This is a genomic window from Microbacterium terregens (genome assembly GCF_039534975.1).
Classification (GTDB): domain Bacteria; phylum Actinomycetota; class Actinomycetes; order Actinomycetales; family Microbacteriaceae; genus Microbacterium; species Microbacterium terregens.
Genome location: NZ_BAAAWH010000001.1, coordinates 2,733,160 through 3,186,232, shown reverse-complemented (window position 1 = coordinate 3,186,232; position 453,073 = coordinate 2,733,160). Strand labels below are relative to the sequence as shown.

Here is a 453,073-nt window from a genome sequence, read left to right as displayed (position 1 = left end):
GAGGATCGAGGGATCGGTCAGCGAATGACAGTAGATCTCCGCCGGGAGCGGGTTCGGGATGCCGCCGGCCACGGCCTCCGCGTAGGCAGAGTCGAGCTGGGCGAGGGTCTCGTTGACGTGGAACGTTCCGGCGAAGGCGGCTTCGGGCGCGACGCTGTCATCGTGCAGGCGGGGCAACCGCGTGAGCAGCATGTTGACCTTCACCTGTGCTCCCTCGGGCGCTTCCGCCCCGACGGCCGCACCAGCGCCGCCAGCGGAGAGCAGATCGTCGAGGATCGCCGGTCCCACCCCGCTCAGCACGAGCCGACCCCGCAGTGTGCCTGGGCGTTCACCGGCGACCTGCACGTCTCCGTCCGGGGTGACGGCGATGACCTCGGCATCCGTGCGGAGTTCGGCGCCGGCATCCCGTGCTGCTCTCTCCAGCTCGCTGCTGACGCGGCCCATACCGCCGACCGGCACATCCCAGTCGCCGGTGCCGCCGCCGATGACGTGGTACAGGAAGCAGCGGTTCTGCCGCAGGCTCTCGTCGTCGGCGGACGAGAACGTGCCGATGAGCCCGTCCGTCAGCGCGATTCCCTGCACGAGATCGGTCGCGAGCGAGTCCCGCAGAAGGCCGCTGAGGGGCGTTTCGACGACGGCGTCCCACAGTGGATCGTCGCCCAGCAGCTCGCGCATCGCGGCGCGGGTGCGCAGAGGTTCGGTCACGGTGGGGAACAGCCCGCGGGCGATCGGCGCGATGCGGTCGTAGAACCGCGCGAAGCGCTCCGCCTCGGACGGGTCGCCGGTCGTGCGCAGGAATGACGCGGCGGTTGCCGTGGCATCGCCTGTGTCCACCAGGATGCCGCGCGCGGGATCCGTCGGGTCCGGGGTGTACGACGAGTACCGGCGGCGCCGCAGGGCGATACGCAGGCCGAGGTCATCGATGACTCGCCGGGGGAGAAGGCTCACGAGATAGGAGTACCGCGAGAGGCGCGCGTCCACACCGGTCCACGGGCTCTCCGAGACGGCTGCTCCGCCGACGCGCGGGAGTCGCTCGAGCACGACGACGGTGCGTCCGGCCTGGGCGAGATAGGCGGCGGCGACGAGAGCGTTGTGCCCTCCTCCGACGATGACGACGTCATAGTTGTCTGCCTGCTGCATTCCCTTACGCTAACCGGCTGCCGCGCCCGCGCAATGAGTGCTGTGGATGCCGCGGCGATAGCGTGGGATCATGCCAACGGCCCAGCACCTCGAGTCCCTCGCGATGGACATCGCCCGCGAGGCGGGTGACCTCGCGCAGCGGCGGCGCAGCGAGGGGGTGGCCGTCGCAGCCACCAAGTCCGCCCTCGCCGACATCGTCACCCACGCCGATCGCGAGGTCGAGGCGCTGATTCGGGGGCGCCTCGCCACCGAGCGCCCAGGAGACGGATTCCTCGGCGAGGAGTCGGGCGCCGAACGCGGGTCCACCGACATCACGTGGGTCGTCGACCCCATCGACGGGACCGTCAACTATGCGTACGGCATCCCGTCGTACGCGGTCAGCATCGCCGCCGTCCGCGGCGAGCCGGAGCCCGACAAGTGGGAGGCGCTCGCCGGCGCCGTGTTCAGCCCGGCCACCGGCGAACTGTTCCACGCGGCGCAGAACGCGGGTGCCTGGCTCTACGGCGCTCGGCTCGCGGTGAACGTCGAGCCGTCGGCGGCCGGCGCCCTGCTGGCCACCGGGTTCGGCTACGACCCCGCCACCCACGCCGGGGATCTCGCGCGCGTGGCCCGCGTGATGCCGATGGCCCGTGATCTGCGGCGCATCGGCGCGGCATCCCTCGACCTCGCCTACGTTGCGGCGGGCAGGCTCGACGGGTACTTCGAACGCGGGCTGCAGCCGTGGGACCATGCGGCCGGCGAGCTGCTGGTCGCCGAGGCGGGCGGGCGGATGTCGCGCGTCGAACTCGAGGACACCGCAGGGCGCCCGCTGTTCGTCGCGGCCGGCCCGGGACTTTTCGAAAGGCTTTTCGCGGCCGCGGTCGGTTCGTGAAAGTATTGTCTGCGAACCGGGCGGCGCGTCGCAGTTTCCCGTACATCGCATTCTCAGGCGCATCCCGGTAGTGTTTACCCAATCGTTACCAACGCTGCCCGCACGGCGAAGGTGATCACGAGCCCGACGTCCCCCCGTTGCCCCCCGAGCGACACGATCCCGAGAGCCCTTCTGCGCTTTGCCTTTCGACGCCTCCCAGGCTGAGTCTGCGCCCACGCGGCGTTCCAGTCGATCTTCCGCCACGCCGATTCCGGCGACCGCGGACTCCTCAGGGGCATCCCGTGCCGATCTTCGTCGGAACTCGGGTGCGGCCCCGGCCCGCCCCACCGTGTGGGCGCGCCCGGCGAAGGTGACGGATGCCGCCTCTGTCGCACCGGAGAGCCCGACGGTCGCACCCCTCGCCGACGTCGAGTCACTCGTCGCCGTCGTGAACGCGCTCGCCGCCGCGACCACGGAGGCTCCGCTCGCAACCCGCCGCAGCCGCCGCACTCGTCAGGTGACCGTGGCGCAGGCGCCCGCGACGCCCACCGTCGTTCCCGCTGCGCCGACCACCGAGCCGGCACCGCTGCTCGAGACCGTGCTGGTCCCGGCTGAGCCCTTCGAGTTGCTCGAGCCCGAAATCAACCAGGCTGCAGGACCGGATGACGCGTCGGCTGAAGCCCTCGAAACCGATCCGATCTTCGGGTCCGCGGATGCGGCATCCCCCCTCACCGCCGAGGAGGCGGACGCGTTCGAGGCCGCTGCGCGGCTGTTCTCGTTCACCGGCGAGACCCCGGTGCAGTCCGCAGCGGCGGATGACTCGACGGGTTCGGGTCAGACCGGCACCGTGCACGTCGCTCCTCGCCGCCGACGCGGAGTCTCGTTCAAGCGGCTGACCGCGACATCGTTCTCGGTAGGCGTCATGGGCATCGTGGGTCTGCTCACGGTCGGTATGACGATGCCCGCGGATGCGGTTGCCGGATCGAACAGCGCCGACATCACGACCTCGCGCGTCGCGTCGGCTCACGGCGACGTCCATGGGCACCAGGGCGAGATTCAGGCCTATGTCGCACCGGCCGAGATCGAGAACGCAAGCCTCGACCGCACCGAGACCTACTCCACGCTCACGATGGCGCAGCTCGCGTCGGAGTCGGGGATCAGCAACTTCTCGAACTTCTTCATCAACGACCCGAACTCGCCCATTCAGTGGCCGTTCGCCGTCGGTGTGTCGATCAGCTACGGCTTCGGCATGCGTGACGGCGGCATGCACGAAGGCGCCGACTTCACGCCCGGCGAGGGCTCGCCGATCCAGGCGATCGCCGACGGGGTCGTTCGCGAGTCGACGGACTCCGGCGGAGCGTTCGGCGTGCACATCGTCATCGACCACATCATCGATGGCGAACTCGTCTCGAGCAGCTACTCGCACATGCTCTACGGTTCGCGAGAGGTCGAGGTGGGCGACCACGTCACCGTCGGAACCGTCATCGGTCACACCGGCAACACCGGTCGTTCGTTCGGCGCCCACACGCATTTCGAGATCTTGGCGAACGGCACGACGCCGATCGACCCGATCCCTTGGCTGCGCGCACACGCCGGCGGCTGACTCGATTCAGGGGGATGCCGCCGCTCTGGTATTCTCTTCTAGTTGCCCAGGTTCGCCTGGGCGCGCCCCGATAGCTCAGTGGTAGAGCACTTCCATGGTAAGGAAGGGGTCGTCAGTTCAATCCTGACTCGGGGCTCGGACATCCGAAATGCAGATCCCGGATGCCGCGCGGCAGGGTAGCTCAGTTGGTGAGAGCGCACGACTCATAATCGTGAGGTCGAGAGTTCGAATCTCTCTCCTGCTACGCGAACGAAGAGGCCTCCTCGCGGGGGCCTTTTCTCTTCCCCGAGTCGGCCAGTGACTTCTTTGTCGGAGCCGGCCGTTGATTCGGTGACAGAGCGGCCGCGAGCACTACCGTGTACGCAATCTCGGGCGGCGAACCAGTAGTGCGTAGACGCCCGCGGTGACCACGCCATAGACGAGGTGAGCGGACAGGTCCTTGCCGAGCGTGCGTGCGTCGTACTTCCAGATCGGCTTGTACACCTTCATGAGGGGGAGAACCGCATAGCTGGTGATCCACGCGACCGGGCCGAGGGCCAGGCCGAGCGACCGGGATCCCGGTAGGGCCACCTTGGCCAGCGCAAGGTTGACCCCCCACCCGACGCCGGTCGCCCAGTGCACGACGTTGGTCGTCGGGCGAGCCCACGCGTCCGGCGGAGTGCGTCGGGTCACCAGCTGTTCCAGCTCGCGACCGACCTGACCCGGAGCGGGCGCTGCTTCCCAGTCGGTGACGTCGGCGGCCAGCTCCCAGCGGAGGAACCCCTCCTGCCCGTGCTCCCGGCGGTACCGCCGGTACCAGAGAACGTCCATCGCCGCCGTGCCCGCCGCACCGGCGATCGCACCGGCCGCGAGCAGGCGGATGAGGTTCACAGGCCACTCCTTTCGAGCACGTGCGGACTTTCGTCGCTGTCCCGTCACGAGTATGACCACCCCCGGCCCGTCGGTCTACCCGGGCTCCGCGCCGACAGCGCGAAGTGCTCGAGTGGTAGCCTGAAGAGGACGGCACCAGGACCTAGCGCCATGTCAAAGAACGACGACGGGCGGGATCCATGGGTGCAGTGTTGCCAGGCGATGATCGGGGTGATTTCGCCAGTGCGTTATCGCGCTTGAGCGCGGCGGGCCCAGGCGACGACCTGTGCGGCCCATTCGTGGGAGCCTCAGGTGCCTCCGGTGCGGCCATCTCCACACTGGGGCGACCGCTGGGCAGTCAGACCATATGCGCCACGAGTGCGGTCGCCGCGAGGATCGACGAGATCCAGATCGACTTGGGCGAGGGGCCTTGTTGGGAGGCCCTGCGGACACGCCAGCCCGTGATGGAGCCCGATCTGCAGCGCCGCGGTGGCGCTGAGTGGCCCGGAGCGCGAGAGGCGCTGCGTGCCCTCGACATCGCCGGGATCTATGCATTCCCACTGTTCGTCGGGAATGTCAGCGTCGGGTCCGTCGACCTGTACTCCCACGATTCCCAACGGCTCTCGCGGGGCGCAGTCGAGGACGTCGCTGTTCTGGCTGCGGTCGTTTCCCGTCATCTGCTGCGCCGTGCCATGGATGACGTCGACAGCGCTGACGAAGGCTTGGCTGACGGCCCCTACTCGCGTCGAGAGATGCATCAGGCGTCGGGTATGGTCGCGGCGCAGCTCTCGGTCGGGGTGGACGATGCGCTGCTCATTATCCGCGGCCACGCATTCTCATCGGGCCGCAGCGTCGGCGAGGTCGCCGTAGACGTGGTGGCCCGTCGGCTGAACTTCAACCATTGACGCGCACCGAGTCTTACACTCAACTATGAGCACACGGGAAGACCAGTTGCTGCAGACGGTGGCGACGCTGGCCGACTCCATGGTGGACGATTTCGACGTCGTCGATCTGCTGCAGGTCCTCGTCGAGCACTGCTCGGAACTCTTCGACGCTGTCGCTGCCGGGATACTTCTGGTCAGCCCCACCGGTGAGCTGGAGGTGATCGTCTCGACGAGCGAGCGCAGCGAATTCGTGGAGATGATGCAGTTGCGCGCTGGGGAAGGCCCGTGCGTGGAAGCGGTCGCGACCGGCCGGGTGGTGTCAGTCGAAGATCTTCGGAATGTCGCCGACCGCTGGCCCAAGTTCGCCGCTGACGCGAGCAGATCCGGGTTCGCCTCGCTGCACGCGATTCCGATGCGGCTCCGGGAGTCGATCATCGGCTCGCTGAACCTTTTTCGCGACCGAGTCGGAACGCTGAACGAGCCGGACGCGATCGCCGCGAAGGCCCTGGCCGACATTGCGACCATCAGCATCCTGCAGCAGCGACTCGTCGAGGAGTCCATCCTCACGCAAGGTCAATTGCAGCGCGCTCTGGACAGCCGCGTGGTGATCGAGCAGGCCAAGGGCTACGTCGCGCAGAGCCGCGGCCTTGACATGGATGGCGCGTTCCAGCTCATCCGCTCGCAGGCGCGATCCACCCAGACGCGACTCAGCGTCGTCGCCGAAGACATCGTCACCGGCCGGCTGACGGTCTAGGTCCGCGCCGGGGACGATCGCCCGGTCAGCACGCAGAGACGGCGGCGAGGCGACGGAGGCCCTCGTCGATCGTCACGCGGGGCGACCAGGCCAGAGCGCGGCGGGTCTCGCGCTGGTCGAACCAGTGCGCGGTGGACAACTGCTCGGCGAGGAACCGGGTCATGGGCGGCTCGTCCGTGCTCGGGGAGAGTGCCCACAGCCGCTCGATCACCGAGCCGGCTGCACGGCCGAGCCCGGCGGGGATGCTCCGGCGGGGCGGCCGCACGCCCGCCGCGAGGCAGATACCTGCCAGCAGATCGCCGACGGGTCGAGGTTCACCGTTGGTCAGCACGTATGCCCGGCCGTGCGCCGTCGGCGCCCGGTGGAGAGCGGCGGCGATCCCGCTGGCGGCATTGTCGATGTAGGTCGTGTCGATGAGGGCCGTTCCGCCGTTGAGCAGGGGAAGTCGCCCGCGCCGGGCGCGCGCGACGATCCGGGCGATCAGCTGGGTGTCTCCCGGACCCCAGACCAGGTGAGGGCGGATCGCCACGACGTTCATGGCGGAGGAGTCCCGGCCGAGGGCGATCAGCTCCCCGTGTGCCTTCGTGCGCGCGTAGTGGCCGCGCGCGCGGCCCGGGTCGGCGGGTTCGGCGCCGACCCCGGCCAGCGCGGAACCGGCGTATGCGACGGACGGGGACGAGACCTGCACGAATCGGGACACGCCTGCGCGTTCCGCGGCGTCGAGCAGCGACCGCGTTCCCTCCACGTTCACCGCGCGGAACTGGTCCGCCGGACCCGCGAGCGAGACTTTGGCGGCGAGATGCACCACGCCCTCGACGCCATCGATCGCTCGCGCGACGGTGACCGGGGCCGTGATCGAACCCAGGATGTCCGTCGCGCCTTCGACGTTCGAGGGGCGACGTTGCAGCGTCCGCACGTGATGCCCGGCGGCGATGAGATCTGCGACGACGGCTCGGCCGAGAAACCCGGACGCCCCGGTGACCAGCACGATCACGGCGCGGCCGCTCTCGCACCCGCGAGGATGCGCTCGGCCCAGGCGGACAGCCTCGACCGGTCGATCTTGGAGTTGTGCCGGATGTCCGTGGGCAGCCGCGGGACGACGAGCACAGCGACCAGGGGCACGCTGGTGCTCTCGCGCACGGCGCGGGTCAGGTGTGGCGGGGCGAGCCCGGCACGCGCAGCGGCCGGAACCGTCTCGACGACAGCGACGGCTTGCCGCACCCCCTGGGGGCCCACTCCGACCACGGCCGCCCGCCGGACCTCGTCCACGCGTTCCACCTTCTGCTCGGGTCCGATCGGCGCGAGAGGGCCGTCCGCGGTGACGATGAGGTGGGGGAGCCGCCCTTCGATCCACAGTCGGCCGTTCTCGTCGAGGTGACCGATGTCTCCCGTCCGGTGCCAGCGCGCCTCGGGCGCCGAGGGTTCGATCTCGAGGGTGTTCCGCACGGCAGCGTGATCGGTGAGCCACAGCCGGTCGTAGTGATTCTTGAGGTGGGATGCCGAGACGACGATCTCACCGAGCACTCCCGCCGCCGCGGTCGGCGTCCCGCCGGCCCGCCCGTCAGCGTCCAGGGCGCTGACGAGGACGCGATTGGACCCGATCGGCAGCCCCACGCAGACGCCCGCGTCGGGGGAGTCGGCGGCCGCATGAACACCATCGAGAGTGATGTCCGTGACGAGCAGGCACTCGGTCATGCCGTAGGGCGTATGCGGCGTCGCGTTCGGCATGAGTCGCGCGGCTGCTTCGAGCACGTGCGCGCTGATGGGCGCTCCGGTGGACAAGAACGTGCGCACGCGGCCGAGCGCGGCGTGGTCCTCGGGCGTGAGCGCGTGGGCGGTGTCCACCACATTGAGGATCGCGGCCGGGGAGAGGAAGACGATGTGCGCGTCGGATTCACGCACGGCATCGGCGACTGCCTTCGCGGTGAGTGTGCGCGGCGATGACACATCCATGTCGGGTGTCACGGACCGGGTTCCCAGTGCCGGGCCGAGCAGTGCGAAGGGTGCGAATCCCGTCACCAGCCCGGTGTCCTTCGTCACCTCGAAGTGCGCGGCGAGCACGTCGCGCAGCGCCGAGAGCTGTGCGTGCGTGTAGGCGACGCCCTTGGCGGGCCCGGTGGAGCCGGAGGTGAACAGGATGGCGGCGTCGTCCGCGGGGCCGGGTGCAGGGGGCAAGGACCCGGCATAGCCCATCCGAACGATGTCGTAGAGGCTGTACGACACTCCGAGAGCTGCGGCCGCAGCCCTGGGCAGACGAGCAGCCGAAATCCGCGTGCCGGGCCAGCCGAGCGTTCGTGCGGCGGTCAGGCCCGGGGTCTCGCCGATGATGAAGTCCGGCCAGGATCCGCGGACGGCGCGAGTGAGGCCGCGGATGCCGAGCCCGGCGTCGGCGACGACGACGACGGCGCCGATCCGCAGGCACGCGTAGACGACGGCAGAGAGCGTGGGACCCGGCGGGACAAGGAGTGACACACGGTCGCCCCGGCGGACACCCGCGACGTGGAGTCCTGCCGCGAGCCGCCGGACGCGATCGTCGAGTTGCCGCCAACTCACCCGCCGGGTGGGTCGCGATCGGCGGGAGGACATGTCGACGATGGCGATGTCATCGTCGGCGCGGCGGTCGTCGAGCCCGCGCCAGATCGGCACGAACGCCGGTTCCCCGGCAGCTGTCGCCGTCGTCGGCACAGACGACGGGCGCGGCGCGGCGGTGTCGCCCCCGGCCAGGCGATCACGATGCCGGCCGAGCCATGTCAACAGCGCGTCCGCGTAAGGGCGGTCTTCGGCGACGAGGTGGCTCGCGCCCTCGTATCGGTGCACGTCGGCGTGCGGGAGGCGGTCGACGAGGTCGTCGAGGTAGCGGTCACTGAAGATCGGGTCGTTCGGGCCCCACAGCATGAGGGCGGGAACGTCGAGGAGCGCGACGCCGGCCGCGATGCGCTGCAGTTCGGCGGAACTGCGGTGAGTGCCGGAGACGGGGATGTCGGCCACGAACGCGCCGATCGCCCGACGCCGAGCCGCCGAGCGGTAGGGAGCCCGGTACGCGTCCTTCGTGGCCGCATCAAGCGGGGGCGAGGCCAAGGCGAGTGTCGTGTCGAGGAACGCGGTGGTCGCCACCGTCGACGCGGCCAGTACGCCGCGCGCGCCCGCCAGTCGCAGCGGAGCTGGCACCGGCACATCGTCGGGCTGGTGCACGGCGGTGTTCAGCAGCATCACCCCCGCGAGGGCATCGGGATGGTCGATCGCCCAGCCGAGTGACACGACACCTCCCCAGTCGTGGCCGAGCGTGACGATGGGCGCGTCGAGAGCGAGCGCGTCGGTGAACGCACCGAGGTCGAGCACTCGCTGCGCGAGGGGGCGATCCACGCCGGTGCGCTCCGAGAAGCCCATGTCGAGCTGATCGACGGCGATCACTCGCCATGCCGGTCCACTCGTCCCCGCCACCCGCACCGACTCGGTGATGAGGTGACGCCAAAGATACGACCAGGTCGGGTTGCCGTGCACCGCGACGATCGTGCCCGCGATAGTCACCCCGAGCTGTGCCAGTTCGGCGCCGGTGTCCAGACAGTGCCACTCGCGGACGAGTCCTTCGTCGACGCCTCGACCGGGCACCGCGACGATGCGACTGAATCGCGCATCGAGTCCGGGCAGGCCGCGTGGGGGAAGTGTGGCGCGCTCGCTCACCAGGCGAGCTCCATCATGGCGGTGTTCAGGCCGGACCCGACGCCCATCAGCAGCACGCGGTGGCCCTTTTCGAGGCTCGGCTTCTCCTCGACGAGCGTGATGGGGATGGAGGCAGGCCCGACGTTGCCGTACTTGGGGAAGGTCACGGGAACGCGAGCGCGGTCGAGCTTGGCCGCCTTGACGATGGCATTCGTGTGGACGGAGGAGACCTGGTGGGTGATGTAGTGATCCATCGATGACCAGTCCCACTCGAGGGACGCTTCCTTCCACGCCGAGACGACGAGGTCCAGGCCGCCCTTGAGGAGGGCCTTGGCATCCGTGAACATTCCGTCGACACTGCCGACGCAGAGCTCGTGGAATTGGGTCGCGGCGCGCGTGACGCCGCCCAGGATTCGATGACCGTCGGGGTGTTCGTCGGTGCGTCCCAAGACCGCGGCTGCCGAGCCGGAGCCGAGCGTGAGCGACGCGAACTCGCTCATGAAGCCGTCGCGGCCGACATCGTTACGCAGCAGTCGGCGGATCGTATTGTCCTGGATCTCGTCGGCATCCTCGCCGTTGACGACGATCGCGTAGCGGATCTGTCCGGACTCGATCATGTTCGCCGCCAGGCTCATGCCGCTCACGAAACCGAGACACGCGTTGGCGACGTCGAAGTTGATGGCGGAGCTGGGCAGTCCGAGGCCGTGATGCAGGCGGACGGCGACGGACGGCTCGAGGTGCTTGCGCGTCACTGACGTGTTGATGAGCAGGCCGACATCCGCGGGGTCGACCGCTGCCTCTTCCAGAGCGCGTCGGCCCGTTGCGACCGTCGCCTCGTCCGAGGATTCTCCGACTGCCCAGTTGCGTCGTTCGAGCACTCCGGCGACGCGCTGCAAGAGCCCGCTGGGAAGCCGGAGTCGTGACAGCGCTGCCGCGAGACGATTCTCGATCTCGTCCGACGTCGTCACCCGACTCGGTAGGGTGCTCGCGACCGACAACAGTGAGACGTTGTCGAAGCGAGTGGTCGCATTTCCGGCCACGGGACCTCCGATTGAACGGGCCCGTCAGGCTCAGTTCCTCAAGACGTTCCATTTTACGCCGTGTGCAGACAGAAATGAGCGGATGCTCGGGTCGTGTACAATCGCCGGCCGGTGCTCCGGCTCCCCGCCCACAGACGTGACGTGGAGGCCTCGCTCGGCGGGCGGGGGGCGGGGATTTTGTGGTTACCGTGGGGACATGACCGATACGACTGCCCCCACCGCGATCCCTACCATTCCGCTGAACAACGGGGTGGAAATGCCCATCCTGGGATTCGGTGTCTACCAGGTCGGGCCGGAGGAGACCGAGAAGGCCGTCAGCGATGCGCTCGCGGCCGGATACCGTCTCATCGACACCGCCGCCGCGTACCGCAACGAGGAAGCCGTCGGCGCCGCGATCGCCAAGAGCAGCATCCCCCGCGAAGAGCTGTTCATCACCACCAAGCTGTGGGTGCAGGACCGCGGCGAGCAGAATACGATCCGCGCCTTCGAGGACTCCCTCGTCAAGCTGGGCCTGCGGTACGTCGACCTGTACCTGATCCACCAGCCGTTCGGGGACTACTACACGCAGTGGCGGGCGATGGAGCAGTTCAACAAGGACGGCCGCGCCCGCGCGATCGGCGTGTCCAACTTCGCCGCGGACCGGCTCCTGGACCTCGCCACCAACAACGAGATCACCCCGGCCGTCAACCAGATCGAAACCAACCCGTTCTACCAGCAGACCGAGTATCAGCAGCTGATGAAGGCGGAAGGCGTGCAGATCGAGTCCTGGGGTCCGTTCGCCGAGGGAAAGAACGGCCTGTTCACCAACCCGCTGCTCAGCGAGATCGGCGCCGAGCACGGCAAGTCGGTCGCGCAGGTCGTGCTGCGCTGGCTGATCCAGCGTGACGTGGTGGTGATTCCCAAGACCGTCAGCCCGGCGCGGATGGCGCAGAACTTCGACGTGTTCGATTTCACTCTGTCCGGAGACGATATGGCGAAGATCGCCACCCTCGACGAGGGGTCCTCGCAGTTCTTCGATCATCGGGATCCGGTCATGGTCCGCCGGCTCAGCGCCAGCCGCCTCGGCTGAGACTGGTCTTCAGCGCCGGCCGTCACCGGGTCGCGCGCCCCGGGACATCGACTCCAGCGCGAACTGACGAACCGGGGCGGGACGAGTCGCCGAGCACGTGCTCAGCAGCGGCGCGGACGTCGTCTCGCGCAGCAGTACCGTCACGGTGTCGCCGTTGTGAGCGAGGTCGACCCGCCACGCGTCACCGGTGCGTTCCTCGAGCAGCGGGACGAAGGCGTCGATGCGGTCGTCACTGCTCGATGCGCGCGCGAAGGACTGCGCGGCCTGGATGACGTTGCTCAGCGAACTGCGCCCGCGGAAGTACTCCTCGACGATCTGGCCCCGCAGATAGCGCTCCACGATGGACGCGGCATCCGTCGTCGAGACCCGACCGTAGTAGAGCCCGTGCGGCAGAAGGAGCATCGTCGCGGCGAACCGGTCGCCGCCGAGATGCGAGCTCTCCCACGTCTCGTCGGGAAAGGCGCCGGCGAGGGTTTTCGCAACGGGACGGCCGCGCACGGCGCAGCACTGGTCGTGCCGGGCATGCGTGCACACCAGCAGAACGGGCCGGTCGGAGACGGTTCCGGCGGTGCCGTCGAGGGGCACGTCAAGGAGGTCCGCCGGGTCGTCGACGGCCCCCCACCGCACGGATTCGAGCCCGGGGCGCGCGTCCGCCAGAGCCCATCGCCAGTGTTTCTGGCCACGGCGTTCATCGGCGCGACGGCCGTACCTGCGGATCGCGACGGGCCGGATGCCGGCCGCTTCCGCGCGCCGCACCAGCGCGCGGCCCAGGACGGGGTCGAGCCGGGACTGGAAGAAGGCGTGCGTCCCCCACGCCCCGTCGATCTCGATGAGGAGCCACCGCGCCCCGAAACCGCCGGTACCCGCCAGAGGATCGCCGCGCTCGAGGGAGCGGTCGCTGCACGGTTCCCACGGCCCCGTCGGGCCGGACGTCGCGGGCAGGGCCGCCGCACTCACGCTTCACCGCTCATCTCGGTGTCAGCACGCCTTCGCGAAGCAGCCGTCTGGAGACGACGAGAGAGGACGCCGCATCCAGTCCCGGCAGGCGTCCCGCAGGATGCGGCCGCGCGCGCAGCGCGTGCACGGCGGCCGATGCCTCGCCCGGCAGCGCGATCGTCTTACCGGGCAGGACGATGCGCACCGTCGTGTCATCCTCTTCGACGCGTCCGCGCAGGGCGTCGCGCCATCCGAGGACCGCCGTGGGGGGCAGGTCCGTCATCAGGTCGACCGTCGCGAGAGGCCGCACCGGCGCCGGTCGGACAGCATCCTGGAACGCCCGTTGCATCGCGTCACCGATCGCGCCGCCGGCTGCCGCAGCCTCGAGGAGGCCGCGAGCAGCCGTGATCGTGGCCGCCGTGTCGGGAGCGAACGTCGAGGCGTCCGCGAAGTCGACGCCGAGGGGCAGGTGCCGGCGCAGCGACGGGTCCTCGCCCGCGGCGCCGAGCAACTGCGTGAGCAGATCGTGCCGAGTTGCTGCGCGGACTCCGATGGTCAGGTGGATGGAGGTTCCGCCCTGGGCCACGGCTGAGTGGATCCATCCTCGCGGCAGATACAGGACGTCTCCCGGCTCGAAGACCGCGTCGATCCTCGGCGCCGTGCTCGCGCGATCCGCGACGGCTGCGGAGTGATCCGTCCAGGGCTGGTCGACGAGCGGATGCCGGTGCACGGGTTCGTGGATCGTCCACCGTTTCGCGCCCGCGATCTGGACGACGAACACGTCGTGGGTGTCGTAGTGCGCGTCGAATCCCCGGGCGGATGCGGGCGTGATGTAGGCGTTGACCTGCGCGGGGTGCCCGATGTCCGAGATGAGCTGCCGCGTGAAAGTCGCGATGGGCGCCCAGTTGCGGTGGAGCCCCTGAAGGACGATCGTCGCCCCGCCGGCGAACTGCTCCAGTACCTTCGCCGAGTCGATCTGATCGCCGACCTCGGCGCCGAAGCCCCCTGAAGAGGTGAACACCGAACTCGGGAGGACGCTCCCCTCCACGGCCATGCGCACGAACGGCGTCCGCGTGGCGCGATCGGCGACGAGTTCGTCGACGGCGTTCGCGGTGAAGAGGTCGTCGAACCCTGCGCCCTTGCGCGTGAGGAGTGGTTGCTCGCCCCAGTGATCCCGAGCGAAGTCGGAGACCGGGATGCCGATGAGACGCGCGAGCGCGGGCCGTTCGACGGGCCCGCGCTCGACGCCCTCGTTCAAGCGGATCCGTCGGCGCCGCCGTCGTGGCCGCCGGGGTTGGCCCCGCCGTCGGCCGGGCCCTCGCCTTCATCTGCGGATCCGTCCGCGCCGCCGTCGTGACCGCTGGGGTTCGCGCCGCCGTCCGCGGGGCCTTCGCCCGCGTTCGCGGCTCCGTCCGCGCCGCCGTCGTGACCGCTGGGGTTCGCGCCGCCGTCGGCGGGGCCTTCGCCGCTGGGCGTGTTGGTTGTCGTGATGTCGTCGTCATTGATGCTCATGTGCAACCTCCAGGAGAATTGATGCGGCACGGTCGGCCGGTGCCGACAATACTCGGCTCGTCCGGCGCGGACGAGACCTTGACACCGCGCTCCTCATCGAGCCATAGGCCGCGCGCCGGTGTCCGCTCGGCTCACTCGCGGACGACGTCGCCCGACCCCGTGACGTCGGACTCGACGGACGGGTCGCCGGAGTAGGTGACCCGCCCGCTGCCGGAGATGCCGGCGACCAGATCGTCGCGGACGGAGACGTCGATGTCGCCCGATCCGGCGATCGAGACGTCCGCCGTCTGGGCCTGCAGGTCGCTCGCGTCGACGTTCCCGCTGCCCTCGAGCTGGATCGACAGCTCCGTCGCCGACCCCGAGATCTCGATCTCGCCCGAGCCCGCAAGGACGACCTCGACCCGTTCGGTTTCCAGTCCGGTCCACTCGACATCGCCGGACCCGTCCAGATCGAGCCGGATCGGGCCCGATCCGGACACCGTCGCGTCCACGTCCCCCGATCCGTTCAGGTCTATCGCCGCAAGCTCCGGCAGTGTGAGCTCGTACCGCACATCGCCGACGACGATCTCGGGCCCCGGGGTCGTGCCCAGCACCAGCGTCTCGCCGTCCACCTCCGATGTCAGGCGTGCGAGCGCGCCCTCGGGCGCATGGATGACGAGCCCCGGAGCGCCCTCCGAGATGGACAGGTCGCCGGCGGTGTCCAGAACCACGATGGTGACGGCGTCGATCTCGCGTTCTTCGGAACTCATCGGGCCGGCGACGATCGTCGGCACGCAGCCGGCGAGGGCGAGGACGGATGCCGTCGCGGCGAGTGCGGCGGAGACGAGTGCGGCGGCGGAGCGTGTAGTGCGCATGGCGACCTCTCAGCGTGAACGCGGGATGCCGCCAAGCGTACGAAGGTCCGGGCTCTTCGAACAGGGGGCGTGGTGTCGGGGCGCACGCGTTGCCGCGACGAGCGTCCCGTCAGTCCCCGCCGATCTTCTCGAGGAACCGGCGTCGCCCGCCGTCCTCGATGAGGTGGATGGTCGCCGATGGGCACAAGGCCTCGGCTTCCCGCGCGGCCGTCCATTCGGCTTCGGGGGGATGCTCATCCAGGACGCTGACGAAACCGCCGTCCTCGTCCCGATTGGCGAATACCCGCGGAGCGATGCGACTGCAGTTCGCGGACGCGATGCAGGTGGTCGGATTGATCGTGACCCTCATCCGACTCTCCCGCGATCACGGATCCCTGCGAGCCGGCACGCGCCCCGCGCGACGGAGAGTCCGTGGCGAGCGTCTTCGACGGCGGCGGATGAGAAGCGATCCACCCATCGATGGTACGCACCCTGCCGCGGGTTCGGCCAGGTCGCATCTGGAGAACTCGGCGGTGTCGTCCGGGCAGCCAGGGTCCAGGCCTTTCAGCATTCCGCGTAGGGTTGGGCGGCGCCGTTCGGTGCCGCGAGTCCTCTGGCGAACCGTGCGCCGCCGACCTCCGGGGTGCGCACCGGGCGTCGGCGCGGCGACCCCTTCCCCCGCCCTCATCCGAGAGCCCGCTCCACAAGGAGTCCCATGTCCGCCGTGGTCCCCACGCCTGACCGACCGAGCAGATATCGCATCGAGCCCACGGTGCTGCAGGCGCTGCGCAGCCCCCGCCTCCTGACGCGGGAGGTGCTTGCCGGGCTGGTGGTGGCGATCGCGCTGATCCCCGAGGCGATCGCCTTCTCGATCATCGCCGGCGTCGACCCTCGCCTCGGCCTCTTCTCCTCCTTCGTGATGGCGGTGGCCATCGCGTTCCTCGGCGGCAGACCCGCCATGATCACCGCCGCGACGGCGGCCGTCGCGCTGGTCATCGCTCCCGTCGCCCGCGAGTACGGAATGGACTATTTCATCGCCACCGTCCTGCTGGGCGGCGTCATCCAGATCGTGCTCGCCACGCTCGGGGTGGCGAAGCTCATGCGTTTCATTCCGCGCAGCGTCATGGTGGGCTTCGTCAACGCCCTCGCCATCCTGGTCTTCGTCTCTCAGCTCCCGCAGCTGATCGGCGTGCCATGGCTGGTCTACCCGCTGGTGGTGGTGGGTCTGCTGATCATGTATCTGATGCCGCGGATCACCAAGGCGATCCCGCCGCCGCTGGTCGCGATCGTCCTGCTCACCGGTGCCGCCATCGTGTTCGGGCTCAACGTACCCACCGTCGGTGATCAGGGAGAGCTGCCGCAGAGTCTGCCCGAGCTGTTCCTTCCGGACATCCCGCTGACCTGGGAGACGCTGGGCATCATCGCGCCATATGCCACGGCGATGGCCATCGTCGGACTGCTGGAGTCGCTTCTGACGGCGAAGCTCGTCGACGACATCACCGACACGCACTCCCGCAAGACCCGCGAGGCCTTCGGCCAGGGTGCGGCGAACATCCTCTCCGGCTTGTTCGGCGGCATGGGCGGCTGCGCGATGATCGGCCAGACCATGATCAACGTCAAATCCTCGGGCGCCCGGACGCGCATCTCGACGTTCCTCGCCGGGGTGTTCCTGCTCGTGCTCGTCGTCGTCCTCGGCGACATCGTCGCCGTCATCCCGATGGCGGCGCTCGTGGCGGTGATGATCGTCGTGGCCGTGTCGACCTTCGACTGGCACAGCATCCGTCCGTCCACGCTGAAGCGCATGCCGAAGAGCGAGACGCTCGTCATGGTCCTCACCGTGGCGGTCACGGTGTGGAGTCACAACCTTGCGCTGGGCGTCGGCGCCGGCGTGGTCGCCGCGATGGTCCTGTTCGCGCGCCGGGTCGCGCACTTCGTCACGGTGACCCGAGTGGCCGCGCCCGAAGAGACGGCGGCCACGGTGCGCTACACGGTCGCCGGAGAGCTGTTCTTCGCCTCCAGCAACGACCTCACCACGCAGTTCGACTACGCGCAGGATCCGGACCGAGTCATCATCGATCTGTCCGACGCGCGCGTGTGGGACGCTTCCACCGTCGCCGCTTTGGACGCGGTCGTCACGAAATACGAGCGGTACGGCAAGACGGTGGTGATCGACGGCATGGACGACGCGTCGACGGCGTTCCACGGGCGGCTGACCGTCCGCTGACGATGCACCCTCCCGTCAGCTGGTCGCGTCGACGGCAGCCTGGATCGTGGCGAGCACCACATCGGGGTGCGAGACCATCGAGACGTGCGAGGCGTCCACCTCGGTGATCATGGCGCCGGCGCGCTCAGCCATACGGCGCTGCACATCGATCGGGATGACCCGGTCCTGGGTGCCCAGGACGGCCCAGCTGGGAATCGACCTCCACGCCGGTGCCACCGTCGGCTCCACGTTCGCCAAGAACGAGATCGGACGCTGCGTGGCCACGATGACCCAGCGGTCGGCCTCGGGGAGATCCTGCGCGAAGAAGTTGTGCGCGGTGTCCGGCTTGAGGAAAGCCTCGGCCACGCCTTCCGGGGCTCCTGGGTAGCCGGCGACCTCGAGCACTGTCGTGGGATCTGCGGCGGCGAGGGCCGAGGTGGAGCCATCGAGGATCGTGACGACGTTCTCACCGTCGTCGGGAATGAACGCGTCGACATACACCAGCGCCTTCACATCCCCTCCCCGAGCCCCGGCATTCGTGATGACCACACCGCCGTACGAGTGTCCGACGAGGATGACCGGCCCTGACGTGCGTTGTGCGAGGAACGAGGCGATGTATGCGGCATCCGAGGTGACACCGCGAAGCTCGTTCGGGGGAGCGAGTACCTGGTACCCCTGGGCCTGCAAGGGGACGATGACGTTGTTCCAGCTCGACGCATCGGCCCAGGCGCCGTGGACGAGGACGATGGTGGGCTTGCTGCTTTCCGGCATCTGGCTTCCATTTCTGACGGGCGCCGCGTGACGACGCTTTCGGTCGGGTCTGCGCCCGCGCGGTGCCAGACGCTCATCGCACAGAATAGGACCACGACCGGCGGCTCGCCAGGGGTCTGCCGCACGGTCCGGGGGTGCCCGCGAATGCTGGATCGGTCACGGTTTCTGACGCAGGATCTGCGCGAGAACAGCGGCTTCGCTGATGTCGGCGTCCTTCGTCGCGGTGAGCAGGGTCACCGCCCCGCTGGCGGCGAGGTCACGCAGATCCTGCAGGCGGGGAGCCTGATCCGGCATCTCGAGTTCGGCGGCGTACCGTTTCGTGAACTCGGGGAAGCGCTCGGGAACGTGGGCGTACCACTGGCGCAGTTCGGTCGAGGGCGCGATGTCCTTGAGCCACTCGTCGAGGTGTGCTTTTTCCTTGCTGAGGCCTCGTGGCCACAGCCGGTCCACGAGAACGCGTGTGCCGTCGCTTGCGAGCGGCTCCTCATAGACCCGACGGACCTGAATGGTGTGCGCTGCCATGAGAGGGCCTCCTGCCTGATCCGCCCAGCTTTCAGCACCATGGTGCGCAGCGCCAGAGGGCTCGTGCGAGATCGCACTTGGCGATCGGGATACCTTGTGCTTCTATGTACCTAACAGCTCTATGTATCGGGCGGAGGAGACGGCATGCACATCGGCAAAGACCTGGTCGCGGCGGCCGCCACTCCGCTGGTCCTCGGCATCCTCGCCGAGGGGGAGTCGTATGGCTACGCGATCCTGCAGCGAGTGGAGCAGCTCTCCGAGGGCGAACTGTCCTGGAGCGATGGCATGCTCTACCCCCTCCTTCATCGGCTCGAGCGGCTGGGCTACGTCGAGTCGGCCTGGCATGCCGCCCCGTCCGGACGACGTCGCAAGCACTACCTTCTCAGCGCCGACGGTCGTGCCGTACTGGCCGAGCAGCGTCGCCAGTGGTCTGCCGTCAGCAACGCGCTTGAGAAGGTGTGGATGCCGCCATCCGACGGCCCGCGCCGGCTCGCCGTCAGCCCGGTGGGGGCATGAGCGTGGATCAGGATTCGGGCCTGGAGGCGCAGATCGCGTCGTGGACTCAGTACCTGCGTCGGCGGCGGGCGGTCGCCGGCGCGGACGTCGACGAGCTGGAGGGCCACCTGCGTGACCAGGTCGACGACCTCGTACGCGCCGGCCTGAGCGAGGAGGAGGCGTTCCTCGTGGCGATCAGACGCATCGGCAGCCTCGACGACGTGTCGCGGGAGTATGCCCGCGAGCATTCGGATCGGCTGTGGAAGCAGCTCGTGATCGACGACTCGCCTCAGCCCGCACGGCGACGACGACCGTTCCTGCTGGTCGCCGGCCTGGCGGTGGGCGCCGGGCTCGCGGTGAAGGTGCCGTCATTTTTCGGGGCGACGGTCTCCGCCGACCCGGATTTCTACCTTCTGAACGTCGGTCTTCTGGTGCTGCCCTTCCTCGCCGCGTACTTCGTGTGGACGCGGCGCGCGTCCGCCGCGGTGACGATCGCCGTCGCGGCGGCGTTCGCCATGACCGCGGTCGTCCTGAACGTCTACCCCTTCGCCCCGGACGGCATGACGCTGTTCCTCGCGGCCGGTCACGCACTGGTCGTGCTGTGGCTGGCGGCGGGCGTGGCATACGCCGGCGGGCTGTGGCGATCGGACACCGTCCGGATGGATTTCATCCGCTTCACGGGGGAGTGGGTCGTCTATTACACCCTCATCGCGCTCGGCGGAGCGGTGCTGGTCGCGTTGACCCTCGGAGTCTTCGGCGCCATCGGACTGGATGCCGGCACCGTGCTCGCGGAGTGGATCATCCCGTGCGGCGCGGCCGGCGCGGTGATCGTCGCCGCGGGCCTGGTCGAGGCGAAGCAGAGCGTCATCGAGAACATCGCGCCGGTGCTCACCAAGCTGTTCACCCCGCTGTTCACCGTCATGCTGCTCGCCCTCGTCGTGGCGGCGCTGATCCAGCGCGACCTGCTCGAGACCAGCCGCGACCTGCTGATCATCTTCGACGTGGTCCTGATCGTCGTGCTCGGGCTGCTGCTGTATTCGCTGTCAGCGCGCAACCCCGAGGCGAAACCGGGATGGTTCGAGCGTCTGCAGCTGCTGATGGTCTCCAGCGCCATCGTCGTGGACCTGCTCGTGCTGATCGCGATGGTGGCGAGGATCGGCGCGTTCGGATTCAGCGCGAACAAGATGGCCTCGCTGGGGCTCAACGTCCTCCTGCTGATCAACCTGGCGTGGTCGGCATACCTGCTCACCGGCATCCTTCGCGGGAGAATCCGTCCCGCACGGCTGGAGAACTGGCAGACCGGATATCTGCCGGTCTACCTGGGCTGGGCCCTCATCGTGATGATCGTCTTCCCGCCCGTCTTCGCGTTCGCCTGAGAGGCCCACCGGTCAGTTCAGCGCTGACGTCAGCCGCGCGAGGCCGTCCAGGAAGGTCGCTCTCGTCGGCTCGCGCCGCCACGCCTCGAGGGTGAGTTCGCGCCCGGCATCCCGGTAGCCCTGCTCCACCGCGCGCATATCCGCCACGAAGGATCGACCGCGCACGAGGAGCGAGGATTCGGCGTTGAGGCTGAACGAGCGGATGTCCATGTTGCTCGACCCGATGAACGCGATGTCATCGTCGATCGACAAGTGCTTGGCGTGCAGGATGTAAGGCGCGGGATAGAGGAAGATCCGCACCCCGGCCTCGAGGAGGTCGCTGTAGTACGAGCGTTGCGCGTGATAGACCAGCCCCTGGTCGCCGATCTCCGAGACGAACAGCTGCACCTCCAGCCCCCGCTGGCACGCGGTGGTGATCGCGTACACCATGGCTTCGTCGGGGACGAAGTACGGGCTCGTGATGATGACCCGCTCGGTCGCGCCGTAGATGAGCGACAGGAACATCCGCAGGTTGTTCTCCGTCGGGTACGCCGGCCCGCTCGGCACCACCTGGCACACGAGCTCATCGGGCGAGGTGCTGCGGGGCAGCTCCGCCGCCGGCACGTGCTCCCTGTCGAGGAACTCGCCGGTCTCGATCATCCAGTCGGAGAGGAAGACGGCGTTGACCGATGCCACCACCGGGCCGGTCAGGCGGCTCATGAGCTCCTGCCACTGCAGGCCGCGCTTGATGTTCTTCGGCGAGTCGTACGTGCGGGCGATCAGGTTCTGCGATCCCATGAACGCCACGCGGCCGTCGACCACGACGAGCTTGCGGTGGTTGCGGAGGTCGGGGCGCTGGTACTTGCCCTTGAACGGCATGACCGGCAGCATCCACGACCACGTCACGCCGATGCGATCCAGTTCGGCGAAGGTCTCCTTGCTGCCGGGGATCTTCGCCGACGGAAGGTGGTCTGCCAGGAGCCGCACGGTCACCCCGCGCGCGATGGCGCGCTCCATCGCGGAGAAGAATCCGCGGGTCGTGTCATCCCACGCCACGATGAAGAACTCGACGTGCACGAACGATGTCGCCGTGTCGATCTCGGCCGCCATGGCGTCGATCGACCCGCGGTAATCGCCCAGGAGGGTCGCGCTGTTCCCTCCGACCGCGGGCAGCGCGGTCAGCCTCAGGTTCTGGTCGACCACACGCTGGAACCAGCGCGGCCAGCCCGCCGCCTCCGCGGGTTCGTTCCGCCCGGCCACGCGCTCGGCGATCAGCTCGTTGATCCGCTGCTGCTGCGCGCGGCGCTTCTTCGGCAGCCGGAAGGAGCCGATCAGAAGGAACAGCAGGATCCCAACGTACGGGATGAGGAAGATCGCCAGCAGCCACGCCATCGCGGCGGTCGGTTTCCGGCGTCTCGGGATGATGATGAGCGCGGCGATCTTGATCGCGAGGTCCACCAGAGCCGCGGCGATCCAGACGAGGTTGGTGCCGAACGCATCCATATCGGCGTCAGGCTACCGCCTGCGGAGGTCCTGCGCGGGGAAACGAGGCTGGACGGCGCCCCCAGGGCCTCGGTTAGGCTCGAACAAAGACCCGAAGCCGCACTGGTGACGGCGTGAGAGGGACGAGCGCATGGCCACGACACCACCCGGCTGGTACGACGACGAACGCGGCGCGCTGCGCTGGTGGGACGGTACCCAGTGGACCGAGCACGTGCAGACTCCGGATGCCGAGACCGCCGTTCCGCGCGCACCGGGCGCGTCCGCCGACGATGTGCTCCTCGCTGCGCCAGTGGATCCGCCCGCGGATGGGGACTCCGTCCCGCCCGCTGCGCCGACGCTGAGCGACGCGCGTCGCACGTCCGCGCCGGCGTCAGCCAGTTGGTTCGATGCGGCGCCCGAGGGTGCGGACCCCGCGGCGACACCCCCCGGATACCCGGGCGGGTTCCCCGGCGGACAGGCGCCCTCAGGGGCGTTCATCGCGGCGACCGAGCCCAAGAAGTCCAAGCTCTGGATCCTCTGGGTCGTGCTGGGCATCGTGCTCCTGGGCGTGGTCATCCTCGCCACGGTGCTCATCCCCATGGTCATGGGCAACCTCGCGGGCGGCGGCAGCGGCGGCAACGCCGAGGACGAGGCCGCGGCGGTCGCGGCGGTGGAGCAGTATGACGAGGCGTGGCGCACCAACGACTGCGACAAGTTCACCGCGGCCACGACCGAGAGTCTGCGCGCGGCGCTGGAACTCGTGGACTGCGCCGCGTTCTCGGCCGCATCTCAGGGCTTCATCGACTCTGTCCAGAACTATGAGGTGAACGTGACCTCGGTCCAGTCCCAGGACGAGCAGATCCGCGTCGAGACGACGGAGACGTACTCCAGCCTCGTCGACGCGGAGGGGACTCCGGTGGACCAGCCGGTCGAGTATGAGGACCGCTACGCATACATCGTGGTGCCCTCCGGCGACGGATGGGCGATCAACGAGGCCGTGACGAACGAGTGAGCAACCCGATCAGGCGCTGCCGGTCTCGGCGGCGCCTGTTTCGGTCGCGGGCGGCCGGAGCGGCGTGATCGTGCCGCGCGCGCTCGTCGCGTCGATCCCGAAGACAGCGGCCAGCCCCGCCTCGAACTGACCCACGTGCCCGCGCGCTGCCAGTTCGCGGGCGCGCTGGGTCGGGTCGTGCAGGAGCGCCCCGGCGAAGTGGCGCAAGGCCTGCGTGACGGCCGCGGCCTGCTCCGGGGGAACGGACTTCGACGCGAGCCGTGCGAGTTCGCTGTCGAGGGCGTCGAAGACGTGGGAGCGGAAAGCGACGATGGCAGGGGCCGCGGTCTGCTCGGCGGCGAACGCGTCGGCCGCGGACGAAACGAGCTGCCGCGCCGTCGCATCGGGGGCGAGTTTGGGCAGGCGCGCGTGGGTGGCGATGAGCTCGAGGTCCATGAGCTCGACTCCCGGGAGCCTGCCGACCGCGGGGTCGACGTTGCGAGGCAGTCCGAGATCGATGATCGTCCGGCGTGCGTCGTCGGGGATCTCCTCGACCGTCAGCGAGTAGGTGTTGGTGCACGTGATGATGACGTCGGCGGCGGCGACGGCATCCCGCAGCCCCCGCTCGGGGCGGACCCCGTAGCTCTTGGCGAACTTCTCGGCACGGCCGGTCAGCGAGTAGACGGAGAGCTCGGAGACACCGAGTGTCCGTAGCGCCGCGACCGTCGTCGCCGCGTAGTTTCCTGTCCCGACGATCAGCACGCGTGTCTGGCGCCAGTCGGTCAGGCGCGTGCCCGCCAGCTGCAGCGCGAACTGGACGAGCGAGCGCCCGGCTTTTCCGAGAGACGTCGCCGAGCGCACATCGCGGGAGACCTTGGCTGCGCGCTGGAACGCGGTATCGAGTTCCGGCGTCGTCGAGCTGGCCTCACGGGCAGCCTCATAGGCGCGGCGCACCTGGCCGGCGATCTCCTCCTCACCGACGGCGAGCGACTCCAACCCGGATGTCACGGCGAACAGGTGATGGAGTGCGGGCGCCCCCGACAGCACTTGTGCGCGTTCGCGCAACGCGTCATGCGGCAGGTCCGCCGTTCCGGCGAGCGTGCGCAGCGTGGCCTCGGCGACGCTCGTGTCCGCTCCCGGCGCGACGTCCAGGTAGGCCTCGATGCGGTTGCAGGTGGACACGAGAACGGCGCCGCGCGCGCGGCCGTCGGCCAGCAGAGTCGTCGCCGCACCCGCGGTCGCACCCTCGGAGAGGCGACCGAGCAGATCGAAGTCCGCTGTTCGGTGGGACACGGAGACGCAGAGAAGCACCCTCCCATGGTACGGAACGCAACCGTGAGGTCAGCGACAGAGGGCGCCCTGACTCGGCGAGTGCCCCCGGGCGGACCGCGTGCCGCGCGAGCGGTGGGAGGATAGAGGATATGTCTTCCTCCGCGTCGCATCCCCTCAATGACGGTCGAACCAGCACGTCTGCGCTGGTCACAGCCCTCCGCGGTCAGCGCCCCGAACGCACCCCGGTGTGGTTCATGCGCCAGGCCGGCCGCAGCCTTCCCGAGTACCGAGAGCTGCGCGTGGGCACCGCGATGCTCGATGCGTGCCTGAACCCCGAGCTCGCCAGTGAGATCACGCTGCAGCCCGTGCGCCGCCACGGCGTGGATGCGGCGGTGTTCTTCAGCGACATCGTGATCCCCCTTCGGCTCGCCGGCGTTCCCGTCGAGATCGTGCCCGGGCGTGGCCCCGTCCTGGAGTCGCCGATCCGCTCGGCCTCGGACATCCTGCGCCTGCGGCCGATCGATCCGGATGCGCTCGACCCCATCCGCGAAGGGGTCGCCCGCACGGTGGCCGAGCTGGGCAGCACCCCGCTCGTCGGGTTCGCCGGTGCGCCCTTCACCCTCGCGTCGTACCTCGTCGAGGGCGGGCCGTCGAAGGATCAGATGCGCGCGCGCAGCCTGATGGTCTCGGACCCCTCCGCGTGGGCACAGCTTCTGAACTGGTGCGCCGACGTGTCCGGCGCGTTCCTTCGTGCGCAGGTCGAGGCGGGCGCCAGCGCCGTGCAGCTGTTCGACTCCTGGGTCGGCTCCCTGTCCCGCAGCGACTACCAGCGCCGCGTCGCCCCGCACTCCCGGCGGACGCTCTCGGCCCTGCGCGGTCTGAACATGCCGATCATCCACTTCGGCGTGGGCAGCGGCGACGTGCTGGATCTGATGGCCGGAATCGGTGCGGATGCCATCGGGGTGGACTGGCGACTCCCGTTGGACGAGGCGTCGCGTCGACTCGGCGGGAACGTGGTGCTGCAGGGGAACATCGACCCGGCGTTCCTGACGGCGCCATGGGAGTCGCTGCGCGCACACGTGCTGGACGTGCTGGAGCGCGGTAAGTCGGCGCCGGCGCACGTGGTCAACCTCGGCCACGGTGTTCCGCCGGAGACCGACCCAGAGGTGCTGACGCGCATCGTGGGTCTCGTGCACGAAGCCTCGGTCGGCGCCGTCCCGGTCTGAGATGACTCAGCCTCCGGTGCAGCCGGTCTCGAAACCCGTTCCGTCCTCGGCGCTCCCGGCTCCGACGCGCGTTCTGGTGGTCGGCGCCGGTGTCGCGGGACTGGTCGTCGCGCGCGATCTGGCCCGATCCGGCATCCAGGTCACCGTGTTCGATGCCGCCGATCGCGTCGGCGGCCAACTCGCCAGCATCAGCCTTGCGGGCCTGGACGTCGACGCTGCCGCCGAGTCTTTCGCCACACGCGGCGGCGCGGTCGCGCAGCTGGCTTCCGAACTGGGCCTGGTCGATGACCTGGTCCTGCCGCGTGCGTCGCCCGCGTGGCTGATCGGACGCCACGGCGAGGCGCATCCGCTGCCCGCCGCGAGCGTGCTGGGAATCCCCGCCGACCCGCGCGGGCAGGACGTCGTCGATGCCATCGGCCGGCGCGGTTCCTGGCGGGCGCGATGGGACTCGTTCGTGCCGTTGCGTCGGCCGGAGGCGTACCGCTCATTCGGTGACCTGGTGCGGCGTCGCATGGGTGCCCGTGTGCTCGACGGCCTGGTCGCACCGGTCGTGCGCGGCGTCTACTCGAGCGTGCCTGAGGCGCTCTCGCTGGCCCAGGCCTCGCCCGGCCTGCCCGATGCGCTGCGCGCGAGCCGGTCGCTGGGTGCCGCGGTCGCGCGGCTGCGGGCGGCGAGCCCCGCCGGTTCGCAGGTCGCCGGCCTGCGTGGCGGAGTGCACCGGCTCGCCGCAGCACTCGAACAGGATGCCCGCGCCGCCGGCGCCGCCTTCGTCCTCGGTGCCCGGGTCGTCAGCGTCGATGCGAGCGGTGTGGGACTCGAAAGCGGTGAGCGCATCGAGGGACGCGTCGTCCTCGCGAGCGCCGCCGCGGCGGGACCAGCCCTGCGAGCCCGGGCGATCACGCTCGCGACCGCCGTGGTCGACGCCTCGGATCTGGACACCGCCCCGCGCGGGACCGGCGCCCTGGTCGAGGCCGGCGGGGGCGCGGTGACGGCACGCGCCCTGACGCACTCGTCCGCGAAGTGGCAGTGGCTCGCCGACCGGCTGCCCGCGCACCGTCACGTGGTGCGCCTCTCGTACGATGAGATGCCCGATGACCCGGAGGCGGTCGTGACTGCCGACCTTCGCGCGATCACAGGTGCGCGGATCGATCGGCTCGTCGAACTCGACGTGCGCACCTGGACTCGCACCCTCGAAGCCGCCCCGAGCGCGCGCGGTCTGGAGGCCGCCGGCGAGGCGGCGTCCGTGACCGGGCTCGCCGCGATCGTGCCTGCGGCTCGAGCCACTGCCGAACGGATCAAAGCCGACGTGACAGCCGCCCGTCAGGGCGACGCGGAAGGATGACCATGACGAACGAGACGCAGGACCGAGTGGGCTACACGCTCTGGGCCGTCTACGCCCGCCCCGACAACGCCGAGCCCGCCGACGCCGGAACGGCGGCGCTCGCCGCCGCGGTGGACGCGGTCGCCGAGACGGGAGTGACGCTCCGCGGCATCTACGACGTCTCGGGGCTGCGCGCGGACGCCGACGTGATGCTGTGGCTGACCGGCGACGACGCTCAGCGGTTGCAGGCGGCCCTGCGCATGCTGCGCCGCGTCGCACCGCTGGCGGCACTCACGCCGCGCTGGAACGCCCTGGGCGTGCACCGCGACGCCGAGTTCACGCGCGACCACTCGCCGTCGTTCATGCGCGGGCTGGGCCCGAAGGACTGGGTGACCGTCTACCCGTTCGTGCGCAGCCTGGACTGGTACATCCTGCCCGAGGACGAGCGCCGCGGCATGCTCGGCGAGCACGGTCGCATGGGCCGGGAGTACCCCCAGGTGCAGGCAAACACGGTCGCCTCCTTCGCCCTCGGCGACTATGAGTGGATTCTCGCGCTCGAAGCCGACGACCCGATCGACCTCGTGGATCTCATGCGCCACCTGCGTGCCACCGAGGCGCGCCGGCACGTCCGTGAGGAGGTCCCGTTCTTCACAGGGCGCCGGATCGAACTCGAGGAGCTGGCCGAGGTGCTCTCATGAGCGACACCACCGTCCTGGCCGCGAGCCCCGCCGCAGCGGCAGGTCCCGAGCACGTCGAGACGCCGGTCGCCTACGACGGCATCCTGCTGGCCGGATTCGGCGGCCCCGAGGGGCAGGAGGACGTGATCCCCTTCCTGCGCAACGTGACGCGGGGACGCGGCATCCCGGACGAGAGGTTGGAAGAGGTCGCCCACCACTACCGGCACTTCGGGGGCGTGAGCCCGATCAACGCCCAGAACCGCGCGCTGAAAGCCGCCCTCGAGGCCGAGCTGGCCGCGCGCGGCATCGATCTGCCGGTGTACTGGGGCAACCGCAACTGGGCGCCGTTCCTGGAACAGGCGGTTCAGGATGCCGCGGCCGACGGCCGCGCGACGCTGCTCGCGATCGCCACCAGCGCGTACAGCTCGTACTCCAGCTGCCGGCAGTACCGCGAGGACCTGGCACGGGCTCTGGATGCCGCGGAGCGCGAAGGCGGCTTTGCCCCGGGAACCGTCACCATCGACAAGGTGCGCCAGTTCTTCGACCACCCCGGCTTCGTGCACGCGTTCACCGAGGGCGTGACCACGGCGGTGCGGGACCTGATCGGCGACGGCGTCCCTGCGGGGCGCATCCGTGTGCTGTTCTCCACGCACAGCATCCCCACCTCGGATGCGCAGCGCTCCGGACCGCGTGATCGCGACTTCGGTGCCGGCGGCGCCTACGCCGCGCAGCACGAGGCGGTCGCGGCGACGGTGATGGCGCAGGTCGCGGACACGATCCCCGCGGCGGCGGAGACCGGCTGGGAGCTGGTGTACCAGTCCCGCTCGGGGCCGCCCACCCAGCCGTGGCTCGAGCCGGACGTCAATGACGTCATCGGCGAGCTGCCGGGGCGCGGGATCGAGGCGGTGGTGATCGTCCCCCTCGGCTTCGTCAGCGACCACATGGAAGTGCTGTGGGACCTGGACACCGAAGCGATGGAAGCCGCTGAGGCGGCCGGCATCCGTGCCGTGCGCACCCCCACTCCCGGAGTCGATCCGGCCTTCGTCAGCGGCCTCGTCGACCTCGTGGTCGAGCGTCGCGACGGCACACCCGCGGCTGAGCGTCCGCACCTCACCCCCCTCGGCCCCTGGTTCGACGTCTGTCGCCCCGCGTGCTGCGAGAACATCCGTGCCGGGTTCAAGCCCGCCGTGTCTGGAGTCCTGCCATGACCGCCCTGTTCAAGCCCGGCGCGCCGCTGCGCATCGGAACCCGCGCCAGCGCGCTCGCCGTCGCCCAGACGGCCGCCACCGCCGCGCACCTCGGCGACCACGAACTGGTCACCATCAGCTCGGAGGGTGATCGCTCCAGCGCTCCGCTCGCGTCGCTCGGCGGCACCGGCGTCTTCGTCTCGGCGCTGCGCGACGCGCTCCTGGCAGGGGAGGTCGACCTCGTCGTGCATTCGTTCAAGGACCTCCCGACGGCGGAGGCGGACGGCATCCGCCTCGCGGCCGTGCCGAAACGCGCGGACGCCCGCGATGCCCTCGCCACCCGCGACGGTGTGACGCTCGCGCGCCTGCCGCTCGGATCGCGCGTCGGAACGGGTTCTCCCAGGCGGCGGGCGCAGCTGCTGGCGGCGCGCCCCGATCTGGACGTCGTCGGCATCCGGGGCAACGTCGATTCCCGCCTCGGGCGCCTGTACCACGCCGACGACGACCGCCGCGTCGACGGGCTGGTGCTCGCCGCCGCAGGACTCGAACGGCTCGGGCGACTGGGTGAGGCCTCGGAGCTGCTCGATATCGACTTCTGGCCGACCGCGCCCGCCCAGGGTGCGCTGGCGCTGGAGGTGCGCACGGACGCCGCGGACGCCCTCGTGGAAAGGGTGGCCTCCGTGGATCACACCCCGACACGAGCGGCCGCCACCGCCGAACGTGGTGTGCTCGCGCGTCTGGAGGCCGGATGCTCGGCGCCGATCGCCGCCTCCGCTCGGCTCGAGGGCAGCGTCCTCACCCTCACGGCCACGGTCTACGCCGTCGACGGTGCGAACCGGCTCACCGCGGCAGGCACGGAAGCGATCGATCCGGACGCGATCGGCATGGCAGACCTCGATCGTGCGGCGCACGCCCTCGCGGACCGGGTCGCCACCGAACTGCTCGAGCGGGGGGCCGCCCGCCTCGCGCCGCTCGGCGGTGTGCGATGACGAACGAAGCACTGATGAGTTCTCCGGACGGGCCGGTGCCCGAGATCCGCCCTCGCCGCGTGCGCGGCAGCGCGGCCTGGCGACGACTGGTCGCCCAGACGCGCCTGAACCCCGCCGAGCTCGTCCTGCCGATGTTCGTCCGCGAGGGCGTCAACGAGCCGGTGCCCATCTCATCGATGCCCGGGGTCGTCCAGCACACGCTGGACTCGTTGAAGCCCGCGCTCGAGGACGCGGCAGCCGCCGGCATCGGCGGCGTGATGCTGTTCGGCGTGCCCGCGCACAAGGACGCCATCGGCTCGGGCGCCGACGACCCGGACGGCATCCTCAACGTCGCCACGCGCGTCGCGGTCGCAGAGGTCGGTGACGCCCTCGTGATCCAGACCGACCTGTGCCTGGACGAGTTCACCGACCACGGCCACTGCGGCGTCCTCGACCGACAGGGGCGCGTCGACAACGATGCGAGTCTGGAGCGGTATCGCTCGATGGCGCTCGCCCAGGCGTCCTCCGGCTCGGCGCTGCTCGGCCTGTCCGGCATGATGGACGGCCAGGTGCGGGCGGTGCGCGACGTGCTGGACGCGCACGGACACCAGGATGCCGCGATCCTCGGGTACGCCGCCAAATACGCCTCTGCGCTGTACGGGCCGTTCCGCGAAGCCGTCCAGTCCTCACTCGCGGGGGATCGCCGGACCTACCAGCTCGACCCGGCCAACGCCCGCGAGGGGGTGCGCGAGGCCGCGATCGACGTCGACGAGGGCGCCGACGTCGTGATGGTCAAGCCCGCGTCGCTCTACCTGGACGTCCTGTCGAGAGTGGCTGCGGCATCCCCTGTCCCGGTCTGGGCGTACCAGGTCAGCGGCGAGTACTCGATGATCGAGGCCGCGGCCGCCCACGGCTGGATCGACCGCGAGCGCGCCGTGCTCGAATCGCTCGTGTCCATCCGCCGCGCCGGCGCCGACGCGATCCTCACGTATTGGGCCGTCGAGGCGGCCCGGCTGATCCGCGAAGGGAGCCCCGCATGAGCAATGAGACCGAATTCGCCCGCGCCCGTGCCGTCATCCCGGGAGGGGTCAACTCGCCCGTGCGGGCATACCGTTCCGTCGGCGGGACTCCGCGATTCCTCGTCTCGGCACGCGGGGCGTACGTCACCGACGTCGAGGGTCGCGAATACATCGACCTGATCGGGTCCTGGGGCCCCGCACTGCTGGGGCATGCCCACCCGGACGTCGTCGCTGCTGTTCAGGATGCCGCCTCGCGCGGACTCTCCTTCGGAGCGACCACCCCCGGCGAGGCCGAGCTGGCCGAGCTGCTGCGCGAGCGCACGACCGTCCGCGGCACACGTCTGTTCGACAGCATCCGCCTGGTCTCCACCGGCACCGAGGCGACGATGACCGCCGTGCGCCTGGCGCGCGGCGCGACCGGCCGCGACATCGTCCTCAAGTTCGCCGGGCACTACCACGGGCACTCGGACGGACTGCTCGCCGAGTCCGGCTCGGGCGTGGCAACGCTCGGCCTGCCCGGCTCGGCGGGGGTGCCCGCCGACGTCGCCGCGCTCACCATCGTGCTGCCCTACAACGACCTCGCCGCGATCGAGGCGGCCTTCGCCGCGCATCCGGGCCGGATCGCCGCGATCATCACCGAGGCGGCGGGGGCGAACGCCGGCGTGCTCGTGCCCGATGACGGGTTCAACCGGGCGCTGTCCGACCTCGCACACCGCGAGGGCGCACTGCTGATCCTCGACGAGGTGCTCACCGGCTTCCGCGTCGGGCCGGCCGGGTGGTGGGGTCTGGAAGCCGAGCGCGCCGACGGCGAGATGTGGAAGCCCGATCTCGTGACGTTCGGCAAGATCGTCGGCGGCGGGCTCCCGCTCGCCGCGGTCGCCGGCCGCCGGGACGTGATGGAGCTGTTGGCGCCGCTGGGCCCGGTGTACCAGGCCGGTACGCTCAGCGGCAATCCGCTCGCGGTCGCCGCCGGGCTGGCGACCCTCCGCGGTGCGGACGCCGATGCCTACGCGCGCATCGACAGGTCCGCGGCGATTCTGTCGGCGGCCGTCGAAGAGGCGTTCGCGTCGGCAGGGCTCGCCGTCACCGTCTCGCGTGCCGGCAGCCTCTTCTCGCTGGCCTTCCGCGACCGTGCGGTACGCACCTACGACGATGCCAAGGACCAGGACGCGTGGCGCTACCCGGCGTTCTTCACCACCCTGCTCGAGGCGGGCGTGAGCCTTCCGCCGAGCGTGTTCGAGGCGTGGTTCCTCTCCGCCGCGCATACCGACCTGGAACTGGATCGCATCACCGCCGCCCTCCCGGCCGCGGTCCGCGCCGCGGCACGGGCCCCGCGTCCGGAACCGGCAGGTTAGGTCGCATGCCCGACATCGACGCACCCGGCACCGATCGGCCCCGGGGCGCGAAGTACATCCTGAGCTGCCTCGGGATCGGTCTGCTCGCGGGCCTTCTCTCGGGGCTGTTCGGCGTCGGCGGCGGAACGGTCATCGTTCCGCTTCTCGTGCTGATCCTCGCCTACAACCAGAGGCTCGCGGCCGGCACGTCGCTGGCGGCGATCGTTCCGACGGCATCCGTCGGGGTGATCTCCTATGCGCTGAACGACTCGGTCGCGTGGATCCCCGGGCTCCTCCTGGCGGCCGGAGCAGTGGTCGGCGCGCAGATCGGCACGTGGCTGCTGCCCCGGGTGCCGCTCGCGGTGCTGCGGTGGAGCTTCATCGGCTTCCTCGCCGTCGTGGTCGTCAGTCTCTTCCTCGTCATCCCCTCCCGCGATGCGGGCCTGCCGCTGACGGTCCTGTCGATCACCGGGCTGGTCGTGCTCGGTGTGGCGACGGGGATCATCGCCGGACTGATCGGCGTCGGCGGCGGCATCGTGGTGGTGCCCGCCCTCATGCTGCTGTTCGGGACGAGCGACCTCATCGCCAAGGGGACGTCGCTGCTGATGATGATCCCCACGGCCATCTCGGGAACGATCGGAAACCTCCGGCGCGGCAACGTCGACCTGCCCGCCGCCGCGCTCATCGGGGTCGCGGCGTGTACGACGACCGCCCTGGGCGCATTGCTCGCGACCCTCGTGGACCCGTTCTGGGGCAACGTGCTGTTCGCCGTGTTCATCACGTTCATCGCGATCCAGCTGGCCGTGCGCACCCTGCGCGCGCGTCGCCGCTGAGCCGCTCGGGTTCCGGCCCCGCTCGATAGGATGGCACGGTGCCAGTGAACCCCGAGCTCGTCGGGCGCGTCTTCCCCCCCACAGCGCCTTACCTTGTCGGCCGTGAGAAGGTGCGCGAGTTCGCTCGCGCCGTTTTCGCCGACGACCCGCAGCATCGCGATCCGGCCGCCGCGCAGGAGCGCGGCTACGCCGACGTGGTCGCGCCGCCGACCTTCGCGATGGTCGTTCAGGATCAGACGCTGCAGCAGCTGCTCGCCGAGCCCGACTCGGGCATCGAGCTGTCGCGGGTCCTGCACGCGGAGCAGCGCTTCCGCTATACGCGTCCGATCATCGCCGGAGACGAGCTCACCGGGATCCTCTCGGTGACCGGGCTGCGCGCGATCGGCGGCAACACCATGGTCACCAGCGAGGCGGAGATCCGGGATGCCGCGGGTGAGCACGTGGTGACCGCGACCTCCGTGCTGGTGGTCGGGGAGGGCGAGCAGTGATCGCCGTCGGGGACCTGGTCGCGGAGCGTTCGGTCCACCTCACACGCGAATCGCTCGTACGATATGCCGGCGCGTCCGGTGACTTCAATCCGATCCACTACCGCGACGACGTCGCGAGCGCGGTCGGCCTGCCCGGTGTACTCGCGCACGGCATGCTCACCATGGGCCTCGCGGTCGAGACGATCGTGCCGTGGCTGGGCGACGCCGGCCGGATCCTCGAGTACGGCGTGCGCTTCACCCGCCCCGTCGTGGTCGATCCCGACGCGGGTGCGTGGCTGCAGATCATCGCGAAGGTCGGCGCAGTCGACGAGGAGAGCGCCAGAATCGATCTCACCGTGACGCACGCGGAGCGGACGGTGCTCGGCAAGGCGCAGGTCCGGGTCCGTCTCGTCTAGCCGATGCCCGAGATCCCACCGATCCCGCTGGCGCAGCTGACCACACTGCGCACCGGCGGCGTTCCCGAGCGCATGTTCGACGCGCACACGGTCGAACAGCTCGTTCCCGCTCTTCGCAACGCGTGGAGCGAGGGGGAGCCGGTGCTCGTCCTCGGGGGCGGATCGAACCTCTTCGTCGGCGACCAGCCGTTCGAGGGCACCGTCATCCGGGTGCTCACCACCGGCATCGAGACACTGCCGTCGCCCCGCGACGGCTTCGTCCGTCTTCGCGTGCAGGCAGGCCACGACTGGGACGCGCTCGTCGCGTTCGCGGTCGAGGAAGGGCTGGCCGGCGTCGAGGCGATGTCAGGAATCCCCGGAACCGTCGGGGCGGCGCCCGTGCAGAACATCGGCGCGTACGGTCAGGAGATCGTTCAGACGCTGGTCGAGGTCGAATTGATCGACGAGCAGACCGGCGATGTCTCCGCCGTGCCGGCAGCCGAACTGGGTCTCGGCTTCCGGACGTCCGTGCTCAAGCACCACTACGGCTTCGTGCCGGAACGCCCGGCCGTGATCCTGACGGTGACCCTCGAGCTCGAGCGCGTCGGGTCCGGCGAGCGCCCGGTCGGTGGCGAGCAGCTCCGCACCGCGCTGGGGCTCGAGCCGGCGGCATCCGTGTCCATCGCGTGGGTGCGCGAGCACGTGCTGTCCACGCGGCGCCGCAAGGGCATGGTGCTGGACGACGACGACCCCGACACGTACAGCGCCGGGTCGTTCTTCCAGAACGCGATCGTATCCGCGTCGTTCGCGCGCACGCTTCCGTCCGAGTGCCCGCGCTGGCCGCTCTCGCCGGTTGTCGACTCCGCGCTGGTCATCCCGCTCGCCGCCTACCAGGGCTACGTCCCGCCGACGGCGGCTCACGAATCCGATGTCAAGGTCAGCGCCGCCTGGCTCATCGAGCACTCCGGTCTCCGCAAGGGCTTCAAGCTGCCCAGGTCGCGCGCGGCACTGTCGACCAAGCACGCCCTCGCATTGACCAACCGCGGGGGTGCCTCCGCGGAGGAGATCGCGCAGCTGGCCCGGTTCATCCAGGGTCGTGTGCAGGCGGAGTTCGGTCTCATCCTGCAACCCGAGCCGGTGCTCGTGGGGGTCGAGCTGTAGGGCTATCCTTCCGACCGAGGGGGTGCGACGTGAGGCATCGGGCGCCTGCGGAAATCCTGTTGGTCGGCGTGATCGCGCTCGCCGCCTGCACCGCAGGTGTGCCCGACCCGAACCCCACCTCGTCAGCGGCGCAGGACGGCTCCGGACTGTCAGCGCCGACCGATCCGGTGGCCCTCGAGGAGGTCGCGGCGTTCGGCGGCGTCGTCAGCCTGCACGCCGGCGCGGACTGCACCGCGACGCTGATCGACACCGGGGTCGAGGAAGGTCCGGCGTACCTGCTGACGACGGCGCGCTGCGTGGGTGGCGCGGGGCGATCCGCGCAGGAGACGGTCCTCGGCCAGGAGTGGACCGGGACCGCGGAGTTCTTCCGCGCTGCGGGCAACCTCGGTGCCACCGTCACCGTCGACGTGGCCGAACTGGCGTACGCGACGATGCGCGACACCGACGCGGCGATCGTCCGGCTCGACGCGACCCTGGGTGCGCTGGAACGACTGGGCGCGCGCGCGGTGCGGATCGCCGGGAGCGAGCCGCGCTCCGGAGATGCCGTCGTCAACGTCGCCGTCCCGACCGAGGGTTTGGAGCCCGACGCGATCGTGATGCGGCGGGGCGAGTGCACACTCGGCGGGCCCTACACGCTCGTCGAGTCGTCGTGGCTCTGGTTTCACGTGTGGGCCAACGACTGCCCGGGCGACCTCGAAGGGTCGAACGGATCGCCGCTGCTCCTCCTTCACGACGGGGCGCCCGGCGAAGTCGTGGCGATGATCGGCACGACCTCCGCGGGCGCCGGCTCAGCCGACGGCGGAGCCTGCACCGCCGGGCGACCGTGTCGTCTCACCGGCACCGGTGTGGAGGCGGTGGACGCACGTTACGCCCAGAGCGTCGCGGGAGTCGGCCGGTGCTTCGATGTCGCCTCAGGCAGGTTCTCCGTCGGAGGCGAGTGCCCGCTGCCCCTCTCGGACGTCTGGGCCGAGCGCGGCGGCGGGACGTTCCGCGGCGCCGGACTGCCCGACGCCGCCGGGCAGCTGCCGGAGGCGAGCTTCGTCGCGGTGGCGGTCGGGATCCTCCAAACCGTGCTGGTGCCGATCGGGGATGGGACCGCCTGCGCGGACAAGGAGACCTATCGGAATGCGATGACCGTCGTCGTCCCGCGGGCCGGTGCTCCGTGGGAGGCGGTCGGCGTCGTCGTGATGCCCGAGCTGCCCGAGACGGAGGGACTCTTCCTGCTGTGCGCGGCGCGTGGCCCGGGATACGAGCTGTCCGCGGCCGTGCTCTTCGAGGTCGATCGTACGCCGCCCCTGTTCGCGGCCGACGCGACGGTCGAGCCGCTCGATGACGGTGTGGTCGTCCGTCCGGAGCTGCGGCCGCCCGAGCTGTCCTCCGTGCGATTCCGGTGGGGTGCGCCGGAGTCCACCGACTGCGACGATCCCGACACCTTCGCAGACTCGTTCGTCGCCCCGCTGGTCCTCGACGCGACCGAGCTTCCGGCGGTGTACTGCATCTACGGACTGGATGCCGCGGGCAATCGCACACCGGTCACCGTCATCGACATCCCGGCGCCCTGAGCCGGGATGTCGATGACTACGGCTGAATGAGGAAGCGCTCGAGCGACGGCCGGTCGGCGATCACGTCGGCGAGGCCCGCGACGCCGCCCTCGGGCGTGGCGCGGAATGACCGGTACGCCTGCTCCGATGCGTCATCGGACCAGATCTCGTACAGCGTCCAGACGGCCGGTCGTTCCGGGTCGCGCAGGATGTCGAGCTGCTCGAGGCCCGAGAAGGTGCGTGTCGTATCGAGCATGTCCTTCACGATCCCGGGGACGCGATCCAGCGCATCCTCGCGGAACGTGAACCGGACGAGGGAGGCGATCCGCTCACTCACGTCAGTGTTCTTCGGGGTACTCGAGGGTGATCTGCTCGGCGGGCACGTCCAGTGCCTGGGCCAGCAGCCCCGTCATGACGACCTTGGGCACTAGGCAGTCCTCGCAGATGCCCTCGCCCGCCGTGATGACCGCCTTCGTCTTGCCATCGGCCGTCTCCACCGAGAGCGAGTAGCCGTCCACGGAGAGCATTGTCTGCAGTTCATCGAGTGTCGCCATCGGTCTCACGCTTCCTGGGTCGGTTCAAGGCGGCGTCGGCCGCATCTCTATTGAGCGTCATCGGCGAGGGTTTTTCGAGGCACCTTTCCGCTCAGCGGAAGCCGGGGCCGTGCGATCAGACACGATGGCAGGCAGGAGTGCACGGAAGCTCCGTCGCCGCAGACAGCCCAGCCACACTCCGGTTCCGTAGGCGATGTCATCCAGGCGCCGGGCTATCAGGAACCGCACCGGGTCGAGGCCACGGCGCAGGCGGCTGAATTCGATCAGGCCATCGGCCACCGCCATGACGCCGATGATCCAGCGCGCGCGCCGCGAGAACAGCATGGCCACGGCGCCGATCGGCCACCAATGCCGCAGCGCGAGCGCCGACGCCTGGGTGAGCGCGGCCACGACTCCACCGCCGACCAGGCGCAGGGCGAGAGTGCGCGAGCGGGTCGTCGGTCGCAGCCGCCGGTGCACCCGCCACGCCGCGACCCCGCTGATCGCCGCGGCTGCCGGCAGCGACCACCGGCGTGCGGCGAACACGCAGAGCAGCACCGCGATGGTCCACGGTCGCAGAATCGCCGGCGGGATCGCTGCCGGATGCCGGGGGGCGAGGTCCGCAGCGCCCGTGCCGTAGAACAGTTTGCGGCTGAACCACTCGCCGAATCGGCGCCGGTGCTCGTGCTCGACGACGACCCGCGGCTCGTAGCGCACGCGCCACCCCTGCTCGCAGAGGCGCCACACCAGGTCGACGTCCTCGGCCACGCGCATTCCATCGGTGAACCCCCGCGCCAGCACTTCGCGACGCGCGACGAGGCACGTGCTCGACATCCATGAGACGGCCGACCGCGGCCGCACGAGCGCCGGACGCGTGCCCAGATCCACCGACGCCCGCGAGTTCTCGTAGCGTGCGATCCACGTCTGGACCTGCGGCGTGCCCACCACCCGGGGTCCGACCAGGGCGAGCTCGGGATCGACGAAGTGCCGCAGCATCCGCTCCAGCGCATCGGCGGAAACGACCACGTCCGAGTCCACGAACGCCACGAACGGCGTGGTGGCATGGCGCAGACCGGCATTCCGGGCGCTGGCCGGGCCGACGTTGCGATCGAGGCGCAGCAGTTCGGCGCCGGCACGTGCGACCACGCGGTGCAGGGCGGCCGCCGCCGGTTCCGGCGTCCCGTCGTCGACGACCAGCAGGCGCACCCCGTGCAGACCGGACAGCAGCCGCTCCAGCGCGTCGGACCGGCCGAGCACCGGAATGATGACGGTGAGGTCCTCCAGATCCGCGGCGGGCAGGCGGTCCGGATCGGGGTGCGCGAGGCCGGCCTCCAGCAGCCGGGCCGCGAGCTGCCGCGACGTGGCATCCGATGCCACGACCTGCTCATCGCGCACGAGTTCGAAGGCGAGGGGACTGAGCCGCAGGACCCGCGTCGGCGCCCCGCCGACCAGCACGCGCCCGCCGTCGTAGCGCCACACCTCACGGCCGACCATCACGTCGAGTCCTTCGGGCACGAACTTCATGGTCGGCGCGACTTCGCGTTCGCCTCGGCCGCCGCGGCGGCCGACCCCGCCTCGCGGATCGATGCGGTCACCTCACCGATCATGCGATCCAGGATCGCGGCCCCCTCCTCGGCGGTGGCGCCGCGCGGATCGCCCAGGACCCCGTTCGCACTCACCCCGTGCACGCCCGCTTCCCGCAGGCGGGGGAGCAGCTCGGGAATGGATGCCGTGGCGCCGGGCTCCGCGGCATCCATCAGCACCCGGTGCGGTGCGAGGTGAAGCATGATGCTGGTCTCGGGCCTGCCCGCGTGGACGTCGCCGTGCCGGCAGGGCTGCCAGCTGACGTCCGTCGCTTCTCTCGCGAGCGTCGCCATCGCGGCGGCCAGGGCCTCCGCGTTGCCCCCGTGACCGTTGACGAACACGATGCGCCCGGCCCAGTGACGGGCGGATCGGCAGAATTCCACCAGCGTGCGGGTCAGGGACTCGGTGCCGACCGAGACGGTTCCCGCGAAGCCCTGATGTTCGCCGCTGGCCCCGTACGCGATCGCGGGCGCGACGAGCGTCGGCTGCGCGAGGCGCCGCGCCACGCCATCGCAGACCGCGCGGGCGATCGCGGTGTCGACGTCGAGCGGCAGATGAGGGCCATGCTGCTCGGTCGAGCCGAGCGGCACCAGCAGCGTGACGTCCCGTGGCACGCGAGGCCACGGGACGTTCACGAGGGGGAGCGGCGGCACACCGGCCTCCGATCCTGCGGTCATCCGACGTGCGTGCCGAGCCGGCGAGTGAAGCCCGGCGGGATCCACAGATCGTCGGGGCTGAGGTCGCGCACCGAGGAATGGCCGAGCCCGAGCACGGCGGAATCGAGTCCGCCACGCAGGATGTCCAGGACATTCTCCACGCCGCCCTGACCGTTCGCGGCGAGACCCCAGAGGTAGGCGCGGCCGATCATGACGGCCTTCGCGCCCAGGGCCAGGGCCTTGGCGACGTCGCTGCCGCGGCGGATGCCGCCGTCGAGCAGCACCTCGATCTGGTCGCCCACGGCGGCTGCGATGTCCGGCAGCAGTCGGATGGACGCCGGTGTCGAGTCGAGGTTGTTCCCGCCGTGGTTCGAGACGGAGATCGCGCTCATCCCTGCGTCGACGGCCCGGAGTGCGTCGTCCACCCGGGTGATGCCCTTGAGCATCACAGGTCCGTCCCACTGCTCGCGCAGCCAGGCCAGATCCTCCCAGGTCGCCGGGGGAGTGGAGATCCATTCGCCGTACGCACCGAAGAACGTCGGCGCCGGCTCGTCGCCGATCACGAGGTTCGGGACCGTCAGATCAGGAAGCGTTCCCCGCTTGAGGTACTCGGCCAGCCACGCGGGCTTGGTGATCGCGAAGGGCGCGAACTCCGCCATCGCGCGCAGGTTCAGCTTCTCGGGGATGTTCGGACTGCCCCAGTCGCGGCCGTTGGAGAAGGACCAGTCCAGGGTGAGGATGATCGATTTCACTCCCGCCGCGCGCGCCCGGTCGAGGCGAGCGGCGATCGTGTCCCGGCTGCCCTGCCAGTACACCTGGTAGTTCAGCTTGTCGGTCACGGCGCCGACTTCTTCGACCGATTTGCTCGCGAAGGAGCTGAGCGACATCGCGATGCCGCGGTTGGCGGCGGCGCGAGCCACCGCCACCTCGCCGTCGGGGTGGACCGCCTGCACGCCGGTGGGCGAGATGAGGACCGGCATCGCCAGATCCATGCCGAGCACAGTGACGGAGAGGTCGCGTTCGGACGACATATCCGCCACGCGAGGGGCGAGCCCGAGCTCGGAGAACGCCGCCGTATTGTCGGCGTACGTCGTTCCCTTCTCGGAGCCGGCCAGGAGGGCGGAGTAGACGGGGGCGGGCAAGCGCTTCTGCGCGCGTCGCTGAGCCACCGCCACGGTTTCGAACCAGGCGTTGCGGGCCATTACGTGCTCTCTCTCAGTTCAGCTGCATGCCCGCGAGCGGGCTCACATTGCACGCCGAGACCGGCGGTGCCATCGGTGCAGTCGGCCGCTGCATCTCCAGCTTGAGCGCGACGGGTCGGGGACGTGGGGGTGACGTGCGATGCGAGTGATCGCCACTCGGCTTGGGGCGCTCTCCCGAGGACGCCGCGAGGGCGTCGTCGCCGAAGCCGCGGACGCACTCCGGGTCGGGGCCGTCCAGCGGCAGTCCGGTGAAGAACTTCGCCGCCATGCAGCCGCCACGGCAGGTGTCGAAGAACGGGCAGCTGTTGCAGGCGCCGCCGGTCTGCGGCGCGCGCAGTCGTGTGAACAGCTCGGATTCGCGCCACACCTCGCCGAAACCACCCTCGCCGCGGATGTTGCCGGCCAGGAACTCCTCGTGGATGGCGAACGGGCAGGCGTACACGTCGCCGATCGGGTCGATGAGGCAGACGACACGTCCTGCGCCGCAGAGGTTCAGCCCGGGCAGGCTCTCTCCCAGTGCCGAGAGGTGGAAGAACGAGTCACCCGTCAGAACTTCCTCGCCGCGGGCGACGAGCCACTGGTACAGCTCGCGCTGCTGCTCCTGTGTGGGCCGCAGATCGTGCCACGAGTCGGCACCGCGTCCGGCCGGTCGCAGACGCGTCAGCCGAAGCTGCGCGCCGTAGCGATCGGCGATCTCCTTGAACTGGTCGAGCTGGCCGATGTTGGTCCGCGTGCAGACCACGGACAGCTTGAGGCGCGTCATCCCGGCGGCCGACAGTCGCTCCAGCGCACGGATCGCCAGGTCGTACGAGCCCGGCCCGCGGATCGCGTCGTTCACTTCGGCGGTCGCGCCGTCCATCGAGATCTGGATGTCGACGTAGTCGTTGAGGGCGAGCTTCTCGGCGATCTCGGACGTGATCTTCACGCCGTTGGTCGAGAACTTGACCCCGATGTCGTGGCTGGTCGCGTAGTCGACGATCTCCCAGAAGTCGGATCGGACGGTGGGCTCGCCGCCGCCGATGTTGACGTAGAACACCTGCATGCGCTGCAGTTCGTCGATCACGGCCTTGCACTCGTCCGTGGACAGCTCGCGAGGATCGCGCCGCCCCGAGGCGGACAGGCAGTGGATGCACGAGAGGTTGCAGGCGTAGGTGAGTTCCCAGGTCAGACAGATCGGGGAGTTCAGCCCGCTTTCGAAGTGATCGATCAGACGGGGGGCAGGTGCCGGGCGGTCTAGGACGGTGGAGCTCATGCGGCTACCTCTACAAGCATTTCGGAGTCGCGCAGCGTGGTGATCGCGCGCAGCATGGCCGGGCGCATGGCGTCGGGCACCTCGGCGACGCCCAGGGCGTCAGCGACCGTACGGTCGTCTTGGAGTGCGTCGACCACGGCCAGCAGGGCAGGGGACTTCAGGAAGGACAGGCGCCTCGTCCCGAAGTGGTACAGCAGTGCGCCGAACGGCTCAGGGCGCACGGAGACACGGTTGTGGAGCCGCAGCACGCTGTCGGGGGTGATGTCGGTCATGGCGATGTCAGTACACGCCGCACATGCCGTCGATCGACACGTCCTCGACCAGTTCGTTCGCCTCGACGAGCGTCGCGTCAGCATCTGCGGGGGCAGGAGTGGTGATTGCGTCCATGGGTTACTGTCCTCCTTGAGAGTTCCCGTCGGCGGAAAGCGCCGTGCGGTGAGCTTATTGGCACTGAGTGCCAAAGAAAAGAGCCGATGTCAGAGATCTTGGACGACAGCGCCCGTCGAGGTCGAGGTCGAGCCCGCGCGACCTCGAAAGCCGAACTCGAGCGAATCGGTCTCGATCTGTTCATCGACCGGGGATTTTCCACCGTGACCGTCGATGACATCGCGGGTGCGGCCGGCATCAGCAGGCGGACCTTCTTCCGGTATTACGAGTCGAAGAACGACGTCGCGTGGGGCGACTTCTCCCGCCTGATGGAAGGCTTCGCCGAGGCTCTGGACCGTGCGCCGGCGGACGCGTCGGTCATCGCGGCGGTGCGCGACGCGGTCCGCGGGTTCAATCAGGTGCCCAGCGAAGAGCTGGCCCGTCATCGCCACCGCATGATCATCCTGCTCAAGACGCCCGAGCTCGTCGCGCATTCGACGGTGCGCTACGCGGCGTGGCGCGCGGTCATCGCCGACTTCGTCGCGCGCCGTCTCGGCATCTCTCCGCGGGACGCGCTCCCGCAGGCCGTGTCCTGGGCCTGCCTGGGTATCTCGCTGTCGGCATACGAGCAGTGGATCGAACGACCGGACGCCGACCTGCTCGCGCTCATCGACGCGTCGTTCCGGGGGCTCCGGGACGTCTTCTCGGCCGTCGTGATCGATGCCGAGGAGCCCGCATGACCGCGCGGCGCATCATCGTGGTCGGGGCGGGAGGCTCCGGCATCCCCCTGGCCGCGCGTCTGGGCGCTGCGGGCCACGAGGTGACACTCGTCGAGGCGGGTGCCCCCCGCGGGGATGCCTCACCGGCGGGCGCCACGTCGGTCGACGGGCTGCGGGATGTCCGCTCCGTGCGCGCCGGGCTGCCCGACGAACCGACGGCCTGGACGTACGCGGCGGAGATCACCCCGGGGCGGGCCTACCGCGTCGCCCGGGGGCGCACGCTGGGAGGCAGTTCGGCCGTCAACGGCGGCTACTTCCTGCGTGCGCATCCCGACGACTTCGCCCGATGGGCGGCGGTCGCGGGGCCGGAGTGGGGGTGGGAGGCGTGCCTCGGCGCGCTGCGCCGCCTCGAGTCCGATCATGATTTCCCGCACGCTGCCGTGCACGGCGCGCACGGCCCGGTGCCGGTCATCAGGGACCCCGGCACCGACGCGGTCACGACGAGCTTCGTGGCGGGTGCCGTGCTGCAGGGCGCGGTCGTCGAGGCGGACAAGAACGGCGGCGGCCCTTCGGGTGTCGGCACCCTGCCGTGCAATGCGCTCGGCGGTGAGCGCTGGGGAACCGATCGTGCGTACCGCGCGCTCCTCGGCGACACGGCTGTCCAGGTCCGATCGGGTCTCGACGTGCGCCGGGTGCTCTGGCGCGGCGACCAGGCCGTCGGCATCGAGGCGATGGGCGTGGACGGGATCGTTCGCATCGAGGCCGACGAGGTGGTGCTGTGCGCGGGGGCGATCGAGACCCCGCGCCTCCTCGTGCGCTCGGGAGTCGGCCCTGATGGGCCCCGCAGGCTCACCGGCGTGGGGCGTGGACTGTCCGACCACGCGGCGGTGTCGGTCAGCTGGCGCGCCCGGCCCGGATTCCTGCCGCCCACGCCGATGACGGGATGGACGGCGGCGTGGAACACGCCGGCCGGATCGATCGCCGTCCATCCCCTCGAGCTCCTGCTGCCCGTCCTGCCCACCGCCGCACTCGTGTCGGGCGATCTCGCGATGGACGGCCCGCTGGATCTGCGGGTCTCGCTGAGCACGCCGGTCTCGCGGGGGTTCGTCAACGCCGGCGGGGGAGATGGCGTCGACATCCACTACGGCTACCTCGCCGCCGAGTCCGAACGGCACGCGCTGCGCCAAGGGGTGCGGGCGGCTCTGGCGCTGTTGACCCGCGGGCCGATGGCGGATCTGGTCGAAACGATCGAGCTCGTCGAACGATTCGGCGTCGGTCCGACCGACGAGCAGCTTGACGAATGGATCGGGACGCACCTGGCCACCGCGCTGCATTCGGCAGGCACGGCTCGGATGGGTCCCGCCGACGATCCGGATGCTGTCGTGGACACCCACGGACGGGTGCACGGCGTGGAAGGCCTCCGCGTCGCGGATGCGTCCATCCTCCCGGTCGTGCCCTCGCGCGGCACGTCGAATACCGCGGTGATGCTCGGCGAGCGCGTCGCCGAGCTGATGGCCTGCGAAGAGAGCGGGTCAGGCCGCGGTGCTCGGGCGTCCGATCGCTGACGGTGCCCCGAGCCCTCGGGAGATCGCCCGCGCGGTCGCCGAGAGGGCGGGCAGCACGGTGTGCGGAGACGACTTCGCTGAAATGGTGACGGCGATCGCGCCGACGATCCGGTCGCGGGCGCCGCGGACGGGGACGCCCACCGACGTGCAATCCGATGTGATGGAGTCCTGCACGATGCCGACTCCGGTGCGGCGCACATCTGCGAGCACGCGACGCAACTCGTCCGGGTCCGTGATCGTGTCGGCGGTGAAGCGCTTGAGCGGACTCGCCAGCACCTCTTCGCGGAACTCCACCGGGGCGAAGGCCAGCAGCACCAGGCCGGTACCGGTGGCGTGCAGGGGCCAGCGGCCGCCCAGCCGGGACAGGACGGTCGCGCCGCCGCGCGCTCGGAGGGAATCGACGTACACGACGTCGTGACCGTCCCGCACCGACAGGTGCACATTCGCGTTCGTGGCCGCCTGCAGGTCGCCGAGGAAGGGCAGTGCCACATCGCGCAGCCGCATGCCCTGGGGCTCGAGCGAGCCCAGCTCCAGGATGCGCATGCCGATCGCGTAGCGGCCGTCCTGGGCGCGTTCCAGCGCACCCCACTCGCGGAGTTCACCGACCAGGCGGTGCGTGGTGCTCAGGCTGAGCCCGGAGCGTCGGCTGATCTCGCTCAGCGTGAGCAGGAGGTGATCCTGGTCGAAACAGCCGAGAATGGCCAGAGCGCGCTGCGCGGCCGTCATCGGTTTGACTTCGGAGGCGTGGATCTGGCTAATGGTCATCTTTGACCATCCTTCCTACATCGGCGGGGACTCCGCACAAGCTACCCGCTTGTTCCGTCCGCCTGAAACGCGGCTCACGCGACAGGCCGAATTCCGCGGAACAAGCTCGCAGACACTTCCGCCTGGCGGAAGTGTCTGCTCCGCAGAGCTCTGTCACGGACCGTATCGTGGTGCCCCGCGAACGCCAGAGGGGGCGCACGGCTGTGCGCCCCCTCTTCGGTCGTTCAGATGGTGCGCGCCGCCAACCGAGGCGAGCCCGCACGGTTCTCCGGCGCGTAGACGGGCGAGCCGGTCAGAAAGGGGATCACGGCCGCGCGTGCCTCGTCGATCGGCTCATCCGGGAAGGCGTCCTCGATCGCGCGGTGACGCGCGATGACTCCGGCCTTGAACTCGGGATGCGTCAGGATGAACATGTCTCCGCGCAGCACACCCTGGAGGACACGCTCGCCGGCCTCTTCCGCGGTCATGTAGGGCTGCGCCTTGGCGAACTCGCTGAAGGACGGGTTCGGCGGGGCATAGCCCGACTTCGCGTACTGCTCGGGACGGTGGCCGACGGTCTCGGCGATATTGCTGTGCACCGGTCCGGGGCAGTACGCCGAGACGCCGATCCGCTCATCGAGCAGTTCGATGTGCAACGCCTCGGAGAGCGCCACGACGGCCCCCTTGGTCATCGAGTACAGACCCGCGACGATCGGCATCAGGGCCGCCATCGACGAGGTGTTCACGATGTGCCCACCATCGCCGTGAGCGCGGATCTTCGGCAGGAACGCCTGGATGCCGTTGCCCACGCCGCGGATGTTGACGTCGATGACCCAGTTCCAGTCGTCGGTGGTCGCGTCCACGACAGGACCGGTCAGACCGATGCCCGCGTTGTTGACGAGCACGTCCACGCGGCCGAACAGGGCCTCCACCTCGTCGGCGGCGGTCTTCATCGCCGCCAGGTCGGTGACATCCACTCGCATCGTGTGCACGGCGAGGTCGTTCTCGGCGAACACGCGTGCGGTCTCATCCAGGTGCTCCGCGCGGCGACCGGTCACCACGACCTGCATTCCGGCGCGCGCGAATGCCAGGGCGATGCCGCGTCCGATCCCGCTGCTGCCGCCGGTGACGACGGCTACTTTGCCGTGGGGGTTATCCATCGGTCAGGACTCCTTCGATAGTGGGCAGGCGCGCGCGAGTGCGCGTTCGCCGGGCGCGGGACCGATCAGCTCAGTCCGAACAGTCGTGCCGCGTTGTCCTTGAGGATGAGCGGGCGGACCTCATCCTTGATCGGAAGCTGATCGAAGTCGCGCATCCACCGCTCCGGGGTGAGGACGGGGAAGTCGGATCCGAACAGCATCTTGTGCTTGAGGAGCGTGTTGGCGTACTGCACGAGCTGCGGCGGGAAGTACTTGGGGGACCACCCCGACAGATCGATGTACACGCGCGGCTTGTGCGTCGCCACCGAGAGCGCCTCGTCCTGCCACGGGAAGGACGGGTGCGCGAGGATGATGTCCATGCCCGGGAAGTCCACGGCCACATCGTCGACGTGCAGCGGGTTGGCGTACTTCAGCCGGATGCCGCCTCCACCGGGCTGGCCGGCCCCCACGCCGGTCTGACCGGTGTGGAACAGCGCGATCAGGCCATGCTCCTCGATGACCTCGTACAGGGGGTACGCCATCCGGTCGTTCGGGTAGAACCCCTGCGCGCTCGGGTGGAACTTGAAGCCGCGCACACCGAATTCGGTGATGAGGCGCCGTGCCTGCTCGACACCGGCTTTCCCGCGTGAGGGATCGATGCTCGCGAACGGGATCAGCACGTCGGAATTCTCGGCTGCCAGTCGCGCGATCTCTTCGTTCGCGGGCTCGGGATCCTTCCCGCTCTGCGACACGGAGTCGACGGTGAACACGACCGCCATCATCTTGCGTTCGCGGTAGTAGTCCGCCAGCTGCGGCACGGTGTAGGTCGGCATCGTCCCGATGCCGAAGTACTCGCCCATCGCCTCGCTGCCGGCGTGCTCGTGCTCGTGGGCGTCGATCGCACGGTGGACGTGCGCGTGCACGTCGATCGCCACGATGTCGTCGAGGGCAAGTCGTTCGGTCGTCATTCAAGATCCTCTGTGTAGGCAGCCGTCGTCCGCGCGCGGACGTCATCCGGGGTGATGCCGGGCGCGCATTCGGTCAGCACGAGGCCACCGTCCCGGAAGTGGAACACTGCGAGATCGGTGTAGACGCGCGTGACGACAGCGTGACCCGTCAATGGGAACGTACACGCCGGAATGATCTTCGGTTCACCCTTGCGATCCACGTGCTCCATGCAGACCCAGACCTCACGGGTCCCGGCGACCAGGTCCATCGCGCCCCCGACTGCGGGGTTGCGGCCGGGCACATACCAGTTCGCCAGGTCGCCGTTCTCGGCGACCTGCAGTGCGCCGAGGATCGTCGCGTCCAGATGGCCGCCTCGGATGATCGCGAAGGACAGCGCGGAGTCCACGATGGCCGCTCCGCTGACCAGCGAGATCGGCCGCTTGCCGGCATCCGTCAGGTCGGGGTCCTCGTTGCCGTCACCGGGGTGGTCGCCCAGGCCCAGCACGCCGTTCTCGGCGTGCAGGAACACCTCGATCCCCTCCGGGAGGAACTTCGGGACTGCCAGCGGGATGCCGACGCCGAGGTTGACGGTGTACCCGTCAGCCAGGTCGGCCGCGACGCGCTCCGCGATCTCGTCCCGTGTCCGTCCGATCAGAGCGGGAAGGACTGTCTCGGTCGTGGTCATGCTGCACCTCTCAGTGACGCCGTGTACTCCGGTCCCGCAGGCACGGGCGCGGCGGTCATGACGACGTGCTTGACGAACACCCCCGGAAGATGGATGTCATCGGGGCCGATGGCATCGACCTCCACCAGCTGTTCCACCTCCGCGAAGGTCGTCCGGCCGCTCATGGCGGCCAGGGGATTGAAATTGCGCGCGGACAGGCGGAACCGAAGGTTGCCCAGACGGTCGCCCTGATACGCCTTGACCAGGCCGAAATCCGCGGTGATCCCGTGCTCGAGCACGTGGGCGCGGCCGCCGAAGTCGCGCGCCTCCTTCGCCGGCAGGTGGTCGGCGGGCTGCCCCTCGGCGTACGTGAGCGGGAATGTCCCGTCGCTGAGCATCGTCCGCGCGGCGGAGGGCGTGAAGAACGCCGCGATGCCGGCGCCGCCGGCGCGCATGCGCTCGGCCAGGGTGCCCTGCGGGATCAGTTCGAGTTCGATCCTGCCGGCGAAATAGTCGTCGTAGAACGACTGAAGGATCGGGAAGGATCCGGTGAAGCGGCGCACGCGTCCTTCGACGACCAGGCGTCCGATACCGGTGAAGTCATCACCGACGTTGTTCACGATGATGTGGAGATCGCGCTTGTCCAGATCGCAGAGCGCGTTCAGAAGCGCATCCGGCCTGCCCGAGCTGCCGAAGCCTCCGACGGCGATGGAGGACCCTGACGGAACGACATCGAGCGCCGCCATCAGGTCCTCGCGGTACTTGTCACTCACGCTCGTCCCTCTCCCATGCTTAGTTGTAGTGGTCAGTCAATCGACTACCGCGTCCCCTGCCATCCGTCTTTCCGCCGAGCAGAAGACTGGTGCGAGCCCCCGGCACCCGTGCGATGCGAGGGGAACCCCGCCCCTCGGCGACGGCGTCGAGGGTCATCGGCCGAAAGTCTTCCGTGCGGCGAAAGTGCGATAGCCGAGTGGTCGTGCTGGGCCGCACGGTGGAAGCAGTCGCGGAGCAGCAACTGATCGACGATGACCTCGTCGCAACGTCCTGGCTCCGCCATATCCACGTTTAGGAGAGGGGTCACATGAGTATGACCACACGGGCGGCCGTTTGCCGCGAGGCAGGTCAGCCATGGGAGATCACGGAGCTGGAGCTGGATGATCCTCGCGCCAACGAGGTCCGGATCAAGTTCTACGCCGCCGGCATGTGCCACTCGGACGATCACATCCAGAAGGGTGACGCACCGATGCGGATGCCCGTCGTCGGCGGGCACGAGGGTGCCGGCGTCGTCGACGCGATCGGCGAGGGCGTGACCCGTGTCAAGGTCGGCGACCACGTCGTGTGCTCGTTCATCCCGGCGTGCGGCAAGTGTCGCTACTGCTCCACCGGTCGTCAGAACCTGTGCGACGAGGGAAAGAACGCCTCCACCGGCGAATTCGCGGACGGCTCCTTCCGCTTCCACCAGGACGGCGTCGACTTCGGCGGGCTCTGCGTGCTCGGCACGTTCTCGCAGTTCTCGGTCGTCTCGGAGTACTCGGTCATCCCGATCCCCAAGGACATCCCGTTCGAGGTCGCCGCTCTGGTCGGCTGTGCCGTCCCGACCGGCTGGGGCAGCGCAGTGCATGCCGCGGGCGTACAGGCCGGCGACACCGTCGTCATCTTCGGTGCCGGTGGCGTGGGCAGCAACGCGGTGCAGGGCGCGGCTCTGGCCGGCGCGCAGCGCGTGATCGTCGTCGATCCGGTCGAGTTCAAGCGCGACATGGCGAAGGTCTTCGGGGCCACCCACACCTTCGAGACCGCCGAGGAAGCGACCGAGTTCGTCATCCAGTCCACCTGGGGTGAGCTCGCGGACCACGCGATCATCACCGTCGGCGTGCTGCACGACAAGGTCATCCACGACGCCATCAACATCGTCGGCAAGACCGGTCAGGTCACCATCACGGCTGTCGGCAACGGGTGGATCGACGAGAACCCGGGCATGCTGATCGGCTACCAGCGCCGCATCCAGGGCGCCATCTTCGGAGGGTGCAACCCCCTGCACGATGTGCCCAAGCTCCTCAGCCTCTACCAGTCCGGGCACCTCAAGCTCGATGAACTCGTGACGAAGAAGTACAAGCTCGAGGACGTGAACCAGGGCTACCAGGACATGCTCGACGGCAAGAACATCCGCGGCGTCATCATGATCGAACACTGAAGGACGAGGACACAGAAATGACTATCACTTCGGATACCCCGACCTCGATCGACAGCGATCTCCTCGTCGACGGCGTCCAGCTGATCGGCGGCGACTGGGTCGCCTCCTCGAGCGGTCAGACCATCGACGTCATCAACCCGGCGAATCGCACGCTCCTCGCCCAGGTGCCGCGCGGCAACGCTGAGGACGTCGAGGCCGCCGTGCAGGCGGCCGAGAAGGCCTTCCCGGCGTGGCGCGACCTGAATGCGACCGCACGTGGGCGCCTGCTGTTCCGCTGGGCCGATCTGATCGAGGAGAACGCTGCGGCGCTCGACGAGATCGAGCGCCAGGAGGTCGGCCGCCCGAGCTGGGGCCCGCTGGGCTCGCCCGGACAGCTGCGTTTCATCGCGGGTCAGACCGACAAGGTGCAGGGCGTCTCCCTGCCCACCTACTCGCCCGACACCCTCGGTTTCACGCTCCGCGAGCCCTTCGGGGTCGTCGGCGGCATCATTCCGTGGAACGCTCCCGGTCCGATGTTCGTCACCGAGGTCGGCGCGGCGATCGCCGCGGGCAACACGATCGTGATGAAGCCCGCCGAGGACGCCCCGCTGACGCCGCTGGCGCTGGCCAAGCTCGCCCTGCAGGCAGGCATCCCGGCCGGTGTCATCAACGTGGTCACCGGCTACGGCCACGAAGCCGGCGCTGCCATTCCCGCCCACCCGCGCATCCGTCGCATGGGCTTCACCGGTTCGCCGCAGACCGGCGCACTGGTCATGGCGGCCTGTGCGAAGAACCTGATGCCGCTGCACCTCGAGCTGGGCGGAAAGTCGCCCCAGGTCGTCCTCGACGACGCCGCGCTGGACGCGGCCGTGCCGAGCATGGTCTCCGGCATCACGCTGAACACCGGTCAGATCTGCGCGGCGGGCTCGCGCGTCATCGTGCACCGCAGCATCCACGCGGAGCTGGTCGATCGTCTCGCGGCGCAGATGCAGACGGTGACGGTCGGCCCGTGGCACCAGCCGGTGAACATGGGACCGCTCATCAACGAGAAGCAGCACCAGCGCGTACTCAGCTATATCGAGCTGGGCAAGGAGGCCGGTGCCGAGATCGTGACCGGTGGAGTCGTGCCGGTCGGTGAGGCGTACGGCAACGGGTTCTTCGTGCAGCCGACCCTGTTCGACAAGGTCGACCCCGGCATGCGCATCGCACAGGAGGAGATCTTCGGGCCGGTTCTGTCGGTCATCGTGGTCGACGACGAGCAGGAGGCGATCGAGGTCGCCAACAGCACGGAGTACGGGCTCGTCGCTTCGGTGTGGACGCAGGACGTGGGCCGGGCCGTGCGGATGAGCCGTGCCCTGCAGGCCGGTCAGGTCGCCGTCAACAACGCACTGGGTGCGGGTGTCATCGGCGGACCCTTCGGCGGGTACAAGAACAGTGGGTTCGGTCGGACGATGGGTGCCGATTCGGTGCTCGACTGGACCCAGATCAAGACGGTCTCGATGCGCGGCGCCGCATCGCAGGCGCGATGAGAGGTTGACGGAACATGGCGACTATCACCACCCACGCGGCTGTTGCGCGCGCTCCACACCAAGGTTGGGAGCTGACCGACCTCCAGCTCGATGATCCGAAGGAGCACGAGGTTCGGATCAAGTTCGCGGCATCCGGTCTCTGCCACTCGGACGACCACATCACCGCCGGTGACGCACCGGTCCGGTTCCCGGTCGTCGGCGGCCACGAAGGTGCCGGCATCGTCGAATCGATCGGCCCGAACGTCAACCGCGTGAAGGTCGGCGACCGCGTCGTCTGCTCGTACATCCCGGCCTGCGGCGCCTGTCGGCCCTGCTCGACCGGGCATCAGAACATGTGCGTCAAGGGCCTCAACGCCGGCACGGGCATGTTCCTGGACGGCACCTACCGGTTCCACAAGGACGGCGAGGACTTCGGCGGCTTCTGCTCGCTCGGCACGTTCTCGCAGTACGCGGTGGTCTCCGAATGGGCCGTCGTGCCGCTGGCCGACGACATCCCGTTCGAGATCGCGTCGCTGGTCGGATGCGGTGTCCCCACCGGGTGGGGTTCGGCGGTCTACGCCGCCGGCGTCAAGCCGGGCGAAACGGCTGTGATCTTCGGAGCGGGCGGCGTCGGCAGCAATGCGGTCCAGGGTGCCCGCTACGCCGGCGCGAAGAACGTCGTCGTGATCGACCCCGTGGATTTCAAGCGCGAGAAGGCGATGGAATTCGGTGCGACCCACACGTTCGCCGACGCAAAGGAAGCCCACGACTTCGTCAACGCGACCACGTGGGGCCAGTTGGCAGACCACGCGATCCTCACGCCCGGCGTGGTGACCGAAGAGATGGTCATGCAGGCCGTGATGATGACGGGCAAGGGCGGCAAGGTCACCATCACCGGTGTCGGAGCGCTCAAGGAGAAGGCCGTACACGTGCCGGCCGGTCTGCTCATCGGGTACCAGCGTCAGATCCGCGGAGCCCTCTTCGGGGACTGCAACCCGCTCTACGACATCCCGAAGCTGCTCGGCCTCTACCGCTCGGGAGATCTCAAGCTGGACGAGCTCGTGACGCGCACGTACGCGCTCGATGATGTCAACGAGGCGTACAAGGACCTCGCGGCCGGCAAGAACATCCGCGGAGTGATCGTTCACGACATCTGACCTCGATTCGGCGCTCGGCCGCGGAACGTTCGCGGACGGGCACCGATCGCTGTCCCCGACACGGAGGAGCACGACAATGCCCAACGCCATCCTGGATCCGACCGGGCGCGCAGCCGCCGCGACCGCGTCATCGCTCGCCGGACTCGCGCCCCGACCGGCAGACCTCACCGGACTGCGCGTCGGGCTGCTGGACAACACCAAGCACAACGCCCTTCTGTTCCTGCGCGAAGTGGGCAACCTGCTCGTCTCCGCGCACGGCGTTGCGGAGGTGAGCATCGTCGAGACCAAGGCGAACTTCTCCGTCCCCGTGGACGATTCCATCGTTGCTCGGTACGCGCAGGAGTGCGACGTCGTGGTCATCGGCGTGGGCGACTGCGGATCCTGCAGTGCTGCCGCCGTGGCGGACGGCATCAACTTCGAGCGCGCGGGTCTGCCGGCCGCGGTCGTTCTCACCGATGCGTTCCTGAGCACCGGCCGCATGATGGCCGAAGTGCAGGGCGCTCCCGACTACGAGTGGATCACGACGGAGCATCCCATGGCATCACTGACGCCCGACGAGGTGCGCGCGCGCGCCGAGGGGCTGCTTCCCCAGATTCTCGACACCCTTGCGCAGGCCGCCTCGTGAGCGTCGCCGAGCTGGATGCCGATGCCGCGCAGCTCGCCGTCGAGCACTGCTACGAGCAGGGCTGGTCGGACGGATTACCCCTGGTCCCCGCAACGCGTCCGCTCGTGGAGAAGTTCCTCGCTGCTGCGGGCCGGCCGGCGGACGAGGTCATCGGCCACATGCCCCAACTCGATCGGTCGGTCACCGTCGAGCTCGCCGCCATCAACGCCATCATGGCCGGATGCCTGCCGGAATACTTCCCCGTGGTGCTTGCCGCGTGGGAGGCCCTCATGAACGAGCGCGCCGCCAAGGGCGGTGGGTGGCAGTCCACGAGCGGTCCCGCTCCGCTGATCATCGTGAACGGGCCGATCCGCAACGAGCTCGGCTTCAACAGCACCGGCGGGGTGTTCGGGCCGGGCTTCCGTCCGAATGCGACCGTGGCCCGGGCGATCGGCCTGATCGTGCGCAACGTCTTCGGCGTGCACCCGCATGAGCTCGAGCAGGCCACCCAAGGACTGCCGGGCCGTTGGTCCATCTGCATCGCGGAGAACGAGGAGGAGAGCCCGTGGGCCCCACTCGCCGCGGACCGCGGAGTGACCGGCAACGCCGTCACGGCAACCCTGCTGCGCACATCCGAGTACGTCGACAACCGGCACACGACCGACCCTGAACTGCTGCTCGGCGACTTCGCCGACACCATCGGCCGCTCCGGGTCTTTGATCTTCAAGCACGCGCTCGTCGGGGTCATCCTCTGCCCCGAGCACGCCAACCTCCTCGCCACCGCCGGCTACAGCCGTTCGGATGTCGCGGCCTGGCTCGCGGATCACTCGGGGCGCACGACCGGGCAGCTCGCTCGTGCCGGCAAGGACCACAACGACGGAGCGGGCGTGCGCTTCCCCGGAACCGGCGAGCCTGCCGAGGATTTTCAGCGCACCATCGCCCCCGGGGCCGAGGACCGCATGCTGATCGCCGTGGCGGGCTCCCGCAACGCCGGCATCTCGATGGTCGTCCGCTACTTCGCCGACTGGTCGGGCAACTCGGTCGCCATCCGTTCAGGAGACATCTCATGACAGCCATCGACCTCATCGACCCGCTCTCGGATCCGCTCGGGGGTGTGGGGGAGCAGAAGATGCTCGGACGCCGCGCGCTCGTGACCGGGGCCGGCCAGAACGGCGATCTGCCCGGCGTGGGCTACTCCATCGCGCTGCTGCTGGCTTCGCACGGTGCCGGCGTCGCGGTCCTGGACCGCTCCGCAGAGGCCGCGCAGCGCACGGTCGACCGCATCGTCGCCGACGGGGGCGAGGCGTTCGCCGTGGTCGCGGATGCCACCGACGACCTCGCCTGCGAGCGTGCCGTCGCCGAGGCGGTGCAGGCACTGGGTGGTCTGGACACGGTGGTCAACAACGTCGCCAGCGGCGATCGCGCCGGCATCTTCGATGTCACGCCGGAGCGCTTCGAGCAGCTCATCCAGATCAACCTCATGTCGGCGTGGTACGTGACGCGTCACGTGGCGCCGATCCTGCCCCGCGGCAGTTCGATCCTGAACATCTCGTCCGTCGGCGTCAGCTCGCGCGGTCCCGGCATGCCGTACTGCGTGGCCAAGGCGGGAGTCGAGAACCTCACCCAGGGGTCTGCGACCACACTCGGACCGCAGGGCATCCGTGTCAACTGCATCGAGGTCGGCGGTATCTGGGGATCCTTCGCCGCGGCGAACATGGACGAGTCCATGCGCGAGCCCCGCCGGATGGCCACCACGCTGAAGACCGAGGGCTCGGCCTGGGACATCGCCCACGCCGCCTTCTTCCTGCTGAGCGACGCCGCACGATGGATCACCGGCCAGATCCTGGCCGTGGACGGCGGCCCCGCCGCCTACTACCCACCGGGCCCGCCCATCACCTCCGTAGCCAAGAGCGGCCAGGCCCCCGCCTGAACGTTTCGCCGTCCCGCCCGCAGGGCACGCCCCCGGTGGCCCGGCTCGCCTTCACCCACCCCCACAGAGATGAGACTCCTTCATGACCGAGATGGTCCGCGCAGCTGTTCAGACAGGTCCCCGTCAAATCGAGATGCGGGAATTCGCCCGCCCGAAGATCGGGCCCGATGACGGTCTCCTCCGCGTCGAGGCCAACGGCATCTGCGGAAGCGATGTCGAGATCTACCGGGGACACATCGGCTCGCACCCGACCCCGTTCATCCCCGGGCACGAGCCCATGGGCATCATCGCCGAGCTGGGCGACCGCGCAGCCGAGCGCTGGGGCGTGCAGGTCGGGGACCGCGTGGCGCTCGAAGTCATCGTTCCGTGCCGTGCGTGCAACGACTGCCTGACCGGGCGATACCAGGCCTGCCGCTTCCGCAAGTACGGCCACGGCGTGACCGGCATCGACGTCGAGCCCAGCCTGTGGGGCGGATTCGCCGAGTACATGTACATCTCGCCGAACTCGGTGCTGCACAAGATCGACAAGAGTCTTCCGGCCGAGATCGCAGCGATGTACAACCCGCTCGGCGCGGGCGTGCGCTGGGCCGTCGACCTCGGCGAGGTCGGCCTGGGCGACACCCTGGTCGTACTCGGTGCCGGTCAGCGCGGACTCGCGGCGGTCATCGCGGCGAAGGCCGTGGGCGCCTCCAACGTCATCATCACCGGCTTGGCCTCCGATGCGCACAAGCTCGAGGTGGCGCGTGAGCTCGGTGCCGATCACACCATCATCGTCGGCGAGGACGGGCAGGACATCGTCGAGGCGGTCACCCAGATCACCGACGGCCGGATGGCCGATGTGGCCCTGGATCTCACGCCGATGGCTGCGGGGCCGGTCACCGACGCACTGAAGGTCGTCCGCCACGGCGGCCGGGTCGTTCTGGCCGGGCTCAAGGGTGGACGCGAGATTCCTCTGGTCACCGACCTCATCATCAACCGTGCGCTCACGATCAAGGGAGCGTTCGGCGTCGACGCATCGGCCAACAAGCGCGCGATCGAGCTGCTCGAATCGGGACGCTTCCCGCTCGCGAAGCTGCACACCCACACCTTCGGCCTGGATGAGGTGGGTCTGGCGATCGACACGCTCGCCGGCGACACCGACGACAAGTCCGCCATCCACGTCTCGGTTCACCCGAGCTTCGCCTGATCGACAGGAATCCCCATGATTATCGACGCACACGCCCATCTGCTCCCGAAGGACTATCCCAGCGACGCTCCCGCGTGCTTCCCGCACATGGAGCCCATCGACGGCAGCACCGATCGCCTGCTCGTCTTCGACAAGATGCGCTTCCCCGCGAAGGAGGTCTTCTTCGAGGCCGAGCGCCGCATCGAGGCGCAGGATGCCTCGGGTGTCGACGCCGAGGTGGTCAGCCCGATGCCTCCGCTGCTGCGCTACGACCTGCCCAAGGCGGACGGTCTCGCGCTGGCGCGCCACGTCAATGACTTCGCGGCCGAGCTGAGCGCACACGCTCCCGATCGGATCATCGGCCTCGGCATGGTGCCGATGCAGGATCCGGATGCCGCGACCGCGGAGCTGGCAGCCATCAAGGAGTCGGGTCTGGCGGGAGTCGAGATCGCATCGAACGTCCTCGGCAGCTCCATCGGCGACGAGAAGTTCCTCCCCTTCTTCCAGGAGGTGGAGAAACTCGGGCTCTCGGTCTTCGTGCACGCGATGCCCGCACCGATGGACCGCCTGCCGATGTCGGCGATGGGAACCTACGTGGTCGGCATCGAGGGCATGTTCGCCGCGGCGTCCTTGATCCTCGGCGGGACCGCGGCGGCCTGCCCGGACCTGCGGATCTCGTTCAGCCACGCGGCCGGCGGCCTGGCCATGATGCTTCCCCGTGCGAATTACTTCTGGGGCGGCTCCTGGAACGAGGAACCCAAGAACCTCGACCGTGCGGTCATGCCGGACGACGGCCCATCGCCGCTGGAGATGGCTCGGCGCTTCTACTACGACTCGATGGTGTTCGACGCGCGGACGATCCGCTACCTGGTCGACCTGCTCGGTGCCGACCGGCTCCTGGTGGGTTCGGACTTCCCCGCGATGCTGCGCGAGGAACCGGCGGCCAAGACGCTCCGGTCGATGGATCTGCCCGAGGCGGAGTGGGAGGACATCAGCTGGAAGAACGCTCTCCGCTGGCTGGGCCGGGAGGCCGTCGCCTGACCTCCTGACCCGCTGAGCACCGACGCAGCGCACCGATCAGACCCTCGTCTGCGGTGCGCTGCGTCGTGCGTCGGGGGCGCATCGGCGGGGGTCTTTCGTCGGATGGAAGTGACATAGATCGACGTCCGCGCCTCGGCAAGACTGCCCAAGGAGTTAGTTCCGGCTCAAAGATGACCGCGGATCTGCGCGATCGCCGTCGCCGCTCAAGACAAGGGAATTCACATGACAAGAATCCGCAAGAGCGGACGGTCGGCGATACGCCTGATCGGCACGCTCGCCCTGGCAACAGGAATCGTCGTTTCGGCCGCCGGCTGCTCCGGTGACGCCGGTGGAGGCACCGGTTCCGACGGTGCCTCGGGAGAACCCACGCCCGGCGGTGAGATCACGGTGCTGCTGGATGCCGGCTTCGCCGGAGGCTGGGCGACCGGCCTGGACCCCGCCACGAGCAACACGACCGGTGCGAACCTCGCGCAGAACGCCGCCATCTTCGGCGGACTGTTCACGCTCGAGCCGGACGGTGGCGGTGGCAAGATCGTTCCCAACCAGGCCGAGAGCTTCGAGTGGTCCGATGACGGCCTCACGCTGTCCATCACGCTGCGCGACGGGATCACGTTCTCCGACGGCACCCCCCTGAACGCCGAAGCGGTCGTGTGGAACTGGATCCGCGCACTGAACTCCGGCAGCACGGGCGCGCCCCGCCTGCAGCTGAACCTCGACGAGCCCGCCCCCGCGCTCAGCGAAGAATTCATGACGAGCCTGTGGGCAGCCCTGCCCGCGGACGTCGACAAGGCGACCGTCCAGAAGCACCTCGGAGCGATGCAGGCAGTCGACGAGCACACGGTCACGCTCGCCCTGCGCAACATCGACGGTTCCCTCATCAACGGCTTCCCGACGTCGAGCCTGAACCTGATCGGATCACCGACCGCATACGCGGAGCTGGGTGCTGACGCGTTCAGCCTGAGCCCCGTCGCGGCAGGTCCGTTCATCGTCACCGCCGACAGCCTGAGCGAACGCCTCGAGCTGGAGAAGAACCCCGACTACTTCAAGTCCGGCCTCCCGTACCTCGACGCGATAAACTTCCAGTCCGTCGCGGGCGACCAGGTCGCATACCAGACGCTGCTTGCCGGACAGGGCGACGTGATCGAGGGCCTCAGTTCGGTGCCGCTCATCACCGAAGCCAAGGCCAACCCCGACGTGGCCGTGCACCTGGGTGCCCCGACCTCCCCGTACGTCGTGCAGCTGAACTCGCGTACCGCACCGTTCGATGACATCAAGGCGCGAGAGGCGATCTACTACGCGACCGACTTCGCCGCGATCAACAAGGGCCTGTTCAAGGACGAGGGCGAGCTGAGTCAGTCGTTCACCGCATCGGGTGGCCTCTTCTTCAACCCCGAGGTTCCCGGCTACCGCGCGTACGACCTCGACAAGGCCAAGGCGCTCGTCAAGGAGCTCGGCGGGCTGACGGTCAACCTCGGCACGACGGACATCGTCACGGCGCGCTCGGTGACCACGGCTCTTCAGACACAGTGGGCAGAGGCCGGCATCGATGTGGAGATCAGCGCTGAGCCGCTGGGCGACGTGATCACGCGCTTCATCACGGGTGACTGGCAGTCGCTGCTCCAGACGGCGGGCGCATGGGACCCGTCGGTGGGCATCGGCGTCGGTGTTCGGTTCGGCTCCACGTCCCCGTTCAGCGGTGCGCCGCTGCCCGAGGGCGCGACATCCGGCGCAGACGCGCTGGCCAAGGGGCTCGAGACCGAGCTCGATGTCCTCCTCCGCGAAGCGGTGGGCACGAACGACGACGACGAGCGGGACGCGAAGTACCAGGAGATCGCGAAGTTCATCTCCGACGAGGCGTACGCACCGTTCGGCATGGCGTTCTCGCCGGCTCAGGTCATGCGCGCAGGCGTCCACGGCCCCGGACTGGACGTCGCCATTCCGGCGCTGTCCGTCAACCAGGGCGTGCTGTACGACCGGGTGTGGGTAGAGAGCGGGAAATAGGTGGCCATCACGGAGGCCACTACCAGCATCCGGACCGAGGAGCGCGTCAGCGCCCTCGGCCGGGTGGTGGGTTCCCCCCTCGTCCGATTGATCGTGCGTCGGGTCGCGATCGCGATCCCGCTGCTGCTGGCGATCAGCATCCTCGTGTTCGCACTGCTGGAGGCGATCCCGGGGGACCCCGCTCGCAACCAGGCGGGCATGGATGCCACGGAAGAGGAGGTCGAGGCCCTTCGCGTGCGGATGGGCCTCGACCGCCCCGCGGTGGAGCGATATCTCTCCTGGCTGGGCGGATTCGTCACCGGCAACCTCGGCAAGTCGTCCATCAGCGGGCAGCAGGTCACCACGCTGCTGGCCGAACGGGTGCCGGTGACGGTGGAACTGGTGGTCTTGGCCTTCGTGGTCTCGCTCGCCCTGGCATTGCCGGTCGCCCTCATGGCGGCCCGCAAGCCGGGTGGCTTCTTCGACCGGGTGGTGATGGTCATCTCCATGACCCTTCTGGCCGTTCCCAATTACGTCATGGCGCTGCTGCTGGTGCTCGTGTTCGCGGTGCTCCTGCGGGCACTGCCCGCCATCGGCTACGTCCCGATCCAGGACGGGCTGCTGCTCAACCTGCGTTCCGTGACACTGCCCGTGCTCGCACTGGCGATTCCCTTGGCCGCTTTCTACGCCCGATTCCTGCGGGGTGACCTCGTCGAGCAGATGAACTCCGCCGACTACGTCGAAACCGCCCGCGCGAAGGGCGTCGGGCCCTGGAAGGTGCTCTGGCGGCATGCCTTCCGCAACTCGTCCTTCGGTCTCCTGACGCTCGTGGGACTCAACATCGGAGGCCTGGTCGGTGGCACCGTCATCATCGAGCAGATCTTCTCCATGCCGGGGCTCGGTGTGCTGATGCTGCAGGGCGTGATGTCCCGCGACACCGCCGTCGTCCAGATCTGCGTCTTCATCTTCGCGGCGGTCGCGGTCCTCGCGAACCTCGTCGTCGATGTCCTGTACGCCGTGCTCGATCCAAGGATTCGCTATGGCAATCGCTGACGCCTCCGTAGGGGCCGCCCTCATCCCGACCTCCGTGCCTCGCAGCGAGGCATGGGGAAAAATCCGCCGCAAGCTGGTGGTGGGGGTTCCGGCGGGACTGGTCTTCCTGCTGCTGTTCGTCTGCTTCATCGGCCCGTTCTTCCTCCCGCTCGCACCGCCGACCGGCGGCAGCGTGCTGGACAGCGGTCTGCCCCCGGGCACCCCGGGGCACCCGCTCGGCACCGACGTCAACGGAAACGACGTCCTGTCCCGGCTGATCTACGGGGGCCGAGCCTCTCTGATGATCGCCATCGCGGTCAACGCGATCGGCCTCATCGTCGGAGGTGTCGTCGGCGCGATCTCCGGATTCCTCGGCGGCAAGATCGACACCCTGATCATGCGCGGCCTGGACGTGCTGATCGCGTTCCCTTCGCTGGTGCTGACGATTGCGATCGCGCAGATCCTCGGACCCAGCCTGCCCAACACCATCCTGGCGCTGTCGGCGTTCAGCATCCCCGCGGTCGCACGTATCGCTCGCTCGGCCACCCTCCGGATCGCGAACATGCCGTTCATCCAGGCCGCTGATCTGAGCGGCAGCACCACATGGCGCACGCTGACGCGTCACATCGCGCCGAACATCATCCCGCAGATGCTGAACTTCGCCCTCCTGGGCATGGGAATCGTCATCGTCACCGAGGGCGCCCTGAGCTTCCTCGGGATGGGGGTCCCGGCGCCCGCACCCAGCTGGGGAAACATGATCTACGAAGGGCAGCAGTCGCTGTCGGCGACGCCGCTCCTCGTGTTGTGGCCGAGCCTGGCGCTGCTGGTCACGGTGCTGTCCTTCAACCTGCTCGGCGAGAACCTGAGAGATGAGATGAACGGTCGATGAGCACGCTGCAGCAGATCGCCGACACGGCGGAGAGGACGCAGGAACCCGAGACGGTCCTGGCCGTCGACGACCTTCGCGTCACGTTCACCCGCGGTGGCAAACCCGTGCACGCCGTGGGGGGTATCTCCTACGAGCTCAAGGCCGGTCGGATGCTGGCGATCATCGGCGAGTCCGGATCGGGCAAGTCCGTCGGGGTCCGTGCCTTGATGGGGCTCCTCCCGCCGAGCGCCCGGGTCGAAGGGTCCGCCCGCCTCGCCGGCACAGAACTGGTGGGCATGGACGAACGGTCCATGCGGAGGATCCGCGGCAACGACATCGCGATGGTCTTCCAGGACCCGGCGCGTTCCCTCAACCCGACCATGAGCGTCGGGGCGCAGATCTCTGAGGCCGTCCGCACCCACCGCAAGGACGTCAAGAAGGCCGAGGCGGCCGAGCGGGTCATCGAGCTGCTCAAGCTGGTTCGCCTGCCCGCGCCGGAGCGTCGCTTCCACGAGTACCCTCACCAGCTGTCCGGCGGCATGCGCCAGCGCGTCATGATCGCGATCGCCCTCGCCTCCAACCCGAAGGTGCTGATCGCCGACGAGGCCACGACGGCATTGGACGTCACGACGCAGGCGCAGATCATGGAGCTGCTCGTCGACCTCCAGGACCGGCTCGGCACTGCTGTCGTCATGATCAGCCACGATCTCGGGTTAGCGGCCAGTTACGCGCACGAAGTGCTGGTGATGTACGGCGGCCGCATCGTCGAGCAGTCCGACACCGCGTCACTGTTCGGCAACGTCCGCATGCCGTACACGAAGGCGCTGCTCGGGGCCATCCCGCAGCTGTCGACGCCCCCGCACGCGCTGCTCCCCGTGATCGGCGGGCAGCCGCCGGACCTTTCGGCGCTGCCCTCGGGATGCGCATTCGCGCCGCGCTGTCCACGCGCGACGGCAGAGTGCCTCGTGCGGCCGGAGCTGGTCGAGCACGAACCGAATCACAAGTACGCATGCTGGCATCCGCACCTTGACGGCGCCGCACCCGAAATGATCGCCGCTGAATTGTCGGCGCAGGAGGACGTCAGGTGACGCAGATCGTGGACGAGAGGTTGCCGCAGGCGACCGACTCGAAAGAGACCCTTCTGTCGGTCCGGCACATCGTGCAGGAGTACGTCAGCCGCGGACCCGGGAACGTCAAGGCCGGAGTGGTGCACGCCGTCTCGGATGTCTCCTTCGATCTGGGGGTCGGCGAGACACTCGGTGTGGTGGGCGAGACCGGATCGGGAAAGTCGACTCTCGCACGCGCGGCGATCCAGGTGGAGCGTCCCAAATCCGGCGAGGTGTGGTTCAAGGGGCGCAACCTCGTGGAGCTGTCCCGGCGCGAGCTGAAAGAGTCTCGCCGCGACATCCAGATGGTGTACCAGGACCCGTTCGGCTCGCTCAACCCGAAGTGGCGGATCGAGGACGTCGTCGCCGAACCGCTGGTCGGTCACACGAAGATGGACCGCACGCAGAGACGCGCCCGCGTGCGGGAGCTGCTCGATCTGGTCGGTCTGAATCCCGACATCTACCTGCGCCGGCGCCCTCTCGAGCTGTCCGGTGGACAGGCGCAGCGCGTGGCGATCGCGCGTGCCATCGCGACCAACCCGGCTCTCATCGTGTGCGACGAGGCGATCTCTTCGCTCGACGTCCTCATCCAGGCGCAGGTGATGAACCTGTTCGAGAAGCTCCGCGCCGAGTTCGGCCTCTCTTATGTGTTCATCGCGCACGATCTGGCCCGAGTGAAGCAGCTGAGCGACCAGGTGGCCGTCATGCACCTGGGTCAGCTTGCGGAGATCGGACCGGCTGAGCAGGTGTACGCCACGCCCCGGCATCCGTACACCAAGGCGCTGCTGGATTCCATCCCGGGCCTGGATCCGGACACCGGTATCGCGCGCAGACCCGTAACGCTCAAGGGCGAGCCGCCCTCACCGCTGCATCCGCCGTCGGGGTGCCGGTTCCGCACTCGGTGTCCCCGAGCGCAGGACAAGTGCGCGGTGGAGGAGCCGTTGCCCCGCGACCTCGGGGGAGGGCACAAGGTGGCGTGCCACTTCCCGCTCGAGGTGCCGACCGTTTCTGTGGAGTCGCTGCGCGCGACGATGCCGACGTCGCGGGCTATGACGCGAACAGCTCCTGCATCCGCGTGATCCCCTCGAGCAGCGCCTCGTCTCCGAGGGCGTACGACAGGCGCAGGTAGCCGCTGGGGCCGAAGGCTTCGCCGGGCACCACGGCCACCTCGATCTCGTCGAGGATGAGGTCGGCCAGCTGAAGCGACGTCGTCGGGGTCTGACCGCGCCACTCGCGGCCGAGCAGGCCCCGCACGTCGGGGTAGACGTAGAAGGCGCCGAGCGGATTCGGCACCGAGACGCCGTCGATCTGCGCGAGGCCGTCGACGATCAGGCGACGGCGGCGGTCGAAGGCGAGCCGGAACTCCTCCGCCTCGGTCTGCGGACCGGTGAGGGCGGCCAGCGCCGCGCGCTGTGCGACGTTGTTCACGTTGCTGGACAGGTGCGACTGCAGGTTCGCCGCGAGCTTGATGGCGTCCTTCGGCCCGACCATCCACCCCACGCGCCAGCCTGTCATCGCGTAGGTCTTCGCCACGCCGTTCACGAGGATCGTCTGGGCTGCGGCTTCCGGAACCGCCTCGACGATGGAGACCGCCCTGGCACCCTCGTACACGAGGTTCTGGTAGATCTCGTCCGAGATGATCCAGATGCCGTGCTCGAGGGCCCACTCGCCGATCGCCTTGGTCTCCGCGGGCGTGTAGACGGCGCCGGTGGGGTTGGACGGTGAGACGAACACCAGCACGGTCGTCTTGTCGGTGCGAGCGGCTTCGAGCTGCTCGACGGTGACCTTGTAGTCCTGCTCGGCTCCGGCGAAGACCTCGACGGGAATGCCGTCAGCCAGCGCGATCGCCTCGGGGTAGGTGGTCCAGTACGGCGCGGGAAGGAGCACCTCGTCACCGGGGTTCACGACCGCCTGGAACGCCTGATAGACCGCCTGCTTGCCGCCGTTGGTGACGACGATCTGGGATGCCTCCACCTCGAGTCCCGAGTCGCGCAGGGTCTTGGCGGCGATCGCCTCGCGCAGGACCGGAAGGCCCATCGCCGGCGTGTAGCGGAAGTTGGATGGGTCGTGCAGGGCCTCGGCCGCGGCATCCACGATGAACTGCGGAGTGGAGAAGTCCGGCTCACCCGCCGCGTAGCTGATGACCGGTCGTCCGGCGGCTTGCAGCGCCTTCGCCTTCGCGTCGACTTTGAGGGTCGCCGACTCGGCGATGGCACTGAGTTTCTGGGAGAGCGGGGCGCGTTCTGTCACGTTTCGAGCGTAGTCGCACGCGCCAACTCGCGCCGAGTCGCCGGGCACCGCCCCACCCACCCGCTCGCCTGTCACAACGCGCCGGCCGGGCGCGCAGAACGCGACAGGGGAGCGTCCGTATCGGGCTCACGCGGGACGCGGAGCGCCGGAGTGCCGGAGCGCCGGGGCGCGACCCTGGCACGCGCGCCCCGACGGACCGGTCAGTCCAGCTCGAGCGGCCAGAACGGACGCAGCTCGATCGTGCCGTGCGTGGCCATCGGATGCCGCGTCGCGACCTCGATCGCCTGCTCGATCGTGTCGCACTCCAACAGGTCGAAGCCGGCGATCCACTCGTGCGTCTCGACGAAGGGTCCGTCGGTCACGCTCACCTTGCCGTTGCGTCGACGGACGGTCTTCGCGTCGGACGGCGGCCGCAGTCGGTCCCCGTCCAGGTTGACGCCGCTCTGCGCGGTCTCCTGCACCCACTCCTCGATCGTGAGGACGGGTTCTTCGTCCGTGGTGAGGTCCGGATCGGCTACCACGAGCATCAAAAACTTCATCGTGTGTCCCTTCTGTTCAGCGACGTTACGTGAAGGACGTCGAACGCCGCGCCGGCGGATCGACAAATACGCCGAAGAGTCTCCGTGGGCGGCTGCGGCCGCTAGCGCGCCTCGGCGCCCATGCGCTCGCGCAGAGTGTCGCCGGTGTAGTCGGCCTGGAAGTAACCGCGTTCCTGCAACTCGGGAACGAGCAGGGTCAGCATCGCGTCCATTCCATCGGGGAAGCTGGGCGGGTTGAGATTGAAGCCGTCGCAGGCCCGCCTGTCGAACCACTCGATCATGCTGTCCGCGATCGTGCTCGGCGTGCCGATCATCCAGCGATGACCGACGGCACGCGCGAGCTCGACCATGAGCTCCCCGACCGTCATCGACTCGGCCATACCCCGGTAGATGCGCCAGCGCTCCTGACGCTCGGGCGAGTCCACGAGCCGATCCAGGGGAATGCGGTCGGTCATCTCGAGGTCGCTGATGTCGACGTCGAGCATTCCGGACACCACCGCCCGGCCCGCGGTCGGCTCGATGCCGTTCGCGAGGTCGGCGGCCAGGTCCTGGGCCTCGGCGAGTGTCCTGCCGACGAACGGCATGATGCCGGGGAGGATCTTCACCTTCTCCGCGTCGCGGCCCTTCGAGCGGACGACCTTCTTGTAGTCGTCGTAGAAGGAGATCGCCTTGTCCAGGTCCGGCTGGATCGTGTAGATCGCGTCCGCGACGGAAGAACCCAGTTGGATGCCGGCGGGAGACTGACCGGCCTGCACGATGAGCGGGTGCCCCTGCGGCGGACGGGGCATGTTGAGCGCGCCCTTGACCGAGAAGAACTCGCCCACGTGGTCGATGTCGTGCACGCGATCGGACTCGACCCAGATGGCGCGCTCGCGGTCGTTGACGATGGCGTCGACGTCCCAGCTGTCCCACAGGGCCTTCACCACATGCACGAACTCCGTTGCGCGCCGGTATCGGTCCTCCGGAGCGGGCATGACCTCCATCCCGAAGTTCCGGTTGCCGCTCACCGAGGTCACCACGTTCCACCCGGCGCGTCCGTCGCTGAGCAGATCCAGTCCGGCGAACTGCCGTGCCACGCTGTAGGGCTGCGAATAGGTGGTGGATGCCGTCCCGAGCAGCCCGATCTTCGACGTGTGACCGATGAGGGCGCTGAGGGTCGAGATGGGCTCATACACGGAGACGCCGCGTACGCTGTTCGCCCGGATGCTGCCGGCGTCGTTGCTGTCCGCGAAGAAGATGGCGTGGAGCTTGGCGGCTTCGGCGGCCTTGGCCATGTCCGCGACGATGCTCAGCCTGCTGACCTCTTCGGACCTGCTGTTCGGCTGCCGCCACGCGTCGCTGTGGTAGCCGAAGCTCAGCATGAACATCGTCAGAATCATCTGACGATGACGTGGTTCTGTCATCGCGGTGCTCCATTCGCTTGCGCGCCCGAGGCGGGCGCCGTGACCTCATGGTGTGCGCTCGGCGAGCCCGTGGGAGACGGCGTTCCGCTCAGCTCGTGGTATCGCCCCCGGTAGAAGATCAGCGGCGCCGCGGCGGCGGGCTCCGCTCGGCCCAGGCTCCGCACGTGTCCGATGACGATGAGGTGGTCCCCGGCCTCGTGCTCGGCCCAGACCTCGCAGTCGACCCAGAGCAGCGACTCGCGCAACAAGGGGTTCCCGGAGGGCGACTCGGTCCACTCGACCCCGGCCCATCGATCCACGCCCTTGCGCGCGAACCGCGCCGACATCCCGCGCTGTCCGGCGGAGAGGACATTGACGGCGAACCGTCCGGACCTTCGCAGGCGCGGGTAGGAGTCCGACGTGCGCATCACACTGATGGACACGAGCGGCGGTTCCATGGAGACGCTGTAGAACGACTGGCAGGTGAACCCCACCGCCCCGTCGTCATCGGCGCCGGTGACCACCGTCAGCCCCGAGGCGTAATGGCCGAGGGCATCGCGGAATCCGGCGCTGTCGAAGTCGCGGGCGTCCCGTTCGCCCGAAACCGCCGCGCGCGTTCTCATGCTCTCGGCCTGACTGTCGCCGAATCGGTCAGGGCGGATCCGAGCGCGGCGACCCGCTCGATCTGCGCGCGATACTCGTCGGCGGCGCTTCGCACCTGCGGGCCGAGCGCGTTCATCTGACCCGTCACGAAGTAGAACCCGCGACCCGGGACGACGGCGCCCAGTTCGAGGAGGAGGGGGATCAGGCCGAAGGAGGGGCCGAGGGAGTGCGCCAGGTCCGCGCCCGTCTGCACCGGCACCGCGACCACGCCCTGCAGCCCGTTCGCCGGGTAACGATCGAGGAAGGCCTTGAGCAGGCCGGTGTACGTCGCCTTGTAGGTCGGCGATCCGAACAGAACCAGGTCGGACTCCGCGACCGCGGTGTTCAGCTCGGCCATCTCATCAGAGGGCCAGGAGAACATCTGGTCGGCGTGCTCGACGAGATCGATCACTCGCAGCGAGTGCTCGCTTGCGCCGATGATCGCCTGCGCGAGCTCCAGCGCCACGGTGAGTGTGCGGGACTGCGGCTTCGGGTTGCCGACGACGATGCTGACTCTCAGCGTCATGGCTGCCTCCTCTGGCTTCGTTGCTGAAGGGGATGGCGTCCCACGCGATCGAGAGATCCGAGCGGTCGTTGCGACGCCTCGTAATCCCTCAAGATCTTTTGGCCTGAAGGGGGTGCAACGGCTTACGCTGCTCGACGAACGTAACACATTCAGTTAGCCTGAAAACAAGGTCGGGCGAATGCTTCCCATCAGGTGAAAGTCGCGTTCCCCTTACCCCGCAGGTGTTCGATATTGGAAGGCACCAGCAGGTACACCCGGACGTTTTGAGCAGCTCCGCGGTTGCGGAAGTTCGCGCTCATGTTCGCCCGGCGGTGCGTCATGGCTGACGCTCCAGGACCACGGAGGACAGACCTATGGATGAGACCCCTGCCGACCCGTCGGCCAAGCGGACGGCGGCCGCACGCGTCCTGGCACTGCTGGGTGCGTTCTCTCGGGGCGGCGGCTCGCTGAATCTCTCCGAGATCAGCCGGTACGCGGACCTCTCGCTGACCACCACTCACCGGCTCGCGAAAGAAGTGCTGGAGTGGGGCGGTCTCGAGCAGGACTGCGATGGGCGCTATCGGCTGGGGCGCAAGATCCTCGACCTGGCCTCCGCCTCGACGGACGCACTCCGGCTTCGTGAAATGGTGCTGCCGCATCTGGTCGACCTGCACCGCTACACCGGTTTGACCGTGCACCTCGCCGCCCGCGACGGTGCGGACGTGGTTTATCTGGAAGCACTGCGTGCGCATCCGAACTACACGGGTGAGAACAAGATCGGCGGCCGCATGCGGTTGCACGCGACGGCGACCGGACTCGTTCTGCTCGCCCATTCCGCCTCGGAGGTCGTCGACGAGTACGTGCGCGAGCCGATGAAGGTGTACACGCCGAAGACGATCCGCGATGAGCAGACCCTTCGGGAGAGCCTCAAGATCGTGCGGCGCCAAGGGTTCGCGATCGGCAGCCAGTTCGTGACGATGCGTGCGGGGTCGATCGCCGCGCCGATCGTGAATGCCGAAGGCGTGGTGGATGCCGCGGTCGGCGTGGTCTACCTGCTCGGCGAGAGCGACCCCAATCGCCTCGCCGACCACGTTCGCGCTGCGGCCAATCGCATGTCGCGCGCGCTCGCCGAGAAGCCCGCCCCGCTGGATCCGCGCACCATCGAATTCAACCGCCGCCACGCAGGTTTCGCCTGATTCAGGGCGTTCGCCACGACAGCAGCCTCCGCGCGATCGCGCGGAGGCTGCTGTCGTGGATGCGAGCGGCTACTTGAGGTTCGAGCCCGCTGCCCCTGACGGTGCCATGCGGAATCCGCCGCCGTCGACCGCGAGCGTCTGCCCCGTGACCCAGCGGGCCTGATCGGTGAGGAAGTAGAACGCCGCGCGAGCGATGTCCCAGTTGTTGCCCTCGGTGCGGAGGATGACGTTGTCCGCCCGGACGGCGCGCTGTTCTTCGCTCATACCGCGAGCAGCGAACGCGCCCCAGATCATGCCGACCCGGACGCAGTTGACCCGGATGCCGCGGGGTGCGAGGCTGCCGGCAGCTCCGGTGGTCAGCTTCTCCAGCGCGGACTTGCCGAAGGAGTACGGCATACCCGGTCCGCGTCCCTCGGCGGCCGAGGAGGAGATCGTGACGATCGCGGAGCCCCGGTCCATGTGCTTCTGCGCGTGGCGCAGGACGTACCAGACGGCGGTGAAGTTGAGCTTCATGGCCTGTTCGAACTGCTCCAGCGTGGCGTCGAACATCGGCTGCACGCCGGTGCCGCCGATCGTGTCGGCGACGACATCGAAGGATCCGAACCGCGCCGCCGCGGCGCTGATGGCCTGCTCGACGGAATCGTCGTCGGTGACGTCGACCGAGAAGTGCTCCGCCTGCCCGCCGGCCTCGCGGATCGCATCGACGGTGCGGGCTCCGGCGGCAGCGTCGCGGTCCAGAACCGCGACGACAGCGCCGTTCTGCGCGCACAGCCAGGCGATGGCGAAGCCGATGCCGCCCTCGGGGCCGCTCAGCCCGCCACCGACAACGAGTGCGACCTTGCCGGTGAGCCAAGGCTCCGCGGCGGCGGCCAGGGGATCGGTAACGGGGACGGGCCACTTCTCAGCGGTGGTGTCGGTCATGGGTTCAGGCCTTTCTGCCAGGGGGGAGGAGGGGGATCAGCGTACGGGGAACGAGCGGCCCGACCAGAGGCCGAGAACGCGGAACACCATCGACATCGCCGCGTTCGACGTGCCGGCCACGATGATCGGAAGGGTGGCGGGCTTCGCGTCCGCCAAGGTCGGGTGGCGGTGGTCGGCAGCGAACGGTCCGCCAGGGAGATGGCTGAGTCCCTTGCCGACCGCCTGCAGTTCGGCCTCGGTGCGGCCGGCGCGGGCCACGATCCACTCACGGACGTCCTGCTTGCTCATGCCGGCGCCGGCGAACAGCTGCGCATGCGCCGGGTTGAGCAGGATGCCGGTCGGGCTGTGGCGCCCGATGAGGGCGCCGGAGCGCTGAATGGTGTCGACGAAGTCCGCCAGGACCTCTTCGGCGGAGGTGAAGCTGCGGTTGTCGACGACCTCGAAGGTGCGCACGAGGGTTGCGGCCACGGCGCTGACGCCCGGCTCCACCCCGGCTTCCTCCGAGAGCGGCTCCCACGGGCTCGCTTCCTCGTTCTCGCCGATGCACAGCTGCCAGCGTCCGACGGTGCCGACGGTGGCCTGCTCCAACTCGCGCGGACGGATGCCGAAACCGTTGCGGACGGTGAGGCCGATCGCGCGGGGGATCGTCGCGTTCGCACGGAAGCCGGGGCCGAGGACGCCGCCTTCGGAATTGATGCCCAGCTGATGCCGGATCGGGCCGTTGACGATGATGAGCGGGCCGGGGCCGCTCGTGGACTGCCAACCACCGCCGAGGGCGGCGCGTTCGGCGGAGAGGGCGTCCCACGCGGCGAGGACGACGGGGAAGTACTCGGGGAGGCACCCCGCCATGACGGCGCTGACGGCGACGTCGCGGACGGTCACGTGGCGTTCGAGCTGGGGGTGGTGGGCCGCCACCTCGTCTTCGGCGCGCTGCGTCGTCGCGAGGAAGCGCTGCACCGATTCCTCCGTCGCCGGCAGCGCCGGAAGACCGTCGGTCCAGCCGCGTCCGTAGATCTCCTCGGCCACACCGGTTGCGACGTCGGGATCGAGGGTCACGGCGATGTGTTCGCTCACGCTGCAGCCACGGCCCGTGCCGAGCCGACCAAGCGGGCCTCGACCTGCGTCGCCAGCTGCTCGCCGCGCTCCTCGATGCCTTCGGCGGTGAGGTTCGCGATCGGGTGGGCCGTCAGGAGGTAGGGGAAGTCCGGGGCGCCTTTGAGTCCCGCCATCGCGGAGGAGGGCTGGACGAAGGCGTCGGTGCAGATCACGGCGGTGGGGAGGCCGACGTTCTCGAGTGTGATGGCGTCCGCAACCGCCGACGCGCTGCAGGATCCGCAGTCACCGACGCCGATGACGACCACGTCGCAGTCCCGGATGAGCTCTTCGACGAGTTCGACCGGCAGCGGCATGGCGAATTGGGTCTTGGTGCGGGGGATGAGTGCGACCTCGGTGTGACGATCGGCGAGCCTGCTGCCGATCGCGTCCAGGATGCTGTCGGCATTGCGTTTGGTGTTGCCGAGCAGGCCGATGCGAAGCCCGGCGAGGGTCTCGGGACGCGCGGCATCCGTCGGCGTCACCGCGCTGCTCGCGTGGAAGTGCTGTGTCGGGTCGATGATCTCAGCGGTCATTGTGAAAACCTTTCTGTCCAAGCATTACGACTATCGCGCGGCTGCCGTGCTGCTGCGTGCTGGGATTCCGCGACGCGGAACCCCAGCACGCAGTGCGTCCGTCAGGAGTCAAACCCCGAGGATCAGCCCTTCCACTTCATGGTGAGCCAGTTGAGGTTGCCGCTAGGGGTCCCCTCAGCGAGCTCGGTCAGACCGTCCCAGCGGGTCGTGTTGACCGTGGGGAACCCGGCGTTGGTCCACACCAGCGGGGCGAAGAAGATCAGGTCCTTCGCACGCTGCTGCATGTCGCGGAAGTACTCGCCACGCTCTTCGCGAGCCGTGGTCGAGTTCGCTCCGGCGACGGCCGCGTCGATCTCGGCGTCGCAGATCCCCGACGGGTTGCGCGCCGACATGTGGTCCGGGTTGCAGGCATACCAGCGGGAGATGCCCAGACCGGGGTCGGCCGAGACCGTGGTGCGCAGGAAGGCCAGATCGAAGTTGTTCTGCACGTAGATCTGGTCGGTGAAGATCGCCGACGTGACTGCTTCGAGGTTGACGCCGATTCCGACATCCGCCAGCATCGACTTCGCCTGGGACGCCATCGCAACCGTGTCCGTCAGCTCCTGGATGAACTTCACGTTCAGGGTGAAGCGGACGCCATCGGCGCCGACGGGGAACCCGGCCTTGTCGAGGCCCTTGTTGATCGCCTTCACGTCGTGCGGGAAGTCCTTGTCGAAGTCGATGCTCTCGTCCTTGGCCCACGCCATGGTGCTCGGGAAGAAGCCGTCGGCGGGCTCGCCGTAGCCGGCGATGGCCACGTCCGCGAACGCCTGGCGGTCCAGTGCCGAGAAGACCAGCGCGCGCACGGCAGGGTCTGCCAGGTACTCGTTCTTGGTGTTCATCTCCACGACGACCGCCTGGGCGAAGTAACCCTCCTCGAGGTGCGCCAGCTCGGGCTTGCCCTCGATCTGGTCGAGCTGGGACGCGTCGATGGTGGCCTTGTCGAGCTCACCCGAGATCAGTGCCAGCGCGCGCGTGTTGGTGTCGGCCATGACCGGGTAGATCGCCTTGTCGACCTTGACGTCGCCGCGCCAGTAGTCCTCGTTCTTGACCAGGATGACCTCGGCGCCCGATGAGAACGACTCGAACTTCATCGGACCGGTGCCGATCGGCGCCATGTTGGCGGGGTTGGTCACGTAGTCCGTGCCCTCGTAGAGGTGCTTCGGGATGATCACCTGCTGGGAGAGGGTCTCGAGGAACGGTCCGAACTCGGAGTTGAGCTTCAGCACGACGGTGGTGTCGTCCGGGGCCTCGACGGAGTCGATGGACTTGACCAGCGAGGCGCCGTACGTCTGGAAAGCCATGATCTCGTCGAAGTTGAACTTCACATCCTCGGAGGTGAAGGGCTCGCCGTCGTGCCAGGTGACGCCCTCTTCGAGCTCGAAGGTCAGGGTCCGCTTGTCGTCGCTGAACTTCCACGACTTCGCGAGCATCGGGTGGATCTCGGACTCGTCGTCGATGTAGACCAGCGGGTCGAACACGGCGACACCGAACGCCAGCGTGACGGGCGAGTTCGTGATCTGCGGGTTGAAGCTGATCGGGTCGGCTACGATCGCGTCGATGTAGACGCTCGGGGTCGCGGGCTTCGCTGATTCGGTCGGCGCTGCGCTGGACGAACAGCCGGCGACCAGCAGGGCGGCGGACGCGAGCGCCGCGATTGCGGCGAATCGGGTCGTGCGCTTGGTCTTCATGGGACTACCTCTCTGTAGCTTCGGGCGCTGATCGCGCCGGACGCGGTGGTTTTTCAGGAATGACCGATCGGATGTCCGGTCAGAGGACGGACTCCAAGACGAGCTCGGAGGCCAGCAGACTCTGCGTGTAGGGGTGTTGCGGGTCATCGAAGATCTGCCGGGTGGGACCGGACTCGACGATCGCGCCGTCCTTCATCACGTAGACGCGGTCGGCGACCTTCTTGACCACCGGCAGGTCGTGGGTGATGAAGACGTAGCCGACGCCGAGCCGCTCGGTGAGGCCGTTCATCAGCCGGAGGACCCCGGCCTTGACCGACGCGTCGAGGGCGGAGACCGCCTCGTCCGCGACGATGATCTGCGGGTTCAGCACGATCGCGCGGGCGATGAGCACGCGCTGCCGCTGTCCGCCGCTGAGCTCCTGGGGGAATCGGTGGATGAAGGGCTCTGCGGGGGAGAGGCCCACCAGTTCGAGGGCCTCGAGCACCTTCGCGTGCACCTCGTCGCGGCCGCGGGCGATCGAGTGCAGACGGACGATCTCGCCGATCGTGCGTCCGACGGTCTTGCGGGGGTTGAGCGATCCCGATGGATCCTGGAGCACGGCCTGGACTGTCCGGCGGTAGTCCTTGCGCTGTGCGGCGTTCATCTGGTCGACGTTGATCCCGTTGATGGTGATGCTGCCGGACGTCGCCGGGATCAGGCCCAGCAGCATCCGCGCCAGCGTGCTCTTGCCGGATCCGCTCTCGCCGACGATGGCGACGAACTCGCCGCGCTGAGCGGTCAGGTTGGCGTCGACGACGGCATTGACCGGTGCTCCGCCGCGGCGCGACCGGAACACCTTCGACGCGTTGGTGACTTCGATCATGAGGTTGCTCCGCTCTGGACGAGTTCGTCGATCTCGCGGCGCATCTCCGGCGGGATCGACCACAGGTCCACGCCTTCGTCGGTGAGGCTGCGGACACTGCGCAGCAGCGCCTGCGTGTACAGGTGCTGCGGGGACTCCAGGACGCGGCGGGTCGGACCCGATTCGACGACGCGACCGGCGTACATGACATAGATCGTGTCGGTCATGCTGGCCACGACCGCCAGGTCGTGCGAGATGAGGATGAGCGAGGTGCCCAGCTTGGCGACCGTCTCGTCGAGCGTGCGCAGCACCTTGCGCTGCACCGTGGCATCCAGCGCCGTCGTCGGCTCATCGGCGAGGATGAGGTCCGGTTGCTTGGCGATCGCGATCGCGATCAGCACACGTTGCCGCTGGCCGCCACTGAGTTCGTGCGGAAAGCGGCGGGCGAGCTCTGCCGCATCGGCCAGCCCCGCAAGCTGCAGGAACCGGATGGCCTCGGGGTCTCCGGACGCGTCGCGGCCGGAGCGCGAAGCCGGATCGACCGCCTCCCGCACCTGCGCACCTACCTTCATGACCGGATTCAGGAACGTCAGCGGGTCCTGGAAGATCATGCCCACGGAGCGCGAGCGGATCTCGTCCCAGGCCCGCGCGGGTGCGCCGACCATCTCGCGGCCGTCGAAGCGGATAGACCCGGCGACCCGCACGCGCGGGTTCGTCGGCAGCAGGCCGGCGATGGCGCGGCCGGTGACGGACTTGCCTGACCCGGACTCGCCGACGATGCCGACGCGCTCGCCGCGATGGACTTCGAGGCTGACCGAGTGCACCGCTCGGATCTCCTTGCGGGGTCCGGTCGGCAGGTGCACCTCCAGGTCGGTGACGGTCAGGAAGGCGGATGAATCGGACGCCCGGGGTGCGGCATCCTTCCGTTCCTCCTGCTGGATGTCGATGTTTCCGATGGCGGTGGTCATTTCACCCTTCCGATCGACGGGTTGAGTGCGTCGTTGAGGGCGTCGCCGAGGAGATTGATGGCCAGGACGACGAGGAAGATGCACAGGCCGGGGAAGAACGCCAGCCACCATGCCGTGGAGATGTACGGCTGCGCCTGGTTCAGCAGCGCCCCCCAGCTCGGCCGGTTCGCGTCGCCGATGCCGAGGAAGGACAGCCCGGACTCGGCGAGGATCGCGCGGGCCACGGTCATGGTCGTCGCCACCAGCACGGGAGGCATCGCGTTGGGCAGGACATCGGACCACAGGATGCGCAGGCTCGAGAAGCCCGCGGCACGCTGGGATTCGACATAGCCCAGTTGGGAGATGCGCATCGCTTCGGCCCGCACGATGCGGGCCACGCCGGGCCACATCGTCAGGGCCAGGATCACCACGATGATGGCGACGTTGGTCCCGAGGATCGATGCGGCCACCAGGGCGAGGATGATGCCGGGGATCACCTGGAAGAACTCGGAGATCTTCACCAGGATCGTGTCCATGAAGCCGCCGTAGAAGCCGGCGATGCCGCCCACGACCAGCGCGAGGGTCAGACACAGGAGCGCGACGCTGAAACCCACCAGCAGCGAGACCTGACCGCCCATGAGCACGCGTGCCAGATAGTCGCGGCCCAGGTTGTCGGTGCCGAGCGGGAACTCGGCATCGGGCGGGATGAAGGGCGGATTGTTCGTGGCGAACGGGTTCCCGGTCAGCAGCGGGCCGATCAGCGACGCGACGATCATGAACAGCAGGATCGGCATGAAGATCCGCACGATCGGCTTGCGGAAGTACATCCGCAGCACGGAGTCCGGGTTGCGCGGACGCCGGGCCGCGCGTGCCGGTGGCGCCGGCGTCGGGTCTGCTGCCTGTCGGGACTGCTGCTGGACGCTCACGATTCGCTCCTGACGGGACGCTTGACTTGACTGCGGAGTCGCGGATCGACGAGGCCGTAGACCACATCGGTCACGATGTTCACGATGAGGATGGTGATGGTCAGCACGATGACGATCCCGAGTACCAGGAAGGTGTCCTGCCGTTCGATCGCGCCGATGAAGAGCAGGCCCATGCCCGGCCACCCGAAGACCTTCTCCACCAGCACCGAGCCGGCGAGGATGTGAGCGAGGCTGAGTCCGGCGACAGTCACCATCGGCAGGAGCGCGTTGGGCAGGGCGTGGCGCCACAGCGCCTGACGCTCGCTGAGGCCTTTGGAGCGCGCCGTGTCCATGAAGTCCTGACCCAGCGACTCGATCATCGATGCGCGCATGATGCGGGCCTTGAAGGCGAGTTCAGCGGTGGCCATCGTGATCAGCGGCAGGATCATGTACTGGATCTCGATGCCCTCGACGCCGTACGGCGCCTTGCCCTGCACGGGCAGCCACCCGAGCGTGACCGAGAAGACGATGATGAGCATGAGGCCGAGCCAGAAGTTCGGCAGCGAGAAGAGCGCGACCGAGCTGCCCGAGAGCAGGCTGTCGAGCCACCGCTTGCGGGTCTTGGCGGCGATGGCGCCGATGATGACCGCGCCGATCGTCGAGAGGATGAACGACGGGATGGCCAGGGCCAGCGTGTTGCCGATGCGCTCGCCGATCAACTGGGTGACCGGTACCTCGGTGCCGAACGAGACGCCGAGATTTCCGGTGAGCACGTTGCCCATGTAGATGAAGTAGCGCTCCCACAGGGGCTTGTCGAGGCCGAAGGTGGCGTAGATCTGCTGACGCAGCGCCTCCGAGATCGGCACATCGCCGACGAGCGTCTGGATCGGGTCGCCCGGGGCGATCTCCAGCAGGAGGAACAGGATCGTGATGACGACGACCAGCAGGATGAGCGACGAGAAGAGGATCTTGCCGAGATGTTTCAGGAACGCCATCAGCGGTGTGCTCCGTTCGTGAATCGCTGTCGTGGGGGCAAGAGCAGCATCGGTCGATTTCTCCTTCGAAATGCTCTGCGGCTCGACTTCGCGCCGCAGACGTCTGATGCTCGCACCCCCTCGAGGCCCGCCTGACGAGCGCTTCCACAGTGCGGAAACTGTTTCGGCGCGCGGGTTCGGGCCGTCAGGGGGATGCGACGGCGAAGCCGGAAAACAAATAACGAAACAGAGGCAATAATGCCCGCGGCCTCTCGTCGTCTTCGATATCGATTCGCGCGAAAAACGACGAAAAACGCGGCATTCGCGGGCACGCACTCGATCGCGCACCGTTCGTGAAAAGGAAACGGATGTTACTGTCTCAACGAAGCGCGCGGACTTCCGCCGTACGAAAGGGGTCCACCGTGTCGACACCACGCGGCCAGATGGTTCTGACCATGTTCATGCTGTCCTCCGGCTTTCAGATGGACAGCTGGCGCGATCCGCGGAGCCGGTCCGAGGAGATCGGCGAACTGTCGCTGATCGCCGACATGGCCACCGCGGCGGAGCGCGCCAAGCTCCACGCCGTGTTCTTCGGTGACGGCGTGGACGTCGGCACGATCCGCGACAACAACATCCGCAACACGGGCCTTTACGAACCGATCTCGTCGATGGGCGCGCTGATCGGAGCGACCGACAAGATCGGCCTGGTGGGATCGGTGTCGACGACGTTCTCGGAGCCGTACAACGTCGCGCGTCAGCTCACCGGTCTCGATCGCCTCAGCGGGGGCCGGGTGGGATGGAACATCGTCACCTCGCTCTTCGGCGGGTACCAGAATTTCGGGCAGTCCGAGATGCCCTCGCCCGAGGCCCGGTATCGGCGTGCACAGGAGTTCGTGGACGTGGCGCTGAAGCTCTGGGACAGCTGGTCGGATGACGCCGTCCTGAACGACCGCGTGTCCGGTCAGTGGGCGGACATCAGCAAGATCCGCGACATCGACTACGAGGGTGAGCACTTCAGCGTGAAAGGGGCGCTGAACATGCCCCGGTCTCCGCAGGGGCATCCGGTGCTCTTCCAGGCCGGTCAGTCACCGGCCGGGCTGCAGCTCGGGGCCTCGGTGGCGGATGCGATCTACACCGCGCAGCCCGATCTGGAGTCCATGCGCGTGTTCTCGGACCGCGTTCGTGCGCAGGCCGTGACGAGCGGGCGCGATCCGGGCAGCATCAAGATCCTGCCGGGGGTTGTTCCGATCGTGGGCAGGACAGCGCGCGAGGCGGAGGAGCTGTCGCAGGAGCTGGAGTCGTTCATCGATCTGGTCGCCGGGCGCCGGCGTCTCTCGTTCGCCGCGGGGATCAGCATCGACGACCTCGACCTCGAGGAGTCGATCCCGGCGGAGCGCTTCGTCGAGGGCCCCCAGAACAGCTCGCGGTGGCACAGTTTCCGCCGGATGGCGCTGGAGGAAGGACTGACCGTTCGTCAGATGATCGTGGCTTTCGCGCGCGCGGGCGGGCACCGGATCCTCATCGGCTCGGCCGAGGACGTGGCGCGGGACATGATCGACTGGTTCGATCGAGGCGTGTGCGACGGGTTCAACCTCGACCCGCCTTCCATCCCCGACGGCATGAATCGGATGCTGGAGCTGCTCGTGCCGCTCCTGCAGGAGCGGGGGTACTTCCAGACGGACTACACCGGCGATACCCTTCGCGAGCGAATGGGATTCGCGCGCCCGGCAGGTCGGTAGCCGGCGTGCCGGGCCGCGAACGGGGCACGGGAGTTTCGGCGGGGGACCATGGGTGAACAGGTTGCGGGCCAACCCGTGCGCATGACGGCTGAACTGCAGCTGGCCGGAGAGCTCAACCGGCTGAGCCAGCTGATGACCCGGCCGTTCCTGCGCCTTCACTCCGAGAAGCACGCGATATCGCTCGCGGAGTGGCGCGCGCTCGTCCAGATCGTGGCCGCGCCGGGGATCACGGCGACCGAGATCTGCTCGAGAACGGGACTGACCGCCATGAACGTCAGTCGCGCGGTGCAGTTGCTGCGCGCGGCGGGGCGCGTCACCGGTGAACGCGACACGCAGGACTCCCGACGCAATCTGCTGACGGCGACTCCACAGGGTCGCACGCTCTTCGACGAGCTCGCCCCGAGCGCGGAGCGCGACATCAGAGAGATACTGAGCGTGCTCAACACCGACGAGCTGGCGTTCTTCACCGCGCTGGTCACCAGGGTCGCGGCGCACGCCGATCGGACGCAGGACCCGTAGCCATCAGGCTCCGCGGCGGCCGGCACTCGGCATCCGCTCGCCTGTCACAAGACGCGCCGCGGACCGGCGTGTTGTGACAGGCGAGCAGAGGGTCATCGGAGGCCGGCGGATGGAACTCAGGTGAACTGGTTCATCGTGTTGTGCGTGCCGCCGGCCTTGAGCGCCGCATCGCCGGCGAAGTACTCCTTGTGGTTGTCGCCGATGTCGCTGCCGGCCATGTTCTGGTGCTTGACCGTGGCGATGCCCTCGCGGATCTCGCGACGCTGGACGCCGCTCACATAGGCGAGCATGCCCTCGTCGCCGAAGTAGCCCTTGGCCAGATCATCGGTCGACAGGGCGGCCGTGTGATAGGTCGGCAGCGTGATGAGGTGGTGGAAGATCCCGGCGCGGGCCGCGCCGTCCTTCTGGAACGAGCGGATCTTGTCGTCGGCCAGCTGCGCGAGCTCGGTGCCGTCGTAGTCGACGTTCATGAGCTCGGCGCGGTCGTATGCCGACACATCAGCGCCCTCCTGCACGAGCAGGTCGTACGCCTGCTGACGGAAGCTGAGCGTCCAGTTGAACGACGGGCTGTTGTTGTAGACGAGCTTCGCGTTCGGGATCTCCTTGCGGATCTCGTCGACCATGCCGGCGATCTGTTCCACGTGCGGCTTCTCGGTCTCGATCCACAGCAGGTCGGCGCCGTTGCGCAGCGCGGTGATGCAGTCGAGCACGCAACGGGCTTCGCCGGTGCCGGCCCGGAACCGGTACAGATTGCTGGCCAGACGCTTCGGGCGCAGCAGCTTGCCGTTGCGTTTGATGACGACGTCGCCGTTGCCCAGGTCCGCCTCCGAGATCTCGTCGACATCGAGGAACGCGTTGTACTGGTCGCCCAGGTCGCCGGGCTCGTTCGTGACGGCGAGCTTCTGCGTGAGCCCGGCGCCGAGCGAGTCGGTGCGGGCGACGATGATGCCGTTGTCGATCCCGAGTTCGAGGAACGCGTACCGGACCGCGTTGAGCTTCGCGATGAAGTCCTCGTGCGGCACCGTGACCTTGCCGTCCTGGTGGCCGCACTGCTTCTCGTCGGACACCTGGTTCTCGATCTGGATGGCGCACGCGCCCGCCTCGATCATCTTCTTGGCGAGAAGGTAGGTCGCCTCGGGGTTGCCGAAGCCGGCATCGATGTCGGCGATGATCGGCACGACGTGGGTCTCGTAGTTGTCGATCTGCGACTGGATGAACTCCACGGCCGTCTCATCGCCGGCGGTGCGGGCTTCGTCCAGCTGCGTGAAGAGCAGGTCGAGCTCGCGGGCGTCAGCCTGACGGAGGAAGGTGTAGAGCTCCTCGATGAGGGCGGGCACCGCCGTCTTCTCGTGCATCGACTGGTCCGGGAGCGGGCCGAACTCCGAGCGGAGCGCGGCGACCATCCAGCCCGACAGGTAAAGATAGCGCTTGCTCGTCGTCTTCAGATGCTTCTTGATCGAGATGAGCTTCTGCTGCCCGATGAAACCGTGCCAGACGCCGAGCGACTGGGTGTACACCGAGGAGTCGGCGTCGTACTCGGCCATGTCGCGGCGCATGATGTCGGCCGTGTACTGGGCGATCTCGAGTCCCGTTCTGAAACGGTTCTGCGTCCGCATGCGGGCGACGGACTCGCGGTCGATGGCATTCCAGCTGGAGCCGTACTGCTCCTTGAGTGCCCGTATGGCATCCATGTCGTCCTGGTACTGAGTCATTTCGATTCCTTCTCTGGTCACGTTGATCGGCTCGCGCGAGCCGCAGGGGGAGGGCTAGTCCGTCTCGACGAGGAACTTCGCGTACGCGGCCAGGGTCAGGAACGCGGGGAACTCCTGGCCCAGGGCCACCTCGCGGAAGGTCTCTGCGGCGTCGTCGTACCGGTCGTCCTCGCGGCGCTCGACCTCGCTCAGCACCTCAGCGATGAGCCCCTCGATGTACTCGCGGGTGATCGGGTCGCCCTCGGCGGTGGAGTGGTCCTGGTGGATCCACTGCCACACCTGGGACCGCGAGATCTCCGCGGTGGCGGCATCCTCCATGAGGTTGTCGATCGCGACCGCGCCCAGCCCGCGCAACCACGCCTCGATGTAGCGGATCGCCACCGACACGTTCGCGCGCACGCCCGCCGCGCTCACCGGCCGGCCGATGTGCACATCGAGCAGGTCGGATGCCGTCACCTGCACGTCGTCGCGCTGGCGGTCGACCTGGTTCGGCCGGTCACCGAGCACCGCGTCGAACTCGGCCTTGGCCGTCGGGATGAGATCGGGATGGGCCACCCAGGTGCCGTCGAACCCGTCGCCGGCTTCGCGCTTCTTGTCAGCGGCGACCTTCTCGAACGCGAGCTGCGTCACCTCGGGGTCACGGCGGTTCGGGATGAACGCGCTCATGCCGCCGATCGCGAATGCTCCGCGCTTGTGGCACGTCTTCACCAGCAGCTCGGTATAGGCACGCATGAACGGCACGGTCATCGTGACCTCGCTGCGATCGGGGAGCACGAATCTGGCCCCGCGGCCGCGGTAGTTCTTGATGATCGAGAAGATGTAGTCCCAGCGACCGGCGTTCAGGCCCGCGCAGTGGTCGCGCAGCTCGAACAGGATCTCCTCCATCTCGAACGCCGCCGGCAGCGTCTCGATCAGCACGGTCGCGCGGATCGTGCCGTGCGGGATGCCGATATACCGCTCGCTGAACGAGAAGACGTCGTCCCACAGCTTCGCCTCTTCGCTCGATTCGAGCTTGGCGATGTAGAAGTAGGGCCCGCGGCCGTTCGCGATCAACTGCTTCGCGTTGTGGAAGAAGTACAGGCCGTAGTCGACGAGCGAGCCGGACGCCGCCATCGTGCGACCCGAGCGGTCCGTGAACTGCAGATGGGCCTCACTCAGGTGCCAGCCGCGAGGGCGCATCACGATCGTGGGGGTGCGCTCGGCGGTGACCTCGTAGGTCTTGCCCGGGGCCGTTTCAGACGCCGGGCTGGTGAACCGCAGCTCGCCGCGGATCGCGTCGCGCAGCGACAGCTGTCCCTCGATGACGTTCTTCCACGTGGGGGAGGTGGCGTCCTCCTGGTCGGCGAGCCACACTCGGGCGCCCGAGTTGAGGGCGTTGATCGTCATCTTCGGGTCGGTCGGACCGGTGATCTCGACGCGGCGGTCTTCCAGACCCGGACCCGCCCCGGCGACCCTCCACTCGGCATCCGCCCGGATGTGCGCGGTGTCGTCGCGGAAGCGGGGGTCGTGACCGTTGCCGATCTCGAACCGGCGGCGCATGCGATCGGCGAGCCGGTCGTGCCGGCGGGCACCGAACCGCTGGTGCAGCTCGGTGAGGAACGCGACGGCCTCGGGCGTGAGGATCTCTTCGTAACGGGGACCCATGCGGCCGATGACCTCGATCGACGGCTCAGTGGTGCGGGTGGGGATGGGCTCCGTGCGCGTACGCATCGGGGTGGCGGTTGCAGGTGTCATGTCCCTGTCTTCCTGTGAGCGAGTTCGTTGAGCGTCCGAGGAGATGTTCCCGACGCGGCGTGTGCGGCGGGTCCGGCATCCCGTGATCCGTGTTCGGGATCGGTCGGTGGTGGTCGTGGCTCCACTCTGTGTGAACTTCTGGCGCCAGACCGGCCAGAACCGATGTGAAGTTTCGGCAAAGTTCTGCTTTCGTGACAGAATCGGCCCATGACGACCATGCCTACGCGGGGAAACCAGGCCGAACTGCTCGACCATGAAGAGGTGGACTCCCTCACGATCGGCCGCCGCATCCGTCAGGTGCGCACCGAGCGCGGCATGACCCTCGACGAGCTGGCGGGGGCCGTCGACCGTGCCCCGAGTCAGCTGTCGATGATCGAGAACGGACGCCGCGAGCCCAAGCTGACGCTGCTGCGGGCCATCGCGCGGGCGCTGGACACCACGCTGGACGCTCTGCTGGAGTCCGAGCCGCTCGACGAGCGCTCCGCCCTCGAGATCGGGCTGGAGCGGGCGATGCGCGGGCAGACGTTCCAGGCACTCGGGATCCCGCCGTTCCGGATCGGCAAGACCGTGCCGAACGAGGCGCTCGCCGCCATGCTGACCCTTCATGGCGAGATCGAACGGCTGCGCGACGAGCGCGCCGCCACCCCCGAAGAGGCACGGCGCGCCAACGTCGCCCTGCGGCGCCTCATGCGCACGCAGAACAACCACTTCCCCGAGCTCGAGGTCCAGGCGCAGGAGATCCTCGCCGCGGTCGATCACCCCGGCGGCCCGCTGACGCAGCGGACGGCATCCGATATCGCCGCTCATCTGGGGTTCACCCTGCACTACGTGCCCGATCTGCCGCAGACCACCCGCAGTGTCGCCGACATCAAGAACGGCCGCCTCTACCTGTCGAGTCGGCTCGCTTCCAAGGGGGATCCGCGCACCGCGGTGCTGCAGGCTCTATCCAGCCGCATCCTCGGCCACCGGGAACCGACCAGCTACGCGGAGTTCCTGCGTCAGCGCGTGGAGACGAACTACCTGACGGGTGCCCTGTTGATTCCCGAGGCGCACGCGGTGCCGTTCCTGCAGGAGGCCAAGGGTCGCCGCGCGGTATCGATCGAGGATCTGCGCGACGCGTATTCGGTGTCGTACGAGACCGCTGCGCACCGTTTCACGAATCTCGCGACCGTCCATCTGGGTATCCCGGTGCATTTCCTCAAGGTCCACGAGTCGGGGACCATCACGAAGGCGTACGAGAACGACGGCGTGAACTTTCCCACCGACCGCCTCGGCGCGATCGAAGGGCAGCCCTGCTGCCGGCGATGGACCAGCCGGGTCGTCTTCGACGTCGACGACCACTTCAACCCGTACTACCAGTACACCGACACGGGCAACGGCACGTATTGGTGCACCGCCCGCGTGGAGCTGTCCAGCGAGGGCGCGCACTCCGTCAGCGTCGGCGTCCGCTTCGACGACACCAAGTGGTTCATCGGGCGGGACACTCCGAACCGGGGCGTGTCGAAGCACTCGGTGGAGGCGTGCTGCCGTCGACCCCCCGCTGAGTTGGAGGCGGCCTGGCGTGACCAGTCGTGGCCGAACGTCCGCACCCCGCGCACGCTGCTGGCGACGCTGCCGACGGGCGCCTTTCCCGGGGTGGACACGACGGACGTGTACGAGTTCCTCGAGGCGCGCGCGCCGCGCTGAGGCCGGGGGTCGGTGGCGGGCCCGCCGCTCGTCTGTCGCGTTCTGCGGCCCGTGGCGGCGTGTTGTGACAGTGGAGCGGGGTTCGTGCGGGTCGGCTCGGCTCGGCTGTCGCGTTCTGCGGGTCGTGGCGGCGTGTTGTGACAGGCGAGCCGAGGGGCTTGCGGCGTGCGGCTTCGGTTCCGCTGTCGCGTTCTGCGGGTCGCGTCCGCGTGTTGTGACAGGGGAGCCGAAGGGCTTGCGGCGCGCAGCTTCGGTTCCGCTGCCGCGTTCTGCGGCCAACGGCGGCGTTTTGTGACGGCGGAGCGGATGCCCGGCGCGCGGATGCCCGGCGAGCGGATGCCGCGCCCGCGGCGTCAGGAACTCAGACGCAGCGCAGCCCAGAGCTCTGCCCGCACCGGGAAGGAGCCGAGGTCGACACCCAGTACGCGCTCTGCGGCCGCGATCCGCGCGCGGACGGTATGGCGGTGAACGCCGAGGGCGCGGGCGGACGCCTCGTGGGAACAGTCGTTCGCGAGCCACGCGCTCACGGTCTCGCGCAGCGCGCTGTTGTGCGCGAGATCGTGGCGGACGAGGGGAGCGAGGGCGGCCTCGGCGACCGTGCGCGCCTCGGCCGACGGCGGGATCGACAGCACTCCGGTGCCGACGGCGTCGGCGAAGTGCGAAACGAGCCCGACGCCGCGATCGCGGGCGAGGCGCGCCTGATCCATGCCGCGGGAGAACACGTCGTACGCGCTCGGGTCCGAGATCCCGATGCGCAGGTCGAATCGCTCCGCGAGCTCCTCGAGCAGGTCGGCATCCGTCGGGTTCACGACCAGCACCAGGCCGTCCTCGCCGCGTCCGAAGAACAGTCGCCCGCTGCGTTCGTCGGCGCGCAGTTCGAGCCACTCCCGCACGGCGTCGCGGCGGCCGGCCGCGGCATCCGTCATCGCCACCAGGATCGGCGCAGAAGGCAGCCCTCCCCACAGGTCGCGCGCGATGCGCCGGGCAAGAGTCGGGTCGTCGCTGTGCAGCGCGTGAACAAGGCCGGCGCGCAGGAGGGTGCGCGCGCGATCCAGTCCCTGCTGCTGCTCGAGCGCCAGACCCGCCATCGCCACGACGGCGGTGACGACGCCCCGACCCTCCTGATCGAGATCGCCCGCGGCCATCGCGATCACCCCGCGCAGGTGTCCACCGCGACCCAGCGTCTGCAGACTGAACGGGGTGTCACCGATGCGCAGCGACGATCCCGCGCGCGCCCCGCGCCGCAGCACCGCCCCCACCTCCGAGCGCAGCTCGTCGGCGGCGGCGGGCTCGAGCGCCGACGGGTGCTCGCGGGTGAGGGTGCCCGCGCCGTCGAACAGCCCGACCCACGCGTCGAGCTGCCGGGCGAGTTCGGCGAGGGTCGCTCCGAGCCCGTCGGGCCGCAGCGCGGCGAGCGAGATCGCGCGCTGCGCGGCGAGGGCCCAGCTGCGCCGCGCGTACGACTGCGCGGCGATCGCCTCCGCCCCGGCGCGCGCGACCGCGATGAACGGTGTGCGGTAGGGCACCTCGAACAGCGGCATCCGCGCCGCGCGGCACGCCTCGATCAGCAGCGGCGGGACGCCGTCGCGCACCACCTCCGTGCCGAAGCCGAGCCCCACCACGCCCCGCGTGGACAGCCGGTTCACGTAATCGCCGTAGACGGAGGCGTCCGCGGCATCCGGGAACTGCGTGCCGGTGGTCAGCAGGGCGAGTCCCTCGGAGAGGAACGGGGTGGGGTCGGCGAGGTCGGAGCTGTGCACCCAGCGCAGCGGGCGATCCAGCGCGCCGTCCTCGAACGCGTCGTCGCCCCCCTCCAGTCGAAGGCGCAGATCACGACGGGCGAGCAGTGCGCGCAGGGTGGGCGCGTCAGCGGGGGTGTCCACAAGGTCTCCGGTCGATGTACGGGGCGTACGGTGGCTACCCCCAGAATGTACATCGCGGAGCATGCGGGCGCGGCATCCCACCGCATACGCTCGCGAACATGAGCGCGTCCGCAACCGACACCGTCACCGTGCCCACCCCACTCGGGGGGCCGACCCTCCCGCAGGAGCGGCGGATCCTGACGAGCATCCCCGGTCCGCGATCGCAGGAGCTGATCGCACGCAAAGCCGCCGCCGTCGCCGCCGGGGTCGGCCACACGGTCCCGATTCAGGCCGTCGCCGCCGGCGGCGGAGTCGTCCTCGACGCGGACGGCAATTCGCTCATCGACCTGGGCGCCGGCATCGCCGTGACGACGCTGGGCAACGCGCATCCGAAGATCGTCGCGGCGGTCCAGGCCCAGGTCGCGCAGTTCACGCACACGTGCTTCATGATCTCGCCCTACGAGTCCTACGTCGCCGTCGCCGAAGCGCTCAACCGCATCACCCCGGGCGACCACGAGAAGAAGAGCGCACTGTTCAACTCCGGCGCAGAGGCGGTCGAGAACGCCGTCAAGATCGCCCGCAAGTACACCAAGAAGCAGGCCGTCGTCGCATTCGACCACGGCTACCACGGGCGCACGAACCTCACGATGGCGCTGACGGCCAAGAGCATGCCGTACAAGAGCGGATTCGGGCCCTTCGCGTCCGAGGTGTACCGCGCCCCCATGTCATACCCCTTCCGCGACGGATTGAGCGGGGCGGATGCCGCGCAGCGGGCCATCTCGATCATCGAGAAGCAGGTGGGCGCCGACAATCTCGCCGCGATCGTGATCGAGCCGATCCAGGGCGAGGGCGGGTTCATCGTCCCGGCGGACGGCTTCCTGCCGGCGTTGGTGGACTGGTGCCGCGCGAACAACGTCGTGTTCATCGCCGACGAGGTGCAGACCGGCTTCGCGCGCACCGGCGCGATGTTCGCGAGCGAGCACTTCGGAATCGTGCCCGACCTGATCACGACCGCGAAGGGGATCGCCGGGGGTCTTCCGCTGGCGGCCGTGACCGGCCGGGCCGAGATGATGGATGCCTCGCACGCCGGCGGCCTCGGCGGTACGTACGGCGGCAACCCCCTCGCGTGTGCCGCCGCCGTGGCCGCGATCGATGCCTACGAGCACGACGGACTCATCGCGCGAGCGAACGAGCTGGGTGCGATCCTCACCGAGCGCCTGTCCGCCCTCCGCGCGGCAGACCCGCGCCTGGGCGACGTGCGCGGGCACGGGGCGATGATCGCCGCCGAGTTCGTGGACCCCGCCACGGGGGATCCGGATGCCGCTCTGACCACGGCGCTCGCGAAGGCCTGCATCGCGCACGGCGTCATCGTGCTCACCTGCGGAACCTACGGCAACGTCATCCGCTTCCTTCCTCCGCTCTCGATCTCCGACGGCCTGCTGCACGAAGGACTGGACGTGTTGGCAACCGCATTGAACGACCTATAGGCGCCCGCGCCGGACCCGGTCGGGGGGACCGGGTCCGGCGCGGCTCAGCACATCCCCATCGCATCGAGCAAAGGAGCCGACATGGTCGAGCTGAACCGTGACGTCGTCATCGTAGGGGCGGGAGCCGCCGGGCTCACCGCCGCGAACGCGCTCAGGAAGGCCGGACTCTCGGTCGCCGTGCTGGAAGCGCGCGATCGCGTCGGCGGCCGGCTGTGGACGGACGTCATCGACGGGGCGATGCTCGAGATCGGCGGCCAGTGGGTCTCGCCGGACCAGGACGCGCTGATCGACACCCTCGCCGACCTGGGCCTGGAAACATACGATCGCTACCGCGAGGGCGACTCGGTCTACGTCGACCAGACCGGACGGCTGACACGGTTCACCGGCGAGATCTTCCCGGTGCCGCCTGCCACCGAGAAGGCGATGGTCGACCTCATCGACACGCTCGATGGGCTCGCCGCCCAGATGGATCCCGATCGACCGTGGGAGCACCCCGACGCCGAGGCGCTGGATCGCATCTCCTTCGAGGCGTGGCTGGCCGAGCGGACGGACGATCAAGAGGCCCGCGACAACATCGCGCTGTTCATCGCGGGCGCGATGCTGACCAAGCCCGCGCACGCGTTCTCCACGCTGCAGGCCCTGCTCATGGCTGCCAGTGCCGGGAGCTTCTCGCATCTCGTGGATGCCGACTTCATCCTCGACAAGCGCGTCGTGGGAGGACTCCAGCAGGTTCCGCTGCTGCTGGCGGAGCGCCTCGGTGACGACGTGTTCCTCGGCCGGCCCGTGCGCACCCTCGAGTGGGGAGACGGCACAGGTGTCACCGCGATCGCGGACGACGTGACGGTCCGCGCCCGCTTCGCGATCCTCGCCCTCGCGCCGAACCTCTACCCGCGCATCTCGTTCGTGCCGGCCTTGCCGCGACTGCAGCACCAGATGCACCAGCACCTCTCGATGGGCTTCGTCATCAAGGTCCACGCCGTCTACGACCGTCCGTTCTGGCGCGAACAGGGATTGTCGGGCACCGCCTTCAGCCCGTACGAGATCTCGCACGAGGCGTACGACAACACCAACCACGGCGACGAGCGGGGCACGCTGGTCGCGTTCGTCTCGGACCGCAACGCCGACGACGTGTTCCGCGTCTCGGCGGGGGAGCGCAAGGAGCGCATCCTCGAGTCCCTGTCCCACTACTACGGGCCCGAGGCGAAGAATCCCGTCGTGTACTACGAGAGCGACTGGGGATCCGAGGAGTGGACCCGCGGTGCCTACGCCGCCAGCTTCGATCTCGGAGGGCTGCACCGCTACGGCGCAGACCTGCGGGACCCGGTCGGACCGATCCACTTCGCCTGCAGCGATCTCGCCGGCGCGGGCTACCAGCACGTCGACGGCGCGATCCGCATGGGGCGGCTCGTCGCCTCGCACATCATCGAGGAGGCGCGCGCATGAGTGGTCGGATCGTCGTCGGCTACACGGCCACGGACACGGGAGAGGATGCCGTCGCCCTCGGTGCGCGCCTGGCCGCAGCATCCGGATCCTCGCTTGATGTGGTGGTCGTCCTCCCCAGCGACGGACGCAGCGTGATCACACCACCGGACGCGAGCTACGACCGCTATCTGAAAGACCAGGCCGCCATCTGGCTGGATGCCGCGACCTCCCGCATCCCGGAAGGCACGACCGTCAGCACGAATGTGCGCTACGCCGACTCCTTCGCCGAGGGCCTGGAAGCTGCCGCGCAGGAGTTCGGTGCAACGCACATCGTCGTCGGCGCCGCCAACGGCGGCCGGCGCGGCCGGCATCGCCTGGGCTCGGTGGCCACCGAACTGCTCCACTCCTCGACCGTCCCGGTCGTCCTGGCGCCGGAAGGCTCGCGGCGGGTCGATCCGGCGATCGGGGTCACCCGCATCACCGCCGCGATCGGCACGCGGCCGGGCGCGGACGCGCTTCTGGAGGAGGCCACCTCGCTCGCGGATGCGACCGGCGCCGAACTCCGGCTGCTGTCCCTGGTCACCGTCGACCTGCCGGCCAGCGTCGACACGGGCGTCATCCGGGTCGCGGGCGCCGCGCACGCGGATGAGGTGCTCGCGAAGGCGCGCGCCGCGCTCGCCGGTGGCGGCGACGCCGAGGCGATCGTAGGCCGCGGGGACAGCATCGAGGACGCCGTGCAGAACCTCAGCTGGGAGCCCGGCGAGCTGGCGATCGTCGCCTCGAGCCGTCTCGCGCAACCCCGACGGCTGTTCCTCGGCTCGACGGCGGCCAAGATGCTCCATGAACTTCCCGTTCCCATGATCGTGGTGCCGCGTACGCGGGCCTCGGAAGGAGAGTCGCGATGAGCGATCACCTGGGTGCTGCGGCGCCGCTCGCCCCTCCGGCCTCCGAGGGCGGTGGCGGACTCTCGTCGAAGGGTCTGAGCGCCGGCACCGTCGGCCTCATCGGTGCCGTCGTCATCGGCATCTCGTGCATCGCGCCGGCGTACACGCTGACCGCCGCCCTCGGCCCGACAGTGTCGGAGGTCGGGTTCCAGGTGCCCGCGATCATCCTCGTCGGGTTCATCCCGATGCTGCTGGTCGCGTTCGGCTACCGCGAGCTGAACCGGCAGATGCCCGACGCGGGAACGTCTTTCACCTGGGCGGCGCGCGCATTCGGTCCCTGGGTGGGCTGGATGGCCGGATGGGGCCTGATCGCCGCCACGATTCTGGTGCTGTCCAATCTCGCCGGCATCGCGGTCGAGTTCCTCTTCCTGCTGATCGACCAGATCGCCGGCAGCCCCGGATCGATCGCCGAGCTGGCATTCAATCCGTTCATCAACGTCGCGGTCTGTCTGCTGTTCATGCTGGGCGCCACGACGATCTCGTACCGCGACATGCAGACCACACAGAAGCTGCAGTACGTGCTGGTCAGCTTCCAGGTGCTGGTGCTGGTGATCTTCTCGGTCGCGGCATTCGTCCATGTCGCGCAGGGCAACGCATTCGACGCGAGTCCCGTCGAGCTCTCGTGGTTCAACCCGTTCGCGGTCGGCTCGATCACGGCGGTGGTGGCGGGTCTGTCCCTGTCCATCTTCATCTTCTGGGGGTGGGACGTGACCCTCACGATGAACGAGGAGACCAAGGACCCCGAGCGGACGCCCGGTCGGGCGGCGACGCTCACGGTCATCACGATCGTCGTGCTGTACCTGCTGATCTCCGTCTCGCTCCTCGCCTTCGCGGGCACCGGCTCCGAGGGGCTGGGCCTGGGCAACGAGGACATCCAGGCCAACGTCTTCTTCTTCCTTTCCGGCCCCATCCTCGGCCCGCTCGCGTTCCTCGTCTCGCTCGCCGTCCTGACCAGCTCGGCGTCGTCGCTGCAGTCCACGTTCGTCTCGCCCGCCCGCACCCTGCTGGCGATGGGACACTACGGCGCCCTGCCGCGGCGGTTCGCCGAGGTCAGCCCGCGGTTCTTCACCCCGGGATTCGCAACGATCGTCTCGGCCGTCGTGGCCTCGGTCTTCTACACGATCATGCGATTCGTGAACGAGAACGTCCTGTGGGACACGATCACCACGCTCGGTCTGATGATCTGCTTCTACTACGGGATCACGGCGTTCGCCTGCGTCTGGTATTTCCGCAAGCAGTGGTTCGATTCGGTCCGCAACGTGTTCTTCACGCTGCTGTTCCCGCTCGTGGGCGGAATCATCCTGGCGGTCCTGTTCGGCATCACCCTCGTCGAGAGCATGGACCCCGACTACGGCAGCGGCACCGAGTGGTTCGGTCTCGGCAGCGTGTTCGTCCTCGGTGTCGCGATCATCGGCATCGGCCTCATCATCATGATCTGGCAGGCGATCAGGCGACCGGCGTACTTCCGCGGCGAGACGCTCTCCATCGACGCCCCCGCCAGTCTGCGCCGCAGCCGCCGATAGGCAGCCCGGCCGACGGCAGACTTCGACACCTCAGCAAGGAGAAACCATGACTGACTACGCAGTGGTCAACCCGGCCACCGGCGAGACCCTGGCCACCTACCCCCTCGCGACGGACGCGGAACTCGAGCAGGCGCTCGCGACGGCGGATGCGGCATCCCAGGGCTGGGCTCGCACGTCCACCGTGGCCGAGCGCGCTGCACTGCTGCGCCGGGTCGCCGAACTGCACCGCGAGCGGCGTGACGAGCTCGCCGCGACCATCGTGCGCGAGATGGGCAAGCCACTGTCGGCAGCGGTGGGCGAGGTGGACTTCGCGGCCGACATCACCGAGTTCTACGCCGACAACGCCGAGCGGATCATGAAGGATCAGCCGATCGACATCCTCGGCGAGGGGACCGCGGTCATCCGCCGTTCCCCGCTGGGCGTGCTCCTGGGAATCATGCCGTGGAACTTTCCGTACTATCAGGTGGCCCGGTTCTCCGCGCCGAACCTCCTGATCGGAAACCCGATCCTGCTCAAGCACGCGCCGCAGTGCCCGGAGTCCTCTGCCGCGATCGAGGCGATGTACCGGGATGCCGGGTTCCCCGAGGGTGCGTACACCAACCTCTATCTGACCAACGAGCAGGCCGCCGCGGTCATCGCCGATCCCCGCGTGCGCGGCGTCTCGGTGACCGGATCCGAGCGCGCCGGCGCCGCCGTCGCGGAGATCGCCGGTCGCAATCTCAAGAAGGTCGTGCTCGAGCTCGGCGGTTCGGACCCCTTCATCCTGCTCTCCACGAATGATCTGGATGCCGCGGTGCAGGCCGCCGCGGAGGCCCGGCTGGACAACACCGGGCAGTCCTGCAACGCGGCCAAGCGGTTCATCGTCGCCGACGAGCTGTACGAGCCTTTCCTCGAGAAATTCGCCGCCGTGATGTCCGGCTCCAAAGTCGGCGACCCGTTCGCGGAGGACACGGTGCTGGGTCCGCTCTCGTCGCTCGTCGCGGCGGAACGGCTGCAAGCCCAGGTCGACAAGGCGGTCGCGCAAGGCGCCCGGCTCGTCGCCGGTGGTCAGCGCGACGCCGCCTTCTTCCCGGCGACGGTGCTCACGGACGTGACCCCCGAGATGGACGCGTATCGGGAAGAGTTCTTCGGCCCGGTGGGCGTCGTCTACCGCGCGGTGGACGAGGAGGATGCTGTCCGCATCGCCAACGACACCCCGTTCGGTCTCGGCTCCTACGTGTTCACCACGGACGACCAGCAGGCGCAGCGCGTCGCCGACCGGATCGAGGCCGGCATGGTCTACGTCAACCTCGTGCTCGCGGACTCTCCGGAACTGCCGTTCGGGGGCGTCAAGCGCAGCGGCACCGGCCGCGAGATGGGTTTGCTCGCCGCGGACGAATTCGTGAACAAGAAGCTCGTCCGCGTCGGCCCCTAGCCCGTCATCCCTCCCGAGTGCACGGCGTGCCGCCGGGTGCACGGGTTGTCCACGTGGACAACCCGTGCGGTGGGCGCGAAGCCGTGCACTCGGCGCGACGCCGGGCCCCGTGCGCGTTCGACCGCATCCAGCCCATGCCGTACACTGGAATGAGCAGTTGAAGTCTGCATTCTTTCGCCATGCCCGCTGCGGGTCAGCTCCCTCTCATACAGGTCGCGGTGCGAGTGTGCAGGCAACCTGAGGCCGCAGGTCTCTAGGGCGGTAGCTCAATTGGCAGAGCAGCGGTCTCCAAAACCGCAGGTTGCAGGTTCGATTCCTGTCCGCCCTGCGCGTCAGCCGAAGCTGACACATGGAAGGTAATCAGGTGGGTTCGATGGTCCAAGACGAGCCGAAGGGCGAGGTCGTCGCCGCGAGCGGCGCACCCCGTACGAAGAAGCCGAACATCTTCGCTCGCATCGCGCTGTTCATCCGTCAGGTGTTCGCGGAACTTCGCAAGGTCGTCACGCCGACGCGCCAAGAACTGATCAAGTACACGGGCGTCGTGCTCGGGTTCGTCGTCGTCATGATGGCGCTGGTCTACGGCCTGGACCTGCTGTTCGTATGGGTGACGACCGTCGTCTTCGGCGTTCCCGCCTGACCACTTGAGTTGCACCGCGGGGCGGATCGATGAATCCGGCGCCCACGAAACGGAAGAGAACGCAATTGTCTGAAAGATATGTAGACGACGCCGACTGGGCGACCGCCGCAGAGCAGTCGTCCGAGGACGACGAAGCCCAGGAGGGCAACATCCTCGCCGAGGAGGACCGTGCGAACACGCCGGCCGAGCACCTAGCTGTGCACATCGTGGACGACGAGGCAGAAGACCTCTCGGATCTGGACGACATCGACATCGACGACCCGGAGGCGGACGCAATCGTGAACGACGCTCTGAACATCGACAAGGCCGACGAGGCCGAGGCCGCGGCTGAGGTCCTCACCGACTCGCTCGCGGACGAGGTCGCCGAGTACGCGGCCGACCACGCCGATGACGTGACCCCCTACGACGGTCCCGACATCAACGGCGACGAGGACAGACCTGTGCTCGACGCGGAGTTCGTGGCGGAGGTGGATGCCGCAGCCGAGGTCGTCGACGACGTCGAAGCATCCGTCAGCCCGGCCGATGCCGCAACGATCGAGGGCGACCTCGATGTGGCAGACGCCGAGGGCGCCGACGATCCGACCGAGGCCGACGCCGATTCGACCGAGGCCGAGGCCGAGGACGCCGACGACGAGGACGCCGAGGAAGACCCCTACGAAGCGTTCCGCACCGAACTGCGCAGCCTGCCGGGCAAGTGGTACGTCATCCACTCGTACGCCGGTTTCGAGCGCAAGGTCAAGGCGAACATCGAGCAGCGCAAGTCCACACTCGAGGTCGAGGACGACATCTATCAGGTCGAGGTCCCGATGGAGGACGTCGTCGAGATCAAGAACGGGCAGCGCAAGATGGTCACGCGCGTCCGGATCCCCGGCTACGTGCTCGTCCGCATGGAGCTCAACGAAGACACCTGGTCGGTCGTACGGCACACGCCAGGCGTCACCGGCTTCGTCGGCAACGCGCACAACCCGACCCCGCTGCGCTTCGAAGAGTCCTTCACGATGCTCAAGAGCCTCGTGGAGATCAAGGAGGTGGCACCCGCCAAGGGCACCGCCGCCAAGGGTGGGCACGCCGTCGCGCGCAGCATCCCCGCCGAGGTCGACTTCGAGGTCGGCGAGACCATCACGATCAAGGAAGGCTCGTTCGCGGGCCTGCCCGGAACGATCAGCGAGATCAAGCCCGAGAGCGGCAAGCTCACTGTCCTCGTCTCGCTCTTCGAGCGTGAGACCCCGGTCGAGCTGTCGTTCGACCAGGTCACGAAGCTTTGACGCGATCGGGTCAAGGTTGAGCAACGCGCGAAGCGCGCGTATCGAAACCCCATAGAGACTTCCCCGGTTCGCCGGGGGGAACCGCTGCTCGGAAATGCCGGGCGTGCGGGAGAACGGATGGGATCTCTTCACCCGTTTGTGAAGAGAAGAGCATCCGCTCGATGAAAGGAAAAGGAAATGGCACCCAAGAAGAAGGTGACCGGCCTGATCAAACTCCAGATCAAGGCTGGCGCCGCCAACCCGGCGCCGCCGATCGGGCCCGCGCTCGGTCAGCACGGCGTCAACATCATGGAGTTCTGCAAGGCCTACAACGCCGCCACCGAGGCGCAGCGTGGCAACGTCATCCCCGTCGAGATCACCGTCTACGAGGACCGCAGCTTCACGTTCATCCTCAAGACGCCGCCCGCGGCTGAGCTGATCAAGAAGGCCGCAGGGGTCACCAAGGGCTCACCGACGCCGCACACGACCAAGGTGGCAAAGCTCACCAAGGCTCAGGTGCGCGAGATCGCCGAGGTCAAGCAGCCCGACCTGAACGCGAATGACCTCGAGGCCGCCTCGAAGATCATCGCCGGCACCGCCCGTTCCATGGGCATCACGGTTGAGGACTGAGGGAGACAACGATCATGGCTACCAAGTCCAAGGCCTACCAGGCCGCCGCCGCGAAGATCGCGGCTGACAAGTTCTACACGCCCACCGAGGCCGTCGCCCTGGCGAAGGAGACCGGTTCGGCGAAGTTCGACTCGACCGTCGAGGTCGCGCTGAAGCTCGCCGTCGACCCGCGCAAGGCGGACCAGATGGTGCGCGGCACCGTCATCCTGCCCCACGGAACCGGCAAGACCGCTCGAGTGATCGTCTTCGCGACCGGTCCGGCCGCTGAGGCCGCGATCGCCGCGGGCGCCGATGAGGTCGGCGGCGCCGAGCTCATCCAGCGCGTCGCCGACGGCTGGACCAACTTCGACGCCGCCGTGGCGACCCCGGAGCTCATGGGCCAGGTCGGTCGTCTCGGAAAGGTGCTGGGCCCCCGCGGCCTCATGCCGAACCCGAAGACCGGCACCGTGACCCCCAACCCGGCCAAGGCCGTCGAGGAGATCAAGGGCGGAAAGATCGAGTTCCGCGTCGACAAGCACGCCAACGTGCACTTCGTCGTGGGCAAGGCGTCGTTCTCGGCCGACCAGCTCGACGAGAACATCCAGGCTGCGCTGGAGGAGATCATCCGCCTCAAGCCGTCCAGCTCGAAGGGCCGCTACATCCAGAAGGGTGCTGTGTCGACCACGTTCGGCCCCGGCATCCCGCTGGATGTCAACTCGCTGTAAACACCCGGCGATCGCCGAGCGGCCCCGCCGCTTCGTCGAGATCCGTGAGGGGCTCCGCCACCAGGCGGGGCCCCTTCGTGGTTCCCGGGAACCGGCCGCCTTGCGCTGCCGCGCCCGCGCCGGCCCACGCGGTTCCTTCTCGCCGTCCTCGTCCCCGTCACATCCGTGCCCCGGACGCGGGTGAGGCGTAGCGTCGAAGGACCCGCACCGCGAAAGGGAGCGCCATGCCCGCGAGACTCCGAGACCTGCTGGGGATCGATGAGCCCATCGTCCTGGGGCCGTTCGGCGGCGCCTCCTCGGTAGAGCTGACCGCTCTGGTGAGCGAGCGCGGCGGGCTCGGTTCGTTCGGGCTGTACGGGTACTCGCCCGAGCGCATCCACGAGGTCATCGGGAGCCTGCGCTCCGCCACGGATCGCCCGTTCGCCGTCAACCTCTGGCTGCCGACCGGCGACGAGGTGACGCCCGGGGATCTGGACCTGCAGCCATACCTCGATGCCGTCGCGCCCCTGTACGCTGAGGTCGGAGTGCGACCCCCGACACCGCCCGCCGTGTTCCTGCCTTCTTTCGACGAGCAGTTCGACGCTGTTCTGGATGCTGCACCGGCCGTCGTGAGCTTCGTCTACGGCGTGCCCGCGCCGGACGTCATCGACCGCGCGCATCGGCGGGGACTGCGCGTGCTCGCCACCGCGACCACCGTCGCAGAGGCCAGGGCGCTGCACGAAGCCGGCGTGGACGCGATCGTCGCCAGCGGGATGGAGGCCGCGGGCCACCGGGTGTCGTTCCTGCGCCCCGCCGAGCAGTCGCTCGTCGGCCTCTTCTCGCTCCTTCCGCAGGTGGTGGATGCTGTCAGCGTGCCGGTCATCGCGGCGGGCGGCATCGCCGATCGGCGCGGGGTTTCGGCCGCATTCGCGCTCGGCGCCTCCGGCGTGCAGGTCGGCACGGCGTTCCTGCGCGCCCGCCAGTCGGCGGTGCCCGAGTCGCACCGCACCGCCATCTGCGACGCGGACGACACCTCCACGGTGCTGACCCGTGCGATGAGCGGTCGCCTCGCCCGCGGCATCCCGAATCGCGCGATGCGCGAGATCGAGACCAGCGGCCCGGTCGCCCCGTTCCCGGCGCAGAACTGGCTGACGGGTGCGTTCCGGGTCGAGGCGGCGAAGCAGGGCCGTGGGGATCTGCTGTCGCTGTGGGCCGGTCAGTCCGCTGCGCTGGCCACACGCGAGGACGCCGGCGAGGTGTTCGCCGAACTCCTGGCCGGCGTTCCGCGCTGACGGCCGCGTGAAACGCAGCGTAACGGTATTCGGAGCCTGCCCCGACGCGTGATGTACTGATTCGTCTTGCCCGCCGACACCCGGGCCGAATCACAGGAGCACCACAGCCGCATGTCACGTCGTACCGCCTTCGCAGCCATCGTCCTCGCCGCTTCCGCCGCTCTCACGCTGTCCGCGTGCAGCAGTGGCTCCGGTCCGGAGTCATCCGCGCCCGCCGACGAGTTCGGCCTGGTCAACGCCGGCACCCTCACCGTCGCGACCGAGGGCACCTACCGGCCCTTCAGCTTCCATGACGCGTCCGGTGACCTCGTCGGCTTCGACGTGGAGATCGCCGAGGCCGTCGCCGAAAAGCTCGGACTCGAGATCTCGTTCCAGGAGACGCAGTGGGACGCGATCTTCGCCGGGCTGGAGGCGGGCCGCTTCGACGTCATCGGCAACCAGGTCTCGATCAACCCTGAGCGCGAGGAGAAGTACCTCTTCAGCGAGCCGTACAGCGTCTCGCCGGGGGTCATCGTGGTCCCCGAGGACGACAACTCCATCTCGAGCTTCGCCGACCTCGCCGGCAAGACGACGGCCCAGTCGCTCACCAGCAACTGGTACGAACTCGCTCAGGAGAGCGGCGCGACCGTCGAGGCGGTCGAGGGCTGGGCTCAGGCCGTCGCGCTTCTGAAGCAGGGCCGGGTGGATGCCACCATCAACGACAAGCTCACCTATCTCGACTACGAGACCACCGATGGCCCGACCGGTCTGAAGATCGCCGCCGAGACCGACGACCCGGCCAGCAGCGCGTTCGCCTTCACGAAGGACAAGCAGGCGCTCGTCGACGCGATCGACAAGGCGCTGGACGAACTCCGCGAAGAGGGCGTGCTCGCCGAGATCAGCGAGAAGTACTTCGGCGCCGACGTCACATCGTAATTCTGGTGAACCGGCCCCGCGCGTCGGCGGTGGCCGGGGTCGGTGAGGAGGGGCGATGGACGAGACCTGGTCCCTGATCGTCGACTCGTTCTGGCCGCTGCTGTGGGCCGGACTGCGCGGCACCATCCCGCTGGCGCTGGCGTCGTTCGCGATCGGGCTCGTGCTCGCGCTCGGGGTCGCGCTGATGCGCATCTCGGCGAATCGTGTCCTGTCCGCGATCGCGCGGTTCTACATCTCCGTCATCCGAGGCACCCCGCTGCTGGTGCAGCTCTTCGTGATCTTCTACGGGCTGCCCTCCCTCGGCATCGTCGTCGACCCCTGGCCGGCGGCGATCCTCGCCTTCTCGCTCAACGTCGGCGGGTACGCTGCCGAGATCATCCGCGCAGCGATCCTGTCCGTGCCGAAGGGGCAGTGGGAGGCCGGCTACACCGTCGGGCTCTCGCACAGCACGCAGCTCCGGCGGATCATCCTCCCGCAGGCGGCGCGAGTGTCGGTGCCGCCGCTGTCCAACACCTTCATCTCGCTCGTGAAGGACACCTCGCTCGCATCGCTGATCCTGGTCACCGAGCTGTTCCGTCAGGCCCAGACCATCGCCGCCTTCACATACGAGTTCATGATCATCTACCTCGAGGCAGCGCTCATCTACTGGCTCTTCTGTCTTGTGCTCTCCACCGGACAGAGCGCCCTGGAGAAAAGACTGGACCGCTATGTCGCCCATTGACGTGCCCGGCTCCGATCCGCTGGCTCCGCCCGCGGCGGGACTCGACGGTCCCCTGCTGCGGGTGCGCGGACTGACGAAGAGCTTCGGTGCCAACCAGGTGTTGAAGGGTGTGGACTTCGAGGTGCGGCGCGGCGAGGTGGTCTGCCTCATCGGTCCCAGCGGCTCCGGCAAGACGACGGTGCTGCGCACGCTGAACGGACTGGAGACACCCGACGGTGGGGTGATCGAATTCGCGGATGCCGGGGAGACGGACTTCTCGAAACCGCCGACCAAGGCCCAGCGGATCGCGCTGCGCGATCGGTCGGCCATGGTGTTCCAGCACCACAACCTGTTTCCTCATTTGACGGTGATCGAGAACGTCGTCGAGGGACCGGTCCACGCCCACCGCGTGCCGAAGGCGCTCGCGGTGGAAAGGGCCGAACGGCTTCTGGACCGCGTCGGACTCGCTGACAAGCGGGACGCGTACCCGTTCCAGCTGTCGGGCGGACAGCAGCAGCGCGTCGGTATCGTGCGCGCACTGGCGCTGCAACCGGATCTGCTGCTCTTCGATGAGCCGACGAGCGCACTGGACCCCGAGCTGGTCGGAGAGGTCCTCGTGGTCCTCAAGGAGCTCGCCGACGAGGGATGGACGATGGTCATCGTCACGCATGAACTCGCCTTCGCCCGAGAGGTCGCGGACGAGGTCCTCTTCTTCGATGACGGCGTCATCCTCGAGCGCGGAGCACCCAAGGCACTGCTCGCGAACCCCACTCACGAGCGGACGCGGCGCTTCCTCGATCGGATCCTGCGCCCGTTCGAGGGCTGATCCGACGCTCTGCTGCCGCGTCTACGCCGTCACCGCCCGGTGCGCGCGTGCGTGGGTCACCTCCACCCAGGGGCTCCACACGAACCACGTGGGCAGCGCAGCGACGAGGCGGGGCGAGCCGCTCACCGAGATCGCACCGGACCCGACCGCGTCCTGCCAGCGACGGTATCCCTGGAAGACGTCCGCAAGATCCCCGGTGGCCATGGTCACCACCAGATCGACGTCGAAGCCGGGATGCTGTGTGCAGACCGACACTGCGTCATGCTCCAGCACGAACCAGATCGTCTGCGGATCCGGTGCCGTGTGGCGCCACTCGATCACGGTGCGGTGAGGCGGGAACCGCTCGGGATCGATGCGGCGATGCATCCACCACATGAGCGTCGTCGGCTCCACGGTGCGAGGCTCCAAACCGTCGAACAGCCACTCGATCGACCAGCGAGCGAGGCTGTCCAGAACCCGTTCGAGGTCCCGTCCCGCCGGGGTGAGGTAGTACTCGCTTCCTCGTCCGGTCGGCGAGGGCCAGGTCTCCACCACACCGTTCCGCTCCAGGTGTCGCAGACGCTGCACGAGCAACGAACGCGAGATTCCGGGCAGCGCGCGCGCGATGTCGTTGAATCTCGTGTTGCCCAGCACGAGTTCCCGCACGATCAGAGGAGTCCACCGGTCGGCCATGACCTCGCTGGCCATCGCGACGGGACAATACCGCCCGTAATCTGCCATGGATCCATGGTCCCGCCGCACGTCGGCCTGCGGTAGTCCCGAATCTGGACCGGCCGGGTCGCGATCGTGCACTGGAGCGCTCGGTGGCTGCCGGCGGATGCTGTCCTCATGAGCACCATTGAAACCATCCATGACAGCACAGCAGCCCACGGTTCCGCGTCTCTGAGGGAACGCGCGAACGGCATCGGGCAGACCCTGGCCGCCCACGCGGCTCGTCACGACCGGGACGGCACGTTCGTGACCGAGGCGTACGAGGCGCTCCGCGACGCGGGCCTGCTCAGGGCAGGTGTCCCACGGGAACTCGGCGGCGACGGCGCGACGATCCGCGAACTCGCGGACCTCCAGCGCACGCTCGGGCACTACTGCGGAGCGACCGCGCTCGCCAGCGCCATGCACCAGCACGTGACGTGCTTCACGGCCTGGCGGTACCGGCGCGGCCTTCCCGGCGCGGAAGCGACGCTCCGCCGCATCGCCGACGAGCAGATCGTGCTCGTCTCCACCGGAGGGGGCGACTTCACGCACCCTGCGGGCCGGGCCATCGCCGTGGACGGCGGCTATCGCGTCAGCGGACGCAAGCGCTTCGTGAGCCAGGGCGCGGTCGGCACGGTGATGTCGACGATGTTCCCGTTCGATGACCCGGAGCGCGGCATGCGCGTGCTGAACATGGCGATCCCGTTCGCCTCTGAGGGCGTCGTCGTGGCCGACAACTGGGACGTGCTCGGCATGCGCGGCACCGCGAGTGACGACGTCGTGCTGACGGATGTGTTCGTACCCGAGGAGCGCGTGCTCGCCGATCGCCCGTACGGCGTGATCGACCCCCCTCTTCAGGTGATCGCGAGCATCGGGTTCTCGATCATCTCCGGGGCCTACCTCGGGGTCGCCGAGGCGGCCTACGCGGAGGCGGTCACCGTCGGCGCCCGGCACCCCGACGACCCTACCGTCCAGCGAGCGCTGGGTCTGATGAGCCAGCGACTGCAGGTGGCCTCGTGGGCGCTGGAGGGCGCTCTGACGCAGCTCGGTGACGATCCGACACCCTCGTACGACGGGTTCCTCGCGGTCATGGCGGCCAAGGCCGAGATCGCGCGCGCCGGGGTCGAGGTGTGCGATCTGGCCATGCAGGTGGTCGGTGGCGCCGGGTACTTCAAGGGTTCGATCGTCGAGCGCTCCTATCGCGACATCCGCGCGGCGGCCTTCCACCCGCTCACCCCGGAGGCGACGCTGGTGGCGATGGGACGGCACGCACTGGGTCTGCCGCAGGGATGACCGGGCGGTCCCTCCGCGGGGACGGTCTCAGTCGAGCACCCGGAATCCGCGCTCGCCGGTGGGAGCGGCATCCGTCACCCGGGCGCTGTCCACTCGCGCACCCGGAGGGCCCGCCGCCATCCAGGCGAGCACCTCGTCGATCTGCGCGGGCGGGGCTTCGATCTCCGCTTCGACCGTGCCGTCCCGGCGGTTGCGCACCCACCCGGCGACGCCGACCTCGACGGCGATCATCCGCATCGTGTAGCGATAGCCCACGCCCTGTACGTCGCCGCTGACCGTCACGTGCACTCGCTTCATGCTCCCATCGTGGCGCGCACGGGGGTGTGCTGGCGAGGGGCGCGGTGAAAGGATGCCGTCATGGGAACCGTGGACGACTATCTGAGCGGACTCGCCCCGGCCGACCGCGAGGCGATCGAGCGCATCTACACGCTCGCCCGCGAAGAGGTGCCGGAGGCCGAGCAGGGCAAGGGGTACGGGATGCCGGCGCTGGTGTACCGCGGCAAACCGCTCATCTCGGTCATGCGGGCGCGCCGACACATCGGCGTGTACCCGTTCAGTCCGGATGCCGTGACCGCGGTCGCCGCGGACGTGGATGAAGTGGAGGGTTCGGGACTGGACAAGGGCACCGTCCGCTTCCAGCCCGACCATCCGCTGCCCGACGAGGTCGTGCTCGCCCTCGTGCGTCGGCGTCGGGACCAGATCGACGGCTGACCTGATCGCCGGCCCCGGTCAGCGGGGGAGGATCAGACTCACACCGATGCCGACCATGACCACGGCGATCACCGCGTCCAGGATCCGCCACGCCCGCGGTGTGCCGAGCCACCGGCTGAGGTAGCGGGCGCCGAACGCCAGCGCGAAGAACCAGACAACGCTCGCCGTCATCGCTCCGGCCGCGAACAGCCAGCGCGCGTCCCCGTGCGTGCTGGCGATCGAGCCCAGCAGGAACACGGTGTCCAGATACACGTGCGGGTTCAGCCAGGTGAGCGCCAGGCACGTGAGGGCTACCGGCAGGGCGCGCGGCGCCGTGCGGGCGACGATCACCGACGCGTGCGGCGTCTGCGACGCAGCGATCGCGCTCCCCTGGGTGCGGGCGGACCGATCGGCGGCATCCTCGCCCGTAACGGTCGGAGCGAGACCCCGGCCCGAAGGGCGCCACGCGCGACGCGCCGCGAGCAGACCGTAGGCGATCAGGAAGGCCGCGCCCGCCCACCGCACGACATCGATCAGCCACGGCACCGCGGTCAGGACCAGACCCACGCCCGAGACTCCCAGCGCGATGAGGACGGCATCCGAGATCGCGCAGATCGCGGCGACCAGGACGACGTGCTCCCGACGCAGTCCCTGGCGCAGCACGAACAGGTTCTGCGCGCCGATCGCGATGATCAGCGAGAACCCCAGGCCGAGCCCGGCGAGCGCCGAAGAGAACATGCTCCTGACGCTACGGGCCGCACGCGGGCTAAGTCCAGCTGATGATTGTACAGATGCGTTAGCATCGCTAATCATGCGGATTCCGATCGAGCTGGCAGAAACCGTGGCCGCCGTCGCCGACGAAGGCACGCTGGATGCCGCGGCCCGCCGCCTGCGCCTCACCCCGTCCGCGGTCAGCCAGCGCATCAAGGCGCTCGAGGAGCAACTGGGCCGCGTCGTGCTCGTCCGCTCCAAGCCCGCCCGGCTGACCGAGGCGGGCACAGCCGTGGTGCGGATGGCGCGCCAGGTGGCGCTGCTGGAGCACGACACGCTCACCGAACTCGGCGCCGGGGGAAGCGCCGAGACGCACACGTCCGTTCCGCTCGCCGTCAACGCCGACTCCCTGGCAACCTGGTTCCTCGCGCCGCTCGCGCGGCTGGCCGAGCGGCATCCGATCGTCTTCGAACTGCATCGGGACGATCAGGACTTCACGGCCGGACTGCTGGAGTCCGGCACCGTGATGGGCGCGGTGACCTCGCGCGCGACGCCGGTCGCCGGGTGCCGCGTGAGCGCGCTCGGTGCGATGCGGTACGAGGCTGTCGCCACGCCGGCGTTCGCACGACGCTGGATGCCGGACGCCGCGTCGCCGGCCACCCTCGTCGGGGCGCCGGTGGTCGACTTCGACCGTCGCGATGACCTGCAGACGCTGTGGTTGAGGGCTTCCGGGATCGACGAGTCGCTGCCGGCGCGGCACTACGTTCCCGCATCGAACGACTTCGCGACCGCGGTGCGTCTGGGTCTCGGGTGGGCGCTGCTGCCCGACTTCCAATCCCGGGACGCGCTGGCCGCCGGCGAACTCGTCCGTCTGGGGGGCGCGCCCATCGACGTGCCCCTGTACTGGCAGCAATGGAATCTGCGTTCCCCACTGCTGGGTGCGATCGCGGACGAGGTCGTCGCCGAGGGGCGCCGGGTGCTGCGCCCGATCCGCGCGGACGCGCGATAGCGGCTCAGTCGTCGCTGACGCGCAAGACGATCTTTCCGCGGGTATGTCCCCGCTCGAGTTCGGCATGCGCGGCCGCCGCGTCGTTCAGGTCGAAGACCCGGTCGATGTAGACCTGCACGGCGCCGGAGTCCAGAAGGCGTCCGATCGTCGCCAGTGCGTTCCCATCGGGCGTGACTTTGAAGCTCGTGGCTCGGACTCCGGCTGCATGCGTGGCAGCCGCGTAGCCCGGCCACGAGCCCGTCGGGACGACGATGTACAGGCCGCCCGGTCGCAGCACGGTCAGTGACCGCTCGCCCGTGCTCGCTCGTGCGTTTCCGACCAGGTCGATGACGACGTCGACATCGGCGATGACGTCCTCGAAGCGCGTCGTCGTGTAGTCGATCACCACCGATGCGCCGAGCTCCCTGAGCCATGAGGCATTGCGCGCTGAGCCGGTCGCGGTGACGTGCGCGCCGAAGTACGCGGCGAACTGGACGGCGAAGTGGCCCACGCCGCCGCTGCCGGCGTGAATGAGGACCCGTTGCCCTTCGTGCGCGTGCGCCGTCTCGACGACCAGTCCCCATGCCGTGAGGGCCGCGAGCGGCACGCCCGCGGCCTCGACGTGCGAGAGCGCCACCGGCTTGCGGGCGACGGACTGCGACGGCACCACCGCGTACTCGGCGTAGCTGCCTGCGGACCGCGGAAAGGCGAGCATGCCGTATACCGGAGTGCCCGGCGTAAGCGGGTGGGACTCGTAGGGCGATTTCACGACGATGCCGCTGAAGTCGAAGCCCAGCGTCGCGGGGAAGTCACGGATGGCCGCGGACAGGCCCGCCCCGCCGCGGGTCTTCGCGTCGATCGGGTTGACCCCGGCGGCCACCACCCGTACGAGCAGCTCGTCCATCACCGGTGCGGGGACGCCGAGGGATGCCGCGCGCAGCAGGTCCGGAGACCCGGTGCCGTCGATGACCGCCGCGCGCATCCTCGTGGGCGGGTCGACCGCCGCCCCCGCCGTGGGCTGGGGGGCTGATGCGGGTTGCAACGGCCGGAATCTCATCGCGCGCTCCTTGGGAGTGCATGTCGGCGGCGGCAGCACTCGTTGCCTGGTGCCCACAGTCAACCCTGACAATGTCTCGTCCGTGTTACGCCGGTGCTACCGGTCGACTAAGCCGAGCCGGGGGTCCGGTGTGCGCTCAGGGGCTCTCGCCCGTCGTCAAGGAGTGCAGCAGTCGTGCGAGAGTGCGGATGTCCTGCACCGACCACTCCTGGAGAGTGTCGAGCAGAGCGTTGTCGTGCGGCTCGCGCGCCACGGCCAGGCGGCGGATGCCGTCGGGCGTGGGGGAGAGCAGACTCGACCGACCGTCATCGGGGTCGGGGGTGCGGGTGATGAGCCCGAGCTCTTCCAGCTCGCGCACGGTGCGGCTCACCTGGCCCTTGTCGGCCGTCAGCGACTCGGCCAGGCAGGACAGTGTGATGCTCTCGCGGCGCACGATCGTGGTGAACACCTTGTAGGCGCCGGGAAGCATGCCGGGGCTCACCCGCTCGGCGTTCTCGGCGATGAGGCGGCGGATGCGCGTGAGCAGTTCGCCGAACTCCGCCTCGAGGGCGCGCACCGCCTCGGTGCGCGCCTCTCGGGACTCGGACGCGGATTCGAACTCGGCCATGGCGATCGACATCAACGGCGACGGGTCGCGGCGCCGTCGCGCACGGCTTCTGCGGGCGCGGCATCCGAGGCGGTCGGGGTGGAGCCGGTCGCATCCAGCGCGGCCATCCCCTCGGCGGTCGAGACCGTCGCGAGGTCCGCCTCGCCGGCAGCGATGCGCTCGGCCGTCGTCATGCGGGTCAGCGGATGGTTGGGCAGGAAGATGATCGCGATCAGGCTGATCACCGCGAGCGGCACGGCGATCAGGAAGGACTGCGCGATGCTCTGCGCGTAGATGTCCTCGACGATCACCCGGACGGCGGCCGGCAGCAGGCTCACCTGGGGGAGCGTGCCGGACTGCAGCTGGTCTGCCACAGCAGCACCGTCGGCGCCGAGGTTCACGATGGCCGTGGTCAGCGCGTCCTTGCTGGAGGCGAAGAGGCTCGCCACCGAGGTCGCCAGCGCGGCACCCATGACCGAGACGCCGATGGTCCCCCCGAGGCTGCGGAAGAACGCCACTCCGGAGCTGGCGACGCCCATCTCTTCGGGCTTGGCCGTGTTCTGCACGATGAGGACGAGGTTCTGCATCGTCATGCCGACGCCCGCGCCGAGCAGGAACATGTACAGCGAGACGAGCACGAAGTTCGTGTCGTAGTGCAGGGTCGACAGCAGGACGGACCCGGCGATCAGCAGCACGCTGCCCGCGATCAGGTAGATCTTCCACTTACCGAAGCGGCTGATCAGCTGACCCACGATGATCGACGAGAGCAGCAGGCCGCCGATCATCGGCAGCGTGAGCAGGCCGGCTTCGGTCGGTGTGGCGCCGCGCGCCATCTGCATGTACTGGCTGAGGAAGACCGACGTGCCGAACATCGCGACGCCCGTCGCGATGGAAGCGATCACCGAGAGCGTGTACGTGCGGTTGCGGAACATCGACAGCGGCACCAGGGGCTCGCGCGAGCGGAACTCGACGATCACGAACAGGATCGCACCGACGAGCGCGCCACCCGCCATGAGGAGTGTCTCGACGCTCCACCAATCGAAGGCATCGCCCGCGTTGGTGATCCAGACGAGCAGCAGCGAGACCGACGCGGCCAGCAGCACGATGCCCACGTAGTCGATGCGCGCCTTCTGCTTGGGGCGCTTGGGGATGTGCAGCGTGAGCTGCAGGATCACCAGGGCGGCGATCGCGAAGGGGATCGCGACGTAGAAGTTCCAGCGCCAGCCGATGCCGTCGGTGATGAACCCGCCGAGCAGCGGTCCGCCGATCGTGCCGAGCGCCATCACGGCGCCGAACAGACCCATGTAGCGACCGCGCTCGCGGGGGCTGATGATGTCGGCCATGATGATCTGGCTCAGCGCGGCCAGGCCGCCGGCGCCGATGCCCTGCACGGCGCGGAAGGCGATGAGCGTGCCGGGATCCTGCGAGAAGCCTGCAGCCGCGGTCGCCAGGACGAAGATGACCAGGGCGATCTGGATGAGCAGCTTGCGATTGAACAGGTCGGCGAGTTTGCCCCAGATCGGGGTGGAGATCGCCGTGGTCAGCAGTGTGGCGGTGATGACCCAGGTGAAGGCGGCCTGATCGCCGCCGATGTCGTGGATGATGACCGGCAGCGAGGTGGAGACGACCGTCGCGGCGAGAATGGAGACGAACATTCCCAGCAGCAGGCCGGAGAGTGCTTCGAGCACCTTCCGTCGGGACATGCGCGGCGCGTCCGCGGTGAGCGCCGGATCAGTGGTGTTGACAGAGGCCAAAAGAGGGCCCTTTCGAAATGGAGACGTGCGCGGCGACGATGGCGCGATTGGTTGACTGGAGTCAACTATATCGCAGGTCGTTGACTCTCGTCAACCATTTCACTCAGCGAGGGCGAGGGCGCGGAAGGGCTCGCGCGGGGCGGCGTGCCGCGGCATCCGTCCGTCGTCTGTGCTCAGCGCGGCGGGGCGCAGGGTCGTTCGGCGGTGCAGTTCGTCGATGAGGGACGTAGCCAGCGCGACCAGCTTCGCGATCTCGACCTCGTCGCGCTCGACCCACTGGCACTGCGGCTCATCGGCGATGGGGACGAAGTCGTCGTGCTCCTCCCACGCCACCAGGGTGCGCTCGGCGCCGAGGACGTGCTGTTGCCACCAGATCTGCCGCAGATAGGAACGAGGGATGCTGCGCCAGGATTTGTTCGTCGTCTTGATCTCGCACAGGGTGACGCGGCCCTGAGCATCGACGACGACGCCGTCGGGGGTCGCGAGATGGCGTTTCTCCACAACCGCGTGGAACAGTGCGCTCGAGGGCAGGATGCCGTGGGTGGCGGCGACCCAGCGCGCGATCTCAGGCTCGCGAACGCGACCGTGCGCGGTGTAGGCGTTGCCCGAGAAGCCTGAGCCCATGAGTTTTGCATCCGCCGCTTTCGCGATGGCGTTCGCGGACGTGAGGGAGGCGACGTCCGTTGCCGTGATGCCCCGCGAGCGCGCCCGGATCCAGGCGACCCGGTCGCGGGAGTCCGCGACGATACGAGCGGCGAGTTCGGGGGTCACGTCTTCGAGGGTAACCCCGCGGGCGGACGCGGCCCGGCCGACATCCCGGCCGGAGTCGGCACCGAGGGCAACCGGTGCTCGCCCCTTGCGCGCCGGGCGGACAGTGGCATGGTCGGTGTATGGACATCATCACCGCAGACCAGTTCCGCGCGGAGCCCGGCGTCGATGACTGGCGACCGGGGGAGGCCGGCGCGGTCGCCGAGTTCCCGACCGGCACGTTCGCGACGGGTGCGGCGCTGTTCGCCGTCATCGCCGAGCTCGCCGAGGCCGCGAACCACCATCCCGACGTCACCGTCACCTATCCCACCGTGCGGGTCACGCTCATCACGCACGCCGCGGGTGGGCTCACCGCGAAAGACGTCGCGCTCGCCCGGCGGATCTCCGCCGCCGCACGCGACCTCGGTATCGCGGCTCCCCGCTGACCCTCGCTCCCGCACGTCCTCTTTCTCTCTTCTGCGCGAGTGCACGACTTCCCGGCGAGTGCACGGCTTCGCCGCGCAACAAGGTCGTGCACTCGGTGTGAAGTCGTACACTCGGCGCCGCGCGGGCGGCGCGCTTCTCCCCAGGAGACGGATGGCTGCGGGTTGTCCACGGAGCATGAAGTGGCGGCGAGTGCGGTGACGTGAGGTGCGGATGCTGGAGCATGCGCCGCGCCGCCACCGTCCCCGAGTTGAGCCCGCTCGTCCGTTCACGCACAGCGCTCCTCGCGCAGGGGTGGACGGAGCGCTCCATCGAGTCGGCAGTCGGCGACGGGCGGCTCCACGTGATCCGGCGCGGGGCTTTCATGGATCGCGACGATGCGTCCGGGTTGTGGCCGGAGGGCTCGCACCTGGCGCATGTGATCGCCGTTGCCCGCAGCGCGACCGGCGGCGGCGTGGTCTCGCACGAGTCCGCCGGCGTGGTGTGGGCGCTCCCGCTCTACCGGCACCGACCGCTCCGCGTGCACATGACGACCCCGGCGCCCGCGCGGATCTCGAGCGGCCGGGACGTGACGAGGCATGTCGCCCCACTGCCTGCTTCGGACATCGTCATCCGTCACGGCATCCGCTGCACCTCGCTGGAACGGACGGTGTTCGACATGATCCGCGCGCTCGGACCCGAGGCATCCGTGGCCGCAGCAGACGCCGCCGAGCGACAGTTCGCCCTACGGGGCCGGGTCTGGGACGAGGATGCGGTCGGCTATTGGCGCCGCTCGCTGCGCGAACGCGTCGACGCGGCATCCGGGGCTCGCGGAATTCGCCAGGCGCGGTGGGTCGCAGCCTTCGCAGACGGACGGGCGCAACTGCCCGGCGAGAGCATGAGCCGCATTCAGCTCGTGCGCCTCGGCTTCAGGATGCCGCAGCTCCAGGTTCCGGTCGCCGGGCCCGGGAGTCAGACCTACTTCGTCGATTTCGGACTCACCGAGGTACGGGCGTTCGGCGAGTTCGATGGCAAGGACAAGTACCTCGACGTGGCGATGCGACGCGGCATCCCGCTGGACCAGGTCCTCCTCGAGGAGAAGCGACGCGAGGACTGGATCCGCGGCACCACCCAGTGGCGGTTCGCGCGGTGGGAGGACGAGCACAGCGCGTCGCCGCAGGCGCTGGCCACGCGCCTCGCATCCTTCGGCATCCGTCCGCCGGCGTGAGGCCGGGGCGCCGAGTGCACGACGTGACGCCGAGTGCACGGCTTAACGCCGAGTGCACGGCCTTCCCGCGTGGGAAAGCCGTGCACTCGTTGCTATGCCGTGCGCTCGCGAACGTCGAGCATTCGCGCAGGGGTGCCGCGTCAGAAGGCCGCGACGCCCGCTTCGGCGACGGAGTGGTCCTGCACGCCCGACCCACCGCTGACGCCGACTGCGCCGACGACGACGCCGTCACGCACCAGCGGGATGCCGCCGGCGAAGATCGCGACCTTGCCGCCGTTGGTGGCGTGGATGCCGTAGAACTGCTGGTTCGGCTGCGAGTTGTCGCCGAGGTCCTTGGTGGAGATGTCGAACGCCTTCGAGGTCCAGGCCTTGTTGATCGAGATGTTGACGCTCCCGATCCACGCCCCGTCCTGGCGGACGTGCGCGACGAGGTTGCCGCCCGAGTCCACGACGGCGATGTTCATGGGCTGACCGAGCTCGTCGGCCTTCTTCTCTGCAGCGGCGATGACGCGGCGAGCGTCTTCGAGGTTGACCGTGGTCATGGATGTCTCCTTGGTTCTGCCCGGGATGCCGGGGCTTGCGTGGTCGGGTGTAGGTCGAGCGGTGGTCAGGCGGCCTTGATGTAGCCGTTCGGGTTGAGGACGTACTTGGTCGCGGCGCCGGCGTCGAACTCGGCGTACCCCCGCGGGGCGTCGTCGAGGCTGATCGCCTTGGCGTTGACAGCATCCGCGATGTGGACCTTGTCGTGCAGGATCGCCATCATGAGCTGACGGTTGTACCGCATGACGGGGCATTGACCGGTCGTGAACGACAGCGACTTCGCCCAGCCCGTGCCGAGGCTGATCGAGAGTGAACCGACCTTGGCGGCATCATCGACGGCGCCCGGGTCGCCGGTGACGTACAGGCCGGGGATGCCGATCGCGCCGCCCGCAGTGGTCACGCTCATGAGGGAGTTCAACACGGTCGCCGGCGCCTCTTTCGCCTTGGCGCCGTGGCCCTCGCTGCGTGCCTCGAAGCCGACCGCGTCGACTGCGGCATCCACCTCGGGCACGCCCAGGATCTGCTCCAGCTGATCGGGAATGGACCCCTCGCCGACGTTGACGGTCTCGCAGCCGAAGCTGCGCGCCTGGGCGAGGCGTTCCTCGTTGAGGTCGCCCACGATGACGACGGCCGCGCCGAGCAGTTGCGCGCTCGCGGCAGCGGCGAGACCGACCGGTCCGGCGCCCGCGATGTAAACGGTCGAGCCGACGCCGACGCCGGCCGTGACGGCGCCGTGGAATCCGGTCGGGAAGATGTCCGACAGCATCGCGAGGTCGAGGATCTTCTCGAGGGCCTGGTCGCGGTCGGGGAACTTCAGCAGGTTCCAGTCCGCATAGGGCACCACGACGTACTCGGCTTGGCCGCCGACCCAGCCGCCCATGTCGACGTATCCGTACGCGCTGCCGGGTCGATCCGGATTGACGTTCAGGCAGATGCCGGTCTTGCCCTCCTTGCAGTTGCGGCAGCGCCCGCATGCGATGTTGAACGGCACCGAGACGATGTCGCCCACCTTGATGAACTCGACACCCGGCCCGACCTCGACGACCTCGCCGGTGATCTCGTGGCCGAGCACCAGACCGACCGGTGCCGTGGTCCGCCCGCGCACCATGTGCTGGTCTGATCCGCAGATGTTCGTCGCAACCGTACGCAGGATCGCCGCGTGGGGGAGCTTCCTGCCGATGTTCGCCGGATTGACGCCGGGCCCGTCGTGCAACTCGAAATCGGGATAGTCGGTGTCGATCACTTTCACGACGCCGGGTCCCTCGTAGGCGACCGCTCTGTTCGCAGGCATCCTCGTCCTCTCTGTCGGAGCGAGTCGCCCCCGCCCCCTTACACGATCCTGGTCGTTCCGTTCGTGTAGTGCGACCCCCCCTCAGGGTCGTTGTCCCTACCCGAACGGGTGGCGCGGTCCCTAGGGTGGGGGTCATGTCTTCCGTTCACAGCGATGCAGCGTTCGGCGCAGTCGAGCAGGGAGCGGAGACGATCCGAGGCCTTGCCGAGGTGCTCACCGCACCTCCCGCCCTTCTTCCCAAACGTCTCTCCGCGTTCCTGGCGCGCCTGATCCCGCACTCGGCGCTGGTGTTCCTCGTCGCGGACGCCGCGGGCGCCCAGCGCGAGGGATCGGGCGCGACGTCGTTCGTGGACGGGGTGTCGTTCCTCGCGCTGGACGAACTGCGCCGGATGCTCGGGCCCGGCCGCACAAGGCGAGGAGCGATAGCCACGGCGACGGGGGAGGTCGATGCCTTTCAGGCGCTCTCGAACAACGGGGCACTGCTCGTGCTCGCCGACCCGGGCGGCGACGACAGCGACGACGCCGTGCTCCAGCTGTGGAACATCGTGGCCCTGCGCGTCCAGGAACTGGCGGATGCCGCGTCCCCCGACTACCTGCAGCTGGCCCGTGCCACCTCCAGTGTGCGGATGGAGGCGCTCACCGAGCTCGCCGACGAATACTCCACCACGCTGGAGTCCCTGCTGGCGGCGTTGCGCTCGTCGAGTCTGGACGACCGCACCGCTCGGCGGACGGCCACGCAGATCGCCGCCGAAGGCATGGTGCACCTGCGCACCGCGAGCGATCGGGTGCGCACCTTCACGGAGGAGCCCGTCACCACGGCCTTCGAACGACTCCGCGACGACCTGCGTCCGCTGGTGCGCTACCGCGACATCGACGTCCAGTTCGTCGAGCCGCCGGTGGACGGCCGGGCGCTGCCCAGTGAGATCGCCCACGGGGCGCGCGCGGTCGTGCGGGGCTCGATCCTGGCCCTCGTCGACCGGCACGACGTCAGCCGTGTGCGCGTGCAGTGGGACTGCGACGGCACGAATCTGCTCATCAACGTGCGAGACGACGGGCCCGGCGACCTCTCGGACGAGAGTGTGCAGCTGCGCCTGGTGCGCCAGCGCGTGCTGGCGCTGAACGGGCGCCTCTCGTTCGAAGCGACTCCCGGCTGGGGAACGGAGATGTCGGTCGCCATGCCCCTGGATCCGCCCTCGGCCCTGGCCGCGCCACCGCGCGCGTGGGACCTCGCCCCCCGCGAGGCCGAGGTACTGAGCCTGCTCATCGCCGGCCAGCGCAATCGCGAGATTGCCGTCAACCTGGGTATCAGCGAGAACACGGTGAAGTTCCACGTTGCCAAGATCTTCCGCAAGCTCGGCGTCGGATCCCGCGCCGAGGCCACCGCCTTCGTGCTCGCCGGCCGGCACGGTGCTCCCGCGTCCCACTCATGAGATCCGCGCGCTGCGCCGATTTTGCGAGCCGAGGGTGAGTACGTAGACTGGGGGAAGCCGAAGACCGCTGGTCATCGATGTGCACGCGAGTGCATGACGATCGAAGCTCTGCATTGCAGGGGCCCGCGCAGGTGTGCGAAACGAATCTCCTCCGAGTTTTCTGCTCCGTGCGCTTGCGCCGGAGCTTTTTTCTTTGTCGAGTGAGATCCGATGAGCGGATGCCTTCGGCCGGCGCCCCGCCATCGTGGGGCGTCTCGTACACACAAGGAGTGGCCATGGCGCAGAAGGATGCATCGGTCGCCGAGCTCACGAAGCATTTCGAGGACTCGACCGCCGTTCTGCTGACCGAGTACCGCGGTCTGACGGTTGCCCAGCTCAAGGAGCTGCGCATCAGCATTCGTCAGGATGCGGAATACGCCGTGGTGAAGAACACGCTGACCAAGATCGCCGCCAACAAGGCGGGGATCTCAACGCTGGACGAGGACCTCAAGGGCCCCTCGGCCATCGCATTCGTGCACGGTGACCCTGTCGCCGTCGCGAAGGGACTGCGTACCTTCGCCAAGGCACACCCTCATCTGGTGATCAAGGGCGGGTACTTCGACGGTGCCGCCCTGACCGCCGATGAGGTCAACAAGCTCGCTGACCTTGAGAGCCGTGAAGTCCTGCTGGCGAAGCTCGCCGGTGCGATGAAGGCCTCGCTGTTCGGCGCCGCATATCTGTTCAACGCTCCGCTGTCGAAGGCCGTTCGCACGGTCGACGCGCTGCGTGAGAAGCAGGAGTCCGCAGCCTGATCAGGCTCGGCACACATCCATTCGTGACGGTTGTCGATGAGGCCGCATAGCGGTCGTATCGGGACACGAAACACAAGCAAGGAGAAACATCATGGCAAAGCTCACCACTGACGAGCTTCTCGACGCGTTCAAGGAGCTCACGCTCATCGAGCTCAGCGAGTTCGTCAAGAAGTTCGAGGAGACCTTCGAGGTCACCGCCGCGGCGCCCGTCGCCGTTGCCGGCCCGGCCGCCGCCGGTGCCGCACCCGCCGAAGAGGTCGAGGAGCAGACGGCATTCGACGTCGTGCTCGAGGCCGCCGGCGAGAAGAAGATCCAGGTCATCAAGGTCGTCCGCGAGCTCACCTCGCTCGGCCTCGGCGAGGCCAAGGCCGTCGTCGACGGTGCACCCAAGGCTGTTCTCGAGGGTGTTTCGAAGGAGGCCGCCGAGAAGGGCAAGGCCGCTCTCGAAGAGGCCGGCGCGACCGTCACCCTCAAGTGACTCGCACGGGTCGGCGCGTGCGCTGACCCGGCCGACAACGAGAAAGCCCCGGATGCTCAGGCATCCGGGGCTTTCTCGTGCGCGCGATGCAGCTAGACGCTGCCGTCGATGCCGGTTCGAGCGTCCGAGACCATCACGGAGTGTTGCGCATCGACGGGGCCCGTGGAAGCCCGCACGATCAGTCGTGCCGAAAGCGCCAGGTGCGTCGGCTCGGCATCCGCATCGGCCAGCTGAGCTTCGAGCAGTTCCACCGCGGCGCGTCCTTGCTCGCGGGGGACCTGCTGAAGCGTTGTGAGGGCGAACATCTCCGCGTACTTGTGATCATCGATGCCCACCACGCTGAGGTCGCCGGGGACCCCGATGCCGAGTCTCCGCGCCGCGATGATCGCGCCGATCGCGACTTCGTCGCACACCGCCACGATTCCGGTCGGCCGGGAGCGGGCTCCGAGCAGATCGACGGCCGCCGCATACCCGCCCGGCAGCGACACCTCGGATCTGATGTGCTGCGCACGCGCGGTCAGTCCCGCCTCCGACATCGCCTCGAGATACCCGTCCAACCGTCGCCGGTCCACGCTGGCCCACCGCGGGCTGCTTCCACCGCCGACGAACGCGATGTGCTCGTGGCCGAGGCTCGTGAGGTGGTGCGTCGCCCGGCGTGCGGCGTCGTTGTCGTCGATTCCGATCACGCTGGCATCGGCATCCGTCCCCACGACGCTCACCACGGGCCGGCCGATCTTCAGCAGTCGCTCGAGTTCGTGATCCTCGGGCTCCAGGCCGACGGCGATGAGGCCGTCGAATCGCTTGCGCGCGAGAAAGTCCTCGAAGATGCGGCGTCTGCCCTCGGTGCCGGGGTTCGCATCGTAGAGCGTGAGGTCGAGGCCGCGTTCCAGCAGTGCGGCTTGAATCCCCTCGAGCACCTCGGCGAAGAACCACCGGTGCAGGTAGGGGATCACGACGCCAACGTTGCGGGTGCGGCCGGTGACGAGGCTCGCTGCGTTGCTGGAAGGGACGTATTCCAGGGATGCCGCGACCGCCGCGACCTTGAGCCGCGTCTTCTCGGAGACATAGCCGCTGCCGCTCAGCGCTCTGCTCGCGGTCGATTTGGAGACGCCCGCGAGGCGCGCAACATCCGAAATGCCGCTCATCGGTGCTCCTTCGCGTCAACGGGCTGCGTTCTCACCGCGGAGGGACGGCCGTGAGTGGACGCTGTGAAATCGATTCCACACCGGACGACCGCGATCCGGCCGCGCACGAAGCTGAGCCTAGCGCTCCCCGTGCGGGGCCCGAGAAGACCCGCATGGCGAGGGTTACCGAGTTGTGACTACGGGTGATTGTGCGTCGCTCTCGTTGTCCCCTACGGTGTCTATGGAAACGGTTCCCGAAGCACCGAATCAATGGGACTCGACGTGCGCAGCGCGCACGGCACTCAACTAGGAGGCAGTAAATGACTGGAATGCGTTCACCCGCGCATCGCCGCACAGCAGTGGCACTCGGCGTGGTGGCGATCGCCGCACTGACGTTGGCCGGCTGCGCCGAAGGCGGCGACGAGACCGGCGACTCCGGCTCGATCGAGGGCGAGACCGTCAGCATCTCCGGTGGCATCACGGGTGTCGAGGCGGACGACCTGCAGGCATCCTTCGACGCGTTCACCGAGGAAACCGGCGTCATCGTCGAGTACACCGGCGACAAGGCCTTCGAAGGCAACATCGTTACCAAGGTCCAGGGTGGAGACGCGCCCGACATCGCGATCGTGCCGCAGCCCGGCCTGCTCAGGACGCTCGTCGAGACGGGGGAGGCGGTTCCCGCACCCGAAGGTGTGGAAGCCAACGTCGACGAGAACTGGTCGCCGGACTGGAAGGCCTACGGCACGTTCGACGACGTGTTCTATGCGGCGCCGATGCTCGCCAACATCAAGGGTTACGTCTGGTACGCGCCTGCCTCGTTCGAGGAGTGGGGCGTCGAAGTGCCCACGACGTGGGACGAGCTGCTGGAGCTGACCGCGACCATTCAGGAGAAGACGGGCACCGCACCCTGGTGCGCCGGGTTCTTCTCCGAGGCTGCGTCCGGCTGGCCCGGAACCGACTGGATCGAGGACCTCGTCCTGCGCCAGTCCGGACCGGAGGTCTACGACCAGTGGGTGGCCAACGAGGTCAAGTTCACCGACCCTGAGATCGCGGATGCTTTCGACGCGGTCGGCGAGATCCTGCTCAACCCGGACTACGTGAACGCGAGCTTCGGTGACGTGGCGAGCATCAACTCGACGGCTTTCGCCGCCGTTGCTGCTCCCGTCGCGACCGCCAACTGCGCGCTCACCCACCAGGCGTCCTTCCTGTCGGCGAACTTCCTCGACGTGGAGAACGCCGAGGGTCAGGTGCCGACGGTGGCGCCCGACGGTGACGTGTACGCGTTCGTGCTCCCCGGTTTCGAAGAGGGCGCTGCCACGATCGAGGTCGGTGGCGAGTTCGTCACGGCATTCTCGGACGATGCCGCCACGGCCGCGGTGCTCGAGTTCATGGCTACGCCCGAGTTCGCTGACGCGCGCGTGGGCCTCGGTGGAGTCATCTCCGCGAACCTGAACGCCGATCCGAGCCTCGCTTCCAGCGAGTTCCTCACTGAGGCTATGCAGCTGCTGCAGGACCCGGACACGACAGTTCGCTTCGACGCGTCCGACCTGATGCCTTCCACAGTGGGCTCTGGATCGTTCTGGAAGGGGATGGTCGACTGGATCGATGGCAAGGACACCGCCACGGTCCTGAGCGACATCCAGGCCGGCTACGACAACTAGACAAGCAAGAGACGCAGCGGGGTCGTTCGCCGAGGCGGGCGGCCCCACTGCGGCACTACAAGAGGTCACCGGGGTTCTGCGTACGGAACCACGGTCCGTCCCAGAGTTCGACGCGGCACTCGGAAGGTACTCATGACTGGAACAACGAAGGTGCCTGAGACCAGGAAGGCCTCAGCACCCCCAGACGCCGACGACGCGTTCGCCAAGGCGGAGGCGTTATCGCGGAAGCAGCGGACGACGATCATCGTCGCGGCGGTCGGACTGATCGTGGTGGTTGCGCTCTTCCTCTTCATGGTGACCCGACCACCGGTCGAGGCTCGGCCGGTTTCACTGGGGGTTTCGCTCAACAGCTTCTTCCGGTGGCTGGGCGACTTGGGGCCCCTTGTGCAGATCCCGATCGTGCTCATCGCATTCGGTGCTGTCGTGGGGCTCATCCTTCTGCTCATCGAGTATGCGCCGCGCTCGGGACGCGGGTACTTCTGGCTGCGGCTGATCGCGTGCTTCGCCATCCCGGTCCTGGCGTTCATGCTCCTGCGGCCGTACCAGAACGCCGTGATCTACGTCCTCGGGATCGCCGTCATCCTCGGTGCTCTGCTGTTCTGGGTGGACTATCGGTCGCGCCGGGGCGCGGGATACCTGTTCCAGCTGGTGATCTTCGCGGCGCCCGCCGCGATCCTCCTGCTCATCGGTCTGATCTACCCCGCCATCTCGACGGTCTTCCAGTCGTTCTTCGACAAGACGGGCAAGAACTTCGTCGGCCTGGAGAACTACATCTGGACCTTCACGAACCCCGAAGGGTTCTGGTCGGTCATCAACACCGTCATCTGGGTGCTGGTCGTCCCGGCGGTCGCCACGATCATCGGCCTCGCCTACGCGGTGTTCATCGACAAGGCGCGTGGCGAGAAGTTCCTGAAGGTGCTGATCTTCATGACCTTCGCGATCTCGTTCGTGGGCGCCGGCATCATCTGGAAGCTCACGTACGACTACCGCCAGGGCGAGCAGGTCGGCATCCTGAACGCGATCGTCGTCGCGTTCGGCGGCGAGCCGGTGCCGTGGCTGGCCGTGCAACCCCTGATCAACACGTTCTTCCTGATGATCGTGTTCATCTGGAGTCAGACCGGCCTTGCCATGGTGATCCTCTCGGCCGCGGTCAAAGCCGTGCCCATCGAACAGATGGAGGCGGCGGAGCTGGACGGCACCAACGCCTGGCAGCGGTTCCGCAACGTCACGCTGCCCGGCATCCGCCCGTCCATCGTGGTGGTCGTGACGACCATCGCGATCGGGTCGCTGAAGATCTACGACGTGGTCGCCGTCATGACGGGCGGACGATCGAACTCGACGGTGCTCGCCTTCGAGATGGTCAACCAGCAGCAGCGCTTCCAGAGCTATGGACACGCAGCCGCCCTCGCGGTCGTGCTGTTCATCTTCGTGATACCGCTGATCGTGTTCAATGTGGTTCAGATCAGGAAGCAGAGGGAGATCCGATGACCATCTCAACAGTGGTCGTCGAGCCGACCAGCGATCCGCGAACCGCGCGTCAGGTGGCACGCGACACGCGCAAGCACGAGAAGATGGCGCAGAGGCGGCTCACGTCCAAAGGCGCGACGATCGCGGCCATCATCATCGCGTTCTTCTGGACCATCCCGACCTTCGGTCTGCTGGTGACGTCGTTCCGGCCCCCGGCCGCCACGCAGACCAGCGGGTGGTGGACGGTGTTCACCAACCCCGAGTTCACCCTCGGGAACTACGCTGCGGCGCTCACCGCGGGCGGTACCACCCTGACGCTGGCGGAGTCGTTCCTCAACTCGCTGGCGATCACGATCCCGGTCGTGTGCTTCTCGCTCGCGGTCGCGTCGCTGCTGGCCTACGCGTTCGCCTGGATCGACTTCAAGGGCAAGAACCTCGCCTTCATCGCGGTGTTCGCGCTGCAGATCGTTCCGCTTCAGATGGCGCTGGTCCCGTTGCTCAGCCTGTTCTCCCGAGGTTTCTCGGTGAACGGCGTGACGATCTTTCCGGGGCTGGACCTTCGCGAGATCGACCACAGCTTCGCGACGGTATGGATCGCGCACACGATCTTCTCGCTGCCGCTGGCCGTGTTCCTGCTGCACAACTTCATCTCCGAGATTCCGAGTGAAGTCATCGAGGCGGCGCGTGTGGACGGAGCCGGACACGGGCAGATGTTCTTCCGGATCATCCTGCCGCTCGCGGCGCCGGCCCTGGCATCCTTCGCGGTGCTGGAGTTCATCTGGGTCTGGAACGATCTGCTCGTCGCCACGATCTTCGCGCCATCTTCGTCTCTGCCGATGACTCAATCCCTGGCGTCACTGTCGGGGACGTGGGGCAACCAATGGTTCCTGCAGGCCGCCGGCACGTTCCTGTCGATCCTGGTCCCGCTGATCGTGTTCTTCGCGCTGCAGCGGTTCTTCGTCCGCGGTCTGCTGGCCGGCGCGACGAAGGGATGAGTTCTGCGGGAGGGCGGTCGCCGTCGCCCTCCCGTCCACCCCAATAGGGTGTGATCCATGGATGCCGCAACGGACGTCGACGTCACACCCGCGCTCGTTGACCCGGCGGTCGGGCTCACCCAGCCAGAGGTGGCCGAGCGCATCGCCGCCGGCCGGACCAACGCGTTCACGCCGGACTCCAGCCGCAGCGTCTGGAACATCGTCAGCGCCAACGTCTTCACGCTCTTCAACGCGATCGTGGGCGGGTGCTTCCTCGTCCTGCTGCTGCTCGGACGATGGCAGGACGCGTTGTTCGGTCTCGCGGCCTTCGCGAACGCGATCATCGGCTGTGTTCAGGAGTTCCGCGCCAAGGCCAAGCTGGACCGGCTGGCGCTCCTGAACGCGCCGCGTGCGCGGGTCCGTCGCGACGGCGAGGAACGGGAGGTCGCCCCCGCGGAGGTCGTGCTCGACGACATTCTCATCCTGCGTGCCGGCGACCAGGTGCCCGCCGATGCGGTCGTCGTCTCGGGCAGGGCGCTTCAGATCGATGAATCGATGCTGACCGGCGAATCTGACGCCGTCGACAAGAACCACGGTGACGAGGCGCTCTCGGGCTCGGTCGTGGTTGCCGGCGAGGGTCTGGCCCAGGTCACCCGGGTCGGCGCGGACTCCTATGCGAACAAGTTCGCCGATGAGGCGAAGCGCTTCTCGATGGTCTCCTCAGAGCTGCGCACCTCGATCGACCGGGTGCTGACCTGGGTCGGCTGGGGGGTGGGCCCGATCGGACTGCTGGTTCTGAACGCGCAGATGATGGTCGCGGGCGGCTGGGTGGGCGCGTGGCAGAGCGGGACCTGGGTGCAGGCGGTCGTCAACACCATCGCTTCCCTGACCGCGATGATCCCGCTCGGGCTGGTGCTGGTCACCTCGATCGCCTTCGCCGTCGGGGCGGCCAAGCTTGCCGGCCGACAGGTGCTCGTGAACGAGCTGCCGGCGGTCGAGGGCCTGGCCCGCGTGGACGTGATCTGCCTCGACAAGACCGGCACCCTCACCGGCGGCGAGATCCGGTTCGACGGCGCCCACCCGCTTTCCGATGCGGAACCCGCGTGGGAGTCCGCGCTCGCGTGGTACGGAGCCGCACCGGATGCCAACGCCACCGCCCGCTGCCTGCGCGAACCCTTCCCCTTGGAGCCTGCGACACCCACGGAGGCCGCGGCCTACATCCCGTTCTCTTCCGCCCGCAAGTGGAGCGCCGTCTCATTCGCGTCCGGGACGGCCGGCACTTGGGTGCTGGGCGCCCCCGAGATGGTGTTCGGGGATGCCGCGTCCGACCGTGCCGGCGAGCTCGGACGCACCGTCATCGACCTCGCTTCGTCCGGTCGCCGCACGCTCGTCCTCGCCCACTCCGACGTGCCGCTCACGGAGGCCGACGTGCAGGCCGAGCGGCTTCCCGCGGGGGTGGTCCCGGCGATCGTGCTGACGTTCCGCGAGCAGGTCCGGCCGGATGCCGCGCACACGCTCGCCTACTTCACGGCGCAGGGTGTCGGCATCCGGATCATCTCGGGCGACAATCCTCGAACCGTGGCCGCCATCGCGCGGGAGGTCGGTCTGGACATCGCGGAGGGGTACGACGCCCGCAAGCTCCCGGAGGACGACGCGCAGCTCGGCGAGATCCTGGACACCCACACCGTCTTCGGCCGAGTGACGCCCGAGCAGAAGAAGCGCATGGTGGTCGCGCTGCAAGCGCGCGGCCACGTCGTGGCGATGACGGGGGACGGAGTCAACGACGCGCTCGCGATCAAGACCGCCGACATCGGCATCGCGATGAACTCCGGCGCGGCGGCGACGAAGGCGGTCGCTCGGCTTGTCCTGCTCGACGGCCAGTTCTCGCACCTTCCCGATGTCGTCGCCGCCGGGCGGCAGGTCATCGCGAACATCGAGCGTGTCTCGATGCTGTTCCTGACCAAGACGGCCTATGCCACGGCGCTCGCGATCCTGTTCGGCGTTCTCGTTCTTGAGTTCCCGTTCCTGCCCCGGCAGCTGTCGATCACCGACGGGCTGACCATCGGCATCCCGGCGTTCTTCCTCGCTCTGATGCCGAACACGCAACGCTACGTGCCGGGATTCCTCAAACGGTCACTCAGTTTCGCGATCCCTTCCGGTCTGATCATCGCCGTCGCGCTGACGCTGTACACGCTCGGGGCGATGCAGCTCGGCGTAGAGCAAGCCCAGCTGCGCACCGGATCGACGATCATCCTCGCGGTGGTCGGGATCTGGGTGCTCACCGTGCTCTCACGGCCGCTCAACCGTTACAAGGTGCTCGTCATCGGGGCGATGTTCATCGCGCTCGTCGTGATCTTCAGCGTCCCGTTGTCCACGGAGTTCTTCCAACTCGTCGATCCGGGCGAGGAATGCGCCTATCTCATCGCGCTCGTGACGATCTGCACGATCGGGGCGATCGAAGTGGTGCGGTTCTTCCACCGCCGGTTCGTTGCGCGGTCCCTGGCCGCGGCCACCGCGGTCGGCGTGGCGCGGGGTGCGGACCGCGATCAGGCCGTCGCGGCGCCCGCGTCCTGATCAGCGGGGATGCGGCGGAAGTAACGAGACCCCGGGGGTGCCCACACCGCGATGAGGATGAAGGTGTCGGCGATCATCTCGGCGACGGCCGACGCGTCCCATGCCTCGGTCGACACGATCGTGACGATGTGGAGGGCGAACTGCACGGCGATGTAGATCGTCAGCAGCAATCGCGCGAGACGCCGACCGCGGGCGACGCCGGAGGCCACCGCGATGGTGAGCAGACCGAACAGGATGACCGCGGCGCCCAGCAGTGAGACCGGCAGAACATCTGCGGACTCCACCTGGTATCGGCTCAGCAGGATGAGCGTGCCCAACGCCGTGCTGGAGACTCCGCCGACATAGATCAGCACGACCGCGATCGTGACGAGAGCCGGGCGGTGCCGGGCGGATGCGAGAGCGGCGGTCACCCGTTCACTGTAGCGAGGCGCCGGCCGGGGTGCTCAACCAGTGCAGCCCAGGCGGCTCTGGAGGCTCTTCATCGCGTCGATCTCGGCTGTCTGCCCGTTCTTCATGCTGGTCGCCACAGTCAGCACGCGCGGCACGGATCCCCGTTCGAGCACGGCGTCGGTCATCGGGATCGCACCTTCGTGGTGACGGATCATGAGCTCGAGAAAGAGGCAGTCCGCCTCGCTGCCGGTGGAGGCGCGCAGCCGTGCGAGCTGGGCGTCGGTTGCCATGCCCATGGCGGCGCTCAGCTCGGCGTCATTCAGGGGTTCGGCTGCCGTGCCGCCGTGCGCGGAGTGACCGCCGTCGGCGTCGGCCATCCAGTTCATGAGCGGCTCACCGGCCTGAGGCAGGCCCCATTGCACGAGCCAGTCGAACATCTCGCCGCGCTGGGCGGACTGCCCGGTCGCGATGTCGTACGCGAGCGTCCTCAGCTCCGTGTCATCGGTGGTGCGGTAGATCTGCATCGCCATCTCGATGGCCTGCGCATGGTGGACCTGCATGTCGCGGGCGAACCCGGCCTCGGCCGAGTCGTTCGCAGGGCTGCTCGTCGCCGATGCGCCGAAGGTCGAGAACCGCCCGATCGCGAACGCCAGACCAGCGATCGCCAGGCACGCGAGCACGATGAGGATCCAGCGCCGTGGCGCGGTGGCCCCTGACGCTTCGTCGCTCATCGGGGGCCTACTGCTTGCCGGGAGCGTCGAGCGCGCCGGAGCAGGCGGCATTCGGCTCGGGTGCGTTCTGGTTCCTCCAGTACGTCGTGAGGAACTCCGAGAAGCGCGGGTCGTCCGCCGAGTCGAGCTTGAGCTGCGCGTTCCATGCGCTGAGCACGATCGGCGAGTCCAGGCCCTCATAGGGGGACAGCACGACGTAGCTCGAGGGCAGCTGAGCGCGCAGCGCCGCGAGCTCCTCGTCGCCCACCGCGGCGGCGTCGTAGGTGATCCACACGGCGCCGTGCTCGAGGGCGTGCACGGCGTTGACGTTCGGCACGGGCTGATCGTAGATGCCGCAGTTGAGCCACATCGCGTTGTGGTCGCCGCCGGCGGGCGGAGTCTGGGGGTACTGGACGTCACCCTCGACGTGGTTCGCGGTGTTCTGGAACGTCTCGACGCCCTCGATGGAGGTGCCGTCTCCGTCGCCGGGGCTCAGAGTCGGGGGAGGCGTGGGGGCGAACACGATGGACGCCACGATCGCAGCGATGACGCCGATGGCGACGAACGCGCCGGCCACCCACCACAACAGCTTGCTGCGCCGGCGCTTGGCGAGCTGCTTCTGGTACTCCGCCAGCTTCTGCTGCCGCTTCTGCTCACGCTGCTGCTTGACGCTCGTGGCGATCTGCGCTTGCGTGGCCGGATTGCCGCTCGTCTGCTTTGCGGCCGGGCGCGGGGGTGTCGGGGTCATATGTGTGATCTCGGCTCAGGCGCCCGTCGGGAACGAGTGGGCTGCGATGCGGAAGGTGCCCCCATCCTATTCGAGCGCATGTTCATCCCCCTGGGAAGGCGCCCACAGGCGCGAAGCCCCGCTGCTCGCCTGTCGCGACACGCCGCCGGCGGCGTCCGATCGTGACAGGGGAGCGGGCCGGAGCGCGCCGGAGCGGGCCGGGCCTGGGAGCCTGCGCTGCTCGCCTGTCGCGACACGCCGCCGGCGGCGTCCGTCGTGACAGGGGAGCGGGTGTGCGGCGGGGCTCGGGGCCGCCCCGCGGACTCGCACCGACGCCGTCGGCGCGGACGTCGCAGCGGCGCGAGTCCGGTACGATTGGACCATCGAATCGATTCGGGACGATTCGATGATCCTTCTCTGCGCGCCTCAGTCGATCCCTCGGCGGCCGCTTCCCGCCCCCCGTCGACAACGAAGAGAACTGTGCTCGATACCGCCTCCACGCCCGCTCAGAAGCCGGCGCAGAACCCTGCTCCCACGACTGAGTCGGCCCCCGTTCCTCAGACTCCGCGTCCCCCCGCCTTGACCACCGGGGCGATCCGCACCCTCGGCCGGAACCCGGCGACCGCGCCGGTGATGCTGCACCCCGGCGACTCGATCCCGCATCGCCGCCGGGTGCTGTACATCGTGCTGCTCGGCGCGCTCACGGCGCTCGGCCCGTTCACGGTCGACCTCTATCTGCCGGCGTTCCCGGTACTGGAAGCGGACTTCCAGACCACGGCCGCCGCCATCCAGCTGACCCTGACCGGGACGATGATCGGCTTCGCGCTCGGTCAGCTCATCGTCGGCCCGCTCAGCGACAAGGTCGGTCGACGCATCCCGCTGCTCGCGGTCACCGCCCTGCATGTGGTGACCAGCGTCGCGGCGGCGTTCGCCCCGACGCTGGAGCTTCTCATGGTCGCCCGCGTCGGCATGGGCATGGGTGCCGCGGCCGGCGGCGTCGTCGCGATGGCGATCGTCCGCGACCTGTTCGGCGGCAGGCGACTTGTCGTCATGCTCTCCCGCCTGGCGCTCGTGTCGGGTGTGGCCCCGGTCGTCGCCCCGCTCATCGGGTCGGCGCTCCTGGCCGTCATGCCGTGGCGGGGAATCTTCGTGGTGCTCGCCGTCTACGGCGCGGTGATGCTCGCGTGTGCGATCGCGTTCGTTCCCGAGACGCTGCCCAAGGCCCGGCGCAACGACAAGGGCAGCACCACGGTGCTGCAGCGCTACAAGAGCGTCTTCAGTGACCGCGTGTTCATCGGCGTTCTCATCATCGGCGGAATGACCTTCAGCGGACTGTTCTCGTATCTGTCCGCGTCATCGTTCCTGTTCCAGCAGAGCTTCGGCTTCGACGCCCAGACGTACGGGCTGCTGTTCGCGGTCAACTCCGTCGGCGTCGTGGTCGGTGTGCAGGCCGCGTCGCGGCTGGCCGCCCGCTTCGGTCCCCAGTGGGTTCTCGCCTGCTCCACCAGCGTCCTCATCCTGGCCTCCACGGCGATCATCGTGTGCGACGCGCTGGGTCTCGGGCTGTGGGGCACGCTGATTCCGCTGTTCGTCTTCATGACAGCGTGCGGGTTCACCTTCCCGTGCGTGCAGGTGCTCGCCCTCGATCGGCACGGCAAGGCGGCGGGAACGGCCGCCTCCATCCTCGGTGCCGTGAACTTCGGTGTCGCGGGACTCATCTCGCCGGTCGTCGGCTGGATCTCGCATGACGCCGGAATCACGGCGACGACCATGGCTTCGGTCATGGTCGGCTGCTCGATCATCGGCGCCCTCGCGCTCTGGATCGTGGTCCGGCCGCGGACCGTCGCCCAGCTGACGCCCTGACTCAGCGCGGCGCACGCACCGGCTGCAGCCGGAACAGCCGCACGGTCCGGCCCGAGTCCCGCTCGTACTGGCGGTAGCCCGGCCACTGCGACTCGATGCGGGCCCACGCGGCATCGCGCTCATCGACCGGGATCGGCGTGGCGCGCACCGCCATGCGCGTGCCGCGGACGGTGATCGCGGCATCCGGGTGGGCCAGGAGATTCGCCGTCCAGCCCGGATGCCGCCCACCGGCGAAGTTGGTACCGGCGACGATCGCGCGACCCGACCCGTCCGGGGTGTACATGAGCGGAGCATCGCGGGGTGCGCCGGATTTCGCACCGCGCGTATGCAGAACCAGGGATGGAACGAGCAGACCGCTCAGCTGCACCCGTCCACCCGTCAAGGCTCCGACCATGCGTTCCACGGGCGGCAACAGGATCGGACCGACGCGGCGGAAGCAGCGGGTGCGGGTGAGCGGCGCAATCGCCGCACGGACGACATCGACGACACGGGCCATGCCCTCATCATTGCGCGCGCCCTGCGCGTGTAACGGGTGCCGTGCCCGTCCGCGGGCAGAATAGGCGGATGGATGCTGCGAAAACGCCCCCGCCGTCGTGGACATCCCGGATCTGGCTGCTCGTGGCCGGAGTGCTGCTCTTGGCCGCAGCATGTGCGCTGGGTGCGATCATCTTCGCCCGCCCCACGCCGTTCGCCGTCGATACGTGGTGGAACTCGCTCCTGGTGGCCAATTCGTCGATGTTCCTCGATGGCTTCTCGCGGGTGCTCAACTTCCTCGGCGGAACCTGGTTCGGCGTCCTCGTCGTTCCGATCGGCTGCGCGATCGCGCTGATACTGCTGCGCAGACCCTGGTCGGCGGCATTCTTCCTCGCTGCGGAGGCGGCCTCGGCCGGAGCCGTGCAGGTGCTGAAGCACCTGTTCGGTCGCGCTCGGCCCGAGGACATCATCGTCGTCAGCGACTACGGCTCATACCCCTCCGGGCACGTGGCGAACGCGGCGACCCTGGCTGCCGCGGCGGTCGTTCTCTTCCCCCGGCTGTGGGTGCTGCTCGTCGGCATCGCCTGGGTGCTTCTGATGGCGCTGAGCCGCACCGCCCTGCACGCCCACTGGCTGACTGACACCCTCGGCGGCGCACTGACCGGCGTCGGGGTGGTGCTGATCGTCGGCGCGCTGTTCGCGCCGCTGATCGCCCGCGAAAGATCCCCGGTACCGCGGGCGGGCGCGTCACTAGGCTGAGCGCATGAGCGCGCCCGACACGACCGATCCCGCCGTCGCCGCCGCTGAGGCCGAACTCGCGCGCCTGCGCGCGGAATCGGAGGCCGCGGAAGCGCAGCTGAAGGCCGCGCAGGCGAGAGCGGCGCTGGCCACCGCCGAGGCGGATGCCGCGCGGGCGCGAATAGATGCGGGCGCCCCGGTCGCTGAGCCTGACCCCCCGGTCGCTGAGCCTGTCGAAGCCTCGCCGGGTGCCGGTCGCGCAGCGATTTCGGGGAGCGAAGGTGCCGGGCCCCTCACCGCGGCGCAGGTGCAGGCCGTGGTGGCCGGCTACACGTTCGCGACGCCCACCCTGGATCTGGGCGCACTGATGAACGGCACGGCGGTGGCGGATGCGCAGATCCGCATCCCCCTCGCGATGATGAACCGGCACGGGCTGGTGGCGGGTGCCACCGGCACGGGCAAGACACGCACGCTGCAGGGTCTGGCCGAGCAGCTGGCCGCCAAGGGTGTGCCCGTCTTCGCCGCGGACATCAAGGGGGACCTGTCCGGCGTCGCCACACCGGGGGAGTCGAGCGAGAAGCTGCTCGAGCGCACCCGGGCGATCGGCCAGGACTGGAAGCCCGCGGCATCCGTCACCGAGTACTACGCGCTCGGCGGGATCGGCAAGGGCGTGCCGGTGCGCGCCACCGTCTCGGCGTTCGGGCCGCTTCTGCTGAGCAAGGTGCTCGGGCTCAACGAGACGCAGGAGTCGAGTCTGGGCCTGGTCTTCCACTACGCCGATCGCCACGGCCTCGCACTCGTGGACCTGTCGGACCTGCGTGCGGTGCTGAGCTATCTCACGAGCGACGAGGGCAAGGCCGAGCTGAAGGATCTGGGCGGCCTGTCGACGGCGACGGCAGGCGTCATCCTGCGCGAGCTGATCACCTTCGCCGACGGGGGCGCGGACGTGTTCTTCGGCGAGCCGGAGTTCGACGTTCGCGAGTTCCTCCGCGCGGCTCCGGATGGGGCGGGGATCATCAGCCTGCTCGAAGTTCCGGGCGTCGCCGACAAGCCCGCGCTGTTCTCCACGTTCTTGATGTACCTGCTGGCCGAGCTCTTCGAGATCCTGCCCGAGGTGGGCGATGTGGACAAGCCCAAGCTGGTGTTCTTCTTCGACGAGGCGCACCTGCTCTTCACGGGCGCGTCGAAGGACTTCACCGCGGCGATCGTCCAGACCGTGCGACTGATCCGCTCCAAGGGCGTCGGCGTCTTCTTCGTCACGCAGACTCCCAAGGACGTCCCCTCCGACGTGCTGGCCCAACTCGGTTCGCGCGTGCAGCACGCGCTGCGCGCCTTCACGCCCGACGACGCGAAGGCGCTGCGCGCCACCGTCGGGACCTATCCGCGGTCCGGCTACGATCTCGAGCGCGTCCTGCAGGAACTCGGCACCGGCGAGGCGATCGTGACGGTCATGAGCGAGAAGGGCGCCCCGACGCCCGTCGCCTGGACCCGGTTGCGCGCGCCGCAGGGCCTGATGACACCCACACCGGATGCCGCGATCGACGCGGCGGTGACAGCATCCCCCCTGCTTGCAACGTACGGAACCGCCATCGATCGCGAGTCGGCACGCGAGATCCTCACCGCCCGCATGAACGCGGCCGACGCGGCCGCCGCTGCGGAAGAGGCGGCGCTGGCCAAGGCGAAGGCGGACGCGGAGTTCGCCAAGCAGCAGGCGGCGATCGACAAGGCCGCCGCCGCCGCCGACCGGAAGGCGCAGGCCGAGTACGACCGTCTCCTGAAGAAGACATCCGGCACGAGCAGGACGACGCGGTCGAGCCAGAAGTCGCCGCTGGAGCAGATCCTCGGATCCAAGTCCACGCAGACGATTCTCAACGGCGTCATCCGCGGGATGTTCGGCACCGGCAGGCGCTGACGCGATACATCGGGCGAGGCCACCGGTCCGCTCCGACCATCAATACCTATTGAGATAGGTATTCGCCTAGGATGGACGCATGGCGAAGAAGCCCCCCCACTCAGACATCGACGAGGCACAGGTCCACGTCTCCGGCCGCAAGAAGGTCGCCGTCGGCGTGCCCGCGGTGCTGCATTCCCTGAAGATCGCGAACGATCAGATGGGCATCAAGCGCAGCGTCCAGACGCTGCTGCAGGTGAACCAGAAGGACGGGTTCGACTGCCCCGGGTGCGCGTGGCCCGAGGAGGAGAAGCGCCACATCGCGGAGTTCTGCGAGAACGGCGCCAAAGCCGTCGCCGAGGAGGCGACGATTCGCCGCGTGACTCCGGCATTCTTCGCCGAGCATTCCATCGACGATCTGCGCGGCCACGACGACTACTGGCTCGGCCAGCAGGGCCGGCTGACGCACCCGATGGTTCTCGAAGAGGGTGCGACCCACTACGTCCCGATCTCCTGGGATGACGCCCTCCGAGAGGTGGCCGATGCGCTGCGCGGACTCGACGATCCCGACGAGGCCGTGTTCTACACGTCCGGGCGGACCTCGAACGAAGCAGCCTTCCTCTACCAGCTGCTGGTCCGGGGATTCGGGACGAACAACCTGCCGGACTGCTCGAACATGTGCCACGAGTCCAGCGGTTCCGCACTCGTGGAGACCATCGGCATCGGCAAGGGCACCGTCACGATCGACGACATCCACAACGCCGACCTCCTGATCATCGCCGGGCAGAACCCCGGCACGAATCATCCCCGCATGCTCAGCGCCCTCGAGAAGGCGAAGGGGCGCGGCGCGACCATCGTCGCGGTCAACCCTCTGCCCGAAGCGGGCCTCATGCGCTTCGAGAACCCGCAGACACCCAAGGGCGTGATTCTCGGCGGTACCAAGCTCGCCGACGAGTTCGTGCAGATCCGCCTCGGCGGGGACCAGGCGCTGTTCCAGGCGATCGGCAAGCACCTCCTCGAGGTCGAGGAGCGCGAGGGCGGTGTGCTCGATCACCCGTTCATCGACGCGCACACCACGGGATTCGAGGCGTACGCGCAAGAGGTCCGCGACGTCGAGTGGCGCGATCTCGTCTCGGCGACCGGGGTCCCCGAGACCGCGCTGCGTCGGGTGGCGGAGCTCGTGCGCACATCCAAGGCCACCATCGTGTGCTGGGCGATGGGGCTGACCCAGCACAAGCACTCGGTCGCGATGCTGCGAGATGTCGTGAACGTGCTGCTGCTCCAGGGCAACATGGGCCGGCCCGGCGCCGGCGTCTGCCCGGTGCGCGGACACTCCAACGTGCAGGGCGACCGCACGATGGGCATCTACGAGAAGCCCGCCGAGAACTTCCTGCAGTGGCTGGACGACGAGTTCGCCTTCCACGCTCCCCGCAAGCACGGCTATGACACCGTCGAGGCGATCCGCGCGATGCGCGACGGCAAGGCCCGCGTCTTCGTGGCGATGGGCGGGAACTTCGTCTCGGCCACACCCGACACGAACGTCGTCGAAGCCGCGCTGGCCAACCTGGATCTGACCGTCCAGGTCTCCACCAAGCTGAACCGTTCGCACGCCGTGACGGGACGCCGAGCGATCATCCTGCCGACCCTGGGGCGCACCGACCGCGACATCCGAGGCGGTGGTGAACAGCGCGTGACCGTCGAGGATTCGATGAGCGCCGTCCACGCCTCGCGTGGCCGCCTCGTCCCGCCGGCGAACGACATGCTCAGCGAGGTCGCGATCGTCGCCCGCCTGTGCGCGATGGTCTTCGAGGGTCGTCAGAACGCGCCCGTCGCGGACTGGGCGGCACTCGAGAGCGACTACACCGGCATCCGCGATCACATCTCCCGTGTGGTGCCCGGATTCGAGGACTTCGAGGCGAAGATCGCCAAGAACCGGACGCTGTACCTGCCCAACGCTCCGCGTGACGAGCGCTCGTTCGCCACCGAGAGCGGCAAGGCGGTCTTCACGGCGAACCGACTCGAGTACCCGTTCATCCCGCATGGTCGTCTGCTGCTGCAGACGCTGCGCTCCCACGACCAGTACAACACCACGATCTACGGCAAGGACGATCGCTATCGCGGCATCCACGGCGGACGTCGCGTGATCATGGTCAACGAGAAGGACATCCACGAACTCGGCTTCGCGGAGAACGACGTGGTCGATCTCGTTTCGGAGTGGCGCGACGGCGTGGAGCGCCGGGCGGAAGAGTTCCGCATCGTGGCGTATTCGACTCCGCGCGGAAACGCTGCGGCGTATTACCCGGAGACCAACGTGCTCGTGCCGCTGGATTCGACGGCCGACATCAGCGGAACCCCCACCTCGAAGTCCGTGATCGTTCGGCTCGAGCGCCGGCAGCCCGCCGTCTGATCAGCCTTCTGACCGCCAGCCGCCGGCCAGCGACGTGATCTCGGCGACGGTCGCTCGGACCTGCTCCGGCGACCCGCCGCCACGACCGGCGACGAGCCCTGCGATGAAGGCGCTCAGAGGGGCGGCCGGGCGTGCCACGCCGACGGCAACATCGCGGGCCATATCCAGGATGAGCGGGATGGGGATATCGTCCGCCCCGAGCCCGAACGTTTCGCGGAGGGCTTCCGCCCAGGCATCCAACGCTTCCGGTGGCAGGTGCGTGCTCACGGGTTTCTCCTTCGTGCTTCGTTCAGATCGTCCCAGGTGTCGATGTCGGCGGCGATGTCATCGGATGCCGGGACCTCGGTGACCTGGAGGCCCTCGAGCAGCGCCCGCACCGAGGCGCCACGGCCGTGTTCGGGCATCGCTGCGCCCGCGGCGCGCAGGGCGTCGGTCCGATAGAGACCGGCGAGCGGTTGACGTCGGCCCGACTCGTCGACCAGGCATGCACCATCCGCCTCGGCCGGTGCGGTGCGCAGGAGCGGAACGACCGCACCGACACGCGGGAGGTCGCAGGCGAGCACCAGCGTGCGGGATGCCGAGATCAAGGGCAGCGCGGCCAGGATCGCCGCTGCCGGTCCGCCGAACGGCGGGTCCTCGCGGACCCAGATGACCGGGGCGATCGGGCCCTCGGTGGTCACGACCGGGGCGCCGACCGCGATGATCGGATCACATCCGGCCTCGTGCGCGGCGGTGACGGCGGCGGCCAGGAGTGTCCGGCCGCCGACCTCGAGCAACGGCTTCTGTACGCCGCCCATCCGGGACCCGCGGCCGCCCGCGAGCAGGATCGCAGCCAATTCGTTCACGAGACGAGCATGACATCCACGACGTCGCCATGCGAGACCGCCTCCACCTCAGCGGGAATCACGGCATAGGCTTCGGCCCCGGCCAGCCCTCCGGCCAGGTGCGAGCCGCCCGTCGTCGCCGGCGCGACGCCGCCGTCCACGAGCACGACGGGAAGGTACTGCCGGCGTCCGCGCGGCACGCGCCAGCCCTGGGTCGCGGGCAGGCGCAGCATCCGCCGGTGAAGATTCGTTCGGCCCTGCATCGCCAGCAGGGCCGGGCGCACGAACACCTCGAACGACACTGCGGCGCTCACCGGGTTGCCGGGCAGGCCGAACACCAGCGGCCGCCCGGCGGCGAAGCCCTGCGGCTTGCCGGGCTGCATCGCGACCTTCACGAAGGTCATCTCGGCGAGAGTGCTCTTGACGACCTCGAACGCGCCGGCGCTCACGCCGCCGGAGGTGACCACGACATCCGCGCCACGGGCGGTGGCCTCGGCGAGAGCGGCTCGCAGGTCGTCGTCGACATCGGCGACGGTCGTCTGCAGCACCACATCTGCGCCGGCGCCTGTGGTGAGGGCACCGAGGAGAAGCGAGTTGGACTCGGGAATCTGCCCTCGAACCAGCGGTGAGCCGGGGGGAACCAGCTCGCTGCCGGTCGAGATGACGGCGACACGCGGACGCCGGGCCACGGTGACGCTCTCGACATTGGTCGCCGCGATCGCCGCCAGCTGCAGCGGTCCGAGCATCACACCCGCCGGGATGAGTTCGGTTCCGACGGTGCAGTCCTCGCCACGCCGGCGGATGTGCGCTCCGGGACCGCGCGGTGCCTGCTGCACGCGCACCACGTCGAGCGAATCCTCGAGGCCTCCCGCGGTGTCCTCGAACGGGACGATGGTGTCGGCGGTCATCGGCACCGGGGCACCCGTCATGATCCGCGCCGCCTCCCCGGCGTGGAGGGTCGGTTCGAGCGACGTGCCGGCGGGCAGGTCAGCGACGACGCGGAGAACCGCCGGCGATGCTTGACTCGCCGTCGCGACGTCGGCGAAGCGGACCGCGAACCCGTCCATGGCGGAGTTGTCGAACAGCGGCAGATCGACCCCCGCATGCACCGGTGCGCGCAGCGTGAGTCCGAGGGCTTGGGCGAGGGGAATCGTGGTCGTCTCGAACACCCTCACCGCATCGAGAATCTGTGCGAGGTGTTCGTCGACGGTGATCACGGCGATCCCGCGGCGACGGCGTGGAGTCGTGAAGTGCGTGCCATGGTTTCAGGCTATCTGCCGACGTCCGTGTGATCCGGTGGCGCGACGTGTGGCAGGTCCTCGTCCGACCGCGCGATGTCGTAGGTCCGTCCTAATCTGGAGGTATGTTCTTCGATCCCGCTCCTCCCGCTGACTCGCAGGGGCCGAGCGCGGATGGTGCGGTGGGCGACGAGCCGCCAGAGATCGTCGCGGCGCGTGAACGAGCAGCGTTCGACGCGCCGGACACGCTGGATCACCTGATCGAGATCGCGGACATGGTCACCATGCAGGCGGCGCAGCGATTGATCGGGGTAAATGTCCTTCGCCGGGAGGCGATGGCGGATGCCGCCCGCCACGGCCGGACGCTCACCGGGGTGGCGGAGCGGTCGGTGCGGTTGGAGATCGCCGCCGCGCTGAGGATCACCGAGAACGAAGCCGCCGCGATGCTGGCCCTCGGCGAGGCACTCGTGGAGCGGTTTCCGACGGTGCTGGACTCCTTCGCCAGTGCTCGCATGACGGAGCGGCACGCCCGATTCCTGGTCGACGCCGTCCAGATCCTCGAACCGGAGTTGCTTGCGCAGATCCTGCCCGCCGCGATCGAACTGGCGGAGGCGCAGCCTGTCGGCGTCTTCCGTCGCAGACTGCGCGCATTGATCGAGACCGTTCGAGCGACGACGTTCACCGAACGGTATGTAGAAGCCGTGCAGCGGCGTCGCGTCGCGCTCCAGCCCGATCACGATGCGATGACGTGGGTGATGACGCTGATGCCCGCCGTCGAAGCGCAGGCGATCTGGGAACGGGTCACCCGCATGGCGAAAGTGATCCTCACCGACGCGGGTGAGACGAGGACCCTCGACCAAGTCCGTGCCGACGTGATCGCCGACCTCCTCATCGAGGGCGACACCGCACTGCACCCGCCTGACGCGCGGGGGATACGCGCGACCGTCGCGGTCACTGTCCCCGTACTCGCCCTCATCGATGGCGCGCCCGATGGCCTCGAGCCGGCGGTGACGGAGGGGATCGGACCGATCCCGCTCGAACGCGCCCGAGAACTGGCTGGGGGAGCCGAGGGCTGGATGCGGATCCTCACCCATCCCGAGACGGGGATGGTCCTCTCGGTCGGACGAGACCTTTACCGGCCACCACCTGGTCTGCGTCGGCTGGTGAGGTGGCGAGCCGACCGATGTATGGCGCCTGGATGCGGGATCCCTGCATCCCGCTGCGAAATCGACCATCGTGTCGCGTGGGAGCACGGCGGAGAGACCAGACTCGACAACCTGAATCCGCTCTGCAAGGGTCATCACACGCTCAAGCACCACGGCGGGTGGACCGTTCAAGACGTCGCCGGGAGCTTCGGCGCCGTCGAGTGGATTTCTCCCACGGGCCGACGCTACGTCGTCGAGCCCGAGCGACGCGTACCCGTGTTCCGAGTGCAGCGCGAGGGTGACCCGCCGCCCTTCTGACTCGCGAGGACGGGCCGGCGCACTGTCGGAGCCCCCGCGCGCTGGCGCGCGTAGGCTGGCGGCATGGGTCGAATCACCGTCCGGCGCCCCGTGACCAAGCTCACGCTGGGGGCCGAAGCCATCCGTCGCTCCGACACGCTCGCGGTCGAGGAGCCGCTCGAGATCCGTGTCGGTGGGCTGTCCCTGGCCGTGACGATGCGCACTCCCGGAAACGATGTCGAGCTGGCGGCGGGGTTCCTCGTATCCGAGGGCGTGATCTCCCGCGGCGACCAGTTCCGCTCGGCGATCCACTGCGGCGGGCCCGGCACGGGCGGACCGATCACCGGCATCTCGATCGGAGCCCCGGCCGACGGCAACACCTACAACGTGCTCGACGTGACCCTCGCTCCCGGGGTGAAACCGCCAGACCCCGAGTTGGCGCGGGCGTTCTTCACGACCAGCTCCTGCGGGTTGTGCGGCAAGGCGTCCATCGACGCCGTCGAGACCACATCCGTCTATGACGTGGCGGGCGACACCGTGACGGTGCCGGCGGCATCCCTGGTCGGCTTCCCCGATGCGCTCCGTGCTCAGCAAGCCGTCTTCGACAAGACCGGCGGCCTGCACGCCGCCGCGCTGTTCGATGCCGCGACGGGTGAGCTGCTCGTGCTCCGAGAAGACGTCGGCCGGCACAATGCCGTCGACAAGGTCGTCGGGTGGGCTGTTCTGCACGACCGCCTTCCGCTGCGCGGCGTCGTCCTGCAGGTCTCGGGGCGAGCGAGTTTCGAGCTCGTCCAGAAGGCCGTGATGGCCGGCATCCCGATTCTCGCGGCCGTGTCGGCGCCGTCATCGCTGGCGGTGGAATTGGCGGCCTCCTCCGGGCTCACCCTGATCGGTTTCCTGCGTGGACCGTCGATGAACATCTACACGCGGGAGGACCGCGTCCTCGACGGGCAGCATGCCGAGGCCGTGTCGACCGGCATGGATTCGGCGGCGGTCGGATCGGTGCGGGCCTAGCTCGACCGATGCCGCACATCCGTCGGTTCCGTTCCGGTGATGAGCCCGCACTCGCGGACATCTGCCTTCGAACGGCGGATGCCGGGGCCGATGCCACCGGGTTGTTCCACGACGATGCGATCTGGGCTGAGATCTTCGTGCTGCCCTACGTGCACCGGCATCCTGAACTGGCCTTCGTCGTCGAGTCCGAGGACGGCCGCGTCGTCGGGTACATCGTCGGCGCAGCGGACTCGGACGAGTTCGAGGACTGGTTCCACGACGAGTGGTGGCCGAGCCACGGTGCGCGCTGGCCGAAACCACAGGTTGAGCGCACACGACAGGACGGGACGCTGATCTACGCTTACTCGCGACGCTCCGGGGCGGAGCCATATGGCCGCGAGTACCCCGCCCACCTGCATATCGATCTGCTCCCTGAGGTGCAGGGACGGGGTTGGGGGCGGCAGCTGATCGAGACGCTCGTGTCCGCTCTGCGGGAGCGGGGCGTGATCGGCGTGCATCTGGCTGCCTCGACCGAGAACGTCGGTGCGATCGCGTTCTACCCCCGCGTCGGGTTCACGGCGATCCCCTCCCACTCCGGCGTTCAGGCCTTCGGGATGCGACTTTCGCCCGGCGGCCCGACCCCTCCGGCCCCGGCGTAGCCTTCGGAGCATGGACGATCTGACCGCGCCGACCGGGCGTGAAGAAGCGCTGCGGGCGATGCCGCATCCCGATGGGACCGCACCCCGCGCGCTCGTCCTCGGCGCGACGGGCTATCTCGGTGGACGCCTCGTGCCGCGGCTGCTGGGCGGCGGGTACTCGGTCCGCGTCCTGGCCCGCGACGCGCAGCGGGTGGCCGCATTCGACTGGGGGAGCAGGGTCGACGTCGTCGAGGGCGATGCGACCGACGAGGCCGCCATGGGCGAGGCGGTCCGCGACGTCGACGTTCTCTACTACCTGGTCCACTCGATGGGGGCGGGCAAGGGATTCGAAGCCGCAGACCGGGCCGCGGCGACCACTGTCGCCGCGGCGGCGGCCGCGGCATCCGTCGGCCGGATCGTCTACCTCGGGGGTCTGCACCCCGACGGGGTCCCGCTGTCACCGCACCTCCGATCGCGCGTCGAGGTGGGGCGGATCCTGCTGGACAGCGGCGTGCCGACCCTCGTGCTGCAGGCCGGGGTGGTCATCGGGTCAGGGTCCGCGTCGTTCGAGATGGTGCGCCACCTCACCGAGGTGCTGCCCTACATGCCGGCACCCAAGTGGGTGCGCAACCGCATCCAGCCGATCGCCGTGCGCGACGTGCTGCACTACCTGCTCGGCGCGGCGCGCGTGAGTGCGGACATCAGTCAAGCGGTGGACATCGGGGGGCCCGACGTTCTGCGCTACGGCCAGATGATGAACGGCTACGCGCTCGAGGCCGGCCTGCGGCAGCGCGCGATCGCCGCTCTGCCTGTACTGACGCCGCGACTTGCCTCGCACTGGGTCAATCTGGTCACCCCGATCCCTCGACGCGTCGCCATGCCGCTGGTCGAGTCGCTGCAGAACGAATGCATCGTGAAGGACTCCGCGATCGACGCCCTCATCCCGCCACCGGAGGGTGGCCGCACACCCTATCGAACGGCGGTTGGACTGGCACTGCGTAGGGCGGAGGTCGACGAGATCGAGACGAGCTGGCAGGATGCCGACGTCCTCGGAGTGCCGAGTGACCCTCTGCCCAACGACCCGGAGTGGGCGGGGCAGGTGGTCTTCACCGACGTGCGAACGGCGCACACCAGCGCCTCGCAGGAATCGCTGTGGCGGGTGATCCAGGGGATCGGCGGTGAGCGAGGGTGGTACTCCAACCCGCTGCTGTGGGCGATCCGCGGCTGGATGGACAAGCTCGTCGGCGGTGTCGGTCTGCGCCGGGGACGACGGCATCGAGATCGCCTGCTCGTGGGCGATGCCGTGGACTTCTGGCGGGTGGAGGCCATCGAACCGGGCTCGCTGCTGCGACTGCGTGCCGAGATGCGGGTGCCGGGCAAGGCGTGGTTGGAACTGCGCGCACGGCCGGACGCGGACGGATCGCGCTATGACCAGCGCGCGGTCTTCTTCCCGCTCGGCCTGGCCGGGCGACTGTACTGGCTCGCGGTGCTGCCCTTCCACGGCTTCATCTTCGCGGGGATGGCCCGCAGTATCACCGCCGCGGCCGAGGCGGCGGACGCGCAGGCCGGCACCGGCTGACGGCCGGCGCAGGGCGGGGGTCTGCCGCGGCGACCCATCCGAAAGCGGGTTCGCACCGAAGAAGCGGTGAGTGGGGCGCATCCCGCGGATACGGAGCCCGTGATGGTGCAGAAGTTCGTTCGAGCACGGGTGGGTTTCCTCGCGGCGGCTGCGCTGGCGGGCGGGGTGAGCGCGGCCGTCTTCCTGGCCGCCGCCGAACTCGTCGCGCTCGTCTCGGCTCCTGAGAGCAGTCCGATTCTGGCGGTCGGGTCGTTCGTCATCGACGTCGTGCCGCAGCCGCTCAAGGAACTCGCCATCGCGACCTTCGGCGAGTACGACAAGATCGCACTGCTGGCAGGGCTGGCCCTGGCGGTGCTGGTCGCTTCGGCGGCCGCGGGCGTGCTGCAGTACCTCGCGCCTCCCGCGGGCGTGGCGGCCCTGGTCATCGCGGGTGGTCTGTCGCTGGCTGCCGCCGTCACCCGTCCCGACGCAACGGCGCTCGCGGCGCTGCCGCCGATCGGGGGAGCAGCGGCAGGATGCCTCGTCCTCTGGCTGCTGGTCGGGCGGCTGCGCCGCTGGGCCGCGTCGTCTGCGGCCGCGGCATCCGACCTCGCGGAAGGCGCGCGCGGCGGTGAGCGTTCCCCCGTCGAGCAGCCGACCGTGCACGACAAAGGGGCCGCAGCGGTGGTCGATCGGCGCCTGTTCTTGCGTGCCACGGCGCTCGCGGCATCGTCTGCCGTCCTCATCGGCGTCGGTGCTCGCGCGCTGATCAATGCCACCTCCTCGTCGATCGCCGCCGTGCGCACGGCGCTCCGGCTCCCTGCTCCGCGAGCCACCGTCGCGGTTCCCGCGGGGGCCGAGTTCGACATTCCCGGGCTTTCGCCCCTGTTCACGCCGAACACGGAGTTCTACCGCGTCGACACCGCCCTGACCGTGCCCTCGGTGGATCCCGCGCAGTGGCGACTCGTCATCGACGGGATGGTGCGGCAGAGGGTGGAACTGACGTTCCAGGACCTCGTCGACCGGGGCCTGCGCGAGTACGCGATCACCCTGACCTGCGTCTCGAACGAGGTCGGAGGGGAGCTGGTCGGAAACGCGATGTGGCTCGGCGTCCCGGTGCGCGACGTGCTGCGGCTGGCGGTGCCGGACGCCGGCGCGGACATGGTGCTCTCGCGCAGTGTCGACGGCTTCACCGCCGGCACGCCCCTTGAGCCGCTCACAGACGACGGGCTGGACGCGATCCTCGCCGTCGGAATGAACGGCGAGCCGCTGCCGCTCGAGCACGGGTTTCCGGTGCGAATGGTCGTGCCGGGTCTGTACGGCTATGTCTCTGCAACCAAGTGGCTGACCGAACTGAAGGTCACGACCTTCGCCGCAGATGAGGCGTACTGGACACCGCGCGGATACAGCGCACGAGCCCCGATCAAGTTCTCGTCACGCATCGACACTCCGCGCAGCGGGACACGCATCCCGGCGGGACGCACCGCGATCGCCGGGGTGGCCTGGGCCCAGACCGTCGGCATCGAGCGGGTCGAGGTGAGCATCGACGACGGCGCATGGCAGTCCGCGACCGTGTCGACACCCATCAGCGACGACACCTGGGTCCAGTGGCATCTCGAATGGGATGCCACGCCCGGTGCGCACTTCGTTGCGGTCCGCGCCGTGAACCGAAAGGGCGAACGGCAGACCGACCAGAGAGCGCCGATCGCGCCGGACGGTTCCACCGGGTGGCAACGGACGCTCATTCAGGTGTCCTGAGCGCTCTTCGTCACCGGCCCAGCACGGCTCGGCCGCCCTGTCAACGGCCGTGGTTCCGCCGTGTCCGCGTGGGAACATGGGGATGATGACCGATCTCCGACAGTCCGGCGCCGCCCGCTCAGGCGAGCTGCTCGATGGACGCTACCGCCTCGCCGAGCTCATCGGCGAGGGCGGCATGGGGTCGGTGTGGCGCGCCGTCGACGAGGCACTGGAGCGGACGGTCGCCGTCAAGGTGTTCTGGATGGGCTCCACCGAAGAAGCCCAGGAGGTGCGCCGGGAGTCCGAGAAACGGCTGCTGGCCTCACTCAACCATCCCTCCCTCGTCACCCTGTTCGACGCCCAGCTCTCGCCTTCCGGACGTTCCTACCTTGTGATGGAGTACATCGACGGGGGCACCCTCGCCGACCGGATCGGCATCGGCCGGATCTCGACGTTGGATGCCGCGGCGCTGGCGGCGGATCTCGGCGAAGCGCTGCACGTCGTGCACGAGGCGGGGATCGTCCACCGGGACGTGAAACCGGCGAACGTGCTTCTGCGTCCCCCGCTCACGCCACAGCACAGCTTCCGCGCTGTGCTGGCCGACTTCGGGATCGCCTACTTGATCGACACCGCGCGCATCACGACACCGGGCACCGCGATGGGCACAGCGGCGTACATCTCTCCCGAGCAGGTGCGCGGACAGCCCCCGACACCGGCATCCGACATCTACAGCCTCGGCCTCGTCCTGCTCGAGGCGCTCACGGGCGAGCGTGCGTTCCCGCAGCGCGACGCGGTCGAGGCGATCGCGGCGCGGTTGACGATTCAGCCGACGATTCCCGGTGAGTGGGGGTACGGCTGGCGGGCCTTGCTGACCGCGATGACCGCGCGGGAACCCGCCGAGCGCCCGACGGCTCTCGAGGTGGCCACACGGGGGCGCGCGCTGGATGCCGGCAGCACTGATCCGGATGTCACCGGTCTGGCGACCGCGTCCCCGCAGGCGCCCAGTACGTCCGCCACGCGGCTGCTTCCGGCGTCGTCGGGGACGGCTCCGACGACGATCCTCGCCGGTGCCACCCCGGATCCCCCGGCGTCCCAGGCGTCGGACCCGACTTCCGATGCGTTGCCCCGGCGAACGCGGCTCGGGGCGATCGTCGCCACGTCGGTGCTCCTGCTCGCGGGCGTCGTGCTGGCCATCGTGCTGTGGGGTGGCACCGCCGATGCGCCCCCCGCCCCACCTGAGCTCCCTCAGCTGGAAGAACCACTGGGCACGCACCTGCGCGAACTGATGGATGAGGTGTCACCGTGAACGCGCGCGCCGTCGCATTCGCCGCCGCCCTGATGTTCGCGGCCGGCGTGCTCGCCGGGTGCACTGCGCCCGCGCCCGACATCACGGGCGACACGGCCACCGGGATGCAGACCACGGTCGTCTCGATCGCCGAGTCGGCGGCTGCCGGCGATGCGAGCGGCGCTCTCGCGAAGCTCGACGGGCTTCAGCAGCAGCTTGACGCGGCGATCACCGACGGGTCCGTCAGTGCCCAGCGCGCCGCGGCCATCCAGACCAGAATCGATGTCGTCCGCGCGGATCTGCAGCCGGTGCCGGCTGTCGAGCCGGCGCCCGACCCGGCGGTGAGCGAGGACACCGGTGAGACGAGCGTGACCAACGACGACTCCGGCACCGGGAACGGCAACAGCGGCCCCGACAAACCCGGCACGGACAAGCCCGGCAAAGAGAAGCCCGACAAAGAAGAGGGCGGCCCTGGAAAGGGCAACGAAAAGGGCGGAAAAGGGAACGACTGACTCGTCGACTCCCGGCATCCCGAATCGATTCTCCGAGAGGGATGCCTCCCGCTGGTCGGGGTAGCGACCGCGCCTTAGGTCTGCGCCGCCTTTGCGGGGTGCGGCGTGTCCGGCGGGAGGATCCGGAATTCCGGCGCGTGCGAGACGAGCAGCCACGCCGGCAGCACGACGATGCACAGCACCGGCAGGAGCGTGAGGTCATCGGGGATCGCAACGGCGATGAACAGCGCCAGCCAGCCGTCTCGCGCAACGACGAGCACCATGCCCAACACCGCGCAGGCGACCACGAGGCTCACCGGCAGCGCCGGGAAGACCGCGCTCACCAGAAGGCCGAGGGCGACGCCGATGAACGTGGCCGGGAATACCCGCCCCCCGCGGAACAGCGCGGACGCTGCGACGAGCAAGGCGACGATCTTGATGCCGGAGATCGCGGCGAGCTGACCGACGTCGTACTGTCCCGGGTCCTCAAGCAGCTCACCCATCTGCGTGAGTCCCTTGAACATGGTGATGGGCCCGCCGATGAATCCCAGGATGCCCAGCACGAGACCGCCGGCCGTGGCGATGAGGACGGGATGACGCAGGGAATGGAACGCGCGGTAGACGAGGGGGAATGCCGCGAGCGCGGCAAGGCCGATCAGGACGACCCCGCACGCCACGAGTGAACCCGTGAGCAGGTCCAGCGCCTGCGGTGGTCCGTACGCGGGCAGGTCGAAGGCGAATGGCGGAGCGCCGAGGAGATGCATCGTGATGGCGCCTGCTCCCGCGGCGGCGAGCGGAAGGAAGAGCCGGTCCCAGAGGGACCCGCCGGAGCGCACCGCCGCGACCAGGCCTGTGAACACCAGTGCGGCGGCCACCGGCGTGCCGAACAGTGCGCCGATCGTCGCCGCGGCCGCCAGCAGCATGGCGACCTGCGGGGACACCTTCGGGATGAATCGGGCGAAGACCGCGACGACGATCGCCGAGTTGATGGCGATGATGGGGTTCTCCGGGCCGAGGCTGACACCCCCGGCCAGCCCCAGCAGCGTGACCAGCGCGAGCCCGGGCAGGACGCGCAGCGGCAGCGGCGACCCGACCAGCTCCGTGGTCGCCGAATCAGGACCCCCATGACCGGGGAGCACTTGCAGAGCGAGGCCGACCGCCAGACCCGTGAGCGTGAGAACAAGGATAATCCACCACCCGGACGGATCAACGCCGAGCGCACCGGGCGCCACTTGCCAGATCACGCTCGACAGGGCATCGGCGGCCTGGTCGAGAGTCCACAGGATGAGAGCCGACACCACGCCGACGAGGATCGCCGGCAGGGCCAGCCTGAGGAGACGTCGGGGTGTGACGTTCGGGTCGGTTTCCGGCCGTGCGAGACTCATCGCACACCCCCTGTGTGAAGACGGCTGATCCGTGCTGGTGGACGGACGGTACCACGGTGTCCACGCGGCGGACCATGCCCGCGTGAGCATCGACCCGCTCCAGGACACCCGGCATCCACCCCCGTATAAACTCGCCGCGTGAGCATCTGGGCGTTCGAGGCGACGATCGACGAGATCAACGCGATGGCGGGGGGCTCGATGATCGCTCAGCTGGGCATCGAGGTCACCGAGCTGACCGACACGAGCCTCAAAGGGCGGATGCCGGTCGACTCGCGCACGACCCAGCCGGCGGGCGTGCTGCACGGCGGGGCGTCCGTGGCGCTCGCCGAGACGCTCGCCTCGTGGGCGGGCTACCTCGCCGTAGACCGCACGAAGTTCCATGTGGTCGGGCAGGAGATCAACGCCAACCACATCCGGCCGGTGGCCGCCGGAGCCTGGGTGTTCGCCGAAGTGACGCCGGCCGCGATCGGTCGTCGTTCGCACGTATGGGAGGTGCGCATCACCAACGAGGATGGCAAGCTCGTGTGCATCTCCCGGTGCACCCTCGCGGTGATCGAGATGGAGAGCGGCTACGCGCCGGAGGATCGCCGGGGTCCAGCGAGAGGAGCATCCCGTGACCAAGGATGATACGTCCGGAGGGCTGAGCAGAGAAGAGCGCGACGCCGTCAAGGACCGGGCGAAGGAACTGCGCGACGAGGCCAAGGCCGGCAAGAATCGGGCCGCCGGAGAGAAGGCCGTTCAGGAGGCGATCGCGGAGATGCCCGGCGAGGATGCCGCGATCGCCCGGCGCCTACACGAGATCGTCGCGGAAGCCGCGCCAGAACTGATGCCCAAGACGTGGTACGGCCAACCGGCCTATGCCAACACGGACGGAAAGGTGATCGCGTTCTTCCAGAGCGCTGCCAAGTTCAAGACCCGCTACGCCACGCTGGGATTCAACGAGGACGCGAACCTCGATGACGGCGAGATGTGGGCCACCTCGTTCGCCGTGACGACGCTGACGCCGGCAGTCGAGACGAAGATCCGGGATCTGGTCCGACGCGCGATCAGGTGAGCTGATTCCTGCGGGAATCGCCGCACCGCCCGCGCCGCAGCGATCTATCGGGCGTGCGCGACGGCGCCGCCCTCCACCGCGACGATGCGATGGTCCTCGCTGTGCGTCAGTTCCGTGCGGAGAAAATGCTCGTCGGTCGGCAGTCGCAGGTCGAAGCGCGAGTACGCCGCGAGCTTCAGCTCCGCGGAGCCGATGATCACGTCGAGGACGTGGCCGCCGATGCTCCGGTCGTCGGCGATGAAGTGGACATGCAGACCCGCAACCGTCACACCCTGGTAGATGGACGGGGACCAGAAGCCGACGAGCGTGCCCCGCGCGTCGGCGATCACGGTCTCGATCTGACCTTTCGTGACCTCGGCGAGCGGTCGGAACGGGTGCTCCTGACGCTGCGTGACGCGCACCCGGACCGCGGTGAAGACGCCATCGACGCGGACGGCGTGGAAGAGGTTCCTGCTGACGAGCTGCTCCTCGACCCGAGCGGTGAACGCGGGCAGGTCGGCGCCGGCGATCGGCTGCGCGGAGACCGCGTGGAACTGGCAGACATCGACGAAGGGGAGGACCTGATCGTCCGTCATGCGATCCGGCCGCTCGTCGACGGTGCATTCGAACACCTCACCGTCGAGGATGATGACCTCGCCGCCCAGGTGCTCACAGCACCCGATTCCGAAGTCGCCGAGCGCTCGCACATCGCCCACGGCGATGCCGGACTCGTACGCTCCGGCCAACAGCGCGTCGAGGACCGCGAATTGGGTCACCGCGGCGTTCGCGAGGCGCTGTTCGGTCGTCACAATGCGAGGCTATCGCGCGATGGGATTCCTACCCGACCGCCAGGGCCGGAACGCGTTCGAGGACCCCGACCGACGCTCGTCACCCGCTGTTCCCATGAGCCGCCCTCGCCGTTCACGATCGTGCCGTTCTGTGGACGATTGTGTCGTCGCGGTGGCGGCACGACGACCACTGAAGGGTCTTTGATGACTACACGCAGTTTGCAGCGCCGTCGGTCGGCGCTGGCAGGGACGACCGCGGTGCTGCTCGCGGCTTCGGGACTGATGGGGGTGTTCGCGCTGCCTGCGGCAGCGGCGCAGAGCGACGAGAGGACGGTCACCGATCACGGCGGCGCGACGCGCAATGACGGAGATATGACGCAGCTCCTGCGGGAGTCGATCGTCGACGGACCCGCGAAGAACGTCATCCTGCTGATCGGTGACGGCATGGGAGATTCGGAGATCACCGTCGCGCGCGACTACGCCGAGGGCGCCGGTGGAGAGTTCGCCGGCATCGACGGGCTTCCGCTGACCGGCTCGTACACGACATACGCGGTCAACTCCAACGGCAGCGTGAACTACGCGTCGGAGTCCGCGTCCACGGCAAGCGCCTGGTCCACCGGCACGAAGACCGTGAACGGGCGTCTGAGCGTCGATGTCTCGAACGCGCCGCAGGCGACTCTCCTCGAGATCGCGAAGGCGAACGGGTTGAAGACCGGAAACGTCTCCACCGCGGAGATCCAGGATGCGACACCGGGAGCGCAGATCGCGCACATCTCCGCCCGAGGCTGCTACGGCCCCGATCAGACCACCGCGAATTGTGCCTCGGAGGCGCTCGAGAACGGCGGGTTGGGTTCGATCAGTGAGCAGCTGCTCAACCTCCGCCCGGATGTCGTGCTCGGCGGCGGTTCGGCGAGCTTCAACCAGGTCGCAAAGGCCGGTCCTTGGCAGGGCGAGACGCTGTTCGCGCAGGCGGACCAACGGGGTTACCAGCTCGTCGACACTCCGGCGGAATTGGATGCCGTCACCACCGCCGACGCTCACCAGCCCCTCCTCGGACTGTTCGCCACAGGCAACTTCCCGGTCCGCTGGAACGGGCCGGCCGCCATCGCGGGCGGGGGTGACCTGCCTGCGGCATCCTGTGTGGACAACCCTGAGCGGCTGGCGAGCGGGCTCTCGCTCGGAGCATTGACCGAGAAGGCGATCGGCCTGCTGGCCGATGAGGACGGCTTCTTTCTGCAGGTCGAGGGCGCCAGCATCGACAAGCAGGACCATGCCGCCAACGCCTGCGGCCAGATCGGAGAGACCGTCGACCTCGACGAGGCCGTGCAGGTCGCGCTCGCCTACGCCCAGACCAGCCGGGACACGCTCGTCGTTGTCACGGCCGACCACGCGCACACCAGCCAGATCGTGGGTTCGACACCACCCGGGCTCAGCGTCAACCTGCTGACGACCGAGGGTCAGCAGATGATCGTGGCATATGGGACCGCGGCAGCGGGTGGGTCGCAGCAGCACACCGGGTCGCAGGTCCGCATCGCCGGATACGGTCCCGGCGCGGCGAATGTCGTCGGCCTCACCGATCAGACCGACCTGTTCTTCACGGCAGCCGACGGGCTCGCTCTGAATCGCGATCTCACCGCGTTGAGTGCGGACGCGACCGTAACCGCTCCCGCCGATGTCCACCCCGGCGACACGTTCACGGTGTCCGTCGATGGACTGGACGCGGACTGGCAGGCGACCGGAGTTCTGGCGTCCGACCCGGTCGACCTCGGTCAGGTCGACGTTCTGGCCGGCCACGCCGAGTTCAGCGCGACCGCGCCCGACGAGGAGGGCCCGCACACGATCACTCTCACCGGTGTGCAGACCGGGACCGTGTTGAAGGCGACGGTGAACGTCACCGGCGGTGCGATCACGCCACCGCCCGCATCGCCCTCACCCCTTCCGGGTGCTGCGGGCGGCGCCGCGCAGGGCGGTTCTCCGCTGGCACTGACCGGAAGCGCAGTCCCGTGGGCCGCAGCCGGGGTTGCGCTCGCGATGACGGTCACCGGTGCATATCTGCTCGCGCGCCGGCGCCGCCAGCAGCTGCGAGTCACGCACCTCTGACGTGACGGACGGAGGCCGGCGACGAACGCGACCGTCGCCGGTCTCCGTGCCGCCGTGGACCGGGCACGCGGTCGCGGATACCTCGCAGGACGGATCGGGATACATCTCGCGGCGGACGACCGGTCGAACCGGTGCGACGAGGCTGGAAGCATGCATAAACGCCGCACATCTCGGGTCATCTTCCTCGCCGCCGGTCTCGTGGCCGCCACACTCGCATTGCAGGGGTGCGCCGTCGTGGACGAGCTTGTCTACAAGCAACGGTCATCCGCCTTTCCGACCGCCGAGGCAGCCCGGGAGGCCTGGGACCTCGACGCTGCTTGGGTGCCCGCGGACGCGAAGGACGTCCGTGTGGTCGAATCCACTGTCGCCGGAGCTTCGGATGCCGTCCTGCTGGTAAGCAGCGACACCGCGCTCGATCCCGCCTTGTGCGCGGAAGTGATCCGCCAATCCGGGGCCGGTTACACCATCGACGGTGCGCCGGACGCGTATCGTGCCGACACGGTGTTCGCCTGCGGGCCGTGGAGCGTGATCCCCTCCGACGAGGGGTGGTTCGGATGGACGCCGAACCACCCGAACGAGCTGGCTCAGTCGCCGTCGCCGCGGTAGCCCCGGCCCGCCGCCGTGCGCCCGTCGGACCGACTCCCGCAGACTGCCACGGCTGCGGACATCGCCATCGACCGTCGTCGCTGCGATTCAGAGTTTTCGCGCGCACTCCTCCATCGCACCCCGGGCCGGCGCCAGGGTCGGCCGATGCCCTCCCACCCCGTACGGCGCGAGACGCGGTTGTCCATCCACGGTTTTCTCACGCTCCTGGCAAGCTTGTGAGCAACGACAAGAAGGAGGCTCCGTGAAGCAGCGCACTCTGGTAGGACGACAGGTTTCCGCGATCGGTCTGGGCGCCATGCCCCTGTCGATGAACAACGACAAGCAGATCCCCTCGTTCGAGGATGCCGTGGGGACGGTGCATGCGGCGCTCGACGCCGGCGTCACCATCGTCGACACCGCGGACATCTACGCCCCCACGTGGAACGAGATGGGCCACAACGAGCGGATCGTGGCCGAAGCGCTGCGCACCTGGGACGGCGACGCGGCGAGCATCTTCGTCGCAACCAAGGGCGGGATCACGCGGAGCGAGGGCGAGGTCTGGGGCCGCGACGGTTCGGAGGCGTATCTGCGCCAGGCGGTCGAGAGGTCGCTCGAGATCCTCGGCGTCGACCAGATCGATCTGTACCAGTACCACCGTCCCGACCGCTCGCGCGTGTACGGCGACAGCATGAAGGCGCTGGCATCGCTGCGGGAGGACGGCCTCGTCCGCGCGGTGGGGATCTCGAACGCGAGTGTGGAGGAGATCGAGATCGCGCTGGACGTCCTCGGCGAGGGCAACCTCGCCAGCGTGCAGAACGAGTTCTCGCCGAAGCATCCGGGGAGCATCGACGAGCTGCGGTTCTGCGAAGAGCACGGCATCGCGTTCCTGCCGTGGAGCCCGCTCGGCGGCACGGGCGGGGGAGGACGCAGCGTGGGCGCGCGGTTCTCGACCTTCCGTGAGGTCGGCGAGGTGCATGCCGTCAGCCCGCAGCAGGTGGTGCTCGCGTGGGAACTCGCCCTCGGCCCGCACGTCATCCCGATCCCGGGTGCGCGGCGCGCGGCATCCATTCTCGACTCGGTCAAGGCTGCCGACCTCGAACTAGGCTCGGTCGAGATCGCCGGCCTGTCCGAGTCGGTGGGCATCTTCGACTGAGACCGGGACGGCCGCGGAGGCTCGCCGTGGCCCGGGCGCTTTCAGCGTCGACGGACCATCACTACCGCATCGTCGATCATGGCCGGGGCGCCGTCGGGCGCCACGACCTCCCGCGAACGGGTCTCCGCGATCTCGACCGTCCACTCGTCGAGGCTCAGCTCGAGAGATGCGAGCTCCTCGGGCGCGGTCAGGAACACGTGGCCGCCGTGGCCGGGTGGCGCCCACGGCGGCGGGCCGGCGTGCGACACGATCAGCAGTCGTCCGCCGGACGCGACGCGTTGCGCCGCCCGCTTGAGAGCCCCGGTGCGGTCCAGTGCGACGGGGGAGTGGAAGAAGCTCGCTGTGACGAGGTCGTACTCGCCCGCGGCATCCGTGTCCGACAGGTCCGTCGCAAGAAAGCGTGCGCTCACGCTCTCGGCGTCGGCAGCGGTCTGCGCCCGTGCGATCGCGATCGCCGAGATGTCGACGCCGGTCGCGTCCCATCCCCGCTGCGCCAGCCAGATCGTGTCGGCACCCTCCCCGCAGCCCAGATCGAGCGCGCGGCCCGGCGGGAGCTGACTCACGGCGTCGACGACGGCGCGGTTCGGTCGGCCGGACCACATCCGCTCGGCATCCGCGTATCGGTGATCCCAGTACGCGTCGGGTGCCAGGTCGGCTCCCGCCTCCTCGCACGCGAGGGCGAAGTCCTCCTGCACGAGTGCCCCGTTGACCGCAGCCCCCGCCATCGCGCCGGCACCCATCGACAGCGGCACGTTCGCGGTCGGACTCACGACGTTCCCCGCCGCCCAGATCCGTTCGGCGCTCGTCTTGCCGGTCGCGTCGACAGCGAGGAACGCCCCGAACGGCGTATCGGCGCGATCGAGCCCGAGGTGTGCCAGGAAGGTGTCGTGCGGACGCGCCTCACCCATGGTGAAGATCGCGTCGATCTCGACGACCTGGCCGTCGGCGAGGCGCACGCCCGAAACCTCCCGGTCGTCCCCGAGCACCTCGACGACCGGCTCGCTGATGATCTCGACGCCCCGCGCACGCAGTCTGCGGGCGGCATCGGGCTCCAGTGTGCCCATCGCCCCGGTGAACACGACGACATCGTCGCTCCATTGCCGGACGAGCTCCGCCTGATGCAGCTGGCGCGGCGAGACCAGCACCACGCCCAGTCGGCGATCGCGCACCTCCCACCCGTGGCAGTACGGGCAGTGGAGCACGGCGCTGCCCCAGCGCTCGGCCAGCCCGGGGATGTCGGGCAGGTCGTCTGAGATCCCCGTCGCCACGACAAGCGCGCGGGCGGTCTCGCTGGTGCCGTCTGCGAGGGTGACCTCGACGCGCGTGGGCGTGTCATCGACCCTCGCGACCGATGCGGTACGCAGCTCGACGCCATACGCCTCGACCTCGGCACGCCCGTGAGCGAGAAGGTCGCCGGGTGCCACGCCGTCGTGCCCGAGCACGCCGTGCATGTGCGCGGCGAAGCGATTGCGGGGCGCACCCGCGTCGAGGACGAGGGTGCGACGGCGGGAGCGACCGAGCATCTGGGCGGCGCTGAGCCCCGCCGCGCCGGCCCCGATCACGATGGCATCCCACTGTGCTGTTTCCATGCTGACCAGCGTGCGTGCGATGATGGCATAACCGCAAGCTGGTTTGCAGTATTGGCAAGGAGGGGATCGGATGCCGGAAGAGCTCGACCATGTAGGGCCTCGCCTGCGCGCCGCGCGTCAGGCGAAGGGCCTCACACTGGAGCAGGTCGCCGGCCGGTCCGGGATGTCGGTCAGCACGCTCTCACGTCTGGAGTCCGGCAAGCGGCAGGCGAGTCTGGCTCTGCTCGTCCCGGTGACCCGGCAGCTCGGCATCCGTATCGACGATCTCGTCCGCGAGGAGTCGCCCGATCCGCGCGTGCGACGGCCGTCCGTGCGACGGGGCGGCCTGGTGATCGCGCCGCTCGCCCTCGAGGATTCCCCGATCAGCAGCTACAAGATCACCTATCCGCCGGTCGGCGAACTCCCCGCGCTCCGGGTGCACGACGGCTTCGAGTGGCTCTACGTGCTCAGCGGCAAGCTGCGACTGCGGCTGGGCACGCAGGATCTCGTTCTCGGGCGCGGCGAAGCCGCGGAGTTCGACACCCGCACCCCGCACGCGATGAGCGCGGTGGGATCGCGTCCCGCCGAGGTGCTCAGCATCTTCAACGCTGAGGGCGCGCGCATGCACACGCACGGCACGGAGGCGGGTCCGGGGACGGGTTCGACGCCATAGCGGCCGTACCAGGCGACGGTCAGTGGCCGCCGGATGCCGCGGGTGCGGCGGTCGTGGCAGGGAAGAAGCCGCGCACAAGCAGCCACCCCAGTCCTGCGCCCACGAGCTGCGCGGCGATGTACGGCAGGACAGAGGCGGGCGCGATGCCGGCGAAGGTGTCGCTGAAGGCGCGGCCGATCGTGATCGCGGGGTTGGCGAAGCTCGTGGATGAGGTGAAGAAGTACGCCGCGCCGATGTACGCCCCTACGGCCGGGGCGGCCAGGTGCGACCGACCGGTGCGGACGAGGGCGAAGATCACGAGCACGAGACCGGCAGTGGCGACGACCTCCGCGAGGAGGTGCGGCCAGCTTGCTCGATCATTCGTGCTCCACGAAATGGCCGGCGCGGCGAACATCAGGTTCGCGAGGATGGCGCCCGCGATGCATCCGAGCACCTGCGCGGGAATGTAGGCCGCGGTGATGGCCCACCCCTTGCGGTGGAGCAGAGCGTCGACGACGGAGACCACGGGGTTGAAGTGAGCCCCTGACACCGTCTGGAAGACCAGGATCAGAACGGCCAGACCCAGGCCGGTGGCCAACGCGTTCTCCAAGAGCGCCAGCCCGGTATCCGACGGCGACAACGTCTGAGCGGCGATGCCCGAGCCGACGACGACCGCGGCGAGGAGCGCGCTGCCGAGGAACTCGCCCCCGAGGGCGCGAGTCGTGTCCGGACTCACGACGCGGTGAGCACTTGCGAGACGCGGTCGAGCGCGCCCGGCACGAGCCTGAAATACGCCCACGTGCCGCGCTTGCTGCGCGTGAGGAACCCTGCCGCGGTGAGCACCTTCAGGTGATGCGACACGGTGGGCTGGCTCAACCCGACCGGCTCGATCAGGTCGCACACGCACGCCTCAGAGCCGTCCGATGCCGCGACAATGGACAGCAGTCGCAGCCGCGTCGGGTCGGCGAGAGCCTTCATCGTCGCGGCGAGCTGCTCCGCCTCCTCGGCAGACAGCGGCTCACGCTGAAGGGGAGTGCAGCACGCCCCGGCGGTGACATCCGTCACCTCGAGCATCGTGGTCATGCATCGACAATAGTCGATATTGACAGATGTCGATATAGCGACGCAGAATGAGGTATCGACGTTCATCGATATTCCGTTGGAGGATGCTGTGACCCTGCTTGACCTGACGCCACGTGTCGTCGACAGCGATCGACTGACCACCCTTCCGGTCGCGATCATCGGCGCCGGCCCGATCGGGCTCGCCGCTGCCGCGCACCTGTATGAACGCGGCATCGACTCCGTGATTTTGGAGGCGGGGGATCAGGCTGCCGCGAGCATTCGCGCGTGGGGGCACACGCGCCTGTTCTCGCCGTGGAAGCACCTCGTCGACCCGGCCTCGCGTCGACTCCTCGAGACGCAAGGCTGGACACTTCCAGATCCCGAGCGCGCTCCGACCGGCACCGAGCTGGTCGAGAAGTACATCGCCCCGCTGGCCGCACTCGAGCCGATCTCCTCTCGTCTGCGCACCGGCGTCGAAGTGCTCGGGGTCACCCGCGAGGGGATGGACCGCACTCGCACGAGGGGACGCTTCGCCACGCCGTTCTCCCTCCGTGTCCGCGCCGCAACCGGAGAGATCGAGGACGTCCCCGCACGCGCGGTGATCGACGCATCGGGCACCTATCGATCGCCGAACTCGCTGTCCTCGGGCGGGCTCGACCTGCTCGGCATGTCCGACATCTCCGACCGGGTCACCGTCGCACTGCCGGACGTGCTCGGCCGGGACCGCGCGCTGTTCGCCGGTCGGCACACGACCGTCGTCGGCGCCGGCCATTCCGCCGCGAACACCCTGCTTGGCCTGGTGGAGCTCGCTCGCCAGGAGCCCGGGACGGCAGTGACGTGGCTGATCCGCAATGCGCAGGCGGTGCGCGTCTCGTCCTCGGCCGATGACGAGCTCGCCGACCGGGCGCGCCTCGGCAGCCGGGTCGACCAGGCGGTTGCGGAGGGACGCATCGCCGTCGTCGACGGGTTTGAGATCATCCGCGGCCGCCGCGCCGGCGACGCGGTCGACCTCGTCGGCCACCGCCGCGGCACCGTCGTCACCCACACCACCGACGTGGTCGTGAACGCGACGGGCTTCCGGCCGGACCTGGACATGCTGCGCGAGATCCGCCTCGAGCTTGACGACATCGTCGAGGCGCCCAAGCGGCTGGCACCGCTGATCGACCCGAACGTGCACTCCTGCGGCACCGTCGAGCCGCACGGCTTCCGCGAACTCGCCCACCCGGAGAAGGGATTCTTCGTCGTCGGGATGAAGTCCTACGGACGCGCACCCACCTTCCTCCTTGCGACGGGGTACGAGCAGGTCCGCTCGGTGACCGCGTGGCTGGCGGGCGACATGGCATCGGCGGCGAACGTCGAGCTCGTGCTGCCGGCGACGGGAGTGTGCTCGACAGGGGCGAGCGACGGCGGTGGATGCTGTTCGTGACGCCCGGACGCTGGAGCGCCGTGAACGGTTCGGGCTGAGTCCCCGCTGACACGCCGGCTCTCCCGCGTCGGCGCATAGACTGCGGTCTATGAGTAGCGGCGGGGGTTCGCGGCAGCTGAGGGTCCTCGGTGATCCGACTCGTGCGCGGATCGTGACGTTGATCCGCGACGCGCCCGACGGTCGCGCTCTGGTCGGGCGCCTCGCAGAGACGCTGGGGCTGCGTCAGCCGACGGTCAGCCACCACATGAAGGCGCTCCTGGCGGACGGCGTCGTCGTGCGCCGCCCCGAGGGGCGCAGGGTCTGGTATTCGCTGGACCCGCGCAACGCCGACCGCGTCGAGGCTCTCCTCGGGGACGACGCAGGACCAGAGACGGGACCCGACGTGCCCCGCATCGTCGAGGACCTCGCCGAACGCTACCGCGGCGCCTTCAGCCGCGAAACCGTCGAACGCTACGTGCGGGAGAGCCACATCCTGTTGTCGGCCGGCGACCCGACCGCACTGATCGGCTCGCGGACGGCCGCATTCGCCACGGTGCGCCTCGACGCACTGGGCAGGGCGCAGGGGCCCCGCCGAACAGTTCCCGAGGTGCTGTTCGTGTGCGTCCAGAACGCCGGCCGATCCCAGCTGGCGGCCGGGATCCTCCGGCAGCTCGCCGGAGACCGCGTGCTGGTTCGCACGGCCGGCTCCGCACCCGCAAGTGCAGTGCGCGCCAACATCGTGACCGCGCTCGATGAGATCGGTGTCCCGCTCGGCGGAGAGTTTCCGAAACCCCTCACCGACGAAGCCGTCCGCGCGGCCGATGTCGTGGTCACGATGGGATGCGGCGACGCCTGCCCCGTCTACCCCGGGCGGCGATATCTGGACTGGGAGCTCGAAGACCCGGTCGGCAAGCCGCTGGAGACCGTCCGGGAGATTCGCGACGACATCGAGTCCCGCGTTCGTGCACTCCTGGTGGAACTGGTCTGACGTGCGTCGTTCACGTGTTGTTTCCCTCGATCAATAGATGCGGGTCTATGCTTTGGAGTGAGAAAGCGAGGCGGCCATGATCGAAAAGCCCACCGTCCTGTTCGTCTGCGTCCACAACGCGGGACGCTCCCAGATGGCCGCCGGATATCTCCGCGCGCTCGGCGGCGACGCCATCGAGGTGCTCTCCGCCGGGTCGGAGCCGAAGGATCAGATCAACCCGGTCGCGATCGAGGCGATGGCCGAAGAAGGCATCGACATCGCCGGCAACACCCCGAAAGTGCTCACCGTCGACGCCGTCAAGGAGTCCGATGTCGTGATCACGATGGGCTGCGGCGACGTGTGCCCGATCTTCCCCGGCAAGCGCTACGAGGACTGGGTGCTCGATGACCCGGCCGGTCAGGGCATCGAGGCCGTGCGCCCGATCCGCGACGAGATCCGCGGCCGCGTCGAAGCGCTCATCGAGGAGATGCGCGCGGGTCGCGGCGCCGCGTAGCCGCACCCCGGCAGGTCGCCCGCTGTGCTCTGGGGGTGCTGGACGACGATCGTCGGCGGCCGGACAATGGCAGGATGGCGGCTCGATGCGACGGCATCCCGGCGACGCCCGCGAGGTCGCCGTGATGGAGCGTGCGAGCGCCCCCGTGATCCGCACGCCGGATCAACGCCTGCGGGTCTTCGTCAGCTCGACCTTGAAAGAACTGGAGCCGGAGCGCCGCGCCGTGCGCGCCGCGATCGAACGACTGCGGCTCGCCCCGGTGATGTTCGAGCTCGGTGCGCGGCCGCACCCGCCGCGACAGCTCTACCGTGCATACCTCCAGCAGAGCGACGTGTTCGTCGGGGTGTACTGGCAGCAGTACGGGTGGATCGCGCCGGGCGAGGAGGTGTCGGGGCTGGAGGACGAGTACGTCCTCGCGCCACGTGAGATGCCGAGGCTCATCTACGTGAAGCAGCCCGCCGAGCGTGAGGCGCGGCTCGCCGAGCTGATGGAAAGAGTGCGCAGTGACGATACGGCGTCGTACACGCCGTTCTCGACGGCAGAAGAGCTCGCCGAGCTCGTGACAGCCGACCTCGCGACGCTGCTCGCCGAACGTTTCGACACGTCGCGCGGCGCCTCGGCACACTCCGCCGACGCGATCCCGGCCGGGTACCTGCCTGCGCCCTATTCGAACGCGATCGGTCGCGAGCGCGACCTCGCGACGCTGCTCGCCTGGGTCCGCGACGACGCCAGACGGCTCGTCACGCTCGTGGGCCCCGGCGGGATCGGCAAGAGCCGCCTCGCGATCGAGGTCGCCCACAACGCCGGCGAACGCTTCGACCGGGTGACGTTCGTTTCGCTGGCGCAGGTGCGCGATCCCGACGAGGTGCTGGGTGCGATCGCACGGGCGCTCGGGGTGCGCGACTCGGGCGATGCGCCGCTGAGCGAGCAGCTGGGGATCGCGCGAGCCGGACGACGAGACCTGATCGTGCTGGACAACTTCGAGCAGCTCGTCGCCGCCGCCGCCGACGTCGTCGCGCTCCTGACCGATCTGCCCGGCGCGACCTTCCTCGTGACCAGCCGCGTGCGCCTTCGGGTGCGCGGCGAGCAGGTCTTCGACGTGGAACCACTCGGTCTGCCCGCGGAGCCCTCGCAGACATCGACCCGGGTGATCCTCGAGGCTCCTGCCGTGATGTTGTTCCGCGATCGCGCGCGGGCCGCGGACCCCAGGTTCGACGTGACCGATGACAACGCCGAGGCTGTCGCCCGCATCTGTCGGGCGCTTGAGGGCGTCCCTCTCGCGATCGAACTCGCCGCCGCCCGCATCCGCGTCCTCACCCCCGCGGCCATGCTCCAGCGGCTCGACCGGATGCTGTCCCTGCTCGTCACCGCGGCCCGGGACGTGCCCGAGCGCCAGCGTACGATCCAGGCCACCGTCCAGTGGAGCATCGACCTGCTCAGCTCCGACGCGCGCGCGCTCTTCGAGCGGCTCGGGGTGTTTTCCGGAACCTTCAGCCTCGACGCGGTCGAGGCCGTCACCGCCGGTGAACCGTGGGTCACCGACCTGCTAGACACCCTCCTCGAGCTCGTCGACGGCAGCCTGCTGCGGCAGCGCGACGAGCACGCCCTGCCGCTCTTTTCGATGCTCGTCCCAGTGCGCGAGATCGCAGCCGCCCGCTTCGAGCTCGACCCGGATGCCGCGACCGTGCGCCGCGCACACGCCGAGTACTACGCCCGGCTCGCGACCCATACCGAGCTGCGGCTCCGTGGCGCGACGCAGTCCGCCGCAGTCGACCGGCTGGAGGCGGAACGTGACGACCTCCGCGCCGGATGCCGCCACCTGATCGCCGTCGGAGAGGCCGACGTCGTCGCGGACGTGGTGTGGCGCCTGTTCCTCTACTGGTGGATCCGGAACCTGCTGCCCGAGGTGAAGGCTTGGATGGAGGCTGTCCTGGAATCCGGCCAGGAGCTGTCACCCCGTTCCCGGGCGATCGCGCTCGCCTTCTCGTCATGGGTCGCGATCTGGCAGCCCGATTCGCAGATCAGCACCGAGCGTATGGAGCATGCCATCGCGCTGTTCCGCGCGGACGGCGACGAGTTCAGCGTGGGGTTGGCCCTGAGCATCGCGTCGCTCACGTACATGTCAGCCACCCCCGCCGACCTCGCCCTCGCAGAGCAGCGGCAGCGCTCGGCGCTCGCGTCGGACGCCGTTCGACACGACGCGACCTTCCACTCGCTGTTCGAGAGCGTGCTCGGGCGCATCCTGCACTTCCGTGGCGATGACGCGGGAGCCGTCGAGTGCTTCGAGCGCGCGAGAAAGCTCGCGGAAGGCGCGGGCGACGAGTTCGCTGAGCGCATCGCACTCAATCAGATCGGGTGGGCGCGGATCGCGGCCGGCGAACCGCAACCCGCGCTGTTCACTCGAGCGCTGGAACTCTCGCTGCGCCTGCGCAACGAGGATGGCGATGCGTACGCGCTCGAAGGCCTCGCCGGATCAGCCGCCGTGGTCGGCGACGTCGAGCGCGCTGGTGTCCTTCTCGGCGCCGCCGAAGCGGTGCGCGCCCGCACGGGTCTGCGCGAGCAGCGCTCGTACGTGACCTACCAGGCGTTCGTCGACGCCGTCCTTGCCACCGACCGGTCCGCGGAGTTCGAGGCAGCGCGCGTCGTGGGCCGTCGGATGCCGCGACAAGCCGTGCTGGAGATCGCGCTCGCCCCTGAGAAGGGAGTGGTCGCCACCGGCGCTTCGAGCACGTCCGAGGGGCCGTAGGGAGCGGGTGCGAATCAGTCGTGGGGCGGTCGGCGCAGCCGCTTGAGGTCGGTGCGCTGCTTCTTCGATTTCAGACGCCGTTCCTTCGCGCCCCGGCTCGGGGTCGTCGGTCGTCGTGATGGCGACGGCGGCCGTAGAGCGTCGCCCACCACAGCGACCAGCCGGGCGCGGGCGGCGTCTCTGTTACGCAACTGTGCGCGGTGCTCGGATGCGGTGATCCTCAGCACGCCGTCGACAAGACGCCCGCTCAGATTCTCAAGCAATCGCTCGCGCTGGATCGGCGAGAGGACGGCTGAGCGCGCAGCATCCCATACGAGTTCCGCTCGGGAGTCGGCCGTGTTCACGCTCTGCCCGCCCGGGCCCGACGACCGCGAGAACCGCCAGGACAGCTCGGACTCGGGGATCGTGATTCCCGAGCCGACCCGAAGGCCGGGACGGTGGGCAGCAGGCATGGATCCATCATCCTCTTGTGTTCCCGGTGCGCCGGGGCGCCTCCTTCGGGCCGGCTCCAAGCGGTCGGTCTAGCAGGCCGCGGTGTCGTAATACTGGCAGTGCGTGGGCGGCCATGATGAGTCCGCCGTTCGCCATCCCGGCCGCAACGACCTATGCCCACCGCGATGAAAGCATCGCTGCCGCCGAGCTGTGCCTCGCGATCGATGCGCTAGTGAACCCGAGGTCCTCGTCGCCGGAGGCGGCGGATCCGTTCGACGAGTGTCGGCCGATCGATGGTCGGTGCGTCCGGAAGCGCACTGAGCATGACGCAGCCCTCGTATCGGTGTCCGTCATCGCTCGACATGGCCGCGACCGCGGCGCCCAGACCAGCGAGATTGTCCATCGCGAACTCCTTCCACTTCGATGTTTCCATCAAAACGTCTTATGATGGAAACATTACGGAGGGCCTCCGACATTGCTGCGAGGAGAGTGCAGATGAACGCATCGGACGACGTCGCCAGAATGCGTCTGGTCGGTGGCGACCTGGCACTGGACTTCGTGAACACACGCAGCGGCCCGCCGGACGGGGCGCCCGGCGACGACCTTCTCGCCGGGTATGGCGGCCTGGTGTCCTGGGCCGTATACGCAGGAGTCGTCTCGGAGAAGGCGGCAGTCGAGCTTCGCCGCGGCGCGCATGACGATCCGCACACCTCGCATGCCGTGTTCGCCCGATCGCGCCGCATTCGAGATGATCTCGACGAGGTGTTCCGCACAATCGCGGATGGCCGCGAGGCCGGCGATGCGGTGCTGGGCAGACTTCGCGACGACGAATCAGAGGCGCTTCGCGCCGCACGACTGCAAGCCGGCGCCGTCTTCGCCTGGACCTGGGGCGAGGACCGATCTCTCGCACGTCCTTTGTGGCCCGTGGTCCATGCGGCGATCCACCTGCTGCTCGCCGGTCCGCTTGACCGTGTCAAGCAATGCGGGGGATGCCGCTATCTCTTCGTCGACGAAAGCCGCAACCGCACTCGACGCTGGTGCAGCATGGAGGACTGCGGCACCGATGAAAAGATGCGACGCTACGTCGCCAGTCGTCGAGCCGCGCAGGAACGCCGCACCCACTGACGAGCCGGACTGTGCCGAATCCGTGCCACGGAGCGGCTCTCGATTATCACTAATTGCGGGTGATGCGCATCAGGACTGCCCGGCCATAGCCTGCGGTGCAATGCGTCGTATCGACGCTCCGGGGTGGAGCGAACAGTCGAACTGGGGCGTCTGAAAGGGGATGTCGAGATGAGCACAGTCAAGTCGACGGGGTGGACCGGGTGGATCGTCTTCGCCGGGGTGATCCTCATGGTCAGTGGAATCTTCAGTGTCATCCAAGGGCTGGTCGCGGTGATCGGACCGAACGCCTATTACGTGGTCGCCGAGGGATCTCTCTGGCTGCTCGATGTGGCGGGGTGGGGGTGGTGGAACATCGTCATCGGCTTGCTTCTCGTGCTGACCGCGCTGGCGCTGTTCGCCGGCCAGACGTGGGCGCGCGTGGTCGCCATCATCTTGGCGATTCTCAGTGCCGTCGGGCAGCTGCTGCTCGTTCCCGCCCAGCCGTTGTGGTCGCTGATCGTCATCGCGATCGACGTGTTGGTCATCTTCGCGCTGATCGTCCACGGACGTGAGATGCGCGATGTCGAGTAGTCGGCAGGCCGTGAATCCGCGACATCCGGAACAGTCGTCGTCTTCCCGACCACGACCCTCGTGAACGAGCCGAAGACCGCGGTCGCACTGGTCGTCATCACTGTCGTGGTCGTCCTCCTCGATGTCGTGTGGAAGCGGATCCGCGGCCGCACACGGGCAGCCGATGGCGATCGGGGGAGATGACAGCTCGCTGGGGTTGACGCTCAGCGGCGGCGGCGCGTATGGCGCGGCGCATGTGGGCGTCCTGCAGGAACTGAGGGAACGCGGCATCCGGCCCGGCATCGTCGCGGGCACGAGCTCGGGAGCTCTGGTCGCCGCGGCATACGCGGCCGACGTTCCGCAGGAGGCGATCGAACGAGCCGCCCTCGCGTTCCGATGGAGCTCGATCGCCCGGATGTCGCTGAGCCCGCGGCTGGGATTGCTCGATTCCAGCGCGCTGACGGACGCCATCCGTCGCACCCTCGGTGATGACCCGGTCATCGAGGATCTTCCGCGACGGTTCGCCGCCGTCGCCACCGACCTGCGAACCCGCCGAGCCGTGGTGATCGACAGAGGCCCCTTGGACATCGCCCTCCGCGCGACGATCGCCGTGCCCGGGTTGTTACCGCCCGTCCGTCGAGGAGGCCAGGTGCTCATGGACGGAGGTATGACTGACAACGTGCCCATCCGTGCAACGCGTCAGTTGGGCGCTTCGACGCTCATCGTGGTGCGCCTGCACGCCAAGTGGGAGAACGTCCGCATGATGCGGGTCGCCTCCAGCGGCGCCGAGCTTGCGGCGGACCGCTCCATCGTCCTGATACAGCCCGAGATGCAGGGTCTCGCGCAGTGGTCCATGGCTGACGTGCCGCACTTGATCGACGAGGGACGCCGCGCAGCGCGCGAAGCCCTCGATGCGGACCGGTCGATCGGGAGTGATTGAGGTCGTCGAGGCGGCTGCGCGTTCGTTCGTTTGCTGAGGCGCGGTTCCGGTCGCCGCGCGCCTGGCGGCTCACAGATAGGGCGGTCGCCACCGCGACGCGGCCTGAGCCCACCGACCGCTCTGCCGGTGCGAGTGGACTCCGGCTGGGAGGCATCGGGCGATTGTCGGGCAGGGTGGGCTGATGATCGATCTCACTGATGCTCTTGTGCGCGGCACGCGCGGCCGTCGGATGTGTCTGGAGTATGTGGCGCGCACGGATGAGGCGGTGCGCTCCGCAGCGTTCTGGCTCGGGCGCGAGCAGGATCCGAACCCGGGAGTTCTCCTTCGCCTATTCGGCGGGGACGCGTCCGACCGCGAAGCGGATCCGACATACACCGCCGACGAGGTCGCGGCGCTGATCGACGGCGTCGACCTGACCGCGATCCGCGTGGACATCGTGCGGGACTCGTTGCAGGCGTCGGTCGACCTCGCTCGGTACTGGCAGGAGCCCGACGGTGAGGACGTGGTCGCTGCGCTCCCGGCGGTGCGCGGCGCCCTGCGACGGGTCGCCGCACGCCTGGTCACCGCGATCCCTGAGCTCAGCGCCGCCCGAGCAACGGCGCAGTGGGCGGTGGACTGGCGTCCACTCAGCGACGCGGCACCGCTGGATTCCGCCCCCGCCGTCGTCCTGGCGGAGTGGACACGCGCCCAGCGGGAGGATGAGGCCCACGCAGCACGTGAACGTCCCGCCGATCCGCACGCGAACGTGTCGGGGACCTGGTGGTCCGTGCCGCAGGCGCTGTTGACCACACGGGGCAGCGTCCGGGACGCGCTCGAGTTGGTGGAGGACTCCCTCGGCTGGGAGAACGCCACGGTCATTCCGGTGCGCGGGGTGGGGAAGACGCTCGAGATCCGGTCGCCCGAAGACTGGGCCGACCTCTGCCGGGAATACCCGATGGAGGTCACCGCGTCCCGTCGGCACGACTGGTTCCGTGTCACCGGTTGTGACGCGAGGTGGCTGATCCCGGACTGGCAGCGCGTCTCCGAGCGGTGGGACGCCGTGCACCTCACCACGCTCGGGTACCTCTCGGCGGCCACGCAGCTGATCGAAGTCGACGCGGAGTACGGATCCGTGATCGGCGGCTGGGGACCCGACTCCACCATCTGGCTCACCGACGCCGCCCGGGAGACCAAAGACGGACGAGAACAGTGGATCCGGCCCAGAGATGACTGGCGCTGGGTCCGACCGGCCCTCCCGGGTGGACAATGACCGACCGGCCTGCGCTCTTCGCCGGGCAGCGACGGCGGGTGATCCGATAACGGATCATCGGGTGGCCCCCGATCGATTCGGAATACCCCTATGGGGTATCGGGTTCTAGACTTCCGAACATCCCTACATGCGGGAGCACCGAGGAGGACGATCCCATGACGGATCCGCACACGGCTCACGAGATGGCCGTCAGTCCCATCGAGCACTCAGCTCACATGGCGCACGACGGCGGCCGCAGCGGCCATGCGAGCCACGGAGCTGACCACGTCGCGCAGTTCCGGCGCCTGTTTTGGATCAACCTGCTTCTGGCGATCCCGGTGGTCGGGTTCTCGGGCATGTTCGCGATGCTGATCGGCTACTCGCTTCCGGAGTTGCCCGGCGTCCCTCTGATCTCTCCGATCCTCGGCACGGTCATGTACTTCTGGGGCGGGTGGCCGTTCCTCGCCGGCGCGGTCGGTGAACTTCGCGCGCGAAAGCCCGGCATGATGCTGCTGATCGGCCTCGCGATCACGGTCGCGTTCGTCGCCTCGTGGGGCGCCAGCCTCGGTCTGCTGGATCACGAACTGGAGTTCTGGTGGGAACTCGCGCTGCTGATCGTCATCATGCTCCTCGGTCACTGGCTCGAGATGCGGTCGCTCGCCCAGACCACGTCGGCGCTGGATTCGCTCGCTGCGCTCCTGCCTGATGAGGCAGAGCGGGTGGACGACGATCGGGTCGTGACCGTGGCACCATCCGACCTGCGCGTCGGCGATGTCGTCCTGGTCCGCCCGGGCGGCAGCATGCCGACCGACGGAAGAATCATCGATGGCCGCGCCGACATGGACGAGTCGATGGTCACCGGCGAGTCCCGCACGGTCGCTCGCGGCATCGGCGACGCAGTCACGGCGGGCACGGTCGCCACTGACTCCGGACTCCGCGTCGAGGTCACCGCGACGGGGGAGGACACGACGCTCGCCGGCATCCAGCGGCTCGTGGCCGAGGCGCAGAACTCCACCTCGCGTGCCCAGCGCGTCGCTGATCGCGCAGCCGGATGGCTCTTCTGGTTCGCCCTCGGCGCCGCCGCGCTCACCGCGGTCGTGTGGACGTTGCTCGGCGACCCCGACGCGGCGGTCGTCCGCACCATCACCGTCCTTGTGATCGCCTGCCCGCACGCGCTCGGTCTCGCGATCCCTCTCGTGGTGGCGATTGCGACCGAACGGGCCGCGCGCGGTGGGGTGCTCATCAAGGACCGGCTCGCGCTGGAGAGCATGCGGACGATCGACACCGTGCTCTTCGACAAGACCGGCACTCTCACGAGGGGTGAGCCGACCGTCACCGCCATTGCGCCCGAAGGCGACATCGACGCCGACACGGTCTTGACACTCGCGGCGGCCGCCGAAGCTGACAGCGAGCACCCCCTCGCGAAGGCGATCGTGCGCGCGGCGACCGACCGCGGACTTGCCATCGCCGCAGCGACGGCGTTCTCATCCTCGCCCGCTGTCGGAGTGGTCGCGACCGTCGACGGTCGGCAGATCCGCGTCGGCGGGCCTCGTCTGCTCGAAGAGGTCGGCGCGGGCGAGGTCTCGGCCGCGACCGGGTGGCGCGAGGACGGCGCGATCATCCTCCACGTCGTGCGTGACGGAGTGGTGATCGGGGGTGTGAAGCTCGCCGACGAGATCCGCCCCGAATCACGCGAAGCCGTCGACGCGCTGCACAAACTCGGCATTCAGGTCGTCATGATCACCGGCGACGCGGACGCCGTTGCTCGGTCCGTCGGCCGCGATCTGGGCGTGGACCGCGTCTTCGCCGGCGTGCGTCCCGAGGACAAGGCCGCGAAGGTGGCCGAACTCCAGCACGAAGGGCGTCGGGTCGCGATGGTCGGCGACGGCGTCAACGACGCACCCGCCCTCGCGCAGGCCGACGTCGGCATTGCGATCGGCGCCGGCACCGACGTCGCGATCGCCTCCGCGGGCGTCATTCTCGCGAGCGACGACCCCCGCTCCGTGCTGTCAGTGATCGAGCTCTCGCGCGCCGGCTATCGCAAGATGAAGCAGAACCTGTGGTGGGCGGCCGGCTACAACCTGATGGCTGTGCCCCTCGCCGCGGGCGTGCTCGCTCCCTTCGGATTCGTGCTGCCCATGTCGGTCGGCGCCATTCTGATGTCGCTGTCCACCATCGTCGTAGCGCTCAACGCGCAGCTGCTTCGGCGCCTCGACCTTCGACCCGAGGCGGGCGTCCGGGCGGTTCTGGATCGGCGAGTCTGAGCGCAGGAAGGGACGTTCGGCCTGTTCGAGGCGGCCCATCGGAGGGAAGATCGAGTTGCATGTCGGCCACCTGTTCGGCATGGGGAGGTTGTCGGCTCATGATGTACGGACAAGGTTTCGGCTGGGGCTGGATGTGGTTCGGCGGCATCCTGCTTCTGCTGCTCATCCTGGCGGCGCTGATCGTCCTGATCGTCCGCGCGTCGACTGCCGGCTCATCTGGGGTCCCCGGGCAGGTGCCGCCGGCCCCGACGAGTTCCGCACGCCAGATCGCGGAGGAGCGCCTCGCACGAGGCGAGATCACGCCCGACGAGTTCAGACAGATCGCTCGCGCGCTCGACGAACGCCTCTAGGGGTGCCCGCCGGACGTGTCGATGTGACATTGCCAGCACGTCACGCACCGAGATGCGGTGGGGGCTACGTGCCGTGGGAGTCAGACTCGGTGTGGCGGGAGTAGCCTGCGCTTCCTCGGTCGCGGGCGCGCTTCCAGAAAAAGTCCAGCAGAGTCGCCGCCACAAGGATGACGACCAGTGCGACTGCGGTTTTCGGCTCGTTCACGAGCGTCGTCATTGTGAAGACGACGAACGTCCCGAGGGTGGCGGTGAGGGCGATGATCAGGATGATCAGGCTCGCGCCGGTTTCTCGATATGTGCGGAAATGGGCGATCGTGACCGCCGAGAAGATGAGCAGCGCGACCGCGCTTCCCAGCGAGGCGATGCTGTTCAGATCGAGCGCAACGATCATGAAGATCGTCAGGATGGCCATGACGACCAAACCGACCGGCGCCCGCCGACCGATCTGACGCCCGAAAACGGTCGGGAACTGTCCCACTTCGGCCAGATGACGAGTCATGCCGGTTGAGGGATAGAGGCTGGCGTTCACTGCTCCGGCGGTGGAGAAGAGCGCCGTTATGACCATCAGCACGTATCCCGCCTGCCCCAGTGTGGGTTTCGCCGCCTCCGCCAGTGCGGTGGCCCCGTACGCGACGACCTGCTCGGCGGTGAGGGTACCGAAGACTCCCAGCGACACAGCGACGTACACTGCCGTCGCGATCCCCAGCGCCAGGTACATCGCTCGCGGGAGCTGTCGCACAGGGTTGGGAAGGTCCTTCGCGGTGAAGGTGATGACGCCGAAGCCGAGGAACGCGAAGAAGGTCAGGGCGACGCTGGAGATGATCTCGCGCACTCCGGGGTACTGAGCGGGGTTCAGCAGCGCGGGGTTCCAATTCACGATGGTCACGATCGCGAAGAGGCTGAGGATCGCCAGAACCACCTTGACGATGAGGGACTGCACTCGGGCGACCGCGGTCGACCCGACGATGTTGAGGGCCGTCATCACCAGGACCAGCAGCACCGCGAACACCACGGCCCAGACGGGGTCGTCGTCGGTCACGACGGCGCTGGCGTAGCCGCCGAATGACGTGGCGACCATCGCCGCGACGATCGCGCCCGTCATATAGAACAGCCACGACACGATGCCGGTGATGTGGCCCTCGCCGAAGCCCTTCGCGAGGTAGGTCAGCATCCCCCCGCCGGAGGGAAACGACGAGCCGAGCTTGGCGAACGAGTAGCCCTGGAGTCCGGCGATCGCCCCGGCGATGAGGAAGGACAGCCACACCGCCGATCCCGCGACGGCGCCGGCGGCACCCAGCAGTGCGAAGATGCCCGCGCCGACCATCGCTCCGACGCCGATGAATGATGCTTGAAGCACCGTCATCGGCTTCTTCGAAGAAGCAGGAGCACTCGCCTTGTCGGCGTCGCTGCTCATGGGTCAGCTGCCCTACGCCGCTACACGTCCACGGCGTGCTGCACCGCATAATTCTGCAGAAAGAGGGCCTCAGCGAGGGCGCATCGTTCGATCTCGCTCGGATCCACGCTTTCGTTGGGCGCGTGGATGAGAGTCATCGGTTCCTCCACACCCATGAGGATGATCTCCGCCCCCGGATACGTGTCGGCGAACACGTTGCACAGCGGGATGGATCCACCCTGGCCGAGTGTGGTCATCGGCACGCCGAATGCCTCTCGCATAGCGTCGGCCAGTGCTTGATAGGCGGGGCCCGTGGTGTCGGCAGAGAACGGAGCGCCCATCGCTTCCGTTTCCACGGTGATATGGACGCCCCAGGGAGCGACAGCCTCAAGGTGCGCGACGAGCGCGTCGCGCGCGATAACCGGATCCATTCCAGGCGGAACGCGAAGGTTGAGCCGCGCAGCGGTCTTCGGGACCAGTGCAGCACTGGAACCGAGCACCGCTGGAGCGTCGATGCCGAGGACCGTCAGCGCGGGACGCGCCCAGAGCATGTCCGAGACGTCGCCGTCGCCGATCAGCTGCACACCGTCGAGCAGACCCGCGTCCGTGCGGAACTGGTCGGGTGGGTAGTGTTCGCCCGTCCACGTCCCGGAGCGGTCGAGACCGGTGATGACGGTGTTGCCCGCGGCGTCACGAAGCGTGGCCAGTGTCTCGATGAGCGCAGCGAGCGCGTCGGGAACCGGCCCGCCGAACATTCCGGAGTGGATCTCGGACGCGAGCGCTTCGACGGTGACGACGACGTTCACCATGCCGCGCAGGCTGACGGTCGCCGCGGGCTTGCCGACCGCCGCGTTGCCCGTGTCGCAGACCAGGATGGCGTCGGCGCGGAACAGCTCGGGATTGGCTGCGACGAATGCCTCCAACCCGCCCGTCCCGGCTTCTTCGGAGCCCTCGACCACCAGTCGGAGATTGACCGCGATGTCGCCGCCGAGTGCTCGGAGCGCGACGAGATGCATCAGGATGTTGCCCTTGCAGTCGGCCGCGCCCCTGCCGAACCACCGTCCGTCGACCTCGTGAAGCTCGAACGGCGGTGTGCGCCACGCCGCGTCGTCCAGAGGCGGTTGCACGTCGTAATGGGCGTAGAGCAGGACTGTCGGCGCGGACGGATCTCCGCACGACCGCGAAGCGACGACCGCTTGGCTGCCATCGGGCGTCAGCTCCAGTCGCGCGTCTTCGAAGCCCTCGTCGAGGAACTTGTCTCGCACCCAATCCGCTGCTCGCTGACAGCCTTCAACGGGGAACTGCCGCGGATCGGCCACGGATCTCAGGGCGACGAGCTCCGCGAGCTCCGAGCGCACTGTCCCCATCAGCGAGTGAGTTCGCTCCCGCAGACCTTCGCTCATGTGCGGTTCACCGTCTCGAGGCCGTCGACGAACTTCTCGTAGTTGGGCAGCTCGTCGGGGCAATAGACGCCGATGATGAGCAGTTGGCTTTTCAGCACCCGGTCCTCGACGATGATCGGCCGGCGTCCGGGGCCGGCGGCGCCGTTCGTGAGTTCGCTGAGCACGAGCCCGCGCGTGAGCGCACCGTTCGGGTTCTCGCAGACGATTCCCCCGTCGTCGCCCAGGACGCGGGCGATCTGATCCGTCGATGGCGCCACCATGCCTGCGGCGTCCATCGCCTGGGACAGCTGGGCGGCTTTCTCGTCCGCGGCCTCGTTCTGGCGGTTGGTTCGGAACGTGAACAGCGCGATCACAGTGAGCACGACGAGGGCGATCACGACGACGATGTAGATCACGGAGCGTTCTCGTCCGCTCTGCGGCGTCGACTCGCTCACGATGCCACCTCCGGTGAGTTGGGCGTCTCGGATTCTTCGACGGACGCGTTGCTCGGCTGCTTCCACGACGGCTTGCGGAATCTGTAGAACAGGAACGGCACGAGTAGTCCGAGCCCGAGCGCGCCACCCGCGACGATCAAGAAGTACACGATCGGGTTGCCTCCACCGAACTGGGACGGCGGGATGAACCCGACGAGCAGCGCCAGCAGGGAGGCGGTGAACCCCACTCCGCAGAGGCCGATCAGTATCGGGGCCCGGAAGCCACGAGGGTGGTCGGGGTGCTGGCGGCGCAACCGGACGGCCGCGACGAACATCAGCAGATACATGATCAGATACACCTGCGTCGTTATGACCGAGAAGATCCAGTACGCGCTGGACACATCCGGGATCAGGGCATAGCCCAGTGCGATCACCGTCGTGACAAGTCCCTGGGTGACGAGCAGGTTCTGCTGCACGCCCTTCTTGTTCATCTTCTGCAGGAACGGCGGGAGGTAGCCCTCCTGGCGGGAGATGAGCAGCAGACCCTTCGACGGCCCGGCAAGCCACGTCAGCATGCCACCGAGCGATGCCGCGACAAGCATGATGCCGATGATCGGCGTCAGCCACTGCCAACCGAACGTGGCGAAGACCATGTCGAACGCCTGCATGACCCCGGCCGTGAGCGACAACTCGTCGGCGGGGACGATCCAGCTGATCGCGAGCGCCGGAAGGATGAAGATCAGCAGCACCAGGCCCATCGCAAGGAACATCGCCTTGGGGAATTCCTTGCCGGGATTGCGCATCTCTGAGACGTGCACCGCGTTCATCTCCATGCCGCTGTAGGAGAGGAAGTTGTTCACGATCAGCACGAGACTGGCAAGCCCCGCCCACTGCGGCAGCAGATCCGCGGCCGTCATCGGCGCAGCCGACGGGTTGCCCTGACCCAGATAAACGGCACCAAGGAAGATCAGGATCGCCCCCGGGATCAGGGTGCCGATGATCAGGCCACCGCTGGCCAGACCCGCGACGCCCTTTGTGCCTCGGGAGGAGATGAAGACACCGGACCAGTAGCAGACCATGATCACGAGCGCTGTCCAGACCCCATTGCTGGCAAGCGCCGGGTTGATCACATACGCGAGCGTGCTCGCGACGAAGCCGAGCAACGTCGGATAGTAGAAGATCGTCATCGCGAACTGACACCAGACCGCGAGAAAGCCCATCGGCTTCGAGATCCCCGTCGCCACCCAGTTGTAGACCCCGCCCTTCCAACCGGAGGCCAGCTCCGCAGACACCAGCGAGGTCGGCAGCAGGAACACGATGGCCGGAACGATGTACAAGAACACCGAAGCGAGACCGTAGACAGCCATCGTCGGCGCCGGGCGCAGGCTCGCGACCGAACTCGTCGTCATCAGCGCCAGCGCGATCCACGATATGAAGACCGCCTTCGGTACCTTCCCTCGCGACGGCCCGGCGGCCGGCTTCGCCGGAGCCCCACCGGCGCTCACCGCGACCGCCTAATGCGCGGACTGCGAGCATGCTCTGCCGGAACCTGAAGAGAGCGCCATACCTGTGCCATTTCCAGCCTCCATTCGAGGTCCAGGGCTGGATGGCCATAATTATGCGCCGGAGCTATCGCGAGTGCTAGTAGGGCTCGGACGCGAGGTCTCGCTGCACTCGCTCCCCACGACTCGGCGGCAGACTCGTGATTTCGCCCGTCGCAGGCCCACGTCTTCCGACCTGCTGACCGGTACCGCATCGTTGAGTGCACCGTGGGACGTTTCTGCGTACGGTGGCCACCACAGGCGCACACTCAGCGGGAGGGCAACCGTGCGAGCAGCGAATATACGCATCGGCCTACTGGGCCTCGCTGCCGGGATCGGCATGCTGCTCCTGTCGTCTGCCGGAGCTGGCGCGGCCGACGTCACCGGGGTGTCCCTGGGCGTGGCAACGCCGGTTGCCACGCCAGCGCCGGTCGACCCGGACGCCACCTCCACTCCCACGCCGAGTCCGACCGAGACAGGAGCAGTGGTACCCACCCCGATCAGTTCGGCGACTCCCGCGACCACGCCGACGGAATCGGCGAGCCCCACACCTTCTTCCCCTACTCCGAGTCCCACGCCTTCCCCCACGCCGGCCGCCACATCGACCCCCATTCCTGCCGTGCCTCCGGCCATCGCCTCATCCACGATCTCCCTTCCGACGCTGGTGATCGCCGTCGGCGTGCTGCTTGCGAGTGGGGTCCTCGTCTGGTGGCTGATGCGCAGCCGTCAGCCTTCAAGACCCGCACACGCGGAGGCCCGCGCGGCCGAGGTGGTTCCCGCCCCCGTGGTGCTGGACTCGATGGCGGTGATGGGCACGGCAATGATCGACAGCGGATACCCCGTGGGTCTCGTCCGCGACGCGCTGGAAGATCTCGCGGCGGCGAGCGGCCGACCGACCGTACAGGCCGTGGTCTTCCCCACATCGATCCTCGTTTCAGCCACGGACACCGCCGCGGCGCAGACGCGTGCCGTGACTGCCGGCGACTCGTCCTATCTCCTCTACCAGGTCGACGCGGTGGACCGGATCGTCGGTGTCGCGCGCACCCGACCGCGGGCCGCAGAGTGGGTCAGGCGCCGGATCCAGGGCGTCGCCGCACTTCCGGCACCATTCACGCGCTTGCAGCGGATCGGCGCGTACGGCGTTCTCTCCGCCTCACTCAGTGTGCTGCTGGGCGCCTCGGGTCCGGGAGTCCTGCTCGCGGGGCTGATGGGGCTCGCCGTGGGCACCGTGCTACTGCTGACGGAGCGCCTGTCACCCAGTTCGCACGCGCTCGTCATCGTTGCCGTGGCGCTCGGTGTCGCGCTGGTCGTGCTTCTTGTCGCCCATGCACTCGATCCGGGCGTCCTCCCGGCCATGATCGCGCCGCTGGTCATCCTCCTTCCCGGCGGACTGCTGACCATCGCGGTCATCGAACTCGCCACGGGCCAAATGATGTCGGGAGCAGCCCGCGCTGCCGCCGGTGCGATGCGCCTCCTGCTGCTGGCAACCGGCATCGTCGCCGCCTCCGCACTGGTCGGCATCCCCACCCGGGATCCCGTCGCAGGCAACCCGCTTGGCGCCATAGCACCTTGGATTGCCGTGGGCCTTTTCGGTATCGGCATCACCATCTACCAGTGCGCGCGACCGGCATCCATCGGGTGGATCGTGATCGTTCTCTATGTCGCCTACGGAGCACAGGTGATCGGAGACGTCCTGTTCGACGGTGTTCTTTCGGCACTCGTCGGCGCGGCCGTGATGACCCCCGTGGCCGTGATCATCGCACGGCACCGCACCGGACCTCCCGCCCTGGTCAGTTTCCTGCCGGCGTTCTGGCTGCTCGTGCCGGGCGCGCTGGGCCTCACCGGAGTAGCAGGCGTGCTGAACGGCGATCTCGACGCGACCGGCACGATCATCACCACGGTGGCCACGATGATCGCGATCGCCCTTGGAGTGCTGCTGGGGCTTGCCGTCTCGGGATCGCTGCGCGGTTTCGCGAACGCGGAGTTCGACGAGTTCGACAAGTCAGCCCAGACGTCTGAACAGCAGGACGGGCCTTCGAAGGAGCCTTGATGACCAGAGTTCACATTCTTGCGACGGGCGGGACGATAGCGGGAATCGGCCCGTCCCAGGTCGATCCGGCATACCGTGCGGGCGGGCTGAGCGTGGACGTTCTGGTGGATGCCGTGCCGGGACTGCGCGACGTGGCCACGTTGACGGGGGAGCAGTTCTCGCAGGTCGGCAGCCAGGACATGAGGGATGACCTCTGGCTGGCGCTGGCCGCACGGGTCAACACGCTCTTCTCCGCGGATGAGGCAGACGGCGTCGTCGTCACCCACGGCACCGACACCGCAGAGGAGACGGGCTATTTTCTTCACCTCGTCGTCAAGTCGGAGAAGCCCGTCGTGCTCACCGGCTCGATGCGTCCAGCCACCGCATTGAGCGCGGACGGTCCGCTGAATCTGTTCAACGCCGTGAGCGTGGCCGCGGATCCACACGCTCGGGGGCGCGGCACGATCGTCGCCGTCAACGACGATCTGCACAGTGCGCGAGACGTGACGAAATCCAGCACGACGGACGTGCAGGCGTTCGTTTCGCCGGGACCAGGATTGCTCGGAACAGCGAGCTACGGACGCATCCGCTATTTCCGTCACCCCACGCACGTGCACACCCGGGCGACGGAGTTCTCCGTGGACGGCCGGTACTCCCTGCCTCGAGTCGACATCCTCTATGCGCACGCGAACATGCCTGCCGATCTCGTCCGTGCCAGCGTCGCCCTCGGTGCACAGGGGATCGTCATTGCCGGCATGGGCAACGGCAATGTTCCCGCCGGCGTGGCTCATGCATTGACGGATGCCGCCGGCGCAGGTATTGCCGTCGTGCGAAGCTCGCGGGTCGGCAGTGGAGATGTCGGACGCAACATCGAGGTCGACGATGACGGTCTCGGCCTGGTGGCCTCGGACCAGCTCAATCCTCAGAAGAGTCGAGTGCTTCTGCAGCTCTGCCTGGCACACGGTCTGCAGGGCCGTTCCCTGCAGGACGCGTTCTATCGCTACTAGGGCGTGCAGTCAAACGCAGATGAGAGGATCGCCGTGTGAATCCTGCAATCCGTCTCATTCGATCCTCCGAACTCAGTGACGCACCCTATGCCTATGCGTCGGTCGTTGATAGCACTGTGCGGTTGGTCTTCCTCGCCGGGGCGTGCCCGCTCGAGAAGGACGGGACGACGGCCGCCGTAGGTGACTACGCCGGCCAGGCCGCGAAATGCGTTGAGACCTTGACCGAGGCGCTCCGGGCAGTCGGCGCAACGCTGGAGGACGTGGTGAACACCCGGGTGCTGGTTGCGTCTTCGCAGCGGTCCGATCTCGGCCTGGTGTGGGAGGTTGTGCGGGACGCGTTCGGGGATCATGACGTGCCCAGCACCCTGATGGGCGTCACCGTGCTGGGCTACGAGGACCAGCTGGTCGAGATCGAGGCCATTGCCGCGGTTTCTCACTGAACATCCGGACTCGCCCACGAGCCATCGGACGGGTTAGGCGACACGCTCTCGTCCGCGTCGACGACAGGGTCCTCTACTCGACGATCGCCATCTCGCGTGGCGTCCGGTTGAGCCGGCGCCCGCCCTCGGCCGTCACTGTGACGATGTCCTCGATGCGCACCCCGAATCGCCCCGGAAGGTATATGCCCGGCTCGATCGAGAAGCACATGCCGGGCTGCATGGGCTGACGTTCACCTTCCACCATGTACGGCGGTTCGTGCGTGGTGAGCCCGATGCCATGGCCGACGCGGTGGATGAAATACTCCCCATAGCCGGCCTCAGCGATCACAGCGCGTGCGGCGCGGTCGACCTCCTGGCACTCGACGCCCGGCCGGACCGCCTCGAATCCCGCCTGCTGGGCTCGCCGCACGATTTCGTGCACCTCGCGCTCCTCGTCGGTGGGATTGCCGACGTGGACCGTGCGCGTCGTGTCCGATCCGTAGCCGTGCTTGAGACCACCGAAGTCGAGCACCACCATGTCGCCGTGCTGGATCAGCCGGTCGCCCATCTCGTGATGGGGATTCGCCCCGTTGGGACCTGAGCCCACCACGGTGAAGTCGACCTGCGAGTGCCCGAAGCGGCGCAGGAGGGCCGCCAGATCGGTGCCGACGTCGATCTCGCTCCGGCCGGCGAAGCGGACCCCGAGGATCTCCCGGTACGCCGCGTCGGCGGCCGCGCCGGCCGCGGCGAGGCGCTCGAGCTCATCGTCGTCTTTGATGGCGCGAAGCATCGGAAGCGCGCTCGTCATGGACACGTACGATGTGTCGGAAAGCCTGCTCTGCAGCCCCAGCAGGTGCATCGCCCAAGCCGCGTCGGATAGTGCGTAGCGCCCCGGGCCGAGGAGCCGCGCGGCCGCCTCATACGGGTCGTCGCCGTCGCGCCAGTCCTCGAGCCGGAAGACGGAGGCGCCGGGTGTCTCCTCCGCGTCGGGCCTTTCGAGCCTCGGGACGATCATGGTCGGCTCGCCGTCGACGGGGACGACCAGCATGGTGATGCGTTCGGTGATCGCGACGGGCGCGTACCCCGCGAGATACAGCAGGTCGGGTCCGGGGGTCAGTAGCAGCCCGGACAGGCCGGCCGCTTCCGCGGACCGCGCCGCTCGCTGCAGCCTCGCGGCGAAATCGGCGGCGGTGAACGGGGCGGGAGCGGGATGCGTCGTTGGATCAGTCATCGGAGCCTCCTCGCCCGAGGCCGCTTCCGATCCGGAACGGCGCCGGTCACTGGGAACCTACTCCTCGTGGGCCAGCGATCCCAGGTCTTCTCAACCGCGCCCCGCGAGGCATCGCTCTGCCGGATGACCGAAAAGGTCCCTCCGGCCTCGCGGATGTACTCGGCGGTTCGCGGCAGGTCATGTCGAATCAGTCGGCCCGCCTGCGCGGGTGCGGGCTCGTCGAGGCGATCCGGGACGGGCGGCGTGCGGCGCGTAGCCATCCGCCCCGCATCGCGCGCCCGACGCGAGCGTCCACGAACTCTTGCTCGCGGGCGCGATCCTCCGCGGCGGAACCATCGCACCCGTCCTGCCGATGGTCGGACTCATCAAAATGCCCGCGTCGGGAGCGTCCCACAAACCCCTTTTGTCGACACCCTCTCGGGTCTACTCTCTCGGCCAGCAGGCGTTGTGGGGCGGCTGCACTCACGAGCGGGGAGAGACGATGACTCGAGACTCTCAGTTGCGCGGACGGTTCGATCGGTGGTTCGAGGCTGAGGTCATCGATCCGATGACGGACTTCCAAGAATCGACGCAGGAGTGGCGGCGGCTCGCCTCGGAGCTGTTCGGGACGTTCTTCCTGGTACTGGTCGCCGCCGGCGGCGGGATGATGGGGCAGGCGTTCCCCGACACCATCAGTCGTCAAGCCGCCGTGGTTGCGCCCGGGCTGATGGTGATGGCGATCATCCTGTTCATGGGCAAGGTCTCAGGCGCCCACCTGAACCCGGCCGTGACGCTGGCGTTCTCGTTGCGCGGGGATTTCCCGTGGCGACGGGTGCCCGGGTACATTCTGGTGCAGCTGATCGGCGCCACCCTTGCGGCATTGTTCCTGCGTGCGGTGATCGGCGTCTCTGCATCCTACGGATCGAATTATCCGGCCGAGGGCTACACCGCCTTCCAGGCGTTCTGGATGGAGGTCGTGCTGACTCTCGGCCTGGTCAGCGTCATCCTCGGCATGGCCTCCGGAGCACAGAACGTCGGCATCATCGGGGCCGTCGGCGTGGGGGGCTACATCGCACTCGCCGGCTTGTGGGGCAGCCCGATATCCGGCACGTCGATGAACCCTGCCCGCACGTTCGGACCCGACCTGATCGCCCTGGACTTCGCCGACTACTGGGTGTACGCGCGCGCCCCGACCACGACTGATTGTCGATCGGCGGATCGCCCGGGCAATGTCGCCGGCCGTGTAGCCCCGCTGGATGGGGTGATGTCGCAACCGTGCCGCCAGCTGTGCCACGGGAGAGAATCGGGTCGCGATCCCTTGTAAACACTGGGATCGGGGGAGCGGAGGATAGGGGATTCGAACCCCTGAGAGCTTTCACTCAACACGCTTTCCAAGCGTGCGCCATAGGCCACTAGGCGAATCCTCCGTGGCCCTTGCGGGCCGCCGACCATCCTACCTTGCGCGAGCCGTGGCGCCCGAACCGGCGTAGACGCTGCCCGGCCGCACGATCAGAGACCGGGGCACCAGCACCGCCAGGAGCCGCCGGGGGAGGTCGACCGACGCCAGCATCGCGGCACTGACCGTGACCGCGGCATCCGCCATCGCATCCCCCTGCCAGAACGCGTGCCTGCCGCCCGGGGCGTAGCTCGCGCGTTCGATGGCGCTGATGAGCTGGCTCATCTCGGCGGCGGGTGCGCCGTGCAGCTCGACCAAGCGCGTGCCCAAAGTTCGCGGCGTCTCGCTCGCGGGAACATCGATGCCGAGGTCGATCGCGGCATCCTGAACCGCGAGCCAGGCTGCGGCCGCATCGCCCGCGCGTGCCGAGGCGAGCATCTGCCGTCGGCGCAGCACGCGGATCAGTGCGGGAATCGACAGGGCCAACAGGATGCCGAGTGCCGCCGTCAACGCTGGGAGCGGGTTCATCGCGCTGGAGGTCGAGCCCGCCTCGCCGCCATTCTGATCCCGTTCAAGGCCATCGGGCGAGCGTCCGGGGACGAGGGAGGACGCGCTGGGCGCGGGTGTTGCCAGCGTCGGGTCATCGGCGCCGCCGGGAACGGAGCCTGCGGGCGAGAACGACGCCGGAACGCCGAGCCCGTTCGTCGGCTCGAACGGGACCCAGCCGATTCCTTCGAAGAGCACCTCGGGCCAGGCATGCAACTGCGCGCTCGAGACGGTGTAGAGCGTCTCTCGTTCGACGGCGTCACTGGTTGCTGCGCCGGGAAGGTAGCCGACCACGATGCGGCTCGGCATCCCGAGAGTCCGTGCCATCAGGGCGAACGCCGACGCGAAGTGGATGCAATAGCCTTCGCGCAGCTCGAGGAACTTCGCCACCGCTTCGGTGCCCGAGCCGTCGAAACCCTCCTCGACGGGAGCATCGAGCGAGTAGCGGAATTCAGGGCCGCGGAACCAACTCTGAAGGGCGACGAGTGCGTCGTAGTCGTTCGTGGTCTCCGCGGTGACCTCCGTGGCGAGGTCGCCCACGATGGGTGCGAGGTCGGCGGGCAGACTGGTCGTCCCGTCTCGCTGTTCGACGCCGCCCGCAGGATGCGCGCGGATCTGCTCGAGAGTGGGCCGGGGCACGTTGGTGACGACCTCGTAATTCTGGCCTTGCGTCGTGCCTGCCTGGCTGAGGACGGTGCGGTTGTACGGTGCGGCAGTCCACTGACCCTGGAGCCCGGTGACGGCCACGGCCGGGTAGGCCACCGGCAGCCACGGAGAGGCGAGATTGAGAACCTCCACGGTGGTGGCGTACTCCGCGAGGCGGATGCCCTCGTCCACGACGACGCCTCCGAGCGGGTCCTCGCTCTCCAGCGGGACCGTCCGCACCCGGTCCGGTTCCCACACGCTCCCATCGAACTGCGACAGCGTGGTGGCCCGCAGATAGGGGGGCGCGGGCGCGCTGGTTCGCACCAGCATCACGTCGACCTCGCGCGGGCGCCGCAGGTCGTCGCCGAGCTGCAGCGTCGCATCGATCCCCGGGCCGCTGCCGAGCGAACCCGATCCGGCGCGGGCGACGGGCTGCGGAAAGAGGGGCGCCGCGACCAGTGTCACCACCACCGCGATCGCTCCGATGCCCAGAGCGGTCGCGGGCACACCCGCGGTGCGGGTGGATTCTCGGCCGAGCGGCTCTTCCCGGGAGCGGGTGTCGGTGCGCATCAGGAACAGGATCGCCGCCGCGAGCAGCACGAATGCCATGATGTCGACCTCGCCGGGCACCGCGATCGACGGGATCAGCGACACCGCGATCAGTCCGATCGCCGCCAGCAGCGGCATCCGCGCCGTCAGCACCACGTGGTCGACGACGATGGTGAGCAATCCGGTGCCACCGACGATCAGCATCGACAGCGCGAGGCTCGCAGCCAGCGGCGCCGCCCCGACCGCGATCTCCTCCCCGGCGCGGGACAGGAGTGCGGGCAGGGCGCGCATCGTCTCCGGCGTGGGGATGACCCAGAGCAGCGCGGTATCGCGCAGGAACACCAGCATCATGAAGACGACCCACACGGATGCCTCGATCAGGCTGACCGCGACGGCCGGAAGGCGATAGCGGCGGGCGATGAAACCCGCCGCGAGCACGGCGACGGACAGCACGATCGCCCCGAGGAGCCAGCTGCTCGGGCGGACGACCCGCATGAGCGGCAGGAGCGAAGCGAAGACCGCGGCCAGAACCCCGATCGTCAGGGTCAGATCCGCGCCGCGACGGGCCGGGCGCTCATCGGAGGGCATGGCTCACCCCCCGGTCGGCTGCTCCTGACCACGAAGCGGCGAGGTCCCCATCGGGTTCGATCAGCGCGGTGTGCCAGCCGAGGTCGGCCGCGCGTTCGAGCGAGTCGCCGACCGGGGTGACCGCCAGCAGCAGCGGCAGCGTGCTGTGGTGAGCGACCGGTGCGATGATGTCGGCGTCGGCGGGATCGAACCGGCCGACGATGAGGACGACCGGTCCCGTCATCACTCCGGCGAACACACGGACGAGTTTGCCCAGGTGCTCGTCGCGCCGCGCGGTCACGGTGGCGAAGTGGTTGACCAGACCTTCCACCTCGGTCATGTCCCCGCCGTCGATGCGTTCGGCGAGCATCGAGCCGTCGGAGTCGATGACCTCCACGCCGTAGCCGTCGTGCACGAGTCGGGTGACGACCGAGACGCAGGCCGAGACGGCAGCTTCGAATCCCGCGTCCGTGCCCGGCGCCTGCATCGCCTCGGGCGAGAACCGCAGCACGCCGCGGTCCATCACGACGGTCGCCTCCGGGGTGGATTCCTGCTCCTCCTGCCGCACCATGAGCTCGTCGCGGTGGGCGGTGGCGCGCCAGTGGATTCGTCGCATCGAGTCACCCGGGACATACGGGCGGGCGATCAGATTGTCCGCGCCCTGACCCAACTGGTTGTTCGTCGTGTGCAGCGTGCCGCCGGCTTCGCCCGCGAAATTGCTCAGCGCGGGCAGGTCGATCACGGAGGGCGCGACCGTGACTTTGGTGCGCTCGCCGAACATCGTCGTACGCCGCGCAAGGCCGAACGGATCCTTCGAGGTGACCTGCAGCGGGCCCAGCGGATGGATGCCGCGACGCGTGCCGGTTGCGACATACGACAGTTCGATGATTCGCTCCGCCCCGCGCAGCCCAGAGCTCAGCGCCGGGAAGACGCCTTGTGCATTCGCGGTGAGTCCTTTGGGCACGGTGTCACGCCACGTCCCCGGCGCCGTCGGAAGTGCCGTGCGCACTCCGACGCGGACCGTCACCAGTGCGTCCCTGCCCACCGTGGCCGCATCGGGCGACAGCGAGCGCGAGACCGTCTCGGATCGACGCGTCAGGTACAGCGAGACCACGCTGGCGGCGAGCACGGCGATGAGCAGGATGCCGAAGTACATCAGCTCGACGATGCCGACCTCGTTCGCGATGATGAAGCACGCCACGGCCAGGATGAGAGCGCCCGTCCCGCGGGCGGTCAATGGCCAGAGGCGTCTCATCGGAATCTCACTGGCGGGCGGCGATGGGAACGCGCACGCTGCCGGCGATGCGTTCCAGGATCGACGCGATCGCGTCGGCTGCGGTGCGGGCACGCGCACCGCCGGCGGAGCGCGTCGGGATCAGACGGTGCGAGAACACCGGGATCAGGAGCGCGGTGATGTCATCCGGGATGACGAAGCCGCGACCATCGAGGGCCGCCCAGACCTTCGCAGCGCGGACCAGCTGCAGGGTGGCCCGCGGGCTCGCACCGAGACGCAGGTCAGAGTGCGTGCGGGTCGCGCCGGCCAGGGCGACCGCGTAGTCCTCGATCGTGGGCGCAACGTGGACGGCACGCGCCCACGCGACCAGTTCGGCGATCCTCGATGCCGAGGCGACCGGGGCGATCGCATCGAGCGGGTTGACCGTGTCACGCTGGCGGAGCATCAGCGCTTCGCTGCGGGAATCGGGATACCCCATCGAGATCCGCATCATGAACCGGTCTCGCTGTGCTTCGGGCAGGGCGTACGTGCCCTCCATCTCCAGCGGATTCTGCGTGGCGACCACGAGGAACGGATCGGGGAGCATGTGCGTCTGGCCATCGACGGTGACCTGACCCTCTTCCATCGCCTCCAGGAGTGCGGACTGGGTCTTGGGGGAGGAGCGGTTGATCTCGTCCGCGATCACGATATGAGCGAAGATCGCACCGGGCTTGAACTCGAACTCCCGATCGACAGGGTTGAACACGCTGACACCGGTCACATCTCCCGGCAGGAGGTCGGGGGTGAACTGGATGCGGCGGACGGTGGCGTCGACCGAGGCAGCCAGGGCTCGGGCCAGCATCGTCTTGCCGACGCCCGGCACGTCCTCGATCAACAGGTGGCCTTCGGCGAGCAGGCAGACCAGGGCGCTGCGCACCGCGTCGGGCTTGCCGTCGATGACGCGTCCGACCGAGGCCAGGATGCTGTCGGTGACGCGTGCGAACGTATCCGCCGTCAGCGCGTCGGCAGTTCCAGTGGCAGTATCCGTCGTCGCGATATCGGCCAAAGCGACCCCCCAAGGATCGACGTGTACGGGCGGCATCGCCCATCAGTCGATCGTATCCTGCGGGGGTGGCCGGTGGGGCGGGGAGAACGCACTCCGTCGCGGGCGCGCACGCGGCCCGACAGGCCCCCGCAGTTCGTGCGATCGTCGACGGGGAAAGGGCATGATGACACCATGAGCGACGCCGACTCCCGACGAACACGACTGACTCTCATCGCGCTGGCCGCCGGAATCGGACTGGTCGTCGTCATCGCGCTGATCGCCGTGCTCGCGCGGGGTGGCCCCACCCAGTTGGATGCCGCAACGCCGGAAGGCGTCGTGCAGCGATACTCCCAGGCCGTGGTCGACGGCGACGTTCCCGCTGCGCTGTCCTACCTGCTCCCGGAGGTTGCGGACTCCTGCGAGCGCGTCCCGCTGGGCACCGATGACCGACGCGTCACGCTGGTCGAGAGCACGGTGCGAGACGACAGCGCGACCGTGCACGTGCTGGTTGTGACCGTGTACGGATCCGGCCCACTCGGCGCCAGTGAGTATGAGAGCGAAGAGGTCTTCGAGCTCGTTCGGGCGAACGGCGACTGGCTGATCGAGATGGCTCCGTGGCAATTCGCGGTGTGCGCCGAAAGCGGACTCTGATGTCGGCGAACGCAGACGCGTCGCGGACGGTCCGCGACGCGTCTGCACCGACCGGTCATGCGCAGTCGGTGGTGCGCCGCATCATCGTCTTCGTCATCCTGTTCGCGCTCGTGGTGATCGCCGCGATCGGCCTCAGCGGACTTCTCGAGCGGGCGATGGGCTCGATCGGCCTGATCACCGTCGACGATGCGGGCCTCGCGCGAGCCCTGGCGTTCACCCTCATCGGCGCGCCGCTGGCCGGACTGCTGTGGTGGTGGGAGCGTCGACGACTCGCCGAGCCCGCCGAGCGGGCCTCGCTGGTGTGGACGCTGTACCTCACGGCGATGTCGCTCACCTCCCTCATCGTGGCCACGGCTGCGCTCGCGGGCGCCGCAAGCGCAGGCGTCGACGGGCAGTGGCGGCCGGGAGACCTCGCTACCGGGATCGTGTGGCTCGGGGTCTGGCTGTGGCATCGACACATGCGGCGCAGCGCCGCGACGGCGCCGGGCCGTCTGCCGGCTCTGCCTGTCCAACTCGGCGCGCTGTACGGGCTCGTGGTCGCGGCATCCGGGGCGATCGCGGCCATCGCGGTCCTGGTCTCCGAAGCGCTCCTCGATGTCTCGCTCGTCCTGGCGCAGTCGCAGCACTGGGTGGTGGCGTTCCTGCAGGCCCTGGTCTGGGCCGCGGTCGGCGCGCTCGTGTGGTGGTGGCACTGGTTCCGCGAGCGGGCCAAGGACGCGCCCGGAGCCTTCGGCGCGGTTCTGCTGGTTCTCGTGGTCGGCGCGGCCGCGGCGACCACTCTCGTCGCGATCGGTACCGCCGTCTTCGTCCTGCTGCGCGTACTGTTCGACACCGACCCCCTCGCAGAGGTCGCCTCCGCGCTGGACGTGGCGATCGCGGCCGCGCTGATCGGCGGCATCGTGTGGGTGTACCACGTGGGTGTGCTCGCCGGCCGGTCCGTCCAGGCGCGTCGCGCGGCGCGCCTGGTGGTATCGGCGGTCGCACTCATCGGGGCGGCGAGCGGGTTCGGGGTGATCGTCAATGCGCTGCTGGCTGCTCTGGGCAGCACCATCGTGGACAGTGACCCGCGAACCCTGCTGTTCGGCGGCCTCAGCGCGCTCGTGATCGGCGCGCCGGTGTGGTGGCTCGCCTGGCGCCCTGCGCGCGCGGTGACGCCGGACGAAGCAGCGGAGCCGGCGCGCCGCGTCTATCTCATCGCGGTCTTCGGCGCGAGCGCCGTGGTGGCGATCATCACGCTGCTGGTCATCGGGTACCGGCTGTTCGAGTTCGGGCTCGATCCCCAGGGCTCCGGCGGTCTCATCGAGCGGGTCCGGGCCCCCGTGGGGCTTCTGAGCGCGACCGCGGTCGTCTTCGCCTACCACTTCGCGATCTGGCGCCGTGACCGTGGCCTGGCCGCAACGGTCGTTCGGCGGCAGAGCATCGGGCGGTTGATTCTGATCACCGGCGGCGACGCGGGGGAGATCGTGCAGCGCCTTCGAACCGAGACCGGAGCTCCCGTCAGCGTGTGGCGTGCGGCGGACGAAAGTGTACGGATCGCGGAGGCGGACCTCCCCGCGGTGCTGGATTCACTGCGTGGACTTTCGGCGCCCCGGGTGCTGGTGATCGCGGATGGTGACGGTGGGGCGCGGGTCGTTCCGCTCGTCGAGTGACGAAGTCGCCCCCTGCGCGACCCGTTAGACTGTTCTCAGCTCTCCGCGAGGCGGCATCCAGGCCAACTCCCCCAGGACGGAAACGTAGCAAGGGTAACCGGGCTCTGCCGGGTTCGCGGAGAGTCTTAATTTTCCCGGGCAGCGTCAGCGACGACATCGTCTCGGATGCCGGTGCGGGCTCCCGCGCTCGGCCACGAGGCCCGCGCGGCGGGTGTTTCTTCGTCCACTGTCTCCTGGGCAAACGCGCCCGTAGGCTGGGCGGGTGGCGCAGAGCATCCTGATCACCTCGGCCGAAGGCCACTCGGGCAAGTCGACCGTCGCGCTGGGCGTCCTGGACACACTCAGTCGCGCCACCCCGCGCGTGGGCGTCTTCCGGGCCGTCGCGCGCTCGACAGTCGAACGCGACTACGTCCTGGAAATGCTGCTCGCGCATGACGGCGTCGATCTCGACTACGACGAGTGCATCGGCGTCACCTACGACGACGTACGCCAGGACCCCGATGCGTCCCTCGCCCGCATCGTCGAGCGCTACAAGGCCGTCGAGGCGCAATGCGACGCGGTCGTGATCGTCGGCAGCGACTACACCGACGTCGGCAGTCCCGCAGAGCTCAGCTACAACGCGCGCATCGCTGCGAACCTCGGCGCCCCCGTGCTGTTGGTGCTCAGCGGTCGCGCGGGCCAGGGCGAGCAGCTGGGCGCCTCGTCGCCACGGACGCCCGAACAGGTGGGGCAGATCACCTCTCTCGCCCTGGCCGAGCTCGCGCACGAGCGCGCCAGCCTCTTCGCGGTCATCGCCAACCGCACAGAACCCGATGACCTCGCCGCCGTGATCAGCTCGATCGAAGAGGTGCTGACGGGGTTCCGCTCCGGGGGCGACCCGGTTCCGGTCTGGGCGATCCCCGAAGACCGGTTCCTGATCGCCCCGTCCGTGCGGGGCGTGATGCGCTCGGTGAACGGCCGCCTGGTCAAGGGCGACCCGGATCTGCTCACGCGTGAGGTGCTCGACGTCGTCGTCGCGGGCATGTCCATGGTCAATGTCCTTCCCCGGCTCACCGAGGGTGCGATCGCGGTCATCCCGGCCGATCGCACCGAGGTGCTGCTGGCGACGCTGCTGGCGAACGCGTCGGGAACGTTCCCGTCCATCGCCGGCGTCGTTCTGAACGGCCCGTTCCCGTTGCCCGATGCGATCGACCGGCTCATCGACGGGCTCGGGTCATCGCTCCCGATCATCGCGACCGACCTCGGCACGTACGACACCACCGTGCGGATCATGAACACGCGCGGCCGCCTCGCCGCGGACTCGTCACGACGCTACGACACCGCCCTGGCGCTGTTCGAGCGCTCCGTCGACACGCAGGAACTCACGCGCTCGCTGGGTCTGGCCCACTCCGCCGTCGTCACTCCGTTGATGTTCGAGTATCGGCTCATCGAACGCGCGCGGGCCCAGCGCCGGCGCATCGTGCTGCCCGAGGGCCAGGACGACCGGGTGCTGCGCGCCGCGGCGACCGTGCTCGCGCGGGGCATCGCAGACCTGACGATCCTGGGGGAGGAGATCGAAGTCCGCAGCCGCGCGATCGAACTCGGCATCGACATCCGCGCCGCCGACGTGCTGAGCCCGTTCGATGCGGTGCTCGTGGATCGCTTCGCGCACGAGTACCAGCGACTGCGCGCGCACAAGGGGGTCACCTTCGCCAAGGCGGCCGACACGGTGACGGACGGCTCCTACTTCGGCACGCTCATGGTGCACCTCGGTCTGGCGGACGGGATGGTCTCGGGTGCCGCGCACACCACGGCGCACACCATCCGGCCCGCGTTCGAGATCATCAAGACGAAGCCGGGCGTCTCGGTGGTCTCATCCGTCTTCCTGATGGCGCTCGCCGACCGCGTGCTCGTCTACGGCGACTGCGCCGTCATCCCCGATCCCACCTCCGAGCAGCTCGCGGACATCGCCGTATCGTCCGCCGCGACGGCTAGCCAGTTCGGCATCGATCCGCGCATCGCGATGCTCTCCTACTCGACGGGGGAGTCCGGTTCCGGAGCCGAGGTCGAGAAGGTGCGCGCCGCGACGCTGCTGGTCCGCGAACGCGCGCCGGAGCTGCTCGTCGAAGGTCCGATCCAATACGACGCCGCCGCCGACGTCGCCGTGGCCGCGGCGAAGATGCCCGGATCGGTGGTGGCCGGCCGCGCGACGGTGTTCATCTTCCCCGACCTCAACACCGGCAACAACACGTACAAGGCGGTGCAGCGCTCCGCCGGCGCCGTCGCGATCGGACCCGTCCTGCAGGGGCTGAACAAGCCGATCAACGACCTCTCCCGCGGCGCGACCGTCGACGACATCGTCAACACGATCGCGATCACCGCCATCCAGGCGCAGGCGGAGGATCCCGCGTGAGTGTGGTGCTCGTGGTCAACAGCGGCTCGTCGTCGTTCAAGTACCAGCTGATGGATATGGATGCCGAGACCGTACTGGCGTCGGGACTCGTCGAGCGCATCGGCGAAGAGTCCGGCCGATCGACGCACACGGTGTTCGCCGCGCCCTCCGATGGCCCCGCTCCCACGATGCTGGACGCGACCTACACGCGCGAGCTCCCGATTCCCGATCACACCGCGGGCTTCGCCGTCATGCTGGAGGCCTTTGCGCAGAACGGGCCGTCGCTGGCCGAACGTCCGCCCATCGCCGTCGGCCATCGCGTCGTGCACGGCGGGGCGAGGTTCTTCGAGCCCACCCTGATCACACGGCTGGTCGAGATCAACATCGCCGAGCTCGCCGTGCTCGCACCGCTGCACAATCCGGCGAATCTCGCCGGAATCGAGGCGGCGAAGCAGGCGTTCCCGGACGTCCCGCACGTCGCGGTCTTCGACACGGCGTTCCATCAGACCTTGCCTCGCGCGGCATACACCTACGCCATCGACGAGGACCTCGCCGAGCAGTATCGCATCCGCCGCTACGGGTTCCACGGGACGAGCCACAAGTTCGTCAGCGAGCGGGCCGCGGAGTTCGTCGGGCGGCCGCTGGCCGAATTGAAGCAGATCGTGTTCCATCTCGGCAACGGCGCATCCGCCACCGCTGTCGACGGTGGCCGTTCGGTGGAGACCTCCATGGGCCTCACGCCGCTCGAGGGACTCGTGATGGGCACGCGCTCGGGGGACATCGACCCCGCCGCCCTGTTCCACCTCGCGCGCCGGGCGGGCATGTCGATCGACGAACTCGACGACCTGCTCAACAAGCGCAGCGGGTTGCTGGGCCTGTCCGGGTACTCCGACTATCGAGATATCCGTGCGGCGATCGAGCGCGGCGAGGACCGGGCCGTCCTCGCGTTCGAGGTGTACGTGCACCGGCTGCGCAGCTACGCCGGCTCGTACATCGCCCAGATGGGCGGCGTGGATGTCATCTCCTTCACGGCAGGTGTCGGCGAGAACGCACCGGTGGTGCGTGCCGCAGCGCTGGAGACACTCGGGTTCGCCGGCGTCGAGGTCGACCCGGAACGCAATGCGACGCCCGCCCGCGGCATCAGGGTCATTTCGAGCGACGCATCGCGCGTGACCGTGCTGGTCGTCCCGACGAACGAGGAACTCGAGATCGCCCGGCAGACCCTCGCCGTCGTCGAGGTCTGAGCGGGTCGTGTCCAGGCCCGAGCCGGTTATGGTGCGCGACCGCGTCCGACTACGCTGAAGGACGGCGCAAAGACGAGCCGCAGCCCGTCATCCGCACCTCGCCCTGGAGGTTTCGTGACCGTCGACGCCCTGCCCGACCTCACTTCATTCGACGCTGTCCTGTTCGATCTGGACGGCGTCCTCACGCCTACCGCCGAGGTGCACATGCACGCCTGGCAGGCCATGTTCGAGGAGCTGTTCACCGCCTGGGACATCACGCCGGCGTACACCGAGCGGGATTACTTCGACTACCTCGACGGCAAGAAGCGCTACGACGGCGTGGCCAGTCTCCTGCGCAGCCGGGACGTCGAGGTGCCATGGGGCGATCCCGCCGACCCGCCGACGGCCGACACGGTGTGCGGCATCGGAAACCGCAAGAACGTGGTGTTCTCGCGGCTGCTGCGGGCCGAAGGCATCGTGGCGTACCCGGGTTCGGTCGCGCTCTTGGACCAGTTGGATGCCGCGGGCACGCCCACCGCGGTGGTGTCCAGTTCGAAGAACGCTGAAGAGGTGCTGCAGTCCGCCGGTCTTCGCGAGCGATTCCCCGTCGTGATGGATGGCGTGATCGCCGAACGCGACCATCTCGCCTCGAAGCCGGCGCCGGACGTGTTCGTCGAGGCCGCACGGATGCTCGGCGTCGATCCCGCTCGCAGCGCCGCGGTCGAAGATGCCATCAGCGGAGTGCAGTCCGCCGCTGCCGGCGGGTTCGCCCTGGTCATCGGCGTCGATCGCGGCACCGGCCCGGACGAACTGCGCCGCGCCGGAGCGCATGTCGTCGTCAACGATCTCGCCGCGTTCGTACGCCCCGAATCCTCCGCCCCGACCGAAGCCCAGGAGCACTCCGCATGATGGACCGCGACCGCTTTCCCATCGACCCGTGGAACCTCGTCGAGACCAGTTTCTCGATGGAGGACGTGGGGGTGACCGAGACGATCTTCTCGGTCGGCAACGGCTACCTGGGGCTGCGCGGGAATCAGATCGAAGGCCGCTTCGCGCAGGAGCACGGCACGTTCATCAACGGATTCCACGAGACGTTCCCGATCCGTCACGCCGAGCAGGCGTACGGCTTCGCGGAGGTCGGGCAGACCATCATCAACGCGCCCGACGCGAAGGTGATGCGGGTCTACGTCGACGACGAGCCCCTCTCGCTGGACACCGCCGACGTCCGCGAGTACCAGCGCGTCCTCGACATGCGCGCGGGAGTGCTGCGCCGTCGCATCCGCTGGACCACCCCGTCGGGCAAGGATGTGCTGGTCGAGGATGACCGCCTGGTCTCCTTCGAGGAGAAGCACCTCGCGATCCTCCGCCTCGAGGTGACCGTGCTCAACGCCGACGCCCCCGTGACCGTCAGCTGCCAGGTCATCAACAGGCAGGACGGCGAGAACGTCTACGGCGGCACGACGACGGCCTCCAAGAAGGCGGGCTTCGACCCCCGCAAGGCGGAGCGGATCCATGAGCGCGTGCTGCAGCCGCAGGAGTACTGGCAGGACAAAGGTCGCTCGGCGCTCTCGTACGAGGTGACCGATTCCGAGATGACGATGGCGGTCGTGGCCGACCACCTCGTCGAGACCGAGAACGAGTACACCCACCGCACGCTGGTGGAACCCGATATCGCGAAGGACGTCTTCCGCGTCCAAGCCCGCGCCGGAGTGCCCATCCGGATCACCAAGCTCGTCAGCTATCACACCTCCCGTGGCGTGCCGGCACGCGAACTGGTCGACCGCTGCCGTCGGACGTTGGATCGCGTCGAGGTCGAAGGCGTCGAGCTGCAGTACGAGCGTCAGCGTCTCTGGCTCGACGGGTTCTGGTCCCGCTCCGATGTGCGCATCGGGGGCCACGACGATCTCCAGCAGGCGACCCGTTGGTGCCTGTTCCAGCTCGCCCAGGCCGCCGCGCGCGCCGATGGGCAGGGCATCCCCGCCAAGGGGGTCACCGGGTCGGGATACAGCGGTCACTACTTCTGGGACACCGAGATCTACGTGCTGCCCTTCCTGGCGTACACGACGCCGCTGTGGGCGCGCAACGCGATCCGGATGCGGTATCTGATGCTCCCGGCCGCACGCCGTCGCGCGCACCAGCTGAACGAGCACGGCGTGCTGTTCCCGTGGCGCACGATCAATGGCGAGGAGGCATCCGCCTACTACGCCGCCGGCACGGCCCAGTACCACATCAACGCGGACGTGTGCTTCGCGCTGGCGAAGTACGTGCGCGCCACCGGGGATGTGGAGTACCTGCACCGCGAGGGCGTCGACATCGCGGTCGAGACCGCCCGGCTGTGGGCGACGCTCGGGTTCTGGCGCACGAGCGACACGGACGGCGAAGAGTCGTTCCACATCCACGGCGTGACCGGACCCGATGAGTACACGACCGTCGTCAACGACAACCTGTTCACGAACGTGATGGCGCGTTTCAACCTCCGCTTCGCCGCGCGCACCGTGCGCGAGATGTCCGAGGACGATCCGGACGCCTACCGGGCGATGACCGACCGACTGGGGTTGGACCCGTCCGAGCCGGAAGGGTGGGAGCGGGCTGCCGAGGCCATGCACATCCCGTTCAGCCCGGCCCTCGGCATCCACCCCCAGGACGCCGTGTTCCTGGAGCGCGAGGTCTGGGACCTCGAGCACACGCCCGCGGATCAGCGCCCGCTGCTGCTGCATTTCCACCCGCTGGTGATCTACCGGTACCAGGTGCTGAAGCAGGCGGATGTGGTGCTTGCGCTGTTCCTTCAGGGCAACCACTTCTCGGACGAGGACAAACTTGCCGACTTCGAGTACTACGACCCGCTGACCACGGGAGATTCGACCCTCTCCGCCGTCGTCCAGGCGATTCTCGCCGCCGAGGTCGGCTACCAGGACCTCGCGTTGGACTACTTCCGCGAGTCGATCTTCGTCGACCTCGGTGACCTCCATCACAACGCCGCAGACGGCGTGCACGTCGCGTCGGCAGGTGGCGTATGGACCGCGCTGGTGTCCGGCTTCGGTGGCATGCGCGACCATTTCGGCGAGCTGACATTCGATCCCCGACTGCCGGTGGATTGGCCCGAGCTGTCGTACACGCTGCACTGGCACGGCACGGCGCTGGACGTGACGATCACGAGCGACCAGTTCCGCATCCGCGCGGGCGAGGGCGATCCGCTGGTGTTCAGCGTGCGCGGCAAGCCGTTCGCGATCGGTGCGGGCGAAGAGGTCGTCGTGCCTCTCGTCGGCCAGGGTCCGGTGATTCCCGGACGGCCGTCGCTGAAGCAGTTCGCGGACGTGCGCCGCGAAGACGGCACGGTGCTGTCGGCGTCCGTTCCGACGGTGACGACGAGCATCCCGGTCATCGGCGTGACGGCGGACGTGGAGCACGGCGCCGACGCGTGAGGGCGAATGTCCCCGGCCGCCGTCCACTGCGGCCGGGGACCGCGCAGCCCCGACGCGATGTCGTACACACGCCGTAGGCTGGGGGTGTGACGACTGCTCTCTACCGCCGATACCGTCCTGAGGCGTTCGGCGAGATGATCGGGCAGTCTCAGGTCACCGAACCGCTCATGACCGCGCTGCGCAACGACCGGGTCGGCCACGCCTACCTCTTCTCGGGCCCGCGGGGTTGCGGCAAGACCACGTCCGCGCGCATCCTGGCCCGCTGCCTCAACTGCGCTCAGGGCCCGACCGACACCCCGTGCGGTGTCTGCGACAGCTGCGTCGAGCTGGGGCGCGACGGCGGCGGCTCCCTGGACGTCGTCGAGATCGACGCCGCGAGCCACAACGGCGTCGATGACGCCCGCGATCTGCGGGAGCGTGCGGTGTTCGCACCCGCCCGCGACCGCTTCAAGATCTTCATCCTCGATGAAGCGCACATGGTCACGCCGCAGGGCTTCAACGCGCTGCTCAAGCTCGTCGAAGAGCCGCCGGACCACGTCAAGTTCATCTTCGCCACGACCGAGCCCGAGAAGGTCATCGGCACGATCCGCTCGCGCACGCATCACTACCCGTTCCGACTGGTGCCGCCTGCCGCGATGCTCGAATACGTGCAGACCCTGTGCGAGACCGAAGGCGTCACGGTCGAACCGGGCGTGCTGTCGCTGGTCGTCCGCGCCGGCGGGGGATCGCCGCGGGACACCCTTTCGCTGCTCGACCAGCTGATCGCCGGGTCCGAGGGGACTCTCGTCGCCTACGCTCGGGCCGTCTCGCTGCTCGGCTACACGCACGCGGAACTGCTGGACGAGGTCGTGGACGCGTTCGGAGCCGCAGACCCGGCGGCCGCCTTCGCCGCGGTCGACCGTGTGGTGCAGACCGGGCAGGACCCGCGTCGGTTCGTCGACGACCTGCTGGAGCGGTTGCGCGACCTGATCGTGATCGCCGCGACCGGTACGGGCGCGGCGGCGGTGCTGCGCGGCGTGTCCGCCGAGGACCTCGCGCGGATGACCCGGCAGGCCGAGGTCTTCGGATCGCTGCGACTATCCCGCACCGCCGACCTGGTCGTGGCGACCCTGGACGAGATGACGGGCGCGACCTCGCCCCGCCTGCAGCTGGAACTCATGGTCGCGCGCGTCCTGGCGCAGGCCGCCGCCGGTGTGCCCGCCGTCGCCTCATCGGCTGCCGCCACGCCTGCCGCGGCGCCCAGCCCGGCGTCAGCGCCGGCGCACCCGGCTCCGGCACCGGCGGCGGCCCCTCCGGCATCCGCTCCCACCGCACCCGCCTCCGCCCCGCCCGGCCCGGCGCCCGAAACTCAGGCGCCCGCCGTCCCGGCGGCGCCCGCGACCGAGTTTTCCGCTCCCGCCCCGGCTTCCGCGGCGTCGGCTGCACCGGCGTCGGCGGCACCTGCGGAAGCCACGACCGCCCCGACCGGCCCGGTCACCCTGCAGCACATGCGGGATGCCTGGCCCGAGGTGCTCGCACGGCTGGAGTCGGCGAGCAGGTCGTCGTGGCTCATCGCATCGGGCGCACGGGTCACCGCGCTCGACGGCGACGTGCTCACGCTGTCGTTTCAGAGTCAGTCCGACGTGGCGAAGTTCAAGAAGCTCTCGGCCGGTTCCGGGCCCAGCGAAGACCTCCGCCAGGCGATCGTCGCTGTCCTCGGCATCCGGGTGAAGTACCTGGCCAAGCACGACAGCGACGTGGGCCCGGCGTCCGGATCGGGATCACCGGCGCCTTCGCCGTCTCCCGCGCCTGCGCCGGAAGCTCCGCGTTCCACGACGACCGGATCGGCCACCCCGCGCGCCGCTGCGGCCGCGCCGGTCACCGAATGGGTGGTCGCTGCGATCCCCAGCGATGACGAGGCGCCTCCTGCCGATGACCCCGAGCCGCCGGTATCCATAGCCCAGTTCGCCGTCGACGACGAACCCGAAGACGCCGCCGCGCGCGCCCTCGTCGCAACCATCGCCCCGCCGCGGGAGGGCGAGGTGCTGCCCGCACGCGACATCGCGCCGTCGATCCCCTCGGAGGACGAGGACGAAGGCGACACGGATGCCGCGACCGACGTGCCGGTGCCGCCCATGATTGCGCCGCCGATGCCGACCAGCGCGCGGCCCGCCGCGGGCAGCTCGCAGCGGTACGGCGAGGCGGTCGTGCGGCAGGTGCTCGGTGCGCGGTTCGTGCGCGAGGAGCCCTACGAGCCGCCCACGAGGTTCAGCTGATGTACGACGGCATCGTCCAGGATCTGATCGACGAGTTCGGGCGCCTGCCCGGCATCGGCCCGAAGTCGGCGCAGCGCATCACCTTCCACATTCTGCAGACCCCGTCCTTCGACGTGTCGCGGCTGGCGCAGCTGCTGGCCGAGGTGCGCGACAAGGTGCGGTTCTGCGAGATCTGCGGCAACGTCTCGGAGCAGGATCGCTGCGGCATCTGTCGCGATCCGCGCCGCAACCCCGCCGTGATCTGCGTCGTCGAAGATGCCAAGGACGTCGCCGCCATCGAGCGCACGCGCGAGTTCCGTGGCCTGTACCACGTCCTGGGCGGCGTCATCAGCCCGATCGCCGGGATCGGGCCCGAGGATCTGCGCATCACGCAGCTGATGCAGCGGCTCGCCGACGGCACCGTGCAAGAAGTCATCCTCGCCACCAACCCGAACCTCGAGGGCGAAGCGACGGCGACCTACCTCAGCCGGCTCCTGCACACCCTCGAGATCGCCGTGACCCGCCTGGCCTCCGGGCTGCCCGTCGGCGGAGACCTGGAATACGCCGACGAGGTCACGCTGGGCCGTGCCTTCGAGGGACGCCGCGCGGTCTGATGATCGCGGCGACCCAACGTTTCGGTACACGCGGCTGGGTGCTGTTCGCCGCGATGGCGGTGCTGTGGGGCATGCCCTACCTGTTCATCAAGCAGGCCGTCGACTCGTACTCGCCCGCGTCCGTGGTCGCGGGACGCACCCTCCTCGGAGCGCTGATCCTGCTTCCCTTCGCGTTGCGGCAGAAGGCGCTGCGACCCGCGTTCCGCAAGATCGGCTGGGTTCTCCTGTTCGGCGGCATCGAGATGGCCGTACCGTTCCTGCTCCTCGGGCACGCCGAGCTGACGCTGCCCTCGGGGCTCACCGGCCTGCTGGTGGCCACCGTGCCGCTGTTCGCGGCGCTCATCGCCTTCGCCGGTGGTGACCGAGCAGTGCTCCGGCCCGCCCGCAGCATCGGCCTCGTCGTCGGATTCGTGGGCGTCGGCATCATCGTCGCCGGCCCCGGCCTCGCCACCGGTGGCACCGTCGGCCTGGTCGCCGTAGGCGAAGTGCTGATCGTGGCGATCTGCTACGCCATCGCACCGTTCATCGTCGCTCGCAAGCTCAAGGGCGTGCCGGCACTCGGCACGATCACGCTCTCGCTCGCGGCGGTCGGGATCTTCTACCTCCCGATCGCGCTCCTCACCCAGCACCAGACGCCCACCGCGCAGAGCACCGTGTCGTTGGCGGCTCTGGCCGTGCTGTGCACGGCGGTCGCATTCATCGTCTTCTTCGCCCTGATCGATCACGTCGGACCCGCTCGAGCGCCGCTGTTCACCTATGTCAATCCGGTGGTCGCGATCCTGTTGGGAGTGCTCATCCTCGGGGAGCAGATCACTCTCGGGCTGCTCATCGGCTTCCCGCTCGTGATCCTGGGATGCTGGCTGGCCGCGACCGGCGGCACCGTGCGGACCCGCGAGCCACCCGGCGAGCTTCCACCGGTCGCCGCGGGCTGACCGGCGATCAGCGCAGCACTTCGACCAGAACCACCCAGGACACCACGATCGCGGCGACGATCGCCAGGATGCAGCCGGCCGCGGCCAGCAGCAGGCCGGAAGGGTGTCCCGCCATCACAGCGATCGCGCTCGCGAGGTACGCCACGATCGGGGTGAACCCGAGCACGGACTTCGTCAGGCGCGCGCGAGCGGCCGGGTCTCGATCGGCGAAGATCTCGCGTGCCGCGAGCACCTGGAACGTGCCGGCGCCGAGGGCCGCGATGAGCAGGACGACGCCGAACCACAGGGGTGTGATCGTCGGGATCAGCCCGAGCGCCGACGCGACGATCGCGAGCACCAGGGCGGCGATCCCCGCCGCGAGGCGGGCAGTGAGCGCCCGCGCCTTGATGATCTCCACGATGTTGACGCTCGCGGCGACGATGACCAACCCCGCCAGCGCCGCCGTCGCGCCGACCATCGCGACGTTGAACTCCGCCCATGCCTCGAACTCCGCCATGGTCGGGATGCTATCGCGACGGTTCGGCCGCGCGCGCAGGCACGTGACAGGGCGCGACGAACAGGGCACGATGGTCAGGAACTCACAGCGGCGTGGGAGGCCTCATGGATGCGACCCGTGGTCCGACGCACCGGACGGTAGCCCTCGTGGGCGGCCCCGGTTCCGGCAAGACGACCCTCGCCGAGGCGGTGCTGCTGCGCGGCGGGGCCATCGCGCGCCGAGGAACGATCGAACAGGGCACCACCGTCTGCGATCACGACCCCGAGGAGATTGCACGCCAGACGACCCTGGCCATCTCGCTCGCCTACCTGCCGTGGACCGCCTCCGACGGCGCCGAGAGAGCGATCACCCTCGTGGACACGCCGGGGCATCCCGACTTCATCGGCGGTGTCGACACCGCCTTGGCGGTGGCGGATGCCGCAGTCGTCGTCGTGAGCGCGGTGGACGGCGTCGCAGCGGGAACCCGTGCGGTCTGGGCTGCGGCGCAGGCGGCGGGAGTGCCGTGCATCATGGTGGTCACCCAGGAGGATCGCGCGCGCGCAGACTTCCGCCGCGTTCTGGGGGAGCTTCGTGCCGCGTTCGGAGAGCATCTGTGGCCGTTGGAGCTGCCGATCGGTGAAGAGCAGGATTTCCACGCGGTCGCCGACGTCCTCAGCGAGCGGGCCCTGGTCTACGACGACACGGGGCATTCGCACGAGGAGGCGGTTCCTCCCGCGGCCGAGGCCGAGGAGCACGACCTTCACGTGAGCGTGACCGAGGAGATCGTCTCGCACGACGACGCGCAGCTCGAGGCGTATCTCGAAGGCGACGAGCCGACAGCGGCAGAGCTGGAGCGGACGCTCGCCCATGAGGTGGCAACGGGCGAGACGGTGCCGGTCCTGCTCTGTTCCGGACTGACCGGGACGGGCGTCGATCGCGTCGTCGATCTGCTGTGCTCGCTGACGCCCGCGGCACGCGACCACGACAGCCGGATCGTCGTCGGGGTCGCGGCGGAGGGGGATGCCGGCACCGAAGTGAGCGTCGCGCCGAACGCGGACGGCGAGACCGTCGTGCACATCTTCCGCACCGTGGCCGACGCGTTCGTGGGCCAGATCGCGATGCTCAAGGTCCTGTCGGGGACGCTGCGTCCCGGCGACCGTCTGCGCAACGCCACCACGGGGGTCGAAGAGCGGATGCCGGCTCTCTTCCGCCTCCGCGGAGCCCAGCACCTCCCCGCCGAGGCGCTGCGCACCGGCGACGTGGGCGCGGTCGCCAAGCTGGTCGGATCGCCCTCCGGCTCCCTGCTGTGGTCGCGGCAGGGCAGCGCGCGTCCTGCGCCCCTTCCGTCGCGGCATCCCGTCTACGCCGTCACCCTCACTCCGGCGACGCAGTCCGACGATGCGAAGCTCTCCACCTCGCTCGCGCGGCTGCTGGCCGAGGACCAGACCCTCCGTCTCGACCGCGCGGCGGGCGAGACGCTCCTGCGGGGACTCGGCGAGACGCACGTCACCGTGGCTGTCGAGCGGCTTGCGCGTGTTCTCGGCGTGACCGTCACCACCGGGCCCGCGCCGGTCGCGTACCGCGAGACGATCGCGCGACCCGCGCAGGCGGAGGGCAAGCTGAAGAAGCAGTCGGGCGGTCATGGCCAGTTCGCCGTGGTGCAGCTGCGGCTGAGCCCGCTCCCGCCGGGGGGCGGGTTCGAATTCGTGGACGCGGTGGTCGGCGGCGCCGTGCCGCGGTCGTACATCCCCGCGGTGGAGAAAGGGGCCCGCGACGCCCTCGCCGCCGGGGGACCGCAGGGGCATCCCGTGGTCGACGTGCGCGTCGAGCTGTACGACGGCAAGTCGCACTCCGTCGACTCCTCGGAGATGGCATTCCGGACGGCGGCATCGCTCGGGGTCAAAGCAGCCCTGGCCACAGCCGGATCCGTCGTACTCGAGCCGGTGTCGATCGTGACTATCACCGTGCCCGCAGAACTGCAGGGACCGGTCCTCACCGACCTGTCTTCGCGGCGGGCTCACGTCAACGCCACCGAGTCCACCGAGGACGGCGGCACGCGCATCGTGGCGAGCGTGCCCGAGGCGGAGCTGGGGCGCTACGTCCTGGACCTGCGCTCCCTCACCGGCGGGCAGGGGCAGCTGACCATCACACCCGACCGATACGAGCGAGCGCCCAGCACGGCGAAAACCTAGGTTCCGTCCTGGCGACGCATGGACAGGGCGCCGTGGCGGCATCCGTAAGATGGTGCGTTGGGACGCGGCATCCGATCGCCCGTTCTTGACCACACGCGCGTTGCTCGGGTGACGCGACTCGGGGAGCTTCATCGTGGCGTTGTTCGTCCAGAAATACGGCGGGTCCTCCGTCGCCGATGCCGACGGCATCAAACGGGTCGCCAAGCGGATCGTCGACACGCGACGTGCCGGCCACGACGTCGTCGTCGCGGTCAGTGCGATGGGCGACACGACCGATGAGCTGCTGGACCTCGCCGCGCAGGTCGCCCCGATCCCCGCGCCGCGGGAACTGGACATGCTGCTCTCCAGCGGGGAGCGGATCTCGATGGCCCTGCTGGCCATGGCGATCCACTCGATGGGGTTCGAGGCGCGATCCTTCACCGGCTCCCAGGCGGGGATGATCACCGACGCCACGCACGGTGCCGCCCGGATCGTCGATGTGACCCCGGTGCGCCTGCGTGAGGCGCTGGACGAGGGTGCGATCGTGATCGTGGCCGGCTTCCAGGGCTTCAACCGGGACACCCGTGACATCACCACCCTCGGCAGGGGGGGGTCCGACACCACCGCTGTCGCGCTCGCGGCGGCGCTGGACGCCGATGTGTGCGAGATCTACAGCGACGTGGACGGGGTGTACACCGCAGACCCCCGCGTCGTGCCGCGCGCGCAGAAGCTCACCTCCGTCTCGAGCGAGGAGATGCTGGAGATGGCCGCCAACGGGGCCAAGGTGCTGTACATCCGCGCCGTGGAGTACGCCCGCCGGCACGGCGTGCTGATTCACGCACGATCCACGTTCAGTTCCGGCGACGGCACCTGGGTGCTCGGTCCGGGCATGGTGTCGCCTGCGGCCCCAGAAGGAGAAGAGATGGAAGAGCCGATCGTCGCGGGAGTCGCGACCGACCTGAGCCAGGCCAAGATCACCGTCATCGGCGTGCCCGACGTGCCCGGCAAGGCGGCGGAGATCTTCAAGATCGTCGCGAAGTCCGGCGCGAACGTCGACATGATCGTTCAGAACGTCTCGGCCGCCGCGACCGGGCGCACCGATATCTCGTTCACTCTGCCGAAAGAGGATGCCGCCGTCGCCTTGCGGGCGCTGGCCGGCGAGCAGTCCCAGGTGGGCTTCGAGAGCCTCGTCCACGACGACCAGATCGGCAAGCTCTCCGTCGTCGGCGCAGGGATGCGCACACATTCGGGTGTCTCGGCGACGCTGTTCGAGGCGCTGAGCGTCTCGGGCGTCAACATCGAGATGATCTCGACGAGTGAGATCCGCATCTCCGTCGTGGTCCGCGGCGTCGATCTCGCCGAAGCGGCCCGTGTCGTGCACACCGCGTATGGGCTCGACGGCGACGCCGAAGCCGTCATCCACGCCGGCACCGGGCGCTGACGGCGCGCGGGCGGCCCGCCCGCGGCATCCGCCACCGGAGTCACCCCGGGCTGGCCTGGCCAGGTCAGGAGAAATCGCCGAGTCAGGACAATCCGCGCGGAATCGTCCTGCGCCCGCGATTCCTCCTGCGCCCGCCGTCGCCCCGCGCGGCTCGACCACGGTTCCCCTGTCGCAACACGCCGCGGCGGCAGGCCGTTTGTGACGGGCGAGCAGCGGGCGGTCGACCGGGCATCCGGCCCCGGCCGGTACAATCAGGCAACCCCGCGCACCGATGGCGTCTGCGCGCCCACCTGCCCCGAGGAACCGCCATGACCCGCATTTCCGATTCAGGACTCTCCATCGCCATCGTCGGCGCCACCGGCCAGGTCGGCGGCACGATGCTCGACATTCTCGAGCAGCGCGGATTCCCCGTCCGCGAGCTGCGCGCCTTCGCCACGGCGCGCTCGGCGGGGTCGGATGTCATCTTCCAGGGCAAGGCGGTGATCGTCGAAGACGTCGCCACGGCAGACCTCGCCGGGATCGACATCGCGCTGTTCTCCGCCGGTGCCACCGGCTCGCGGGCGCACGCGCCGCGCTTCGCCGCAGCCGGCGCCACGGTCATCGACAACTCCAGCGCGTGGCGGATGGACCCGGATGTGCCGCTCGTGGTGAGCGAGGTGAACCCGCACGCGATCGCAGAGGCGCGCAAGGGCATCATCGCCAACCCCAACTGCACCACGATGGCCGCGATGCCGACGCTGAAGGTGCTCGACGCCGAAGCGGGACTCGAGCGCGTCATCGTGAGCACGTATCAGGCCGTGAGCGGGTCGGGCGTCGCGGGCGTCCAGGAGCTCCTCGGCCAGGTCGAGGGCGTCATGGCCCAGGGCGACGTCGAGCGGCTCGCGCGCGACGGCTCGGCGCTGGACTTCCCGCAGCCGGAGAAGTACATCGCGCCGATCGCGTTCGATGTCATCCCCTTCGCCGGCAGCCTCGTCGACGACGGATCGAACGAGACCGACGAGGAGAAGAAGCTCCGCAACGAGAGCCGCAAGATCCTCGAGCTGCCCGACCTCCGCGTGGCCGGCACGTGCGTGCGCGTCCCCGTCTTCACCGGGCACTCGCTGAGCATCAACGTCGAGTTCGCGCGGAACATCACCCCCGAGCGGGCGCGCGAGGTGCTCTCCAGCGCCCCGGGCGTCACGCTCGAAGAGATCCCGACGCCGCTGCAGGCCGCCGGCAAGGACCCGAGCTTCGTCGGCCGCATCCGCGCCGACCAGTCCGCCCCCGAGGGCAAGGGTCTCGTGCTGTTCATCAGCAACGACAACCTGCGCAAGGGTGCGGCGCTGAACGCGGTGCAGATCGCGGAGCTCGTCGCCGCCGGTCTCTCCGCGCGCGCCTGAGCAGCGGTCCGGGCTGTCGCGGCCGCGCGAGTTCCGGCATCCGCACCTCACGGGGGAGGGATGCCGAGACCTCGGGCTGTCCGGGGGCTCGCCGCCGCGCGCCTAGACTTGTCTGGTGACAGAAACCGTCGATGTCGTTCTCATCGGTGGCGGCATTATGAGCGCCACCCTGGGCACGCTTCTCTCTGAGTTGCAGCCCGACTGGAAGATCGTCGTCTACGAACGGCTCCACGACGTCGGGCTCGAAAGCTCGAACGCGTGGAACAACGCCGGCACCGGCCACGCGGCGCTGTGCGAGCTGAACTACACGCCCGAGGGTCCGGACGGAACGATCGATCCGGCCAAGGCGATCTCGATCAACGAGCAGTTCCAGCAGAGCCGACAGTTCTGGTCCTCGCTCGTGGAGGAGGGCGCGCTCGATGCGCCGTCGACGTTCATCAACTCCACACCGCATATGACATTCGTGCGGGGCGAGAAGGATGTCACCTTCCTCAAGAAGCGATACGACGCGCTCCGGAGCCAGCCGCTGTTCGCGGGCATCCAGTACAGCGAGGACTCGCGCGTCATCAACAAGTGGGCGCCGCTGCTGATGCAGAAGCGTCCCTCGGGTGAGCCGTTCGCGGCGACCCGCGTGCCGGCCGGCACCGACGTCGACTTCGGTGCGCTGACGCACCAGCTCTTCGACAATCTGCGCGAACGCGGAGCAGATGTCGTCACCAACCGCGAGGTGCGCACGCTCAAGCGCATGAAGGACGGGACCTGGCGCATCAGGTGGCGCAACTCCATCGGCCACACGCCGGGCGAGACGCGGGCGCGTTTCGTGTTCGTCGGCGCCGGCGGGTGGGCGCTCAAACTGCTGCAGCGCTCCGGCATCCCCGAGATCAAGGGCTACGGGGTGTTCCCCATCGGCGGACAGTGGCTCAAGACCAGCAACCCGTCGCTCGTCGCCAAGCACAAGGCCAAGGTCTACTCGCAGGCCTCGGTCGGTGCTCCGCCCATGTCGGTGCCGCACCTCGACACGCGCGTCGTCGACGGTGAGACCTCGCTGCTGTTCGGCCCGTTCGCGACGTTCAGCCCCAAGTTCCTCAAGAACGGCTCGATGCTCGACATCGTCACCCAGGTGCGTCCCAGCAACCTGTGGCCGATGATGAAAGTGGCCATCGACAACCCGTCGCTGATCACCTATCTCGTGGGCGAGCTCATGAAGAACCACAAGAAGAAGGTCGACAGCCTGCGGACGTTCATGCCCACGGCGAAGGACGAGGACTGGGAGCTGCTCGACGCCGGTCAGCGCGCACAGGTGATGAAGAAGGACCGCAAGAAGGGCGGCGTCCTGCAGTTCGGCACGGAGGTCGTCACCGGCGCGGATGGAACGATCGCCGGACTGCTCGGCGCCTCGCCCGGCGCGTCCACGGCGGTCTCGATCATGCTGGGCCTGCTGCAGACCTGCTTCCCGGACCGGATCCACGACTGGGAGCCGCGTCTGCGTGCGCTCATCCCCAGTTACGGTCAGCAGCTCAACCCGCGTCCTGATGTCGCCCAGGATGTGCTCTCCGAGACCGCAGAGGCCCTCGCGCTCACCGCGTAGGGCAGGCTCGTCCGCCCCGGTCCCGCCCGTAGGGTGGGGGAATGCGACTCTGGGGACCACGATTGCCGCGAGCGATCGCGCTCCTTCTCGCCGTCGCACTGTCGATGCTGCTGGCCGCCGGGCCGACCACCGCGGCGCTCGCCGCCGGACCGCGGATGGCAACGGCTCCGACCTCCGCCGCACTCGGCGTTGCGGCGTCGCTCGAGGACTTCGCCTACGACTCCTTCGAGGCCGACTACTACCTCGTGCGCGGAACCGGCGGCAAGAGCCACCTGTTCACCACCGAGAAGATCGTCGCGCGGTTCCCCGAGTTCGACCAGAACCGGGGGATCGTGCGGACGATCCCCAAGGTCGATTCCCGTATCGCCCTCGGCACCGAGGTGGTCGGTGTCACCGGCGCCAGCGGTGCGCCGATCCCATGGTGGACCGAGGAGGACGAGGACTGGGTCTACGTCCTCACCGGCGACGACTCGTACGTCCGCGGGACCCAGACCTACGTCATCTCGTACACGATGAGCGACGTCGTCCTGCGGTATGACGACACCGACGCCGACGAGTTCTACTGGGACACGGTCGGCACCGATCACCCCCAGGAGTTCGGCTCGGTCACCGCGCGGATTCACATCGCGGGGGATGCCGCGGCCGGACTTCTCGTTGATCGGACGTTCTGCTACTCCGGGCCCGAAGGCTCGACCGACACCTGCGAGTTCCAGCCGGCGACAGCATCGGAGTGGCCCGGCGAGGTCTCGGTGTGGGCGGCCTCGGTGGGCGCGCTCGACGCGGGTGACCGGTCCGTGTCATTCACCGCCGGCGATGTCGACCTGGGGCCGGACGAGAACGTCACCGTCGCGATCGGCTTCGAGCAGGGCACGTTCGCTGCGCTCGCTCCGCCGCCCCCGCCGCCGTATCCGTGGTGGCAGTGGATCCTGCCCATCCTCGCGCTGCTCACCGGTGTCGGCGGCCTCGTGCTGCTGCTCGTGCTTCGGGTGGTGCTGCGGCGGAACCCCGACCGTTCGCCGGTGATCGTGCAGTACTCGCCGCCGCCCGACGAGTCGCTGACCCTCTCGGCCGGCGTGCTGGACGTACCCGAGCGCGCGATGGCAGCGCACCTGGTCGATCTCGCCGTGCGGGACGCCGTGGAGTTCCGGGCAGCGGGAGACCGCAGGGAACCTGAGGACTTCGAGGTCTTCCTGCTGAGCAGAGAGGGCCTCGAGCACGACGACCTGCGCGTCCTGGACACCGTCTTCGCCCGCAAGGCGAAGCCGGGGTCGGGCGTGGACCTGGGTAGGTTCGCGGCCAAGCCCCCGGCGCGCGCGGTGACCTACGTCCGCCGCATCGACGAGTACACGATCCAGCGCGGCTACCGCAGTGAGATCCCCGGCTGGATCGGCGCGGTGCGGGCAGCGGTCGGGCTGATCGGGTTCTTCCTTGCGATGGGCCTGATCGTGTTCGGCGACACCGCGTACGCCCTGCTGAGCGAGCTGAGCCCGATCGGCGGCCTCGTGTACATCGCGGCGATCGCCAGCGGGTTCTTCTCGTTCATCGTGCTGCCGTTCGTGCGGTTGCCCAAGACGACGCTCACGCTGGCGGGCGGCATCCACCAGACCTATCTCGACGGCATCCGGGAGTACCTCCGCCTCGCCGAAGAGGACCGCCTGCGCGCGGCGCAGTCGCCGCAGACCGCGGACCTGGTCTCGTCGGGGCGCCGCGCCTACGGCGACACCCCCAATTCGCCGGGGGACAGCATCGTCAACATCTACGAGAGGCTGCTGCCCTACGCGGTGCTGTTCGGGATGGAGCGGCACTGGGTCGAGGTGATCCGCAGCGCCTCGCCTGTCGCGGAGGCCGCGACGCGGCTCTCGCTGTTCGACGCTGTCTCGTCGCGGTCGCTGTCGGATGCCTCCTCGTCGATCGGCCGGCTCGCGGCGACCCCGGTGTCGAGCCCGCGATCATCGTCGAGCAGCTCGTCGTCCGGTTCCGGCTGGTCCTCGTCAGGCGGTTCCTCCGGCGGCGGCTCGTCCGGCGGCGGCGGTGGCGGCGGCGGGTTCGGCGGCCGGTGAGCCGGGGACGCTGACGGCGACTACGCTCGGCACGTGGCCAAACTGTACTTCCGATACGGTGCGATGAATTCGGGCAAGTCGTCCTCACTCCTGCAGGCGGCTCACAACTACGAAGAACGCGGGCAGCACGTGCTGATCGCCAAGCCGGCGATCGACACCAAAGAGTCCGACAAGATCTCCAGCAGGCTCGGGATGTCACGATCGGTCGACTTCCTCATCCCACCGGATGCCGATCTGCGGGCGTTGTTCGCCGAGCACCGCGCTCGCGTGCAGCAGTCCGGCGCCGACGCCCTGTTCGCGGAGCAGACGCCGTCCGGTCGGCCCGTCGATGTGGCGTGCCTGCTGATCGACGAGGCGCAGTTCCTCACCCCATCGCAAGTCGACGACCTGCTGAGGATCGTCGTGCTGGATGGCGTCCCGGTGCTCGCCTACGGCATCCGCACCGACTTCCGCACCGAGGCCTTTCCCGGCTCGCGGCGGCTGCTCGAACTGGCCCACAGCCTCGAAGAGCTCAAGACCATCTGCCGTTGCGGACGCAAGGCGATCTTCAACGCGCGTCTCGTCGGCGGACGGTTCGTCTTCGACGGCGATCAGGTCGCCATCGACGAACTCTCGCCCGACCGCGTGACGTACGAGTCGATGTGCGCGGAGTGCTATCTCCGCGAGTCCGGCGGTCGTCTCGACGGGCGCTGACGACGCAACGTCGGCCCGGGCGCCGATGAAGCGCATCCAGATGCTCGGTAGCATCGAATGATGCGAGTACTCCTTGCCGGCGGTGCCGGCTACATCGGCGCGCACACAGCCGTCTCACTGCTGGATGCCGGCCATGACGTCGTGCTGCTGGACGATCTGTCCGGAACGAGCGCGACCGCCGCGGAACGCGTCGCGGAGATCACGGGCAAGAGCGCTCCGCTGGTCGTGGGCGATGCCTCCGACGACGCCGTCCTGGAGCAGGTGTTCACCGACCACGGTCCGATCGACGCGATCGTCCACCTCGCCGCGTTCAAGGCGGTGGGGGAGTCGACGCAGAAGCCGCTCGAGTACTACTCCAACAACGTCGACACCACCTTCGCCCTGCTTCGCGCGGGTCTGAGCCACGGCATCCGCTCGTTCGTCTTCTCCAGCACGGGGACCGTCTACTCGGACCCGGCGGACCTGCCGTTCACGGAGGAGTCCACGACGAGCATCGACCTGTCGAACCCGTACTCCAAGTCCAAGCGCATCAACGAGGTCGTGCTCGCCGACGTCGCCCGGGTCAACCCCGAGCTGAACGTGACGGTGCTGCGGTACTTCAACCCGGTGGGCGCCCACGCGAGCGGGCTCATCGGCGAAGACCCGGCAGGCATCCCGAACAACCTCATGCCCTTCGTCGCCCGCGTCGCCGTCGGCAAGCTCGACCGGATCGGCGTCTTCGGTGCCGACTACGACACCCCGGACGGCACAGGCCTGCGGGACTACATCCACGTCGTGGACCTCGCCGAGGGCCACGTCACCGCGCTCGAGCAGGCACAACCGGGCTTCGTCGTCTACAACCTCGGTACGGGCAGGCCCGTGAGCGTGCTCGAGCTGATCGCGTCGTTCGAGAAGGCCGTGGGCCGGGACCTGCCCGCGCAGATTCTCTCCCGGCGCGCCGGCGATGTGGCGGCGACCTACTGCGACCCGTCGAAGGCCGAGCGGGACCTGGGCTGGCGGGCGCGGCTCACGATCGACGACTCGTGCCGCGATTACTGGAACTGGCAGTCGAAGAACCCCGACGGGTACGCGACCGTCTGACGGTCCCGGCGGTCCGCGAGCGTCTCGAGGGGCGGCGCTTCGGCGAGCACAACGTCACCAATCCGTGCGCAACCGACCTCGTTGCGCGATATCGGCACGCTGACGAGCCGGTTCAGCGACGCAGTGCACACACGTCCCGCTGGACCGGTTCCCTTACGCCGGTTGCGGCGCGTTGCCGTTCTTCGGCGCCCGCGCGGGCTTTCCGCCCCGCGCCCCCTTGACGCGCTTGGTGCTCCGCTTCCGCGGCAGCGGCACGAGCATTGACGTGGACCGCTTGTAGTCGGCGTATGCGGGGTACTTCGACGACGTGATCGACTCCGTGAAGATCGTCGACCCGATGAACAGCAGGCTCAACAGCGCAGCTCCGAGAATCGTCCAGTTCAGCGCGCCGCCCCACAGGCCCAGTCCGGATGCCGCGGCCGCCGTCGCGCCGATCGCGTAGAAGCTCCACCACTGTGCCTGCTCGAAGAAGAAGTTCGGGTGGCGGCTGAAGCGGAAGAGCCCGCTCGTGACGAAGCCCGGTTCGAGGCGTCCGCCTGCGGCCGCCTTCGCCCGATGGAAGTCCCACTGCTGCTGGTCGGACACGAATTCACCGACGAGGAACGCGGCGAACAGGACCGCGAAGGTCACGTCCCACCCGTTCAGGGCAGCAGGGTTCTGCCACGCGATCAGCGCAGGAAGCGTGATCAGCACGAGCAGTGCGTTCTGGTAGATGACGATGAACAGCAGGTTGAAGACCTGGAACTGCCAGGGCTTCATCCGATCGCGGAGGATCGCCCAGCGGTAGTCCTCCATACCGCTGTATCCGCCCTTGCGGGCGAAGTTGAAGGTCAACCGCGCGGCCCACGCCGTGACCAGCACCGCCATCAGGATCAGACGCGCAGCATCGATGCCGGCCGCGATCCCGGTGATGGCGAAGATCCACACGTAGACCGCCGGGACGATGGACCAGATGCGGTCCACCCACGACGTGTCCTTCGTGATCAGTGAGGCGATCCAGCAGCCCGCGCAGGTGATCGCGGCGACGAGGAGGACGAGGGCGAGCGGATCCATGCGCTCAGACTAGCGCTGGGCGCCGCGCCGTCTCCCGCGACCCGCAACCGGCGCGACACCACCGGCTACGATGCGAGACGTGCCTGGTCCGCGCCCTCATGAAAGGACCGACGATGGTCAAGCGGCAACTGCCCAACCCGGCCGACCTGCTCGAGCTGATGCGGTTCAAGAAGCCCGAGTGGAACGGCACGAAACGCCGTCTGGATGCCGCGCTCACGATCGGCGACCTGCGCGCGATCGCCAAGCGGCGAACCCCCAGAGCGCCCTTCGACTACACCGACGGCGCCGCGGAGGGCGAGTTGTCGTTGACCCGGGCCCGACAGGCGTTCGAGGACATCGAGTTTCACCCGGGCATCCTGCGCCCCGCGGAAGATGTCGACATGTCCACGACCATCCTGGCCGGGCGCAGTGCGCTTCCGTTCGGGATCGCACCGACGGGGTTCGCCCGACTGATGCACACGGAGGGTGAAGTGGCCGGCGCCTCCGCGGCGGGCGCCGCCGGCATCCCGTTCACCCTCTCCACCCTGGGCACCACATCGATCGAGGACGTGCGCGCGGCGAACCCGGAGGGGCGGAACTGGTTCCAGCTGTACGTCATGCGCGACCGCGAGGTCTCCTACGCCCTCGCTCGCCGTGCCGCCGCGGCCGGCTTCGACACGCTGCTGTTCACCGTGGACGCGCCGGTCGCCGGAGCCCGCCTCCGCGACAAGCGCAACGGGTTCTCGATCCCGCCGCAGCTGACGCTCGGCACGGTCCTCAACGCGATCCCGCGGCCATGGTGGTGGTACGACTTCCTCACCACCCCCGCGCTCGAATTCGCCTCGCTGTCCTCGACGGGGGGAACCGTCGCGGAACTGCTGAACGCCGCGATGGACCCGACGATCAGCTACGACGACCTCGCGGTCATCCGGGATCTCTGGCCCGGGAAGATCGTCGTCAAGGGAGTCCAGACGGTCGAGGACTCGATACGGCTGATCGACGCCGGAGTGGATGGCATCGTCCTGTCCAACCACGGCGGCCGCCAGCTGGATCGGGCTCCGATCCCGTTCCACCTGCTCCCCGCCGTGGTGCGGGAGGTCGGCCAGGACGCGACCGTGATGATCGACACCGGCATCATGAATGGAGCGGACATCGTCGCCTCGATCGCGCTGGGTGCGAAGTTCACGCTCGTCGGTCGTGCCTATCTTTACGGGTTGATGGCCGGTGGTCGCCCCGGCGTGGACCGCGCCATCGCGATCCTGCGCGACGAGATCGACCGCACGATGAAGCTTCTGGGCGTCGCGGCCCTGGACGAACTCGAGCCCGCGCACGTCACACAGCTCACGCGGCTGGTGCCCGTCGCTCCGTCGCCGCGCGCGGTGGTCAGCGGATCCTGAACGGCGGGCTCAGGATCGGACGGTCAGCGTCGGCAGCAACCCGTGGAGGTACTCGGCGGTGTCCTCCCAGCCCTCGACGGCGTGACAGTTCACACCCATCGCGAGCACCGGGTAGTCGTTGCCGTCCGGGTCGAGCCGGTCGCCGACGAACAGCATGTCGTCCAACGGGATGCCCGTCTGCTCGGCCAGCTGCCGCATGCCGTACGCCTTGTCGATTCCGCGGTGCGTGATGTCGACTGATGTCGAGCCGCCCGAGCGCACTTCCAGATCCGGAACCTGCGAGGCGACAGCCTCCCGCAGTGCGCTCTTCTTGGCACCGGTGGGGTCCCATGCCTTCTTCGCGACCAGGGGCGCGCGCTGTCCGAGCGCTGAGAACGTGATCTGGGAGCCGCGGTCCTCGAGGATGTCGCCCCACGTCTCGGACTCCCAGAGGCCCAGCCGTCGTGCTTCTCCCTCGACGGCATCCAGCGCGCGTGTCTTCTGGTCGTCGGTCAACGTGTGCGCATAGATCGTGACGATGCCCTCGGGTTCGATCCGGTAGTACTGGGTGCCGCAGGTCGGCAGCAGGTGGATGTGCGACAGAGTCTCGGCCGCGGCATCCGGAAGTCGGTCCACCACCTGTGCACGGAACTGCTCGAGCTGACCGCCGGAGATGATCGCCACCTCGACCCGCTCTGCGAGTGCGATCAGGAGCTGCCCGATGCGCGGATCGATCGCAGCCTTCGAGGGAGCCAGCGTGTCGTCGAGATCGAAGGCGACCAGGCGGGGCGGGATGCTGTCAGCAGGCGTTTCGGTCACGGTGCTCCTGTCGGGGGCGATAGACGAAAAGCCCCACACCGCCTCCGTCCCAGAAGCGTGCGGAGCCTCTCTGCTGCCGGGGACCGGATTCATCCACCGTCCCTCCGCGGATCGTAACGGTCCGTTGAGCCTCGGGCGGCGTGGCCCCCTGCGGGGCCGGAAATCGTCCGGCCATACAACTGATGAGCCGCGCCGGCCGCCTTGCGGCGACCAGCGCGGCGCACTGTCGGGGTGACAGGATTTGAACCTGCGGCCTCGTCGTCCCGAACGACGCGCGCTACCAAGCTGCGCCACACCCCGTGACAACCGTTCGAGTCTACCCGATGCTCTGCCGTGGATCGAACGCGCGCTGCGCGGATCACCCGATCGCGCTCTCCGGTCGCCGGCGACGGGAGAGCGCGAAGAGCGTCCCGCCCGCGGTCAGGCACGCGACCGCGAGTCCACCGACGCCGCGCGACGTGTCGGTCGAGAGCCCCGTCGCGGCGAGCGCGGATGGGCCCGGGGAGGCCTGTTCCGGCGCAGGCGCGATGACACGGGTCGTCTCGCTCGGTGCGCCGCACGCTCCCAGATGGACGAGTTCGCCGGCCGCATCGACGGCGCGCTCCTGCCAGAAGTAGGTGCCCGGCTCGGTGACGGCGGGAGACGTCACCCCGTGCTCGCCCGGAGCTGCCATGCGATGGGGGTCGCTCGCCCATACGAGGTTCGCCTCCGTGCACACGTCCTGCGGTGCGAGGGCTTCGCGTGCGCGATAGAGCGCAGACGAGACGATCAATCCCTCGGCAGGAAGGGGCGAACCGACGAGGATCGTATCGCTCATGGGGTCGCCGACGGTCACCGTCGGCTCGGCCCGCGATGAGACCGCCGGCACCATCGAGATCTGCGTCGTCTCGCCGAAACTCTCCGTCCATGTGTAGTCCGGCGGAAGGTGAGCGGCCGCGGCCTCGGTCTGCGCTCGGCGATCTATCGTCCATACCGCCGTGTAGAAACCCGGCTCGGCGAGGGTCCACCCCGAGATCACGGTGTACGTGGCCGTCGGTCCGGTCGCCGGATCGGTCACCAGCCCGAGTGCCCCGATGTTCACCGCGTCGGGCGGTACCCCGCCGCCGGTCGGCACCGGCTCGACCTCGGTGCGGTAGACCACCCCTGTCGCAGTCACCGGAACATAGAGGCCGTCCGGTGTGCGAGGCCAGTGCTCGAGGGAGCCACCGAACTCGATCGCGTCGATGAACGATCCCCCCGCCACGTATTTCGACGTGACATGGGTGGAGACGGTGGGGGTGAACAGGGGGACGCGAGGGGTGGCCTCCTCGCCGGCGACCTCGAAGCCGACCTCACCGGCCGGCCCGGCGGTGTCCTGACCGCCGGGCGTCGTGAAGTGGCGCACGGCGGCGACGTCCCGCACCACGAAGCGGCCGGTGCCGCTCACCACGTACGCGCGCCCGGCGACGGGCGGATGAGCTTCGATGGCATAGTCGACCCCCGGGACGGCGTTCTGGAGCGTACCCGTACCCGTGTCGACGAACACGGCGTTCTCCACTGCGAGCGTGCCGCTGGCCGCGGTCGTTGTGGCGTCGACTCGCACGCTGCCTCGTGTGTGGTCTGCGGCATCCGTGGTGAAGACCATTCGGCCCGAGGGAGCGGTCACGCCGGGAGGCGTGCTTCTCGCCTCCTCGTAGTACGCGACGGCGAGCTTTTGGACGCTCTCGTTCTGCGCGGGGGCCAGCGCCGAGAACGTCCAGTGGATGGCACCGGCGAGCGAGTCGCCGCGGTAGCCGAAGTGATGGAGCGTCTCGTCCCAGTTCGCGATCGCCTTGACCGCCCACCCGACGGCAGCGGCCTGCACCGGATCGGCGGTCTGTCCGTACTTGGTCACCAGCAGGTTGATCCCGGTGAGCTGCTGCGGAGACAGCCCGGCCGCCGCCCCACTCACGCCATGATCGACACTGGTACCCGTCGGCGCCGGTGCGCCCGGGAGGATGCAGTACGTGTGCACGCCGTCGATCACCATCGAGCCGTGCCAGCCGTAGGGCGAGATCGGCGCCCACGTTCCGAAGCCGGCACCCGAAGCTGCGGCGTGCGCAGGTACCGGCGAAACGACGACGCCGATGACGGCCAGTGCGCACGCGAGCGCGATCGCGATCGCGTTTCGGGTCGCCCTGGTGCGCGCGTCGCGGATGTGATGGGGCACGGGCATGGCTTCTCCTCCGAGTCGAACAGAGTCCGATCGTCGCCCGTGCGTCCGTCACGTCGCGCCCCGGCGCGATGATCTGGGGGCCGTCGTGCGCGACGACCGGCTGGGGAGGAGCCGCCGCAGCGGCGCGCGGCGCTGCTAGGCGCGGGGGAGGAGCGTGATGAGCGAAGCCTCGGGCCGGCACGCGAATCGCACCGGGGCGTAAATCGAGTGACCGAGACCGGCGCTGACGTTCAGCGGCACCGACGTCGCTGCATGCCTCCACTCGCTCAGGCCTCGGGCCTGGGGCAACGGGATGTCGCAGTTCGCCACGAGGGCGCCATAGCCCGGCACGCGTACCTGGCCGCCGTGCGTATGACCGGCGAAGATCATGTCCGCACCCAGATCGACGAAGGAGTCCAGGACGCGGCGGTAGGGGGCGTGGGTCACTCCCAGCGTGACGGTCGCCGGGCCGACGTCGGCCCGCAGGTTCTCCAGCAGTCGGGGGAGGACGCCGAGATCGTCCCAGTGGCGGTGCGCGTCACTGACCCCGAACGCGTCTATACGTGCACCGGCGATCTCGATCGATCCCACCGCGTTGTTCAGGTCGAGCCAACCGAGTTCCTCGGAGAGATAGCCATCGAGCGCCTCGGTGTCCAGGGGCTCGCCGACGCTCTTCACTTTCGATGGACCGGTGAAGTAGCGCAGCGGGTTGCGAGGTTGCGGAGAGGCATGGTCGTTGGATCCGTGCACGAAGACACCGGGGATGCCGCGCAGCGGGTCCAGGGCGGTGCGCAGGCCGCGGAGTCCGCGCGCGTGGCCGAGATTGTCACCGGTGTTGACGACGAGATCCGGTTGCCACTGCTCGGCCAGCGTCGCCATCCAGCGCTGCTTGCGGTGCTGCCACGGCGCCATGTGGGCATCGGACACGTGCAGGACGCGCAGGGGGGTGCTCCCTGCGGGAAGGATCGCGACTGTGTGCTCCCGCACGGTGAACAGGTAGCGCTCGATTCCGATGCCCCATACGGCGGCGCCCACGCCGACCGCCCCCACTGCTGCGAGGGCGGTGAGGGCGGACTTCGCCTGCGGACCTGGCACTAGCCGTTGCCGGGGCCGATGGCGGGGCCGCAGATCAGGCTTGAGTAGTTCACCGCGACAGCGGAATTGCGATTGACCAGAGTTCCGGCGCCCGGCGAGGTTCCCGTGGCGGTCGGCTGGGCGCCGACGGCGGCGTTGACGGTGCAGGTGCCGTCTGTGACGTTGCCGAACCCGGCGCCGCGGAGCGCCTGCTTCGCGTCGTTCAGAGAGCGTCCGGCGACGTCGGGTACGGCCAGGCCCTGCCCGTTGCTGGGGTGGATGGTGACGGTCGTGCCCCCGGCGACGCTGCCCGCGCCCGGGTCCTGAGCGGCCACGATCCCCTCCGCCTCGGGCGAGTCCACGGGGTCGCCGACGGTTGAGTCGAATCCGGCCGCATCCAGCCTCTGCTGTGCTTCCTCGATGCTCAGACCGACCACGTTGGGCAGTTCCCGCAGCACCCGTCGCGTCAGGTTCGAGTCCGGGCCCGGGAACGAATTGCCGCCGTACACGGCGTTCGCCGCGCGCTGGACGTCCTCCGCGAGCTGGTAGCGCAGGTTCGACAGCCCGCGCCGGAAGAGGTCGCCGCTGCCGTTCGAGTTGCCCACCCACGCCGCGGTGACGACGTTGGTGCTGGATTCGACCATCCAGGTCTGCTTCTGCTCGTGTGTTCCGGTCTTGCCGAGCACGTCGACGCCGTCGTTGGGATTGGCACCCGCACCGGTTCCGCCGTTCATCACGCCCTCGAGAGCGTAGGCGGCCGTGGCGGCCACGGCGGGATCGAGCACCTGCGTGCACGAGGTCTGCGGCGGCGTGATCTCGTTGCCGTCCGAGTCGGTGACCTTGTCGATCGCCCGCGGCTGGCAGTAGATGCCGTTGTTCGCCACGGTTCCGTACGCGCCGGCCATCGCGATCGGCGACAGGTTGTTCGAGCCGATGACGGAGAACAGCGTCTTCATATCGACAGGCGTGCCGTCGCCCTTGGTGGCTCCCATCTTGGTCGCCACCTTCTCGATGTCGCACAGGTCGAGCTGCTCCGCCATCGCGAAGTACCCGGTGTTGAGCGAATCGCGGGTGAACTGCATCGGGGTCCCGGTATAGCCGCTCTGGTTGTTGAAGTTGGAGACGCGGTCGTTGTTGACGTTCACCCAGTCGCCCGTGCAGCTGTTGGTCATCCGCTTGAAGATGCGCACGCGGCCGTTCAGGGTCTCGTTGATGGAATGACCCTGCTCGAGCCAATCGACGAGAGTGAAGATCTTGAACGTCGAACCCGCTTCGAACCCACCGGAGTTGCCATACTTCTGGTCGCCGGCGTAGACGAGCGACGAGAAGTTCGGGTCGCCCCCAAGGCCGGCATCCTCACTGAATTTCGTGTTCTGCGCGATCGAGAGAATCCGGCCTGTGGTGTTCTCGATACTGACCGTCGCGGCGCCGAACATGCCGGTATCGGGGGAAACCCAGCCCTCGACGGAGGTCGGTGCATTCTCGGCCATCGAGGCCTCGGCGGGCATCTGCACCCGGGGGTCGAGCGTCGTGTAGACGTTCAGGCCGCCGCGCTGGAGCATGCGGATACGATCCTCGGGCGTCGCGCCGAACGCGGGGTCGGTCTTGATGATGTTCTTCACGTACTGGCAGAAGTACGCGGCTCCACCGGCCACCGCACAGCCGGTCGTGGCCGGGTGCAGTGAGGGGGTGAGCGGCTCGATCACCGCAGCGACGTACTGCTCCTGCGTGATCTTGCCGTCATCCAGCATCCGGCTCAGGACGTAGAGCTGGCGGCCCTTGGTGGCGCTGTACCCATCGGCCGCGGCGACGTACTGCTCCTGGGTGATGGTGCCGTTGTTCAGCAGTGTGTCCAGCGCTGCCAGCTGACCGTTGGGGATGTCGTCGATGAGACCGTCAGGAGCCTTGTTGTAGCCGACGCCGTCGCCGTCGAAGATCGAGCCTGCGGGTTGATCGATGCGGTACGTGTTCGGGTTCTGCACGATGCCGGCGATCGTCGCTGCCTGCGACAGGCTGAGGTCTTTCGCCGTGACACCGAAGTAATACCGAGCTGCCGCATCGACGCCGTAGGTCTGCCCGCCGAGGTTGGCGATGTTGAGATAGCCCAGCAGGATGTCGTTCTTGGAATACTTCTGTTCCAGCGCGATCGCGTAGCGCATCTCCTGCAGCTTGCGCTGGATGCCCTCGGTCCCGGAGGCCGTCGTGGCCTCGGTCCAGCAGTCGAGGAGTTCCTCGCCGGTGGTCGCATCGCGCTCGCAGCGCTGGATCAGGACGTTCTTGACGTACTGCTGGCTGATGGACGAACCACCCTGCGTCTCCCCGCCGCCCTGCACGTTCTGCAGCAGGGCGCGGGAGGTTCCGATGAGATCGACGCCGCCATGCTGATAGAAGCGGGGGTCCTCGCTGGAGAGGATGGCGTCGTACATGACCGGCGCCACCTCGGCGAACTCGACGGGGGAGCGGTTCTGGTCGTAGAACTGCGCCAGCTGGATGTCCTCGCCCGTGTCGGGGTTCTTCGCGTACAGCGTCGTCGGAACCATCAGCTTGTCGATGTCCAGAACGCTCGGCAGGTTGTCGAACATCGTGATCGCGCTGGTGGCTGCCGCACCGGAAAGGGCGATGGCGGGTGTGACGGTGGCGGTGATCAGCACACCCGCAACAGCGCTCAGACCGACGAGTCCCAGGAGGCCACCGAGCACGCCGCTGGCCGTCCGTTTCGTATCAGGCATAGGCTTGATCGTAGGGGAGCTACCTGGGCGATTTCTTTACGGACCCGCCTTTTCGCGCCGATTCCCCGCATCCGCCCGCGACCTTTCGGAGTCTCCATGACCACGTGGGAGTACCTCACCACCCCGCTTCTCATCCACAACACCGCAGCCATCCTCAACAACTGGGGCAAGCAGGGCTGGGAGCTGGTCCAGGTCGTGCCCGGGCCGGAAGGCGGACTGGTGGCCTACCTGAAGCGGCCGGCTGAGGGCGGCGCCGCGAACGCAGGGCTGGATGCCGCGGCCCAGGCCGCGCGGCAGTTCGAAGGACCCGCCCAGTGAGCGTCTCGGGCAGGCTCGCCGAGCTGGGCATCGATCTTCCCACCGTCGTGCCCCCCGTGGCCGCGTACGTTCCTGCCAAAGCGCACGGCGATCTCGTGTTCACCGCCGGGCAGCTGCCGATGGTGTCGGGGGCGCTTCCCGCGACCGGCAAGGTGGGCGAGGGCCGCGGGCTCGTCGCCCCCGCCGACGCCAACTCGTACGCGCGCCAGTGCGCACTCAATGCGCTCGCCGCAGCGGCGGCATCCGTCGGCGGAGTGGATCGGCTCACCGGCGTGGTCAAAGTCGTCGGCTTCGTCGCTTCCGTCCCGGACTTCACCGGCCAGCCGGGTGTCATCAACGGCGCCAGCGATGTGCTCGGTGAGATCTTCGGCGAGGCGGGGCGCCATGCTCGCTCCGCCGTCGGAGTCCCGGTGCTCCCGCTGGACAGCCCGGTCGAGGTCGAGGTCGTCTTCTCGTACGTCTGACCCGCGAGAGTGCACGTCGCGGCTCGCGAGAGTGCACGTAGCGGCTCGCGGGAGTTCACGTAGCGGCTCGCGAGAGTGCACGTCGCCGGTTGCGGGAGTGCATGTGACTACGAGGCACTAGCCCTCCCGACCCCGACATGACGCACTCTCGGCGGCGGGGAGGTGCACTGTCGGCAGCGGGCTACCGCACCTGCGCGGAGATGACCGACATCACCGCGGTGTCGGCGAGCGTCGTGGTGTCACCGACCTCGCGACCCTCGGCGACATCCCGCAGCAGCCGACGCATGATCTTGCCCGAGCGCGTCTTGGGCAGCTCCTCGACGATGTACACGTCGCGGGGCCGCGCGATCGGGCCGATCTGCTCGCCGACCCATCTGCGCAGCGACTGCGCGAGGCCGTCGGGGGAGTGCGCCGCCAGGTAGCTCTGCTTGATGATCACGAATGCGGCGACGGCCTGTCCGGTGGTCTCGTCCGATGCCCCGACCACTGCCGCTTCAGCGACGGCTTCATTCGCGACCAGCGCCGATTCGATCTCGGTGGTGGACAAGCGGTGACCCGAGACGTTCATGACGTCGTCGACGCGCCCGAGGAGCCACACCTCTCCGTCGTCATCGAGCCGCGCGCCATCGCCGGCGAAGTAGTAGCCCTGCGCTGCGAACTTGTCCCAGTAGGTCTCCTTGTAGCGTTCCGGATCGCCCCAGATGCCGCGGAGCATGCTGGGCCACGGCTCGGTGACCACGAGCAGCCCGCCGTTGCCGTTGCCGACGTGGCTGCCATCGTCGTCGACGACGTCGATGGACACGCCCGGCAGCGGAACCTGCGCGCTCCCGGGCTTGGTCTCCGTGACGCCCGGCAGCGCCGAGATCATGATCGCGCCGGTCTCGGTCTGCCACCACGTGTCCACGATCGGCGCGGTCTTGCCGCCGATGATCTTGCGGTACCACATCCACGCCTCGGGGTTGATCGGCTCGCCCACCGAGCCCAGCAGGCGCAACGATGACAGGTCGAACTTCTTCGGCACCGACCGGCCGATCTTCATGAACGACCGGATCGCGGTGGGGGCGGTATAGAGGACCGTCACGCCGTACTTCTCGACGACTTCCCACCACCGGCCCGGATGCGGCGTGTCGGGCGTTCCTTCGTACAGCACCTGTGTCGCGCCGTTGGCCAGTGGACCGTAAGTGACGTACGTGTGACCGGTGATCCAGCCGATGTCGGCGGTGCACCAGAACACGTCGGTCTCGGCGTGGATGTCGTGAACGACCTTGTTGGTGAAGGCGGCCTGCGTGAGGTAGCCCCCCGACGAGTGCATGATGCCCTTCGGGTTCCCCGTCGTGCCCGAGGTGTACAGGATGAACAGCGGCGTCTCGGCCGGGAACGCCCGCGCCGTGTGTTCGGCCGAAGCCTGCGGCACCGCGTCATGCCACCAGATATCACGCCCGTCGGTCCAGTCGACGTCGTTCCCGCCACGACGGACGACCAGAACGTGCTCGACGGTCTCCTGGATGCCGGAGCCGTTGCGGTCCGCGAGGGCCATGTCCACCGCGGGCTTGAGCGGGGAGACCTTTCCCTTGCGGTAGCCGCCGTCGGCCGTGATGACGACTTTTGCTCCGGCATCGTCGATGCGCGAGCGCAGGCTGTCCGCCGAGAACCCCCCGAACACGACGGAGTGCATCGCTCCCAGCCGCGCGACAGCGAGCATCGCAGCGATCGCCTCGGGGATCATCGGCATGTAGATCGCCACGCGGTCGCCCTCTTGGACGCCGAGGCCCTCCAGCACGTTCGCCAACCGTTTGACCTCGTCGGTCAGCTCGGCATAGGTGACGCGCCGCGACTCACCCGGCTCGCCTTCCCACAGCAGCGCCACCCGGCCGCCGTTGCCCGCCTCGACATGTCGGTCGAGGCAGTTGTACGAGACGTTGAGCTCGCCGTCGGCGAACCAGGTGGCGAAGGGCGGGTTGGACCAGTCGAGGACCTGCGTGAACGGCTTGTGCCAGTGCAGTTCGCGAGCCTTGTCGGCCCAGAAGCCCTCTCGATCCGCGGCGGCCTTCGCGTAGAGGTCGGCAGTGCCCAGGGCGTTCTCGGCGAACGTCGTGGGTGGCGCGAACCGCCGGCTCTCAATGAGGAGGTGGTCGATCTGGCTGCTCATGCTCGCTCCTTCGCGGGCCGTCCCGGGCGCCGCACAGTCCAGAAGACGTGCCGCAACGACAGCCCCAATCTATCCAGCGCTTCCCAGGGTCACTACCTCCGATAGTGGGGAGCGCGAGGGTCGCGCCGGCGGCCTGGTCTGGGCCCGAACGATATATCGGATTACAGCCTGATGAGTTTGTTTGGAGGGCCGACGGAATATGCGTATGCTCGTCCCCGGCCGAACATTTGATTCTGGCATTGCGACACCCGACCCACCCCCGAACTGCGGTGTCGCTTGTGGCGGCATCCCATTCCCCCCATGGGATGCCGCCCTCTCCTTCCCGGCTTGCCGCTCCTCCCCAGGCGTCTGTCTCGAGCCGCTCTGCACGGGGATCCGCGACCTCGATCGGCGCGTTGACATGTCGACCTAGCGTCGAGGCATGACCGAACGGTTCGTCGTCCAGCCGCGAGTCGTGAGTGACTCGCGGCCATCGGGTCACCGCGTGCCCCGCGATGCCCGTTTCATTGGCTCGCCCGACCGGAACGCTGCGCGCATCGCACCCGCCCCGCCGACCCGACCGGTGCGGGTCGGCGCGCGGCATCCCGTTCTGGAGCCGCTGGCACGGTACCTCGATGACCCCGACGTGACGGATCTTTTCGTCAACGGCGCCGCCGGGTTGTTCGTCGACCGTGGTCGTGGCGCCGCTCTTGCTCAGGAATGGCGGGCACGAGAAGAGGACGTGCGCGATCTCGCCGTCGCGCTCATCGGGCTCGGGGGACGCCACATCGACGATGCGACCCCGTGCGTGGACGTCCGCCTGGAAGGAGGGATGCGCGTGCACGCGGTGCTTCCCCCGGTCGCGGCGGAGGGAACGGCGATCTCGATCCGCGTCCCGCGGCTGGATGGCCCGGACCTCGCCGCGCTCGAATTCCGGGGGATGTTCGACGCGCCGACCCGCGGGCGGCTGGAGAAGCTCGTCGCGGTACGTGCGAATCTCCTGATCACCGGCGCGGCCGGCGCCGGGAAGACGACGCTGCTGGCCGCGTTGCTCGGGTGCGCGCCGGCAGCCGATCGGATCGTCACGATCGAGGACGTGGCGGAGCTGCGCGTCGAGCACCCGCACCACGTCCGGCTCGAGGCGCGGCAGGCCAATCTCGAGGGCGCGGGAGCCATCGGTCTGCCCCGACTTGTGCGCGAAGCGCTGCGGATGAGGCCCGACCGACTCATTGTGGGCGAATGCCGGGGCGAGGAGGTGCGTGAGCTGCTCGGCGCGCTCAACACCGGTCACGACGGCGGGGCGGGGACGATGCACGCCAACGGGCTGCACGACGTGCCTGCGCGGCTGGAGGCGCTCGGGGCCCTGGCCGGACTGGACGATCGGGCGCTCGCGCGTCAGGCGGCCAGTGCCATCGGGTTCGTCCTGCACGTGGCCCGGGGCGAGGACGGGGTTCGCAGGCTCACCGCAGCAGGGCGCCCGGTGATCAGCGCAAACGGGCGTCTGGAGATCGAGGAGCTCCCGTGGCCCGCCGTGTGACGACGTCGTCGACCGCGGAGACGGTCCTGCGCCTTGCGGTGCTGCTGCAGGCGGGCATCGCGCCCGTTCGCGCATGGACGTACCTGGCCGACACCGGCGATACCGACGCGGCCCGGGTGAGCGCGGGCGTCGCGGACGGCATGCCGCTCGCTGCCGCCATCGCGACCTTCGCGTCCGCCCCGGCCGTTCCCCGTCGACGGTGGCTCGTCGCCCCGGCGACGTCGGCACCGCCGGACCCGTGGCAGGACGTCGCTGCCGCATGGGAGGTCGCCACTGCCGTCGGCGCGCCGCTCGCAGAGAGCCTGCGCGCGCTGTCGGCAGCACTGCGCGACGCGCAGGAGGCGGCCGACGAGGTGCGCGTCGCCCTGGCGGAACCGGCCGCCACCGCAAGGCTGATGGGATGGCTTCCGCTCGTGGCGGTCCTTCTGGGCGTCGCGCTCGGCTTCGACACGCTCGGAACACTCGTGGGCAATCCGCTGGGGATCGCGTGCCTCGTGCTCGGGGCTGCGCTGATCCTGGCGGCGCACCGGTGGAACGCCGCGCTGGTGAAGCGAACCCGCGCAGAGACCGGCATCCCGGGCCTGGGCGCGGAGCTGCTGGCCATCGCGCTGAGCGGCGGGGTCTCGATCGAGCGCGCGCGCCGTCTCGTGCACAGCGCGACCGGAGGTGGAACGGATGCCGCGACCGACGCTGTCCTGGACCTCTCCCGCTCGGCGGGTGTCCCTGCTGTCGAACTGCTCCGCGCCTCTTCGACCCTCGCGCGGCACCGGGCCCGTGTCGAGGGCCGCATGCGTGCCGCGCGCCTGTCGTCGCGCTTGCTGCTCCCGCTGGGGGTGTGCACGCTTCCGGCCTTCCTCCTGCTCGGGGTCGCGCCGATGCTCCTGAGCGTGATGACCTCGATGCCCCTGTCGATCTGACCGTGCCCACCGCCCTGTGCCCGCCGACCCGTGCCCACCGACCGGAAGGAACACCCATGTCACTGCCCCGTCTCACCCGCGCCCGCGCCGCGCAGCTCTTCGGAGATGACACCGGCGCGGCCACCGCGGAGTATGCGATCGCGACGATGGCCGCCGTCGCGTTCGCCGGACTCCTCGTCGTCATCATGCGCAGCGACGAAGTGCGCGGCATCCTCACGGATCTCGTGCGACGCGCGCTCACCGTCGCATGAAGCGCCGCGGACTCGGCGGCGACCACGGTTCGGTGGTCGCCGAGTTCGCCGTCGCGCTGCCGGCGGTGGCGCTCGTCCTGCTGCTCAGCGCCGGCGCCCTCGGCGCGTGCGCCCGGCAGGTGAGACTTCAGGATGCCGCGGCCGACGCCGCACGTCTCGCCGCACGCGGCGAGCCCGGCGCCGCGCCCGGGGTGGTCGCGACCGCGGTCCCCGGCGCACGCGTCGTCATCGACGAGCGTGGCGACCTCGTGTGCGTCCGCGTGAACGCCCCGGCCGTCGACGTCCTGCCGCTCGCGCTGAACGCTGTCAGCTGCGCCCTCGACGGGGGTCGTTGATGGCCGGAACGCTGCTCTGCGTGGGCGTGCTCGCGTGCACGGCGACGCTGTCGCTGAGTCTCGTGACGGCCGGTTCGGCGGCGGTTTTCTCCCAGAATCTGGCGGGAGTGGCGGATGCCGCAGCGCTCGCCGCGGCCGACGCGGCATCCGGTGCCGTCGAGGGGGAACCGTGCGCACGGGCCGCCGAGGTCGCGGGGGCGGGCGCCGCCCAGATCGTCGCGTGCGACCTGGACGAACTGGTCGTGACGGTGACCGTAGGGGGAGCGTTCGGGCGGTTCGCCGCGACCGCATCGGCACGCGCTGGCCCCCCGCGATGAGCCGCCGTTCACAGCGCCTGCCTGCCGAGTGGTGTGTATGGTGTGCTTCGAAGAAAGGACGCCCCCGTTGGCAACAGGCAAGAAGCTCGTCATCGTCGAGTCACCGACGAAGATGAAGTCGATCCAGGGCTACCTCGGCGATGACTACGAGGTACTCAGTTCGGTCGGTCACATCCGCGATCTCGCGAGCAAAAAGGACATCCCGGCCGACAAGAAGACCGCGTACGGCAAGTACTCGATCGACATCGACAACGACTTCGACCCCTATTACGTCGTCAACGACCGGAAGACCAAGACGGTCGCCGAGCTCAAGCGCGCGCTCAAGAACGCCGACGAAGTCCTGCTCGCCACGGATGAGGACCGGGAAGGCGAGGCCATTGCGTGGCACCTTCTCGAGGTGCTCAAGCCGAAGGTGCCCGTGCGCCGCATGGTTTTCCACGAGATCACGAAGGACGCGATCCGCGCTGCCGTGGAAGACACGCGCGAACTGGATCTCGCCCTCGTGGACGCGCAAGAGACCCGACGCCTGTTGGATCGCCTGTACGGCTGGGACGTCTCGCCCGTGCTGTGGCGCAAGGTCGGCAGCGGCCGTGAGGGCGCGGCGCTGAGCGCCGGTCGAGTCCAGTCGGCGGCGACACGCATGGTCGTCGATCGGGAGCGCGAGCGGATGGCCTTCATCTCCGCCGCCTACTGGGACGTTCAAGCGCTCGCGCTGACGAAGTCCTCGCCCGAGCCGGACGAAGCATCCTTCACCACCCGTCTCGCACGGGTCGACGGCGCCGCACTGGCCCGTGGCACCGACTTCGACGACCGTGGGGCGCTCAAGAAGGTCGTCGTCGTCCTCGACGAGGCCAAGGCGCGCACGCTCGCCGCCGCGATCGAGGGCGTCGGCGAAGCATCCGTGACCGCCCTGGAATCCAAGCCCGGCACACGCAGCCCGAAGCCGCCCTTCACCACGTCGACCCTGCAGCAGGAGTCCGGTCGCAAGCTCTCGATGAGCGCCAAGCACGCCATGAGCGTTGCGCAGCGTCTCTACGAGAAGGGGTTCATCACCTACATGCGCACCGACTCGACTGCGCTGAGCACGCAGGCGATCACCGCGGCCCGTGAGCAGGCCGTGTCGCTGTACGGCGAGAAAGCCGTCCCGCTGAACCCCCGCGTGTACCGCAGCAAGAGCAAGAACGCGCAGGAGGCGCACGAGGCGATCCGCCCATCCGGCGAGCAGTTCCGCACCCCCGCCTCGGTCTCCGGCGAGCTGGACCGCGACGAGCAGCGGATGTACGACCTCATCTGGAAGCGCACCGTCGCCAGCCAGATGGCGGACGCCAAGTACGAGACCACCACCGTGACGCTCACCGTCGACGCACCCGTCGACGGTGCCGTCCAGCGGGCTGAGTTCACGGCATCCGGCACGGTGTACACGTTCAAGGGGTTCCTCGAGGCGTACGAAGAGGGTCGCGACGAGAAGCGCAGCGACGCCGACAAGGCGGACGACCAGTCGCTGCCGATCCTCGCCATCGGGGACACGCTGCGGCTCAAAGAGGTCGAGCCGAAGGGTCATGCGACCACCCCCAAGCCGCGCTACACCGAGGCCAGCCTCGTGAAGGCGCTCGAAGAGAAGGGCATCGGCCGGCCCTCCACGTTCGCGAGCATCATCGACGTCATCCTGGACCGCGGATACGTCACCAAGCGTGGGCAGGCGCTGGTCCCCAGCTGGCTCGCGTTCAGCGTGGTCCGCCTGCTCGAAGAGCACTTCGCGGACCTCGTCGACTACGACTTCACGGCGGCCCTCGAGGACGACCTCGACGCGATCGCCCGCGGCGAGCAGCAGCGCACGGCGTGGCTGCGGGAGTTCTACTTCGGCTCCGACACCCAGCCCGGGCTGCGCAACATCGTGGAGAACCTCGGTGAGATCGACGCTCGCGAGCTGAACGCGACGCCGATCAGCGCGACCACCACGTTGCGGTTCGGCAAATACGGTCCGTATCTGGACATCATCGATCCGGAGAACGCCGACGCTCCGCCCCGCCGGGTGAACATCCCCGAGGACCTGGCACCGGACGAGCTGACGCCCGAGAAGGCGCAGGAACTGATCGACGCCCCGGTCGCGGGCAACCGCGTGCTCGGGGAGAACCCCGAGACCGGAAAGCTCGTGGTCGTCAAGGACGGGCGCTTCGGACCGTACGTCGAGGAGACCGAACCCGAGGACCCGACGGCGGTGGACGAGGCGACCGGAGAGGTCCTCGCCGCACCCCAGGCTCAGGAACCGGCTTCGGGGACGAAGAAGAAGGCGACGAAGAAGGATGCCGCGCCCAAGCCGCGCACCGCGTCGCTGTTCAAGTCCATGTCCGTCGACACGATCGACTTGGAGACCGCGCTGCGCCTGCTCGACCTGCCGCGCACGGTCGGCGTGGATCCTGAGTCGGAAGAGCCGATCACCGCGCAGAATGGACGCTACGGGCCGTACCTCAAGAAGGGCACCGATTCGCGCACGCTCGACTCCGAGCAGCTCATCTTCGACGTCACCCTCGACCAGGCGCTCGCGATCTACGCGCTGCCGAAGTACGGCGCTCGGCGCGCATCGAGCGCGCTCAAGGAGTTCGAGAACGATCCGGTCAGCGGCAAGCCCATCAAGCTGAAGGACGGGCGTTTCGGGCCCTACGTCACCGACGGTGAGACGAACGCGACGATTCCCCGAGGCGAGGTCGCGATGGACATCACCTTCGAGCGTGCCGTCGAGCTGATCGCCGAGAAGCGTGCGAAGGGTCCTGCCCCCAAGCGCACTCCCGCGCGCAAGGCGGCTACCACCCGCAAGGCTCCGGCGAAGAAGTGACCTTCGAGGTTCCCGAAGCGACGTACGCCCCAGCCGGCGCCGCGAGCGGGCCGGCCACCGGGCTCTTCGTCACGTTCGAAGGCGGTGACGGGGTCGGCAAGACCACGCAGTCCGCGCTCCTGGAGGAGTGGCTGGTCGCCCGCGGTCACGTCGTGCTGCGGACCCGGGAACCCGGTGGCAGCGAGGTGGGCGTGCTGATCCGCGACATCGTCCTGCATCACCGCGGCGAAGTGGCGCCCCGCGCCGAGGCGCTGCTCTACGCCGCGGATCGCGCGCAGCACATCGCGACCGTCGTGCGCCCCGCGCTCTCCCGTGGTGCGGTCGTCATCCAGGATCGCTACCTTGATTCGTCGGTCGCCTACCAGGGCGCCGGCCGGGTCCTCGGACGCGACGAGGTGCGCGACCTGTCCTTGTGGGCGGTCGAAGGCCTGCTCCCCGACCTGACGGTGCTGCTCGACCTTGACCCGTCCACCGCCCGAGACCGGCTCGACGCCGACGACAAGCCCTTCGACCGGCTGGAGGCCGAGCAGGGCGCGTTCCACGACAGCGTGCGCGCGGAGTTCCTCGCCCTCGCCGCCGCAGACCCAGAGCGGTTCCTCGTCCTCGACGCCGCTCGCGTATCGGCTGACCTCGCGACCGACATCCAGGGCCGCGTGCAACTGCTCCTCGACGACCGGGACGAGCGCGCCGCCGTCGACACTGCGGATTAGGCTGGAGGCCATGGAGAGCGCGGCGATCGCGGCTGCTTCCACGGCGACCGCGGTCGAAGTGCCGTGGGGTGCCGTCTGGGGGCAGGACGATGCTGTCGCGACGCTCCGCGCCGCGGCATCCGATCCCGCGTCGATGACGCACGCGTGGCTGATCACCGGCCCGCCCGGGTCGGGGCGATCGACGCTGGCATACGCGTTCGCCGCCGCGCTCATCGCGGACGACGACGAGCAGGCCATGCGCCAGGTTCTGGCCGGCACCCATCCGGATATGACCGCGCTGCGGACGGAGGGCGTGATCATCTCCATCAAGGATGCGCGCGCTCTCGTGGAGCGCTCGTACTTCGGCCCGTCCCTCGGTCGGTACCGCGTCATCGTCATGGAAGACGCGGACCGCATGGTCGAGCGCACCTCGAACGTGCTGCTGAAGGCGCTGGAGGAGCCGCCCGAGCGGACCGTCTGGGTGCTGTGCGCACCGAGCGACGCGGACCTTCTGCCCACCATCCGCTCGCGCGTGCGCACGTTGCGACTGCGCGAACCCGACATCGCGGACGTCGCGCGCCTGATCGCGCAGCGTACCGGCATCGACCTCGCCGTCGCGGAGCAGTCCGCGCGCCACGCGCAGCGGCACATCGGAATGGCGCAGCGGCTCGCGACCGACGCCCCCGCGCGCATGCGCCGCGACCAGACCCTGCGCGGCGTGCTGGCCGTGCGCGGCGTCGGCGACGCCGTCGAGGTGGCCGGCCGCGTCGTGCAGGCGGCGACGGAGGATGCGAAGGCCCTGACCGCCGAACGCGACAGCGCGGAGCGCGCCGGCCTGCTGCGCACGCTCGGCATCGCCGAAGGCGCTGCCGTCCCCCCCGCGGTGCGCTCCCAGTTGAGCGCCCTGGAGGACGATCAGAAGCGTCGCGCGACCCGAAGCCTCCGCGACGGCCTCGACCGGGTGCTCACAGATCTGCAGTCGATGTTCCGCGACGTCGTGATGCTGCAGTTCGGGCGAGGGGGCCCCGGTGAGGGCGACCTGATCAATCGCGAGCTCGAGCCGGAACTGCGTGCACTGGCCGCGGCATGGACCCCCGAGCGCACGCTCGTCGTCCTCGATCGCATCGCCGAGACCAGACGCAATCTGGAGCAGAACGTTGCACCGACCCTCGCTCTGGAGAGCATGCTCGTGACGGTCGCGAGCGGAAGGACCCCGTGAACACCCCGCTGCCGTCGGGTGCTGCGCCGCGACGTCGAGCGCCAGGAGCAGCGCGACGCACTCGTCGACTCGTCGCTCTCGTCGCGGGACTGGCCGCGGCATCGCTCGCCCTCTCCGGATGCCTTTCCTCGCTCATCCCGGAATCGCCGCCGACCTCCACCGCCAGCCTTGCTCCCGATACGGACGGAGTCGCCGCCGACCTGGTGCCGTTCTATGCGCAGCCGCTCTCCTGGGCGCCGTGCGACGCCTTCGAGTGCACCACGGTCACCGCGCCGCTGGACTGGTCGGATCCCGGCGCGGGCGATATCGAGCTCTCCGTGATCCGGCAGCGCGCGCTCTCGGGCGCACCCATCGGCTCCCTGCTGGTCAACCCCGGCGGGCCCGGAGCGAGCGGCGTCGACCTCGTCCGGGACAGCGTCGACTTCGCCGCGCGCGAACCGCTGCAGGAGCGGTACGACGTCGTCGGGTTCGATCCGCGTGGCGTCGGCGCATCGACCGCGGTGCGCTGCTACGACGCGGCCGACATGGACTCCTACCTCTTCGCCATCCCTTCCGGTCGACGCGGCTCCGATCAGTGGAACGCCGAAAGCACCGAGGAGAACCGGGCGTTCGCGGAAGCCTGCGACGCGAACAGCAACGGCATCCTGCCCCACATCACGACGGAGAACGCCGCCCGCGACATGGACCTGCTGCGCGCCGTCCTCGGCGACGACGAGCTGCACTATCTCGGATACTCGTACGGCACCTTCCTCGGAGCGACCTACGCGAAGCTGTACCCGGACCGCGTCGGGCGTCTCGTCCTGGACGGCGCCGTCGATCCTGCCGTCTCGCTCGTGGACGTCGGCACCGTTCAGGGGATCGGTTTCGAATCCGCGCTCCGCGCATACATGGCCGCGTGCCTGGACGGGTCGGACTGTCCGTTCCGAGGCACGGTCGACGAGGCCATGGCAGATCTGGGCACACTGCTGGCCAGCGTCGACCGGTCGCCTCTTCCCGCGCCGGACGGCAGGATGCTGGGGGCAGACTCGCTGCTGACCGGCATCGTCGCCGCACTCTACGCCCAGGGCAGTTGGCCCTTCCTCACCGCGGCGCTGACCGATGTGCTGGAGGGCGATCCCGCGGTGGCGTTCCAGCTCGCGGACTTCTACTACAACCGTGCCAACGGCACCTACCTGGACAATTCGACGGAGGCGTTCCGGGCATACAACTGCATGGACTATCCCGCGATAACCCCGGAGGAGGACGCGGCCGGCGACGAGCGTCTCGCCGCCGAGGCGCCCACGATCGCACCGTACTGGTCGGGCGTGGATCCCTGCGCCGTGTGGCCGTACCCGCCGAGCGGCACCCGCGGCGCGATCTCCGCGGACGGCGCCGCCCCGATCGTGGTGGTCGGGACCACGAACGATCCGGCGACGCCGTACGAGTGGTCCGTCGCGCTGGCAGACCAGCTCGCGTCGGGTGTTCTGGTGACGCGGGTCGGCGAGGGGCACACCGGTTACAACAAGGGCAATGCGTGCGTCGACGCGGCCGTCGAGGCGTATCTGCTGGATGGTGTCGTGCCCGAGGACGGGCTGCGATGCGAATAGGGCGGATGCCGGATCTCCGCGGGTTCGCGGGGGCTCCGGCGACACTGTAAGATCGATGATCGTGCATCGCGCAAGCGAAAGCACGCCACCTTAGCTCAGTCGGCAGAGCGATTCACTCGTAATGAATAGGTCAAGGGTTCGATTCCCTTAGGTGGCTCCACAGACCTGAACATGACTGGTCGCACCGTGCCACCGGCACTGAGCCGTCACTCGTCATTGTTGTCATGCGAGAGATATCCGCGGGAGAACGCTGTGGCAACGGCTGCCGCGCGATCGTTCACGCCGAGCTTGGTGTAGGCGTGCAGCAGATGCGTCTTGACGGTCGCTTCGCTGATGAAGAGCCGGCGCGCGGCCTCACGGTTGGTCGAGCCGCGCGCAATCAGCTCGAGCACCTCCACCTCCCGCTGCGATAGGCCGCCACCCGAGGGGCGGCGCATCCGCCCGAGGAGTCGTGCTGCGACCGTCGGAGCCAGCGCCGTCTCACCTTGCGCGGCTGCCTCTGTCGCTCGGAAGAGCTCCTCTCGCGGAGAGTCCTTGAGGAGATATCCGGTGGCGCCGGCCTCGATGGCCGCAACGACGTCGCTGTCGGTGTCGTAGGTGGTGAGGACCAGAATGCGGGACGGAATGCCGCGCTCGGCGAGGGCTCGAATCGCGCTCACGCCGTCGCTTCCCGGCATCCGCAGGTCCATGATGATCACGTCGGGCCGGAGGGCCACCGCCATGGCGATTCCCTCCGCGCCGTTACTGGCTTCGCCGACGACCTCGAACCGCGGGTCCGCGCTGTACATGCCACGGAGCCCGTCACGGACTACCGGGTGATCGTCCACGAGTAATAGCGAGATCACTGTGTGCTTCCTACAGGAATGGCCGGGACCGTGGCTGACAGAGCAGTTCCGGCGCCGGGCTCAGACTCGATCACGACACGACCGGCCAATAGCCGAACTCGATGGCGCATTGCGGTGAGTCCGAACCCGCCATCCCTGGATGTCGTGGTTCGCGCCGGATCCGGCGCGAAACCCACCCCGTCGTCGCGCACATCGAGGGTCACGAGGTCTTCCATGTACGACAGCGTCAAGCCGACGCGACCGGCCTTGGCATGCTTGGCGACATTGGTGAGCGCCTCCTGTGCTGCCCTCAATAGCGTCGCCTCCACATCGGTGTGCAGCGGGCGCGCATCCCCGGTGACTGCGAACACAGCATCAACCGAATGCGCCTCCGCCCACCGCCGGGTCACTTCCCCGATGGCTTCGGGCAGCTGCGCGTGGGCGAGCGCGTCCGGTTCGACGGCATGGATGGTGCGGCGCGCATCGGTGAGGCTCTCGCGGGCAAGTGCCAAGGCGTTCGTCAGATGCCGGCGCGCCTCAGGCGCGTCGACCATGGTCTGCTCGGCAGCTTGCAGCTGGGTGAGGATACCGGCGAGGCTCTGTGCGAGGGTGTCATGGAGGTCGCCTGCGATTCGTTGCCGTTCGTCGAGGACTCCCGCTTCGCGGGCGTGCACCAGCAGCTGTGCGTGCAGCCCTGAGTTCTCCTCCAGCGCAGCCTCAAGCTTGGCGTTGGCGTCGTGGAGCAGCGCGAGGACCCGCTTCTGCTTCCGACCGTTCACATCGGTGGAATCGGCGAAATAGAACGACGTCCCGGCGAGCACACCGGTCACCGCGCTGATCGCAGCCCACACGCCCCAGTTGCCCTCGGCGATGGTGTCCCATCCCCCCACGTACGACACGGCCATGATCATCGAGGTGGCCGCGACGCCGAGGTATCGCCAGGGTCCGGTAAGGAGGAGGAACGCGTGGATGTAGCCCACGAACGCGAAAATCCCGTACCAAGGGGACAGTACGACCAGGGCGGCCGCTGTGATCATCAGCCCTGTGTAGGAGACGGCGATCAGAGTTCCGCTTCGCCGACCGCCCTGGGCGTGGGAGAACCGTGCGAGCCACACCGTGGTGACAAGCGTGAGACCAAGTGCCGCGGGGAGGTCGACCCGTTCCCCCCACCCGTTCCGCAGCAGCGTGAGGACGGTGCTGATCGCCAGCAACACGTACGGGAGCACGGCGTAGAACACGCTCTCACGACGCTCGGCTCGCGCGATATCCTCACGCAGCTCTGTCTCGATGCTCATTCCTACTCCCATCGAAAATATCGGGCGGCCGTACCCCCCGCGAGGATCGACCAGCCAAGCAGAACGGCGATGTGGAGCAGCGAGGGCCAGTTTCCAGCCGTGGCGTCTTGCAATGCTTGCACGCCCGCCCCGATGGGGGTGTAGTCGGAGATCGTTCGCAGCACGTCGCTCATTGATTCGCGCGGAATCCACAGCCCGGCGAAGAACGCCAGCGGGAAGAACAGCACCAGTCCGATCGCGCTTGCGCTCGACGCACTCGGCGCGAGTGCGGCGATGAGCAGCCCGATCGCGAGGAGCGCGACCGCGGTGAGGACGATCGCCGTGACGTACGCGAGGACGTTGCCGGGGAGTTCCACTGCGAAGGCCACTCGCCCGAGGGCCAGCACGATCACCACCGTCACCAGCGATAGCAGTGCGAACAGGAGGAGCATCGCGCCCAGCAAGCTCGCGGGGCTGACTGGGGTCGTCCGCATCCGCCGCAGAATCCCCTTGTCGCGGTAGCCGGCGAACTGCTGCGGCAGGCTGTAGACGGCCAGGATGCTGATCCCCACTGCGACGAGGATCGGCGCGTAGAGGTCGATGACCCGTAGTCCGCCGAGAGCGGCGTCGGGCTCGCGGAACAGCGGGATCGCGCCGAAGATCACCAACAGAAGAGGCGGGACGGCTAGCGCGAACGTCCACGTCATCGGGTCGCGGAAGAACAGCTTTGTCTCGGTGGTCGTGAGCTGCGGGAGCGCAGACATCATCAATTCCTTTCCTCGATGGAACGGCCGGTGAGGCTGACGAACGCGTCTTCGAGCGTGGTCTGCTCCAGGCGCAGATCGGTTGCGGTCACGTGGTGGCGATCGAGCTCCCTCGTCACGGCGAGGAGGAGCTCCCCGGTGCCGGTGACAACGAGGATGCCGCCAGCCGACTCGACGGACACGACTTCGGGAACGGCCTTCAGTAGGGCGGGGTCGATCGGTGCGGACGGGCGGAACCGGAGCCGCTGTCGGTCCTGGGTTTGCCGGATGAGTCCGGCAGGCGTGTCGAGGGCGACAAGGCGCCCTCCGTCAATCACCGCCAGCCGGTCGCAGAGGCGCTCAACCTCCTCCATGAAATGGGAGACGAGCATCACGGTGACACCGCGAGCTCGCACGTTCTCGATGAGATCCCATACGTCGTGACGCGCCTGCGGGTCGAGCCCGGTGGTCAGCTCATCGAGGATGACGACCTTCGGATCACCGATCAGCGCGAGCGCGATGGAGAGGCGTTGTTTCTGCCCGCCGGACAAATGCCGATACTGCACTCGGACCCTGTCGGAGAGCCCCAGTGGTCCGATCAGCTCGCGCCAGTCCAGCGGTTCGCGATAGAACGAACGGTAGAGGTCCAGCGCCTCACCGACCGTGAGCTTGCCGGGTAACTCGCTCCGCTGCAGCTGGACACCGAGCACCTGCGGTAGCTCACCCCGGTCACGGTGCGGATCGAGCCCGGCGACCCGGATAGTTCCGCCGTCGGGAATGCGGAGACCTGCGATGCTCTCTACGAGAGTGCTCTTGCCTGCCCCGTTGGGCCCTAGGATGCCGAAGATCTCGCCTTCCTCGACGTCGAATCGGACGCCGTCCACCACTGCGCGGTCGCCGTAGCGTTTGACCAGATCGTTGACCTCGATGATTGCCATGGCTCCAGCCTGGTGCAGGGGCCAGCGCGACGAATCGCCCGTGCGGCTGTCTTGTGGCGACAGCCGGTGGATGCGCTCATCCACCGATCGGTTGATGCGTCGCCGAGCGGCCGAGTGCATGGAGAAGGCCCAGGGCGCCAATCTCAGTCGCTGGCAGCGATGACTCGTTGTCGCCCGTTGAGCGTGTTGCAGCGGGCTGCGTCATGGTCGCTCCTCCGACGTGGGCCCCCGGGGAGGCGGATGCGCCCCAGGAGGGTGCTACTTGCTGATGAATGCAAGGATGTCCTTGCCGAGCTCTGACTGGTAATCGCCGTGGATGCCGTGAGGTGCCCCTGGGTAGACCTTAAGCGTGCCGTCTTTCACCAATTCGGCGGACCTGATCGCTGCAGCGCCGATCGGGACAATCTGGTCATCGTCGCCGTGGGCGAGGAAGATCGGCACGTCCAGCGATTTGAGGTCCTCCGTGAAATCAGTCTCGGAGAACGCCTTGATGCAGTCGTAGGCGGCGGCGAGATTCACCAGCATGCCCTGGCGCCAGAAGTCATCTTTTGCGCCTTGGGACACGTTGGAGCCATCGCGGTTGGCTCCGAAGAATGCCTCGGTGAGGTCTCGGTAGAACTGCGAGGCGTCTTTCAGAACACCGGCGCGGATGCCGTCGAAGACCTCGATCGGTAGACCGTCCGGGTTGCTGTCGGTCTTCACCATCTGCGGAGGCACCGCTCCGACTGTGATGACCTTTGCGACGCGGCCGACGCCGTGCTGAGCGGCGTAGCGGACGACTTCCCCGCCCCCGGTTGAGTGGCCGATGACGACCAGGTTCGTGAGGTCGAGGTGTTTAACCAGCTCGGCGAGGTCTTTGGCGTAGGTGTCCATGTCATTGCCGGTGTAGGTTTTGGCCGACCGCCCGTGGCCGCGGCGGTCGTGAGCGATGGCGCGATAGCCGTTGTCGGCGAGGAGCTTGACCTCGACCTGCCAGGCGTCCGAGCTGAGCGGCCAGCCGTGGCTCAGCAGCACGGGCTGCCCCTCTCCCTGATCGGTGTAGTAGAGCTCGGTTCCATCTGTGGTGGTGAAGTGAGGCATCGTTCTCCTTGTAGTGGTGCAGTTGTGTTGTAGTGGTGCTGTGGCGGGGTTTCACGACGGGCGCGTGAGGGCTTCGCTGCCGGGGGAACTGGAGGGTCAGCCCGAGCTGAATGTCCCGCTTGCTTCACCCCGGTGGGACAGGGGTGCGGCTCAGCTCGGTGCCTTGTCGGCGGCGGCTGTGAGCCGCGAAATACGGCGAGAACGACGATCCCACCGACCCGGGACTGATCGCCGCCACGGCGAACGGTGTGTCTAATATGTGCTGGATCGGTGGCGACAACTGCTCCAACCGCGAGCATCCTCCTGCAGCGGAGGGGCTGTGCGAGCTCTATGGTGTCGGCGACTGCGTTGCTTCGTCGGGGTGGTTCGGGGTCCATCCGAACCACCCATCCTCGGCCGCCATCACGGTCCATTGCCCACACGCATATGCTTCAGTGGCGTCGTAGGCGCTGGGGGCACCGTCCAATTCGTAGACGGGCTGGGATCGGCGGGGAACGACGGAACAAAGTTCGGGGTCGAGCGCGGCGGCGCTGGTGGCGAGGATTACTGCCGTGTCATTGACGGTTGACTCACGGATCATTATGTCTGTGGCGTCGGAGGGCAACCATGCGGCATCTCCCTTCCACTCGTCCGAAACCTCAGCTGCAGTAGCGAAGGAGACACTTTTCATCTTGTGGGCGACTTCGTCGACTACCGAGCATCCGGACAAGGCAATGGCGAGGGGAACGGCGATGAGAAGGGCAAAATAGCGGGCAGCGTGCGGAGGCTTGTTCATACCTCCATCGTGCGCAACCGGAGGATTTGGCGCGTCCACCTCCGGATGTACCGAACACTCCTTAAGGATGACATTGCGCTCTGCAAAGCACAGTCGGAGCCAGCCAGTGAAGGTCTGACCCGGTCGCACCACAGCCGGCGTCGACGCGTCGTGGGCGGTCCATCCGAAGACGTTGGCCCTGCGGATTCCCCGCCGTCTGATGGCCCGGGTCGAGGTCGTCACCGCCGTAATCGCTCGGTGGTTGGTCCGGCCACCCGCCACGCTGTCGACAACCAGCGGGGTTACGCGTGGTGCAGCTCCGGTCCCGCACGTGGACTACCATCGCCACGAACTTGTCAGCAGGATCCTCATCGCTCCCGCTTCTGGAGCGCACGTTGGAACACCGTTAGACTCCGTCTGATGGCGGGCGAGTTGCCCGACAAACGACGTCATTCGTCATCGGTCACGACGGCGTTCGGCCGTCTCAAACGGTTTTGACTAGCATGGCAGGCGTCAAGAGCAGGCCCCTACCGTGCGGCGGCGTCGAATAGCCTCTGTTGCCGGGCGACCTCGTCGCGGTTGTTCTCGGACCACAGTTTGATCTGTCGCACAGTCTGATGCAGAGACAGCCCCAAGTCGGTCAGCTCGTACGTGACCGTCACGGGGACGGTCGCCGTTGCCGTGCGGCGGACGAGGCCGTCACGCTCCAGGGACTTCAACGTCTGCGACAGCATCTTGGGGCTGACTCCGGCAAGGACACGGCCGAGTTCGGAGTACCGCATCGAACGAGGGTCGCCGTCGCACTCGGGGCCGCTGCCCAACGCGGACAACACCAGAGTCACCCACTTGCCCGAGACCCGCCCCAGCAACTGCTGGCTCGGGCACGCGGCGAGGAAAGCGTTGTACTGCGCCTTTGCGTCGGCCTTCTTCTCGGCCGCAGTCATCGTCGCCATGAAGTCCCTCCGGGGTATCTACGCACTTTTCGGTAACTACTACTCAACAGATAGTAGTTCGTCCAGGATGGAGCCTGACCTTCTGTTCCACAAGGCCCTGAAAGGCACCCAATGAGCACATCTACCCTCACCCTGCCCGGCGGCACCTGGACCCTCGGCGACACCACCGTTTCCCGGTTCGGGTACGGCGCTATGCAACTCGCCGGCCCCTGGGTCGTCGGACCACCGAAAGACCACGACGCCGCCCTCGCCGTCCTCCGCGACGCAGTCGCCAGCGGCATCACCCACATCGACACCGCCGAGACCTACGGGCCACGCGTTGTCAACGAACTCATCCGCGAAGCGCTTCACCCCTATACGGACGACTTGTTCATCGCCACCAAGGCCGGTGGACGCCGGGACGCCCAGGGCGGATGGCCGTCCGCCCGCACGCCCGATGAACTCCGCGCCCAAATCGACGACAACCTCGAGACCCTAGGCGTCGACTCCCTCGACCTCGTGCACCTGCGACTCGGAGACGCCAACGGCCCGGTGCCGGAAGACATCACGGAGGCGTTCGAGACGCTCGTCGATTTGCAGCAGCAGGGCGTTATCCGCCACCTCGGCGTGAGCAATGCCACCGCCGATCAAGTTGCACACGCGCAGTCGATTGCCCCGATCGTGTCGGTGCAGAATATGTACAACCTGGCCAACCGATGGGACGACGAGCTCATCGACCAGCTCGCAGCCGAAGGAATCGCATACATCCCATTCTTCCCCCTGGGGGGTTTCAGCCCACTTCAGTCCACGGCGCTCTCCACCGTCGCCACACGGCTTGGCTCCACCCCGATGTCGATCGCTCTGGCGTGGCTCCTGCAGCGGTCGCCGAACATCCTCCTCATTCCCGGCACGTCCTCGAGCAGGCACCTACGTGAGAATATCGCCGGTGCAGCCCTCGAGCTCTCGGGCGAAGACCTGCGCGAGCTCGACGATATCGACGCGTAGACGCGGCGCGTGGCGGGCGCCTTGCGCAGGCCCCCGCCACGCCCTGCCCTCGATATCCGAAAGGACGGTCTCAGGAGGAGTCGTCCCTTTTTCGTCACGGGGTGGCCCCGATCGCTGCCACGATCCGCACCACACCGAACTCCCATGCATGCTCGACATTTCCCCCGAGATTGAAGCCTCCATTCAGCTCCATGCTGACGAAACCGGCGGCCCAAGCGGTGAGGGTTCGTGCGGCTTCAAGCGCATTGTCTTCGCCGGCCACCGTGCCGGCCAGGTGAAGGATGGCTGTGCTCGCTTCTGCCCCAAATTCAGGCCGCGCAACCGGCGTCCCTGCCCCGGGCGACATGATCAGCTGAAAAGCAGCAGGATGCTCGTGGCCGAAGGCACGGAACCTGCCCGCGAGTTGCACGAGGTCAGGAGCGGAATTCAGTCGGTGGGCGAGGTCGGTCAGACTCGCCTCGGCCACCAGTTGGATCAGCTCATCCCGGCTCTGCACCCGCTTATAAAGCGAGGGGGCCCGTACACCGACGCGGTGGGCGATGGCTTGCATCGTCAGACCAGGTAGCCCGTCTTCTTCGAGAAGGTCGCGCGCGGCCAGCACAATTGCGTCGAGAGAGGTCTTGTCAGGAGTAGGCATAGTCCCAGTATAGCTATTGACAGTAGCCATGATGGCTACGTACGATAGCCACCATGAGACTCGACAACTTTCTCCACCGCGTTGGCAACGACATCGTTGCGGCTTATCTGATCGTCGCGCCGGAGGGCGTCACCGTGATCGATGCGGGCCTCGCCGGCCACTGGCGCGACCTGGTCGCTGAACTCAACTCTGAAGGTCGCTCACTCGACGACATAAGGGGGGTGATCCTGACACACGGTGATTCTGACCACGTCGGCTTCGCCGAACGGCTGCACCAGGACTACGGAGTGCCCATTTACATTCACCCGGGTGACGTCGACCGAGCAAAGGGTGGCTCGAAGCCCGCAACCGCGAAGCATTCGATGAAGCTGGGCCCGCTGCTCCGGTTCCTGGCCTACTCGCTTCGCAAGGGCGGGTGGCGCACAACCTGGCTCACCGAGGTCGTCGAGGTACGCGATGGCGACACACTGGATTTGCCCGGCTCTCCCCAGATCATCGGGGTGCCCGGGCATTCGGAGGGCAGCATCGCCGTTTACGTCCCGATAGCAGATGCCGTGTTCGTGGGCGACGGTCTCACAACCCGCCACGTGCTCACCGGCGCGAAGGGTCCCCAACCCGCACCGTTTACCGATAACCCGGACCAGGCAATCACGTCGTTGCAAGCCATCGTCGCCACCGGCGCGAAGTGGGTGCTGCCAGGCCATGGAGCTCCATGGAACTCTGGCGTCGAGGCGGCGGTCGTTGCCGTGGAGACCGCCGCGCTCAAGGTGAAGTAGTGGCCCTCGTACTGCTCGTGGGCCACTCTCATGGCGGCACCGTCCTCACCGAAGCCGCCGTCGACAGCGAGGCAGTCAAGGGTCTCGTGTGTGTCGCCGCATTCGCACCCCACCGCGGGAGACTTCGCGGTTGCGGCGCTCGCGCCGCAACCGGCCCGGTTGTTTCACCCTCTCCTGTGGGGCCCGTGGGCGGGTGCGGCTCAAGAACCAGCTGTACCCGGCAGGCCGGGGCGTGCCCCGGGCACAGCGGTCACCGCTAGGACTCCGATGGCAAGCAACGCACGACTCCCAGTGTTCACGCGATGGCCCACGCGGCCGCCCGTCGTTTATCCATCGAGATCAATCAAACGGCGGGTTCGCCTCAGCAGACGCCAAGGGCGCAGATGACTCCGCCGCTCGATCCGATGGACCGCCTACTAAGGGCATCTTCGCGTGGGTTAGAGACTGTTTCCCGCGTCCGTGACGTCTTCAGCGGTAGCGTCAACTGCCGCGCTGCGGCCCATCGCCCTTTTTGACTGCCCTCATCGCATTCGGTTGGTGACGTATCGCGACCCTGCCGTCGCAAATACCCCCGCTCAAAGCCTCCAGCCGCCGCGTTCCGCGTGAAGCATCCCGGCGCGCTGCGGTTCCGGCTCGACGAGCGTTGCTGGTGCGATCATATCCGGATGGGTGCGAGGCGGCATGGCACATAGGCCGTCCTCGCACCACTGCGCATCTACCCCTTCTGCCGGGCGGTGGTCGCTCACCCGGTCACCGGTGCGTGGCCTGATCGAAGGCAGCGAGGAACTGTTCCACGGGCTGCGCCCCGGAGAGGCCGTAGGCGTTGTTGATGACGTAAAACGGCACCCCACGGGCGCCGAGTTGTTGTGCCTGCCGGATATCCGAGTCGACGGCACCCGCGTGGCGCTGGTCGGTGAGTGCGGTTGCGGCGTCGTTACGGTCGAGGCCGGTTTCCTCCGCGATAGCCAGCAGTTCGTCGACGTGGCCGATGTGCCGGCCTTCGGCGAAGTAGGCCTCGAAGAGGCGCTGGGTCAGATCCGCGCGTTTCCCGAGCGCGCCGGCGTGGTGCAAGAGCTGGAGCGCTTGACGGGAGTTAGTTGGCTGGGTGCGATCCGGGTCGTAGGAGAGTCCCTCCTGCGCGGTGAGCTGCCGCAACTGGTTCATGGTCTGCTGCATCCGGGCAGGGTCGACCTTGTGGCTGCGGATGTGGGCGTCGCGGTCGATGTCGACCGGGGCGTCCGGGGTGAGCTGGAACGAGTGGTAGACGACATCGACAGGCCCCCGGTATCGGGCGATCGCGGCGCGCAGGCGGGCGCTGGAGATGTAGCACCAGATGCACTGGACGTCCGACCAGACGTCGATGCGGATTGGGGCTGCCGTGCTGCTCATCGGTCGTTCTCCATTTCCTGTACGGCGCGTTCGGCGTCCTGGAAGATCAGTTCGGTGTTCATGGTCATCGCGACACGGGCACCGTTTGCGGCGGCTTCGCTGAGTTGAGTGGCGGGGTGGGCGACGTTCCCGGCAGCCCAAACGCCCGGCACGCTGGTGTGTCCGGCGGCGTCGACCGTCACTGCGGTCCCGGCAGGGGACTCGCTGATGTCGAGCCCAAGCCCGGTAAGCCCGTCCACCCGGGCCCGTGTGGCGGTGGGCGCGACGACCGCGTCCAGCGCCATGGTGGAGCCGTCGTCGAGGTGCACGCCGGTGAGACGGTCGCCCTGGACGACGATGCCGACGACAGTTTGTGAGCCGACCGAGATGCCCGTGGCGGCGAGCATGGCGAGGTCGCCGCCATAATCGATCCCTTGCGGGAAGAATTGCACGTTCGTAGTCCACTGGTTGAACATCAGTGCCTGGAGGGCGGACATCGGTCCGGTGCCGAGGACGCCGATGCGCTGGTCGCGGATTTCCCAGCCGTGGCAATAGGGGCAATGGATCACGTCGCGTCCCCACCGTTCACGCAAACCGGGGATATCCGGCAGTTGGTCGCGGGTGCCGGTTGCGATCACCACAGCGCGTGCCGAGATGTCATCGCCGGAGTCGGTAACGATCCGGAAACTGTCACCGTCGGGGCGGGCGTCGATCACTCGTGCGTGGATGATCCGCCCGCCGTAGGACTTGACCTCTTCGCGTCCTTTTCGAAGCAGATCGATTGGACCTATGCCTTCCTGGCCCAGGAGCCCGTGCGCGCCGTCAGCGGAGGAATTGCGAGGGTCGCCGCTATCAATGACCACTACACGGCGGCGCGCGCGGGAGAGAGTGAGCGAGGCGCTCAGGCCGGCGGACCCACCCCCGACAACAACTATTTCGGTAGCTGTGGTGGTCATGCGGAGACCTCATTCTTCGTGTCGGTCGGCACTGGGGCTTCGCCGGAGATGATGGGGGGCTTGCGGAGAAAGGCGGCCAGCACGATGCTGGCGGCGCTGATCATGGCGCCGACCCCAAAGGCGGTAGCCACGCCGCTGGCAAGGGCGGTGAGCGGGTTCGTGCCGATGTTCGCGGTGGCAGCGACGGTGAACAGGGTGATGAACAGGGCCGTTCCCGCGGCGCCGGACACCTGCTGGAGGGTGTTCACGATCGCGCTCGCGTGCGGATACAGCCTGGGTGCGACCGCGCCCAGAGCGGTGGTCATCAAGGGGGTCATCATCAATGCGGTGCCGATACTGAGGCCCACGTGCATGGCGATCACCAGCCACACCTCGGTGTCGGCGCTGAGGGTGGAGAACGCGAACATTGCGCCGGTCACGATGACTGCTCCGGGCACGATCAGAACGCGAGGTCCCACCTTGTCGTATGCCATGCCGACGAACGGGGCAAGCACCCCCGAGAGGACGCCGCCGGGCAGCAGCATGAGACCCGCGACATAGGCGGGCTCACCGAGGACCTGCTGAATGTACAGCGGTAGCAGGATCAGCGACCCGAATAGCGAAATGGACACCACCACGACCAGGATCGTCGACATGGTGAACAGGCGGCCGGCGAACACGCGAACATCGAGGAGCACCCGGTCCGTGTCCCGCAGGGCGAGCTGTCGCACCACCATTCCGGCCAAGGCCAACACGCCGACAGTGACCGGGACCGCAGCGGGAAGGCCACCTTCCTGCGCCGCCTGCTCTCCGATGCTGGCGAGCCCGTAGATGAGGCCGGAGAATCCGACTGCGGACAGCAGCACGGAAACGATGTCGAATCGGGCGTGCATGGTCGGGGTCGCGTTCCGCAGCCAGGCGGCGCCGGCGATGATCGCGAGCACGACGACGGGGAGGACGATGATGAACACCCACCGCCACCCCAACGAGGACACGATCACACCGGAGACGGTCGGCCCCAGCGCGGGCGCGGCGGCGGTGACGATCGTGACCAGGCCCATCGTGCGGCCCCGGCGCTCCGGGGCGACGAGCTGCATCACGGTGGTGAACAGCAGCGGCAACATGATCGAGGTGCCCAACGCCTGCACAACCCGCGCCGCGAGCAGCAACTCGAAAGTCGGCGCGAACGCAGCGATCGCGGTGCCCAACGCGAAGAAGCTCATTGCGCTGAAGAAGTTGTGACGCAGCGTGTAGCGCTGCAATAGCACGCCGGTGACTGGTATGACCACCGCCATCGTCAGCATGAACGCCGTCGTCAGCCACTGCGCCGATGCCGCCGGGACGCCAAAATCATCCATGATGTGCGGGATTGACACGCCCATCGCGGTCTCGTTGAGAACGACCACGAACGCGGAGATGAGCAGCAGCGCGATCACAGGGCTCGTCCGCAGCGCTCCAGATGTGGGGGGGGTGGTGCGCACGGGGTGGACCGTCATGAGACTCCTCGAAACAAAGTGTGCAGTCGGCACTTAGTACCAGTACGGGATGGAGTGCTAACGTAGCACTGTGCCTTCGGATTCTCCAAGTTCGCCGCCTAGCCCTGACCTTCGTGAACGACGGCGTCGCGAGCTGGCACGCACGATCGCCATCGCGGCTGTCGACCTGTTCGAACGCGATGGATTCTCGGCGACCACAATCGACGACATCGCGGCGGCGGCCGGCATCTCTCGCACCACGTTCTTCCGTCACTGCGCGACCAAGGAAGCCGCAGTGCTCGTCGATGACGCCGGCCTGGAATCGGAATTGATCGGGGTCGCTGAACAGGTCTCGACCCGCCGCCCACTATGGGAACTAGAGAGCGCATGGGAGACGATGACGGAGGTGTTCGACGCCGACCGCGCGGGCCGCGACCGGTTCCTGCGCGTGCGGCGGCTGATGCGGGATAACCCGGCACTTCTGGCGGCAGGACTGGAACGCGACGCGCGGCTCACCGAGCACATCGCCACCGTCCTCAGCCGCCGGCCAGGCATGGACGCCTTGGACGCGCACGCGATTGCCGAGACCTTCGCACTGGGCTTGCGGCTCACGTTCGATGAATGGGTCCGCCGTGCAGACGGAAATCCAACCGCTGTCCCGCCGCCGCTAAACGACGTCTACCAGAACGTACGTGCCGCGCTCAACCGTGCTAACGGAGCAAACGCCCGATGAATCACGACTTCGACGAGCAGTACTGGGCGACTCACTGGAACGGTCCGGCCGGGAGCACGCCTAGCCTGCCGGCGCACCCCGCCCTGGAGGATGAACTCACCCTGCTGCGGCCTGGAACGGCGCTAGACGCCGGTAGCGGGCAAGGTGCCGAAGCCGCGTGGCTGGCCGGACACGGGTGGGAGGTCACCGCCGTCGACATCTCCGCCCACGCACTGACCCGCGCCGCAATGCGACCTGCCCCCGGGGTCGGAGTCGGCTCGGTGACGTGGGTCGCAGCGGACCTCACACAATGGGCGCCGGGCCAGCAGTTCGACCTGGTGACCACCTTCTACGCCCACCCAGCCATAGCCCAGCACGCGTTCTACGAACGCATCTCTGAGTGGGTCGCCCCCGGGGGAACGCTCCTCATCGTCGGCCACCACGACAGCCCCGAGCACGGCCACAGCCACGCGCACCCCGAAAACGCCGTCACCACGCCAGAACAGATCCACGCACTCCTCGCCCCGGACCACTGGAAAGTGCGCACCGCCGAAGTTCGCGAACGGGCAGTGACCATGGGCAGCGGCCACAGCACGGCGCTGCGCGACGTGATCGGCCGGGCAGAACGAATCTGATCTGTCACGGTCACGCAAGCCGGTGGGTGCGGTCGTCCGTAGCGAGAGAGAAACGCCACCGCTCCCTGAGAGCAGCCGTCAGCTGGGCTTGCGCGGGAACCGGTGGATGAGCATCGCGGCTGCGACCGCGAACACCGTGGCGTCGAGGGTGTAGACGTTAGGCGCGCCTTCTGGGGGCGGCCGTGGCCCCGACTGGCGTTCCACGGGAGCACAGAGCGCGGGATCGAGTTCGGACACACTCTCCATGAGCACTGTGGCCTCCGTCGCGTCTCCGCGCATCGACTCGATGATCCGGATCGATGCGGCATCGGAGGGCATCTAAGCAAGCTCGAGGCCGCCTACGTCGGTCATCGCGGCAACGGTCTCGAATGTTGCCGCATGTTGCTGGTAGAAGACATCTCTAAGGCTGGAACTGAACCGTCCCCGGTTTTTGCAGCTTCTATGCGGGTTCCACCACCGGGTGGGATGGCGTCTCGAGGTCACTCGGCACCGCCCAGTGGCGTGGTCAGTGTCGTGGAGGGGCGGCAGAGCAGCGGCGGAGGAAGTCGATAGTCAGGGTTGCCACTTGGTGCGGCCTTTCCTCCGGCGCGAAGTGCCCGCAGTTGTCAATGATGTGCAGCTCGCTTCCAGGTATGGCCTTGTTCAGCTTGCGCCCCCAGTCGGGAACCTGCCACGTGTCGTCCGCGCCCCAGATCAATTGGACGGGTAAGCGTGCCAACTCCTCCAGGCGGCCGCTGATTGAACCGTCCCCGGTTCTGTGCCGCTCCTATGCGGGTTCCATCACCGGATGGGATGGCGTTTCGAGGTCAGCGTAGTACGCGGCCTCGAGCTCTTCGGGCGGGACGTCTCCGATGGTCGAGTGCAGGCGTCTCGCGTTGTACCAGTCGACCCAGTCGGTGGTGACCCATTCGACGTCGTCGATCGTGCGCAGCGGCCCGGATCGGAACGGGGAGCCGTCGCGGATCGCCTCGTTCTTGAACAGCCCGATGGTCGATTCGGCCAGGGCGTTGTCGTATGCGTCACCGATCGATCCGATCGACGCGGCGATGCCCTCGAGGGCGAGCGTCTCGGCGAACGACACGCTCGTGAACTGTGAGCCGGCGTCGCTGTGATGGATCAGCCCGTCCTTCACTCCGTGCCCGGCACGGTCACGGCGCCACAGTCCCATCCGCAGCGCGGTGGTCACCAGCGGTGTCGTCTTCACGGTCGCGGCATGCCAGCCGACGACCGCCCTCGAGTAGCAGTCGATCACGAACGACACATAGACGAACCCGGCCCACGTCCGCACATACGTGAAGTCAGCGACCCACTGCCGGTTCGGCGCGGCGGCGGTGAAATCGCGGTCCAGTAGGTCAGGCGCCCTCGCGGCGTTACGGTCCGGGATGGTGGTCCGCACGCCCTTGCCCCGCACGAGGCCGTTGATCTGCAGCTGTCGCATCAGTCGGTCAACTTGCCGCTTCGACACGGCGAGGTCTTGCCGGCGCAGCAGCGCGGTCATCTTCCGTCGCCCATACATCGACTCCGGCGTCAGCTCGCCCTTCGCGTTCACCCGGGCGGCTCGGATCGCGTCGATGATGACCGCGTCCGCGAGGTCCCGGTTGCTGGGCTGGGCGCGTTTCCATGCCCGATAGGTCCGCTCGGCGACCGGCACGCCCTGCTCCCGCAGAACCTTGCAGATCGACCCGACCGAGCGGCCTTTGGCGCGTTGATCCTCGATGAACGCGAGGATCAACGGCGTCGGGGGTCGAGTTCCCCGGCGAAGAAAACCGCCGCGTCCCGCAGAATCGCGTTCGCCTCACGCAACTCACGGTTCTCCCGCTCGAGCCGACGCATCCGCTCCGACTCACTCGAGGACACCCCCTGGCGCTCGCCCCCGTCGATCTGCGCCTGCCGCACCCAGCGGCGCAGCGACTCAGCCCCGAACCCGAGCCTCGCCGAAACCGCCTCGCACGCAGTCGTCAGGTTCGGGTACTCATCGAGGTGATCGAGCACAAGCCGGATCGCTCGCTGCTTCGTCTCCTCCGGAATCCTCTTCGGCATGATCAACATCTTCCTTCCAGACTCGAAAGGAAACGGCATCAAACCGGGGACGGTTCAGATCTCCATGGTGTGTTTGGAGTCGTAGTGAGCGATCTGGTGGTGGAACAGGCTCGGCTGGCCGATCGGACCGCTAATGAAGTCGATGTACTGCTCCAGCGCCCTGGGATCGAAGTTGCGGGGGTTGCTGTGAGTCGACAGCAGCCATTCGGTGAAGTGCGCGCGATGCTCATCATCAGGCTTCTTCGCGAGGGACGCCAGCCCCTCGGCCATCTGCTGCTGCGTGCGCTTCGAGGGGTAGCTGTCGAAACTGACGACGTCGATCATCGTGAGGCTGCGCAGGCGATCGCTATTGTGCACACCGAAACGCTGCGCGACTCCGCCCCCGATGTCGTGCGCGACCAGGTGGAAGGTCGTCAGGCCCCAGACATCGAGCAGACCCTCGAGAACGGCGACGTTGGCGGTGATCGACGTGTCGATCTCCGGATCCCAAGGGCGCTCGGAGAGCCCATATCCCAGCAGGTCGAAGACATGTGTCCGGTAGCCCGCTTGTACGAGATTGGGCACCACGTTGCGCCAGATGTAGGACGACGACGGCGTGCCGTGCACAAGCACAACCGGGTCGGCCGCTCCGTGCACGCCGTAGGTGATCCGGTGACCGTTGATGATCACGTTTTCGACGGCCAGGTTGTCTGGAGAGAGGAAGTTCATGAGCGTCCTTTCAAATGAGTGTGTCGGCGGATGGCGCAGCGTCGTCGAGCGGGGGACCCGTCCGAATGCGGGTGCCGAGCCAGCGACTGCTGCCACGCCTAGTTCCCGGTCATCGGTGCGCATGGCGGGCCACAGGGCGGGCCAGTTGCGGTGGAGCGGCGCTCGTGATGGTTGGTCGTTGGGGTTCGGGTGTCAGCGGGTCGATCGCTGGGCGAGGTCCCCGGCTGCCACGGGATTTTGCCTCTCCGCGTTGCGTGGCGCGTGCTCGGGGATCTTCGCTGCGAGTAGCTGGAGGGCGTGGACGGAGCTGCTTCCCGGTTCGGTGTCGTAGACCATGATCGTCTGGTCGAAGTCGTCGCCGGGCGTGAGCGCCTGGTACGTGACCGTGAGGTCGCCGACGAGCGGGTGGTGGTATCGCTTATTGCCGATGCTGCGCTGGTGCACGCGATTGCGGGCCCACAGGCGTCGGAACTCCGGACTCTGGATCGACAAGTCTCCGACGAGTTGTCCCAGCGCGCGGTCGTAAGGGTGTCGCCCAGCGTCCATTCGGAGCATAGCTGCCGTGTCTGCGGCGACCTGATCCCATTCGACGTAGAGCTCGCGCGCGTGGGAGTCGAGGAACACGAATCTTGCCTGGTTCCGTTCGGCAGGGGGCATGTTCTCGAAGTCCGCGACGAGTAATGCAGCGAGCCGGTTCTGGCCGAGGACATCCAGCCTTCGCCCGAGCACGAATGCTGGCCGCAGGGCCACTTCGAAGGTGTCGAGCAGGGCCTTCGTCGCGGAGGCGAGTTGCTGTGGTTTCGCAGGACGTCGTCGAGCACCCGGAGCCGGTCTGGCGATTGTGTGCAGGTGTCCGCGTTCGACGTCGTCAAGTCGTAGCGCGTCGGCGATGGCATCGAGGACCTCGGGAGAGGCACTCCGGCTCCGCCCCTGCTCAAGGCGCGTGTAGTAGTCGACACTCACACCGGCCAGCCTGGCGAGCTCTTCACGGCGGAGGCCCTCCACGCGACGTCGCCCGAAGTCGGCGATGCCTGCCTGCTCGGGAGTGAGCCGTGCCCGTGCCGCGCGCAGGAAGTCGGCGAGACGGGGCTCAAGTTCGTCCGTCATGCGCCAAGTCTCTCAGCTGTCTACTGCGTCCGCGAGCGACGAGGGGCGCCCAATCTGTCCCAGGAAACTGTGGGCCTTCTCCCACCTCTCGCTCTTGCGGACGATGAATGGGTCGCACTTCGCGACAACCCGAAAAGCTTCCGAAGGGAAACTCATCACATGTCTGTTTGGATGATCACCGGTGCCGCCCGCGGGCTCGGACTCGAGATCGCTCGCGCCGCCCTGGCAGCGGGCGAGCAGGTCGCCCTCGCCGCTCGTCGCCCGGAGACCTTGCCGGACGACGTGCGCAGTCACGAGAACGTTCTACCGGTTCGGCTCGATGTGACAGACGAGGCGCAGGTCGTCTTTGCTGTGGGGGAGGTCGTTGAGCGCTTCGGCGCGATCGATGTGCTCGTAAACAACGCGGGCCGTGGTCTGCTCGGCGCGCTCGAGGAGATCACCGACGCTGAGGCACGTTCGCTTTTCGACGTGAACGTGTTCGGACTGATCAACACCACTCGCGCGGTGCTGCCGGTAATGCGCGCCGCCGGGCACGGCAAGCTCATCCACATCGGTTCCCGGTCCGGATTCGAAGGCGAGCCCGGTGTGAGCATGTACTCTGCCTCCAAGTTCGCCGTCGCCGGGATCAGCGAGGCCCTCGCGGCCGAGCTCGAGCCCTTCGGAATTCAGAGCATGGTCGTCGAACCCGGCGTGTTCCGCACTGACTTCCTCGACCCCTCCTCCGTCCAGCTGCCCGAGCGTCGCGTCGCCGCATACGACGGCACACCCGCGCACATCACCCTCGACTGGGTGGGGCGGGCCAACCACACTCAACTCGGCGACCCGGTCAAGGGCGCGGCCTTCATCTACGTTGTTGCCTCGGGTGCGAAGCTGCCCCTGCACCTGCCTGTCGGTCAGGACGCCCTGGATCGACGCATCGTCATGACGGAGCGCATCGACCGCGAGGTTGCGCCGCTGCGCGACGCGTCGGCCGGCACCGCACACGACGATAGCGAGTGATGTCATGTCGAGCCCCTTCGAACCGTACCCGGTCGCGCTTGTCCACCGACTCATCGAGCCCGGTCCAACGGTGTTGATCACCACTGCCGGTGAGGAGTGGCCCACGGTCATGACCAACGGCTTTAATATGTCGGTACGCCATGACGGGCTCCTCGCCGTCATCGTCGGCCGCTGGGACTCGACCTACGAGTCGTTGCGCCGCAAGCGCGAATGCGTCGTCGCAGTTCCCGGTAGCGATCTGATCGGGACGGCCGTCGACGTGGGCAATAGCTCCAGCGCTGACGTGAACAAATGGGAGCGATTCGGGCTCACTCCCCGTCCGGCGTCGGTCATCGGGGCGCCCCTCATCGCAGAGTGTGTAGCGAACATCGAGTGCGTCGTCGAAGACGACTCCCTCGTCGATGCGTACGGCCTGTGGGTTCTGCGCGCAGAGGCAGCCTGGCGTTACCCCGAGCACGAAGCGCCAGAGTTCCACCACCGCGGGGACGGCACGTTCAGCGAGAACGGCGCCCTTCACGACATGCGAGACCGGATGACGCGATGGCAGTACCTCTCCTGATCACAGCAGCCGATAACAACCGACCCGGACGGCGCTCCACAGCGCCACGTGAAGATGGCCGAAGCGGTCAGTCCGGCCAAGATCGCCGGGAACGCGGAGGTCGACCAGGCGCTGGGGACCGCGGCGATCCATGGCCGGTTCGCGACCGGAGACCTCGCCTCATCCTGAACGCCGCGACCGCGCGGGCGACTACGCGCGCGGCGGGAGAATCGCGGTCATTGACGCGGGGCACCAGCGGATAGGCGGCGATCGGCCAGCCACCCTCCGCCGCCGCTGACATTGGGAGAGTCTGCGTGGCCCCGTCGCCCAGACCACCCCCGCGTTGCCGGCGGAGCGGGAGGCGATGATGCGGCAGCTGAAGGCGCCCGCGCCCGCGCCCTCGCCGCGGAGCTGATCGCGACCGCCAGAGCGCAGCGTTCGGAACCGACCGAGATCATCAATGCGCTCTTCGTCGAGGAGATCACCGGGGGATCCCGATCCATGCTCGCCACCCGACGCAAAGCCGCGGGGTTTCCCACCGGGAAGACCTTCGACGCCTGGGACCGTCTCCTCGATCCCGGCCCCCACCCAGCAGGCGCGGCGCACGCTGGAACGGATTGGGGTGGAAGGAGAACGTGGTGGTCTGCGGACCGTCCGGCACGGGGAAGGCGTTCTTCCTCGAAGCCCTCGGCCAGCAAGTCGTCGAGGCTGGGATGCGGGTCGCGCGGTTCCGGCTCGAGGACCTCGGCGCGCTGATGCGCGCACCGCTCCGACGACTCCGTGACCAGAGTCGTCGCCCGCAGCCTCCGCGCCGATCTGATCATGGTCGATGACATCGGGCTGCTTCCGGTCGGGACAGTTCTCGTGGCGCCCAGCGGGCAATTCTGCTGGCCGCCTATGGGCGGTTCCGAATGGCCATTGACACCCGCCGAGGTCGAGCCGCAGCTGCTCTCGAGCACGGTTCGGCGGCACGCGAGGATTGTGCACTCCGTGCCAGGAACCGCGCGATCGTGGTTCGCTGCCCAGTCTGATCCTCGGTTAGCCGGCACTTGACAATAGCGGCACCAAACTCCATATTTACATTGGAGTATAAAAACATTTCTCAACGAGGAGGAAGTCATGAACAACACCCAGATCCGGCGACCAGGAGCGCTTGCCGCAGTCTTTGTCACGGTGGCCATCGTTGCGTCGGGCTGCGCGGGCGCCACAGCCGAGAGTGCGGGTGAGCCCGCGGGCGGCATAGATATCGCTCAAGCAACGGCCGATCTGGAGGCGGTGGTCGGCGGAGCCGACGAGATCAACGTGCTCGCGGTCGAGGAAGCGATTCCCACCGGCCTCACCATCGACTACATCACCTGCCCGGTGCCGGTGTGCACCGAGGTCGGCAAGGGCGTGCAGGCGGGTGCAGACGCGCTGGACTGGAGTGTCCGTGTAATCGCGAACGACGCGACGCCCGCCGGCTACCAGCAGGCGTGGAAGCAGATCGCACAAGATCCGAGCGACGGCGTCGTCAACGCCGGACCGGTCCTGCCGTACTCGGCGGTCGCGGCGGAGATGGAACAGGCTGGGGTGCCGGTCGTCTCGTCGACCTCGCCCGACCCGATCGGAGGCCTCCTGCTGGCGGTCGTGGCATCGAGCGACGAAATCAAGGTGCAGGGACAGGCGCAGGGCGACTGGGTCGTGCAGGACGCCGAAGAGCCGGTGCACTCCGTCTACGTCTACGACCCGTCAATCCCCGCGCTCGCATCGGCGTGGCCCGGCTATGAAGAGGCTATACAGAAGAACTGCCCTGCCTGCACGACAGACGTATTGGAGGTGAGCGCAGCGCAGATAGGCCCGGCGCTCGCGCAGCAGGTCGTCAGCTACCTGCAGGCCCACCCGGACGTGCGGTATGTCTCCTTCGGTCTGGGGGACCTCGCCACCGGCGTCCCCGCGGCCGTGAAAGCCTCTGGGCTGGACAAGCAGGTCTCCCTAACCGTCCGTGCGGCGACACCCGCGAACCTTGAGGACGTCAAGAAGGGCGGGATCGCCGCGGGCTTTACGGGTGAACTGTATGAATCGGGATGGCGAGCGGTCGACGCTCTGGCTCGTACCTTCGCGGGCGCTTCATTGGACGACCCATACCCCCTCGGTCTCACGCGCCTCTTCACACCCGAAAAGCTGCCGGAGGACATCTCCATCTCATACAGCGTTCCCGGCTACAAGGAGGTCTTCGAGGAGGCGTGGGGGCTCCGGTGACCACTCCGCGTCTCAGCATGATGGGAGTGTCGAAGACCTTCCCGGGCCAAGTGGCACTGGATGCGGCGTCACTGACTGTGGCGCCAGGGGAGGTTCACGCACTGCTCGGCCAGAACGGCTCGGGCAAGTCCACGCTGATCAAAATCCTTGCGGGGTACCATCAGCCCGACCCCGGGGCTGTCGCCGCGCGAGACGGCGTCGAGTTCCACCTCGGAAGTGCTGCGGCCGCGCACGCCGCCGGCATCCGGTTCATTCATCAGGACCTCGGGCTCATTCCCGAGCTCAGCGTGACCGACAATCTCGCGTTGGGCGGTCGGTACCGCGGGTGGGGGTGGGTTGACGACCGCCGTGAGACGGCCGCCGCACAGGGCCTGCTGGATCAGTGGGGTGTCGAGATCGATGCGTCGGCTCTGCTGGGCTCGCTCGGGCAGGCCGATCGCACCATGGTGGCAATCGTACGAGCAGTGCGGGACGGTCTTGAGCGCGCAGGAATTCTTGTTCTCGATGAGCCGAGCGCCACGCTGCCCCCGCACGAGTTCGAACATCTCTCCCGCCTCGTGCGAGACGTGCGCGATCGCGGTGGCTCGGTGGTGTACGTCACCCACCGACTCGGCGAGGTGTTCCAGCTCGCCGACACGGTGACGGTGCTGCGCGACGGCCGGGTGATCGGCTCGCGACCGGTCGCCGGCATGGACCACGACGACCTGGTGACAATGATCATCGGCCGCACCCTAGAGAACGTCCATTCCGTGCCCGCGGAGCCGGGCGACGGTGCCATGCTGATGGCCGAGGAGATCAGCGGCGACGCCGTTACGTCACTCACCCTCCAGCTCCGAGAGCGCGAAGTGGTCGGGATCGCCGGGCTCACCGGGTCGGGGCGCGAATCGGTCGCGGACCTGATCTTCGGGACGCGGGAACGCCTCTCGGGCACGGTGCGTGTGGAGGGTCGAGACGTGCGAGCCGGGCGTCCCGCCGAATCCATCGCGCACGGAATGGCGTTGTTGCCCGCCGACCGGAAAGCGGTGGGGTCCATTCCCGCTCTCACCGTCCGCGAGAACGTGACGCTCCCGGCCATCCCCGCTCGTCGCGGCGGCTGGCTGAGCATCCGCGCCGAACGCCGCGACGTGCGGGAGTGGCTCGACCGCCTGTCGGTCGTGCCGCGCGATCCCGAGCGCGCCCTCGCGAATCTCAGCGGGGGCAATCAGCAGCGCGCGCTCATCACGCGCTGGCTGCGCTGCGAATCGAAGGTATTCCTCATGGACGAGCCCACCCAGGGCGTGGACATCGGGGCGAAGGTCGAAATCTATCGTGCGATCCGGGACGCCGCCAGCGGTGGCGCCGGCATCCTCGTCGTATCCACCGACAACGACGAGCTCGTCGCGATCTGCGACCGCGTGATCGTGATGCGTGACGGCGAGACCGCCGCCACGCTGAGCGGCGGCCACCTCACCTCCGAAGCCATCCTTGAACTCAGCATGGACCGCACCGACCTGAAGGACACCGGATCATGAGCAACCTCAGTACCCGCCTGGGTCTATCCCGATACAGCGGGCTCTACGTCCTCGCCATCTTCGTCATCGTCTACTCGATCTGGCTGCCCAGGACGTTCCCCACCATCATTACTGCCCAGAACATCGCGGCGAACCTGGCTATCACTGGGGTTGCCGCGCTCGGACTGGTGTGCGCGCTCGCGGTCGGCGCCTTCGACCTCTCGATCGCGAACGTCCTGGGGTTGAGCTCGACCATGGCGGCCGCCCTCGTCGTGCGGCTGCAGACGCCGACTGCTCTTGCGATCGTGGTCGTGCTCGCACTGGGTGTGGCGGTGGGCTTGATCAATGCGCTGCTTGTCGTGAAGTTGCACATCCCGAGCGTCGTTGCCACGCTCGGGATGAGCTCCGTGCTCCTGGCCCTTGACCGGTTCATCACCGAGGGTCAGTTCATCACGCCACTCCCCGCGTCGTTCACGGCGCTCACTTCGGAGTCACTGTTCGGCATCCCCACGCCCTTCGTCGTCCTTCTCGTCGTCGCGCTGCTGACGTGGTACCTGCTGGAGCACACTGCGCTTGGCCGGCGGATGATCGCGACGGGGGCCGGCGCCGACGCCGCGCGTCTGGCGGGAACCAACACTGGGCAGGCCGTGTTCGCCGGGCTGCTGATGTCGAGTTTTCTCGGCAGTCTCGCGGGCGTGATGTTGGTGTCCACCATCGGCTCCGCGGCGCCGAACTCCGGCCCGGCGTACCTGCTTCCCCTCTTCGCCGCGGTGTACCTCGGCTCAACACAGATCAAACCCGGGCGATTCAACGTGTGGGGAACGGTCGTGGCGCTCGTCGTCCTCGCAACCGGCGTGAAAGGTCTGCAGCTGGCCGGTGGGCAGATGTGGGTCGCAGATCTCTTCAACGGTGTTGCGCTCATCCTTGCCGTCGGTGTCGCCATCGCAGCCCAGCGACGTCGCGGAACGCGTGTCAAGCCGCCCGCGGTGCCGCGCGCGAAGGGCCGTGGCACGGCCAACCCCGATTCCGCGCTTCGCTCGGCGGTGGTGTCGTGAACGCTTCGTCCGCGACGGCCGCACCACCGCTCGGCGCGCACATCGAGCGCCTCGACGACGTGCTCGCGGCGACCGTCGCGTCCCAAGACGCTCCCTTCGTGGTCGCGGCAGTCGCCGACACTGGCGGACTGCGATGGTCTGGGACGGCCGGTCAGGACGGGACCGGGGAGGACGTCCGACTCGACGCGGTCTTCCGCATTTACTCGCAGACCAAGGCGATAGGTGCGACGGCGCTGCTCATCCTGGTGGATCGAGGGCTCGTGTCGCTGGACACGCCGGTCGCACAGCTCCTGCCGGACTTCGCGGGCGTGCACCTCCTGGACTCGATCGGGTTGAGCGGCCCGGTGCTGCGGGCACCCCGCACCGAGTGCACCGTGCGTCACCTGCTCACGCACACTTCCGGACTGGCCTACGAAGGTCTCGACGCACGGATGACCGCCTATCGTGGGGCCACCGGCGACCCCGTGACCGGGATACTGTCTCTGCAGACGCTCCTGAGCTACCCGTTTGTCTTCGAACCGGGAAGCGCATTTGCATACGGAGTAGGCGTGGACTGGGTCGGCCAGCTCGTGGAGCGACTGGACGGACGCAGGATCGACCGTTTCTGCGCGGAGGAGATTTTCGATCCGCTTGGGATGACCGACACCGTGTTCGAGCCCAGTGACCGACCTGGCCGTATCCCCGCCGTGCGGCAGCGTACGCCTTCCGGCGGCTTCCGCGTCGTCGATGTCGCTCCGCCGGAGCATCCGGCGATCTACGGTCTCGGCACCTGTCTCTACGGCACTGCCCTGGACTACCTCCGGTTCCTCCGAATGGTGCTGGGCGGCGGCGAGTTGGATGGCCGTCGGATACTCAGTGACGCAGCGGTGGAGCTACTCAGGACCGATCAGATGCCGGCCGGACTGAGCGTGAGCCCGATCACGTCCGACGACCACAGCTGGTCGTGCGACATCCACCCGTTTCCAGAAGTACGCAAGACATGGACCGCGGGATTTCTGCGCGTTGAGGCGGACGTTCCGGGCATGCGTTCCGCCGGGACGTTGTCATGGGGAGGAATCCTCAACACCCACTACTGGGTCGATCCCGCTAACAATGTGGCTGCGGTCTTCATGACGCAGGCATTGCCCTTCGTGGAGCCCCGCTTCATGGATCGATATGCACAGTTCGAACGCGCTGTGTATCGGGATCTCGTCGCTGATGGAGAAGAGGACGAACGATGAGCGAATCTACCTTTCGGCTCAACAGTGAGGTCTTGGCGGCCATGGGAGACGGCAGCAGCAGCGGCGACGCAACCGCGGAAGAGACGAACTGGCGAACGCTCCGCGCGCAGATCGAGGGCTTCTACGGCGAGGTCTCGACCTTCATTCCTGCGCACCCGGAGGTGCGCACGGAAGTATTCTCCACTCAGGCTGCGGACGGCACCGAGATCGCCCTGCACTGGTTCACCAGCGCGGAGGCGGACGGCGCCGCGGTCATTCATGCGCACGGGGGAGGCCGCATCGCCGGGCGCGTTGAGTTGTTCGCGCCCTATCTCGTGGACTACGTCGCGCGCTCAGGGGTGTCGTTCCTCTCGATCGAGTATCGCCTCGCGCCCGAAGCCCAGGGGACGGTCCCCACCGAAGATGTCTACGCGGGCGTCCGGTGGATCGTCGACAACGCGGATCGCCTCGGCGTCGATCCGCGGCGATTGGCGGTCATGGGCGACAGTGCCGGCGGCGGACTGGCGGCGGGGGCCGCACTCCTGGCCCGCGACCGCGGTCTCGCGCTCGCCGGACAACTGCTCATCTATCCCATGCTTGATGACCGAGTCACAGCCGCCGACGCGGCGCTCGCGCCTTTCGCCGAGTGGGTGGTGTCGGCCGCCAATGTCGGATGGGACGCGCTGCTCGGAGACACCCGAGGGACAAGCGAGGTATCCGCCGTCGCGGCCCCTGCACGTGCCGCGGACCACGCCGGGTTCCCGCGGACGTATATTGAGGTCGGAGAGCTGGACATCTTCCGTGACCAGAGCGTCGAGTTCGCGGGAGCGCTATGGCGGGCGGGAGTAAGCACCGAACTCCACGTCCTCCCCGGTGGCACCCACGGTTACGACCACTGGGCACCCGATGGTGCCCTCGCCGAGCGGGCGCTAGCCGGGCGACTGGCGTTCCTGCGTTCCCTGTAGCCCTGTAGCCCTGTAGCCCTGTAGCCCTGTAGCCCGGGAGCCCGGCGCCTCTTCGCTGGGGCAGGTTCGTGCCCGGCCTTCGTTCAGGCCGGGGGACACGTTTGCGCTCGCTGATGTGCACTCCACCGCAATCCGGCACAAGCGCCGCACCGACGACCGCCACGTGGACGACGAGGTCATCACGACCGCCTAGGAAGGTAGTACTGCGTGACGTCGTGGTGGGTATAGACGTGCTCGCGGAACGACTCGATACGGGTCGGGCGCTCTTCCGGCGCGAAGGGACACTCCGACGAGGGCCTCGATCGACGCGCCCGGCGTCCCCTGCAAGATGCTGCGTGCTAGTCGGATACCAGCCTGTGCCACGCGATCGCAGATTGCTGCAGCATTCGCTTGACAGCAGCTTGGGTGGTAGCCAAGATGTACACTGCAGTAGAAATTACTCTCTAGTGTATAAAACGCATCGAGTCGGATACCGGTTCGCGACGCGCCCGATCTCACCGAATCTTTCTGTATCAAAGATGATCGAAAGGAAAGCCATGACAGATTCCCCTCACCCCCTGAGCCCGACCGCAACCCTCGCTCCGGCGCCGAGTCCTTCGACTTCCGAATCGGCGCGTGAAGCACGGCGGGTGATGCAGGCGAGTGTGGTCGGCACGACGATCGAATTTTACGATTTCACGCTCTATGGGTTTGCGGCCGTCCTTGTATTCGGCCCGCAGTTCTTTCCTGGCGCGGATCCCGTGGCCGGGCAGTTGGGCGCCTTGGCCACGTTCGCCGTCGGCTTCGTCATGCGCCCGCTGGGCGCCGTCATTGGTGGCCACATCGGAGATCGTCTCGGACGCAAGCGCGTGCTGATCGGAACCTTCCTGATCATGGGTCTCGTCACGGTCGCCATCGCCTTCATTCCGACGTACGCGGCGATCGGTATTCTCGCGCCGATCCTGCTGGCGCTGCTGAGAATGGTGCAGGGTCTCGCGGCGGGAGCAGAGTGGGGCGGAGCCGCGGTCATGGCAGTCGAGCACGCGCCCGCCAACAAACGCGGGCTGTACGGCATCGCTCCGGCGCTGGGCACCACGGGGGGCATCTTCCTCGCTGTCTCGGTAATGCTCCTCGTGTCGGTTCTCGGACCCACTACTTTCGTCGAATTCGGCTGGCGGATCGCGTTCGGCCTCAGCGCAGTGCTCGTCGTCTTCGGAGTCATCGCCCGGCGGCGTCTGACGGAGAGCCCGCTTTTCATCAAGGCAGTGGAACAGGAGCCGGCCCGCGTGCCGCTCGCCCGGCTCATCCGGCGTCATCCCGGCGCACTTCTGCGGGGCGTGCTGTATATTCTCGCGATCGCCGCGTTCGGCTCCACGGTGAGCCCGTACGCCGTCGGGTGGGCTGTCGGCACCCTGGGCTACTCGCAGGACACCATGCTGCTCGCCACCGCGATCGGCGCGGTCGTTGGACTGGCGCTCATGGTCTTGACCGGGCGATTCCTTGACGGTCGGCGCCGGGCGCGGACTGTCATCATCGTCATGGCACTCCTGGTGCCGGTGTCGATCGCGTTCTTCCCGATCCTGTCCATCGGCGGGGTGGGCGCGGCGATCCTGGGACTCGTCGTGGGGTACGGTGCGGCCGCGGCCTGTCAGTCCACGGCCGGGTCCGTACTGACGGAGATGTTCCCAACCGACGTCGCCCTCACCGGCGTGTCGACCGCGTATGCGCTCGCCTACTGCATCGCGGGATTCCTGCCGTTGGCTGCAGCTGCGTTCGTTGCGGCAACTGGTTCGATTCTTCCGGTCGTCGTCATCAACGTCGTCATCTCGCTGACATCACTGACCGTCGCCATCACGCACTTCCGTCGCAAGCGGCTCGCCGGCGTCGTCGCCGCACCGTGAGACCGAATCAGCCCACGCGGAACGGCAGATGGGAAGGATGAAAAACATGGCGCTCAGAGACCGTTTCGGCACCGACGTCCTGCTTACGGGATGGGGTCACTCCCGATTCGGAAAGCTGGAGGAGGAGACGCTCGAATCGCTCATCGTGCAGGTTTCTCGCGACGCGATCGCCTCCAGCGGACTGCAGCCGGCGGACATCGACGAGATCTACCTGGGGCAGTTCAATTCGGGCCTCGTCCCGCTCGCCTTCGCCTCGTCGTTGGCTCTCCAGACCTCGGACGACCTGGCGGGCATACCCGCCACTCGTGTCGAGAACGCATGCGCCTCGGGTTCCGCGGCGCTGCAGCAGGGCGTCAAGTCGCTGCTTGCGGGCACGGCACGAACCGTGCTCGTGATCGGGGCCGAGAAAATGACGCACGCTCCGGCCGCGGCGGTGGGGGCCGCGTTGCTCGGCGGCGACTACGAGATGGCAGGGAAGGAGTCTGCGACGGGATTCACGGGGTTGTTCGCCGAGACGGCGCTGCAGTACGAGCGGCGCTACGAACTCTCCGCGTCCGACGTGCTCGGGTCGATCGCGTCAAAGAATCATCACAACGGCACCGCCAACCCATACGCCCAGCTGCGCAAAGAACTGAGTGTAGATTTCTGCCGGACTGTGTCGGACAAGAATCCGATGGTGGCCTCACCGCTTCGACGCACCGACTGTTCACCCGTTTCCGACGGAGCCGCCGCTGTCGTCCTATCGGTCGCGAGGTCTTCCGCGGCGGCGGTCACGCCGGTTCGCCTCACCGGATTCAGTCAGGCAAACGACTTCCTGCCGGCATCCAAGCGTGATCCTGTGGCTTTTCAGGGGAGTACGCGCGCGTGGCAGCAGGCGATGGCGATGGCGGACGCGCAGCTCGTGGACCTCGACCTCGTCGAGGTCCACGACTGCTTCACCATCGCGGAGTTGATCATGTACGAGGTCATCGGGCTTGCCGATCGTGGTGATGGATCGCGCGCGATCGAAGAGGGCTGGGTATATCGCGACGGGAAGCTGCCTGTCAATCTCTCGGGCGGGCTGAAGTCGAAGGGTCACCCCGTCGGGGCTACGGGCGTCTCGCAGCACGTGATGGCCGCTATGCAACTGAGCGGCACGGCGGGCGCGATGCAGCTCGACGGTGCGCGCCGGGCGGCCGTGCACAACATGGGCGGGCTGGCGGTCGCGAACTACGTCAGCGTGCTCGAAGCGGTCTGAGGTGCGCGCATGATGGCCGTGCAGATCCACGCGCCCACCGGTATCGAGGCGATCCGCGTGGTACAGGTCCCCGACCCAGTCCCTGCCCGAGACGGGGTGCTGGTCGCCGTCGAGGCCGCCACGATCAACCCCGTCGACCTGCTGGTCGTTTCGGGCGGAGCCATCGACAGGATGCCGGCCGGCCGACCTTGGACCCCCGGCTGGGACCTCGCCGGCATCGTCACCGCGGTCGGAGACGATGTGGACCCTGCTCTGGAAGGACAGCGGGTTCTGGGGTTCTCCCAGTGGTTCCGCTCCGGGCAGGGAACCCAAGCCTCCCGCGTCGCGCTGCCCGCCGATGCGATCGCTTTGTCGTCGGGAGCCCACGAACCGGCCGAGCTGACCACTTTCGGACTCAACGGACTCACTGCTTTGCAGGCACTCGACGCCGCCGACCTACCGAGTGGCAGTGCGCTTCTGGTGACAGGTGCGACCGGAGCCGTGGGCGCATTCGTCACACAGCTGGCCGAGCATCGCGGCATCGAGGTCGTCACGGTTGGACGCGCCACTGATCACGCGGCGTTCCGCGCGATCCGCGCTGACGCAGTCGTCAACTGTGCTCCGGTTAACCAAACCGTTCTCGACGGCGTGCGAGACGGCGGCACGGCGATATCAGTGACGCGTCCGTTTACGGCAGTGCGCGGCATCCGATCAGAGCGCATCGGCGTGCGCCACGACCCCAGCGGGCTTCGCGCGGTGACCGGGCTAGCTGAACTCGGAATCCTTCGTTCCCATGTGCGCCGCACATTCCCGGCACGTCAGGCGGCTGACGCATATCGAGACCTCCAGCAGAGCGCCTCACGCGGTCGAGTGGTCCTCACGTTCTGATCCTTCTGCCGATCCGTCCGTGCGACGCCAGGCGATCGTCCCCGTCGTATCCGTTCCCGCATACTGCGAGGGCCCCCAGATTGGAGAGCGGTCTTTGTCGACCAGGACCGCGCGCACGCCTTCGAGGAAGTCATGGCTGCGGACGACGTGTCGAGCAGCTGCACGCTCGGCCACGAGACACTCCTTCAGCGAGCGCTGCCTGCCCCACACCAGCAGGTCGAAGGTGAGCTCTAGACTCTGCGGCGACGCGCTCCCGAGGGCCGCACGTGTTGCGCTGGCCCATTCGCCGCTCTCCTCGTCGAGTTGGCGCATGATCGCGTCGATGCTCGGGAGGGTGAACACGCGGTCGATGACGGCGCGTTGCGTGGCGATGTCGGCTCCTGCAGTCGGGACCGTCGCGAAATCGCGAAGGACGCCGTCGATGGGTCCCTGATCGCGCGTGAGAGCTGCCACGAGCGCGTCCAGCCGGTCGGAGGTGACATGGTGGGTTGCAAGTCCTGAAGCGATGGCCTCGGCCGGGCCGAGACGCGCACCCGTAAGCGCGAGGTAGGTGCCGATGCCGCCGGGAAGGCGTGGCAGAAAGTACGACGCGCCGACGTCGGGGAAGAATCCAATCGCGGTTTCGGGCATGGCCAGCAGTGCACGCTCAGTCACTACGCGGACGGGACCGTGCACGGATATACCGAGTCCGCCGCCCATGCAGACCCCGTCCACGAGTGCGACGACCGGCACCGGATAACCTGACATCATCGCGTTCAATCGGTATTCCGAAGCGAAGAAGTCGTCGCTGTCCTCGAGTCGGTCCTCCACGGTGTTCTGACGGATCCGTCGGATGTCACCGCCCGCGCAGAACATCGCTGGTGTGCTGCTTTCAACGGTTATCGCGCGAAGGGACCCACCCCGCCAGCCGTCGAGAAGGCCGGTCATGCGCCTCACCATGCCCAGATCGAGCGCGTTCAGCGCCCGCGGGCGGTCGAGGAAAATGCGGCCGACCGAGCCGTCGATCATGGCGCGGATTCCATCAACGTTTTCGGCGTGCGGACCGATCACCGGTAAATCTCTCGATACACGGCTGCGACGTCGTCCGCCGACGGGATGCGTGGATTGTTCGATGGCGAACCGGAGGCGAGCGCCTGTTCGACCATGACGGGGATTTTGCTCTCCCATGCATCGTTGGCGATGCCAAACGCCTCCGGCGTCGGAACGGCCAGGTCACGGGAGAGAGACACCAGTTCGTCGACGAACCGCTCAGCGGCAAGTAGGTCGTCATCGGTGTCAGACGCACATCCCCAAGCGCGGGCGCAGTCCGCGTACCTCGATGGCGCGGCGGGCACCGAGAAGCGTGTCACCGCGGGAAACAGCATCGCGTTCGACATCCCGTGGGCGATGTGAAAGTGCGCTCCGATCGGGCGGCTCATCCCGTGCACCAGCGCGACGCTGGAGTTCGAGAACGCGATCCCCGCCTGCGTCGCGGCAATCATCATTCCCTCCCTCGCTACGCGGTCTGTGCCATCGGCATAGGCCGTGCGCAGATGGCGACCGATCATCGCGATCGCCGTCATGCAGAGTCCATCGGTGAAGATGTTTGCTTTCCGGCTGACGTACGCTTCCACCGCATGTGTGAGCGCGTCGATTCCCGTGTCAGCCGTCAGCCGTGCCGGCATCGACATGGTGAGTTCGAAGTCGACAATCGTCGCGGCAGGCAGGAATGCCGCGCCGGTGCACAGCATCTTCTCGTCGGTCGCCGAATCCGTGATGATCGTGTACTGGGTCGATTCGGAGCCGCTGCCGGCGGTCGTGGGAATGCCAACGACCGGCAGGGCCGGTCCAGCGTTTTGTCGCGGCGCCTTGTAATGCTTCATCTCACCACCCTGCACGGAGAGGAGCGCGAGCGCCTTAGCCGTATCCAGCGGGCTTCCTCCGCCGAAGCCGATCAGCAGGTCGGCATTGTGATCCGCGACGGCCGACAGACCCGAGACGAGCGAATCGGTCGTCGGATCCGGCACAGTGTCTGCCCAGACGGCCGGCTCTAGACCGGCTCGCGAGAGTTCGTCGAGCAATGCCGATGCAGCGCCGGTGCCCATGAGGAATCGGTCGGTCACCAGCAAGGGCCGCGAGGCTCCGAGATCTCCGATGACCTCGGCCACCTCGGAGCTCGAGCCGCCCCCGATACGCATCACGCGCGGTAAGGCGATGATCGCGGTCATGCGCTCGATCCTTCGCGTTCGCTGTAGAGCGTGTGTTGCAGCATACGATGGCTGATCACGTCGCTGATTCCGGCATATCGGGGGCCGGCAACCCTCCCAAGGGGCTCAAGTGTGGCCGTGTCGATCTTCCCGTCTACGAGAAGGCCCGCCTTGACGTGGATATGACGCACCTCACCGACGATGAGTTCCGTCTTTGTCCTGCCGAACTCGATCGCCTGCACAAATTCGCACTCCATAGAGATCGACGCACCGTCCAGCCTAGGTACGTCGACACTGTGGCTCGGGAGCGTGCCGAGTCCGAGTTCCTCAACTTCGCTGATGGCTTCGGGGAGCTCTTGCGAGCTTTGATGCACCAGATCGGATTGCGACAAATGGGGTGAGTTCACGACGAACTGCCCCGACCGTTTGATGTTTCGAGCAGTATCTTTCAGGCTGGCGCCTTTGCGGCCGATGGACACTCCGATCAGCGGAGGGTCGTTGGCCAGGATGACGAACGCGCTGAACGGCGCGAGGTTGACACTGCCGTCGACGTTTCTTGTGGTGATCCATGCAATCGGGCGTGGCACGACGATGCCAGTAAGCAATCGGTATGCGTCGCGCTCGCTCAACCCTGCGGTCGCGATGCTGTCGTATTCGGTCACAAGAGACCCTGCGCTTCCGTGGAGATGTGGAACGGGGCCGCCGTCAGTCGGCGGACCTCATGGATGTTGACGCCCGGTGCCACAGCTGTGAGCATGAGGCCTTCCGGCCGGACGGTGAAGTCCGCGCGATCAGTGATGATGCGGTCGACGACACCGAGTCCCGTGAGGGGGAGGCTGCACGTCGAAACGATTTTCGGTGACCCGTCCTTGGCGACGTGATCCGTCAGCACCAGAAGGCGACGAGCGCCAGCGACGAGGTCCATGGCGCCTCCCATCCCTTTGACGAGCTTGCCGGGGATTGTCCAGTTGGCCAGGTCGCCGCTCGCCGACACCTGCATCGCCCCGAGGATGGCGACGTCGATATGCCCGCCCCGGATCATCCCGAACGAGGCGGCCGAATCGAAGTAGCTCGCGCCGGGGACCGCGGTTATGGTCTGCTTGCCGGCGTTGATCAGGTCGGCGTCCTCCTCGCCCTCCCAGGGGAACGGGCCCATGCCCAGAAGCCCGTTCTCACTATGCAGCGTGACAGTGATGTTCTTTGGCACGTGGTCGACGACAAGCGTCGGAATGCCGATCCCCAAGTTGACATACGCGCCGTCGAACAGCTCCTGCGCCGCCCGCTCGGCCATTTCGTGACGCGTCCACATATCAGTCGCCCCTGCCCGCACGGGGACGCGTGCGCACGGTCAGCTGTTCGATCTCCGGTGCTCGGAGGGGCGCCTCTACCACGTGGTCCACGAATATCCCGGGCGTTCCCACGGCATCCGGATCAATGAATTCGCTCTCCGCCCGGTCGACCTCTGCGAAGGTGACTCGACCGGCCGTCGCAACGAGAGGATTGAAGTTGCGCGCCGTCTTCCGGTAGGCGAGATTGCCCGCTGCGTCGCCGCGATGCGCCTTGACGAGGGCCACGTCGGCGACGATCCCGCGCTCGAGGAGGTAGGTCTCGCCGTCGAACTGCGCGTGCGGCTTCCCTTCCGCGATGACCGTCCCGACACCGGTCCGCGTGTAAAACCCCGCGATGCCCGCCCCCCCGGCGCGAAGCCTCTCGGCCAGCGTGCCCTGGGGAACGAACTCGATATCCAGGTCGCCATCGAGGTACAGCTTGGCCACGGTCTTGTTCTCGCCGACGTACGAAGCGACCATTCTGGCAATCTGCCCGCTCTCCACCAGGAGGCCGAGACCTTTGCCATCCGTCCCGACGTTGTTCGCCACGACGGTCAGTCCGCCCACGCCCAGGTCGTGGATCATCTCAAGCAGTCCGAACGGACTGCCACTCAGCCCGAATCCGCCGATTGCAAGGGTTGCCCCCTCGGGAACAGCCTCGGCCAACTGCTCGCGCACAGACCCTCGGATCTTGCTCAGTTGTCGGTCCGGAAACCCGCTGGTCATCTTCACACCCGGGTGTGGACCGGCGAACCGGTCCAAGTGATGAGATCGGTGAAGGCGGTGGCCCGGTCGGCGCGTTGACCGTCGGCCTCGGCGTACGCGCTGTGCACATTGAGTATGAATCGTTCCGAATCGAGCAAGGAGCCGAACTCACCGAGGTCAGTGCTGCGCGCGACCTCAACCGGGGTCAGGTCGTTGCGAAGACCGCGGTGTGCTGCGGTCAGCACAAAGTCGTAGTAGCGCCGGTGATCTGCGAGCACACCATCGATCGCGGAGCGCTCGACAACCTCTCCGTGTCCGGGCACGATCACCTCGGCGTCGAACCCTGCGATCCAATCCAGCGCGCGGATCGCCCCGGCTGGTGACCCGGCCAGGAGCATCGGGGTGTGCCCCGGGAATAGGAGGTCTCCGACGAAGAGTACGCGGACATCCGGAACCCATGCCGCGAGGTCACCCGCGGTGTGCGCGACGTAGCCCGGATGATGCAGTTCCACTGCGCGACTTCCCAGATGTACCGCCCCCTGGGAATGGATTGTGACATCGGGCAGCCGTTTGCTCAGATCGCTCAACTCTGGTTTGGGCGTCCAGAACGGCGGAAAGTCTTCAAGGCTGCGTTCGGCGACGAGTCCCTCTCGCATGAGCGTGTGACCGATCAGGGACGTATCAGTGGGCAGGAGAGAGTTGCCGAAAGTGTGGTCGCCATGATGGTGCGTATTCAGCGCGTATCGCAGGGGCAGACCTGCACTGACCCCCACAGCAGAACTGAGGAGATCCTTCGTGCGTTGCGCGGTTGTGCAGGTGTCGATGAGGATCCCGGCCGCATCGCCGAGCACGAGGCCAGCGTTGTTGATCCACCAGGTGCCATCGTCTTGGATGAACGCGTAAACGCCCTCCGCGACCTCGAAGAACCTGCTGGGCGCAAGGCCGTCGCGTTGTGTCTCGGCCGTATTCGCAGTACTCATTGGTGACCTTCCGATGTCGAGACGGCGTCCGCCATCTGGGGGGTGGTGTTCGTTTCGCTCTGTTCGTCCGAGATGGTTCCGCCGTGCATTTGGATATCGGCACGCCGGACGTTTGGCTGGCCAGGTTCGCTGACGACAACGCGTGCACGGGCGTCGATGCGCGCGGCGTGCGGTGTGTGGCTCATTCGCGTCGCCAGTTCGCAACGGGGGCCCCGGCAGTGATCGCGCTCGCGATCTCACCCAGGGGACCGGCGGTCAATCGCACCTCATCGCCGGGCGTAAGCCAGCCGCGGAAGTCCGGATTCGCGGCCTGCTCCAGTAGGCAGCCGGTGGGTACCGTCCCGACTGCGATGATGTCCCCGGCCACCAGATCTGCCCCCATCGACGCGTAGGCGATGATCTCCTCGAATGTCCAGTCCATTCCGCGGTAGCGGGCCCGTGGATCAGTGACCAAGTCACCATTCACGCTCGCACTGACGGGAATGTCGAGGCCATCGGGAACGCGGATTGCGTCGGCCGCGGTCGCCGAGAGGATCCAGGGACCGAGCGAGGTCGCCGAATCCTTGCCCTTGCCCAGACCGATCTGCATCTGACGCTCCTCGGCCTGCAGGTCGCGCGCGCTCCAGTCGCAGAACATCACATACCCCGCGATGGACTGGCCCGCCTCCAAGGCAGTCATGTCGCGGCCGCCTGTTCCGATCACAGCCGCGATCTCGAGCTCGAAATCGAATGCCTCGCTTCCCGCGGGGATGGCGATGTTGTCGGTGGCGGAGCGCAGCGACTGAGGGTTCGCGAAATAGAACCCCGGGCGCTCGCGCCAAACCGGCAGGAGCGGCGCCAGGTCGCCGCGGCTCGCGCGCGTGTTTCGGATGTGCTGAAAGAAGCCGACGCAGTCTCGCAGGCTGGCGGGGGAGGGCGCAGGCGCGAGAAGCCGCCAGCGCTCGGCCCAGCGATCGGAGGAGACCTTCTCGCCGATGTGCTCGGTGCCCTCACCGCCCATGAGAAGAGCGAGCGCGGCGGCGAAGTCGATCTCGGCGCCGAGCACGGTCAGATCATCGCCCACGTTCAGCATCCCGAATCGGGTCTTGCCGTCGGCGACACCGGGCGAGCATTCCTCTACGCGAACCAACCTCATTGTCTGGACCTTCTCTTCTTCATCGAAGCTAGTATTTGCACTACAGTGTAAATACTATCGTAGGCATCGATGCTGTCAAGTGTTCTGGGGGAAGCCGAGGTTGATTCCACCGTGGGTGGCGGGGTCGAGCCAGCGGCTGGTGATGGCCTTCTCGCGGGTGAAGAAGTCGAACCCGTGCACGCCGTATGCCTTCGCGTCGCCGAACAGGGAGGCCTTCCAGCCGCCGAACGAGTGGTACGCGACAGGGACGGGGATCGGCACGTTGATGCCGATCATGCCGACCTCTACCTCGTTCTGGAAGCGGCGTGCGGCGCGGCCGTCGTTGGTGAAGATCGCGGTGCCGTTGCCGAACTGCCCGGAGTTGATCAGGTCCAGACCCTCGTCGTACGAGCCGACGCGCACGACCGAGAGGACCGGTCCGAAGATCTCCTCCGTGTAGGCGCGGGAGGTCGTGGGCATCTCGTCGATGAGGGTCGGCCCAAAGAAGAAGCCGTCCTCGAGGCCGTCTACCTGGAAGCCGCGGCCGTCGACCACGATCTTCGCCCCGTCGGCCTCTGCGATGTCGACGTAGGAGGACACCTTGTCGCGGTGCACGTGGGTGATGAGCGGCCCCATATCGGGCTCGACACCGTCGATGCCGGCACCGTCGCCAACCTGAAGGCGGGCGATGCGCTCCGTGATCTTGGCGATGAGCTCGTCCGCCACGGGCTCGACGGCGAGGACGACCGATATCGCCATGCACCGTTCGCCGGCCGCGCCGTAGCCGGCGTTGACGGCCTGGTCGGCCACGATGTCCAGGTCCGCGTCGGGCAGGACCAGCATGTGGTTCTTCGCGCCGCCGAGCGCCTGCACGCGTTTGCCGTTCTTCGTGGCGGTCTCGTAGATGTACTGCGCGATCGGGGTCGATCCGACGAACGAGATCGATTTGACCGCGGGGGAGTCAAGCAGGCCGTCCACGGCCTGCTTGTCGCCCTGCAGTACGGTGAACACGCCGTCTGGGAGCCCGGCCTCCTGGAGCAGACGGGCGATCCAAAGCGCCGCGGAGGGGTCCTTCTCGGAGGGCTTCAGGATCACCGCGTTCCCGGCGGCGATCGCGATGGGGAAGAACCACATCGGCACCATGACCGGGAAGTTGAACGGCGAGATGATGCCCACCACGCCGAGCGGCTGCTTCAGCGAGTACACGTCGATGCCGGTGGACACGTTCTCGGAGAAGGCGCCCTTGATGAGGTGTGGGAACCCGGTCGCGAGCTCGACGACCTCCTGGCCGCGGAGGATCTCACCCATCGCATCGGACAGCACCTTGCCGTGCTCGGCCGTGATGATCTGAGCCAGCTCCCCCTTGCGCGCGTTCAGCAACTCGCGGAACGCGAACATCACGCCCTGACGTTTGGCCATGGAGTAGCGGCTCCACACCCGGTAGCCGGCCTCCGCCGAGGCGATCGCCGCGGCGATCTCTTTCTGGTCGGCAAGAGCTACTTGCGCCGAGACTGCGCCCGTCGCCGGATTATAGACAGCGGCGGTGCGATCGCTGATCGACAAGCGTTCTGCGCCGTCGATCCAGTGCGACAGCACGGGAACGACAGCGGTCGTGGCGGCAGGTGCGTGTGCAGGAATGGTGGGGGCGGCGGTGGTCATAGGTCTCGGTCCTTTCCGAAAGTGTGGTGTCGGTCGCGAAGTTGCGGAGTCACCGGAGGGCGCCGCCCGCGGCGCGTTCGACGACCTCCGCGAAGTCGGCAGGCGAGCGGCCGAGGAGGGCCGTCAGTGCGGCGCGTGATCCGAGAAGACCATGCCGGCCGTACTCCTCGCACATGAGGGCGTACTCCTCGCGCTGCCGCTCGCTCCACGTCGAGGGGAGGGGGAGCGAGTGCGGAGCGACCTCGAAGATGTTGCGCTCTTCGCCGAACCCGCGGTTCATGATCGCGACCAGCTCGCGGAGGGTGTGCGCTTCGGTGCCGACGAGTTCGTATCCACCGTAGACGTGCCGGGCATCGCCCAACACGGCCGCGACGGCCGCTCCGACATCACAGACATCCACCACAGCGAAGCGCGCCTCGGGGTCGTAGGGCGCGTCGATCCGCCCGTCACCGGACCGAGCCCGGATGCGCAGCACCGTCTGCGCGTACATTGCAGGCTGGAGGACTGTCCAGTCGAGCCCCGAAGCGCGTACTGCGACCTCGGCTCGGGCTTTCCGCTCGTGGTGCGGCATGGTGGGCGTGTAGGCGTGCAGCACCGATTGATAAACGAACCGGCCCACTCCGGCAAGTCGGGCGGCTTCGAGCGTTGCCTCCACCCAGCGCGGCTCGGCCTCGAGGTATGACGGTGCGACGAAGAAGACCGCGTCCATTCCGTCAAGCGCGTGGGCCAAGCTGGGCGCGTCGTCGTAGTCGGCGACGACGACGTGGCTCGCTCCCGTCGCAAGCGCGGCATCCGTCCGTTCTGTGCGGTGCACGAGGGCCCTGACGGCGAAGCCCTCGTCCGCAAGGGCCGTGGAAACGGCGTCGCCCGTGATACCGCCCACTCCGCATACGAGCACGTGGTGCGGCGTCGTCGCTACTTCCGGCATGGTGACCTCCGCTTCGTGGAATCGCCAACGCGATGCCATCTCTAAATTACACCATAATGTAATTTATCGGAGCGACGACGTCACACCAGTCTTCTCAGCTCCAGCCGGATTGCGCGTGCAGTCCAGCCCAGATGACGTCGAGCATCCGGGCGTACGCGACCTTCAAGTCGAACGGGGGTTCTGACTCGGAGCCTTTGCACCACTCGTAGAGGATCCCGAAATAGCTGCTGTAGAGGACGGTGCCCATCTGGGCGACATCCACGGATGCTGCGATCTCTCCGCGTTCCTTGGCATCGGTGAGGAATCCCCGGAAGACGTCCAGCAGTTCGTGCGGATCGGTGTCGAAGGGGCCACCCTGCTCCCGCCAGCCTGCGGACATGCAGATCGTCAGCGCGCGTTGCTCGAGGTTGACCGCCGAGAGTTCGGCAAAGTAGTGCCGCAGGACCACTTCGATGCTGGCGTCCGACATTAGCTCCGGTGAGAGTGCTGACAGCACCTGTTCGCGTCGGCGCCGGCCCCATTCGTTGATGAAGTCGCGCTTGCGGGGGAAATGATTGAATGCGGTTTTGCGCACCATATGCGCGCGATCCGCAATTTCTTCCATCGATGTGCCGATGTAGCCGGACTGCATGAACAGCTCGCAGGCCGCATCGTAGAGCCGGTCGTGGGCTTCGTGCCAGCGTCGCTGACGATGCTCAGGCGCATCCGCCGGGAGTTCGGTCATGGTCTTCCCTTCCACGTGGCCGATATCAACCCTACTTCTACACTGCAGTAAAGAATCAGTGAATCCAGTGGTTTCCTTGTCGCGTGCGTGCCCGTTTATCGACGCCAGCGCTAGCTCGCGGGGATCGAAACTGCACGCAATATCTTCGTGAGCCGTAGAGACCCTCTATTGGCTATGGCGCCGAGGGAGCCGTCATGACAGCCGGCCCGTTCAGTGGCGGAGCATCCGCTCGTGCGCAGATCAGCCGAGCGCAACGGATGCGCGATCACCGGAACACGACGGTGGTGTTCCCGTCGCGCACCACCCGGTCCTCACAGTGCCACTGGACGGCCCGCGCGAGTACCTGGCGCTCGACGTTGGCGCCGTGACGGGCGAGGTCGGGAGCAGAGTCGGCATGCGTGACGCGCACCACGTCCTGCTCAATGATGGGGCCCTCGTCGAGGTCCTTGGTCACATAGTGTGCGGTCGCCCCGATCAACTTGACGCCACGCTCCTTCGCTCTGAGATAGGGGCCGGCGCCGATGAAGGCAGGGAGGAAGGAGTGGTGGATATTGATCACCGGTATGCCAAGGGCATGAAGGAAGTCGTCTGAGACGATCTGCATGTATCTGGCCAGCACAATGAGGTCTGCATTGCCTTGAAGTAGGCGCAGGTGCTCTGCCTCGGCAGCGGTCTTGTCGCCCATCACCGGAACGTGGAAGAAGGGGATGCCGAACTGTCGAGCATCGGCCGCGAGGTCGGAATGATTGGAGATGACCATGGCGATATCCACGTCGAGTTCGCCTCGTCGGTGACGCCACAGCAGCTCGAGCAGACAATGGTCCGACTTGGAGGCGAAAATCGCAAGCCGTTTGCGCTCGGACGTAGGCGTCAATGTCCAGGTCATCCCGAGCTCACCACCGAGCTTCTTCTCGAGAGCTGTCTCGAGGCGCGGACGCTCCGCACGGAGGTCCGCAATATCGGCGACCGTACGTTGGTAGAAGGTGCCACCGTCAGCGTCAGTGGAGTACTGGTCGAGGGACAGGATGTTCGCCCTGAAATCGAGCAGGATCGACGAAACTCCCGCCACGATTCCCGGACGGTCGGTCCCGTGCACTAGCAGCACGGCCCGATCGGGGTTCATCGCCGGGCCTCGAAGTCTCGGATCCATGCCGCAGTCGCGACGAGGCCTCCGAACGTGTAGAAGTGAAGTTTCACGGACCCGTGCTCCTCAGTGATCAGCCTTCCGGCGAGGGCGTTGATGAAGGTGTCGGGCCCTGCAGAGCCCATGAGATTGGTGAGGGAGAGCCCGTACTTCTTTGCAATTCCTGCGCTCGCAGCGACTCCGAATCGAGCGGCGAACGCGAGCAGCCTCCTGATTCCGGCCGGTCCGGGAACTCCGACCCGGATCTCCGATCGGATGCCCCTGGCACGGACTTTGTTGATCCACTCGATGACCGGGTCAACGTCGAAACCGAACTGGGTGATGATGGATCCGGTGGCCTCCCGTTCGTCCAACAGGGCGACTTTCTCGACGAGGCTGTGCCACAGCATGTCCTCGGAGATTTGAGGGTGCCCCTCCGGATATCCCGCGATGGAGACATCGCTCCCGCCACGGTGTTGGAAAGCGTCGGCCCGGAGCAGGGTGAACGCGTCCGCGAAGGGACCTTCAGGCTGCTCCGGGTCACCCCCGATCACGAAAAGATGTCGGCCAACGCCCTGGGTATCCAGAGCGCCGAGGAATCCCTCGATCTGGCGGGACGAGGCGAGGCGACGGGCTGCGATATGCGGCACCGGTACGAAGCCTGCGGCGGAGATTGCCGCCGCAGCCGCAAGCCTTTGTTCGACTGACTCATGCCCGAGGTACGTGATGTTGATGCGCGTGCCGTGAGGAATGAGCGACGCTGCATCACGGACCGCCGATGCGTCCTTCGCGGTGATCTCGAGGGAGAAATCTTCGAGCAGGAGAGCGGTGCCGTATTTCGCCATCGTCACGCCGGCGGACGGGTGGATACGGTCGCGCGCAGGGTCGTCTGGACGTGGGGGACCGTAAAGGAGTTCGAGGCCCCGCCATCCTCCTGACCCCAGACGACGGTCAACTCGGTGCCCTCGATCGCGGAGGCCTCGTCCACCATCGCCATGGACACGAAGCCCCCGATGTTCACGGTGTATACGAGATACATCGAGAGCCCGACGAGAGCTCCATGATTGTCGACGACTTTGTCGAAGTGGTAGTTGCGGTAGCCCATCGGTACGTCGATGATTCGGGGGCGCTGGGCTTCCGCACCGAAGAGGGAATCCCGCATCACGCGAAGGATGTCATCCTCGTCCCACCGCAACCAGACCTTTTTCCGCTTCGGTGCCGCCTCGAGTCGTTGCAGCGCCTCACGCCCGACGAACTCGTGGTCATACTTGATAAACCTCCCGTAGCCGAGAGCCCACGGTGTCGCGTAATAGTCGGCGATGTCATCGGAGATGAAGCTTCCCTGCATCGAGGGGCTGGCCTGGAGGTCCGTGGAAGGGAGCCACTCGCGGTACGGACGCATCGACTCGCCCGAGTAGATTGCCGACACGGGGCGCGCGATCCATCCGGATTCGGCTGCCGAGGTGGGGTAGGACCGGGCGCCACCGAGCCGGAGTCCGAATTCCTCCCCGGCAGCGACAAGCGCCTCCCAGACCGCGATGCCCCCGCCCGCAGGCCCATACAGCTCGAGGCCGCTGAACTCCATGCCGGGCACGCGGGACATTGAGTGGTTGAGCGCGTGCACGCTGTGCCCCGCGATCGTCAGGTCCCCGATCCGGAAGAACGGAATCGGATCGATCGGCCCGCCGGCTGCCTTCTCGATGATCCGCTGGGTCAGCGGGCCATTCATCTGGTACCGGAAGACCTGGCGATCGCTCAGTCGGGGGGATGCCGGGTCGACGGTCGCCGTCACCCGATAGCCACCCGTTTCAATCTGGTACATGAGCCACTTGGAGACATGCCCGTCGGCATTGCCGACAAGGTTGTACAGGTTGTCTTCTAACCCGAACAGGACCGCATCGCCGATGACCATCCCGTCTGGGTTGCACGCGACGTACTGCTTGGCGCGATTCTTGCCGAAGGTCGTGAAGCTATTGACGCCGAAATCGCTGAACAGTCGCTTGACGTCCGGTCCCTCGAAGTAGACGTCCATCATGATGTGCGACTGGTCGTAGAGGGTCGCGGAGTCGCGCCAGGCGCGTTGCTCGTCGGGCCACCCGGTGTACTCGGCCGGAAAGGGGAATGGCGTGCGAGAGAACGGCCGATTGCGTAACAGCAGGGCGGCGTTGCCCAGCTCGCGGAGCTTGTCTTCCATACTGCCTCGTTGCATCGGATGTGCTCCTGTCGCGCTTGAGTGGTGTGATCAGGGTCCGAACGTCGCGACCTTGTCGAAAAGTATACTCAAGTGTACTTTCGCGTCAAAACCCGTGATGATGGCTCCATGGATATGCGAGAAGAGACCGTCCGCGCTGACTCCGATGAATCGAGGACCGTTCTGGTGGTCGGCGCTTCGCGGGGGCTGGGGTACGCGATGACCGCTGAGTTTCTCGATCGCGGCTGGCGGGTGATCGCTACGGTGCGGGATCCCAGCGTTGGATCTCCGCTGAAGGAACTGGCGGACCGGGCGGACATGGCGCTCCGGGTTGAAGGATTGGACATCAACGACCCCGAGCAACTCGCGATCCTCCGCGAGACACTCGCCGACGAGCGCGTCGACATTCTCTTCGTCAACGCAGGGATCACCAATCACCGGCAGACGCCGATTGCCGAGGTGCCGACTGCGGACTACGTCGAGCTGATGGTGACAAATGCGCTCAGCCCCATGCGGGTCATCGAAATGCTCCAGCACCTTGTGCCCGAAGGGGGACTCCTCGGCGCCATGTCTTCGGGGATGGCCAGCATCACCAACAACACCAGGGGAAACGAGGAGCTCTACCGAGGGAGCAAGGCCGCGCTCAACATGTTCATGCGGAGCTTCGCCGTCCGGCAGGCAGGTAGTGGCCGCGCGATCGTACTGATGACACCGGGCTGGGTGCAGACTGCGCTTGGCGGAGCCGAAGCGCCGCTCACGGTTGACGAGAGCGTCCCCCTTGTCGTCGATGTGCTGGTCTCTCGATTGGGCCACTCGGATCTCGAGTTTCTTGACAACGAGGGGCGCGTGATCCCCTGGTAGTCGAACGGCTGACGACGCAGGTGCTTGGCGGGATCACCGCTCAACGGCGATCGCGACGGCGGTAGCCGGGGCATCGACAGGATGGTGGGCGACGGCGCTTCAGCCCACGTTCTGCCGCGAATCGGTCCGATCGGCGTGCGCACTCATCGCACTGCCGAGCGCGGCGACGATCGGGCGAGCCGGCTGATCGGCTTCTCGACGAGCCACCAGCTGAGCGTTGCGGCGACAACGGTGAGCAACGCTGCAACCAGCTCCGCAGCGGGGAAGGTTCCGCGCAGCCACAGTGTGATCGGGTAGTTCCAGAGGTAGGCGGCGTACGAGACGATGCCGAGCGCGACGAGCGGACGGACTGCCGGAAAGGGCACGGCATCCCCGTGTCGCCATGCGCGGCTGATGAACAGCGCGGTGACGATCGCGATGACCGGTGCGGCGATCAGGTAGGTCGCGGCGTGCCCTCGCAGGGGGATCACGCTCAAGGCCGCGAGAACCGCGCACCCGATCGGCGTGACGAATCCGGGAACCCGGATGCGATCCCGCAGGACCCGCGAGGCGGCGCCGATGACGAAGCAGATCGTCCAGGAGGTGTGGAAGGTGTACACGAGGTCCGGATACTCGCCGGCCCAGAGCAGGCTGAGCACGCAGAGTGCCAGGCTGATCGCGCCCGCACCGATCAGCAGAGGGCGGATCTTCCTCCATCGCCACGCCAGGAGCAGCAGCGCGGGCCACACCAAGTAGAACTGCTCCTCCATCGCCAGTGTCCACAGATGGAAGATCGCGTCGCTGCCGTGGTCGAAGGGCAGGTTCGCCGTCCAGGTCAACGCGACCAGAACCGTGCGCGGCAAGGTCTCCTTGTCTCCCAGCGGATCGAACACCAGCGTGACCAGCACGAAGCACGCCATCATCGTCACCAGAGCGGGCACCAGCCGCACCGCGCGGCGCCACGCGAAGCGTCGCAGCCTTATGCTTCCGCGCGCCGTCAGCTCGTCCAGCAGCACGCCGGTGATCAGGTGCCCGCTGAGCGCGAAGAACATGACGACACCGACGATGCCTGCCCCGCCGAACAGCTCCGGAAACGCGTGTCGCAGCATCACCAGCAACACGGCGACGCCTCGGAGCAGGTCGATGCCGGCGTTGCGTCCCGTGCTCACGCGGCCGTCATCGCGGCGCGGACGAGCTCGTCGAGCAGCTCCGGGTATGTGAGTCCGCGGGCCGCGAACATCCGCGGCACTTGCGATTGAGCGGTCATCCCCGGCATCGTGTTCACTTCGTTGAGAACGAGTCCGGCATCGGTCAGGAAGAAGTCGATCCGAGCGGCCCCCGCACATCCGAGAGCGTCGAAGATCGCCAGCGCTGCCTGCTCGAGCAGAGTCTGCTCGTCGGGTGTCAGCCTCGCCGGCACTCGGAAGTCGGCGGTGCCGTCGTACTTGCGTGCGGTGTCGAAGAGGCCGTCCGCAACGACGATCTCCAGCGGCGCGGAGACGATGCGACGCCCGTCGGCGCACGCCAGCACGGCGATGTCGATCTCGCGGCCAGAGATGTAGGACTCCACCAGGGCGCGATCGTCGAGCGCGAGAGCCGCTCCGATGGCGTCGGGAAGTCGATCCTGTCGGTCGACCCGCGTCACGCCATGACTGGACCCGGCCGCGACCGGCTTGACGACCACCGGCAGGGCGATGTCGGTGGGGATCGAGCGGGTGTGCGTGACGAGGAGGCCTGGCGCGGTGCGAACCCCGACCGCTTCGGCGACGAGCTTCGTGGTCCACTTGTCCATCCCGAGCGCTCCCGCGCGTACCCCCGACCCGACGTACGGGACGCCGGCAAGATCCAGGAGAGCGGCGAGCGTGCCGTCCTCCCCGCGCGGACCGTGCACCGCGGGGAAGACGACGGCGCAGCCCTGCAGGAGCGAGACCACCTCTCCCAGGCCCACGGCGGATCCGGCAGCATCCCACCAGACCCCGTCGCGACCGATGGTGAGGCAGAGGACCTCGTACCGCGACGGGTCCAGCGCGGCGGTGACGGATGCCGCGGACGCGACGGAGACGTCGTGTTCGCTGTTCGCGCCACCACCGATGACGGCGATCCGCAGTCGGCTCATCGGATTCCCCCGTAGCTGCGGCCGACGCGGGCGCCCAGCCCGGTCATGATCTCGTGCGGGAGCGTGCCGGCCCACCGGCTCCAGTCGGCGACCGTGGGCTCACCGTCGTCGCCGTTGCCGAACACGGTGATGCGATCCCCGAGGTGCACCGGCATGTCGCCGACGTCGATGACGATCTGGTCCATTGACACCGTCCCGGCGAGCGGGCGGCGGTGCCCGTGCAACGCCACCTCGGCGACGGCTCCGGCAATCCGGGGGATGCCGTCGGCGTATCCCAGTGGCACGAGCGCGAGCCGCGTCGCACGTTCCGCGGTCCACGCGTGCCCGTACCCGACTCCGCTTCCCCGCGGTACGTCACGGACGCCGATGACAGGCGCCGTCAACCGCAGTGCGGGCCGCAGGGCGGCCCCGATGCCGTAGAGACCTGCACCGATGCGGCTGAGGTCGAAGTGGGTCGAGGGGTGATGCAGGGTCGCCTCGGTCGCCGCCAGGTGCAGGGTGGTCGCACGCAGTCCCGCGCGGCGGAGTCTGCGCGCAGCATCGATGAAGCGCTCACGCCCGATGGAGGTGGAGGGGTGGTGGGGGCTGCCTGCCGAGGGAAGGTGCGACATGACACCGACGACGCTGACCTCGCCCGACTGCTCCGCGCGCCGGGCGGCGGACGCCAGAGCGTTCCATTCCTCGGGTGCCGCGCCATCGCGGTTCATGCCGGTGTCGATGTGCAGGTGAACCCGCGCGACGCCGCCGGTGCGGACCGCCGCCGTCGAGATCGCGGACAGGTGTGCGACGCTCGGCACGGCGAGGTCGATGTTCGATCGCAGCGCGTCGTCGAACGGCGCGTCCACGGGATTCAGCCAGCTCAGCACCGGGGCTGTGATGGCCGCGTCCCGCAGGTCCTGCGCCTCGGCGAGGGTCGCCACACCGAGGCTCGCTGCGCCGTTCGCCAGCGCGGTGTGTGCGACGGGGACGGCCCCGTGCCCGAACGCGTCGGCCTTGACGACGGCCATGATCTGCCCGGGGGTCAGGCTGGCGAGCGTGCGGACGTTCGAGCCGACCGCCCCGAGGTCGACCTCCAGGAGGGGAGTGGCACTCGTTCGCGCCAGCAATGAGGCACCGACGCTCATGCCGCGGCCCTCCGAGCGACCGGTGCGTAGATCGCGTGGTCGGCACCCGTCGCGTACGCCCAGTACCGGTCACCGTAACTCCAGTGCCACCACTCGGTCGGATAGTTCACGAGCCCCTGTGCCTCGAGCGCGGAAGCCAGCATTCCGCGGTTCACGCGCGCGTTCGCGCTGATGTTCGCGGCGTCGAACGCGCACGCGTTGCGGCTCTCTCCGGCGTCGCGTCGATGGGAGTCCCCATCCACAGCGGAGCGCCCGACGCGTCCGCGAGCGTGAGATCGACGGCCGCTCCGGCCACGTGGGGTGCGACGCCGATGGGCGAGACGAAGCGGCTGGTGAGGCGACGCAGCGAGAACTCGTCGAGCCCCGGCATCTCACGGCGGAGCGACTGCGAGTATCGGGAGAAGATGCCCTCCTGGTCCTCCGGACTGCGGTGCCCCTCACGGATGAGCAGCTGTATGCCTCCGGGGAGCTGCGCTTGCGCACTCGCGAGGCGGAGCGCCAGGGCGTGGCGAACGTAACGCCCCGCATCTCCGTCGCCCGTGTAGAGGAGGCCGAACGACGTGACATCGACGAGCGGGTCACCGTTCTCACGCGCGGGAATGGCCGCGATCTGCGGGTCGGCGAGCAGGACTGTCATGATTTCGAGGTTAGGAAGCATGACCGCACCCGCACATCGGTCCCAGGGATCGTCCGACGCGACCCGAGGATTACACGCGCGCCGCGGATGTCATCCTCGCGTCGCTTGACCGAGGTGTCTCCGACGGGTCTGCGAGCGTCCGACGGACTCTGCTTCTCTGAAACATCGAGTGGGGGGTGCTGCACGGCTGGTTCCTCTCGATCGATGGATCCATCCGACATCCCGCGATGTTGCGTGAGCGTATGCAGCAGGCCGCGCGGGCGCACGATGTGTGCGCGACGTGTTCTGCGACCTCGGCCCGGAGCGTGCGCACCTCTGCGGCACGTTGAAGATCTGAGGCTGCTCCGGCGTGTGGTGAAGAGGTTGTGGTGCGATGCGGCGCGGACGCATTCGATGTCCGCGCCGCATCGAATGGAGCGTTACTCGGCCGTGTTGGCGACGCTGACGCTCCAGGTGACACCGAAACGGTCGGTGAGCATGCCGAACCCGGCGCTCCACGCCGATGCGGCCAGGGGCTCGACGATCACGGCGCCGACCGACAGCGCATCCCAGTAGCCCTGGAGCTCATCGAGGGTGTCGGAACCGATCGAGACGAACAGTGCCTGGTCGGTCACCGTGGTGTTGTTCTCACGGCGAGTCGAGCCGCCGCCGGCGATCGAGCCCTCGGTCTGGCCGGGGATGTCGTAGCCCATCACCCGGAAGTCGTTCTCCGCGGCCACGAGACCGAACACGACCTTGTCGGCGCCCGGCGATTCGGCCGGCATACCGAGGTCTGAGTAGGTGTTGATGACGGTGTGCCCGCCGAACACGGACTGGTAGAACTCCAGTGCCGCTCGGGCGTCGCCACGGAAGTTCAGGTGGGTGGTGGTCTGAATGGACATGTCTGCTCCTAGTGAGGACAACGGCGGGGTGTTTCCCTGACGACATTCAGTCTCCTGGTCATGTAGGACGCTTTCTGTCCTAGTCGCCGACTAATCTGAAGAAGTGACCACGACCTCCCGGCTGCTGACTCTGCTGTCGCTTCTGCAGACTCGACGCGACTGGCCGGGCTCGCTGCTCGCCGAGCGGCTGAGCATCAGCCACCGCACGGTGCGCCGCGACGTCGACCGTCTCCGGGAGATGGGGTACAGCATCCGGGCGACGATGGGGGCGGATGGCGGGTACCGCCTCGATGCCGGCAGCGAGCTGCCCCCACTGCTGTTCGACGATGACCAGGCGATCGCACTGGCTGTCTCCTTGCGAGCGGCGACGGTGACCGGCGTCGGCATCGAGGAGGCAGCCCTCCGTGCCCTGACCACCGTGCGGCAGGTCATGCCGTCCCGCCTGCGGCATCGCCTGAATGCACTCGAATTCACGACGATCCCGAGCCGCGGCGGCGACGCAGCGCCCACGTCGGTTTCCCCGGACGTCCTCATCGCGCTATCGACGGCGGCCCGATCCTCGGAGGTGCTGCGGTTCGAATACGCCAGCGGACGCCCTGACGCCACCTCTGACGCAGCACCTCCGCGTCGGGTGGAACCGCACCATTTGGTGACCTCGCACGGGCGCTGGTACCTCGTTGCCTGGGACCTTCACCACGACGACTGGCGCATCTTCAGTGCCGACCGCATCGCACCCCGCACCCCGACCGGACCACGGTTCACGCCGCGCGAGATACCGGGCGGCGACGTATCCGAGTACGTCTCCGCCCGCTTCAAAGGCTCCGAACGCACTGATCAATGGCCCTGCACCGGGAAAGTCATCCTCGGTCGCCCCGCCAGCTACGTCCTCCCCTTCGCGGGCGACGGGATCGTCGAAGACCTCGGCTCCGGACGGTGCAGCCTTGAAGTCGGCTCCTGGTCCTGGGTCGCACTCGCCGCCGCCCTCAATCGTTTCGACACCGACATCCAGGTCGTCGGACCGCCGGAACTCAGTGAGGCATTCGCCCGGCTCGCCGAACGCAACGCCGCAACCGCAAGAGGCAACGATCCCGCCGCCTGATCAGGTGATGAATGGGCAACGGTTCGATTCGCCCAGGTCGCGCCGATGGACGAAGGGTCGGCAGCCCCTGATCTAGGATCAGCGACAGGGGTGGCTCAGCGACATGGACACAGCGATCGACGCGGTCATCGAGATCTTCACATGGGTGGGGTTCGGTGCCGGCGCGCTGCTGGCGGGGGTCGCGCTGATCGCGTACCTCCTCGATGGGACGTGGGTGCCGGTTCGTGCAGTGGTGGAGCCGACGGAGCACGGTCCCGTGGTGCGCTGGTTCGGGGAAGACGGCGGCGTGAACGAGGCGCCGCTCACTCCCGAACAGGTCCGCGCGGTCGGCAGCGCCGGCATGTACGACGTGTTCGTCCGTCGCGGCTGGGCGAATAGCATGCGGTTCACGCACGGCTCGCCGCTGGTCCGAGCGTTCGCGCTCCTGGCGGCCGGATTCCTCGGCCTGGGCGTGGTCGCCCTCATCGTCTCGTCCGTGCTGCTGTTCTCGCGCGGGTGAGTCCGTCCTGATCCCGACGAGGCTCACCCGAGCGCGAGCATCCCTCCGGCGACGAGGGCGAGGGCCAGGCCCGCCCACTGCAGGCCGGCGACCCGTTCGCGCAGCACGATCGCCGCGAGGATGATCGTTCCGGCCGGGTAGAGCGCAGTGAGAGCCGACACGATCGACAGATCGCCGATGCGCAGCGCGAGCAGCATGATGGCGTTGGCCGCGGCATCCACCACACCGCACCCGATCGCCAGCCACCACGCGTGGGCTCGCGTCGCAGGTGACGCGAGCCCCCGCGGAGCATCGTGCACGGCATGCTCCAGGTCGGCATGGCCTGTGGGGGTCGCGCCGACCCGCGCTCCGGCGACGTCCACAACCGAGACGGCAGGCCGCCCGTTCGCCCGCGCACGCAACGCGAAGACACCGACGATGGCGACCGTGATCACCAGGTTCGTACCGCGATTGAGGATGAGCGGCACCACGCCGCTCTGGTCGCTGGTCTGGTCGATCACGATCAGGAACGCCCCGATCGCGAGGCCTGCGCCGACAGCCATGAGCAGCCCTGGCGTGCTCGGCCGGACCATCTTCTCGCCCGGAATGAACCCGACCAGCACGACGGCGACGAGCGCGACGCCGAGCCCCGCGTAGCCGACCGGCGACAGCGTCTCGCCGTTGACGAGCAGGCCCCAGAGCATCGGTGCGATCGCCGAGACGACCGCAGTCAGCGGCGAGAGGATGCTCATCGGTCCGATGGCCAGGCATGCGTACAGCAGCGCGATCGCGACGACCCCGATGGCTCCGGACAGCGCACCCCACGCGACGTCCGCGAGCGTCCAGGTCCCGCCCACGAGGGGAAGGGCGGCGCCGAGGACCACAAGTCCGGATGCCGCGGCGACGGCGGTGACGACGATCGAGCGCAGCCGCTTCGCGGCGAGACCGCCGAGGAAGTCGGCCGCCCCGTAGACGACGGCGCCGACGAGTGCGAGAACGGCCGAGAGCATGGTCGCTCCAGCCTAGGGATTTCGCCCCGACGATATTGCTAGCTAAGCTAGCGATATGCAGAAATCTCCCACCGCGCTCCGTCAGCCGACCCGGTGGTTGAGGATCGGCATCCCCATCGTGCTCGCCCTCGTCTGGCTCGTCGGAGGAGCCGTCGGCGGGCCCTACTTCGGCAAGGTGGGGGAGGTCTCGACCAACGATCAGTCCTCATTCCTGCCGCAGAGCGCGGACGCGACGCGGGTCAGCGAACGTCTCGCAGACTTCACCGGGGGAGACACCATCCCGGCAGTGGTGGTCGTCGCGGGCGAGAGTGCGCTCACGGACGACGAGATCGCCGCCCTGCAGACGGTGTCCGCCGACATAGGCGCGCTGGACGGCGTCTCGGGCGACGTGTCGCCCCCCGTGATCTCCGAGGACGGCCAGGCCGCGCAGATCTTCGTCCCGGTCGCCACCGACGGTGAGATCCGCGAGGTCGTGGAGCAGATCGCCGCGACGCTCGAGTCCGAACTCCCGGACGGGCTGGAGGGGTGGGTGACCGGCCCGGCCGGATTCACCGCAGACCTCGTCAGCGGCTTCCTCGGCATTGACGGACTGCTGCTTCTGACCGCTTTGGGCGCGGTCTTCGTGATCCTGATCATCGTCTATCGCTCGCCGCTGTTGCCGGTGCTCGTGCTCATGACCTCGATGTTCGCGCTGTGTGTGGCGCTGCTGACCGTGTGGTGGCTCGCGAAGGCGGGCATCGTCGTGCTCAACGGGCAGGTGCAGGGCATCCTGTTCATCCTCGTGATCGGTGCAGCCACCGACTACGCGCTGCTCTACGTCGCCCGGTTCAAAGAGGCCGTCGCCGACGGGGAGACGAAGTGGAACAGCGTCACGCGCGCCTGGCGCGGAGCGTTCGAGCCGATCCTCGCCTCTGGCGGCACGGTCATCGCGGGTCTGCTCTGCCTGCTCCTGTCCGACCTCGCCACCAACCGCGCACTCGGCCCGATCGCGTCGATCGGCATCGTGTTCTCGATGCTCTCCGCCCTGACCTTTCTTCCTGCGCTGCTGGCGCTCGTCGGTCGCGCGGCGTTCTGGCCGTTCATCCCGAAGCACCCCGCTGCGGAGCTGCCGGACGACCTCAGCCAGCCCGTCAAGGGCTTCTGGGCGAAGCAGGCGCGTCTGGTTGCGCTTCACCCCCGCCGTGTGTGGATCATCACCTCGCTGGTGCTGGTGGCCGCGTGCGCGGGTGCGCTGCAGCTCAAGGCCGACGGCGTACCCTCCAGCGACCTGGTGCTCGGCGCCTCCCAGGCGCGCGACGGCCAGGAGGTCCTCGCGGAGCACTTCCCCGGCGGCTCGGGCAGCCCCGTCTACGTCATCGTCGCGGACGATCAGCTCGTGGACGCCGTCGGGGTTCTCGACGACAGCTCCGGCGTCGAGTCGGTCGCCATCGTCTCCGAAGACTCGCCCACCGGTCAGGCAGCGGTAGCGATCGAAGCCGGCCAGCCGGTGTTCACCGCCCCGGGCCCGCCCGGAACCGCCGCGCCGGAACCGACCGTCGTCGACGGCGACGTGCTGCTCGTCGGCACGCTCACCGACACGGCGGACTCGGTCATCGCGGAGGACACCGTACGCGAGCTGCGGACCACGTTCGCGGACGAATTGGGCGAGGGCACCGCTCTGGTCGGCGGCGTCACGGCGACCGATGTCGATACGAACGACACCTCGATCCGGGACCGCACCCTCATCATCCCGGTGATCCTGTTCGTGATCCTCCTCATCCTGATGCTCCTGCTGCGCTCGATCCTGGCGCCGATCATCCTGATCGTGAGCACCGTCGTCTCGTTCGGGACGGCGCTGGGCGTCAGCGCACTGGTGTTCAACAACGTGTTCGGCTTCTCCGGGGCGGACCCGGCTGTGCCGCTGTACGGCTTCGTCTTCTTGGTCGCACTCGGCGTGGATTACAACATCTTCCTGATGTCCCGCGTGCGGGAGGAGTCCCTCGTGCACGGCACCAGACGCGGCATCCTGCGCGGCCTCGTCACGACCGGCGGTGTGATCACCTCGGCGGGGCTGGTCCTTGCCGCGACGTTCGCCGCGCTCGGTGTCATACCGATCCTGTTCCTCGCCCAGATCGCGTTCATCGTCGCCTTCGGCGTCCTGCTGGACACGTTCATCGTGCGCTCGCTTCTCGTCCCCGCGCTCTCATACGACATCGGGCGGGCGATCTGGTGGCCGTCGAAGCTGTGGCGGAACGGACCCGAAGTCACCGGTCGCGCGCAGCTTCCCGCGGGCGATGAAGGCGGAGGCGACGAAACGGCGCCGCCCTCGGACACGGCGACCGAAGTGCTCGCCGACGCTGGGCACCCCCTGACACGCGAGGAGTACCGTCGTACCCTCGGTTCATGACCAGAGCACTGTTCATCGTCGATGTCCAGAACGACTTCACGGAGCGCGGCGCGCTCGGTGTGGTCGGCGGGGACGCGGTCGCCGAGCGGATCACCCGGTTTCTCCGTGCGCACGCGGGTGACTACCGGATCGTGGTCGCGTCCCGCGACTGGCACGACGGCGATAACGACAACGGCGGGCACTTCGCGTCCGGCGAACCCGACTTCATCGACACGTGGCCGGTGCACTGCGTCGCCGGGACGTACGGCGCCGAGTACGACGAAGGCTTCGACACGGCCGCCGTCACGCACCACCTGAAGAAGGGTCAGGGCAGACCCGCGTATTCGCTGTTCGAGGGCGTGACCGACGAGGGCACCACCGCCTCACAGCTGCTCGAGCAGCACGGCATCATCGACATCGACGTCGCCGGACTGACGACCGACTACTGCGTCCGCCAGTCTGCGCTGGACGCCATCGAGCACGGGCGCCGCGTGCGCGTTTTCACCGACCTCGTGGCCGGTGTGCATCCGGACTCCAGTCAGAGGGCGCTCGCCGAGATCGCGCATGCCGGCGCAGTCCTTGCCGAGTCCGGTGCCTGACCCGACACCGGTGCGCCGCGTGCTCCTCAGCGAGGGAGATCGCGTGCGCAGCATCCGGCTCGAAGCGCTTCGTGACCCCGCCGCGGGCATGGCTTTCCTGGAGACGCTGGAACAGGCCCAGGCGCGCCCCGCCGCGTTCTGGCACGAACGGGCCGCCGGTGCGGCGCTCAGCGAATCCTCGGCGCAGTTCATCGCCGAGGTCGGCCGGGACTGGGTCGGCACCGCGACCGTGTTGATTCCCGAGGCGGGAGCGGTGGACTACTTCGGCCGCACGAATGTCGCAGGTCGCGCTCTGGTGGTCGCCGTCTATATTCGTCCGTCCCACCGCGGCCACGGCATCCTGCCCGCCCTGCTGGATGCCGCAGGCGAGTGGGCCGGTCTGCAGGGGCAGATCGAGCTTGCCCTCGACGTGCATGAGGACAACGCTCGCGCGCACGCCGCGTACGTCCGGGCCGGGTTCGTCGCGACGGGGGCGACTTCGGAGGGTCCGCATGGCGTGGAGCGGGAGATGGTCCGCGCGCTGTGACCGGACAAGCGTCACCGCCCCGTGGGGCTCGAAGCTGTGTCCCTCGGTGAGTCCTCAACGAGGCGGAGCACATGAAGAACGCGGCGCCCCCGAAGGGGCACCGCGTTCTCGGTGGGCCCCGTGGGGCTCGAACCCACGACCCGCGGATTAAAAGTCCGATGCTCTACCGACTGAGCTAGAGGCCCGCGTCCTCCAGCCTACTTGGGCTCCGACCGTGCCTCGCAGCATCGTGGATCGGTATTCTCCTGTCGCGATCTGCGGCTGCGCTCGGCATGTCGCGACGGGTGAAGCGCTGTTGCCCGCATGACAGTGCGACCGCCGACGCCACCTCGCATGCGTCGGCGGTCGCACCGCCCCCCGGAGACCCGGCCGAAGCCGGGAGTTCTGCTACATCGCCGGCGGCATCAGAACCGTGTCGATGAGGTAGACGGTCGCGTTGGCCGTCTGGACGCCACCGCAGATGACGGCGGACTCGCCGTTGACCATCAGGTCGTCTCCGCTGCCGGTGACCTCGAGGTCGGCGCCGTTCACGGTCGTGTGCATACCGGCGATGTCGGCCGGAGCGACCTGACCGGGCACCACGTGGTAGGTGAGGATCGACGTCAGCAGGTCGCTGTCTGTCTTGAGCACCTCGATGGTCGCCGGGTCGATCTTGGCGAAGGCGTCATCGACGGGCGCGAAAACGGTGAACTCATCGCCGTTGAGCGTGTCCACGAGGTCGACGCTCGGGTTCAGCTGGCCCGACACCGCGGCGACGAGAGTCGTGAGCAGCGGGTTGTTCGAGGCGGCGGTGGCCACCGGATCCTGTGCCATGCCCTCCACCGAGCCGGCACCGTCCGGGACTGCCTCGGCGTAACCTGCGCAGCCGGTTCCGACCAGGTTGGCCGCGGGATCCATCTCGGTCTCCGGCGCCATGCTCTCCTCGGCCACGGGTGGGGTGGTCTCGGCGGCAGTGCTGCTCGCACCCGTCGAACAGGCGCTGAGCGTGATCGCGGCGGCGAATGCCATCGGAACGGCGAGCAGGTAGAGCTTCTTGCGGGACATGGTGTCCTCCTAGGTTTCGCGTCGCCGATGCGGCGTCGCAGGGCCAGCGGTGCTGTGGGCCACCGAAGCGGCCTACACGGGGTCTTCGGTGCGTCCTCCCGATCGGATGGGAGAAACCTCGACATCCGCTCCGAATACGCTCTGCGCACGACGGAATCCCGCGCGACGCCGCCCATATCGCGCGTCGCCGAGCGAGATCGCATTCCGCGCCGAGTGTCAACCCTCGCGTCGCGTAACGGGACGAGGCCGAACCTGAGGCATGCTGGTGCGTGTGGTGATCGATGGCGTGGACGTGCCCGAAGAGGGCGCGAGCGCGATCGACCATGCCGGCGAGCTGCTCCTGCGGGTAGCCGAGGGTGATCAGGTCGCCTTCGCCCGCCTCTACGACATGCTCTCGCCGCGGGTCTTCGGCCTGATCCTGCGTGTCCTGGTCGACCGGTCGCAGAGTGAAGAGGTGCTGCAGGAGGTCTTCCTGGAGATCTGGCAATCCGCGGGCCGGTTCGCTCCGAACAAGGGGCAGGGAAGATCGTGGGTGCTGACGATCGCACATCGCCGCGCGGTGGACCGCGTGCGGTCGGCCCAGGCGAGTACGGATCGCGATGTGCGTGCAGGATTCCGGGACATCGGCGTGGCTTATGACGGTGTTGCCGAAGAGGTGGAATTGAGGATCGAGGGCCGCCGCGTGTCAGAGGCCCTCGCAACCCTGTCGGACCCCCAGCGCGAAGCCTTAACCCTCGCGTATTACGGCGGTTACAGTCAGAGCGAGATCGCGGCGCTCATGGGAGCGCCGCTGGGCACGATCAAGACGAGGATGCGGGACGGCTTGTCCCGCCTACGGGTGGAGATGGGGGTGACGACGTGAACGAGCAGGACTTCGCCGAGCTGGCGGCAGGCTACGTGCTGCACGGGCTGTCGCCCGAGGACACCCACGCATTCCAGACCGCCCGCCGACAGCATCCGGAGTGGGAGCACTACCTGACGGCGGATGCCGCGACCGCGACCCTGTTGGCGGAGACCGTCGCCGAGGTGCAGCCGCCGCCGAGTGTGCGCGCGGCGCTTCTCGCACAGATCGCCGGGAACGGCGAGCCGGTGCAGGTCGAGCCGGTGACGCCCGATGCAGAAGCCGAAAGCACGCCGCCGGCGCGACGCTCGCGTCGACGCACCACGGCAGGGGGGACAGGCTCGCCCGCGACGGGACGGTGGGGACCGCGCTCCTGGTTCGCGTTGGCGGCCTCTGTGGCGCTGCTCGTCGGTGTCGGATGGGGCGCTGTCTTCGTCAGCCAGCAGCTCAACGCCCCGGCATCCGTGGTCGCGCTCAACGAGATCGAGGCGGCGCCGGACGCACAGGCCGAGACGGTGACACTGCCGGAGGGCGGTGAGGCGACCGCCCACTGGGCGGAGTCGGTCGGCAAGGTCGTGCTCGTCACGGACGGGCTGCCGACGATCCCCGAGGACAAGAGCTACGAGCTGTGGTTCGTGCGCGGCGGAGAACCGATCTCGGCCGGAGTCTTCGCGGCCGACGACGGGAGCGCCACGGCGCTGCTGTCCGGCGACATGGAGCCCGGCGATGTCATCGCGGTGACCGTCGAGGTCGCGGGGGGCTCGCCGACCGGGCTGCCCACCTCGGACCCGATCGTCGCGATCCCGACGCAGGAGTCCTAGACGCACACGCGGTGCGGCGCTGGCCCGCGGCGTCTAGCGTGGGTGCATGATCCGGAACAGTCTCGTTACCGCGACGGTCTGACATGCTCGGCCGACGCACCTACACCGACGACGAAGTGGCCGCCGCGCGCTCCTGGTTCGCTGCCGCGGTCCATGCGTACCGCGGCCTCTATGCGGACGGCTCCGGCCGCGGAGCAGACCTGGAACATCGTTACGCCGAGGCGCTGGTGCTCTCGCTCGATCGATGGTTCGTCCACCGGCTGCGCGCGGTCGAGGGCAACACGACCAATCCACTGACCGAGCTCGGCCTGCTGGCGGAGTCGATCCTGGCGGGCGGCACGCTGACGGCGGCAAAAGGCATCCGCTACGACCCCGCCCACGCCGTGCTGGGACGCGCGCTCGGTGCGCCGGTGCTGATCTCGGTGACGGATGCCGAGAACCTGGCTGATGCGGTCTTCGCCGAGCTCGGGCGAACGTTCCGCGGGTAGCCTGGAACGGTGAGCGACGATTCGAGGGAGTTCCACAAGCCCGTGAAGCGGCCCGCCGAGCTCTTCGACCGTCGGTTCGCGGCCGAGGATCCCGCTGAAGTCTCGCGGGTCGCCCACTCGACGGCCCAGGCGCTGCTGGCTCGGGCGCGGTCCGACCCGAACGGGGAGGTCATCGATCGCCTGGTGGCTTTCACGGACGAGCACGGTATCGACGACATCGCCGAGCTGTGGTCCCGATCGCCCGCCCGGTCGCTGCCGGGGGCCCTCTGGCGGCTCTATCTGATCCAGCTCATGATCCACGACGATCCGCACACTGCCGCGCTGCTCTACGAGCGGGGGAGGAACGAGATCGTCTCGGCCGACCCCGTCGTCGCCGGTGCGCCGAATCCCGCCGGCCCCGAGGAGCTGGTCGACCTGGTCGACACGATCCTCCGCGGTCTGTTCCAGGGCGACTTCGCCGTGGCGCTGGACAGGGCCGCCGCGTTCTGCCGGGTCCAGGCATCCGGAGCCACCCACCTGGCGGACGATTACGAGTCGACGGAGCCGGACCGCGCGTCGGCGCTGACGACGCGCGCGCTTCGGCTCGCCGACTACGCGACCGACCTGGCCGCCTGCGCCTCGCTCTGGCGTCGCGAGTCGCTGACCTGACCGCGAGGGCGCAAAAGTGCCGGGCCGCAGAACGCCTCTCGGCGCGAGGCCGCTCGTAGCGGCAGAAGATGGAGCCCGGGGTTACTGCGGCCCGGCTCGTCCAGTGTAACCGAGCCTTCGCCGCGGGCATTCCCGGCAGGCGGTCCTCGCTAGGCTCGAATCATGGTTTCGCGATACGCCCTCATCATCGATCCGGCGACACCCGATGACCCGCGAACCGATTTCACCTCGACCTTCTCAGAGGTGGATGCGACCGCGCCCGCCCTCAGCGTCGGAGAACTGAGCACGCAACGCGGCGACGGCATCTTCGAGTCGGTCGGCGTCATCGACGGGCACGCGCAAGAGGTGCAGGCGCACCTGGACCGGCTCGCGCATTCCGCCGAGATCTGCGACCTGCCCGCGCCGAACCTCGAGCAGTGGCGGGCCGCAACCGTGCTGGCCGCCGCGCATTGCGGCCCGGGCGAGAGCGTGATCAAGCTCATCCTCAGCCGCGGTGTGGACCACGGGCCCGCCCCCACCGCCTGGATCACGGCGAACCCGGCCCCCGATTTCGCCGGGGTCCGCGTGCGCGGGGTACGCGTGGTCACGCTCGACCGCGGCTACGACAGCGCGGTGCCGGCGCGTGCGCCGTGGCTCCTGCTGGGCGCCAAGACACTCTCGTACGCGGTCAACATGGCCGCGATCCGCGAGGCGAAGCGCCGCGGCGCCGACGACGCGATCTTCGTCTCCACCGACGGCATCGTCTTCGAGGCTCCCACCGCGTCGCTGATCGTGCGGATCAATGACGTGTATGTCACGCCGGCTCCGACCGGCGGCATCCTGCAGGGCACGACGCAGCTGAGCGCCTTCAGCTGGATGCAAGCGCAGGGGCTGACCACCGAGTATCGCGACGTCCTGACCGACGAACTGCATCGGGCGGATGCCGCGTGGCTGGTGTCGTCGGTGCGCTTGGCCGCACCGATCACCGAGATCGACGGCACGACGATCCCACTCGATGCGGAGTTCACGGCGCGGCTGAACGAGTACCTGCTCAGCCCGCGCGACTGAGCCGGTCCGCGGCCGCGGGTCTAGCCGAAGCGTCCGGAGACGTAGTCCTCGGTCGCCTGCACGCTGGGGGTGGTGAAGATCGACCGGGTGTCGTCGTATTCGATGAGCTTGCCCGGCTTGCCCGTGCCCGCGATGTTGAAGAACGCCGTGCGGTCCGACACGCGCGAGGCCTGCTGCATGTTGTGCGTCACGATCACGATCGTGTAGTCGTTCTTCAGCTCGCCGATCAGCTCTTCGATCGCGTACGTCGAGATCGGGTCCAGCGCCGAGCATGGCTCGTCCATCAGCAGCACCTGGGGCGAGACCGCGATGGCGCGCGCGATGCACAGACGCTGCTGCTGCCCGCCGGACAGGCTCGAGCCCGGCTTGTCGAGCCGGTCCTTGACCTCGTTCCAGAGGTTCGCGCCCGTGAGTGACCGCTCGACGAGCGCATCCGCGTCGGACTTGGAGATCCGCTTGTTGTTGAGCTTCACTCCGGCCAGCACGTTCTCCTTGATCGACATCGTCGGGAACGGGTTGGGGCGCTGGAAGACCATGCCGACCTGACGGCGCACCAGGACGGGGTCGACGCTCGACGCGTACAGGTCGTCGCCGTCCAGCAGCACCTCGCCCTCGACGCGGGCGCCGGGAATCACTTCGTGCATGCGGTTGAGGGTGCGCAGGAACGTGGACTTGCCGCAGCCGGAGGGCCCGATGAACGCGGTGACGCTGCGCGGCTCGATCTGAAGGGAGACGCCCTCCACGGCGAGGAAGTCGCCGTAGTAGACGTTGAGGTCATTGACTTCGATGCTCTTGGACACGAGATTCTTTCTGCCGGCTCAGCGGCCGGTCTTGGGGGCGAACACCTTGGCTACGAGGCGTGCGACCAGGTTGAGGACCATGACGATGACGATGAGGACGAACGCCGCCGCCCACGCGCGGTCGATGTAGGCCTGCGCGGGGATGCCCTGGTTCATGTACTGGGAGTAGGCGAAGACGGGCAGCGTCATCATGCGGCCCGAGAAGAGGTCGTAGTTCATGGATGCCGTCACCCCGGCTGTGATCAGCAGCGGCGCCGTCTCGCCGATGACGCGCGAGATCGACAGCATGATGCCGGTGGTGATGCCGGCGATCGAGGTGGGAAGCACGACCTTCACGATCGTGAGCCACTTCGGAACGCCGAGTGCGAACGCCGCCTCACGAAGCTCGTTCGGCACGAGGCGAAGCATCTCCTCGCTGGATCGGACCACGACGGGGATCATCAGGACGGCGAGTGCGACCGAGCCCATGATGCCCAGCCGGATGCCGGGACCGAAGAAGATCGCGAAGACCGCGTAGGCGAACAGTCCGGCGACGATCGACGGGATGCCGGTCATCACGTCGACGAGGAAGGTGATGCCCCGCGCGAGCTTGCGGTCCTGCCCGTACTCGACGAGGTAGATCGCCGTGAACAGCCCGATCGGGATCGAGATGATCGCGGCGGCCAAGGTGATCAGCAGGGTGCCGACGATGGCATGCAGCGCACCGCCGCCCTCGCCGACGACGTTGCGCATCGAATGGGAGAGGAACTCGGCGGAGATCCCCGCGACGCCGTTGGTCACGACGGTCCACGCGACCGAGACGAGGGGCACCATGGCCAGGAGGAACGCGGCGGCGACGACACCCGTCACCAGGCGGTCCACGCCTTTGCGCCGGCCTTCGACCAGCGATGAGATGACGAGGATGAAGACGAGGTACGCCAGCGCGGCGACGACCGCCGCACCGGCGACGTTGACGTCGGTCTGCCCCGCCATCGCGATGACCGTGAAGGCCAGCAGGCTGAGCGCGAGGGTGCCGACCAGGATCGCCCAGGGCGCCCAGCGGGGGAGGTGGCCGTTGGTCAGGCGCAGCGGCGGCGACGGAATCTCGGGTACGCGAGGGGGAGCGGGAGGAGCGGTGGTCACAGTCATGTCAGTTGGCTCCCGAGAATTCCTTGCGACGGCTGACGATCCAGCGGGCGAGCGCGTTGACGGCGAAGGTGACGACGAACAGGATCAGGCCGGTGGCGATCAAGACGTTGATGTTCGTGCCGTACGCCTCGGGGAAGGTCAGGGCGATGTTGGCCGGGATCGTTCCCGGATTCTGCGCAGTGAACAGCTTGAACGACACGACGTTCGCGACCGACAGGACCATCGCGACGGCCATCGTCTCGCCGAGCGCGCGGCCCAGGCCGAGCATCGACGCCGACACGATGCCGCTGCGCCCGAACGGGAAGACGGCCATCTTGACCATCTCCCACCGTGTGGCGCCGAGGGCGAGAGCGGCCTCCTCGTGCAGTACCGGGGTCTGAAGGAAGATCTCGCGGCAGATCGCGGTGATGATCGGGACGACCATGACCGCGAGGACGATCGCCGCGGTGAAGATGGTCCGACCGGTGCTGGAGACGGTGCCGCCGAACAGCGGGATCCACCCGGCATAAGTGTTGAGCCATGCGAATATCGGCTGGACCGCGGGAGCGAGCACGATGATGCCCCACAGGCCGAACACCACCGACGGGACGGCGGCGAGCAGGTCGACGATGTAGCCGAGACCCTGCGCCAGCCGTCGTGGGGCGTAGTGCGAGATGAAGAGCGCGACGGCCACCGAGAGGGGCACCGCCATGAGCAGCGCCAGCAGCGATGCCCAGATGGTGCCGAACGCGAGTGGTCCGACGTACTGCCAGAAATTGCCCGTGAGCAGGGATGCCGTGTCGCTGGTGGCCGTCAGGCCCGGGATCGACTGGACGATCAGGAAGATCGCCACGGCGGCGAGGGTGACGAGGATCATCGATCCGGCGAAGAGCGCCGTTCCGGAGAACCAGCGATCGCCGGGCCGCTGCTTGACCTTGACGGCCGGAGCGGTGGTGGTGGTCATGAGTTCCTGTCTGGCTCTGTGTTCAGTCCGATTCCCGGCCCGACGTCGTGCGACGCGGGCCGGGAACCCATCGACTATTCGGCGACGATCAGGTCGATCGCAGCGTTGACCTTCTCCGTGAGCGCCTCCGAGATCGGCGCGTTGCCCGCGGCGGCGGCGGCCGCCTGCTGGCCTTCGGGGCTCGCGACGTACTGGAGGAAGCCCTTGACCAGCGACGCGGTGCCGGGGTCGGTGTACTCCTCGCAGGCGATCATGTAGCTGACGAGGACGATCGGGTAGACGCCGGCGGCGTCGGACGTGCGGTCCAGCTCGATGGCCAGGTCGCCCGCGGTGCGGCCCTCTTCGAAGGGGGACTCGTCGACGATGGCGGCGGCTGCCTCGGGCGAGTAGGTGACGAACTCGTCGCCGACCTGCACGGCCGCGCTCGCGAGACCCTCTTCGGCGGCACGGGAGGCGTCGGCGTAGCCGATGGTCCCGTTGCCGCCCTGGACGGCCGAAACGACGCCAGAGGTGCCCTGGGCGGCCTCGCCGCTCGTGAGCGGCCACAGTCCATCCGGCTCCGAGGTCCAGACATCCGGCGCGGTCGCGAACAGGTAGTCGGTGAAGTTCTCGGTCGTGCCCGAGTCATCAGCGCGGTGCACCGGTGTCACGGGAAGGTCCGGCAGCGAGGCGCCCTCGTTCAGCGCGGCGATGGCCGGGTCGTTCCAGTTCGCGATCGCTCCGGAGAAGAGGCCGGCGATCGTCGCGGCATCCAGGTTGAGCTCGGTCACGCCCTCGATGTTGAAGATCACGGCGATGGGCGAAATGTACGTGGGCAGCTCGACGATGTCGGTGTCGGCGACGCAGCCGTCGAATCCGCCCGCTTCGAGCTCTTCGATCTTGAACGCGCGGTCGGAGCCCGCGAATGCGACGGCGCCGGCCTGGAAGGACTCACGGCCTGCGCCGGAGCCGGCCGGGTCGTAGTTGATGGTCACGTCGGGGTTGGCGCCCTGGAATCCTGCGGTCCACGCCTGCACGGCGACTTCCTGCGACGAGGCGCCCGAGCCGGCGAGCTCGCCGGACAGACCGGCGGGTGCGGACGGGTCGGTGTTCGCGCCGCCGCCGGCCTCGTTCGCGGCGCAGGCGGTGAGGGCGAGGGCCGCGACGGCGCCGATGGCGCCGATCTTGGCAATTCGAGAGAGCTTCACTGTGAATCCTTCACGGTTGTCGGGTTTCGTGCCCGGTGCGGGGCACGGATTGACCGTAGACAGCGACTCTTACGAGAGTGCGCGCTCCTGGTGAACGGGAGGTGAACGCCGCGAGGTCAGCGGGCGATTCTTGTTCACTTGCCCTGTTCGTACGCCGCGACGCCCCTGCCGCGTACAAACAGCGCAAGTGAACAGGATGAGGATGCGAGGTCAGGGACGAGCGGAACAGGGAGGGGCAGCGCGACGACCCTCGGGGCGTGCGGCGACCCTCGACGTAGGGCGGGGACGCCTCGACGCAGGGCGGCGTCGCTCGGGGCGGCGCGACGACGCGTCGGGGCGGCGTGGTGACGGCGACCGCAGCGTGGCGGCATCGACCTGTCGCGATCAGATCTTCGGAGTGTGCGTCTCGATCGCGACGATGCCCGACCCCGGATTTTCCGCGGACAGATGCACCACCGAGAAGCCGCCCGCTTCGAGGGCTGATGCGCTGCCCAGATACGAGCCGCGCAGGGTGCCGGTGGCCAGCGCGATCTCGGTCAGGATCTCGGGCAGCACCGGGCCGTGGCTGCACAGCACGGCCGGCTTGCGCGCTCGCACGCGCTCGCCGACGATGGTGCGGGCATCCGATTCGCCCTCTTCCCACGCGTCCTGGCTGAGCCGCGCGGTCGTGTGGATCTTGCGGCCGAGAGCGCCGGACAGCGGCACGACGGTCTTCATGCAGCGGATCGCGGGGCTGGAGATGATCCTGCGCACACCGAACGACAGGAGCGGTCCGACGATCGCGTTGGCTTGCGCGCGGCCCCGCGCCGAGAGGGGACGGGTCGCGTCCTTGCCCTCCCACTCCTCGCGCGTGACGGCCTTGGCGTGACGCAGCGCGATGATCGGGAACGTGCGCAGGACGCCCTCATCGACCAGACGCGCGAAATGCTCGAGGATCTCGACGTCCACGGGGTAGCTCAAGCGGCCGAACGCCTTCTTCAGGGTCACCCACTCGAGGGCCGCGATCTCCTTGTTGGGCACGAACGCGGAAGCGCGGATCGCGGCATCCGTCGCCTCCGCGGCCCAGTAGTGCACGATCTTCTGCCGCTTGTTCGGCAGGCGGTATCTCGAGACGCCGACCGGCACGCCCAGGCTGACCCGGATGCCGGTCTCCTCGAAGATCTCCCGGCTGGCGGTCTCGGCGAGCATCTCACCGGGATCGACCTTGCCCTTGGGCAGGGTGACGTCCTTGTACTTCGTCCGGTGGATGAGCAGCACGAGGAGCTTCTCATCGACGATGCGCCACAGAACGCCGCCCGCCGCGTAGACGGCGGTTTCGGTCATCGCACCGCCCGCGCCCGACGGCGGCGCTGCACGTTGGACATGGTGCGGTCCTGGATGTCCACGAGTGGCTTGCCGTCGGCGTCCAGGCTGTGCCGCGCCCACGCGCCCTCGGAGTCCAGCCACCACGAGCTGGTCTTGTCGCTCATCGCGAGTTCGAACAGGTCGGACAGCTCCCTCAGGTGCACCGGCGCGACCACGCGGACGAGGGCCTCGACGCGTCGATCGAGGTTGCGGTGCATCATGTCGGCGCTGCCGATGTAGACCTGCGGGTCGCCGTCGTTCTCGAACATGAACAGCCGCGAGTGCTCCAGATAACGGCCCAGGATGCTGCGCACCCGGATGCTCTCACTCATCCCTTCCAGGCCGGGCTTGAGTGAGCAGATGCCCCGCACCCAGATGTCGATGGGCACGCCCGCCTGGCTGGCCCGGTACAGCGCGTCGATGATCTGTTCGTCCACCATCGAGTTGACCTTGATCCGGATGCTGGAGGGCCTGCCCGCCAGCGCGTTCCGGCGCTCCTTCTCGATCAGTCGCAGCAGTCCCTTGCGCAGGTGCAGTGGCGCGACGAGCAGCCGCTTGAACTTCTTCTCGATGGCGTACCCGGACAGTTCGTTGAACAGGCGGGTGAGGTCCCTCCCGACCTGCTCGTCGATGGTGAACAGTCCGAAGTCCTCGTAGATGCGGCTCGTCTTCGGGTTGTAGTTGCCCGTGCCGATGTGGCTGTAGCTGCGCAGCATCCCGTCCTCCTCGCGGATGACCAGAGCGAGCTTGCAGTGCGTCTTGAGTCCGACGAGGCCGAAGACGACGTGCACGCCGGCCTTTTCCAGCTTTCGGGCCCACACGATGTTGGCCGCCTCGTCGAAGCGCGCCTTTACCTCCACCAGGGCGAGCACCTGCTTGCCCGACTCGGCAGCGTCGATGAGCGCCTGCACGATCGGGCTGTCGCCGGACGTGCGGTACAGGGTCTGCTTGATGGCCAGGACGTGCGGGTCCTTCGCCGCCTGCTCGAGGAACGCCTGCACGCTGGTTGCGAACGATTCGTACGGGTGGTGCACCAGGACGTCGGCCCGGCGGATCGCCGCGAAGATGTCGGCGCGGCCGTTCTGGTCCGCGGGCTGGAATGCCACCGCCGTGGTCGGAACGTGCGGCGGATAATGCAGATCGGGGCGATCGATCCGGGAGAGGTCGAAGAGCCCGCGCAAATCCAGCGGGCCCGGCAGGCGGTAGACCTCCTGCACGGTGATGTCGAGCTCGCTGATCAGCAGGTCGAGAGTGAGCTCGTCCATGTCGTCGCCCACCTCGAGGCGGATCGGCGGGCCGAACCTGCGGCGCAGCAACTCGGCCTCCAGCGCCTGGATGAGGTTCTCGGTCTCGTCCTCTTCGATGACCACGTCCTCGTTGCGAGTCAGACGGAACGCATGGTGGTCGAGAATCTCCATCCCCGGAAACAGGTCCTCGAGGTGATTGGCGATGAGCTCCTCGAGCGGGAGGTACCGCACGGTGTCACCATGACGGGAGACATCGACGAAGCGGGGGAGCATCGGCGGCACCTTGAGCCGGGCGAACTCCTGCCGCCCGGTCCTGGCATTGCGGATGCGGATCGCGAGATTCAGCGACAATCCGGAGATGTACGGGAACGGGTGCGCGGGATCGACCGCCAGCGGCATGAGGACCGGAAAGATCTGGCGCTGGAAGTAATCCGACAGGCGGGCGCGTTCCTCGTCCTCGAGCGCCGACCACGAGATGACGTCGATCCCGGCCTCGGCGAGGGCGGGACGCACCTGCGAGGCCCAGACATCGGCATGCCGCAGCTGCAGGGCGTGCGCATCGGCAGAGATGTCCGCGAGCACCTCCTGCGGCGGCCGGCCGACGTTGGTGGGAACCGCCAGGCCGGTGATGATGCGTCGCTTCAGTCCGGCCACGCGCACCATGAAGAACTCGTCGAGGTTGCTCGCGAAGATCGCGAGGAAGTTCGCGCGCTCCAGCACGGGCACCGATGCATCTTCGGCGAGTTCCAGCACGCGCTGATTGAAGGCGAGCCAGCTGAGTTCACGGTCGAGGTAGCGGTTGTCGGGCAGCTGCGAGTCGAAGACCTCGGAAAGGTCGAAGTCGTCGTCGTCCGCGTCGCCGAGTCCAGCGTCGAGCACGTCGTGTTCGATCATCCCTTCATCATTGCAGGGTGAAGTGACGAGTGTGTGAACGGTTCTCACACCGGGCGGCGTCGAGGCTTGCCTACGCGCCGGTGTGCTCGCGCGGTGCCGGGAGCTGATCGTCCTCATACACGTTGAAGCGATATCCGACGTTTCGAACCGTGCCGATCAGCTGCTCGAGATCGCCGAGCTTGGCGCGCAGTCGACGGACGTGCACATCGACGGTGCGGGTGCCGCCGAAGTAGTCGTAGCCCCACACCTCGCTGAGCAGCTGCTCGCGGGTGAAGACGCGCGAGGGGTGGGTCGCGAAGAAATGCAGGAGCTGGAATTCCTTGTACGTCAGATCGAGCGGTTTGCCGTGGACTTTCGCGGCGTACGAGGACTCGTCGATCGAGATGCCGGACGTCTGGATGCGGGTCGAGACCTGCTCCTTGGCCATGCGCCCCATCGCCAGGCGCACCCGCGCATCGACTTCGGCGGGGCCGGCGGTCACGAGGATGACGTCGTCCACGCCCCAGTCGGTCGACACGGCGGTCAGGCCGCCCTCGGTCACGACCAGCAGCAGCGGCGCGTCCAGACCCGTGGTGTTCAGGATCTTGCACAGCGACTTCGCGCCGACCAGGTCGACACGCGCATCGACGAAGATGATGTCGGCCGCGGGCGCGTTCACCAACTGGGCCGGCTCGGCGGGAATCTGGCGGACGCGGTGGCTCAGCAGCTCGAGCGAGGGCAAGACGGGGCCGCCGCTGTGAGCGGAACTCAGAACGAGAAGCTGTGCCAAAAACGCCGTCCTCCCGGCGCAGGGGACGCGCCGCCTCCCCAGTTTAGGGGCGTCGGATGCTGTCATCTCTGCACTGCGATGGGCGAAGAGTCGCTGAGACCCCGCGAAGGCCGTGCTGAGAGCGCCGACATGCGCGACAATGGAGGCGTGACCACCCCGGAACTGGCCCCCCGCCGCACCTTCGGCGGCGTGATCGCCGTCTGGGTGGTGGCCGCTCTCATCGGCGTCGCCATCGGCCTGTTCGTCACCGAGGAGTGGCGTCCGGCATGGCTGACGGTGGGTCTGGGCGGATGCCTGGTGCTGGGGTTCGCCATCCAGCTCTGGTTCGGCCGCTCCCAGGGCTTCACGGAGCGGGTGGCCGCGAGTGTTCTCGGGGCGCTGCTGGTGATGGGCATCATCAGCCTCGGCTTCGGTCTGGCCTCGATCGTTCCCGGCTAGACTCATTACATGGATCTCGTCGCGCTCGAACTCTTCTTCGTCGGGCTTCTCGCCCTCGCGTCGCTTGCGATCGTCTTCGTCTCCGGCGTTGTGATCAAGAACCTCTACCGCGGCCAGCGCTGACGGCGGCTGCGTCGTGTTCGATCTCCCTACGGATCTGCCTGCCGACCTCGCGCCACTGTCGTGGCTCATCGGGGTGTGGGAGGGCACCGGCGTGATCGACTACGAGGCGGGCGACCACCGGTTCGCGGGCGAGTTCGCCCAGCGCGTGAGCTTCAGCCACGACGGCGGTCCCTACCTGAACTATTCGGCCAGCGCGTGGCTTCTCGATGACGCCGACTCCGAGGGAGCCGAGCGGGCACGCACACCCCTGGTCTCGGAGATGGGCTACTGGCGGCTGTCGCGCCCGGCGACGGATGCCGATGCCGGACCCGGTCTGCTCCCGGCCGTCAGCGAACCGGTCGTGCGTACGGCCGACGACGTGGAGGGGTTGCGCAATGCCGAAGGCGGATTCGACATCGAGGTCTCTCTCGTGCACGCGGACGGTGTCAGCGAGCTGTACCTCGGACAGATCCGCGGCCCGCGCATCGACGTCGCCACCGACGCGGTGATCCGAACCGCCGCCGCGAAGCCCTACGCGGCCGCCACGCGCATGTACGGACTCGTCGACGGCCACCTGCTCTGGGCGTGGGACATCGCGGCACTGGGCAGTGAGCTCGCCTCGCACGCGTCGGCACGACTTGCGCGGGTCGACTGATGCCCGGTCCTTTCGCACGCGTCCCCGGCGCCGTCACCGACGAGTCGGGGCTCCGCCACCTCGGGAACCCGCTCGGCGAGCAGCGCGCGCTGGCGTCCGGCGCCGCCGTCACGCCCCTCGGCGATCGAGCGGTGCTGGCGGTCCCCGGTGAGGATCGGCTGTCGTGGCTGGATTCGCTCACGTCGCAGGCACTCACGCGACTGCCGGCGGGTGAGAGCACCGAGCTGCTCGTGCTGGGGCCGAAGGGACACATCGAACACGCGGCATCCGTTCTGGATGACGGTGAGACGACGTGGCTCATCGTGGATGCAGCGGATGCCGAGGGGCTGCTTTCGTGGCTGCGCAAGATGCGCTTCCGGCTGCGCGTAGACCCGCGGGACGCGAGCGAGGAGTTCGCGGTGATCGGCGGCACGCGGGCCGGGCTCGCCGTTGTCGCGGCCGCCGCGCCGACCGGCATCCCCCTGATCTGGAGCGACCCCTGGCCGAACGTCTCGCCCGGCGGTCACGCGTACGCGACCGTGGAACCGCACGCCGCCGTGGAGTGGGACTGGTCCGAGGCGATCGTCCCGCGCGCCGAAGAGGAGCGCATCGCCGTCGCTGCCGCGTCCGGCGAGCTCACCCTCGCGGGGCTCGCCGCGGCGGACGCGCTGCGCATCGCCGCATGGCGGCCTCGCTGGGCGAACGAAGTCGACGACCGCGCGCTCCCGCACGAGCTGGACTGGCTGCGAACAGCGGTGCACCTGGAGAAGGGCTGCTACCGGGGCCAGGAGACCGTCGCGAAGGTGCACAACCTCGGCCATCCCCCGCGTCGGATCGTCGCCCTGCAACTGGATGGCAGCGATTCGCTGCTGCCCGCCCGCGGCGATGAGCTCTTCGTCGATGATGTCGCCGTCGGCGTGATCACCTCCGCCGCGCTGCATTTCGAGGACGGTCCGATCGCTCTGGCCGTGGTCCGTCGCAATACCGCCGTCGACGCGGAGTTCATCGTGCGCACAGCCGACGGCGTCATCGCCGCGGCGCAGGAGGTCATCGTTCCGCCCGAGGCGGGGGCGACGGCCAAGGTTCCGCGTCTGCCGCGGCTCGGACGCCGCACGCGCTGACGCCCACTCGCGGCATCCACGTCATCGGGGCGCGACGGCGCTCCAGGGCACGGTGAGCTCGCCCAGGCGCCAGCGCGACCTCTCGCGCACCGGCCAGCCGCCGTTGCGCAGCGCGCTCAGCGCCGCCTCCCAGCGCTGCACCGGACCGAAGACGGCCATGCCCGCTGCGCGGTCCCACTCGTCGTCCAGGGCTGTCAGCAGGGCGTGCACGCGCTCGCCGGGCACGTTCCGATGAATCAGCGCCTTCGGAAGCCGCTCGGCGGCGATGGAGGGGTGTTCCAGCCCGGCGAGCCGCAGCGCGATCGTGAGGGTGCGCGGTGCGGCATCGGGTCCGAGTGCGATCCAGGAGCAGATGCGCCCCAGTTCGTCGCACGTGCCTTCGACCAGCAGCCCGTCCGGCGCGAGCGCTCCCGCCATGCGCTCCCAGGCGCCCGGCACCTCCGGCTCGTCGTATTGGCGGAGCACATTCATCGCACGGATCACGGCGGGCCGGCGTCCGTCCGGCGTCGGCACCTCGAAACCGCCGAGCGCGAAGGACACCCGGGCGTCGGTCGCGAACCCGGTCGCTCCGGCACGAACCTGCGCCAGCTGCCCGCGAGCCCGTGCGACGCGTCCCGGGTCGATCTCCAGTCCCAGCACCTCGACGTCCGGGCGCGCGCGGGCCAGGCGGGCGGACAGCTCCAGCGCGGTCACCGCGCTCGCGCCGAATCCGAGATCCACGACGAGCGGGTCGGGTGCGCGTCGCAGTGCGGGTTGTCGTGCGATCCACCGATCCACGCGCCGCAGCCGGTTGGTTCCGGTGGTGCCACGAGTGACCTGACCGACGGGGGAGCGTCCGGCAGTCATGAGCCCATGATGCCAGGCGGGCTCGGGTGCCACGGCCGAGCAGGTGGTGAGCGCCTCGGTATCATGGGGCAATGACCGCGCCCTACACGCTGATCCTCCTCCGACACGGCCAAAGCGAATGGAACAAGCTCAACCTCTTCACCGGGTGGGTCGATGTCCGCCTCTCCGAGCAGGGCAAGGCCGAAGCCATCCGCGGCGGCGAGCTGCTGGCCGAGGCGGGGCTGCTGCCCGACGTGCTGCACACCTCGGTCCTGAGCCGCGCGATCCAGACCGCGGACCTCGCGCTGGACGCCGCCGATCGGCTGTGGATCCCCGTCAAGCGCACCTGGCGCCTCAATGAGCGCCACTACGGCGCGCTGCAGGGCAAGGACAAGGCCCAGACGCTGGAGGAGTTCGGACCCGAGCAGTTCATGCTCTGGCGCCGCTCGTTCGACGTGCCGCCGCCGCCGCTCGCGGACGACTCCGAGTTCAGCCAGGTCGGCGACCCGCGCTACGTCGGGATCGACGGCGAGGTGCCGCGCACCGAATCGCTCAAGCTCGTCATCGACCGCTTCCTGCCCTATTGGGAGAGCGACATCGTCCCCGACCTCCGCACCGGCAAGACGGTGCTGGTGACCGCGCACGGCAACTCGCTGCGGGGCCTCGTGAAGCACCTCGACGACATCGGCGACGCCGACATCGCCGAGTTGAACATCCCGACCGGCATTCCGCTGGTCTACCGGCTGGACGAGGACCTCAAGCCCATCGAACCAGGCGTCTACCTGGACCCCGAGGCGGCCGCCGCGGGCGCTGCAGCAGTGGCCAATCAGGGCAAGTAACGAGGGCGTGAAGGCGCCCAACGAACAGAAGAGCGGATGCCGCGCCGGCGGCATCCGCTCTTCTGTTCGTCATCGTGCGGGGGTGACGATGTCGACCGTGTCGGTATCGGTCGTCCAGTCACCGGTCGAGAGGTAGACGACCTTCTTCGCGACGGAGACCGCGTGGTCGGCGAACCGCTCGTGGTACCGACTGGCGAGCGTCGCATCGACGGTCGCGGACGCCTCGCCCTGCCAGGTGTCGCTGAGCACCTTCTCGAACACGCTCACGTGCAGGTCGTCGAGCTTGTCGTCGTCGTTGCGGATCTCCTCGGCCAGCTCCGGGTCCTCGGTGCGCAGCAGCTCCGTGAGCTTGCGCGCGACATCCACATCGAGCTCGCCCATCTTGATGAACGTGGACTTGAGCCCCTTGGGGATGGCACGCTCCGGGAAGCGCATACGGGTCAGCTGGGCGATGTGCTCGGCGATATCGCCCATGCGCTCCAGCGATGCACTGATGCGCAATGCGCTCACGACGATGCGCAGGTCCCGCGCCACCGGCTGCTGGCGGGCCAGGATCTCGATCGCCAGCTCGTCCAGTGCGATCGCCTTGTCGTCGATGATCACATCCGCCTCGATGACCTCCTCGGCCAGGGCGACGTCGCTCGAGCTGAACGCCCGGGTGGCCTTGTCGATGGCGATCGTGACGAGTTCGGCGATCTCGACCAGACGTCCCTGGACGTCCGCGAGCGACTGATGGAAGACTTCGCGCATTGCAGCACCTTTCGTGTTCCGCAGCAGGCACACGCCTTGCGACCTGGCGATTGTCGCCAGCGAAGGTTAACGAACGGTGCCGCGAGAGTGAATAGTAACCGGCCCGGATGTCGGGGCGCCCCGAACCGGACGGAAGCAGGGCACGCACGCCCCTACGCTGGGAGCATGGACACGACGCAGCTTGCGCTGCTCGCCCTGCTGGTGGGGGCGATCATCGGGGCTTCCGTGTCGGTGGTCATCATCCTCTCGCTGCGCGCACGCGACCGCGCGCGCGCCGAGACGTCCTCGATCATCCCCGACGGCGTCCGCGAGGTTCTGCGGGGAATGGACGATCCCGCGGTGGTCGTGGACACGTCCTCGACCGTCGTCGCGGCCTCCGCCGCCGCGGGTCCGTTCCATCTCGCCGAGGGTGGGGTGCTGAGATCGGACGAGCTCCGGGCGGTCGCCCGCCGCGTGCGCGACGGAGATTCGGCGACCACGGCCACCCTGCGGCTGCAGCGCGGTGCACCTCCGGCCGAGCCGCGCCTGGTCGTCGTGCGGGCGACGCGGATCTCACCACGACTGACCCTGCTCGTCTTGCGCGACATCACCGAGCGTGAACGGGTGGAGCAGATGCGCCGCGACTTCGTCGCGAACACGAGTCACGAGCTGAAGACACCGGTCGGAGCCGTCAGCCTCCTCGCCGAGGCGATCGAATCCGCCGCGGACGACCCCGACCAGGTGCGCAATTTCGCGTCGCGGTTGACGGCAGAGGCAGCCCGCCTCGCCTCGCTGACCGCCCGCATCATGAATCTCTCCCGGCTGCAGGCGGCCGACGAGCTCACCCACGACCGCGACGTGGCCGTCGATGAGATCGTCGCGGCAGCCGTCGAAGCGCACGCCATCCAGGCCGGTTCGGCGGGCGTCGAGATCGTCCGGGGCGGAGAACGCGGACTCTACGTCCGCGGCGACGCACAGATCCTGATCGAGGCCGTCGGCAATCTGCTGGCCAACGCGATCCACTACTCGCCGCGAGGCTCTGACATCGGCGTGGGGGTCAAGGCGGACGATCGCGTCGTCGAGATCGCCATCGCCGATCGCGGGATCGGGATCCCGGAAGGCGATCAGGAGCGGATCTTCGAGCGCTTCTATCGCGCCGACCAGGCGCGCTCGCGCCGCACCGGCGGCACCGGTCTGGGACTCGCGATCGTCAAGCACGCCGTGCAACGGCACGGGGGAGAGGTGAGACTGTGGTCGCGGCCCGGTCGAGGCTCGACCTTCACGATCCGCCTCCCGCAGATCGACCCCCCTGCCGACCAGGTGCCGCCGCCGCGTCGGCGCAAGAAGAAGCGGCCGACGACCGCCGCGGCATCCACCCCCACGAATGGAGCACCCGCATGACTCGTGTCCTGATCGTCGAGGATGAGCCCGATCTGGCTGATCCGCTCGCCTACCTGCTGCGCCGGGAGGGCTACGAGGTGGAGATCGCCGAGGACGGCCCGTCGGCGCTGGTCGCGTTCCGCGAGCGGGGCGCGGACATCGTGCTGCTGGACCTGATGCTGCCGGGGATGTCGGGGACCGAGGTGTGCCGCCAGATCCGCGGGACCTCACGGGTGCCGATCATCATGGTGACGGCGAAGGACTCCGAGGTGGACATCGTCGTGGGTCTGGAGCTCGGCGCGGACGACTACGTCACCAAGCCGTACTCCGCGCGGGAACTTCTCGCCCGCATGCGCGCGGTGCTGCGTCGGCTCGCGCAGAACGAAGCCGACCTGGAGGACCATGTGCTGGACGGCGGTCGGGTCGTGCTCGACATCGATCGGCACGCCGTTGCGGTCGACGGGCGGGAGATCAACATGCCGCTCAAGGAATTCGAGCTGCTCGAGGTGCTCATGCGCAATGCCGGCCGGGTCCTGACGCGTGGCCAGCTGATCGACCGGGTATGGGGAACCGACTACTTCGGCGACACCAAGACGCTCGACGTCCACATCAAGCGGATCCGCTCCCGGATCGAAGAGCATCCGAGTGAGCCGACGATGCTGATGACGGTCCGCGGGCTGGGCTACCGCTTCGAAGGCTGACGCCGCGCGGCGTCAGCACGCCGGGTCAGGGCAGCAGGTCGCCGTAGTAGTCCAGCGAACCGTCGAGGACGGGCACGTCGAAGAGGATCCCCTCGCCGTCTCCGGACTGGAAGTACATCGGCAGAACGGCGCCCGGCTTGGTGTCGATGCCCTCCAGCAGCACCGGCTCGGTCTCGTCTGTTCCCAGGCTCACCGTGCTGTTCGCGGGGACGCGGATCGACTCGGTCGTCTTCGCGGACCCCTCGCCGAACTCGATCCGGAGCGTCTGCGAATCAGAGGTCGTGTTGACGATCGCCGCGATGAGGTTGCCGTCGTTGCCGTCGTCGTCCGCGACGATCAAGACGTTGCGCACCTGGAGCGGGCCCGAGTCGGGGATGTTCACGCCGTCGGACGGCGAGTACTGGATGGTGGTCGCCTGTGTGGAGATCATGGCGCAGCCACTGGTTCCGAGGACCACGAGGGCGCCTAGGGCGAGCGACGCGATAAGGCGCGATTTCACGGATCCTCCTGGGACGGCTGACGGCATCTCTAGCATTCTAGGGGGTGGCCGCGACGACCGTGGGGGCGCCCCGAGGGGGTGGGCGGCGAACCTTACCCTATCTTTGCCTGTGGTATCCTAGAGGTTGCCGAAAGGACATAACTACATGCTTTTTGAGGTTGGCGAAACGGTCGTCTACCCCCACCACGGGGCCGCGACGATCATCGAAGTCAAGGACCGGGTCATCAGGGGCGAGACCAAGAAGTACCTGAAGCTCAACGTCACCCAGGGAGATCTCATCATCGAGGTCCCCGCAGAGAATGTCGACCTCGTCGGCGTGCGCGACGTCATCGGCAAAGAGGGTCTGGATCAGGTTTTCGAAGTCCTTCGTGCCCCGTTCACGGAAGAGCCCACGAACTGGTCACGCCGCTACAAGGCGAACCTCGAGAAGCTCGCGTCCGGCGACGTCATCAAGGTCAGCGAAGTGGTCCGCGACCTGTGGCGCCGCGACCAGGACCGCGGCCTCTCGGCCGGCGAGAAGCGCATGCTCGCCAAGGCGAAGCAGATCCTCATCTCCGAGCTCGCGCTCGCCGAGAAGACCGACGAGGAGAAGGCCGGCGCCATCCTCGACGAGGTGCTGGCTTCTTAGCCACCGCGTGACGGCACGCGACAGGTAGCGTGAGGGCGTGAGTATCACGCCCGTGCCCCGCGTCGCTGTCATCGTCGTTGCGGGGGGCTCTGGAACGCGCCTCGGTGCTGCAATGCCCAAGGCCTTCGTCGGGATCGACGAGCACACCATGCTCAGGCATGCCCTCGCACGTGTCTTCGACGCACCGCAGGCGCAGGTCGTGGTGGTGGCGCCCGCCGGTCGCGAGGGTGACGCGCTCACCGACGCGATCGCTGCCGCCGGCGATCGGAGGGAACTCGTCTCCGTCGTCACGGGCGGCTCCAGCAGGCAGGCCTCCGTGGCCGCGGGTCTGGAGGCGCTCTGGGGCGACGTCGAGATCGTGCTCGTGCACGACGCTGCGCGGGCGCTCACGCCTCCGGACGTCTTCGCACGTGTCGTGCGCGCCGTAGAGAACGGCGCCGCCGGGGCGATACCCGTCCTGCCCGTCGTCGACACGATCAAGCGCGTCGAGAATCAGCGGATCGTGGCGGCCGTCGACCGTGCGGAACTGTCCGCCGCCCAGACTCCGCAGGGCTTCCGCCGCGGCATTCTGGACGCCGCCTACCGCACGGCCGCGCAGGAGCACACCGACGACGCCGCGCTCGTGGCCGAGTCCGGCCACACCGTGGTCGTCGTGGACGGCGACGCGCTCGCGTTCAAGATCACGACCGCCGCCGACCTCGATCGGGCGCGATCCCTGGTGGCACGCCATCCGCTCCCCGCCACCGGCGCGCGTCTGGAGAACCCGCCGCCCATACCCCGCATCGGCGTCGGAACCGACGTGCACGGGTTCGGCGGGGAGGGCTCCCTATGGCTCGCCGGGCTGGAGTGGCCGGGGGAGCTGGCGTTGTCGGGGCACTCCGATGGCGACGCTGTCGCGCACGCCATCGTCGATGCGCTGCTGTCCGCCGCCGGGCTGGGCGACATCGGCACGCATTTCGGCACCGACCACCCCGAGTACGCGGGTGCCCACGCCGACGTCTTCCTCGCGCGCACCCTCGGGCTGCTCGGAGAAGCCGGCTGGCGGGTGGGCAACGTCGCCGTGCAGGTTCAGGCGAATCGCCCTCGATTCGCGGCACGCCGCATCGAAGCGGAGGCGGTGCTCTCGGCCGCACTCGGCGGAGCCCCGGTATCGCTCTCGGCGACGACGACGGATGGCCTCGGCTTCACCGGTCGCGGTGAGGGCGTCGCCGCGTTCGCGATGGCGCTCGTCGTCCCGGCCTGAGCGGGCACCCTCACCCCTCCACCGCGAACGGAACGGGATCCCGGGGTGCGCGCGATCCCCATGCCAGCAGCGCCAGCCCGATGGCGAGAACGAGCAGGCCGGCGATGGCCAGGACCGAGAGCCGCTCCCCGAGGACGACGATGCCCAGCACGCTCGCCGTCAGCGGTTCGCCGAGTGTCAGCGTCGCCGCGGTCGCGGCGGTCAGCCCGCCCAGACCCCACGTGAACATCACGTACGCGATCGAGATCGTGGCGATCCCCAGCCAGAACGCCATCACGAGGCCGGGCGCCGTGGCGAGCCAGGAGAGGTCGACGAAGGGAAGCACCAGCGCGGACAGCACCGCGGAGCTCGCCCCCATCGATCCGACCACCGTGAACGGATCCCAGCCCTGGTCGAGCAGCCGCCGCTGCACGTTCGCGATGACCGCGAACGTGGCACCGGCCCCCACCGATCCGAGCAAGCCGATCGGATCGGTGCCGGCGGTGGAGCCCGCTTCACCGCCGAAGCCGAGGAGCACGACGCCGATCGTGGCCAGGCCGGTCGCCATCATCCAGGTCCCGCTGGGAACCCGTCGCGTCAGAGCCCACTCGAGCAGGCCGGCGAGGATCGGCGCGGAACCCAGTGCCACGACCGTTCCGACGGCTACGCCGTTGCGCTCCGTACCGAGGAAGAACAGCGGCTGGTACAGGGCCAGGCAGAAGCCGGTCAGCCCCATCAGCGCGAGGGGGCGGATGCCGCCCTTCGACAGGTTGAGGGACCGCGTCGGGGGAGTGGCCGAGCGCCGGGCATGCCGGCGAGCGAGCACGAATGCGATCGCCGCGAGACCGGTGCCGCCGATCACCAGGCGGACAGCGCCGACGGAAAGCGGGGTGGTGTCGTCCGGACCGAGTGCCATCGCGGTTCCGGTGGTCCCGAACAGCAGGGCCGCGGCGAGGACGGTGAGGACGTGAAGCACACTGTCATTGATACTGCATGCGGTCCTCGCTCCCGCGCGGCGACGGGGCGGTGCCTGGTGTTCGGCCAGGTTGGGCGGATGCCGCGCGGGTAGGCTGGTGCAGTGACACCCGGTACACCGCCCGTGAGGCTCTACGACACGAAAGCCCAGACGTTGCGCGCTTTCGCGCCGCTGGACCCCTCGAACGTGACGGTGTACGTCTGCGGACCGACCGTGCAGTCCGGTCCGCACATCGGTCACCTCCGCGGCGCCTTGAGCTTCGATCTGCTGCGCCGCTGGCTCGTCCACCGGTTCGGGCGGGTCACATTCGTCCGCAACGTCACCGACATCGATGACAAGGTGCTCGCGAACGCCACCGACGCCGAGCCGTGGTGGGCACTGGCCTACCGCATGGAGCAGGAGTTCACCCGCGCGTACACCGCGATCGGCATCCTGCCGCCGACCTACGAGCCACGGGCCACGGCATCCATCCCGCAGATGCAGGAGCTCATCGCGCGCCTGATCGAACAGGGCAACGCGTATGCCGCCACGGACTCGGCAACGGGCGCCGGCGAGGTGTACTTCGATGTGCGCTCCTGGAGCGATTACGGCAGCCTCACGCGACAGTCGCTGGACGCGATGGAGCCCGCGCAGGACGCCGATCCGCGGGGCAAACGCGATCCGCACGACTTCGCATTGTGGAAGGGCGCGAAGCCCGGTGAGCCGTCAACCGCCACCTGGGACTCGCCGTGGGGACCTGGTCGTCCCGGCTGGCACATCGAATGCTCGGCCATGTCGCGGCGCTACCTGGGCCCGGAGTTCGACATCCACGGCGGTGGTCTCGACCTGCGCTTCCCGCACCACGAGAACGAACTCGCGCAGTCCACCGCCGCGGGGGACCCGTTCGCGCGGTACTGGGTGCACAACGGGCTCGTCACGGTCGGTGACCAGAAGATGTCGAAGTCGCTGGACAACTTCCTCCTCGCCGACGACGTCCTGAGCGCCCGTGATCCCCTCGTGGTCCGCTACGCGTTGGCCGCGGCCCACTACCGCTCGAACCTCGACGTCAGCTCGTCGTCCTTCGACGAGGCCGAGGCCGCGCTCGACCGGATCCGCGCGTTCATGGAACGCTCGGTCCGCACACTGCGGGACGAGTCCGATGACGTGCGCATCGACGCGATCGTCCCCGAGCGCTTCGCGGCGGCGATGGACGACGATCTGGGCGTTCCGCAGGCGCTCGCGGTGATCCACGAGACCGTCCGCCTCGGCAACACCGCACTGGACGAAGACGACGACGACGCGGCGAGGGGAGCCTTCGCCGACGTTGCGGTCATGACCGGCCTCCTCGGCATCGATCCGCTCGACCCGGCATGGAACACCTCATCCGGTGGCGCCGAGGCATCCGCTCTGGACACCCTCGTGCGCACCCTCATCACCCAGCGCGCCGCTGCGCGCGCTGCCAAAGACTGGGCGGCGGCCGATCGCATACGCGACGCGGTCGCTGCCGCGGGCATCGCGCTCGAAGACGGTGCCGACGGCACCCACTGGAATCTGCTCGGGACTCAGCCCGGGACGAAGGAGTAGGACATGGCCGGTAAGCCGGGGCGCCCGGGCGCCAGCAAGGGCAAGAAGGGTCCCACCAAGGGCACGGGCGGCAAGAACAAGCGATCGCTGGAAGGCCGCGGTCCGACCCCGAAGGCCGAGGACCGGGCGTGGCATCCTGCGGGCAAGCGCAAGGCCGCGGCGGAGCGCTATGCCGCTGCGGGCGGCGCGGGAAAGCCGGGGCAGAAGTCGAGCGCTCCGCGGCAGTCGCGCGCGAAGAAGGACGACGACACCGAGGTGGTGACCGGACGCAACTCCGTTCTCGAGGCGCTGCGCGCCAAGATCCCCGCCACCGCGTTCTACATCGCCCAGCGTGTGGAGATGGACGACCGGGTCAAGGAGATGCTGTCCATCGCGACGCACCGCGAGATCCCCGTGATGGAGGTCACGCGCCCGGAGCTGGATCGCATGGCCGGCTTCGACGGCGTCCATCAGGGCGTCGCGCTGAAGGTCCCGCCGTATGAATACGCGCATCCCCAGGACCTGCTCGAGAACGTCCTCGAGCGCGGCCAGGTACCGCTGTTCGTCGCCCTGGACGGGGTGACCGACCCCCGCAACCTCGGGGCGATCATCCGCTCCACGGGTGCTTTCGGCGGCCACGGCGTGATCCTCCCGCAGCGACGCTCCGCCAGTGTGAACAGCGCGGCGTGGAAGACCAGCGCCGGCGCGGCGGCGCGCATCCCCGTGGCGATCGCGCCGAATCTGACGGCGACGCTCAAGGAGTTCAAGAAGCAGGGCGTGTTCGTGCTGGGGCTGGACGGCGGCGGCGACGTCTCGCTTCCCGCCCTCGCGCTCGCCGACCGTCCCGTCGTCATCGTCGTGGGCTCCGAGGGCAAGGGGCTGTCCCGCCTGGTCAGCGAGAACTGCGACCAGATCGTGTCCATTCCCATCGACGCGGCCACCGAGTCGCTGAATGCGGGGATCGCGGCATCCGTCGCCCTGTACCAGGTCTCCACGCTGCGCGCGCAGGGAAACTGATCGCGTCGATCGTTCCATTCAAGGGAATGATCCGGCCTGCCCGCGGCTTGACACCGACAAGCCCATCGAAAGGAACAGCATGACTCGTATCGCCGTCATCGGAGGAACCGGCTATGCCGGACGCAACATCGTCGCCGAGGCGGTGAGTCGCGGACACACAGTGGTGTCGGTCGCGCGGAGCGTTCCCGCCGAACGGGTCGAGGGTGCCACGTACCTGGAGGGGAACATCCTCGACGTGCCCAGTCTGGTCAGCGAGCTCGAGGGCGTCGAGGTCATCGTCTCGACCGTCCCCGCACGTGGCGACATGGTGGGCAAGGTGCGGCCGAGCACGGCGGAGCTCGTCGCCGCGCTGCCCGGGGACGTGCGTGTCGGCGTGATCGGCGGCGCGGGCGGCAGCCTCATCGCCGAAGGCGGTTCGCGGCTCGTGGACCAGGACTCTTTCACCGAGGAGTACAAGCCCGAGGCGCTCGAGGCGATCGGCATCCTCGAGGACCTGCAGGTCGGCGATGCCTCCCGCGACTGGTTCTACGTCCACCCGGCCGGCGCCTTCGGCGTCTGGAACCCGGGCGAGCGCACCGGCTCGTACCGCATCGGCGGCGACGTGCTGGTCACCGACGCGGAGGGCAGCTCCTACATCTCCGGTGCTGACCTGGCCGTCGCGGTCCTCGACGAGATCGAGTCCCCGAAGCACTCGCGCGCGCGCTTCACCGTCGGGTACTGACTCACCGTCGCAGACTGAGCGGCCAGGGGGGCGAGGAGACCCGCCGGGACTTTCGCCCCCTGGCCGACCTGTCACTTCTTGTACTGGTAGGGGTTGAAGAGCACTTCGCTCTCGGGGATCTCGGGGAACTGCCCGGAGATCCACTCATCTCCGACCTCGCGCTCGAGATGGGCGACGGTGTCGTCCAGCTTGCTCTTCACCGAGGCGAGATCGCCGGCGACGACCTTGCCTTCGGACTTGACGACCTCGCCGCCGACGAGCACGGTGTGCACATCGCCGCGCTGGGCCTGGTAGACGATCTGTCCCCACGGGTTGATCAGCGGGGCCCACGTCGGCGAATCGTCGTTCTTCAAGAGCACGACGTCAGCCAGCTTGCCCTCCTCGAGCGAACCGATCAGGTGGTCCTTGCCGATCGCCTTCGCCCCGCCCCGCGTCGCCATCTCCACGACATCCTGCGCGCGCAGCTTCACGTGGGTGATCGTTTCGGCCGGTTCCAGCTGATGCGCCTTGAAGTGCTCGAGCGCACGGTCGGCATTGACCGTGGCTCGCATCGCGGAGAACAGGTCGGCGCTGAACCAGACGCTCGTGTCGACGGACAGTGAGACCGGGATGCCGTAACGGCGCAGGTTGTGGATCGGCGGGTAACCCTGACCGCACGTGTCCTCGGACTCGGTCGCGAGAGACACGTTGCCGCCCGTCGCAGCGATCTTCTGGTACGAGTCGGCCGAGAGCGAGGCGGCGTGCACGTAGGTGAATCCCTCCTCCATGACACCGGCGTCATACGCGTTCTTGATGCCCCAGTCGTTCGTTGCACCCCAGACACCGGCGTGAGTCGTGACGCGCAGACCCAGGTCCTTGGCGACCTGGTACGCCGCGAGCTCGGGGAACTCCTCGTCCTGATTGGGTACGTCGAACGCGATCTGCGTGCCGAACATGCGCGAGTCGTCGCGCGACCGGATGAGCAGATCCTGCACTGCGGGGTCGGCCGTCCACTCCCACGGCGACTGATGGATGTTGCCGTACGCGAAGACGAATCGTCCGGGCGAGGAGACGAGAGCGTCCACCGCGGCCTCGGCGTGCTCCACGGTGCGAAGGCCGTGGGACCAGTCGACGCTCGTCGTCACTCCGGACTCGACGGCGTCGAGTGCGGAGATGAGGTTGCCGGCGGCATAGTCCTGGGGGCGGAACTTCATTCCGTGCTGCAGGTAGTACCAGACGAAGTACTGCGTGAGCGTCCAGTCGGCGCCGTAGCCGCGCATCGCCGTCTGCCACATGTGCCGATGGGTGTCCACCATGCCGGGCATGACTATCCCGCCCGTGGCGTCGATCTCGCATGTCCCGTCGGGAACCGACAGGTCGACGCCGACACCGGCGATCTTGCCGTCCACGACGAGGACGTCGCCTCTGGGCAAGACGGTGCGGGCGTCGTCCATGGTCAGGACGATTCCGTTGCGGAAAACGATGGGTTGTCCGGGCTTCGGGGCCGGTGTGCCGGTCATCTTGACGCTCATCCTCCTTGATTCGCTGTCACGCCTAGCCAGCGGTTCGCTGACCCGCGCTGTCGTCGCACGCGTGCTCTTGCTTGACTTGCTCAGGGCGGTCGACTTGACTTAGGTTAAGCATTACTGAACACCGATGTCCAGTCCTACTTGGTTTCACGTCCTCCGGTGCCCGCGGTCGGTGGAGGCAGGGTGTGCCGAGAACGTCGTGCATCGCGCTTCGGGAAAGTTCGTGACCGCCCGTTCGGACGTCACGGGAACACACTCGCTGAGGAGTTGCATTGGGCGACAGGACCATCGTCATCGTCGGAGGAACATCCGGAATCGGCCTCGAACTGGCGAAGGACTGCATCGCCCGCGGGGACCGCGTCGTGATCACCGGCCGCCATCAGGAGCGGACGGATGCCGTCGCGGCGTCGCTCGGCGCCGAGGCGACCGGCGTCGCGCTGGACATCTCCGAACCGCACCTGATCCGTGAGCGTCTGGCCGCCGTCGGGAACGTCCACGGACTCGTGCTCGCGGCGATCGAGCGCGACGCGAACACGATCCGCGAGTACGACGTCGGGCGCGCGATCCGTCTGGTCACCCTGAAGCTGGTCGGGTACACCGAGACGGTCCACGCACTGCTGGACCGGCTGGATCCGACGGTCGACACCGGCATCGTGCTCTTCGGCGGCCGCGCGAAGGACCTCCCCTACCCGGGCTCGACGACGGTCTCCTCGATCAACGGCGGCGTGACGGGGCTGGTGAACTCGCTCGCCCTCGAGCTTGCGCCGATCCGCGTCAACGCTCTGCATCCCGGGATCATCGGCGACAGCCCCTTCTGGGCTGACAAGCCGGCGGGCGTGCTCCAGGGCTACGAGCGGCACACTCCCGGCGGGAAGCTCGCGACGATGGCGGACGTCGTGGACGCGGCGCAGTTCCTGTTGCGGAACCGGGGTGTCTCCGCGGTCAACCTCTACGTCGATCGCGGCACCGGCGTCATCTGATGCCGCGCGAGACGACGGGGGAGTGCAGTGCGCGGGATCGCGTCTCAGGACAGCCCGCGCCGTGAAACCTCGGCAATCGCGGACCAGTCCAGGTTCTGAAGCTCGGGGTCGGCCAGCGCGCGGTCGAAGACCGAGATGAGGGCGGGCATCGTCGCAGGACGGACGCCACCGGAGGCGGCCACCTCCTCGGCGAGCGCGAGGTCCTTGCGGCCGAGCGCGATATGGAAGCCGGGTGGCGCGTAGGCGCCGTGGGCGATCATGCTGCCGTAGCCGGTGTACACGACGCCACCGAAGAGCGTGCTGGAGAGCAGCTCCGTGAACAGCACCGGATCGACCCCCTGCCGTTCCGTCATCGCGACCGACTCACCGAGCGCCTGCAGGGCGTGGATGATGTTGTAGTTGACGGCCGCCTTGACCGCCGTCGCCACCGATGGCCGTTCGCCGATCCGCCAGACCCGCCGGCCCAGCACAGCCAGGTACGGCTCCACGGCATCCACGTCCGCAGGATCGCCCGCGGCGAGGATGTTGAGATCGCCGGTCGCGGCCACGGCCGGGCGTCCGAGCACGGGGGCGCTGACGTAGCGGGCGCCGGCATCCGCGAAACGCTGAGCCAGGGTGTCGGTCAACGACGGGCTGATCGACGCCATGACGACGTGGATCCGCCCGGCCGCGGAGGTCACAGACGCGGCGTCCAGCACAGCGTCGGTGGCTTCGTCGTTGGCCAGCATCGAGAAGGACACCTCGGCCGCGAGCGCTTCTGCGGGCGTGGCCGCGGCGCGCGCGCCGGCGGCGACGAACGCTGCGACGCGTCCCGCCGACCGATTCCAGACGATGACGTCGTGGCCGGCATCGATCAGACGGCGTGCCATCCCGCCGCCCATCGAGCCGAGCCCGAGGAAGCCGAGTGTGCTCACGCCTCTCCGCGCCCCCACGTCGTGTTCAGGTGCGACTGGGCGTCGCGCTCGAGGTTCAGTGGTCCGTCCACCGTGTAGTAGCGACGCCCCGCCACGAGCAGCTCCTCGGCGGGGAACTTCGTGATGACCTCGCAGCCGTCGGCGGTCACGACGAGCTCCTCTTCGATGCGTGCGGCGCCCCACCCGTCGGCCGAGGGCCAGTAGGTCTCCAGGGCGAACACGTTCCCCTCCTGCAGCACTTCGGGGTGATCCAGCGACGTCAGGCGGGAGAAGATCGGCTTCTCCCAGATGGACAGGCCCACGCCATGCCCGTACTGGAGGGCGAACGCCGCCTCTTCGTCGGCGAACCCGAACTCCTGCGCGGTCGGCCACACCTCCACGATGTCCGCCGTCGTCGCTCCCGGTTTGACGAGGGCGATCGCGCGGTCCATGTACTCCCGTGACCGTGTGTAGGCGTCGCGTTGCGCCGAGCTGGCCGATCCGACCGCGAACGTGCGGTAGTAGCACGTGCGGTAGCCGTTCCAGCTGTGCAGGATGTCGAAGAAGGCCGGGTCGCCCGGACGGATGAGCCGGTCCGAGAAGACGTGCGGATGCGGTGAGCAGCGTTCGCCCGAGATCGCGTTGACGCCCTCGACGTACTCCGAACCGAGGTCGTAGAGCGTCTTGGCTACCAGGCCCACGGCCTCGTTCTCGCGAACCCCGGGACGCAGGAACCGGTACAGCTCTTCGTAGGCGGCATCGACCATCGACGCGGCCTGCGTGAGAAGGCGGATCTCATCCGGCGTCTTGACCCGTCGCGCCTCCATGAAGACCTGCTGACCGTCGACGACGGTGATGCCCTCTTTCTGCAGTGCGAACAGGATCGGCAGCTCGATCACGTCGACGCCGAGGGGCTGGTCGGCCACCCCGAACTTCTCGAGTTCACGCTTGATCTTCTTCGCCACGCCTTCGGCGATCTCGGCGTCGGGAGGGAACGCGCCTCGAAGGGTCGAGATTCCGGCGCGCGCGCCGGAATCGAGCCGGGGACGCTTCGCGCCCTCGTGCGGGGCATTGGGATCGGCATCCATCTCTGCCGTGGTGGTGTCCAGCCACGGGTTGTAGAGCTGGTGATGCTTCGCGGCGGATCCGAAGTCCCACACGATGGGGTCGGTGTTGCGGGTGAGGAGGGCGAAGCGGATGAGCTTGTCCATGGCCCACGTGCCGATGTGCGTCGCGCTCATGTACCGGATGTTCGAGAAGTCGAACGCGAGCACCGCGCCGAGCTCGGTCACATCCAGTTCGGCCTTGAGCCGTGCGAGCCGGGCGTCGCGGAGGCGCTCGAAGTCGACCCGTTCCTCCCAATCGACGGCGTTCGTGCCAGTCGTACCGGTGCTCTTCATCGAGTCCTCCTGGGGGTCACCGCGCGAGATGTTCGTACAGTCCAGCTTAACACCTAGGGGTTTGGTGTGCGCCAGTGACAGACGCGCTGGGGCTACCGTTTGCGATACCTGGACCAGGCGTCGAACCCCACGGCGAGCAGGATGATCACGCCGAGGGCGATCCCCTGGAACAGCGGGTCGACGCGCAGCAGCGTGAAGCCGTTGTAGAGCATCGCGATGAACAGGATGCCGAGCACGGTGCGCCACACGGCGCCCTCGCCGCCGAGGATCGACGTGCCGCCGACGACCATGCCCGCGAGCACCGTGAAGGTGAGGGTCGTGGCGATCGCGTCGCTCTCCGGCACGGACGGAACGCGTGCGAGGTCGATCACGCCCGCGATGCCCGCCGCGGTGCCGGCCAGCGCGAAGGTGGCGATGCGGACGAGGTTGACCCGGATGCCGGCCAGGCGGGCGGCCTCGGCGTTTCCTCCGGCGGCGTACACGTAGCGGCCGAACGTCGAGCGCCACAGCACGATCCCGAGCACGACGACCAGGATGAAGGCGATCCAGGTCGGCAGCGAGATGCCGAGGGGTTTGGTCTTGGCTATCCAGGTGAACTCCTCGAAGTCCACGCGGATCTGCCCGACACCCTCCTTGCCCGCCTGCGAGACGAGCTTGGTCAGGCCGAGGATGATGAAGCTCATCGCGAGGGTCGCTATGAGCGGGTTGATCTTGAGGTACGTGCTGATCACGCCGTTGGCGATGCCGACGAGAAGCCCGGCGAGGATGCCGATGGTGATCCCGAGCGCGGCGCCCTCGGCCCCGCCGACTCTGATCATGATGGTTCCGCAGACGACCGAGGTGAACATGTACGTGGCCCCGACCGAGAGGTCGATGCCACCGGCGATGAGGACGAGTGTGCTGGCCGCCGCGATGATCAGGATGCCGGACTGTCGGTCCAGGACGTTGCCGATGTTCTGGAAGGACAGGAACGCCGGGCTGCCGATCGAGAGCGCGATGAACACCGCGAGGAACGGCACGATGATCGCTACCGATCGCAGCGGGATGCGCCGTCGGATCCGGCTCGGCGTCGTGATCTCGGTGGTGCGGAAAGAGGTGGTGTCAGTCATGTGAGCTCACTCGTGATCGGGTCCGAGAAGGCGGCGGTGAGGATGTTCGTCTCTGTCATGTCGTCGCCGGCGAGTTCCGCGGCGACGCGGCCGCCGCGGATCACGACGATGCGATGGGCGAGGCCGAGCAGCTCCTCCACATCGGAGGAGATGACCAGTACGCCGACACCCTGGCCGGCCTGGTCCACGATGAGGTCGTAGATCGCGCGGCGCGAGCCGACGTCGACTCCCCGGGTCGGCTCGTCGGCGATCAGGACTTTCCGGGAACGTTGCAAGGCCCGTGCGAACAGCACCTTCTGCTGATTGCCGCCGGACAGGGCGGAGACGTTGCGGCGGTCGTCTCCGCTCACCCGGACGCGCTCGAGCAGGCGCCGCGCGACGGTGCGTTCGGCGCTGGTCTTCACCCAGCCGGCGGAGGCGACGGCGTGCAGGTTCGACAGCGTGACGTTCTGGCGGACCGGCCGTCCCGGTACGAGCCCCTGGTCTTTGCGCGACTCGGGGATCAGGAAGATCCCCTTGCGCAGAGATCCGGAGATCGAGGCGGATGCCGAGACTCCTCCGACGACGACGTCGCCGTCTGAGCGCCTCGTCGCCCCGTAGATCGCATGGGCGATTTCGCTGCGGCCCGCCCCGACGAGGCCCGCGAGCCCGACGATCTCGCCGGCACGGACCGACAGTGAGACGCCGTGCACGCCGGGTGCGGTGAGGTCGGTGACGATCAGCGCCTCCTGCGCATCGCCGCCGGGTGCCTCGGGTTTGTCGGGGAAGATCGCGCCCAGCGAACGGCCGAGCATTCCCTCGATGAGGCTTGTCTCGCTCTCGGCGGCCGCGGGGCCGGTGCGGATCAGCCTGCCGTCTCTGAGGATCGTCACGGTGTCAGCGAGCTCGAGCACCTCACCGAGGAAGTGCGAGATGAGCAGTACGGAGTGCCCGGATGCCGCAAGCTGGCGGACGATGCCGTGCAGGAGTCTCATGTCCTCACCGGAGAGCGCCGCGGTGGGTTCGTCCATGATGATGAGCGAGGACCCCCGCGCGAGCGCGCGGAGGATCTCGACCTTCTGCTGATCGGCGGTGCGGAGCGAGCCCGCGGGGACATCGGCCGGCAGGTCGAAGCCTGTCCGGTCGGCGAGCTCCGCGAACGAGCGGGCCAGCGCGCGGCGGTCGACGAAGCCCGCGGCGCGCGGCTCGCGGCCGAGGTACACGTTCTCGGCGACGGACAGGGCGGGAACGAGGGCAAGCTCTTGCGCGATCGTCGCGATGCCGCGGTCGAGGGCCTCCCGAGGCGAGCTGAAGCTCACCCCTTCGTCATTGACCAGCATCGAGCCGCGGTCGGCGGAATGGACGCCCGCGATGATCTTGCTGAGCGTCGACTTACCCGCGCCGTTCTCGCCGACGAGGGCGTGCACGAGCCCGGGCTCGATCACGAGGTCGATGTCCGAGAGCACGGGGACCCCGCCGAAGGACTTGCCGACGCCCCGCAGCTCGACGCGGAGCTGCGGGACGACGGTGCGCGCCGGATCTGTCGGCATCGATCAGCCAGGCCACTCGCCGGTGAACTGGTCTGCGGTGTCCTTGGTCATGATGCCGTCATTGGGGAAGTCCGCAGACGGATCGCGGTCGCCCCAGTGGTTGTCGTTTCGCAGAGCGTCGATGAGCGCCTCCATGCCGAGCTTGCCCATCGTGGCGGGCGCCATCACGACATCGGCGAAGACGATGCCCTCCGCGACCTTCTGGCGTCCCCACTCTGCACCGCCGTAGCCGACGAGCAGATAGTCGCCGGCGGCCTGGCCGGCCGCCTCGATGGCGAGCACCGAGCCCTGCAGGCCCTGATCGGATGTCACGACCGCGTCGATGTCCGAGTTGCCGGTGATGATGTCCGCGAGGGCGGTCTGCGCCGCCGCGGGATTCCAGAACGTCTCGCCCTCGGCCACGACCGTCACCGGTGATCCCGCTGTGGCTTCGGTGAAGGCATCCCAGATGGCGATACTGACGCTCGATGACTTCAGGTCGTGCAGGAAGGCGACGTTGCACGGGTCGAGATTCGCCGCGGCGCAGCCCTCGACCGTCTTCTCGCCGAGTTTGCGTCCGAGCTCGGACGGCACCTGAAGGACATTGGCGGACAGTCCCTTCAGCTGGGTCTTGGCCGTTGTGAAGTCCTCTCCGAGGATCTGGTCGATGTTGACGACGGTGAGGCCGGCATCCATCGCCTCCTGGACGACGTCGACGATCGCGGGACCGTAGACGGGCTGGACGATCATGCCGTCGTACTGTCCGGAGGCGATGACGTCTTCGATCAGCGTGCCCTGGAGGGCGGGGTCGAGGTTGGCGTCGAAAACCGTGATCTCGGCGTTTCCGGCGGCAGCGACCTCCTCGGCGGCGGCGAGCATCGGCTCGTCGTAGGTGTTGGCCACCGCGAAGGAGATGTAGGCGATCTGAAGCGTCTCGTCCTCCGGTGCGCTGGTCTGGCCGTCGCCACCGCCGCCCGGCCCGGCGGCGCAGCCGATGAGCAGGAGCGCCGCAGCGGCGAGGCCGATGGTCGAAGTCACCCCCCGACGGTGCTGCATTGCTGTGTTCTGACGCATGACCTCTCCCTTGAAATCGATGGCACGGCTCTGGATGCTGCTTTTCACCTTCTGGTTCCGATGATCACACTCGCTGTACGGGTATCCAGCAGGACTTCATTCATTCACTAGCACTGGACACTCTGCCCGGGGAGAGCGCGAAAGGCAAGGATCGCGTCGACGGCAGATCAGCCCGGCGAGCCGCCGGAACGCGCGAGCACGGCGCCGAGCGGATCGGGCGCTCGGCCGGTGAGCTGCGCGACGGTATCCGTCACGAGATCGCAGAAGCCCCCGCGGATCGCCTGCCCGATGGACACCGTGAGTCGGGCGCCGTATTGGTTGTGGCCCTCCGAACCGGCGCCGAGCAGCCCGAGCATCGCGTCATCGCTCACAACCTGGGGTGTGACCTCGTGCCCACCGATCTCGGAGTACAGACGGGCCAGGGCGGGGGCGTCGAAGGCCTCCGTGCCGGTGAGGTCGAGGGTCTCACCCTCATGGCCTCCGCCGACCAGGACGGCCGCTGCCGCGCGCGCGATGTCGTCTCGTGCGAGGTAGGCGCAGCGGCCGTCGCCGCGGTTGTGCACCAGAGTTCCGGATGCCAGCGCCGCCGCCGCTTCGAACACCTGGAAATCGGCGTAGAACCCGGCACGGAGGATCGTGTAGTCGGTGCCGCTGTTGCGGAGATGCTCCTCCGTCGCCCAGTGACTCGGCGCGATGATCGCCGGGTTGGCGGGCACGGGGGCAAGCATCGACGTGTAGAGAATGTGCCGGACACCGGCGGCGCGTGCGGCCTCGATCGCTGCGATCTGACCCCGGGCGCGACCGTCGATGTCGTCGGTGCTGATGATGACCGCGCGGTCGACGCCGACGAACGCATCGGCGAGGGTGGTCGGGTCGGTGAAGTCGGCCCGTCTCACGTCCGTCTCCGGCTGGGCCCCCGTGAATGCCGCCGGGGTGCGCGTCGCGAGCACGAGGTGGCGCCCCGTGCCGAGCGCAGCCGCGGCGTGCTTCGCGACAGCCCTGCCGAGGTGTCCGGACGCACCTGTGATGAGCAGAGAGATCGCGGCCTACTCTCCCCAGCCCGGCGCAGGCTCGATCGCGCCTGCGCCGAAGTGCCAGTACTCGCGCAGATCGCGCACCAGGCCGGCGGAGTCGAACAGCAGATAGAACTCGCCGGCGAGCGTGACATCCGCCCCGTCGTTCTTGAGAGTCACCCACCATTCGACGGCTGCGCGGTCGGTATTCGCGATGACGGTCCCGTAACGGACGTCGACGTCCGACTGAGTGGCGGTTACGCGGGTCCAGTAGTCATGGACTCCCTGACGGCCGCGGAAGGGCTCCTCATAGGGATTCTCGCGGTACAGCGCATCCTCACTGAACAGCGCGGCCGCGGCATCCGCGTCGCGGTCTTCCCAGGCCTTCTTGTAGTCGGCGAGCCAACGATCGATGTCCATTTCCGGTTCCCCTCTGACGTCCGTTGCAGCCTGACTGTACACGCTGGTGTGCACCGGGGGTCGACATGATCGAGAGGGTCGCCCGTACAATGACACAGCGGCCGTGCCATTGCAGGACCGGTTCATGACGAAGGTGAGTGGAAACCATGCCGGACAGCCTCGGTGGACGGCTCCGCGAAGTACGGACCAAGCGCGGCCTCAGCCTGCGCAGCGTGGCGCAGTCGCTCGGAGTCTCGGCGAGCTTGATCTCCCAGGTCGAGATCGGCAAGACACAGCCCTCGGTCGCCACGCTGTACGCCTTGGCGAGCCACCTGGGTGTCTCGATCGATGAATTGATGGGGATTGCGCAGCCCGGTCCGAAGCCGGCGGCTTCGCTCTTCGGCCACTCCGGGCCCGCGTTGCCGGATGTGCAGCGTGCGACGGAGAATCCGCGCATCGAAATGGAGAACGGCGTGCTGTGGGAACGGCTCGCAGCCGGCACCGGTGGACCCGCGGATGCGCTCCTGGTCACCTACGCGCCGGGTGCCAGCAGCTCCATCGAGGGCAAGCTCATGCGTCACGCGGGCGTGGAATACGCATATCTGCTCGAAGGGGAATTGACCCTGCATCTCGACTTCGAGACGTACGTCCTCCGGCCCGGCGACTCGCTCCAGTTCGATTCTGTGCGACCGCACCTCTACTCGAACCGCAGCTCGGAGGTCGCGAAGGGCGTGTGGTTCGTCGTCGGCCGGCGGCAGCAGAACGAGTCGCTCCGCGATGCGCCGGGGGCAGACGCGGTGGCCGGGCGCGCGCCGTCCTCGGCCGTCGATGTGCTGCGGGCGATGGACGACCTCGAAGCCTGATCGGCGGATGCCGGCCCTCAGCGCGTGTGCTGCGCAGCCCTCGGCGCCGTCGCCCACGGATCGACGAGCGTCTTGATCTGACGGGAACGACCTTCCAGAAGCGGCTGGAGGCCGGCCTCGACGACCTGGTCTATCGGGATGACCTCACCCGCGATATCGGACCAGTCATCTCGCGTGCCCAGCAGACGCACGGCCTGCGGGAAGTCGTCCTTGTAGACGTGCGCGACCGTCCCGACGATCGTGAACTCGTTCAGCGTCCATCGTCCGAGGGGCAGCGCGGGCTCGCCGCGCTGGATGCCGACCGGCACGATCGTCGCGCCGGGCTTGGCAGCATCGAGCACCGAGGCCAGGCCCGGGGCGGATCCGCTGACCTCGAAGAAGACGTCGACGTCCATGCCCAGCTCGTCCAGCTTGGCCGTCAGCGGCATCGAGCCGGAGATCATGCCCGACGTGGCGCCGAGTCGCAGGGCGAGGTCGATCCGGTCCTGGTTCAGGTCCACCACCAGCAGCCGGGCTCCGGTCGCCGCTGCGGCGACGGCGATGAACGCGCCGATGCCGCCGACGCCGACGATGACGGCGTCCTGGCCCGCTCGCAGGCCGCTGCGCCGGACGGCGTGCACGGCGATGGCCATGGGCTGAGTGAGCCCGAGCGTGTCGAGCGCAAGCCCGGAGTCCGACACGTCGAGCACGATCCCGGCCGGGACCACGACGTACCCCGCGAGACCGCCGTCGTGGTGGAACCCCACGGTCGTGTACGAACGGCAGAGGTTCGTGCGACCGTTGCGGCACGGCTTGCATTCCCCGCACGACACGCCGGCACCGCTCACGACGACGGCACCGACCGGAAGCGAGTCCACGCCGGGACCGACCGCCTCGATGACTCCGGTGAATTCGTGGCCCAGCGTGACGGGAGGGCTCGCCAGCACGAGTCCTCGGCCGAATTCGGTCGCATCGCTGCCGCAGACGCCGCAGACGGCGACGCGGATGAGCACCTCGCCCGCTCCGGGAACCGGCACCTCGACGTCATCGATGCGAAGGTCCCCCACATCGTGCAGCACGGCCGCGCGCATCCGGGTCACGCGAACGCGCCCTCGGAGATGGGCAGCTGCACCGCGGAGCGCTCCGCCAGCATCCAGCCCAGATACTTCTCGTAGACGGCGAGGTGGTGCGGGTGATCGAGATAGGTGTCCAGACCCGCCGCGTCGTCCAGGATCGCCGCGATCCCGTAATCGGCGCCCCCGGGACGCAGATGCAAGTTGGTGTCGGCGACGTAGGAGCGGATCTCGGGGATGGCCGCCGCCATCTCCTGGAGCGCCGTCGTCAACGCGGCGACGTCCGCCTCCGTGACCTCTGGCGTCCAGCGGAATGATGCCATGTGGAGGATCATGGTGTCCTGTTCTCCTCGCTGAGTAGTGACGTGAGCAACTGTCAAGCGACTGTCGGTAACCGTCAACCAAGGGTGTACGACGGAGCGGCAGTTGGCGCAAATCCCAGCGTACCGCGTGTCTGGTGTACATCGCTGCTGTATTCTCGACTCGCCAACGAAGGAGGGCTCCCCATGAGCGACCCGCGGATCGCCGTGCTCGGCGCAGGCGCGAACGGCGCATCGATCGGGGCGGATCTGACTGCCGCCGGGCATGACGTTCTCCTCGTGGAGCAGTGGCCTGCACACGTGGAACGGATGCGCTCGGACGGATTGCGGATACTCTCGCCCGAAGGTGAGCTGCACGTGCGTCCTCGCGTCGCCAACCTGTGCGAGGTCGCCGAGTTGAAGACCGACTTCGACGTGGTGCTCATGGTCATGAAGGCATACGACTCCCGCTGGGCCGCGCAGCTGATGGAGCCTCACCTCGCGTCGGACGGTCTCATGGCCGGCGTGCAGAACGGGATGACCGCTCGGGTGGTCCAGGACGTCGTCGGCGCTGAGCGCACCGTGGGCGTCGTCATCGAATGCTCGGCCACGATGAACCAGCCCGGTCTGGTGCACCGACACACGGGAGTCGCCCGATCATGGTTCGCCGTAGGTGCACTTCCCGGTGGCCCGGTCGGCCGGATCGAGGAGGTCGCGGGCCTGCTGCGCCACTCGGGAACCGTGGCGATATCCGACGACATCGAGGCCGCGAAATGGATGAAGCTCGTCAGCAACGCGACCCTCCTCGTCACCTCGGCGGTGCTCGGTCTGCCGATGCTCGACGCCCTGCAGCTGCCGGGCTATCGCGACGTCATGGTAGCCGCCGGAAACGAGGCGCTCGCGGTCGGGGCGGGCCTCGGCCACCCCGTGCTCCCGATCTTCGGACTCACGGCGGACGAGATCGCGGATCGCGCGAGGGTCGTCGAGATCATGACCGACAAGCTCTTCGCGGGATTCGTCGTCCCCGGCGCGACGACGACTGTGCTTCAGGACTGGCGCAAGGGGCGTCACAGCGAGGTCGACGACCTCAACGGCACTGTCGTCCGCGAGGGCATCGGTCTCGGCATCCCCACGCCGGTGAACGCCGTCGTCGTCGAGCTGGCGCACCGTATCGAGCGGGGAGAGGCCGAACCAGACCCCGGGCACCTGGCGCGCATGCTCGTCGAAGTCGCCTGAGGTCGCGCTCAGTCCGCGAAGATCTGCGGACTCTTCACGAGCTGTCGTCGGGTGCGTCGGATGTGCCCGGCGAGCACGCGCTCGGCCTCTTCGACATCGCCGTCGCGGAGCGCGGCGACGATGAGGTGGTGCTCCTCGTGCGCGATGCGTCGCGAGTCCGCCTCCCACGAAGCGACGTACGCGCGACGATACGGCGCCGTCGTGTTCCAGAGCTTCTGGATGAGGTCACCGAGCTGGGACGTGTGCGCACCGGCGTAGCTGGCGAGATGGAACTGCCTGTCCAGCGCGAGGAAGGTGTCCGTGTCGGCACCGTCGACGGTGATGCGCCGCGCCAGGTCGGCGAGTTTCTGGATCTCCTGCGCGCTCAGGTGCGGCGCGCTGTACCGCAGCAGCAGAGGCTCGAGTCGCTCGCGCATCTGATAGACCTCCTCGCACTCGGCGAGGGTCAGGCTCGACACCCACGCGCCCGCGTTCGCGACGACGGTCACGAGCCCCTCGTACTCCAACTGTTGCAGCGCCTGGCGCACGGGGACGCGGCTCGCGCCGAATCTCGAGGCGAGGTCCTCCTGGCGGATGCGTGTTCCCGGCGGATAACTGCCGCTGACTATTCCTTCGCGGATGCTGTGGGCGATGCGCGCGCCGGCGTCGCCGTCCCGGCTGCGGCCGACTTCGGTGTTCTCGTCGACGCTCACTCTGCCGGCCTCGCCGGATGCCAGAGCTTGACCGGAGCGTCCGCCTCGTACGCCTTGCCGTCCGGAAAGCTCACGAGTTCGAACTGCATGCCCCACGGCGACCGGAAATACAGCCAGCGCTGGCCGGCCGAGGCGCCGGCGCTGGCGACCGGCGCCCCCATGACCTCCACGCCCTTCGCGCGCAGGAACGCCTCGGCCTCGTCCATGTCGTCGACGTAGAGCGCGAGGTGGTGCCCGCCGATGTCGCTGTTGCGGGGCTGGGGATGCTGTCCGTCGGCCGCGTCGTACGAGAACACCTCGAGGTTGGTGCCGGAACCCAGCCGGTAGAAGCGGATCTCGCGGATCACCGTACGCGGGTGCACGCCCAGCTGCGTGGTCATCCATTCGTCCTCCGCCCGCTTCGCACCCAAGACATAGATCGGCACTGCGCCGAGGATGTCGACGAGGAAGCGTTCCGCCTCGTCCAGATCTGGGACGGTGAACCCGAAGTGGTCCACGCCTCGCATCCCCGGCAGCGTCGCACTCATCCGTGACCTCCTCGTGCTGATTGGATCCAGTATGCCAAGGATGGGAGCATCAGCCCAGACCCTGATCGCCCGAAGGCTTGTATTGGATCCAATTGAGGATTAGCCTGGCGATCGCGCGGGGATGTGGCGCGGACCGTGCACTGGCCGGACGTGCACTGTCCGAAATCAGCACTGTCCGAAACGTGCACGTCCGAAACGTGCAGGTCCGAAACGGGCACGTCCGAGACGGGCACTGTCAAGGGAGATGGCGAGATGCCGAAGCGACGACGCTTGCAGACCGGAGTCGAGTGGATCCAGCTCGAGACCACGGCGGCGGACTGGAAGGCTGCGGATCCCGCCCTGCTCACCACGATGCTCGGGCAGCTGCACCTCATCCGCGCCTTCGAGGAATCCGTCCTCGATCTCGCCGCGGCCGGACTCGTGCACGGCCCCGCGCACTCGAGCATCGGCCAGGAGGGCGGCGCGGTCGGCTCGATCGTCGGCCTGCGATCCACGGATGCCGTGAACGGCTCGCACCGCGGCCACCACCAGTTCCTCGCGAAGGCCATCCAGCACGTGTCGGCGGGGGAGCTCGACCTGGCCGCGCTGGTGTCCCCGCAGCTGCAGGATCTGCTGCAGCGGACGCTGGCCGAGATCCTCGGACTGGCGCAGGGATTCTCCGGCGGGCGCGGCGGATCGATGCACCTGCAGTGGCTGGAGGCGGGTGCGCTCGGCACGAATGCCATCGTCGGCGGCGGAGCCCCCATCGCGGCGGGTCACGCGTGGGCGCAGAAGCACGCGGCGACGACGGACGTCTCGATCAACTACTTCGGAGACGGCGCGAGTCAGATCGGGTCGGTGCTGGAGTCGATGAACCTGGCTGCGGCATGGAAGCTGCCGGTGATGTACTTCATCGAGAACAACCTCTACGCCGTCTCGACGCACGCCGACGAGGTGACCGCCGATCCCCGGTTCTCGGTGCGAGGTCAGGGCTTCGGCATCCCGAGCTGGCGTGTCGACGGGATGGATCCGCTCGCCGTTCACCTCGCCACGGTCGAGGCGACCGCCCGCATGCGCGCGGGGGAGGGGCCGGCCATCGTCGAGGCGGAGGTCTACCGCTTCTTCCACCAGAACGGACCGTACCCGGGGAGCGCGTTCGGCTACCGCACGAAGGACGAAGAGGCGCTGTGGCGAGCGCGCGACCCGCTCGATCTCGTTGCACGCAGGATGCGGGAGCTGTCGCAGGTCGACGACGACCAGATCGTCGCGGTGCGTGAGCAGGCCCAGGCCGCGATGGCCACCGCCGTCGCGAACCTCACGGAGGATGATCCCGACAACGACGGCCGCCGGCGCATCCGCCCCGGTCTCTGGCCCGATCCGTCTGTCGTCGATACCGGAATCCGTGGTGACGCGAGCGAGCTCGAGGGACTCGACGCCCTCCCGTCGGCAGGCGCGTGGCGTGAGACGAAATTCGTCGATGCGATCGCCGCGACGCTGGATCGGCGGATGGAGACGGACGAGCGGATCATCGTGCTCGGCGAGGATGTGCATCGCCTGAACGGCGGCACCAACGGCGCGACGAAGGGTCTCGCGAAGAAGTACGGCCCGGACCGGGTGATCGGCACGCCGATCAGCGAGAACGGCTTCTTCGGCCTGGCCGGCGGGGTGGCGCTGGACGGCCGTTTCCGGCCCATCGTCGAGTTCATGTACCCGGACTTCATGTGGGTCGCCGCCGACCAGGTGTTCAACCAGGTCGGCAAGGCGCGGCACATGTTCGGCGACAACAACACGGTGCCCCTGGTGCTGCGCACGAAGGTGGCGATGGGTTCGGGGTACGGCTCGCAGCACCTGATGGACCCGGCCGGGATCTTCGCGACGCAGGCGGGCTGGCGGATCGTGGCCGCATCGACCGCGGCCGATTACGTCGGGCTCATGAACGCGGCGCTCGCCCTCGAGGACCCCGTCCTGGTGATCGAGCACGTCGACCTGTACGGACAGGCCGACCGGGTGCCGGAGGGTGAGCTCGACTACGTCATCCCGCCGGGTTCTGCCGCCGTGCGCCGCAGCGGGTCGGAGGTCACGGTGCTGACCTATCTGTCGATGGTCGCCCACGCGCTGGAGGCGGTCGAACAGACCGGCATCGACGCGGAGGTCATCGATCTGCGCTGGTTGGATCGGGCGTCGCTGGATTGGGACACGATCGGCGAGAGCATCCGCAAGACCAACAACGTGCTGATCGTCGAGCAGGGCGCGCGCGGTCCGTCGTATGGAAGCTGGCTGGCCGACGAGCTGCAGCGTCGCTTCTTCGACTGGCTCGATCAGCCCATCGAGCGGGTTACCGGAGGAGAGGCGAGTCCCAGCATCTCGAAGGTCCTCGAGCGTGCGGCGATCGCCGGTACGGAGCAGGTCGTCGCCGGCCTGGAACGAGTGCGCGCTGCGTGGGGAGGCCGCTGATGGGCGTCGTGGTGCGGATGCCGCAGCTCGCTGCCGGCGGGAACGAGGCGGCCATCCAGACCTGGCTCATCGACGTCGGTGATGAGGTCGCCGCCGGCCAGGCGATCGTCGAGATCGAGACCGAGAAGGCCGTGGTCGAACACGAGGCCGAAGCCGACGGGACGATCGCGGCTGTGCTCGTGGCCGCCGGTGAGTCCGCTGCCGTGGGAAGCCCGATCGCCGTTCTGGCGTTGGCGGGCGAGAGCGCCGAGGAGGCGATGCGCAGCGTCGATGTCGCAGCGCCGACGTCGCCCTCGGTCGCTCAGGATGGCATGACCGAAGGAGCGGCGCAGGGTTCGACCGCCGTGCCCGAACCCGCGCCGACGATTGCTCCGGTTCCCGTCGCGACCGCGGGCCGCCGGCTGTTCGCCAGTCCGCTGGTGCGCCGGATCGCCCGCGAGCGCGGCATCGACCTGTCCACGATCGCCGGATCAGGACCGAACGGGCGGGTCGTGCGGCGCGACCTGGAGGCCGAGGTCGCACCCGCCGATGATGCGCCGGTCGCGGTGCCGATGACGTCCGTCGCGGCATCCGCTCGTTCCGACGCCGTCGCACCTGCGTACAACGACATCCCGCACACCGGCATGCGCCGCGCGATCGCCCGACGCCTGGCCGAGAGCAAGACCACCGTGCCGCACTTCTACCTGGTCGCGGATTGCCGTGTCGACGAGCTGCTCGCCGTGCGCGCGCGCATCAACGAAGGGCCCGACCTCAAGATCTCCGTGAACGATCTCGTCGTCAAGGCCCTCGCCGCCGCGCTGCACGATGTGCCCGAGGCCAACGCGATCTGGACGGACGACGCGACCCGCCGGTTCACCGGTGTCGACATCGCGGTGGCCGTTGCCGTGCCAGGAGGTCTGCTGACGCCGGTCGTCACCGGTGTCGAGCGGATGCCGCTGGGTGAGCTCAGCGGCGTCGTCCGAGATCTCGCCGAGCGTGCGCGCGGGGGTCGTCTCAAGCAGCACGAGCTCGAGGGCGGTTCCTTCGCGGTCTCGAACCTCGGCATGTACGGCACGCGGGAGTTCTCGGCCATCATCAACCCACCGCACGCGGGGATCCTCGCCGTGGGGGCTGCGACCCAGCGCCCGGTGGTCGAGGCGAGCGGAGAACTCGCCGCGGCGACGGTCATGACCGTGACGCTTTCCGCCGATCACCGGGTGCTCGACGGAGCGCTCGCCGCCCAGTTGCTGGCGGCTTTCGTCCGTCGCATCGAGAACCCGCTGAGCATGCTGGTCTGACCGTCAGACCAGATCCCGCCAGTCCAGACTGTCCGCCTCTTCGTCCGCCTCCAGCGGGGCGTTGTCGTTCAGTCCGAGCGGTGTGCCGCTGGCGGTGATCACCGGCAAGGACATCGTCTCGGTGACCGGCCCCATCAGGGTCGCCTCGTCCCTCCGGTGGCGCAGGACATCATCGATGTAGCTGGTGAGCACCTCGGCCAGCGGCACCGAGCGGCCCCGGCGCTGCGACATGTACCAGCGATGCTCCAGCACCTGGTGGAACACCTCGGCCGGCTCCAGCTTGGCACGCAGGTCGAACGGGATCGCCTTGACCACGGGCTCGAAGACGCGCGTCAGCCACTCGTGCGCGACCATGTCTTCGTCATCGCCGAGGCGCGAGATCCGTGCCCGGAACTCGTCGAGATCGTTCAGCAGCCGCCGGGCCTGGTTCTCTTCGACATCGAGGCCGGTGAGGCGCAGCAGGCGGCGCTGGTGGTGTCCGGCATCGACGACCTTCGGCTGGATCGAGACCTTCGTCCCGTCGGTCATGGCCTGGATCGACATCTCGCCGATGTCGAACCCGAGATCGTTGAGCTGCTGCACGCGCTCCGTGAGGCGCCACGACTCGTTCGCGGCGAACGTCTCCTGGTCGGTCAGGGCCGCCCACAGCAGCCGATACGACGAGATGATGCCGTCCGCGATCGCCAGCGCGTCGACTCCGCCCTCGAGGCGCCCACCCGCTTCGAGGTCCATGATCTCGCCGGCGATGTTCGTCCGCGCGACGTCCAGGTCATGGGCGCGCTGGCCGGGAGTCAGGCCGGTCTCGTGCAGCTCGCCGGTCTCGGCATCCACCAGGTACGCCGCGAAGGCTCCGGCATCCCGACGGAACAGCGTGTTCGACAGTGACACGTCGCCCCAGAAGAAGCCCACGTTGTGCAGGCGCACCAGCAGAACCGCCAGCGCGTCCACCAGGCGGTTCGCGGTGTCCGGGCGAAGCACCTGCGTGAACAGCGCGCGGTACGGCAGGGAGAATTTCAGATGCGCGGTGACCAGCGCCGCCGGCAGGGGCCTGCCCGCGGCATCCGTCCTTCCGGCGATCACCGCGACGCGCTGGACGCACGGGGCGTCGAGGCGATCGAGGTTTCCGAGCATGTCGTACTCGCGACGGGCCATCTGCTCCGTCGTCTCCTTGATCGCCACCACCCGCCCCGACAGGTTCGCGAAGCGGACGAGGTGACGGGAGAGGCCTTTGGGGAGGAACACGATCGTGCTGCTCGGCCATTCGGCCAGCGGGGTCGACCAGGGCAACGCCAGCAGGCCGGGGTCGACCGAGCTTGCGGTGATGCTCAGCGCGTCTGCCATGTGACTCCACGGACTCTGGAAATGAGACCGCGGCGCGGGGGTCGATGACCCTCCGCGCCGCGGCCGATGACGCTAGACGCCGGAGATGACCGGAGCGTCGTTGAGGCGCTCGCCGGTCTCGACGTCGAACGCGTGGACGTGACCCGCGGTCGCGGCGAGAGTGACCGTCTCGCCCGCGTTCGGGTGGTTGCGGCCGTCGACGCGCGCGACGATGTCGGTGCGCTTGCCGCCGATGTCGGTGTGCCCGTACAGGTAGCCGTCCGCGCCGAGTTCCTCGACGAGGTCGACGACGACCGAGAGGCCCTTGCCGTCGGCGGGGCCGACGACGATGTCCTCCGGGCGGACGCCGACGGTGACCTGGCTGCCGTTCGCACGGCCGACCGTGTCGCGGTCCAGCGGGACGACCTCGGTGCCGAACTGCACGCCGCCCTCGGCGAGGTCCGCTTGGAAGAGGTTCATCGCGGGGGAGCCGATGAAGCCGGCCACGAACACGTTGTTCGGGCGCTCGTACAGCTCGCGCGGCGTGCCGACCTGCTGCAGGAGCCCGTCCTTGAGCACCGCGATGCGGTCACCCATGGTGAGGGCCTCGGTCTGGTCGTGCGTGACATAGACCGTGGTGACGCCGAGTCGACGCTGCAGCGATGCGATCTGCGTACGCGTCTGCACGCGCAGCTTGGCATCCAGGTTGGACAGCGGCTCGTCCATGAGGAACACCTGGGGCTGACGCACGATCGCGCGGCCCATGGCCACGCGCTGGCGCTGGCCGCCCGAGAGCGCCTTGGGCTTGCGGGTCAGGTAGTCCTCGAGGTCGAGCAGCTTGGCTGCTTCAAGGACGCGCGCTGCGCGCTCGTCCTTGCCGATGCCGGCGATCTTCAGCGCGAAACCCATGTTCTCGGCGACAGTCATGTGCGGGTACAGCGCGTAGTTCTGGAACACCATCGCGATGTCGCGGTCTTTCGGCGGCACGTCGGTGACGTCGCGGTCGCCGATGAGTATACGGCCGGAGTTGACCTCTTCGAGGCCGGCCAGCATCCGCAGCGACGTGGACTTGCCGCAGCCGGACGGTCCGACCAGGACGAGGAACTCGCCGTCGCCGACTTCGAGGTTGAGCTTGTCGACCGCCGGGCGCGTGCCTCCGGGGTACAAGCGGGTTGCGTTGTCGAACGTGACTGACGCCATTTGTTCTTCTCCTTCACCGGCAGGTACGTGCCGGACGATCCGTAGTGATGGAATTTGCGGGGCTAACCGCACGCCCGTCATTGGGCGCTCCATTAGTATGCCACGGGGTCCTGCGCAGGCTCCGTCTGGGTATTTCACAGCCTGCCTGGCTAGCATCGTCAACGGCCGCCTTACCCGTGCGGCCAGGTCGGCGCCCGCCGCGCAAGCGACACCCGCCGGCTGAATGTCCGCCCCGAGAGGTCCCATGTCGAGCGACGAATCCCCGAACGTTCCCGCTGAGCGGGACCGCCGTCATGCGGTGCGCGAGAAGGCGCAGCAGGTTCAGGCGCAGCAGTCGCGAGCCCGCGTGGTCCGCACCGCATCGGTCGTCACCGCGCTGATCGCCGTCATCGCCATCGCGGCGGTCGTCGTGGTCTGGGCCGTCTCTTCGGCGGCGTCGAAGCCGCTTCTGAAGCCCGCCAACGTCACCGACGACGGGTTCGTCGTGACGACGGTCTCCGGAGTCGGTGCACCCACAGACTCCGGGTCCGTCAGCAGCGAGTCACCCGGAGCACTCGGAACGGTACCCACCGACGAAGAGCCGCTCGCCGAGCCGGCCACGCCGGCTCCGGCCGAGACCGAGCAGCCCGTCGTCGATATCCGCGTCTACGTCGACTATCTCTCGACCGGCTCGCACGACTTCCAGGTCGCCAACGTTCAGCAGCTGTCGAAGTGGGTCAGTGAGGACGCCGCGACGCTGACCTATTACCCGGTTGCGATGCTGACGGCCAAGTCCAACGGCACCAAGTACTCGCTGCGTGCGGCCAGCGCTGCGGCGTGCGTCGCCACGCACTCGCCGGACACGTTCTTCGCTTTCAACAACGCGCTGCTGGGTCAGCAGCCCGCCGTGGATTCCGATGGGTACACCGACGTGGAGCTTGCCGACATGGCGATCGCCAGCGGATCGGACTCGCCGAAGGTCGTGCGCTCCTGCATCGAGAAGGAGTCGTTCTCATCGTGGGCCAAGTCCGCGACCGAGCGCGCCCTCCAGGGTCTGCCCGACACCAAGGGGGTCGCCCTCACCGGCACGCCCATGGTGCTCGTCAACGGGATGCCGTACGTCGGTGCTCTCGATGACCCGAAGGAGTTCGCTCAGTTCGTGCTGACAAGCGCGAGTGACGCGTACTACAAGACGCCCACCCCGACTCCGACCCCGACCGTCACCCCGACGCCCGCGACCACGCCGTAGCGCTCGCTTCGCCACGGACGGAGGGATGCCGCGCGCCGGCTCCGTGCGTCGGCGTTCGATAGACTGTGGCACTTGCCGACTTGGCGCAATTGGTAGCGCACCTAACTTGTAATTAGGGGGTTACGGGTTCAAGTCCCGTAGTCGGCTCCACAACCGCGACCGGGATTGGGCGCGACCTCCAGTCCGTCCGCACCGGAGGCGACGACTCCCGCACCCTGTCCGGCCGGATCGGGTCACGCCGTTGCGTACGCGGTCCGGTATCGCAGGGCGACCGCTCCCGACCGGAACTCATGGCGATCCACGAGCTCGAGCGGGATGCGCTCGCGCAGACCGGCCAGCAACGTCGGCCCGTGTCCGGCAAGGACCGGCTGCACGACGAACTCGTACTCGTCGATCAGTCCCAGATCTGCCAGTGCCAGGGGGAGCGTCACTCCGCCCACCCACAGGCCCTCGCCTGGCTCCTGTTTGAGCCGGCGGACCGCTTGCCCCACGTCGCCTCGCACCAGCTCGGCATTCCAATCGGCCCCGCTCAGCGTGCTCGACACGACGTGCTTCTTCGCCCGGTCGATGGTCTCGGCGAACGGGATCTCCCAGTCATTCATCCAGTCGGGCCACGTGCCCGTGGCCGGCTGCCGCCACGCCGACTCCATCATCTCGTAGGTCACCCGGCCGAAGAGCAGGGCATCGGCTCGTTGCATCTCAGCAGTCCAGTAGCGCATCGACTCCTCGTCGGGGGCGAGCCCCGCCTCGTGATGGACGCAGCCGTCGAGTGTGACGTTGATCGAGTATCGAAGCGGTCGCATCTCGTTGCTCTCCCTTTATCCGCGCAGCGCCTACACCTGACCGCACTCAGAGTACTGTCGCCGCCATTCTCATCGGCGCTCGATCGGGCGCCGGCGGGTCGCTCTCAGCTTTCCGCGCGGTTCTCGAAGTCCACGCTCCATCGCCGAACCCGGAAGAACCCCACGATCGTGATCACCACGACGACAGCTGTCACCGCGATCGATAGAGGCCCGCCGACGAGCGCCCCGACCGTGTTCCAGGTCAGGTGAAGAAGAATCGCGAATGCGAACGCGGCCAGCACGAGCCCCCAGCGCCGCCCGTGCGTCAGTACCACGTACGCCAGCGCGGCGCCGATGATCGTGGTCCAGAGGGCGTGGCCGCCGAGTTGGGTCATTGCACGGGTCACGACGAGCAACCAGGCTGCCTGCCCGTTGGTGGCGCCCGCGGTGTACAGCACGTCTTCGATCACGGCGAAGCCGAAGCCCACGAAGAACCCGACGATCAGTCCATCGACCGGCCCCTGCAGAGCCGCGCGCAGCATGACCAGCACGATGACGACTGCGCTGGCCTTGACGGGTTCTTCTACGAACGCTGCGGCGATCAGCCGGTTCGCGCCGAACATCTCGCAGACGTTCAGGATGAGGACAGATGCTGCCGGCGCGAACGAGAGTCCGATGAGCACGGAAAAGAGCACCGTCGCCAGGCGCGCGCGTCGCCGGGGCAGGATCAGCCATCCCCACAACAGCAGCGCCCCAGCCTGGATCACGACCCCGACCCATATTGCGAGCGAGACCGACGGCTCCGCGGAGACCAGCGCCAACCGCGAGATCATGATCGCCAGACCGGCGATCACGGCGATCAGGTAGATCCAGAACGCCGGCCGTCGCACGAATGAGGGGTCGGGCCGAGCGGATGCCGCGCGCAGGCTCGTCATCGGGTTCTCAGTCATTGGCTCAGTGTGGCCGAGCAGCCGTGGTCCCGATAGCCCGAAATCGTGTGCGATTCCGGGATGGATGACTCCGCGTCACCCGACAGCATCCAAGCCGAGGCCCGCTGACGCTACGCCTGCGACGACTCGATCGTTCCGTCACCCGAGGGCGTGAAGCAGTGGGCAGTGCGGATCCTCACCATCCCATGTCACAGGAGTGCGTTAGGCGCGTTCGATCGGTAGCCACAGTTCGGTGCTTGCTGTGCTGAAGTCGGCGGCGCGATCGAGGATGGCGACGATGGAGGGACCTGGCCGAAGTCGCCACGGGTTGGACGGGAACCAGTCGTTCGCGGTAGCCGCCCACGTTTCCTGCAGAACTTTCGGGTACTCGCCGTCGGCGCGAAAGACCGCCCAGGTGCCGGCCGGAACGTCGATTGCGTCGAGGTCATCGGGTGCCGGGGTCGTGTCGGTGACGGCGACGCCGTGGAGGTAGGTCAGTTCGCTGCCTTCGGTGTAGTCCGGGTCGACGTCGGCACTGACCTGAAGTAGCCCTGCGGGCTCGGTGCTACTCAGCTCCTTAAGACGAGCGTGCTCGGCGTCCGGCAGCGACGCGATGAAGGCCTGGATGTGCGGGTTGGCACCTTCGTGGATGAGCGGCACTCGGGCAGAGTGCCCAATGAAGCGGAACGCGGGGCGGTCGGTGATGCGAGTATCCATGGGGGTTTTCCCTTCGACGGTCAGGCGGAACCTGAGCTGCGGTTGCGTGTGAAGGGGGCCACCGTCGCGACGCACGTCGCCGGGACTGACGCCGTGCACGGATCGAAACGCCCGGGTGAACGCTTCGGCCGACCCGTACCCGTAGCGGACCGAAACCGTCAACAGGTCGCCCTCACCGATGACATCCGCTGCGGCAACCGACATGCGGCGCCGCCGGATGTACTCCGAGAGCGGCATCCCCGCTAGCGATGAGAACATCCGGCGGAGGTGATACTCCGTTGTGCCGAGTCGAGAAGCCACACCGGCGATGTCGATCTCCTCGTCGAGGTGAGCGTCGACATACTCGACGAGGTGGTTCAGCTCTGCGATCACGGTTCTCCCTTCGATCTCAAGCCTGCTCACCGGCCTCGACCCGCACCCTACTATCGCGGTCCGATCCGATCGGGGGTCCAATACCGACTAGTCCGCAAGCCGGTCGGTCACCGCGACAGCTGGTGTCCGGTACGTGGATGCCGGAAGATCCACGCCCAGCTGTCCGAGATCGGTCGCTATGCGCGCCTGCCAGTCGGTAACGGTGAGCTCCGACGGGAGCACTCCCCGCCTGCGATAGCGGACGGCGAGTCAGCCGTCTGCCACGATGGTTGACCATGCGATGTCGATGACGCAAAGGCCTTCGTCGGTCTCTCGATAGAAGACGTCGCCAGGGAACGTGGAGCCCGGTATCAGGCCCTGAGGTTGGCCCTCGAGGTTGATGTTCCAGTGAGGATCGAGTGGTACCTGCTCGTCCCAATAGTCTGCGAAAAAGTGCTCGGGCTCGCCCGCTGACAGCCCGAGCCAATCGCTCGGTTCTCCGAGCTCCGCGGCCGAGTCCGCACAGATGAGATCAGTCGGATTGCCGTCGGCCATGGCCTCGACGAATTCCTCGGTTGTCTGGATCACGCGAGCGCCGTCCGGCCCCAGATCACCGAATCGATAGAACAGCTGGTCAGTGCGGATGACAGCATGAGCGCGACAAGCGCTAACGCTGCGCCACGAAGAGTACCCACCACGCGAATCTAGCGAAGGTGTACCGCAGGCGGTCCGTCAGCGCGCGTTGTGAGGCGCGTGATGAGGGGTCGGTTGGCAGGGGCGACAGCAATGACTCGACCGTCAGTATTCGAGTGTCAGTGTCCGCCGATCTTGCCGGCGTCGCCGTGCCGGCGGGAATCGTTCGCCTCGTACGTCTGCGTTTCGAGTCCGGGAGAGGGATCTACCTGAACGTGTCGCTCGATAGCGTGTGAAGTATGACTCGCGTGTGGCTGGCGGACTGGGAGTGGGAATGCTGCGGGGACCCCTTCGCGGTCGGTGATGACGTCGACTTCGGAGTCGTGACGCGAGACCCGTCATCGGTGCTGGCTGAAACGCTCGGTGCCGCGCTCGCCGCTACCGTAGACGCGCTCGAATCGCACCATGAGGCTGAGTTCACCGATCGGGTTCGGGGTCGCGTCAGGGCGGTCCATCGTGTTACTTACGAGGTCATCGAGCGGCGGACGTTGCGCCGTCCTGGTCATGGTGCGCCGCCCACCGCCCAAATGCCGGCGAACGGCGCAGAGTGGCCGATGGCGAGGCATGAGCTGGGAAATGGCGTGTTCGTGGGATCGAGGCCGTTCCGGTACGTGATCGAAGTCGTGCCCGTCCCTGGTTCGGCCGCGCTGGAGACCGTTTTCGGGGTACGGCTACCCGCACCGTCACAGGACGGGTTCGCGCCGTCTGCCGCCGATCTGACGACTGACGCGCCGGCCGAGCGATCATCGCGCTCACATATCGGTTGGCTCGTCGACATCGAGGAACCCGAGCGCGCGGAGGACAGACTTTCGCGACCGCGCTCCGATTGAATCCACGAGGACGGCTTCCGCCGGATCTCGCGCGTCCGGAAGCCGTCCCACAGCGGGCGGTGTCGCGGCAACGAGGCGGCACGCTCTCGGTCCCACCGTGTCGATGCCGCTGGCGAAGACGTGGGAGCTAGACCGCGTAGCGCGATACACGCTCAGGCGAGAATACGATCCGCACCAGCTCGGCGGCGCGCCAATCGTCCAGAACGGCAAGCTTCGCAGGCTCGCCTGCGTAGTACCGGAGCGTCAATCGTTCAGCCAGTTCGTACGCACCTTCAGTGGTCAAGGTCACTGACCCTTCGAGCGACACCCACTGCTCGGCTTCTCCTAAGGGCGCGGCCACAACGATCGATGCGCGAGGAACCTCTCGCAAGCGGGCGACGCGCGTTGTAGAGGCGAACGAGAATATCTGAATCGCGTCCGAGTTCGTTAGCTCAAACCACACCGGCCGCGGCGCTGGCCATCTGCGACGCGCTGGCTGCACGGTCACCATCGCTTGCAACGGCCGTGAGAGCAGTTCTCGATCAGCTGGCGTCAAACTGCTCACGCCGCACCGATAAGCGGGTCGCGCCGAATCAGCGTGGCGCCGTTCGTCCGCGTCGTGGCTTGCAGAGAGTTCTCTGGCTGCTCCAAAGTTGAGCATCTCATAGGTCAAGCGTAGCTTCGTGCGTGTCCGTGGGCCGTCGAAGAGGAACTGGTCAACGGTTCGTCCCGCCACGGCGAACTACCTTCGCCGCGAACACGGCGCCTGCATTCCCGAGATGCGGGCGTTGTCGATCGTCCCGCCGAGTACCACACTGCTGGCAGCGGCACCCTGGGCCGTGCATGACCCGCTCGCTGCGCTCGAGAATCCATGCCGCATTACGACTAGGTGGTCACGATGTTCGCGACGCGGAAACGACTCGGTGCAGCGGCGATCCTGGGAATCGCACTCACGGCGCTCGCTGTGCCGGCCCCGGCGATCGCGGTCTCCGTTCGCAGGCCGGTCCCTCGACGTGCATCAGAGCTCGATGATCGCGGCTGCTTTGATTCGAGGCGGGAAGTGCACATTGTGAATAGCAGCACTAGATGGCGGCTTTTTCGCAACGCTGTCGGCACGCAGGATGCGGGGCACCAAGAGGTTATGGCGTGCTCGCTTGTCGTGTGGCGACGGCGGCAACTTCTTGTAGTGCCGATAGGACCCTGCGGACGGGGCCGTGCGCTATGGCGTCTGGGCGGGCGAGCGCGTCGACGTGGCGGACGAGTGAGACGCCCGTGACCGGGCGTAGCACCATCCCGTTGACCGCCAGTGGGGCGGCAGTCGTTCGTGGCATCACCGCGATCGCCGCCCCGGTGCGGACGACTTCGGCGGCGACGGAGAACTCGTTGATGCGGTGATCAATCTGAGGAGCTTGGCCGATCATGGCTCCTAGATGGGCGAGCACACCGGTGAGGGGGAATCCCTCGTGGGTGGAAATCCAACGCTCATCCCGCAACTGCTCAGGTCTGATGCCGGGATACGCCGCCAAGGGGTGCCCGGCGTGCAGGGCGATCTCGAGCGGTTCGACGAGAAGCTGTGTCACGACCAGGCGTGCAGTCGGCCATGCGGGGTCGTGCGCGAGACGGTGCGCGATGACGAGGTCGTAGTCCGCGGCGAGGCCGGCGAACTTGTCTTGCGCGACGTCGGCGTCCGCGAGGGAGACACGCGGGCCTGTGCCCAGCTCGGTGAGAAGCGGGCCGTACAGCGCGAGACCGGCGCTGTGGAATGCGGAGACGGTGACGGGTCGTTCTTCCTGGTCAAGGAAAGACCCGACGGCGTCTCGGGCCTGAGCGAGGGCCTCGTCGACGCGTGCCGAGGCGACCGCAAGCGCTTCACCGGCTTCCGTCAGCACGAGTCGGCGCCCCTGCTTTACGGTCAGTGGGACCGGTATGCCGGCCTGCAATGCCGTGAGCTGCTGGGACAGGGCGGATGCGCTGACGTGCAACGCGGTCGCGACGGCCGCGACACTGCCCCGGTCCCCTAGCTCGCGAAGAAGACGTAGGCGGGCAGGATCCATAAGGTTTCCCTAAATCGTCGATCAAGACATTGGCTGTTGCTCTTCCGTATCAGCTCTCAAAGAGTAGTGGCATGGCACCTCGTATGCGCTCCGAACCCGTCGTCGATCTGCTCCTGCTCGGCGTCGCCGCAGTCTGGGGTGCCAGCTTTCTTGCGGCGAAGGATCTTGCCGCCGAGACAGGTGTACCCGCGGCCGTCGCCCTGCGCTTCCTCGTCGCCGCAGCCGCGACGTGGCTCATATGCCTCGCGCGAAGGGAACGACTCCCACGGGGGCGAGGTCTTGTGATCGCCGCCTGCCTGGGCTGCTCGCAGGCTGCCGTCATCGGGCTCGAGACCTGGGGCGTGCACCTGACCTCCGCGACCAATGCGGGGTTGTTGATCAGTCTGGCGTTGGTGATGACTCCCGTCCTGGATGGCATGGCGTCCCGGTCGTGGCTACCACGGTCGTACTTCGCCGCCGCCGTCGCTGCCGTGGTCGGCGTTGCGCTCCTCGTCTCCGAGGGCGGCCTCCGCACACCGACCGTCGGTGACGGCCTCGTGATCGCCGCCGCGACCGTCCGAGCCATCCACGTGACGGCAAGCGCGCATTTGACGCGCGGCAGCGCGGAGGGCACCTTCGGCGTGGTGCTCGTCCAGATGGTCGTCTGCGCAGCCGTATTCACCGCCATGGCCGGACCCGAGCTGCCCGCCGCCGCCGCACAGCTCGATGCGCACCAGTGGGCGAACGTGCTCTTCCTGGGTCTGCTGTGTTCCGTGTTCGCCTTCATCGTGCAGCTCTGGGCGGTGAGGCGCACCTCGGCTTCCCGCGCGAGCATCCTGATGGGAACCGAACCGGTGTGGGCCCTGCTCGTCGGAGTCCTCATCGCCGGCGAAGCGATCGGACCGCTCGGAATAGGCGGCGCTGTCTTGATCGTCGCCGCGAGCTATGCCGGGCAAGCCATCGAGCGCCGGCACCGACAGCAGATCGCCGACACGGCCCCCAGCCAATTTCGAAGCGTGCCCTAGGTCGAATCGTCCGCGATCACCTCAGCAGACAGAACCTCTCGAGAAGAACCATCTCGTTAGCCCGTCCTTGAGCGAGCCTTGGTTTCCGATTCGAATGCTTCCCGCCCGGAGCACGGTCCTCTCTCGGCCCTCGCTGTTCGCGTCTGGACGAGCTGATGCTGTGGACGAATGGTTCAGGATTCGAGATCCCACAGCGCGCGGTAATACCGGATGCGTTCGTCATCGCGTCCGGTTCCGTAGGCCGCGAAGAACTCGTCCTGGTGGCCTTCGCCAAAGTTCCAGTCCAGACTCATTGACGCGATCGCGAGATCAGCCCATCGGTCGCCGACGGCGAGGTCGCCGAAATCCACATTGCCGACCCATGCGCCGTCATGGGAGATCAGAGTGTTCGGCGCGCATGCGTCCCCATGTACGAGCACGGGGTTGAGGATCGGCGGCCTCGTCCCAAGTTCGGGCGGCGTGCGCAGGAGCCACGACTCCCATCCCCGCGCTATATCGTCGACGGGCACGGCGTGGATCGCTTGCAGTCCGTGCGCGATGGCCGTGATCGCCTCCGATGGTCGCTCGCGCCAGGTATCGCCTACGGCGTGTTCGCCGGCGAGGCCGTCCGTTACGAGCCACTCGGCCTCGTGATCTTCCCCGTACGCCGCGACTCGCGGTGCGGGGTGCCGACCCTCGAGCCACAACAGCCGGTTGCGTTCGCGGGCGAGCTCGATGCCCGCTGTGCGTGGGCTCCATTTCACGTACCGATCGCCCACTCGGTAGGTCAGACCGCCCAGCTCGTTCCGCCACACGAGTTCAGGTTCGGGATGAAGCGTGAAGACCACGTCGGGCACGGGATCATCTCGCTGATCGCGGAACCGAGCCAGATCCGCGAACTCAGACGCTTCCGGCATGACCACATGCTAATCGCGATGTGATGATCCTCCCCGAGGAGGGTCCTCAGGGATCGTCTGCGCTGGGTCTTATTAGACGCCGCCGGTCTCGTCGCACGGCTCATCACTCGAACGCCGTATGAGTCGCCCGCGAAAATGCCCTCTGAGGGTGGATCATGTGCTCCGTCACGCGCGACGTTTCGCGACGTTGCGTCCCACTTGATTCGTCCACACCTATTCACCGTCTATTGCGCCCAGACCGCTCTAGATCGTTCGAAGCCCGATCGATAACGGCCGACGTTCCGGCGCACCATCGCCCCGGCGCTGGGCTCACTGACGACGACATCCGTTTCGCTGTGGCCGTCATAGATCGTGACCGCGAGCCCGTCCCGCGTCGTCCGGCCTCGTCGTCGAACAGGCGCCTGTGCGTTCGCCAGCATGTCGAACCCGTTAGGTTGAGCGGCAGGCAGTCTCGGAGAAGAGGATCACAATGACAGGCAACGCCCCGGCCGCACTGCCTGGTTGGTATCCCGTCCCCGGCGGCGGCAATCGTTTCTGGAACGGGCGTGAGTGGACCCCCGACGTCATCGGCGCCCCCGATGCGAAGGCGGAGTTCGCGGCGCTCGCACCCGACCTGCCCGCACCGCGCACGGTGGTGCTGGCACCGAGGCCCCAGGTGCCTCTCTACCCGCCGCCGCAGGCTCACGCCTCCGTCGTGCCGCGGACCCCATCCGCCGGCTGGTACCCCGGCCCGGCCGGGATGATGCAGTGGTGGGACGGGCAGATGTGGGGGCCATACGCACCACAGGCGGCACGTCCGGCGAAAGAGATCGGCATCGCGTACCTCTTCTTCTTCCTGCTGGGCGGAGTCGCGGCACACCGCTTCTACCTGGGGCGCACCGGCTCGGCTGTGCTTCTGCTGTGCCTCTGGATGGGCGGTTGGCTGCTGTCTCCCATCCTCATCGGGATCCCGCTCGTCATCGCGGGCGGCATCTGGCTGCTCGTGGACCTGTTCCTCCTCCCGTCGATGGTCCGAGAGGCGAACACCCTCCGCATGAACGTGCCCAGCGCGAGCCCGCGGCCGTAGTCGGGCTCGACAGGTGACGTTCGCCCCGGCCGTGTCGCGGTGAGCGAGGGGTCGCTTTGGAATAGGGTCGAAAAGAAGCGCCAGGCCCCACGCACCGTACGCGTGGCTGGGGTCGAATGGCGCAGGGGGCGCCGGGTGCTCGTTCCGGAAGGGGAACATGCAATGACGGACGTCTACCCAAGCCGATCACTGGCCGACGCACCACGCGCTGACGACGGGTACTACGGTCCCGACAGCGTTTCGTGGCGGGTCTTCTCCGATCCCGGCTCGATGCTGGGGGCGAAGAACGCGATCTTCCTGCAGATGCTCGAGGCGGGCATGATGACCCACTTCGAACGCGTTTCTGTGACCAGTGACGGCCCGGAGGCGATGGCGGCCCGGTTCGACCGGACCTCCGCCTATCTGCGCGACGCGGTCTTCGCCGACAAGGCGCACTCGGATGCCGCGGCAGCACATGTGGACAAGCTCCACGACCGCTCCTCGTGGACCAACCCGGAGACCGGCGAGGTGGTGAGCGCGAAGCAGCCGGCGTGGCAGCGCTGGACCTGGTGGACGTACATCTGGTCGGCCGTGCGCGGTTACCAGGAGTTCGGACCGGGCCTGTCCACTGCGGACGCCGACCGAGTCGTGGTCGAGTCCCGGCTGGGCGCACAGAAGCTGTTCGTCCCGGGGCCGTACTTCGACACCTTCGCGGAGCTGGACGAGTACATCAAGAGCGACCTGAACACCAAGTCGCTGACCATCTTCGCCGCTCTGGCCGGCCACTCGCTCCGTCATCCCGACGTGAAGGGTCCCGTCGCGAAGTGGGTCACCCGTCAGGTGCTCAACGGCGTGCTCTCGCTGCTTCCCCCGAGCGCGCTGCTTTTCTACGCGCTGGAGGACCGCAGTGCGAAGGAGCTCGCCCGAGGCGCACGGTTCACCAAGTGGATCGCGAAGCTCTCCCGCAAGAATCAGACCGCCGAACAGCTCATGGCGCAGGCCATCGGCGACTCGATCGCGAAGCCCTATCAGAAGGTCCGTGTCAAGAAGTCGGCCGGAGCGCCAGTCAGCCCCGGGGCACCAGTGAGCGCAGCGGCAGGTTCGGATCGGTGAGCTGGTCGGCGCTGAGTAGCACCGAGCGATCGATCAGCCGCCGTGCCGCGCGCACGGCCATCGGGTCATCGACGCTGCATGCGCCGACCAACAGGCCGCCATCGATCCGGAAGGCGGTGGGATGCGGACCAGGTCGCACGACCTCACGACCGTCTCCGGTCATGTCTCCGACGACCTCGATGTGGCTCCCGTAGCGGTCTGACCAGAACCAGTCGGCCCCGCGCGGTTCCGGGGTGGAGTTCAGGATCTCCGCCGCGACCGCTCGACCGTCCAGCCTCGCCGCTTCCCAATGACCTCGGGAGGCGGCGAGGTCGCCGGGCAGGCGCCGGCGCGTCGCGTCGCCGACGGCGAAGACGCGCGGTGCCGAGGTGCGGCCCGCGTCGTCGACGACGATGCCTTCGTCGACCTCGAGGCCTGCCGCCTCTGCGAGAGCGGTGTCGATGACGATCCCCGTTCCCACCAGGACTCCGTCCACGTCGATCGAACCCCCGCGCGTGAGCGCGACGCGGAGTCTTCCGCCTGCTGTCGTGACACCGGCGATGCTGTCCGCGCGCGTGTCGACGCCATGCGCGGCGTGCATCCCGTGAAGGTGCTCTGCCATGGTGGGGCCGAAGGCTCGTATGCCGGGCACCTCGTTCGGGTCGATCAGCACGACCTCCGAACCGGCCTGGCGGAGGGCCGCGGCCGCTTCCGCACCGATGAGCCCGGCACCGACCACGGCCACGGTGCGGCCGATGAGCGCCTGGAGGGTCGCGGCATCCGCATATGTTCTCAGCGTGCTCACACCGGGCAGGTGAGCACCGGGAAAAGAAGGCACCCGTGCGAGCGCGCCGGTCGCCAGGACCACCGCGTCGCCGATGAGGCTTTCGCCGTCGTCGAGGAGCACGGACAGGTTCGCGGCATCCAGTCTCGTCACGGTGCGGCCGACGCGTGCATCGATGCGAAGCTCGACGAGCTTCGCATCGTCGGCGAACGCCAGCGCGGCCAAGGGGGAGCGATCGACGAGCGCGGTCTTCGACAGCGGTGGTCTGTCGTAGCAGGCCGGCTCTCGTTCGATGACCGTGATCGCTCCGTCGTAGCCGCCTTCGCGCAGGGACGAGGCGACGGTCCACCCCGCGATCCCCCCGCCGACGATGACGATTCGTCGGTGGTCGCTCACGCCAGGCGCTCGGGGTTCGGGGTGAGCATCAGATCCTCACCCACGACCTCGATGGTGTGCGCCACGACACCCCGCTGCGCCGGGGGTGAGAGCACCGCACCATCAGTGAGCCGGAACGTGGACGAGTGCAGCGGGCACTCCACGCACCCCGCCTCGATCCACCCCTCGGCGAGGGAGGTCTGCTCGTGCGTGCATGTGTCGTCGATCGCGAAGTATCGGCCGTCGCTGAAGATCACTGCGATGTCGTCGAGTGTGCCTGCGGTCGCGCGCGGAACCACCAGCGCCTCGTCCTCGTCGATGTCTCCGACGACACCCACCTTGATCGAATTAGCGGTCTTCGTCGGCATCCCCATCCGGTCACCGTATCAGCGCGCGGATTGCTCGCTCGCACGCGCAGACGGGGCGCCCCGGACCACGTCGCTGCCGGATCCTCACATCCGATGTTCCGGGTTCACGTTCCCTCTTCGGCTTCCGGGGAACGATCCGCGGCGTGTCGCGAGAGATGTCGCCGGATGGGTCGGCTCACCCTGCCATGGCTGAGTTGTGCGTCGCGGGGCGCCGGTGCGGAATCGGCGTCGGCTTGGTGGATGCCGAGACCGTCGTGAAGACGTCCTCGAGAACCGCCCGGACCGAGGGGTAGCGGTCCGGCAGCGACAACTCCCGCAACCAGATCACCTCGACCTCGACCTCGCTGATCTCATCGACGCACGCGACCGCGCGTCGTGGATCGTTGAATGCGAACCAGTTGTCGTTGATCACCCATTCCGTCGCAGTCAATCGCTTCAGTTCGAACCTGGAGTCCACCGCTCTTGCCATGTCCACTCCCAAGGTCAGGTGCCCAGCCCTGAGCGGGCCACGCGCCACCTGACGATCGGCGCGGCCCACTGACATCGGACGGTTCGTCGACGAGGTCCTCTGCGCTGGAGCCACCCTGCCCCGCCGCGCGGCCCCGACCGGTGATCCCACCCGTCCGAACGTCACCCTGAGGATAACCCCGTCGGTCCAAAGCGGCAATGGATGCGGCGTTCTCCCCGCCCCCTCAACTGCCCGGCTCGAAGGTGAGGCTCACGAGCATGGTGCCGTTGCCGCGATCGAAGACCAACGTCGCAGTGACCCGAGCGCCACCGTCGGAAGGACCGACGGTGGCTGTGAAAGCACCGTCCGTTGCGTTCCGGTTGAAGCGGCCGAGCTCATCATCCAGGGCGTCGATCTGCGTCTCATCCCAGCCGAACGTCGGCGCGAGGCCGCGGACCTCGGCCACGGCATCCGACCACGTCCCAGGGTTGTCCAGGGTCAGCGTCACCGACGCGAGCTCGCCGTCTCGGCTCGCCGTGGTCAGCGCGATGACGTCATCGACGACGTAGACGTCGTCGCGGCCCGCGATGACCGCCCGTACCGGGCGCCGGAACTCCGCCGACTTCTGCGCGTCGCCGCCCAGGCCGAGTTGATCCGCGGCCAGTGCGCCCTCGCCGATGCGCACTCGGACGGTGCCCTCGACGTTGACGTAGTCGAACCCTGCGTCGGTGAGCATGCTGGAACCGTCCGAGGCCTTCTGGTCCGAGGACGCAGCCGGGTTCTCCTCCGCCCACCAGGAACCCTGCACGGCGAATGCCGCCACGACCACGAGCAAGATCACGAGCACGAGGATCGCGGCCGGCAACCATGTCAGCAGACCGCGCCGACGCTTGGAGACAGACACACTTCAGGGTAACCACACACCTCGCTCGGGCGGGTGCGCGGCCGGCATCACGGCATGATGGGGAAGTGACGCGACGACAAATGCCCGCCTGGATATCGCTCGGCGGTGCCGTGCTGGTCGGGGTGCTGACCGCGGCACAGGCACGCATCAACGGGCAGCTCGGTGTTCGTCTCGACGACGGCCTCGTGGCAGGTCTCATATCCTTCGGGTCCGGGCTGCTGATCCTCATCGTCGTGTCCCTCGCCGTGCCGTCCGGACGCCGCGGATTCACCGCGCTCATCTCCGGGGTTCGGTCCCGCGGCATCCCGTGGTGGATGCTGGCAGGCGGTGCCGCGGGAGCCCTGACCGTGGCGACACAGGGGTTGGCCGTGGGCATCATCGGCGTCTCGCTGTTCACCGTCGGCGTGGTCGCGGGCCAGACCGTGTGCGGGCTCGTGCTGGATCGCGCCGGGTTCGGACCGGCGGGAGTGGTCGCCGTGACACTGCCGCGGCTGGCCGGCGGCGGCCTCGCGCTCGTCGCCGTCGGCATCGCCGTGGTCGGTGACGGGCTGAGCGGCATCCCGCTGTGGCTGCTGGTGCTGCCCCTGGTGACCGGTGTCGGCGTCGCGTGGCAGCAGGCGACCAACGGGCGGCTCAAGCAGCGGGTCGGATCGCCGTTCACCGCGACGCTGGTCAACTTCATCGGCGGGACGATCATCCTGGTCGTCGCCGCAGCGATCCACGTCGCGCTCGTCGGGTTGCCGGCGTCGGCGCCGACGGATCCGTGGCTGTACGTCGGCGGCGGGATCGGCGTGGTCTACATCGTGCTGTCGGCCGCGCTGGTCGCGCACACCGGCGTGCTCCTGCTCGGGCTCGGAGTCGTCGCCGGACAGCTGATCGCCTCGTTCGTGATCGACGTGGTCTGGCCGGCACCCGCGGGCCCGGGCTTTGCGCAGGCGATCAGCATGGTGATCGTCGCTCTGCTGTCTGTCGTCGTCGCGACGGTGCCGTGGCGCCGTCTGCGGCGCTAGCGGTCAGACCTCGTCCGCGGCGGCGTCGATGCGCTCGATCGAGTGCGCATCGGCGGGCAGACGCGTGAGGTGGCGGCGAGCGTCGATGCCCTTCCGTCGTCCGAGCCGCGCCTTCGCCGGCTTGCCGCCGACGTACAGCCAGCCCAGCAGTTCTTCGCGCTTGTCCAGGCCGTGCAGCTTGGCGACCGCCTTGCTGCGGGTGTAGTGACCGGTGCGCCAGATGACGCCCCAGCCGGCCTCATCCAGCAGCAGGCTCAGCACGTGCGCCACGCCCGACGCCACGGCCTCCTGCTCCCAGCGGGGGACCTTGTCGCTCTTGCGGTAACTGGCCACAACCGCGATCAGCAGAGGCGCGCGAAGCGGCTTCGTCGACGAGCCCTTGTCTCCGTTGGCCTTGTTGATCGCCCTGCCGAGGCGCTCCCGGTCGGCTCCGCGCAGCTCGATCAGACGCCAGGGCTGCAGCGACGAGTGGTCGGCGACGCGCCCTGCGGCCGAGACGAGCGTCAGCAGCTGAGCGTGTGTCGGCGCGGCATCCGTCACCTTCGACCAGGAGCGGCGCGCGCGCACCGCCTCCAGCACGGGGACGCTCATGACCCGGATTCGGGGGTGAAATCGAGTGCGAGCGAGTTCATGCAGTAGCGGTCGCCCGTGGGGGTGCCCACACCATCGGGGAAGACATGTCCCAGGTGCGACCCGCACGTCGCGCAGCGCACCTCTGTGCGCAGCATCCCGTGCGTGCGGTCTTCGATCAGCTCGACCGCCTCGGGACGCACCGACTCGTAGAAGCTCGGCCAGCCGCAGTGCGAGTCGAACTTGGTCCCGCTCTGAAACAGCTCCGTGCCGCACGCCGCGCAGGTGTAGAGCCCGGCGCGACTCTCGTCGAGAAGCTCACCCGTCCACGGGCGCTCGGTGGCAGCCTCGCGCAGCACCTCGTACTGCTCGGGAGCGAGTTCGGCACGCCACTGCTCGTCGCTCTTCTGAACGCTGTAGGTCATGGGAGTCCTCCTTAGCCAGTGTCCATTCTCGCCCACCGGAGGGCCCCCGGGTCGCGCGCGTGTACCGGATCACCACGACAATGGAACAGTGGATGCCGCCGCCGCTGTCGCCGAACGCTATCAGCGCTTCGCACTCGAAGAGGCGGCAGGTCGGTCGGCCCTCTACGCCGAGTGGGCGTCGGGCGTCGCGGACGACGACGTTCTGCAGGGCATCCTCGGGCGCATCCCGCCCGCGCGTCGGCAGCCGCCGCTCGTGTTCGCCGTCACGCGGATGCTCGGGGCACCGGAGGGGCGCTACCCGGAGTGGGCGGAGTGGGTGGTCGCGCATCAGGACGCTGTCGTGGCGGAGTGCACGCAGCGCAGCCTGCAGACCAACGACCCGCTGCGATGCGCCGCACTGCTGCCTGCGCTCAGCGGCATCGACGGTCCTCTCGCACTGCTGGAGGTCGGGGCGAGTGCCGGCCTGTGCCTGTATCCCGACCGCTACTCGTACCGCTACCGCGGTGGACCCGACCTCGACCCGCCCGACGGTGCCTCGGCGGTGATCCTCGAATCGGCGGTCCGCGGACATCCGCCTCTGCGCATGCCGGAGGTGATCTGGCGCGCCGGCGTCGACCTGGCACCCCTCGATGCGTCGGATGCCGACGACCGCCGCTTCCTGCTCAGCCTGGTCTGGCCGGGGGAGGAGGGCCGCGCCGCGCGGATAGAAGCCGCGCTCGACCTGGTCGCCCGCGAGCGGCCGCTGCTGGCGCGCCGCGACGCGACGATGCCCGGGGTGCTCGAACGGCTTGCCGCGTCCGCGCCGGCGGATGCGACCCTCGTGGTGACCACACCGGGGGTGCTCCCACACATTCCGCGGCCCGGCCGAGACCGGCTGCTCTCGATCATCGCGGGGCTGGACGCGGTCTGGGTCTCGATCGACCCGTCGGGATTGCACCGGCAGTGGAACCCCGGCATCGACGACGCCGTGCCGGGGGGATTCATCCTCGGCCGCGACGGGGTGGCGCTCGCGACGGTCGACCCGCTCGGGGCCTCCGTGGAGTGGCGCGCGGATGAGGCGGGCGAGCGGCGCTAGCGTGAGCGCGTGCCCCTCAGCGACCGCGACCGCGCCATCCTCAAGTTCGAGGCGGAGTGGCTCCGGCACGCCGGGGCGAAGGAGGAGGCGATCCGCGCCGATCTCGGTCTGTCGCCGGCACGCTACTACCAGCTCCTGGCCCGGCTGATCGACACCACCGATGCGCAGGAGCAGGATCCCATGCTCGTGAAGCGACTGCGCCGCATTCGCGACGAGCGGCAGCGGGCACGCGTCGCACGCGCCTCGGGCAGTCCCCGCTAGCCGACGCGCCGCCGCCGCCCCCGATGCCGGCCCAGCAGTCAGCACGGTCGTGGGCCGCGGGCAGGTACCATCGGGGGGTGCCGAGAACGACCTTCCCGCGGGACCGCTTCGACGACCTTCCCGCGGATGTGGGCCGGGTCGGCGCTCATCGAGCCGAGAACCCACGGATGCGCGGGTGGGTCGTCCTGTTCTGGGCGGTGCTCGCGACGGTGGTCCTCATCACGGTCGGCATCTTCGGAACGCTTCTGGTCAGTGGCCGGGTGGTGCTGTTCCCGACCCCTGAGCCGACCGTCGCCCCGCTGCCGATCGTGACGCCGGTCGTCGACCCCACCTTCGACGTCCTGGTCCTGAACGCCACCCCGGAGGCCGGGTTGGCGACGCAGACGAAGGATGTCGTGATCGCCGCAGGCTGGGCCGAGGACACCGTGCTTGCCAGCGAGGCCGGCTCGACCGACTTCGCGGAGACGACGATCTACTACTACCTCCCCGCCGACGAGGCGGCCGCGGCCGGCCTGGCGGAGGTGATCGGCGGCGCGAGGATCGAGCAGAGCGACGTGTACCAGCCGGCGGACGATCCCGAAGCGAGGCAGCTGACGATCGTCATCGGACTCGATCGCACATCGACGCCGCCGGATGCCACTCCCGCACCGTGACGGCACGGCGTGTTACACGCCGGTAAACAGTTCGATGCACGTGTGTCAACAGTCGTTCCCGACCTGATTCCGGGCCCATCCGCGTGCATACGATGGCGGTGTTCCCCGCAATACAGGAGAGTCTCATGACCCAGGGCACCGTGAAGTGGTTCAACGCCGAGAAGGGCTTCGGCTTCATCACCGTGGCAGAGGGGCAGGACGTCTTCGTCCACTACTCCAACATCGACATGAGCGGTTTTCGTGTCCTCGAGGAGGGGCAGACCGTGGAGTTCACCGTGGGTGCCGGGCAGAAAGGCCCCCAGGCGGAGTCCGTTCGCGTCGTCGTCTGACCCGCTTCTCGTTCGAAGCGCGGCATCCCCACGCAGTCGCCCGTCGACGCCGACGGCAGCATTTCCTCCCGACGCAGATGACGCCCGAGGTCGCACTCGCTTCCCGCGGCTTGCACTCGGTAGTGCCGAGTGCCAGAATGGATTAGCACTCGACACATCTGAGTGCTAAGAATTCGCATACGTCCGGGAGGGACGAGAAGACATATGGCTAAGATCATCGCTTTCGACGAGGAGGCCCGTCGTGGTCTCGAGCGCGGCCTAAACATCCTGGCTGACGCCGTCAAGGTGACACTGGGCCCCCGCGGTCGCAACGTCGTACTTGAGAAGAAGTGGGGCGCCCCCACGATCACGAACGACGGCGTCTCGATCGCTAAGGAGATCGAACTCGACGACCCGTTCGAGAAGATCGGCGCGGAGCTCGTCAAGGAGGTCGCCAAGAAGACCGACGACGTCGCTGGCGACGGCACCACCACCGCAACCGTGCTGGCCCAGGCACTTGTCCGCGAAGGCCTGCGCAACGTCGCGGCCGGCGCAGACCCCATCTCGCTGAAGCGGGGCATCGAGAAGGCCGTCCAGGCCATCTCCGACGAACTGCTCGCTTCGGCCAAGCCCGTCGAGTCGAAGGAGCAGATCGCGGCTACCGCTTCGATCTCCGCGGCTGACACCACCATTGGTGACCTGATCGCCGAGGCGATCGACAAGGTCGGCAAGGAAGGCGTCGTCACCGTCGAGGAGTCGCAGACGTTCGGCACCGAGCTCGAGCTCACCGAGGGCATGCGTTTCGACAAGGGTTTCATCAACCCTTACTTCGTCACCGACCCGGAGCGCCAGGAGGCCGTGTTCGAGGACGCGTACATCCTGATCGCCAACCAGAAGATCTCGAACATCAAGGATCTTCTGCCGATCGTCGACAAGGTGATCCAGGACGGCAAGGAGCTCGTCATCATCGCCGAGGACGTCGAGGGCGAGGCGCTTGCGACTCTCGTGCTCAACAAGATCCGCGGCATCTTCAAGTCGGCGGCCGTCAAGGCTCCCGGCTTCGGCGACCGTCGTAAGGCGCAGCTGCAGGACATCGCGATCCTCACCGGTGGCCAGGTCGTCACCGAAGAGGTCGGTCTCAAGCTGGAGAACGCCACGCTGGACCTGCTCGGCCGTGCTCGTAAGGTGATCATCACCAAGGACGAGACGACGATCATCGAAGGTGCCGGAGATGCCGCTCAGATCGAGGGTCGCGTGACCCAGATCCGCCGCGAGATCGACAACACCGACAGCGACTACGACCGCGAGAAGCTCCAGGAGCGTCTCGCCAAGCTCGCAGGTGGCGTCGCCGTCATCAAGGCGGGCGCGGCAACCGAGGTCGAGCTCAAGGAGCGCAAGCACCGCATTGAGGACGCTGTCCGCAACGCGAAGGCTGCGGTCGAAGAGGGCATCGTCCCCGGTGGTGGCGTCGCGCTGATCCAGGCAGGCAAGGTCGCGTTCGCGACACTGAGCCTGACCGGTGACGAGGCGACCGGCGCGAACATCGTTCGCGTTGCCATCGAGGCACCGCTGCGCCAGATCGCCCTCAACGCGGGCCTCGAGCCCGGAGTTGTGGCCGACAAGGTCGCATCGCTGCCCACCGGTCACGGCCTGAACGCCGCGACGGGCGAGTACGGTGACCTGTTCGCACAGGGCATCATCGACCCGGCGAAGGTCACGCGCTCTGCCCTGCAGAACGCCGCATCGATCGCTGCGCTGTTCCTCACCACCGAGGCCGTCGTCGCCGACAAGCCCGAGCGCGCATCCGCTCCGGCCGGTGACCCGACCGGTGGCATGGACTTCTAAGTCCAGCGAGTAGCACGCAGTAAAAGCATGAAACGAAGGCCCCTCCTCCGGGAGGGGCCTTCGTCGTTGCCGGTGGGGGCCCGGCTCAGCGGAACAGGCTCGTGGTGGCCTGCTCGGCGTCCGCGTACTGACGACCCGCCGCGGCCAGAGCCGTGTTGATGGCGGTCAGGCTGTCCTCCACCTGCCGCTGGGTCGCGCGCCACTGGTCGATGACCGTGGAGAAGGCGACCGACGCGCTTCCTGTCCAGGTGGCCTGCAGCTGAGTGAGCTGGGTGAGCATCGCCTGCGTCTCGCCCTGCAGTCGGTCGATGGTGCCGCGCACGGCGGTCGTGGTGGCAAGGACGGCGTCGCTGTCGACGGAGAAGACGGCCATGAGGGCTCCTTGATCGGTTGATCGGGGTTCCCACGCTAGAAGCCGGCGGTGGCACTGGTCCGCTCACCGGGCGCGCTTGTCAGAGGCCTGCGCACACTCCCGGCTGGGGAGGAGGGGACGCTCAGTCGACGGGGGACTCGAACCGCGTGAGCGGCTGCGTCTCGATGAACAGGTGCTCCTCGGCATCCCGGTCGCCTGCCAGGGGGATACCGACACGGAACGTCGCGCCGCCGCCGGGAGTGTCCCGTACAGAGACGGTGCCGTGCAGTGCCTCGACGATCGACGCGACGATCGACAGGCCGAGTCCGGTGCCGCCCGTCTCCCGGGCGCGGGAGGTGTCGGCACGCCAGAATCGCTGGAAGATCTTCTCGCGGATCTGGGGCGGGATCCCCTCGCCGTGATCGGCGACCTCGATCCAGCCCATCCCGGCTTCGGCGTCGACACCGACGCGCAGGTCGATCGGGGAGTCCTCGGCGGTGAAGCGTCGCGCGTTTCCGAGCAGGTTCGCGACCACCTGGCGGATCCGGTTCTCGTCCCCGAGCACGATCGGGCGAACCGGCTCGGCGGCTGCCGCCGGCTCGGGAGGCACGATCTGATCGGGATGCGCCTGCTCACCGGAGGCGGCGATGCGTTGCCGGCGACGCAGCAGCGAGAGCGCGCCGCCGCTCACGCGGGCGATCGCCGACGTGGGCAGGCCCGCGCGTCGACGTGCGTTCTGCTCGGACTCCGCCGCTGTTTCGGCACGCCAGTCGGAGCGCGAGGCGGGCGCCTCGAGCGTCAAATCGATGACGGTGACCGGACGATGCGGAGACGTCGCACGCAGGTCGAGCGCGGCATCCCGCGCGATCGGTCGCAGATCGACGGGGGCGATGATGACGTCGCGACGTTCGTCGAGCCGGGCCAGCGCGAGCAGGTCCTCGACGAGCACGCCCATGCGCACCGCTTCTTTCTCGATGCGGTCCATCGCCTGCGCGACATCGTCATCGCCCGAGATGGCGCCCATCCGATACAGCTCGGCGTAGCCGCGGACGGTGACCAGCGGCGTGCGCAGCTCGTGGCTCGCATCGCCGATGAAGCGTCGCATCTGCCGCACCGATGCGTCGCGCTGGTGCAGCGCGGCATCCACCCGGCCGAGCATGGCGTTGATGGCCGACTTGAGACGGCCGACCTCGGTGCTCATCGGTTCGATGTCGGTCAGCCGCTGACTGAAATCACCCGCAGCGATGGCCATCGCGGTCTTTTCGACCTGGCCCAGGCTGCGGAACGTCAGGGTCACGAGCCAGCGCGTCAGCAGCGCACCGCTGATGATGGCGATCACCGACAGGATGCTGTAGATCCCGAGGAACGTGGCGATCGCCTGATTGACGGGTGCGGTCGGCAGCGCCACCATCTGCGTGAGCAGACTGCCGTTGACCTCGAGCGGAGCGACGCTGGCGCGGAACTGCGCGCCGGTCTCGGCGTCTTCGAGCGCGAACGTGTCGATACCGACGATCAAGGTCTTCTCGAGTGCGAACTCCGCGGGGAAGTCCGGCGTCGGGGTCCCGCCGCCGCCGCTGATCAGAAGCACCCCGGGTGGCTCCGCGGCGTACAGGGCGACGTGGTAGTCGGTGCGCGGCGGATCGCTCTTGTCGGACACCTGGGGGACCCCGTTGACCACCTCGATGTCGAACAGTCCCGAGGCGGTTTCCGCCGTGGCCGCCTGCTGGACCGTGCTTTCAAGGTTGGCGATCAGTGCATTGCGGAAGAAGACGGTCGCACCGGCACCCGTCGCGAACAGGCCGATGGCGAGCACCGCGACCGTGACGCCGGTCACCTTCGCGCGCAGGCTCAGGCCACGCCACCCTCGGGTGACCGCGTCCGTCTTCTTCGCCAGGGCGGCCCCCTTGGATCAGGGACCGCGTCAGGCGGTCTTGCCGGCTTTGAGCATGTACCCGAAGCCGCGCTTGGTCTGGATGAGGGGTTCTGTGGAGTGCGGATCGATCTTGCGTCGCAGGTAGGAGATGTAGCTCTCGACGATGCCGGCATCCCCGTTGAAGTCGTACTCCCACACGTGGTCGAGGATCTGCGCCTTGGACAGCACGCGGTTGGGATTCAGCATCAGGTAGCGCAGCAACTTGAACTCGGTGGGGCTGAGGTCGATCGAGACGTCGCCGACCAGCACGTCGTGGGTGTCCTGGTCCATCGTGAGCTCGCCGGCGCGGATGACGGATTCCTCGTCGGCCTGCATGGTGCGGCGCAGGATCGCCTGGATGCGCGCGACGATCTCGTCGAGGCTGAACGGCTTGGTGACGTAGTCGTCGCCGCCGGCGTTGAGCCCGGCGATCTTGTCCTCGGTCTCGTCCTTCGCGGTGAGGAACAGGATCGGAGCGGTGTAGCCGGCGCCGCGGAGGCGCTTGGTCACGCTGAAGCCGTTCATGTCGGGCAGCATGACGTCGAGGATGATCAGGTCTGGTTCTTCTTCGAGGACGGCCGAGATCGTCTGGGCGCCGTTGGAGACGGCCCTGACCTGGAATCCGGCGAACCTGAGGCTCGTGATGAGCAGGTCGCGGATGTTCGGCTCGTCGTCGACGACCAGGATGCGCGGTGCGGTCATGCCCTCATTATTGCGTGGTCTCAGGTCAAGAGGTGGGAAGCTGGCGTGGCGACCGCCGGGCGGGGGCTCCGCTGTCCCGCTCTGCGGGCCGCGGCGGCGTGTTGTGGCAGGCGAGCGAGGGTGCGCGCGGGCAAGGGGCGGGCGGCGGGTATCGCGACGCCGGCTTCAGTCCAAGCAGGCGTGCACGGCGCGCTCCACGACGGGGCGCACATCGGCATCCGGGTCGATCGTCAGGCGGTGGAAGATGAGCCCGTCGCCGGCGGCCATGAGCGTGCGAACGGCCTCCGTCGGGTGGACGGCGCCGATGCCGCGGAGAAGGGCGGTCGTCCACTCGACGTACAACGCGCGCTGCTGAACGAGCGGCGCGAGCAGCTGCGGGTCGTTCATGCCCTCGAGGAAAAGGGCATACCGCGCTCGGGTGCGCCCGGCGAACAGCTGCGTCTGCGCGATGATGACCGCGGAAAGCGCATCGATCAGCTCGTCCGGTGTGCTGATCGCGGGTGCGCCCGCATCGGCGAAGTCGGCGCGCTCGTTCTCCGCGATCCACGTGACGAGACCGGCGACGAGTGCATCTCGTGTCCGGAACCAGTTCGACGTCGACCCCTTCGGCAGGCCGGCCCGCTCGTCCACGCGCGCGTGGGTGAGAGAGCGTATGCCTTCGTCTCCGACGAGCTCGAGGGCGGCATCCAGTGCTCTCTCACGTGTCCTGCTCACACGCCGACGATAGGCTGCGCGTCCCTACTACGGAAGTAGTGACACGGTACTATGAAAGTAGTATCCTTCCGCCATGGAAGAGAAGATGGATGCCGTCGCCATCGCCGATCGGACGCTCGAGATTCGCGGATTGAACGTGCGCATTCGCGAGGCGGGGTCGGGGATGCCGGTGCTGCTGCTGCACGGATTTCCGCAGAGCTCCCGGGAATGGGCGCCGGTGATGAAGGCGCTCGCCGGGCGTGCGCACCTGATCGCCCCCGACCTGCGGGGTGCCGGTCAGACCGACGCGCCGACGACCGGATACGAGCCGGCCACGGTCAAGGGCGACGTGATCGCCCTCCTGGACGCGCTCGGCCTGGACCGTGTCGATCTGGTCGCTCACGACTGGAGCGCCCTCGTCGGCTTCGACTTGTGCCTGGATCATCCTGAGCGCATCCGTCGGTACGTCGCCGTCGCGGTTCCGGCGCCGTACTTTCGAATGAGCCCGGCGCTCATGCGGGGGCTGATGAAGGCGATGCCGCACCTGTGGTTCCAGTGGGTGATCGCCACTCCGGGGCTGGGGCCGGCCCTGCTGTCGAAAGGGCGACAGCGACTCGCGCGGTGGCTCCTTCGTGGCTTCGAGATACGGCCGATGAACGACGCGGATGTGGCTGAGTACGTTCAGGCTCTGCGCGATCCTGCCCGGGCACGAGCGGCCTCGAAGCTCTACCGGGGCCTCATCCTCCCGGGATTCGTCAATGTCATCAGGGGAAAGTATCTCGGCCGAGTCCTGCAGACGCCGACGCTGGTGCTGTTCGGGTCGGACGATGCGCTGCTGCCCAAGGACGCGCTGACGGTTCGGCCGGAGGACGCACCCCATACGACGGTCGAATTCGTACCGGGCGGTGCGCACTTCCTCGTCGACGACAATCCGGTCGAGGTCGCTCGTCGCGTGCAGGCCTTTCTCGAGTTGCGGCCACCCGATCAGGGCTGATCGCCTCTGTCCTGCTCGCGGCGGTGGGCAGGGAAGCGCGTCGTTCCCCTGTCACGACCCGCGGCGTGCGTCGGCGTGTTGTGACAGCGGAGCGGCGGTGGGCAGGGAAGCGCGTCGTTCCCCTGTCACGACCCGCGGCGTGCGTCGGCGTGTTGTGACAGCGGAGCGGAGGTGGGCAGGGAAGCGCCGCGTTCCCCTGTCACGACCCGCGGCGTGGGTCGGCGTGTCGTGACAGCGGAGCGGCGGGGGCGGGGGAGCGCGGGCCGGGCAGGCGCGGCGCGGGGAGGGGCGGATGCCGGGTATCGCGAGGTCGGCTTCAGGCCAAGCAGGCGCGCACGGGCGTCAGGTGCCGCGCGGATGGACGGCGACGCAGCAGTGCCCGGCCCGCGGCTCGAGGGCGACCTCGCGATCGTCGCCCGCCCCGTCGGCGATGCCGCGCACCAGTTCGAGGTTCGCCCCGCAGATGAGGTCGGTGTGCCGCCCGGCGAGCGCGTGGAACGGGCAGTTCTCGAGCACGATGCCGCCGTCACCGTCATCGCGCGGCCCGTACCCGCACGCGCGCAGGGCGGTCTCGAACGGCGCGTGGGCGCGCCCGATCTCGGAGCCGGTCTCGCGTGCTTCCTCGGCGAGGGCGGTGCGCACCGGAATACCTTCTCGGTCGGCGCGCTCGGCCGCCGATGCCAGGAGGTCTCCGGCGAGTTCGTAGTGACGCTCGGGCGCGCTGGCGAGAAGATCGCCGGGTGCGGCGCTGTAGAGCTTGGTCGGCCGGCCCGCCCCCGGCCCGTTTCGGCCCGAGAGGCGGCGATGCTCGGCGGTCAGCAGTCCGGCCTCGACCAGGCGATCGAGATGAACCGCCGCGGTGCTGCGGGGGATGCCCACCGCGCCGGCCGCGGCATCCCGACTCAACGGCGACGCGGACGCGACGACCGCGCGATACAGCGCGCGCCGCACCGGTTCTCCGAGCGCGGCCAGCGCGTCCAGGTTGTTTCGCGCGAGGCCCGTCATGCATCCGAGCATAATCTAAAAATAGAAATCTTGACAAAAGAATTCTGCCGCCCTAAGGTCAGGCCAAGAGCAGTCAGAGGAGCGTGCCCATGTCCCTTCCGGCGTTGTCGTCCGACACCGATCGCATGCTCCAGGTCGTGGGCGCGACCCCCCGCGTCGACGAGCCGCGTGCGCGAGCCGCGGTCGAGGAGCTGCTTCGTGCGCTGGGACGGGACGTCGCGGCGGAGCACCTCACCGACACGCCGCGCCGGGTCGTGGACAGCCTGGTTGAGCTGCTGACTCCACAGGAATTCGCGATGACGACGTTCCCGAACGACGAGGACTACCGCGACCTCGTGCTGGTGCGCGGCATTCCGTTCACCTCCCTGTGCGAGCACCACATGCTGCCGTTCCAAGGGATCGCGGACGTCGGCTACCTTCCCGGCGACCGTCTGGTGGGGCTCTCGAAGCTCGCCCGGATCGTGGACTGGTACGCCCGAGACCTGCAGGTGCAAGAGCGCCTCACCGTGCAGATCGCCGACCACCTGGAGCACCAGCTTCGGCCGGCCGGCCTGGGTGTGGTGCTGCGTGCGGAACACCGGTGCATGTCGATGCGCGGCATTCGCGCCGCGGGGGCGGTGACCGAGACCTCCGTGTTCCGAGGCGCGATCGCGGGGGACGAGCGGATGCTGCGCCGATTCGAAGGCGCAACCTGATTCAGGCCGAGGAGCGGACATGACCAACATCGTGATCATCGGCGGTGGCGTGGCCGCCGGCACGGCCGCGAAGACCCTCGCCGCCGAGGGCTACGCCGGCGACGCGACGATCGTCACCGAGGAGGAGTACCCGCCGTACCAGCGCCCGCCCCTGTCGAAGGGATACCTCGCCGGCAAGGAGGGGGTGGATGCCGTGATCCTGCGTCCCCGGGAATGGTATGCCGACCACGGCATAGACCTGCGCACGTCGACGCGAGCGGTCGAGCTCGACACCGCGGCGCACCAGGTCGGTCTCGACGACGGTTCCCGGTTGGAGTACGACTCGCTGCTTCTGGCGACGGGCGCCTCGCCACGGTCGCTGCCGATCGAGGGCGCCGACCTGCCCGGCGTCCGGATGCTGCGACGACTCGACGACTCGGACGACCTTGCGGGTGAGCTGCGCGGGGGAGACAAGCGCCTGGTCGTGATCGGCTCGGGGTGGATCGGGATGGAAGTGGCGGCCACGGCGCGCGAGCTGGGCAACGAGGTCACCGTGCTCGAACGCGCCGCGGTTCCGCTGGCGGTCGCGCTCGGCGCGGAGATGGGCGAGGTCTTCCGCGCCTTGCATCTGCAGCACGGCGTCGATCTGCGCACGTCGGTGAACGTGGAGCGGATCGTGGGAACGGATCGGGCCGAGGGCGTGCTCGTAGACGGAGAGATCGTGCCCGCCGACATCGTGCTGATCGGGGTCGGCGCGGTGCCGAACACCGCCCTCGCCGCGCAGGCGGGGCTGCAGATCAACAACGGCATCCTCACCGACGCGGCGCTGCGCACGAGCGCGCCGGACGTCTTCGCCGCGGGCGACGTCGCGAACGCGTACCACCCGGTCATCCAACGGCACCTGCGCAGCGAGCACTGGGCCAACGCACTGAACGCCGGACCCGTGGCCGCCCGGTCGATGCTCGGCGAGCGCGTGTCGTTCGCCGACATCCCGTACTTCTACACCGATCAGTTCGACCTCGGGATGGAGCTGTCCGGTTACGCACCGCTGATGGCTGAGGCCGAGCTGATCGTGCGGGGCGACCTGGCCGCGCGGGAGTTCGTCGCGTTCTGGGTTGACCGAAAGCGGGTCGTGGGCGGCATGAACGTCAACGTGTGGGAGGTCAACGAAACCGTTCAGGACCTGATCCGGACGGGTCAGGTGGTCGATCCCCACGCCCTCGGTGATCCGTCCATCCCGCTGCAGAGCGTGCTCGCCGCGTGATGACCGCGCCGAGGATCGACTCGCCGATGCGCCGCATCGGAGGCCACCCGTTCGACTTCTCGCGACACATCGCGGTCATGGCGATCGTCAACCGCACCCCCGACTCGTTCTACGACCGCGGTGCGACCTTCACGCTGGATGCCGCGATCGACGCAGGGCACGGGGCCATCAGTTCCGGCGCCGAGATCGTCGACATCGGCGGCGTGAAGTTCGCCGCCGGTCCCGCGGTCCCGATCGACGACGAGATCGCCCGGGTCATCCCGGTCGTGCGCGCACTCGCGCCGCGCGCCGTCGTGAGCGTCGACACGTTCCACGCCGACGTCGCACGCGCCGCGATCGCGGCAGGGGCGAGCATCATCAACGACACCTCGGGCCTGCGCGATCCGGCGATGGCCGAGGTCATCGCCGAGAGCGAGGCCACCGTCGTGATCGCGCACAGCCTGGGAACGACGCCGCGAACACGCTTCGCCCCGCCGCAGTACGACGATGTGGTCGCGGAGGTCGCGAGCTTCCTCCGGGAGCGCGTCGAGTTCGCGGTCGCGCGAGGCATCCCGCGCGAGCGGATCATCGTCGATCCCGGACACGACCTGCACAAGAACACGCTCCACTCGCTGGAACTGACCGCCCGGCTCGCCGAGCTCACCGGTCCCGACGGCCTCGGTCTGCCGCTGCTGGTCGCACTCTCGAACAAGGACTTCGTGGGCGAGACGCTCGATCGCGACATCGGCGAACGGGTGGCCGGCTCGCTGTCGGCGGCCGTCTACTGTGCGATCCAGGGCGCTCGGATCATCCGCGCGCACAACGTTCCCGAGGCCGTGGACGCGATGCGCATGGTCGAGGCGATCCTGGGGTGGCGGGAGCCGGCGTACCTGGCGCACAACATGCCACCGGAGGAGGTGACGGATGCCGTCGCGTGAAGAGCTGGGAGCGATGTACGCGCTGCCGGACCGGAAGACCCCGCGGATCCGGATGAACTTCATCGCGAGTCTCGACGGCGCCGCAACCCTGGGAGGGCGCAGCGGCGACCTCGGCGGGCGTTCGGACCGGATGCTGATGCAGATTCTGCGCGCGATGGCCGACGTGATCCTGGTGGGGGCCGGCACCGTGCGGGCCGAGGGCTACGGCGGCACACGCGTCGAGGGCGCGGATGCTGAGTGGCGGCTGGCCCGGGGGCTGCCCGCACAACCTCGGCTCGCGGTGGTCTCCCGCTCACTGCGCATCGAGCCGCAGCATCCGTTCTTCGCCGATGCCGTCGTGCGCCCCCTCGTCGTGACGTGCGCAGGGGCGGATGCCGAGCGGCGGGCGGAGCTGGAGCGAGTGGCCGACGTGCTCGTGTGCGGGGCGGCAGCCGTCGACCTGGTCGCGATGCGCGACGCGCTGGCCGACCGCGGCTTGCGGCAAGTGCTGTGCGAGGGCGGCCCGCACCTGTTCGGCGCGCTGCGCGACGCGCGGCTGGTGGACGAGGTGTGTCTCACGGTGGCCCCGCGACTGGTGGGCGGGGATGCCGGCCGCATCCTGCGCGGCGTCGACGAGGAGGCGGGGCAGGTGCGTCTGCTCCACGCGATCCCCGACGACGAGGGCTTCGTCCTGCTGCGCTACGCGACCTGAGGTGCGCCGGTCACGCCGCGATCGCGTGCGCGTCCAGGATCGTGTAGCTGTAGCCCTGCTCGGCGAGGAACCGCTGCCGGTTCTGCGCGAAGTCCTGATCCACGGTGTCCCGCGCGATGAGCGTGTAGAAGCTCGCCGTGCGACCGGATTCCTTGGGCCGCAGCAGCCGTCCGAGGCGCTGCGCCTCTTCTTGGCGTGATCCGAACGATCCGGACACCTGGATGGCGACGGATGCCTCGGGCAGGTCGATCGAGAAGTTGGCGACCTTGGAGACCACGAGCAGGGTGATCTCCCCTTCGCGGAAGGCGCCGTAGAGCCGCTCCCGCTCGTCGACCGGTGTCGCACCGGTGATCTGGGGGGCGTCGAGGGCCTCGGCGAGGATGTCGATCTGGTCGAGGTACTGCCCGATGACGAGGATCCGCTCGCCCTCGTGGCGTTCGACGAGCTGGCGGACCACGCCGATCTTCGCGTGCGCGGTGGCCGCGAGCCGGTAGCGCTCGTCGTCGGCGGCCGCCGCGTACTCGAGGCGATCGTCGGCCGGCAGATCCACGCGCACCTCGTAGCAGGCTGCGGGGGAGATGAAGCCCTGGGCCTCGATCTCTTTCCACGGGGCGTCGAACCGCTTCGGCCCGATGAGGCTGAAGACATCCCCCTCGCGGCCGTCCTCGCGCACGAGGGTCGCCGTCAGGCCCAGGCGACGGCGCGCCTGCAGATCGGCGGTCAGCTTGAAGACCGGCGCGGGGAGCAGGTGGACCTCGTCGTAGACGATGAGGCCCCAGTCCAGCGCGTCCAGCAGGGCGAGGTGCGCGTACTGCCCGGACCGCTTGGCGGTGAGGATCTGGTACGTCGCAATCGTCACGGGCTTGATCTCCTTCATCTGCCCCGAGTACTCGCCGATCTCTTCGGCGGTCAGGGAGGTGCGCTTGAGCAGCTCGTCGCGCCACTGGCGCGCGCTCACCGTGTTCGTCACCAGGATCAGGGTCGTCGTCTTCGTGTCGGCCATCGCGGCAGCACCGACCAGGGTCTTGCCGGCCCCACAGGGAAGCACGACGACACCGGACCCTCCTTCGGTGAAGATGTCCACGGCCTGACGCTGGTACGGACGCAGCGTCCAGTTGGTCTCATCGAGCTCGATCGGGTGGGGCGTGCCCGGTGTGTAGCCGGCGAGGTCCTCGGCCGGCCAGCCGATCTTGAGCAGCTCCTGTTTGATCTGCCCGCGGGCCCAGGCGTCGATCACGAACGACTCCGGGGACGGACGTCCGATCAGCAGCGGCTGAATGCGCTTGTTGCGTGACACCTCGGTCAGGACCGCCGTGTCCGTCGCGGTCAGGAGGAGCTCGCCCTCCGGGTTGCGCTCGATCGTCAGGCGCCCATAGCGTCCCACGGTCTCGCGGATGTCGATAGACACCGAGGGCGGTACCGGAAAGCGCGACCAGCGCTCGAGCGTCTCGAGCATGTCTTCGGCATCGTGACCGGCCGCGCGTGCGTTCCACAGGCCCAGTCGAGTGATGCGGTAGGTGTGGATGTGCTCGGGGGCGCGCTCGAGTTCCGCGAAGATCGCGAGCTCGTGGCGCGCCGACTCGGCGTCCGGGTGTGCCACTTCGAGGAGCACAGTCCGGTCGCTCTGCACGATGAGAGGGCCGTCAGACATAAGGGTCAATTCTAGCCCGGCAGCGGCGTCGGCGGCTCGCGGCGGCTGTGGGGGAGTGAGTCACGCTCAGAGCGCGGGACGGACGCTGACGATGCTCGAGACGGGAAGGGTGCGCTCCACGTCCGCGCCGCGGTCGCGCCCGCGCAGGCGGCCGCCGCCGAGCCCCGAGGCTTCGAGTGTGAGTGACCGCTCGGTGCCGTCCGGCATCAGGACGACGACGATGATCGCCGACTTCATGCGGACGGCCTGTTCCAGCTCACGGCCCAGCCACGCCGCATCGGCATCCGATTCGTGCCCGGCGCGGAGTGCGCCGATCAGACGCGCGTACACATCGCGAGGCTCCGCCGGAGCTGCGGCCTCAGCGGCGCGTGCACGGCGATGAAGGGATTCGGGTGCGCCGGCGGCATCCAGCGCCACGACCGGATAGCGGGCGTCAGCGAGAGCCCAGTACACGGAGTCGCGGACGGCCCGGGAGACGAGCTCGTGCCCGTCGCGTACGAAGCCGAGTGGCCGCAGGGCCTGGTCGACCAGGATCGTGTCGCGCAGTGCCAGATCGGTGGCTTCGAGGCGCGTGCGACCGGATGCCTCGTCCGTGCGTACCCGGATCAGCCCATGCCGCGCGGCGGTGCTGTCGACGAGGTAGTCCAGAGGCTGGGGGATGCCGGTCAGCGAGATGGCACCGAGGAATGAGCGGATCGACTCGGCCGTCTCGCCCTCGGTCATGCCCGCGCCGAGGGACTCCGTGCTGAACCGGTAGGTGGAGGCCTGGGCCCTCGATTCGCGGACCGCGATCGTGCGGAGTCGCAGGTCGAGCGCGGGCGCGAGGGGGCCCGGGGCGATCGCCGTCAGATCCGCCTGCAGGTAGACGCGGTCGATCTCGGCGGGCAGGTGCGCGGCGAGCGTCTCGGTGTCGGGCTCTCCGCCCGCGCGGAGGGATGACGTCCACGCCGGCTCCGTGCCGGCGGGCGTGATCAGGCCCCACATCTCGGCGATGCGCCGCAGACGCGCCGCGCGGTCGGCCCACTCCGTGTGCAGGGGGTAGGCGTCCGCCCACGCGTCCGGTGTTCGGAATCCGCCCTCGGGGGTGCGCAGGCCGGGGGGAAGAGCCGCCCGCAGTCCGACGGCGACGCTCGACCAGCGGCGAGTCGTCGTCGCTTCGAGCCACTCCAGCCCCGCGCCGGTGACGATCCATTCGCGGCCCACCGGCATCACGAGGTCGGCTGCCTCGGCCGCGGCCACAAGGTCGTCGATGTCCTCGGCGGAGCCCAGGACTCCGGCATCCATCAGGCGCCGACGATCGACCGCACTCACCGCACCCGTGCCGGTGCGCGACAGCGGCGTGTGCAGCCCCGCGAGCAGGACGTCCGCGACGATGCCGACCGTCGTGAACGCACGTTCGGCCGCAGCGGCGGCATCGGCGGCGTCGGCGAGGGCGACGGAGCTGTCGGGCTCGGCCACGAATGCCTCGGGGCGCGCCGCGACGAGCGAGCGCACCCGTGCGCCGACCGCGGCGTAGGGCGCGGCGGTGTCGCCGACGAGGGCCAGAGACTGCAGCAGTTCGGCGTCGCTCGCGTCGACTGCCGAGCCCTCCAGGGCTTCGGCCAGTGACACGAGGGCGGTGCGGGGGAGGCGTGCCACAGCGCGTTCCACCGACGCGGGATCCAGCATCCCGGCCGCGGCGTCGAAGAAGTCGTGCCAATTCGCCGCCGGAGCGACACCGCGCTCAGCGAACGTGTGAGCGAGTGCGTCGTCGTCGGTGGACGCGAGGCGTATGGCGAGTGCGCGCTCGTCGGAGACCATTCAGTTCCCCCGGTTGGCTCGCGCCCTTCGCACGAAAGTCATGATCAGCAGCGCCACGATCATGAGGAACGCGACGGGAAGGGCGATCAGCGGAAGCAGAGCCACGACGGGCCAGAGGCCCTCGGTGAAGTCAGTCACGCCGGCAGGACGAGCGATGATGACCGCGACGAAGCACCCGATCGACAAGACCGCCAGACCCAGTGACATGAAGGCCAGAATGCGGTCGAGGCGGCGAATCGGAATGTCCCCGCCAGGGGTGCGCGTGCTCATTGGGCACAGCCTATCGGGTGTCGGGCGTGCCGTAGGCTGTGGGCAGGGCCGATCGGCTCCGGTTCCGCCATGCCCATCGCACGAGGGCGCACGACACAGCGAGGTTTCCATGCCCACCGGCAAGGTCAGGTTCTACGACGAGGAGAAGGGGTTCGGCTTCATCGCATCCGATGACGGCCAGGACGTCTTCCTGCATGCGACCGCCCTGCCCGCCGACGCACCAGCACCGAAGGCGGGAACCCGTCTGGAGTTCGGCGTGGCAGACGGCAAGCGCGGACTTCAGGCACTGTCCGTGCGGGTCCTGGAGGCCCCTCCGAGTCTTGCCAAGGCGCAGCGCAAGCCCGCCGACGACATGGCGATCATCGTCGAGGATCTCGTGAAGCTGCTCGACGGCATCGGTGGAGATCTCCGCCGGGGCCGCTACCCGAGCGGTGCGCACGGCAAGAAGGTCGCGGCCGTGCTGCGCAAGGTCGCCGATGACTTCGACGCCTGAGCCGATCGACGAGACGACAGCACGGGAGCTGGCGCTGGCCGCTCTGCGCGAGATCACGCCGGCGTCGACCATCGGAGACCTCGCCGAGGCGACGGTGCATGACGACGGCGTTCTCACGCTGAGGTTCGACAACCGCATGGAGGGGTATCCGGGCTGGTTCTGGACCGTGAGCCTCGCGCAGGTCGAGGATTCCGCGCCGACGGTGCTCGAAGTCGAGCTCGTCCCCGGTAACGGCGCGCTGATCGCGCCGGACTGGCTGCCGTGGGCCGAGCGCCTGGCCGAGTATCAGGCGACGCAGGCCGCGCTGGCGGCCCAGGGCCTCGCCACCGATGATCTGGACGTCGCCGACGAGGACGATGACGATGACGATCTCGACGACGTGGACGATCTGGATGCCGCGGACTTCGACAACGACGGCTCGCCGATCCTGCACTCCGGCGATGTGGACGGCGTCGACATCGACGAACTCTCGGATGACGCGGACGACGACGACGATGATGACGATGACGATGACGATGACGATGATGACGACGACGACGACGATGATGACGATGACGATGACGACGACGACGATGACGAGTCGGATGCGGACTTCGCGATCCAGGACCGCTCGAGGTCGTGACTGAGTAGAGGTCTCGGTACGGGCGCTGCGCGCCCTACTCGACGTTGGACCTGGACCTGGGCTTGGCCTTGGACTTGGACCGTTCGACGTCGGAACCCGGTAGAGGTCTCGATACGGGCGCTGCGCGCCCTACTCGACCTTGGACTTGGACCTGGACCGTTCGACGTTGGAACTCGGGAGAGGTCTCGATACGGGCGCTGCGCGCCCTACTCGACCTTGACCCGAAGCGCGTCAACGCTTCGCATTGACCCGCTTCGCGTCAAGCACGAAATCGATGCTGCGGATGAGCTGGCGAACATCGTCGGGCTCGATCGAGACGAACGTGGCGACGCGCAGCTGGTTGCGACCGAGCTTGCGGTACGGCTCGGTGTCGACAATGCCGTTGGCGCGCAGTGTCGCGGCGATGGCCGCGGCATCCACCGAATCGTCGAAGTCGATCGTGACGACCACGGGCGAGCGATCGGCCGGGTCCGCCACGAACGGGGTGGCCACCTCGGATGCTTCGGCCCACTCGTACAGCGCGTTCGAGGACTCCCGCGTTCTGGAGTCGGCCCAGGCGAGTCCGCCGTTGCCGAGGATCCACTGCAGCTGCTCGTCCAGCAGGAACAGCGTGGTCAGTGCCGGGGTGTTCAGGGTCTGGTTCAGGCGGGAGTTGTCCAGCGCGTTCTTCAGGCTCAAGAACTCGGGGATGTATCGGCCGGATGCCGCAATCCGCTCGATCCGCTCGATCGCTGCGGGTGAGACGATCGCGAACCAGAGGCCGCCGTCGGAGCCGAGGTTCTTCTGCGGCGCGAAGTAGTACACGTCCGCCTGGCCGGCCTCGAAGTCGATGCCGCCCGCGGCACTGGTGGCATCGATGACCGTCAGCGCGCCCGCATCGCCGGCGACGCGCGTGATGGGTGCGGCGACACCGGTGGAGGTCTCGTTGTGCGGCCACGCGTACACGTCGACGCCGCTGACGGCCTCGGCGGTGGAGCGGGTGCCGGCCGGCACCCTGCGGACATCCGGCGCCTCGAGCCACGGAGCCTTCGCGGCGGCGGCGAACTTGCCGCCGAATTCACCGAACACCAGGTTCTGACTGCGTCGTTCGATCAGGCCGAAGGCCGCGGCATCCCAGAACGCCGTCGAGCCGCCGTTGCCGACGAGAACCTCGTAGCCCTCCGGGCCGCGAAACAGATCCGCGAGGTGCGAACGGACGTCACCGACCAGATTCTTCACCGGCGCCTGGCGGTGCGAGGTTCCCAGCAGCGCCGCCCCGCGCGTGACGAGCCCCTCCAGCTGCGCGCCGCGCACCTTCGAAGGGCCGCAGCCGAATCGTCCGTCGGCGGGCAGCAGATCGCTCGGAATCACGAGGTGGGGCATCCTTCGATTCTAAGGTCGCGAGCACGGTGCCCTTTCTCGCCGTGTCATACCGGGACGCGTGCACCGCCGATGACAGGCGCCGGTGCGCACCGGTGTTTCCCGGATGGCGCGGCTATGGTTGCCGCACGGGGCCCGGTCGGGCTCCCGAGCAGAGGGCGTCATCGTGTCAGATAAGTCCCCCAAGAAATCGTCCGCCAAGACCGCCGCGTCGCGCACTCTGAAAGAGAAGCGCGCCGACAAGAAGGCCAAGGGCGCAGGTCGCGCCGGCAACGACGTGACCGACGCGACACGCAAGTAGACCCGGGGCCGCGCTCGCGGCCCGGTTTCGTCCTCGCGGCCCGTAAGAGAGCGCGCGCCGCGAGGCTGAGTACGTGCCAGCACCCGCCGGCCGTCGTCCGTGCAGGACTGGCTAGGCTTGCCTTGCACTATTTCCGCGTCTGCGAGGCACAATGACCGACCTGATCGACACGACAGAGATGTATCTGCGCACGATCCTCGAACTCGAGGAAGAGAACATCGTTCCCCTGCGTGCGCGCATCTCCGAGCGACTCGGTCACTCGGGTCCCACGGTGTCGCAGACCGTCGGACGGATGGAGCGCGACGGTCTCGTCGTCGTCTCCGAAGACCGCACCCTCGAGCTGACCGACAGCGGTCGTCAGAAGGCCGCGGACGTGATGCGCAAGCATCGGCTCGCCGAGCGGCTGCTCTCCGACGTCATCGGCCTGGACTGGGCTTATGTGCACGAAGAGGCCTGCCGCTGGGAGCACGTCATGAGTGAGCAGGTCGAGCGGCGCCTGGTCGAGCTGCTCGGGCATCCCACCGAATCCCCGTACGGCAACCCGATCCCGGGGCTGGACCAGCTCGGCGACATGCCGGCCAAGACCTTCGAGCAGGGGGTCATCGGTCTCGTGCGGCGCCTCAACGATGCGGGCGGGCCGATCACCGGCACCGTGCGACGACTCGCCGAGCCCGTGCAGGTCGATCCCGAGCTGCTGCAGCAGCTCAAGGCCGCGGGCGTCCTGCCGGGAAGAACCGGCGACTACCGCTACAGCGAGGGCTACGTCCTGGTGCAGATGGACGGCAACGACGAAGGCCTCGAGTTGCCCGTCGAGATCGCGTCCCACATCTTCCTCGTCGACGACTCCCGCTGAGTCGCGCCGTCGATGTGCGGTGAGGGATGCCGCGGCATCCCTCACCGTGCATCACATGCGCAGGACCTTGCCAGTCGCCCAGCGTGACATATTCGTTACCTTCAGGTAGCGTGAGGGAGTCCACAGGCGAGAAGCCCGCCGTCGGACGCCACACGGATTGCCTCCCCGGTTCGTCGTCCATGTGGTCCCACCTGCATCGTGCCCCGACATCGAATGCTGACGAGCCAGTACCTGCGGGTGCGGAGGCGCCGGAGGAACTATTGGCTGAAGAAATACACTCGCCCGCGACCGACCCCCAGCGCGAAGAGACCAGTCTCACGCGCCGCGTCCGCGGACGAAGCAGCGCTGCGGCGCGCACCAAGACTGCTGTCGCCCCCCGTCCCAAGAAGCAGCGAGCCGCTCGTACGGCACCTGCGGGGCGTGCGTCGGGCAAGAAATCCGGACCGCTGCGCAGTCTGGTCATCCTCAGCATGGTCGGCGGTCTGATCGCCACGGTCGCTCTGCCCGCGTACGGCGCCTGGAGCCCCGAGTCCGATTCCGTCACGCTGCAGCAGGTCGCCGCCGACGATGCGCAGTCGCTGCTGGTCGCCTCGGACTCCACCGGAGCAGCCTTCGCACGCGAGAGCTATTCGGCCACGACGCAGGAAGAGATCGATCAGCGCAAGGCCGAAGAGGCAGCGGCAGCAGCCGCCGAGGCCCGTGCGCGTCTGACCACGTCCGTGTCGGCGGGACTTCCCGTCAACATCGCCCTCGTCTCGCCCGGCAGCGGCGAAGTGCGCTGGCCCCTTCTGAACTTCACCCTCGGTCGCGGACTGTGGGACTCCGGCTATCACCAGGGAGTCGACCTGCTCGCGTCGGGCGGCACCCCGATCTACGCCGCCGCCGCCGGTGTCGTGAGCGTCTCGCAGGAGAGCTACGGCGGGTACGGCGTGGCGGTCTCGATCGACCACGTTCTGGCCGGACAGTCGGTCAACACCCTCTACGGCCACATGACCTACGGCAGCCGGCAGGTGTCCGCGGGACAGTACGTCGAGGCCGGGCAGATCATCGGTCTCGTCGGCAGCACGGGCAGCTCCACCGCCAACCACCTCCACTTCGAGGTGCACATCAACGGTGGCGTCGTCGACCCGTGGGCGTGGCTCCAGGCCAACGCCGGCTGACCGGATCGGGCGTTCGCAGGCCTTGCGAACGCCGTCATCGGCCGACACGCCCCGGTATGTTCATCCGGTGCTGCGACCCGTGCAGGTTTCGCGTGCGTTAGCCTGAAACCCGACGCTGAAAGAAAGCGGAGGGCGCCGATGGACCGCACACCACGCATCCGAACCATGGATGCGATTGGACGCTACGTCCTTCGGCATTGCACGAGTGACTGCCGCGGCATTGCCGTGGCGCCAAGGCGCTGTCTGTAGACAGCGCTTTTTTCATGCCCCTGCGCACCTCGAAACGTCTCGAAAGTCGAATCACCGGGAAGCCGTCCCGGCCGTTCGAGAGGATGAGGAATGCGCACTCTGGTGCTCAACGCGGGCTACGAACCGCTCGCTGTCGTGTCGTTCAAGCGGGCTCTCGTGCTCGTGATGAACGAGAAAGCCGTGGTCGTCGAGCATGTCGACGGTGAACCCGTCTGGGCTGCGCGCAGACCCTACGACCGCCCTGCCGTGATCCTGCTGACGCGCTATGTGCGCGTCCCCGGGGGCAGGCACGTCCCGGTGACCAGACGCGGAGTGCTGCGCCGCGACGCGCACCGCTGCGGATACTGCGGCAAGGCGGCATCCACCATCGACCACATCCTGCCCAGATCCCGAGGCGGGGCGGACACGTGGGAGAACCTCGTGGCCTGCTGCCTGCGCTGCAACAACCTCAAGGGTGACCGCACGCCGCAGGAGATGCGGTGGGACCTGCTGATCACGCCGCGGCCGCCGCGGGGGGTCCAATGGACGGTGCGCGGCACCGACCGAACGGATCCGTGCTGGGAGCCCTACCTGGCCCTGGCCGCATAGCGCGCCTCAGTCGTCGCCGAGCACCCGCAGCCAGCGCTCGAGCAGCAACTCGAGCCGCGCGGCGTCGGCGCGGCCGATCGCGTCGATGAGGCGATGCTCGTTGGCCATATGGGCGGTGAACGCGGCGTCGATCGCCTCGACCCCGGCCGGCGTCAGGGCGATGATGCGCTGGCGGGCATCGGTGGAACCGGCACGCCGCTCGACGAGCCCGCGCTCGACGAGCCGGTCGACGCGTTTGGTGAGGCCGCCGCTGGTGATCATGGTGTGGTCGGCGAGGTCGCCGGCGGCGCGGGCGTAGGGAGCACCGGAGCGCCGCAGCGCGGCGAGCACATCGAAGTCCGCCTCGGTCAGCCCGTAGCGTGAGTACACCACCGCCAGTTCTTCGGTGAGCAGGCCGGCCAGCCGATGCAGGCGCCCGATCACGCCCTGCGGGGAGGGATCGAGGTCGGGGCGTTCGCGGCGCCACTCGGCTTGGATTCGAGCGACGCGGTCGGGGGCGGCATCCATACCGGCGATAGTATCTTGCCAGTAAGATAAACTGTCTTCCGTGGAAGATAAATTCTCGCGAATCGGCTGGATGCTGGTCACCGCAATCGCCCCGATCGCCTGGGGGAGCAGCTATGTCGTGACCCGGCAGCTGCTGCCCGCCGAGTCGCCGCTGTGGGGCGGACTGCTGCGCGCCCTGCCCGCCGGGCTCATCCTGCTGCTGATCTCGCGCCGCCTGCCCACCGGGGCATGGTGGTGGCGGTCGATGGTCCTGGGGGCCTTGAACGTGGGCGGCTTCTTCGTGCTGATCTACATCGCCGGTCAGCGGCTGCCGTCGAGCCTGGCCGCGACGCTGATGTCGACATCCGCCGTGGTCATGACCCTGCTCGCGTGGGCGATCCTTCGCCAGCGACCGAGGATGGTCGCGCTCGTCGGCGCGGCCGTGGGTCTTGCCGGAGTCGCGATCATGCTCGGACTCGGCGGAGGCCCCGTGGACCCGTGGGGAGTCGCCGCCTCGCTCGTCGCGATGATCGCGTCGTCGTTCGGCTACATCCTCACCGCGCGGTGGGGCTCGGAGATCCCCGCCGTCACGATGTCGTCTTGGCAGCTGGTCGGCGGTTCCGTGCTGCTGATTCCGTTCGCGGTGCTGCTCGAGGGTCCGCCGCCGACGCTCACGTTCTCGTCCGCGCTGGGCTTCGCCTACCTCACTGTGATCGCGACGGCTGTGGCCTATGTCGCCTGGTTCACCGGACTGCGCCGTCTGCCGGCGGGTGTGGTCGGCGTCGTGGGGCTGCTCAACCCGGTCACCGGAGTCGTGCTCGGCGTTGCGCTCGCCGGCGAAGTCTTCGGCGTCGCGCAGGGTGTGGGCCTCGTCCTCGTGCTGGGAGGCATCGTGCTCGGTGCGCTGCCGCCCGTGCGTCGGCGGCTTCGGTCGGGGCCGGTGGTCGCCGCTCCGCTCAACACCGCCGGATTCGCGCTGGCGGATTCGCGCCGGTAGCGCTGCTGCGGGGACGGCTGGGGCGTGTGGTGGCTGCTCGGGGTGGTCGGCTGGTTGGCTGCTCGCCTGTCGCAATCTGCGGCCGCGCCTGCCGCTTGTGACAGCGGAGCTGCGGGCGCGCGCCGACTCGGGGGCTCGCCTGTCGCAAACTGTCGCCGGGCCAGGCAACTTGCGACAGCGGAACTCCTAGAGGCGAGCGGAGCTGCTGGGGCGCGCCGACCTAGGGGTTCGCCTGTCGCAAACTGTCGCCGCGCCCGGCACTTGCGACAGGGGAGCCAAAGCGAGAGGGCGAGGGATGCCGCGACCCGGCCCGCGGCAACCCAAAGCCGCGCCGACCCAGGGGCTCGCCTGTCGCAAACTGCGGCCGGGCCAGGCAACTTGCGACAGCGGAACTCCTAGAGGCGAGCGGAGCTGCTGAGCCGCGCCGACCAAGGGGGCTCGCCTGTCGCAAACTGTCGCCGGGCCAGGCGGTTTGCGACAGGGGAGCCAACGCGAGAGGGCGAGGGATGCCGCGACCCGGCACGCGGCAACCCAACCCGCACCAACCCAACCCGCACCAACCCAACCCGCACCAACCCCGACGGGCGTGATGGGATGGGTTCCATGACCCGAGCTCTTCTCGTGATCGACATGCAGCGCGCCTTCGACGACCTGGACTTCTGGGGCGCCACGACCAACCCGGACTGCGAGGCCAACGTCGCGGCGCTGATCGACGCGTGGACGACCGCGAACGAACCGATCGTCGTGGTGCGCCATGATTCGATGTCGCCGCAGTCGCCGCTGCATCCTGACAACCCCGGCAACGCCCTGGTCGACCCGGTGGCGCGCATCGAGCCGGCGTTGCTGGTGACCAAGAACGTCAACTCCGCGTTCTACGGCGACCCCGACCTGCGGGCCTGGCTCGACGGGCGGGCGATCCGCGATCTGGTGATCTGCGGCATCCAGACGAATATGTGCGTCGAGACCACCGCGCGCATGGCCGGCAACCTCGGCTACGACGTGACGGTGGTGCTCGATGCGACGCGGACCTTCGACTTGCGGGCGGATGTCGCGGGCCTGGGTGTCGTGACGCGGACAGCTGCCGAGCTCATGGCAACCACGGCTCTGGACCTGCAGGCGGGCGGATTCGCGCGGATCGCGACCACGGCCGAGATGATCGGCGAGAATCGAACATAATGCATGTTTCGCCCGCTTTCGATGTCGGAAGGCGGCGGTAGCGTTCCTCATGACATTGACCCACTAGAACATCTGTTCTAGCCTGTGGGAGTGAGGGCAGCTGTGCGGAGCGAGGTGCATCCCGAGGGAGATGTCGTCCGTCTGCGCGCCCAGCTCGAGCGGGTGCAGGGCCGACGGCTGGATGCTCCTGTGCTGCCGGTGCACCCTGCCCTCGCCGCACTCCTGCCGGGGGGAGGCTTGCGCCCGGGGTCCGCGTACTCGGTCGCTGCGTCCTCGTCGCTCCTGTTCGCCCTGCTCGCGGAGGCGTCCCAGGCGGGATCGTGGTGCGGCGTGGTCGGCATGCCCCAGCTGGGCACCGAGGCGGCCGAGCGGCTGGGGGTGGACCTGACCCGGCTCGTGCTCATCCCCGATCCCGGACCCCGCTGGCTCGCCGTGACCGCGACCATCGCCGAGGTCCTTCCGGTGGTGGCCGTGCGTCCCTCCGGCAGAGCAACCGATGGCGACGTCTCCCGCCTCGCCGCGCGACTGCGCGATCGCGGCGCGGTCCTTCTCGTGCAGGGAGCGTGGGCACAGGCCGAGGCGTCCATCGATGTCGCCGACCCCGGGTGGACCGGCCTGGGCCAGGGCCACGGATACCTGGCCGGCCGCGAGCTGACGGTGACGGTGACGAGCAGGCGCACGCCCGTTCCCCGACGAGGGCGGATGCTGCTGCCCGACGTCGACGGCACGCTCGTCTCGACGCGGCCACCGTCGGTCGCCTACGTGCCGCTGGAAGCGGTGGGCTGACATGCGTGCCGATGCTCCGGTCCGCAGCCTCGTGCTGTGGTTCCCGGACTGGCCGGTCACGGCACTGACCCGGGACGGCTCCCTTCCCGAGCCGTTGGACGCAGCGCTGCCGATCGCGGTGATGGAGCACAACGCCGTCGTGGCGTGCTCGGCCTCGGCGCGGGCCGAGGGGGTGCGACGCGGACAGCGTCGGCGCGATGCCCAGGCCCGCTGCCCGCGGCTGACGGTGGTCGCCGCCGATCCGGTACGCGATCATCGGGTCTTCGCGCCGATCGTCGCCGGCATCGAGGAGCGCGCCCCCGGCGTGCAGATCGTGCGTGCGGGACTCTGCGCCCTGCGCGCCCGGGGCCCCGCCCGGTACTACGGGGGCGAGGCCGAGGCGGCACACGTGCTGCTCGGCACGCTGCGCGACCTCGGGCTCGAGGGCACCCGGGCCGGCATCGCGGACGGGCCGTTCACGGCCGAGCAGGCCGCACGGGTCGGCGCCACGCCGACCGAACCGGTGTTCCTCGTGCCCTCGGGCGGGGCGGCGGGCTTCCTCGCGCCGCTGCCGATCGCGTCGCTGGAGGATCCGGAGCTCGCCGGGCTGCTGGCCCGCCTGGGGGTGCAGACGCTCGGGGATTTCGCCGCGATGGAGGCCGACCGTGTCCGCGAGAGGTTCGGGGAACGCGGCATCCGCCTGCACGCGCTGTCGGCGGGGCGCGACTCGCGCGCCGTCGAGCCGCGGGTGCCGCCCCCCGAGCTGCACCGCGAGGTGGTGTTCGAACCGCCGCTCGAGATCGCCGACCAGGTCGCGTTCGGCATGCGCATGGCCGCCGACGCCTTCATCGCGAATCTCGGCGCTCTCGATCTGGTCTGCACCGAACTGAGGGTCGAGCTGACCGGAGAACGGGGTGAGCACAGCGAGCGGGTCTGGCTGCATCCCGGGTCGTTCGATGCGGCATCCGTCGTCGACCGGGTGCGGTGGCAGCTGGGAGAGGATGCCGGCAAGCTCGGAGGAGGCGGGAGCGAAGGGGGACTGCGCAGCGGGGTCGCCCGGGTGCGGATCGCACCGGCGGCGGTGGATGCGGCATCCCACCACGCCCCCGCCATCTTCGGAGCCGGCACCGACGAGCGGGTGCACCACGCGCTGTCTCGCGTGCAGGCGATGCTCGGGCATCGCGGAGTGCTGACGCCCGCGATCGGCGGTGGGCGGTGGCTCGCCGAGCGTCAGGTCCTCGTCCCCTGGGGAGACCGGGTCGTGGTCGACAAGGAGCGCGCCCGACCCTGGCCGGGGAGCCTGCCCGATCCGCTGCCGGGGACGGTCTTCGCCGAGCCGGTACCCGTCGAGGTGTCCGCCGAGACCGGAGCGGCGGTCGGCGTCGACCGGCGCGGGCGCGTCACCGGTGCGCCGACGGTTCTCACAGAGGGCGGGCGCCGCCGCGACATCGAGGCGTGGGCCGGGCCGTGGCCGGTGATCGAGCGGGGATGGGATGCCGCGCGCTCCCGTCACGCGCATCGGTTCCAGATCGTCGACGCCGACCAGACCGCGTGGCTGCTGGTCTGCGAGAACGACCGCTGGAGCGCCGAGGCCCGCTATGACTGACCCCACCCCCCGGCGGTCGGGGAAGACCACCCGGCGGTCGAGCCCCACCCTCCGGCGGTCGGCGACCCCCACCCCCCGGTGGTCGAGTAGCGCCCGCAGGGCGCGTATCGAGACCCGTCGGCCGGTCTCGATACGCCGGCTTTGCCGGCTACTCGACCACCGGGAGTGTTCGGATCGTCACCGGGTGGCTGCCCGTCCGCCGCTGCCGACCCCCAGGCCGCTCTGCCGCACCAACGCGACCCCCACCCCCCGGCGGTCGAGTAGCGCCCGCAGGGCGCGTATCGAGACCCCCGGGCCGCTCCGCAGCACCCGCCCGACCTCGCGCGAAGGACCCCGCTGATGGGCTTCAACAACCCGTCCGTCCCCTGGTCCGAGATGGAGCGGCTGCTCAGCGACCGGCGTCGGCCGGGCAACGTTCCCGCGAACGCCGACGGCGGCGACAGTCCGGCGTGGTCGCGCAAGCGCGGCCCCTACGTGTCGCAGGCGATCGTCCGGCCCGACGACCCGGTGCCCTACGCGGAGCTACACGCGCACTCGTCGTTCTCGTTCCTCGACGGCGCCTCGTCGCCCGAAGAGCTCGCCGAAGAGGCCGAGCGCCTCGGCTTGCATGCCCTGGCGATCACGGATCACGACGGCTTCTACGGCATCGTGCGCTTCGCCGAGGCCGCCGAGTCGCTGCAGGTCAAGACGGTCTTCGGCGCCGAGCTCTCACTCGAGCTGCCCCGCTTCGACAAGCTCAGCGACCGGGTGAAGCATGCGCCCGACCCCGTCGGCGCACACCTGCTCGTCCTCGCCCGCGGAGAAGAGGGCTACCACCGCCTCGCAGCCGCTCTCACACACGCGCAACTCAACGGTGCCGAGAAGGGGCGACCCGTCTACGACCTCGACGAGCTCGCCGATCAGGCCGGCGGAGCCTGGGCGGTGCTGACCGGGTGCCGCAAGGGCGCGGTGCGCCGCGCGCTCGCCGAGCGGGGGAAGGATGCCGCGGCATCCGCACTCGATCGACTCGTGACCCTGTTCGGAAGGGATGCCGTGCACGTCGAGCTCATCGACCACGGCGGGCCGCTGGACACGCGCGACAACGACCTGCTGGCGGCGATGGCCGCCGAGCGCGGACTGCCGGTGCTGGCCAGCAACAACGTGCACTACTCCGTGCCCGAGCGCCAGCAGCTGGCCGCCGCGGTCGCCGCCGTGCGCGCCAATCGGGGTCTGGACGAGCTGGACGGCTGGCTGCCCGCGCACGACGGCGCGCACCTGCGCTCCGGCGCCGAGATGCAGGAGCGTTTCGCGCGCTATCCCGGCGCCGTCGCGCGCACGGTCACCCTCGCCGACGAGCTGGCCTTCCCGCTGCGGCGGGCCAAGCCCGCACTGCCCAAGCAGAAGGTGCCGGCCGGGCATACCCCGATGTCGTGGCTGAAGCACCTGGTGTGGGAGGCGGTGCCGCGCAAGTACCCCGACCTCACGCCGGAGGATCGCACGCGCATCGAGAAGGAACTCGGCGTCATCGAGATGAAGGACTTTCCCGGGTACTTCCTGATCGTGCACGGCATCGTGCAAGAGGCGCGGCGCCGCGGCATCCTGTGTCAGGGGCGGGGTTCCGCGGCCAACAGCGCGGTCTGCTACCTGCTGGACATCACCGCGGTCGATTCGATCGCCTATCAGCTGCCGTTCGAGCGGTTCCTCTCCTCGCTGCGTGACGAGGAGCCCGACATCGACGTGGACTTCGACTCCGACCGTCGTGAGGAGATCATCCAGTGGGTGTACACGACCTATGGGCGGGAGCGGGCGGCGCAGGTCGCGAACGTCATCCAGTACCGACCGAAGAACGCGGTGCGCGACATGGCCAAGGCGCTCGGGCACTCGCCGGGGCAGCAGGATGCCTGGTCGAAGCAGGTCGAGGGATGGGGCGCCTCGCTGGAGACCGGACCCGACCACGACATCCCCGACCAGGTGATCGAGTACGCGTCGGAGCTGCTGAAGGCGCCACGGCATCTGGGCATCCACTCCGGCGGGATGGTGCTGACCGATCGGCCCGTCGGCGAGGTCGTGCCCATCGAGCACGCGCGCATGGAGGACCGCACGGTGATCCAGTGGGACAAGGACGACGCGGCCTGGATGGGACTGGTCAAGTTCGACCTGCTCGGCCTGGGGATGCTCGCCGCCCTGCAGTACTGCTTCGACCTGATCGATCGGGCGACGGGGGAGCGGTGGGAGCTGGCCACCATCCCGAAGGAAGAGAAGGCGGTCTACGACATGCTGTGCCGCGCCGACTCGATCGGTGTGTTCCAGGTCGAATCCCGCGCACAGATGGGGCTGCTGCCGCGCCTGCAGCCCCGAAAGTTCTACGACCTCGTGATCGAGATCGCGCTCATCCGCCCCGGGCCCATTCAGGGCGGTGCGGTACATCCGTTCGTGCGCCGCAAGCTCGGCTACGAGGAGGTCACCTACCCGCACCCCAAGCTCGAGCCGGTGCTCGAGCGCACGCTCGGCATCCCGGTGTTCCAGGAGCAGCTCATGCAGATGGCGATGGCCGTGGGCGAATGCTCGGGAGAGGATGCCGATCTGCTGCGTCGTGCGATGGGCTCCAAGCGCGGCATCGAGAAGATCGAATCGCTCCGAGAGAAGCTCTACGCCGGCATGGAGACCAACGGGCTGGTCGGTGAAGAGGCGGATGCGATCTACGCCAAGATCCAGGCGTTCGCGAACTTCGGGTTCGCCGAATCGCACTCGCTCTCTTTCGGTCTTCTCGTCTACGCGAGCTCGTGGATCAAGCTGCACTATCCCGCCGCGTTCCTCGCCGGGCTGCTGCGCGCACAGCCGATGGGCTTCTACTCACCCGCGACGCTCACCTCGGATGCGCGGCGGCACGGCGTCGAGGTGCGCAGGCCCGACCTGCTGTCGTCGGGCGCGCAGGCGGTGCTGGAGCCGGTGGGGGAGGTCGCTGCGCGCGGCGGTCGAGTAGCCGGCGAAGCCGGCGTATCGAGACCGGCCGGCGGGTCTCGATACGCGCCCTCCGGGCGCTACTCGACTACCGAGGGGGCGGCGGCCGACGGGTCTCGATACGCGCCCTCCGGGCGCTACTCGACCACCGAAACTCCCGGCGGTCGAGTAGCCGGCGAAGCCGGCGTATCGAGACCCGGAGGCGACGCCGACAGACCCGCACCACCCACCGGCCTCCCCACCTGCGCGCACCGCATCCAACCCCCGGTGGGCCTGTTCGACCGGAGCGAGCCGGACGAGTCCGCAGCGCACCGCCGCGACGGGCAGTTCGCCGTGCGGCTGGGGCTGGCCGCGGTCAAGGGCATCGGCGAGGTGGTCGCCGAGCGCATCGTCGCCGAACGTGACCGCGGCGGCGCCTACCGCGACCTGCGCGATCTGGTGCGTCGCGCCGGGGTCACCCAGGCGCAGCTCGAGGCGCTCGCGACCGCGGGTGCCTTCGAATGCTTGGGGCTCAGCCGCCGCGAGGCGATCTGGCTCGCCGGATCGGCGGCAATGGACCGCGCCGAGTTCCTGCCGAACTCGGTCACCTCGGTGCAGCCGCCGCTGTTCACCGATCCGACGAGCTACGAGCGGCTGGCCAGCGACCTGTGGGCGACGGGCATCTCCACCGACGACCATCCGATGACGCACTACCGGGCGGGGCTGGATGCGCGGGGAGTGCTCACCTCGAACGAGCTGCGCGAGCACGAGTCCGAGCGCCGGGTCGAGGTCGCCGGACTTGTCACCCACCGGCAGCGGCCGGCGACGGCATCCGGAATCACGTTCATGAACCTCGAGGACGAGCACGGCCTGGTGAACGTGATCTGCTCGGTGGGGGTGTGGAACAGGTATCGCCGCGTCGTGCGGGACGCTCCGGCGTTGATCGTGCGGGGGATGCTGGAGCGCTCCGTCGAGGGAGTCACCAACCTCGTCGCCGACAAGTTCGAAGACCTCCGGGTCGGTGTCGAGCACCGTTCCCGGGACTTCCGGTGAGCGCCGCGAGCGTTGCCCCCGTGATCTCAGCGCGTGTGAGGCATACGCTGTGGCCATGAGCCTGTTGCCCATGGTTGACAGGACGTTCGCATGAAGGCTGTCGTCCGCGACCGTTACGGCCCGCCTACGGTGCTCCGCATCGAAGACGTGCCGGTGCCGACGCCGCGTGCCGGGCAAGTCCTTGTCCGGGTGATGGCGACCTCGATCAACCTCAGCGACTGGGAGGGCCTGCGCGGATCGCCCGGCTACGCGCGTCTCGGCGGGCTGTTCCGCCCGTCGCGCCATGTCCTCGGATCCGACATCGCGGGGCTCGTCGTGTCCCTCGGCGCCGACGTGACCCGGTTCAAGGTCGGAGACGCGGTCTACGGCGACATCCTCGCGGTGCTCGGCGGGTTCGCGGAGTACGCCGTCGCCCCCGAACACGCCCTTGCTCTCAAGCCGGCTGGACTGTCTTTCGCGCAAGCGTCGGCCCTTCCGCAGTCGGGCGCCATCGCCGTGCAGGCGATCGCGCGTGCGAAGCCGGGGGACCGGGTGCTGGTGAACGGCGCCGGCGGTGGGACGGGCGCTTTCGCACTGCAGCTGGCATCCGCCGCCGGCATCCACGTCACCGGGGTGGACAACACCTGGAAGCTCGACTTCATGCGCTCGCTCGGTGCCGACGAGGTCATCGACTACCGCATGAACGACTTCACGGATACCGGTCCCTACGACCTGATCGTCGACCTCGTCGCGCAGCGATCCGTGTTCGCCTACCGTCGCGCGCTTGCCGCGGGTGGCAGCTACCTCATCGTCGGAGGAACCCTGCGAGCGCTGCTGCGGGTCGTGACGATCGGCGCACTGGCCGGCGCGCTGACCGGGCGGAGGCTCGGTGTTCTCGCGGTCAAACAGGGTCCGGAACACTTCTCGCCACTGGGATCGCAGTGCGCGGAGGGTGATGTGCAGATCCACATCGATCGCACCTTCCCGCTCGCGCAGGTGCCCGAGGCGCTCGCGTACGTCGGCGAGGGCCGAGCGCAGGGCAAGGTGGTGATCGCGGTCGACCCTTCGGTGACGTGACGCTTCGTTTGCCCACCAGGTGCTTGGTTAGACTGGATGCCGCAAGCCTCTGTAGCTCAATGGAAGAGCTGCTCCGTCCTAAGGAGAGGGTTGGGGGTTCGAGTCCCTCCAGGGGCACAGTCTTTTTTTGCCTCTGACCAGGTGTTTCGTCTGTGTTCAGGCCACTTCGAATGCCTTTTTGGCCGCTTGTTGGCCGCATTTGAGAAAGCTGTGAGCCGACGACAAGGCCCTTCGCAGCGCTGCGTCCGGCGTCTCCGAACGCCGAAAACGAGCACTTTGAGCGTCTCGCGCCGCGTCGGAAAACTGAGCAATCTGCTCTCTGCGATCACTTCGGCTGGCGGTAGCGGGTCTGCGGACCCGCCGGCAGCGCCACGAGCGGCATTGCGTCGTTGAGGCGCGATGCGACGGCATCCAGATCGTCGTCGAAGAGGTCGGCGTAGGTGTCGAGCGTCATGGCCGCCGACGCGTGCCCGAGCATGCGCTGCACGGCCTTCACGTTCGCGCCCGAGCTGATGGCGAGCGACGCGGCGGTGTGGCGGAGGTCGTGAGGCGTCAGCCGCGGGATCGATGGGTCCACAGCCTGCGCGCGGCGGACCGCGTTCGCGAACCATCCCTGTGCGCCTGAGTTGCGCATGTGGTTGACGCCGTCGCCGAAGAGCAGTCCTTCCGGGCCCTTGCCGGCGCAAGCCTGTTCAATCATCGGAGCGAGGCGCTCCGGGTAAGGGACCGAGCGCTTCTCGTGGGTCTTGGGCGTGCCGACGTGGATCTCGTAGGCGATCATCACCGCGTTCTCCTCGATCACGAAGCGTCGACGCAGTCGATTCACACTCCGCACGCGCAGCCCGGTCGCCTCGCCCCAGCGCAGGCCGGTGTAGGCCAAGGTGAGGACCATTGTCGGATACGCCGAGCATGCCGCCAACGTCGCCACCTGGTCGTGCGAGAGATAGACGCGGCGCTTGCCTGGTCCGCTCCGAGGGAGATTGCGGATGTGTCGCGCCGGATTGTTCGCAAGGCGACGATCATCGATGGCGACATCGAGGATGCCTGCGAGGACTCCCAGCGCGCGAAGGACGACCGTGCGCGACTTCTCCGTCGCGAGCTCTGACACCCAGTCCTGAACTTCAGACCGCCGGATCGACCAGATCTCCCTGTCTGCCCAGACTGGAGCGACGTGGTTCTTCCACGCCCGCTCAAGCGTCTAGTACGAAGGCTTCGACATCGGCGGCTGCTTCGACCGGAGCCAGCTGTCGGCGAACATCCGGACCGGCACCCGCGACGCCACGGGATCGATGTACTCGCCCTTCGACTTGGACACGGTGACCATGGACAGGTAGAGCTTCGCCTCGCGCATCGTCGTGAAGCCGCGCTTCTGCGTTTCGGTGCGATCAGGCTTGCGGTAGCGAACGCGGTAGCGGCGGCCCTTCACCGTTTCGTACGAAGTGATGCTGCCCATCTCGACCTCCGCTCGTGCCGGCTTGATGGTCAGTATCGGGCCAGTGTCCGACACTGATTGGGCGCCGTCAACGCCGTCGACGACAGATGTGGATAGATGACGGAGAACGTCGTCAACTTGCGTTAGGGGAGAGGAGCGCGTCCCTCCGACGCCGAGAGTGTAGCGATCGATCGCGTCTCCGTTCCGGGCTTTCGCGACATAAGCTCGGTCCTCCGCTGCGCTCCGTTCCTGCGCTATTTCACGGTCCCGGCACTCCGCCGCGCCCGATCGCCTACGGGCTGAATGTCGGAGCGGCCGGAGACCTGAACGCGAACTCCGGCAGCTGGGCCTCAGTCGCTGACCGGGGGACGCACGCACTCGCGTAGATTGCCACGCGGCCGAAGACTAGAGGCGGTCGATCCAGGTGTCCTCTTCGCGATCATCCCAAGAGTTGCCGGTTGTCGTGCGGCCCATGTTGTGGATGCGGCGATGCAGGCCTTCAATGAGCCGTTGAGCGGTGGTGGCCTCCAGCTCACCCACCGACGCGATTCTCACTCCTGTTAGTTCAGCGGCGAAGTCGAACTGGAGGTCGGCCGTTTCGAGTCCCAGCTTCGCGAAGAGCGACCTGATCTCGGCGCGTTGATGCGCGGTCATGAGAAGCGGCCGATTCTCGGTGGATTCGGTACCATCGCTGTCGAAGACCGACAAGAGATCGTTCATGAGTCCATTCTCCATGTTGCTCAGTTAGATCCTTCGGCCACTCCGAACGGTGACTCGGGCCACACAACCGTCAAAGGTGAGTGTTTCAGATCACAAGTCGTACCTGGCCGGGATGCCGTCGGGATGTAGATTTCCGCGGTGGGATCGAATTACCTTCAGGAGGATCGTGTCGGAGAAGGACGTAATCGAGTGGCCAGGTGTTCTCATTCCCCGCACCGCCTACAACCCGAGCTTGGTCGAGGCTCGCGATCGACTGGCGAACAGAGCGAAGGTGGGAGATTGGCCCGCAGTTCTGGCGGCGCTTGACGGCGACATGAGGTTCACGCCTGCAGCGAATGATTGGCGTGTCTCAGGCTCGAGCTGGTTCGGGCCGCTTCATCAAGCGGCGTGGTTCGGTGCTCCGGAGGATGTCGTCCGAGCTCTCCTGGATCGGGGCGCGTGGCGTTCCCTCCGAGACTCCGTTGGCCGCCGACCCGTCGACATTGCGCGTGAACGTGGCTTCGATACGCTGGCGGATGCGCTCGTGCCTATCTACAACGTCGCGCTCTCCGCCGATGACGCGGTCGCGATGAGTCGCCGCCTTGCAGTGCTCGTTGAGGAAGCCGTCGGCGAGGTACTCGAGCCGCGCGTCGAGATCCGCCACCTCGATGTTTTGTGTCTCGCTGAGCGTGATGACGAGGTGTGGTTCCCGATTCCTGGGATGTATGGCGGCTTCGTGGTGAAGCTTGTGAAGCAGCGGCTGCACGTCGAGAGTTGGAGCCGCGTTGTCCGCGGCTCGGGGCGCGCTTACGTGATCACAGCAGACCGGACGACGCTCGTCGATGAGGGATTCGTGTAGCGAGCGCGGTTTAGACGCTTTCAGCGCTACCGTGACGATATGGTGACGACGCCAAATGACGTAGCGAAGCGGCTCGATGTTTCTCCGAAGCGGGTGCGTGAGGTCTTGCGAGCGCATTCTGGGAGCCTCCCACCAGATGTGTCTAGGTGGAACCTCACGGACGAACAAATAGGCCTCGTGACTCAAGAGCTGGCCAAGTCAGCCGATCGGCCGCTCGCCGGGTTCTCGACCGCGGATCTCCTCGGCCGGTACGCAGCAATCCTTGCGGAACTCCGCGCACGGGATGTCGTACGCACTGGGAACGCGCCGCTCGGCGACTACGCCGAGTATGTGGCTTTGGACGTTTACGGCGGCCAACTCGCTCCGAACTCTGCGAAGTCCTACGACCTTACGGCGAGCGATGGTCGACGTGTGCAGGTGAAGGCGCGGACCGTCGGGCCGGGCACCAGCCCCAGTGCGGTTTTCTCCGTGTTTCGGTCTTTCGACTTCGACGTCGCCTCTCTGCTAGTTCTGGATGCATCATCGTATGGCTTGTTGTGGGCTCGTGAGATGACACCGCAGCAGGTCGAGGCATCGTCACGATGGTCGCCCCACGTCAACGGTCACCTGCTTCGAATGCTGACCGCCGAGCGAGACGGCATCGACGTCACTCCAGCGTATGCGGCCGTCCTCGCGTGACCGTCTCGGCGACAGACACCAAACCGCTGAGTCCCGAACCTTGCCTTGGCTCCAAGGGCGAAAACTCCGGCCACAAAAAAGACCGGCGCAGTTGCCGCATCACGTCGCGCACGTCGAGCCGTACCAGCCGTGAGTCGTTCAGCGGTCTTGCTGCTACGTGTTCCTATGACACGTTGCGTCCTAGGACGTCAAGCCGGATCGATAGGCTAGAGGGACCCGCAGTCGCTTCGATTCTTACTGCCTTGCTGCGGCTGCTCAGCAAAGACGCGGGTCGGCGACGAGTGAGGCGTGGATGAGGACAGACTCCCCACTGTGGCGCGTGATGGGCGATGCCGCGCAGGCGCAGGAGGCCGAAGCGCTCGCCAAGGTTCGCGAACTACTCCCCGACGACGGGATCGCCCGTGCCTGGGCGAACGTCACCTTCACCGACCACGATGGTCGGCTCCACGAGGTTGATGTTCTCCTTCTCACGCGTGCAGGTCTATACATCGTCGAACTCAAGGGCTGGCACGGGGACATCACCGGAAACCAGCGGGACTGGTTTCACGCGGGCAGGCGTCACCCGAATCCGCGCAAGCTCGCGAACGATAAGGCGAAACGACTGGCGAGCGTTCTCAAGGATCTCGCCGATCGGGCCGGCGCGCCGCCGTACACGGTCCCGTTCGTCAACGAAGCCGTTGTATTGCACGGGCGTGACTCGAAAGTCAGGCTCGACCAGTTCGGTGCCGAGCATGTGTGGGCCCTTGACAGTTTCCGCGTGAGAGGGCTCGCCGCCGACGCTCAGTTCTCCCAGCTCCTGGCCCAGACTGCATCACACCCGATCGATGGAACGCAGGCGAAGGCGATTGATGCGCTCATGGATGCCGCGGGCCTGATGCCCCGAGCGAAGCAGCGCATGATCGGCCAGTACGCGCTCGATTCCGGTGAGCCGCTCGGCGATGGACCGGGATGGCAGGACTATCTCGTCACGCACCCGGTGGCAGGAACCAAGCGTCGCATCCGCCTGTTCCCCTACCCGAAGGGGGCGGACCGCGAGACGCGTGCTGCGGTCGATCTGCGCGCGCGACGTGAGTTCAGACTCACGGATGGCATCGACCATCCGGGCATCATCGGTCCCCGCGAACTGTTGACCCCCGAAGAGGGGGCCGCGCTCGTCTTCGCGCATGACGCTGACGAACTCAGTCTCGACGAGTACCTCACCCGCCACGCCGACGACCTGACGTTCGACGCGCGTGAGCGCATCGTTCAAGAGCTTGCCGAGCTCGTGCGGTTCGCGCACGGCCAGCGACTCACCCATCGTGCACTGTCTCCGGTCAGCGTACGGGTGAAGGATGCTTCCGACGGAACTGTCGCCGTGCGCATTCGTGACTGGGATCTCGCGCGACGCCCAGACTCCGAAACCACGCCCGCAACGGTCGTCTCGCGGGGCATCACCGATCTCGTGGGCGTGGTCGATTCGGCCGCCCTCCTCTACCTCGCACCCGAGACTCTGCGAAACGCCACCCCAGCGTCGGCGCAGACGCTCGATGTCTATGGCGTGGGCGCTGTCGCTTTCACCGTCCTGACTGGCCGCCCGCCAGCAATGAACCTTCCGGCGCTGGAGTCCCTGGTGGCATCGGGTGCCTCAGGTCTTGACCCACGCGCGGTCATGCCGGAGATCTCGGATCGGCTCGCCGCGGTCGTCGCCCAAGCGGCGGCTTTCGACGAAATACACCGCACGCTCGACATCGCCGAGTTCCAGTCGGGGTTCGAGGACGCTCGTCGAGAGACACGCGAGGATGAGCCGGTCGCTGCGCTATCAGACCCGCTCGATGCATCGGTGGGCGAGATCATCGGCGGACGCTTCGAGATCGCGCGTCGCCGCGGTGCGGGTTCGACCGGCGTGGCGCTCGAAGTGCTCGACTACGAGACCGGGCGCGAGGGCGACATCCTCAAACTCGCCAAGGATGACGCGGCGGCCGCGCGATTGCAGACTGAGGCGTCGGTGCTCGACCGACTCGACCACCCCCGCATCGTCAAACGGTTGGACGGCCCGCTTCCTGTCGGCAACCGGCAAGGGCTACTGCTGACGGATGCTGGTGTCGAGACGCTCGCCGATCGCATCCGTCTCGAGGGTCGCGCGACGATCGAGCAGCTGGAGCGCTACGGGGCCGACCTGTTCGAGATGGTGGCGCACCTCGAAGGCCGGGGAGTGTTCCACCGCGACATCAAGCCCTCGAACCTCGCAGTGAAACCTGATCCAGGCAACCGCAAACCCCGCCTCACGCTGTTCGACTTCTCCCTCTCTGAGGAGCCGTTGGCGAACACGCGGTCGGGATCGCGGCCCTACCTCGACCCGTATCTCGGCGCTGGCACTCGGCGCCAGTACGACTCAGCTGCCGAGCGGTTCGCAATCGCCGCGACACTCTTTGAGCTCGCGTCGGGTGACCAGGTCTGGTGGCAATCGGGGGATGCGCCAGAAAGCGCAGTGGATGCCCCGATTGTTCAGGCGAGCATGTTCGACAAGGGTGTCACCGACGGACTGGTGGCCTTCTTCCAGACTGCGCTCTTTCCGGAAGCGAAGGACCGGCATCCGTCGCTCGACGCGATGCGCGCGGCGTGGGAAACCGCGCTCGTGGGCGCGATCCTCGACGACGATGCAGCCGAGGCGAACGATGCTCGGGCCGGGGCCGCGTCTCTTGACACCACACTCGCCGAGGCAGGACTCAGCGCCCGTGCTTTGTCGGTTGTAGCACGCGTCAACGCGACGACCGTGGGTGAGCTTCTCGGCGTACCCCCGATGGTCATCAATCAGATCCGTGGCAGTGGCGAACAGGTGCGTCGCGAGATCAGCTCCCGCATCAGGGAGTGGCGAGAGCGGCTCGCCCATACGACCACTGAAGTTCCGCCGGTCGCCGGTCGCGCTGCCGTAGAGACGTTCCTGAACGCGATTTCGGCCAAGCCGGGCGAGTCGCCGGAAGATCGATTCAAGAGGTTGCGCAAGGGCGGAACACTCAGGACCGCAGCGGATGATGTGGCCCGGTGGCTCCGCGACCTCGAGGGGATCGCGACGGTCGACGAACTCGCCGCGAAACTGCTGCGCGAATATGGATCGACGATCGACGAGGAGATGAAGCGTACGAAGGTCGCAACGGCTGTTGTGCAGGCGATCCTCGAGCTGGATGCCCGTTACCGTGAGCCTAAGTTCGTTTTCCAGCGTGCGGCCGACCGCACGCGCATCGTCGTTGCGTACGCGCCCGACGACGGTTCCGGTCTGAGTTTCGACGATGCGGAGGCACACCTTGAGTCGCTCCTGCACCGCGCCGCGACTGTCGATTCGCTACTCGCGACAGATGACGTGGTGACGGCGTCGCGGCTCCGGGAGGAGGTGCGGGGGGATGCGAGCCAGCCACTGCGGTTGAGTGATGCACGCGTTGCACAACTCGCCATCGGGCTGTCGAATGGCGGACGGATGTCGTCGATGGGTGAGGCGTATCGTTCGACGCTTTCGCCTGAGCGAGCAATTGCGTTTGCACTTCGCTCGGCCGCGACACGCGAACTCGCCATCGTGACGATCGAGCAGCGGGTGCGCGCGCGCTTCCCCGCGGTTGACAGCATCCCTTCCCGCCCGGCACTCGACAGTGCGGTACGGGCAGCGATGCCGTACCTGGAGTGGCGCGCCGACCTTGGCAAGTACGCGATGCGCACGGCTGAAGCGGCATCCGGTACCGCGACCGGGTCGTCGACGACGTGGGGACGCGCGGCCGGGGACCCCGCCGTCGCGGCACGGTTGCAAGCGTCAGTCCGCGATCGTAGCGCGCTGGTACTGGTTGTCTCTCGGCGTCGCCCGGTGTCGGTGGCGACGGCGATGCTCTCGTACGGATACGACCTGCGCGTGGTTGATCTGGCGGATGTCGCTCTCGACGCTCTGCGCAAGGCCGCCAGTGAACGGAACATCCAGTGGCAGACGGTGCTTAATGCCGACGCTCAGGATGCCGGCGCCAAAGACCGCCGTAACCTGCACCAGCTTGCGCGCATTGCGATTACCCCGGTGTGGGACGAACTGATGGCGCTTTCGCAGCCGACCGTCTTCGTCAACACCGCAGTGTTGGCACGCTTGGGACTGGCAGATCTGATCAACACCGTGATGGATATGTCGACTCAGCGCGCGGCGGCGCGCTGGTTCGTGCTCCCTCGCCCGCTGTCGGGTGGCACGCCCGACCTCGATGGCGTGCCCATGCCCTACGGTGCCGATGGTTGGCTGGAACTCGCTCCCGATGCTGTCGCCGTAGCAACCTCCGCGGCGGCACCCGAATCTCCGTCGATCGCACTGCACGATACGGCCCCCGCGCTCACCCGAAAGGCCGATACCTCGTGATCGATTCAGCCGCACTTCTTGCCGACCTCAAGCGTGAACTCAAAGCGCTCGAGGCTGACCTGCGCGTGCGCGCCGAAGACGGCTACTCCGTTTGGGGCGCACGGCTACGCGACGAGTATCAGCGGGCTCAGGCCAAGGAGCGCACCGGACTCGCGTGGATCGACTGGCGCAACGGCGAGGTCGCCCAAGCCGGTGTGGCATGGATCATCGCGACCGTCTTCATCCGGTTCAGCGAGGACAACAGGCTGCTCCTCGGCGCAACCAAGGATGGTCGGGCCGTTGCGCAGCCGTGGATCGCGGCACCCGGCGATGGGCTGGAACGAGCGGTCGAGAACGAAGCAGCCTTCTACGCCGCAGCGCCGACGATGACGTCACGCGATTGGCTGCAGCGGGCATTCGCCACCCTCGCCGACTTGCCCGCGGGCGCCCCGTTGGTCGACCGGGCGCACTCGGCGGTGTGGCACTCCGAGATCTCGGCGACCGCGTCGGACGGTCTGCTGACGTTCTTCCGGCGGACGACGCCCGAGGGCACGCTCATCCATGACTTCAGCGACCCCGATCTCGACACGCGCTTTCTGGGCGACCTGTACCAAGACCTCTCCGATCACGCGAAGAAGACCTATGCGCTGTTGCAGACGCCCGTGTTCGTCGAGCAGTTCATCCTTGACCTGACACTCACTCCAGCGATCAAGGAGTTCGGGCTCACGGGCCTCAAAGTGATCGACCCTGCATGCGGTTCGGGACACTTCCTGCTCGGCGCGTTCAATCGGCTCATGGCCAAGTGGAGCACGACCGCGCCAGGGCTCGACAAGGGCGATCGCGCCCAACGCGCGCTCGATTCGATCTATGGTGTCGACATCAACCCGTTCGCGATCGCGATCGCACGCTTCCGTCTCACCGTCGCGGCGATCAAGGCCGCCGGGATACCCACACTCGCTGCAGCGCCGGCGTTCCGATACCACCTGGCCATCGGTGACTCACTGCTTGGCGGGTACAGCCCAAAAGCGAAGCTCGATATGGGGGACGGCGAATATTTCGCCTACCAGGCAGAGGACCTGCAGGAGCACGCGAACATTCTGGCGCCCGGGCAGTACCACGTGGTGGTCGCGAACCCGCCGTACATAACAGTGAAGGACCGCGCCCTTAATCGACGGTACCGGGAGTTCTATTCGACGTGCTCTGGCACCTATGCACTGTCGGTACCTTTCATGGAACTCCTCTTCCGGCTCGCGCGGAGGGCAGAAGGTGGTGGCGCCGGTTACGTCGGCCAGATCACCTCCAACTCTTTCATGAAGCGAGAGTTTGGCAAGAAGCTGATCCAAAACTTCCTGTCGGGGCAGTACACAGGTATCTCGCCGGACTACGTTGAGTTGAGCCACATCATCGATACGTCAGGCGCGCACGTCCCTGGCCATGGGACGCCGACGGCGATTCTCGTCGGCCGTCCGCGAAAGCCACAAAGCGATGTCATTCGAGCTGTTCTTGGGGTAAGAGGCGAGCCAGAAAAGCCCAGTGATCCCGCAAATGGTCTCGTGTGGCGGGACATCGTCGATCATCTTGAGTTACCCGGATACGGTGGCAGGTTCGTGTCGGTTGCAGATGTCAGAAGGGAGGATTTCGCGTCATTCCCGTGGTCCCTGTCGGGAGGCGGGGCCGCGGAGCTGAAGGTGGCGATTGAAGGAGCTTCGACAACCGTTCTTCGCAACCATCTACCAATGCCGATTGGCTTCGCAAGCTTCCCCGGAAACGATGAGCCGTTTTTTCTCGACCGAGCTTGGTTCTTGCGGCATGTCGACTCCCGCCATGTCGGAAAGGACCTTGTGCTCGGAGAGTATGTCCGTGATTGGACAGTTCAAGGAGGCGTCGTCGCACTTGCCCCGCGTCAAGCAGACTCGTCACCGGTGCCACTCGATGCTTCCACTGCGTGGGCGCGGCATCTGTGGTCATACCGGATGTCGCTTCGCTCGACCCGTGGTTTTGATGGTGAGGTTGTGGCGAACGCCGATGGCGCATGGTGGGCGTGGTATCGCTGGGTTCCGGCGCGGTACGCAACGCCACTGTCGATCACGTTCGCCTTTGTCGCTACGCACAATCACTTCGTGCTCGACCGGGGCGGGAAGGTGTTCAAGCAGTCGGCGCCGGTGATCAAGCTGCCGGAGGGCGCTACCGAGGACGACCACTACGACCTGCTCGGCGTTCTCAACTCATCCACCGCCTGCTTCTGGCTCAAACAAGTGAGCCACGACAAGGGGAATGGCGGAATCGGCGGCGGAATCGCCGACCAGGAGTGGGAGCGCTTCTATGAATTCACTTCGACAAAGCTGCAGGAATTCCCTCTTCCAGCGCAAAACACGACTGGTGATCTCGCGCGCCAGATCGACGAGTTGGCTCGCGTGCGCGGCACGGTCGCCCCAGCTGCAGTCGTTGGCGCGGCGGGCCGTTTAGATCTTCAACGTTCGAAGTGCGAATGGCTCCGACTGGGCCGCGAGATGGTCGCGCTACAAGAAGAGGTCGATTGGCGAACATACGTAGCCTATGGGCTCGCTGATCCTGCGCTCGCACCAGAAGTATCCGAGCTCGTCCCCATCGACCCGAATGAGCGGGTTATGGATGTGGGACTAGCTCGAGGCGCCGTACCGGGCTGGGAGAACACGGCCTGGTTCGAGCGGCATCGCCGGGCAGCGAACGCCGCCGGTCCGCCCGCGCAGTGGCCAAAGTGGTACTTCGAGCTCTGGATGGATCGATACTTGGCGATTCAAGAGGACCCCTCTCTCCGGCTCCTGGAGCGCCCCGAGTACAAGCGTCGGTGGGCTGGAGCCACGTGGGAAGAGTTGCTTGCCGACGCGGTCAAAACCGCGCTCCTGGACCAGCTGGAGGCGACCGATGTTTGGAGCGATGGCTCCGGACGCCCGCTCATCCGCTCCGCGGCGCAGGTCGCGGATGATCTGCGTCACGACGAGCGATTCCGTGAGCTGCTCACACTTCACACGGGGTCGCAGGACTTCGACTTGACGATCGAGGTCGGCAAACTCCTCGTGGGCGAGGCGGTACCGGCGTTCGCGCCGCTGCGGTACAAACCGGCCGGTATCGAGAAGTTCCGTGCGTGGCAGCACACCTGGGAGCTGCAGCGTGCAGAGGATCGGGGCGAGAAGGTGGATATTCCTGTGCCGCCCAAGTACGGGCAGGCGGACTTCTTGAGGCCGAGCTACTGGTCGGCGCGGGGCAAGCTGGACGTTCCCAAAGAGCGGTTCCTTTCGTTCCCTGGGTCGCGACTCGCTGACGACACTACCGAGCTGTATGGCTGGGCCCGTTGGGACCACGCGGAACGAGGGCAGGCGATCGCACGACTCGCCAACGACCTGTCTCGCGCCGCCGCGCCGGACGATCAGGTTATGCCGCTCGTCGGAGCGCTGCTCGAACTTCAGCCGTGGCTCGACCAGTGGCACAGTGATATCGACGCACGATCAGGTGTGAGCCCGGCATCCGCCATCTCCGGCGCCACCACCGCGCTGCTCGGTCGCCTGGGCATTGGTGCCGACACTGTTCTCGCGTGGCGACCCGCACCCGCAACCCGTGGAAGGAAGAAGGCATGACCTTCACGCTCAACTCTCCGCTGCGCGAGCTTATCGATCTGCCAAAACGGGTCGAAGCGGCGGACTTCGTCATCAAGCTCGACGAGAGCGTTGCTCGACACGAGCAGACCATCCGCGACTACGTCGTCACCGACGCGATCGCCGAGGCGGTCGGCGAAGGACTAGACCTCGTCGCCGGCTCGCTCAGCAGGCAGTCATCGCGCGGTGCGTTCCTGGATGGATCGTTCGGTTCCGGTAAGTCGCACTACATGGCGGTGCTGCACCTGTTGCTCTCGGGTGACATCGGGGCACGGCAGATCCCGGGCCTTGAAGCGGTCGTTGCGGCGCGGCAAGAGACACTCGAACGTCGTCTGCTCGTGCTGGACTACAACCTTCTTGGAGCGAAGTCCTTCGAAGACGCGCTGTTTGGTGGCTATCTCACCACGATCGCAGTGAAGCATCCCGACGCTCCGCCTCCCGTTTTGCATGTGAGCGACGGGCTGCTCGCTGACGCGCGCACCCTGCGCGAGCGCATGGGAGACGAGTCATTCTTCGATGGGCTCGGCGGAGGGGACTCTGCGTGGGGTGACTTGGGCTCGGCGTGGGACCCGCAGACCTTTGATGCGGCCGCGAGCTCTGAGCCGGGGAATGCCGATCGGGAACGTCTTGTCGGTGACCTCGTGTCGGCGTACTACTCCTCGTCCGTCCGCGCCGGTGAGTGGTTGCCCATGGCCGACGGTCTTCGCGCGCTGACAGCGCACGCGAAGAGCCTTGGTTACCAGGGGCTCGTCCTCCTTATCGACGAGATCGTGCTCTGGCTCGGCCAACACCTCGCCGACCAGGCATGGGTGCAGAACGAGATCGAAAAGGTTGTCCAGCTCGCCGAAAACGCGGCCGCCAACCTCCCGATTCCGATCACGTCGTTTCTTGCGCGCCAGCGTGATCTGCGCGACTTCCTCGGGACGCACGTCGCGGGCGCGCAACGAGTCGCCCAGGGCCAACTGTTCGCGTACTGGGAAGACCGATTCGATAAGATCCGCTTGCACGCCGCCGACCTTCCCAAGATCGTCAAGCAGAGACTCCTTCGCCCCATCGATGCGGAGGCGAAACTCACCCTTGCGACGGCGCTCGCCGAGGTCAAGCGCGACTACGCGGCGTGGGGGTATCTACTCTCCGACGAGGCGAATTCCGACGAGAAAGCATTCGCTGACGTTTACCCGTTCAGCCCCGCTCTCGTCGACACGATGGTGGCGCTGTCGACTCTCATGCAGCGCGAGCGCACCGCCCTCAAGCTCATGGCCGAACTGCTCAGCGATGGCCGAGACAGCTTGCTGGTCCGCGACGTCATTCCGGTTGGCGATCTATACACACCCATCGTTCTCGGCGGATCGCAGCCGCTCACCGAAGAGATGAAGCGGCACTTCGCCGTCTCGGCCAAGTTCTACCGTGACAAGATGCGGCCGTACCTGCTGCGCAAGCACGGGCTCACCGAAAGCCAGGCCACCGACCTCGACCGCGGGCATCCGTTCGTCACGGAAGATCGCCTCGCGAAGACCGTGCTCATTGCTTCACTCGCCCCAGAGGCGCGGTCGCTCGCGAACCTCACCGCCGCGAAGCTCGCCGCACTCAACTGGGGCACCATCTCGGCCTTCATTCCCGGCGATGAAGCTGGCCAGGTACTCGGCACGGTGCGCCAGTGGGCGACCGAGTTCGGCGAGATCAGCATCGGTGACGGGCATGATCCGATCATCACTGCCACCCTTAGCGGCGTCGACTATGACTCGATCCTGGAGCGCGTGAGTACCGAAGACAATCTGCAGACCAGGCGTGAGCTCGTGCGTCGACTCATCACCGACGAGCTGGGCCTGCCCGCGGCATCCGTCAGTCTTGTCGGGTTGCAGCTCGGTCACGTGTGGCGCGGCCACAAGCGCTCGGTGACGGTGAAGTTCGGCAATGTGCGCGACGACACCGAAGTGCTCGACAGCGACTTGATCCACAGCGATGACCAGTGGCGCGTCGTCGTCGACTTCCCGTACGACAGCGGCACCTACTCGCCGGCGTACGACGTCGTCCGTTTGCAGAAGCTGCGCGAGCAGGGGAGGTCAGCGAACACGATCGCCTGGATTCCCAACTTCCTCTCCGAGGTTCGCCAGGAAGACCTCGGCAAGCTCGTTCTGCTGGACTACTTGCTCACTGGCAGCCGCTTCGATGCGAACTCCGACCACCTGCCGCTTGCCGACAGAGGGCCGGCCAGGCAGACGTTGGAGTCACGGCAGCGCACGCTTCGGGAGGGACTGACGACGGCGCTGCGGCAGGCGTACGGTGTCAACGCACCGGATGATGTCAACGTCGGCACCGATCTCGCTGGGAACCAGATATTCTCTCCGCTCATCGATGGACTCATCATCGCCCCGCCGCCAACCGGTACGCTTCTTGCGGGTCTGCGGCACGCGCTCGATACGGCCTGGAAGCATGAGTTTCCGAATCACCCCGATCTCGGAGCCGAAGAAGTTTCACCCCGCCGTCTCGTGGACGCTTTCGACCTCGTCACGGCAACGATCGAAGCGGGCGGACGGCGTCAAGGGCTCGGCTCGACAGAGCAAAAGCTCGCGCGTGAGATCGTGGTGCCGTTGCGTCTCGGAGCGCTCAACGAGAACGTCGTCGTCGTCGATGCTGCGCACTTCGGATGGACCGCGGACTTCGCGCGCTGGGAGGGAGAGCTCGGCGCGGGGATCACCGTCGGTGGGCTGCGGTCCAAGCTCAGCGCCTGGGGTATGACCGCGATGATGGAGAATGCAGTTCTGCTCACATGGGCGTCGCTCGGCAACTGGGAGTTCGTCGGCGTGGATCAACCGAGCCTGCAGTCGCTGCCGGACGGCGCCGCCGCGCGAAAAGCCAACCTTCCGACGAGCGAGGACTGGGAAGTTGCGAAGACGCGCGCTGGAGGAGTCTTCGGGGTTGCTCCTGAGACGAACCTGACGCCGCGGGCCGTCGCAAGATTCGCGGCCGCGGTGCGCTCGAATGCAGCGGCGAGTGCAGTGGCGGATCTGGTCGCGCAGCTAGATGGGCATGCTGCAGTGCTTGGCGTCGAGGCAACGGCTGAAGCTGGACGGCTGGCGACGGCGCGGCGAGTGGACGGTCTCGTGATGGCGGTGACGAAAGCTCGCTCGGACAAGGACCTCATCGAGACCCTCGCAACGTTCGATTTGCCGATGGAGCTAAGCGCATTCGGCCGCACATTCGGTTCTGCTGACCGGTTGGCGCGCGAACTCAGCGGACTCGATTGGGGCATCATCTCCGCTGCGCAGTCCCGAGCAGACGCGTCCTTCGAAGCAGCGCTGGCCGAACTGCGAACGGCTGCGGCGGTGGACGAGTCGGTCGTGCCGCTGGAGCCCAGGTTGAAGGACGTTGCTGCGAGGGCGCGGGCGCTTGTCGTGCAACCGGGACCTGCGCCGGTTGGGCCTGGGCCAGCGACTCCGGCCCCAGTAGCTCCGGCCCCTGAGGAGACCGCATCATCTGGGGTCCGCCACGTCCCGTTGACGGATCTCGATCAAGTTCTCGCCGAGTTGAGGACCGAGATCGGTGACAAGGCGGGCGCTGGCATGAACGTCACGATCAGCTGGAAGATCGACTGAGTCATGGCTGCCCCCACCATCACGGAGACAGCCCTGCGTCAGTACGTCGACGCATGGCTCTCGTCGGCACGCAGACAGGCTCGCATGTTGCTCGTGCGAGGGCAGCCGAGGTGGGCGGGTCCGGCCGTCATCGTGGTACGTGACACCCCTGTGCGAGTGGTCGAAGGCGTGTCTGGCATGGCGGCGCTTGATGCGATGCGAGCTGCGCCCGATAACGGAGTCGTCGTGGTGCTGACATCGCTCACTGAACGCGAGCTCGGTTCGGCGGTGGTGCTCGATGCTCATCGTCAGCGGGTGAGTGAACTCGACGAATGGAGCATGGTTCCCGGGTTGTTCGGCGTGCGCGACCAGATCGTCCCGCGGCATGTCCACGATCTTGGTGCATGGGTGCCGGGACTGCTGATGTCGTTGCGACCGGATCGTGGCTTTCCCCCGGCCCCCGGAGCGGTTCTCACTCCAGACCACGTCGTGCGGTCACTTATCGTTGCGATGCTCGGACTCAGCAGGCCCGATGACCTTGACCTGGTCACCTTCCTGACGCCGCTCGACGATCCGGGTGTACGCGCACGGCTCCGGGAGCTCGCTCCAGAAACGCGCGAGTCGCTGATCCGTGCGGCCTCTACCTACATCGGCGCGCACTTCGGTCTCGCCCTGCGCGCGGCGGTGGGCAGTGGCCACATCGCAGTAACTGCCATCGGGCTCGTCGTTGGCGAGCTGTGGGCTTCTGGCTTAGGTGCGCCGGATGGCCCGACGGCGGCTGCGCGCGTGCGGATCGAACCATACATCGGCACCGGAGCGCCAGCAGCTGCCGCACAGCGATTCGGCGACGCGTCGAGACGGATTACCCTGCGCCTGCTCGCCGATGCGCATGGGCGCGAGGTGCTCGAGCAGGCGGAGGCTCTCTGTGCGGAGCTTGACTGGGTGGCGGGCGCCGAGGCATCCGACTTTCTGCCTGCGGGCCTGCGCGTGCGCGTTGCGTCACTGGCGGCAGCGATCGAAGTCTCAGCGGCCTCGCCCGGCACGGATGGTGCGGCAGAGGTCGAGCGCGCCTTCGCCACCGTTGAACGGCACCATGCCGCATCGACCATCGCGCAGTCGCTCCCGATCGCGGCGATGGCGGTACGGCTCGTGCGGTGGCTGAGCGAACCGCGCACGGCGCCCGCGAACTTCTCTGCGGCCGTTGAGGCGTATGCGGCGGACGGTGCGTGGGTCGAGCGCGCGCTGGGTGACATTTGGGATGGTGATCACAACGCTGCGCTCGCTCGGGCATATGGGGCGCTCGCTCACACCGTGCAGCTGGTGCGCCGTGAGCAGGACCGCATTGCCGCCGGCCTCCTTACGGGCGCGGCAAGTGCCGACGGTCCTGTGCCGGGGGTTGAGAACCTGTTGGCGCAGGTTGTCGTGCCTCTCACCGCGCAGCACAATGTGCTGCTCGTTGTGCTCGACGGGATGAGCTTCGCCACTGCGACCGAGCTGGCACCCGAATTGCCCGGCCGTGGCTGGTCAGAGATTGTTCGGTCGACGAACCCGTGGCGCGGGGCCGCCGTCGCCGCACTGCCGACGATCACCGAGTATTCACGCACCTCGCTGTTTGCGGGGGAGCTGCGTGGCGGCAACCAACAGACCGAGAAATCCCGCTTCGCGGCGGTGGCCCACGGAATCGTGTTCCACAAGGACGACTTGAGATCTGACGCGGGTCATGCGCTGCCGCCGACCGTCACTGATGCCATCGCCGACCCTGGACGCAAGCTCGTTGGCGTCGTGCTCAACACCATCGACGACGCGCTCGCGACCGCCGAGGTTGATTCTCTGCGCTGGCACATCGATCAGATCGCCAACCTGTCGGCGCTGCTCGCGGCCGCGCGCGACGCTGGGCGCATCGTGATCTTGACCTCCGACCACGGACACATGGTTGAGCGAGGCAGTGAGCTGCGCAGTGCTCCCGGAGCAGTCGCGCGATTCAGGGACCCGGCTACGGGGGCAGTGCAGGGCGATGAGGTGCTCGTGAGCGGCCCGCGCGTGCTCGTGCCGGGTGGCGTGAGCGTGCTCGCGGTGTCAGACGGCGTGCGATTCGCGGCCAAGAAGGCTGGCTATCACGGTGGCGCGGCGATGGCCGAGATCGCCATTCCGATCGTCGTGATCAAGCCGAACGGTGTCGAGAACCCTGTCTGCTGGGTAGACGCACCGCCGCAGGAGCCGGTGTGGTGGAACGAGCCTGTGCGGGCGGAGTCCGTGGTGTCTGTCGCACCGGCGAAGTCTCGCGCCCGCAAGCAGGCTCCAGCGGGGCCAGCGCTCTTTGACGAACTGCCCGCCACTCCAGCTGTACCGGCTGCGAGTCTCGCTGTCGCTCTCGACGAGCGGCTTGTGAGTAGCGAAACCTACCTGGACAGGCAACGCCATGGCGGTCGGCATCCGATCGAGGACCAGACCGTGCGAGCGATAGTGTCGTCGCTTCTGGCAGGAGGCGGCCGCGCCCACCGTGACACGATCGCTGTCGCGGCGGGTGTGGCGGCGACGTCTCTTCCGGGGTTGCTAGCGTCCTTGCGTCGACTGCTGAACGTAGATGGATACCCCGTCATCGAACTCGACGCTGATCAAGTCACCGTCACGCTCGATGAGTCGCTGCTTCGTGAGCAGTTCGGACTGGGGAGCCAGCGATGACGACCGTGAGCCCCCGTCGCCGACGCGAGATCATCGATGCGCTGCGACGTGGAACGGTGCCCCAACGCGGGCTGGACATTATGGCGGTTGGGCTCGATCGATTCCAGGATGCGCTCGGCGATGAGTTGGACGGCGTCGCCGAGGGCGGCGCAGTGTTCAAGGCCGTCCGGGGTGAGTACGGCGCGGGGAAGACGTTCTTCGCGCGTTGGCTCATCGAGTCCGCGAAGCAGCGGGGTTTCGCGACCGCAGAGGTGCAGATCTCGGAGACCGAGACTCCGCTTCATCGTCTGGAGACCATCTATCGGCGCGTCACCGAAAACCTCGCCACGGAATCCACTGCACCCAGCGCCTTCCGCGAAGTGATCGACGAGTGGCTGCGCGTGCTGGAGGAGGACGCCGTCGCCGCCGGCGCGAGCGCCGTCGACCGAGCCTCGCTCGCGGAGCATGCGCAGCAGCTGTTGGAACAGCGGCTCGCCGTCGTCTCCCGTACGGCCCCGGCGTTCGCAGCGGCGCTGCGCGGCTATCACGCGGCCACTGTCCGCGGTGAAATTGAGACCGCAGATGGTCTCATTGCCTGGCTGGGCGGACAGCCCCATGTCGCTGCGGCGATCCGGCGTGGAGCGGGGATCCGCGGAGACCTCGACCACTTCGGGGCGTTCGGCTTCATGCAGGGGTTGCTCGCAGTGCTCCGCGATACGGACTACCGCGGCCTCGTGCTGGTGCTGGACGAGGTGGAGACGCTGCAGCGGGTGCGCAGCGACGTGCGCGAGAAGGCGCTGAACGCTCTGCGTCAGCTGCTCGATGAGGTGGATGCCGGCCGCTTTCCCGGGCTTTACGTGCTCATCACGGGAACGCCCGCATTCTTCGACGGGACCCAGGGCGTGCAGCGACTTCCCCCGCTCGCGGCTCGCATCGGTGTGGACTTCAGCGGGGATCCGCGCTGGGATAACCCTCGCGCCCCGCAGGTGAGGCTGCTCGGGTTTCAGCGGGCAAGCCTGCAGGAACTCGGCGAGCGCGTTCGTGAGATCTACGCCGGCGGGAGCCCGGCAGCGGTCCGAATCGAGGCGCTCGTGACCGATCACTATCTCGCGAATCTCGCCGATACGATCGCGGGACGACTCGGCGGAAAGGTCGGTGTCGCACCGAGAATGTACCTGCGCAAGCTCGTCGACACGCTCGACAAGATCGAGCAGTTCCCGGATTACACGCCCGCTGAGGCATCAGCCGTCATCGTCGCCGACGGTGAACTCAACACGGACGAGCGCGCCGCCGCCGGCGGCCTCGACGCCATCCAGATCGATGTCTGACGTCACCGAGCTCACGGCGGCACTCGAGTACCACGTCGCGAACACGCTCGGCTGGAACGACCTTCGACCGCTGCAGCGTGCCTCCATCGAGCCGGTTCGATCAGGCGCCGACTGTCTGCTCATCGCGCCGACCGCGGGAGGCAAGACAGAGGCTGCTACCTTCCCTGTGTTGTCCCGGATGGTCGATGAGGGCTGGCGGGGGCTCAGCGTCATTTACGTTGCGCCGCTGAAGGCGCTGCTCAACAACCTTTTGCCTCGCCTCGAGCAGTATGCAGCGTGGCTAGGTCGACGGGTCGCCCTCTGGCACGGCGATATCGGTGACGGAGAACGCCGCCGCATCCTGGGTGATCCGCCCGAAATCCTGCTCACCACTCCCGAGTCGCTCGAAGCGATGCTCGTCTCCCGTCGTGTGAACCACCACTTGTTCTTCCAGTCGGTGCGTGTGCTCATTGCCGACGAGGTGCACGCATTGGCGGCATCCGATCGTGGCTGGCATCTCGTCGCGGTACTCGAGCGTCTCCAGCGATTGAGCGGACAGCGGGTGCAGCGGATCGGGCTGTCGGCGACGCTCGGCAATCCGGAGGAGGTCCTGCATTGGCTGCAGGGCTCGAACTCCGCAGCGGGTGTTCCTACGCGGGTCGTGATCGGCGAAGCATCGCTCGCGCAGGCGCCCGAAGTGACGCTCGACTTTGTCGGTTCGGTCGACAACGCGGCGACGGTGCTATCGCAGATGTTCCTGGGCGAGAAGCGGCTCGTGTTCTGCGAGTCGCGCGCGCAGGCGGAAGAGCTCGCGTTTGCGCTGCGAACCAATGGGGTCGAGACATACGTGTCACACTCCTCCCTGTCCGTCGACGAACGGCGGCGCAGCGAACGCGCATTCGCTGAGGGTCGCAACTGCGTGATCGTCGCGACATCGACGCTCGAACTCGGTATCGACATCGGCGATCTGGATCGGATGATCCAGCTCGACTCGCCTCGATCGGTGTCTTCCTTCCTGCAACGGCTGGGGCGCACCGGGCGCCGCGCTGGGACGGTGCGGAACGCACTTTTCCTTACGGCCGACAACGACACGCTGCTGCGCGCTGCAGGGTTGCTCCATCTGTGGGGGAGCGGATTTGTCGAGCCCGTTGTGCCGCCGCCATCGCCCCGGCACATTGCCGCGCAGCAGCTGCTGGCGCTCGCACTTCAGGAAGGGCGGTTCGCGCGGGCGGCGTGGGCTGAGTGGTGGGCGGGATCACACGTGATGGACAGCGCGCCCGAGGTGCTGGAGTACCTCGTCGAGGAAGAGTTCCTCGCAGTCGACGGACCATGGCTCTTCATCGGGCCCCGCGCCGAGCGCGAGTTCGGTCGGCGGCACTTCATGGAGCTACTGTCAACGTTCATCGCTGATCTTGAGATGAAGGTGCTCGAGGGTCGGCGTGAGATTGGGTCGATCGCGCCGCTTTCGCTGACAGCTCCCGTCATCGAGGGGCGCAAGCCGCTATTGCTCGCCGGCCGTTCCTGGGTTGTCGAGTCGATCGACTGGGACCGACACGTGGTCGTCGTCCGGGAGGACCTTACCAAGGGTCGGGTTCGGTGGGGCTCTGGGGCTCTACCGGAGGCATTCGAGATGGTCCGGGCGCGGCGGGATGTGCTGCTCGGGGCGGAGCCGCAGGTGAATCTCTCGCAGCGCGCGGTGGCGCGACTCGCCGAGGTGCGGGCGCTTCGACATAATCAGGTCGCCGAGGACGGATCGGTGCTGGCGCGAGGCGAGAAGTCGTCGGTGCTCTGGTCCTTCGGAGGACTGAAGGCGCATGCGACGTTGCTCGCGGCCCTGCCAGATGAGTTCGCCGCGAGCGCTACGGCGGACAACGAGACGATCCGGTTCGGGCCGGCGGTCGGTGACGATGTGCTTGTCGGAGTCGTCGTGGAGGGCACGCTCCCGGAGATCGCACCGCAGGCGGTCGACGGGTTGAAGTTTTCGGCCGCGCTGCCGAACGCGATGGCATTCGCAACTCTTGCGGAGAGATTTGTTGATCGTGAGGGCGCCCGCCGGATTGTTAAGTCGACGATTTCAGGTGGGACATCCGCGTAACCCACGGTGCCGATTTGTGAGATCGAGCTACTTGTCAGCTTGTGCGCGGCGATCACAGACAGCTGATCCTAAGCGCAGAGCCCCGAGGAACTAGGCGGCGCCGCTCTCCTGCGCGAACTTCTTCTTGAACTGTGTAAGAAACAGCTCGCGCACCATACCGTCCTGCAGCAGGCCCCCTACGCCATCAAGCTTGCCTTGAGCGAGCTGCCCGCACACAGCGGTCCAGGCGTACCCGACCGCAACCACGATGGTGCCAGCAACGACGCCTGTGACTACGTCCTGTGCGCCCACCTTCTCCTCGGGGATGAGTGCGATCAGGCCGTCGGTGACGCTTCCACCGGCGGCTGTCACAGCCGTAGCGGCTGCGGCCCACGCCAAGGCCGCGATATCCTCGGGTATGCCGTAGATGGCAGCTACGGCGCCGGTCATCCCTAGAACGATGGTCGGCAGCGCTTTCGGCTCGTCTTTGAGGAAGACGCTCGTCGCGCCAGCTAGCGCGCCCGCCGCCCACACTGCGAGCTGCGCCTGCCGAAACTTCCGCCCCATATCGATCTTTTGCGCTGCGGTGAGCGCGACGCGGACGCCCTCGGGAGCCACGCGAAAGGTGGCATCTAGTAGGTCTTCCAGCCCGTGGGTGGGCTGACGTGTGAAGTCGTCGGCTTGCGCCATGACGGGGAGCGGTCGGCCGCCGACAATCGGCAGTGCACGGGCCGCTATATGCTCTGCAAGCTCGATCGCGTCACCATGAAGCTCGCCGTCTCGGGATGGCACCTGTGTGAGCACGACGATCACCGGCAGTCCGAGTTCGTCGAGCCGGCGGATGAAGTCGGCTTCCGTGTCTTCGAAGCGCTTGTGGTTAGCGCTAACGCAGTACCAGGCGACGTGCACCTGGTCAGTTTCTTGCTTCTTTCGCCGGTCCTTCATGTGCTGACTGAGGTCTTTGATGATCGCGTCGGTGTCCGCACCGATTTCAAGGCCGCGCGTGTCCAGGAGCCCGAGGAATCCGTTGTCGTGCAGATGGAGAACCTCGTCCATGGTTACAGGCTCGCCTATACCGGTCGCAGCGACCTCGCGTCCGAAGATGGCGTTGATAAGCGTGGACTTGCCGACACCAGTCTTGCCGAAGATCGCAAGATTGAACCGGCCGATCTTCTCAGCCTGCTGCTGCCACTTATTGCGGAACTCCTCGTCGTCCCAGCCCTCATTGGCCACGTGTTCTCCCCGCATCGCTCAATTTGCAGACACCCGTTCGTATTGCATCTCACCGTAGGGGAACCGAGGTGGCAAACGCCGCGCGACATACGTCTGGGCGCCGAGAACCACCGGCTAACAACGAGATCCTGCTCGACCTAGGGAAGAAGGTCCGTGGCTGGAATGCGTGCACCATTGAGACCCGGAACGGCGATAGCGACCATCCCGAGAGGAAATGAGGCTTCTCATTGTGTGGATTCCAGGCGAACTCTGCGACGCGGACTACCACTGATCACGGACAGGACACGCGGTGACGGCACCACCAGCCCATCTCGTCGAGACCTGGCACCAGTTGAATGGCGAGGTCGCGGGGACTCGATGCGCGCGTGCTCAAGCGTGTCACTAGGGCGCGCCCCGTGGCATCGGAGGCTTCACGCTACGGCTACATCGGGAACGAAGGGATCGACGACCAATGGATCAGGAAACCTCAATGCTCAAGATCCAGAACGAAGAACGAAGAACGAAGAACGGAGAACGGAGAACGAAGGTCGAAGACCGAAGACCGAAGACCGAAGACCGAAGACCGAAGACGAAGAGAACAAGAGCAATGCACGCAGGCACCAACGGTGGACGACGCCTTTTGAAACCGCTTTGCTACAGATACCTTCAACGCAGAAAAAGCCCTGGATAACCGCCAAAACCTAGCCTACTGTGGCGCCATGCGCGGAGGTCTGGAGCGATGGAAGAGGGGTGTCGAATCCCGCGGGGTTGGGCACGCGATCTCGTACGCTCTCGAGGGCACGTGCGACGCCCACATGCCCCACTCGATGGGCGCCGAGGCGCTCGAGGCGTATGGCGCAGCATCCGATTCAACCGTCTCTCGGTTCATCGTCGAGAACGGCGTCATCACCTCCGACGAACTCACAGCCGGGGGACTTCGTGTTTGGCTCGCCGGGCACGACCCGATCACGGGGCAGGAGCGCGGCCACCAGCGGCTGAGTCCCGACGCCGACCTGCTGCTCGACGGGACCCTCAACCACCCGAAGTCGTACAGTATTGCCGCGCTGCTGCATCCGGCACTCGCTGCCGAGTTCGAAGCGCTCCAGGATCGGTTGCGTGAGCGCATCCTGCTCACATGGCAGACCGAGCTCAACGCGCGGCGTGGGCATGGTGGGCTCGTCCGCGAGGAGGTCACGCGCATTGAGGTCGTCGAGCTGCAGCACCGCCGCTCGCGGGCGCTCGACCCGCACATCCACCGCCACCTCTGGCTGAACATCAAGGTGCTCGGCGCGGACGGCAAGTGGTCGAATCTCGACTCGCGTGTCGCGATGAAGCTGCATACCGTCGTCAACGCCGAGGGGGAGCTCGCCGCCCGCACAGATCCCGGGTGGATCGCCGCGCTTGCGCGCCACGGGTACAGACTCGACGACTCGGGCGAGATCGCCGAACTCGCCGGCGCCGTCCGCCCGCTCTCACGTCGGTCGGCGCAGATCGAGGTCAACCGAGCGCGCCTGATCGCCGAGTGGGCGGCGGCGCACGGGGGATCGGCGCCGAGCGTAGACGTCCTCCATCAGATCGACCGGCGCGCATGGGCGGTTGCGCGACCGAACAAGCCGGCCGACCTCGACGAGACGTCGTGGGAGTCGCGCGTCCGTGACGAGATCGCGGTGATCGATCCGAGCCTCATCACCGCGCGTGCACCGATTGCCATCGCTGCGACAGACCGGCCCGCCCTCGATCTGGATCTGCTCGCAGCTGCGGCGATCGTGGATGCGGACGAACGGTCCACACCGTGTGGCGGGCGATTCAGCAGCTTCGACATCCGCGCCGGCGCAATCCGTGCACTCTCGCGAACGGGCATCGTTGCGGAGCGCAACCAGCTCGACGACGTGATCGTCAAGATCACAACACGCGCCGCGAACGGTGTCTATCGGCTCGTTGCGGAGGTTCCGCCGGCGCACGTGAAGGCCTTCATGGCCACCGAGACAGTGCGCGCGAAGGTGCGCCTCGCCGGACGCCTTGACGCGCTCGCCCGGCCGGGGCGCTCACTCCTGCCAAACGAGTTGCATCGCTTCGCGCCGAACGAAGACATCTCGACACTGGATGCTTCGCAAAGCGTCGCCGCGTGCGCGATCGCTGGGACCGACGGGCTCGTCACGGTCACCGGCCCCGCTGGCACAGGCAAGACGACCATGCTGCGTGCCGCGTTCGCAGCGCTCGGGGCACAACGGCGGCGGATGCTCGTCGTGGCTCCGACCCGGAAAGCGGCGTCGGTGGCGTCTCGCGAAGTCGGGGCTGCGGCATCCAGTATTCATGCACTGCTTGCAGACCACGGCTACCGGTGGGGTGCCGATCAGGCCGGTGCAAAGGTGTGGACACGACTGTGTGTGGGGGAGATCGACCCCAGCACGGGTGTCACATATGGCGGGCCCACGCAGTACGTGCTGCGTTCTCGCGATCGGATCGTGGTCGATGAAGCGGGCATGATCGATCTGCAGACCGCGAACGCCCTCGTCGACCTCGCGATCGAACAGGGGGTAGGGCTCGCGTTCGTCGGTGACCCGCACCAGGCGATGCCGGTCGGGCATGCGGGCGCGATGGGGTCAGCGGTCCGGCACGCGAATGCGTCGGTTGAGCTCGATACGGTGCATCGGTTCCGCGATCCGGAGTACGCGGTGCTTACCTTGCGGCTGCGCGACGCGAGTGATCGCGAGCATGCATTGGCGGTTGCGAGTGAACTGGCGGAAGGCGGCCACGTCGAGCGGGTCGATCATCACGAAGCGGCGCGTGAGCGGATGATCGACGCCTACTTCGAGTGGCACGCGCATGGCAAGCGGGTGACGCTGGTCTCCGGTACCAACGCAGAGGCGGATGCCATCAACGACGCGATCCAGCAGCGGCGAGTCGATCGCGGCGAGCTGGATCCCGGCGTGGTCGCGTGGGGAATGGGGGAGCAGCGCATCCTCGTCGGTGACACAGTCCAGACTCGCCGCAACGACCGGCTCACGGGAGTCGAGAATCGTGCACAGTGGATCGTGCGCGGCATCCGCGGGGAGTTTGTCGATCTTGTGTCGGTTGGCGACAGCGGCGAGTTGCGGCGAGTATCTGCCGAATATGCACGGGAGCACCTGCAGCTCGCCTACGCCTCGACGGTGCATGGCGTGCAGGGGGACACCGCCGATGCCTCCGTGGTCGGGCCGGATGTGGACGCGGCGGGCCTGTACGTCGGCCTCACACGCGGACGGGTGCGCAACATCGCGATCGTGATTGCGCGGACGGACGCCGCCGCCCGCGAGTGTCTCGCCGAGTCGATGCAGCGCGGCACGCCGGAGTTGACGATGCAGGATGCTGTGCGAGCGGCTTACGTGGAGATGCGGCGTGCGGCACGGGCGCGGGACTTGGCGGCCATGGCGACCGGGCCGGTAGTTGGGGCGCCGACTGCGGGGCGTGGGATGGGGATGTAGCGACGCTCGTTTGGCGGCGATCAGCGGGCACGTGCTCGGCCGGTAGCCGCTCGGGCCGGTCATCCGACCGAAAGCGAACCGGTATCGGTCGGACTTGCAGAGGTGGTGATCGCGTATGCTCGCGTGTTGGCGGGACAGGACAAACGGGGTCCGCTCGATGTCGACAGGCCGTCCGTTCGGACTCGGCCCTGGTAGGGCCGCGGAAGCCCCCGTGGGGCAAAATGCACGCGGACTGTGAGGATCTCTCTCGTTCTTCGGTTGGTGATTTGGCACCGGGCGACTAGTCCCTGTCGCTGATCGCGATGGGGCTGAGGGGAGCTATCGCAGCGACAGCAACTGCTCTTCGCCCCATGCATTTGCGCCGTAGAAGTTCGTGTCGATGACGACGAGCGCCCCCGGCTGCCGGCCCGCGGTCATCTGGTAGGCGAAATTCCATTCCGCAGTCTGTCCGGTCACGATCTTCTCGTTGCATGGCTGATTTCCGGGGATGCGAGGAGTCTCGAACGTCTCGGCCATCTGCCCACCGTCGCTGTCGTAACCGCGGATAAACGTGTCATAGTTCCCGCACGTCAGGTCCACAGCGTTCGGGCCCGTGACCGTGTACGTCGTCTTGACCAGGACGAGCTGCGTTCCAGCTGCCGGAGTCAGCGGCGCGCCGTCGGTCGTCTCGATTCGTTCGAGTACCTGGGCGCTATTCACGGTCAGGTGAAAGTTCTGGCTCTCGAGAGTTTGCCCGACAGCGATAAGAGTTGGTGCGGGCGGCGCTTCGGGTGTCGGTCGCGGCGGGGCGGCGGCCGGTGTTGTCCGCTCAACGGATTCTCTGCTCGCCGACGGAGTTGCTGCTGTGAGCGCACCATTGTCACCCGCAAGAAGCGATGCTCCGACAGCGATGCCCGCGCCAACCAGAAGAACTCCGCCCACAGCGATGCTCGCGATCACCAGTCTCCGCCTCGACTTCGGATCGACCGCGTTAAGTGGTTCTCCCGGAATTGAGAATTGGCCGACCGGTGCTGTCTGAGTCGGCTGATTCTCCGTCCACTCGCTCCCGTTCCACCAGCGAATGCCTCCGTTGGGGTCGGGGTTCGGATACCAGCCCGGGGTGCGTTCGCTCATGTTACGAACCGTATCGGTCGCCGAGTGCACTACCGAATCCAGGCCGTTGGATATCGGAGAGGCGCGCGCCGGTTAGCTGTCGCTGGGCGAGACAATCATCGGATTGCGGTTTTGGCGTCGCGGGAGGGGGGCAACCTCCGACGCGCACGATTCCGGGGGTTGTTGCCCGCAGTTGGGGCCGCGAACCGTTCGTCGAGACCCGCTTTCAGCGGTTGGGCGATGTTGCCCGACTGCTCGTGCTACCGCATGATCCCGTGGTTTGCAGGTACAAGCTGGATTGAGCCATTTTGCTCACTCGTGTTCGAGTCCTTCCGGGGGCACTTCTGACGAAAGCGTCGGCGACTCCAGAGCCAGTCTTTGCTCGGCGGCTCGGATCCGCAGTGTTTGGTGCCTCACCGTAGCCAATTCGGCGCTGAGTCGGTCCGGAGTTGTGGTGTCAGCGGTAACCGTCTTCAACTGGACTTCCGCAACCGCGACCGATTGCGCTCGGTAGGCGAGAACCGCGTTCACATTGGGTGCTGCTGAGTTCACGGCAGCAGCGAACTGGCGGACCTGCGACCCGTGGTCCGGGTTACATGTCACGACGGCGGCGAATCCTGGGCCCTCAACCAATAGATAGAGCTCGCGAAGGTCGTGGGCTTTGGTCTTCTTCGCAGTAGCACCGACCAGCGCGCCGACCGGCCCGAAAACCACGGCGCCTGCGGCTACTCGTGTCACGGTTGTCCGGCTACTAGTCGCGAAATTGCCGGCGGTGTCGACTGAAGCCGTCACCCCGTCAATGGGGAAGACGCCCTGTGGCACGGTGACCGTCGTTTCGGTTGCCGAGATTCGGCCTTCACGACCAGCAACTACGCCAATCGAACGGGCGCCGATGGCGTGTGCGTCGGCGAGAGTTCGCTGGGCGGACTTTATGGCGGCTTGATGCTCCTTCTGCCCTCGTGACAACGCCTTCTCAGCGGCTTTCACGCTCTGGTCGTACTCTTTGCGAGCGAGAGTCAGTTCGCGTTGCGCCTCTTTGAACCGCGCTGCCGCCGCGACCGCCGCGTCGTGCGCCGCGCGCTCGGCCGGCGCCAATCCTTCGATTCGTAGACCCTCCGTCCGCCTCTTTGAGATGACGAACACGAGGGTCGCAACGAGCGCGACAACGATGACGATTCCGGCAATCAATACGACAAGCGTGGCAACCTGCTCTGCTTTCACTTCTGGCCCCCTCAATTCCCCACTCCAATGGGGCCAGGTTGGCAGACAAGCCGTTCATCGCATAGGTCCACTTTGCCAGCGCGGTTATAAAAGGGGAGTCACGGCGCAAGCGGGATAGCTCGGGCCGCTCGCAATCCGTTAGGCGGCCGTCTGTGAGCCGGCCACTTGAGCAAGGTTCGCGGGCCTCGCTCGCTGAGGTAGCTTCAACCGGTCGCGGCAGCACTCGAGCCGGCAACATTGGGCAATCCGTCAATCCCTCAGCGGATTGGAGGAGACACCCGGACTCGCCGGGAGCGTCACCTCCGCCAGGCAACGGCGTCGAACGCGGGCGATCGTGGTGCTGCTCAACGCATCGATGTTCCCGCGGTAACCGTAGCCCGTCTGTTCCGTTGAGTGCTCGACCCTGCCCAAAGCCGTTTCCTCATCGGCTCGAGGCCTTCTTAAGGATCGTCGGGGATACCGCCGCCTCGCGAGCCGGACACCATAACGAGCGATGTGTGATCAGACCTCGACGCCGAACGCCCGCAGCAAACCGGCCCGGGGAATCATCCGCCGCGGCCCCAGCTCGACGGTCGGGATCGTTCCAGCCTCGATGCCCTGCTTGATGGTGCGGTAGTCGACGCCGACGAGCTTCGCGGCATCCTTCATGGTCACAGCCAGGAAATCCGATTATCGTTCACACATTCTGAAGGAGGCTGAGCCAGCTAGCCAGTTCTTGAAGACCGACCTCGAGACTGGCTAAACCGTCGGCGAGCTTCCACTTCGGGCAAGCCGCAAGCAGCTCAGGAGAACGAAAGCGCTCATCGTCAAGCACCGTACGCTTCTCGCGAGCTGGTGGGAGAAGAATCACGGGAGCCCCGTCACACCTCGACTGAGGTCAAGCTCTTGGCATGCGGCGCGCGCTCTGCCGACCGAGCTAAGCGCACCATTCGTACCGCATTGACTTCGAGATCCAGGCAACTATGACTGCATGAACTCGCTTCGACCGCTGTAGATCGTCCGGAGGCCGATCGTTCGAGCGATCGTGTCGAGGAAGTCTGCGTTGGTGAGGAACCACTCGACACCTACTTCCCGACCTGTCCGCCGCGGGTTGTCATGTCCCGCAGCGTGTAGCAGCGCGTGAAACGCTTGCTCGAGATAGTCGGCGCCGTGAACCCCGGCCTCGTAGACGCGAATGAGCGCAAGCGGTTCCGGTATGTGCGCCCTGGCAGATCGGGTGTGCTGACGAACTCGCTCGGCGACATTCGCGGACATACCCACCTTGATAAGTGTGTTGCCCCTCCCGGGGTCAAGTGGGGACTCCAGGTACCAGCCGTAAGAGAACGCGTACACCCCCGACACTCCCTCCAGCGCGACGAGCGTGTTCCCCGCTTCCCGTTCCTCGGCCGCAGCCTCTTCCGCAGCTTGTACTGAATCCTCGTCCGCGCCTGCCGCTTCAACTGCTGCACGGTTCTTGGCGAGTAGCTCAGCTGCTTCGGGAGAGAGGATTCCACGCCCGCGCGCTTGCTGCGTACGAAGGGTCGCGAGCACTTGGCGTCTGTAGACCGGCCCTTGAACCGGCCGGCCGTCCAGTATCGCGTCGATAGTGCGGCGCTGGTTGTAGACGAATGCTGGCGAGGAGACGTTCAGGTCCGCGGCAACTTGCTCGGGTTCTAAACCAGCACGGTTGAAGACATCACCAAGCCGCCCTTTATCCGTCAACAGAAGAGCTTCGAGCTCCTGCCGTGGCGTGAGCGGAGTCTCACTCAGTGGCGCGCCGATGTCCGCCGCGCCTCCAAACCCGGGATGCTCGATCGCACTCACGCGCTGAGCGTACACTCACCCGCACATCCGCCGACACGCAGCCTGATCGGGTCTCGACATCCGCTGGGCGAGAAAGCAATGTAGCCCTCGTTTGCCGGCCTCATGTCTGGAGTGTCGGCGGCCACGATCGCGCTGATCACGGTCGCCGATCGACGACCGGCTTGCGAGCACCGGGAAATGTCTGTCTTGCCCCACGGCTGCTGCTCTGACCGGGCGATGCCTGCACCGAACTCTAGGTTGATCTCATGGACCCCATCCTCGTCGGATTCCTCACGACCAACGCCACCCTTTTCGTCACGGTGGCGTTGTTCGCCATCGATCGCAGCCGCGATTGATCTATTCAACAGAACGAGAGCGACCCCGGGTGACGAACTTAGCCCGATGCGGCAGATGAAACTGCGCCGAAAGCTGAGTGACGGATGGGACTGGGCTCGCTACGGAGCGGTGCTGACGGGGGTATTCCACGCGGTACGTGCAACTCTTCGCGCAGCCGCCTGGGCCCTTCCGGCCGATCGCTGCCGGAAGAGGTCGATCAGAGCGATTGCTGCGCGGCACCGAAGGCCCCTCGAAATTCGCGCCTGCCGGAGGCGATTGCTGGATTAACCCCCACCCGCTGGTACGGTTCCCACACCCCACCGAGAGGAGCCACTTGACGCCCACATTGACGGGCTTGCTGAATAGCAGCAAGAGCCACCTGTCTCGCTACATGGCCGAGACTTTTCCGAATCACCTGCCGATGCGCCAGCGCATTCGGGCGGCCGCGGGCGACATCCGTCAAACCCCCGGCACGGGGAGGGACGGCTCCGGGCTCGGGTCCGCGTTCGACGTGATGGCAGACGTTGTCGTCGACCCGGAACCGTACTCCGTGAGCAACTCGTCAATGATGTGGACGAAGAATCACGCCGCGCTCGCCCACTTCGCTTCAACGCAAGCCAACGCCAGCGTGGCGAACAGGGCGGCGGACGCAGACTTCTACCGAAGCGTGTGGGTGCTCGGGATGTTGGTGAGCTCAATCCGCTCGATGCAGTCGTATATGTCTAGCCCTCTAACAGAGGTGTTGCGGCGCGGGAGTGACCTGGACGGTGTTCTCGACGCGCTGGGCGATGATTTGATCCCCGCCGCCGGCATCTCCGAGCTGCGAATGCTCGACGAGATCGCGACCATCGAGCTTTACCCGCACCTGAAAGCGCCCGCCCACTTTCAGCCGTGGCTCGGCACCGACTACGTGCAAGCCCAGGGCGACGTCATCGCCGGCGGCGTGCTCCTGGACTTGAAAGCCGACCGCGGCACCGCTAATTCCGTCGGGCGGTTCAGCTACCTTCCGCCGACCAAAACCATCTACCAGCTGGTGTGCTACGGCCTGCTGAGCACCGAGCACATCGAACAGTACGGTGATGTCGCAAGCCTTGGCATCTACGCGGCACGGTACGGCAGCCTCACAACCTGGCCGTTGCAAGGATTGCTTGACGAACTCGCCGGAAAGCCAATGGATGCCGGGGCAGAACTGCAGATGGTCAGGGCGCTCATTATGCAGGAGGAGTACGACCCGACCAGCTGACTCGTGATCCGGAGGTGCGAGCGACCGACAGTCTCAACTCGTTAGCGGTAGACGGCGCGTTCGAGTTCTGAAGCGAGGCGTCCGACCTCCGCGCCTTCCCACTTCAGCTAACTTCTCGCGTCGCCCGGCACAAAAACTACGAGAGTTCGGTCACCGCTCCCGCGTTCTCGATAGGGACGATGCTCGCGAGTTCGACCTGCGGGAGAAGAGGGCGACTGCGCGTCTCGCTCACGGTGTGGGGGCCGTGCGGTAAGAACGTTCTGTGCAGCTAACTGAACTCAAGGTCGAGAACTTTCGCGGGCTGAAGGACGTCACCGTCCCTCTTTCGAACTTCGGGTGCCTCATTGGCGAGAATAATTCCGGTAAGTCATCCGTCCTGCAAGCGATCCTTCTGATGATGCCGTCCTCAACACGGCGCCCTCGAGAGGAAGAGTTCTACGCGCTGGGCACGCCGATTCGCCTCGAGATGACTGCTGAGGGGATTACGGAAGCCGATCTCGCGCGGATCAAGAATGACCAACATCGCGCGAGCTTTCAATCAGTTGTCAACGACGGAACCGTCCGGTTCGTCCGCAAGTTCAAGTCTGGTGAGTCAGGCCGCTCTCAGCTACTCGTCTCGCGGTTGATCCCCAAGGAGTCCCGTTGGCACGATGACGTACTCACCGACACGATGCGCGGCAAGACCGGAGCAGAGCTCCGTGAAGCGGTCATCAGCTCTCTGCCGGAACTCGAGCCCGAACTCGCGGCACGACCGACCCAGACAGCCATCCGCGCCGCACGGGATGCCTTTGTCGCCACGATGCCTCAACAACATCTGACCTACAGCGACGAGCCGCTCCCAACTGGGCTAGACGCTGGGATCAAGGATCTTCTTCCCGAGCCGATCTACGTCGAAGCGGTCAAGGATGTGAGCGATGAGGTGAAGACCTCGGAGTCAGCGACGTTCGGAAAACTCATCGGGATCCTGATGGAGGAAATTTCTGATCAGCTCGGCGATGTGGAGAAGCAGTTTCGCAGCATCCAATCGCTCTTGAGCAGAGTAGTGGGCGAGGACGGCGAGGAGGTTGACGACCGCATCCAACGAGTCAAGGACATCGAGACCACGATCGCGGACTTTGTGCGGCAGAGCTTCCCGGGCGTGGACCTCACGATCCATGTGCCGGTGCCCAAGGTGAGAACGCTCATCAACTCTGCAGAGGTGCACGCCGACGACGGGCACAGAGGTCCCGTCGTCTCAAAGGGAGACGGATTGAAGCGCGCCGTGACGTTTGCCATACTCCGGGCGTACACGGAGCTCCGCACTATGAGCACCGACTCTCAGGACGCTCACCCGGGATACTGGCTCCTGTTCGAGGAACCAGAGCTATACCTCCACCCGCACGCGCAGCGCCAGCTGTTCGCCGCGTTACGTGTGTTCGCAGAGAACCATCTGGTGATGGTAAGCACTCATTCACCGCTCTTTTTTGAAGCGGATGCGACCGAGACGCTGATCAAGCTCCGCAAGGCGACTTGCCCAACCGGCGGAGCGCCGATAACCCAGCTGCTCCAGGTACGCCTCTCGGAGAACCTTCCAGCGAAAACTGCCTTCCAGATCGTCTGTCATGAGAACAACAGCATTGGCTTCTTCGCAAAGCGTGTCGTGCTCGTGGAGGGGGATAGCGATGCCGTGATACTCCCCATGATCGCAAAACTGATTGACGAGCGCTGGGATGCAGCCGAGCAAAACATCGCTTTTGCCAGGGTGCAAGGGAAGTCCAACATCCAGAGCTATCGAACCTTCTTCGCCAACTTCGATATACCCGTCTCAGTGATCTGTGATCTTGACGTCATCACAGACGGATTCGACCGTCTCAGCCCTACAGAACACTGCACGGAGCTGCGCGCCGAATTGATCGCGGCCCTGGACGCGTGTACCGAAGACGATTCCGAGCTCACCAGTTCGCAACTTCGTGATCTGGAACGTAGCGGTGACACCCGTTCGCTACTACGCGAAGCAAAGGAAGCTCATGCCGCCGGCGAGGCTGCTTCGGTGATTGAGTGCCTGGAGCGGATCTTCGCGTACGTGCGCCGATCGGACCGTTTGGACGCGTTGATGACTGTGGCCGAGGGCGGAGCTGTCGCGCGCTTAAAGGCGGAACTGCTCACCCAGCTGTCCGAACACGATTGTCATGTCCTGTCCCGGGGTGCAATCGAGCGCTACTACGCGAGTTCGAATCAGAAGCGAGACAAGGTCAGCCAGGCGGTCGCCTATCGAGCCAGTAGACCATCGATTGAGGACTACCGCGCTTCCCTTGCGGATGACGCCGACGCGGTGGAAGCAGAGCTGACGGGGATCTTCTCTAGGATCTTCGCGTAGCACGACCTCGCTCGTAGCCACGACCGATACTGACGAATCAAGGCTGACGGAGCCTGACCCGCTTTTCCGGATACCGAGTTGAGGCGATGATCGTCTCAGAGAGGAGTCCTTGAGATGCCTGCTGCCCACCCGCCGGAGTTCCGGCGACGAGCCCTGGATCTTGTCGCGCAGGGAAACCCGGTGAGTCAGACCGCCCGTGATCTCGGGATCAGCGAATCCTGTCTTCGGAACTGGATGAACCGGGACGCGGTCGACACCGGGCGCAAGCCCGGCCTGACCACCGATGAGCACAAGGAACTCGTCGAGTTGCGGCGGCGGAACCGCGTGCTGGAGACGGAGATCGAGATCACCAAGCGCGCCTCGGCGTACTTCGCCAGCGAGAACGTGCTCCCAGAATGGGGTTCCGGCTGGTCCAGGAGCTTGCCGCCGACGGTGTCCCCGTTCGCGGTGGCCTGCCGGTCCCTGAACATCTCGACCTCCGACTACTACGACTGACGAGACCGACCACCATCTGCGCGGGCCATCGCCGACGCCGAGCTGACGGTCGCGATCAGCCGCATCCACGCCGACTCCCGGGCAACCCACGGCACCCCGCGGGTGCTCGCCGAGCTGCGGCTCGGGCTGGTCGACGATGCAACGCGAGCTCCTCGACCGCACCACCTGGGACTCCAGGGCGCAACTCGCGTCGGCCATGTTCGAGTGGATCGAGGGCTTCTGTAACCCCCTCCGCCGACACACCAGCCTCGACAACCTCAGCCTCGTCGACGAAGCCCTTCACAACGCCGCTGAAATCGCGGCATGATCAACACACAAGAACCGTCCGGGAAACCGGGTCATGCTCCCCAGTGCCACAAGGGTGCCTTGCGCCGCAGACATGTCCTCAGTCATGACCGAGACCGTACCTCAACGCTGCGACTACACGTGCCCCCCGGCTGCGACGCCTGATCGAACCCAGACAATCTCATTGCGAACGCGGTACGGACTGGCCGTTGAGCAAGTATCCCTCCACGGCACCGCCCCACCCGCGGGCACTGCCCGTGCAGGGATTGGGGTCCCGGTGCCTCGCGGCGGGTCGGCGAGTTAGTCGACCGGCTTCGGCGGCTGCAGGGCAGAAAGAACGCCGGAGAGGTTCCGACTTGTCAAGACGAAGTCCTCCACGGTGGCATCTGTAAGATCCACGGTGTCCGCGGTGTGGACGATTCGATTCCTCAATTGTTGGAGACCGTTCATCACCTTGGCGGTTTCGCCAGATACCAGATCTTTGGCCAAGAGCTCTCGTGAGAGAACGCCCAGGTTTGTCCGAGGTATCAGTCCGAGTCTGCTGGCCAGGGCCGCGGCTTCTCGCTCCACTGCGGACCAGGCTGTAAGGACCCTTCCAAGCCGACTCTCGCGGTCCGATCCCTGCGGTGGATCTTCAGTTTGAGAATGGGTTTTTCCCTTCAGCTCGGGCAACTGGACTGATTCCGCAGCGAGCTGATCAGCGTCACCCTCTAGCTCGATTGCGACGCCCCACCCGGACCCCTTGCGAATGCGGCTGATAAGGGCACGCAGACTGCGCCGGAATATCAGGATGCCGACCATCACAACGGCGGGCCACACGAGTACCTTCAGATACTCAAGGACGAGAAGTGCGATCTCCATGGACCAAGTGTGGCGCGACTTGCCGGCCGCCGAGAAACGAAGAGTCCTGGTGTGGCAACGCTGCGAAACACCCGCGACGTCCCACAAACGAGCAATGCCCGTGTACGGATCGTACCTTCGGCAGCCACCTATGGTTGCGGCGAGTCTTCGGCGAACCCGCCGTGCTCACCTACCTCGTCGGAAGCGAGCGCGATGAGGTGGGTGGCAGCGAACGGAGTCGGAGCACCTTTGCCCCCAGTGAGCGTCCGCGTCACCCGGCGATCGTACACAAACAGGTCGCGTTCCCAGGGTCCCATTAGCATCTCCTGGAGGGACCGCTGAGCCTCGCGCACCGCGCTGAACCCCCCAGCGAGTATTTCCTCCGAGATGTCGCCATAATCGCGGGCGTTGGAGAGGAACTCGTCGGCAGCGTCCGAGGTCCCCGGATCCGAGTCGTCTTCGATCGAGCGCATGAATTACAGTCCAGATCCGACTAGGAGGCCCCATCCCGCGGCACCAGTCGCAACCGGCTGCATCGGTATCGAGTCCTCATCCGGTGCTTTGACTAGGCGTATGGGCTCCTCTGCCTCGCCGGCGAACTTCTCTTCCGCCCATCGTTCATGGGCGAGCTTGCATCCACGAAGATCAGCAGCGCGGTACACGTCGGGCTGGAGGTCAACGCGCTTATGATCGTCGGCACACAAGAGGATCAAGTTCTCGTACTCGTAAGGCCGCGCGCGATCACCCTCCATCCCACGGGGCCCGCCGGGCTTTCGGGTGATGATGTGTGCCTCCTCGCCGAGGATCAACCACGGGAGGTCGGCGCTATCTGCGTCAACAGCGAGGAGAGCCCGACAGATTGCACAGCGGTTGTGACTGCGCGCCCATAGCACCTTCCTCGTCGCGTCCGATATGGCCATCCTCCGACGGTAGCGAAGGCGATCGCGTGAGAAGTGCGAACCGCGCCACAGCGTTTCAGTTTCGGCTTTGCACAGTGGCAGGTGGGCTGCTGGCACCGTCCGACGGAACTCGTCCGAATGCGGCGCGACGAGCACCCGCTTTCGGTCTGGTCGTCGCCGCGCGCGTCCCTCCGCTCGCGCGCAGTGCCCGGTTGGGATCACCACGTACGCCGACGGACGGCGCGTTTTCTAGTCCAACAAGCGCATGGCCAGCTCATAGCGAAGCTTCGCAACGGGGGCGTCCCACTCGTGGCGCGCTTCATCTCAGAAGACCCGCCAAAGGTGATAGCCGCGCACGCGGACACCATGCGGCACATCTACGAGAGGCAATGACCGGTCGGAATAGCGCGGCGTGATCCGCTGTTCAGTACCCGCCCGACTCGTCTAGATCGTTTAGGGCCGTACTCCAGTCCTCGTCAGCGATGATGAGGTGGAGGTCGCCGGAAAGCTCGCTATACCGCCACTCCATCCCGGTGATCGCCCCACCCGCACGCACGACGGCGTCCCACACCCCGTAGGGCATCCCTGCTCTCGGGTTGTCCATCATCCAGTCCCGTACTCCCTGTGGGACCTCCTGCCACCACCCAAGCTTTGAGACGTGTTCGACGTCAATCCATGCCTCGTGGTGGTCCCAGACTGCGACCACCGTCCCGCCTACCGGCGAGTCGCCTTCGTAGATCGCTGCGTTGGCTGGCATTTCAACAAGCGAAAACTTCGCATCGTCAATCGTGCCATGCGAGCTCTTTCGAATCTCACGGTCCCTGGACTGCCATTCGATCGTGTAGCCCATATCGCCTCCTCGTCTCGGCGAGAGCCTAGCCAGCGCTGACCCTTGGGGATAACACGCAGGGGCGAAACAGAGATACTGCGACGGCGAGGGGCTTGAGTCGGGCCCCTCTGGACCTCGTCACGCGTGCTTCACACGCGCAAGCAGCGTGCGAGCGTCGGGCAGAAGGCCCGCGTACCGTCTTCTCGCTCAGGCGCGATGCCCGGATAGCGATCCTGAGCGAACGGGCGGTTTCCGTTGCTTGAGCCGAGCCGCTTGTTCAGGCGTTGACGCCGAATGCGCGCAGCAACGGGACGCGGGGGATCATCCGGCGCGGGCCGAGCTGGACCGTGGGAATGGTCCCGTTCTCGATGCCGAGCTTGATCGTGCGGTAGTCGACACCGACGAGCTTGGCGGCATCCTTCATCGTCAGCGCCAGCGAGTTGTCTGTCCTGTTCATGTCCTTCTCCTCTCGGTGAGCAATGCATGTCATCACTTGCCCACACCGTACTCCTGTCGTGAGCAATCCGCGACACATATTGCTCAGGGGGCCAGAATCATGAAAGGCTCGCGGCATGAGTGACGTTCTCGTCGAGGTGACGGACAGTGCGCGGATCAGCGTCGGCGACGGCGTCAGCATCCCGAAGGCGTGGGACGCCGTCGCCACCGGCGAGCCGAACGTCGCGGGAGCGATCCGCCTTCACGTGGTGTTTGACGAACAGCTGCGGCGCACAGCCGCCGCATCGGTCCGCCTCGATCGCACGGGAGAGGGTGACGAGGTGACTGCCGCCGCGCTTCGCGATGTGCGCGTTCAGTACCTCGTCACGCTGTCATCCATGCGCGTGGTCACTGTGACGCGTGAGGCGGGCAAGCCGGAGTCCTTCAGTGAGTACATCGCGGACGTGAAGACGCGCGCAGATCGCAAGTACGAGGAGACGGTGCGTGAGGCTGTGACGCTCTACCGGCTGGCGGCGACGGTGAACCTTGCCCCCCTCAAGCTCGTGTCGGAGCAACTCGGCGTGAGCGTCAGTACTGCGACTCGCATGATGGCTCGCGCGCGCGAAGCCGGCCTCGCCGAGGACCTGATTACGCGCGAGACGTACAACCGAATGCGGGCCGATGACGAGGAGCGGACGCGCCCGCACCAACTCCCGGGCACTGCGTCGGGCCCCTCCATCGGGCGTTGACGACAATCTGGTGCATCGAACGCCCTGTTGGCACTCTGCGCCACAGATCCCGTCGAACGGAGCAAAGTGCGCAAATCTGGCCAGATTCTAGGGGGCAGATAGAAGTTTGCCCGCATCCGTTTCTGGCATCAGTCGGAGAGCCGCTCCATGACCGGCGTGTCTTGCCCGCTTTTTGCCCGCATTCCATTTCCAACTAGCTGTTTTCGGACGTCGCCCGATGTCGGCGAGACCGCCAAAACCCGCGTGATTACGCGGAAAACTGTCGTTCCACGCAGCTATGCAAAATGCTCAAAACGTGTTCGAGTCCCTCTGTAGACAATCAGATACGTGCAACCACAATTCGCAGCGAATGCCGACACAGAAGGCTCAATTCCCTCCAGGGTTTGAGCAGACTCCCTCATCGCCCTCAAATTGAGGGGTGTATGACCAATCATTAGTCGACAGGAGATTCCCGATCGATGTCAAGGTCGGTCTCGTCGACGCACCACGCCCGGATCGCAGGCCAGCGAGTTCGGGGTCGCGCTTCGTTCCCCGCTCTCCGATCGTGCCGAGCACCCCAGCGGGCTGGTGGCAACGATCGCATCGATGCACGAGTTCGTCGTCCAGGTGGGATCTCCACCAAATGAGTCGAACGCGTTTGTCGTGAAGACGGTCACCTCGTCGTCTCCATCCGCAACAAACGCGAAGTAGACCATAGGATCGCCTTCAGTGGTCGGGTAGGTCCACGCCAGCTCGGCATCCTCGCCCGTGGAAGCAGCACGTGTTAGGCATTGCACCGCCTCGGTCGGCAAGTTTCCTCCTTGGCCAAGAGCAAACTCGCCGCAGCTGCCCGCGGCCGCACCATCTCGAACCGCATCGGGGGCATCCGGAAGCTCCCTCGCGGCCTGGATGGGATCGCCGTCCGGCGCGCGAGAGATCGGATACGCCTGAGCACATGCGGTGAGAAGCGACGCGGCGACCATCGCTGCGACGAGGGCGCCGACCCTCCGCGAGGGACAAACGGCATCGAGGCGTGGCATGGCCTCACGGTACCCCTGTCCGATTCGCGGTTCGTGCTCGTCCCTCCTCGGCGGATCATCGCATCGCGAGTGGCATGCGGTGATGCCGGAAGCGTCTGATCAGCGGGATGATCCCGTGCCCGACGTCGTCTTCACGCTTCATCCCGAGCCTCTCCCATGACGGCGCATGGGTCGGCAACGTGGATTTCGGCGAACTCGCCGTCGGCGACCGATGGGCTGATCTCGCGATCGCGTCAATGAGTCTGGACGGGAACTTTGGCGAGGGCCACCAGAACGAATTCTTCGCGGCCTACGGGACCCCGGTCACCGATCACGAACAGGTGAAGGCGAGTGTCGCTTCACCGAGGTCGTCTCCCTGCGCGTTCCAGGCGCTCGCAGTGATCAGGTATCCGGCACCGTCGTCCGAGAGGGCGAACGCACCGCCGAGCGAGTTACCCAGGGCAAGGAAATCATCGGTGGATTGGAGCGGGCCGTCCGCACCGATATCGATGCGGAACTCCCCGTATGCCTGCGAATCGAGCACGGTGGAGTCTCCGTCGAGATAGCCCGTCGCGTCGGTGCCCACTTCGTTCGCGGGTCCGCCCAGCAGCACATCGCCGGCCTCATACACCGAGCACACGGCCAGATCGATGGTGAAGTCACGGCCGCCCGCAGAGAAGGTCGCCTCGCCGTTCCGGGCGGTGGGGGACTGGGCTGCGTCGACGTTCCGAGGTGGGTCGGAGGGCTCGCCTGCCGACGAGGGGGCACCGGTGTTCGCCCCTGCGCCCGCGCAACCGCTCAGCGCGAGGATCAGCAGGGCGACTGCGCCGAGTGATGGGATCGTGTGACGTGGTGCGCGCATGATGAATCCTTCGGGAGAGAGCGGGGGAGCTCACGTGGTGGAGAGAGGGAGCGACGGTCGCCTCATGGGCTGCGCGACGCAGAACTCCCTCGAGTGACTGCCACCGTGACCCTACGGGAGGGGGTTCGAGCGGTCTTAACGTCGGCTCTCATAAGTGGCTACGGTGAGGTATGTCCTACACCATGAGAATTGCGCTGAATTTCTCCGGGCGGGACGTCTTCGAGCAGCAAGAGTCGGCGGAAGTGCTGCTGGCGCAGGTGAGTACTGATGAGCACGACGTGCGTGCCCGTCTTCTCGCGATTCTTGCGGCCGCTCGTGTTTTCACGGACCCGGATGCCGCTGCCGACGCTGCGCGAAAATCCGCGCACGAGGCGGCGAAGGCAGGTGGCGCCGTCGCTCGGGCCTGGTCTCTGCTGGCCGCGTGCGTGGTGGACTTGTCTTGTGCGGCCACCGAGCAACGGCTGTCGATGACCCTCGAGGTGCTCGAGATCGCCCAGCATTCCGGTGAGTCGTCGATCGTTCCGTCCGCCTACTTCCTGCATCTGGCAGCTCTGGCCGAGCTCGGTCAGATCGCCGAGCTCGATCAGGCTCTTTGCCCCGTGGGACCGTTGATGTCCACCTTCCCGTGGCTGAATGACGGTCGGCACGTCGCCTGGTTCCGCTGCTTGCGGGCGACGCTCGACGGGCACATCGAGACTGCCGAACAGATGGCACACCGCGCCTACGCGGTGGCCCTGGAAAGCAACGATCCCGACGCGCAGAGTGTGCGAGTCGGCCAGCTGGCGATCATCCGGTGGATACAGGGGCGAGTCGAGGAGCTCGAACCTGCCTTCCTTGTCGCGCGGCAACTCGCACCTCACGAACCGATCTGGGCGGTGTCTCTTGCGTGGATGTGGCTGCGACAAGGTCGCAGAAGTGCTGCGCAGGCCTTGATCTTCGCCCTTCCTCCGATTGCGGAGTTGCCCGTTGACCGCAACTGGCTATCGACGTCGTGCATCTTGGCGGTGGTCGCCGCAGAGCTGGATGAGCTCGCTTTGGCCCAAGAGCTGCACGACGCTCTCCTGCCTTTCGAGGATCGGCTGATGACGATCGGACTGGGCGTGACCTGCTGGGGTACTGTTGCCCGCCCGCTCGGGCTGCTTGCGGCCGCTCTCGGCGACGCGGAAGCTGCAATCTCGCACTACCGCAATGCTGTCGAGTGCGCCGCCCGCGTCGGCGCCCACCCCTGGCTCGCCGAAGCCCAGTGGGAGTTGGCCGAGCTGCTGGCACATCGCTGTCAGCCCGGGGATCACGACGAGGCGCTGTTTCTGGCCGCGGAGGCAGCCGCAACGGGTCGCGCGCTTCAACTGCACGGTATCGAGGGTGCCGCATCCACCGTCCTCGCCTCGCTGAAACCGGCGACCCGCGGTGGGCTCGCGCAGACGCGGCCGTCTGTTCCCCGGCGGGCACCGCGCATCACCGTGCTCGGCGACTTCGCCGTCACCTCGGCGGAGGGCACCGTCGCCCGTTGGCAGTCGCGCAAGGCCCGGCAGCTTCTCAAGATCCTCGTCGCGCGTCGTGGAGCGGCGGTCAGCCGGGAAACGGTGATGCACCTGCTCTGGCCGGATGAATCCGCTCAGCGTCTGGCCAATCGATTCTCCGTTGCCACGACGGTCGTGCGGCGTGCGCTCGACCCCACCGGCACGCTGCCCGGCGACACCTACCTGGATAGCAGTGAGGGGCTGATCCGGCTCCGGCTCGATGCGGTCCGAGTCGATGTGGAAGAGTTCCTCACGGAGGCGAACGCCGCGCTCGTTTCGACAGCGCCAGAGGCCACCCGTCGGGAACGGCTGAGGGATGTGCTTGCGAGCTATCACGGTGACCCGCTGACCGATGACCAGGAAGAGCTGTGGGCGGCAGAACTGCGACGCGAGGCCCATATCGTTTTCTTCGCTGCGGCGCATGCCCTCGCGGAATCGTCCGCTGCCGCCGACGATCACCTCACCCCGATCGAGACGTATCGACGCATCCTCGCGCTCGACGGTTACGACCAGCGTGCCCACGAACGACTCATCGAGGCCCTCGCCCGCGTCGGCTCGCACGGGCAGGCCGCCGCCGCAAGAGTCGAGTACTCGCTGCGGATGGAAGCCCTCGGTATCCCCACACGGCGAGACGATCCTCCCTCCGCTCAGCAGAGTCGACCGCCCCGAGCGCCGCGCTAGTCTTCCGCGAGCGCATCGGCGCACGCGACCTGACCGTTCGGGAATTCGATGACACTCACATCGTCTGCCTGCAGCAGTGAGAGCAGCACGCGGCATTGAGTGAAACCGGCCATCATCTCGCTCGCATCACCGTCGACGGCGAGCACGAGGGTGTCGCCTTCCCACCGCGCCTTACCGTTCTCAGTTGAGAAGGCTCGGTCCAGCGCCGTGGCGAGCTGGTCGCGACTGGTGCCGAAGGCATAACCGTCCCCGTCGCCCGTCGTCGGTTCAGAGGTCCGTTTCCGCGTCGCAGAGTCGGCGTCGGCGACGTCAGTGCCCGTGGCCGTGTCGTCGGGTGTCGCCCCGGCGCAGGCTGTCATGAGCAATGCCGCGGCGGTTACGGCGACGATCAGCGTGGTGCGGGTGAAGGGGGTGCGCATGGTCTCTCCGGTCTTGGTACCGCGGGGCGGATGCCCGCCGGGGTGATCTCACCCACCGATACTCGAAGCGTAGGAAGCGGGCTGTGAGTTTCGTTACAGTGAACCGCCGCGGGCCGAGAACCGTAGGATCGGGCCGTCGATGGTAGGGTGACTGACCAGTTCGTCAAGGGGGAATCATCCGATGCTCCGCAGCGATGCCAAGCAGAATCGCATGCTGTTGCTGGATGCCGCATGCGATCTCATCGCGCAGGTCGGCACCGATGAGATCAGCGCGCGCGACATCGCCGATCGCGCCGGCGTGAGCTCGGCGACCCTCTACCGTCACTTCCCCAACAAGCAGGCGCTTGTCGATGGCATCTCGGTGGATCGGTGGGAGCGCATGAGCGAGTGGGCCCGTGGCTCGCGCAGCCCCCGCGCGGCGGTCTTCGACATCACCCTCGTGCTCGAACGATTCTCGCGACTCGTCAGCGACGACGCGCAGTTCATCCAGGCCGCCGGGTTGAAGGTCGGCATGACGCCCGCCGCGATCGCGCCGATGCGCGAGGTCTTCGACGCGCGGTTCGACGAACTCTGGAACGCCGCTCGCGCCTCGGGGTCCGTCCGCCGGTGGGCCGACCCCCGGGACGCTGTCGAGCTCGTCGGCTCGATCCGCAACAAGGAGCGTCGCAGCCCCATGCTGGCAACGATCGTCGGAGGCTTCGTGGCACCGCAGGTCGACGTCGAGCGACTGCTGCGTACCGTGCATCACGCGCACTGATCCGCTCATCTGCGACAGATTCGGGTCAGCTCTCTCATTTTCCGCGCACGGATCACCCCGCGCTCGCATGATCGAGATGTGTCGAACAATGGTGCTCATCCGCTGGATTCCGGAATCCGCCGTCTGGCGGAACAGCTGCGCGACGGCAGCCTCAGCTCGCGCGATCTGACGGCGCTCGCCTTCGACAGGATCGACGCGCGAAACGGCGGAAAGCCCGACTTCGACGGAGGCCCGGACGCGGTCAACGCGTGGGTGCGTCTCGACCGCGATTCCGCGCTGAATGCTGCGGATGCCGCGGACAGGCGCATCGCGCAGGGCGACCCCTCGCTGCTGGCGGGAATCCCCGTCGGGGTCAAGGATCTGTTCGCCGTCGCGGGACAGCCGCTGACCGCTTCGAGCCGCGTCCGCGCGACGGAGACCGTAGACGCGGACAGCGCTACGTGGGGGGCACTCTCCGACGCCGGCGCCGTGTACATGGGGCACACCCACACGCACGAATTCGCCGCCGGCGGCACCACCGACCAGGTCGGCAACCCGTGGAACCTCGCTCACAGCCCCGGCGGTTCCAGCGGAGGCTCCGGCGCCGCGGTCGCCGCCGGCATGGTGCCCCTGGCGCTCGGCACCGACACGGCCGGGTCCCTCCGCATCCCCGCGGCACTGGTCGGGGTCTCCTCCTTCAAGGCGACGTACGGTCGCGTGCCGACCGACGGCGTCATCCCGCTGTCCACGACACTCGACCACGCCGGCCCGATCGCCCGGACGATCGACGACTGCGCCGTCGCGCTCGAGGTCCTCAGCGCGGCGCCGCGCTCTCGCGACCCGTTCGGTGTCGGCGCGCGGCCCGGCATCATGGCACCGGGGGTGGCGGACCTGCGCGGCATCCGGGTGGCGGTGACCGACCGTCCCGACCTCGTCGACGTCGAGCCGGATGTGCGCGATGGTCTGGAACGGGCCGTCGCGGCGCTGTGGGAGCTCGGCGCGACCGTCGTCACCGTCCCGGCGCCGCCGGATCTGTCCAAAGCCGACTACGACACGATCTTCCTCGCCGAGGCGCGCACGTATCACGCGCGGTACGCCGACCGCGCGAGCGAGTACCGGCCGTCCGTGCGCGAGTTCCTGGCGCACGACCTGCCGCCCATCACCGTCGACGTCTACCTGGCCGCGCAGGAGCGCCGGGCCGGGGTCACTGCCGTGTGGCAACGGTGGTTCGCCGAGAACGGCATCGCCGCACTGATCGAACCGACCGCGGCATCCACCGCGCCCCTGCGCGGGCACGGGTACGACGCCGGTCGCCCGATGGGTGGCACCGATCCGCTCACCGCCTTCACCGCGACCTGGAACGTCACAGGCTTCCCCGTCGCCGCGCTCCCCGCAGGAATCGGGAGCCGCACGGGTCTGCCCGTCGGGGTGTCGGTCATCGGACCCGGCGACGCCGACGCCGAGACCCTTGCCATCGCCCTGGCACTGCAGGAGCGCCTTCCCGTCCCCGTCCTCGCCTGGTGAGCTGATGGAGCCCTTCGTCCTCTTCGCGCTGTCGGTGTTCACCGCCTTCGGCTTCTACGCCCTGCTGGCGTGGGGCCTCGGGCTGATCTTCGGCCAGCTCAACGTGGTGAACGTCGCCCACGGCGATATGGCCATGGTCGGCGCCTATCTCATGGTCGTGCTGACCCCGGTGGCCTTCCCGCTGCGGCTGCTCCTCGCCGTCATCGGAGGTCTGGTCCTGGGTGCGCTCATCGAGCGAGGACTGCTCAGCCGCCTGTACGAACACGGCATGCTCGCCACTCTCCTGGCCATGTGGGGCACCGGCATCGTCCTGCGCCAGACCGCCGAGGCGATCTTCGGACCCACGCCGGCGTCCGTTCCCGTGCCCATCACCGGCACCGTGGAGGTCCTCGGGGTCGACTACCCGATCTTCCGCCTGGTCAGCGCGACCGTCTCGCTCCTGATCCTCGCCGGCCTTGTGCTGGTGATGTACCGGACCAGCCTGGGACTGCGGCTGCGCGCATCGATCGACAACCGTGCGATGGCCGCCGGGTTCGGCATCCCGACCGGCGCCATGGTCACCGGCACCTTCGCCGTCGGCACCGCGCTGGCGGTGCTCGCCGGCGCCCTGCAGAGCCCCATGCTCGGCATCACCCCGCAGGTGGGTGTGTCGCTGCTGGCGCCCACGTTCTTCGCCGTGCTGCTCGGTCGCCCCGGCAGCATCGGCGGGCCGATCTTCGGCGCCTTCGTCGTCGCCGTGCTGGACATCGGGCTGCGCACGGTCCTGCCCGAGACAGTCGCCGGCGTCGTCTTCTTCATCGCTCTCATCGTCTTGATCGCCCTGCAGCCGCAAGGCCCCAACTGGAGGTTCACACTATGGAAACCGCTTCGACAGCGCGTCGCCTGAACAGGCGGCGCGCAACCGCCGGAATCGCGGCACTGGCCGTCGCCACGTTGGCACTCACCGCGTGCGGTGGAGGATCCTTCGCCGGCGGCGCCGACGAGGGCGCCGCAGGTGCGGAAGACCGCGCCTTCCGCCTCGGCCTGGTCGCTCCCACAACCGGTGTCGCCTCGCTCGAGGGCAGCTCGCTGGTCATGGGCGCCAAGCTCGGCATCGAGGCCGTGAACGCCGATGGCGGCGTGCTCGGCCACCCGATCGAACTGGTCGTCGTCGACGACAAATCGGATGCCGCGACCTCCACGCAGGTGACCCAGCAGCTCATCCGCCAGAACGACGTGGACTACGTGCTGGGAACGATCGCCGGTGACACCTCTGTCGCGGCCGGATCGGTCGCGGCCGAGGCGGATGTGCCGTTCTCGACCGTCGTCAACGGCACGGTCGAATACTGCAGCCCGCACTTCTGGCCCTTCGGCGCGAGCGAGCGCATGATGGTCGAAGACCTGATCCCGCACATGATCGAGCAGTACGGTCCGAGCGTGGGGCTGGTCGGAAACGACTACATCTTCCCGCACACGTACCACGCGGTGGCCAGCGAGATCATCGCCGAGAACGGCGGCGAGGTCGTCGCAGAGGAGTACAGCCCCCTGGGAACGGCCGACTGGCAGCCGGTGATCGGCAAGCTCGGCAACGCCGACCCCGACTGGATCCTGACAGCCGTCGTCGGCGGCGACGCCGTGTCGTTCATGAACCAGGCCGACCAGTTCGGGCTGCTCACCGACCGCGGTGTCACCGGCACCACGTCGCAGCAGGAGTTCTACGGCGCGCTCGGCCCCATCCTGGATGGACGGACGACCGCTCTCCAGTACTCCGACCAGACGCCGGGCGCCGCGAACGAGGCGTTCGTCGCGGCCTACCGCGAGGAGCACGGCGACAACGGCTCGATCTCTGCGATCGCCGCGACCGCGTACGAAGCCGTGCGCTTCATCGCTGCCGCCGTCAACGCGGCCGGCGGCTATGACGCCGACGCGATCAGCGAGCAGATGTCGACCATCCGTCTGGACGGGCTCCTGGGCGACCTGGGGTTCCGTGAGGACAACCACTACGTCAGCAGCGACATGGTTCTCGTGCAGATCGACGGCGGCGTCTACTCGACCGTCGAGGTGCTCGACCCGATCGACGACACGACGGCACGCACCTGCTCGTGATGCACTCCGTCGAACCGCGCCTACGGCTGCGGCGAGCCCTCGGGTTCGCCGCAGCCGTAGGGCTGCTCGGGCTCGCCCCGTTCATCCTGCCGCCGTACCCGCTCGCTCTGCTGACGCTCGCGCTGGTCTACGGCTTGTTCGCCTTCGGGCTGGACATCGCGTGGGGGCGCACCGGGATCGTGAGCATCGGTCACGCCGCGTTCTTCGGACTCGGTGCCTACGGCTGGGCCATCGCTGAACGCCACAACCTGCCGGGTGCCGTCGGCGCGGTGTGCGGCATCCTCATCGCCGTCGGCGTTGCCGTCGTCATCGGACTGGCGGGACTCGGACGCCGCGCCCTGCCCTCCACGATGGCGATCCTCACTCTCGCGCTGACGCTGCTGTTCGAGCAGCTCGCGCGCACATGGTCGGATCTGACCAACGGCAGCAACGGCATCGTCGTACGCTCCCGCGGGCTCATCCCCGACTACTACACCACCGCCGCGCTGGTGCTGCTGATCGTCGCCGTGGTCTGGCTCTTCGTGCTCCGCGGCCGCCTCGGCCGCCGAGCCCTCGCCGTCAATCTCAATCCAGACCGGGCAGCCCACCTGGGCATCGACGTTCGTGGCACGCGGCTGTCGGCGCTGGTCGTCAGCGCGGCCGTGGCCGCGGCAGCGGGCGCGATCGCCGCTCCGGTCATGGGCCTGGTCTCGCCATCGGCCGGCGGCATCATGCTCTCCACGCAGGTGCTCGTGTGGCTGGCCGTCGGTGGTCGCGGCACGCTGATCGGCGCCTTCGCCGGAGCCGTGATCGTCACCATGGGTCAGCAGTATCTCGGCGAGGCGATCGGCTCGTGGTACCTGCTCGTGCTCGGCGTGATCTTCCTCATCGTCGTGCGGTTCGCCCCGGGCGGTCTCGTCGGGCTCGTGCGCCGCGTCATCCGCATCCCCGCCTACCGTGCGGCGAGGCAGGACGCGCGGCTCTCCGGCCCGATCCTGCGGCGCAAGCTGCCCGCGAAGACGGAGTTCGCGGTGCAGGCCCGCGGCATCAGCAAGTCCTTCGGTGCGACGAAGGTGCTCCTGGGCGTGGACCTCATGGTCCCGACGGGGGAGGTTCTCTGCATCATCGGGCCGAACGGCGCCGGCAAGACGACGCTGCTGAACATCGTCGCCGGAGACATCGCGCCTACCGCCGGTACGGTGGCGATCTTCGACGCCGACGCGACCCGCTGGCGCATCCACCGTCGCGCCCTGGCCGGCATGGGCAAGGTGTTCCAGATCCCGAGCGTCTTCACAGAGCTCTCCCCGGCCGACAACCTCCGGCTCGCGCGCAGCGAAGCACTCCAGCCGCGCGAGGTTCCCGAAGCCCTCGCCCGGTTCGAACGCGACGACGGCCGGTCCGCCGCCGAGCTGCCGCTGGCGGATCGTCGGTCGCTCGAGCTCGCGATGGTGCTCGTGTGGGGGCCCGAGGTCGTCATCCTGGACGAGCCGGCCGCTGGTCTGTCGCACGAGGAGTCCGTTGCATTGGCGCGACTTCTGCGCAGCGTCGCGACCGAGACCGGCGCGACGCTGGTGATCATCGAACACGACATGGACATCGTCCGCGAACTCGCGGACCGCGTCGTGGTGCTCGCGAACGGGCGCTTCCTCGCGGAGGGGACGATGGAGGAGATCACCGCGCGAGACGATGTGAAGGATGCCTACTTGGGAGTTGTGACGTGATCGAGGTGAACGCGCTCGCGGCCGGTTACGACGGGATCCCCGTCGTCCCGCGGCTGGACCTGACCATCGCCGCCGGGGAAGTGATCGCATTGCTGGGCCGCAACGGCATGGGCAAGACCACGGTGATGCGCACGTTGGCCGGCCAGCTGCCCGCGATCGACGGCACGGTGCTCCTGGACGAAGTGCCGCTTCGTTCGGGTCGCGCCGATCTCGCGGCGCGCGCCGGCCTGTCGTTCCTGCCCGATGACCGGGGCGTCTTTCCCCGCCTGACGGTCGCGGAGAACCTCGCCCTGGCGCGACGTCGCGGCTACGAGCCGCCGGTGGATGTCACCGCTCTGTTTCCCGTGATCCGGGAGCGCATGAACGTCAACGCCGGCGACCTCTCCGGAGGGCAGAAACAACAGGTCGGACTCGCGCGCGCGATCCTGGCGGGGGAGAAGGCGATCCTCGTCGACGAGTTCTCCCAAGGCCTGCAGCCCTCGCTCGTGCGCGACGTGCTGGCGGCGTTCCGCGACATCGCCGGCGCCGGAGTCATCATCGTTCTGGTGGACCAATCCCCGCAGCCGCTCGTGGAATTCGCCACACGCGTCTTGGCCATGGAGAAGGGCGCGATCGTGCTCGACTCGCCGGCCGCCGACGTGCGCGAAGATCCCCAGCGACTGCTCGACTTCCTCGTCGTCTGACCACGTCGCGCCGGCCCGCCACGAGAGAACGCGCCGGTTTGTTGTGCGGGGGGTGGGTTGGCTCGCTGTCCCGGAACCCGCCGTCGGTACCTCGGCGCCGACTGATGTCAACGCGAACCTCAGCCAGCCCGAAGCGCTGCCTCAAGGTGCTCGCGTTGCAGGGCGAGTTGGTCGACCGCCAGGTAGTCCGAATGGGTGGCGATTCGCCACATGTAGCCCGGAGCGGTTTCAGAAGCGCCTCGGTCAACGGGGTTCCCCTCGTCTCGGTAGGCGTACACGGGGAAGCCGAGGTAGTCGCTCCGGCGCCAAAGGTTGCGCCACTTCGACACCTCCCTGCCTTTCGCGCCGAGCATTCCGGTCAGACTGTGAGGGCTGGCGTCCGGCGGACACAGCTGCGCGCACGCAAACTCAGCTTCGACCTGCCTTTTCCATGGATCTAGCCCGAACAGGCTGGGCCCCAGGAGGCCGGGCACGCCCAGGACCTGGCACCCGAAGACCGAGGGGAAGAACCGACTGAAGTAGGCCCGGAGCTGGCTGCCGTACGAAAGCATCGCGATTCGATCCGTAAGCAGGCGTATGTCGTGCGGTGCGTAGCCGACTGTTTCGCCTCGTAGCGACAGGATGGTCGCGGCCGCGATGGTGGAGCCCATCGAGTGCGCCGTCATGATGATGGCGCGGTCGACAGGCCGCCCGTTGCCCAGCGTCTCGGTCGTTTTGAGGAACCTTCGCGAGTATTCGGCAAGTTCGGGTACGGTCCTCTCGGCGAAGCACGGCGGGGCGAAGGGGTGCCCGGCTCGGGGGAAGAAGGCGACCACATCCCAGAACACACCCAGGGGTCGGTCAACGCTGGACACGGCGTTGGCGACCACCGCTCCGGCTGCCAGAACGGCCAGTGCAACGAGTACGGCCGTCGTCATAGTCCGTATCTCACCGGGCAGGCCCGGCTTGATCGTGGTGAGCCACGCCTTGACGAAGTCGAACAGGGCCGGCGACGCCAGTGTGATGAAGCCGGTCATCGCCAAGGCGGAGATCCAGGCGAAGAGCGGTTCGCCGCGATGCGCAAGGTGTGAGGTGCGTCTGGTCATCGCCCTGAGACGAGTCCGCTCGGCCTCCGCTTCCAGCTTGACGGGGTACCCCGACGTATCGGGCCTTTCGACACCGCCGCGCTCCGCGAACGTGCGCTCGCCTCGGGAGTCCTTTTCGGCCGTCCAAGACAGCTTCGGAAGCGTGTATTTCGTGAGTCGGCGCATCGTCGACACAGCGACGACGATGAGGAGGATGAGGGTCAGCCCCACGATGACCGTCAGTACGACGGCGAACCGTTCGTAGGCGTCGGGAATGTTCCATTCCGCAGCCGAGGGCGGTGCCGCAGGGGTGCGCCAGAGACGGTCGGCCGCTGCCGGCTGCGGTGCGCCCAGCCAGGCCGCGAGCCCCAGCACGAGAAGGCTCGACAGCGCCATGGAGACGAACAGTGCGAGCATCATGGCCACCGCCGCCCCGTGACCATCCCACGCCCTGAAGCGAAGCGCCGGGAACTGCGGCTCAGCCCCCGCGGACGGTGGGGTCTCCGGCGCGCAGGGGACGGGAGTCAGCGCCCGCGCGTCTCGCGTCGACCCGCGGACGAAGAACAGGAATGCGATCACCACGGCCGCACCCAGAAACGTGACAAGCCATTGCGTCGTCCCGGACGGCAGGATCGCGCCCACGAGTAAGCCGATTCCGCCTACCCAGAGGAAGGTGTACCCAGCGGTCCGGAGCCGCGGGGATGCTTGGCGCCAATTGAGCGCTGACAGCGCAAGGAACAGCGCCAGCGTCATCAACACGATCGGCGTTCCGATCAAGCCCGTGAACTGCGGTTGCGCGCCCGGCTCGTTCGCGAAGGAGACGAAACTGGTCAAGATGAGCCAGCTGACGTACGCGCAGGAAGCGACGACCAGAGACACGAGAGCATGAAAGCGCTTCTGGTCGATCCGCCGGTGCGGAGGCTGATTCATCCGATTCTGCACCCACCGCGGCATGCGCCGGCGAGCGGCCTGCGGTTCCGCGTCACGCATCGGTGTGCTCGAGGCGAGCACCACAAAGACACCGACGATGACGATCCCGGCCACGGCGCCGACGGCGAACACGAGCGGCACGATCCGCGGTGCGTCAAGGCACGCGAGGGTCAGAGTGTCTGCGGGAACGGCCACGCAGTCCGCTTTCGGGAATGCGGCGTCGAAGGCGAGCAGGAAGAGGACGAGGAGGATGGAGGCCGCCACGTGCAGCCACTCGGATGTCGACCTCACGCGGGCGCCCGCCCAGAACCCCCGCGTCGAGAGGAGGGGCAATCCCTTTTCGTGGTTGCCGCCGATATCCTTCGCGAATTGCTCGACAGGCGCGTCGAATCGCACTCGGCCGCGGCGGCCGATCCAGTACAGGACGAATACGACGGCGATCGGGATGAGGCCGAGAAGGGCCGCTCGACTGTCGGCATCGAACGCCCGCAAGCCGTCGAAGAGGGAGGGGAGCGCGGCGCAGACCGCGTCGGTGCCCTCCGCGAAGCGGCGGAAGCACTGAACGGCGACCAGATCGATCGCGACGGCGGAGAATGCTGCGACCGCGATGAGAGTGAGAATCAACCCGAAGAGTCGAACAGTTCCCGCGCCGACGCCGCCTTCCCACGTTCGATGCTCACCGCTTTCCTGTGCCGGAATCTCTCGAGTCCAGTAGGCGAGGTTCACCAGCGCGTACGGCAGCACAAGGAACCATCCCACATGCACCAGGGCCCGACCGATCGCCTGGGTCGCGCCACCGCCGGTTCTGGCTTGGGCGCCCCACGAAAAGGCCACCGGCGTGACCACGCCACCCCTCGCCTGATCGGTGCGACGCGCCCAGAAGGAACCCAGAGTATCCCCGCCGACCCTGACGACGCCGTCGCTCTCCACCTCGAGCATCTCCGCCGGAGGGGTGTTGAAGACGCCATGAATTCTCAGTTCAAGCAATTCCATGTCGTTCACGCTCAAGCCTTTCTGCTCGTCCCTCGACCGATATCGACGCGCACGAAGGGCCGGCGTCTCGCGCCTTGCGGTGACGCGCCAATTCCCTTTGAGCCGTGGGGCGAAGTCGCCACCGATGTGGGTATCACTGCCCTTGCTGCACTTCGGTTTCACCGCTGCGCAGCGCGGCGACAAGAAATCTCTGCATGTCCGCGAGCGCAAACGCGCTCGGACGGCAACCCGTGAGAGTCGAGTGCGTGGGCTGCGCGGCTGACAGCGTGAATGTCTGAATCCTTCCCGGGTCAAGGAGCCGCGCAGCAGAGGCGAGTTTCACCGCGGGTGAGATCTGATCGCCGTAATAGCGATAGCCGCGAACACACAGGTCGGTGCGCTCCCTGAGCCGTTTCTGATCACTTCGAGACAGCCCGAGTGAGGAGGGAAAGAGCGGAAGAGACGGCTGTGCGACGATCGCCGCCTTCACCTGATCGTCCACTGCCAACGCGAGCGCAAAGTTGCCCGAGAAGCACATCCCGACGACGCCGTAGGGGGATTCTTCGGGTGCCACATGCTTGTCGATGAAATCCTTGAGCCATACGACGCTCTTTGAAACGCTGCCCCTCGCGATCAGGTGCACTTCCCTTCGGACGCAGATCTGCTTCACGCTGTCCCACGCCCGCAGTGATCCGTCCACCCCGAACATCGAGGGAAGCACGACGCGGAAGTCAGCGGACAGCCGATCCGCGAGCGAGACGATCCGTTTGTCTATTCCTGGGAATTCGTGCAAGAGCAGCACGCTGCGTCGAGATGGAGAGGGCGTCGGGTCGACGACGTAGAAGTTGTGTTCATGGTCGCCATGGACGTACTCGTGCCGCACCCAGCCGGACGGGCACCATTGCTCCGTATGAGCGTCAGCCAGCATGGGCGTGTTCGGGTCTGGTCGACCTGACCGGGGACCGGCCGCTGCACGCGGTCGTGACAATCGGCTCCACGAATACCCCCAGAGGTCGAAAACAACCCTGCGAGGATTCGACGTGAACCTCGGGTAGCGCAGGTCACAATTCGATCAGCACCGACATGAACTCGAATGTAGAAGCGCCGAACATCTGTTTACTACTCTGGCCCGCCTATCGATGTCAAGGGGTACTACTGGTACCGGGTGGCGCCCGGGGTGGATGATGTGGTCATGGCCGCGACGCCATCGGTGATTCGAACGCCGGATCAGCAGATTCGCGTGTTCGTGAGCTCTACCCTGCGGGAGCTCGCCGACGAACGACGCGCTGTGCAGCAGGCGATCGAGCGCCTGCGACTTGCCCCGGTCATGTCGAATCTCGGTGCACACCCTCATTCGCCCGCCGAGCTGTCCCGGTCGTATCTCGCGCAGAGCGACATCTTCGTCGGCATCTATGCCGACAGCTATGGCGACGTAGCTGCCGACGGGACGACGTCGGCCATCGAAGATGAGTACGATCGGGCTCCTCCGACCATGCCGAAGCTGATCTACATCAAGGAAAGCGACGGACGCGACGACCGCCTCGAGCGTCTGATCGACCGCATCCAGATTGACAACACCGCTTCCTACCTGCCGTTCACGGATACGGACGAGTTGGTGGGGCGGGTTTTGACGGATCTCGCCACACTCTTGGCAGAGCGCTTCGACGAGACTCGGCCCGAGGCCGGCGACGATGCTGTCGAGTCCGCGCCCCCTGTCCCTCAGCTTCCGGTCGCATTCACGAAGACCGTCGGTCGCGAGGAGGACGTCTCACGGGTGCGGCAGCTGCTCGCGCGGGACGACAACCACGTGGTGACCTTGGTAGGCCCTGGCGGAATCGGCAAGAGCCGACTCGCCGTCGAGGTCGCCGCCGCGTCAGAGGACATGTTTCCGGATGGAATCTACTTCGTGGCGCTCGAAGGCGTGCAGGAGCCCGGCCTGCTCCTTCCCACGATCGCTTACTTCTTCGGCGTCCGCGACAACGGCGAAGTGGCACTGGAAGAGCGCATTTCTCACGCGCTCGAGGACAGACGGGTGCTGATCGTGCTCGATGACTTCGAGCAGATCGTGGAGGCTGCACCGGCGATCGTCCAGCTCTACACCGCGGCGCCGCACGCGCGTTTTCTCGTGACCAGCCGAATCGTGCTGCGGATCCGCGGAGAGCAAGTGTACGAGGTGGAATCGCTTCGTCTGCCGGGGGACACCGGACCTCTGAATCCTGACCGAGCCCGTGCATCCTCGGCGGTTGCACTGTTCGTCGACCGGGCACAGGCGGTCAAACCCGACTTCACGCTCACGACAGAGAACGTGGCCGCTGTCGTCGACATCTGCAAGCGACTCGAGGGTCTGCCCTTGGCCATCGAACTGGCGGCGGCGCAAGTGCGGCTGCTCACACCGCGCTATATCGCCCAACGCTTGGATCACAGCCTCAGCGTTCTGACGGTGGCGAACCGCGACATGCCCATTCGGCACCGGACCATGCGGACGACAATCGAATGGAGCGTCAGCCTGCTCAGCCAAGAGCAGCGCACGTTGCTGGAAGATCTGGGCGTCTTCGCCACCCGGTTCACTCTGGATGCCGTCGAGGCCATCGGTCGCGGGAGGCCGTGGGACGGCCGCGCAATCGATGCGCTGTCGGAACTGGTGGACGACTCACTCGTCAAGCCGATCGAGGTCGAGGGCAGATCCACCTTTTCGCTGCTCTCGATCATGCGGGAGTATGCGGTCGATCGCCTCAAAGCGCGCGGCGAGATCGATGAGCTTCGGGCGGCCCATGCCGACTACTACGCGGACCTTGTCCGCCGGGTGGCACCCGGTCTTCGCGGCGCGGGACAAGTCGACGCTGTGCGACAGATCGGCTGGGAGCTGTCGAATCTGCGGGCCGCCGTGCGTCATCTGATGGATGGCAACCGACTCGACGACGTCGCGGAGCTCGCGTGGACCCTGTTCGTCTATTGGTGGATCTCGGGCTTCCTCTCCGAGGTGCGTCTGTGGATGCTCGAGCTGCTTGAGAAGCACCAGCCGATCTCGCAGCGCACTCGCGCGGTGGCGGAGTTCTTCGCCATGTGGAGCGAGTTGTGGCAGCATCCGTCGAACGAAGTCGTCGCCGGACTGGGCGAGAGCGCACGGTTGTTTGCAGAGAGCGGAGATGAGGATGCCGCGGCCATCGCGCTCGCGGGGCGCGCGACGGCGAGACTCCAGTTCCCCGACTTCGACGCAGAGGCCGTTGCGCTCGAACTCAACGAGGCACTCGCCACCTTCCGCAAGGTAGATGACCGCTGGTCTGAATCGATGGCCGAGGTCGGCCTCGGTTGGGTCGATGTGGTCGGGGGCCATCTCGACGGGGCCCTGGCCCACTTCTCTCGCTCCGCTGAGATCGCCGACGAGGGACACGACCCGTACACGCGAGCCGTTGCGGGCAACAATCGCACGCGGGTGCTGTTCTTGACCGGGCAGGTGGAGGCGGCTGAGCAGGAGTGGTTCCTCACCCTCAGACTGTCGATCCGGTTGCACTACGAGGAAGGCGTCGCATTCGCGCTGGACGGTCTCGCCGCGATCGCCGCGACCCGGGGGGACGCATGGCGCGCGGGCGCCTTCTCGCAGGTTGCGGCCTCGGCCCGCCGGCGCACCGGCATCCTGGATGTCGAGGGTCTTGCCGTGCAGAGAGCTCCGCTGGCAGCTCTTCGCGAACGCGACCCGCAGGGATTGGCGGCGGGCGAGCGCGCGGGAGCCGCGATGGCCTTGACCGAGGCGGTGGCGGTCGCGTTGCCAGACGCCGAGCCGAGCGTGAAAGAGGCCATGGCGCTGTGGTGAGGGCCAGCTATCTGGCGGAGGCGGACTGACTCTGCCCGGCTGAAGTCGGCGAGGGCGTGTCTGATCCGCCTACTTCTTGAACGTTTCACCGTTGTTCATGTATTGCTTCGACCAAGCGATGAGGTCATCCGCCCAGCCCGAGGAGTTCGACGAGTACCAATGGCCGGTGAGCTCGACACCGGCGAGCTTTGCAATCCCGATGTCGTTCATGTGGTCTTCAAGACCCGTTCCCCACCCCTTGAAGTTGGCTTCCCAGTATCCGCCGGTTTCGGGGTGGTAATCCGGCACGTAGTTCTGCGGGAACCATTTCGCCCACATGTAGCGCTCAAGGATGATGGTCAACTGCGGCCGCTCCTTGAGGGACTCAACGCCTAACGCTTGCTTGTCGAGCTTGTCGAAGAGGTTCTTGTAGATCTGCTCTTGTGCTGCGGTGTCGATGACGGCGGCGGCATCATCGGGTAACTGCGCCACGTTCCCCGCCCGCGTGCCGAAGGCCTCCTCGATGGCTTGTATGTGCCGCTCGAGGGCTTCGAGGGTGTCCGTCAAATAGGACATCGGGCTGCTGCTCTTGACGCCAGGACGCGGGGCGGCGCCGACGATGTTCCCCGTGGTGCCCACGGCGGCGATGACAGGATTTTCGGCTCTTTCGACAATGGCTGCCACTCGCTTCGTCGCCTCTGCGACTTCCGCGGCAGTGCCTCCGATCTTCGACGCCATCAGTGCCGCGGATAGCAGCGGCTCAAAGCCCGCTGCGAAGCCGATCGTCACGGCGGCGAGGAGTATCTGCGTCATGAGCGCATTGGCTTGTGCCTGGCTGCTGAGCGCGTCTTGAAAGGAACTCCTGGCGTCGTCCATTCCACCTGCCATTCTCAGGATCGCTTGCCGCCAACTCGAAAGCTTCTGCCCGAACACGCCCCGCCAACGCAGATCCTGTGTCGTGGCGGCCTGGCGACCCTTGAGAGCGTTGATCTGGGTCTGCACATGTGCCTCACGCAGCGCAGGCGTGACCTGGTCGACATAGGCATCGTGTGCGGCGCCGCGAAACCACTGCATCTTGCCGTTCATCATCTGCTTGGTCTTCAGGCCCAGAACGCCCTTGCTGCGCAGGTCCGCTGCATCTGACTTCCCCAGCTTGGTGGCGAACGCGACGTCAGTGGGCCGGTGCTTCCTGTCGACGAACGGCACGACGTTCGGATCCCGTTGGACAACGAGGGCTTTGCCGGTGCGTGCGGGAGGTGTGTCTCGCAGCAGAGCAGACGTGGCGACATTTCCGGCGGTCCGCTGAAGACGCGCCACGCCGGGCCGGGAGGTGATGAGGCCGGTCTCGGGCTCGAGGCGGGCGGCCCCCGAGGCCTGTCGGAATCCGGAGCCTCGAGGCTCCCGTTGCGGAGGATCTTGTGACCGCGTTTCCCCGCGGCGGCCACCGTGCCTTTCGGTCGCCATCGAGGCATCGTATCGCTGCACAACGCCACGCTGTCCAGCAACCGACGCCTGATCTGCCCGCATGTGAAGAGTCCATGGTCTCTTCAGGCAGAAGACGCATGAGCGCGGCCAATTCGGCGAGGCTCTGTTCGGCCTCGTCGCTCGGTCGTCAGTAGAACCCGCCCTCGGGATTCGGGGCCAGGTACACGTCCACGACGTCATCGTGGAGGACGAACCGGACATTGCCTGCAGGCTCACCGCTCGGCGCGGGCGGTACGTGATCGGGGTCGACGTCGAAATCGGCGATGGTGTCGAACGTGGGTGCGACGCAGCGGAACATCGAGATGTGATTCTCTGCGACCACCGCGAGACACCGCTTATTCTCGGGCTTCGTCGTGACCCATATCTGCAGGTCGCCGTACGAGCCGTACGAGACGAAGTCCGCCTCCGTCACGCCCCAGTCCCGGGCCGTCTCCTCGTCGAGGGGAATGGAGCCCTGGGCGGACTGCGGCGTGAGCTGTGCCACCGGTTTGGGCTCGCTCGACACATTGACGACGAGGAAACCGATCGCGATCGCCGCCACCAGCACGGCGACCGCGGCGATCACCCAGGGCAGGATGCCGCGGAAACGCCCTGTCGAATCCGGCGCAGGCTCGGTCGCCGGGCTTGTCGACTCGTTCATCGGTGTATCCCTTCGGTTCGGATCAGCCGGGGTGATGACGCTCGCTCTGGACCGGATCTGCGGCGCCGCCCCACTAACCCTGCGACGTGTTCGGGTCGGCGGCTCGGTTGTAGACGAAGACGTCGACGTGGTCGCTCTCGAGAACGAATCGGGTGACACCGCGGCCGGCGATCGAGGCCAGGTCCGCCTGGGTGTCGAGCCCGTCGGGGGAGCACCCTTCGGCGCCGCGTCCCTCGCGGAATCCCTGACCGGGCACGGTCACGAACAGGCAGGCCATGCCGTAGCGGGACGCTCCGCTCCAGACCTCCATGCCCTCGAAGTCCTCATAGTGCCGAAGCTCGTCTGCACGGATACCCAGCGCGTCGAGAACGCCGTGTGGGTCATGCGGCGCATCGGCTCCGCTCGGCTTCAGCGCGAGCACGAAGTCCGGTGCGGGCTCGAAGATCCCACGTCCCTGCGCAGCGGGGACGGGCGGGATCCTCATTGTCGACGTGTCTGACGGGCTCTCAGCGGCAAGCGACGCGAACATCCACGCGATGAGCGCCACGATCAGCGCGAGGGCCGCGAAGGCGCCGACGAGGATCGCCCGCCCTCGGCGTCGGCGCCACCACGGTGCCGCGGGCGCGCCGTCGTTGATCGGCCTCTCGGCACCCTGCGGGGCAGCAGTCGCCGCCGGGCGCAGCCCTTCGACGGGTCCCGGCGGCTCAGCGACCGGGGCGTCGTCACTCACTCGGGCGTGGTCGGGAACCACGGCGGGAACCCTCGCGGCCGCATCGGCGGCGGGCGCCGACTGGTGGCCACGGGCCGCCGCTTCGAGTTCGGAGAGCCGTGCCTGAGCCGCGGCATCCCCTGCGATGTCGGCATCCGGTCCATATGCGCGTCGCCGTAGACGCTCCAACTCGTCCGTGTGCTCGAGCTCGACCGACCCCCGCGGGGCATCCATCCCCCGATTATCCGCCCGGGCGGCAGGGGCGAAAAGGGGTGCCCGGAACGGGGCGGGGCTACCCGATCGCCGAGCCCGAACCGGCATGAGTCGCAGACAGCGTGGGTCTTAGGTCCCTGTCCCTGCCGCGGCGCGAAGAGGACCATGGGTTATCCCGCACAGCGGGAAGACCGAGGAGGCAAGATGCGAGCGTTGGTGTACACAGGTCCGGGTGCGATCGTCTGGCAGGACGTGCCGGCTCCGACAATTCAGAAGCCGACAGACGCGATCGTCAAGGTCGAGACGACGACGATCTGCGGGACCGATCTGCACATCATCAAGGGAGACGTTCCGACCGTGGAACCAGGACGCATCCTCGGTCACGAGGGGGTCGGCGTGGTCACCGAGGTCGGTGCGGCCGTCACCGAGATCGCCGTCGGCGATCGCGTGATCATCTCGTGCATCTCGGCGTGCGGCAAGTGCAGCTATTGCCTGGAGGGCATGTATTCGCATTGCCTCGCGGACGAGGGAGCATCGGGGATCGGCTGGATCCTGGGCCACCTCATCGACGGCACCCAGGCTGAATACGTGCGGGTGCCCTTCGCCGAGACCTCGCTGCACAAGGTGCCTGAGGGCGTTGCGCCCGAAGAGGCTGCCATGATCAGCGACATTCTGCCGACGGGGCACGAGATCGGCATCAAGTACGGCGCGGTCAAGCCGGGCGATGTCGTGGCCGTCATCGGCGCCGGCCCCGTCGGTCTCGCCGCGATGACCACGGCCGCTCTGTACGGACCCAGCCGCGTCATCGCGATCGACATCGACGCCAACCGGGTCGAGCAGGCCAAACGCTTCGGCGCCAGCGACGGTGTGGTCTCGACGGACTCGGACTGGAAGGAGCAGGTGCTCGCGCTCACGGATGGCCTGGGCGTGGATGTCGCCATCGAGGCCGTCGGCGTGCCGGCGACCTGGGACATGTCGCTGGCGATCGTGCGACCGGGCGGCCACGTCGCCAACGTCGGCGTGCACGGCAAGCCGGTGAGCTTTCCGCTCGAGACGGCGTGGATCCAGAACCTCACGATCACCACCGGACTCGTCAACACCGACACGGCGCGCATGCTCATCAAGATGCTCGCCCAGGGGCGACTGGACGTCGCTGGTTTCATCAGCCACCGCTTCGCGCTCGAGGACATCATGAATGCCTATGACACCTTCGGCCGCGCGGCCGAGACGAAGGCGCTCAAGGTCATCCTCACGGCGTGATCACCGCACCGGCGTCTTTTGCTGACTCAGTGTCCGTATCTTCGGTCCCGAGCCTCATCTGGTCGGTAGGCTGGGGGGACGCGCATGATAGGAGTCCTAAGCCATGCCGAAGATTTCAGCCCCTACCGTGGCTGAGCACCGCAGGCGTCAACGTGAGGCGCTCCTGGCGGCCGCGACCACGCTGCTCGTGCAGGGCGGCGTCTCGGCAGTCACCCCCGCGGCCGTCGGCGCGGCAACCGGCTTGGCCCGCCCCAGCGTCTACCAGTACTTCGACTCGGCCGCCGGCATCCTGGCGGCCATCATCGAGGACTCCTTTCCGCGCTCGAACGCTCAGCTCGCCGCCGCCCTCGACGGGCTCACCGAGCCTGCCGAGGTGATGGACGCGTACGTCCGCGAGACGCTGCGCCAGGCCGCCGAGGGAGCGCACCGGCCCGCCGCTGCGCTGTCTGCAGCCCAGTTGCCGGACGGATGCCGCGCCCGCCTGGCCGAGCTGCACCACGAGCAGATCGCACCGTTCATGGGCGCACTGCAGCAGTTGGGCGTGCCCGATCTGATGATCACCGCGCGTCTGCTCGGCGGGGTCCTGGAGTCGGCGATGGGCGCCATCGAGTCGGGTTCGGATCCGGATGCCGTCACCCGCACGACGCTGGCCCTGATCCACGCCGCGGTGCAGCCGGCCGCAGTGCCGCGGGCCTGACGAGCCTCAACGCACGAAGCCCCCCGGACGCCAGGAGCATCCAGGGGGCTTGACGACGAGCTCTATGCAGCCACTGCCACGGGCGCGTGCGCGCTCAGGTCGCCGTCGACCATGGCGAGTACGGCGTCCATCAGGGGCAGGTGCGTGCGGTCGTGGGTCACGAGCAAGGTGGCCACGTTGCGCGTGCGCGTCAGCTCGATGATGAGCTCGATGATGGCGGAGCCGCGTTCCTGATCCAGGGAGCTGGTGGGCTCGTCGACGATCAGAACGGAGGGGTCGTTCATGAACGCGCGGGCGATGTTCACCCGCTGGCGCTCACCCCCGGAGAGAGCGTTCGGGCGCTTGTGCGCCTTCTTCTCCAGGCCGACCGCGGCCAGCAGTTCCATGGCCTTCGCCCGCGTCTCGGACCGCGAACGCCTGGTCGGGGTCGAGCCGAGGTGGCTCATCACCTCGAGCTGCTCGAGGGCGGTGAGCGAGGCGAGCAGGTTGGCCTGCTGGAACACGATTCCGATCTGGTCGCGGCGCAGGGCCGCGGTCTGGATGCGGGACAGGTCCGCAGCGGGGGTGCCGTTGATCAGCACCGAGCCCTGCTGCGGCGCGATCAACGTCGAGGCCACGGCCAGCACGCTCGACTTGCCCGAGCCGCTCGGGCCGGTGATCGCCGTGATCTCGCCGGGCTTGACGATGAGGCTCGCCGCGTTGATCGCGGTGATGATCCCGTCGCCGTCCGGGTAGGTGAGGGTGACGTCGCGAAGTTCGATCATGGTCTGTTCCTCGAGGAAGCCAACCAGGAGGGTGATGAGGAGCACCACGGAGGCGATGAGAGCGAACCGGCCCCGGGCAAAGCCGAGGTCACGCCATGCAACGAACACGTTCAATCTTACTGACAGTGGTGTCGGTACGACTGCCGTGCAGAAGCCTAACATCGCGAAAACGCGGCTCCTGACAGGACGCCGAGCGCGCCTGGCGGAGGCTGGTGCTTCGTCGGGGCGGGTCAGACGGTCGGCTGGAGGTCCTCGACAGCGCCGCGGTTCTTCGTCTTCTTCGTCTTCTTCGACGGCCGTTCGGGGCCGCGCATGATCAAGACGGGGCAGTGCGCGTGCTGGGCGCACGCCGTGCTCACCGACCCGAGCAGCAGCCCGGCGAACCCGCCACGACCACGGCTGCCCATGACGAGCATGGCAGCGTCGTTGCTCTTGTCGATGAGGACACCGGCGGCGGGTCCGGCGGTGACCGTCAGTCTGAGGTCTGCGGGCGGCCCGTCCGGAAAAGCGGTTTCGATCGCGGAGTTCAGGAGCGTCTGGCTCTCCGCCTCAGGAGACCACGTCTGGGTGGCGTAGCCCGCGCCGTCGAACCCCATCGGAAACTGCCACGCCGTCACGGCTTCGAGCGGGGCGTCCAGCGCTCGGGCGAGTTCGGACGCCTTGCGGAGTGCCTCGATCGATGACGGGGAGCCGTCGACAGCGACGATGATCGGCCTCTTATCTGCCTGCCTGCTCATGGTTTCTGCTCCTTGGATTCCGCGATGGTCGGCCGGTCAGTGGGGGAGCGGAGCGAAGTGGGGGATCGGCTGCGGCTTGTCGTGCTCGGGGCTCCCTACCGCGGGCGCCGGATCCGTGGGGCTGCGCGGTGCGGTGCTCTGTTCCGAGGCTTGCGCATTCAGGTCACGCCGGATCCAGGTGCGACGCAGGTGTCGCGGGAAGCGTCTGCCGCTGACCGTCACCGGGACGAGCCGTACGAAGTCATGCTTGGAGGTCGGACTCCACGACACGAGATTCAGGACGCCGGACGCCTCGATCTCGGCGTCGGTGTCCATCCGCTCCGCCTTGGCGCGAATGACCACGCTCCAGTAGTACTTCTCATCGGAGCCGTCGACCTCGAAGGCGACGGCCGGATTCGCCGCCATGCTGCGCAGTTTGCTGCCCGGGGCGGATCGGACGAACACGCTCCCGTCGTGCACGAGGAAGTTGAGCGGAAAGACGTCGGGGTGCCCGTCGAAGGCCTCCAGCGCCAACCGACCCAGCCGGCTCAGCTCGACGAGGCGCCAGCACTCCGCGATGGTCAACTCCTCCACCCCCGCCTCCGCCGCCGAAAGCGGTTCGGGGTGGGGCTGCGCGCGATAGGGGTTGGGTTCGACGCGAGGTTCCATGCTCAAGGTCACTTCCATCCTTGTTCCGGAGGGTGAAATCTGGATGTGATCTCACCGTGCCCGATGAAGCGATCTCGTCATAGGGCCGTTGGTCCCACCGGCATCCGGTCGTGAAGCTCGACGATCAGCGGGACCTCGACTCACCTGCCGCCGGGTCCGTGATCCCCAGCGCCAGCATGATCAACCCGATCTCAGCAAGGCCGGCCACGAAATAGACGGCCTGCAGGAAGCTGAACGGGATGAAGACCATCTGGACGAAGATCCAGATCAGCAGCGCGAAACCCGCTGTCGCGGCGCCCAGGACGCGCCAGCTGCTCCTGGTGAGGTTCAACAGGAACGCGGCGGTGTGAACCCCGCCGACGACCACCGCGAGAAGCAGCCCGGGCACGAGATAGCTCGTGAAAGGCGTGCCGAGCAGGTAGTCCTCGGGTGGGCTGAGCACAGTGGCCGTCTGCGGCAGAGGCTCGGCGACGATGAGGGCGGATCCGCCCGCGAGGGCGGTGACCGCGACGAAGGCCTGGGTCAGCATGAGCCCGGTCCTCGCGAACCTGCTCCTGCCGCCGACATAGTCGAGTCCGCGCGACGCGGTGGCCGATTGCATGTCGCTGCTCAGCTCTGACTCGCGGTGACCGGAAGCAAGGTCGCCACCGCCCAATCGCGGGCGCGCTGCTGCTCGTCGGGCAGGAGCCGGCTGTCGAAGTCGACGAGGAAGTTCTCGTGCGCATCGACGTGCACGCCCCGCTTACGAAGCCGACGCTTGATGGCGGCGGCGGCGTCGCCGGCGAAGATCAGCGGAAAGTCCGCGCGCGTCGAAAAGGCGGCGAACCGCGCGTTCACTTCGGCGACCGGAACGCGTTCCAGCCATTCCCGCACGCCCGGATCCTGTGCGCCGGGCTCGAGATGCAGCTGCTTCTTTTCATCGTCGGCCCAGGCCGCGGCGTCTTTCCGGGACGAGGGTTGCGGCAGCGTGTGCGCGTGGGTTGGTGAACCGATCACCACCAGGTCGAGACCGCTCAGCTCGACGGGGGCGTTCGCCGCGGTGGTCACCGTGACGGTCGTGCCCGCTGCCTGGAGTGCTTCGGCAATCGCTTCGGCGATCTGCCTGGTGTTGCCGAACATCGATTCGTAGACGATCAGTGCGTTCATTGTCCCTTCCCCTTCGCTGGCTTGGCATGGGGAGTCTGCACCTGCCGGGCATCGCGCACATGGGCCGAACGTCCCGTCGTCTGGTGCGCGAGCGCGGCGGCTAGTCCGAATGGTGCTTGCGCTCGGCGCCGTACACGGCCGCTTGCGTGCGACGCTCCATGCCGAGCTTGGCGAGCAGGCCACTGACGTAGTTCTTGACCGTCTTCTCCGCGATCCCGAGCCGGTCGCCGATCTCGCGATTGGTCAGGCCCTCGGCGATCAGCGACAGCACCTGACTCTCCCGCAGCGACAGTGCGGGGACGGCCGGATCGGGACGGTCGGAATGCTCGCTGTGCAGGGCTCGGGCGGCTCGCCACATCACGTCGGGCGGCTGGACGGTGCCTCCGGCGGCGGCACGGCGGATCGCCTGCACGAGCAGGCCACTGCGCACATCCTTCAGGACGTAGCCGCTGGCGCCGGCGAGGACCGCGGAGCGCAGCGCCTGATCGTCGTCGTAGCCGGTCAGGATGAGGCAGAAGACCTCCGGATGCGTGGAGCGGATGTCGCGGCACAGGTCGATGCCGTTCCCGTCGGGGAGCCGCACATCCAGTACGGCGACATCGGGCCGGGTGGCCTCGATCCGGCGCATCGCCTCGCGCACGTTGGCCGCTTCGCCGACCACCTCGAGGTCGGGTTCCGCGTCGACCAGCTGTGCGATGCCGCGTCGGACGATCTCGTGGTCATCGAGCAGGAACACGCGCGTCATCCGTCGGCTCCTTCCTCGTTGTCCGTCGGCGCGTGCCACCGCACGCGCGTGCCACCACCGGGCAGTCGCGTGACCTCGCAGTCACCGCCGCGCAGGGCGGCGCGGGTGGCGATGTTCGCCAGGCCGCTGCGGGGAACCGAATCCGGCACACCCACTCCGTTGTCGTCCACGCGCAGCTCGACCCGGTCGTCGGTGACCGCGACGGCGATCTCGACGGTGTGAGCGTGCGCGTGTTTGACGATGTTGGTCAGCAGTTCGCGGAGCACGGCCACCATGTCGTCCGCCAGACCCAGCGAGACGAGGCTGTCGAGGGGGCCGGCGAAGGCGATCCTCGGCGGCGTCGGCAACGAGTCGGCGACATCGGAGGCGACGTCGAGCAGCCGATCGCGCAGGCGCTTGGTGCCGGGCCGGTCGCCGCTGCTGAGGGCGAAGATGATCGTGCGGATGTCTTTGATGGTGGCATCGATCACGTCGATCTGAGCCTCGATGGCCGCGGATGAGTCGGCGTCCACGAGCGAGGACACGCCCTGGAGGGCGAGTCCGGCGCCGAACAGTCGCTGGATGACCTGGTCGTGCAGGTCTCGGGCGATTCGGGCCCGGTCCTGCGTGGTCTCCAGACGTCTGCGGTCGTCTCTGGCACGCACCACCTCCAGCGCGATGCTCGCCTGGGCGGCGAACGCGAAGGCCATCTCGAGGTCCGCAGCCGTGAAGCCCGGGCCGTCGGGCTTGCGTGAGATGGTGAGGACGCCCAGCGGTTCGTCGCCCGCGAAGAGCGGGATGGCGACGGTCGGCCCGAGACCGGGTCGCAGATCGAACATGGCCGTGGCCGGCTCGCCCTCGATGCTCACGGCCTGCCGGCTCGCCAGAGCGCGGGCGGTGAGCGTCCCGGCAGCGCTGAACGTGCGGCCGCGCAGTTGCGTGGCGGATCGGCCGTGCACGGTGGAGAGGATGAGCTCGTTGTCGCCGTGCGGGATGGCGACGGCGACGAGGTCCGCGTCGATCAACGCTGCGACGCGCTCGGCGAGGACGTCCAGGACGTTCTCGCCGGACACGTCCAGCATCGCCGCCATGACGTCTGCGATCGTCGCGTTCCACGCCTCCCGCGTCTTCGCCACGTCGTACAGGTGCGCGTTCTCGATCGCGATTCCCGCGGTCGCCGCCAACGCGACGATGAGTTCCTGATCGTCCGCACTGAACGGCCCGCTCTCGCCCTGGGTCAGGTAGAGATTGCCGTAGATCTGTTCGCCGACCCGCACGGGGACGCCCAGGAAGGAGTCCATGTCCGGGTGGTGGTCCGGAAAGCCGACCGAGCGCGGATCGTCAGCCAGATGCGCCAAGCGAATCGGCTCCCGGTCGGTGATGACCGCGCCGAGCAGACCGCGACCCGTCGGCAGGTGGCCGATCGCGGTGGCCATGTCGCGGTCGATGCCCACGTGGATGAAGCGCTCCAGGCCGCCTTCGCGACTGATCACGCCCAGCGCGCCGTACCGAGCGCCGACAAGCTTCATTCCCGCCTCGACGATGCGGCGGAGAACGACCTCCAGGTCCAGCCGCTCCACGATCGACGTACTCGCCCGCAGCAGGTCGCGCACGCGACGCTCGGAACGGGAAGTGCCTGCGCTGTCCGCTGACGAGCCGACTCTGCGTTCGTCTGCCGCTGCGTCGTCGGTCATCACCGTCTCCCGTCGACGCGATCCTAGCGAGAACGCATGCCGCCCCATACCGGCACTACGGCGTGGATGCGGTCGCAGGGACCACGCAGATCGGCACGCGCGCCTCGACCAGCACGTCCTGACCCACCGAGCCCAGGAAGGACCCGGCCAGCAGGCCTCGACGATGCGTGCCGATGACGAGCAGCGACGACCGACGCGACTCCGTCAGCAGAGCGGGCGAGGGGCTGTCCCGAGCGAGGATGCAGTCCACCTTCACCTCCGGGTGGGTCTCGACGACCTGGGCGCAGACACGGTCGAGAACGCGACGTTGAGCTGCCTTCTCTTCGATGGGCGACGGCAGCAGCGCGACGGATCCGTCCATGGTCGGTCCCGGCATCCGCCAGGCGTGCAGCAGCGTGAGGGCCACACCGCTGGCCGCGGCCTCGGCGGACGCGAACTCCACCGCGCCGGAGGACGAGTCATCGTCGTCGATTCCGACCAGGATCGGACCCGAGGTGTCCGTCCAATCGTCCGGCACGACCACGATCGGCACCTCGGAATGCGACACGATACGCAGCGGTCGCCATCCGGTCAGCGCGGAACGGACGGGTCGGCGGTGATGCGCCCCGATCACCAGGAGATCCGAGAGCCGTGCCGCGTGAAGCAGGGCGCCCGGCATCCTTCCCGCGAAATCGGTCGCGCTGACCTCGGCGTCGGGCGCGATGTTGCGGAACCGTCGCACGGCATCCTCGAGTGCGTCATCGACAACGTCTTCGGCGAACAGGTCCGCCACATCGACCGTGGCGATCTCCACCTGGATCGGCCGCCCCGACGCCCGTTGCGCCGCCCAGTCCAGGGCGACGAACGATGCCTCGGTCCCATCGAAGCCCACCGTCATGCGTTCCACAGCTGCCTCCCGGCCGCTCGACGCGCTCTTCATCGCGCGGCAGCTCCGAGGCTACGATCCGCCCGGCGACCGATCCCAGGGTCCAAAGTCCCGCCGGGCGGGGGCCGTGGGATCAGGCGTGCTGGTCGGGGTGGCCTTCGGACGGCTGAACGGTCCAGCTGGGTGCCTCATCGGTGCCGGCCGATTCATCGTGCTCGGCGTCGGCGCGGGTCGCCTGCACGATCCCGGCGGCGTGATGCGACGGCGCGTAGATCGTGTACAGGCGCAGGGGGGTGTCGCCGGTGTTGCGGACATCGTGCCACGTGCCGGCGGGAACCTGGATCGACCACCCGTCGGAGACATCACGCTCGAAGTCGAGCTGATCCTCGGCCGGCCCCATGACGACCTTTCCTTCGCCCGCATCGATCCGAAGGAACTGATCCGTTCCGGGGTGGGCTTCCAGGCCGATGGACTCGCCCACCGGGATGCTCATCAGCGTGACCTGCAGGTGCGTTCCGGTCCACGCCACCGTCCGGTAGTTCTCGTTCTGCCGGGTGGCCGCCTCGATGTCGAAGGCGTTCGGGTTGGGCCCGACGTCGTTGATGGTCATGTCTGTCTCCTTCGATGGGATGCCGCGATGCATCCGGATCCATCCATGATGCCCCCGACCGGGACTCACGACTCTAGGCTCATCGCACCTGCGCGGCGATCATGGACCCATGAGAGGGCTCCCGCGCCTGGCCGCGGTCGACGAGGCCAACCTCGTGCTCGATCACCCCGGCCAGGTGAATGTGTTCCTGGTCGCCGGGCTGCTGGCAGAGGGCGGGTTCGTCCATGCCGGGGGTGTGCTTGATGTGGATGCCGTGCGCAGGCACGTCGGTGAGCGGATCGCCACGCTGCCACAGCTGCGCCGAGTCGCCGTGGCGGACGGTCACCGGCACCGGTGGGCGGAGGCACCGCCCGACCTGGAGGAACACATCCGGCTCGTCGCCGCCGTGGGAGGGCTGCCGGGGCTGGAGCGCCTGTGCGGTGAGCTGATGAGCGTGCCGCTGCCGAGGGATCGCCCGATGTGGGAGCTGCTCCTCGTCCCCGGCGCGGGGCCCGTCGGGGTGGCGATGGTGCTGCGTATCCACCACGCCCTGGCCGACGGAATGGCCGCGGTGGCCATCGTGCAGCAGATCTTCCATCCGGGTGCGGCATCGGTTGCGGCGGCAGATGCACCCCGGCCCGCGGCGGTGCCGGCTCTCGAACGAGACCTGCGCAGCATCCTCGCGAGGGCGATGTTCAGGTTGCACCGCATGCGCCTGACGCTCAGCGGTCGCGAGGTCGGATCGACGGTGCTCCTGGGGGAGCGGAGCGCCCGTCGTGGCGTCACCTTCCTGGACGCCGGCCTCACCGCACTCGAGGAGAATGCCCGCGTGTGCGGTGCGACCGTCAACGATGCGCTCCTCGCCGCCGTTGCGGCGGGCTACCGTGCGGCGCTGACGGCAGCCGGCGAGGGGATCCCGGATGCACTGCCGGTGTCCGTGCCGGTGGCTTTGCGCCGCCGAGGCACGGCGGGCAATCAGGTCGGCGTCATGCTCGTGCGACTGCCGCTGCGCGAGTCGGATCCGCAGGCGCGCATCCGGAACATCGCCCGCCAGACGAAGGTGGAGAAGACGACCGCACGGCAGCAGGGCACGCTCGAGTTCATGCGCGGACCGGTCGGCGCGCGACTCATGGATCGGTTGGCTCGCCGCCAGCACATGGTCGCCGGGTTCGTCACCAATGTTCCCGGGCCCAGCGGTGCCGTCGAGCTCGCGGGTGCCCGCATCGCGGCCATCTGGCCGGTCGCCGTGCTCGCGGCGAACGTCCGGCTGGGCGTGGCGGCGATCTCCTACGACGGACGCCTGTACTGCGGCGTCCACTTCGACCCCGATCACGTGGCCGGCGCCGAGTTCGCCCGGGGAATGAAGGCCGAGCTTGACCACCAGACAGCGCCGAACACCTGACAGCGCGGAGCCTTGAGTGCCTCAGGGCCGGGGTCGACCTGAGCCGGCCGGCGTCGTCTCGGGACGTTCGGCTCTGGTGACGGCGGCAGTGGTGACGTCGGATAGCGCTGTGAGCACAGTCCGCACGGCAGCGGTGGACGCGTCCCGGCAGTCGCGCTCGGGCGATGGGCGTCGAGTGGGCGTGCGCCTCCTGGTCTTCGCCGCCGCCACCCTGCTGGGCTGGCTCCTGGTATCGATCGGACTCGGCGTCGGGCTGCCACGGACGGGCGCCGGCGGGCTGGGCATCGCCCTCGCGGTGGCCCCGCTGGTAGCGGGGGTCGCATTCGTGGTCACCGCAGGCATTGCTCTCTTCCGCACGACCCACGGATGGGCGCGCCTCATTCTGCTGCCCTGGTTCCTCGCGGTGCTGATCGCGGTCTACAGCCTCTCGGTCGCGCTCGCGGCGGTGTATCCGCCGCGCTCCGTGTCGCGCGCGGCCATGCCCGCCGGCGCGACGGAGATCGAGATGACCGCAGCGGATGGCGTGCACTTGTCGGGTTGGTATCTGCCATCGCGCAACGGCGCGGCCGTCGTGCTCCGCCACGGAGCAGCATCCACAGCGGGGGACACGGCGGCGCACGCGCAGATCCTGCACGACGCCGGATTCGGCGTCCTCGCCACCGACGCCCGCGGTCACGGGAACAGCGGCGGGCAGGGCATGGACCTGGGATGGTACGGCGAGATGGACATTCGGGCCGCGGTCGACGCGCTGGTCGACCGGACGGACGTCGACCCTCGTCGGGTCGCCGTGGTGGGGTTGTCGATGGGCGGCGAGGAGGCGATCGGGGCTGCGGGGACGGACGATCGGATCCGCGCTGTCGTCGCAGAAGGCGCGACGGGGCGTACGGCGGCCGACAAGACGTGGCTCGCCGACGCGTACGGCGTCCGAGGGGTCGCGCAAGTCACGCTCGACCTGCTCACCTACGGATTCGTCGACCTGCTCACGCCCCCGAGTCCGCCGGCAACCCTGGCACAGTCCGTGCGCGACGCTCCGACCACTCCGCTTCTTCTGATCGCGGCGGGGAACGACGCTGACGAGCAGGCGGTCGCGACCCGACTCGCTGCCGTCGGTCCGGCTCGCGTAGACGTGTGGGTGGCTGATGACGCAGGCCACGTCGAAGCGCTGCGCACCGCGCCCGACGAATGGCGCGCGCGAGTGGTGGGATTCTTGGACATCGCCCTGGCGGACGGCACTGCCCTGCGGCAGCGAGCGCCGTCACGGTAACAGCGCCTCCAACCCGTAATAGATCAGGTACACCGGCCACACGATCGCGTGCAGAAGTCCCAGCACGACTCCCCAGAAGCTCCCATCGGAATGGGAGATGAAGTAGATCGCGGCGCCGATGTATGCCAAGAGGAAGAAGAACCCCCACGGGCCCGCCTTCTGCACCACTCTGACGCTGCGGCTGGTCTCGCTCATTCCGACCTCCTGCTCGGTGTGCGACCCAGCGTCGAGGACTCCGAGGCGCGAGTGCAGGGTCGAAGGTCCTGTGAGCGTGAAACGGGATCAGGTTGAGGCGCGGTACCGAAGAGGCTCAGGGCCGCGTTCGAACCGTCTGCCGGAGATGGAGACCGGGGCGATCCGCACCCAGCGGTACTTGAGCGTAGGGATCCACGAAGCGAGCGGAAGTGCATCGGCGAGGTCGATCTCGCTCTGCAGCTCGAGACGCGTGGCGACCCCCTTCAACACCACGCTCGCGGCGGACGTGGCGTCGTATTCGTCGACTTCGAAAGCGACGTCGGGGTTCGATGAGAGATCAGCGAGCTTCGATCCGGGCGCGGTGCGGAACAACACGCGCGCGCCATCGACCACGTAGTTCACGGGGAAGATGTCGGGCTTTCCGTCTACCGCTACGGCGAGGCGCCCCAGCTCACGCCGTGCAAGCAGGTTCCAGCATTCGTCCTCGCTCAACGAGAAGACGAGCGCATCATCCGTTCCATCCATACCGTCCCCCTCGGGTCTTGTCGCGGCAGCACAGTTCTTCACCCAGCGAATCGTTCGCTGCCTCAGCGGGTGAGGGCCGAAGGTCCCGTTCCTGTGAAAGCGCGCTTGCGATGGCCATACGCTGCAGGCTACCCAGCCGAGACCCTCCCCTCCAGTGACGCCCTTCGATGTCTCCGCGGGAAGAGGAACGTTCCTTTCGCCTGCTCCGCCGGTGCCTGCGCACCGATCCGCTCTGCGTCGATACTCAGGTCTTACGATCGGGGGATGGTGGATTCCTCCCTCGTACTCGTCGCGAACGCCGGCGAAGGCAGCATCAGCACTTTCCGGGTAGCGGACCGGTCGCTCGAGCGACTGACGGTGACCGCGGGGCTGACCGGCTGCTCGACTTTCGCGGTCGACTCGGCCCGCGACCTCGTCTACGCGGGGGTTTCGGGAACCGCCGAAGGTGGACTCGCCGGCATCCTGACCCTCCAGCTGGATCGGCGGACCGGGGCGCTCGAGCCGGGTCCGCGCCTCGACCTGTCCGAGGGCCATGTCCACTACGTCGCCCTGTCCAGAGATGGCACGTGCCTGCTCGCAGCCTCTTATGGCGGTGGGTACGGGATCAGCTGCCCCATCGTCGACGGCGTCGTCGGTGAACCCGTCTCGCGGATCAGGTTCCCCAATCTCCACTCCGTGCTGCCCAGTGCGGACGGCAGGTTCGTCTATTTCGTCTCGCTCGGCGCCGACCTCGTGGCGCAGTACGCGCTGGCCGAGGATCTGCGGTTGACACCGCTCGCACCTGCGACGGTCGCCGCGCCCGCCGGAAGCGGCCCGCGACACCTGGTGATGAACGACGCGCAGGACGCCGTCTACGTGCTCACCGAGTACTCCGGACAGGTGCTGCATTTCGCGCGAGACACGGATGCCGGAACACTCGAGCTGCGCGACGCGGCCGACGCGTTCGACCCGTCGAAGAACCTCCGTCACAGCAGATTCGGTGCAGATCCGATGGCGGAGCACCTCATCTGGGGCGCCGACCTCCACGGGGGTGCCGGTGGCCGCCAGCTGTGGTGCTCGGAACGGACCGAGAGCACGCTCGGCGCGGTCTCGGTCGCAGACGACGGCTCAGTGTCCGCGCCCAACCGGTTCGTGACGACCGAGCCGCAACCGCGCGGCTTCGCTCTCAGCCCGGATGGTTCTCTTCTCATCGCTGCGGGGGAGCGATCGACGACCATCTCGCTGTACGCGGTGGATGCCGACCGCCTCGAGCTGCTGCAGCGCGCGGAGACAGGTCGCGGCGCGAACTGGGTGCGCTTCGTCTGACGTCCCGAAGCCGAACAGGCGGCGCGATAGCCTTCCCGCTGTCCGCGACGCGGGGAACGGGACGAGTTCGGCATACGCTTTGGATCATGCCGAACGAAGGATTCGCCGTGTCTTCACACAACGACCACACGTCCGGGCACCACGTTCCCGGTCCGGGTGAGCCCAGCGTCCCAGAGCTCGAGTTCGACGAGACCATCCCGCCGCGCCCCGAGGAAGAGATCGCCGACATCGCGCGAGCGAAACCAGACCTCGAAGATCACAGCGAGCATCCCGAGTGACTGGACGGACACGATCCCCTATGCCCCGACCGACACCGGCCGCTCCTGAGTTCCAGCGCAATGCGTTCGCACCCGGGATCCTTGCCGCCATCGCCTGTCTGGCGGGGATAGCCCTGGTGGGACACCCGTACTACCTCGCGGTCCTGTTCATCATCGCCATCCTCGCCGTCATCGTCGGGTGGTTCGCGATACAGGCTAGGCAATGGTGGTGGGCGCCGGTCATGCTCGCGATCGCCATCCTGTGGAACCCGTTCTACCCGTTCGGTTTCAGCGGGATGTGGTGGTCCGTCGCGCACATCGTCGCCGCCGCCGCCTTTCTCGCCGCCGGCGCAACCATCCGGATCCCGAGGACACCGACGCGATAAGCGGTCTGCGGGGGACACCGCGTGGTCGGGCCCTCCGTCGCGCGAGCCACGGCATCCGCCGGGCATGAAAAAGCCCCGACCGTTACCACGCGGCCGGGGCGAGACGGATGAGAAATCCGCCTATCACGTCAAGCATACCTCGGGATCCTGGACCGGGCGAACCGTGCCGCCGTCAACCCCGTTGTGCGACAGCCGCGCGCGGCGGAGTCTGGAGTGCGAACGGCGAATACCAGAGGAGAAGCGATGACGAGCGAATCACAGCCACAAGAACCCGAGAAGAGCGAGCACGTGCCTGCAGACGAGGATCTCGAGGAGCCGAGCACCGAGACGCCGCCCGGCGACGAACCCAAGGCGCACGATTCGGACGAGCCTGAACCGAGTCACGAAGCCGTCGGGATCGGCGTCATCGGCCGGCCACTGGTGGACCCCAAGTAGCGCGTCCCCCAACCCGACGGTCGCGCGCGGCCAGGCCCCGAGGCAAGATCGCGCGGATCAATCGTCGTGCAGCCGCGCCAACGCGGTGATGACGTCCTGATGCCAGCGGCGCGCGGCAGGCAGCGCCCCGGTGAAGATCGCCGTGTCATGAGTGACCCCGAGGTACTGGACCGCGCTGGCCTCGACACCGGCGGCACGCAGGCTGGCCGCGTACGCGGCGCCGTCACCGCGCAGCGGGTCGAACTCGGCGGTGAGGATCACGGCCTCGGGAAGACCCGCGTGCGAGGACGCCCGCAGCGGAGAGGCGAGCGGGTTGCGGGCATCGGAGCGCTGCGGCAGGTAGGTGCGGGCCACCGAACGCAGTTCGCGCCGGGCGATGACGCTCGGGATGCCGAGTGCCCGTGTGGCGCGCAGGTCCAGGTGACCGCCGGTGAGGTCCGTGACCGGAACCTCCAGCAGCTGAAGACGGATCGGCAGGCGCGTCCGGTCGCGGTTGGCCAGGGTCAGTGCCGCCGCGAGGGATCCTCCGGCCGACGTTCCGGCGACCCCGATGCGATCCGGATCGATCCCGAGTTCGGCGGCGTTCCGATGCAGCCACACCAGCGCGGCGTGCGCCTGCTCTATCTGCGTCGGAAACCGGTGCTCGGGGGCGAGGGCGTAGTCGACGGCAGCCATCGCGACGCCCGCCTCCGCCGCGCGACGGCGGTTGGCGGCATCCGTCGTCGGGTAGTCGATTCCGCCGATACGGAACGCTCCACCGAAGAAGGCGAGCCACGCGGGAATCGGCCCGGCGCCGGCCGCATCGGGATAGTAGATGCGCACGCGCACCGACGGATGACCGGCGACCGGCACCTCGTGCTCGACGGTGCGGACGTCGGGGCCCCGCGTGCCGACCGTCTCGAGTTCTCTGCGATCCCACGCCACCGCGGCCCGGCGGTGTCGCGCCCGCGCCGTGCGGACGTCAGAGCGAGCCCGAGGTGGGCGTTGTGCGGTCGCGTTCGCGGTCGCTCCCGTGGCCGCCGCGACGGCGCCTCCCCAGAGCAGGGCCTGCCAACCGGCAACGCGGGTGCGGAGCGTTCCGAGGAACTGGCCGATCAGGTAGCGGCGATGCACCCGCAGCCGTTCGGAGAAGAACGGGTCCAAGGGCATCGTGGACTCCTCGAGCGTCGGGGTTCGATTCTATCGAGCGGGCCACGATCGCGGTCCGCAACAACGGTCGTCGAGGATGCGCACGCGCCGGGAATGCGGCGCTGACACTCCTGCGAGGAGCGCGTCGACGGAGGTGAGGGATGCCGCCCCCCGCGCGGGCCGCACTGCGGCTCGCCGCGCAGGGGTTGGTTTTACCCCGGGGGCGTTCTGCCCCCCGACGACGCCCCCGGAGGATCCCAAGGTAACCCGCGCTTCCGGTGCGACCACAAACGGGTCCGGGGGGTTGACTCGCACTG

The 453,073-nt window shown here is 68.0% G+C and carries 423 protein-coding genes, 9 tRNA genes, 1 other RNA gene and 2 pseudogenes (1 of these 435 cut by a window edge); 233 read left to right on the top strand and 202 right to left on the bottom strand.

The window, feature by feature from the left end; genetic code table 11:
• On the bottom strand, window positions 1–1,140 hold the 5' portion of the coding sequence (locus ABD655_RS14870; protein WP_344715095.1) for a phytoene desaturase family protein. Its footprint begins 447 nt before the window's first position; only the first 1,140 of its 1,587 coding nucleotides appear in the window; its start codon is at window positions 1,138–1,140; the stop codon falls past the left edge of the window.
• A 70-nt stretch (window positions 1,141–1,210) separates the two neighbouring features.
• Here ABD655_RS14870 and ABD655_RS14865 point away from each other — a divergent pair, with 70 nt between their 5' ends.
• The 4 genes from ABD655_RS14865 (at window position 1,211) to ABD655_RS14850 (ending at window position 3,837) form a co-directional block, all read left to right on the top strand.
• Window positions 1,211–2,011 carry an inositol monophosphatase family protein gene (locus tag ABD655_RS14865; RefSeq protein ID WP_344715093.1) on the top strand — a complete coding sequence of 267 codons (801 nt, stop codon included), beginning with the start codon at window positions 1,211–1,213 and terminating at the stop codon, window positions 2,009–2,011.
• Window positions 2,012–2,339: 328 nt separating this feature from the next.
• A complete protein-coding gene (locus ABD655_RS14860) occupies window positions 2,340–3,593 on the top strand; it encodes a M23 family metallopeptidase (RefSeq protein WP_344715092.1) in 1,254 nt (417 codons plus the stop codon).
• 64 nt (window positions 3,594–3,657) lie between these two features.
• Window positions 3,658–3,729: transfer RNA gene (locus ABD655_RS14855), tRNA-Thr, on the top strand.
• 34 nt (window positions 3,730–3,763) lie between these two features.
• Window positions 3,764–3,837: transfer RNA gene (locus ABD655_RS14850), tRNA-Met, on the top strand.
• A gap of 107 nt (window positions 3,838–3,944) precedes the next feature.
• Here ABD655_RS14850 and ABD655_RS14845 read toward each other — a convergent pair.
• A complete protein-coding gene (locus tag ABD655_RS14845; protein ID WP_344715090.1) occupies window positions 3,945–4,463 on the bottom strand; it encodes a hypothetical protein in 519 nt (172 codons plus the stop codon).
• 278 nt (window positions 4,464–4,741) lie between these two features.
• On the opposite strand from ABD655_RS14845, the gene ABD655_RS14840 reads away from it, so the two are divergent.
• Both ABD655_RS14840 and ABD655_RS14835 read left to right on the top strand, forming a co-directional pair.
• Entirely contained in the window at window positions 4,742–5,347 is a 606-nt protein-coding gene (locus tag ABD655_RS14840; RefSeq protein WP_344715088.1) for a GAF and ANTAR domain-containing protein, read from the top strand.
• Between the two features lie 25 nt (window positions 5,348–5,372).
• Entirely contained in the window at window positions 5,373–6,080 is a 708-nt protein-coding gene (locus tag ABD655_RS14835) for an ANTAR domain-containing protein (protein ID WP_344715086.1), read from the top strand.
• Window positions 6,081–6,105: 25 nt separating this feature from the next.
• Here ABD655_RS14835 and ABD655_RS14830 read toward each other — a convergent pair whose 3' ends face one another.
• The 3 genes from ABD655_RS14830 to ABD655_RS14820 are packed head-to-tail and all read right to left on the bottom strand — an operon-like array spanning window position 6,106 to window position 10,780.
• A complete protein-coding gene (locus tag ABD655_RS14830; RefSeq protein WP_344715084.1) occupies window positions 6,106–7,074 on the bottom strand; it encodes an NAD-dependent epimerase/dehydratase family protein in 969 nt (322 codons plus the stop codon).
• Window positions 7,071–9,761 (bottom strand): alpha/beta fold hydrolase, encoded by a 2,691-nt coding sequence (locus ABD655_RS14825; RefSeq protein WP_344715082.1) that lies wholly within the window; start codon window positions 9,759–9,761, stop codon window positions 7,071–7,073. Before ABD655_RS14825 ends, ABD655_RS14830 begins: the two co-directional genes overlap by 4 nt.
• Window positions 9,758–10,780: a 3-oxoacyl-ACP synthase III gene (locus ABD655_RS14820; protein WP_344715081.1), complete on the bottom strand. Its 1,023-nt coding sequence runs from the start codon at window positions 10,778–10,780 to the stop codon at window positions 9,758–9,760. The genes ABD655_RS14825 and ABD655_RS14820 overlap by 4 nt, the downstream gene beginning before the upstream one ends.
• Window positions 10,781–10,976: 196 nt before the next feature.
• Here ABD655_RS14820 and ABD655_RS14815 point away from each other — a divergent pair, with 196 nt between their 5' ends.
• Window positions 10,977–11,849: an aldo/keto reductase gene (locus tag ABD655_RS14815; protein ID WP_344715080.1), complete on the top strand. Its 873-nt coding sequence runs from the start codon at window positions 10,977–10,979 to the stop codon at window positions 11,847–11,849.
• Window positions 11,850–11,858: 9 nt separating this feature from the next.
• Here ABD655_RS14815 and ABD655_RS14810 read toward each other — a convergent pair whose 3' ends face one another.
• From ABD655_RS14810 to ABD655_RS14790, 5 genes are all read right to left on the bottom strand, one after another.
• On the bottom strand, window positions 11,859–12,806 hold the full coding sequence (locus tag ABD655_RS14810; RefSeq protein ID WP_344715079.1) for a ferredoxin family protein: 948 nt from the start codon (window positions 12,804–12,806) through the stop codon (window positions 11,859–11,861).
• A gap of 10 nt (window positions 12,807–12,816) precedes the next feature.
• Complete coding sequence (locus ABD655_RS14805) at window positions 12,817–14,043, bottom strand: cupin domain-containing protein (protein ID WP_344715076.1); 1,227 nt, start codon at window positions 14,041–14,043, stop codon at window positions 12,817–12,819.
• Window positions 14,040–14,297, bottom strand: coding sequence for a BatC protein (locus tag ABD655_RS14800; RefSeq protein ID WP_344715074.1), 258 nt, complete (start codon window positions 14,295–14,297; stop codon window positions 14,040–14,042). The genes ABD655_RS14805 and ABD655_RS14800 overlap by 4 nt, the downstream gene beginning before the upstream one ends.
• Before the next feature lie 131 nt (window positions 14,298–14,428).
• Window positions 14,429–15,151 carry a head GIN domain-containing protein gene (locus tag ABD655_RS14795; protein WP_344715072.1) on the bottom strand — a complete coding sequence of 241 codons (723 nt, stop codon included), beginning with the start codon at window positions 15,149–15,151 and terminating at the stop codon, window positions 14,429–14,431.
• 109 nt (window positions 15,152–15,260) lie between these two features.
• Window positions 15,261–15,500: a ferredoxin gene (locus ABD655_RS14790; protein ID WP_344715070.1), complete on the bottom strand. Its 240-nt coding sequence runs from the start codon at window positions 15,498–15,500 to the stop codon at window positions 15,261–15,263.
• Window positions 15,501–15,845: 345 nt separating this feature from the next.
• On the opposite strand from ABD655_RS14790, the gene ABD655_RS14785 reads away from it, so the two are divergent.
• Window positions 15,846–17,354, top strand: coding sequence for a SulP family inorganic anion transporter (locus ABD655_RS14785; RefSeq protein WP_344715068.1), 1,509 nt, complete (start codon window positions 15,846–15,848; stop codon window positions 17,352–17,354).
• A gap of 15 nt (window positions 17,355–17,369) precedes the next feature.
• Here ABD655_RS14785 and ABD655_RS14780 read toward each other — a convergent pair whose 3' ends face one another.
• Window positions 17,370–18,104: an alpha/beta fold hydrolase gene (locus tag ABD655_RS14780; RefSeq protein ID WP_344715067.1), complete on the bottom strand. Its 735-nt coding sequence runs from the start codon at window positions 18,102–18,104 to the stop codon at window positions 17,370–17,372.
• Between the two features lie 156 nt (window positions 18,105–18,260).
• Window positions 18,261–18,626: a DUF488 domain-containing protein gene (locus ABD655_RS14775; RefSeq protein WP_344715066.1), complete on the bottom strand. Its 366-nt coding sequence runs from the start codon at window positions 18,624–18,626 to the stop codon at window positions 18,261–18,263.
• A 144-nt stretch (window positions 18,627–18,770) separates the two neighbouring features.
• On the opposite strand from ABD655_RS14775, the gene ABD655_RS14770 reads away from it, so the two are divergent.
• Together ABD655_RS14770 and ABD655_RS14765 are read left to right on the top strand one after the other, a co-directional pair.
• Window positions 18,771–19,142: a PadR family transcriptional regulator gene (locus tag ABD655_RS14770; RefSeq protein ID WP_344715065.1), complete on the top strand. Its 372-nt coding sequence runs from the start codon at window positions 18,771–18,773 to the stop codon at window positions 19,140–19,142.
• A complete protein-coding gene (locus ABD655_RS14765) occupies window positions 19,139–20,497 on the top strand; it encodes a permease prefix domain 1-containing protein (RefSeq protein WP_344715063.1) in 1,359 nt (452 codons plus the stop codon). The genes ABD655_RS14770 and ABD655_RS14765 overlap by 4 nt, the downstream gene beginning before the upstream one ends.
• 12 nt (window positions 20,498–20,509) lie before the next feature.
• On the opposite strand, the gene cls is transcribed toward ABD655_RS14765, so the two are convergent.
• A complete protein-coding gene (gene cls / locus ABD655_RS14760) occupies window positions 20,510–21,979 on the bottom strand; it encodes a cardiolipin synthase (RefSeq protein WP_344715061.1) in 1,470 nt (489 codons plus the stop codon).
• Between the two features lie 130 nt (window positions 21,980–22,109).
• Here cls and ABD655_RS14755 point away from each other — a divergent pair, with 130 nt between their 5' ends.
• Window positions 22,110–22,970 (top strand): DUF2510 domain-containing protein, encoded by an 861-nt coding sequence (locus ABD655_RS14755; RefSeq protein ID WP_344715058.1) that lies wholly within the window; start codon window positions 22,110–22,112, stop codon window positions 22,968–22,970.
• A gap of 9 nt (window positions 22,971–22,979) precedes the next feature.
• Here ABD655_RS14755 and ABD655_RS14750 read toward each other — a convergent pair whose 3' ends face one another.
• Window positions 22,980–24,260 (bottom strand): glutamyl-tRNA reductase, encoded by a 1,281-nt coding sequence (locus tag ABD655_RS14750; RefSeq protein ID WP_344715057.1) that lies wholly within the window; start codon window positions 24,258–24,260, stop codon window positions 22,980–22,982.
• Between the two features lie 110 nt (window positions 24,261–24,370).
• On the opposite strand from ABD655_RS14750, the gene hemE reads away from it, so the two are divergent.
• From hemE to ABD655_RS14690, 12 genes are read left to right on the top strand one after another with little or no spacing between them, the layout of a single operon-like run.
• A complete protein-coding gene (hemE, locus tag ABD655_RS14745; RefSeq protein WP_344715055.1) occupies window positions 24,371–25,447 on the top strand; it encodes a uroporphyrinogen decarboxylase in 1,077 nt (358 codons plus the stop codon).
• Between the two features lies 1 nt (window position 25,448).
• Window positions 25,449–26,789: a protoporphyrinogen/coproporphyrinogen oxidase gene (locus tag ABD655_RS14740; RefSeq protein WP_344715053.1), complete on the top strand. Its 1,341-nt coding sequence runs from the start codon at window positions 25,449–25,451 to the stop codon at window positions 26,787–26,789.
• Complete coding sequence (gene hemQ / locus ABD655_RS14735) at window positions 26,786–27,466, top strand: hydrogen peroxide-dependent heme synthase (protein WP_425561673.1); 681 nt, start codon at window positions 26,786–26,788, stop codon at window positions 27,464–27,466. Before ABD655_RS14740 ends, hemQ begins: the two co-directional genes overlap by 4 nt.
• Window positions 27,463–28,653: a ferrochelatase gene (locus ABD655_RS14730; RefSeq protein WP_344715050.1), complete on the top strand. Its 1,191-nt coding sequence runs from the start codon at window positions 27,463–27,465 to the stop codon at window positions 28,651–28,653. Before hemQ ends, ABD655_RS14730 begins: the two co-directional genes overlap by 4 nt.
• On the top strand, window positions 28,650–29,621 hold the full coding sequence (hemC, locus tag ABD655_RS14725; RefSeq protein ID WP_344715049.1) for a hydroxymethylbilane synthase: 972 nt from the start codon (window positions 28,650–28,652) through the stop codon (window positions 29,619–29,621). The genes ABD655_RS14730 and hemC overlap by 4 nt, the downstream gene beginning before the upstream one ends.
• Window positions 29,622–29,635: 14 nt before the next feature.
• Window positions 29,636–30,640 (top strand): porphobilinogen synthase, encoded by a 1,005-nt coding sequence (gene hemB / locus ABD655_RS14720; protein ID WP_344715048.1) that lies wholly within the window; start codon window positions 29,636–29,638, stop codon window positions 30,638–30,640.
• Window positions 30,637–31,974 (top strand): glutamate-1-semialdehyde 2,1-aminomutase, encoded by a 1,338-nt coding sequence (hemL, locus tag ABD655_RS14715; RefSeq protein ID WP_344715047.1) that lies wholly within the window; start codon window positions 30,637–30,639, stop codon window positions 31,972–31,974. Before hemB ends, hemL begins: the two co-directional genes overlap by 4 nt.
• A 5-nt stretch (window positions 31,975–31,979) precedes the next feature.
• Window positions 31,980–32,786, top strand: coding sequence for a sulfite exporter TauE/SafE family protein (locus ABD655_RS14710; protein ID WP_344715046.1), 807 nt, complete (start codon window positions 31,980–31,982; stop codon window positions 32,784–32,786).
• Between the two features lie 38 nt (window positions 32,787–32,824).
• Complete coding sequence (locus ABD655_RS14705; protein WP_344715045.1) at window positions 32,825–33,274, top strand: FAS1-like dehydratase domain-containing protein; 450 nt, start codon at window positions 32,825–32,827, stop codon at window positions 33,272–33,274.
• On the top strand, window positions 33,271–33,669 hold the full coding sequence (locus tag ABD655_RS14700; RefSeq protein ID WP_344715044.1) for a MaoC/PaaZ C-terminal domain-containing protein: 399 nt from the start codon (window positions 33,271–33,273) through the stop codon (window positions 33,667–33,669). The genes ABD655_RS14705 and ABD655_RS14700 overlap by 4 nt, the downstream gene beginning before the upstream one ends.
• A gap of 3 nt (window positions 33,670–33,672) precedes the next feature.
• Window positions 33,673–34,809 carry a UDP-N-acetylmuramate dehydrogenase gene (locus ABD655_RS14695; RefSeq protein ID WP_344715043.1) on the top strand — a complete coding sequence of 379 codons (1,137 nt, stop codon included), beginning with the start codon at window positions 33,673–33,675 and terminating at the stop codon, window positions 34,807–34,809.
• A gap of 29 nt (window positions 34,810–34,838) precedes the next feature.
• Complete coding sequence (locus tag ABD655_RS14690; RefSeq protein ID WP_344715042.1) at window positions 34,839–36,371, top strand: hypothetical protein; 1,533 nt, start codon at window positions 34,839–34,841, stop codon at window positions 36,369–36,371.
• Between the two features lie 16 nt (window positions 36,372–36,387).
• Here ABD655_RS14690 and ABD655_RS14685 read toward each other — a convergent pair whose 3' ends face one another.
• Genes ABD655_RS14685 through mftA form a run of 8 tightly spaced genes read right to left on the bottom strand, consistent with a single transcriptional unit; the run spans window position 36,388 to window position 41,964 of the window.
• Window positions 36,388–36,687 carry a putative quinol monooxygenase gene (locus ABD655_RS14685; RefSeq protein ID WP_344715041.1) on the bottom strand — a complete coding sequence of 100 codons (300 nt, stop codon included), beginning with the start codon at window positions 36,685–36,687 and terminating at the stop codon, window positions 36,388–36,390.
• Between the two features lies 1 nt (window position 36,688).
• On the bottom strand, window positions 36,689–36,904 hold the full coding sequence (locus ABD655_RS14680) for a hypothetical protein (protein ID WP_344715040.1): 216 nt from the start codon (window positions 36,902–36,904) through the stop codon (window positions 36,689–36,691).
• A gap of 57 nt (window positions 36,905–36,961) precedes the next feature.
• Complete coding sequence (gene mftF / locus ABD655_RS14675) at window positions 36,962–38,407, bottom strand: mycofactocin biosynthesis glycosyltransferase MftF (RefSeq protein ID WP_344715039.1); 1,446 nt, start codon at window positions 38,405–38,407, stop codon at window positions 36,962–36,964.
• On the bottom strand, window positions 38,404–39,144 hold the full coding sequence (mftE, locus tag ABD655_RS14670; RefSeq protein WP_344715038.1) for a mycofactocin biosynthesis peptidyl-dipeptidase MftE: 741 nt from the start codon (window positions 39,142–39,144) through the stop codon (window positions 38,404–38,406). The genes mftF and mftE overlap by 4 nt, the downstream gene beginning before the upstream one ends.
• Window positions 39,141–40,325, bottom strand: a complete 1,185-nt coding sequence (gene mftD / locus ABD655_RS14665; RefSeq protein WP_344715037.1) for a pre-mycofactocin synthase MftD — start codon at window positions 40,323–40,325, stop codon at window positions 39,141–39,143. Before mftD ends, mftE begins: the two co-directional genes overlap by 4 nt.
• Window positions 40,326–40,338: 13 nt before the next feature.
• A complete protein-coding gene (gene mftC, locus ABD655_RS14660; protein ID WP_344715036.1) occupies window positions 40,339–41,577 on the bottom strand; it encodes a mycofactocin radical SAM maturase in 1,239 nt (412 codons plus the stop codon).
• Entirely contained in the window at window positions 41,574–41,849 is a 276-nt protein-coding gene (gene mftB, locus ABD655_RS14655; protein WP_344715035.1) for a mycofactocin biosynthesis chaperone MftB, read from the bottom strand. Before mftB ends, mftC begins: the two co-directional genes overlap by 4 nt.
• Before the next feature lie 7 nt (window positions 41,850–41,856).
• Complete coding sequence (gene mftA, locus ABD655_RS14650; RefSeq protein WP_257503927.1) at window positions 41,857–41,964, bottom strand: mycofactocin precursor MftA; 108 nt, start codon at window positions 41,962–41,964, stop codon at window positions 41,857–41,859.
• Window positions 41,965–42,050: 86 nt separating this feature from the next.
• Here mftA and mftR point away from each other — a divergent pair, with 86 nt between their 5' ends.
• Together mftR and ABD655_RS14640 are read left to right on the top strand one after the other, a co-directional pair.
• Entirely contained in the window at window positions 42,051–42,683 is a 633-nt protein-coding gene (mftR, locus tag ABD655_RS14645; RefSeq protein WP_344715034.1) for a mycofactocin system transcriptional regulator, read from the top strand.
• A complete protein-coding gene (locus ABD655_RS14640) occupies window positions 42,680–44,227 on the top strand; it encodes a GMC family oxidoreductase N-terminal domain-containing protein (RefSeq protein WP_344715033.1) in 1,548 nt (515 codons plus the stop codon). Before mftR ends, ABD655_RS14640 begins: the two co-directional genes overlap by 4 nt.
• Here ABD655_RS14640 and ABD655_RS14635 read toward each other — a convergent pair.
• From ABD655_RS14635 to ABD655_RS14615, 5 genes are all read right to left on the bottom strand, one after another.
• A complete protein-coding gene (locus ABD655_RS14635) occupies window positions 44,195–44,992 on the bottom strand; it encodes an IclR family transcriptional regulator (protein WP_344715032.1) in 798 nt (265 codons plus the stop codon). The genes ABD655_RS14640 and ABD655_RS14635 overlap by 33 nt on opposite strands.
• A 224-nt stretch (window positions 44,993–45,216) precedes the next feature.
• Entirely contained in the window at window positions 45,217–46,131 is a 915-nt protein-coding gene (locus tag ABD655_RS14630; protein WP_344715031.1) for an SDR family oxidoreductase, read from the bottom strand.
• Between the two features lie 65 nt (window positions 46,132–46,196).
• The gene (locus ABD655_RS14625; RefSeq protein WP_344715030.1) at window positions 46,197–47,078 is read right to left on the bottom strand and encodes an amidohydrolase family protein; all 882 of its coding nucleotides are present in this window, start codon (window positions 47,076–47,078) and stop codon (window positions 46,197–46,199) included.
• On the bottom strand, window positions 47,075–47,743 hold the full coding sequence (locus ABD655_RS14620) for a 3-oxoacid CoA-transferase subunit B (RefSeq protein WP_344715029.1): 669 nt from the start codon (window positions 47,741–47,743) through the stop codon (window positions 47,075–47,077). The genes ABD655_RS14625 and ABD655_RS14620 overlap by 4 nt, the downstream gene beginning before the upstream one ends.
• A complete protein-coding gene (locus ABD655_RS14615) occupies window positions 47,740–48,495 on the bottom strand; it encodes a CoA transferase subunit A (RefSeq protein WP_344715028.1) in 756 nt (251 codons plus the stop codon). Before ABD655_RS14615 ends, ABD655_RS14620 begins: the two co-directional genes overlap by 4 nt.
• Window positions 48,496–48,803: 308 nt before the next feature.
• Here ABD655_RS14615 and ABD655_RS14610 point away from each other — a divergent pair, with 308 nt between their 5' ends.
• The 13 genes from ABD655_RS14610 (at window position 48,804) to ABD655_RS14550 (ending at window position 63,362) form a co-directional block, all read left to right on the top strand.
• Window positions 48,804–49,913: an NDMA-dependent alcohol dehydrogenase gene (locus ABD655_RS14610; protein ID WP_344715027.1), complete on the top strand. Its 1,110-nt coding sequence runs from the start codon at window positions 48,804–48,806 to the stop codon at window positions 49,911–49,913.
• Window positions 49,914–49,930: 17 nt separating this feature from the next.
• A complete protein-coding gene (locus ABD655_RS14605; protein ID WP_344715026.1) occupies window positions 49,931–51,421 on the top strand; it encodes an aldehyde dehydrogenase family protein in 1,491 nt (496 codons plus the stop codon).
• 14 nt (window positions 51,422–51,435) lie between these two features.
• On the top strand, window positions 51,436–52,557 hold the full coding sequence (locus ABD655_RS14600; protein ID WP_344715025.1) for an NDMA-dependent alcohol dehydrogenase: 1,122 nt from the start codon (window positions 51,436–51,438) through the stop codon (window positions 52,555–52,557).
• A gap of 76 nt (window positions 52,558–52,633) precedes the next feature.
• On the top strand, window positions 52,634–53,182 hold the full coding sequence (locus ABD655_RS14595) for a UGSC family (seleno)protein (RefSeq protein ID WP_344715024.1): 549 nt from the start codon (window positions 52,634–52,636) through the stop codon (window positions 53,180–53,182).
• A complete protein-coding gene (locus ABD655_RS14590; protein ID WP_344715023.1) occupies window positions 53,179–54,231 on the top strand; it encodes a hypothetical protein in 1,053 nt (350 codons plus the stop codon). Before ABD655_RS14595 ends, ABD655_RS14590 begins: the two co-directional genes overlap by 4 nt.
• Window positions 54,228–55,091 (top strand): SDR family NAD(P)-dependent oxidoreductase, encoded by an 864-nt coding sequence (locus ABD655_RS14585; RefSeq protein WP_344715022.1) that lies wholly within the window; start codon window positions 54,228–54,230, stop codon window positions 55,089–55,091. Before ABD655_RS14590 ends, ABD655_RS14585 begins: the two co-directional genes overlap by 4 nt.
• Before the next feature lie 82 nt (window positions 55,092–55,173).
• The gene (locus ABD655_RS14580) at window positions 55,174–56,277 is read left to right on the top strand and encodes a zinc-dependent alcohol dehydrogenase (protein ID WP_344715021.1); all 1,104 of its coding nucleotides are present in this window, start codon (window positions 55,174–55,176) and stop codon (window positions 56,275–56,277) included.
• Window positions 56,278–56,292: 15 nt separating this feature from the next.
• On the top strand, window positions 56,293–57,297 hold the full coding sequence (locus tag ABD655_RS14575; RefSeq protein ID WP_344715020.1) for an amidohydrolase family protein: 1,005 nt from the start codon (window positions 56,293–56,295) through the stop codon (window positions 57,295–57,297).
• A gap of 222 nt (window positions 57,298–57,519) precedes the next feature.
• Complete coding sequence (locus ABD655_RS14570; RefSeq protein WP_344715019.1) at window positions 57,520–59,298, top strand: ABC transporter substrate-binding protein; 1,779 nt, start codon at window positions 57,520–57,522, stop codon at window positions 59,296–59,298.
• Window positions 59,299–60,330 carry an ABC transporter permease gene (locus ABD655_RS14565; RefSeq protein WP_344715018.1) on the top strand — a complete coding sequence of 344 codons (1,032 nt, stop codon included), beginning with the start codon at window positions 59,299–59,301 and terminating at the stop codon, window positions 60,328–60,330.
• Complete coding sequence (locus ABD655_RS14560; RefSeq protein ID WP_344715017.1) at window positions 60,317–61,198, top strand: ABC transporter permease; 882 nt, start codon at window positions 60,317–60,319, stop codon at window positions 61,196–61,198. The genes ABD655_RS14565 and ABD655_RS14560 overlap by 14 nt, the downstream gene beginning before the upstream one ends.
• Window positions 61,195–62,265 carry an ABC transporter ATP-binding protein gene (locus ABD655_RS14555; RefSeq protein ID WP_344715016.1) on the top strand — a complete coding sequence of 357 codons (1,071 nt, stop codon included), beginning with the start codon at window positions 61,195–61,197 and terminating at the stop codon, window positions 62,263–62,265. Before ABD655_RS14560 ends, ABD655_RS14555 begins: the two co-directional genes overlap by 4 nt.
• Window positions 62,262–63,362 (top strand): ABC transporter ATP-binding protein, encoded by a 1,101-nt coding sequence (locus ABD655_RS14550; RefSeq protein WP_344715014.1) that lies wholly within the window; start codon window positions 62,262–62,264, stop codon window positions 63,360–63,362. Before ABD655_RS14555 ends, ABD655_RS14550 begins: the two co-directional genes overlap by 4 nt.
• On the opposite strand, the gene ABD655_RS14545 is transcribed toward ABD655_RS14550, so the two are convergent.
• The 5 genes from ABD655_RS14545 to ABD655_RS14525 all read right to left on the bottom strand — a co-directional run bounded on the left by ABD655_RS14545 (window position 63,331) and on the right by ABD655_RS14525 (window position 67,622).
• A complete protein-coding gene (locus ABD655_RS14545; RefSeq protein WP_344715013.1) occupies window positions 63,331–64,533 on the bottom strand; it encodes a pyridoxal phosphate-dependent aminotransferase in 1,203 nt (400 codons plus the stop codon). The genes ABD655_RS14550 and ABD655_RS14545 overlap by 32 nt on opposite strands.
• A gap of 200 nt (window positions 64,534–64,733) precedes the next feature.
• A complete protein-coding gene (locus ABD655_RS14540; RefSeq protein ID WP_344715012.1) occupies window positions 64,734–65,072 on the bottom strand; it encodes a YciI family protein in 339 nt (112 codons plus the stop codon).
• Window positions 65,073–65,173: 101 nt separating this feature from the next.
• Entirely contained in the window at window positions 65,174–66,475 is a 1,302-nt protein-coding gene (locus ABD655_RS14535; protein ID WP_344715011.1) for an NtaA/DmoA family FMN-dependent monooxygenase, read from the bottom strand.
• Complete coding sequence (locus tag ABD655_RS14530; protein ID WP_344715010.1) at window positions 66,472–67,077, bottom strand: flavin reductase family protein; 606 nt, start codon at window positions 67,075–67,077, stop codon at window positions 66,472–66,474. The genes ABD655_RS14535 and ABD655_RS14530 overlap by 4 nt, the downstream gene beginning before the upstream one ends.
• Window positions 67,074–67,622 carry an NADPH-dependent FMN reductase gene (locus ABD655_RS14525; protein ID WP_344715009.1) on the bottom strand — a complete coding sequence of 183 codons (549 nt, stop codon included), beginning with the start codon at window positions 67,620–67,622 and terminating at the stop codon, window positions 67,074–67,076. The genes ABD655_RS14530 and ABD655_RS14525 overlap by 4 nt, the downstream gene beginning before the upstream one ends.
• 353 nt (window positions 67,623–67,975) lie before the next feature.
• On the opposite strand from ABD655_RS14525, the gene ABD655_RS14520 reads away from it, so the two are divergent.
• On the top strand, window positions 67,976–68,797 hold the full coding sequence (locus ABD655_RS14520; protein ID WP_344715008.1) for an IclR family transcriptional regulator: 822 nt from the start codon (window positions 67,976–67,978) through the stop codon (window positions 68,795–68,797).
• Window positions 68,798–68,866: 69 nt separating this feature from the next.
• Here ABD655_RS14520 and ABD655_RS14515 read toward each other — a convergent pair whose 3' ends face one another.
• The 8 genes from ABD655_RS14515 to ABD655_RS14480 all read right to left on the bottom strand — a co-directional run bounded on the left by ABD655_RS14515 (window position 68,867) and on the right by ABD655_RS14480 (window position 76,764).
• On the bottom strand, window positions 68,867–69,718 hold the full coding sequence (locus ABD655_RS14515; RefSeq protein WP_344715007.1) for an SDR family NAD(P)-dependent oxidoreductase: 852 nt from the start codon (window positions 69,716–69,718) through the stop codon (window positions 68,867–68,869).
• 36 nt (window positions 69,719–69,754) lie between these two features.
• Window positions 69,755–70,792, bottom strand: a complete 1,038-nt coding sequence (locus ABD655_RS14510; RefSeq protein ID WP_344715006.1) for a hypothetical protein — start codon at window positions 70,790–70,792, stop codon at window positions 69,755–69,757.
• The gene (locus tag ABD655_RS14505) at window positions 70,789–71,346 is read right to left on the bottom strand and encodes a UGSC family (seleno)protein (RefSeq protein ID WP_344715005.1); all 558 of its coding nucleotides are present in this window, start codon (window positions 71,344–71,346) and stop codon (window positions 70,789–70,791) included. The genes ABD655_RS14510 and ABD655_RS14505 overlap by 4 nt, the downstream gene beginning before the upstream one ends.
• Before the next feature lie 122 nt (window positions 71,347–71,468).
• Entirely contained in the window at window positions 71,469–73,076 is a 1,608-nt protein-coding gene (locus tag ABD655_RS14500) for an ABC transporter substrate-binding protein (protein ID WP_344715004.1), read from the bottom strand.
• Between the two features lie 79 nt (window positions 73,077–73,155).
• Window positions 73,156–73,938: an ABC transporter ATP-binding protein gene (locus ABD655_RS14495; protein WP_344715003.1), complete on the bottom strand. Its 783-nt coding sequence runs from the start codon at window positions 73,936–73,938 to the stop codon at window positions 73,156–73,158.
• A complete protein-coding gene (locus ABD655_RS14490; RefSeq protein WP_344715002.1) occupies window positions 73,935–74,885 on the bottom strand; it encodes an ABC transporter ATP-binding protein in 951 nt (316 codons plus the stop codon). Before ABD655_RS14490 ends, ABD655_RS14495 begins: the two co-directional genes overlap by 4 nt.
• Window positions 74,882–75,790 carry an ABC transporter permease gene (locus tag ABD655_RS14485; protein WP_344715001.1) on the bottom strand — a complete coding sequence of 303 codons (909 nt, stop codon included), beginning with the start codon at window positions 75,788–75,790 and terminating at the stop codon, window positions 74,882–74,884. Before ABD655_RS14485 ends, ABD655_RS14490 begins: the two co-directional genes overlap by 4 nt.
• Complete coding sequence (locus ABD655_RS14480) at window positions 75,787–76,764, bottom strand: ABC transporter permease (protein WP_344715000.1); 978 nt, start codon at window positions 76,762–76,764, stop codon at window positions 75,787–75,789. The genes ABD655_RS14485 and ABD655_RS14480 overlap by 4 nt, the downstream gene beginning before the upstream one ends.
• 401 nt (window positions 76,765–77,165) lie before the next feature.
• Here ABD655_RS14480 and ABD655_RS14475 point away from each other — a divergent pair, with 401 nt between their 5' ends.
• Window positions 77,166–78,482 (top strand): NtaA/DmoA family FMN-dependent monooxygenase, encoded by a 1,317-nt coding sequence (locus ABD655_RS14475; protein ID WP_344714999.1) that lies wholly within the window; start codon window positions 77,166–77,168, stop codon window positions 78,480–78,482.
• Between the two features lie 81 nt (window positions 78,483–78,563).
• A complete protein-coding gene (locus ABD655_RS14470; RefSeq protein WP_344714998.1) occupies window positions 78,564–79,001 on the top strand; it encodes a MarR family winged helix-turn-helix transcriptional regulator in 438 nt (145 codons plus the stop codon).
• 116 nt (window positions 79,002–79,117) lie between these two features.
• Here the strand turns inward: ABD655_RS14470 and ABD655_RS14465 are convergent, their stop codons facing one another.
• Together ABD655_RS14465 and aceB are read right to left on the bottom strand one after the other, a co-directional pair.
• Entirely contained in the window at window positions 79,118–80,713 is a 1,596-nt protein-coding gene (locus tag ABD655_RS14465; RefSeq protein ID WP_344714997.1) for an isocitrate lyase, read from the bottom strand.
• A gap of 54 nt (window positions 80,714–80,767) precedes the next feature.
• Window positions 80,768–82,423: a malate synthase A gene (gene aceB / locus ABD655_RS14460; RefSeq protein WP_344715879.1), complete on the bottom strand. Its 1,656-nt coding sequence runs from the start codon at window positions 82,421–82,423 to the stop codon at window positions 80,768–80,770.
• Window positions 82,424–82,663: 240 nt separating this feature from the next.
• Here aceB and ABD655_RS14455 point away from each other — a divergent pair, with 240 nt between their 5' ends.
• Window positions 82,664–84,133: a helix-turn-helix domain-containing protein gene (locus ABD655_RS14455; RefSeq protein WP_344715876.1), complete on the top strand. Its 1,470-nt coding sequence runs from the start codon at window positions 82,664–82,666 to the stop codon at window positions 84,131–84,133.
• A 353-nt stretch (window positions 84,134–84,486) separates the two neighbouring features.
• Here the strand turns inward: ABD655_RS14455 and ABD655_RS14450 are convergent, their stop codons facing one another.
• Window positions 84,487–86,016 carry a PucR family transcriptional regulator gene (locus tag ABD655_RS14450; protein ID WP_344714996.1) on the bottom strand — a complete coding sequence of 510 codons (1,530 nt, stop codon included), beginning with the start codon at window positions 86,014–86,016 and terminating at the stop codon, window positions 84,487–84,489.
• Window positions 86,017–86,114: 98 nt separating this feature from the next.
• Between ABD655_RS14450 and gabT the strand changes: the two genes are divergently transcribed.
• The 14 genes from gabT (at window position 86,115) to ABD655_RS14380 (ending at window position 99,712) form a co-directional block, all read left to right on the top strand.
• On the top strand, window positions 86,115–87,482 hold the full coding sequence (gabT, locus tag ABD655_RS14445; protein WP_344714995.1) for a 4-aminobutyrate--2-oxoglutarate transaminase: 1,368 nt from the start codon (window positions 86,115–86,117) through the stop codon (window positions 87,480–87,482).
• Window positions 87,483–87,563: 81 nt separating this feature from the next.
• On the top strand, window positions 87,564–88,925 hold the full coding sequence (locus ABD655_RS14440) for a flavin monoamine oxidase family protein (protein ID WP_344714994.1): 1,362 nt from the start codon (window positions 87,564–87,566) through the stop codon (window positions 88,923–88,925).
• Window positions 88,922–89,809 (top strand): universal stress protein, encoded by an 888-nt coding sequence (locus tag ABD655_RS14435; protein WP_344714993.1) that lies wholly within the window; start codon window positions 88,922–88,924, stop codon window positions 89,807–89,809. The genes ABD655_RS14440 and ABD655_RS14435 overlap by 4 nt, the downstream gene beginning before the upstream one ends.
• Window positions 89,806–91,371, top strand: coding sequence for an APC family permease (locus ABD655_RS14430; RefSeq protein WP_344714992.1), 1,566 nt, complete (start codon window positions 89,806–89,808; stop codon window positions 91,369–91,371). The genes ABD655_RS14435 and ABD655_RS14430 overlap by 4 nt, the downstream gene beginning before the upstream one ends.
• Before the next feature lie 46 nt (window positions 91,372–91,417).
• Window positions 91,418–92,785 carry an NAD-dependent succinate-semialdehyde dehydrogenase gene (locus ABD655_RS14425; RefSeq protein ID WP_344714991.1) on the top strand — a complete coding sequence of 456 codons (1,368 nt, stop codon included), beginning with the start codon at window positions 91,418–91,420 and terminating at the stop codon, window positions 92,783–92,785.
• Window positions 92,786–93,040: 255 nt separating this feature from the next.
• Window positions 93,041–93,113, top strand: a tRNA-Trp gene (locus tag ABD655_RS14420).
• Window positions 93,114–93,158: 45 nt separating this feature from the next.
• A complete protein-coding gene (gene secE / locus ABD655_RS14415; protein WP_344715874.1) occupies window positions 93,159–93,422 on the top strand; it encodes a preprotein translocase subunit SecE in 264 nt (87 codons plus the stop codon).
• Window positions 93,423–93,487: 65 nt separating this feature from the next.
• On the top strand, window positions 93,488–94,687 hold the full coding sequence (gene nusG, locus ABD655_RS14410; protein WP_344714990.1) for a transcription termination/antitermination protein NusG: 1,200 nt from the start codon (window positions 93,488–93,490) through the stop codon (window positions 94,685–94,687).
• Window positions 94,688–94,864: 177 nt separating this feature from the next.
• Window positions 94,865–95,296 carry a 50S ribosomal protein L11 gene (gene rplK / locus ABD655_RS14405; RefSeq protein ID WP_344714989.1) on the top strand — a complete coding sequence of 144 codons (432 nt, stop codon included), beginning with the start codon at window positions 94,865–94,867 and terminating at the stop codon, window positions 95,294–95,296.
• Window positions 95,297–95,310: 14 nt separating this feature from the next.
• Window positions 95,311–96,000: a 50S ribosomal protein L1 gene (gene rplA / locus ABD655_RS14400; protein ID WP_344714988.1), complete on the top strand. Its 690-nt coding sequence runs from the start codon at window positions 95,311–95,313 to the stop codon at window positions 95,998–96,000.
• Between the two features lie 224 nt (window positions 96,001–96,224).
• A complete protein-coding gene (locus tag ABD655_RS14395) occupies window positions 96,225–97,271 on the top strand; it encodes an NAD(P)H-dependent flavin oxidoreductase (RefSeq protein ID WP_344714987.1) in 1,047 nt (348 codons plus the stop codon).
• Window positions 97,272–97,382: 111 nt separating this feature from the next.
• A complete protein-coding gene (locus ABD655_RS14390) occupies window positions 97,383–98,186 on the top strand; it encodes an amino acid ABC transporter substrate-binding protein (protein ID WP_344714986.1) in 804 nt (267 codons plus the stop codon).
• A gap of 55 nt (window positions 98,187–98,241) precedes the next feature.
• Window positions 98,242–98,907 carry an amino acid ABC transporter permease gene (locus tag ABD655_RS14385; RefSeq protein ID WP_344714985.1) on the top strand — a complete coding sequence of 222 codons (666 nt, stop codon included), beginning with the start codon at window positions 98,242–98,244 and terminating at the stop codon, window positions 98,905–98,907.
• Complete coding sequence (locus ABD655_RS14380) at window positions 98,894–99,712, top strand: amino acid ABC transporter ATP-binding protein (protein WP_344714984.1); 819 nt, start codon at window positions 98,894–98,896, stop codon at window positions 99,710–99,712. Before ABD655_RS14385 ends, ABD655_RS14380 begins: the two co-directional genes overlap by 14 nt.
• 21 nt (window positions 99,713–99,733) lie before the next feature.
• Here the strand turns inward: ABD655_RS14380 and ABD655_RS14375 are convergent, their stop codons facing one another.
• Entirely contained in the window at window positions 99,734–100,432 is a 699-nt protein-coding gene (locus ABD655_RS14375; RefSeq protein ID WP_344714982.1) for a winged helix-turn-helix transcriptional regulator, read from the bottom strand.
• A 108-nt stretch (window positions 100,433–100,540) separates the two neighbouring features.
• On the opposite strand from ABD655_RS14375, the gene ABD655_RS14370 reads away from it, so the two are divergent.
• A complete protein-coding gene (locus ABD655_RS14370) occupies window positions 100,541–101,695 on the top strand; it encodes an acyl-CoA dehydrogenase family protein (protein ID WP_344714980.1) in 1,155 nt (384 codons plus the stop codon).
• 27 nt (window positions 101,696–101,722) lie between these two features.
• Here the strand turns inward: ABD655_RS14370 and ABD655_RS14365 are convergent, their stop codons facing one another.
• Window positions 101,723–101,992, bottom strand: a complete 270-nt coding sequence (locus ABD655_RS14365; protein WP_344714979.1) for an acylphosphatase — start codon at window positions 101,990–101,992, stop codon at window positions 101,723–101,725.
• A gap of 60 nt (window positions 101,993–102,052) precedes the next feature.
• Between ABD655_RS14365 and ABD655_RS14360 the strand changes: the two genes are divergently transcribed.
• Entirely contained in the window at window positions 102,053–102,406 is a 354-nt protein-coding gene (locus tag ABD655_RS14360; protein ID WP_344714977.1) for an iron chaperone, read from the top strand.
• Window positions 102,407–102,424: 18 nt separating this feature from the next.
• On the opposite strand, the gene ABD655_RS14355 is transcribed toward ABD655_RS14360, so the two are convergent.
• Window positions 102,425–103,123 (bottom strand): LysE/ArgO family amino acid transporter, encoded by a 699-nt coding sequence (locus ABD655_RS14355; protein ID WP_344714975.1) that lies wholly within the window; start codon window positions 103,121–103,123, stop codon window positions 102,425–102,427.
• Between the two features lie 73 nt (window positions 103,124–103,196).
• Between ABD655_RS14355 and ABD655_RS14350 the strand changes: the two genes are divergently transcribed.
• Complete coding sequence (locus ABD655_RS14350) at window positions 103,197–104,105, top strand: LysR family transcriptional regulator ArgP (RefSeq protein ID WP_344714973.1); 909 nt, start codon at window positions 103,197–103,199, stop codon at window positions 104,103–104,105.
• Window positions 104,106–104,109: 4 nt separating this feature from the next.
• Here ABD655_RS14350 and ABD655_RS14345 read toward each other — a convergent pair whose 3' ends face one another.
• The 4 genes from ABD655_RS14345 to ABD655_RS14330 all read right to left on the bottom strand — a co-directional run bounded on the left by ABD655_RS14345 (window position 104,110) and on the right by ABD655_RS14330 (window position 108,252).
• Window positions 104,110–105,141, bottom strand: coding sequence for an NADP-dependent oxidoreductase (locus ABD655_RS14345; protein WP_344714971.1), 1,032 nt, complete (start codon window positions 105,139–105,141; stop codon window positions 104,110–104,112).
• 136 nt (window positions 105,142–105,277) lie between these two features.
• The gene (locus tag ABD655_RS14340) at window positions 105,278–105,748 is read right to left on the bottom strand and encodes a MarR family winged helix-turn-helix transcriptional regulator (RefSeq protein WP_344714969.1); all 471 of its coding nucleotides are present in this window, start codon (window positions 105,746–105,748) and stop codon (window positions 105,278–105,280) included.
• A gap of 11 nt (window positions 105,749–105,759) precedes the next feature.
• A complete protein-coding gene (locus ABD655_RS14335; RefSeq protein ID WP_344714966.1) occupies window positions 105,760–107,430 on the bottom strand; it encodes an MDR family MFS transporter in 1,671 nt (556 codons plus the stop codon).
• 150 nt (window positions 107,431–107,580) lie between these two features.
• Complete coding sequence (locus tag ABD655_RS14330) at window positions 107,581–108,252, bottom strand: YqaJ viral recombinase family protein (protein WP_344714964.1); 672 nt, start codon at window positions 108,250–108,252, stop codon at window positions 107,581–107,583.
• A gap of 119 nt (window positions 108,253–108,371) precedes the next feature.
• Between ABD655_RS14330 and ABD655_RS14325 the strand changes: the two genes are divergently transcribed.
• The gene (locus tag ABD655_RS14325; RefSeq protein ID WP_344714962.1) at window positions 108,372–108,674 is read left to right on the top strand and encodes a 4a-hydroxytetrahydrobiopterin dehydratase; all 303 of its coding nucleotides are present in this window, start codon (window positions 108,372–108,374) and stop codon (window positions 108,672–108,674) included.
• Window positions 108,675–108,895: 221 nt separating this feature from the next.
• Window positions 108,896–109,879, top strand: coding sequence for a hypothetical protein (locus ABD655_RS14320; protein ID WP_344714960.1), 984 nt, complete (start codon window positions 108,896–108,898; stop codon window positions 109,877–109,879).
• 140 nt (window positions 109,880–110,019) lie between these two features.
• Here the strand turns inward: ABD655_RS14320 and ABD655_RS14315 are convergent, their stop codons facing one another.
• Both ABD655_RS14315 and fdhA read right to left on the bottom strand, forming a co-directional pair.
• A complete protein-coding gene (locus ABD655_RS14315; RefSeq protein ID WP_344714957.1) occupies window positions 110,020–110,421 on the bottom strand; it encodes a GlcG/HbpS family heme-binding protein in 402 nt (133 codons plus the stop codon).
• A gap of 65 nt (window positions 110,422–110,486) precedes the next feature.
• Window positions 110,487–111,710, bottom strand: coding sequence for a formaldehyde dehydrogenase, glutathione-independent (fdhA, locus tag ABD655_RS14310; protein WP_344714955.1), 1,224 nt, complete (start codon window positions 111,708–111,710; stop codon window positions 110,487–110,489).
• Window positions 111,711–111,844: 134 nt separating this feature from the next.
• On the opposite strand from fdhA, the gene ABD655_RS14305 reads away from it, so the two are divergent.
• The 3 genes from ABD655_RS14305 to rplL all read left to right on the top strand — a co-directional run bounded on the left by ABD655_RS14305 (window position 111,845) and on the right by rplL (window position 114,409).
• Entirely contained in the window at window positions 111,845–113,140 is a 1,296-nt protein-coding gene (locus ABD655_RS14305; protein ID WP_344714953.1) for a LuxR C-terminal-related transcriptional regulator, read from the top strand.
• A gap of 275 nt (window positions 113,141–113,415) precedes the next feature.
• On the top strand, window positions 113,416–113,931 hold the full coding sequence (gene rplJ / locus ABD655_RS14300; protein WP_344714951.1) for a 50S ribosomal protein L10: 516 nt from the start codon (window positions 113,416–113,418) through the stop codon (window positions 113,929–113,931).
• 91 nt (window positions 113,932–114,022) lie between these two features.
• Window positions 114,023–114,409 (top strand): 50S ribosomal protein L7/L12, encoded by a 387-nt coding sequence (rplL, locus tag ABD655_RS14295; protein WP_257503023.1) that lies wholly within the window; start codon window positions 114,023–114,025, stop codon window positions 114,407–114,409.
• A gap of 92 nt (window positions 114,410–114,501) precedes the next feature.
• Here the strand turns inward: rplL and ABD655_RS14290 are convergent, their stop codons facing one another.
• Window positions 114,502–115,554: a LacI family DNA-binding transcriptional regulator gene (locus tag ABD655_RS14290; RefSeq protein WP_344714946.1), complete on the bottom strand. Its 1,053-nt coding sequence runs from the start codon at window positions 115,552–115,554 to the stop codon at window positions 114,502–114,504.
• 308 nt (window positions 115,555–115,862) lie between these two features.
• Between ABD655_RS14290 and ABD655_RS14285 the strand changes: the two genes are divergently transcribed.
• From ABD655_RS14285 to ABD655_RS14270, 4 genes are all read left to right on the top strand, one after another.
• Window positions 115,863–117,194 (top strand): ABC transporter substrate-binding protein, encoded by a 1,332-nt coding sequence (locus ABD655_RS14285; RefSeq protein WP_378721728.1) that lies wholly within the window; start codon window positions 115,863–115,865, stop codon window positions 117,192–117,194.
• A gap of 291 nt (window positions 117,195–117,485) precedes the next feature.
• Window positions 117,486–118,682 carry a carbohydrate ABC transporter permease gene (locus tag ABD655_RS14280; protein ID WP_378721730.1) on the top strand — a complete coding sequence of 399 codons (1,197 nt, stop codon included), beginning with the start codon at window positions 117,486–117,488 and terminating at the stop codon, window positions 118,680–118,682.
• Window positions 118,679–119,656, top strand: coding sequence for a carbohydrate ABC transporter permease (locus tag ABD655_RS14275; protein WP_344714939.1), 978 nt, complete (start codon window positions 118,679–118,681; stop codon window positions 119,654–119,656). The genes ABD655_RS14280 and ABD655_RS14275 overlap by 4 nt, the downstream gene beginning before the upstream one ends.
• 57 nt (window positions 119,657–119,713) lie before the next feature.
• Window positions 119,714–122,209: an HAD-IC family P-type ATPase gene (locus tag ABD655_RS14270; protein WP_344714937.1), complete on the top strand. Its 2,496-nt coding sequence runs from the start codon at window positions 119,714–119,716 to the stop codon at window positions 122,207–122,209.
• Here ABD655_RS14270 and ABD655_RS14265 read toward each other — a convergent pair.
• From ABD655_RS14265 to ABD655_RS14255, 3 genes are read right to left on the bottom strand one after another with little or no spacing between them, the layout of a single operon-like run.
• On the bottom strand, window positions 122,182–122,619 hold the full coding sequence (locus ABD655_RS14265; RefSeq protein WP_344714935.1) for a hypothetical protein: 438 nt from the start codon (window positions 122,617–122,619) through the stop codon (window positions 122,182–122,184). The genes ABD655_RS14270 and ABD655_RS14265 overlap by 28 nt on opposite strands.
• Before the next feature lie 33 nt (window positions 122,620–122,652).
• Window positions 122,653–123,330, bottom strand: coding sequence for a DUF305 domain-containing protein (locus ABD655_RS14260; protein WP_344714933.1), 678 nt, complete (start codon window positions 123,328–123,330; stop codon window positions 122,653–122,655).
• Between the two features lie 7 nt (window positions 123,331–123,337).
• On the bottom strand, window positions 123,338–124,057 hold the full coding sequence (locus tag ABD655_RS14255) for a thioredoxin-like domain-containing protein (RefSeq protein WP_344714931.1): 720 nt from the start codon (window positions 124,055–124,057) through the stop codon (window positions 123,338–123,340).
• A gap of 459 nt (window positions 124,058–124,516) precedes the next feature.
• On the opposite strand from ABD655_RS14255, the gene ABD655_RS14250 reads away from it, so the two are divergent.
• A complete protein-coding gene (locus tag ABD655_RS14250; RefSeq protein WP_378721676.1) occupies window positions 124,517–125,899 on the top strand; it encodes a Bcr/CflA family efflux MFS transporter in 1,383 nt (460 codons plus the stop codon).
• Window position 125,900: 1 nt separating this feature from the next.
• On the opposite strand, the gene ABD655_RS14245 is transcribed toward ABD655_RS14250, so the two are convergent.
• Window positions 125,901–126,395 (bottom strand): nitroreductase family deazaflavin-dependent oxidoreductase, encoded by a 495-nt coding sequence (locus ABD655_RS14245; protein ID WP_344714929.1) that lies wholly within the window; start codon window positions 126,393–126,395, stop codon window positions 125,901–125,903.
• A 68-nt stretch (window positions 126,396–126,463) separates the two neighbouring features.
• Here ABD655_RS14245 and ABD655_RS14240 point away from each other — a divergent pair, with 68 nt between their 5' ends.
• The 3 genes from ABD655_RS14240 (at window position 126,464) to ABD655_RS14230 (ending at window position 131,409) form a co-directional block, all read left to right on the top strand.
• Entirely contained in the window at window positions 126,464–127,132 is a 669-nt protein-coding gene (locus ABD655_RS14240) for a phosphatase PAP2 family protein (RefSeq protein ID WP_344714927.1), read from the top strand.
• A 4-nt stretch (window positions 127,133–127,136) separates the two neighbouring features.
• Complete coding sequence (locus tag ABD655_RS14235) at window positions 127,137–129,023, top strand: helicase HerA-like domain-containing protein (protein ID WP_344714925.1); 1,887 nt, start codon at window positions 127,137–127,139, stop codon at window positions 129,021–129,023.
• A 79-nt stretch (window positions 129,024–129,102) separates the two neighbouring features.
• On the top strand, window positions 129,103–131,409 hold the full coding sequence (locus ABD655_RS14230) for an FdhF/YdeP family oxidoreductase (RefSeq protein WP_344714923.1): 2,307 nt from the start codon (window positions 129,103–129,105) through the stop codon (window positions 131,407–131,409).
• Here ABD655_RS14230 and ABD655_RS14225 read toward each other — a convergent pair whose 3' ends face one another.
• The 3 genes from ABD655_RS14225 to ABD655_RS14215 are packed head-to-tail and all read right to left on the bottom strand — an operon-like array spanning window position 131,410 to window position 133,450.
• Entirely contained in the window at window positions 131,410–131,676 is a 267-nt protein-coding gene (locus tag ABD655_RS14225; protein WP_344714921.1) for a DUF6457 domain-containing protein, read from the bottom strand.
• The gene (gene mobA, locus ABD655_RS14220; protein WP_344714919.1) at window positions 131,673–132,254 is read right to left on the bottom strand and encodes a molybdenum cofactor guanylyltransferase; all 582 of its coding nucleotides are present in this window, start codon (window positions 132,252–132,254) and stop codon (window positions 131,673–131,675) included. Before mobA ends, ABD655_RS14225 begins: the two co-directional genes overlap by 4 nt.
• Window positions 132,251–133,450 carry a molybdopterin molybdotransferase MoeA gene (locus tag ABD655_RS14215; RefSeq protein ID WP_344714917.1) on the bottom strand — a complete coding sequence of 400 codons (1,200 nt, stop codon included), beginning with the start codon at window positions 133,448–133,450 and terminating at the stop codon, window positions 132,251–132,253. Before ABD655_RS14215 ends, mobA begins: the two co-directional genes overlap by 4 nt.
• Window positions 133,451–133,596: 146 nt before the next feature.
• Here ABD655_RS14215 and ABD655_RS14210 point away from each other — a divergent pair, with 146 nt between their 5' ends.
• The 7 genes from ABD655_RS14210 (at window position 133,597) to ABD655_RS14180 (ending at window position 141,636) form a co-directional block, all read left to right on the top strand.
• The gene (locus ABD655_RS14210) at window positions 133,597–134,934 is read left to right on the top strand and encodes an HNH endonuclease signature motif containing protein (RefSeq protein WP_344714914.1); all 1,338 of its coding nucleotides are present in this window, start codon (window positions 133,597–133,599) and stop codon (window positions 134,932–134,934) included.
• A 63-nt stretch (window positions 134,935–134,997) separates the two neighbouring features.
• Complete coding sequence (gene fdhD, locus ABD655_RS14205; protein ID WP_344714913.1) at window positions 134,998–135,927, top strand: formate dehydrogenase accessory sulfurtransferase FdhD; 930 nt, start codon at window positions 134,998–135,000, stop codon at window positions 135,925–135,927.
• An 8-nt stretch (window positions 135,928–135,935) separates the two neighbouring features.
• Window positions 135,936–136,565 carry a GNAT family N-acetyltransferase gene (locus tag ABD655_RS14200; protein ID WP_344714909.1) on the top strand — a complete coding sequence of 210 codons (630 nt, stop codon included), beginning with the start codon at window positions 135,936–135,938 and terminating at the stop codon, window positions 136,563–136,565.
• Window positions 136,566–136,575: 10 nt separating this feature from the next.
• Window positions 136,576–138,123 carry an SDR family oxidoreductase gene (locus ABD655_RS14195; RefSeq protein WP_344714907.1) on the top strand — a complete coding sequence of 516 codons (1,548 nt, stop codon included), beginning with the start codon at window positions 136,576–136,578 and terminating at the stop codon, window positions 138,121–138,123.
• Window positions 138,124–138,225: 102 nt separating this feature from the next.
• Window positions 138,226–139,860 (top strand): molybdopterin-dependent oxidoreductase, encoded by a 1,635-nt coding sequence (locus ABD655_RS14190; protein ID WP_344714905.1) that lies wholly within the window; start codon window positions 138,226–138,228, stop codon window positions 139,858–139,860.
• Window positions 139,861–139,945: 85 nt separating this feature from the next.
• Window positions 139,946–141,145 (top strand): serine/threonine-protein kinase, encoded by a 1,200-nt coding sequence (locus tag ABD655_RS14185; RefSeq protein WP_344714903.1) that lies wholly within the window; start codon window positions 139,946–139,948, stop codon window positions 141,143–141,145.
• Window positions 141,142–141,636 (top strand): hypothetical protein, encoded by a 495-nt coding sequence (locus ABD655_RS14180; protein WP_344714902.1) that lies wholly within the window; start codon window positions 141,142–141,144, stop codon window positions 141,634–141,636. Before ABD655_RS14185 ends, ABD655_RS14180 begins: the two co-directional genes overlap by 4 nt.
• Before the next feature lie 74 nt (window positions 141,637–141,710).
• Here the strand turns inward: ABD655_RS14180 and ABD655_RS14175 are convergent, their stop codons facing one another.
• Entirely contained in the window at window positions 141,711–143,000 is a 1,290-nt protein-coding gene (locus tag ABD655_RS14175; protein WP_344714900.1) for an ion channel protein, read from the bottom strand.
• A 138-nt stretch (window positions 143,001–143,138) separates the two neighbouring features.
• Between ABD655_RS14175 and ABD655_RS14170 the strand changes: the two genes are divergently transcribed.
• Together ABD655_RS14170 and ABD655_RS14165 are read left to right on the top strand one after the other, a co-directional pair.
• Complete coding sequence (locus ABD655_RS14170) at window positions 143,139–143,627, top strand: hotdog fold thioesterase (protein WP_344714898.1); 489 nt, start codon at window positions 143,139–143,141, stop codon at window positions 143,625–143,627.
• A complete protein-coding gene (locus tag ABD655_RS14165; protein ID WP_344714896.1) occupies window positions 143,614–144,054 on the top strand; it encodes an iron chaperone in 441 nt (146 codons plus the stop codon). Before ABD655_RS14170 ends, ABD655_RS14165 begins: the two co-directional genes overlap by 14 nt.
• 44 nt (window positions 144,055–144,098) lie before the next feature.
• On the opposite strand, the gene budA is transcribed toward ABD655_RS14165, so the two are convergent.
• Complete coding sequence (gene budA, locus ABD655_RS14160; protein WP_344714894.1) at window positions 144,099–144,842, bottom strand: acetolactate decarboxylase; 744 nt, start codon at window positions 144,840–144,842, stop codon at window positions 144,099–144,101.
• Window positions 144,843–145,025: 183 nt separating this feature from the next.
• Here budA and phoA point away from each other — a divergent pair, with 183 nt between their 5' ends.
• From phoA to ABD655_RS14145, 3 genes are all read left to right on the top strand, one after another.
• On the top strand, window positions 145,026–146,921 hold the full coding sequence (phoA, locus tag ABD655_RS14155; RefSeq protein WP_344714893.1) for an alkaline phosphatase: 1,896 nt from the start codon (window positions 145,026–145,028) through the stop codon (window positions 146,919–146,921).
• 150 nt (window positions 146,922–147,071) lie between these two features.
• Window positions 147,072–147,527 (top strand): hypothetical protein, encoded by a 456-nt coding sequence (locus tag ABD655_RS14150; RefSeq protein ID WP_344714891.1) that lies wholly within the window; start codon window positions 147,072–147,074, stop codon window positions 147,525–147,527.
• 241 nt (window positions 147,528–147,768) lie between these two features.
• The gene (locus ABD655_RS14145) at window positions 147,769–148,659 is read left to right on the top strand and encodes an aldo/keto reductase (RefSeq protein ID WP_344714890.1); all 891 of its coding nucleotides are present in this window, start codon (window positions 147,769–147,771) and stop codon (window positions 148,657–148,659) included.
• A gap of 41 nt (window positions 148,660–148,700) precedes the next feature.
• On the opposite strand, the gene ABD655_RS14140 is transcribed toward ABD655_RS14145, so the two are convergent.
• The gene (locus ABD655_RS14140) at window positions 148,701–150,248 is read right to left on the bottom strand and encodes an FAD-dependent oxidoreductase (protein ID WP_344714888.1); all 1,548 of its coding nucleotides are present in this window, start codon (window positions 150,246–150,248) and stop codon (window positions 148,701–148,703) included.
• 70 nt (window positions 150,249–150,318) lie between these two features.
• Here ABD655_RS14140 and ABD655_RS14135 point away from each other — a divergent pair, with 70 nt between their 5' ends.
• A complete protein-coding gene (locus ABD655_RS14135; RefSeq protein WP_344714886.1) occupies window positions 150,319–150,900 on the top strand; it encodes a helix-turn-helix domain-containing protein in 582 nt (193 codons plus the stop codon).
• Between the two features lie 19 nt (window positions 150,901–150,919).
• On the opposite strand, the gene ABD655_RS14130 is transcribed toward ABD655_RS14135, so the two are convergent.
• Both ABD655_RS14130 and ABD655_RS14125 read right to left on the bottom strand, forming a co-directional pair.
• A complete protein-coding gene (locus ABD655_RS14130) occupies window positions 150,920–151,615 on the bottom strand; it encodes an aquaporin (RefSeq protein WP_344714885.1) in 696 nt (231 codons plus the stop codon).
• The gene (locus ABD655_RS14125; protein WP_344714883.1) at window positions 151,612–151,962 is read right to left on the bottom strand and encodes a metalloregulator ArsR/SmtB family transcription factor; all 351 of its coding nucleotides are present in this window, start codon (window positions 151,960–151,962) and stop codon (window positions 151,612–151,614) included. The genes ABD655_RS14130 and ABD655_RS14125 overlap by 4 nt, the downstream gene beginning before the upstream one ends.
• Before the next feature lie 88 nt (window positions 151,963–152,050).
• Between ABD655_RS14125 and ABD655_RS14120 the strand changes: the two genes are divergently transcribed.
• The 4 genes from ABD655_RS14120 to ABD655_RS14105 all read left to right on the top strand — a co-directional run bounded on the left by ABD655_RS14120 (window position 152,051) and on the right by ABD655_RS14105 (window position 157,573).
• Window positions 152,051–153,367 carry an FAD-dependent oxidoreductase gene (locus ABD655_RS14120; RefSeq protein WP_344714881.1) on the top strand — a complete coding sequence of 439 codons (1,317 nt, stop codon included), beginning with the start codon at window positions 152,051–152,053 and terminating at the stop codon, window positions 153,365–153,367.
• Window positions 153,368–153,455: 88 nt separating this feature from the next.
• On the top strand, window positions 153,456–154,334 hold the full coding sequence (locus ABD655_RS14115) for a metalloregulator ArsR/SmtB family transcription factor (protein WP_344714879.1): 879 nt from the start codon (window positions 153,456–153,458) through the stop codon (window positions 154,332–154,334).
• Window positions 154,335–154,410: 76 nt separating this feature from the next.
• Window positions 154,411–154,827, top strand: coding sequence for an arsenate reductase ArsC (locus ABD655_RS14110; RefSeq protein ID WP_344714877.1), 417 nt, complete (start codon window positions 154,411–154,413; stop codon window positions 154,825–154,827).
• 85 nt (window positions 154,828–154,912) lie between these two features.
• A complete protein-coding gene (locus ABD655_RS14105; RefSeq protein WP_344714875.1) occupies window positions 154,913–157,573 on the top strand; it encodes an ATP-binding protein in 2,661 nt (886 codons plus the stop codon).
• Window positions 157,574–157,587: 14 nt separating this feature from the next.
• Here the strand turns inward: ABD655_RS14105 and arfB are convergent, their stop codons facing one another.
• Together arfB and ABD655_RS14095 are read right to left on the bottom strand one after the other, a co-directional pair.
• Window positions 157,588–158,025 carry an alternative ribosome rescue aminoacyl-tRNA hydrolase ArfB gene (gene arfB, locus ABD655_RS14100; protein WP_344714874.1) on the bottom strand — a complete coding sequence of 146 codons (438 nt, stop codon included), beginning with the start codon at window positions 158,023–158,025 and terminating at the stop codon, window positions 157,588–157,590.
• Between the two features lie 209 nt (window positions 158,026–158,234).
• Complete coding sequence (locus ABD655_RS14095) at window positions 158,235–158,438, bottom strand: hypothetical protein (RefSeq protein ID WP_344714872.1); 204 nt, start codon at window positions 158,436–158,438, stop codon at window positions 158,235–158,237.
• Between the two features lie 62 nt (window positions 158,439–158,500).
• On the opposite strand from ABD655_RS14095, the gene ABD655_RS14090 reads away from it, so the two are divergent.
• From ABD655_RS14090 to ABD655_RS14060, 7 genes are all read left to right on the top strand, one after another.
• Window positions 158,501–159,130 carry a CGNR zinc finger domain-containing protein gene (locus ABD655_RS14090; protein WP_344714870.1) on the top strand — a complete coding sequence of 210 codons (630 nt, stop codon included), beginning with the start codon at window positions 158,501–158,503 and terminating at the stop codon, window positions 159,128–159,130.
• 168 nt (window positions 159,131–159,298) lie between these two features.
• A complete protein-coding gene (locus ABD655_RS14085) occupies window positions 159,299–159,700 on the top strand; it encodes a DUF7144 family membrane protein (protein WP_344714868.1) in 402 nt (133 codons plus the stop codon).
• A 60-nt stretch (window positions 159,701–159,760) separates the two neighbouring features.
• Window positions 159,761–159,883, top strand: coding sequence for a hypothetical protein (locus ABD655_RS14080; protein ID WP_344714867.1), 123 nt, complete (start codon window positions 159,761–159,763; stop codon window positions 159,881–159,883).
• Complete coding sequence (locus ABD655_RS14075; protein ID WP_344714864.1) at window positions 159,864–160,619, top strand: patatin-like phospholipase family protein; 756 nt, start codon at window positions 159,864–159,866, stop codon at window positions 160,617–160,619. The genes ABD655_RS14080 and ABD655_RS14075 overlap by 20 nt, the downstream gene beginning before the upstream one ends.
• A gap of 181 nt (window positions 160,620–160,800) precedes the next feature.
• A complete protein-coding gene (locus ABD655_RS14070) occupies window positions 160,801–161,868 on the top strand; it encodes a hypothetical protein (protein WP_344714862.1) in 1,068 nt (355 codons plus the stop codon).
• Between the two features lie 155 nt (window positions 161,869–162,023).
• Window positions 162,024–164,111, top strand: coding sequence for a heavy metal translocating P-type ATPase (locus tag ABD655_RS14065; RefSeq protein ID WP_378721692.1), 2,088 nt, complete (start codon window positions 162,024–162,026; stop codon window positions 164,109–164,111).
• Window positions 164,112–164,209: 98 nt separating this feature from the next.
• Window positions 164,210–164,461, top strand: coding sequence for an SHOCT domain-containing protein (locus tag ABD655_RS14060; RefSeq protein WP_344714860.1), 252 nt, complete (start codon window positions 164,210–164,212; stop codon window positions 164,459–164,461).
• 64 nt (window positions 164,462–164,525) lie between these two features.
• Here the strand turns inward: ABD655_RS14060 and ABD655_RS14055 are convergent, their stop codons facing one another.
• From ABD655_RS14055 to gadC, 4 genes are read right to left on the bottom strand one after another with little or no spacing between them, the layout of a single operon-like run.
• Window positions 164,526–165,875: an APC family permease gene (locus ABD655_RS14055; RefSeq protein WP_344714858.1), complete on the bottom strand. Its 1,350-nt coding sequence runs from the start codon at window positions 165,873–165,875 to the stop codon at window positions 164,526–164,528.
• A 20-nt stretch (window positions 165,876–165,895) separates the two neighbouring features.
• A complete protein-coding gene (locus ABD655_RS14050; RefSeq protein ID WP_344715866.1) occupies window positions 165,896–167,221 on the bottom strand; it encodes a dipeptidase in 1,326 nt (441 codons plus the stop codon).
• A 32-nt stretch (window positions 167,222–167,253) separates the two neighbouring features.
• Window positions 167,254–167,691 (bottom strand): hypothetical protein, encoded by a 438-nt coding sequence (locus ABD655_RS14045; protein ID WP_344714856.1) that lies wholly within the window; start codon window positions 167,689–167,691, stop codon window positions 167,254–167,256.
• Window positions 167,688–169,175 (bottom strand): glutamate/gamma-aminobutyrate antiporter GadC, encoded by a 1,488-nt coding sequence (gene gadC, locus ABD655_RS14040; RefSeq protein ID WP_344714854.1) that lies wholly within the window; start codon window positions 169,173–169,175, stop codon window positions 167,688–167,690. Before gadC ends, ABD655_RS14045 begins: the two co-directional genes overlap by 4 nt.
• A 655-nt stretch (window positions 169,176–169,830) precedes the next feature.
• Here gadC and ABD655_RS14035 point away from each other — a divergent pair.
• Genes ABD655_RS14035 through ABD655_RS14025 form a run of 3 tightly spaced genes read left to right on the top strand, consistent with a single transcriptional unit; the run spans window position 169,831 to window position 172,687 of the window.
• Complete coding sequence (locus tag ABD655_RS14035) at window positions 169,831–171,261, top strand: threonine/serine exporter family protein (RefSeq protein ID WP_344714852.1); 1,431 nt, start codon at window positions 169,831–169,833, stop codon at window positions 171,259–171,261.
• Window positions 171,261–172,247, top strand: coding sequence for a type II asparaginase (locus ABD655_RS14030; RefSeq protein WP_344714850.1), 987 nt, complete (start codon window positions 171,261–171,263; stop codon window positions 172,245–172,247). Before ABD655_RS14035 ends, ABD655_RS14030 begins: the two co-directional genes overlap by 1 nt.
• A gap of 35 nt (window positions 172,248–172,282) precedes the next feature.
• Window positions 172,283–172,687, top strand: coding sequence for a RidA family protein (locus ABD655_RS14025; protein ID WP_344714848.1), 405 nt, complete (start codon window positions 172,283–172,285; stop codon window positions 172,685–172,687).
• Between the two features lie 73 nt (window positions 172,688–172,760).
• Here the strand turns inward: ABD655_RS14025 and ABD655_RS14020 are convergent, their stop codons facing one another.
• Window positions 172,761–173,897, bottom strand: a complete 1,137-nt coding sequence (locus tag ABD655_RS14020) for a M24 family metallopeptidase (protein WP_344714846.1) — start codon at window positions 173,895–173,897, stop codon at window positions 172,761–172,763.
• A 481-nt stretch (window positions 173,898–174,378) separates the two neighbouring features.
• On the opposite strand from ABD655_RS14020, the gene ABD655_RS14010 reads away from it, so the two are divergent.
• A complete protein-coding gene (locus ABD655_RS14010) occupies window positions 174,379–175,200 on the top strand; it encodes an MIP/aquaporin family protein (protein ID WP_344714844.1) in 822 nt (273 codons plus the stop codon).
• 18 nt (window positions 175,201–175,218) lie between these two features.
• Here the strand turns inward: ABD655_RS14010 and ABD655_RS14005 are convergent.
• The 4 genes from ABD655_RS14005 to ABD655_RS13990 all read right to left on the bottom strand — a co-directional run bounded on the left by ABD655_RS14005 (window position 175,219) and on the right by ABD655_RS13990 (window position 179,894).
• Window positions 175,219–175,303 (bottom strand) — tRNA-Ser (locus ABD655_RS14005).
• A gap of 26 nt (window positions 175,304–175,329) precedes the next feature.
• A complete protein-coding gene (locus tag ABD655_RS14000) occupies window positions 175,330–177,600 on the bottom strand; it encodes a transglutaminase TgpA family protein (protein WP_344714843.1) in 2,271 nt (756 codons plus the stop codon).
• On the bottom strand, window positions 177,587–178,834 hold the full coding sequence (locus ABD655_RS13995; protein ID WP_344714842.1) for a DUF58 domain-containing protein: 1,248 nt from the start codon (window positions 178,832–178,834) through the stop codon (window positions 177,587–177,589). Before ABD655_RS13995 ends, ABD655_RS14000 begins: the two co-directional genes overlap by 14 nt.
• Before the next feature lie 7 nt (window positions 178,835–178,841).
• Window positions 178,842–179,894 carry an AAA family ATPase gene (locus ABD655_RS13990; protein ID WP_378721700.1) on the bottom strand — a complete coding sequence of 351 codons (1,053 nt, stop codon included), beginning with the start codon at window positions 179,892–179,894 and terminating at the stop codon, window positions 178,842–178,844.
• Window positions 179,895–180,029: 135 nt separating this feature from the next.
• Between ABD655_RS13990 and ABD655_RS13985 the strand changes: the two genes are divergently transcribed.
• The 10 genes from ABD655_RS13985 (at window position 180,030) to ABD655_RS13940 (ending at window position 192,933) form a co-directional block, all read left to right on the top strand.
• A complete protein-coding gene (locus ABD655_RS13985; RefSeq protein WP_344714839.1) occupies window positions 180,030–180,488 on the top strand; it encodes an LpqB family beta-propeller domain-containing protein in 459 nt (152 codons plus the stop codon).
• A complete protein-coding gene (locus ABD655_RS13980; protein WP_344714837.1) occupies window positions 180,488–182,137 on the top strand; it encodes a DUF5671 domain-containing protein in 1,650 nt (549 codons plus the stop codon). Before ABD655_RS13985 ends, ABD655_RS13980 begins: the two co-directional genes overlap by 1 nt.
• Window positions 182,138–182,171: 34 nt before the next feature.
• An RNA gene (gene ffs, locus ABD655_RS13975) (signal recognition particle sRNA small type) lies at window positions 182,172–182,268 on the top strand.
• 131 nt (window positions 182,269–182,399) lie between these two features.
• Entirely contained in the window at window positions 182,400–184,529 is a 2,130-nt protein-coding gene (pta, locus tag ABD655_RS13970; RefSeq protein WP_344714836.1) for a phosphate acetyltransferase, read from the top strand.
• Entirely contained in the window at window positions 184,526–185,752 is a 1,227-nt protein-coding gene (locus ABD655_RS13965; protein WP_344714834.1) for an acetate/propionate family kinase, read from the top strand. Before pta ends, ABD655_RS13965 begins: the two co-directional genes overlap by 4 nt.
• Window positions 185,753–185,866: 114 nt before the next feature.
• Entirely contained in the window at window positions 185,867–186,640 is a 774-nt protein-coding gene (locus ABD655_RS13960; RefSeq protein WP_344714833.1) for an HAD family hydrolase, read from the top strand.
• The gene (locus ABD655_RS13955; protein WP_344714831.1) at window positions 186,637–189,153 is read left to right on the top strand and encodes a glycoside hydrolase family 65 protein; all 2,517 of its coding nucleotides are present in this window, start codon (window positions 186,637–186,639) and stop codon (window positions 189,151–189,153) included. The genes ABD655_RS13960 and ABD655_RS13955 overlap by 4 nt, the downstream gene beginning before the upstream one ends.
• A gap of 86 nt (window positions 189,154–189,239) precedes the next feature.
• Window positions 189,240–191,408 carry a DNA polymerase III subunit gamma and tau gene (locus ABD655_RS13950; protein ID WP_344714829.1) on the top strand — a complete coding sequence of 723 codons (2,169 nt, stop codon included), beginning with the start codon at window positions 189,240–189,242 and terminating at the stop codon, window positions 191,406–191,408.
• Window positions 191,408–192,001 carry a recombination mediator RecR gene (gene recR, locus ABD655_RS13945; RefSeq protein ID WP_344714828.1) on the top strand — a complete coding sequence of 198 codons (594 nt, stop codon included), beginning with the start codon at window positions 191,408–191,410 and terminating at the stop codon, window positions 191,999–192,001. Before ABD655_RS13950 ends, recR begins: the two co-directional genes overlap by 1 nt.
• 38 nt (window positions 192,002–192,039) lie before the next feature.
• Window positions 192,040–192,933 carry a DMT family transporter gene (locus ABD655_RS13940; RefSeq protein WP_344714827.1) on the top strand — a complete coding sequence of 298 codons (894 nt, stop codon included), beginning with the start codon at window positions 192,040–192,042 and terminating at the stop codon, window positions 192,931–192,933.
• A 7-nt stretch (window positions 192,934–192,940) separates the two neighbouring features.
• On the opposite strand, the gene ABD655_RS13935 is transcribed toward ABD655_RS13940, so the two are convergent.
• Window positions 192,941–193,429, bottom strand: coding sequence for a hypothetical protein (locus ABD655_RS13935; protein ID WP_344714826.1), 489 nt, complete (start codon window positions 193,427–193,429; stop codon window positions 192,941–192,943).
• Window positions 193,430–193,533: 104 nt separating this feature from the next.
• Between ABD655_RS13935 and ABD655_RS13930 the strand changes: the two genes are divergently transcribed.
• The 7 genes from ABD655_RS13930 to galE all read left to right on the top strand — a co-directional run bounded on the left by ABD655_RS13930 (window position 193,534) and on the right by galE (window position 203,820).
• Window positions 193,534–195,600 carry an elongation factor G gene (locus ABD655_RS13930; protein ID WP_344714824.1) on the top strand — a complete coding sequence of 689 codons (2,067 nt, stop codon included), beginning with the start codon at window positions 193,534–193,536 and terminating at the stop codon, window positions 195,598–195,600.
• 133 nt (window positions 195,601–195,733) lie between these two features.
• Window positions 195,734–197,020, top strand: a complete 1,287-nt coding sequence (locus ABD655_RS13925; RefSeq protein WP_344714823.1) for an aspartate kinase — start codon at window positions 195,734–195,736, stop codon at window positions 197,018–197,020.
• 308 nt (window positions 197,021–197,328) lie between these two features.
• Window positions 197,329–198,399 (top strand): aspartate-semialdehyde dehydrogenase, encoded by a 1,071-nt coding sequence (locus ABD655_RS13920; RefSeq protein WP_344714822.1) that lies wholly within the window; start codon window positions 197,329–197,331, stop codon window positions 198,397–198,399.
• 115 nt (window positions 198,400–198,514) lie between these two features.
• Complete coding sequence (locus ABD655_RS13915; RefSeq protein WP_344714820.1) at window positions 198,515–199,987, top strand: malate:quinone oxidoreductase; 1,473 nt, start codon at window positions 198,515–198,517, stop codon at window positions 199,985–199,987.
• Window positions 199,988–200,028: 41 nt separating this feature from the next.
• Window positions 200,029–202,047 (top strand): DUF2207 domain-containing protein, encoded by a 2,019-nt coding sequence (locus ABD655_RS13910; protein WP_344714819.1) that lies wholly within the window; start codon window positions 200,029–200,031, stop codon window positions 202,045–202,047.
• Between the two features lie 33 nt (window positions 202,048–202,080).
• Entirely contained in the window at window positions 202,081–202,740 is a 660-nt protein-coding gene (locus ABD655_RS13905) for a thymidine kinase (protein ID WP_344714817.1), read from the top strand.
• A gap of 60 nt (window positions 202,741–202,800) precedes the next feature.
• Window positions 202,801–203,820 carry a UDP-glucose 4-epimerase GalE gene (gene galE, locus ABD655_RS13900; RefSeq protein ID WP_344714815.1) on the top strand — a complete coding sequence of 340 codons (1,020 nt, stop codon included), beginning with the start codon at window positions 202,801–202,803 and terminating at the stop codon, window positions 203,818–203,820.
• Between the two features lie 153 nt (window positions 203,821–203,973).
• Here the strand turns inward: galE and ABD655_RS13895 are convergent, their stop codons facing one another.
• Complete coding sequence (locus ABD655_RS13895; protein ID WP_344714814.1) at window positions 203,974–204,873, bottom strand: DUF1295 domain-containing protein; 900 nt, start codon at window positions 204,871–204,873, stop codon at window positions 203,974–203,976.
• A gap of 113 nt (window positions 204,874–204,986) precedes the next feature.
• On the opposite strand from ABD655_RS13895, the gene ABD655_RS13890 reads away from it, so the two are divergent.
• Window positions 204,987–206,249, top strand: a complete 1,263-nt coding sequence (locus ABD655_RS13890; RefSeq protein WP_344714812.1) for an alpha-hydroxy acid oxidase — start codon at window positions 204,987–204,989, stop codon at window positions 206,247–206,249.
• 9 nt (window positions 206,250–206,258) lie between these two features.
• Here ABD655_RS13890 and ABD655_RS13885 read toward each other — a convergent pair whose 3' ends face one another.
• From ABD655_RS13885 to ABD655_RS13865, 5 genes are all read right to left on the bottom strand, one after another.
• On the bottom strand, window positions 206,259–207,047 hold the full coding sequence (locus tag ABD655_RS13885; protein WP_344714810.1) for an HAD-IIB family hydrolase: 789 nt from the start codon (window positions 207,045–207,047) through the stop codon (window positions 206,259–206,261).
• A 226-nt stretch (window positions 207,048–207,273) separates the two neighbouring features.
• Window positions 207,274–207,347 (bottom strand) — tRNA-Pro (locus tag ABD655_RS13880).
• A gap of 58 nt (window positions 207,348–207,405) precedes the next feature.
• Window positions 207,406–209,241 carry a hypothetical protein gene (locus ABD655_RS13875; protein ID WP_344714808.1) on the bottom strand — a complete coding sequence of 612 codons (1,836 nt, stop codon included), beginning with the start codon at window positions 209,239–209,241 and terminating at the stop codon, window positions 207,406–207,408.
• A 135-nt stretch (window positions 209,242–209,376) separates the two neighbouring features.
• Window positions 209,377–210,315, bottom strand: a complete 939-nt coding sequence (locus ABD655_RS13870; protein ID WP_344714805.1) for a metallophosphoesterase — start codon at window positions 210,313–210,315, stop codon at window positions 209,377–209,379.
• Window positions 210,315–213,023: a transglycosylase domain-containing protein gene (locus ABD655_RS13865; protein WP_344714803.1), complete on the bottom strand. Its 2,709-nt coding sequence runs from the start codon at window positions 213,021–213,023 to the stop codon at window positions 210,315–210,317. Before ABD655_RS13865 ends, ABD655_RS13870 begins: the two co-directional genes overlap by 1 nt.
• Before the next feature lie 96 nt (window positions 213,024–213,119).
• Between ABD655_RS13865 and sp36 the strand changes: the two genes are divergently transcribed.
• A complete protein-coding gene (gene sp36, locus ABD655_RS13860) occupies window positions 213,120–213,341 on the top strand; it encodes a Sp36 family protein (RefSeq protein WP_344714802.1) in 222 nt (73 codons plus the stop codon).
• Entirely contained in the window at window positions 213,338–213,805 is a 468-nt protein-coding gene (locus ABD655_RS13855) for a RidA family protein (RefSeq protein WP_344714801.1), read from the top strand. The genes sp36 and ABD655_RS13855 overlap by 4 nt, the downstream gene beginning before the upstream one ends.
• Window positions 213,806–213,986: 181 nt before the next feature.
• On the opposite strand, the gene acs is transcribed toward ABD655_RS13855, so the two are convergent.
• Entirely contained in the window at window positions 213,987–215,954 is a 1,968-nt protein-coding gene (acs, locus tag ABD655_RS13850) for an acetate--CoA ligase (RefSeq protein ID WP_344714800.1), read from the bottom strand.
• Between the two features lie 421 nt (window positions 215,955–216,375).
• Between acs and ABD655_RS13845 the strand changes: the two genes are divergently transcribed.
• The 10 genes from ABD655_RS13845 (at window position 216,376) to ABD655_RS13800 (ending at window position 225,777) form a co-directional block, all read left to right on the top strand.
• The gene (locus ABD655_RS13845; RefSeq protein ID WP_344714798.1) at window positions 216,376–217,470 is read left to right on the top strand and encodes a TadA family conjugal transfer-associated ATPase; all 1,095 of its coding nucleotides are present in this window, start codon (window positions 216,376–216,378) and stop codon (window positions 217,468–217,470) included.
• Window positions 217,455–218,387, top strand: a complete 933-nt coding sequence (locus ABD655_RS13840) for a type II secretion system F family protein (protein WP_344714796.1) — start codon at window positions 217,455–217,457, stop codon at window positions 218,385–218,387. The genes ABD655_RS13845 and ABD655_RS13840 overlap by 16 nt, the downstream gene beginning before the upstream one ends.
• 56 nt (window positions 218,388–218,443) lie before the next feature.
• Window positions 218,444–218,638, top strand: coding sequence for a DUF4244 domain-containing protein (locus ABD655_RS13835; protein ID WP_344714795.1), 195 nt, complete (start codon window positions 218,444–218,446; stop codon window positions 218,636–218,638).
• On the top strand, window positions 218,635–218,973 hold the full coding sequence (locus ABD655_RS13830) for a TadE family type IV pilus minor pilin (protein ID WP_344714793.1): 339 nt from the start codon (window positions 218,635–218,637) through the stop codon (window positions 218,971–218,973). The genes ABD655_RS13835 and ABD655_RS13830 overlap by 4 nt, the downstream gene beginning before the upstream one ends.
• Window positions 218,973–219,290, top strand: coding sequence for a helicase (locus ABD655_RS13825; RefSeq protein ID WP_344714791.1), 318 nt, complete (start codon window positions 218,973–218,975; stop codon window positions 219,288–219,290). Before ABD655_RS13830 ends, ABD655_RS13825 begins: the two co-directional genes overlap by 1 nt.
• 67 nt (window positions 219,291–219,357) lie before the next feature.
• Window positions 219,358–222,123 (top strand): type I DNA topoisomerase, encoded by a 2,766-nt coding sequence (topA, locus tag ABD655_RS13820; protein ID WP_344714790.1) that lies wholly within the window; start codon window positions 219,358–219,360, stop codon window positions 222,121–222,123.
• Window positions 222,120–222,833: a dTMP kinase gene (gene tmk, locus ABD655_RS13815; protein ID WP_344714788.1), complete on the top strand. Its 714-nt coding sequence runs from the start codon at window positions 222,120–222,122 to the stop codon at window positions 222,831–222,833. The genes topA and tmk overlap by 4 nt, the downstream gene beginning before the upstream one ends.
• Window positions 222,834–222,843: 10 nt before the next feature.
• The gene (locus tag ABD655_RS13810) at window positions 222,844–224,031 is read left to right on the top strand and encodes a DNA polymerase III subunit delta' (RefSeq protein WP_344714786.1); all 1,188 of its coding nucleotides are present in this window, start codon (window positions 222,844–222,846) and stop codon (window positions 224,029–224,031) included.
• The gene (locus ABD655_RS13805) at window positions 224,028–225,617 is read left to right on the top strand and encodes an alpha/beta hydrolase (RefSeq protein WP_344714784.1); all 1,590 of its coding nucleotides are present in this window, start codon (window positions 224,028–224,030) and stop codon (window positions 225,615–225,617) included. Before ABD655_RS13810 ends, ABD655_RS13805 begins: the two co-directional genes overlap by 4 nt.
• A gap of 84 nt (window positions 225,618–225,701) precedes the next feature.
• A tRNA-Thr gene (locus ABD655_RS13800) sits at window positions 225,702–225,777 on the top strand.
• Between the two features lie 46 nt (window positions 225,778–225,823).
• Here the strand turns inward: ABD655_RS13800 and ABD655_RS13795 are convergent.
• From ABD655_RS13795 to ABD655_RS13765, 7 genes are all read right to left on the bottom strand, one after another.
• The gene (locus ABD655_RS13795) at window positions 225,824–226,462 is read right to left on the bottom strand and encodes a response regulator (protein WP_344714783.1); all 639 of its coding nucleotides are present in this window, start codon (window positions 226,460–226,462) and stop codon (window positions 225,824–225,826) included.
• Complete coding sequence (locus ABD655_RS13790) at window positions 226,459–227,736, bottom strand: sensor histidine kinase (RefSeq protein ID WP_344714781.1); 1,278 nt, start codon at window positions 227,734–227,736, stop codon at window positions 226,459–226,461. Before ABD655_RS13790 ends, ABD655_RS13795 begins: the two co-directional genes overlap by 4 nt.
• 2 nt (window positions 227,737–227,738) lie before the next feature.
• Entirely contained in the window at window positions 227,739–228,479 is a 741-nt protein-coding gene (locus tag ABD655_RS13785) for an ABC transporter permease (RefSeq protein ID WP_344714780.1), read from the bottom strand.
• Between the two features lie 2 nt (window positions 228,480–228,481).
• Window positions 228,482–229,396 (bottom strand): ABC transporter ATP-binding protein, encoded by a 915-nt coding sequence (locus ABD655_RS13780; RefSeq protein WP_344714778.1) that lies wholly within the window; start codon window positions 229,394–229,396, stop codon window positions 228,482–228,484.
• 258 nt (window positions 229,397–229,654) lie between these two features.
• On the bottom strand, window positions 229,655–230,476 hold the full coding sequence (locus tag ABD655_RS13775; RefSeq protein WP_344714777.1) for an alpha/beta fold hydrolase: 822 nt from the start codon (window positions 230,474–230,476) through the stop codon (window positions 229,655–229,657).
• Window positions 230,477–230,804: 328 nt separating this feature from the next.
• Window positions 230,805–231,251 carry a hypothetical protein gene (locus tag ABD655_RS13770; RefSeq protein ID WP_344714775.1) on the bottom strand — a complete coding sequence of 149 codons (447 nt, stop codon included), beginning with the start codon at window positions 231,249–231,251 and terminating at the stop codon, window positions 230,805–230,807.
• A gap of 506 nt (window positions 231,252–231,757) precedes the next feature.
• The gene (locus ABD655_RS13765; RefSeq protein ID WP_344714774.1) at window positions 231,758–232,174 is read right to left on the bottom strand and encodes a winged helix-turn-helix transcriptional regulator; all 417 of its coding nucleotides are present in this window, start codon (window positions 232,172–232,174) and stop codon (window positions 231,758–231,760) included.
• 120 nt (window positions 232,175–232,294) lie between these two features.
• Here ABD655_RS13765 and ABD655_RS13760 point away from each other — a divergent pair, with 120 nt between their 5' ends.
• A complete protein-coding gene (locus ABD655_RS13760; RefSeq protein WP_344714772.1) occupies window positions 232,295–233,167 on the top strand; it encodes an oxidoreductase in 873 nt (290 codons plus the stop codon).
• A 94-nt stretch (window positions 233,168–233,261) separates the two neighbouring features.
• Here ABD655_RS13760 and ABD655_RS13755 read toward each other — a convergent pair whose 3' ends face one another.
• Window positions 233,262–233,804, bottom strand: coding sequence for a TetR/AcrR family transcriptional regulator (locus ABD655_RS13755; RefSeq protein ID WP_344714771.1), 543 nt, complete (start codon window positions 233,802–233,804; stop codon window positions 233,262–233,264).
• A gap of 53 nt (window positions 233,805–233,857) precedes the next feature.
• Between ABD655_RS13755 and ABD655_RS13750 the strand changes: the two genes are divergently transcribed.
• Window positions 233,858–234,580, top strand: coding sequence for an MBL fold metallo-hydrolase (locus ABD655_RS13750; RefSeq protein WP_344714770.1), 723 nt, complete (start codon window positions 233,858–233,860; stop codon window positions 234,578–234,580).
• Between the two features lie 750 nt (window positions 234,581–235,330).
• On the opposite strand, the gene ABD655_RS13745 is transcribed toward ABD655_RS13750, so the two are convergent.
• From ABD655_RS13745 to ABD655_RS13735, 3 genes are read right to left on the bottom strand one after another with little or no spacing between them, the layout of a single operon-like run.
• Window positions 235,331–235,969 carry a DsbA family oxidoreductase gene (locus ABD655_RS13745; protein ID WP_344714768.1) on the bottom strand — a complete coding sequence of 213 codons (639 nt, stop codon included), beginning with the start codon at window positions 235,967–235,969 and terminating at the stop codon, window positions 235,331–235,333.
• Window positions 235,966–236,904 (bottom strand): NAD(P)/FAD-dependent oxidoreductase, encoded by a 939-nt coding sequence (locus ABD655_RS13740; RefSeq protein WP_344714767.1) that lies wholly within the window; start codon window positions 236,902–236,904, stop codon window positions 235,966–235,968. The genes ABD655_RS13745 and ABD655_RS13740 overlap by 4 nt, the downstream gene beginning before the upstream one ends.
• Window positions 236,901–238,379 carry an MDR family MFS transporter gene (locus tag ABD655_RS13735; protein WP_344714766.1) on the bottom strand — a complete coding sequence of 493 codons (1,479 nt, stop codon included), beginning with the start codon at window positions 238,377–238,379 and terminating at the stop codon, window positions 236,901–236,903. The genes ABD655_RS13740 and ABD655_RS13735 overlap by 4 nt, the downstream gene beginning before the upstream one ends.
• Before the next feature lie 70 nt (window positions 238,380–238,449).
• Between ABD655_RS13735 and ABD655_RS16995 the strand changes: the two are divergent.
• The 3 genes and pseudogenes from ABD655_RS16995 to ABD655_RS13725 all read left to right on the top strand — a co-directional run.
• Window positions 238,450–238,638, top strand: a pseudogene (locus ABD655_RS16995) (helix-turn-helix domain-containing protein); the annotation flags it as partial.
• A 15-nt stretch (window positions 238,639–238,653) separates the two neighbouring features.
• Window positions 238,654–239,091: a hypothetical protein gene (locus ABD655_RS13730; protein ID WP_344714764.1), complete on the top strand. Its 438-nt coding sequence runs from the start codon at window positions 238,654–238,656 to the stop codon at window positions 239,089–239,091.
• Window positions 239,088–239,705, top strand: a complete 618-nt coding sequence (locus ABD655_RS13725) for a class I SAM-dependent methyltransferase (protein ID WP_344714762.1) — start codon at window positions 239,088–239,090, stop codon at window positions 239,703–239,705. Before ABD655_RS13730 ends, ABD655_RS13725 begins: the two co-directional genes overlap by 4 nt.
• A 78-nt stretch (window positions 239,706–239,783) precedes the next feature.
• Here the strand turns inward: ABD655_RS13725 and ABD655_RS13720 are convergent, their stop codons facing one another.
• The 5 genes from ABD655_RS13720 to ABD655_RS13705 form a co-directional block, all read right to left on the bottom strand.
• On the bottom strand, window positions 239,784–240,023 hold the full coding sequence (locus tag ABD655_RS13720) for a hypothetical protein (protein WP_344714760.1): 240 nt from the start codon (window positions 240,021–240,023) through the stop codon (window positions 239,784–239,786).
• Window positions 240,024–240,210: 187 nt separating this feature from the next.
• Window positions 240,211–240,432: an alpha/beta fold hydrolase gene (locus tag ABD655_RS16990; RefSeq protein ID WP_425561678.1), complete on the bottom strand. Its 222-nt coding sequence runs from the start codon at window positions 240,430–240,432 to the stop codon at window positions 240,211–240,213.
• Window positions 240,433–240,471: 39 nt separating this feature from the next.
• A protein-coding gene (locus tag ABD655_RS13715) for an IS3 family transposase (RefSeq protein WP_344711794.1) occupies window positions 240,472–241,745 on the bottom strand; the annotation gives its coding sequence in 2 pieces (ribosomal slippage) (window positions 240,472–241,475 and window positions 241,475–241,745; 1,275 coding nt in all).
• Between the two features lie 54 nt (window positions 241,746–241,799).
• Entirely contained in the window at window positions 241,800–242,453 is a 654-nt protein-coding gene (locus ABD655_RS13710; RefSeq protein WP_344714758.1) for an alpha/beta fold hydrolase, read from the bottom strand.
• Between the two features lie 192 nt (window positions 242,454–242,645).
• Window positions 242,646–243,560, bottom strand: a complete 915-nt coding sequence (locus ABD655_RS13705; protein ID WP_344714756.1) for a helix-turn-helix transcriptional regulator — start codon at window positions 243,558–243,560, stop codon at window positions 242,646–242,648.
• A gap of 159 nt (window positions 243,561–243,719) precedes the next feature.
• Here ABD655_RS13705 and ABD655_RS13700 point away from each other — a divergent pair, with 159 nt between their 5' ends.
• The 11 genes from ABD655_RS13700 to ABD655_RS13645 all read left to right on the top strand — a co-directional run bounded on the left by ABD655_RS13700 (window position 243,720) and on the right by ABD655_RS13645 (window position 256,028).
• Window positions 243,720–244,559, top strand: a complete 840-nt coding sequence (locus ABD655_RS13700) for an SDR family oxidoreductase (RefSeq protein ID WP_344714754.1) — start codon at window positions 243,720–243,722, stop codon at window positions 244,557–244,559.
• 4 nt (window positions 244,560–244,563) lie between these two features.
• Window positions 244,564–245,118: a flavin reductase family protein gene (locus ABD655_RS13695; protein WP_344714753.1), complete on the top strand. Its 555-nt coding sequence runs from the start codon at window positions 244,564–244,566 to the stop codon at window positions 245,116–245,118.
• 614 nt (window positions 245,119–245,732) lie between these two features.
• Entirely contained in the window at window positions 245,733–245,930 is a 198-nt protein-coding gene (locus tag ABD655_RS13685; RefSeq protein WP_344715864.1) for a hypothetical protein, read from the top strand.
• 286 nt (window positions 245,931–246,216) lie between these two features.
• Window positions 246,217–247,335 (top strand): sugar ABC transporter substrate-binding protein, encoded by a 1,119-nt coding sequence (locus tag ABD655_RS13680; RefSeq protein WP_344714752.1) that lies wholly within the window; start codon window positions 246,217–246,219, stop codon window positions 247,333–247,335.
• A gap of 26 nt (window positions 247,336–247,361) precedes the next feature.
• The gene (locus ABD655_RS13675; protein ID WP_344714751.1) at window positions 247,362–248,846 is read left to right on the top strand and encodes a sugar ABC transporter ATP-binding protein; all 1,485 of its coding nucleotides are present in this window, start codon (window positions 247,362–247,364) and stop codon (window positions 248,844–248,846) included.
• Window positions 248,843–249,880 (top strand): ABC transporter permease, encoded by a 1,038-nt coding sequence (locus tag ABD655_RS13670; protein ID WP_344714749.1) that lies wholly within the window; start codon window positions 248,843–248,845, stop codon window positions 249,878–249,880. The genes ABD655_RS13675 and ABD655_RS13670 overlap by 4 nt, the downstream gene beginning before the upstream one ends.
• Window positions 249,877–251,100 (top strand): serine hydrolase domain-containing protein, encoded by a 1,224-nt coding sequence (locus tag ABD655_RS13665; protein ID WP_344714748.1) that lies wholly within the window; start codon window positions 249,877–249,879, stop codon window positions 251,098–251,100. The genes ABD655_RS13670 and ABD655_RS13665 overlap by 4 nt, the downstream gene beginning before the upstream one ends.
• Window positions 251,097–252,044 carry an alpha/beta hydrolase gene (locus ABD655_RS13660; protein WP_344714747.1) on the top strand — a complete coding sequence of 316 codons (948 nt, stop codon included), beginning with the start codon at window positions 251,097–251,099 and terminating at the stop codon, window positions 252,042–252,044. Before ABD655_RS13665 ends, ABD655_RS13660 begins: the two co-directional genes overlap by 4 nt.
• A 536-nt stretch (window positions 252,045–252,580) precedes the next feature.
• Entirely contained in the window at window positions 252,581–253,924 is a 1,344-nt protein-coding gene (locus ABD655_RS13655; protein ID WP_344714746.1) for an MFS transporter, read from the top strand.
• Between the two features lie 46 nt (window positions 253,925–253,970).
• Window positions 253,971–255,161: an acetyl-CoA acetyltransferase gene (locus tag ABD655_RS13650; protein ID WP_344714745.1), complete on the top strand. Its 1,191-nt coding sequence runs from the start codon at window positions 253,971–253,973 to the stop codon at window positions 255,159–255,161.
• Window positions 255,162–255,170: 9 nt separating this feature from the next.
• Entirely contained in the window at window positions 255,171–256,028 is an 858-nt protein-coding gene (locus tag ABD655_RS13645; RefSeq protein WP_344714744.1) for an NADP-dependent oxidoreductase, read from the top strand.
• On the opposite strand, the gene ABD655_RS13640 is transcribed toward ABD655_RS13645, so the two are convergent.
• The 13 genes from ABD655_RS13640 to ABD655_RS13580 all read right to left on the bottom strand — a co-directional run bounded on the left by ABD655_RS13640 (window position 255,999) and on the right by ABD655_RS13580 (window position 268,969).
• The gene (locus ABD655_RS13640) at window positions 255,999–257,078 is read right to left on the bottom strand and encodes an enoyl-CoA hydratase/isomerase family protein (protein WP_344714742.1); all 1,080 of its coding nucleotides are present in this window, start codon (window positions 257,076–257,078) and stop codon (window positions 255,999–256,001) included. The genes ABD655_RS13645 and ABD655_RS13640 overlap by 30 nt on opposite strands.
• The gene (locus ABD655_RS13635; RefSeq protein ID WP_344714741.1) at window positions 257,075–258,235 is read right to left on the bottom strand and encodes an iron-containing alcohol dehydrogenase; all 1,161 of its coding nucleotides are present in this window, start codon (window positions 258,233–258,235) and stop codon (window positions 257,075–257,077) included. Before ABD655_RS13635 ends, ABD655_RS13640 begins: the two co-directional genes overlap by 4 nt.
• Complete coding sequence (locus ABD655_RS13630) at window positions 258,232–258,876, bottom strand: flavin reductase family protein (protein ID WP_344714739.1); 645 nt, start codon at window positions 258,874–258,876, stop codon at window positions 258,232–258,234. The genes ABD655_RS13635 and ABD655_RS13630 overlap by 4 nt, the downstream gene beginning before the upstream one ends.
• Window positions 258,873–259,523 (bottom strand): CoA transferase subunit B, encoded by a 651-nt coding sequence (locus ABD655_RS13625; protein WP_344714736.1) that lies wholly within the window; start codon window positions 259,521–259,523, stop codon window positions 258,873–258,875. The genes ABD655_RS13630 and ABD655_RS13625 overlap by 4 nt, the downstream gene beginning before the upstream one ends.
• Window position 259,524: 1 nt before the next feature.
• A complete protein-coding gene (locus tag ABD655_RS13620; RefSeq protein ID WP_344715862.1) occupies window positions 259,525–260,241 on the bottom strand; it encodes a CoA transferase subunit A in 717 nt (238 codons plus the stop codon).
• 29 nt (window positions 260,242–260,270) lie between these two features.
• The gene (locus ABD655_RS13615) at window positions 260,271–261,227 is read right to left on the bottom strand and encodes an MBL fold metallo-hydrolase (protein WP_344714734.1); all 957 of its coding nucleotides are present in this window, start codon (window positions 261,225–261,227) and stop codon (window positions 260,271–260,273) included.
• A gap of 181 nt (window positions 261,228–261,408) precedes the next feature.
• Window positions 261,409–262,362 carry a fumarylacetoacetate hydrolase family protein gene (locus ABD655_RS13610; protein ID WP_344714732.1) on the bottom strand — a complete coding sequence of 318 codons (954 nt, stop codon included), beginning with the start codon at window positions 262,360–262,362 and terminating at the stop codon, window positions 261,409–261,411.
• Between the two features lie 75 nt (window positions 262,363–262,437).
• A complete protein-coding gene (locus ABD655_RS13605; RefSeq protein WP_344714730.1) occupies window positions 262,438–264,000 on the bottom strand; it encodes a CoA-acylating methylmalonate-semialdehyde dehydrogenase in 1,563 nt (520 codons plus the stop codon).
• Window positions 264,001–264,049: 49 nt separating this feature from the next.
• Window positions 264,050–264,967 carry an NmrA family NAD(P)-binding protein gene (locus ABD655_RS13600; protein WP_344714728.1) on the bottom strand — a complete coding sequence of 306 codons (918 nt, stop codon included), beginning with the start codon at window positions 264,965–264,967 and terminating at the stop codon, window positions 264,050–264,052.
• 55 nt (window positions 264,968–265,022) lie between these two features.
• Window positions 265,023–265,652, bottom strand: a complete 630-nt coding sequence (locus ABD655_RS13595; RefSeq protein WP_344714726.1) for a TetR/AcrR family transcriptional regulator — start codon at window positions 265,650–265,652, stop codon at window positions 265,023–265,025.
• Between the two features lie 265 nt (window positions 265,653–265,917).
• On the bottom strand, window positions 265,918–266,775 hold the full coding sequence (purU, locus tag ABD655_RS13590) for a formyltetrahydrofolate deformylase (RefSeq protein WP_344714724.1): 858 nt from the start codon (window positions 266,773–266,775) through the stop codon (window positions 265,918–265,920).
• The gene (locus ABD655_RS13585; protein ID WP_344715859.1) at window positions 266,772–267,620 is read right to left on the bottom strand and encodes a methylenetetrahydrofolate reductase; all 849 of its coding nucleotides are present in this window, start codon (window positions 267,618–267,620) and stop codon (window positions 266,772–266,774) included. The genes purU and ABD655_RS13585 overlap by 4 nt, the downstream gene beginning before the upstream one ends.
• Window positions 267,621–267,622: 2 nt before the next feature.
• Window positions 267,623–268,969: an aminomethyl transferase family protein gene (locus ABD655_RS13580; protein ID WP_344714722.1), complete on the bottom strand. Its 1,347-nt coding sequence runs from the start codon at window positions 268,967–268,969 to the stop codon at window positions 267,623–267,625.
• A 126-nt stretch (window positions 268,970–269,095) separates the two neighbouring features.
• On the opposite strand from ABD655_RS13580, the gene ABD655_RS13575 reads away from it, so the two are divergent.
• On the top strand, window positions 269,096–269,827 hold the full coding sequence (locus ABD655_RS13575; protein WP_344714720.1) for an SDR family NAD(P)-dependent oxidoreductase: 732 nt from the start codon (window positions 269,096–269,098) through the stop codon (window positions 269,825–269,827).
• A 143-nt stretch (window positions 269,828–269,970) separates the two neighbouring features.
• Here ABD655_RS13575 and ABD655_RS13570 read toward each other — a convergent pair whose 3' ends face one another.
• From ABD655_RS13570 to ABD655_RS13545, 6 genes are all read right to left on the bottom strand, one after another.
• Window positions 269,971–270,975: an acyltransferase family protein gene (locus ABD655_RS13570; protein WP_344714718.1), complete on the bottom strand. Its 1,005-nt coding sequence runs from the start codon at window positions 270,973–270,975 to the stop codon at window positions 269,971–269,973.
• Window positions 270,972–271,922 carry a D-alanine--D-alanine ligase family protein gene (locus tag ABD655_RS13565; protein WP_344714716.1) on the bottom strand — a complete coding sequence of 317 codons (951 nt, stop codon included), beginning with the start codon at window positions 271,920–271,922 and terminating at the stop codon, window positions 270,972–270,974. Before ABD655_RS13565 ends, ABD655_RS13570 begins: the two co-directional genes overlap by 4 nt.
• Complete coding sequence (gene alr, locus ABD655_RS13560; protein ID WP_344714714.1) at window positions 271,919–273,046, bottom strand: alanine racemase; 1,128 nt, start codon at window positions 273,044–273,046, stop codon at window positions 271,919–271,921. Before alr ends, ABD655_RS13565 begins: the two co-directional genes overlap by 4 nt.
• Window positions 273,043–273,201 (bottom strand): M15 family metallopeptidase, encoded by a 159-nt coding sequence (locus tag ABD655_RS13555; RefSeq protein WP_344714712.1) that lies wholly within the window; start codon window positions 273,199–273,201, stop codon window positions 273,043–273,045. Before ABD655_RS13555 ends, alr begins: the two co-directional genes overlap by 4 nt.
• Entirely contained in the window at window positions 273,198–273,683 is a 486-nt protein-coding gene (locus tag ABD655_RS13550; RefSeq protein WP_344714710.1) for a M15 family metallopeptidase domain-containing protein, read from the bottom strand. The genes ABD655_RS13555 and ABD655_RS13550 overlap by 4 nt, the downstream gene beginning before the upstream one ends.
• A 419-nt stretch (window positions 273,684–274,102) precedes the next feature.
• On the bottom strand, window positions 274,103–274,564 hold the full coding sequence (locus ABD655_RS13545) for a VOC family protein (RefSeq protein WP_344714709.1): 462 nt from the start codon (window positions 274,562–274,564) through the stop codon (window positions 274,103–274,105).
• A gap of 103 nt (window positions 274,565–274,667) precedes the next feature.
• Here ABD655_RS13545 and ABD655_RS13540 point away from each other — a divergent pair, with 103 nt between their 5' ends.
• Together ABD655_RS13540 and ABD655_RS13535 are read left to right on the top strand one after the other, a co-directional pair.
• Window positions 274,668–275,663 carry a helix-turn-helix transcriptional regulator gene (locus tag ABD655_RS13540; protein WP_344714707.1) on the top strand — a complete coding sequence of 332 codons (996 nt, stop codon included), beginning with the start codon at window positions 274,668–274,670 and terminating at the stop codon, window positions 275,661–275,663.
• A gap of 103 nt (window positions 275,664–275,766) precedes the next feature.
• A complete protein-coding gene (locus ABD655_RS13535) occupies window positions 275,767–276,162 on the top strand; it encodes a hypothetical protein (protein ID WP_344714705.1) in 396 nt (131 codons plus the stop codon).
• A gap of 23 nt (window positions 276,163–276,185) precedes the next feature.
• Here ABD655_RS13535 and ABD655_RS13530 read toward each other — a convergent pair whose 3' ends face one another.
• Window positions 276,186–277,151, bottom strand: coding sequence for an EamA family transporter (locus tag ABD655_RS13530; protein WP_344714703.1), 966 nt, complete (start codon window positions 277,149–277,151; stop codon window positions 276,186–276,188).
• A gap of 55 nt (window positions 277,152–277,206) precedes the next feature.
• Between ABD655_RS13530 and ABD655_RS13525 the strand changes: the two genes are divergently transcribed.
• The 3 genes from ABD655_RS13525 to ABD655_RS13515 are packed head-to-tail and all read left to right on the top strand — an operon-like array spanning window position 277,207 to window position 280,641.
• Entirely contained in the window at window positions 277,207–279,537 is a 2,331-nt protein-coding gene (locus ABD655_RS13525; protein WP_344714701.1) for an MMPL family transporter, read from the top strand.
• A complete protein-coding gene (locus ABD655_RS13520) occupies window positions 279,534–280,115 on the top strand; it encodes an isochorismatase family protein (RefSeq protein WP_344714699.1) in 582 nt (193 codons plus the stop codon). The genes ABD655_RS13525 and ABD655_RS13520 overlap by 4 nt, the downstream gene beginning before the upstream one ends.
• Window positions 280,108–280,641: a GNAT family N-acetyltransferase gene (locus ABD655_RS13515; RefSeq protein WP_344714697.1), complete on the top strand. Its 534-nt coding sequence runs from the start codon at window positions 280,108–280,110 to the stop codon at window positions 280,639–280,641. The genes ABD655_RS13520 and ABD655_RS13515 overlap by 8 nt, the downstream gene beginning before the upstream one ends.
• A gap of 112 nt (window positions 280,642–280,753) precedes the next feature.
• Here the strand turns inward: ABD655_RS13515 and ABD655_RS13510 are convergent.
• A tRNA-Lys gene (locus tag ABD655_RS13510) sits at window positions 280,754–280,826 on the bottom strand.
• A 202-nt stretch (window positions 280,827–281,028) separates the two neighbouring features.
• Window positions 281,029–281,685, bottom strand: a complete 657-nt coding sequence (locus tag ABD655_RS13505) for a fasciclin domain-containing protein (protein ID WP_344714696.1) — start codon at window positions 281,683–281,685, stop codon at window positions 281,029–281,031.
• Window positions 281,686–281,944: 259 nt separating this feature from the next.
• Between ABD655_RS13505 and sigK the strand changes: the two genes are divergently transcribed.
• The 5 genes from sigK (at window position 281,945) to ABD655_RS13480 (ending at window position 285,530) form a co-directional block, all read left to right on the top strand.
• Window positions 281,945–282,547, top strand: a complete 603-nt coding sequence (sigK, locus tag ABD655_RS13500) for an ECF RNA polymerase sigma factor SigK (RefSeq protein WP_344714695.1) — start codon at window positions 281,945–281,947, stop codon at window positions 282,545–282,547.
• On the top strand, window positions 282,544–283,347 hold the full coding sequence (locus tag ABD655_RS13495; protein ID WP_344714694.1) for an anti-sigma factor: 804 nt from the start codon (window positions 282,544–282,546) through the stop codon (window positions 283,345–283,347). The genes sigK and ABD655_RS13495 overlap by 4 nt, the downstream gene beginning before the upstream one ends.
• An 83-nt stretch (window positions 283,348–283,430) precedes the next feature.
• Window positions 283,431–283,835: a hypothetical protein gene (locus tag ABD655_RS13490; RefSeq protein WP_344714693.1), complete on the top strand. Its 405-nt coding sequence runs from the start codon at window positions 283,431–283,433 to the stop codon at window positions 283,833–283,835.
• Window positions 283,836–283,844: 9 nt separating this feature from the next.
• A complete protein-coding gene (locus ABD655_RS13485; RefSeq protein ID WP_344714692.1) occupies window positions 283,845–284,483 on the top strand; it encodes a DNA-directed RNA polymerase subunit beta in 639 nt (212 codons plus the stop codon).
• A gap of 162 nt (window positions 284,484–284,645) precedes the next feature.
• A complete protein-coding gene (locus ABD655_RS13480; protein WP_344714691.1) occupies window positions 284,646–285,530 on the top strand; it encodes an aminotransferase class IV in 885 nt (294 codons plus the stop codon).
• Between the two features lie 20 nt (window positions 285,531–285,550).
• Here ABD655_RS13480 and pstB read toward each other — a convergent pair whose 3' ends face one another.
• The 7 genes from pstB to ABD655_RS13445 form a co-directional block, all read right to left on the bottom strand.
• The gene (gene pstB / locus ABD655_RS13475; RefSeq protein WP_344714690.1) at window positions 285,551–286,330 is read right to left on the bottom strand and encodes a phosphate ABC transporter ATP-binding protein PstB; all 780 of its coding nucleotides are present in this window, start codon (window positions 286,328–286,330) and stop codon (window positions 285,551–285,553) included.
• Window positions 286,331–286,348: 18 nt separating this feature from the next.
• On the bottom strand, window positions 286,349–287,458 hold the full coding sequence (gene pstA / locus ABD655_RS13470; protein WP_344714689.1) for a phosphate ABC transporter permease PstA: 1,110 nt from the start codon (window positions 287,456–287,458) through the stop codon (window positions 286,349–286,351).
• Window position 287,459: 1 nt separating this feature from the next.
• Window positions 287,460–288,401: a phosphate ABC transporter permease subunit PstC gene (gene pstC / locus ABD655_RS13465; protein WP_344714688.1), complete on the bottom strand. Its 942-nt coding sequence runs from the start codon at window positions 288,399–288,401 to the stop codon at window positions 287,460–287,462.
• 74 nt (window positions 288,402–288,475) lie between these two features.
• The gene (pstS, locus tag ABD655_RS13460; protein ID WP_344714687.1) at window positions 288,476–289,588 is read right to left on the bottom strand and encodes a phosphate ABC transporter substrate-binding protein PstS; all 1,113 of its coding nucleotides are present in this window, start codon (window positions 289,586–289,588) and stop codon (window positions 288,476–288,478) included.
• A gap of 384 nt (window positions 289,589–289,972) precedes the next feature.
• Entirely contained in the window at window positions 289,973–290,911 is a 939-nt protein-coding gene (locus tag ABD655_RS13455; protein WP_344714686.1) for an NUDIX hydrolase, read from the bottom strand.
• A complete protein-coding gene (locus ABD655_RS13450) occupies window positions 290,908–293,073 on the bottom strand; it encodes an RNA degradosome polyphosphate kinase (protein WP_344714685.1) in 2,166 nt (721 codons plus the stop codon). Before ABD655_RS13450 ends, ABD655_RS13455 begins: the two co-directional genes overlap by 4 nt.
• A 70-nt stretch (window positions 293,074–293,143) precedes the next feature.
• On the bottom strand, window positions 293,144–293,842 hold the full coding sequence (locus ABD655_RS13445; protein ID WP_344714684.1) for a winged helix-turn-helix domain-containing protein: 699 nt from the start codon (window positions 293,840–293,842) through the stop codon (window positions 293,144–293,146).
• Between the two features lie 147 nt (window positions 293,843–293,989).
• Between ABD655_RS13445 and ABD655_RS13440 the strand changes: the two genes are divergently transcribed.
• The 3 genes from ABD655_RS13440 to ygfZ all read left to right on the top strand — a co-directional run bounded on the left by ABD655_RS13440 (window position 293,990) and on the right by ygfZ (window position 296,137).
• Entirely contained in the window at window positions 293,990–294,280 is a 291-nt protein-coding gene (locus ABD655_RS13440; protein WP_344714683.1) for a hypothetical protein, read from the top strand.
• 136 nt (window positions 294,281–294,416) lie between these two features.
• Complete coding sequence (locus ABD655_RS13435) at window positions 294,417–295,037, top strand: nitrobindin family protein (RefSeq protein WP_344714682.1); 621 nt, start codon at window positions 294,417–294,419, stop codon at window positions 295,035–295,037.
• Entirely contained in the window at window positions 295,037–296,137 is a 1,101-nt protein-coding gene (gene ygfZ, locus ABD655_RS13430; RefSeq protein ID WP_344714681.1) for a CAF17-like 4Fe-4S cluster assembly/insertion protein YgfZ, read from the top strand. Before ABD655_RS13435 ends, ygfZ begins: the two co-directional genes overlap by 1 nt.
• Before the next feature lie 21 nt (window positions 296,138–296,158).
• Here ygfZ and ABD655_RS13425 read toward each other — a convergent pair whose 3' ends face one another.
• Window positions 296,159–296,983, bottom strand: a complete 825-nt coding sequence (locus ABD655_RS13425; RefSeq protein WP_344714680.1) for a class I SAM-dependent methyltransferase — start codon at window positions 296,981–296,983, stop codon at window positions 296,159–296,161.
• 71 nt (window positions 296,984–297,054) lie between these two features.
• On the opposite strand from ABD655_RS13425, the gene ABD655_RS13420 reads away from it, so the two are divergent.
• On the top strand, window positions 297,055–297,801 hold the full coding sequence (locus tag ABD655_RS13420; protein WP_344714679.1) for a phosphoglyceromutase: 747 nt from the start codon (window positions 297,055–297,057) through the stop codon (window positions 297,799–297,801).
• A 69-nt stretch (window positions 297,802–297,870) separates the two neighbouring features.
• On the opposite strand, the gene phoU is transcribed toward ABD655_RS13420, so the two are convergent.
• Entirely contained in the window at window positions 297,871–298,551 is a 681-nt protein-coding gene (gene phoU / locus ABD655_RS13415; RefSeq protein WP_344714678.1) for a phosphate signaling complex protein PhoU, read from the bottom strand.
• 165 nt (window positions 298,552–298,716) lie between these two features.
• On the opposite strand from phoU, the gene ABD655_RS13410 reads away from it, so the two are divergent.
• Window positions 298,717–299,931, top strand: coding sequence for a sensor histidine kinase (locus ABD655_RS13410; protein ID WP_344714677.1), 1,215 nt, complete (start codon window positions 298,717–298,719; stop codon window positions 299,929–299,931).
• Window positions 299,928–300,611 carry a response regulator gene (locus tag ABD655_RS13405; RefSeq protein WP_344714676.1) on the top strand — a complete coding sequence of 228 codons (684 nt, stop codon included), beginning with the start codon at window positions 299,928–299,930 and terminating at the stop codon, window positions 300,609–300,611. The genes ABD655_RS13410 and ABD655_RS13405 overlap by 4 nt, the downstream gene beginning before the upstream one ends.
• 25 nt (window positions 300,612–300,636) lie before the next feature.
• On the opposite strand, the gene ABD655_RS13400 is transcribed toward ABD655_RS13405, so the two are convergent.
• Window positions 300,637–301,110 (bottom strand): DNA modification methylase, encoded by a 474-nt coding sequence (locus tag ABD655_RS13400; protein WP_344714675.1) that lies wholly within the window; start codon window positions 301,108–301,110, stop codon window positions 300,637–300,639.
• A 145-nt stretch (window positions 301,111–301,255) separates the two neighbouring features.
• Between ABD655_RS13400 and ABD655_RS13395 the strand changes: the two genes are divergently transcribed.
• Window positions 301,256–301,738, top strand: coding sequence for a CarD family transcriptional regulator (locus ABD655_RS13395; RefSeq protein ID WP_344714674.1), 483 nt, complete (start codon window positions 301,256–301,258; stop codon window positions 301,736–301,738).
• A gap of 37 nt (window positions 301,739–301,775) precedes the next feature.
• The gene (ispD, locus tag ABD655_RS13390; protein WP_344714673.1) at window positions 301,776–302,981 is read left to right on the top strand and encodes a 2-C-methyl-D-erythritol 4-phosphate cytidylyltransferase; all 1,206 of its coding nucleotides are present in this window, start codon (window positions 301,776–301,778) and stop codon (window positions 302,979–302,981) included.
• Window positions 302,982–302,991: 10 nt separating this feature from the next.
• Here the strand turns inward: ispD and ABD655_RS13385 are convergent, their stop codons facing one another.
• Window positions 302,992–303,936 (bottom strand): DMT family transporter, encoded by a 945-nt coding sequence (locus ABD655_RS13385; RefSeq protein ID WP_344714672.1) that lies wholly within the window; start codon window positions 303,934–303,936, stop codon window positions 302,992–302,994.
• Between the two features lie 102 nt (window positions 303,937–304,038).
• Here ABD655_RS13385 and cysS point away from each other — a divergent pair, with 102 nt between their 5' ends.
• The 3 genes from cysS (at window position 304,039) to ABD655_RS13370 (ending at window position 307,216) form a co-directional block, all read left to right on the top strand.
• Window positions 304,039–305,499 carry a cysteine--tRNA ligase gene (gene cysS, locus ABD655_RS13380; RefSeq protein ID WP_344714671.1) on the top strand — a complete coding sequence of 487 codons (1,461 nt, stop codon included), beginning with the start codon at window positions 304,039–304,041 and terminating at the stop codon, window positions 305,497–305,499.
• A 3-nt stretch (window positions 305,500–305,502) separates the two neighbouring features.
• Complete coding sequence (gene rlmB / locus ABD655_RS13375) at window positions 305,503–306,495, top strand: 23S rRNA (guanosine(2251)-2'-O)-methyltransferase RlmB (protein WP_344714669.1); 993 nt, start codon at window positions 305,503–305,505, stop codon at window positions 306,493–306,495.
• A 79-nt stretch (window positions 306,496–306,574) separates the two neighbouring features.
• The gene (locus ABD655_RS13370) at window positions 306,575–307,216 is read left to right on the top strand and encodes an NAD(P)-dependent oxidoreductase (RefSeq protein ID WP_344714667.1); all 642 of its coding nucleotides are present in this window, start codon (window positions 306,575–306,577) and stop codon (window positions 307,214–307,216) included.
• A gap of 71 nt (window positions 307,217–307,287) precedes the next feature.
• On the opposite strand, the gene ABD655_RS13365 is transcribed toward ABD655_RS13370, so the two are convergent.
• On the bottom strand, window positions 307,288–308,727 hold the full coding sequence (locus ABD655_RS13365) for an amidohydrolase family protein (RefSeq protein ID WP_344714665.1): 1,440 nt from the start codon (window positions 308,725–308,727) through the stop codon (window positions 307,288–307,290).
• Window positions 308,728–308,996: 269 nt separating this feature from the next.
• On the opposite strand from ABD655_RS13365, the gene ABD655_RS13360 reads away from it, so the two are divergent.
• Window positions 308,997–309,704 carry an SDR family NAD(P)-dependent oxidoreductase gene (locus ABD655_RS13360; protein WP_344714663.1) on the top strand — a complete coding sequence of 236 codons (708 nt, stop codon included), beginning with the start codon at window positions 308,997–308,999 and terminating at the stop codon, window positions 309,702–309,704.
• Window positions 309,705–309,748: 44 nt separating this feature from the next.
• On the opposite strand, the gene ABD655_RS13355 is transcribed toward ABD655_RS13360, so the two are convergent.
• The 7 genes from ABD655_RS13355 to ABD655_RS13325 all read right to left on the bottom strand — a co-directional run bounded on the left by ABD655_RS13355 (window position 309,749) and on the right by ABD655_RS13325 (window position 317,121).
• On the bottom strand, window positions 309,749–310,618 hold the full coding sequence (locus tag ABD655_RS13355) for an NAD(P)-dependent oxidoreductase (RefSeq protein ID WP_344714661.1): 870 nt from the start codon (window positions 310,616–310,618) through the stop codon (window positions 309,749–309,751).
• Window positions 310,615–311,997 carry a M24 family metallopeptidase gene (locus ABD655_RS13350; RefSeq protein WP_344714659.1) on the bottom strand — a complete coding sequence of 461 codons (1,383 nt, stop codon included), beginning with the start codon at window positions 311,995–311,997 and terminating at the stop codon, window positions 310,615–310,617. The genes ABD655_RS13355 and ABD655_RS13350 overlap by 4 nt, the downstream gene beginning before the upstream one ends.
• A 92-nt stretch (window positions 311,998–312,089) precedes the next feature.
• A complete protein-coding gene (locus tag ABD655_RS13345) occupies window positions 312,090–313,106 on the bottom strand; it encodes an ABC transporter permease (RefSeq protein WP_344714657.1) in 1,017 nt (338 codons plus the stop codon).
• Window positions 313,103–314,635 (bottom strand): sugar ABC transporter ATP-binding protein, encoded by a 1,533-nt coding sequence (locus ABD655_RS13340; RefSeq protein ID WP_344714655.1) that lies wholly within the window; start codon window positions 314,633–314,635, stop codon window positions 313,103–313,105. Before ABD655_RS13340 ends, ABD655_RS13345 begins: the two co-directional genes overlap by 4 nt.
• Before the next feature lie 3 nt (window positions 314,636–314,638).
• Window positions 314,639–315,652: a sugar ABC transporter substrate-binding protein gene (locus tag ABD655_RS13335; protein WP_344714652.1), complete on the bottom strand. Its 1,014-nt coding sequence runs from the start codon at window positions 315,650–315,652 to the stop codon at window positions 314,639–314,641.
• 203 nt (window positions 315,653–315,855) lie between these two features.
• Window positions 315,856–316,716 carry an NAD(P)H-binding protein gene (locus ABD655_RS13330; protein ID WP_344715858.1) on the bottom strand — a complete coding sequence of 287 codons (861 nt, stop codon included), beginning with the start codon at window positions 316,714–316,716 and terminating at the stop codon, window positions 315,856–315,858.
• A gap of 18 nt (window positions 316,717–316,734) precedes the next feature.
• A complete protein-coding gene (locus tag ABD655_RS13325) occupies window positions 316,735–317,121 on the bottom strand; it encodes a nuclear transport factor 2 family protein (RefSeq protein WP_344714651.1) in 387 nt (128 codons plus the stop codon).
• Between the two features lie 146 nt (window positions 317,122–317,267).
• Here ABD655_RS13325 and ABD655_RS13320 point away from each other — a divergent pair, with 146 nt between their 5' ends.
• Window positions 317,268–317,963, top strand: coding sequence for a helix-turn-helix domain-containing protein (locus ABD655_RS13320; RefSeq protein ID WP_344715856.1), 696 nt, complete (start codon window positions 317,268–317,270; stop codon window positions 317,961–317,963).
• Between the two features lie 17 nt (window positions 317,964–317,980).
• On the opposite strand, the gene ABD655_RS13315 is transcribed toward ABD655_RS13320, so the two are convergent.
• Window positions 317,981–319,033 (bottom strand): zinc-dependent alcohol dehydrogenase, encoded by a 1,053-nt coding sequence (locus ABD655_RS13315; protein WP_344715853.1) that lies wholly within the window; start codon window positions 319,031–319,033, stop codon window positions 317,981–317,983.
• A 5-nt stretch (window positions 319,034–319,038) separates the two neighbouring features.
• On the bottom strand, window positions 319,039–319,338 hold the full coding sequence (locus ABD655_RS13310) for a Dabb family protein (RefSeq protein ID WP_344714649.1): 300 nt from the start codon (window positions 319,336–319,338) through the stop codon (window positions 319,039–319,041).
• 183 nt (window positions 319,339–319,521) lie between these two features.
• Here ABD655_RS13310 and ABD655_RS13305 point away from each other — a divergent pair, with 183 nt between their 5' ends.
• Complete coding sequence (locus tag ABD655_RS13305; protein ID WP_344714647.1) at window positions 319,522–320,550, top strand: ketopantoate reductase family protein; 1,029 nt, start codon at window positions 319,522–319,524, stop codon at window positions 320,548–320,550.
• A gap of 8 nt (window positions 320,551–320,558) precedes the next feature.
• Here the strand turns inward: ABD655_RS13305 and ABD655_RS13300 are convergent, their stop codons facing one another.
• Window positions 320,559–321,242, bottom strand: a complete 684-nt coding sequence (locus ABD655_RS13300; protein WP_344714645.1) for a GntR family transcriptional regulator — start codon at window positions 321,240–321,242, stop codon at window positions 320,559–320,561.
• Entirely contained in the window at window positions 321,239–321,769 is a 531-nt protein-coding gene (locus ABD655_RS13295; RefSeq protein WP_344714643.1) for a VOC family protein, read from the bottom strand. The genes ABD655_RS13300 and ABD655_RS13295 overlap by 4 nt, the downstream gene beginning before the upstream one ends.
• A gap of 252 nt (window positions 321,770–322,021) precedes the next feature.
• Here ABD655_RS13295 and ABD655_RS13290 point away from each other — a divergent pair, with 252 nt between their 5' ends.
• Together ABD655_RS13290 and ABD655_RS13285 are read left to right on the top strand one after the other, a co-directional pair.
• Window positions 322,022–324,202, top strand: a complete 2,181-nt coding sequence (locus ABD655_RS13290; RefSeq protein ID WP_344714641.1) for an alpha-ketoacid dehydrogenase subunit alpha/beta — start codon at window positions 322,022–322,024, stop codon at window positions 324,200–324,202.
• Window positions 324,202–325,479 carry a dihydrolipoamide acetyltransferase family protein gene (locus tag ABD655_RS13285; RefSeq protein ID WP_344714639.1) on the top strand — a complete coding sequence of 426 codons (1,278 nt, stop codon included), beginning with the start codon at window positions 324,202–324,204 and terminating at the stop codon, window positions 325,477–325,479. Before ABD655_RS13290 ends, ABD655_RS13285 begins: the two co-directional genes overlap by 1 nt.
• Before the next feature lie 3 nt (window positions 325,480–325,482).
• Here ABD655_RS13285 and ABD655_RS13280 read toward each other — a convergent pair whose 3' ends face one another.
• A complete protein-coding gene (locus tag ABD655_RS13280; protein ID WP_344714637.1) occupies window positions 325,483–326,820 on the bottom strand; it encodes a DUF4032 domain-containing protein in 1,338 nt (445 codons plus the stop codon).
• Window positions 326,821–326,892: 72 nt separating this feature from the next.
• Entirely contained in the window at window positions 326,893–327,999 is a 1,107-nt protein-coding gene (locus ABD655_RS13275) for an ABC transporter ATP-binding protein (protein WP_344714635.1), read from the bottom strand.
• A 244-nt stretch (window positions 328,000–328,243) separates the two neighbouring features.
• Between ABD655_RS13275 and ABD655_RS13270 the strand changes: the two genes are divergently transcribed.
• Window positions 328,244–329,227, top strand: coding sequence for a DsbA family protein (locus tag ABD655_RS13270; RefSeq protein ID WP_344714633.1), 984 nt, complete (start codon window positions 328,244–328,246; stop codon window positions 329,225–329,227).
• 74 nt (window positions 329,228–329,301) lie between these two features.
• Window positions 329,302–329,377 (top strand) — tRNA-Thr (locus ABD655_RS13265).
• Between the two features lie 83 nt (window positions 329,378–329,460).
• On the opposite strand, the gene ABD655_RS13260 is transcribed toward ABD655_RS13265, so the two are convergent.
• The 4 genes from ABD655_RS13260 to ABD655_RS13245 form a co-directional block, all read right to left on the bottom strand.
• Window positions 329,461–330,030, bottom strand: a complete 570-nt coding sequence (locus tag ABD655_RS13260; protein WP_344714631.1) for a dihydrofolate reductase family protein — start codon at window positions 330,028–330,030, stop codon at window positions 329,461–329,463.
• Window positions 330,031–330,134: 104 nt separating this feature from the next.
• Window positions 330,135–330,959, bottom strand: a complete 825-nt coding sequence (locus tag ABD655_RS13255; protein WP_344714629.1) for a PrsW family glutamic-type intramembrane protease — start codon at window positions 330,957–330,959, stop codon at window positions 330,135–330,137.
• A gap of 201 nt (window positions 330,960–331,160) precedes the next feature.
• Window positions 331,161–332,027 (bottom strand): AraC family transcriptional regulator, encoded by an 867-nt coding sequence (locus tag ABD655_RS13250; protein ID WP_344714627.1) that lies wholly within the window; start codon window positions 332,025–332,027, stop codon window positions 331,161–331,163.
• A gap of 249 nt (window positions 332,028–332,276) precedes the next feature.
• The gene (locus tag ABD655_RS13245) at window positions 332,277–332,594 is read right to left on the bottom strand and encodes a hypothetical protein (RefSeq protein ID WP_344714625.1); all 318 of its coding nucleotides are present in this window, start codon (window positions 332,592–332,594) and stop codon (window positions 332,277–332,279) included.
• A 344-nt stretch (window positions 332,595–332,938) separates the two neighbouring features.
• Between ABD655_RS13245 and ABD655_RS16985 the strand changes: the two genes are divergently transcribed.
• Window positions 332,939–333,529: a DUF6578 domain-containing protein gene (locus ABD655_RS16985; RefSeq protein ID WP_425561672.1), complete on the top strand. Its 591-nt coding sequence runs from the start codon at window positions 332,939–332,941 to the stop codon at window positions 333,527–333,529.
• 127 nt (window positions 333,530–333,656) lie between these two features.
• On the opposite strand, the gene ABD655_RS13235 is transcribed toward ABD655_RS16985, so the two are convergent.
• Together ABD655_RS13235 and ABD655_RS13230 are read right to left on the bottom strand one after the other, a co-directional pair.
• A complete protein-coding gene (locus ABD655_RS13235; protein WP_344714622.1) occupies window positions 333,657–334,181 on the bottom strand; it encodes a pyridoxamine 5'-phosphate oxidase family protein in 525 nt (174 codons plus the stop codon).
• A gap of 466 nt (window positions 334,182–334,647) precedes the next feature.
• Window positions 334,648–335,562 carry a LysR family transcriptional regulator gene (locus ABD655_RS13230; RefSeq protein WP_344714620.1) on the bottom strand — a complete coding sequence of 305 codons (915 nt, stop codon included), beginning with the start codon at window positions 335,560–335,562 and terminating at the stop codon, window positions 334,648–334,650.
• 71 nt (window positions 335,563–335,633) lie between these two features.
• Here ABD655_RS13230 and ABD655_RS13225 point away from each other — a divergent pair, with 71 nt between their 5' ends.
• Window positions 335,634–336,566, top strand: coding sequence for a DMT family transporter (locus ABD655_RS13225; RefSeq protein ID WP_344714618.1), 933 nt, complete (start codon window positions 335,634–335,636; stop codon window positions 336,564–336,566).
• 173 nt (window positions 336,567–336,739) lie between these two features.
• Here the strand turns inward: ABD655_RS13225 and ABD655_RS13220 are convergent, their stop codons facing one another.
• Entirely contained in the window at window positions 336,740–337,462 is a 723-nt protein-coding gene (locus tag ABD655_RS13220) for a phosphotransferase (protein WP_344714616.1), read from the bottom strand.
• Window positions 337,463–337,931: 469 nt separating this feature from the next.
• Between ABD655_RS13220 and ABD655_RS13215 the strand changes: the two genes are divergently transcribed.
• Window positions 337,932–338,528 (top strand): TM2 domain-containing protein, encoded by a 597-nt coding sequence (locus ABD655_RS13215; protein ID WP_344714614.1) that lies wholly within the window; start codon window positions 337,932–337,934, stop codon window positions 338,526–338,528.
• Window positions 338,529–338,690: 162 nt separating this feature from the next.
• Window positions 338,691–339,620, top strand: a complete 930-nt coding sequence (locus ABD655_RS13210) for an oxygenase MpaB family protein (RefSeq protein WP_344714612.1) — start codon at window positions 338,691–338,693, stop codon at window positions 339,618–339,620.
• Here the strand turns inward: ABD655_RS13210 and ABD655_RS13205 are convergent.
• The 4 genes from ABD655_RS13205 to ABD655_RS13190 all read right to left on the bottom strand — a co-directional run bounded on the left by ABD655_RS13205 (window position 339,574) and on the right by ABD655_RS13190 (window position 342,478).
• Complete coding sequence (locus tag ABD655_RS13205; protein ID WP_344714610.1) at window positions 339,574–340,779, bottom strand: NAD(P)/FAD-dependent oxidoreductase; 1,206 nt, start codon at window positions 340,777–340,779, stop codon at window positions 339,574–339,576. The two genes, ABD655_RS13210 and ABD655_RS13205, sit on opposite strands and share 47 nt — an antisense overlap.
• A complete protein-coding gene (locus ABD655_RS13200) occupies window positions 340,776–341,132 on the bottom strand; it encodes a Rieske 2Fe-2S domain-containing protein (RefSeq protein ID WP_344714608.1) in 357 nt (118 codons plus the stop codon). The genes ABD655_RS13205 and ABD655_RS13200 overlap by 4 nt, the downstream gene beginning before the upstream one ends.
• Window positions 341,133–341,301: 169 nt before the next feature.
• A complete protein-coding gene (locus ABD655_RS13195; protein WP_344714606.1) occupies window positions 341,302–341,595 on the bottom strand; it encodes a hypothetical protein in 294 nt (97 codons plus the stop codon).
• Window positions 341,596–341,818: 223 nt separating this feature from the next.
• A complete protein-coding gene (locus tag ABD655_RS13190; protein WP_344714604.1) occupies window positions 341,819–342,478 on the bottom strand; it encodes a hypothetical protein in 660 nt (219 codons plus the stop codon).
• Window positions 342,479–342,558: 80 nt separating this feature from the next.
• Between ABD655_RS13190 and ABD655_RS13185 the strand changes: the two genes are divergently transcribed.
• Complete coding sequence (locus ABD655_RS13185; RefSeq protein ID WP_344715852.1) at window positions 342,559–343,488, top strand: DMT family transporter; 930 nt, start codon at window positions 342,559–342,561, stop codon at window positions 343,486–343,488.
• Window positions 343,489–343,491: 3 nt separating this feature from the next.
• Here ABD655_RS13185 and ABD655_RS13180 read toward each other — a convergent pair whose 3' ends face one another.
• Window positions 343,492–344,079, bottom strand: a complete 588-nt coding sequence (locus ABD655_RS13180; RefSeq protein ID WP_344714603.1) for a nitroreductase family protein — start codon at window positions 344,077–344,079, stop codon at window positions 343,492–343,494.
• Window positions 344,076–344,483 carry a peptide-methionine (R)-S-oxide reductase MsrB gene (msrB, locus tag ABD655_RS13175; protein ID WP_344714602.1) on the bottom strand — a complete coding sequence of 136 codons (408 nt, stop codon included), beginning with the start codon at window positions 344,481–344,483 and terminating at the stop codon, window positions 344,076–344,078. Before msrB ends, ABD655_RS13180 begins: the two co-directional genes overlap by 4 nt.
• An 88-nt stretch (window positions 344,484–344,571) precedes the next feature.
• Here msrB and ABD655_RS13170 point away from each other — a divergent pair, with 88 nt between their 5' ends.
• The 5 genes from ABD655_RS13170 to groL all read left to right on the top strand — a co-directional run bounded on the left by ABD655_RS13170 (window position 344,572) and on the right by groL (window position 348,625).
• The gene (locus ABD655_RS13170; protein ID WP_344714600.1) at window positions 344,572–345,558 is read left to right on the top strand and encodes a DUF2332 family protein; all 987 of its coding nucleotides are present in this window, start codon (window positions 344,572–344,574) and stop codon (window positions 345,556–345,558) included.
• A 9-nt stretch (window positions 345,559–345,567) separates the two neighbouring features.
• Entirely contained in the window at window positions 345,568–345,819 is a 252-nt protein-coding gene (locus tag ABD655_RS13165; RefSeq protein WP_344714599.1) for a DUF3263 domain-containing protein, read from the top strand.
• A 77-nt stretch (window positions 345,820–345,896) separates the two neighbouring features.
• Entirely contained in the window at window positions 345,897–346,472 is a 576-nt protein-coding gene (locus tag ABD655_RS13160; protein WP_344714598.1) for a LytR C-terminal domain-containing protein, read from the top strand.
• Between the two features lie 125 nt (window positions 346,473–346,597).
• Window positions 346,598–346,801: a cold-shock protein gene (locus tag ABD655_RS13155; RefSeq protein WP_344714596.1), complete on the top strand. Its 204-nt coding sequence runs from the start codon at window positions 346,598–346,600 to the stop codon at window positions 346,799–346,801.
• Window positions 346,802–347,005: 204 nt separating this feature from the next.
• Window positions 347,006–348,625 carry a chaperonin GroEL gene (gene groL, locus ABD655_RS13150; RefSeq protein WP_344714594.1) on the top strand — a complete coding sequence of 540 codons (1,620 nt, stop codon included), beginning with the start codon at window positions 347,006–347,008 and terminating at the stop codon, window positions 348,623–348,625.
• 85 nt (window positions 348,626–348,710) lie between these two features.
• On the opposite strand, the gene ABD655_RS13145 is transcribed toward groL, so the two are convergent.
• The 4 genes from ABD655_RS13145 to ABD655_RS13130 all read right to left on the bottom strand — a co-directional run bounded on the left by ABD655_RS13145 (window position 348,711) and on the right by ABD655_RS13130 (window position 352,305).
• Window positions 348,711–348,998: a WXG100 family type VII secretion target gene (locus ABD655_RS13145; protein ID WP_344714592.1), complete on the bottom strand. Its 288-nt coding sequence runs from the start codon at window positions 348,996–348,998 to the stop codon at window positions 348,711–348,713.
• Between the two features lie 121 nt (window positions 348,999–349,119).
• Window positions 349,120–350,811: a sensor histidine kinase gene (locus ABD655_RS13140; RefSeq protein WP_344714590.1), complete on the bottom strand. Its 1,692-nt coding sequence runs from the start codon at window positions 350,809–350,811 to the stop codon at window positions 349,120–349,122.
• An 87-nt stretch (window positions 350,812–350,898) separates the two neighbouring features.
• Window positions 350,899–351,591, bottom strand: coding sequence for a response regulator transcription factor (locus ABD655_RS13135; RefSeq protein ID WP_344714589.1), 693 nt, complete (start codon window positions 351,589–351,591; stop codon window positions 350,899–350,901).
• Window positions 351,592–351,756: 165 nt separating this feature from the next.
• Window positions 351,757–352,305: a TetR/AcrR family transcriptional regulator gene (locus ABD655_RS13130; protein ID WP_344714587.1), complete on the bottom strand. Its 549-nt coding sequence runs from the start codon at window positions 352,303–352,305 to the stop codon at window positions 351,757–351,759.
• Window positions 352,306–352,378: 73 nt separating this feature from the next.
• Here ABD655_RS13130 and ABD655_RS13125 point away from each other — a divergent pair, with 73 nt between their 5' ends.
• Entirely contained in the window at window positions 352,379–353,278 is a 900-nt protein-coding gene (locus ABD655_RS13125) for an alpha/beta fold hydrolase (RefSeq protein WP_344714586.1), read from the top strand.
• Window positions 353,279–353,620: 342 nt separating this feature from the next.
• Here the strand turns inward: ABD655_RS13125 and ABD655_RS13120 are convergent, their stop codons facing one another.
• Window positions 353,621–354,283 (bottom strand): helix-turn-helix transcriptional regulator, encoded by a 663-nt coding sequence (locus tag ABD655_RS13120; RefSeq protein ID WP_344714584.1) that lies wholly within the window; start codon window positions 354,281–354,283, stop codon window positions 353,621–353,623.
• Between the two features lie 89 nt (window positions 354,284–354,372).
• Here ABD655_RS13120 and folE point away from each other — a divergent pair, with 89 nt between their 5' ends.
• Genes folE through ABD655_RS13100 form a run of 4 tightly spaced genes read left to right on the top strand, consistent with a single transcriptional unit; the run spans window position 354,373 to window position 357,829 of the window.
• Window positions 354,373–354,978, top strand: a complete 606-nt coding sequence (gene folE, locus ABD655_RS13115; protein ID WP_344714583.1) for a GTP cyclohydrolase I — start codon at window positions 354,373–354,375, stop codon at window positions 354,976–354,978.
• Between the two features lie 19 nt (window positions 354,979–354,997).
• Entirely contained in the window at window positions 354,998–356,221 is a 1,224-nt protein-coding gene (locus tag ABD655_RS13110; protein WP_344714581.1) for an NAD(P)/FAD-dependent oxidoreductase, read from the top strand.
• A 26-nt stretch (window positions 356,222–356,247) separates the two neighbouring features.
• Window positions 356,248–357,138, top strand: a complete 891-nt coding sequence (gene folP / locus ABD655_RS13105; protein WP_344714579.1) for a dihydropteroate synthase — start codon at window positions 356,248–356,250, stop codon at window positions 357,136–357,138.
• Window positions 357,125–357,829 (top strand): pyrimidine reductase family protein, encoded by a 705-nt coding sequence (locus ABD655_RS13100; RefSeq protein ID WP_344714578.1) that lies wholly within the window; start codon window positions 357,125–357,127, stop codon window positions 357,827–357,829. The genes folP and ABD655_RS13100 overlap by 14 nt, the downstream gene beginning before the upstream one ends.
• Window positions 357,830–357,839: 10 nt before the next feature.
• Here ABD655_RS13100 and ABD655_RS13095 read toward each other — a convergent pair whose 3' ends face one another.
• The 3 genes from ABD655_RS13095 to ABD655_RS13085 all read right to left on the bottom strand — a co-directional run bounded on the left by ABD655_RS13095 (window position 357,840) and on the right by ABD655_RS13085 (window position 361,550).
• On the bottom strand, window positions 357,840–359,480 hold the full coding sequence (locus ABD655_RS13095) for a DNA repair helicase XPB (RefSeq protein WP_344714576.1): 1,641 nt from the start codon (window positions 359,478–359,480) through the stop codon (window positions 357,840–357,842).
• Window positions 359,481–359,546: 66 nt separating this feature from the next.
• Window positions 359,547–361,280 (bottom strand): helicase-associated domain-containing protein, encoded by a 1,734-nt coding sequence (locus ABD655_RS13090; protein WP_344714574.1) that lies wholly within the window; start codon window positions 361,278–361,280, stop codon window positions 359,547–359,549.
• Window positions 361,281–361,550, bottom strand: a complete 270-nt coding sequence (locus tag ABD655_RS13085) for a multidrug ABC transporter ATPase (RefSeq protein WP_344714572.1) — start codon at window positions 361,548–361,550, stop codon at window positions 361,281–361,283. It abuts the gene before it with no gap.
• Between the two features lie 109 nt (window positions 361,551–361,659).
• On the opposite strand from ABD655_RS13085, the gene ABD655_RS13080 reads away from it, so the two are divergent.
• Complete coding sequence (locus ABD655_RS13080; protein ID WP_344714570.1) at window positions 361,660–362,043, top strand: cold-shock protein; 384 nt, start codon at window positions 361,660–361,662, stop codon at window positions 362,041–362,043.
• The gene (locus ABD655_RS13075) at window positions 362,027–362,665 is read left to right on the top strand and encodes a DUF3027 domain-containing protein (RefSeq protein ID WP_344714568.1); all 639 of its coding nucleotides are present in this window, start codon (window positions 362,027–362,029) and stop codon (window positions 362,663–362,665) included. Before ABD655_RS13080 ends, ABD655_RS13075 begins: the two co-directional genes overlap by 17 nt.
• Window positions 362,666–362,896: 231 nt before the next feature.
• Here the strand turns inward: ABD655_RS13075 and serC are convergent, their stop codons facing one another.
• Complete coding sequence (serC, locus tag ABD655_RS13070; protein WP_344714566.1) at window positions 362,897–364,027, bottom strand: phosphoserine transaminase; 1,131 nt, start codon at window positions 364,025–364,027, stop codon at window positions 362,897–362,899.
• A gap of 163 nt (window positions 364,028–364,190) precedes the next feature.
• Here serC and ABD655_RS13065 point away from each other — a divergent pair, with 163 nt between their 5' ends.
• From ABD655_RS13065 to ABD655_RS13050, 4 genes are all read left to right on the top strand, one after another.
• Window positions 364,191–364,325, top strand: coding sequence for a hypothetical protein (locus tag ABD655_RS13065; protein WP_344714564.1), 135 nt, complete (start codon window positions 364,191–364,193; stop codon window positions 364,323–364,325).
• 151 nt (window positions 364,326–364,476) lie between these two features.
• On the top strand, window positions 364,477–365,178 hold the full coding sequence (locus tag ABD655_RS13060) for an iron-dependent transcriptional repressor DtxR (protein WP_344714561.1): 702 nt from the start codon (window positions 364,477–364,479) through the stop codon (window positions 365,176–365,178).
• Between the two features lie 260 nt (window positions 365,179–365,438).
• A complete protein-coding gene (locus ABD655_RS13055; RefSeq protein WP_344714559.1) occupies window positions 365,439–366,338 on the top strand; it encodes a M23 family metallopeptidase in 900 nt (299 codons plus the stop codon).
• Between the two features lie 339 nt (window positions 366,339–366,677).
• Window positions 366,678–367,175: an HNH endonuclease gene (locus ABD655_RS13050; RefSeq protein ID WP_344714558.1), complete on the top strand. Its 498-nt coding sequence runs from the start codon at window positions 366,678–366,680 to the stop codon at window positions 367,173–367,175.
• Window positions 367,176–367,181: 6 nt separating this feature from the next.
• On the opposite strand, the gene ABD655_RS13045 is transcribed toward ABD655_RS13050, so the two are convergent.
• Window positions 367,182–367,682 (bottom strand): MarR family winged helix-turn-helix transcriptional regulator, encoded by a 501-nt coding sequence (locus ABD655_RS13045; RefSeq protein WP_344714557.1) that lies wholly within the window; start codon window positions 367,680–367,682, stop codon window positions 367,182–367,184.
• A 40-nt stretch (window positions 367,683–367,722) separates the two neighbouring features.
• Between ABD655_RS13045 and ABD655_RS13040 the strand changes: the two genes are divergently transcribed.
• The 7 genes from ABD655_RS13040 (at window position 367,723) to ABD655_RS13010 (ending at window position 377,350) form a co-directional block, all read left to right on the top strand.
• On the top strand, window positions 367,723–368,658 hold the full coding sequence (locus ABD655_RS13040; RefSeq protein WP_344714555.1) for an EamA family transporter: 936 nt from the start codon (window positions 367,723–367,725) through the stop codon (window positions 368,656–368,658).
• Between the two features lie 603 nt (window positions 368,659–369,261).
• Window positions 369,262–369,834, top strand: coding sequence for a cysteine hydrolase family protein (locus ABD655_RS13035; RefSeq protein ID WP_344714553.1), 573 nt, complete (start codon window positions 369,262–369,264; stop codon window positions 369,832–369,834).
• An 84-nt stretch (window positions 369,835–369,918) separates the two neighbouring features.
• A complete protein-coding gene (locus tag ABD655_RS13030) occupies window positions 369,919–370,620 on the top strand; it encodes a hypothetical protein (RefSeq protein ID WP_378721167.1) in 702 nt (233 codons plus the stop codon).
• A gap of 1 nt (window position 370,621) precedes the next feature.
• Window positions 370,622–372,205: a DNA polymerase Y family protein gene (locus ABD655_RS13025; protein ID WP_344714550.1), complete on the top strand. Its 1,584-nt coding sequence runs from the start codon at window positions 370,622–370,624 to the stop codon at window positions 372,203–372,205.
• 339 nt (window positions 372,206–372,544) lie between these two features.
• The gene (locus ABD655_RS13020; RefSeq protein WP_344714548.1) at window positions 372,545–376,177 is read left to right on the top strand and encodes an error-prone DNA polymerase; all 3,633 of its coding nucleotides are present in this window, start codon (window positions 372,545–372,547) and stop codon (window positions 376,175–376,177) included.
• Window positions 376,178–376,267: 90 nt separating this feature from the next.
• On the top strand, window positions 376,268–377,233 hold the full coding sequence (locus ABD655_RS13015; RefSeq protein ID WP_344714546.1) for an NAD(P)-dependent alcohol dehydrogenase: 966 nt from the start codon (window positions 376,268–376,270) through the stop codon (window positions 377,231–377,233).
• Between the two features lie 45 nt (window positions 377,234–377,278).
• Window positions 377,279–377,350, top strand: a tRNA-Arg gene (locus ABD655_RS13010).
• A gap of 208 nt (window positions 377,351–377,558) precedes the next feature.
• Here ABD655_RS13010 and ABD655_RS13005 read toward each other — a convergent pair.
• Window positions 377,559–378,686: pseudogene (locus ABD655_RS13005) on the bottom strand (tyrosine-type recombinase/integrase).
• Between the two features lie 384 nt (window positions 378,687–379,070).
• Entirely contained in the window at window positions 379,071–379,385 is a 315-nt protein-coding gene (locus ABD655_RS12995) for a hypothetical protein (protein ID WP_344714539.1), read from the bottom strand.
• A gap of 166 nt (window positions 379,386–379,551) precedes the next feature.
• Here ABD655_RS12995 and ABD655_RS12990 point away from each other — a divergent pair, with 166 nt between their 5' ends.
• The 8 genes from ABD655_RS12990 to ABD655_RS12955 all read left to right on the top strand — a co-directional run bounded on the left by ABD655_RS12990 (window position 379,552) and on the right by ABD655_RS12955 (window position 398,507).
• Window positions 379,552–380,223, top strand: coding sequence for an ankyrin repeat domain-containing protein (locus tag ABD655_RS12990; protein WP_344714538.1), 672 nt, complete (start codon window positions 379,552–379,554; stop codon window positions 380,221–380,223).
• 39 nt (window positions 380,224–380,262) lie between these two features.
• The gene (locus ABD655_RS12985) at window positions 380,263–380,901 is read left to right on the top strand and encodes a DUF6998 domain-containing protein (RefSeq protein ID WP_344714537.1); all 639 of its coding nucleotides are present in this window, start codon (window positions 380,263–380,265) and stop codon (window positions 380,899–380,901) included.
• A gap of 322 nt (window positions 380,902–381,223) precedes the next feature.
• The gene (locus ABD655_RS12980; protein ID WP_344714535.1) at window positions 381,224–385,258 is read left to right on the top strand and encodes a protein kinase domain-containing protein; all 4,035 of its coding nucleotides are present in this window, start codon (window positions 381,224–381,226) and stop codon (window positions 385,256–385,258) included.
• Window positions 385,255–388,851 carry a BREX-2 system adenine-specific DNA-methyltransferase PglX gene (gene pglX, locus ABD655_RS12975; protein ID WP_344714533.1) on the top strand — a complete coding sequence of 1,199 codons (3,597 nt, stop codon included), beginning with the start codon at window positions 385,255–385,257 and terminating at the stop codon, window positions 388,849–388,851. The genes ABD655_RS12980 and pglX overlap by 4 nt, the downstream gene beginning before the upstream one ends.
• Before the next feature lie 248 nt (window positions 388,852–389,099).
• Window positions 389,100–392,465 carry a BREX-2 system ATPase PglY family protein gene (locus tag ABD655_RS12970; protein ID WP_344714531.1) on the top strand — a complete coding sequence of 1,122 codons (3,366 nt, stop codon included), beginning with the start codon at window positions 389,100–389,102 and terminating at the stop codon, window positions 392,463–392,465.
• A gap of 3 nt (window positions 392,466–392,468) precedes the next feature.
• A complete protein-coding gene (pglZ, locus tag ABD655_RS12965) occupies window positions 392,469–395,126 on the top strand; it encodes a BREX-2 system phosphatase PglZ (RefSeq protein ID WP_344714529.1) in 2,658 nt (885 codons plus the stop codon).
• Window positions 395,123–396,433, top strand: a complete 1,311-nt coding sequence (brxD, locus tag ABD655_RS12960) for a BREX system ATP-binding protein BrxD (protein ID WP_344714527.1) — start codon at window positions 395,123–395,125, stop codon at window positions 396,431–396,433. Before pglZ ends, brxD begins: the two co-directional genes overlap by 4 nt.
• Window positions 396,426–398,507, top strand: a complete 2,082-nt coding sequence (locus ABD655_RS12955; RefSeq protein WP_344714526.1) for a DEAD/DEAH box helicase — start codon at window positions 396,426–396,428, stop codon at window positions 398,505–398,507. The genes brxD and ABD655_RS12955 overlap by 8 nt, the downstream gene beginning before the upstream one ends.
• A 90-nt stretch (window positions 398,508–398,597) precedes the next feature.
• Here ABD655_RS12955 and ABD655_RS12950 read toward each other — a convergent pair whose 3' ends face one another.
• Window positions 398,598–399,719, bottom strand: coding sequence for a GTPase family protein (locus ABD655_RS12950; protein ID WP_344714524.1), 1,122 nt, complete (start codon window positions 399,717–399,719; stop codon window positions 398,598–398,600).
• A gap of 794 nt (window positions 399,720–400,513) precedes the next feature.
• On the opposite strand from ABD655_RS12950, the gene ABD655_RS12945 reads away from it, so the two are divergent.
• Window positions 400,514–403,162, top strand: a complete 2,649-nt coding sequence (locus ABD655_RS12945) for an AAA family ATPase (protein WP_378721156.1) — start codon at window positions 400,514–400,516, stop codon at window positions 403,160–403,162.
• A gap of 318 nt (window positions 403,163–403,480) precedes the next feature.
• On the opposite strand, the gene ABD655_RS12940 is transcribed toward ABD655_RS12945, so the two are convergent.
• From ABD655_RS12940 to ABD655_RS12925, 4 genes are all read right to left on the bottom strand, one after another.
• Window positions 403,481–404,275, bottom strand: a complete 795-nt coding sequence (locus ABD655_RS12940; RefSeq protein ID WP_344714521.1) for a DUF2510 domain-containing protein — start codon at window positions 404,273–404,275, stop codon at window positions 403,481–403,483.
• A gap of 291 nt (window positions 404,276–404,566) precedes the next feature.
• Window positions 404,567–405,475: a hypothetical protein gene (locus tag ABD655_RS12935; protein ID WP_344714519.1), complete on the bottom strand. Its 909-nt coding sequence runs from the start codon at window positions 405,473–405,475 to the stop codon at window positions 404,567–404,569.
• Window positions 405,476–405,976: 501 nt separating this feature from the next.
• Window positions 405,977–406,123 carry a DNA-binding protein gene (locus ABD655_RS12930; protein ID WP_344714517.1) on the bottom strand — a complete coding sequence of 49 codons (147 nt, stop codon included), beginning with the start codon at window positions 406,121–406,123 and terminating at the stop codon, window positions 405,977–405,979.
• 312 nt (window positions 406,124–406,435) lie between these two features.
• A complete protein-coding gene (locus tag ABD655_RS12925; protein ID WP_344714515.1) occupies window positions 406,436–407,278 on the bottom strand; it encodes a GIY-YIG nuclease family protein in 843 nt (280 codons plus the stop codon).
• Between the two features lie 649 nt (window positions 407,279–407,927).
• Between ABD655_RS12925 and ABD655_RS12920 the strand changes: the two genes are divergently transcribed.
• The 4 genes from ABD655_RS12920 to ABD655_RS12905 all read left to right on the top strand — a co-directional run bounded on the left by ABD655_RS12920 (window position 407,928) and on the right by ABD655_RS12905 (window position 411,994).
• Complete coding sequence (locus ABD655_RS12920) at window positions 407,928–408,836, top strand: hypothetical protein (protein WP_344714512.1); 909 nt, start codon at window positions 407,928–407,930, stop codon at window positions 408,834–408,836.
• Window positions 408,837–409,098: 262 nt separating this feature from the next.
• The gene (locus ABD655_RS12915; protein WP_344714511.1) at window positions 409,099–411,192 is read left to right on the top strand and encodes an AAA family ATPase; all 2,094 of its coding nucleotides are present in this window, start codon (window positions 409,099–409,101) and stop codon (window positions 411,190–411,192) included.
• 114 nt (window positions 411,193–411,306) lie between these two features.
• Window positions 411,307–411,687: a transposase gene (locus tag ABD655_RS12910; RefSeq protein WP_344714509.1), complete on the top strand. Its 381-nt coding sequence runs from the start codon at window positions 411,307–411,309 to the stop codon at window positions 411,685–411,687.
• Window positions 411,688–411,823: 136 nt separating this feature from the next.
• Entirely contained in the window at window positions 411,824–411,994 is a 171-nt protein-coding gene (locus ABD655_RS12905) for a hypothetical protein (RefSeq protein ID WP_344714508.1), read from the top strand.
• 278 nt (window positions 411,995–412,272) lie between these two features.
• On the opposite strand, the gene ABD655_RS12900 is transcribed toward ABD655_RS12905, so the two are convergent.
• The 5 genes from ABD655_RS12900 to ABD655_RS12880 form a co-directional block, all read right to left on the bottom strand.
• The gene (locus tag ABD655_RS12900; protein ID WP_344714507.1) at window positions 412,273–412,833 is read right to left on the bottom strand and encodes a hypothetical protein; all 561 of its coding nucleotides are present in this window, start codon (window positions 412,831–412,833) and stop codon (window positions 412,273–412,275) included.
• Between the two features lie 128 nt (window positions 412,834–412,961).
• Window positions 412,962–413,285: a hypothetical protein gene (locus ABD655_RS12895; RefSeq protein ID WP_344714506.1), complete on the bottom strand. Its 324-nt coding sequence runs from the start codon at window positions 413,283–413,285 to the stop codon at window positions 412,962–412,964.
• 3 nt (window positions 413,286–413,288) lie between these two features.
• Window positions 413,289–413,732 (bottom strand): HNH endonuclease, encoded by a 444-nt coding sequence (locus tag ABD655_RS12890; RefSeq protein ID WP_344714505.1) that lies wholly within the window; start codon window positions 413,730–413,732, stop codon window positions 413,289–413,291.
• 403 nt (window positions 413,733–414,135) lie between these two features.
• Window positions 414,136–414,561 (bottom strand): hypothetical protein, encoded by a 426-nt coding sequence (locus ABD655_RS12885; RefSeq protein ID WP_344714503.1) that lies wholly within the window; start codon window positions 414,559–414,561, stop codon window positions 414,136–414,138.
• A 256-nt stretch (window positions 414,562–414,817) separates the two neighbouring features.
• The gene (locus ABD655_RS12880; RefSeq protein ID WP_344714501.1) at window positions 414,818–414,997 is read right to left on the bottom strand and encodes a MerR family transcriptional regulator; all 180 of its coding nucleotides are present in this window, start codon (window positions 414,995–414,997) and stop codon (window positions 414,818–414,820) included.
• Window positions 414,998–415,112: 115 nt separating this feature from the next.
• Between ABD655_RS12880 and ABD655_RS12875 the strand changes: the two genes are divergently transcribed.
• Entirely contained in the window at window positions 415,113–415,724 is a 612-nt protein-coding gene (locus ABD655_RS12875; protein WP_344714499.1) for a helix-turn-helix domain-containing protein, read from the top strand.
• Window positions 415,725–416,185: 461 nt separating this feature from the next.
• Here the strand turns inward: ABD655_RS12875 and ABD655_RS12870 are convergent, their stop codons facing one another.
• Window positions 416,186–416,743: a hypothetical protein gene (locus ABD655_RS12870; RefSeq protein ID WP_344714497.1), complete on the bottom strand. Its 558-nt coding sequence runs from the start codon at window positions 416,741–416,743 to the stop codon at window positions 416,186–416,188.
• A gap of 310 nt (window positions 416,744–417,053) precedes the next feature.
• The gene (locus ABD655_RS12865) at window positions 417,054–417,584 is read right to left on the bottom strand and encodes a hypothetical protein (protein WP_344714495.1); all 531 of its coding nucleotides are present in this window, start codon (window positions 417,582–417,584) and stop codon (window positions 417,054–417,056) included.
• A 170-nt stretch (window positions 417,585–417,754) separates the two neighbouring features.
• On the opposite strand from ABD655_RS12865, the gene ABD655_RS12860 reads away from it, so the two are divergent.
• Window positions 417,755–419,785 (top strand): AfsR/SARP family transcriptional regulator, encoded by a 2,031-nt coding sequence (locus ABD655_RS12860; RefSeq protein ID WP_344714494.1) that lies wholly within the window; start codon window positions 417,755–417,757, stop codon window positions 419,783–419,785.
• Here ABD655_RS12860 and ABD655_RS12855 read toward each other — a convergent pair.
• Window positions 419,782–420,204, bottom strand: coding sequence for a hypothetical protein (locus ABD655_RS12855; protein WP_344714493.1), 423 nt, complete (start codon window positions 420,202–420,204; stop codon window positions 419,782–419,784). The genes ABD655_RS12860 and ABD655_RS12855 overlap by 4 nt on opposite strands.
• Window positions 420,205–420,385: 181 nt before the next feature.
• Here ABD655_RS12855 and ABD655_RS12850 point away from each other — a divergent pair, with 181 nt between their 5' ends.
• The 6 genes from ABD655_RS12850 to ABD655_RS12825 all read left to right on the top strand — a co-directional run bounded on the left by ABD655_RS12850 (window position 420,386) and on the right by ABD655_RS12825 (window position 426,932).
• Window positions 420,386–420,961, top strand: coding sequence for a TetR/AcrR family transcriptional regulator (locus tag ABD655_RS12850; protein ID WP_344714492.1), 576 nt, complete (start codon window positions 420,386–420,388; stop codon window positions 420,959–420,961).
• A gap of 78 nt (window positions 420,962–421,039) precedes the next feature.
• Window positions 421,040–422,464, top strand: a complete 1,425-nt coding sequence (locus tag ABD655_RS12845) for an amidase (protein ID WP_344714491.1) — start codon at window positions 421,040–421,042, stop codon at window positions 422,462–422,464.
• Window positions 422,465–422,468: 4 nt separating this feature from the next.
• Window positions 422,469–423,350 carry a branched-chain amino acid ABC transporter permease gene (locus ABD655_RS12840; protein ID WP_344714490.1) on the top strand — a complete coding sequence of 294 codons (882 nt, stop codon included), beginning with the start codon at window positions 422,469–422,471 and terminating at the stop codon, window positions 423,348–423,350.
• Entirely contained in the window at window positions 423,320–424,549 is a 1,230-nt protein-coding gene (locus ABD655_RS12835) for an ABC transporter substrate-binding protein (RefSeq protein ID WP_344714488.1), read from the top strand. The genes ABD655_RS12840 and ABD655_RS12835 overlap by 31 nt, the downstream gene beginning before the upstream one ends.
• Window positions 424,549–426,249: a branched-chain amino acid ABC transporter ATP-binding protein/permease gene (locus ABD655_RS12830; protein WP_344715850.1), complete on the top strand. Its 1,701-nt coding sequence runs from the start codon at window positions 424,549–424,551 to the stop codon at window positions 426,247–426,249. The genes ABD655_RS12835 and ABD655_RS12830 overlap by 1 nt, the downstream gene beginning before the upstream one ends.
• The gene (locus ABD655_RS12825; protein WP_344714486.1) at window positions 426,246–426,932 is read left to right on the top strand and encodes an ABC transporter ATP-binding protein; all 687 of its coding nucleotides are present in this window, start codon (window positions 426,246–426,248) and stop codon (window positions 426,930–426,932) included. Before ABD655_RS12830 ends, ABD655_RS12825 begins: the two co-directional genes overlap by 4 nt.
• Before the next feature lie 119 nt (window positions 426,933–427,051).
• Here the strand turns inward: ABD655_RS12825 and ABD655_RS12820 are convergent, their stop codons facing one another.
• Together ABD655_RS12820 and ABD655_RS12815 are read right to left on the bottom strand one after the other, a co-directional pair.
• A complete protein-coding gene (locus ABD655_RS12820; protein WP_344714484.1) occupies window positions 427,052–429,928 on the bottom strand; it encodes a hypothetical protein in 2,877 nt (958 codons plus the stop codon).
• Window positions 429,929–430,052: 124 nt separating this feature from the next.
• Window positions 430,053–430,826, bottom strand: coding sequence for a dienelactone hydrolase family protein (locus ABD655_RS12815; RefSeq protein WP_344714483.1), 774 nt, complete (start codon window positions 430,824–430,826; stop codon window positions 430,053–430,055).
• A 264-nt stretch (window positions 430,827–431,090) separates the two neighbouring features.
• On the opposite strand from ABD655_RS12815, the gene ABD655_RS12810 reads away from it, so the two are divergent.
• Entirely contained in the window at window positions 431,091–433,709 is a 2,619-nt protein-coding gene (locus ABD655_RS12810; protein WP_344714482.1) for a DUF4062 domain-containing protein, read from the top strand.
• Window positions 433,710–433,778: 69 nt separating this feature from the next.
• Here ABD655_RS12810 and ABD655_RS12805 read toward each other — a convergent pair whose 3' ends face one another.
• The 3 genes from ABD655_RS12805 to ABD655_RS12795 all read right to left on the bottom strand — a co-directional run bounded on the left by ABD655_RS12805 (window position 433,779) and on the right by ABD655_RS12795 (window position 436,756).
• Window positions 433,779–434,894, bottom strand: coding sequence for a hypothetical protein (locus tag ABD655_RS12805; protein WP_344714480.1), 1,116 nt, complete (start codon window positions 434,892–434,894; stop codon window positions 433,779–433,781).
• Window positions 434,895–435,300: 406 nt separating this feature from the next.
• A complete protein-coding gene (locus tag ABD655_RS12800) occupies window positions 435,301–435,813 on the bottom strand; it encodes a hypothetical protein (RefSeq protein WP_344714478.1) in 513 nt (170 codons plus the stop codon).
• A 73-nt stretch (window positions 435,814–435,886) separates the two neighbouring features.
• Window positions 435,887–436,756: a hypothetical protein gene (locus ABD655_RS12795; protein WP_344714476.1), complete on the bottom strand. Its 870-nt coding sequence runs from the start codon at window positions 436,754–436,756 to the stop codon at window positions 435,887–435,889.
• Window positions 436,757–436,939: 183 nt separating this feature from the next.
• Between ABD655_RS12795 and ABD655_RS12790 the strand changes: the two genes are divergently transcribed.
• Together ABD655_RS12790 and ABD655_RS12785 are read left to right on the top strand one after the other, a co-directional pair.
• The gene (locus ABD655_RS12790; protein ID WP_344714475.1) at window positions 436,940–437,995 is read left to right on the top strand and encodes a zinc-dependent alcohol dehydrogenase family protein; all 1,056 of its coding nucleotides are present in this window, start codon (window positions 436,940–436,942) and stop codon (window positions 437,993–437,995) included.
• A 103-nt stretch (window positions 437,996–438,098) separates the two neighbouring features.
• Window positions 438,099–438,692, top strand: a complete 594-nt coding sequence (locus tag ABD655_RS12785; protein ID WP_344714473.1) for a TetR/AcrR family transcriptional regulator — start codon at window positions 438,099–438,101, stop codon at window positions 438,690–438,692.
• Window positions 438,693–438,754: 62 nt separating this feature from the next.
• Here the strand turns inward: ABD655_RS12785 and ABD655_RS12780 are convergent, their stop codons facing one another.
• The 9 genes from ABD655_RS12780 to ABD655_RS12740 form a co-directional block, all read right to left on the bottom strand.
• Window positions 438,755–439,564: an ABC transporter ATP-binding protein gene (locus ABD655_RS12780; protein WP_425561671.1), complete on the bottom strand. Its 810-nt coding sequence runs from the start codon at window positions 439,562–439,564 to the stop codon at window positions 438,755–438,757.
• Window positions 439,565–439,686: 122 nt separating this feature from the next.
• Window positions 439,687–440,193, bottom strand: coding sequence for a universal stress protein (locus ABD655_RS12775; protein ID WP_344714471.1), 507 nt, complete (start codon window positions 440,191–440,193; stop codon window positions 439,687–439,689).
• 36 nt (window positions 440,194–440,229) lie between these two features.
• The gene (locus tag ABD655_RS12770) at window positions 440,230–440,853 is read right to left on the bottom strand and encodes a pyridoxamine 5'-phosphate oxidase family protein (RefSeq protein WP_344714470.1); all 624 of its coding nucleotides are present in this window, start codon (window positions 440,851–440,853) and stop codon (window positions 440,230–440,232) included.
• Between the two features lie 112 nt (window positions 440,854–440,965).
• On the bottom strand, window positions 440,966–441,370 hold the full coding sequence (locus tag ABD655_RS12765; RefSeq protein ID WP_344714469.1) for a hypothetical protein: 405 nt from the start codon (window positions 441,368–441,370) through the stop codon (window positions 440,966–440,968).
• Between the two features lie 80 nt (window positions 441,371–441,450).
• Window positions 441,451–441,987 (bottom strand): flavodoxin family protein, encoded by a 537-nt coding sequence (locus ABD655_RS12760; RefSeq protein ID WP_344714467.1) that lies wholly within the window; start codon window positions 441,985–441,987, stop codon window positions 441,451–441,453.
• Between the two features lie 100 nt (window positions 441,988–442,087).
• On the bottom strand, window positions 442,088–442,732 hold the full coding sequence (locus tag ABD655_RS12755) for a response regulator (RefSeq protein ID WP_344714465.1): 645 nt from the start codon (window positions 442,730–442,732) through the stop codon (window positions 442,088–442,090).
• Window positions 442,729–444,405 carry a sensor histidine kinase gene (locus ABD655_RS12750; protein ID WP_344714464.1) on the bottom strand — a complete coding sequence of 559 codons (1,677 nt, stop codon included), beginning with the start codon at window positions 444,403–444,405 and terminating at the stop codon, window positions 442,729–442,731. The genes ABD655_RS12755 and ABD655_RS12750 overlap by 4 nt, the downstream gene beginning before the upstream one ends.
• Before the next feature lie 55 nt (window positions 444,406–444,460).
• Window positions 444,461–445,282 carry a universal stress protein gene (locus tag ABD655_RS12745; protein ID WP_344715846.1) on the bottom strand — a complete coding sequence of 274 codons (822 nt, stop codon included), beginning with the start codon at window positions 445,280–445,282 and terminating at the stop codon, window positions 444,461–444,463.
• Between the two features lie 121 nt (window positions 445,283–445,403).
• Window positions 445,404–445,880, bottom strand: a complete 477-nt coding sequence (locus ABD655_RS12740; RefSeq protein WP_344714462.1) for a cupin domain-containing protein — start codon at window positions 445,878–445,880, stop codon at window positions 445,404–445,406.
• A 109-nt stretch (window positions 445,881–445,989) separates the two neighbouring features.
• Between ABD655_RS12740 and ABD655_RS12735 the strand changes: the two genes are divergently transcribed.
• Both ABD655_RS12735 and ABD655_RS12730 read left to right on the top strand, forming a co-directional pair.
• A complete protein-coding gene (locus ABD655_RS12735; protein ID WP_344714460.1) occupies window positions 445,990–447,261 on the top strand; it encodes a wax ester/triacylglycerol synthase domain-containing protein in 1,272 nt (423 codons plus the stop codon).
• A gap of 109 nt (window positions 447,262–447,370) precedes the next feature.
• The gene (locus ABD655_RS12730) at window positions 447,371–448,525 is read left to right on the top strand and encodes an alpha/beta hydrolase (protein ID WP_344714458.1); all 1,155 of its coding nucleotides are present in this window, start codon (window positions 447,371–447,373) and stop codon (window positions 448,523–448,525) included.
• Here ABD655_RS12730 and ABD655_RS12725 read toward each other — a convergent pair.
• Window positions 448,517–448,720, bottom strand: a complete 204-nt coding sequence (locus ABD655_RS12725; protein WP_344714457.1) for a hypothetical protein — start codon at window positions 448,718–448,720, stop codon at window positions 448,517–448,519. The genes ABD655_RS12730 and ABD655_RS12725 overlap by 9 nt on opposite strands.
• An 87-nt stretch (window positions 448,721–448,807) precedes the next feature.
• On the bottom strand, window positions 448,808–449,245 hold the full coding sequence (locus tag ABD655_RS12720; protein ID WP_344714455.1) for a pyridoxamine 5'-phosphate oxidase family protein: 438 nt from the start codon (window positions 449,243–449,245) through the stop codon (window positions 448,808–448,810).
• A gap of 264 nt (window positions 449,246–449,509) precedes the next feature.
• Between ABD655_RS12720 and ABD655_RS12715 the strand changes: the two genes are divergently transcribed.
• The 4 genes from ABD655_RS12715 to ABD655_RS12700 all read left to right on the top strand — a co-directional run bounded on the left by ABD655_RS12715 (window position 449,510) and on the right by ABD655_RS12700 (window position 451,628).
• Window positions 449,510–450,550: a lactonase family protein gene (locus tag ABD655_RS12715; RefSeq protein WP_344714453.1), complete on the top strand. Its 1,041-nt coding sequence runs from the start codon at window positions 449,510–449,512 to the stop codon at window positions 450,548–450,550.
• 107 nt (window positions 450,551–450,657) lie between these two features.
• Window positions 450,658–450,828, top strand: a complete 171-nt coding sequence (locus ABD655_RS12710) for a hypothetical protein (RefSeq protein ID WP_344714452.1) — start codon at window positions 450,658–450,660, stop codon at window positions 450,826–450,828.
• A gap of 20 nt (window positions 450,829–450,848) precedes the next feature.
• A complete protein-coding gene (locus tag ABD655_RS12705; protein ID WP_344714451.1) occupies window positions 450,849–451,193 on the top strand; it encodes a DUF6804 family protein in 345 nt (114 codons plus the stop codon).
• Between the two features lie 243 nt (window positions 451,194–451,436).
• Window positions 451,437–451,628: a hypothetical protein gene (locus tag ABD655_RS12700; protein ID WP_344714449.1), complete on the top strand. Its 192-nt coding sequence runs from the start codon at window positions 451,437–451,439 to the stop codon at window positions 451,626–451,628.
• A gap of 57 nt (window positions 451,629–451,685) precedes the next feature.
• Here ABD655_RS12700 and ABD655_RS12695 read toward each other — a convergent pair whose 3' ends face one another.
• A complete protein-coding gene (locus ABD655_RS12695) occupies window positions 451,686–452,777 on the bottom strand; it encodes an alpha/beta hydrolase (protein WP_344714447.1) in 1,092 nt (363 codons plus the stop codon).
• Window positions 452,778–453,073: the final 296 nt, after the last annotated feature.

Excerpts from the sequence above, each read along its gene's own strand:
- ABD655_RS13310 (WP_344714649.1), bottom strand. The coding sequence starts at position 319,338 with ATGGCATCATTCCGCTGGACGCCAGAGGTCACGGAGGCGGACGTCGCC.
- ABD655_RS14740 (WP_344715053.1), top strand. The coding sequence starts at position 25,449 with ATGACTCAGCCTCCGGTGCAGCCGGTCTCGAAACCCGTTCCGTCCTCG.
- ABD655_RS13530 (WP_344714703.1), bottom strand. The coding sequence starts at position 277,151 with ATGCTCTCGGCCGTTCTCGCACTCGTCGGCGCCGTCGTCTACGGGGCG.
- ABD655_RS14070 (WP_344714862.1), top strand. The coding sequence starts at position 160,801 with ATGATCGATCTCACTGATGCTCTTGTGCGCGGCACGCGCGGCCGTCGG.
- ABD655_RS14465 (WP_344714997.1), bottom strand. The coding sequence starts at position 80,713 with ATGACTCAGTACCAGGACGACATGGATGCCATACGGGCACTCAAGGAG.
- ABD655_RS14555 (WP_344715016.1), top strand. The coding sequence starts at position 61,195 with ATGAGCACGCTGCAGCAGATCGCCGACACGGCGGAGAGGACGCAGGAA.
- ABD655_RS12980 (WP_344714535.1), top strand. The coding sequence starts at position 381,224 with ATGGGCGATGCCGCGCAGGCGCAGGAGGCCGAAGCGCTCGCCAAGGTT.
- ABD655_RS14030 (WP_344714850.1), top strand. The coding sequence starts at position 171,261 with ATGACCAGAGTTCACATTCTTGCGACGGGCGGGACGATAGCGGGAATC.
- ygfZ (WP_344714681.1), top strand. The coding sequence starts at position 295,037 with ATGCCCGGTCCTTTCGCACGCGTCCCCGGCGCCGTCACCGACGAGTCG.
- ABD655_RS13575 (WP_344714720.1), top strand. The coding sequence starts at position 269,096 with ATGGATATGCGAGAAGAGACCGTCCGCGCTGACTCCGATGAATCGAGG.
- alr (WP_344714714.1), bottom strand. The coding sequence starts at position 273,046 with ATGAGCGTCGGTGCCTCATTGCTGGCGCGAACGAGTGCCACTCCCCTC.
- ABD655_RS14440 (WP_344714994.1), top strand. The coding sequence starts at position 87,564 with ATGGTCGAGCTGAACCGTGACGTCGTCATCGTAGGGGCGGGAGCCGCC.
- ABD655_RS13550 (WP_344714710.1), bottom strand. The coding sequence starts at position 273,683 with ATGACAGTCCTGCTCGCCGACCCGCAGATCGCGGCCATTCCCGCGCGT.
- ABD655_RS13600 (WP_344714728.1), bottom strand. The coding sequence starts at position 264,967 with ATGGCATCGCGTTGGCGATTCCACGAAGCGGAGGTCACCATGCCGGAA.
- fdhA (WP_344714955.1), bottom strand. The coding sequence starts at position 111,710 with ATGCCTGCGAACAGAGCGGTCGCCTACGAGGGACCCGGCGTCGTGAAA.
- ABD655_RS14185 (WP_344714903.1), top strand. The coding sequence starts at position 139,946 with ATGACCGATCTCCGACAGTCCGGCGCCGCCCGCTCAGGCGAGCTGCTC.
- ABD655_RS13695 (WP_344714753.1), top strand. The coding sequence starts at position 244,564 with ATGTCGAGCCCCTTCGAACCGTACCCGGTCGCGCTTGTCCACCGACTC.
- ABD655_RS14210 (WP_344714914.1), top strand. The coding sequence starts at position 133,597 with ATGTTCTTCGATCCCGCTCCTCCCGCTGACTCGCAGGGGCCGAGCGCG.
- ABD655_RS12885 (WP_344714503.1), bottom strand. The coding sequence starts at position 414,561 with ATGGGCTACACGATCGAATGGCAGTCCAGGGACCGTGAGATTCGAAAG.
- ABD655_RS13060 (WP_344714561.1), top strand. The coding sequence starts at position 364,477 with ATGACCGACCTGATCGACACGACAGAGATGTATCTGCGCACGATCCTC.
- ABD655_RS13845 (WP_344714798.1), top strand. The coding sequence starts at position 216,376 with ATGACCGAACGGTTCGTCGTCCAGCCGCGAGTCGTGAGTGACTCGCGG.
- folE (WP_344714583.1), top strand. The coding sequence starts at position 354,373 with ATGTCCCTTCCGGCGTTGTCGTCCGACACCGATCGCATGCTCCAGGTC.
- ABD655_RS13710 (WP_344714758.1), bottom strand. The coding sequence starts at position 242,453 with ATGAACTTCCTCTCTCCAGACAACCTGGCCGTCGAAAACGTGATCATC.
- ABD655_RS12695 (WP_344714447.1), bottom strand. The coding sequence starts at position 452,777 with ATGCCCTTGGACCCGTTCTTCTCCGAACGGCTGCGGGTGCATCGCCGC.
- ABD655_RS14505 (WP_344715005.1), bottom strand. The coding sequence starts at position 71,346 with ATGACCGCTGAGATCATCGACCCGACACAGCACTTCCACGCGAGCAGC.
- ABD655_RS14335 (WP_344714966.1), bottom strand. The coding sequence starts at position 107,430 with ATGTCCCGACGGAAGGTGCTCGAAGCACTCTCCGGCCTGCTGCTGGGA.
- ABD655_RS13895 (WP_344714814.1), bottom strand. The coding sequence starts at position 204,873 with ATGGATCCGCTCGCCCTCGTCCTCCTCGTCGCCGCGATCACCTGCGCG.
- ABD655_RS12735 (WP_344714460.1), top strand. The coding sequence starts at position 445,990 with ATGAGAGGGCTCCCGCGCCTGGCCGCGGTCGACGAGGCCAACCTCGTG.
- hemE (WP_344715055.1), top strand. The coding sequence starts at position 24,371 with ATGTCTTCCTCCGCGTCGCATCCCCTCAATGACGGTCGAACCAGCACG.
- ABD655_RS13605 (WP_344714730.1), bottom strand. The coding sequence starts at position 264,000 with ATGACCACCGCCGCCCCCACCATTCCTGCACACGCACCTGCCGCCACG.
- ABD655_RS13890 (WP_344714812.1), top strand. The coding sequence starts at position 204,987 with ATGGTCAAGCGGCAACTGCCCAACCCGGCCGACCTGCTCGAGCTGATG.
- ABD655_RS14270 (WP_344714937.1), top strand. The coding sequence starts at position 119,714 with ATGGATGCCGCAACGGACGTCGACGTCACACCCGCGCTCGTTGACCCG.
- ABD655_RS14790 (WP_344715070.1), bottom strand. The coding sequence starts at position 15,500 with ATGAGGGTCACGATCAATCCGACCACCTGCATCGCGTCCGCGAACTGC.
- ABD655_RS14075 (WP_344714864.1), top strand. The coding sequence starts at position 159,864 with ATGGCGATCGGGGGAGATGACAGCTCGCTGGGGTTGACGCTCAGCGGC.
- ABD655_RS13295 (WP_344714643.1), bottom strand. The coding sequence starts at position 321,769 with ATGAGTGCGACGCTGCCGGGGATGCGAGGCGTGGACCACTTCGGGTTC.
- ABD655_RS14795 (WP_344715072.1), bottom strand. The coding sequence starts at position 15,151 with ATGCGCACTACACGCTCCGCCGCCGCACTCGTCTCCGCCGCACTCGCC.
- ABD655_RS14090 (WP_344714870.1), top strand. The coding sequence starts at position 158,501 with ATGAACGCATCGGACGACGTCGCCAGAATGCGTCTGGTCGGTGGCGAC.
- groL (WP_344714594.1), top strand. The coding sequence starts at position 347,006 with ATGGCTAAGATCATCGCTTTCGACGAGGAGGCCCGTCGTGGTCTCGAG.
- ABD655_RS14835 (WP_344715086.1), top strand. The coding sequence starts at position 5,373 with ATGAGCACACGGGAAGACCAGTTGCTGCAGACGGTGGCGACGCTGGCC.
- ABD655_RS12890 (WP_344714505.1), bottom strand. The coding sequence starts at position 413,732 with ATGGCCATATCGGACGCGACGAGGAAGGTGCTATGGGCGCGCAGTCAC.
- ABD655_RS14470 (WP_344714998.1), top strand. The coding sequence starts at position 78,564 with ATGACGGCTGAACTGCAGCTGGCCGGAGAGCTCAACCGGCTGAGCCAG.
- ABD655_RS13210 (WP_344714612.1), top strand. The coding sequence starts at position 338,691 with ATGACGGACGTCTACCCAAGCCGATCACTGGCCGACGCACCACGCGCT.
- ABD655_RS14600 (WP_344715025.1), top strand. The coding sequence starts at position 51,436 with ATGGCGACTATCACCACCCACGCGGCTGTTGCGCGCGCTCCACACCAA.
- ABD655_RS13080 (WP_344714570.1), top strand. The coding sequence starts at position 361,660 with ATGCCCACCGGCAAGGTCAGGTTCTACGACGAGGAGAAGGGGTTCGGC.
- ABD655_RS13955 (WP_344714831.1), top strand. The coding sequence starts at position 186,637 with ATGATGGACCGCGACCGCTTTCCCATCGACCCGTGGAACCTCGTCGAG.
- ABD655_RS13340 (WP_344714655.1), bottom strand. The coding sequence starts at position 314,635 with ATGCCGACAGATCCGGCGCGCACCGTCGTCCCGCAGCTCCGCGTCGAG.
- pstA (WP_344714689.1), bottom strand. The coding sequence starts at position 287,458 with ATGACTGTGACCACCGCTCCTCCCGCTCCCCCTCGCGTACCCGAGATT.
- ABD655_RS13995 (WP_344714842.1), bottom strand. The coding sequence starts at position 178,834 with ATGAGACGCCTCTGGCCATTGACCGCCCGCGGGACGGGCGCTCTCATC.
- ABD655_RS14525 (WP_344715009.1), bottom strand. The coding sequence starts at position 67,622 with ATGACGCTGAGAGTCAGCATCGTCGTCGGCAACCCGAAGCCGCAGTCC.
- mftA (WP_257503927.1), bottom strand. The coding sequence starts at position 41,964 with ATGGACGCAATCACCACTCCTGCCCCCGCAGATGCTGACGCGACGCTC.
- phoA (WP_344714893.1), top strand. The coding sequence starts at position 145,026 with ATGACTACACGCAGTTTGCAGCGCCGTCGGTCGGCGCTGGCAGGGACG.
- ABD655_RS13935 (WP_344714826.1), bottom strand. The coding sequence starts at position 193,429 with ATGGCGGAGTTCGAGGCATGGGCGGAGTTCAACGTCGCGATGGTCGGC.
- ABD655_RS13745 (WP_344714768.1), bottom strand. The coding sequence starts at position 235,969 with ATGAGCAGCACGGCAGCCCCAATCCGCATCGACGTCTGGTCGGACGTC.
- ABD655_RS13135 (WP_344714589.1), bottom strand. The coding sequence starts at position 351,591 with ATGACCGCACCGCGCATCCTGGTCGTCGACGACGAGCCGAACATCCGC.
- ABD655_RS13705 (WP_344714756.1), bottom strand. The coding sequence starts at position 243,560 with ATGACGGACGAACTTGAGCCCCGTCTCGCCGACTTCCTGCGCGCGGCA.
- ABD655_RS13810 (WP_344714786.1), top strand. The coding sequence starts at position 222,844 with ATGGAGAGCGCGGCGATCGCGGCTGCTTCCACGGCGACCGCGGTCGAA.
- ABD655_RS12905 (WP_344714508.1), top strand. The coding sequence starts at position 411,824 with ATGCAACGCGAGCTCCTCGACCGCACCACCTGGGACTCCAGGGCGCAA.
- ABD655_RS13270 (WP_344714633.1), top strand. The coding sequence starts at position 328,244 with ATGTCGAGCGACGAATCCCCGAACGTTCCCGCTGAGCGGGACCGCCGT.
- ABD655_RS12765 (WP_344714469.1), bottom strand. The coding sequence starts at position 441,370 with ATGCTGACCCAGGCCTTCGTCGCGGTCACCGCCCTCGCGGGCGGATCC.
- ABD655_RS14305 (WP_344714953.1), top strand. The coding sequence starts at position 111,845 with ATGTCTTCCGTTCACAGCGATGCAGCGTTCGGCGCAGTCGAGCAGGGA.
- gabT (WP_344714995.1), top strand. The coding sequence starts at position 86,115 with ATGAGCGCGTCCGCAACCGACACCGTCACCGTGCCCACCCCACTCGGG.
- ABD655_RS13025 (WP_344714550.1), top strand. The coding sequence starts at position 370,622 with ATGCGTGCCGATGCTCCGGTCCGCAGCCTCGTGCTGTGGTTCCCGGAC.
- ABD655_RS14360 (WP_344714977.1), top strand. The coding sequence starts at position 102,053 with ATGGGAACCGTGGACGACTATCTGAGCGGACTCGCCCCGGCCGACCGC.
- ABD655_RS12840 (WP_344714490.1), top strand. The coding sequence starts at position 422,469 with ATGGAGCCCTTCGTCCTCTTCGCGCTGTCGGTGTTCACCGCCTTCGGC.
- ABD655_RS13220 (WP_344714616.1), bottom strand. The coding sequence starts at position 337,462 with ATGCCGGAAGCGTCTGAGTTCGCGGATCTGGCTCGGTTCCGCGATCAG.
- ABD655_RS14280 (WP_378721730.1), top strand. The coding sequence starts at position 117,486 with ATGGTGACCCGACCACCGGTCGAGGCTCGGCCGGTTTCACTGGGGGTT.
- mftF (WP_344715039.1), bottom strand. The coding sequence starts at position 38,407 with ATGAAGTTCGTGCCCGAAGGACTCGACGTGATGGTCGGCCGTGAGGTG.
- ABD655_RS13090 (WP_344714574.1), bottom strand. The coding sequence starts at position 361,280 with ATGGTCTCCGACGAGCGCGCACTCGCCATACGCCTCGCGTCCACCGAC.
- ABD655_RS12750 (WP_344714464.1), bottom strand. The coding sequence starts at position 444,405 with ATGACCGACGACGCAGCGGCAGACGAACGCAGAGTCGGCTCGTCAGCG.
- ABD655_RS14190 (WP_344714905.1), top strand. The coding sequence starts at position 138,226 with ATGGTGCAGAAGTTCGTTCGAGCACGGGTGGGTTTCCTCGCGGCGGCT.
- ABD655_RS14395 (WP_344714987.1), top strand. The coding sequence starts at position 96,225 with ATGCCCGCGAGACTCCGAGACCTGCTGGGGATCGATGAGCCCATCGTC.
- ABD655_RS13450 (WP_344714685.1), bottom strand. The coding sequence starts at position 293,073 with ATGATCGAACACGACGTGCTCGACGCTGGACTCGGCGACGCGGACGAC.
- ABD655_RS13650 (WP_344714745.1), top strand. The coding sequence starts at position 253,971 with ATGGCGCTCAGAGACCGTTTCGGCACCGACGTCCTGCTTACGGGATGG.
- ABD655_RS12855 (WP_344714493.1), bottom strand. The coding sequence starts at position 420,204 with ATGCGCACCCCCTTCACCCGCACCACGCTGATCGTCGCCGTAACCGCC.
- ABD655_RS12945 (WP_378721156.1), top strand. The coding sequence starts at position 400,514 with ATGCCCCACTCGATGGGCGCCGAGGCGCTCGAGGCGTATGGCGCAGCA.
- ABD655_RS13775 (WP_344714777.1), bottom strand. The coding sequence starts at position 230,476 with ATGCCTCACTTCACCACCACAGATGGAACCGAGCTCTACTACACCGAT.
- ABD655_RS13290 (WP_344714641.1), top strand. The coding sequence starts at position 322,022 with ATGCCGAAGCGACGACGCTTGCAGACCGGAGTCGAGTGGATCCAGCTC.
- ABD655_RS14370 (WP_344714980.1), top strand. The coding sequence starts at position 100,541 with ATGAGCACCATTGAAACCATCCATGACAGCACAGCAGCCCACGGTTCC.
- ABD655_RS14245 (WP_344714929.1), bottom strand. The coding sequence starts at position 126,395 with ATGGCCCGTGTCGTCGATGTCGTCCGTGCGGCGATTGCGCCGCTCACC.
- ABD655_RS13635 (WP_344714741.1), bottom strand. The coding sequence starts at position 258,235 with ATGACCGCGATCATCGCCTTACCGCGCGTGATGCGTATCGGGGGCGGC.
- ABD655_RS13610 (WP_344714732.1), bottom strand. The coding sequence starts at position 262,362 with ATGAGGTTGGTTCGCGTAGAGGAATGCTCGCCCGGTGTCGCCGACGGC.
- ABD655_RS12940 (WP_344714521.1), bottom strand. The coding sequence starts at position 404,275 with ATGAGCGAACGCACCCCGGGCTGGTATCCGAACCCCGACCCCAACGGA.
- ABD655_RS13120 (WP_344714584.1), bottom strand. The coding sequence starts at position 354,283 with ATGACGGGCCTCGCGCGAAACAACCTGGACGCGCTGGCCGCGCTCGGA.
- arfB (WP_344714874.1), bottom strand. The coding sequence starts at position 158,025 with ATGCCTGCTGCCCACCGTCCCGGCCTTCGGGTCGGCTCGGGAATCACG.
- ABD655_RS13505 (WP_344714696.1), bottom strand. The coding sequence starts at position 281,685 with ATGTCCCGCAAGAAGCTCTACCTGCTCGCCGTTCCGATGGCATTCGCC.
- ABD655_RS14625 (WP_344715030.1), bottom strand. The coding sequence starts at position 47,078 with ATGACGACCGAACGACTTGCCCTCGACGACATCGTGGCGATCGACGTG.
- ABD655_RS13320 (WP_344715856.1), top strand. The coding sequence starts at position 317,268 with ATGCCGGACAGCCTCGGTGGACGGCTCCGCGAAGTACGGACCAAGCGC.
- ABD655_RS14575 (WP_344715020.1), top strand. The coding sequence starts at position 56,293 with ATGATTATCGACGCACACGCCCATCTGCTCCCGAAGGACTATCCCAGC.
- ABD655_RS12700 (WP_344714449.1), top strand. The coding sequence starts at position 451,437 with ATGACGAGCGAATCACAGCCACAAGAACCCGAGAAGAGCGAGCACGTG.
- ABD655_RS12720 (WP_344714455.1), bottom strand. The coding sequence starts at position 449,245 with ATGGATGGAACGGATGATGCGCTCGTCTTCTCGTTGAGCGAGGACGAA.
- ABD655_RS13700 (WP_344714754.1), top strand. The coding sequence starts at position 243,720 with ATGTCTGTTTGGATGATCACCGGTGCCGCCCGCGGGCTCGGACTCGAG.
- ABD655_RS13615 (WP_344714734.1), bottom strand. The coding sequence starts at position 261,227 with ATGAGTACTGCGAATACGGCCGAGACACAACGCGACGGCCTTGCGCCC.
- ABD655_RS12860 (WP_344714494.1), top strand. The coding sequence starts at position 417,755 with ATGTCCTACACCATGAGAATTGCGCTGAATTTCTCCGGGCGGGACGTC.
- ABD655_RS13520 (WP_344714699.1), top strand. The coding sequence starts at position 279,534 with ATGACCAGAGCACTGTTCATCGTCGATGTCCAGAACGACTTCACGGAG.
- ABD655_RS12790 (WP_344714475.1), top strand. The coding sequence starts at position 436,940 with ATGCGAGCGTTGGTGTACACAGGTCCGGGTGCGATCGTCTGGCAGGAC.
- ABD655_RS14775 (WP_344715066.1), bottom strand. The coding sequence starts at position 18,626 with ATGGCAGCGCACACCATTCAGGTCCGTCGGGTCTATGAGGAGCCGCTC.
- ABD655_RS14065 (WP_378721692.1), top strand. The coding sequence starts at position 162,024 with ATGACGGATCCGCACACGGCTCACGAGATGGCCGTCAGTCCCATCGAG.
- ABD655_RS14425 (WP_344714991.1), top strand. The coding sequence starts at position 91,418 with ATGACTGACTACGCAGTGGTCAACCCGGCCACCGGCGAGACCCTGGCC.
- ABD655_RS14110 (WP_344714877.1), top strand. The coding sequence starts at position 154,411 with ATGATCGAAAAGCCCACCGTCCTGTTCGTCTGCGTCCACAACGCGGGA.
- ABD655_RS13910 (WP_344714819.1), top strand. The coding sequence starts at position 200,029 with ATGCGACTCTGGGGACCACGATTGCCGCGAGCGATCGCGCTCCTTCTC.
- ABD655_RS14230 (WP_344714923.1), top strand. The coding sequence starts at position 129,103 with ATGGCGAAGAAGCCCCCCCACTCAGACATCGACGAGGCACAGGTCCAC.
- ABD655_RS14350 (WP_344714973.1), top strand. The coding sequence starts at position 103,197 with ATGCGGATTCCGATCGAGCTGGCAGAAACCGTGGCCGCCGTCGCCGAC.
- ABD655_RS13075 (WP_344714568.1), top strand. The coding sequence starts at position 362,027 with ATGACTTCGACGCCTGAGCCGATCGACGAGACGACAGCACGGGAGCTG.
- ABD655_RS13035 (WP_344714553.1), top strand. The coding sequence starts at position 369,262 with ATGACCCGAGCTCTTCTCGTGATCGACATGCAGCGCGCCTTCGACGAC.
- ABD655_RS13535 (WP_344714705.1), top strand. The coding sequence starts at position 275,767 with ATGGACACAGCGATCGACGCGGTCATCGAGATCTTCACATGGGTGGGG.
- ABD655_RS13325 (WP_344714651.1), bottom strand. The coding sequence starts at position 317,121 with ATGGACATCGATCGTTGGCTCGCCGACTACAAGAAGGCCTGGGAAGAC.
- ABD655_RS13790 (WP_344714781.1), bottom strand. The coding sequence starts at position 227,736 with ATGAGCATCGAGACAGAGCTGCGTGAGGATATCGCGCGAGCCGAGCGT.
- ABD655_RS14535 (WP_344715011.1), bottom strand. The coding sequence starts at position 66,475 with ATGACAGAACCACGTCATCGTCAGATGATTCTGACGATGTTCATGCTG.
- ABD655_RS14680 (WP_344715040.1), bottom strand. The coding sequence starts at position 36,904 with ATGGCGACACTCGATGAACTGCAGACAATGCTCTCCGTGGACGGCTAC.
- ABD655_RS12785 (WP_344714473.1), top strand. The coding sequence starts at position 438,099 with ATGCCGAAGATTTCAGCCCCTACCGTGGCTGAGCACCGCAGGCGTCAA.
- ABD655_RS13545 (WP_344714709.1), bottom strand. The coding sequence starts at position 274,564 with ATGTCCATTCAGACCACCACCCACCTGAACTTCCGTGGCGACGCCCGA.
- ABD655_RS13830 (WP_344714793.1), top strand. The coding sequence starts at position 218,635 with ATGAAGCGCCGCGGACTCGGCGGCGACCACGGTTCGGTGGTCGCCGAG.
- ABD655_RS14620 (WP_344715029.1), bottom strand. The coding sequence starts at position 47,743 with ATGACCACGACCGAGACAGTCCTTCCCGCTCTGATCGGACGGACACGG.
- ABD655_RS12900 (WP_344714507.1), bottom strand. The coding sequence starts at position 412,833 with ATGGAGATCGCACTTCTCGTCCTTGAGTATCTGAAGGTACTCGTGTGG.
- ABD655_RS13835 (WP_344714795.1), top strand. The coding sequence starts at position 218,444 with ATGTCACTGCCCCGTCTCACCCGCGCCCGCGCCGCGCAGCTCTTCGGA.
- ABD655_RS14570 (WP_344715019.1), top strand. The coding sequence starts at position 57,520 with ATGACAAGAATCCGCAAGAGCGGACGGTCGGCGATACGCCTGATCGGC.
- ABD655_RS14380 (WP_344714984.1), top strand. The coding sequence starts at position 98,894 with ATGTCGCCCATTGACGTGCCCGGCTCCGATCCGCTGGCTCCGCCCGCG.
- ABD655_RS13455 (WP_344714686.1), bottom strand. The coding sequence starts at position 290,911 with ATGACCGAAACCGCCGTCTACGCGGCGGGCGGCGTTCTGTGGCGCATC.
- ABD655_RS14605 (WP_344715026.1), top strand. The coding sequence starts at position 49,931 with ATGACTATCACTTCGGATACCCCGACCTCGATCGACAGCGATCTCCTC.
- ABD655_RS12865 (WP_344714495.1), bottom strand. The coding sequence starts at position 417,584 with ATGCGCGCACCACGTCACACGATCCCATCACTCGGCGCAGTCGCCCTG.
- ABD655_RS14320 (WP_344714960.1), top strand. The coding sequence starts at position 108,896 with ATGCGCCGCGCCGCCACCGTCCCCGAGTTGAGCCCGCTCGTCCGTTCA.
- aceB (WP_344715879.1), bottom strand. The coding sequence starts at position 82,423 with ATGCGTACGCGCACGGAGCCCATCCCCACCCGCACCACTGAGCCGTCG.
- ABD655_RS13655 (WP_344714746.1), top strand. The coding sequence starts at position 252,581 with ATGACAGATTCCCCTCACCCCCTGAGCCCGACCGCAACCCTCGCTCCG.
- ABD655_RS13725 (WP_344714762.1), top strand. The coding sequence starts at position 239,088 with ATGAATCACGACTTCGACGAGCAGTACTGGGCGACTCACTGGAACGGT.
- ABD655_RS13280 (WP_344714637.1), bottom strand. The coding sequence starts at position 326,820 with ATGGCAGACGCGCTGAGCATCACCGCAAGCTCGGTCGACCCCGGCCTG.
- ABD655_RS13260 (WP_344714631.1), bottom strand. The coding sequence starts at position 330,030 with ATGCGACCGCTTCGATACTCGATCAACGTCACACTCGACGGCTGCGTC.
- ABD655_RS13920 (WP_344714822.1), top strand. The coding sequence starts at position 197,329 with ATGACCCGCATTTCCGATTCAGGACTCTCCATCGCCATCGTCGGCGCC.
- ABD655_RS14500 (WP_344715004.1), bottom strand. The coding sequence starts at position 73,076 with ATGAAGACCAAGCGCACGACCCGATTCGCCGCAATCGCGGCGCTCGCG.
- pstC (WP_344714688.1), bottom strand. The coding sequence starts at position 288,401 with ATGACCACCACCACCGCTCCGGCCGTCAAGGTCAAGCAGCGGCCCGGC.
- ABD655_RS13420 (WP_344714679.1), top strand. The coding sequence starts at position 297,055 with ATGACCGCGCCCTACACGCTGATCCTCCTCCGACACGGCCAAAGCGAA.
- recR (WP_344714828.1), top strand. The coding sequence starts at position 191,408 with ATGTACGACGGCATCGTCCAGGATCTGATCGACGAGTTCGGGCGCCTG.
- ABD655_RS13285 (WP_344714639.1), top strand. The coding sequence starts at position 324,202 with ATGGGCGTCGTGGTGCGGATGCCGCAGCTCGCTGCCGGCGGGAACGAG.
- ABD655_RS13410 (WP_344714677.1), top strand. The coding sequence starts at position 298,717 with ATGGACACGACGCAGCTTGCGCTGCTCGCCCTGCTGGTGGGGGCGATC.
- ABD655_RS14175 (WP_344714900.1), bottom strand. The coding sequence starts at position 143,000 with ATGAGTCTCGCACGGCCGGAAACCGACCCGAACGTCACACCCCGACGT.
- ABD655_RS13580 (WP_344714722.1), bottom strand. The coding sequence starts at position 268,969 with ATGGAAGACAAGCTCCGCGAGCTGGGCAACGCCGCCCTGCTGTTACGC.
- ABD655_RS14020 (WP_344714846.1), bottom strand. The coding sequence starts at position 173,897 with ATGACTGATCCAACGACGCATCCCGCTCCCGCCCCGTTCACCGCCGCC.
- ABD655_RS12895 (WP_344714506.1), bottom strand. The coding sequence starts at position 413,285 with ATGCGCTCGATCGAAGACGACTCGGATCCGGGGACCTCGGACGCTGCC.
- ABD655_RS14695 (WP_344715043.1), top strand. The coding sequence starts at position 33,673 with ATGCCCGAGATCCCACCGATCCCGCTGGCGCAGCTGACCACACTGCGC.
- ABD655_RS14595 (WP_344715024.1), top strand. The coding sequence starts at position 52,634 with ATGCCCAACGCCATCCTGGATCCGACCGGGCGCGCAGCCGCCGCGACC.
- ABD655_RS13985 (WP_344714839.1), top strand. The coding sequence starts at position 180,030 with ATGAGCGACGCCGACTCCCGACGAACACGACTGACTCTCATCGCGCTG.
- ABD655_RS13110 (WP_344714581.1), top strand. The coding sequence starts at position 354,998 with ATGACCAACATCGTGATCATCGGCGGTGGCGTGGCCGCCGGCACGGCC.
- mftC (WP_344715036.1), bottom strand. The coding sequence starts at position 41,577 with ATGAGCTCCACCGTCCTAGACCGCCCGGCACCTGCCCCCCGTCTGATC.
- ABD655_RS13785 (WP_344714780.1), bottom strand. The coding sequence starts at position 228,479 with ATGTCTGCGCTCCCGCAGCTCACGACCACCGAGACAAAGCTGTTCTTC.
- ABD655_RS14105 (WP_344714875.1), top strand. The coding sequence starts at position 154,913 with ATGCGACGGCATCCCGGCGACGCCCGCGAGGTCGCCGTGATGGAGCGT.
- ABD655_RS13275 (WP_344714635.1), bottom strand. The coding sequence starts at position 327,999 with ATGGCGTCAGTCACGTTCGACAACGCAACCCGCTTGTACCCCGGAGGC.
- ABD655_RS14540 (WP_344715012.1), bottom strand. The coding sequence starts at position 65,072 with ATGAAGTTTTTGATGCTCGTGGTAGCCGATCCGGACCTCACCACGGAC.
- phoU (WP_344714678.1), bottom strand. The coding sequence starts at position 298,551 with ATGCGCGAAGTCTTCCATCAGTCGCTCGCGGACGTCCAGGGACGTCTG.
- ABD655_RS14285 (WP_378721728.1), top strand. The coding sequence starts at position 115,863 with ATGCGTTCACCCGCGCATCGCCGCACAGCAGTGGCACTCGGCGTGGTG.
- ABD655_RS12835 (WP_344714488.1), top strand. The coding sequence starts at position 423,320 with ATGGAAACCGCTTCGACAGCGCGTCGCCTGAACAGGCGGCGCGCAACC.
- ABD655_RS14635 (WP_344715032.1), bottom strand. The coding sequence starts at position 44,992 with ATGACCATTAGCCAGATCCACGCCTCCGAAGTCAAACCGATGACGGCC.
- ABD655_RS13865 (WP_344714803.1), bottom strand. The coding sequence starts at position 213,023 with ATGCCTGATACGAAACGGACGGCCAGCGGCGTGCTCGGTGGCCTCCTG.
- ABD655_RS14730 (WP_344715050.1), top strand. The coding sequence starts at position 27,463 with ATGAGCGACACCACCGTCCTGGCCGCGAGCCCCGCCGCAGCGGCAGGT.
- ABD655_RS14815 (WP_344715080.1), top strand. The coding sequence starts at position 10,977 with ATGACCGATACGACTGCCCCCACCGCGATCCCTACCATTCCGCTGAAC.
- serC (WP_344714566.1), bottom strand. The coding sequence starts at position 364,027 with ATGCCCCACCTCGTGATTCCGAGCGATCTGCTGCCCGCCGACGGACGA.
- ABD655_RS12740 (WP_344714462.1), bottom strand. The coding sequence starts at position 445,880 with ATGACCATCAACGACGTCGGGCCCAACCCGAACGCCTTCGACATCGAG.
- ABD655_RS14260 (WP_344714933.1), bottom strand. The coding sequence starts at position 123,330 with ATGAGCGACGAAGCGTCAGGGGCCACCGCGCCACGGCGCTGGATCCTC.
- ABD655_RS14755 (WP_344715058.1), top strand. The coding sequence starts at position 22,110 with ATGGCCACGACACCACCCGGCTGGTACGACGACGAACGCGGCGCGCTG.
- ABD655_RS12715 (WP_344714453.1), top strand. The coding sequence starts at position 449,510 with ATGGTGGATTCCTCCCTCGTACTCGTCGCGAACGCCGGCGAAGGCAGC.
- ABD655_RS12760 (WP_344714467.1), bottom strand. The coding sequence starts at position 441,987 with ATGAACGCACTGATCGTCTACGAATCGATGTTCGGCAACACCAGGCAG.
- ABD655_RS14010 (WP_344714844.1), top strand. The coding sequence starts at position 174,379 with ATGACTCGAGACTCTCAGTTGCGCGGACGGTTCGATCGGTGGTTCGAG.
- ABD655_RS14495 (WP_344715003.1), bottom strand. The coding sequence starts at position 73,938 with ATGATCGAAGTCACCAACGCGTCGAAGGTGTTCCGGTCGCGCCGCGGC.
- cls (WP_344715061.1), bottom strand. The coding sequence starts at position 21,979 with ATGGATGCGTTCGGCACCAACCTCGTCTGGATCGCCGCGGCTCTGGTG.
- ABD655_RS12910 (WP_344714509.1), top strand. The coding sequence starts at position 411,307 with ATGCCTGCTGCCCACCCGCCGGAGTTCCGGCGACGAGCCCTGGATCTT.
- ABD655_RS13480 (WP_344714691.1), top strand. The coding sequence starts at position 284,646 with ATGGTTTCGCGATACGCCCTCATCATCGATCCGGCGACACCCGATGAC.
- ABD655_RS13405 (WP_344714676.1), top strand. The coding sequence starts at position 299,928 with ATGACTCGTGTCCTGATCGTCGAGGATGAGCCCGATCTGGCTGATCCG.
- ABD655_RS16985 (WP_425561672.1), top strand. The coding sequence starts at position 332,939 with ATGACTCGCGTGTGGCTGGCGGACTGGGAGTGGGAATGCTGCGGGGAC.
- acs (WP_344714800.1), bottom strand. The coding sequence starts at position 215,954 with ATGAGCAGCCAGATCGACCACCTCCTCATTGAGAGCCGGCGGTTCGCG.
- ABD655_RS13185 (WP_344715852.1), top strand. The coding sequence starts at position 342,559 with ATGCCCGCCTGGATATCGCTCGGCGGTGCCGTGCTGGTCGGGGTGCTG.
- mftD (WP_344715037.1), bottom strand. The coding sequence starts at position 40,325 with ATGGCCCGCAACGCCTGGTTCGAAACCGTGGCGGTGGCTCAGCGACGC.
- ABD655_RS14455 (WP_344715876.1), top strand. The coding sequence starts at position 82,664 with ATGCCTACGCGGGGAAACCAGGCCGAACTGCTCGACCATGAAGAGGTG.
- ABD655_RS13015 (WP_344714546.1), top strand. The coding sequence starts at position 376,268 with ATGAAGGCTGTCGTCCGCGACCGTTACGGCCCGCCTACGGTGCTCCGC.
- ABD655_RS14710 (WP_344715046.1), top strand. The coding sequence starts at position 31,980 with ATGCCCGACATCGACGCACCCGGCACCGATCGGCCCCGGGGCGCGAAG.
- secE (WP_344715874.1), top strand. The coding sequence starts at position 93,159 with ATGGTCCAAGACGAGCCGAAGGGCGAGGTCGTCGCCGCGAGCGGCGCA.
- ABD655_RS13735 (WP_344714766.1), bottom strand. The coding sequence starts at position 238,379 with ATGACGGTCCACCCCGTGCGCACCACCCCCCCCACATCTGGAGCGCTG.
- ABD655_RS14125 (WP_344714883.1), bottom strand. The coding sequence starts at position 151,962 with ATGACCACGATGCTCGAGGTGACGGATGTCACCGCCGGGGCGTGCTGC.
- ABD655_RS13755 (WP_344714771.1), bottom strand. The coding sequence starts at position 233,804 with ATGCCTACTCCTGACAAGACCTCTCTCGACGCAATTGTGCTGGCCGCG.
- ABD655_RS14140 (WP_344714888.1), bottom strand. The coding sequence starts at position 150,248 with ATGGAAACAGCACAGTGGGATGCCATCGTGATCGGGGCCGGCGCGGCG.
- ABD655_RS12815 (WP_344714483.1), bottom strand. The coding sequence starts at position 430,826 with ATGCTGGCTGACGCTCATACGGAGCAATGGTGCCCGTCCGGCTGGGTG.
- ABD655_RS13680 (WP_344714752.1), top strand. The coding sequence starts at position 246,217 with ATGAACAACACCCAGATCCGGCGACCAGGAGCGCTTGCCGCAGTCTTT.
- ABD655_RS13050 (WP_344714558.1), top strand. The coding sequence starts at position 366,678 with ATGCGCACTCTGGTGCTCAACGCGGGCTACGAACCGCTCGCTGTCGTG.
- pglZ (WP_344714529.1), top strand. The coding sequence starts at position 392,469 with ATGGCTGCCCCCACCATCACGGAGACAGCCCTGCGTCAGTACGTCGAC.
- sigK (WP_344714695.1), top strand. The coding sequence starts at position 281,945 with ATGCTGGTGCGTGTGGTGATCGATGGCGTGGACGTGCCCGAAGAGGGC.
- ABD655_RS14240 (WP_344714927.1), top strand. The coding sequence starts at position 126,464 with ATGGATGCTGCGAAAACGCCCCCGCCGTCGTGGACATCCCGGATCTGG.
- ABD655_RS12725 (WP_344714457.1), bottom strand. The coding sequence starts at position 448,720 with ATGAGCGAGACCAGCCGCAGCGTCAGAGTGGTGCAGAAGGCGGGCCCG.
- ABD655_RS12955 (WP_344714526.1), top strand. The coding sequence starts at position 396,426 with ATGTCTGACGTCACCGAGCTCACGGCGGCACTCGAGTACCACGTCGCG.
- hemQ (WP_425561673.1), top strand. The coding sequence starts at position 26,786 with ATGACCATGACGAACGAGACGCAGGACCGAGTGGGCTACACGCTCTGG.
- rlmB (WP_344714669.1), top strand. The coding sequence starts at position 305,503 with ATGGCCGGTAAGCCGGGGCGCCCGGGCGCCAGCAAGGGCAAGAAGGGT.
- ABD655_RS13980 (WP_344714837.1), top strand. The coding sequence starts at position 180,488 with ATGTCGGCGAACGCAGACGCGTCGCGGACGGTCCGCGACGCGTCTGCA.
- msrB (WP_344714602.1), bottom strand. The coding sequence starts at position 344,483 with ATGACCTACAGCGTTCAGAAGAGCGACGAGCAGTGGCGTGCCGAACTC.
- ABD655_RS13045 (WP_344714557.1), bottom strand. The coding sequence starts at position 367,682 with ATGGATGCCGCCCCCGACCGCGTCGCTCGAATCCAAGCCGAGTGGCGC.
- ABD655_RS13395 (WP_344714674.1), top strand. The coding sequence starts at position 301,256 with ATGCTTTTTGAGGTTGGCGAAACGGTCGTCTACCCCCACCACGGGGCC.
- ABD655_RS13350 (WP_344714659.1), bottom strand. The coding sequence starts at position 311,997 with ATGAAGAGCACCGGTACGACTGGCACGAACGCCGTCGATTGGGAGGAA.
- mftB (WP_344715035.1), bottom strand. The coding sequence starts at position 41,849 with ATGACCGACATCACCCCCGACAGCGTGCTGCGGCTCCACAACCGTGTC.
- ABD655_RS14345 (WP_344714971.1), bottom strand. The coding sequence starts at position 105,141 with ATGAGATTCCGGCCGTTGCAACCCGCATCAGCCCCCCAGCCCACGGCG.
- rplA (WP_344714988.1), top strand. The coding sequence starts at position 95,311 with ATGGCTACCAAGTCCAAGGCCTACCAGGCCGCCGCCGCGAAGATCGCG.
- ABD655_RS14800 (WP_344715074.1), bottom strand. The coding sequence starts at position 14,297 with ATGAGCATCAATGACGACGACATCACGACAACCAACACGCCCAGCGGC.
- ABD655_RS13670 (WP_344714749.1), top strand. The coding sequence starts at position 248,843 with ATGAGCAACCTCAGTACCCGCCTGGGTCTATCCCGATACAGCGGGCTC.
- ABD655_RS12875 (WP_344714499.1), top strand. The coding sequence starts at position 415,113 with ATGAGTGACGTTCTCGTCGAGGTGACGGACAGTGCGCGGATCAGCGTC.
- ABD655_RS12970 (WP_344714531.1), top strand. The coding sequence starts at position 389,100 with ATGGCGGTGCTGCACCTGTTGCTCTCGGGTGACATCGGGGCACGGCAG.
- ABD655_RS13930 (WP_344714824.1), top strand. The coding sequence starts at position 193,534 with ATGGATGCGACCCGTGGTCCGACGCACCGGACGGTAGCCCTCGTGGGC.
- ABD655_RS14085 (WP_344714868.1), top strand. The coding sequence starts at position 159,299 with ATGAGCACAGTCAAGTCGACGGGGTGGACCGGGTGGATCGTCTTCGCC.
- ABD655_RS14255 (WP_344714931.1), bottom strand. The coding sequence starts at position 124,057 with ATGACCCCGACACCCCCGCGCCCGGCCGCAAAGCAGACGAGCGGCAAT.
- sp36 (WP_344714802.1), top strand. The coding sequence starts at position 213,120 with ATGACCACGTGGGAGTACCTCACCACCCCGCTTCTCATCCACAACACC.
- fdhD (WP_344714913.1), top strand. The coding sequence starts at position 134,998 with ATGGGTCGAATCACCGTCCGGCGCCCCGTGACCAAGCTCACGCTGGGG.
- ABD655_RS14000 (WP_344714843.1), bottom strand. The coding sequence starts at position 177,600 with ATGCCCTCCGATGAGCGCCCGGCCCGTCGCGGCGCGGATCTGACCCTG.
- ABD655_RS14275 (WP_344714939.1), top strand. The coding sequence starts at position 118,679 with ATGACCATCTCAACAGTGGTCGTCGAGCCGACCAGCGATCCGCGAACC.
- ABD655_RS14055 (WP_344714858.1), bottom strand. The coding sequence starts at position 165,875 with ATGAGCAGCGACGCCGACAAGGCGAGTGCTCCTGCTTCTTCGAAGAAG.
- ABD655_RS14520 (WP_344715008.1), top strand. The coding sequence starts at position 67,976 with ATGGATGAGACCCCTGCCGACCCGTCGGCCAAGCGGACGGCGGCCGCA.
- ABD655_RS12995 (WP_344714539.1), bottom strand. The coding sequence starts at position 379,385 with ATGAACGATCTCTTGTCGGTCTTCGACAGCGATGGTACCGAATCCACC.
- ABD655_RS14150 (WP_344714891.1), top strand. The coding sequence starts at position 147,072 with ATGCATAAACGCCGCACATCTCGGGTCATCTTCCTCGCCGCCGGTCTC.
- ABD655_RS12755 (WP_344714465.1), bottom strand. The coding sequence starts at position 442,732 with ATGACGCGCGTGTTCCTGCTCGATGACCACGAGATCGTCCGACGCGGC.
- ABD655_RS13155 (WP_344714596.1), top strand. The coding sequence starts at position 346,598 with ATGACCCAGGGCACCGTGAAGTGGTTCAACGCCGAGAAGGGCTTCGGC.
- mftR (WP_344715034.1), top strand. The coding sequence starts at position 42,051 with ATGTCAGAGATCTTGGACGACAGCGCCCGTCGAGGTCGAGGTCGAGCC.
- ABD655_RS12930 (WP_344714517.1), bottom strand. The coding sequence starts at position 406,123 with ATGAAGGATGCCGCGAAGCTCGTCGGCGTCGACTACCGCACCATCAAG.
- ABD655_RS13780 (WP_344714778.1), bottom strand. The coding sequence starts at position 229,396 with ATGGCAATCATCGAGGTCAACGATCTGGTCAAACGCTACGGCGACCGC.
- ABD655_RS14515 (WP_344715007.1), bottom strand. The coding sequence starts at position 69,718 with ATGACCGACACCACCGCTGAGAAGTGGCCCGTCCCCGTTACCGATCCC.
- ABD655_RS13365 (WP_344714665.1), bottom strand. The coding sequence starts at position 308,727 with ATGAGCGTCAAGATGACCGGCACACCGGCCCCGAAGCCCGGACAACCC.
- ABD655_RS14315 (WP_344714957.1), bottom strand. The coding sequence starts at position 110,421 with ATGACCACGGTCAACCTCGAAGACGCTCGCCGCGTCATCGCCGCTGCA.
- ABD655_RS14435 (WP_344714993.1), top strand. The coding sequence starts at position 88,922 with ATGAGTGGTCGGATCGTCGTCGGCTACACGGCCACGGACACGGGAGAG.
- ABD655_RS13990 (WP_378721700.1), bottom strand. The coding sequence starts at position 179,894 with ATGCCGCCCGTACACGTCGATCCTTGGGGGGTCGCTTTGGCCGATATC.
- hemC (WP_344715049.1), top strand. The coding sequence starts at position 28,650 with ATGACCGCCCTGTTCAAGCCCGGCGCGCCGCTGCGCATCGGAACCCGC.
- ABD655_RS13305 (WP_344714647.1), top strand. The coding sequence starts at position 319,522 with ATGAGCGACCCGCGGATCGCCGTGCTCGGCGCAGGCGCGAACGGCGCA.
- ABD655_RS13760 (WP_344714772.1), top strand. The coding sequence starts at position 232,295 with ATGAGCACATCTACCCTCACCCTGCCCGGCGGCACCTGGACCCTCGGC.
- ABD655_RS14585 (WP_344715022.1), top strand. The coding sequence starts at position 54,228 with ATGACAGCCATCGACCTCATCGACCCGCTCTCGGATCCGCTCGGGGGT.
- ABD655_RS13625 (WP_344714736.1), bottom strand. The coding sequence starts at position 259,523 with ATGTGGACGCGTCACGAAATGGCCGAGCGGGCGGCGCAGGAGCTGTTC.
- ABD655_RS12775 (WP_344714471.1), bottom strand. The coding sequence starts at position 440,193 with ATGAGCAGGCAGGCAGATAAGAGGCCGATCATCGTCGCTGTCGACGGC.
- ABD655_RS14610 (WP_344715027.1), top strand. The coding sequence starts at position 48,804 with ATGAGTATGACCACACGGGCGGCCGTTTGCCGCGAGGCAGGTCAGCCA.
- ABD655_RS14135 (WP_344714886.1), top strand. The coding sequence starts at position 150,319 with ATGCCGGAAGAGCTCGACCATGTAGGGCCTCGCCTGCGCGCCGCGCGT.
- ABD655_RS14235 (WP_344714925.1), top strand. The coding sequence starts at position 127,137 with ATGAGCGCGCCCGACACGACCGATCCCGCCGTCGCCGCCGCTGAGGCC.
- ABD655_RS13085 (WP_344714572.1), bottom strand. The coding sequence starts at position 361,550 with ATGAGCACGCGCACCCCTGGCGGGGACATTCCGATTCGCCGCCTCGAC.
- ABD655_RS13020 (WP_344714548.1), top strand. The coding sequence starts at position 372,545 with ATGGGCTTCAACAACCCGTCCGTCCCCTGGTCCGAGATGGAGCGGCTG.
- ABD655_RS13100 (WP_344714578.1), top strand. The coding sequence starts at position 357,125 with ATGCCGTCGCGTGAAGAGCTGGGAGCGATGTACGCGCTGCCGGACCGG.
- mftE (WP_344715038.1), bottom strand. The coding sequence starts at position 39,144 with ATGACCGCAGGATCGGAGGCCGGTGTGCCGCCGCTCCCCCTCGTGAAC.
- ABD655_RS13370 (WP_344714667.1), top strand. The coding sequence starts at position 306,575 with ATGACTCGTATCGCCGTCATCGGAGGAACCGGCTATGCCGGACGCAAC.
- ABD655_RS12850 (WP_344714492.1), top strand. The coding sequence starts at position 420,386 with ATGCTCCGCAGCGATGCCAAGCAGAATCGCATGCTGTTGCTGGATGCC.
- ABD655_RS13525 (WP_344714701.1), top strand. The coding sequence starts at position 277,207 with ATGCAGAAATCTCCCACCGCGCTCCGTCAGCCGACCCGGTGGTTGAGG.
- ABD655_RS14785 (WP_344715068.1), top strand. The coding sequence starts at position 15,846 with ATGTCCGCCGTGGTCCCCACGCCTGACCGACCGAGCAGATATCGCATC.
- ABD655_RS14770 (WP_344715065.1), top strand. The coding sequence starts at position 18,771 with ATGCACATCGGCAAAGACCTGGTCGCGGCGGCCGCCACTCCGCTGGTC.
- ABD655_RS13095 (WP_344714576.1), bottom strand. The coding sequence starts at position 359,480 with ATGTCTGACGGCCCTCTCATCGTGCAGAGCGACCGGACTGTGCTCCTC.
- ABD655_RS12810 (WP_344714482.1), top strand. The coding sequence starts at position 431,091 with ATGGCCGCGACGCCATCGGTGATTCGAACGCCGGATCAGCAGATTCGC.
- ABD655_RS14060 (WP_344714860.1), top strand. The coding sequence starts at position 164,210 with ATGATGTACGGACAAGGTTTCGGCTGGGGCTGGATGTGGTTCGGCGGC.
- ABD655_RS14390 (WP_344714986.1), top strand. The coding sequence starts at position 97,383 with ATGTCACGTCGTACCGCCTTCGCAGCCATCGTCCTCGCCGCTTCCGCC.
- ABD655_RS12985 (WP_344714537.1), top strand. The coding sequence starts at position 380,263 with ATGGTGACGACGCCAAATGACGTAGCGAAGCGGCTCGATGTTTCTCCG.
- ABD655_RS13875 (WP_344714808.1), bottom strand. The coding sequence starts at position 209,241 with ATGCCCGTGCCCCATCACATCCGCGACGCGCGCACCAGGGCGACCCGA.
- ABD655_RS14095 (WP_344714872.1), bottom strand. The coding sequence starts at position 158,438 with ATGGAAACATCGAAGTGGAAGGAGTTCGCGATGGACAATCTCGCTGGT.
- ABD655_RS13125 (WP_344714586.1), top strand. The coding sequence starts at position 352,379 with ATGGAAGAGAAGATGGATGCCGTCGCCATCGCCGATCGGACGCTCGAG.
- ABD655_RS13215 (WP_344714614.1), top strand. The coding sequence starts at position 337,932 with ATGACAGGCAACGCCCCGGCCGCACTGCCTGGTTGGTATCCCGTCCCC.
- ABD655_RS13825 (WP_344714791.1), top strand. The coding sequence starts at position 218,973 with ATGGCCGGAACGCTGCTCTGCGTGGGCGTGCTCGCGTGCACGGCGACG.
- ABD655_RS14340 (WP_344714969.1), bottom strand. The coding sequence starts at position 105,748 with ATGGCCGAGTTCGAATCCGCGTCCGAGTCCCGAGAGGCGCGCACCGAG.
- ABD655_RS14290 (WP_344714946.1), bottom strand. The coding sequence starts at position 115,554 with ATGAGCGGCATTTCGGATGTTGCGCGCCTCGCGGGCGTCTCCAAATCG.
- ABD655_RS14355 (WP_344714975.1), bottom strand. The coding sequence starts at position 103,123 with ATGTTCTCTTCGGCGCTCGCCGGGCTCGGCCTGGGGTTCTCGCTGATC.
- hemB (WP_344715048.1), top strand. The coding sequence starts at position 29,636 with ATGAGTTCTCCGGACGGGCCGGTGCCCGAGATCCGCCCTCGCCGCGTG.
- rplK (WP_344714989.1), top strand. The coding sequence starts at position 94,865 with ATGGCACCCAAGAAGAAGGTGACCGGCCTGATCAAACTCCAGATCAAG.
- ABD655_RS14780 (WP_344715067.1), bottom strand. The coding sequence starts at position 18,104 with ATGCCGGAAAGCAGCAAGCCCACCATCGTCCTCGTCCACGGCGCCTGG.
- ABD655_RS13740 (WP_344714767.1), bottom strand. The coding sequence starts at position 236,904 with ATGACCACCACAGCTACCGAAATAGTTGTTGTCGGGGGTGGGTCCGCC.
- ABD655_RS12745 (WP_344715846.1), bottom strand. The coding sequence starts at position 445,282 with ATGACGGTGGGCTTCGATGGGACCGAGGCATCGTTCGTCGCCCTGGAC.
- ABD655_RS12830 (WP_344715850.1), top strand. The coding sequence starts at position 424,549 with ATGCACTCCGTCGAACCGCGCCTACGGCTGCGGCGAGCCCTCGGGTTC.
- ABD655_RS13200 (WP_344714608.1), bottom strand. The coding sequence starts at position 341,132 with ATGGGGATGCCGACGAAGACCGCTAATTCGATCAAGGTGGGTGTCGTC.
- brxD (WP_344714527.1), top strand. The coding sequence starts at position 395,123 with ATGACGACCGTGAGCCCCCGTCGCCGACGCGAGATCATCGATGCGCTG.
- ABD655_RS13490 (WP_344714693.1), top strand. The coding sequence starts at position 283,431 with ATGCTCGGCCGACGCACCTACACCGACGACGAAGTGGCCGCCGCGCGC.
- ABD655_RS13230 (WP_344714620.1), bottom strand. The coding sequence starts at position 335,562 with ATGGATCCTGCCCGCCTACGTCTTCTTCGCGAGCTAGGGGACCGGGGC.
- galE (WP_344714815.1), top strand. The coding sequence starts at position 202,801 with ATGCGAGTACTCCTTGCCGGCGGTGCCGGCTACATCGGCGCGCACACA.
- ABD655_RS14325 (WP_344714962.1), top strand. The coding sequence starts at position 108,372 with ATGGACATCATCACCGCAGACCAGTTCCGCGCGGAGCCCGGCGTCGAT.
- ABD655_RS13720 (WP_344714760.1), bottom strand. The coding sequence starts at position 240,023 with ATGCCCTCCGATGCCGCATCGATCCGGATCATCGAGTCGATGCGCGGA.
- ABD655_RS13750 (WP_344714770.1), top strand. The coding sequence starts at position 233,858 with ATGAGACTCGACAACTTTCTCCACCGCGTTGGCAACGACATCGTTGCG.
- ABD655_RS13225 (WP_344714618.1), top strand. The coding sequence starts at position 335,634 with ATGGCACCTCGTATGCGCTCCGAACCCGTCGTCGATCTGCTCCTGCTC.
- ABD655_RS13195 (WP_344714606.1), bottom strand. The coding sequence starts at position 341,595 with ATGGCAAGAGCGGTGGACTCCAGGTTCGAACTGAAGCGATTGACTGCG.
- ABD655_RS14480 (WP_344715000.1), bottom strand. The coding sequence starts at position 76,764 with ATGGCGTTCCTGAAACATCTCGGCAAGATCCTCTTCTCGTCGCTCATC.
- ABD655_RS13425 (WP_344714680.1), bottom strand. The coding sequence starts at position 296,983 with ATGACTGCCGGACGCTCCCCCGTCGGTCAGGTCACTCGTGGCACCACC.
- ABD655_RS13565 (WP_344714716.1), bottom strand. The coding sequence starts at position 271,922 with ATGAGCCGACTGCGGATCGCCGTCATCGGTGGTGGCGCGAACAGCGAA.
- ABD655_RS14530 (WP_344715010.1), bottom strand. The coding sequence starts at position 67,077 with ATGAGAACGCGCGCGGCGGTTTCGGGCGAACGGGACGCCCGCGACTTC.
- ABD655_RS14865 (WP_344715093.1), top strand. The coding sequence starts at position 1,211 with ATGCCAACGGCCCAGCACCTCGAGTCCCTCGCGATGGACATCGCCCGC.
- ABD655_RS13660 (WP_344714747.1), top strand. The coding sequence starts at position 251,097 with ATGAGCGAATCTACCTTTCGGCTCAACAGTGAGGTCTTGGCGGCCATG.
- ABD655_RS13145 (WP_344714592.1), bottom strand. The coding sequence starts at position 348,998 with ATGGCCGTCTTCTCCGTCGACAGCGACGCCGTCCTTGCCACCACGACC.
- ABD655_RS13595 (WP_344714726.1), bottom strand. The coding sequence starts at position 265,652 with ATGACCGAACTCCCGGCGGATGCGCCTGAGCATCGTCAGCGACGCTGG.
- ABD655_RS14365 (WP_344714979.1), bottom strand. The coding sequence starts at position 101,992 with ATGAAGCGAGTGCACGTGACGGTCAGCGGCGACGTACAGGGCGTGGGC.
- ABD655_RS14115 (WP_344714879.1), top strand. The coding sequence starts at position 153,456 with ATGAGTAGCGGCGGGGGTTCGCGGCAGCTGAGGGTCCTCGGTGATCCG.
- ABD655_RS14560 (WP_344715017.1), top strand. The coding sequence starts at position 60,317 with ATGGCAATCGCTGACGCCTCCGTAGGGGCCGCCCTCATCCCGACCTCC.
- ABD655_RS14430 (WP_344714992.1), top strand. The coding sequence starts at position 89,806 with ATGAGCGATCACCTGGGTGCTGCGGCGCCGCTCGCCCCTCCGGCCTCC.
- ABD655_RS12870 (WP_344714497.1), bottom strand. The coding sequence starts at position 416,743 with ATGCCACGCCTCGATGCCGTTTGTCCCTCGCGGAGGGTCGGCGCCCTC.
- ABD655_RS13645 (WP_344714744.1), top strand. The coding sequence starts at position 255,171 with ATGATGGCCGTGCAGATCCACGCGCCCACCGGTATCGAGGCGATCCGC.
- ABD655_RS14195 (WP_344714907.1), top strand. The coding sequence starts at position 136,576 with ATGGACGATCTGACCGCGCCGACCGGGCGTGAAGAAGCGCTGCGGGCG.
- ABD655_RS14200 (WP_344714909.1), top strand. The coding sequence starts at position 135,936 with ATGCCGCACATCCGTCGGTTCCGTTCCGGTGATGAGCCCGCACTCGCG.
- ABD655_RS14375 (WP_344714982.1), bottom strand. The coding sequence starts at position 100,432 with ATGGCAGATTACGGGCGGTATTGTCCCGTCGCGATGGCCAGCGAGGTC.
- ABD655_RS12800 (WP_344714478.1), bottom strand. The coding sequence starts at position 435,813 with ATGAACGAGTCGACAAGCCCGGCGACCGAGCCTGCGCCGGATTCGACA.
- hemL (WP_344715047.1), top strand. The coding sequence starts at position 30,637 with ATGAGCAATGAGACCGAATTCGCCCGCGCCCGTGCCGTCATCCCGGGA.
- ABD655_RS12705 (WP_344714451.1), top strand. The coding sequence starts at position 450,849 with ATGCCCCGACCGACACCGGCCGCTCCTGAGTTCCAGCGCAATGCGTTC.
- ABD655_RS13345 (WP_344714657.1), bottom strand. The coding sequence starts at position 313,106 with ATGACTGACACCACCTCTTTCCGCACCACCGAGATCACGACGCCGAGC.
- ABD655_RS13765 (WP_344714774.1), bottom strand. The coding sequence starts at position 232,174 with ATGACTGCGGCCGAGAAGAAGGCCGACGCAAAGGCGCAGTACAACGCT.
- ABD655_RS14630 (WP_344715031.1), bottom strand. The coding sequence starts at position 46,131 with ATGGATAACCCCCACGGCAAAGTAGCCGTCGTCACCGGCGGCAGCAGC.
- ABD655_RS14765 (WP_344715063.1), top strand. The coding sequence starts at position 19,139 with ATGAGCGTGGATCAGGATTCGGGCCTGGAGGCGCAGATCGCGTCGTGG.
- ABD655_RS14580 (WP_344715021.1), top strand. The coding sequence starts at position 55,174 with ATGACCGAGATGGTCCGCGCAGCTGTTCAGACAGGTCCCCGTCAAATC.
- ABD655_RS13180 (WP_344714603.1), bottom strand. The coding sequence starts at position 344,079 with ATGAGCGTCCCCGTGCTGGAGGCGGTGCGCGCGCGCCGCTCCTGGTCG.
- ABD655_RS13770 (WP_344714775.1), bottom strand. The coding sequence starts at position 231,251 with ATGAACAAGCCTCCGCACGCTGCCCGCTATTTTGCCCTTCTCATCGCC.
- ABD655_RS12795 (WP_344714476.1), bottom strand. The coding sequence starts at position 436,756 with ATGGATGCCCCGCGGGGGTCGGTCGAGCTCGAGCACACGGACGAGTTG.
- ABD655_RS14490 (WP_344715002.1), bottom strand. The coding sequence starts at position 74,885 with ATGACCACCGCCATCGGAAACATCGACATCCAGCAGGAGGAACGGAAG.
- ABD655_RS14050 (WP_344715866.1), bottom strand. The coding sequence starts at position 167,221 with ATGGGGACAGTGCGCTCGGAGCTCGCGGAGCTCGTCGCCCTGAGATCC.
- ABD655_RS14385 (WP_344714985.1), top strand. The coding sequence starts at position 98,242 with ATGGACGAGACCTGGTCCCTGATCGTCGACTCGTTCTGGCCGCTGCTG.
- ABD655_RS13255 (WP_344714629.1), bottom strand. The coding sequence starts at position 330,959 with ATGACTGAGAACCCGATGACGAGCCTGCGCGCGGCATCCGCTCGGCCC.
- ABD655_RS14640 (WP_344715033.1), top strand. The coding sequence starts at position 42,680 with ATGACCGCGCGGCGCATCATCGTGGTCGGGGCGGGAGGCTCCGGCATC.
- ABD655_RS13315 (WP_344715853.1), bottom strand. The coding sequence starts at position 319,033 with ATGCGCGCGGCCGTGCTGCACGATGTGGGGGACCTTCGCATCGATGAC.
- purU (WP_344714724.1), bottom strand. The coding sequence starts at position 266,775 with ATGAACCCCGATCGGGCCGTGCTGCTAGTGCACGGGACCGACCGTCCG.
- ABD655_RS12880 (WP_344714501.1), bottom strand. The coding sequence starts at position 414,997 with ATGAACAGGACAGACAACTCGCTGGCGCTGACGATGAAGGATGCCGCC.
- ABD655_RS13585 (WP_344715859.1), bottom strand. The coding sequence starts at position 267,620 with ATGGCGAAATACGGCACCGCTCTCCTGCTCGAAGATTTCTCCCTCGAG.
- rplL (WP_257503023.1), top strand. The coding sequence starts at position 114,023 with ATGGCAAAGCTCACCACTGACGAGCTTCTCGACGCGTTCAAGGAGCTC.
- folP (WP_344714579.1), top strand. The coding sequence starts at position 356,248 with ATGCGCCGCATCGGAGGCCACCCGTTCGACTTCTCGCGACACATCGCG.
- rplJ (WP_344714951.1), top strand. The coding sequence starts at position 113,416 with ATGGCGCAGAAGGATGCATCGGTCGCCGAGCTCACGAAGCATTTCGAG.